At 69.9% G+C, this 452,561-nt stretch carries 428 protein-coding genes, 10 tRNA genes, 1 other RNA gene and 14 pseudogenes (2 of these 453 only partly in view); 262 read left to right on the top strand and 191 right to left on the bottom strand.

Going from position 1 to position 452,561, the window contains the following annotated elements; all coding sequences use genetic code 11:
- The 6 genes from JOE53_RS10865 to aspS all read right to left on the bottom strand — a co-directional run.
- Positions 1-914 carry the 5' portion of a mechanosensitive ion channel family protein gene (locus JOE53_RS10865; protein ID WP_204947732.1) on the bottom strand. Its footprint begins 280 nt before the window's first position, so the window shows 914 of its 1,194 coding nt (coding positions 1-914); its start codon is at positions 912-914; its stop codon lies beyond the left edge, outside the window.
- Positions 915-1,030: 116 nt separating this feature from the next.
- Positions 1,031-2,134: an ABC transporter ATP-binding protein gene (locus tag JOE53_RS10860; RefSeq protein ID WP_005049790.1), complete on the bottom strand. Its 1,104-nt coding sequence runs from the start codon at positions 2,132-2,134 to the stop codon at positions 1,031-1,033.
- Positions 2,131-2,925, bottom strand: a complete 795-nt coding sequence (locus JOE53_RS10855) for an ABC transporter permease (RefSeq protein ID WP_005049791.1) — start codon at positions 2,923-2,925, stop codon at positions 2,131-2,133. The genes JOE53_RS10860 and JOE53_RS10855 overlap by 4 nt, the downstream gene beginning before the upstream one ends.
- Positions 2,922-3,830, bottom strand: a complete 909-nt coding sequence (locus JOE53_RS10850) for an ABC transporter permease (RefSeq protein ID WP_204947731.1) — start codon at positions 3,828-3,830, stop codon at positions 2,922-2,924. Before JOE53_RS10850 ends, JOE53_RS10855 begins: the two co-directional genes overlap by 4 nt.
- Positions 3,827-4,957, bottom strand: coding sequence for an ABC transporter substrate-binding protein (locus JOE53_RS10845; protein WP_005049795.1), 1,131 nt, complete (start codon positions 4,955-4,957; stop codon positions 3,827-3,829). Before JOE53_RS10845 ends, JOE53_RS10850 begins: the two co-directional genes overlap by 4 nt.
- Before the next feature lie 168 nt (positions 4,958-5,125).
- The gene (gene aspS, locus JOE53_RS10840) at positions 5,126-6,466 is read right to left on the bottom strand and encodes an aspartate--tRNA(Asn) ligase (RefSeq protein ID WP_204947730.1); all 1,341 of its coding nucleotides are present in this window, start codon (positions 6,464-6,466) and stop codon (positions 5,126-5,128) included.
- A 77-nt stretch (positions 6,467-6,543) separates the two neighbouring features.
- On the opposite strand from aspS, the gene JOE53_RS10835 reads away from it, so the two are divergent.
- The 6 genes from JOE53_RS10835 to ccsB (JOE53_RS10810) all read left to right on the top strand — a co-directional run bounded on the left by JOE53_RS10835 (position 6,544) and on the right by ccsB (JOE53_RS10810) (position 12,131).
- A complete protein-coding gene (locus JOE53_RS10835) occupies positions 6,544-7,200 on the top strand; it encodes a DedA family protein (RefSeq protein WP_204947729.1) in 657 nt (218 codons plus the stop codon).
- Between the two features lie 69 nt (positions 7,201-7,269).
- Positions 7,270-7,899 carry a histidine phosphatase family protein gene (locus JOE53_RS10830; protein WP_204947728.1) on the top strand — a complete coding sequence of 210 codons (630 nt, stop codon included), beginning with the start codon at positions 7,270-7,272 and terminating at the stop codon, positions 7,897-7,899.
- Entirely contained in the window at positions 7,896-8,507 is a 612-nt protein-coding gene (locus JOE53_RS10825; RefSeq protein ID WP_061682471.1) for a TlpA family protein disulfide reductase, read from the top strand. Before JOE53_RS10830 ends, JOE53_RS10825 begins: the two co-directional genes overlap by 4 nt.
- A complete protein-coding gene (locus JOE53_RS10820; protein WP_082784260.1) occupies positions 8,504-9,256 on the top strand; it encodes a cytochrome c biogenesis CcdA family protein in 753 nt (250 codons plus the stop codon). Before JOE53_RS10825 ends, JOE53_RS10820 begins: the two co-directional genes overlap by 4 nt.
- A complete protein-coding gene (gene resB, locus JOE53_RS10815; protein WP_204947727.1) occupies positions 9,237-11,009 on the top strand; it encodes a cytochrome c biogenesis protein ResB in 1,773 nt (590 codons plus the stop codon). The genes JOE53_RS10820 and resB (JOE53_RS10815) overlap by 20 nt, the downstream gene beginning before the upstream one ends.
- Before the next feature lie 39 nt (positions 11,010-11,048).
- Positions 11,049-12,131: a c-type cytochrome biogenesis protein CcsB gene (ccsB, locus tag JOE53_RS10810; RefSeq protein WP_204947726.1), complete on the top strand. Its 1,083-nt coding sequence runs from the start codon at positions 11,049-11,051 to the stop codon at positions 12,129-12,131.
- Positions 12,132-12,242: 111 nt separating this feature from the next.
- On the opposite strand, the gene JOE53_RS10805 is transcribed toward ccsB (JOE53_RS10810), so the two are convergent.
- Both JOE53_RS10805 and JOE53_RS10800 read right to left on the bottom strand, forming a co-directional pair.
- Positions 12,243-14,204, bottom strand: coding sequence for a YhgE/Pip family protein (locus tag JOE53_RS10805; protein WP_204947725.1), 1,962 nt, complete (start codon positions 14,202-14,204; stop codon positions 12,243-12,245).
- Positions 14,201-17,092: an MMPL family transporter gene (locus tag JOE53_RS10800; RefSeq protein WP_204947724.1), complete on the bottom strand. Its 2,892-nt coding sequence runs from the start codon at positions 17,090-17,092 to the stop codon at positions 14,201-14,203. The genes JOE53_RS10805 and JOE53_RS10800 overlap by 4 nt, the downstream gene beginning before the upstream one ends.
- A gap of 176 nt (positions 17,093-17,268) precedes the next feature.
- Here JOE53_RS10800 and JOE53_RS10795 point away from each other — a divergent pair, with 176 nt between their 5' ends.
- Positions 17,269-17,928 (top strand): TetR/AcrR family transcriptional regulator, encoded by a 660-nt coding sequence (locus JOE53_RS10795; RefSeq protein WP_204947723.1) that lies wholly within the window; start codon positions 17,269-17,271, stop codon positions 17,926-17,928.
- Between the two features lie 15 nt (positions 17,929-17,943).
- Here JOE53_RS10795 and JOE53_RS10790 read toward each other — a convergent pair whose 3' ends face one another.
- Both JOE53_RS10790 and JOE53_RS10785 read right to left on the bottom strand, forming a co-directional pair.
- A complete protein-coding gene (locus tag JOE53_RS10790) occupies positions 17,944-18,921 on the bottom strand; it encodes an o-succinylbenzoate synthase (protein ID WP_204947722.1) in 978 nt (325 codons plus the stop codon).
- Complete coding sequence (locus JOE53_RS10785) at positions 18,918-19,079, bottom strand: hypothetical protein (protein ID WP_197053042.1); 162 nt, start codon at positions 19,077-19,079, stop codon at positions 18,918-18,920. Before JOE53_RS10785 ends, JOE53_RS10790 begins: the two co-directional genes overlap by 4 nt.
- Positions 19,080-19,148: 69 nt before the next feature.
- On the opposite strand from JOE53_RS10785, the gene JOE53_RS10780 reads away from it, so the two are divergent.
- Positions 19,149-22,883: a methionine synthase gene (locus JOE53_RS10780; protein ID WP_204947721.1), complete on the top strand. Its 3,735-nt coding sequence runs from the start codon at positions 19,149-19,151 to the stop codon at positions 22,881-22,883.
- Between the two features lie 24 nt (positions 22,884-22,907).
- Here the strand turns inward: JOE53_RS10780 and JOE53_RS10775 are convergent, their stop codons facing one another.
- From JOE53_RS10775 to JOE53_RS10750, 6 genes are all read right to left on the bottom strand, one after another.
- Positions 22,908-23,471: a hypothetical protein gene (locus tag JOE53_RS10775; RefSeq protein ID WP_204947720.1), complete on the bottom strand. Its 564-nt coding sequence runs from the start codon at positions 23,469-23,471 to the stop codon at positions 22,908-22,910.
- 9 nt (positions 23,472-23,480) lie between these two features.
- Positions 23,481-23,978, bottom strand: coding sequence for a hypothetical protein (locus JOE53_RS10770; protein ID WP_204947719.1), 498 nt, complete (start codon positions 23,976-23,978; stop codon positions 23,481-23,483).
- 73 nt (positions 23,979-24,051) lie between these two features.
- Positions 24,052-24,459, bottom strand: coding sequence for a glucose-6-phosphate dehydrogenase (locus JOE53_RS10765; RefSeq protein ID WP_204947718.1), 408 nt, complete (start codon positions 24,457-24,459; stop codon positions 24,052-24,054).
- A gap of 171 nt (positions 24,460-24,630) precedes the next feature.
- On the bottom strand, positions 24,631-25,665 hold the full coding sequence (locus JOE53_RS10760; RefSeq protein ID WP_204947717.1) for a bifunctional GNAT family N-acetyltransferase/class I SAM-dependent methyltransferase: 1,035 nt from the start codon (positions 25,663-25,665) through the stop codon (positions 24,631-24,633).
- Positions 25,662-28,571, bottom strand: a complete 2,910-nt coding sequence (locus tag JOE53_RS10755; protein WP_005049829.1) for an ABC transporter ATP-binding protein — start codon at positions 28,569-28,571, stop codon at positions 25,662-25,664. The genes JOE53_RS10760 and JOE53_RS10755 overlap by 4 nt, the downstream gene beginning before the upstream one ends.
- 44 nt (positions 28,572-28,615) lie before the next feature.
- Entirely contained in the window at positions 28,616-29,152 is a 537-nt protein-coding gene (locus JOE53_RS10750; RefSeq protein ID WP_271171082.1) for a hypothetical protein, read from the bottom strand.
- A 69-nt stretch (positions 29,153-29,221) separates the two neighbouring features.
- On the opposite strand from JOE53_RS10750, the gene JOE53_RS10745 reads away from it, so the two are divergent.
- The 3 genes from JOE53_RS10745 to JOE53_RS10735 are packed head-to-tail and all read left to right on the top strand — an operon-like array spanning position 29,222 to position 32,350.
- A complete protein-coding gene (locus JOE53_RS10745) occupies positions 29,222-30,133 on the top strand; it encodes a 1,4-dihydroxy-2-naphthoyl-CoA synthase (RefSeq protein WP_036287428.1) in 912 nt (303 codons plus the stop codon).
- Between the two features lie 17 nt (positions 30,134-30,150).
- Complete coding sequence (locus JOE53_RS10740; RefSeq protein WP_005049846.1) at positions 30,151-31,311, top strand: AMP-binding protein; 1,161 nt, start codon at positions 30,151-30,153, stop codon at positions 31,309-31,311.
- Positions 31,312-31,366: 55 nt separating this feature from the next.
- Positions 31,367-32,350: a 1,4-dihydroxy-2-naphthoate polyprenyltransferase gene (locus JOE53_RS10735; protein ID WP_204947715.1), complete on the top strand. Its 984-nt coding sequence runs from the start codon at positions 31,367-31,369 to the stop codon at positions 32,348-32,350.
- A 30-nt stretch (positions 32,351-32,380) separates the two neighbouring features.
- On the opposite strand, the gene JOE53_RS10730 is transcribed toward JOE53_RS10735, so the two are convergent.
- A complete protein-coding gene (locus JOE53_RS10730) occupies positions 32,381-32,659 on the bottom strand; it encodes a DUF4229 domain-containing protein (RefSeq protein WP_036317471.1) in 279 nt (92 codons plus the stop codon).
- Between the two features lie 75 nt (positions 32,660-32,734).
- Between JOE53_RS10730 and JOE53_RS10725 the strand changes: the two genes are divergently transcribed.
- From JOE53_RS10725 to JOE53_RS10715, 3 genes are read left to right on the top strand one after another with little or no spacing between them, the layout of a single operon-like run.
- Positions 32,735-33,136: a PLD nuclease N-terminal domain-containing protein gene (locus JOE53_RS10725; protein ID WP_204947714.1), complete on the top strand. Its 402-nt coding sequence runs from the start codon at positions 32,735-32,737 to the stop codon at positions 33,134-33,136.
- Between the two features lies 1 nt (position 33,137).
- The gene (gene menD / locus JOE53_RS10720) at positions 33,138-34,943 is read left to right on the top strand and encodes a 2-succinyl-5-enolpyruvyl-6-hydroxy-3-cyclohexene-1-carboxylic-acid synthase (protein ID WP_204947713.1); all 1,806 of its coding nucleotides are present in this window, start codon (positions 33,138-33,140) and stop codon (positions 34,941-34,943) included.
- A 41-nt stretch (positions 34,944-34,984) separates the two neighbouring features.
- Positions 34,985-35,848, top strand: a complete 864-nt coding sequence (locus JOE53_RS10715) for a PPK2 family polyphosphate kinase (RefSeq protein ID WP_204947712.1) — start codon at positions 34,985-34,987, stop codon at positions 35,846-35,848.
- Between the two features lie 11 nt (positions 35,849-35,859).
- Here the strand turns inward: JOE53_RS10715 and JOE53_RS10710 are convergent, their stop codons facing one another.
- Positions 35,860-37,122, bottom strand: coding sequence for an isochorismate synthase (locus tag JOE53_RS10710; protein ID WP_016464330.1), 1,263 nt, complete (start codon positions 37,120-37,122; stop codon positions 35,860-35,862).
- Positions 37,123-37,193: 71 nt separating this feature from the next.
- Here JOE53_RS10710 and JOE53_RS10705 point away from each other — a divergent pair, with 71 nt between their 5' ends.
- The 6 genes from JOE53_RS10705 (at position 37,194) to JOE53_RS10680 (ending at position 43,241) form a co-directional block, all read left to right on the top strand.
- Positions 37,194-37,751, top strand: a complete 558-nt coding sequence (locus tag JOE53_RS10705) for a hypothetical protein (RefSeq protein WP_016464331.1) — start codon at positions 37,194-37,196, stop codon at positions 37,749-37,751.
- 39 nt (positions 37,752-37,790) lie between these two features.
- On the top strand, positions 37,791-38,504 hold the full coding sequence (locus JOE53_RS10700; protein WP_204947711.1) for a class I SAM-dependent methyltransferase: 714 nt from the start codon (positions 37,791-37,793) through the stop codon (positions 38,502-38,504).
- Between the two features lie 137 nt (positions 38,505-38,641).
- Positions 38,642-39,703: a polyprenyl synthetase family protein gene (locus JOE53_RS10695; protein ID WP_204947710.1), complete on the top strand. Its 1,062-nt coding sequence runs from the start codon at positions 38,642-38,644 to the stop codon at positions 39,701-39,703.
- Positions 39,704-39,767: 64 nt separating this feature from the next.
- A complete protein-coding gene (locus JOE53_RS10690) occupies positions 39,768-41,141 on the top strand; it encodes an FAD-dependent oxidoreductase (protein WP_204947709.1) in 1,374 nt (457 codons plus the stop codon).
- 195 nt (positions 41,142-41,336) lie between these two features.
- Complete coding sequence (locus JOE53_RS10685; RefSeq protein WP_204947708.1) at positions 41,337-42,164, top strand: endonuclease domain-containing protein; 828 nt, start codon at positions 41,337-41,339, stop codon at positions 42,162-42,164.
- A gap of 120 nt (positions 42,165-42,284) precedes the next feature.
- Entirely contained in the window at positions 42,285-43,241 is a 957-nt protein-coding gene (locus JOE53_RS10680; protein ID WP_204947707.1) for an alpha/beta hydrolase, read from the top strand.
- A 9-nt stretch (positions 43,242-43,250) separates the two neighbouring features.
- On the opposite strand, the gene JOE53_RS10675 is transcribed toward JOE53_RS10680, so the two are convergent.
- On the bottom strand, positions 43,251-44,666 hold the full coding sequence (locus JOE53_RS10675) for a D-alanyl-D-alanine carboxypeptidase family protein (protein WP_204947706.1): 1,416 nt from the start codon (positions 44,664-44,666) through the stop codon (positions 43,251-43,253).
- A gap of 244 nt (positions 44,667-44,910) precedes the next feature.
- Between JOE53_RS10675 and JOE53_RS10670 the strand changes: the two genes are divergently transcribed.
- Together JOE53_RS10670 and JOE53_RS10665 are read left to right on the top strand one after the other, a co-directional pair.
- Positions 44,911-46,665, top strand: coding sequence for an AMP-dependent synthetase/ligase (locus tag JOE53_RS10670; RefSeq protein ID WP_204947705.1), 1,755 nt, complete (start codon positions 44,911-44,913; stop codon positions 46,663-46,665).
- A 35-nt stretch (positions 46,666-46,700) separates the two neighbouring features.
- The gene (locus JOE53_RS10665; RefSeq protein WP_204947704.1) at positions 46,701-47,576 is read left to right on the top strand and encodes a DUF1295 domain-containing protein; all 876 of its coding nucleotides are present in this window, start codon (positions 46,701-46,703) and stop codon (positions 47,574-47,576) included.
- A gap of 142 nt (positions 47,577-47,718) precedes the next feature.
- Here the strand turns inward: JOE53_RS10665 and JOE53_RS15010 are convergent, their stop codons facing one another.
- Positions 47,719-48,381 (bottom strand): L,D-transpeptidase, encoded by a 663-nt coding sequence (locus JOE53_RS15010; protein WP_204947703.1) that lies wholly within the window; start codon positions 48,379-48,381, stop codon positions 47,719-47,721.
- A 195-nt stretch (positions 48,382-48,576) separates the two neighbouring features.
- Positions 48,577-49,065, bottom strand: a complete 489-nt coding sequence (locus tag JOE53_RS10655; protein ID WP_005049876.1) for a YajQ family cyclic di-GMP-binding protein — start codon at positions 49,063-49,065, stop codon at positions 48,577-48,579.
- A gap of 48 nt (positions 49,066-49,113) precedes the next feature.
- Between JOE53_RS10655 and JOE53_RS10650 the strand changes: the two genes are divergently transcribed.
- The 4 genes from JOE53_RS10650 (at position 49,114) to JOE53_RS10635 (ending at position 51,762) form a co-directional block, all read left to right on the top strand.
- Positions 49,114-49,980, top strand: a complete 867-nt coding sequence (locus tag JOE53_RS10650; protein ID WP_204947702.1) for a phosphotransferase family protein — start codon at positions 49,114-49,116, stop codon at positions 49,978-49,980.
- Positions 49,981-50,018: 38 nt separating this feature from the next.
- Entirely contained in the window at positions 50,019-50,504 is a 486-nt protein-coding gene (locus tag JOE53_RS10645; protein ID WP_005049879.1) for an FBP domain-containing protein, read from the top strand.
- Between the two features lie 98 nt (positions 50,505-50,602).
- Positions 50,603-50,684 (top strand) — tRNA-Tyr (locus JOE53_RS10640).
- Between the two features lie 112 nt (positions 50,685-50,796).
- Entirely contained in the window at positions 50,797-51,762 is a 966-nt protein-coding gene (locus tag JOE53_RS10635; protein ID WP_204947701.1) for a hypothetical protein, read from the top strand.
- Positions 51,763-51,765: 3 nt separating this feature from the next.
- On the opposite strand, the gene JOE53_RS10630 is transcribed toward JOE53_RS10635, so the two are convergent.
- Positions 51,766-53,331 carry a phytoene desaturase family protein gene (locus tag JOE53_RS10630; RefSeq protein WP_043340296.1) on the bottom strand — a complete coding sequence of 522 codons (1,566 nt, stop codon included), beginning with the start codon at positions 53,329-53,331 and terminating at the stop codon, positions 51,766-51,768.
- 31 nt (positions 53,332-53,362) lie between these two features.
- On the opposite strand from JOE53_RS10630, the gene JOE53_RS10625 reads away from it, so the two are divergent.
- From JOE53_RS10625 to JOE53_RS10580, 10 genes are all read left to right on the top strand, one after another.
- Positions 53,363-54,154, top strand: coding sequence for an inositol monophosphatase family protein (locus JOE53_RS10625; protein WP_043340298.1), 792 nt, complete (start codon positions 53,363-53,365; stop codon positions 54,152-54,154).
- Positions 54,155-54,330: 176 nt separating this feature from the next.
- A complete protein-coding gene (locus tag JOE53_RS10620) occupies positions 54,331-55,752 on the top strand; it encodes a M23 family metallopeptidase (protein WP_233449550.1) in 1,422 nt (473 codons plus the stop codon).
- Positions 55,753-55,815: 63 nt separating this feature from the next.
- A tRNA-Thr gene (locus JOE53_RS10615) sits at positions 55,816-55,887 on the top strand.
- A 35-nt stretch (positions 55,888-55,922) separates the two neighbouring features.
- Positions 55,923-55,999: transfer RNA gene (locus tag JOE53_RS10610), tRNA-Met, on the top strand.
- Positions 56,000-56,159: 160 nt separating this feature from the next.
- Positions 56,160-57,887: an ABC transporter ATP-binding protein gene (locus JOE53_RS10605; RefSeq protein ID WP_204947700.1), complete on the top strand. Its 1,728-nt coding sequence runs from the start codon at positions 56,160-56,162 to the stop codon at positions 57,885-57,887.
- Entirely contained in the window at positions 57,884-59,920 is a 2,037-nt protein-coding gene (locus JOE53_RS10600; RefSeq protein ID WP_204947699.1) for an ABC transporter ATP-binding protein, read from the top strand. The genes JOE53_RS10605 and JOE53_RS10600 overlap by 4 nt, the downstream gene beginning before the upstream one ends.
- A complete protein-coding gene (locus JOE53_RS10595) occupies positions 59,917-60,726 on the top strand; it encodes a sulfite exporter TauE/SafE family protein (RefSeq protein WP_271171080.1) in 810 nt (269 codons plus the stop codon). Before JOE53_RS10600 ends, JOE53_RS10595 begins: the two co-directional genes overlap by 4 nt.
- A gap of 91 nt (positions 60,727-60,817) precedes the next feature.
- Positions 60,818-61,267, top strand: a complete 450-nt coding sequence (locus tag JOE53_RS10590) for a MaoC family dehydratase N-terminal domain-containing protein (protein ID WP_204947698.1) — start codon at positions 60,818-60,820, stop codon at positions 61,265-61,267.
- On the top strand, positions 61,264-61,677 hold the full coding sequence (locus JOE53_RS10585) for a MaoC/PaaZ C-terminal domain-containing protein (protein ID WP_204947697.1): 414 nt from the start codon (positions 61,264-61,266) through the stop codon (positions 61,675-61,677). Before JOE53_RS10590 ends, JOE53_RS10585 begins: the two co-directional genes overlap by 4 nt.
- Positions 61,677-62,813, top strand: coding sequence for a UDP-N-acetylmuramate dehydrogenase (locus JOE53_RS10580; RefSeq protein ID WP_204947696.1), 1,137 nt, complete (start codon positions 61,677-61,679; stop codon positions 62,811-62,813). Before JOE53_RS10585 ends, JOE53_RS10580 begins: the two co-directional genes overlap by 1 nt.
- 15 nt (positions 62,814-62,828) lie before the next feature.
- Here JOE53_RS10580 and JOE53_RS10575 read toward each other — a convergent pair whose 3' ends face one another.
- Both JOE53_RS10575 and JOE53_RS10570 read right to left on the bottom strand, forming a co-directional pair.
- Complete coding sequence (locus tag JOE53_RS10575) at positions 62,829-63,614, bottom strand: phosphatase PAP2 family protein (RefSeq protein ID WP_204947695.1); 786 nt, start codon at positions 63,612-63,614, stop codon at positions 62,829-62,831.
- Positions 63,615-63,671: 57 nt separating this feature from the next.
- Positions 63,672-64,877 carry a pyridoxal phosphate-dependent aminotransferase gene (locus tag JOE53_RS10570; RefSeq protein ID WP_204947694.1) on the bottom strand — a complete coding sequence of 402 codons (1,206 nt, stop codon included), beginning with the start codon at positions 64,875-64,877 and terminating at the stop codon, positions 63,672-63,674.
- 86 nt (positions 64,878-64,963) lie between these two features.
- On the opposite strand from JOE53_RS10570, the gene JOE53_RS10565 reads away from it, so the two are divergent.
- Positions 64,964-66,259 (top strand): chloride channel protein, encoded by a 1,296-nt coding sequence (locus JOE53_RS10565; RefSeq protein WP_204947693.1) that lies wholly within the window; start codon positions 64,964-64,966, stop codon positions 66,257-66,259.
- A gap of 8 nt (positions 66,260-66,267) precedes the next feature.
- Here the strand turns inward: JOE53_RS10565 and JOE53_RS10560 are convergent, their stop codons facing one another.
- The 4 genes from JOE53_RS10560 to aceA form a co-directional block, all read right to left on the bottom strand.
- The gene (locus JOE53_RS10560) at positions 66,268-66,843 is read right to left on the bottom strand and encodes a TetR/AcrR family transcriptional regulator (RefSeq protein ID WP_061682567.1); all 576 of its coding nucleotides are present in this window, start codon (positions 66,841-66,843) and stop codon (positions 66,268-66,270) included.
- On the bottom strand, positions 66,836-67,669 hold the full coding sequence (locus JOE53_RS10555) for an alpha/beta fold hydrolase (RefSeq protein WP_233449548.1): 834 nt from the start codon (positions 67,667-67,669) through the stop codon (positions 66,836-66,838). Before JOE53_RS10555 ends, JOE53_RS10560 begins: the two co-directional genes overlap by 8 nt.
- 116 nt (positions 67,670-67,785) lie before the next feature.
- The gene (gene aceB / locus JOE53_RS10550) at positions 67,786-69,411 is read right to left on the bottom strand and encodes a malate synthase A (protein ID WP_061682571.1); all 1,626 of its coding nucleotides are present in this window, start codon (positions 69,409-69,411) and stop codon (positions 67,786-67,788) included.
- Positions 69,412-69,451: 40 nt separating this feature from the next.
- A complete protein-coding gene (gene aceA, locus JOE53_RS10545) occupies positions 69,452-70,768 on the bottom strand; it encodes an isocitrate lyase (RefSeq protein WP_036287574.1) in 1,317 nt (438 codons plus the stop codon).
- 138 nt (positions 70,769-70,906) lie between these two features.
- Between aceA and JOE53_RS10540 the strand changes: the two genes are divergently transcribed.
- On the top strand, positions 70,907-72,388 hold the full coding sequence (locus tag JOE53_RS10540) for a helix-turn-helix transcriptional regulator (RefSeq protein WP_204947691.1): 1,482 nt from the start codon (positions 70,907-70,909) through the stop codon (positions 72,386-72,388).
- Positions 72,389-72,427: 39 nt separating this feature from the next.
- Here JOE53_RS10540 and JOE53_RS10535 read toward each other — a convergent pair whose 3' ends face one another.
- The gene (locus JOE53_RS10535; protein ID WP_233449547.1) at positions 72,428-73,111 is read right to left on the bottom strand and encodes an amino acid deaminase; all 684 of its coding nucleotides are present in this window, start codon (positions 73,109-73,111) and stop codon (positions 72,428-72,430) included.
- Positions 73,112-73,186: 75 nt separating this feature from the next.
- Here JOE53_RS10535 and JOE53_RS10530 point away from each other — a divergent pair, with 75 nt between their 5' ends.
- From JOE53_RS10530 to JOE53_RS10460, 15 genes and pseudogenes are all read left to right on the top strand, one after another.
- Positions 73,187-73,843, top strand: a complete 657-nt coding sequence (locus JOE53_RS10530) for an HAD family hydrolase (protein ID WP_036287332.1) — start codon at positions 73,187-73,189, stop codon at positions 73,841-73,843.
- A gap of 37 nt (positions 73,844-73,880) precedes the next feature.
- The gene (locus JOE53_RS10525) at positions 73,881-74,861 is read left to right on the top strand and encodes a phosphate/phosphite/phosphonate ABC transporter substrate-binding protein (protein WP_204947689.1); all 981 of its coding nucleotides are present in this window, start codon (positions 73,881-73,883) and stop codon (positions 74,859-74,861) included.
- A complete protein-coding gene (phnC, locus tag JOE53_RS10520) occupies positions 74,858-75,676 on the top strand; it encodes a phosphonate ABC transporter ATP-binding protein (RefSeq protein ID WP_204947688.1) in 819 nt (272 codons plus the stop codon). The genes JOE53_RS10525 and phnC overlap by 4 nt, the downstream gene beginning before the upstream one ends.
- On the top strand, positions 75,673-76,485 hold the full coding sequence (gene phnE, locus JOE53_RS10515; RefSeq protein WP_204947687.1) for a phosphonate ABC transporter, permease protein PhnE: 813 nt from the start codon (positions 75,673-75,675) through the stop codon (positions 76,483-76,485). The genes phnC and phnE (JOE53_RS10515) overlap by 4 nt, the downstream gene beginning before the upstream one ends.
- The gene (phnE, locus tag JOE53_RS10510) at positions 76,482-77,282 is read left to right on the top strand and encodes a phosphonate ABC transporter, permease protein PhnE (RefSeq protein ID WP_204947686.1); all 801 of its coding nucleotides are present in this window, start codon (positions 76,482-76,484) and stop codon (positions 77,280-77,282) included. The genes phnE (JOE53_RS10515) and phnE (JOE53_RS10510) overlap by 4 nt, the downstream gene beginning before the upstream one ends.
- Positions 77,272-78,129 carry a MurR/RpiR family transcriptional regulator gene (locus JOE53_RS10505; protein ID WP_036287318.1) on the top strand — a complete coding sequence of 286 codons (858 nt, stop codon included), beginning with the start codon at positions 77,272-77,274 and terminating at the stop codon, positions 78,127-78,129. The genes phnE (JOE53_RS10510) and JOE53_RS10505 overlap by 11 nt, the downstream gene beginning before the upstream one ends.
- 246 nt (positions 78,130-78,375) lie before the next feature.
- Positions 78,376-78,681, top strand: a pseudogene (locus JOE53_RS10500) (TetR family transcriptional regulator C-terminal domain-containing protein); the annotation flags it as partial.
- Between the two features lie 224 nt (positions 78,682-78,905).
- Positions 78,906-80,168: a sugar ABC transporter substrate-binding protein gene (locus tag JOE53_RS10495; RefSeq protein ID WP_204947685.1), complete on the top strand. Its 1,263-nt coding sequence runs from the start codon at positions 78,906-78,908 to the stop codon at positions 80,166-80,168.
- Between the two features lie 5 nt (positions 80,169-80,173).
- Positions 80,174-81,127: a carbohydrate ABC transporter permease gene (locus JOE53_RS10490; protein WP_061682580.1), complete on the top strand. Its 954-nt coding sequence runs from the start codon at positions 80,174-80,176 to the stop codon at positions 81,125-81,127.
- Positions 81,128-81,139: 12 nt separating this feature from the next.
- Positions 81,140-82,000 carry a carbohydrate ABC transporter permease gene (locus tag JOE53_RS10485; protein ID WP_005049962.1) on the top strand — a complete coding sequence of 287 codons (861 nt, stop codon included), beginning with the start codon at positions 81,140-81,142 and terminating at the stop codon, positions 81,998-82,000.
- Positions 82,001-82,031: 31 nt separating this feature from the next.
- Entirely contained in the window at positions 82,032-83,912 is a 1,881-nt protein-coding gene (locus JOE53_RS10480) for a glycoside hydrolase family 3 protein (RefSeq protein ID WP_204947684.1), read from the top strand.
- 46 nt (positions 83,913-83,958) lie between these two features.
- Positions 83,959-85,089: a LacI family DNA-binding transcriptional regulator gene (locus tag JOE53_RS10475; RefSeq protein ID WP_233449546.1), complete on the top strand. Its 1,131-nt coding sequence runs from the start codon at positions 83,959-83,961 to the stop codon at positions 85,087-85,089.
- 94 nt (positions 85,090-85,183) lie between these two features.
- A complete protein-coding gene (locus tag JOE53_RS10470) occupies positions 85,184-86,599 on the top strand; it encodes a ferredoxin reductase family protein (protein WP_204947682.1) in 1,416 nt (471 codons plus the stop codon).
- A gap of 19 nt (positions 86,600-86,618) precedes the next feature.
- Positions 86,619-87,155 (top strand): FMN-binding protein, encoded by a 537-nt coding sequence (locus JOE53_RS10465; RefSeq protein ID WP_135949491.1) that lies wholly within the window; start codon positions 86,619-86,621, stop codon positions 87,153-87,155.
- A complete protein-coding gene (locus JOE53_RS10460) occupies positions 87,152-87,949 on the top strand; it encodes an FAD:protein FMN transferase (RefSeq protein ID WP_204947681.1) in 798 nt (265 codons plus the stop codon). The genes JOE53_RS10465 and JOE53_RS10460 overlap by 4 nt, the downstream gene beginning before the upstream one ends.
- A gap of 30 nt (positions 87,950-87,979) precedes the next feature.
- On the opposite strand, the gene JOE53_RS10455 is transcribed toward JOE53_RS10460, so the two are convergent.
- Genes JOE53_RS10455 through JOE53_RS10445 form a run of 3 tightly spaced genes read right to left on the bottom strand, consistent with a single transcriptional unit; the run spans position 87,980 to position 91,231 of the window.
- Positions 87,980-88,966 (bottom strand): sensor histidine kinase, encoded by a 987-nt coding sequence (locus JOE53_RS10455; RefSeq protein ID WP_204947680.1) that lies wholly within the window; start codon positions 88,964-88,966, stop codon positions 87,980-87,982.
- A complete protein-coding gene (locus JOE53_RS10450; protein ID WP_233449545.1) occupies positions 88,963-89,661 on the bottom strand; it encodes a response regulator transcription factor in 699 nt (232 codons plus the stop codon). The genes JOE53_RS10455 and JOE53_RS10450 overlap by 4 nt, the downstream gene beginning before the upstream one ends.
- A 40-nt stretch (positions 89,662-89,701) precedes the next feature.
- Positions 89,702-91,231: a helix-turn-helix domain-containing protein gene (locus JOE53_RS10445; RefSeq protein WP_204947679.1), complete on the bottom strand. Its 1,530-nt coding sequence runs from the start codon at positions 91,229-91,231 to the stop codon at positions 89,702-89,704.
- A 151-nt stretch (positions 91,232-91,382) separates the two neighbouring features.
- Between JOE53_RS10445 and gabT the strand changes: the two genes are divergently transcribed.
- The 6 genes from gabT to JOE53_RS10415 all read left to right on the top strand — a co-directional run bounded on the left by gabT (position 91,383) and on the right by JOE53_RS10415 (position 99,545).
- Positions 91,383-92,732 (top strand): 4-aminobutyrate--2-oxoglutarate transaminase, encoded by a 1,350-nt coding sequence (gene gabT, locus JOE53_RS10440; RefSeq protein WP_204947678.1) that lies wholly within the window; start codon positions 91,383-91,385, stop codon positions 92,730-92,732.
- 152 nt (positions 92,733-92,884) lie between these two features.
- Complete coding sequence (locus tag JOE53_RS10435; protein ID WP_204947677.1) at positions 92,885-94,246, top strand: flavin monoamine oxidase family protein; 1,362 nt, start codon at positions 92,885-92,887, stop codon at positions 94,244-94,246.
- A complete protein-coding gene (locus JOE53_RS10430) occupies positions 94,243-95,127 on the top strand; it encodes a universal stress protein (protein WP_005049986.1) in 885 nt (294 codons plus the stop codon). The genes JOE53_RS10435 and JOE53_RS10430 overlap by 4 nt, the downstream gene beginning before the upstream one ends.
- On the top strand, positions 95,124-96,677 hold the full coding sequence (locus JOE53_RS10425) for an APC family permease (protein ID WP_204947676.1): 1,554 nt from the start codon (positions 95,124-95,126) through the stop codon (positions 96,675-96,677). Before JOE53_RS10430 ends, JOE53_RS10425 begins: the two co-directional genes overlap by 4 nt.
- Positions 96,674-98,128: an NAD-dependent succinate-semialdehyde dehydrogenase gene (locus JOE53_RS10420; RefSeq protein WP_204947675.1), complete on the top strand. Its 1,455-nt coding sequence runs from the start codon at positions 96,674-96,676 to the stop codon at positions 98,126-98,128. Before JOE53_RS10425 ends, JOE53_RS10420 begins: the two co-directional genes overlap by 4 nt.
- Positions 98,129-98,180: 52 nt before the next feature.
- Positions 98,181-99,545 carry an NAD-dependent succinate-semialdehyde dehydrogenase gene (locus JOE53_RS10415; protein ID WP_204947674.1) on the top strand — a complete coding sequence of 455 codons (1,365 nt, stop codon included), beginning with the start codon at positions 98,181-98,183 and terminating at the stop codon, positions 99,543-99,545.
- Positions 99,546-99,567: 22 nt separating this feature from the next.
- Here JOE53_RS10415 and JOE53_RS10410 read toward each other — a convergent pair whose 3' ends face one another.
- Entirely contained in the window at positions 99,568-101,358 is a 1,791-nt protein-coding gene (locus JOE53_RS10410) for a tetratricopeptide repeat protein (RefSeq protein ID WP_233449544.1), read from the bottom strand.
- A 23-nt stretch (positions 101,359-101,381) separates the two neighbouring features.
- Positions 101,382-101,966, bottom strand: a pseudogene (locus JOE53_RS10405) (ATP-binding protein); the annotation flags it as partial.
- Between the two features lie 99 nt (positions 101,967-102,065).
- Here JOE53_RS10405 and JOE53_RS10400 point away from each other — a divergent pair.
- The 6 genes from JOE53_RS10400 to rplA all read left to right on the top strand — a co-directional run bounded on the left by JOE53_RS10400 (position 102,066) and on the right by rplA (position 105,394).
- The gene (locus JOE53_RS10400) at positions 102,066-102,500 is read left to right on the top strand and encodes a pyridoxamine 5'-phosphate oxidase family protein (protein ID WP_204947673.1); all 435 of its coding nucleotides are present in this window, start codon (positions 102,066-102,068) and stop codon (positions 102,498-102,500) included.
- 130 nt (positions 102,501-102,630) lie between these two features.
- Positions 102,631-102,703 (top strand) — tRNA-Trp (locus JOE53_RS10395).
- Positions 102,704-102,799: 96 nt separating this feature from the next.
- Positions 102,800-103,063 (top strand): preprotein translocase subunit SecE, encoded by a 264-nt coding sequence (gene secE / locus JOE53_RS10390; protein WP_167626531.1) that lies wholly within the window; start codon positions 102,800-102,802, stop codon positions 103,061-103,063.
- A gap of 53 nt (positions 103,064-103,116) precedes the next feature.
- Positions 103,117-104,115 (top strand): transcription termination/antitermination protein NusG, encoded by a 999-nt coding sequence (gene nusG / locus JOE53_RS10385; RefSeq protein WP_204947672.1) that lies wholly within the window; start codon positions 103,117-103,119, stop codon positions 104,113-104,115.
- A 144-nt stretch (positions 104,116-104,259) separates the two neighbouring features.
- Entirely contained in the window at positions 104,260-104,691 is a 432-nt protein-coding gene (gene rplK / locus JOE53_RS10380) for a 50S ribosomal protein L11 (RefSeq protein WP_005050009.1), read from the top strand.
- A 13-nt stretch (positions 104,692-104,704) separates the two neighbouring features.
- On the top strand, positions 104,705-105,394 hold the full coding sequence (gene rplA, locus JOE53_RS10375; protein WP_005050012.1) for a 50S ribosomal protein L1: 690 nt from the start codon (positions 104,705-104,707) through the stop codon (positions 105,392-105,394).
- A gap of 62 nt (positions 105,395-105,456) precedes the next feature.
- Here rplA and JOE53_RS10370 read toward each other — a convergent pair whose 3' ends face one another.
- Both JOE53_RS10370 and JOE53_RS10365 read right to left on the bottom strand, forming a co-directional pair.
- A complete protein-coding gene (locus JOE53_RS10370) occupies positions 105,457-105,732 on the bottom strand; it encodes an acylphosphatase (protein ID WP_204947671.1) in 276 nt (91 codons plus the stop codon).
- 56 nt (positions 105,733-105,788) lie between these two features.
- Positions 105,789-106,445, bottom strand: coding sequence for a LysE/ArgO family amino acid transporter (locus JOE53_RS10365; RefSeq protein ID WP_204947670.1), 657 nt, complete (start codon positions 106,443-106,445; stop codon positions 105,789-105,791).
- 27 nt (positions 106,446-106,472) lie between these two features.
- On the opposite strand from JOE53_RS10365, the gene JOE53_RS10360 reads away from it, so the two are divergent.
- A complete protein-coding gene (locus tag JOE53_RS10360) occupies positions 106,473-107,393 on the top strand; it encodes a LysR family transcriptional regulator ArgP (protein ID WP_204947669.1) in 921 nt (306 codons plus the stop codon).
- Here the strand turns inward: JOE53_RS10360 and JOE53_RS10355 are convergent.
- From JOE53_RS10355 to JOE53_RS10340, 4 genes are all read right to left on the bottom strand, one after another.
- Positions 107,380-108,432: an NADP-dependent oxidoreductase gene (locus tag JOE53_RS10355; RefSeq protein ID WP_005051478.1), complete on the bottom strand. Its 1,053-nt coding sequence runs from the start codon at positions 108,430-108,432 to the stop codon at positions 107,380-107,382. The genes JOE53_RS10360 and JOE53_RS10355 overlap by 14 nt on opposite strands.
- Before the next feature lie 157 nt (positions 108,433-108,589).
- Positions 108,590-109,054 (bottom strand): MarR family winged helix-turn-helix transcriptional regulator, encoded by a 465-nt coding sequence (locus JOE53_RS10350; RefSeq protein ID WP_005051476.1) that lies wholly within the window; start codon positions 109,052-109,054, stop codon positions 108,590-108,592.
- Positions 109,047-110,753: an MDR family MFS transporter gene (locus tag JOE53_RS10345; protein ID WP_005051473.1), complete on the bottom strand. Its 1,707-nt coding sequence runs from the start codon at positions 110,751-110,753 to the stop codon at positions 109,047-109,049. Before JOE53_RS10345 ends, JOE53_RS10350 begins: the two co-directional genes overlap by 8 nt.
- A 146-nt stretch (positions 110,754-110,899) precedes the next feature.
- Complete coding sequence (locus JOE53_RS10340; RefSeq protein ID WP_005051472.1) at positions 110,900-111,592, bottom strand: YqaJ viral recombinase family protein; 693 nt, start codon at positions 111,590-111,592, stop codon at positions 110,900-110,902.
- Between the two features lie 318 nt (positions 111,593-111,910).
- Between JOE53_RS10340 and rplJ the strand changes: the two genes are divergently transcribed.
- Positions 111,911-112,399, top strand: coding sequence for a 50S ribosomal protein L10 (gene rplJ, locus JOE53_RS10335; protein ID WP_005051470.1), 489 nt, complete (start codon positions 111,911-111,913; stop codon positions 112,397-112,399).
- 49 nt (positions 112,400-112,448) lie between these two features.
- Positions 112,449-112,832, top strand: coding sequence for a 50S ribosomal protein L7/L12 (rplL, locus tag JOE53_RS10330; RefSeq protein WP_005051460.1), 384 nt, complete (start codon positions 112,449-112,451; stop codon positions 112,830-112,832).
- Between the two features lie 69 nt (positions 112,833-112,901).
- Here the strand turns inward: rplL and JOE53_RS10325 are convergent, their stop codons facing one another.
- On the bottom strand, positions 112,902-113,921 hold the full coding sequence (locus JOE53_RS10325) for a LacI family DNA-binding transcriptional regulator (protein WP_204947668.1): 1,020 nt from the start codon (positions 113,919-113,921) through the stop codon (positions 112,902-112,904).
- 227 nt (positions 113,922-114,148) lie between these two features.
- Here JOE53_RS10325 and JOE53_RS10320 point away from each other — a divergent pair, with 227 nt between their 5' ends.
- Both JOE53_RS10320 and JOE53_RS10315 read left to right on the top strand, forming a co-directional pair.
- Positions 114,149-115,483 (top strand): ABC transporter substrate-binding protein, encoded by a 1,335-nt coding sequence (locus tag JOE53_RS10320; protein ID WP_061682614.1) that lies wholly within the window; start codon positions 114,149-114,151, stop codon positions 115,481-115,483.
- A gap of 49 nt (positions 115,484-115,532) precedes the next feature.
- Positions 115,533-116,400 (top strand): annotated as a pseudogene (locus tag JOE53_RS10315) (IS5 family transposase); the annotation flags it as partial.
- A 14-nt stretch (positions 116,401-116,414) separates the two neighbouring features.
- Here JOE53_RS10315 and JOE53_RS10310 read toward each other — a convergent pair.
- Positions 116,415-116,951, bottom strand: coding sequence for a GNAT family N-acetyltransferase (locus JOE53_RS10310; RefSeq protein WP_005053911.1), 537 nt, complete (start codon positions 116,949-116,951; stop codon positions 116,415-116,417).
- Positions 116,952-117,131: 180 nt separating this feature from the next.
- Between JOE53_RS10310 and JOE53_RS10305 the strand changes: the two genes are divergently transcribed.
- The 5 genes from JOE53_RS10305 (at position 117,132) to JOE53_RS14775 (ending at position 123,203) form a co-directional block, all read left to right on the top strand.
- The gene (locus JOE53_RS10305) at positions 117,132-118,478 is read left to right on the top strand and encodes a carbohydrate ABC transporter permease (protein ID WP_204947667.1); all 1,347 of its coding nucleotides are present in this window, start codon (positions 117,132-117,134) and stop codon (positions 118,476-118,478) included.
- Positions 118,475-119,452 (top strand): carbohydrate ABC transporter permease, encoded by a 978-nt coding sequence (locus JOE53_RS10300; RefSeq protein WP_036290167.1) that lies wholly within the window; start codon positions 118,475-118,477, stop codon positions 119,450-119,452. Before JOE53_RS10305 ends, JOE53_RS10300 begins: the two co-directional genes overlap by 4 nt.
- 75 nt (positions 119,453-119,527) lie before the next feature.
- Complete coding sequence (locus tag JOE53_RS10295) at positions 119,528-122,395, top strand: HAD-IC family P-type ATPase (RefSeq protein WP_204947666.1); 2,868 nt, start codon at positions 119,528-119,530, stop codon at positions 122,393-122,395.
- A 52-nt stretch (positions 122,396-122,447) separates the two neighbouring features.
- Positions 122,448-122,948 (top strand): amidohydrolase family protein, encoded by a 501-nt coding sequence (locus JOE53_RS14780; RefSeq protein WP_061682627.1) that lies wholly within the window; start codon positions 122,448-122,450, stop codon positions 122,946-122,948.
- A 6-nt stretch (positions 122,949-122,954) separates the two neighbouring features.
- Positions 122,955-123,203: an amidohydrolase family protein gene (locus JOE53_RS14775; protein ID WP_267911542.1), complete on the top strand. Its 249-nt coding sequence runs from the start codon at positions 122,955-122,957 to the stop codon at positions 123,201-123,203.
- An 18-nt stretch (positions 123,204-123,221) separates the two neighbouring features.
- Here JOE53_RS14775 and JOE53_RS10285 read toward each other — a convergent pair whose 3' ends face one another.
- The gene (locus JOE53_RS10285) at positions 123,222-123,896 is read right to left on the bottom strand and encodes a DUF305 domain-containing protein (protein WP_061682629.1); all 675 of its coding nucleotides are present in this window, start codon (positions 123,894-123,896) and stop codon (positions 123,222-123,224) included.
- Entirely contained in the window at positions 123,893-124,603 is a 711-nt protein-coding gene (locus JOE53_RS10280) for a DUF3105 domain-containing protein (RefSeq protein ID WP_204947665.1), read from the bottom strand. The genes JOE53_RS10285 and JOE53_RS10280 overlap by 4 nt, the downstream gene beginning before the upstream one ends.
- Positions 124,604-124,662: 59 nt before the next feature.
- Here JOE53_RS10280 and JOE53_RS10275 point away from each other — a divergent pair, with 59 nt between their 5' ends.
- From JOE53_RS10275 to JOE53_RS10245, 7 genes are all read left to right on the top strand, one after another.
- Positions 124,663-126,144, top strand: a complete 1,482-nt coding sequence (locus JOE53_RS10275) for a multidrug effflux MFS transporter (protein ID WP_204947664.1) — start codon at positions 124,663-124,665, stop codon at positions 126,142-126,144.
- A gap of 27 nt (positions 126,145-126,171) precedes the next feature.
- Entirely contained in the window at positions 126,172-126,807 is a 636-nt protein-coding gene (locus tag JOE53_RS10270) for a phosphatase PAP2 family protein (RefSeq protein ID WP_204947663.1), read from the top strand.
- 10 nt (positions 126,808-126,817) lie between these two features.
- Complete coding sequence (locus JOE53_RS10265) at positions 126,818-128,722, top strand: helicase HerA-like domain-containing protein (RefSeq protein ID WP_204947662.1); 1,905 nt, start codon at positions 126,818-126,820, stop codon at positions 128,720-128,722.
- Positions 128,723-128,796: 74 nt separating this feature from the next.
- Complete coding sequence (locus JOE53_RS10260; RefSeq protein ID WP_204947661.1) at positions 128,797-130,356, top strand: SDR family oxidoreductase; 1,560 nt, start codon at positions 128,797-128,799, stop codon at positions 130,354-130,356.
- Positions 130,357-130,365: 9 nt separating this feature from the next.
- The gene (locus JOE53_RS10255; RefSeq protein ID WP_204947660.1) at positions 130,366-130,965 is read left to right on the top strand and encodes a GNAT family N-acetyltransferase; all 600 of its coding nucleotides are present in this window, start codon (positions 130,366-130,368) and stop codon (positions 130,963-130,965) included.
- A gap of 153 nt (positions 130,966-131,118) precedes the next feature.
- Positions 131,119-131,595: a MogA/MoaB family molybdenum cofactor biosynthesis protein gene (locus JOE53_RS10250; protein WP_204947659.1), complete on the top strand. Its 477-nt coding sequence runs from the start codon at positions 131,119-131,121 to the stop codon at positions 131,593-131,595.
- A complete protein-coding gene (locus JOE53_RS10245) occupies positions 131,595-132,023 on the top strand; it encodes a molybdenum cofactor biosynthesis protein MoaE (protein ID WP_204947658.1) in 429 nt (142 codons plus the stop codon). Before JOE53_RS10250 ends, JOE53_RS10245 begins: the two co-directional genes overlap by 1 nt.
- Positions 132,024-132,026: 3 nt before the next feature.
- On the opposite strand, the gene JOE53_RS10240 is transcribed toward JOE53_RS10245, so the two are convergent.
- Genes JOE53_RS10240 through JOE53_RS10225 form a run of 4 tightly spaced genes read right to left on the bottom strand, consistent with a single transcriptional unit; the run spans position 132,027 to position 135,089 of the window.
- The gene (locus JOE53_RS10240) at positions 132,027-132,260 is read right to left on the bottom strand and encodes a MoaD/ThiS family protein (protein ID WP_112930850.1); all 234 of its coding nucleotides are present in this window, start codon (positions 132,258-132,260) and stop codon (positions 132,027-132,029) included.
- Positions 132,260-132,730, bottom strand: a complete 471-nt coding sequence (gene moaC, locus JOE53_RS10235; RefSeq protein ID WP_112930851.1) for a cyclic pyranopterin monophosphate synthase MoaC — start codon at positions 132,728-132,730, stop codon at positions 132,260-132,262. The genes JOE53_RS10240 and moaC overlap by 1 nt, the downstream gene beginning before the upstream one ends.
- The gene (locus JOE53_RS10230; RefSeq protein WP_204947657.1) at positions 132,727-133,992 is read right to left on the bottom strand and encodes a molybdopterin molybdotransferase MoeA; all 1,266 of its coding nucleotides are present in this window, start codon (positions 133,990-133,992) and stop codon (positions 132,727-132,729) included. Before JOE53_RS10230 ends, moaC begins: the two co-directional genes overlap by 4 nt.
- A complete protein-coding gene (locus JOE53_RS10225; protein WP_271171077.1) occupies positions 133,989-135,089 on the bottom strand; it encodes a ThiF family adenylyltransferase in 1,101 nt (366 codons plus the stop codon). The genes JOE53_RS10230 and JOE53_RS10225 overlap by 4 nt, the downstream gene beginning before the upstream one ends.
- Before the next feature lie 126 nt (positions 135,090-135,215).
- Here JOE53_RS10225 and JOE53_RS10220 point away from each other — a divergent pair, with 126 nt between their 5' ends.
- The 4 genes from JOE53_RS10220 to JOE53_RS10205 are packed head-to-tail and all read left to right on the top strand — an operon-like array spanning position 135,216 to position 138,350.
- Positions 135,216-135,611: a TOBE domain-containing protein gene (locus tag JOE53_RS10220; protein ID WP_036314997.1), complete on the top strand. Its 396-nt coding sequence runs from the start codon at positions 135,216-135,218 to the stop codon at positions 135,609-135,611.
- The gene (modA, locus tag JOE53_RS10215) at positions 135,611-136,420 is read left to right on the top strand and encodes a molybdate ABC transporter substrate-binding protein (RefSeq protein WP_204947655.1); all 810 of its coding nucleotides are present in this window, start codon (positions 135,611-135,613) and stop codon (positions 136,418-136,420) included. The genes JOE53_RS10220 and modA overlap by 1 nt, the downstream gene beginning before the upstream one ends.
- A complete protein-coding gene (locus tag JOE53_RS10210) occupies positions 136,417-137,241 on the top strand; it encodes an ABC transporter permease (RefSeq protein ID WP_204947654.1) in 825 nt (274 codons plus the stop codon). The genes modA and JOE53_RS10210 overlap by 4 nt, the downstream gene beginning before the upstream one ends.
- On the top strand, positions 137,217-138,350 hold the full coding sequence (locus tag JOE53_RS10205) for a sulfate/molybdate ABC transporter ATP-binding protein (protein ID WP_204947653.1): 1,134 nt from the start codon (positions 137,217-137,219) through the stop codon (positions 138,348-138,350). The genes JOE53_RS10210 and JOE53_RS10205 overlap by 25 nt, the downstream gene beginning before the upstream one ends.
- A gap of 24 nt (positions 138,351-138,374) precedes the next feature.
- On the opposite strand, the gene JOE53_RS10200 is transcribed toward JOE53_RS10205, so the two are convergent.
- Together JOE53_RS10200 and JOE53_RS10195 are read right to left on the bottom strand one after the other, a co-directional pair.
- Positions 138,375-138,890: a tetratricopeptide repeat protein gene (locus JOE53_RS10200; RefSeq protein WP_204947651.1), complete on the bottom strand. Its 516-nt coding sequence runs from the start codon at positions 138,888-138,890 to the stop codon at positions 138,375-138,377.
- A 597-nt stretch (positions 138,891-139,487) separates the two neighbouring features.
- Positions 139,488-140,246, bottom strand: coding sequence for a DUF222 domain-containing protein (locus JOE53_RS10195; protein ID WP_204947650.1), 759 nt, complete (start codon positions 140,244-140,246; stop codon positions 139,488-139,490).
- Between the two features lie 166 nt (positions 140,247-140,412).
- Here JOE53_RS10195 and moaA point away from each other — a divergent pair, with 166 nt between their 5' ends.
- On the top strand, positions 140,413-141,471 hold the full coding sequence (gene moaA / locus JOE53_RS10190) for a GTP 3',8-cyclase MoaA (protein ID WP_204947649.1): 1,059 nt from the start codon (positions 140,413-140,415) through the stop codon (positions 141,469-141,471).
- Positions 141,472-141,473: 2 nt separating this feature from the next.
- Here moaA and cydC read toward each other — a convergent pair whose 3' ends face one another.
- The 5 genes from cydC to JOE53_RS10165 all read right to left on the bottom strand — a co-directional run bounded on the left by cydC (position 141,474) and on the right by JOE53_RS10165 (position 148,143).
- Positions 141,474-143,153 (bottom strand): thiol reductant ABC exporter subunit CydC, encoded by a 1,680-nt coding sequence (gene cydC / locus JOE53_RS10185; RefSeq protein WP_204947647.1) that lies wholly within the window; start codon positions 143,151-143,153, stop codon positions 141,474-141,476.
- A complete protein-coding gene (gene cydD, locus JOE53_RS10180; RefSeq protein WP_204947646.1) occupies positions 143,150-144,853 on the bottom strand; it encodes a thiol reductant ABC exporter subunit CydD in 1,704 nt (567 codons plus the stop codon). The genes cydC and cydD overlap by 4 nt, the downstream gene beginning before the upstream one ends.
- A gap of 77 nt (positions 144,854-144,930) precedes the next feature.
- A complete protein-coding gene (gene cydB / locus JOE53_RS10175; RefSeq protein WP_204947645.1) occupies positions 144,931-145,965 on the bottom strand; it encodes a cytochrome d ubiquinol oxidase subunit II in 1,035 nt (344 codons plus the stop codon).
- Between the two features lie 8 nt (positions 145,966-145,973).
- Positions 145,974-147,419 (bottom strand): cytochrome ubiquinol oxidase subunit I, encoded by a 1,446-nt coding sequence (locus JOE53_RS10170; protein WP_204947644.1) that lies wholly within the window; start codon positions 147,417-147,419, stop codon positions 145,974-145,976.
- Between the two features lie 100 nt (positions 147,420-147,519).
- Entirely contained in the window at positions 147,520-148,143 is a 624-nt protein-coding gene (locus JOE53_RS10165; protein WP_204947642.1) for an ArsR family transcriptional regulator, read from the bottom strand.
- A 372-nt stretch (positions 148,144-148,515) separates the two neighbouring features.
- Between JOE53_RS10165 and JOE53_RS10160 the strand changes: the two genes are divergently transcribed.
- Positions 148,516-149,820 (top strand): alpha/beta hydrolase, encoded by a 1,305-nt coding sequence (locus tag JOE53_RS10160; protein ID WP_204947640.1) that lies wholly within the window; start codon positions 148,516-148,518, stop codon positions 149,818-149,820.
- A gap of 278 nt (positions 149,821-150,098) precedes the next feature.
- Here JOE53_RS10160 and JOE53_RS10155 read toward each other — a convergent pair whose 3' ends face one another.
- From JOE53_RS10155 to JOE53_RS10135, 5 genes are all read right to left on the bottom strand, one after another.
- Positions 150,099-151,034, bottom strand: a complete 936-nt coding sequence (locus JOE53_RS10155) for an extracellular catalytic domain type 1 short-chain-length polyhydroxyalkanoate depolymerase (RefSeq protein ID WP_204947638.1) — start codon at positions 151,032-151,034, stop codon at positions 150,099-150,101.
- Positions 151,035-151,056: 22 nt separating this feature from the next.
- The gene (locus JOE53_RS10150) at positions 151,057-151,701 is read right to left on the bottom strand and encodes a dihydrofolate reductase family protein (RefSeq protein ID WP_204947636.1); all 645 of its coding nucleotides are present in this window, start codon (positions 151,699-151,701) and stop codon (positions 151,057-151,059) included.
- Between the two features lie 106 nt (positions 151,702-151,807).
- Positions 151,808-152,839 carry an LLM class flavin-dependent oxidoreductase gene (locus tag JOE53_RS10145; protein WP_204947635.1) on the bottom strand — a complete coding sequence of 344 codons (1,032 nt, stop codon included), beginning with the start codon at positions 152,837-152,839 and terminating at the stop codon, positions 151,808-151,810.
- Between the two features lie 45 nt (positions 152,840-152,884).
- Positions 152,885-153,376 (bottom strand): FBP domain-containing protein, encoded by a 492-nt coding sequence (locus JOE53_RS10140; RefSeq protein ID WP_204947633.1) that lies wholly within the window; start codon positions 153,374-153,376, stop codon positions 152,885-152,887.
- 184 nt (positions 153,377-153,560) lie between these two features.
- A complete protein-coding gene (locus JOE53_RS10135; RefSeq protein WP_204947632.1) occupies positions 153,561-153,893 on the bottom strand; it encodes a hypothetical protein in 333 nt (110 codons plus the stop codon).
- Positions 153,894-153,949: 56 nt separating this feature from the next.
- Here JOE53_RS10135 and JOE53_RS10130 point away from each other — a divergent pair, with 56 nt between their 5' ends.
- The 6 genes from JOE53_RS10130 (at position 153,950) to JOE53_RS10105 (ending at position 160,520) form a co-directional block, all read left to right on the top strand.
- The gene (locus JOE53_RS10130) at positions 153,950-154,900 is read left to right on the top strand and encodes an aldo/keto reductase (protein WP_039411528.1); all 951 of its coding nucleotides are present in this window, start codon (positions 153,950-153,952) and stop codon (positions 154,898-154,900) included.
- Between the two features lie 20 nt (positions 154,901-154,920).
- Positions 154,921-155,667, top strand: a complete 747-nt coding sequence (locus JOE53_RS10125) for a sulfurtransferase (RefSeq protein WP_204947630.1) — start codon at positions 154,921-154,923, stop codon at positions 155,665-155,667.
- Positions 155,668-155,717: 50 nt separating this feature from the next.
- On the top strand, positions 155,718-156,794 hold the full coding sequence (locus JOE53_RS10120) for a DNA glycosylase AlkZ-like family protein (protein ID WP_204947629.1): 1,077 nt from the start codon (positions 155,718-155,720) through the stop codon (positions 156,792-156,794).
- A gap of 33 nt (positions 156,795-156,827) precedes the next feature.
- Positions 156,828-157,793 carry a squalene cyclase gene (locus tag JOE53_RS10115; protein WP_204947628.1) on the top strand — a complete coding sequence of 322 codons (966 nt, stop codon included), beginning with the start codon at positions 156,828-156,830 and terminating at the stop codon, positions 157,791-157,793.
- A 103-nt stretch (positions 157,794-157,896) separates the two neighbouring features.
- Complete coding sequence (locus tag JOE53_RS10110) at positions 157,897-159,207, top strand: O-acetylhomoserine aminocarboxypropyltransferase/cysteine synthase family protein (protein WP_204947626.1); 1,311 nt, start codon at positions 157,897-157,899, stop codon at positions 159,205-159,207.
- Positions 159,204-160,520 (top strand): LLM class flavin-dependent oxidoreductase, encoded by a 1,317-nt coding sequence (locus tag JOE53_RS10105; RefSeq protein WP_204947624.1) that lies wholly within the window; start codon positions 159,204-159,206, stop codon positions 160,518-160,520. The genes JOE53_RS10110 and JOE53_RS10105 overlap by 4 nt, the downstream gene beginning before the upstream one ends.
- Positions 160,521-160,652: 132 nt before the next feature.
- Here JOE53_RS10105 and JOE53_RS10100 read toward each other — a convergent pair whose 3' ends face one another.
- Genes JOE53_RS10100 through JOE53_RS10085 form a run of 4 tightly spaced genes read right to left on the bottom strand, consistent with a single transcriptional unit; the run spans position 160,653 to position 163,842 of the window.
- Complete coding sequence (locus JOE53_RS10100; RefSeq protein WP_204947622.1) at positions 160,653-161,582, bottom strand: ABC transporter substrate-binding protein; 930 nt, start codon at positions 161,580-161,582, stop codon at positions 160,653-160,655.
- Between the two features lie 36 nt (positions 161,583-161,618).
- A complete protein-coding gene (locus tag JOE53_RS10095) occupies positions 161,619-162,332 on the bottom strand; it encodes an ABC transporter permease (RefSeq protein ID WP_204947621.1) in 714 nt (237 codons plus the stop codon).
- Entirely contained in the window at positions 162,329-163,021 is a 693-nt protein-coding gene (locus JOE53_RS10090) for an ABC transporter permease (RefSeq protein WP_204947619.1), read from the bottom strand. The genes JOE53_RS10095 and JOE53_RS10090 overlap by 4 nt, the downstream gene beginning before the upstream one ends.
- Complete coding sequence (locus JOE53_RS10085; protein WP_204947617.1) at positions 163,018-163,842, bottom strand: ABC transporter ATP-binding protein; 825 nt, start codon at positions 163,840-163,842, stop codon at positions 163,018-163,020. The genes JOE53_RS10090 and JOE53_RS10085 overlap by 4 nt, the downstream gene beginning before the upstream one ends.
- Positions 163,843-163,935: 93 nt before the next feature.
- Between JOE53_RS10085 and JOE53_RS10080 the strand changes: the two genes are divergently transcribed.
- Complete coding sequence (locus JOE53_RS10080; protein ID WP_204947615.1) at positions 163,936-165,363, top strand: dihydrolipoyl dehydrogenase family protein; 1,428 nt, start codon at positions 163,936-163,938, stop codon at positions 165,361-165,363.
- 28 nt (positions 165,364-165,391) lie between these two features.
- Here JOE53_RS10080 and JOE53_RS10075 read toward each other — a convergent pair whose 3' ends face one another.
- Positions 165,392-166,252, bottom strand: coding sequence for an NAD(P)H-binding protein (locus JOE53_RS10075; protein WP_204947613.1), 861 nt, complete (start codon positions 166,250-166,252; stop codon positions 165,392-165,394).
- 95 nt (positions 166,253-166,347) lie between these two features.
- On the opposite strand from JOE53_RS10075, the gene JOE53_RS10070 reads away from it, so the two are divergent.
- On the top strand, positions 166,348-166,710 hold the full coding sequence (locus JOE53_RS10070; RefSeq protein WP_204947612.1) for a winged helix-turn-helix transcriptional regulator: 363 nt from the start codon (positions 166,348-166,350) through the stop codon (positions 166,708-166,710).
- Between the two features lie 9 nt (positions 166,711-166,719).
- Here the strand turns inward: JOE53_RS10070 and JOE53_RS10065 are convergent, their stop codons facing one another.
- The gene (locus JOE53_RS10065) at positions 166,720-167,421 is read right to left on the bottom strand and encodes an NADPH-dependent F420 reductase (RefSeq protein ID WP_373876961.1); all 702 of its coding nucleotides are present in this window, start codon (positions 167,419-167,421) and stop codon (positions 166,720-166,722) included.
- Between the two features lie 15 nt (positions 167,422-167,436).
- Between JOE53_RS10065 and JOE53_RS10060 the strand changes: the two genes are divergently transcribed.
- Both JOE53_RS10060 and JOE53_RS10055 read left to right on the top strand, forming a co-directional pair.
- Positions 167,437-167,817 (top strand): DUF3054 domain-containing protein, encoded by a 381-nt coding sequence (locus JOE53_RS10060; protein WP_005051347.1) that lies wholly within the window; start codon positions 167,437-167,439, stop codon positions 167,815-167,817.
- A gap of 27 nt (positions 167,818-167,844) precedes the next feature.
- Positions 167,845-169,125, top strand: a complete 1,281-nt coding sequence (locus tag JOE53_RS10055; protein WP_204947609.1) for a M18 family aminopeptidase — start codon at positions 167,845-167,847, stop codon at positions 169,123-169,125.
- 12 nt (positions 169,126-169,137) lie between these two features.
- Here JOE53_RS10055 and JOE53_RS10050 read toward each other — a convergent pair whose 3' ends face one another.
- Positions 169,138-170,373, bottom strand: a complete 1,236-nt coding sequence (locus JOE53_RS10050; protein ID WP_204947608.1) for an MFS transporter — start codon at positions 170,371-170,373, stop codon at positions 169,138-169,140.
- A 246-nt stretch (positions 170,374-170,619) separates the two neighbouring features.
- On the opposite strand from JOE53_RS10050, the gene JOE53_RS10045 reads away from it, so the two are divergent.
- From JOE53_RS10045 to JOE53_RS10035, 3 genes are all read left to right on the top strand, one after another.
- Positions 170,620-171,948, top strand: a complete 1,329-nt coding sequence (locus JOE53_RS10045) for an MFS transporter (RefSeq protein WP_233449542.1) — start codon at positions 170,620-170,622, stop codon at positions 171,946-171,948.
- A gap of 62 nt (positions 171,949-172,010) precedes the next feature.
- Positions 172,011-172,907, top strand: a complete 897-nt coding sequence (locus JOE53_RS10040; protein ID WP_061682689.1) for an SDR family oxidoreductase — start codon at positions 172,011-172,013, stop codon at positions 172,905-172,907.
- 80 nt (positions 172,908-172,987) lie between these two features.
- Positions 172,988-173,821: an SDR family NAD(P)-dependent oxidoreductase gene (locus JOE53_RS10035; RefSeq protein ID WP_061682691.1), complete on the top strand. Its 834-nt coding sequence runs from the start codon at positions 172,988-172,990 to the stop codon at positions 173,819-173,821.
- A 70-nt stretch (positions 173,822-173,891) separates the two neighbouring features.
- Here JOE53_RS10035 and JOE53_RS10030 read toward each other — a convergent pair whose 3' ends face one another.
- Complete coding sequence (locus tag JOE53_RS10030; RefSeq protein ID WP_204947605.1) at positions 173,892-174,926, bottom strand: lactonase family protein; 1,035 nt, start codon at positions 174,924-174,926, stop codon at positions 173,892-173,894.
- A gap of 36 nt (positions 174,927-174,962) precedes the next feature.
- On the opposite strand from JOE53_RS10030, the gene JOE53_RS10025 reads away from it, so the two are divergent.
- The 5 genes from JOE53_RS10025 (at position 174,963) to JOE53_RS10005 (ending at position 178,802) form a co-directional block, all read left to right on the top strand.
- Complete coding sequence (locus JOE53_RS10025; protein ID WP_204947604.1) at positions 174,963-175,610, top strand: NAD(P)H-binding protein; 648 nt, start codon at positions 174,963-174,965, stop codon at positions 175,608-175,610.
- A gap of 37 nt (positions 175,611-175,647) precedes the next feature.
- Positions 175,648-175,827, top strand: a complete 180-nt coding sequence (locus JOE53_RS10020; RefSeq protein WP_036286225.1) for a hypothetical protein — start codon at positions 175,648-175,650, stop codon at positions 175,825-175,827.
- A 70-nt stretch (positions 175,828-175,897) separates the two neighbouring features.
- Positions 175,898-176,452: an NYN domain-containing protein gene (locus JOE53_RS10015; protein WP_036286430.1), complete on the top strand. Its 555-nt coding sequence runs from the start codon at positions 175,898-175,900 to the stop codon at positions 176,450-176,452.
- Positions 176,453-176,537: 85 nt separating this feature from the next.
- Positions 176,538-177,110: a PadR family transcriptional regulator gene (locus JOE53_RS10010; RefSeq protein ID WP_036286431.1), complete on the top strand. Its 573-nt coding sequence runs from the start codon at positions 176,538-176,540 to the stop codon at positions 177,108-177,110.
- Between the two features lie 6 nt (positions 177,111-177,116).
- Positions 177,117-178,802 (top strand): ABC1 kinase family protein, encoded by a 1,686-nt coding sequence (locus tag JOE53_RS10005; RefSeq protein WP_204947602.1) that lies wholly within the window; start codon positions 177,117-177,119, stop codon positions 178,800-178,802.
- Between the two features lie 5 nt (positions 178,803-178,807).
- On the opposite strand, the gene JOE53_RS10000 is transcribed toward JOE53_RS10005, so the two are convergent.
- Positions 178,808-179,707, bottom strand: coding sequence for an ATP-grasp domain-containing protein (locus tag JOE53_RS10000; protein ID WP_204947600.1), 900 nt, complete (start codon positions 179,705-179,707; stop codon positions 178,808-178,810).
- Between the two features lie 105 nt (positions 179,708-179,812).
- Between JOE53_RS10000 and JOE53_RS09995 the strand changes: the two genes are divergently transcribed.
- Positions 179,813-180,517, top strand: a complete 705-nt coding sequence (locus tag JOE53_RS09995; protein WP_204947598.1) for an NUDIX hydrolase — start codon at positions 179,813-179,815, stop codon at positions 180,515-180,517.
- A 682-nt stretch (positions 180,518-181,199) separates the two neighbouring features.
- A tRNA-Ser gene (locus JOE53_RS09990) sits at positions 181,200-181,288 on the top strand.
- Here the strand turns inward: JOE53_RS09990 and JOE53_RS09985 are convergent.
- The gene (locus JOE53_RS09985) at positions 181,280-181,588 is read right to left on the bottom strand and encodes a GNAT family N-acetyltransferase (protein WP_233449541.1); all 309 of its coding nucleotides are present in this window, start codon (positions 181,586-181,588) and stop codon (positions 181,280-181,282) included. The genes JOE53_RS09990 and JOE53_RS09985 overlap by 9 nt on opposite strands.
- A gap of 44 nt (positions 181,589-181,632) precedes the next feature.
- Positions 181,633-181,980, bottom strand: coding sequence for an ArsR/SmtB family transcription factor (locus JOE53_RS09980; protein WP_204947594.1), 348 nt, complete (start codon positions 181,978-181,980; stop codon positions 181,633-181,635).
- A gap of 88 nt (positions 181,981-182,068) precedes the next feature.
- On the opposite strand from JOE53_RS09980, the gene JOE53_RS09975 reads away from it, so the two are divergent.
- From JOE53_RS09975 to JOE53_RS09965, 3 genes are all read left to right on the top strand, one after another.
- Positions 182,069-183,391, top strand: a complete 1,323-nt coding sequence (locus JOE53_RS09975; RefSeq protein WP_204947592.1) for an FAD-dependent oxidoreductase — start codon at positions 182,069-182,071, stop codon at positions 183,389-183,391.
- 19 nt (positions 183,392-183,410) lie between these two features.
- A complete protein-coding gene (locus JOE53_RS09970) occupies positions 183,411-183,815 on the top strand; it encodes an arsenate reductase ArsC (RefSeq protein WP_005051312.1) in 405 nt (134 codons plus the stop codon).
- Between the two features lie 211 nt (positions 183,816-184,026).
- Positions 184,027-185,439, top strand: coding sequence for a dicarboxylate/amino acid:cation symporter (locus JOE53_RS09965; protein ID WP_204947591.1), 1,413 nt, complete (start codon positions 184,027-184,029; stop codon positions 185,437-185,439).
- Between the two features lie 22 nt (positions 185,440-185,461).
- Here JOE53_RS09965 and JOE53_RS09960 read toward each other — a convergent pair whose 3' ends face one another.
- The 3 genes from JOE53_RS09960 to JOE53_RS09950 are packed head-to-tail and all read right to left on the bottom strand — an operon-like array spanning position 185,462 to position 189,993.
- Positions 185,462-187,708: a transglutaminase family protein gene (locus tag JOE53_RS09960; protein ID WP_204947589.1), complete on the bottom strand. Its 2,247-nt coding sequence runs from the start codon at positions 187,706-187,708 to the stop codon at positions 185,462-185,464.
- Positions 187,695-188,999 carry a DUF58 domain-containing protein gene (locus JOE53_RS09955; protein WP_204947587.1) on the bottom strand — a complete coding sequence of 435 codons (1,305 nt, stop codon included), beginning with the start codon at positions 188,997-188,999 and terminating at the stop codon, positions 187,695-187,697. The genes JOE53_RS09960 and JOE53_RS09955 overlap by 14 nt, the downstream gene beginning before the upstream one ends.
- 13 nt (positions 189,000-189,012) lie before the next feature.
- Positions 189,013-189,993: an AAA family ATPase gene (locus JOE53_RS09950; RefSeq protein WP_204947586.1), complete on the bottom strand. Its 981-nt coding sequence runs from the start codon at positions 189,991-189,993 to the stop codon at positions 189,013-189,015.
- Between the two features lie 82 nt (positions 189,994-190,075).
- Here JOE53_RS09950 and ffs point away from each other — a divergent pair.
- From ffs to JOE53_RS09925, 5 genes are all read left to right on the top strand, one after another.
- An RNA gene (gene ffs, locus JOE53_RS09945) (signal recognition particle sRNA small type) lies at positions 190,076-190,172 on the top strand.
- A 93-nt stretch (positions 190,173-190,265) separates the two neighbouring features.
- Positions 190,266-192,416 (top strand): phosphate acetyltransferase, encoded by a 2,151-nt coding sequence (gene pta / locus JOE53_RS09940; RefSeq protein WP_061682718.1) that lies wholly within the window; start codon positions 190,266-190,268, stop codon positions 192,414-192,416.
- Positions 192,413-193,603 (top strand): acetate/propionate family kinase, encoded by a 1,191-nt coding sequence (locus tag JOE53_RS09935; protein ID WP_061682720.1) that lies wholly within the window; start codon positions 192,413-192,415, stop codon positions 193,601-193,603. The genes pta and JOE53_RS09935 overlap by 4 nt, the downstream gene beginning before the upstream one ends.
- 35 nt (positions 193,604-193,638) lie before the next feature.
- Positions 193,639-194,379, top strand: coding sequence for an HAD family hydrolase (locus JOE53_RS09930; RefSeq protein WP_204947585.1), 741 nt, complete (start codon positions 193,639-193,641; stop codon positions 194,377-194,379).
- Between the two features lie 29 nt (positions 194,380-194,408).
- On the top strand, positions 194,409-196,952 hold the full coding sequence (locus JOE53_RS09925) for a glycoside hydrolase family 65 protein (protein ID WP_204947583.1): 2,544 nt from the start codon (positions 194,409-194,411) through the stop codon (positions 196,950-196,952).
- Between the two features lie 6 nt (positions 196,953-196,958).
- Here the strand turns inward: JOE53_RS09925 and JOE53_RS09920 are convergent, their stop codons facing one another.
- Positions 196,959-198,107 (bottom strand): NAD(P)-binding domain-containing protein, encoded by a 1,149-nt coding sequence (locus JOE53_RS09920; protein ID WP_204947581.1) that lies wholly within the window; start codon positions 198,105-198,107, stop codon positions 196,959-196,961.
- Between the two features lie 71 nt (positions 198,108-198,178).
- Between JOE53_RS09920 and JOE53_RS09915 the strand changes: the two genes are divergently transcribed.
- The 11 genes from JOE53_RS09915 to JOE53_RS09865 all read left to right on the top strand — a co-directional run bounded on the left by JOE53_RS09915 (position 198,179) and on the right by JOE53_RS09865 (position 210,773).
- On the top strand, positions 198,179-200,371 hold the full coding sequence (locus tag JOE53_RS09915) for a DNA polymerase III subunit gamma and tau (RefSeq protein ID WP_204947579.1): 2,193 nt from the start codon (positions 198,179-198,181) through the stop codon (positions 200,369-200,371).
- Between the two features lie 3 nt (positions 200,372-200,374).
- Complete coding sequence (gene recR / locus JOE53_RS09910) at positions 200,375-200,968, top strand: recombination mediator RecR (protein WP_204947577.1); 594 nt, start codon at positions 200,375-200,377, stop codon at positions 200,966-200,968.
- Positions 200,968-201,882, top strand: coding sequence for a DMT family transporter (locus JOE53_RS09905; protein ID WP_204947575.1), 915 nt, complete (start codon positions 200,968-200,970; stop codon positions 201,880-201,882). The genes recR and JOE53_RS09905 overlap by 1 nt, the downstream gene beginning before the upstream one ends.
- Positions 201,883-202,032: 150 nt before the next feature.
- A complete protein-coding gene (locus JOE53_RS09900) occupies positions 202,033-202,533 on the top strand; it encodes a hypothetical protein (RefSeq protein ID WP_204947574.1) in 501 nt (166 codons plus the stop codon).
- Complete coding sequence (locus JOE53_RS09895) at positions 202,530-203,867, top strand: protein kinase domain-containing protein (protein WP_204947573.1); 1,338 nt, start codon at positions 202,530-202,532, stop codon at positions 203,865-203,867. Before JOE53_RS09900 ends, JOE53_RS09895 begins: the two co-directional genes overlap by 4 nt.
- Before the next feature lie 225 nt (positions 203,868-204,092).
- Positions 204,093-204,875 (top strand): phosphate ABC transporter ATP-binding protein, encoded by a 783-nt coding sequence (locus tag JOE53_RS09890; protein WP_233449989.1) that lies wholly within the window; start codon positions 204,093-204,095, stop codon positions 204,873-204,875.
- Positions 204,876-204,892: 17 nt separating this feature from the next.
- Complete coding sequence (locus tag JOE53_RS09885; protein ID WP_204947571.1) at positions 204,893-205,696, top strand: lytic murein transglycosylase; 804 nt, start codon at positions 204,893-204,895, stop codon at positions 205,694-205,696.
- A gap of 201 nt (positions 205,697-205,897) precedes the next feature.
- Positions 205,898-207,199, top strand: a complete 1,302-nt coding sequence (locus tag JOE53_RS09880; RefSeq protein ID WP_204947569.1) for an aspartate kinase — start codon at positions 205,898-205,900, stop codon at positions 207,197-207,199.
- 197 nt (positions 207,200-207,396) lie between these two features.
- Positions 207,397-208,470, top strand: a complete 1,074-nt coding sequence (locus tag JOE53_RS09875; RefSeq protein ID WP_204947567.1) for an aspartate-semialdehyde dehydrogenase — start codon at positions 207,397-207,399, stop codon at positions 208,468-208,470.
- A 202-nt stretch (positions 208,471-208,672) separates the two neighbouring features.
- Positions 208,673-210,148: a malate:quinone oxidoreductase gene (locus JOE53_RS09870; protein ID WP_204947566.1), complete on the top strand. Its 1,476-nt coding sequence runs from the start codon at positions 208,673-208,675 to the stop codon at positions 210,146-210,148.
- 22 nt (positions 210,149-210,170) lie between these two features.
- A complete protein-coding gene (locus JOE53_RS09865; RefSeq protein ID WP_016464451.1) occupies positions 210,171-210,773 on the top strand; it encodes a thymidine kinase in 603 nt (200 codons plus the stop codon).
- Here JOE53_RS09865 and JOE53_RS09860 read toward each other — a convergent pair.
- Positions 210,766-211,596 carry a DUF1295 domain-containing protein gene (locus tag JOE53_RS09860; protein ID WP_204947564.1) on the bottom strand — a complete coding sequence of 277 codons (831 nt, stop codon included), beginning with the start codon at positions 211,594-211,596 and terminating at the stop codon, positions 210,766-210,768. The genes JOE53_RS09865 and JOE53_RS09860 overlap by 8 nt on opposite strands.
- 108 nt (positions 211,597-211,704) lie before the next feature.
- Between JOE53_RS09860 and JOE53_RS09855 the strand changes: the two genes are divergently transcribed.
- Positions 211,705-212,442: a FadR/GntR family transcriptional regulator gene (locus JOE53_RS09855; protein WP_204947562.1), complete on the top strand. Its 738-nt coding sequence runs from the start codon at positions 211,705-211,707 to the stop codon at positions 212,440-212,442.
- Between the two features lie 2 nt (positions 212,443-212,444).
- Here JOE53_RS09855 and JOE53_RS09850 read toward each other — a convergent pair whose 3' ends face one another.
- The 4 genes from JOE53_RS09850 to JOE53_RS09835 form a co-directional block, all read right to left on the bottom strand.
- Positions 212,445-213,209, bottom strand: a complete 765-nt coding sequence (locus tag JOE53_RS09850) for an HAD-IIB family hydrolase (protein ID WP_204947560.1) — start codon at positions 213,207-213,209, stop codon at positions 212,445-212,447.
- A gap of 72 nt (positions 213,210-213,281) precedes the next feature.
- Positions 213,282-213,355, bottom strand: a tRNA-Pro gene (locus JOE53_RS09845).
- A 16-nt stretch (positions 213,356-213,371) separates the two neighbouring features.
- Entirely contained in the window at positions 213,372-214,367 is a 996-nt protein-coding gene (locus JOE53_RS09840; RefSeq protein ID WP_204947559.1) for a metallophosphoesterase, read from the bottom strand.
- On the bottom strand, positions 214,364-216,943 hold the full coding sequence (locus JOE53_RS09835; protein WP_005051233.1) for a transglycosylase domain-containing protein: 2,580 nt from the start codon (positions 216,941-216,943) through the stop codon (positions 214,364-214,366). Before JOE53_RS09835 ends, JOE53_RS09840 begins: the two co-directional genes overlap by 4 nt.
- 87 nt (positions 216,944-217,030) lie before the next feature.
- Here JOE53_RS09835 and JOE53_RS09830 point away from each other — a divergent pair, with 87 nt between their 5' ends.
- The 3 genes from JOE53_RS09830 to JOE53_RS09820 are packed head-to-tail and all read left to right on the top strand — an operon-like array spanning position 217,031 to position 218,139.
- The gene (locus JOE53_RS09830) at positions 217,031-217,249 is read left to right on the top strand and encodes a DUF4177 domain-containing protein (RefSeq protein ID WP_005051231.1); all 219 of its coding nucleotides are present in this window, start codon (positions 217,031-217,033) and stop codon (positions 217,247-217,249) included.
- On the top strand, positions 217,246-217,713 hold the full coding sequence (locus JOE53_RS09825; RefSeq protein ID WP_204947558.1) for a RidA family protein: 468 nt from the start codon (positions 217,246-217,248) through the stop codon (positions 217,711-217,713). The genes JOE53_RS09830 and JOE53_RS09825 overlap by 4 nt, the downstream gene beginning before the upstream one ends.
- A gap of 54 nt (positions 217,714-217,767) precedes the next feature.
- Positions 217,768-218,139 carry a PLD nuclease N-terminal domain-containing protein gene (locus JOE53_RS09820; RefSeq protein ID WP_036286277.1) on the top strand — a complete coding sequence of 124 codons (372 nt, stop codon included), beginning with the start codon at positions 217,768-217,770 and terminating at the stop codon, positions 218,137-218,139.
- A gap of 40 nt (positions 218,140-218,179) precedes the next feature.
- Here the strand turns inward: JOE53_RS09820 and acs are convergent, their stop codons facing one another.
- Positions 218,180-220,150: an acetate--CoA ligase gene (acs, locus tag JOE53_RS09815; protein ID WP_204947557.1), complete on the bottom strand. Its 1,971-nt coding sequence runs from the start codon at positions 220,148-220,150 to the stop codon at positions 218,180-218,182.
- Positions 220,151-220,547: 397 nt separating this feature from the next.
- Between acs and JOE53_RS09810 the strand changes: the two genes are divergently transcribed.
- The 9 genes from JOE53_RS09810 (at position 220,548) to JOE53_RS09770 (ending at position 229,787) form a co-directional block, all read left to right on the top strand.
- Positions 220,548-221,654, top strand: coding sequence for a TadA family conjugal transfer-associated ATPase (locus JOE53_RS09810; protein WP_204947556.1), 1,107 nt, complete (start codon positions 220,548-220,550; stop codon positions 221,652-221,654).
- Positions 221,651-222,595: a pilus assembly protein TadB gene (locus tag JOE53_RS09805; RefSeq protein WP_204947555.1), complete on the top strand. Its 945-nt coding sequence runs from the start codon at positions 221,651-221,653 to the stop codon at positions 222,593-222,595. The genes JOE53_RS09810 and JOE53_RS09805 overlap by 4 nt, the downstream gene beginning before the upstream one ends.
- Before the next feature lie 38 nt (positions 222,596-222,633).
- On the top strand, positions 222,634-222,870 hold the full coding sequence (locus JOE53_RS09800) for a DUF4244 domain-containing protein (protein ID WP_204947554.1): 237 nt from the start codon (positions 222,634-222,636) through the stop codon (positions 222,868-222,870).
- Entirely contained in the window at positions 222,867-223,202 is a 336-nt protein-coding gene (locus tag JOE53_RS09795) for a pilus assembly protein (protein WP_036286287.1), read from the top strand. Before JOE53_RS09800 ends, JOE53_RS09795 begins: the two co-directional genes overlap by 4 nt.
- Positions 223,203-223,251: 49 nt before the next feature.
- A complete protein-coding gene (locus JOE53_RS09790) occupies positions 223,252-223,578 on the top strand; it encodes a helicase (protein ID WP_204947553.1) in 327 nt (108 codons plus the stop codon).
- A 127-nt stretch (positions 223,579-223,705) separates the two neighbouring features.
- On the top strand, positions 223,706-226,345 hold the full coding sequence (gene topA, locus JOE53_RS09785) for a type I DNA topoisomerase (protein WP_233449985.1): 2,640 nt from the start codon (positions 223,706-223,708) through the stop codon (positions 226,343-226,345).
- Complete coding sequence (gene tmk, locus JOE53_RS09780; protein WP_204947551.1) at positions 226,342-226,965, top strand: dTMP kinase; 624 nt, start codon at positions 226,342-226,344, stop codon at positions 226,963-226,965. The genes topA and tmk overlap by 4 nt, the downstream gene beginning before the upstream one ends.
- Before the next feature lie 66 nt (positions 226,966-227,031).
- Positions 227,032-228,210: a DNA polymerase III subunit delta' gene (locus tag JOE53_RS09775; RefSeq protein ID WP_204947550.1), complete on the top strand. Its 1,179-nt coding sequence runs from the start codon at positions 227,032-227,034 to the stop codon at positions 228,208-228,210.
- The gene (locus JOE53_RS09770; protein ID WP_204947549.1) at positions 228,207-229,787 is read left to right on the top strand and encodes an alpha/beta hydrolase; all 1,581 of its coding nucleotides are present in this window, start codon (positions 228,207-228,209) and stop codon (positions 229,785-229,787) included. Before JOE53_RS09775 ends, JOE53_RS09770 begins: the two co-directional genes overlap by 4 nt.
- 3 nt (positions 229,788-229,790) lie before the next feature.
- Here JOE53_RS09770 and JOE53_RS09765 read toward each other — a convergent pair whose 3' ends face one another.
- From JOE53_RS09765 to JOE53_RS09755, 3 genes are all read right to left on the bottom strand, one after another.
- The gene (locus JOE53_RS09765) at positions 229,791-230,450 is read right to left on the bottom strand and encodes a methionine ABC transporter permease (protein WP_016464466.1); all 660 of its coding nucleotides are present in this window, start codon (positions 230,448-230,450) and stop codon (positions 229,791-229,793) included.
- Entirely contained in the window at positions 230,443-231,483 is a 1,041-nt protein-coding gene (locus JOE53_RS09760; RefSeq protein WP_036286314.1) for a methionine ABC transporter ATP-binding protein, read from the bottom strand. The genes JOE53_RS09765 and JOE53_RS09760 overlap by 8 nt, the downstream gene beginning before the upstream one ends.
- A gap of 81 nt (positions 231,484-231,564) precedes the next feature.
- The gene (locus tag JOE53_RS09755) at positions 231,565-232,458 is read right to left on the bottom strand and encodes a MetQ/NlpA family ABC transporter substrate-binding protein (RefSeq protein WP_204947548.1); all 894 of its coding nucleotides are present in this window, start codon (positions 232,456-232,458) and stop codon (positions 231,565-231,567) included.
- A 226-nt stretch (positions 232,459-232,684) separates the two neighbouring features.
- Here JOE53_RS09755 and JOE53_RS09750 point away from each other — a divergent pair.
- The 5 genes from JOE53_RS09750 (at position 232,685) to JOE53_RS09730 (ending at position 236,926) form a co-directional block, all read left to right on the top strand.
- Positions 232,685-232,760, top strand: a tRNA-Thr gene (locus tag JOE53_RS09750).
- Between the two features lie 26 nt (positions 232,761-232,786).
- The gene (locus tag JOE53_RS09745) at positions 232,787-233,182 is read left to right on the top strand and encodes a hypothetical protein (protein WP_204947547.1); all 396 of its coding nucleotides are present in this window, start codon (positions 232,787-232,789) and stop codon (positions 233,180-233,182) included.
- 62 nt (positions 233,183-233,244) lie between these two features.
- Complete coding sequence (locus JOE53_RS09740) at positions 233,245-235,527, top strand: MMPL family transporter (protein WP_204947546.1); 2,283 nt, start codon at positions 233,245-233,247, stop codon at positions 235,525-235,527.
- Between the two features lie 47 nt (positions 235,528-235,574).
- A complete protein-coding gene (locus JOE53_RS09735; RefSeq protein WP_005051183.1) occupies positions 235,575-236,159 on the top strand; it encodes an isochorismatase family protein in 585 nt (194 codons plus the stop codon).
- On the top strand, positions 236,156-236,926 hold the full coding sequence (locus tag JOE53_RS09730) for a DUF2510 domain-containing protein (RefSeq protein ID WP_204947545.1): 771 nt from the start codon (positions 236,156-236,158) through the stop codon (positions 236,924-236,926). The genes JOE53_RS09735 and JOE53_RS09730 overlap by 4 nt, the downstream gene beginning before the upstream one ends.
- A gap of 30 nt (positions 236,927-236,956) precedes the next feature.
- On the opposite strand, the gene JOE53_RS09725 is transcribed toward JOE53_RS09730, so the two are convergent.
- The 3 genes from JOE53_RS09725 to JOE53_RS09715 all read right to left on the bottom strand — a co-directional run bounded on the left by JOE53_RS09725 (position 236,957) and on the right by JOE53_RS09715 (position 239,833).
- Positions 236,957-238,192 (bottom strand): serine/threonine-protein kinase, encoded by a 1,236-nt coding sequence (locus JOE53_RS09725; protein WP_204947544.1) that lies wholly within the window; start codon positions 238,190-238,192, stop codon positions 236,957-236,959.
- A 456-nt stretch (positions 238,193-238,648) separates the two neighbouring features.
- Positions 238,649-239,047, bottom strand: coding sequence for a hypothetical protein (locus tag JOE53_RS09720; protein WP_204947543.1), 399 nt, complete (start codon positions 239,045-239,047; stop codon positions 238,649-238,651).
- A 123-nt stretch (positions 239,048-239,170) separates the two neighbouring features.
- Positions 239,171-239,833 carry a fasciclin domain-containing protein gene (locus tag JOE53_RS09715; protein ID WP_204947542.1) on the bottom strand — a complete coding sequence of 221 codons (663 nt, stop codon included), beginning with the start codon at positions 239,831-239,833 and terminating at the stop codon, positions 239,171-239,173.
- A gap of 278 nt (positions 239,834-240,111) precedes the next feature.
- Here JOE53_RS09715 and sigK point away from each other — a divergent pair, with 278 nt between their 5' ends.
- The 4 genes from sigK (at position 240,112) to JOE53_RS09695 (ending at position 243,398) form a co-directional block, all read left to right on the top strand.
- Positions 240,112-240,711, top strand: coding sequence for an ECF RNA polymerase sigma factor SigK (gene sigK, locus JOE53_RS09710; RefSeq protein WP_016464474.1), 600 nt, complete (start codon positions 240,112-240,114; stop codon positions 240,709-240,711).
- Positions 240,708-241,520, top strand: coding sequence for an anti-sigma factor (locus JOE53_RS09705; RefSeq protein ID WP_051498756.1), 813 nt, complete (start codon positions 240,708-240,710; stop codon positions 241,518-241,520). The genes sigK and JOE53_RS09705 overlap by 4 nt, the downstream gene beginning before the upstream one ends.
- Before the next feature lie 33 nt (positions 241,521-241,553).
- The gene (locus JOE53_RS09700; protein ID WP_016464476.1) at positions 241,554-242,192 is read left to right on the top strand and encodes a hypothetical protein; all 639 of its coding nucleotides are present in this window, start codon (positions 241,554-241,556) and stop codon (positions 242,190-242,192) included.
- A 321-nt stretch (positions 242,193-242,513) separates the two neighbouring features.
- Positions 242,514-243,398: an aminodeoxychorismate lyase gene (locus tag JOE53_RS09695; RefSeq protein ID WP_204947541.1), complete on the top strand. Its 885-nt coding sequence runs from the start codon at positions 242,514-242,516 to the stop codon at positions 243,396-243,398.
- A gap of 179 nt (positions 243,399-243,577) precedes the next feature.
- Here the strand turns inward: JOE53_RS09695 and JOE53_RS14770 are convergent, their stop codons facing one another.
- The 5 genes from JOE53_RS14770 to JOE53_RS09670 form a co-directional block, all read right to left on the bottom strand.
- Positions 243,578-244,069, bottom strand: coding sequence for a DUF559 domain-containing protein (locus JOE53_RS14770; RefSeq protein WP_233449539.1), 492 nt, complete (start codon positions 244,067-244,069; stop codon positions 243,578-243,580).
- A 567-nt stretch (positions 244,070-244,636) separates the two neighbouring features.
- Entirely contained in the window at positions 244,637-245,416 is a 780-nt protein-coding gene (gene pstB / locus JOE53_RS09685) for a phosphate ABC transporter ATP-binding protein PstB (RefSeq protein WP_039411779.1), read from the bottom strand.
- Positions 245,417-245,431: 15 nt separating this feature from the next.
- The gene (gene pstA / locus JOE53_RS09680; protein ID WP_204947539.1) at positions 245,432-246,532 is read right to left on the bottom strand and encodes a phosphate ABC transporter permease PstA; all 1,101 of its coding nucleotides are present in this window, start codon (positions 246,530-246,532) and stop codon (positions 245,432-245,434) included.
- A complete protein-coding gene (pstC, locus tag JOE53_RS09675) occupies positions 246,529-247,530 on the bottom strand; it encodes a phosphate ABC transporter permease subunit PstC (protein WP_036286347.1) in 1,002 nt (333 codons plus the stop codon). Before pstC ends, pstA begins: the two co-directional genes overlap by 4 nt.
- Positions 247,531-247,696: 166 nt before the next feature.
- Complete coding sequence (locus JOE53_RS09670; RefSeq protein ID WP_204947538.1) at positions 247,697-248,824, bottom strand: phosphate ABC transporter substrate-binding protein PstS; 1,128 nt, start codon at positions 248,822-248,824, stop codon at positions 247,697-247,699.
- A 192-nt stretch (positions 248,825-249,016) separates the two neighbouring features.
- Between JOE53_RS09670 and JOE53_RS09665 the strand changes: the two genes are divergently transcribed.
- From JOE53_RS09665 to JOE53_RS09655, 3 genes are read left to right on the top strand one after another with little or no spacing between them, the layout of a single operon-like run.
- Positions 249,017-249,622 carry a hypothetical protein gene (locus JOE53_RS09665; protein ID WP_233449538.1) on the top strand — a complete coding sequence of 202 codons (606 nt, stop codon included), beginning with the start codon at positions 249,017-249,019 and terminating at the stop codon, positions 249,620-249,622.
- Position 249,623: 1 nt separating this feature from the next.
- On the top strand, positions 249,624-253,553 hold the full coding sequence (locus tag JOE53_RS09660; protein ID WP_204947536.1) for a Pls/PosA family non-ribosomal peptide synthetase: 3,930 nt from the start codon (positions 249,624-249,626) through the stop codon (positions 253,551-253,553).
- The gene (locus JOE53_RS09655; protein ID WP_204947535.1) at positions 253,550-254,842 is read left to right on the top strand and encodes a M1 family metallopeptidase; all 1,293 of its coding nucleotides are present in this window, start codon (positions 253,550-253,552) and stop codon (positions 254,840-254,842) included. The genes JOE53_RS09660 and JOE53_RS09655 overlap by 4 nt, the downstream gene beginning before the upstream one ends.
- Before the next feature lie 25 nt (positions 254,843-254,867).
- Here the strand turns inward: JOE53_RS09655 and JOE53_RS09650 are convergent, their stop codons facing one another.
- From JOE53_RS09650 to JOE53_RS09635, 4 genes are all read right to left on the bottom strand, one after another.
- Positions 254,868-255,428, bottom strand: coding sequence for a chemotaxis protein CheY (locus JOE53_RS09650; RefSeq protein ID WP_204947534.1), 561 nt, complete (start codon positions 255,426-255,428; stop codon positions 254,868-254,870).
- 3 nt (positions 255,429-255,431) lie between these two features.
- Positions 255,432-256,370: an NUDIX hydrolase gene (locus JOE53_RS09645; RefSeq protein WP_204947533.1), complete on the bottom strand. Its 939-nt coding sequence runs from the start codon at positions 256,368-256,370 to the stop codon at positions 255,432-255,434.
- Complete coding sequence (locus tag JOE53_RS09640; RefSeq protein WP_036315351.1) at positions 256,367-258,535, bottom strand: RNA degradosome polyphosphate kinase; 2,169 nt, start codon at positions 258,533-258,535, stop codon at positions 256,367-256,369. The genes JOE53_RS09645 and JOE53_RS09640 overlap by 4 nt, the downstream gene beginning before the upstream one ends.
- A gap of 71 nt (positions 258,536-258,606) precedes the next feature.
- Positions 258,607-259,305, bottom strand: a complete 699-nt coding sequence (locus JOE53_RS09635; RefSeq protein WP_204947532.1) for a response regulator transcription factor — start codon at positions 259,303-259,305, stop codon at positions 258,607-258,609.
- 126 nt (positions 259,306-259,431) lie between these two features.
- On the opposite strand from JOE53_RS09635, the gene JOE53_RS09630 reads away from it, so the two are divergent.
- From JOE53_RS09630 to JOE53_RS09615, 4 genes are all read left to right on the top strand, one after another.
- Positions 259,432-259,719 (top strand): hypothetical protein, encoded by a 288-nt coding sequence (locus JOE53_RS09630; RefSeq protein WP_204947531.1) that lies wholly within the window; start codon positions 259,432-259,434, stop codon positions 259,717-259,719.
- 134 nt (positions 259,720-259,853) lie between these two features.
- Complete coding sequence (locus JOE53_RS09625; RefSeq protein WP_204947530.1) at positions 259,854-260,459, top strand: nitrobindin family protein; 606 nt, start codon at positions 259,854-259,856, stop codon at positions 260,457-260,459.
- A gap of 2 nt (positions 260,460-260,461) precedes the next feature.
- Complete coding sequence (gene ygfZ, locus JOE53_RS09620) at positions 260,462-261,568, top strand: CAF17-like 4Fe-4S cluster assembly/insertion protein YgfZ (RefSeq protein WP_204948217.1); 1,107 nt, start codon at positions 260,462-260,464, stop codon at positions 261,566-261,568.
- A gap of 122 nt (positions 261,569-261,690) precedes the next feature.
- Positions 261,691-262,707, top strand: coding sequence for an FUSC family protein (locus tag JOE53_RS09615; RefSeq protein WP_271171075.1), 1,017 nt, complete (start codon positions 261,691-261,693; stop codon positions 262,705-262,707).
- 137 nt (positions 262,708-262,844) lie between these two features.
- On the opposite strand, the gene JOE53_RS09610 is transcribed toward JOE53_RS09615, so the two are convergent.
- Positions 262,845-263,684, bottom strand: a complete 840-nt coding sequence (locus JOE53_RS09610) for a class I SAM-dependent methyltransferase (protein WP_204947528.1) — start codon at positions 263,682-263,684, stop codon at positions 262,845-262,847.
- A 41-nt stretch (positions 263,685-263,725) separates the two neighbouring features.
- On the opposite strand from JOE53_RS09610, the gene JOE53_RS09605 reads away from it, so the two are divergent.
- Positions 263,726-264,475 carry a phosphoglyceromutase gene (locus JOE53_RS09605; protein ID WP_036286374.1) on the top strand — a complete coding sequence of 250 codons (750 nt, stop codon included), beginning with the start codon at positions 263,726-263,728 and terminating at the stop codon, positions 264,473-264,475.
- 88 nt (positions 264,476-264,563) lie between these two features.
- Here the strand turns inward: JOE53_RS09605 and phoU are convergent, their stop codons facing one another.
- Positions 264,564-265,265 carry a phosphate signaling complex protein PhoU gene (gene phoU, locus JOE53_RS09600; RefSeq protein ID WP_016464492.1) on the bottom strand — a complete coding sequence of 234 codons (702 nt, stop codon included), beginning with the start codon at positions 265,263-265,265 and terminating at the stop codon, positions 264,564-264,566.
- Between the two features lie 90 nt (positions 265,266-265,355).
- Between phoU and JOE53_RS09595 the strand changes: the two genes are divergently transcribed.
- Together JOE53_RS09595 and JOE53_RS09590 are read left to right on the top strand one after the other, a co-directional pair.
- The gene (locus JOE53_RS09595; RefSeq protein ID WP_204947527.1) at positions 265,356-266,630 is read left to right on the top strand and encodes a sensor histidine kinase; all 1,275 of its coding nucleotides are present in this window, start codon (positions 265,356-265,358) and stop codon (positions 266,628-266,630) included.
- On the top strand, positions 266,627-267,310 hold the full coding sequence (locus JOE53_RS09590) for a response regulator transcription factor (protein ID WP_204947526.1): 684 nt from the start codon (positions 266,627-266,629) through the stop codon (positions 267,308-267,310). Before JOE53_RS09595 ends, JOE53_RS09590 begins: the two co-directional genes overlap by 4 nt.
- A gap of 75 nt (positions 267,311-267,385) precedes the next feature.
- On the opposite strand, the gene JOE53_RS09585 is transcribed toward JOE53_RS09590, so the two are convergent.
- On the bottom strand, positions 267,386-267,853 hold the full coding sequence (locus JOE53_RS09585) for a DNA modification methylase (protein WP_204947525.1): 468 nt from the start codon (positions 267,851-267,853) through the stop codon (positions 267,386-267,388).
- Between the two features lie 144 nt (positions 267,854-267,997).
- Here JOE53_RS09585 and JOE53_RS09580 point away from each other — a divergent pair, with 144 nt between their 5' ends.
- Genes JOE53_RS09580 through JOE53_RS09560 form a run of 5 tightly spaced genes read left to right on the top strand, consistent with a single transcriptional unit; the run spans position 267,998 to position 272,840 of the window.
- Complete coding sequence (locus JOE53_RS09580) at positions 267,998-268,480, top strand: CarD family transcriptional regulator (protein WP_005051117.1); 483 nt, start codon at positions 267,998-268,000, stop codon at positions 268,478-268,480.
- A gap of 49 nt (positions 268,481-268,529) precedes the next feature.
- Positions 268,530-269,717 (top strand): 2-C-methyl-D-erythritol 4-phosphate cytidylyltransferase, encoded by a 1,188-nt coding sequence (gene ispD, locus JOE53_RS09575; RefSeq protein ID WP_204947524.1) that lies wholly within the window; start codon positions 268,530-268,532, stop codon positions 269,715-269,717.
- Positions 269,718-269,770: 53 nt separating this feature from the next.
- Entirely contained in the window at positions 269,771-271,174 is a 1,404-nt protein-coding gene (cysS, locus tag JOE53_RS09570) for a cysteine--tRNA ligase (protein ID WP_204947523.1), read from the top strand.
- Positions 271,167-272,159, top strand: a complete 993-nt coding sequence (gene rlmB, locus JOE53_RS09565) for a 23S rRNA (guanosine(2251)-2'-O)-methyltransferase RlmB (protein ID WP_204947522.1) — start codon at positions 271,167-271,169, stop codon at positions 272,157-272,159. Before cysS ends, rlmB begins: the two co-directional genes overlap by 8 nt.
- A gap of 42 nt (positions 272,160-272,201) precedes the next feature.
- Complete coding sequence (locus JOE53_RS09560) at positions 272,202-272,840, top strand: NAD(P)-dependent oxidoreductase (RefSeq protein ID WP_204947521.1); 639 nt, start codon at positions 272,202-272,204, stop codon at positions 272,838-272,840.
- A gap of 18 nt (positions 272,841-272,858) precedes the next feature.
- Here the strand turns inward: JOE53_RS09560 and JOE53_RS09555 are convergent, their stop codons facing one another.
- Both JOE53_RS09555 and JOE53_RS09550 read right to left on the bottom strand, forming a co-directional pair.
- Positions 272,859-274,172, bottom strand: coding sequence for a DUF4032 domain-containing protein (locus tag JOE53_RS09555; protein ID WP_204947520.1), 1,314 nt, complete (start codon positions 274,170-274,172; stop codon positions 272,859-272,861).
- Positions 274,173-274,256: 84 nt separating this feature from the next.
- Positions 274,257-275,357 carry an ABC transporter ATP-binding protein gene (locus tag JOE53_RS09550; RefSeq protein WP_204947519.1) on the bottom strand — a complete coding sequence of 367 codons (1,101 nt, stop codon included), beginning with the start codon at positions 275,355-275,357 and terminating at the stop codon, positions 274,257-274,259.
- Positions 275,358-275,626: 269 nt separating this feature from the next.
- Here JOE53_RS09550 and JOE53_RS09545 point away from each other — a divergent pair, with 269 nt between their 5' ends.
- Complete coding sequence (locus JOE53_RS09545; protein ID WP_204947518.1) at positions 275,627-276,571, top strand: DsbA family protein; 945 nt, start codon at positions 275,627-275,629, stop codon at positions 276,569-276,571.
- A gap of 339 nt (positions 276,572-276,910) precedes the next feature.
- On the opposite strand, the gene JOE53_RS09540 is transcribed toward JOE53_RS09545, so the two are convergent.
- The gene (locus JOE53_RS09540; protein ID WP_204947517.1) at positions 276,911-277,210 is read right to left on the bottom strand and encodes a hypothetical protein; all 300 of its coding nucleotides are present in this window, start codon (positions 277,208-277,210) and stop codon (positions 276,911-276,913) included.
- Positions 277,211-277,560: 350 nt separating this feature from the next.
- Between JOE53_RS09540 and JOE53_RS09535 the strand changes: the two genes are divergently transcribed.
- From JOE53_RS09535 to JOE53_RS09520, 4 genes are all read left to right on the top strand, one after another.
- Positions 277,561-278,307 (top strand): site-specific integrase, encoded by a 747-nt coding sequence (locus tag JOE53_RS09535; protein ID WP_204947516.1) that lies wholly within the window; start codon positions 277,561-277,563, stop codon positions 278,305-278,307.
- A 105-nt stretch (positions 278,308-278,412) separates the two neighbouring features.
- The gene (locus JOE53_RS09530; RefSeq protein WP_204947515.1) at positions 278,413-278,640 is read left to right on the top strand and encodes a hypothetical protein; all 228 of its coding nucleotides are present in this window, start codon (positions 278,413-278,415) and stop codon (positions 278,638-278,640) included.
- Positions 278,627-279,106: a DUF2335 domain-containing protein gene (locus JOE53_RS09525; protein ID WP_204947514.1), complete on the top strand. Its 480-nt coding sequence runs from the start codon at positions 278,627-278,629 to the stop codon at positions 279,104-279,106. The genes JOE53_RS09530 and JOE53_RS09525 overlap by 14 nt, the downstream gene beginning before the upstream one ends.
- A gap of 149 nt (positions 279,107-279,255) precedes the next feature.
- Positions 279,256-279,328: transfer RNA gene (locus tag JOE53_RS09520), tRNA-Thr, on the top strand.
- A gap of 36 nt (positions 279,329-279,364) precedes the next feature.
- Here JOE53_RS09520 and JOE53_RS09515 read toward each other — a convergent pair.
- Positions 279,365-279,502: a hypothetical protein gene (locus tag JOE53_RS09515; RefSeq protein WP_204947513.1), complete on the bottom strand. Its 138-nt coding sequence runs from the start codon at positions 279,500-279,502 to the stop codon at positions 279,365-279,367.
- Between the two features lie 205 nt (positions 279,503-279,707).
- On the opposite strand from JOE53_RS09515, the gene JOE53_RS09510 reads away from it, so the two are divergent.
- The gene (locus tag JOE53_RS09510; protein WP_204947512.1) at positions 279,708-280,661 is read left to right on the top strand and encodes a DMT family transporter; all 954 of its coding nucleotides are present in this window, start codon (positions 279,708-279,710) and stop codon (positions 280,659-280,661) included.
- Between the two features lie 16 nt (positions 280,662-280,677).
- On the opposite strand, the gene JOE53_RS09505 is transcribed toward JOE53_RS09510, so the two are convergent.
- Positions 280,678-281,304, bottom strand: coding sequence for a nitroreductase family protein (locus JOE53_RS09505; RefSeq protein ID WP_036286400.1), 627 nt, complete (start codon positions 281,302-281,304; stop codon positions 280,678-280,680).
- On the bottom strand, positions 281,301-281,717 hold the full coding sequence (msrB, locus tag JOE53_RS09500) for a peptide-methionine (R)-S-oxide reductase MsrB (RefSeq protein WP_036286403.1): 417 nt from the start codon (positions 281,715-281,717) through the stop codon (positions 281,301-281,303). Before msrB ends, JOE53_RS09505 begins: the two co-directional genes overlap by 4 nt.
- Positions 281,718-281,790: 73 nt before the next feature.
- On the opposite strand from msrB, the gene JOE53_RS09495 reads away from it, so the two are divergent.
- The 5 genes from JOE53_RS09495 to groL all read left to right on the top strand — a co-directional run bounded on the left by JOE53_RS09495 (position 281,791) and on the right by groL (position 285,759).
- Positions 281,791-282,792 carry a DUF2332 domain-containing protein gene (locus tag JOE53_RS09495; RefSeq protein WP_204947511.1) on the top strand — a complete coding sequence of 334 codons (1,002 nt, stop codon included), beginning with the start codon at positions 281,791-281,793 and terminating at the stop codon, positions 282,790-282,792.
- Between the two features lie 9 nt (positions 282,793-282,801).
- Positions 282,802-283,071 (top strand): DUF3263 domain-containing protein, encoded by a 270-nt coding sequence (locus tag JOE53_RS09490; protein WP_016464506.1) that lies wholly within the window; start codon positions 282,802-282,804, stop codon positions 283,069-283,071.
- Positions 283,072-283,080: 9 nt separating this feature from the next.
- Positions 283,081-283,653: a LytR C-terminal domain-containing protein gene (locus JOE53_RS09485; RefSeq protein ID WP_204947510.1), complete on the top strand. Its 573-nt coding sequence runs from the start codon at positions 283,081-283,083 to the stop codon at positions 283,651-283,653.
- A 149-nt stretch (positions 283,654-283,802) separates the two neighbouring features.
- On the top strand, positions 283,803-284,006 hold the full coding sequence (locus JOE53_RS09480; protein ID WP_005051075.1) for a cold-shock protein: 204 nt from the start codon (positions 283,803-283,805) through the stop codon (positions 284,004-284,006).
- A 133-nt stretch (positions 284,007-284,139) separates the two neighbouring features.
- Positions 284,140-285,759: a chaperonin GroEL gene (gene groL, locus JOE53_RS09475; RefSeq protein WP_204947509.1), complete on the top strand. Its 1,620-nt coding sequence runs from the start codon at positions 284,140-284,142 to the stop codon at positions 285,757-285,759.
- 72 nt (positions 285,760-285,831) lie between these two features.
- On the opposite strand, the gene JOE53_RS09470 is transcribed toward groL, so the two are convergent.
- From JOE53_RS09470 to JOE53_RS09460, 3 genes are all read right to left on the bottom strand, one after another.
- The gene (locus JOE53_RS09470; protein ID WP_016464508.1) at positions 285,832-286,119 is read right to left on the bottom strand and encodes a WXG100 family type VII secretion target; all 288 of its coding nucleotides are present in this window, start codon (positions 286,117-286,119) and stop codon (positions 285,832-285,834) included.
- Positions 286,120-286,260: 141 nt separating this feature from the next.
- Positions 286,261-287,988, bottom strand: coding sequence for a sensor histidine kinase (locus JOE53_RS09465; RefSeq protein WP_036286417.1), 1,728 nt, complete (start codon positions 287,986-287,988; stop codon positions 286,261-286,263).
- Between the two features lie 10 nt (positions 287,989-287,998).
- A complete protein-coding gene (locus tag JOE53_RS09460; RefSeq protein WP_036286419.1) occupies positions 287,999-288,691 on the bottom strand; it encodes a response regulator transcription factor in 693 nt (230 codons plus the stop codon).
- A gap of 57 nt (positions 288,692-288,748) precedes the next feature.
- On the opposite strand from JOE53_RS09460, the gene JOE53_RS09455 reads away from it, so the two are divergent.
- Positions 288,749-289,777 carry a CPBP family intramembrane glutamic endopeptidase gene (locus JOE53_RS09455; protein ID WP_233449536.1) on the top strand — a complete coding sequence of 343 codons (1,029 nt, stop codon included), beginning with the start codon at positions 288,749-288,751 and terminating at the stop codon, positions 289,775-289,777.
- Between the two features lies 1 nt (position 289,778).
- On the opposite strand, the gene JOE53_RS09450 is transcribed toward JOE53_RS09455, so the two are convergent.
- From JOE53_RS09450 to JOE53_RS09440, 3 genes are all read right to left on the bottom strand, one after another.
- Positions 289,779-291,422 carry a DNA repair helicase XPB gene (locus JOE53_RS09450; protein WP_061682334.1) on the bottom strand — a complete coding sequence of 548 codons (1,644 nt, stop codon included), beginning with the start codon at positions 291,420-291,422 and terminating at the stop codon, positions 289,779-289,781.
- A 70-nt stretch (positions 291,423-291,492) separates the two neighbouring features.
- Positions 291,493-293,235: a helicase-associated domain-containing protein gene (locus JOE53_RS09445; RefSeq protein WP_204947508.1), complete on the bottom strand. Its 1,743-nt coding sequence runs from the start codon at positions 293,233-293,235 to the stop codon at positions 291,493-291,495.
- Between the two features lies 1 nt (position 293,236).
- The gene (locus JOE53_RS09440) at positions 293,237-293,527 is read right to left on the bottom strand and encodes a multidrug ABC transporter ATPase (RefSeq protein WP_204947507.1); all 291 of its coding nucleotides are present in this window, start codon (positions 293,525-293,527) and stop codon (positions 293,237-293,239) included.
- A gap of 139 nt (positions 293,528-293,666) precedes the next feature.
- On the opposite strand from JOE53_RS09440, the gene JOE53_RS09435 reads away from it, so the two are divergent.
- The 3 genes and pseudogenes from JOE53_RS09435 to JOE53_RS09425 form a co-directional block, all read left to right on the top strand.
- Positions 293,667-294,050 (top strand): cold-shock protein, encoded by a 384-nt coding sequence (locus JOE53_RS09435; RefSeq protein WP_005051055.1) that lies wholly within the window; start codon positions 293,667-293,669, stop codon positions 294,048-294,050.
- Entirely contained in the window at positions 294,034-294,639 is a 606-nt protein-coding gene (locus JOE53_RS09430; RefSeq protein WP_204947506.1) for a DUF3027 domain-containing protein, read from the top strand. The genes JOE53_RS09435 and JOE53_RS09430 overlap by 17 nt, the downstream gene beginning before the upstream one ends.
- A gap of 94 nt (positions 294,640-294,733) precedes the next feature.
- Positions 294,734-294,877, top strand: a pseudogene (locus tag JOE53_RS09425) (TetR family transcriptional regulator); the annotation flags it as partial.
- Between the two features lie 21 nt (positions 294,878-294,898).
- On the opposite strand, the gene serC reads toward JOE53_RS09425, so the two are convergent.
- On the bottom strand, positions 294,899-296,017 hold the full coding sequence (gene serC, locus JOE53_RS09420; protein ID WP_204947505.1) for a phosphoserine transaminase: 1,119 nt from the start codon (positions 296,015-296,017) through the stop codon (positions 294,899-294,901).
- A 99-nt stretch (positions 296,018-296,116) separates the two neighbouring features.
- On the opposite strand from serC, the gene JOE53_RS09415 reads away from it, so the two are divergent.
- From JOE53_RS09415 to JOE53_RS09405, 3 genes and pseudogenes are all read left to right on the top strand, one after another.
- Complete coding sequence (locus tag JOE53_RS09415; protein ID WP_204947504.1) at positions 296,117-296,824, top strand: metal-dependent transcriptional regulator; 708 nt, start codon at positions 296,117-296,119, stop codon at positions 296,822-296,824.
- A gap of 228 nt (positions 296,825-297,052) precedes the next feature.
- On the top strand, positions 297,053-297,955 hold the full coding sequence (locus JOE53_RS09410) for a M23 family metallopeptidase (protein WP_204947503.1): 903 nt from the start codon (positions 297,053-297,055) through the stop codon (positions 297,953-297,955).
- 321 nt (positions 297,956-298,276) lie between these two features.
- Positions 298,277-298,773: pseudogene (locus tag JOE53_RS09405) on the top strand (HNH endonuclease).
- Positions 298,774-298,804: 31 nt separating this feature from the next.
- Here JOE53_RS09405 and JOE53_RS09400 read toward each other — a convergent pair.
- Genes JOE53_RS09400 through JOE53_RS09390 form a run of 3 tightly spaced genes read right to left on the bottom strand, consistent with a single transcriptional unit; the run spans position 298,805 to position 301,637 of the window.
- Positions 298,805-299,461: a pyridoxine/pyridoxamine 5'-phosphate oxidase gene (locus JOE53_RS09400; RefSeq protein WP_036289892.1), complete on the bottom strand. Its 657-nt coding sequence runs from the start codon at positions 299,459-299,461 to the stop codon at positions 298,805-298,807.
- Entirely contained in the window at positions 299,458-300,267 is an 810-nt protein-coding gene (locus tag JOE53_RS09395) for a creatininase family protein (RefSeq protein ID WP_204947502.1), read from the bottom strand. Before JOE53_RS09395 ends, JOE53_RS09400 begins: the two co-directional genes overlap by 4 nt.
- The gene (locus JOE53_RS09390; protein WP_233449535.1) at positions 300,264-301,637 is read right to left on the bottom strand and encodes an FAD-binding oxidoreductase; all 1,374 of its coding nucleotides are present in this window, start codon (positions 301,635-301,637) and stop codon (positions 300,264-300,266) included. The genes JOE53_RS09395 and JOE53_RS09390 overlap by 4 nt, the downstream gene beginning before the upstream one ends.
- A gap of 34 nt (positions 301,638-301,671) precedes the next feature.
- Between JOE53_RS09390 and JOE53_RS09385 the strand changes: the two genes are divergently transcribed.
- Positions 301,672-302,283, top strand: a complete 612-nt coding sequence (locus JOE53_RS09385; RefSeq protein ID WP_204947500.1) for a helix-turn-helix domain-containing protein — start codon at positions 301,672-301,674, stop codon at positions 302,281-302,283.
- Positions 302,284-302,291: 8 nt separating this feature from the next.
- On the opposite strand, the gene JOE53_RS09380 is transcribed toward JOE53_RS09385, so the two are convergent.
- Both JOE53_RS09380 and JOE53_RS09375 read right to left on the bottom strand, forming a co-directional pair.
- Positions 302,292-303,380 (bottom strand): methylenetetrahydrofolate reductase C-terminal domain-containing protein, encoded by a 1,089-nt coding sequence (locus tag JOE53_RS09380; protein WP_204947499.1) that lies wholly within the window; start codon positions 303,378-303,380, stop codon positions 302,292-302,294.
- Positions 303,377-304,531 carry a methylenetetrahydrofolate reductase C-terminal domain-containing protein gene (locus tag JOE53_RS09375; RefSeq protein WP_204947498.1) on the bottom strand — a complete coding sequence of 385 codons (1,155 nt, stop codon included), beginning with the start codon at positions 304,529-304,531 and terminating at the stop codon, positions 303,377-303,379. Before JOE53_RS09375 ends, JOE53_RS09380 begins: the two co-directional genes overlap by 4 nt.
- A 152-nt stretch (positions 304,532-304,683) precedes the next feature.
- On the opposite strand from JOE53_RS09375, the gene JOE53_RS09370 reads away from it, so the two are divergent.
- A complete protein-coding gene (locus JOE53_RS09370) occupies positions 304,684-305,292 on the top strand; it encodes a cyclodeaminase/cyclohydrolase family protein (RefSeq protein ID WP_204947497.1) in 609 nt (202 codons plus the stop codon).
- A 57-nt stretch (positions 305,293-305,349) separates the two neighbouring features.
- On the opposite strand, the gene JOE53_RS09365 is transcribed toward JOE53_RS09370, so the two are convergent.
- From JOE53_RS09365 to JOE53_RS09350, 4 genes are all read right to left on the bottom strand, one after another.
- Positions 305,350-306,555, bottom strand: a complete 1,206-nt coding sequence (locus JOE53_RS09365; RefSeq protein ID WP_061682359.1) for a hypothetical protein — start codon at positions 306,553-306,555, stop codon at positions 305,350-305,352.
- Between the two features lie 83 nt (positions 306,556-306,638).
- Positions 306,639-307,583: an ABC transporter permease gene (locus JOE53_RS09360; RefSeq protein WP_061682361.1), complete on the bottom strand. Its 945-nt coding sequence runs from the start codon at positions 307,581-307,583 to the stop codon at positions 306,639-306,641.
- Positions 307,580-308,374, bottom strand: a complete 795-nt coding sequence (locus JOE53_RS09355; protein ID WP_204947496.1) for an ABC transporter ATP-binding protein — start codon at positions 308,372-308,374, stop codon at positions 307,580-307,582. The genes JOE53_RS09360 and JOE53_RS09355 overlap by 4 nt, the downstream gene beginning before the upstream one ends.
- Positions 308,371-309,684: an amidohydrolase family protein gene (locus tag JOE53_RS09350; protein WP_204947495.1), complete on the bottom strand. Its 1,314-nt coding sequence runs from the start codon at positions 309,682-309,684 to the stop codon at positions 308,371-308,373. The genes JOE53_RS09355 and JOE53_RS09350 overlap by 4 nt, the downstream gene beginning before the upstream one ends.
- Positions 309,685-309,880: 196 nt before the next feature.
- Here JOE53_RS09350 and JOE53_RS09345 point away from each other — a divergent pair, with 196 nt between their 5' ends.
- The gene (locus JOE53_RS09345; protein ID WP_135950025.1) at positions 309,881-310,882 is read left to right on the top strand and encodes a PDR/VanB family oxidoreductase; all 1,002 of its coding nucleotides are present in this window, start codon (positions 309,881-309,883) and stop codon (positions 310,880-310,882) included.
- A gap of 27 nt (positions 310,883-310,909) precedes the next feature.
- Here the strand turns inward: JOE53_RS09345 and JOE53_RS09340 are convergent, their stop codons facing one another.
- Entirely contained in the window at positions 310,910-312,265 is a 1,356-nt protein-coding gene (locus JOE53_RS09340) for an amidohydrolase family protein (RefSeq protein WP_204947494.1), read from the bottom strand.
- A gap of 136 nt (positions 312,266-312,401) precedes the next feature.
- On the opposite strand from JOE53_RS09340, the gene JOE53_RS09335 reads away from it, so the two are divergent.
- The 3 genes from JOE53_RS09335 to JOE53_RS09325 are packed head-to-tail and all read left to right on the top strand — an operon-like array spanning position 312,402 to position 318,227.
- On the top strand, positions 312,402-313,103 hold the full coding sequence (locus JOE53_RS09335; protein WP_204947493.1) for a hypothetical protein: 702 nt from the start codon (positions 312,402-312,404) through the stop codon (positions 313,101-313,103).
- Between the two features lies 1 nt (position 313,104).
- Positions 313,105-314,703: a Y-family DNA polymerase gene (locus JOE53_RS09330; protein WP_204947492.1), complete on the top strand. Its 1,599-nt coding sequence runs from the start codon at positions 313,105-313,107 to the stop codon at positions 314,701-314,703.
- Positions 314,703-318,227: an error-prone DNA polymerase gene (locus JOE53_RS09325; protein WP_204947491.1), complete on the top strand. Its 3,525-nt coding sequence runs from the start codon at positions 314,703-314,705 to the stop codon at positions 318,225-318,227. The genes JOE53_RS09330 and JOE53_RS09325 overlap by 1 nt, the downstream gene beginning before the upstream one ends.
- Positions 318,228-318,248: 21 nt before the next feature.
- Here the strand turns inward: JOE53_RS09325 and budA are convergent, their stop codons facing one another.
- Both budA and alsS read right to left on the bottom strand, forming a co-directional pair.
- Complete coding sequence (budA, locus tag JOE53_RS09320) at positions 318,249-318,980, bottom strand: acetolactate decarboxylase (protein WP_061682375.1); 732 nt, start codon at positions 318,978-318,980, stop codon at positions 318,249-318,251.
- A 55-nt stretch (positions 318,981-319,035) separates the two neighbouring features.
- Positions 319,036-320,793 carry an acetolactate synthase AlsS gene (gene alsS / locus JOE53_RS09315; protein ID WP_204947490.1) on the bottom strand — a complete coding sequence of 586 codons (1,758 nt, stop codon included), beginning with the start codon at positions 320,791-320,793 and terminating at the stop codon, positions 319,036-319,038.
- Positions 320,794-320,903: 110 nt separating this feature from the next.
- Between alsS and JOE53_RS09310 the strand changes: the two genes are divergently transcribed.
- Positions 320,904-321,833, top strand: coding sequence for a LysR family transcriptional regulator (locus JOE53_RS09310; RefSeq protein WP_204947489.1), 930 nt, complete (start codon positions 320,904-320,906; stop codon positions 321,831-321,833).
- A gap of 89 nt (positions 321,834-321,922) precedes the next feature.
- On the top strand, positions 321,923-323,662 hold the full coding sequence (gene poxB, locus JOE53_RS09305; protein ID WP_204947488.1) for a ubiquinone-dependent pyruvate dehydrogenase: 1,740 nt from the start codon (positions 321,923-321,925) through the stop codon (positions 323,660-323,662).
- Here poxB and JOE53_RS09300 read toward each other — a convergent pair.
- Positions 323,570-324,571, bottom strand: coding sequence for a DMT family transporter (locus JOE53_RS09300; RefSeq protein WP_204947487.1), 1,002 nt, complete (start codon positions 324,569-324,571; stop codon positions 323,570-323,572). The two genes, poxB and JOE53_RS09300, sit on opposite strands and share 93 nt — an antisense overlap.
- Before the next feature lie 71 nt (positions 324,572-324,642).
- On the opposite strand from JOE53_RS09300, the gene JOE53_RS09295 reads away from it, so the two are divergent.
- The 3 genes from JOE53_RS09295 to JOE53_RS09285 all read left to right on the top strand — a co-directional run bounded on the left by JOE53_RS09295 (position 324,643) and on the right by JOE53_RS09285 (position 327,203).
- A complete protein-coding gene (locus JOE53_RS09295) occupies positions 324,643-325,539 on the top strand; it encodes a LysR family transcriptional regulator (RefSeq protein WP_204947486.1) in 897 nt (298 codons plus the stop codon).
- A 24-nt stretch (positions 325,540-325,563) separates the two neighbouring features.
- The gene (locus JOE53_RS09290; protein ID WP_204947485.1) at positions 325,564-325,782 is read left to right on the top strand and encodes a PLDc N-terminal domain-containing protein; all 219 of its coding nucleotides are present in this window, start codon (positions 325,564-325,566) and stop codon (positions 325,780-325,782) included.
- A 173-nt stretch (positions 325,783-325,955) separates the two neighbouring features.
- The gene (locus JOE53_RS09285; protein ID WP_271171074.1) at positions 325,956-327,203 is read left to right on the top strand and encodes an acyltransferase family protein; all 1,248 of its coding nucleotides are present in this window, start codon (positions 325,956-325,958) and stop codon (positions 327,201-327,203) included.
- A 30-nt stretch (positions 327,204-327,233) separates the two neighbouring features.
- Here the strand turns inward: JOE53_RS09285 and JOE53_RS09280 are convergent.
- Positions 327,234-328,480, bottom strand: a protein-coding gene (locus JOE53_RS09280; RefSeq protein WP_204946851.1) for an IS3 family transposase whose coding sequence is annotated in 2 segments (ribosomal slippage) — positions 327,234-328,168 and positions 328,168-328,480 — 1,248 coding nt in all. Because the reading frame shifts where the segments join, the coding sequence is not laid out codon by codon here.
- A 136-nt stretch (positions 328,481-328,616) separates the two neighbouring features.
- On the opposite strand from JOE53_RS09280, the gene JOE53_RS09275 reads away from it, so the two are divergent.
- The 3 genes from JOE53_RS09275 to JOE53_RS09265 all read left to right on the top strand — a co-directional run bounded on the left by JOE53_RS09275 (position 328,617) and on the right by JOE53_RS09265 (position 330,439).
- The gene (locus JOE53_RS09275) at positions 328,617-329,720 is read left to right on the top strand and encodes an SGNH hydrolase domain-containing protein (RefSeq protein WP_325168495.1); all 1,104 of its coding nucleotides are present in this window, start codon (positions 328,617-328,619) and stop codon (positions 329,718-329,720) included.
- Positions 329,721-329,733: 13 nt separating this feature from the next.
- Positions 329,734-329,805, top strand: a tRNA-Arg gene (locus JOE53_RS09270).
- A 472-nt stretch (positions 329,806-330,277) separates the two neighbouring features.
- Positions 330,278-330,439 carry a hypothetical protein gene (locus JOE53_RS09265; RefSeq protein ID WP_204947484.1) on the top strand — a complete coding sequence of 54 codons (162 nt, stop codon included), beginning with the start codon at positions 330,278-330,280 and terminating at the stop codon, positions 330,437-330,439.
- A 115-nt stretch (positions 330,440-330,554) separates the two neighbouring features.
- Here JOE53_RS09265 and JOE53_RS09260 read toward each other — a convergent pair whose 3' ends face one another.
- The 7 genes from JOE53_RS09260 to JOE53_RS09230 all read right to left on the bottom strand — a co-directional run bounded on the left by JOE53_RS09260 (position 330,555) and on the right by JOE53_RS09230 (position 339,543).
- On the bottom strand, positions 330,555-331,286 hold the full coding sequence (locus JOE53_RS09260) for a hypothetical protein (protein WP_204947483.1): 732 nt from the start codon (positions 331,284-331,286) through the stop codon (positions 330,555-330,557).
- The gene (locus JOE53_RS09255; RefSeq protein ID WP_204947482.1) at positions 331,283-332,116 is read right to left on the bottom strand and encodes a hypothetical protein; all 834 of its coding nucleotides are present in this window, start codon (positions 332,114-332,116) and stop codon (positions 331,283-331,285) included. The genes JOE53_RS09260 and JOE53_RS09255 overlap by 4 nt, the downstream gene beginning before the upstream one ends.
- 55 nt (positions 332,117-332,171) lie before the next feature.
- Positions 332,172-334,070 (bottom strand): hypothetical protein, encoded by a 1,899-nt coding sequence (locus tag JOE53_RS09250; RefSeq protein WP_204947481.1) that lies wholly within the window; start codon positions 334,068-334,070, stop codon positions 332,172-332,174.
- Positions 334,067-335,038 (bottom strand): PD-(D/E)XK motif protein, encoded by a 972-nt coding sequence (locus JOE53_RS09245; RefSeq protein WP_204947480.1) that lies wholly within the window; start codon positions 335,036-335,038, stop codon positions 334,067-334,069. The genes JOE53_RS09250 and JOE53_RS09245 overlap by 4 nt, the downstream gene beginning before the upstream one ends.
- Positions 335,035-337,695 carry a Z1 domain-containing protein gene (locus tag JOE53_RS09240; protein WP_204947479.1) on the bottom strand — a complete coding sequence of 887 codons (2,661 nt, stop codon included), beginning with the start codon at positions 337,693-337,695 and terminating at the stop codon, positions 335,035-335,037. The genes JOE53_RS09245 and JOE53_RS09240 overlap by 4 nt, the downstream gene beginning before the upstream one ends.
- Before the next feature lie 155 nt (positions 337,696-337,850).
- Positions 337,851-338,951, bottom strand: coding sequence for a DNA cytosine methyltransferase (locus tag JOE53_RS09235; protein WP_271171033.1), 1,101 nt, complete (start codon positions 338,949-338,951; stop codon positions 337,851-337,853).
- Between the two features lie 361 nt (positions 338,952-339,312).
- A complete protein-coding gene (locus tag JOE53_RS09230; protein ID WP_204947478.1) occupies positions 339,313-339,543 on the bottom strand; it encodes a hypothetical protein in 231 nt (76 codons plus the stop codon).
- A gap of 138 nt (positions 339,544-339,681) precedes the next feature.
- On the opposite strand from JOE53_RS09230, the gene JOE53_RS09225 reads away from it, so the two are divergent.
- Positions 339,682-340,635, top strand: coding sequence for a Dyp-type peroxidase (locus tag JOE53_RS09225; protein ID WP_204947477.1), 954 nt, complete (start codon positions 339,682-339,684; stop codon positions 340,633-340,635).
- On the opposite strand, the gene JOE53_RS09220 is transcribed toward JOE53_RS09225, so the two are convergent.
- The 3 genes from JOE53_RS09220 to JOE53_RS09210 all read right to left on the bottom strand — a co-directional run bounded on the left by JOE53_RS09220 (position 340,632) and on the right by JOE53_RS09210 (position 342,874).
- The gene (locus JOE53_RS09220; RefSeq protein ID WP_204947476.1) at positions 340,632-341,195 is read right to left on the bottom strand and encodes an AAA family ATPase; all 564 of its coding nucleotides are present in this window, start codon (positions 341,193-341,195) and stop codon (positions 340,632-340,634) included. The two genes, JOE53_RS09225 and JOE53_RS09220, sit on opposite strands and share 4 nt — an antisense overlap.
- Positions 341,196-341,238: 43 nt before the next feature.
- Positions 341,239-342,012, bottom strand: coding sequence for a hypothetical protein (locus JOE53_RS09215; RefSeq protein WP_233449534.1), 774 nt, complete (start codon positions 342,010-342,012; stop codon positions 341,239-341,241).
- A 124-nt stretch (positions 342,013-342,136) separates the two neighbouring features.
- On the bottom strand, positions 342,137-342,874 hold the full coding sequence (locus JOE53_RS09210; RefSeq protein WP_204947475.1) for a GNAT family N-acetyltransferase: 738 nt from the start codon (positions 342,872-342,874) through the stop codon (positions 342,137-342,139).
- A 102-nt stretch (positions 342,875-342,976) separates the two neighbouring features.
- Between JOE53_RS09210 and JOE53_RS09205 the strand changes: the two genes are divergently transcribed.
- Both JOE53_RS09205 and JOE53_RS09200 read left to right on the top strand, forming a co-directional pair.
- Complete coding sequence (locus JOE53_RS09205) at positions 342,977-343,369, top strand: VOC family protein (protein ID WP_204947474.1); 393 nt, start codon at positions 342,977-342,979, stop codon at positions 343,367-343,369.
- Between the two features lie 26 nt (positions 343,370-343,395).
- On the top strand, positions 343,396-343,848 hold the full coding sequence (locus JOE53_RS09200) for an SRPBCC family protein (protein WP_016464557.1): 453 nt from the start codon (positions 343,396-343,398) through the stop codon (positions 343,846-343,848).
- Between the two features lie 13 nt (positions 343,849-343,861).
- On the opposite strand, the gene JOE53_RS09195 is transcribed toward JOE53_RS09200, so the two are convergent.
- Positions 343,862-344,284, bottom strand: coding sequence for a GNAT family N-acetyltransferase (locus JOE53_RS09195; RefSeq protein ID WP_051498867.1), 423 nt, complete (start codon positions 344,282-344,284; stop codon positions 343,862-343,864).
- Positions 344,285-344,397: 113 nt separating this feature from the next.
- A complete protein-coding gene (locus JOE53_RS09190; RefSeq protein ID WP_036283106.1) occupies positions 344,398-344,601 on the bottom strand; it encodes a cold-shock protein in 204 nt (67 codons plus the stop codon).
- 482 nt (positions 344,602-345,083) lie between these two features.
- On the opposite strand from JOE53_RS09190, the gene JOE53_RS09185 reads away from it, so the two are divergent.
- Positions 345,084-345,887 carry a hypothetical protein gene (locus JOE53_RS09185; protein ID WP_204947473.1) on the top strand — a complete coding sequence of 268 codons (804 nt, stop codon included), beginning with the start codon at positions 345,084-345,086 and terminating at the stop codon, positions 345,885-345,887.
- 108 nt (positions 345,888-345,995) lie between these two features.
- Here the strand turns inward: JOE53_RS09185 and JOE53_RS09180 are convergent, their stop codons facing one another.
- Both JOE53_RS09180 and JOE53_RS09175 read right to left on the bottom strand, forming a co-directional pair.
- Positions 345,996-347,252, bottom strand: a complete 1,257-nt coding sequence (locus JOE53_RS09180) for an APC family permease (RefSeq protein ID WP_204947472.1) — start codon at positions 347,250-347,252, stop codon at positions 345,996-345,998.
- Positions 347,253-347,339: 87 nt separating this feature from the next.
- Positions 347,340-347,873, bottom strand: coding sequence for an aldehyde dehydrogenase family protein (locus tag JOE53_RS09175; RefSeq protein ID WP_271171031.1), 534 nt, complete (start codon positions 347,871-347,873; stop codon positions 347,340-347,342).
- 67 nt (positions 347,874-347,940) lie between these two features.
- Between JOE53_RS09175 and JOE53_RS09170 the strand changes: the two genes are divergently transcribed.
- Both JOE53_RS09170 and JOE53_RS09165 read left to right on the top strand, forming a co-directional pair.
- Complete coding sequence (locus JOE53_RS09170; protein ID WP_204947471.1) at positions 347,941-348,234, top strand: hypothetical protein; 294 nt, start codon at positions 347,941-347,943, stop codon at positions 348,232-348,234.
- Positions 348,235-348,316: 82 nt separating this feature from the next.
- The gene (locus JOE53_RS09165; RefSeq protein ID WP_204947470.1) at positions 348,317-349,045 is read left to right on the top strand and encodes a YidC/Oxa1 family membrane protein insertase; all 729 of its coding nucleotides are present in this window, start codon (positions 348,317-348,319) and stop codon (positions 349,043-349,045) included.
- Here JOE53_RS09165 and JOE53_RS14765 read toward each other — a convergent pair.
- From JOE53_RS14765 to JOE53_RS09140, 6 genes are read right to left on the bottom strand one after another with little or no spacing between them, the layout of a single operon-like run.
- Entirely contained in the window at positions 349,040-349,432 is a 393-nt protein-coding gene (locus JOE53_RS14765) for a hypothetical protein (protein ID WP_233449532.1), read from the bottom strand. The genes JOE53_RS09165 and JOE53_RS14765 overlap by 6 nt on opposite strands.
- On the bottom strand, positions 349,422-350,579 hold the full coding sequence (locus tag JOE53_RS09160) for an MFS transporter (RefSeq protein ID WP_233449531.1): 1,158 nt from the start codon (positions 350,577-350,579) through the stop codon (positions 349,422-349,424). The genes JOE53_RS14765 and JOE53_RS09160 overlap by 11 nt, the downstream gene beginning before the upstream one ends.
- A gap of 40 nt (positions 350,580-350,619) precedes the next feature.
- Complete coding sequence (locus JOE53_RS09155; RefSeq protein ID WP_204947469.1) at positions 350,620-352,371, bottom strand: amidohydrolase; 1,752 nt, start codon at positions 352,369-352,371, stop codon at positions 350,620-350,622.
- A 39-nt stretch (positions 352,372-352,410) separates the two neighbouring features.
- The gene (locus tag JOE53_RS09150; protein WP_204947468.1) at positions 352,411-354,000 is read right to left on the bottom strand and encodes a carboxylesterase/lipase family protein; all 1,590 of its coding nucleotides are present in this window, start codon (positions 353,998-354,000) and stop codon (positions 352,411-352,413) included.
- Positions 354,001-354,048: 48 nt separating this feature from the next.
- A complete protein-coding gene (locus JOE53_RS09145; RefSeq protein WP_005050922.1) occupies positions 354,049-354,723 on the bottom strand; it encodes a GAP family protein in 675 nt (224 codons plus the stop codon).
- A gap of 57 nt (positions 354,724-354,780) precedes the next feature.
- Positions 354,781-355,017, bottom strand: coding sequence for a hypothetical protein (locus tag JOE53_RS09140; protein WP_233449530.1), 237 nt, complete (start codon positions 355,015-355,017; stop codon positions 354,781-354,783).
- 310 nt (positions 355,018-355,327) lie between these two features.
- On the opposite strand from JOE53_RS09140, the gene JOE53_RS09135 reads away from it, so the two are divergent.
- Positions 355,328-356,174 (top strand): IS5 family transposase gene (locus JOE53_RS09135; protein WP_233449959.1). Its coding sequence is split into 2 segments (ribosomal slippage): positions 355,328-355,633 and positions 355,635-356,174, totalling 846 coding nucleotides; the frame shifts between segments, so codons are not numbered across the junction.
- Here the strand turns inward: JOE53_RS09135 and JOE53_RS09130 are convergent.
- Positions 356,155-356,484: a hypothetical protein gene (locus tag JOE53_RS09130; RefSeq protein ID WP_026095586.1), complete on the bottom strand. Its 330-nt coding sequence runs from the start codon at positions 356,482-356,484 to the stop codon at positions 356,155-356,157. The genes JOE53_RS09135 and JOE53_RS09130 overlap by 20 nt on opposite strands.
- A gap of 101 nt (positions 356,485-356,585) precedes the next feature.
- Between JOE53_RS09130 and JOE53_RS09125 the strand changes: the two genes are divergently transcribed.
- From JOE53_RS09125 to JOE53_RS09025, 21 genes are all read left to right on the top strand, one after another.
- Complete coding sequence (locus tag JOE53_RS09125; protein WP_204947467.1) at positions 356,586-357,569, top strand: bile acid:sodium symporter; 984 nt, start codon at positions 356,586-356,588, stop codon at positions 357,567-357,569.
- Between the two features lie 7 nt (positions 357,570-357,576).
- On the top strand, positions 357,577-357,912 hold the full coding sequence (cmtR, locus tag JOE53_RS09120) for a Cd(II)/Pb(II)-sensing metalloregulatory transcriptional regulator CmtR (RefSeq protein WP_271171057.1): 336 nt from the start codon (positions 357,577-357,579) through the stop codon (positions 357,910-357,912).
- Positions 357,909-358,253 (top strand): hypothetical protein, encoded by a 345-nt coding sequence (locus JOE53_RS09115; protein ID WP_048809235.1) that lies wholly within the window; start codon positions 357,909-357,911, stop codon positions 358,251-358,253. Before cmtR ends, JOE53_RS09115 begins: the two co-directional genes overlap by 4 nt.
- Entirely contained in the window at positions 358,250-360,355 is a 2,106-nt protein-coding gene (locus JOE53_RS09110; protein WP_048809234.1) for a heavy metal translocating P-type ATPase, read from the top strand. Before JOE53_RS09115 ends, JOE53_RS09110 begins: the two co-directional genes overlap by 4 nt.
- A gap of 215 nt (positions 360,356-360,570) precedes the next feature.
- Entirely contained in the window at positions 360,571-361,023 is a 453-nt protein-coding gene (locus tag JOE53_RS09105; protein ID WP_045246905.1) for a hypothetical protein, read from the top strand.
- Positions 361,024-361,114: 91 nt separating this feature from the next.
- Positions 361,115-361,783 carry a DsbA family protein gene (locus tag JOE53_RS09100; RefSeq protein ID WP_204948213.1) on the top strand — a complete coding sequence of 223 codons (669 nt, stop codon included), beginning with the start codon at positions 361,115-361,117 and terminating at the stop codon, positions 361,781-361,783.
- On the top strand, positions 361,783-362,802 hold the full coding sequence (locus JOE53_RS09095) for an NAD(P)-binding domain-containing protein (protein WP_045246903.1): 1,020 nt from the start codon (positions 361,783-361,785) through the stop codon (positions 362,800-362,802). Before JOE53_RS09100 ends, JOE53_RS09095 begins: the two co-directional genes overlap by 1 nt.
- Positions 362,803-362,815: 13 nt before the next feature.
- Entirely contained in the window at positions 362,816-363,532 is a 717-nt protein-coding gene (locus tag JOE53_RS09090) for a copper resistance CopC family protein (protein ID WP_204947465.1), read from the top strand.
- Positions 363,529-363,804 carry a TFIIB-type zinc ribbon-containing protein gene (locus tag JOE53_RS09085; protein WP_045246902.1) on the top strand — a complete coding sequence of 92 codons (276 nt, stop codon included), beginning with the start codon at positions 363,529-363,531 and terminating at the stop codon, positions 363,802-363,804. Before JOE53_RS09090 ends, JOE53_RS09085 begins: the two co-directional genes overlap by 4 nt.
- Before the next feature lie 77 nt (positions 363,805-363,881).
- Positions 363,882-364,415, top strand: a complete 534-nt coding sequence (locus JOE53_RS09080; RefSeq protein WP_045246901.1) for a signal peptidase II — start codon at positions 363,882-363,884, stop codon at positions 364,413-364,415.
- Positions 364,412-364,747: a DUF6804 family protein gene (locus tag JOE53_RS09075; protein ID WP_045246900.1), complete on the top strand. Its 336-nt coding sequence runs from the start codon at positions 364,412-364,414 to the stop codon at positions 364,745-364,747. The genes JOE53_RS09080 and JOE53_RS09075 overlap by 4 nt, the downstream gene beginning before the upstream one ends.
- Positions 364,744-365,343 (top strand): TlpA family protein disulfide reductase, encoded by a 600-nt coding sequence (locus tag JOE53_RS09070; protein WP_233449529.1) that lies wholly within the window; start codon positions 364,744-364,746, stop codon positions 365,341-365,343. The genes JOE53_RS09075 and JOE53_RS09070 overlap by 4 nt, the downstream gene beginning before the upstream one ends.
- Positions 365,340-366,107 carry a cytochrome c biogenesis CcdA family protein gene (locus JOE53_RS09065; protein ID WP_204947464.1) on the top strand — a complete coding sequence of 256 codons (768 nt, stop codon included), beginning with the start codon at positions 365,340-365,342 and terminating at the stop codon, positions 366,105-366,107. Before JOE53_RS09070 ends, JOE53_RS09065 begins: the two co-directional genes overlap by 4 nt.
- The gene (resB, locus tag JOE53_RS09060) at positions 366,088-367,776 is read left to right on the top strand and encodes a cytochrome c biogenesis protein ResB (RefSeq protein WP_045246897.1); all 1,689 of its coding nucleotides are present in this window, start codon (positions 366,088-366,090) and stop codon (positions 367,774-367,776) included. Before JOE53_RS09065 ends, resB (JOE53_RS09060) begins: the two co-directional genes overlap by 20 nt.
- Positions 367,773-368,714: a cytochrome c oxidase assembly protein gene (locus JOE53_RS09055; protein ID WP_061681226.1), complete on the top strand. Its 942-nt coding sequence runs from the start codon at positions 367,773-367,775 to the stop codon at positions 368,712-368,714. Before resB (JOE53_RS09060) ends, JOE53_RS09055 begins: the two co-directional genes overlap by 4 nt.
- A 3-nt stretch (positions 368,715-368,717) precedes the next feature.
- Positions 368,718-370,337, top strand: a complete 1,620-nt coding sequence (gene lnt / locus JOE53_RS09050; protein WP_101305216.1) for an apolipoprotein N-acyltransferase — start codon at positions 368,718-368,720, stop codon at positions 370,335-370,337.
- A gap of 186 nt (positions 370,338-370,523) precedes the next feature.
- Positions 370,524-371,741, top strand: a complete 1,218-nt coding sequence (locus tag JOE53_RS09045) for a M23 family metallopeptidase (RefSeq protein WP_309297575.1) — start codon at positions 370,524-370,526, stop codon at positions 371,739-371,741.
- A gap of 21 nt (positions 371,742-371,762) precedes the next feature.
- The gene (locus JOE53_RS09040) at positions 371,763-372,638 is read left to right on the top strand and encodes a M23 family metallopeptidase (protein ID WP_233449528.1); all 876 of its coding nucleotides are present in this window, start codon (positions 371,763-371,765) and stop codon (positions 372,636-372,638) included.
- Between the two features lie 80 nt (positions 372,639-372,718).
- Positions 372,719-373,735 carry a c-type cytochrome biogenesis protein CcsB gene (ccsB, locus tag JOE53_RS09035; RefSeq protein WP_204947463.1) on the top strand — a complete coding sequence of 339 codons (1,017 nt, stop codon included), beginning with the start codon at positions 372,719-372,721 and terminating at the stop codon, positions 373,733-373,735.
- Between the two features lie 129 nt (positions 373,736-373,864).
- On the top strand, positions 373,865-375,844 hold the full coding sequence (locus tag JOE53_RS09030) for a cytochrome c oxidase assembly protein (RefSeq protein ID WP_204947462.1): 1,980 nt from the start codon (positions 373,865-373,867) through the stop codon (positions 375,842-375,844).
- A gap of 10 nt (positions 375,845-375,854) precedes the next feature.
- Positions 375,855-376,250, top strand: coding sequence for a DUF4307 domain-containing protein (locus JOE53_RS09025; RefSeq protein ID WP_045246023.1), 396 nt, complete (start codon positions 375,855-375,857; stop codon positions 376,248-376,250).
- Positions 376,251-376,289: 39 nt separating this feature from the next.
- On the opposite strand, the gene JOE53_RS09020 is transcribed toward JOE53_RS09025, so the two are convergent.
- Positions 376,290-378,326 carry a heavy metal translocating P-type ATPase gene (locus JOE53_RS09020; RefSeq protein WP_204947461.1) on the bottom strand — a complete coding sequence of 679 codons (2,037 nt, stop codon included), beginning with the start codon at positions 378,324-378,326 and terminating at the stop codon, positions 376,290-376,292.
- Between the two features lie 78 nt (positions 378,327-378,404).
- Here JOE53_RS09020 and JOE53_RS09015 point away from each other — a divergent pair, with 78 nt between their 5' ends.
- Entirely contained in the window at positions 378,405-378,737 is a 333-nt protein-coding gene (locus JOE53_RS09015; RefSeq protein ID WP_045246029.1) for an ArsR/SmtB family transcription factor, read from the top strand.
- 190 nt (positions 378,738-378,927) lie between these two features.
- Here JOE53_RS09015 and JOE53_RS09010 read toward each other — a convergent pair whose 3' ends face one another.
- From JOE53_RS09010 to JOE53_RS08990, 5 genes are all read right to left on the bottom strand, one after another.
- Complete coding sequence (locus tag JOE53_RS09010; RefSeq protein WP_271171056.1) at positions 378,928-380,475, bottom strand: hypothetical protein; 1,548 nt, start codon at positions 380,473-380,475, stop codon at positions 378,928-378,930.
- 10 nt (positions 380,476-380,485) lie between these two features.
- Complete coding sequence (locus JOE53_RS15115) at positions 380,486-381,136, bottom strand: response regulator (protein WP_005050918.1); 651 nt, start codon at positions 381,134-381,136, stop codon at positions 380,486-380,488.
- A 73-nt stretch (positions 381,137-381,209) separates the two neighbouring features.
- The gene (locus JOE53_RS09000) at positions 381,210-381,560 is read right to left on the bottom strand and encodes a histone-like nucleoid-structuring protein Lsr2 (protein ID WP_036290056.1); all 351 of its coding nucleotides are present in this window, start codon (positions 381,558-381,560) and stop codon (positions 381,210-381,212) included.
- A gap of 29 nt (positions 381,561-381,589) precedes the next feature.
- Positions 381,590-382,438 (bottom strand): LuxR C-terminal-related transcriptional regulator, encoded by an 849-nt coding sequence (locus JOE53_RS08995; RefSeq protein ID WP_061682995.1) that lies wholly within the window; start codon positions 382,436-382,438, stop codon positions 381,590-381,592.
- Positions 382,439-382,586: 148 nt separating this feature from the next.
- Entirely contained in the window at positions 382,587-383,135 is a 549-nt protein-coding gene (locus JOE53_RS08990; RefSeq protein WP_204947460.1) for a methylated-DNA--[protein]-cysteine S-methyltransferase, read from the bottom strand.
- 220 nt (positions 383,136-383,355) lie between these two features.
- Here JOE53_RS08990 and JOE53_RS08985 point away from each other — a divergent pair, with 220 nt between their 5' ends.
- Both JOE53_RS08985 and JOE53_RS08980 read left to right on the top strand, forming a co-directional pair.
- Positions 383,356-387,039, top strand: coding sequence for an AAA family ATPase (locus JOE53_RS08985; protein ID WP_407663958.1), 3,684 nt, complete (start codon positions 383,356-383,358; stop codon positions 387,037-387,039).
- A gap of 5 nt (positions 387,040-387,044) precedes the next feature.
- Positions 387,045-387,236 carry a hypothetical protein gene (locus JOE53_RS08980; protein ID WP_039412025.1) on the top strand — a complete coding sequence of 64 codons (192 nt, stop codon included), beginning with the start codon at positions 387,045-387,047 and terminating at the stop codon, positions 387,234-387,236.
- A 59-nt stretch (positions 387,237-387,295) separates the two neighbouring features.
- On the opposite strand, the gene mscL is transcribed toward JOE53_RS08980, so the two are convergent.
- The 3 genes from mscL to JOE53_RS08965 are packed head-to-tail and all read right to left on the bottom strand — an operon-like array spanning position 387,296 to position 388,628.
- A complete protein-coding gene (mscL, locus tag JOE53_RS08975; RefSeq protein WP_204947458.1) occupies positions 387,296-387,712 on the bottom strand; it encodes a large conductance mechanosensitive channel protein MscL in 417 nt (138 codons plus the stop codon).
- Positions 387,713-387,741: 29 nt separating this feature from the next.
- Positions 387,742-388,011 (bottom strand): FmdB family zinc ribbon protein, encoded by a 270-nt coding sequence (locus JOE53_RS08970; RefSeq protein WP_204947457.1) that lies wholly within the window; start codon positions 388,009-388,011, stop codon positions 387,742-387,744.
- A 20-nt stretch (positions 388,012-388,031) separates the two neighbouring features.
- The gene (locus tag JOE53_RS08965; protein ID WP_061682990.1) at positions 388,032-388,628 is read right to left on the bottom strand and encodes a 5-formyltetrahydrofolate cyclo-ligase; all 597 of its coding nucleotides are present in this window, start codon (positions 388,626-388,628) and stop codon (positions 388,032-388,034) included.
- Between the two features lie 81 nt (positions 388,629-388,709).
- Between JOE53_RS08965 and galU the strand changes: the two genes are divergently transcribed.
- From galU to JOE53_RS08950, 3 genes are all read left to right on the top strand, one after another.
- Entirely contained in the window at positions 388,710-389,588 is an 879-nt protein-coding gene (gene galU / locus JOE53_RS08960) for a UTP--glucose-1-phosphate uridylyltransferase GalU (RefSeq protein WP_036289812.1), read from the top strand.
- 121 nt (positions 389,589-389,709) lie between these two features.
- The gene (locus tag JOE53_RS08955) at positions 389,710-390,252 is read left to right on the top strand and encodes a GNAT family N-acetyltransferase (protein ID WP_233449527.1); all 543 of its coding nucleotides are present in this window, start codon (positions 389,710-389,712) and stop codon (positions 390,250-390,252) included.
- Positions 390,253-390,360: 108 nt separating this feature from the next.
- Complete coding sequence (locus tag JOE53_RS08950) at positions 390,361-391,281, top strand: large exoprotein (protein WP_204947456.1); 921 nt, start codon at positions 390,361-390,363, stop codon at positions 391,279-391,281.
- A 28-nt stretch (positions 391,282-391,309) separates the two neighbouring features.
- On the opposite strand, the gene JOE53_RS15110 is transcribed toward JOE53_RS08950, so the two are convergent.
- Both JOE53_RS15110 and JOE53_RS15105 read right to left on the bottom strand, forming a co-directional pair.
- Positions 391,310-391,786 carry an amidohydrolase family protein gene (locus tag JOE53_RS15110; protein ID WP_309297574.1) on the bottom strand — a complete coding sequence of 159 codons (477 nt, stop codon included), beginning with the start codon at positions 391,784-391,786 and terminating at the stop codon, positions 391,310-391,312.
- Positions 391,787-391,816: 30 nt separating this feature from the next.
- A complete protein-coding gene (locus JOE53_RS15105) occupies positions 391,817-392,497 on the bottom strand; it encodes an amidohydrolase family protein (RefSeq protein ID WP_309297576.1) in 681 nt (226 codons plus the stop codon).
- Between the two features lie 58 nt (positions 392,498-392,555).
- Here JOE53_RS15105 and JOE53_RS08940 point away from each other — a divergent pair.
- Positions 392,556-392,628, top strand: a tRNA-Ala gene (locus tag JOE53_RS08940).
- A gap of 511 nt (positions 392,629-393,139) precedes the next feature.
- Here JOE53_RS08940 and JOE53_RS08935 read toward each other — a convergent pair.
- The 3 genes and pseudogenes from JOE53_RS08935 to JOE53_RS08925 all read right to left on the bottom strand — a co-directional run.
- Positions 393,140-394,195, bottom strand: a pseudogene (locus JOE53_RS08935) (recombinase family protein); the annotation flags it as partial.
- Positions 394,196-394,365: 170 nt separating this feature from the next.
- A complete protein-coding gene (locus tag JOE53_RS08930; RefSeq protein ID WP_204947455.1) occupies positions 394,366-394,791 on the bottom strand; it encodes a sulfate permease in 426 nt (141 codons plus the stop codon).
- A gap of 232 nt (positions 394,792-395,023) precedes the next feature.
- A pseudogene (locus JOE53_RS08925) lies at positions 395,024-395,419 on the bottom strand (hypothetical protein); the annotation flags it as partial.
- Between the two features lie 44 nt (positions 395,420-395,463).
- On the opposite strand from JOE53_RS08925, the gene JOE53_RS08920 reads away from it, so the two are divergent.
- From JOE53_RS08920 to JOE53_RS08900, 6 genes and pseudogenes are all read left to right on the top strand, one after another.
- Positions 395,464-395,778 carry a transposase gene (locus JOE53_RS08920; protein ID WP_204947454.1) on the top strand — a complete coding sequence of 105 codons (315 nt, stop codon included), beginning with the start codon at positions 395,464-395,466 and terminating at the stop codon, positions 395,776-395,778.
- Positions 395,775-396,374: pseudogene (locus JOE53_RS14760) on the top strand (IS3 family transposase); the annotation flags it as partial. The gene JOE53_RS08920 and the pseudogene JOE53_RS14760, both read left to right, overlap by 4 nt.
- Positions 396,375-396,432: 58 nt before the next feature.
- On the top strand, positions 396,433-397,830 hold the full coding sequence (locus JOE53_RS08915; RefSeq protein WP_204946865.1) for an IS30 family transposase: 1,398 nt from the start codon (positions 396,433-396,435) through the stop codon (positions 397,828-397,830).
- 353 nt (positions 397,831-398,183) lie between these two features.
- Entirely contained in the window at positions 398,184-399,254 is a 1,071-nt protein-coding gene (locus JOE53_RS08910) for an IS110 family RNA-guided transposase (RefSeq protein ID WP_204947453.1), read from the top strand.
- A 16-nt stretch (positions 399,255-399,270) separates the two neighbouring features.
- A pseudogene (locus tag JOE53_RS14755) lies at positions 399,271-399,504 on the top strand (integrase core domain-containing protein); the annotation flags it as partial.
- Between the two features lie 28 nt (positions 399,505-399,532).
- Positions 399,533-399,748, top strand: a pseudogene (locus JOE53_RS08900) (integrase core domain-containing protein); the annotation flags it as partial.
- Here the strand turns inward: JOE53_RS08900 and JOE53_RS08895 are convergent.
- From JOE53_RS08895 to JOE53_RS08885, 3 genes are all read right to left on the bottom strand, one after another.
- Positions 399,745-399,948: a hypothetical protein gene (locus tag JOE53_RS08895; protein ID WP_204947452.1), complete on the bottom strand. Its 204-nt coding sequence runs from the start codon at positions 399,946-399,948 to the stop codon at positions 399,745-399,747. The pseudogene JOE53_RS08900 and the gene JOE53_RS08895 sit on opposite strands and share 4 nt — an antisense overlap.
- Before the next feature lie 106 nt (positions 399,949-400,054).
- Positions 400,055-400,876: a hypothetical protein gene (locus tag JOE53_RS08890; RefSeq protein ID WP_204947451.1), complete on the bottom strand. Its 822-nt coding sequence runs from the start codon at positions 400,874-400,876 to the stop codon at positions 400,055-400,057.
- Complete coding sequence (locus JOE53_RS08885) at positions 400,873-402,165, bottom strand: sodium:proton exchanger (protein ID WP_204947450.1); 1,293 nt, start codon at positions 402,163-402,165, stop codon at positions 400,873-400,875. Before JOE53_RS08885 ends, JOE53_RS08890 begins: the two co-directional genes overlap by 4 nt.
- A gap of 394 nt (positions 402,166-402,559) precedes the next feature.
- Between JOE53_RS08885 and JOE53_RS08880 the strand changes: the two genes are divergently transcribed.
- Positions 402,560-402,844 (top strand): transposase, encoded by a 285-nt coding sequence (locus JOE53_RS08880; RefSeq protein ID WP_204947449.1) that lies wholly within the window; start codon positions 402,560-402,562, stop codon positions 402,842-402,844.
- A gap of 47 nt (positions 402,845-402,891) precedes the next feature.
- Positions 402,892-403,716 (top strand): IS3 family transposase, encoded by an 825-nt coding sequence (locus JOE53_RS08875; protein WP_271171099.1) that lies wholly within the window; start codon positions 402,892-402,894, stop codon positions 403,714-403,716.
- Positions 403,717-403,810: 94 nt separating this feature from the next.
- Here the strand turns inward: JOE53_RS08875 and JOE53_RS08870 are convergent, their stop codons facing one another.
- Both JOE53_RS08870 and JOE53_RS14995 read right to left on the bottom strand, forming a co-directional pair.
- Entirely contained in the window at positions 403,811-404,506 is a 696-nt protein-coding gene (locus JOE53_RS08870; RefSeq protein ID WP_204947448.1) for a metal-dependent transcriptional regulator, read from the bottom strand.
- A gap of 1 nt (position 404,507) precedes the next feature.
- The gene (locus tag JOE53_RS14995) at positions 404,508-405,473 is read right to left on the bottom strand and encodes a transposase (RefSeq protein ID WP_373876962.1); all 966 of its coding nucleotides are present in this window, start codon (positions 405,471-405,473) and stop codon (positions 404,508-404,510) included.
- 1 nt (position 405,474) lies between these two features.
- Between JOE53_RS14995 and JOE53_RS08860 the strand changes: the two genes are divergently transcribed.
- From JOE53_RS08860 to JOE53_RS08840, 5 genes and pseudogenes are all read left to right on the top strand, one after another.
- Positions 405,475-405,906, top strand: a complete 432-nt coding sequence (locus JOE53_RS08860) for an ArsR/SmtB family transcription factor (protein WP_325168494.1) — start codon at positions 405,475-405,477, stop codon at positions 405,904-405,906.
- 312 nt (positions 405,907-406,218) lie between these two features.
- Positions 406,219-406,980 (top strand): annotated as a pseudogene (locus JOE53_RS08855) (IS256 family transposase); the annotation flags it as partial.
- A gap of 228 nt (positions 406,981-407,208) precedes the next feature.
- Positions 407,209-408,435: an IS110 family RNA-guided transposase gene (locus JOE53_RS08850; RefSeq protein ID WP_204947274.1), complete on the top strand. Its 1,227-nt coding sequence runs from the start codon at positions 407,209-407,211 to the stop codon at positions 408,433-408,435.
- Positions 408,436-408,511: 76 nt separating this feature from the next.
- Complete coding sequence (locus tag JOE53_RS08845; RefSeq protein ID WP_378727174.1) at positions 408,512-409,024, top strand: transposase; 513 nt, start codon at positions 408,512-408,514, stop codon at positions 409,022-409,024.
- A 563-nt stretch (positions 409,025-409,587) separates the two neighbouring features.
- Positions 409,588-409,911 carry a hypothetical protein gene (locus tag JOE53_RS08840; RefSeq protein WP_204947447.1) on the top strand — a complete coding sequence of 108 codons (324 nt, stop codon included), beginning with the start codon at positions 409,588-409,590 and terminating at the stop codon, positions 409,909-409,911.
- Positions 409,912-409,952: 41 nt separating this feature from the next.
- Here the strand turns inward: JOE53_RS08840 and JOE53_RS08835 are convergent, their stop codons facing one another.
- Complete coding sequence (locus JOE53_RS08835) at positions 409,953-410,423, bottom strand: ArsR/SmtB family transcription factor (RefSeq protein ID WP_309297568.1); 471 nt, start codon at positions 410,421-410,423, stop codon at positions 409,953-409,955.
- Between the two features lie 467 nt (positions 410,424-410,890).
- On the opposite strand from JOE53_RS08835, the gene JOE53_RS08830 reads away from it, so the two are divergent.
- Together JOE53_RS08830 and JOE53_RS08825 are read left to right on the top strand one after the other, a co-directional pair.
- Complete coding sequence (locus JOE53_RS08830; RefSeq protein ID WP_204947446.1) at positions 410,891-412,537, top strand: Nramp family divalent metal transporter; 1,647 nt, start codon at positions 410,891-410,893, stop codon at positions 412,535-412,537.
- Between the two features lie 75 nt (positions 412,538-412,612).
- Complete coding sequence (locus JOE53_RS08825) at positions 412,613-413,932, top strand: magnesium transporter MgtE N-terminal domain-containing protein (protein ID WP_204947445.1); 1,320 nt, start codon at positions 412,613-412,615, stop codon at positions 413,930-413,932.
- 390 nt (positions 413,933-414,322) lie between these two features.
- Here the strand turns inward: JOE53_RS08825 and JOE53_RS08820 are convergent.
- Positions 414,323-414,679: pseudogene (locus tag JOE53_RS08820) on the bottom strand (Glu/Leu/Phe/Val dehydrogenase dimerization domain-containing protein); the annotation flags it as partial.
- Between the two features lie 67 nt (positions 414,680-414,746).
- Positions 414,747-416,657 carry a heavy metal translocating P-type ATPase gene (locus JOE53_RS08815; protein WP_204947444.1) on the bottom strand — a complete coding sequence of 637 codons (1,911 nt, stop codon included), beginning with the start codon at positions 416,655-416,657 and terminating at the stop codon, positions 414,747-414,749.
- Between the two features lie 105 nt (positions 416,658-416,762).
- On the opposite strand from JOE53_RS08815, the gene JOE53_RS08810 reads away from it, so the two are divergent.
- Complete coding sequence (locus JOE53_RS08810) at positions 416,763-417,239, top strand: YbaK/EbsC family protein (protein ID WP_204947443.1); 477 nt, start codon at positions 416,763-416,765, stop codon at positions 417,237-417,239.
- Between the two features lie 18 nt (positions 417,240-417,257).
- Here the strand turns inward: JOE53_RS08810 and JOE53_RS08805 are convergent, their stop codons facing one another.
- Positions 417,258-418,055: an IclR family transcriptional regulator gene (locus JOE53_RS08805; RefSeq protein ID WP_204947442.1), complete on the bottom strand. Its 798-nt coding sequence runs from the start codon at positions 418,053-418,055 to the stop codon at positions 417,258-417,260.
- Positions 418,056-418,107: 52 nt separating this feature from the next.
- Here JOE53_RS08805 and hutH point away from each other — a divergent pair, with 52 nt between their 5' ends.
- From hutH to JOE53_RS08790, 3 genes and pseudogenes are all read left to right on the top strand, one after another.
- Positions 418,108-419,679, top strand: coding sequence for a histidine ammonia-lyase (gene hutH / locus JOE53_RS08800; protein WP_204947441.1), 1,572 nt, complete (start codon positions 418,108-418,110; stop codon positions 419,677-419,679).
- Positions 419,680-419,694: 15 nt separating this feature from the next.
- Positions 419,695-419,889, top strand: a pseudogene (locus JOE53_RS15200) (urocanate hydratase); the annotation flags it as partial.
- A pseudogene (locus JOE53_RS08790) lies at positions 419,890-420,039 on the top strand (imidazolonepropionase); the annotation flags it as partial.
- Positions 420,040-420,087: 48 nt separating this feature from the next.
- Here JOE53_RS08790 and JOE53_RS08785 read toward each other — a convergent pair.
- From JOE53_RS08785 to JOE53_RS08770, 4 genes are all read right to left on the bottom strand, one after another.
- Entirely contained in the window at positions 420,088-420,555 is a 468-nt protein-coding gene (locus JOE53_RS08785; protein ID WP_204947440.1) for a SixA phosphatase family protein, read from the bottom strand.
- Positions 420,552-421,466 (bottom strand): arginase family protein, encoded by a 915-nt coding sequence (locus tag JOE53_RS08780; RefSeq protein ID WP_204947439.1) that lies wholly within the window; start codon positions 421,464-421,466, stop codon positions 420,552-420,554. Before JOE53_RS08780 ends, JOE53_RS08785 begins: the two co-directional genes overlap by 4 nt.
- Positions 421,466-421,810 (bottom strand): gamma-glutamylcyclotransferase family protein, encoded by a 345-nt coding sequence (locus JOE53_RS08775; RefSeq protein ID WP_005052293.1) that lies wholly within the window; start codon positions 421,808-421,810, stop codon positions 421,466-421,468. Before JOE53_RS08775 ends, JOE53_RS08780 begins: the two co-directional genes overlap by 1 nt.
- Before the next feature lie 89 nt (positions 421,811-421,899).
- On the bottom strand, positions 421,900-423,171 hold the full coding sequence (locus tag JOE53_RS08770) for a DUF445 domain-containing protein (RefSeq protein ID WP_204947438.1): 1,272 nt from the start codon (positions 423,169-423,171) through the stop codon (positions 421,900-421,902).
- Between the two features lie 34 nt (positions 423,172-423,205).
- Here JOE53_RS08770 and JOE53_RS08765 point away from each other — a divergent pair, with 34 nt between their 5' ends.
- A complete protein-coding gene (locus JOE53_RS08765) occupies positions 423,206-423,478 on the top strand; it encodes a metal-sensitive transcriptional regulator (protein WP_204947437.1) in 273 nt (90 codons plus the stop codon).
- Positions 423,479-423,637: 159 nt separating this feature from the next.
- Here JOE53_RS08765 and JOE53_RS08760 read toward each other — a convergent pair whose 3' ends face one another.
- On the bottom strand, positions 423,638-424,798 hold the full coding sequence (locus tag JOE53_RS08760; protein ID WP_204947436.1) for an acyl-CoA dehydrogenase family protein: 1,161 nt from the start codon (positions 424,796-424,798) through the stop codon (positions 423,638-423,640).
- Positions 424,799-424,876: 78 nt separating this feature from the next.
- Between JOE53_RS08760 and JOE53_RS08755 the strand changes: the two genes are divergently transcribed.
- On the top strand, positions 424,877-425,281 hold the full coding sequence (locus JOE53_RS08755) for a pilus assembly protein CpaE (protein ID WP_121189477.1): 405 nt from the start codon (positions 424,877-424,879) through the stop codon (positions 425,279-425,281).
- 27 nt (positions 425,282-425,308) lie between these two features.
- Here JOE53_RS08755 and JOE53_RS08750 read toward each other — a convergent pair whose 3' ends face one another.
- Together JOE53_RS08750 and JOE53_RS08745 are read right to left on the bottom strand one after the other, a co-directional pair.
- Positions 425,309-426,064: an alpha/beta fold hydrolase gene (locus JOE53_RS08750; protein WP_204947435.1), complete on the bottom strand. Its 756-nt coding sequence runs from the start codon at positions 426,062-426,064 to the stop codon at positions 425,309-425,311.
- 44 nt (positions 426,065-426,108) lie between these two features.
- Complete coding sequence (locus JOE53_RS08745; RefSeq protein WP_204947434.1) at positions 426,109-427,332, bottom strand: MFS transporter; 1,224 nt, start codon at positions 427,330-427,332, stop codon at positions 426,109-426,111.
- Positions 427,333-427,737: 405 nt separating this feature from the next.
- Here JOE53_RS08745 and nrdH point away from each other — a divergent pair, with 405 nt between their 5' ends.
- Genes nrdH through nrdF form a run of 4 tightly spaced genes read left to right on the top strand, consistent with a single transcriptional unit; the run spans position 427,738 to position 431,557 of the window.
- Positions 427,738-427,971, top strand: a complete 234-nt coding sequence (nrdH, locus tag JOE53_RS08740; RefSeq protein WP_005052310.1) for a glutaredoxin-like protein NrdH — start codon at positions 427,738-427,740, stop codon at positions 427,969-427,971.
- 1 nt (position 427,972) lies between these two features.
- Entirely contained in the window at positions 427,973-428,404 is a 432-nt protein-coding gene (gene nrdI / locus JOE53_RS08735) for a class Ib ribonucleoside-diphosphate reductase assembly flavoprotein NrdI (protein ID WP_016464602.1), read from the top strand.
- On the top strand, positions 428,386-430,542 hold the full coding sequence (gene nrdE / locus JOE53_RS08730; protein ID WP_204947433.1) for a class 1b ribonucleoside-diphosphate reductase subunit alpha: 2,157 nt from the start codon (positions 428,386-428,388) through the stop codon (positions 430,540-430,542). The genes nrdI and nrdE overlap by 19 nt, the downstream gene beginning before the upstream one ends.
- Positions 430,543-430,576: 34 nt before the next feature.
- Positions 430,577-431,557, top strand: coding sequence for a class 1b ribonucleoside-diphosphate reductase subunit beta (gene nrdF, locus JOE53_RS08725; protein WP_005052315.1), 981 nt, complete (start codon positions 430,577-430,579; stop codon positions 431,555-431,557).
- Positions 431,558-431,671: 114 nt separating this feature from the next.
- Here nrdF and JOE53_RS08720 read toward each other — a convergent pair whose 3' ends face one another.
- Positions 431,672-432,082, bottom strand: a complete 411-nt coding sequence (locus JOE53_RS08720; protein WP_016464603.1) for a hypothetical protein — start codon at positions 432,080-432,082, stop codon at positions 431,672-431,674.
- A gap of 90 nt (positions 432,083-432,172) precedes the next feature.
- Here JOE53_RS08720 and JOE53_RS08715 point away from each other — a divergent pair, with 90 nt between their 5' ends.
- Both JOE53_RS08715 and JOE53_RS08710 read left to right on the top strand, forming a co-directional pair.
- Positions 432,173-432,640 (top strand): DUF3817 domain-containing protein, encoded by a 468-nt coding sequence (locus tag JOE53_RS08715; RefSeq protein ID WP_005052320.1) that lies wholly within the window; start codon positions 432,173-432,175, stop codon positions 432,638-432,640.
- 95 nt (positions 432,641-432,735) lie between these two features.
- On the top strand, positions 432,736-433,146 hold the full coding sequence (locus JOE53_RS08710; protein ID WP_232212091.1) for a MarR family winged helix-turn-helix transcriptional regulator: 411 nt from the start codon (positions 432,736-432,738) through the stop codon (positions 433,144-433,146).
- Positions 433,147-433,176: 30 nt separating this feature from the next.
- On the opposite strand, the gene JOE53_RS08705 is transcribed toward JOE53_RS08710, so the two are convergent.
- Positions 433,177-434,304, bottom strand: a complete 1,128-nt coding sequence (locus JOE53_RS08705; RefSeq protein WP_005052325.1) for a class I SAM-dependent methyltransferase — start codon at positions 434,302-434,304, stop codon at positions 433,177-433,179.
- Positions 434,301-435,593 carry a DUF4921 family protein gene (locus JOE53_RS08700; protein ID WP_005052328.1) on the bottom strand — a complete coding sequence of 431 codons (1,293 nt, stop codon included), beginning with the start codon at positions 435,591-435,593 and terminating at the stop codon, positions 434,301-434,303. The genes JOE53_RS08705 and JOE53_RS08700 overlap by 4 nt, the downstream gene beginning before the upstream one ends.
- A 35-nt stretch (positions 435,594-435,628) precedes the next feature.
- On the opposite strand from JOE53_RS08700, the gene JOE53_RS08695 reads away from it, so the two are divergent.
- A complete protein-coding gene (locus JOE53_RS08695; RefSeq protein ID WP_005052331.1) occupies positions 435,629-436,009 on the top strand; it encodes a DoxX family protein in 381 nt (126 codons plus the stop codon).
- A gap of 54 nt (positions 436,010-436,063) precedes the next feature.
- Here the strand turns inward: JOE53_RS08695 and JOE53_RS08690 are convergent, their stop codons facing one another.
- The 3 genes from JOE53_RS08690 to JOE53_RS08680 all read right to left on the bottom strand — a co-directional run bounded on the left by JOE53_RS08690 (position 436,064) and on the right by JOE53_RS08680 (position 439,925).
- Complete coding sequence (locus JOE53_RS08690) at positions 436,064-437,446, bottom strand: MFS transporter (RefSeq protein ID WP_005052333.1); 1,383 nt, start codon at positions 437,444-437,446, stop codon at positions 436,064-436,066.
- A 140-nt stretch (positions 437,447-437,586) separates the two neighbouring features.
- Positions 437,587-438,243 (bottom strand): response regulator, encoded by a 657-nt coding sequence (locus JOE53_RS08685; protein WP_005052335.1) that lies wholly within the window; start codon positions 438,241-438,243, stop codon positions 437,587-437,589.
- Complete coding sequence (locus JOE53_RS08680) at positions 438,240-439,925, bottom strand: sensor histidine kinase (protein ID WP_005052337.1); 1,686 nt, start codon at positions 439,923-439,925, stop codon at positions 438,240-438,242. Before JOE53_RS08680 ends, JOE53_RS08685 begins: the two co-directional genes overlap by 4 nt.
- Positions 439,926-440,085: 160 nt before the next feature.
- On the opposite strand from JOE53_RS08680, the gene JOE53_RS08675 reads away from it, so the two are divergent.
- Positions 440,086-441,621, top strand: a complete 1,536-nt coding sequence (locus JOE53_RS08675; protein WP_005052339.1) for a CitMHS family transporter — start codon at positions 440,086-440,088, stop codon at positions 441,619-441,621.
- A gap of 26 nt (positions 441,622-441,647) precedes the next feature.
- Here the strand turns inward: JOE53_RS08675 and JOE53_RS08670 are convergent, their stop codons facing one another.
- Positions 441,648-442,553, bottom strand: coding sequence for an NYN domain-containing protein (locus JOE53_RS08670; protein WP_005052342.1), 906 nt, complete (start codon positions 442,551-442,553; stop codon positions 441,648-441,650).
- A 1-nt stretch (position 442,554) separates the two neighbouring features.
- On the bottom strand, positions 442,555-443,571 hold the full coding sequence (locus tag JOE53_RS08665; protein ID WP_204947432.1) for a Gfo/Idh/MocA family protein: 1,017 nt from the start codon (positions 443,569-443,571) through the stop codon (positions 442,555-442,557).
- 36 nt (positions 443,572-443,607) lie between these two features.
- On the opposite strand from JOE53_RS08665, the gene JOE53_RS08660 reads away from it, so the two are divergent.
- Positions 443,608-444,951, top strand: a complete 1,344-nt coding sequence (locus JOE53_RS08660) for a M20/M25/M40 family metallo-hydrolase (protein WP_204947431.1) — start codon at positions 443,608-443,610, stop codon at positions 444,949-444,951.
- Positions 444,952-445,091: 140 nt separating this feature from the next.
- Here the strand turns inward: JOE53_RS08660 and hrpA are convergent, their stop codons facing one another.
- Genes hrpA through JOE53_RS08635 form a run of 6 tightly spaced genes read right to left on the bottom strand, consistent with a single transcriptional unit; the run spans position 445,092 to position 452,195 of the window.
- Positions 445,092-449,042: an ATP-dependent RNA helicase HrpA gene (hrpA, locus tag JOE53_RS08655; protein WP_204947430.1), complete on the bottom strand. Its 3,951-nt coding sequence runs from the start codon at positions 449,040-449,042 to the stop codon at positions 445,092-445,094.
- Between the two features lie 29 nt (positions 449,043-449,071).
- The gene (locus tag JOE53_RS08650; RefSeq protein ID WP_204947429.1) at positions 449,072-449,698 is read right to left on the bottom strand and encodes a hypothetical protein; all 627 of its coding nucleotides are present in this window, start codon (positions 449,696-449,698) and stop codon (positions 449,072-449,074) included.
- A complete protein-coding gene (locus JOE53_RS08645) occupies positions 449,695-450,162 on the bottom strand; it encodes a hypothetical protein (RefSeq protein WP_204947428.1) in 468 nt (155 codons plus the stop codon). Before JOE53_RS08645 ends, JOE53_RS08650 begins: the two co-directional genes overlap by 4 nt.
- Positions 450,162-450,812, bottom strand: coding sequence for an alpha/beta hydrolase family protein (locus JOE53_RS14745; RefSeq protein ID WP_233449523.1), 651 nt, complete (start codon positions 450,810-450,812; stop codon positions 450,162-450,164). Before JOE53_RS14745 ends, JOE53_RS08645 begins: the two co-directional genes overlap by 1 nt.
- Positions 450,813-450,816: 4 nt before the next feature.
- Complete coding sequence (locus tag JOE53_RS14740; protein WP_233449522.1) at positions 450,817-451,773, bottom strand: hypothetical protein; 957 nt, start codon at positions 451,771-451,773, stop codon at positions 450,817-450,819.
- On the bottom strand, positions 451,770-452,195 hold the full coding sequence (locus JOE53_RS08635; RefSeq protein WP_204947427.1) for a hypothetical protein: 426 nt from the start codon (positions 452,193-452,195) through the stop codon (positions 451,770-451,772). Before JOE53_RS08635 ends, JOE53_RS14740 begins: the two co-directional genes overlap by 4 nt.
- 125 nt (positions 452,196-452,320) lie before the next feature.
- Between JOE53_RS08635 and JOE53_RS08630 the strand changes: the two genes are divergently transcribed.
- Positions 452,321-452,561: the 5' portion of an aldo/keto reductase gene (locus tag JOE53_RS08630; protein WP_204947426.1), read on the top strand. Its footprint extends 587 nt past the window's final position; only the first 241 of its 828 coding nucleotides appear in the window; its start codon is at positions 452,321-452,323; its stop codon lies off the right edge, out of view.

Here is a 452,561-nt window from a genome sequence, read left to right as displayed (position 1 = left end):
ATCGCCGTGACCAGCACCCGCACGCGGACGAATCCGTTCGTCGCATCGGTGACCTGCAGAACAGACGCCCGCCGGTCCCACAGCGGGGTCTGCTCGAGAACCCGCGCGAGCTCCTCGCGCATGCGCGCCGGCGACACGCGCCAGTCCAGGTCGAGCTCGACGGAGCCCAGCAGCTCGCTGCCGGTGCGCGTCCAGTTCTGGAACGGCTTGGTGGTGAAGTACGTGCAGGGAAGCACGAGCCGGCGGTCGTCCCAGATGTCGACGACGACGTAGCTGAGCGTGATCTCCCCGATCCGGCCCCACTCTCCCTCCACCACGACGACGTCGTCCACGCGCAGCGCGTCGCTGAAGACGAGCTGCACGCCGGCGAAGATGTTGGCCAGCACCGACTGCGCGGCCAGTCCCGCGACGACCGAGGCGATGCCGGCCGAGGCGAGCACGCTCGCGCCGACGGCGCGGACGGCGGGGAAGGTCAGGAGCATCGCACCGATCGCGATGATGACGATCAACGCGATGGCCAGCCGGCGCAGGATGAGAACCTGGGTCCTGATCCGCCGGGCGACCCGGTTGTTCGGGACGTCGATGCGATAGCGGCCGAGCGCGACGTCGCCGGCGAAGGCGACCAGACCGGCGAGCAGCCAGGCGCTGGCGAGGATCGAGGCGATTGTGAAGAGCTGGCTGACCAGCGGCATCCACGTGGCGTCGCCGGGAGCGACCACCGCGACCGCGATCCACAGCGCGAACACCAGGATGAGCACGCGGAACGGCCGGCGGCCGTGCCGGATGAGGCGCGTCGGCCAGTCGGCGCGCCGTGCCATGAGGCGAACGATCAGCGTGATCGCGACGGTGAACAGCAGCGCCGCAACCACCGCGATGGCCACGGCGATGGCGAGTTCGAGCCCGTTGTCCCACATGGAGGTCTCCTTCGGCGGCGGAGCATCCAGGCTAGGCGCGGCGCCGGGGTGCGACGCAAATCCGGTGCGGACTGTCAGTCGGTCGGTGGATGTCGAGGTCCGCGGGCGTCCGGCACTCAGACCCGCCGCACGGTGACGGGCGCGGGAACCAGTCTCACCCGCACGCGCTGGCCGTACTCCAGCCGCTCCTCGGCGCTATGCTGGGCGTGCACCATGATGCCGTCGGTGGTACGCAGCACCGTCCGCCGGAAGCTGCCCAGGAAAGTGCTCTCCTCCACCTGTGCGCTGACGCCGGCATCGGATGCGGACGACGTGTCGGGTGCCACGCGGACGTTCTCCGGGCGTACGAGCGCCTCGACCGGACCCTCGGCCGGGTCGCCTTGTATGGGTAGGCGCGTGCCCCACACCGTGACGCTGCTACCGGTGGCGAGCCCTGGAAGGGCGCTGGAGAGCCCCACGAAGGCGGCGACGGCGGGCGTCTGCGGGCGCAGATACAGATCTTCCGGCGTTCCGATCTGCTCGATGCGTCCGCTGTCCATGACGGCGATGCGGTCGGATACGGCCAGCGCCTCCTCCTGGTCGTGCGTGACGAAGACCGTCGTGATGCCCAGGCGCAGCTGCAGACGGCGGATCTCATCGCGCAGCTGGACGCGCACCTTGGCATCGAGCGCCGACAGCGGCTCGTCCAGCAGCAGCACGCGCGGCTCGGTGACGAGAGCGCGGGCGAGCGCGACACGCTGTTGCTGGCCGCCGGACAGCTGATGCGGGAAGCGGTCGGCCAGGTTCGCGAGGCCGACGAGCTCGAGCGCTGCGGCGGCCCGCGCCGCCGCAGCGGCGCGGGCGACTCCTCGCCGGCGCAGCCCGAAAGCGGTGTTCTCGAGCACCCGCAGGTGCGGGAACAGCGAGTACGACTGGAACACCATGCCGATGTCACGCTTGTTCGTGGGCACACGCGAGACGTCGCGGCCGCCCAGCATCACCGATCCGCTGTCGGCGGTTTCGAGACCGGCGAGCACACGGAGGGCCGTCGTCTTACCGCATCCCGACGGTCCGAGCAGCGAGACGAACTCTCCGGGAGCGACGTCGAGGTCGACCCCGTGCAGTACGCGTGTCCCGCCGAAGCTCTTCACGATGCCCTGCAGCTGCACGCGCGTTCCGGTGCCGGCCCCGGTGAGCAGCAGGTTGTCGGCGGTGCGGGGGAGGGCTCGGTCGATGGTCATGGACGGGCCTTTCGCGTGCCGCGCGCGGCACGGCCGATGAGGAGCAGGAGGGTGAAGGCCAGCACGAGCGCCAGCAGAGTGAAGATCGCGGGGGTATAGGGATCTTGTTTCTGCACGACCACCATGGCGGTCTGGAAGACCTGACGGTTGAGCAGGGAGGCGATGGTGAACTCGCCGAGCACGACGGCGATCGAGATGAGCGACGCCGCCAGGAGCCCCTGTCGCAGGTTGGGCGCGAGCACCCGCACGATCACGGCTGTCCAGCCGGCGCCGAGCGACCGTGCCGCCTCGGCGAGCGTGCGGAGATCGACGGCGTCGATCGACGCCTGGATCGCGCGATAGGCGAAGGGAAGCACGGTGATGCCGTAGGCGAACGCCAGCGTCCACACGCCGGTACCGAACAGCCGGCCGATCTGCTGATAGATCGGCGCCAGACCCACGACCAGCACGATCGCCGGGATCGAGATGGGCAGCAGGACGGCGAATTCGAACGCCCGCCGCAACCGGGCAAAGCGCAGCGCGACCAGCACCATCGTCGGCGCCAGCAGCAGCAGCACGATGGCCACCGTCACCACGCAGAGCACGAGGGAGTTACCCAGGCCCGTCCACAGCGGCTTGAGGGCGGCGACGGTGTGCGGATCGAACAGGCCCGCCCATCGGCTCCACGAGAGGCTGCCATCCGGCATCCGCAACGTGTAGATCAGGGTCGAGACGAGTGGGATCGCGAAGAACGCTCCGACGACGATGCCGACGATCGCGCGGGTGAGGGGCGAAGGAGTGAGCCGATTCATGCCTGGTACCAGCGAGCTGCGCGCCGCTGGACAGCGGAGTAGACGAACATGACGATGCCGACCATGACGATCATCCCGAGGGCCAGCGCGCCGGCGAGGTTCTCGCGCCCGAGCACCGTCTCGCTCGTCAGCGCGCTGCGGATGCGTAGCGGCACGATCTCGGCTCCTTGGCTGGCAAGGGCGGCCGCGGTGGCGTACGACGAGAACGCATTGGCGAACAGCAGCAGCAGGCTCGCGAAGAAGGAGGGCGCCAGCACGGGGATGCCGACATAGCTCCAGAACGCGCGGCGCGAGCCCCCGAGCGTGAGCGTCGCTTCGGCCCACTGCGGACGCAGCGCCGAGAGGGCCGGCATGAACGTGATGACCATGAGCGGGATCTGGAAGTAGATGTACGGCAGGACCAATCCCGGCAGGTCGTACAGCCAGGTGCCGTTGGCGAAGATGTCGACGCCGAACGCGTCGAGCAGAAACAACCTGACGACGCCTTGCAGGCCGATCGTCGCGATGAACGCGAAGGCCAGCATGACGCCGCCGAACTGCGCGAGCACACCGGCCGCGGCATCCACTGCCGAGCGCACGAGGCCTTCGGGATGAAGGCCGAGCATCGCGTAGCAGACCAGTGCGCCCGCGAGTGCGCCGATGACCGCGGTCAGCAGGGACAGGCCCGCAGAGTTGGCGAAGGTCTCGACGATCAATGGATCGCCGAGCGCCGTGATGTTGTCCCAGGTGAACGCGCCGCGGCGATCGAAGAACCCCGAAGCGACCGCGAGTACCGAGGGCAATGCGAGAAACAGCAGCACGTAGGCGGCGAACGGAACCAGGCCCAGCCACGACCACGAACCGCGACGGGCGGGGGTGGATGCGGATGCCGCGGCATCCACCCCCGCCGTGGTGACGACGGTCACTGGACCGCCGTCGCCCACTTCTGACCGAGCAGCGTGCCGGCGGCCTTGGACTGCGCCTCGGTGGGAACCACCGTGTCGGCCGGAGCCTTCGGCAGCGCCGCGGCGAGGGTCGCATCGATGGTGCCGGCCGTGGTCATCGCGGCCATGCGGGCCGGGCGGGCGCCACCCTTGAGCCAGAGGTTCTGCACCTCGTCGCTGTAGAGGAACTCCTGCCACAGGCGGGCTGCCGCGGGGTGGGGAGCCGTCTTGTTGATGGCTTGGTTGTAGTAGCCGGCGTAGCCGGTGCCGTCGAAGACGACGACCTTCCAGTTCGGGTTGTCCTTGCGGTGTGCCGCGTTGAGGTAGTCCCAGTCGAAGACTACGGGTGTTTCGCCGCTGGCCACCGTGGAGGTCGTCACGTCGACCTTCAGCAGGTTGCCGGCCTTCTGCAGCGAGCTGAAGAAGTCGATGCCGGGCTGGAAGTCGTCGAGCGTTCCGCCGGACTGCACGGTGGCCATTCCGACCGCCGCGAAGGCCGCTCCGGCCTGGGTGGGGTCGCCGTTGAGCGCGACCGCGCCCTTGTAGGTCGGGCTGAGCAGATCGGTGAGCTTGGTCGGGGCCGGGAACTTGGAGGAGTCGTAGCCGATCGACATGTACCCGCCGTAGTCGCCGACGAACAGGCCGGACGGATCCTTCAGGGTGTCGGGCACGTCGGCCCACGTCTGAACCTTGTAGGGAGCGAAGCGGTCGGTGTTCTGGAGGGTGACCGACAGGCCCAGATCGAACACGTCCGGCGCGGTGTCGAGGCCCTCATTCGTCTTGGCCGCCTGGATCTCTTCGGCGCTCGAGGCGTCGGGCGACTGTTCGTTGACGGTGATATCGGGATAGCGCTTCGAGAACAGCGAGATGATCTCGCCGTAGTTTGCCCAGTCGTGCGGCAGTGCGATCACGTTGAGCTGGCCCTCTGCCTTGGCGGCCTTCTCCAGGTCGGCGAAGGTGCCGAAATCGGCGACGCTCGTCGCGGCGGATGCCGAGGCGCCTCCGCTGGTGGCGGCCTCCGACGTGCCGGCGCACGCACTGAGGGCGAGGGCTGCGACGGCTGCGACGGCCGTGACCGCGATCGTGCGGCGCGCAAGGGTTCGGGACATGCTATTCCTCTCGGGTCATCCCCGCGGGCACGACGATGCGTGCGGCGCGAGGGGGATGCGAGGAACGTACGGCTGCGCCGTGTCGAGCATTCGAAGCGGCGGTGAACCGCCGGTGACGGAGCGGTGACGTCTTGCGGGTCGCGGGGAGACATCACCGCGGGCTGTCGGTCAGGGGGCGAGGCGCGTCGGCCCGCGGAAGAGGAACGTCACCTCGCGGATCGAGTCCTGGCCGAGCATGAGCATCAGCACGCGCGCGAGGCCCATGCCGAAGCCGCCGTGGGGCGGGATGCCGTAGCGGAAGAAGTCGAGGTAGTGCTCGAGTCCCTCCAGTGACAGGCCCTTCTCGAGCGCCTGGGCCTCCAGCACCTCGATGCGGTGCTCACGCTGTGCGCCCGTGGTGATCTCGGTGCCCTGGAACAGCAGGTCGTAGCTGTTCGTGAGCCCGGTCTCGGGGTTGCGCATGTGGTAGAACGGGCGGATCTCGGGGTGGTAGTCGGTGATGAACACGAACTGGTGCCCGTAGGTCTCACGGACGTGGGCCGAGATCTGACGCTCGCCCTCGGGGTCGAGGTCGCCGTCGGTGCGGGGGATGTCGTAGCCGCGGGCCTTGACGATCTCGCGCGCCTCGGCGAGCGGAATCCGCGGGAAGGGGAGCGTCGGCACGACGACGTCGATGTCGAACAGCTCCGCGATCTCGTCGCCATGCTTGTCCTTGACGGCCTGGAAGGCGGCGGCGAGCAGCTCCTCCTGCATCGCGGCCACGTCTTCGTAGGAGTCGATCCAGCTGATCTCGGCGTCGATCGAGGTGAACTCGGTCGCGTGGCGGCTCGTGAAGCTCGGGTCGGCGCGGAAGACGTCGCCGATCTCGAACACCTTGCCGAAGCCGGCGGCCTGGGCCATCTGCTTGAAGTGCTGCGGGCTCTGCGCGAGGTAGGCCGTCTGGTCGCCGAAGTACTCCAGGGCGAACAGCTCGGCGTTGCCCTCGGCGGGGGTCGACATGAGCTTGGGGGAGTGGATCTCGACGTAGTCGCGCTCGATCCAGTAGGTGCGCATCGCGTGCTCGAGCGTCGTCTGGATGCGGAAGACGAGGTTGTTGCGGCGCTGACGCAGGTCGATGAAGCGCCAGTCCATGCGCTTGTCGAGGCCGCTGTCGGCGGCGATCGGCGTCTCGGGCAACGCCGCGGCGGCGATCTCCAGGGTCGCGATCTTGATCTCGACGCCACCGAGCTTGACGCGCTCGTCGTGCTTGAGTTCGCCGGTGACCGTCAGGAAGGTGCCGGTGGACAGTTCCGAGATCAGCGCGGTGAGCGTGAGAGCCGCGGCATCCTGCTCCGCCCCGTCCGGGTCGGGACGGGTCGCGGGGTTCACGAGCTGGACGGCGCCGGTCTCGTCGCGGAGGATGACGAACTGAACCTTCTTCTGATCGCGGACGGTCTCCACCCATCCGGACACCGAGACGGTGCCGTCTTCGCGGGACTGCAGCTGGCTGACGAGGGTGCGTTCACTCACGAGGGACCAGTCTACGTGGGTGGGCTGTCCCGGCATCCGCCCAGGTTCTCATCGCCCGCCCTCGCTACCGTCGCTGTATGGCGATGGCATCGGACGGCTCCTGGCTCACCACCCTCGTCGATGCCGTCGTCGGCCTCATGAACCTCATCGGCGCTCCCGGCGCGGGGCTGGCGATCGCCCTCGAGAACCTGTTCCCACCGCTTCCCAGCGAGGTCATCCTCCCGATGGCGGGCCTGGCCGCCGCCCGCGGGTCGTTCACGCTGTTCGAGGCGCTGGCGTGGACCACCGCCGGCTCGGTCGTCGGCGCCTTCGCGCTCTACGCCCTGGGCGCGGGGCTCGGCATCGATCGCCTCCGCGCGCTCGTGCGACGGATGCCGCTGCTGAAGGTCGATGACGTCGACCGCACCGTCGCGTGGTTCCAGCGCCACGGGGGCAAAGCCGTGTTCTTCGGGCGCATGCTCCCGATCTTCCGGAGTCTCATCTCCATCCCCGCGGGTGTCACCCGCATGCCGCTCTGGCGCTTCGGCCTGCTGACCTCGGCGGGATCGTTCATCTGGAACGCCGTCTTCGTCCTTTCCGGCTATCTGCTGGGCGATCAGTGGCACATCGTCGAGGAGTACGCGGGTGTGCTGCAGTACGCGGTGATCGCGGTCGCGGCGACGGCCCTCGTCTGGTTCACCGTGAACCGCGCGCGCCGGCTGCGCGGCGCGTCGGCCGACAGTGACCCGGCCTGAACGTCCGCCGCCCGGGACCGTCGTCCGCTCTCAGCCCGGCCACAGATCTGCCCCGCGTAGACTGACGGGGTGCCCGCTGACCGCCTCCACCTCGTGCGCCACGGCGAGGTCCACAACCCGGGGCGGGTGCTGTACGGGCGACTTCCGAACTTCCGGTTGAGTGCCGCGGGGCGCGAGATGGCTCGCAGCGCCGCCGTCTACCTGCAGGGCTCGGCCAGGCCCGTCAGCGCCCTCTACGCCTCGCCGCTGCAGCGCACCCAGGAATCGGCGGAGCCCTTCGCCGAGGCCTTCGCGCTCGACCCGATCATCGATGAGCGCGTCATCGAACCCACCAACGTCTTCGAGGGCAAGCGCATGACACGGGCCGTGCTCAATCCCCTCAACTGGCGACACCTCGCGCGCCCCGAGATCCCCAGCTGGGGCGAGCCGTACGCCGAGGTCGTCGCCCGCATGGATGCCGCGATGAACGAAGCCTGGAACGATGCCGACGGGGGCGACGTCGTCATCGTCTCCCACCAGCTGCCGATCTGGGTCACGCATCTGTCGGTGGCCGGTCAGCCGCTGCGCCACGACCCGCGCAAGCGCCGCTGTGCCCTCTCGAGCATCACCAGTTTCGAGCGCGCCGGCAGCGGCTGGCGCGAAGTCGACTACGCCGAGCCGGCCTCGACGGCTCACGCGGTGGATGTGGGAGCGGTATGAAGCATCGGACGATCGCTCGCGTCGCGGCATCCCTTCTCGCCCTCGCGCTCGGCGCGGGCCTGGCGGGATGCAGCAGCGCGAATGACGACCTCGCCAACCAGTACAAGCAGGGCGACGGCAAGGGTTACATCTCCGGCGACGGCAGCGTGCAGGAGATCGCGCCCGCCGACCGCGGCGGTGCGGTCTCGTTCACCGGCACCGCGGTCGACGGGGCCACGGTGACGAACGCCGACTACGCCGACAAGGTGCTGGTCCTCAACTTCTGGTACGCCAACTGCGGCCCCTGCCGCGCGGAGGCGCCGACGCTCGAGAGCACCTACCAGGCGGTGCAGCCGGCCGGTGCCGAGTTCCTCGGTGTGAACATCTACGACGGGCCCGAGGGCGCGAAGGCGTTCGACGAGAAGTACGGCATCACCTACCCGTCGCTGCTCGCCAAGGACGACGGCGACCTCAAGCTCGCGTTCGCGTCGTGGACGCCGCTGCAGTCGGTGCCGATCACCCTCGTGCTCGATCGGCAGGGCCGCGTCGCGGCGCGATTCATCGGCCGCGTCGAGAGCGAGTCGATCCTCAAGACGATCATCAACGACGTCGTCGCGGAGACCACGTGAGCGACGTCGTCTTCAGCGGCGCGCTCTGGCTCGCGATCCCCATCGCGATGCTCGCGGGTCTCGTGTCGTTCCTGTCGCCGTGCGTGCTGCCGCTCGTGCCCGGCTACCTCGGCTTCCTCGGCGGCGCCTCCGGGGGAGCCGGCAGCCGCAGCGGTCGTCCGACGCGCACCGGCCGCGGCCGGTTGCTGCTGGGGGTGGCGCTGTTCATCGCCGGGTTCACGGTCGTCTTCGTCGCGATGGGGGTGCTCGCCGGAACCCTCGGCCGCTTCTTCCTCCAGTACGGCGAGGTGCTCACCCGCGTGCTGGGCGTCGTCGTGATCATCATGGGCCTCGTCTTCCTCGGGCTGTTCGGCTTCGCGCAGCGCACGATGAAGCCGCAGGTGCGCAGCGGTCTGGGACTGGTCGGCGCGCCGCTGCTGGGCGTGGCGATGGGCATCGGCTGGGCGCCGTGCATCGGCCCGACCTACGCGGCGATCCTCTCGATCTCCCTCACCCAGGCCGACCCGACCCGCGCGGTGCTGCTCGCCGTCGCGTACTCGCTGGGACTCGGCATCCCGTTCCTGCTGCTCGCGGTGGGCTTCGGCTGGGCGACCCGCTCGGTGGCGTTCCTGCGTCGCCACATCCGCGCCGTCAACATCATCGGCGGCGTGTTTCTGATCGTGCTCGGGCTGCTCATGGTCACCGGGCTCTGGACCGCGGCGATGTCGCAGCTCACGGGGGTGATCGGCGGTGTCGAACTCCCGCTCTGACGGCACGGGCACCAGCGATCCGCTGCGTCCGGCCGACCACGCGGATGCCGCGACGCCCGCCGCCGCCGCCATCGCCCAGCCGCAGCTGGGCGTGATCGGCTGGCTGCGGTGGGGCTGGCGGCAGCTGACGAGCATGCGCACGGCGCTCGTGCTGCTGCTCCTGCTCGCCATCGCGGCGATCCCCGGGTCGATCGTGCCGCAGCGAACCGCCGACCCCAACGGCGTGCTGCAGTACAAGACCGACAACCCGGGCCTGTTCCCGATCCTCGACGGTCTGCAGCTGTTCGACGTGTACTCGTCGGTCTGGTTCTCGGCGATCTACATCCTGCTGTTCATCTCGCTGATCGGCTGCGTGATCCCGCGTACGAAGCACCACTTCAACGCCCTGCGGGCCCGGCCGCCGCGCACGCCCGCCCGCCTGTCGCGCCTGGACGAATATGCCGAGGCGGAGCGCATCGTCGCCCAGGGCCAGGATGCCGAGGCGGCCGCCGTCGCCGCCGTCGAGCTCGCCCAGGCCCAGCTGCGCAAGGCCGGCTACCGCGTCGAGCGCTACGACACCGCCGCGACGGCGAAGCGGCCCGCGACGGCATCCGTGTCGGCCGAACGCGGCTACGCCCGTGAGACCGGCAACCTCGTCTTCCACGCCGCGCTCGTCGGCGTGCTCATCTCGGTCGGCGTCGGCGGCGGGCTCACCTACACCGGGCAGACCGTCATCGTCGAAGGCGACAGCTTCGTCAACTCCCTCGGCCTCGGCTACACCTCCTTCAACCCCGGCCGCTTCGTCGACACGAACGCCCTCCCGCCGTATTCGCTGACCCTCGACAGCTTCGACGTGAACTACGTGCCGGTCGGGGAGGCGGGCCAGGGGCAGGCCGGCGACTTCGCCGCGAACCTCACCACCCGCGAGCCCGGACACGACCCGCAGCAGCAGACTGTCCGCGTCAACCACCCCGTCGACATGGCCGGCGACCGCGTCTACCTCATGGGCAACGGCTACGCGCCGACCATCACGGTGCGAAACCCCGCGGGGGATGTCGTGCTGCACGAGGACGTCGAGTTCCTGCCGCAGGGCGCGACGATGACCTCGCTCGGCGTCATCAAGGTTCCCGACGGGCTGTCGCAGCAGGTCGGTCTCGTGGGCTTCTTCTACCCCACGGCGGCGAAACTGCACTCGGGCGCGTTGACATCGGCCTACCCGGCGCTGGCGAACCCCGTTCTCACCCTCGACGTGTACACGGGCGATCTCGGCATCGACGACGGCACGCCCCGCAACGTCTACGCGCTCGACGTCAGCGGCATGACGCAGTTGACCGGCCGCAAGATCAACGTCCCCTCGCTCGAGCTCGCCCCGGGCCAGACCGTGAACCTGCCGAACGGCCTCGGCACGATCACGTTCGACGACGCGAAGGCCAGCGGGGCTCGCGAGCAGGTCAAGCGCTACGTGTCCCTGTCGATCCACCGCGACGTCGGCGCCCCCTGGGTGCTCGGCTTCGCGATCGTCGCCCTGACGGGACTCCTCGCGGCGCTGTTCATCCCGCGCCGGCGCATGTGGGTCAAGGCCACGCCGGGTGACGGCGTCGTGCACCTCGAGTACGCGGGTCTCGCGCGCGGTGAGGACCCCGCGATCGCGGTGGCCGTCGCCGACCTCGTCCGCGACCACGGTGCCGCGATGGATGCCGCGGGCACCGCCGGGTCGGCGCGTGCGCAGGGCGCGGCATCCGCGGGTCAGGACGGCGGCGCCGGCCGGTCGTGACCGGTCCGGCGTGCAGCACGCCGATGTAGACTGATCGTCATGCCCGACGGCCTCCCTCTCGACGAAATCTCCCGGCTCCTCGTGTGGACCGCAGTGGCAATCTACGCGCTCGCGTTCATCGCCTACGCGATCGACCTCGGGCGCCGCTCCGACATCGCGATCCAGCAGAAGGATGCCGCGAAGCAGCGCGAGCTCGTCGGCGCGGGCGTCTCGGCATCCGCATCCACTGCTCTCGGCGGGTCTCTCGACGAGATGCGGGCCGAGCAGCAGGCGGCCAAGGCGGAGCTGGAAGCGCCGCTCGCCCGCCGCGCGCGCTACCTGTGGGCGCGCATCGGAACCTCGTTGACGGCGCTCGGCTTCCTCTTCCACGTCGCCGGCGACGTGCTGCGCGGCGTCGCCTCGGGGCGTGTGCCGTGGTCGAACATGTACGAGTTCGCCCTCACGGGAACGATGCTGATCGTCGCCGTCTACCTGGTGGTGCTGTTCAAGTACGACCTCCGCTTCCTGGGCACCTTCATCACCGGTCTCGTGGTCGTGCTGCTCGGCGGCACGGTGATCTGGTTCTACACCGCCGTCGTCCCGCTGTCCGACCCGCTGAAGAGCGTGTGGCTGGTGATCCACGTGTTCGTCGCGTCGCTGGCCACCGCGCTGTTCGCCCTCGCCTTCGCGCTGTCGGTGCTGCAGCTGATGCAGACCCGCCGCGAGCGGCTGGCGATCGCCGCCCTGTCGGCGCCGGAGGAGGGCGGAGCCGCTGCGGCCACCTCCACGCCGCGCCGCCGTGGCCTGCGCTTCCTGCGGACGCTGCCGGCCGGCGATGTCCTGGAGGCTCTCGCCTACCGGTTCACGATCATCGGCTTCATCTTCTGGACCTTCACCCTCATCGCCGGCTCGATCTGGGCCAACGACGCGTGGGGCCGCTACTGGGGCTTCGACACGAAGGAAGTGTGGACCTTCGTCATCTGGGTGCTCTACGCCGGTTACATCCACGCGCGGGCGACGCGCGGCTGGCGAGGCACGCGTTCGGCGTGGCTGTCCATCGTCGGCTTCGCCGCGGTGATGTTCAACTTCACGATCGTGAACCTCTTCTTCAAAGGCCTGCACGTCTACAGCGGCCTGAACTGAGCCCGCGCCGCCGGCGGCGCGCGCGTTCAGTCGGCGCGCGCGCCGGCATCCGGGGAGTTCTTTCCGGCGCCCGCGCCAACTCAGCCCTTCGCGGGTCCGCTGGGCGGGGTGTCAGGCCAGGGCGGGGGGTGCGGCGAGCAATGCCCGCGTGTTCGCCGTCCGGCGGCGGGTCACCGCGATCGTCGTCGCGACGAACGCCAGTGCCGCCCACGCGATCATGCCGGCGAGCCCCGCACCGAGCCCGCCGGCGGGAGTGATCGCCGCCAGCAGCGCGGTGTAGGCGGGGGCGGTGGGCATGACTGCGGCGACCGAGGCGAGCACGCCGGGGATCGTCGAGACGATGCCGGTCGCCACCGCGAGCACCCCGACGAGCGTCGAGATCCAGCGGCCGGCGCCCCCGAAGATCGCGACGAGCGCCTGGTTGACCGCCGCGAAGGAGATGCCCGCGACGACGGCGAGACCGGCGAAGGCGAACCAGGTGCCGGCGTCGTAGTTCGCCGCGATCTGGGCGACCCCCGCGACCAGCAGGCCCTGGGCGGCCCCGATGCCGGCGGCCGGTGCGAGACTGCGCAGGGCCAGGAGCACCGACGGACGCCGCGAGCTCAGCGCGTGCCGCGGCACGGCCTGAAGTGCGATGAACGAGCCGAGACCCCCGAACCACAGCGCGAGAATCGCCAGGAGCGGGATGGCCGACGCGCCGAAGAGGTTGGTGCCGATGCCGTCCGCGCTCACCGGGTTCGCGACGACCTTGGCGGTCGCGTCGGCCTGCTGCTGCGAGTAGGTGGGGATCTGCGAGACCGCCGAGTCCAGGCCCTGCGCCAGCGAGCTGGACCCGGTGGCGAGCTGATTCACACCGGTGCTGAGCTGGGTCGCGCCGTCGGCGAGCTGCGAAGCTCCGTCGGCGAGCTGCGAGGCGCCCGTCGACAGTCCTGTGGCGCCGGTGGCGGCCTGGCCGATGCCGCCGGCGAGCTGGCCGAGGCCGGACTGCAGCGACTGCGCCCCTCCGGCGAGCTGGTTCACGCCCTTCACCGCCTCGGGGACGGCCTCGTTCTTCAGGCCGTTCGCGTACCCCGCCGCGTAGCCGGCGTTGGTCGCGGAGCTCTGGACGTCCGTCGCCAACGTCAGCAGCGCGGCGCAGGTGGGCGTCTGGACCGGCGACGCCGGGTTGCAGGCGTTCTCCACGAGCTGCTTCTGGTACTTCGCCGCGAGCTCTTGCGTCGCCGCCGCTGCCGCCGACGCGTACTGCGCCGTGGTCGACACCGTGCCGCCGAGAGTGTTCGGAGTCGTGGCGGTGAACTGCGCCGACAGCTGGTTCAGCCCGTCGGCGAGCTGGCCTGCTCCCGCCGCGGAGCCGGTGGCCCCGGTCGCCAGCTTGTCGAGACCCGACGACAGGTCGCTCGCCCCCGTGCCGAGCTGACCTGCGCCCGAGGCGAGAGCGGTCGCGCCGCTGGGCAGCTGAGCGGCTCCGTTGGCCGCCTGCTGCGCGCCGCTGGCGAGCTGGTCGGCACCGCCGGCGGCCTGACCGAGCTGGTCGTGCAGGTTCGTGAAGCCCATGAGCACGTTGGTGAGGTACTGCTGTGACACGGCGCTGCCGAACACGGATGCCGCGGTCTGCGTGATCGTCGCGGTGATCGCGCCGTCGACGACGCGGCCGTCCGGAGCGGTCTGGACCTGGATCGTGGCCTTCTCGGGCGTCTTGCCCGGTGCGGTCGAGGTCGCGGCGGCGGAGAAGTTCTCCGGAATCGTGATCACCGCGTCGTAGCTGCCGTTGGCGAGGCCCGCGGCCGCGTCGTCGGTGTTGGAGATCACCCAGTCGAGGTTGCTGGGCACATCGGGAGAGCCCTCCACCAGACCCGCGGTGAGCTGGCGGCCCAGCGGAGCCGTCTGCCCGTTGATCGTGACCGGCTTGTCGTTGTTGACGATCGCGGCGCGCACGTTGTCGAGGCGCTCGGTGGGGTTGTAGAGCGCCGCGAGCAGGATGCCGCCGATCAGCACGGGCAGCAGGAGCACGCCGAGCAGCGTGAGCCAGGTGACGGGGCGACGGGAGCGGGCGCGTTCGAGGGAGAGAGTCATGCGGAGATCACCTGCGTGGGAGAGTCGGCGGTGCCGGTGGTGAGGGCCAGCGCGGTCACGCTCTGGCGGTGGGCGTCGGCGAGCACGTCGAGGGCGGGGCCCTCGCGACGGGCGGAGGCGACGATGGTGAGCGGATGGGCGGGAGCACCGCTGCGGGTGGTGCGGGCGGCGGCGCGCTCCTGCGCGTCGCGCAGCAGCGCGGCAGCCTGATCGCGATCGGCGCCGGTCAAGGTGTCGAGACCGTCGATGACGACCATCGTGGTTCCGCCGGCGAGCGCCCGGCGCAGCTCGGTGAGGGGCGCGGCGGCGCCCTCGAGCAGGGCGACACCGACGTGCGCGCGCACCCAGGCGCCGCGTCCGGGCAGCAGGTGACCCGCGACGCGCAGGCGTCCCTCGCTCGGGTCGACCCGGCCCGCGACGGTGAGGACGAAGGCGCGACCGGCGCGCGGATCGGCCGCGGTCGCCAGGAGCGTGCCGCCCTGCTCGAGGCGGATGGAGGAGGAGCGGAAGAGCGTGATGTCGCCGACCCCCTTGCCGCCCTCGACGCGGACCGACAGGTGGTCTGCGGCCAGCGCGCCGGTGTAGTCGGGCTCCGGCCAGGCGGTCAGCGCGAGCTCGCGTTCGACGGCCTCGCCCTCGATATCGAAGTGCGGCAGTGCGCGGTCGAGCCACCTCGGCATCCACCAGGCCTTCTCGCCCAGCAGTGCCATGATCGCCGGTCCGAGCGTCATTCGCACGAGGAACGCATCGACGGCGATGCCGACGGCGAGTCCGAGCGCGATCGGTTTGATCGACGTATCGCCTTCGGGGATGAAGGCCGCGAAGACGGCGAACATGATGACCGCGGCGGCGGTCACCACGCGCGCCGACGCCGTGAAGCCGCTGCGCACCGCCCCGACGGCCGTCTGCCGATCGGCCCGTCCGCCGCGAGCGCGCCGGGTGTGCACGTAGTCCTCGCGCATGCGGGAGACGAGGAAGACCTCGTAGTCCATCGCGAGCCCGAACAGCACGCCCATGAGGATGATCGGCATGAAGCTGATCACCGGTCCGGTGCGCGTCACGTGCAGCGCGTCGGCCAGCCAGCCCCACTCGAACACCGCCGCGACGGCGCCGAACGCGGCGAGGATCGACAGCAGGTAGCCCAGGGTCGCCTTCAGCGGCACCCAGATCGAGCGGAACACGATCATCAGCAGGATGAACGACAAGCCGACCACGAACAGTCCGAAGGGCACCAGGGCGGCGCCCAGCCGGTCGGAGATGTCGATCGCGATCGCCGTGAAGCCGGTGACCTTGAGGTCGATGCCGTACTTCTGCAGCCATTCGTCGTGGTGGGCGCGCAGCTCCCGCACGAGGTCGGCCGTCTGCGGGGCATCCGGTGCCGTGGTCGGCACGATCTGGACGAGTCCCGTGTCGGCGGTCTGGTTCGGCGTGGCGAGGGCGACGGTCTTCACGCCCGGGATCTTCTCGACGTCGGCCTTCAGGTCGGCCATGAGCGTCAGCGGGTCGGTCGAGGTGACGATCGTGCCGGTGAGGATGAGCGGCCCGTTGGCGCCCGGACCGAAGTGCTCGGCGGTCAGGTCGTAGGCCTGTCGCGCCTCGCTCGACGCCGGCTGCATGCCGGCGTTCGGCAGCGCGAGCTGCAGGCTCGATGCGGGAATCGCCGTGACGCCGAGCACCACGATCACCGACAGGGCGCTGACCACCGGATGCCGGGTGACGAGCGCCACCCACGGGTTCGTCTTCTTCGAAGCTGCCGAGGTCGCCGGTGCGGCGCTGTCCTCGGCATCCTCGCGCGTGCGCGCCGCGCGGCGACGCCGCCCGAGCGGGATGCCGCGCCCGAGCCCCCGCGGCCACCCGGCGACACGGCCCTTGGCGAAGCCGAGGAGGGCCGGCGTGAGGGTGACGGCGACCGCGACCGCGACGGCGACGGCGCCCGCGGCCGCCAGGCCCATCGTGGTGAGGAAGGGGATGCCGGCGAAGCCCAGGCCGACGAGCGCGATCAGTACCGTGACGCCGGCGAACATGACGGCGGAGCCGGCGGTGCCGGTCGCACGTGCGGCGGACTCCTCCGGGTCGATTCCGGCGCGCACCTGGTCCTGATGTCGCGCGACGATGAACAATGCGTAGTCGATGCCGACGGCCAATCCGAGCATGATCGCGAGCATCGGAGTGGTGGAGGAGACCGTCGCAAAGGCCGTCGAGGCGAAGATCAGTACGACGGAGAGGATCACGCCGATGATCGCGCTGACGAGGGGGAACCAGGCGACGGCGAGGGATCGGAACGTGACGATGAGGACGAACAGCGCCACGAGCACGCCGATGACCTCCGTCACCGACAGGCTGGGCAGTGAGGTCGAGAACAGGTCACCGCCGACCACGACCGTCGACCCCGCGGGGAGGGCTGCGCCGAGACTCGTCGCCATGTCTTGAAGGGCGGTCTTCGTGGCGGCGGGGACGTTGGTGACGGTGCCCTCGAACTGCAGGCGGATGAGCGCGGCCTGACCGTCGTCGCTGACCATGCCGGTCACGTTCTTGTTGAACGGATCGGTGACCGCCAGCACCCCGTCGAGCTTTCCGAGATCCGTGACGGCGGTCGAGATCTGGCCGCTGTAGGGCTCGTCGTCGACGTGTTGACCCGGCGCCGCCACGATCACGTACTGCGCGCTGGTGCCGGCTGCCTGGGGGAAGGTGCGGTTGAGGAGCTCCAGGCCTTCCTGGCCCTCCGTCCCCGGAATGGAGAAGGAGTTGTCGAACCCCTTCACGGCGCCCGTGGCGACACCCACCCCGACGGCACCGCCGATCACGCCGAGCAGCAGCAGCCACGACACGAGGACGCGCCAGGAGTGGCGGTACGACCAGCGGCCGAGCGAAAACAGAAGTGTGGACACGGGGTGCTCCGGTTCAGACGTTCGGGACAGTGACGGACGGGGAATGTTCGATACACCGCTGTATCCGATACACAGATGTATCCTAAGAGCAGGGATTCGTGCAATCCTGAGCACTCGATGTGAACTGAGACGCGACAACGACGGCGGCGGCGCCGTCGTCGAGGGAGGGAGGAACCGTGACCGACATCGCCGACCGCACGGATGCCGGCCGCCCGCCCAGCCAGCGCCGGGAGCAGACTCGCGCTCGACTGCTGGATGCCGCTCACGAGGTCTTCTCGGAGGTCGGCATGGATGCCGCTTCGGTGGAGGCGATCTGCGAGCGGGCCGGCTTCACGCGCGGTGCGTTCTACTCCAACTTCGAGACGAAGGACGAGCTGTTCCTGGCGCTCGTCACGCGACTGTCGGACGCCAAGCTGGACGCGGTGGAGAGTCGCGTGCAGCGCCTCTCACCCGACGGCCAGATCGACATCTCCGATCTCGTCGGTCATCTCGGAGCCCCGTTCGGCGAGGAGATGGACCCGCACCTGCTGACCGAGATCCGCGCGCAGGCTCTGCGCGACCAGCGTCTGGCCGAGGCCTTCCTCACCCTGCAGCGCCGCGTGCTCGAACGGATCGAGGGCTTTCTGCAGCACATCGTCGCGACGTACGGTCTCACCCTGCGGATGCCGGTGCGCGACGCGGCGCGCGTGCTCCTCGATGTCTCGAACGAGACCTGCACGACGGCGACGCTGGAGGGCAAGTCCTCCGACAGCATCACGGACGACCTGCGTCGCCGGATCGAAGCCCTGGTGCCGGCGCTCGTCTCCGACGGCGGCGCGGCCGCGTTCCGCTCCTAGCGGCTCCTCGACCTCCTAGAGCTGTGCGGCGCAGCGCTCGAGCCGCTCGAGCCACCAGGCGCGACGGTCGGCGGATGCCGCGTGGCGGGCCAGGAGCGCGGCATCCGGTGTCACCCGGCCGACCGGCAGGCTGCCGTCGACGGGCCGGAGAGGTGCGCGCGTGACGTCGGCGGCGAGCAGCGACGCGGTGCCGAGGCCGCAGTCGTAGGGGAGATCCGGCAGGGCGGCGGCGAGGGCTGCCCCCATCGCGAGTCCGACGCTCGTATCGAGGGCGCTGGAGACCACGGCGGCAAGCCCCGCCTCGTCGACGATCGACAGGGCGCGGGCGACGCCGCCGAGCGGCTGCGCCTTGACGACGAGGAGGTCGGCTGCCCCGGCGCGCGCGACGGCCAGCGGATCGGCGGCCTTGCGTACGGATTCGTCGGCGGCGATGGGCAGGTCCCAGTCGGCGAGGCGTTCGCGCAGCTCGGAGAGCTCGTCGATCGACGCGCAGGGCTGCTCGAGGTACTCCAGATCGAACGCGGCCAGGGCATGGGCCGCGTGTTCGGCTTCATCGACGTTCCAGCCCCCGTTGGCGTCGACCCTCACCCGGCCCTCGGGCCCCATGGTCGCGCGCACCGCGCGGACTCGCGCGACGTCGTCTGCGAGCGTCTGCCCGGTCTCTGCGACCTTGACCTTCGCCGTGCGGCACCCGTCGAAGCGGGCGAGAACACTCGGCACGTCATCGGCGGCCACGGCAGGCACGGTCGCGTTCACCGGCACGCGATCGCGCACCGGCGCGGGCTGGTGCCGCCAGCCGTAGTCGATCGCGGCCGCCAGCCAGACGGCGGCTTCCGCGTCGTCATACTCGAGGAACGGTGAGAACTCCGTCCATCCTTCGGGGCCTTCGAACAGCACGGCCTCGCGGTGCTCGACGCCGCGGAAGCGGGTGACGAGGGGGAGCGAGACCACGTGCGCCGTGGCGAGGAGATCGGCGACGCGGGGCAGACTCACGGAATGAAGTTCACGTAACGCGCTTGGCTGACGGCGTGGTGCTGGGCGTGCAGCATCTCCTGGTCGCGGCTGGGCTTTCGCGCATTGCGCTGCTCCTCGGTGACTGGTGGCCCGAGCACAGCGTCGCGGATGCGGGTGAAGATCGTGCGGATCGACATGATGCCTCCTTTCATCCACCTTGTCACACGGCACCGCCACACAGAAGGCGGTGATCGTAGAATCGGGCGGTGACCGCCTCCCTCGCGCCCACCGGCCGCTTCGCGCTCGACATCGACCGAGTGCCCCGCACCGCTCGCGCGCAGGCGCTGCTGGACGCCCTGTCGGAGCGGGTCGTCATCGCCGACGGTGCGATGGGAACCATGCTGCAGCGCCACGATCTGCAGATCGACACGGACTTTCAGGGCCTCGAGGGCTGCAATGAGATCCTCAACGTCACACGTCCCGATGTGGTCGGTGCGATCCACGACGCCTACTTCGCCGTCGGCGTGGATGCCGTGGAGACCAACACGTTCGGTGCGAACTGGTCGAACCTGTCCGACTACGGCATCGACGACCGCATCGCGGAGCTCGCTGCCGCCGGCGCGCGGATCGCCCGCGAGCGTGCGGAGGCGGCGGAAGCGGCCGACGGGAGGATGCGCTGGGTGCTCGGGTCGATCGGGCCCGGGACGAAGCTGCCGAGCCTCGGCCACACCACCTACGCCCATCTGAAGGAGACGTTCGCGCTGCAGGCCGAGGGCCTCATCGACGGCGGCGCCGACGCGTTCCTGGTCGAGACGAGCCAGGACCTGCTGCAGACCAAAGCCGCGATCAACGGCTGCAAGCAGGCGATCGTGGCCCGCGGCATCCGGCTGCCGATCTTCGTCGAGGTGACCGTCGAGACCACGGGCACCATGCTCATGGGCTCGGAGATCGGGGCGGCGCTCACGGCGCTGGAGCCACTGGGCGTCGACGCGATCGGCCTGAACTGTGCGACGGGACCGGCCGAGATGAGCGAGCACCTGCGCCACCTCTCGAAGCACTCGTCCGTGACGATCGCGTGCATGCCCAACGCCGGGCTCCCGGTGCTGACCGCCGACGGCGCCCACTATCCCTTGACGCCGGCGGAGCTCGCGACCGCGCACGAGCAGTTCGTCCGCGAGTTCGGCATCGGCCTCATCGGCGGATGCTGCGGCACCACGCCCGAGCACCTGGCCGCCGTCGTGGAGCGGGTCGGCCAAATCCCCGTGGCGACCCGCACCCCTGACCGCGAGACACCGCCGGGGCACCGAGACACCGAGAGTGCACCGGTGTCTCGGCGCGAGAACGGTGTCTCGCTGACACCGGCGATCGAGACGGAGCCCGGCGTCGCGTCGCTGTATCAGCACGTGCCGTTCCGGCAGGATGCCAGCTACCTCGCGATCGGGGAGCGGACCAACGCGAACGGGTCGAAGGCTTTCCGCGAAGCGATGCTCGAGGCTCGGTGGGACGACTGCGTCGAGATCGCACGCCGGCAGATCCGCGTCGGTGCGCACCTGCTCGACGTGTGCGTCGACTACGTCGGCCGCGACGGCGTTGCGGACATCCGCGAGGTCGTGTCGCGGTTCGCCTCGGCATCCACTCTTCCTCTTGTGATCGACTCGACCGAGCCGGCCGTCATCCAGGCGGGCCTCGAGCTGATCGGCGGCCGGCCCGTCGTCAATTCCGTGAACTACGAGGACGGCGACGGCGCGGCATCCCGCTTCGGGCGCATCATGCCGCTCGTCAAGGAGCACGGCACCGCGGTCATCGCCCTGACGATCGACGAACAGGGGCAGGCGCGAACGGCCGAAGACAAGCTGCGCATCGCGTCGCGCCTCGTCGACGAGCTGGTCGGCGCGTGGGGGATGCGCGTCGAGGACATCATCGTCGACTGCCTCACCTTCCCGATCGCGACCGGCCAGGAGGAGACCCGTCGCGACGCGATCGAGACGATCGAGGCGATCCGCGGGCTGGTCGCGAAATACCCGGGCATCAACACGACGCTCGGCGTCTCGAACGTCTCGTTCGGGCTCAACCCCGCCGCCCGCTCGGTGCTCAACTCGGTGTTCCTGCACGAGGCGACGCAGGCGGGGCTGACCAGCGGCATCATCGACGCCGCGAAGATCGTGCCGCTGGCCTCTCTCCCCGACGAGCAGCGGAAGGTCGCGCTCGACCTCGTCTGGGACCGGCGCGAATGGGATGCCGACGGCACCCTCACCTACGACCCGCTCGCGACGATGCTCGACCTGTTCGCCGGGGTCGACACGGCGGCCCTGCGCGATCAGCGGGCCGCGGAGCTCGCGGCCCTGCCGGTCGGCGAGCGACTGGAACGCCGGATCATCGACGGCGAGCTGAAGGGTCTCGAGGCCGATCTCGATCTGGCGCGCGCGGGCGGCCCGGACGCGGCCCCGCTCACGCCGCTGCAGATCATCAACGACCACCTCCTGGAGGGCATGAAGGTCGTCGGCGAACGGTTCGGGTCGGGTCAGATGCAGCTGCCGTTCGTGCTGCAGTCCGCCGAGGTCATGAAGACCGCGGTGGCCTTGCTCGAGCCGCACATGGAGAAGACCGACGAGGCCGGCAAGGGCACGATCGTGCTGGCGACCGTGCGCGGCGATGTGCACGACATCGGCAAGAACCTCGTCGACATCATCCTCACCAACAACGGCTACACCGTCATCAACCTCGGCATCAAGCAGCCGATCGCCGACATCATCGCCGCCGCCGAGGAACACAATGCCGACGTCATCGGCATGAGCGGCCTGCTCGTGAAGTCCACCGTCGTGATGAAGGAGAACCTTGAGGAGCTCATGGCCCGAGGCCTCGGCTCGAGGTGGCCGGTGATCCTCGGCGGCGCGGCTCTCACCCGCGCATACGTCGAGCAGGACCTCGCCGAACTGTTCGAGGGCGAAGTGCGCTACGCGAAGGACGCGTTCGAGGGGCTCGCCCTCATGGAGCCGCTCGTGCGCGTCGCGCGCGGCGAGGCTCCGGATGCCGTCGGCCTGCCGCCGCTGAAGAAGCGCATCCACGCCGCGGGGTCGCGCCTGACCCTCACCGAGCCCGAGGCGATGCCGGCGCGGTCGGACGTGGCATCTGACAACCCGGTGCCCGCACCGCCGTTTTGGGGAACCCGCATCGTCCGCGGTATCGCGCTCGCCGACTACGCCGCGTTCCTCGACGAGCGGGCGACCTTCATGGGGCAGTGGGGGCTCAGGCCCGGACGCGGCGAGGGCGCACTGTCGTACGAGCAGCTCGTCGAGACCGAGGGGCGCCCGCGGCTGCGGTACTGGCTCGACCGGATCCTCGCCGAGCGCATGCTCGACGCCTCGGTCGCCTACGGGTATTTCCCCGTCGTGTCGGAGGGTGATGACATCGTGGTGCTCCACCATGGCGACGACCCGACCGGCCTGCTCGGGCGGGCGGGACTGCTGGCGCCGGACGGCGGGTCGGGCGGCGCGCTCGGAGCCGACCGGCTGCGCTTCCACTTCCCGCGCCAGCGCCGCGACCGGCACCTGAACCTCGCCGACTTCGTACGCTCACGCGCGTCGGGACAGATCGACGTCCTGCCGGTGCAGCTCGTGACCGCCGGAGCGGCGATCGACGCCGTGACCGCGAAGATGTTCGCGGAGGACCGCTACCGCGACTACTACGAGCTGAACGGGCTGGTCATGCAGCTGACCGAGGCGCTCGCCGAGTTCTGGCACGCCCGCATCCGCGCCGAGCTCGGTTTCGCCGCGGAAGACCCGGCCGACACCGCCGGGCTGTTCACGCTCGACTACCGCGGTGCGCGGTTCTCGCTCGGCTACCCGGCCTGTCCCGACATGGAGGACCGCCGCAAGGTCGTCGAGCTGCTGCGTCCGGAGCGGATGGGCGTCGAGCTCAGCGAAGAGCTGCAGCTGCACCCCGAGCAGTCCACCGACGCGTTCGTGTTCCACCACCCCGAGGCGACCTACTTCTCGGTCTGAACGGGGCGCGGCATCCGTCGCCGTTCAGCTTTGCGGCAGGGCGGCGACGTGGGCGGCGATGCGGGCGAACACCGTCTGCTGGGCGGCGTACGACGCGCGCCAATCGCCGGGGATCAGCAGGCTGTGGTCGGCCTCGGCGACCTCGGCGACGTGCGCCCGAGTGCCGTCGATGCGGTCGCGGCGCCAGGCGGCATCCGCTGTTCCCGCCACGACGAGGTGATCCTCGGATGCCGCGTTCAGCGCCTGCGCGACGACGTCGTGATGCACCAACGGGGTGAGCCAGACACCCGGGATGCCGGCGGCGATCGCGAGCGGTGCGGCGAAGGTGCCCAGCGACTTGGCGACGACGAGGTCGGGGACGCCCTCGAGTAGCGCTGTCACGTCTGCCCAGGCTCGGCGGCCGAACGCGGCCGGATCGTCGGCTGCGGCATCCGTCCACGCGACGGCGTGCACGTTCCAGCCCGCCTCGGCGAGAATCAGTCCGCTCCAGTGAAGCAGTGGCGCCTGCGCCGTGTAGCCGCGCCCAGGGAGCAGGACCGCCGTGCGGGCGGCATCCGCGTCGGGGGTGAGGCGGTGCAGGACCACCATTGCGCGATGCTAGCGGCCCGCGGCTGGGGTCCGGCGGCGGAGCAGGACCAACGCTCCGACGGCGATCAGCGCGACGAGCGCCGCGAAACTCAGGGCGTACAGCGGTCCGGCCCACGGCGAGTAATCGCCGCCGTTGATCTGGAACGTGTCGGCCATCCCCATGCCGATGTCGAACGCCGCCCAGAAGTAGCCGGGGGCGCCGAGCACGATGAGTGCGAGGTAGACGCTCGCGACCGAGGTGATGGAGAGGTCACGGCGGCGGACGGTGACGATGAGCGCGGCGATCGCGAGGAGGGGGCCGATCGCGAGGGTGATGTAGACGCGGAGCGGGCCCGACCACTGTCCTGCCGCTGTCATCGCGTCGTGGATCTCACCGACCGTGTACCCGGGCATCGCGGCGAGCGGGTTCACGATCAGGACGTGGACCGCCGCCCAGGCGGCGTAGGCCACCACGAGCACTGTTCCTGCGACGGCGAGGGCGAGGTTTCGCCGCTGATGCGCATCCATGCCGTCATCTTGCCGGAGATGCCGCCACGACGGCATCCTCCCCGCGCGAACGGCGAAGCTCGGCGGCCGGGTGTCAGCCGACGTGGGCGCCGCACATGCCACACACGCCCGTGGCGGGCACCTGCACGAAGCAGTCGGGGCAGAGCACGGCCTCGCGCTCGGGGATGATCGGTGCGGGCGCCTTGCGCGGCGCCGCCGAGCCGGCGGCGGCGCGCGTGCGGCGAGCGCGTTCGGGTGCTGCCGCGGCTACGGGTGCGAGCTTCGCGGCCGGCTTGTGGTCGGCGCAGTAGAACCGCACGAAGCCGGCGGGGTTCGTCGGATGCCGGTGCTTCACCACCCACAGCGCCTCGCGCGGCCACGGCTCGCTCGTCGGACCGCAGCCGGAGCATCGCGTGGCATCGCCGGGCACGGCCTCGGCTGCGGCGACAGGCAGCTCGAAGGGGAGGGCATCGCGCCAGTCCGAGGAGTTCCTGATCTGCACGATTCGTCCTTCCGGCGGCATCCTCGGGTGGATCACGCCGTGCCCCATTCTTCCACGCCCGGTGAATGCGCGTGCCCCGCCTCACCGGCCGCGACGACGCAGAAGCGGTTGCCTTCAGGATCTCGGCGGAGAGGTCGCCGACGCGGATCACCTCCGACCCGACGGTGAGGATCAGTCGCTGCTGCCGTTGCGCGCCGTGACCGTGATCCACGCCTCTGCTGCGTGCGGTGAGGACGAATCCCGCACCTCGACGTCGGTCCAGCCGGCGGTGGCGAACGCGTCGGCGAGAGCATCCTCACGCCAGAGGACGAAGTGCCGGGGCACCTCGAGTTTCGCGTCCGACCAGTGCTCGCCATCGCCCTTCTTGAATGACGCGATCATCACGCCGCCCCGTCTCGTCGCCATACGCGCGCGGCTCAGCACGCCGCCCAGTCGTGGTCGCGCCACGTGCAGCAGGACGGCGCTGGCGAAGACCCCGTCGTACGGTCCGCCGAAGTCGGCATCGCGCACGTCGAGCAGCCGTGCGCGATGACCAGCGTCGTGCTGCATGGCCACGAAGGATGCCGCGGCATCCGTGCGATCGACCGCAAAACCGGCCGCTTCCAGCGCGTCGGCGTCGCGACCCGGGCCGCTGCCGAGTTCCAGCACGCACGAACCCACGGGCAGCCGTGCGGCGAGCTCGGCGACGAGCGGCGATGGCGTCGCGGGCGTGCGCTGCGCGTAGCGCCGGGCGTGCGCGCGGTACGCGTCGAGCGTGAGCTCGGCCGGCTCCCCCAGAGGGTCCAGGAGGCAGTCGTAGCGCTGTCGGGTCGGCCAGCGCGGGTCGCGTGGCGCGTCTGCGACGACGAAGCCGAGGCGGCGGTAGAAGTCGACGGCGTCGTCATCGGTGCTCGCATACAGGGGTCGCGTCGTGTCGGCGCGGCGCGCGGCATCCACGAGACGGGAACCGAGCCCCGTTCCGCGTGCCTCGTGTGCGACGGCGATGTAGTGCAGATCGGTGCGGTCTTCGCCGTGCGTGTCGGCGCCGAACGCGGCGAAGCCGAGCACGCTGCCGTCGACCGTCCCGACGACGGTCATGGTGGGCAGCTCGACGTCGCGGATGCGGATGAGGGCGTCGGTGTCGAGACCCGCAGCCTCCCCGAGCAGGGCGAGGAATCCGTCGGTGTCGATCTCCTCGGCCGTCAAACGCCGCACCGTTGCCGTCACGATTCGACTGTAGCGAGAGCACTCCGAGGGCGTGCGCCGGGGCCCTGTGGTGGCGCGGCTGCCACCGGCTTCGCCCGGCGCAGGCAGCGCAGCACGGCGCGACCGACGAGACAGATCCCGACGGTCGTGGTGAGCGCGCGCACCGTGTCCCAGCTGACGGTCGATGTCACGAACGAGTAGACGAGGAAGTTGCCCAGGTTCTGAGGCAGTGGCGCTCCGGGAACGTACGAGATCGACGTTCCGGCGCCCACGGCGAACGGCCAGAACCACATGTTCATGATGAGTCCGAACGCGTACGCGGCGGCGACGCCGTATCCCACGAGCATCGCGATCTCCGCCCCGCCGCGCACCCGTCGCGGCAGGAGCCCCGCGCCGGCCGCGACCCACGCGCAGGCGAACATCTGGAACGGCAGCCACGGCCCGACGCCTCCCCACAGCAACGCCGACAGCCCCACGGATGCCGCGCCCAGCAGCAGCCCGAAACGAGCGCCGTAGGCGCGGCCGGCGAGGATGAGGAGCACGAACAGCGCCTCCACGCCGCCGACGCCGGTGCTCGCGATGCGGACGGCTGCGCCGATGGCGGCGAGCACCGCCAGCAGCGCCAGCGTCTGCGCCGAGCGGACTGTCGTGTCGAGCGCCGCGAGGGTGGCGAGTGCTGCCAGGGGAGCGAGGGCCAGCGCGATCGGACCGATGGCGGCCTGCGCCTGTGCGGGGAGGGCGGTCGCGGCGAGCGGCCAGACAAACGCGGCAGCGGCGACGACGTTCGCGGCGACCAGCGCGACGGTCAGCGCGGGGCGTGGCCGCGGTGCCCGGGCGGTGGTCCGCGCTCGTGTGTTCCGAACTCCTCCGATCTCGTCCGGTTCGGAGGTTCTCGCCGCCTCCGAGGGATGCGCGCGCGCGGAGTGGAGGAGTTCGGCAGGCGGTCGATGCGTGGCGCCGCGGTCTTCGCCCGGCGCGGTCGCGGGGGCGGAGGCGGTGCCCGTGGCGGACAGACGACCGGCGTCCATGCCGAGCACCACGTCGGCGCGGGAGATCACCACGGAGTCGTGGGTCGCGACGAGCACGGCGGTCCCGGCCGCCGCGATGCGCGTAACGGCGGTATCGACCATCCGCCGTGCGTCGTGGTCGAGTCCGCGTGTCGGTTCGTCGACCAGCAGCACCCGGGGGCGCGCTGCCGTCTGGATCGCGAGCGCCAGGCACCGCCGCTGGCCTGCGGACAGGTCGCGCGGATGCCGAGGCCCCAGCAGCCGGGCCCGCTCGCCGCGTCCGAGCAGCGCGGCCACGCGGGCGATGGTGGTCCCGACCGGCAGGTGCGCCCGCCGGTCGGCGCGGCGACATTCCGCGGCGACCGTGTCGCGCACGAACAGCGCGTCGGCGTCGTCGGGCACCAGCCGCACGTCGCGAGCGTGCGCGCCCGTGGCGAGGGCGACCAGAAGGCTCGACTTGCCGGCTCCGTTGGGCCCGACCAGCGCCACCACCTCGCCCGGGTGCAGCGTCACGGCGACATCGTCGACGGCCAGGCGCTGCCCGTAGCGGACGGTCACCCGCGTCGAGAGCGCCGGTTCACAACTCCGGAGATCCGTAGCGGTCGCGGCCCGCGACGGCCCTTCGACGGGGAGGGGAGGCGGAAACTCCGGAGTTGTGAACGGCGCGGGTCGGGTGGTGACGGTCGCGGGCGTCGCTGCGGATGCCGCGGTGAGATGCAGCCACACGTCCGCGACGCCGGTGAGCTCGGCGCCGCGGTGCTCGGCGACGATCACGCACATGCCGGCCTCGTGCGCGAGTGCGCCCAGCAGCGTCACGATCCGGGAGCGCGCGGTGCGGTCGAGGTCGGCGAGCGGTTCATCCACGAGCAGCAACAGCGGCTGCTCGATGATGGCGGCGGCGATGGCGACGAGCGTCGCCTGGCCGGCCGAGAGCTCCCGCAGCGGCCGGTCGAGCAGTTCGGCGGCACCCACCCGCCCGGCGACGTCGCGGACGCGCTCGTCGACGAGCAGGCGGGCGAGCCCGCGCAGCTCCAGCGCCAGCCCGATCTCATCGCGCACGGTCGTCGTCGCGAAGCCGGCGCGGGGGTTCTGCAGCACCACGCCGACGAGCCGCGACAGGTCGCGCGGCGGCGTGTGGACGCGATCATGCCCCGCGATCTGCAGGACGCCGTCGATCCACCCGCCGTCCAGGTGGGTGTGCAGCCCGCTGAGCGCGCGCAGCAGGGTGGTCTTGCCCGAGCCGGTGGCGCCGGTGAGCACCGTCAGCGAGCCGGCGCGGATGCCGTCGCTCACCGCATCCGCCCCGACGCTCGACCCGTCGATCGTCACGACGGTGTCGTCACCGAACCCGAGCGCGAGAGGTCCGTGCGCGATCGGAGAGCGGCAGTCGCCCTCGAGCCCGCGACCGGCGTAGCCGCGCAACTCCAGCGACGCTCCGACGGCGGTGGCCCGCTCGATCGTCGCCTCGAGCAGCGGCGCCAGCGCGCGGATGCCCGCGCCGAACCCGCGCTCGCCGCGCAGGCGTTGCGCGCGCCGGGCCGTGCGTGCCGCGTCGGCGAGCGACGGAAGCGTGGCCCACGCGATCGACAGCGCCCGCGCGAGCCCCTGGAAGGGACCGCGCCGTGCCCCGCGCGCGAGCAGTCGCGGCAGATCGAGCAGTGCGCTGAGCACCCCGAAGGCGATGATCGTCAGCGCGATCGGCAGCGCGCCGACGACGGCCGACGCCAGCCCGTCGGCCGTGACCGGGCCGAACATCTGGACGTGGGCGAGAGGTGGAGCGAGTCGCCACACCGGCAGCGGCAGCAGCACCGTGCCGCTGCCGTCCACACCGTGGAAGAGCACCCGGTACACGAGCCGGACCGCCACGAAGCCGACCGCCAGCGCGAGGGCGGCGCGCAGGGGACCGGGGCGGAAGCTCACGCGCCGAGATTACGCGCGTCGGCAGCGATCAGCGGCGGTCGCGTTCACGCCGCCGGTGAGGCGGGGACACCGTCGAGGGTGAACAGCAGCTCGACGCTCTCACCCGGTTGCGCCGTCAGCGTCGACAGGCCCTCCTGCGCATAGTCCCAGGTGCCGCCGTCGGTCTTGGTCCACAGAGCCCAATACGCGAAGGCCGCGGGCATCGATTCGCACTTCTCGATGTACGCGGGGTCCTTCGTCGAGCCGACCGGCTCGGATGCCGAGGGCAGCCCGTTGACGCGGCAGATGACCTGGTCGCCGTACTGCTTCGTGCCCTCGATGGTCGTGCCGACGTACGTCAGCGCGTTCGAGATCGTCACGGGACCCGTCCCGATGATGCACCAGGTCTCGGACGAGCCGCCCTTGAGTGCCGACGAATCGACCGTCAGCGTGACACCCTCCGATCCGGTGCAGGCGGTGCTGGTCGGAGTCGGTGTGGGCGTGGGCGATGAGCCAGCACCACCGGTCGACGCGCAGGCGGACAGGCCGAGCGCGAGGGCGCCGGCGGCGAGCAGGGTCAGGATGCGGGGAGTCGACGTCACCGCTCCAGCGTAGGGGAAGCGGGAGGTGCGTCCCGGCCGGATCACGGCGCCCGCGCGTAGGCTGGGCGGGTGACCGACTCCTTCGTCTCCGAGCTGTTCGATCCCGCGGAGTGGATGCTCGCTGCGGGTGCGGACGCGTACACCGACATCACGGCGCACGTCTCGCGCGACGGTCGCATCGCGCGCATCGCGTTCGACCGTCCCGAGGTGCGAAACGCCTTCCGCCCGCACACCGTCGACGAGCTCTACCGCGCCCTCGACATCGCCCGCCAGGACCCGCGCATCGGGGTCGTGCTGCTGACGGGCAACGGACCGAGCCCGAAGGACGGCGGGTGGGCGTTCTGCTCGGGCGGCGACCAGCGCATCCGCGGTCGCGACGGCTACACGTACGCCGCCGACGACGCGACCGCTCCCGACCCTGCCCGCGCGGGCCGCCTCCACATCCTCGAGGTGCAGCGCCTCATCCGTTTCATGCCCAAGGTCGTCATCGCGGTGATCCCGGGGTGGGCGGCAGGCGGGGGGCACTCGCTGCACATCGTGTGCGACCTGTCGATCGCGAGCGCCGAGCACGGCCGTTTCAAGCAGACGGATGCCGATGTCGGATCGTTCGACGCGGGTTACGGCTCGGCATACATGGCCCGCCAGGTCGGCCAGAAGATCGCCCGTGAGGTGTTCTTCCTCGCCGAGGAGTACTCGGCTGCGCGTGCCTACGAGATGGGTGCGGTCAACCGCGTCGTGCCGCATGCCGAGCTCGAGCGCGAAGCGGTCGCGATGGCGCGGACCATCCTCGGCAAGTCGCCGACGGCGATCCGCATGCTCAAGTTCGCGTTCAACGCGATCGATGACGGGATGGTCGGCCAGCAGGTGTTCGCGGGGGAGGCGACCCGACTCGCCTACGGCACCGACGAAGCCGTCGAAGGACGCGACGCCTTCCTGCAGAAGCGCGATCCCGACTGGTCGCCGTACCCGTACCACTACTGACCTCCCCGGAGACGAACGTGCGCCTGGAGAGGGTCGACGCGACGGATGCCCGCGCGGTGCTGCGCGGTCTGCGCTCGGCGGTGCTCGGCGCCGGGCCCGCGATCGCGCTCGGCGGAGAGGACGACCTGCCTCGGGACGTGCCGGCCGGGACGGCGGTGGTGGTCACCACGTCCGGTTCCAGCGGCTACCCGAAGGCCGTCGCGCTCAGCCGGTCGGCACTGACGGCGTCGGCGATGGCGACGGCCGCGCGCATCGGCAGCGGATCGTGGCTGCTCGCGCTGGCTCCCGGCTACATCGCCGGTGTGCAGGTGCTGGTGCGCGCGCTCGTCGCAGGCAACGAGCCCGCTGTCGTCGCGGGACCGTTTCGTACCGCGTCGTTCGTGGCGGCGGCATCCTCGATGGCGTCCAGTCGCGGGGGCGAGCGGGTGCCGACGTTCACCTCGCTCGTCCCCGCACAGCTGCAGACGCTTCTCGACGACCCCGCCGGATGCCGCGCGCTCGCCGGCTTCGCGGCGGTGCTCGTGGGTGGGCAGGCCCTGCCGCCGGCGCTCGCTGCCCGCGCGGACGAGGCCGGCATCCGTGTCGTGCGCACGTACGGATCGAGCGAGACGGCCGGCGGTTGCGTGTACGACGGCATCCCGCTCGACGGCGTGGACGTGCGGATCGTCGACGGAGAGGTGCAGGTGTCGGGGCCGACTCTCGCGGACGGCTACCTCGGCGACCCGGCGCGCACCGCCGCCGCGTTCGTGCGCGACGAGGCGGGTGTGCGCTGGTATCGCACCGGCGACGCCGGTCGCTTCGACGGTCGGCTGACGGTCACCGGCCGCCGCGACAACGTCATCGTGTCGGGTGGAGTCAACGTCTCGCTCGACCGTGTCGAGCGGATCGTCCGCACCCTGCCCGGATTCGTCGATGCGGTCGTGGTGCCGGTCGCCGACGAGCGCTGGGGTGAGGCATCGATCGTCGTCGCGGTCGGCGCCTCGTCGTCGGATGCGCCGGTCGATGCCGACCTGCAGGGCGTCCGCGACCTCGTCGGCGATGAGCTCGGCGCCCCGGCGCGGCCGCGTGCCATCCTTCGGGTGCCGCGACTGCCGACGCTCTCCAGCGGTAAGCCCGACCGGGCCGCCCTCACGGCGCTCGCGCGCACGTGGGCGGAGCGCGCCGGCGACAGCCGCTGACGCGGGCCGTCGTCATCACAGCGGATCCATGCCCATCCGGGCATAGGATTCTGGCGTGGCAGGCAGCACCCGGAAGAAGAAGTCGCGCGCGGCGCATCACGCGAAGCAGAAGCCGCGCGGCAACCCGCAGCGCGCGCGTGTGTCGGGTGATCCCGCGCATGTGACGCGGGCCGGCGCGCGCGACTGGATCGGTGCCGCGCGCCTGCGGACGCTCCCGCTCGCCGTCGCGCCCGTGGTCATCGGTACGGGCGCGGCTCGTCTCGATGAAACGCCGCTGCGCTGGGTGATCGCCCTGTGCTGCCTGATCGTGGCGGTGGCGATACAGATCGGCGTCAACTACGCGAACGACTACAGCGACGGCATCCGCGGCACCGACGACCACCGCGTCGGACCCGCCCGCCTCACCGCATCGCGCCGGGCGAAGCCGCGCACCGTCCTCACGGTCGCCCTCGTCTTCTTCGCCATCGCCGCGGCGGCGGGTCTGGCCATCATCGTCCGCACCGGCTACTGGTGGATGGCGCTCATCGGCGCCGCCTGCCTCGTCGCGGCGTGGTTCTACACCGGCGGCAAGCGGCCCTACGGCTACGCGGGACTGGGCGAGCTGTTCGTCTTCGTCTTCTTCGGCCTCGTCGCCACGGTGGGCACCACGTTCGTCCAGATCGGCACCGTGCCGCAGGAGAGCTGGTTCGGCGGCGTCATCGCCGGCCTGCTGGCCTGCGCCGTGCTGTTGGCGAACAACCTCCGCGACATCGATCAGGACCGCCTCGCCGGCAAGCGGACCCTCACCGTGCGCATCGGTCGGCGCGCCACGCAGGTGCTGTTCACGGCGCTCGTCGTCATCGCCTTCGCTCTCGTCGCCATCCTCGGGGTGTTCTACCCGCTGGCATGGCTGGCGATGCTCGCGCTGATCCCCGCGGCGTGCGCCGTGCTGATCGTCTGGACGTACCGCGCACCGCGCGAGCTGGTCGTCGCGCTGGGGCTGACCTCGCTGACCTCGCTGGCCCTGTCGCTGCTGCTCTACTGGGCTTTCACCGGCTGAGCGCGCCTCCTCGAGGAGCCGCCGACGGGCTCACTCCGACGGCGTCGAGGCGACCTGGTCGGCCGCGGCATCCTCGGCGTCTTCGTCGGTGTCGCGACGGGCACGCCGGCGCGCGGCGAGACCGGCGGTCAGATCGTCGAGCGGGCGGCGCAGGAAGAGCACCGAGAGGCTGAGCCCGATGAGCGCGGCGAAGATCGCCGACAGCCAGTAGTACTCGCGCATGATCTGGAAGAGCATCATGATCGCGAACGGCACGACGAACACCAGAAGACGAAGGACGGTGTAGACGAGGGCCGAACGGACACGCATGCGTCCAGCCTACGCGCGCGGCGTCGCGGAGCCGACCTCGGATCTCGCGGTGTTCGCGCCGCCTAGGATGGAAGGGTGGTGCGCATTCTGCTGCCTCTGGCGCTGTTGCTGATCGCCTTCTGGGTGTACAGCATCGTCGACTGCGCCCTGCAGCCGCCCACGCGTCACCGCGGCGTCAGCAAGCCGCTGTGGATCGTGATCGTCGTGCTGCTTCCCGTCATCGGCGGCCTGATGTGGTTCGTCGTGGGTCGCGGCCGCGCGCAGCGCCAGAGCGCCTTCCGGGCGCCGGACGACAACCCCGACTTCCTCGGGAGCCTGCGCAACGTCTCGATCGCCGATCAGGACGAGCGCATCCGCCGCCTCGAGGAGGAACTCGCCGCCCTCGACGCGGAAGGCCCCGACCCCGACCGCGGCCCGCATCCGCCGGTGACCGGCGATGACGACCCGGACGAGCACCGTCGCGGCAGCGTCGCCTGACATGGACGACAGCGCTCTGGTCGGTCGGGCACCGGCGACGGATGCCGCGGCCGCCCTTCTGGGCCGGTTGGCCGAGCTCGGGGTCGCGCACATCGTCGTCAGCCCCGGGTCGCGCTCGCAGGCGCTCGCGCTGGTCGCCGCCGAGTTGGAGAGTCGTGGCGACGTGCGTGTGCACGTCCGCATCGACGAACGCGTCGCCGGGTTCACGGCGCTGGGCATCGGCCGCGAGTCGGGCATGCCCGCCGCCGTCGTGTGCACCTCCGGCACGGCGGTCGCGAACTTGCTGCCCGCGGCTCTCGAAGCGCATCACGCCGGAGTGCCGCTGCTCCTGCTCACCGCCGACCGTCCGCCGGAGCTGCGCGGTGTGGGCGCCAACCAGACGACGCGCCAACCCGGCATGTTCGCGCCGAACATGCGCCTGGAAGAAGACCTGCCCGTCCCCGACGCGCTCGATGTGGACGGCACCGGCGAGCAGTCGATGATGCTCCGGCGCGTCGCGGAGGACGCGGTCGCCGCCGCTCTGGGCACGGGTACGCGCCAGGCCGGACCGGTGCACCTGAACCTTCCGTTGCGCGAGCCGCTCGCCGGCGCGCTGCCGCCGTGGCTGGGCGCCACCGAGCTCGACCTGCCCGCTCCGGCGCTCGGCCCCGACGTCGCCGGCGACGAGATGAGCACGACCGAGCCGTCGGGAGCGCTGTACCAGGGCGGCGGCGGCATCGGCGAGGCGAACCATCCCGCCGATCCCGAGCTCGACCCGCACGTGCTGGTGCGTGGTCCCCGCACCGTGGTGGTCGCCGGCGCCGACGCCGGACCCGCCGCCGAAGCACTCGCCCACGCGGGCGGATGGCCGCTGATCGCCGAGATCGTCAGCGGCGCCCGCTTCGGCCGCAACCTCGTCCACGGCTACCGCGGGCTGCTGCGCGACCCGGAGCTCGGCGGGCGCATCGAACGCGCCGTCGTCTTCGGCCATCCGACGCTCACGCGCGAGGTCACGGCGCTGCTGTCGCGTGCCGAGGTCGAGGTGCTCGCCGTGCGCGGGCCGGGAGAGCCCCTGAATCTCAACGGCGTCTCGGCATCCGTCGACGCCGTCGTGGCCGCCGTCGGCGACATGGACCGCGACTGGTTCGGCGCCTGGATGCGGGCCTCGCGCGGGGCGGCCGTCGATCTCGCCCCGCCGGCTCCGGATGCCGCCGCGCTGTCGTCCGCGGTGCCGGCCGAGCGCCTCGGCGCCATCGCGTCCGAGCTCGCCGTCGCGCGCGCCCGGATCGACCGTGTGGGCCTCGTGGATGCCGTGTGGCGGGCGACCTGGCCGCACGACCGCCTGTTCTTCGCTTCGTCGCGCCTCGTGCGTGTGGCTGACGGCGTGCTCGGCGGAAAGAAGGTGCCGGTCCACGCCAACCGCGGTCTCGCCGGCATAGACGGCACCATCGCAACCGGCATGGGGATCGCGATCGCGAGCCAGACCGGCGGCGACGTCGGCGTGACCCGCGTGCTGACCGGAGATCTCGCGTTCCTCTACGACGTGGGGGCGCTCTTGCTGCCGGTCGGTGAGACAGCGCCGCGGCTGCAGGTCGTCGTCGGCAACGACGGCGGGGGCACGATCTTCGACGGCCTCGAGGTCGCCGAGATCGCCGGGCCCGACGCCATGCAACGCGTGCTCTACACGCCGCAGGACGTGGATCTGGCCCCGCTGGCCGCCGCGTACGGCTGGGAGTACGTGCGCGTCGCCACGCGCGCCGAGCTCGACCAGGCCCTCACCGCCCGCGTCGTCGGGCGACAGATCATCGAAGTCGCCCTCGCTCGCTGAACCTCCTGGCCCTCTCCGCCTGCCCGCGCCATGATGTGGGGATGACCGCGAGAAGCCAGAAGAACTGGAACGCCGATCCCGCCGACCTCCTGCGCGCCGACCCGGGGTTCCGCCTCGCCGACCTCGATCCGGCATCCACCCCGGGCTATGACGGCGACAAGGACCACGGGCAGAGCGACCTCGAGGCGGGCGCGGACGAGCTCGACGAGCTGCAGGAGCGCCTCTACGCGCAGAGCCGTATCGAGGAGGGGGCACCGGCAGTGCTGCTCGTGCTGCAGGCGATGGACTCCGCCGGCAAAGGCGGCATCGTCCGCCACGTCGTCGGAGCGGTCGATCCGCAGGGCATCGCGCTCGCCGCGTTCAAGAAGCCCACGCCGGAGGAGCTCGCGCACGACTTCCTGTGGCGAATCGAGAAGCGGGTGCCCGAACCCGGCTTCATCGGGGTGTTCGACCGGTCGCACTACGAGGATGTGCTCATCGGGCGGGTGCGCGCGCTCGCCCCTGCCGAGGAGATCGAGCGCCGCTACGACGCCATCGTCGCCTTCGAGAAGGGGCTGGTCGATCGCGGTATCCGGATCGTCAAGGTGATGCTGCACATCTCGGCCGACGAGCAGAGGGATCGGCTGCGGGAGCGGCTGGAGCGGCCCGACAAGCACTGGAAGTACAACCCCGGCGACGTCGACGAGCGGCGCCGGTGGGGCGAGTACATGGCGGCGTATCAGACGGTGTTCGAGCGCACCTCGACGCCCGAAGCCCCGTGGTTCGTCGTGCCCGCGAACCGCAAGTGGTACGCACGCCTCGCCGTCCAGGCGCTGCTGCTGGACGCGCTCGAGGACATCGATCCGCACTGGCCCGTCGCCGACTTCGACGTGGATGCCGAGAAGAAGCGCCTCGCCGACAGCTGACTCGAAACGCCCTACGCCAGGGCGTCGACGATCGGGCGGAACTTCACCCGGGTCTCGAGCATCTCCGCCTCGGGGTCGCTGCCGGCGACGATCCCGGCGCCGGCGTGTGCGCGGAATGGGATGCCGTCGGCATCCGCCGCCGCGAGATCGAACTGGGCCCCGCGCAGCGCGATCGCCCATTCGCCATCGCCGTTCGCGTCGACCCACCCGACGGGTCCGGCGTAGCGGCCGCGGTCGAACGGCTCGATGCGACGGATCGCGGCCAAAGCGGCCGCCGTCGGCGTTCCCGCGACGGCGGCGGTCGGGTGCAGGACGCCGAGCAGGTCGAGGGCGGAGGTCTCGGGCGCTGTCGTGGCCTCCACATCGGTCGCGAGGTGCCACACGTTCGGCAGTGCGAGAGTGAACGGCTGCTCGGCGGCCGCCAGCGCGGTCGCGTGCGGCGAGAGGGCATCGACGAGACTGCGCACGGCGTACTGGTGCTCGGCGAGGTCCTTCGCACTCGTCGCCAGGCGCAGCGCCGCCTCACGATCGGCATCCGGACCCGACCCCCGGGCGACGGTGCCGGCCAGCACGCGCGCGGTCACCTGGCCGCCGGAGACGGTGACGAGTGTTTCGGGGCTCGCGCCGATGAGTCCGTGCACGGCGTAGACCCACGTGTCGGGGTACGCGGAGGCGAGCGAGCGTGCGAGTCGGCGCAGGTCGGCGCCGGCGGGAACGGTGCCGGCCAGCTCCCGCGCGAGCACGACTTTGCTGACCTCGCCGGAGGCGATGGCGGCGAGCCCGGCACGGACCGCATCCTGATAGCCCTCCGGGGTCAGGGCGCCCGGTCCGACCGCGGCCGACCAGTGCGGGCCGTAGCCGATGGCCCGGGGCTCGTCGGGCTCGGGAGCGCCGTCGTCGGGCAGCACCCAGGTCACCCACGTGCGACCGTCGCGCGCGCCGACCGTCATCCGCGGCACCGTCAGCACCGCGGTCGCGGACGACTGCGCATCGAACGGCAACGCGCCGAAGGCGATCAGACCGCTGCCGGGAACGCCGACGTGGTCGTCCACCGTGGCCGCGGCGGCGACGCGGCGCCAGCGGTCGGCGAGCGTCGCGGCATCCGCTGCCGGTACCTCGATGCGCAGCGCCGAGCCGACGCCCACCAGCCACGATCCGCGACGCGCCCACACCAGGGGGTCGGCCGGGTCGGCGTATTCGAGGAGGTCGTCGAGCTCCGCGATCTCCCGGCTCACGATGCGCAGACGGGGCGGGAAGAGCGGCGCGGAACTCACCCGATCAGCCTAATCCGCCGGTCGACCACCGGAGTCGGGCGACGAAGGTCATGGCGGGTTAGGCTCCGGCTATGACCGATCGACCCGCGCCCGGCACCCCGCTCGTCTTCCGCTGGCGCAAGTGGGACGGTGCGCCGCACTGGGAGCACGACTGCGTCTACCTCGGCAGCGACGTCCACGGCGATTGGGTGGGCCAGCGCGACGGCTGGCGCAGCGCCCGACCGGGCCTCGACACGGTCAGCGAGGGCGACAACGTCACCCTGATCCCGCCGAGCGGCGAGTACGCTGCCACCCTCAACGCGACCCACCCGCGCATCGCGATCTACATCGATGTCGCGTGGGATCTGCGCTGGGATGCCGCGGCGGACCCCGACGGCATCCCGAGCCCCACGGGCATCGACATGGATCTCGACGTCGTGCGTGCCCGCGACGGGCGCGGAATCTGGATCGACGACCGCGACGAGTGGGAGGAGCACCGCGTGCAGTACGGGTATCCCCTGGACATCGTCGAGCGGCTCGAACGCGTCGCCCTCGAGCTCGAGGTCGAAGTTGGCGCCGAACGGGCGCCGTACGACGAGGCGACGGCGGCGCGCTGGCTCGCCGTTCTCGCGGCGCTGCCGCCGCGCTGAGCGCCGCCGCGGTGTCGGCAGCGCGCCTAGGATCGAAGGGTGAGTGAGCACCGCGCCGACCTGGGCAAGGATCCGTCCCGCGTGAGCGGCATGTTCGACGAGGTCGCGGCCGGCTACGACCGCACCAACACCGTGCTGAGCCTCGGCAACGACCGGCTGTGGCGCATCGCCACGACGCGTGCCATCGCTCCGCGGCCCGGTCAGCGCATCCTCGATCTCGCCGCCGGAACCGGCGCGAGCTCGGTGGCCCTGGCCCGCAGCGGCGCCGAGGTCGTCGCCGGCGACTTCTCGCCCGGCATGATCGCCGAGGGCCGCCGTCGGCACGGGCACGTGCCCAACGTCACCTTCGTCGAAGCCGATGCGATGGCATTGCCGTTCTCCGATGGCGAGTTCGACGTCGTCACCATCTCGTTCGGCCTGCGCAACGTGAACGACCCGAAGAAGGCGCTCGCCGAGATGCTGCGGGTGACCGCCCCCGGCGGCATGCTGCTGGTGTGCGAGTTCTCGCACCCGCAGAACCCCGCGTTCGCGAGCCTCTACCGCTTCTACAACGACCGGATCCTGCCGACCGTGGCGCGCAGCGTGAGCTCGAACGCCGACGCGTACGACTACCTCAACGAGTCGATCAAGGACTGGCCCGACCAGGTGACGCTCTCGTCGTGGATCCGGGATGCCGGGTGGACGCGCGTCGCCCACCGCGACCTCACCTTCGGCATCGTCGCGCTGCACCGCGCGGTCAAGCCGCCCGTCTGAGCCCCGTTTCGACTCGCTGCCCTCGCTCACCGAGCGGGCGAGACAGCGACTCCCGGTCGTTGAGCGAGGGCGCGCAGCACCCGAGTCGAATCGGCCTCCGCGACCGCGGGTGCGACGGCCGCGGGTAGGCTGGGAGGGTGACTGCGAGCTCCTCCGCTGCCGGTGCGCGATTGACGGCCAACCTCGGTCTGGCCGAGCGTGTGCTCGCCGGTCCCCGGATGCGCAAACTGCTCGCCGTCGTCGAGGACGGCCTCGACCGCGTCGAGGACACCCTCGCCCGTGAGCTGCGCGTCAGCGACGCCCTCGCCGATGCCACGACCCGCTATCTCTACGAGGCAGGCGGCAAGCGGGTGCGGCCCATGCTCACCCTGCTCACCGCGCAGCTGGGCGAAGGCACCACAGAGAACGTCATCACGGGTGCCACGGCCCTGGAGATGACCCACCTGGGCTCGCTCTATCACGACGACGTCATGGACGGCGCGGACGTGCGTCGCGGGGTGCCCAGCGCCCACGCCGTCTGGGGCAACAACGTCGCCATCCTCACCGGCGACCTCATGTTCTCGCGCGCCAGCCAGCTCATGGCGCAGATCGGCGAACGCGCGATCCGTCTGCAGGCCGACACGTTCGAGCGTCTCGTCCTCGGACAGATGCACGAGACGGTCGGCGCTCAGGCCGGTGAGGACCCCGTCGAGTTCTACCTCCAGGTGCTGGCCGACAAGACCGGATCGCTGATCGCGGCATCCGCTCAGGCCGGCATCCTGTTCTCGGACGCGCCGTCGGAGTACCGCCGTCCCGCGCTGGAGTACGGCGAGAAGGTCGGCGTGGCCTTCCAGTTGCTCGACGACGTCATCGACCTCTCCGACGATCCCACCGAGACCGGCAAGGTCCCCGGTACCGACCTGCGCGCCGGCGTGCCGACCATGCCCTACCTGCTTCTCGCCCGGGCCGCCGACCCGGCCTCGCGCGCGCTGAAGGCCACGATCGACGACGGCGTGGCGCGCATCGCCGACGGGGCAGACCCCGCGATCCTCGATGAGGCGATGCAGCAGCTGCGTACGCACGCCGTGACGGCCGAGACCCGTGCGAAGGCGTACGAGTGGGCGGATGCCGCGATCGCGGCGATCGATCCGCTTCCGGCCGGTCCCGTGCGCGATGCGCTGGTCAAACTCGCCCACGTCATCGTCGACCGCTCCAGCTGATCGCGTCTCGACCCGGGCCTGCCGGCCCTCGCCCCACGACCGGATGAACACGAAGGACACACCCATGACCAAGCTGAGGCTGGCCATCGTCGGCGCGGGCCCCGCCGGCATCTACGCGGCGGACATCCTGTTGAAGGCCGAGCGCAAGTTCGACGTCTCGATCGATCTGTTCGACCACCTTCCCGCTCCCTACGGACTCGTGCGCTACGGCGTCGCCCCCGACCACCCCCGCATCAAGGGGATCATCACCGCCCTTCGCGACGTGCTCGATCGCGGTGACATCCGCATCTTCGGCAACGTCCGCTTCGGTCAGGACCTCACCCTCGACGACCTGAAGCAGCACTACAACGCCGTCATCTTCGCCACCGGTGCGATCAAGGATGCCGACCTCGACATCCCCGGCATCGATGCGGCCGGCTCGTTCGGCGCGGCCGACTTCGTCAGCTGGTACGACGGCCACCCGGACTTCCCGCGCGAGTGGCCGCTGGATGCGGCATCCGTCGCCGTGATCGGAAACGGCAACGTCGCGCTCGACGTCGCGCGTGTGCTCGCCAAGCACGCCGAAGACCTCCTCGTCACCGAGATCCCCGCGAATGTGCAGGCCGGGCTGGAGGCTTCGCAGGTGACCGACGTGCACGTGTTCGGTCGACGCGGCCCCGCCCAGGTGAAGTTCACGCCGCTGGAGCTGCGCGAGCTCGGCGAGCTGCGCGACGTCGACATGGTCGTCTACGACGAGGACTTCGACTACGACGAGGCGTCGCGCACCGCGGTCGCCAGCAACAAGCAGGTCATGGTCATCGACCGGGTGCTGCAGTCGTGGCGTCAGCGGCCGGGCGTCAACAACGCCGGAGGCGCGGCGTCGCGCCGGCTGCACCTGCACTTCTGGGCCAAGCCCGTCGAGGTGAAGACCGACGACAGCGGCCGCGTCGCCGCTCTCGTGTACGAGCGCACGCGACCCGACGCCGAGGGCGGCGTGGTCGGCACCGGCGAGCTGCGCGAGGTGCCGATCCAGCAGCTGTACCGCGCCGTCGGCTACTTCGGATCGCCGCTGCCGGGCGTGCCGTTCGACAAGAAGCACGGCGTGATCCCCAATCACGAGGGTCAGGTGCTGCACAAGGACTCCAACGAGCGCGTGCCCGGCGTCTACGCGACCGGCTGGATCAAGCGCGGCCCGGTCGGACTCATCGGGCACACGAAGTCGGACGCGATGGAGACGATCAGCCACCTCATCAACGACCAGGCGTCGTGGTGGCAGCCCACCGACCCGTCGCCGGAGGCGATCCCCGCCCTGCTGGCCGAGCGCGGGGTCGCCTGGACCGACCTCGACGGGTGGCACCGCCTCGACGAGCACGAGGTCGCCCTCGGCGCCTCGCACGAGCGTGCGCGCATCAAGGTCGTCGACCGCGACGAGATGGTCCGGGTCTCGCGCGGCGAGTAAGCCGTCGGTTCGGGAGGAGATGTCGCGTCGGGAGGTCGTTTTCGCGGCATCCGTCCTCCCGAACGGAAATCTCCTCCGCTGGCGCGCACGGGTGGGCCTGCTTCGACTCCTCCCCAACGGGGCGAGGCGACAGGTTGTGCACGGATACCGCGGCGCGCGGGGTCGCCGGATGTAGCTCGGGTCACGATGTCGCACATGGATGCCGCGACGTGGGCCCGTGCATGCGGAGGCGTGGTCCGCAGCGATCGGATCGATCGAGCCGGATACGGGCGCGGTGCGCTCGACCGCGCGGTGGCGCGGCGGGAGCTGGTGCGCGTGGCTCGCGGCTGGCTGGCCGTACCGGATGCCGACCCGCACCTGATCGCGGCGGCACGGTCGGGCGTGGTGATCTCGTGCGTGACGCAGGCGCGCCGGCGCGGCTGGTGGGTGCACGACGACGACGCGCGCGTTCACGTCGCCGCTCACGCCCACGCCGGGAGGGCGCCGACGGCCACCGCGGTCGTGCACTGGGCGCGGCCGGTGGTGCCGCGGCATCCGGATGCACTGGTCGATACTCCCGAGAACGTGCTCGCTGCGGTCGCCGCGTGCCAACCGTTCGAGGTCGCGTTGGCGGTGTGGGAGTCGGCTCTGCGGAAGGAAGAGGTCAGCGCCCCGGCGCTGGCACGGCTTCGCCTTCCGGCCTGTGCGCGCCGTGTGCTCGCGGCGGCGGAGGTCTGGTCCGACTCGGGATTGGAGACGATCGTCGTGCCCCGGTTGCGGTGGATGCGTCTGTCGCTGCGGCGCCAGATCTGGATCGCCGGCCACCGCGTCGACCTGCTCATCGGCGAGCGGCTCGTCCTTCAGATCGACGGCGGCCACCATGTCGGAGCGCAGCGCGATGCCGACAACGCGCACGATGCCGCCCTCATGCTGCTCGGGTATCACGTGATCCGCGTCGGCTATCGACAGGTGATCCATCAGTGGGAGCAGGTGCAGGACGTGCTCGTGCGTGCGGTCGCCCAGGGACTCCACCTCGCGCGCTGAACCGCCCGGGAGGAGATGCCGCGTCGGGAGGTCGCTGCCGCGGCATCCGTCCTCCCGAACGGAAATCTCCTCCGCTATCCCCGTCGCCCCGCACAGAGGGGCCGCGGATAGGCTGGCGACATGGTGGGCGAGTGGGTCGCAGACATCCTCGGGCCGGGCTTCGAGCAGCTCACGCTCGAGCTCGGCGCGGACGCCGCTCCCGCCACCCTCGTGCGCTCCCTCCCGCGGATGCCGTGGCTGCGACCGTTGAACGGTGTGGACGTGCTGTACGTGCACGGGTGGTCGGACTACTTCTTCCAGACGGAGCTGGCGCGGTTCTGGACGGGCCTCGGTGCGCGGTTCTACGCCCTGGACCTGCATGGATACGGCCGGAGCCTGCGCCCGGGGCAGATCCCCGGATACGTCACGACGCTCGACGACTACGATCCCGACATCGCCGCCGCCCTCGCCGCGATGGGCACGCACGATCACGGCCGGCGGCTCGTGCTGCTGGGGCACTCGACGGGAGGACTCACCCTGAGCCTCTGGGCGGCACGGCATCGCGGCGCGGCCTCCGCGGTCGTGCTCAACAGTCCGTGGCTGGAGCTGCAGACGGGTGCGATCGGGCGTCAGGCCATCGCCCCGATCATCGCGATGCGGGCACGCTTCGACCCTCTCGGCGCGCACCCGGTCGTCGATCTCGGCTTCTACACGCGCGCGCAGCGCGAACTGGGGACCCTGCCCGACAGTCCCGAAGGCTGGCGTCCCGAACGGGGCTTTCCCACCCATCCGGGGTGGCTCGCCGCCGTGATGCGGGGTCATGCCACGGTCGCCGGCGGCCTGACGATCGACGCCCCGGTGCTCACCCTGCTCTCCGCCGCATCGACCACGCCGCTGCAGTGGACGCCGGAGATGACCTCCACCGACAGCGTGCTGGTGGTCGCCGACATCGCCCGCGCGGCGACGCGACTGGGGCCGCTCGTGACGATCGCGCACATCGACGGCGCGATCCACGACGTGTTCCTGTCGGCGCCGGAGCCGAGGGATGCCGCGTACGGCGCACTGCGCCGCTGGCTCGTCTCGGGCGCGCTCGGCTGACCCGTCCGCTCAGCCGCCGGGCGTGGAAGTCGGGGACGGGCTCACGCTCGGCGACGGCGACGGCGACGGGCCGCCGAGCAGCGAGGGATGGGTCAGCTTCCACCAGTCGTCGGGAGGGGCGATCGTTCCGCGCACGGCCACCGCGACGCTGGCACTGCGGCCGCCGGAGGTCCACGTCGCGATGCCGATTTGCTGGCCGTCCTGGCCGGTCGGCGCAATCGTCAGCGTGATCGATGCGGTGATCGGCGTATCGGACCACGTGAGCAGGCTCTCGTCGCGTGACAGCACCAACTGCGCCTCCCCGCCCCAGGGGCTCGTCACCGTGCCGACCGGTGTTCCCGCTTTCGCGACCGGCACCAGGTGCACGCCGGCGGCGACGCTGCGCAGCGCGGTGGTGACATCGGCATCCACCTGCTCCCGCGACTGTCCATCGAGCGAGACACCGACGATCTTCAGCGGTTCGCCGAGTCCGGGGTTGCTCGTCGCGGTGTAGAGCAGTGCGAACGTCCCGGCGCCGAGGTTGCCCGTCTTCAGCCCGGTCACACCGTCGCTGCCGAGCAGATCGTTGGTGTTGTCCACCTCTCCGACCGTCGGGACGGTGGCTGACGGCATCGACGTGATCCGGGCGAGCGCGGGATTGGCCGCGGCGAGCTGTCCGATGGCGAGCAGATCACTCGGCGTGCTCGTGTTGCGCTCATCGATGCCGGTGGGCTCGACGATCGTCGTTCCGTTCAGCTGGTGAGCCTGGAGCCACGTGCGCGTCGCGGAGACGTAGCCCGAACGGGAGCCGAAGGCCCACATCGCCACCGCGTCGGCGTAGTTGCTCGCCGACGGCAGCAGCATGGTGGTCAGGGCGTCGCGCAGCGACATGGAGCTGCCGGTCGGCATGGCGGCCACGGTCGCGCCGAGCACGTAGTACTGGTCGTACAGGTCGTGGTCGGCCTTGTCGAACGTGATCGTCGGACCGGGGTCGTCGGCGCTCTGCAGCGGATGAGCGTCGAGCACGACGAGCGCGGTGATCAGCTTGCTGATGCTCGCGATCGGTCGGGGCTGGTCGTCACCGCTCACCGCGTGCAGTCCCGCCGCCCCCAGATCGCCCGCGGCGCCGACAACCGAGATCGCGGCGGCCCGTCCGGAGGGCATCGCCAGCGCTGCCGGGGCGCCCGGCGCCACGGTCGGAACGCGTGTCGTCGTCTCGAGCGCGGGCAACGGCGCCGAGAGGGCCCACGCCGTGTAGCCGCCGGCGCCGGCGACGATCGCGAGCACGACACCTGCGGCGATCAGCCAGCCACGGCGGCGGCGACGCCGACGCCGGCGCAGGCGCTCGGCATCCTCGGCGGACAACGACACGTGCGACGCACCGCTGGGGGCCGAGGCCATCAGGTCGGCGAAGTCGTCGAGCCCGTCGTCGTGCGGCATGGTCATCGGCCTCTCCGTGTGGTGGCGGCGCGCGCCGGGAGCTGCGGCATGACAGCGGAGGAGCTCACTCTGCGAGCGTATCCGGTCGCGCGCGCGGCGGAAGCCTCCCTACCGTGTCGGCGGGCGCTTCGGCAACCCATGCGGGCGTCGGGCGCGGGCGTGGCAGGATTTTGGAGCGGACACCCGATCCGATCGGGCCACGGCTCCGAACAAGAGGCAGCTACGCCCATCCCGAAGGAGAGCTCCGTCCGTGAGAGAAGTCTCGACTGCGCCGCTTGCCGACCTCTCGGCGTACCGCAATGTCACCGACCTGCTGAGGCGTCGGGTCGACGAGGCTCCCGACCATGTCGCCTTCGACGTGCGCGAAGGAGAACGGTGGCGGCCGGTGACCACAGCGGCCTTTGCCGCCGACGTGCGCGCGGTCGCCAAGGGGCTGCTGGCCGACGGCCTGCAACCCGGCGACGCCGTGGCGATCATGGCCCCGACGCGCTACGAGTGGGCCGTCGCCGACCTGGCCGTCTGGTTCGCGGGAGGCGTCGTCGTGCCCGTGTACGATTCCTCCGCGCCGAGCCAGGTCGCGGCGATCGTCGCCGACGCCGGCGTGCGCGTCGCTTTCTTCGGTGACGAGCGCTCCCGGTCCGCGTTGACGGCGGCCGGGGTGCCGACCGTCCTGTCCCTGACGCGTGGCCTGGCCGACCTCGCCGCTCGCGGCGGCCTCGTCGACGACGCCGTGCTCGAGCGTGCCCGCACGGATGCCGGCCCCACCTCGCCCGCGACGATCGTCTACACCTCGGGCACGAGCGGCACGCCCAAGGGCGTCGTCCTCAGCCACGAGAACTTCCTCGGGCAGGTGCTCAACATCGCCGCCGCGTACTCCGACATCGTGCGCGCGGACGGCAGCACGGTGATCTTCCTTCCCCTGGCGCACGTGCTGGCCCGGGGGCTGCAGCTGATCTGTCTCGCCAGCGGCATGCGCATCGCTCACCTCTCAGAACCGTCGGAAGTCGTCGCCTCGCTCGCGGAGCTGCGCCCGACCTTCCTCGTGGTCGTGCCCCGCATTCTCGAGAAGATCGCCGCGGCGGCCGGGGCCAAGGCCGCCGACAAGCACCTCGGGCGGGTCTGGGATGCCGCGGTTCGCACCGCCACAGAGCTTGCACGACGTGAGGAGCAGATCGACGACGGCCAGACGCCGGCGTCGTCGTGGAGCCTACGGGTGCGTCGCCGCGTGTTCGACGCCCTCTTCTACCGTCGCATTCGCGCCCTCATGGGCGGGCGCATCGGCTACGTGCTCTCGGGCGGCGCGACGTTGCCGTCGCGGCTGTCTTTGCTTTTTCGCGGCATGGGTGTTCCGGTGATCGAGGGGTACGGGCTGACCGAGACGACCGCGCCTCTCACCGGCAACCTTCCCGGTCGCATCCGCTCGGGCACCGTCGGGGTGCCGCTTCCCGGCTCGACCGTGCGCATCGCCGACGACGGCGAGGTGCTCGCGAAGGGCGTCGGTGTGTTCGCCGGCTATCGCAACGCGGACGATGACCGTGACGCCTTCGTCGACGGCTTCTTCCGCACCGGTGATCTCGGCAGGCTCGACGAGCGCGGCCGTCTCGTGCTGGAGGGACGCGCCAAGGACGTCGTCACGACGTCGGGTGGCAAGACCGTCGCCCCCGCGCGGTGGGAAGCGGCGATCGAAGAGCACCCCGTCATCTCCTCGGCGGTGACCGTGGGGGAGGGGCGGCCGTATCTGACCGCACTCATCGTGCTCGACCAGGATGCGGTCACCGCCGCACGCGGCAGCGCCGTGGCGCTCGATGACCCCGACCTCCGCGCAGAGGTGCAGCGGGCCGTCGACGAAGCCAACGCGCTGGTCTCGCGCAGCGAGCAGGTGCGACGGTTCGCGCTCGTCTTCGCGGATGCCGAGGATCGCGAGGTCGTGACGCCGACGCTGAAGATCCGGCGTCGTCAGCTGCTCGATCGCGAGTCGGGCACCATCGACGCCCTCTACCTGTGACCCGCCCTCCTACGCCCCTCAACCGGAGAACTCCCATGTCACAGCGCCCGGGCGCCATCCTCGTCACCATCCTCGTCGCGCTCGGCATCGGCGCAGCGCTCGCCGTCGCCGGCGGAAGCGCCGGCGCATCGTGGGGCGGCATCCCGCTGTTCGCGCTCGCGGTCGTCGCGGCATTCGCGATCCAGGTCGTCGCCTACATTCCGGCGGCGCTGCTGCGCACCGAGAAGTTCTTCGACCTGACCGGAGGTCTGACGTTCGCGCTGGTCGCGGTCGGACTGCTGGCGGCGGTCACGCCGGCGTCGGTGCGGGCGTGGGTGCTGGCCGCGATGATCGTCGTGTGGGGAGTGCGGCTGTCCGTGTTCCTGTACGTGCGTGTGCACGCGCAGGGCACCGACGGCCGTTTCGACGACATCAAGGTCAACCCGTTGGCGTTCCTGCGGGTCTGGATCATCCAGGGCCTGTGGGTCGCCGTCACGTCGTCGGCCGCGTGGGTCGGCATCACCGCCGCAACGGCAGACGGGCTCGACGTGTGGATCATCGTCGGTGCCGTGGTGTGGATGGCGGGTCTGGTCATCGAGGTCGTCGCCGACGCGCAGAAGGCGGCGTTCCGCAAGGATGCCGCCAACAAGGGGCGTTTCATCGACTCGGGCGTCTGGGCGTGGTCGCGGCATCCGAACTACTTCGGCGAGATCCTCGTCTGGGTCGGCGTCGCGATCGTCGCGCTCCCGGCGGCCGTCGGCTGGCAGTGGGTCACCGTGATCTCGCCGCTGTTCGTGATCCTGCTGCTGACGCGGGTGAGCGGCATCCCGATGCTGGAGAAGCGCGCCGACGCGCGCTGGGGTGACGAGCCCGCGTACCAGGAATACAAGAAGCGCACGCCGGTGCTGGTGCCCGGTTTCGGCCGGGGGTAGGGCCTCGGGCGGCCGGGGTGAGGGTCGCGGGCGGCCGGGGACAGGCGATCGGGCCGGCGCAAGCAGATCGCCCCGCGATGCGCCTGTTCTCGCCGGATCGCCTGTTCTCGGCATCCGTCTGACGGCGGGGGATGCCGAGGATTCAGCTCACGGTGACGCGGGTACCGACCTCGACGTCCGCGTAGAGATGCGCGATCGCGTCGGTGGGCATGTGCACGCAGCCGTGCGAGCCGTTCTGCAGGTAGCCGTCGGTGCCGAACGGGAAGGTCTGCCACGACGCGTCGTGGAAGCCGACGTCGCCTCCCTGGAAGGGCATCCAGTACGCGACCTGGTCGTCCCAGGAACCGTGACGGTCGTGGCCGGCGAGTTCGGTGTTCCGCGTCATGCGGGTGATCGCGAAGGTGCCGGTCGGCGTGGCGTAGTCGGGGTCGAAACCGGAGGCGCCGGTGGTCACCGCCGAGTCCATCAGCAGGTTCTCGCCCGAGCACTCCCAGAGGTGCTGCGCCGCGATGCTGACGTACACGTGCAGCACGCCGTTCTGGGCCGCGGCGCGACCGGGCCCGGTGCAGTGCGCGTCGGGGACCGGGCTGGTGTGCACCGTCCACACCGCCGGGGTCGGAGTCGGCGTGGGTGTCGGCGTCGGCGTGGGGGTTGAGGTGGACGTCGGGCTCGCGCTCGGCGTGGCGGCCGCCGCCGGCTGGGCGGCCGCGGCCTGAGACCCGCAGCCTGCGAGAAGCAGCATTCCCGCGGCGGTCACCGCGGTCGTCGCTACCAGGCGGCGTGGGTGTCGTCGGATGTCATGCACGCCGAAACCTTACGGTTCCCGGTGATGAATCCGGTGAGTGCGGGGCGGGTCGCCGGGTCGCCCCGGTGCGCCGTCGCCCCGGTGCCGCGTCGCCCCGGCGCAGGCAATCTGCCCGGCGCAGGCGAAGACGGCCCAGATCGGCCTGTTCTCGGCAGATCGCCTGCGCCGAGCCGGCCGCTGTGCCCGGTGGCCGGCTTACCGGTAGTTGACGAACTGCAGGTCGACGTCGAGGTCGGCCGCCTTCAGCATCCGCTGCACTTCCTGCAGGTCGTCGCGCGACTTCGACTGCACGCGCAACTCATCGCCCTGGATCTGCGCCTTGACCGACTTGGGCCCCTCGTCGCGGATGAGCTTGGTGATCTTCTTCGCGTTCTCGGAGGAGATCCCCTCCTTGAGCGTGGAGGTGATGCGGTACTCCTTGCCGGAGGCCTGCGGCTCACCCGACTCGAGCGACTTCAGGGAGATGCCCCGCTTGATCAGCTTCGACTGGAACACGTCCAGCACGGCCTTCGCGCGCTCTTCGCTGTTGGCCTTGATGAGGATCGCCTCGCCGCTCCAGTCGATCGACGCGTCGGTGCCCTTGAAGTCGTAGCGCTGCTCGACCTCTTTGCGGGCCTGGTTGAGCGCGTTGTCCGCCTCCTGGCGGTCGATCTTGGAGACGATGTCGAAAGAGGAGTCAGCCATGCGTGGCAGTCTAATCGCGCGCGCGTGCGACCCCCATAGGGTCGAATCATGTACACCGGCTTCGTCGCTCCCGCCGATGATGTCGTCGACGATGTCGTCGCTCGCGCGCTGGGCGCTGCAGGGGAGCGGGTGCCGCGCGGCGACTGGCAGCGCGTGGAGCACGGTTCGGCGAATCTCGTGGTGCTCGCCGGACGTGTGGCGGTGCGAGTGGCGCGCACCGCGGACGCGGCATCCGAGGCCCTCCGGGCCCAGCGGCTCATCGACGCACTGCCGGCACTGCCTTTCGCGGTGCCGCGCTCCGCGGCGCCGGCGATCGATGACCGTGCCGCGGGCGGTGTGGTCGCGATCGCGCAGGAGCGCGTCGACGGCGAGCCGCATCCGAGCGGCAGCGGCGACCCCATCGAGCTCCGACGCCTCCTCGACACCCTTCACGAGACCGACCTCGCCCCGCTTCGAAGGCACCTGGCTCATCGACACACCTTCTTCGGCGGCGAGGAGGGGCTGCGCCTCATGACCGGTGATGCCGTCGCGATGCTCGCTCCGACGGCCCGTGAGGGCGCTCGCCGCGTCGCCGATGCCTTCGTCGGGCTCGCGCCGCACGGTGATGTGCTGACGCATGGCGACCTGGCCGGCAGCAACGTGCTGTGGACCGATGGCGTCGCCTCCACAGTTTCGGGGCTGATCGATTGGGATCTCGCTGCCGCCGACGACGAGGCGAAGGATGTGGCGGCGCTCGCGACATGGCATGGGTGGGATCTCGTGGCGCAGATCGTGCCACCCGAAGTCACCCACCGCGCACGTGTCACGGCGGCGACCTACCCTCTGCAGCTCCTGTGCTTCGCGATCGCGGGAGGCCGCCCCGCGACGGAGATCGAGCGCGCCCTCACGAGGGCCAACGACACGTACGCGAGCTGACCGGCCCGGCGCGGCGGACCGGTTCGTAGACTGGACGGATGCAGCCGCTCACGGAGAACCAGGTGCGCGCCGCCCTCGTCAACGCGACACCCGACGAGCTCGACCGCGTGGGTGTTCCGCTCTCTCTCGTGCTCGCCGACTGGGATCATCTCGATTTCCTCGCGTGGTCCGACCCGGACTTCCGAGGTCGGGGCTACATGATCGTCGAGCGCGACGGCGTGCCCACCGGGATCGTGCTGCGCGCGGCATCCGGGTCCCGTCCGCGCGCGGCGATGTGCAACCTCTGCCACACGATGCAGCCCGGCAATCAGGTCGCCCTGTTCACGGCGCGACGGGCGGGGGATGCCGGGGCTCGCGGTGACAGTGTCGGCACCTACATCTGCGCCGATCTGGGCTGCCACGAGAACGTCCGCCTCGCGGCGCCGCTCGCGCCGAGCGAGGTGCGTGCCAGCGTCGACCGCCGCATCGACGGGACGCGCCACCGCGTGGAGGCCTTCGTCGAGCGGGTCGTGGCGCCGGTCTGACGCCGGATGCGGCCTCTGGTTTTTGGGAACGCGTGCGGCCGGGTAAGATGGTTGATCGCGCCTCCGGTCGACTGTAAAAGCCGGGCGGGTGCGCACTTGGCGAGTTACCCAAGCGGCCAAAGGGATCTGACTGTAAATCAGCCGTCTTCGACTTCGGGGGTTCGAATCCCTCACTCGCCACCCACCGAAAGGCCCCGCAGATGCGGGGCCTTTCCTGGTCTGCGCTCTCCACGCGGCCCGACCCCCGTGACAGGATGGGGGCACGGCTGGATGCCCGACGAAGGGGAGAGACATGACCGAACCGACGAGTTCGCCGCAGTCCAACAAGATCCTGCGCGCGACGATCTGGGTCGCGATCGGCGCTCTGATCGCCGCCGCGCTCGTGTGCGTGGTCTGGGTGCTGATCGGAGACTCGAACGGCATCGTCGGCAAGGCGTTCCTGACGATCCTGCTGCTCGCGGGCTTCGCGGGCGTGGCGATCGCCGAGTCGAACATGGCCCAGAGTCGGCCCACCTGGCTCGCGCTGACGAGCATGATCTCGTGGGTGCTGATCCTGCTGGTCGGGGCGTTCCTCATCTGGATGCCGACCAGTGGCTACTTCGGCGTCGGTGCCGAGCGGGTGTTCAAGTTCATCGTCATCGCGCTCATCGTCCAGGGCGCTCTCCTGCACGCCCGCCTCTTCCTCAAGGCGTTCCAGCGCCACCAGACGACCTTCACCTCCATCGTCACCTACGTGACCATCGGCCTCGTCGTCATCCTCATGGTGATGCTGGTGCTGCCGCTCATGACCGACGAGTTCGTCACCTACCGTCCGCTCTACTGGCGCGTGGTCGTCGCGCTCGCGATCCTGTCGGCGGTGGGCACGGCGCTCCTGCCGCTGGTCAACGCCCTCTTCGCCCCGAAGCGTCCGCGCCCGCACCTCGCCGCCCCCTACGGTGCGGCTCCTTACGGCGCGGCTCCTTACGGTTCGGCCCCACTCCCCGTGGCGGCGCCCGCTGCCCCCGCTCAGCCGCCCGCACCGGCACCGGCACCCGCTCCGGCGGCATCCGCACCGTGGCCCACCTTCGCCGACGGCGTCACGCCGCTGCCGGTGTTCCCCGACGGCTCGCCGGACTGGAACGCCTACTACACGGGTCAGCCCTCGCCCGACGCACGCTTCTGGTTCACGGAGGGCGCAAGCGCCCCGACGGCTCCGGCCGCGCAGGGGCACGACGGGTACCCGCCGGCCCCGCCGCTGCCGCCCCAGCAGCACAGCTGAGCGTCAGCCGAGCATCTCCAGCGCCGCCATCGCGGCGTTATGGCCGCCGATGCCGCTGACGGCGCCGCCGCGACGCGCGCCCGAGCCGCACATCAGCACCCGCTCGTGCGCCGTCGCCACGCCCCAGCGCTCGGCCGCCGTCTCGAGCGGCTCGTCGTCGCCCGCCCACGGCCACGACAACGGCCCGTGGAAGATGTCGCCGGCGGTCATGCCGAGCGATCCCTCCAGGTCCGTGGTCGTCCGCGCTTCGATGCACGGCGAGCCGTCGGGCGCGACGTACAGGCAGTCGGCGAGCGGTTCGGCGAGCACCGCGTCGAGCGAGCGGGTCGCGGCATCCACGAGCGTCGACCGGTAGTCGGCGGTCGAGAAGCCGGCGGCCAGTCGGTGCGGAACCTGCAGCCCGAAGAGCGTCAGCGTCTGGGCTCCCGACTGCTGCAGGGCCGGCCCGAGGATCGACGGGTCGGTGAGGGAGTGGCAGTAGATCTCGGCGGGAAGGGGACGCGGGATGCCGCCGTCCACCGCGGCCGCGTAGGCGTCGTCGAGCTGGGTCATCGTCTCGTTGACGTGGAACGTGCCGGCGAAGGCCGCTTCGGGCGAGACGGTCGTGTCACGCAGACGCGGCAGATGTGACAGCAGCATGTTGACCTTCAGCTGCGCGCCCTCCGGTGCCGCGTCGTCCGCGGGGTCCGCCGCGTCGCCGAGGAGCCGATCGAGCACCGCGGGGCTCACGCCGCTGAGAACCAGGCGTCCGGTGAGGATCTCGCCCGAGGCGAGCGTCACGGTGCCGCCGGGCGCGACCGCGCTCACGGTCGCATTGACGCGGATCTCGGCGCCCGCGCGGCGCGCCGCGTTCTCGAGCGCGGCGCTCACTCGGCCCATGCCGCCGACGGGGACGTCCCAGTCGCCGGTGCCGCCGCCGACCACGTGGTAAAGGAAGCAGCGGTTCTGGCGCAGGGAGGGATCGTCGGCCCAGGAGAAGGTGCCGATGAGACCGTCGGTGAGGGCGATGCCGCGCGCGATGTCGGTGCCCAGCCCGTCGCGCAGCAGGCCGCCCAGCGGTCGCGTCGTGAGCGCGTCCCAGAGCGCGGTGTCGGCGACCTCCGCTAGCATCTCGCCCGCGCGGCGCAGGGGCTCTGTCACCGAGGGGAAGACGGTCGCAGCGAGCGGGAGGAGGCGGTCGGTGAACGCCTCGAAGCGCTCCGCCTCGCGGAGGTCACCGGTCGTGCGGATGACGCTCGCGGTGGTGGCCGCGGCATCCGCGTTGTCGATGAGGATGCCGCGGGACGGGTCGGCGGGGTCGGGGGTGTACGACGAGTAGCGGCGCCGTCGCAGGTCGAGGCGCAGATCGAGGTCGTCGATGATCGTGCGGGGCAGCAGGCTCACGAGGTACGAGTAGCGCGACAGGCGCGCGTCCACGCCCGCCCAGGGCTGCTCCGACACCGCGGCGCCGCCGACCCGGTCCTGCCGTTCCAGCACGACGACGCGCTTGCGCGCCCGGGCGAGGTAGGCGGCGGCGGTGAGGGCGTTGTGGCCGCCGCCCACGATCACGACGTCGTAGTGCGCGCTCATGAGGCCACGGTAGTGCGCGTAGCGTGGAGGCATGGTGGATGCCGCGCAGTGGGAAAAGATCGCCGTCGACATCGCGCGGGAGGCCGGCGCGCTCGCGCGTCGGCGTCGCAGCGAGGGGGTCGCGGTCGCCGCCACCAAGTCGTCGCTCGCCGACATCGTCACGGAGGCCGATCGCGAGGTGGAGCAGCTCATCCGCGACCGGCTGGCAGCGGTCCGGCCCGACGACGGCTTTCTCGGGGAGGAGTCCGACCCGCAGCCCGGCACGAGCGGTGTGACCTGGGTCGTCGACCCCATCGACGGCACGGTCAACTACGCCTACGGCATTCCGCAGTACGCGGTCAGCATCGCCGCTGTGACCGGGGAGGCGACGCCCGAGACGTGGGTGGCACAGGCCGCGGCGGTCTACAGCCCCGCCGTCGACGAGCTCTTCCACGCGCACCGCGGTGGAGGGGCCTGGCTCGGCGATCAGCCTCTGCACGTGTCGACGGTGACGGATGCCGGGGCCCTCCTCGCGACCGGTTTCGGATACGACCCCGCCACCCACGACGGCGACCTGGCGCGGGTGCGCCGGATGATGGTGCTCGCCCGCGACCTGCGTCGCGCCGGCGCGGCCTCGCTCGACCTGGCCTACATCGCCGCCGGGCGGCTCGACGGGTACTTCGAGCGCGGGCTCAAGCCGTGGGACCACGCGGCGGGAGCGCTGCTGGTCACGGAGGCGGGCGGCATCGTCGGCGGTCGCCCGGGCGGCGTGCCCGGTGCGGAGATGACGATCGCGGCCGGTCCGGAGCTGTTTCCGCGGATGCGGGAGCTGCTGGAGGTGTGAGGCGTCCGCGGGTTGATAGGAACGTGGACCGTGTGTCCATGGCATTCCCAGCGACCACGATGTAGTGTTTACCCGATCGTTATCTTTGCCGGCCCGAACGGCGAAGCGATCCGAAGCCCGTAGTACGTCGTCGTGCGGAGCACCCTTCCGCGCGGCCTGACGAGAGCCTGTGTGATTTGACCCCCGACACCCCCGCGGCCGATGCGACGCCCTCGCGGCGTGCCAGCCGACGAACCGAGTCGGCCGCAACGCCGGCCGGGCCGGGTGCTCTGACCCGCGCTGAGTACCGTCGCCTGGCTGCCGAGGCCGCCGCCGTGGCCGCGCCCGCGGACGACGTTCTCCCTGTCGCTTCTGCCGCCGTCGCCGAGGTGACGCAGCCCGAGGCGTCTGTCGAGTCCGCGCCCGCCGAGCCCTCCCTCGCCGAGTCGGTCGTCGCCGACGTCGCTGCGGCGATCGTCGCCGAAACCGTCGCCGGGGCACAACCCGACGAGGCCTCCCGTCGGCGTCTGCGCCGCGCCGCGCGAGCCGTGTTCGAGTCGGTCGCCACCGAGGACGCATCCGCGGTCGCCGTGACGGTGGACGCCGCCGTCGACCACGAAGCGGATGCCGTGCCCGCTCCGGTCGCCGACCAGCTCCCGAGCGATTCCGCGTTCGTCGCGGCATCCGAGAGCTGCGACCTCGACGAGTTCGAGTTCGCTGCCCGCCTGTTCTCCTTCACGGGGGAGACGCCCGTGCAGCGTCCCTCGACCGCCGCTGCCGGGCCGGCGGAACCGGTTTCCGCTGCCGAGGCCGTCGTCCATGTCGCCGCACGCCGCCGCCCGCGTGGCGCGGCGATCGCCAAGCGGATGGCTGCGGCGTCGTTCTCGGTGGGCGTCATGGCGGTCGTCGGCCTGCTCGCAGTGGGCACGACCACGCCGGCGGCTGCGATCGCCTCGGCATCCGACTCGTCGAACACCGCCGCGCAGCCCACCGTCGTCGCCGCCAGCCAGAAGCTGACGAAGAGCTCGGATGCCGGTCAGATCCAGGCGTTCGTGGCTTCGGGAACCGATGCTCCGACCGCGCTGGATCGACCCGAAAGCTACAACGTCACGTCGATGTCGGAGCTTGCGGCCGAGTCGGGCGTGCGCCTGTTCGCGAACACGTGGGTGAACGACCCCTCGTCGCCCATCCAGTACCCGTTCCCCGTCGGGGTGCCGATCTCGGCCGCCTTCGGGTCCATCGCGTACCTCTCGGAGTTCGCCACCCCCCACAACGGCGTCGACCTGACCCCGGGTGAGGGCGCGGAGATCCACGCTGTCGCCGCGGGCACCGTGCGCATCGCGACCGAGTCCGGTGGCGATTACGGTGTGACGGTGCTGATCGACCACATCATCGACGGCCAGCTCGTCTCCACTCGCTACGGCCACATGCAGTACGGCTCGCTGCAGGTGAAGGTGGGCGACAAGGTCACCGCCGGACAGGTCATCGGCCGCGTCGGACAGACCGGTAAGGCGACCGGACCCCACCTGCACCTCGAGGTGCTGCTGGGGGGCACCACCCGCATCGACCCGATGCCGTGGCTGGCCGAGCACACCAAGCCCGGCCACACCGTCGGCTGAGCCGATTCTGTCGGACGCCCCGGCTCTGATATTCTTTTCTGGTTGCCCCGAGAGGGGCATCGCGCCCCGATAGCTCAGTGGCAGAGCACTTCCATGGTAAGGAAGGGGTCGTCAGTTCAATCCTGACTCGGGGCTCGCAGCATCCACATCTCGCCGTGTGGGTGCGGCGCGGCGGGGTAGCTCAGTTGGTGAGAGCGCACGACTCATAATCGTGAGGTCGCGGGTTCAAGCCCCGCTCCCGCTACCAAAAACCCAGATCAGCCCCGGACAGTCCGGGGCTGTTTTGCGTTTTGGGCGGTGGGGCTCGTACGCCGCCCCGAGGCACGGTTCGCAGCACGCGACGAGTGCATGTCCGAGCCCGGCGATAACATGAACCGTTCCCACCCGGCCCGTAGACGGAGCCTCTCATGCTCGGAAAACTCCTCGTCCGCTATCTCTGGACGTATAAATGGTGGCTGCTGGGCGTGCTCGTCTTCCAGTTCGCCTCGGCGATGGCTTCTCTCTACCTGCCGCGCCTGAACGCCGACATCATCGACAAGGGTGTCGCCGCGGGCGACACCGGCTACGTCTGGTCGCGGGGCGGCTTCATGCTGCTCATCGCGCTGGGGCAGATCGTCGCCTCGGTCATCGCGACGTTCTTCGCCGCGCGCGCCGCGATGAGCGCCGGACGCGACATCCGCCGCGACGTCTACGACAAGGTCAGCGGCTTCTCCGAGCGTGAAGTCTCGTCGTTCGGGGCGGGAACGCTCATCACTCGCAACACCAACGACGTCCAGCAGGTGCAGATGCTCGCGATGATGGGCGCCACCATGCTCGTCACCGCGCCGCTGCTGGCCATCGGCGGCGTCATCATGGCCGTCCAGCAGGATGCCGCGCTCAGCTGGCTCATCGCCGTCGCGGTGCCGACGCTGCTCGTGATCGCCGGTTTCATCATCAGCCGCATGGTGCCGTTGTTCCGCGAGTATCAGGGCAAGCTCGACGGCGTCAACCGCGTCATGCGCGAGCAGCTCACCGGCGTGCGCGTCGTCCGCGCGTTCGTGCGTGAACGCATCGAAGAGGCCCGGTTCCGCGTCGCGAACACCGACATCATGGTCGTCGGACGCAAGGTCGGCTCGCTGTTCGTGCTCATGTTCCCGCTGGCGATGCTGGTGCTCAACCTCACCGTCGTCGGCGTCATCTGGTTCGGCGGCATCCAGGTGGATGCCGGTGACGTGCAGATCGGCACCCTCTTCGCCTTCATGCAGTACATCGGTCAGATCCTCATGGGCGTGCTCATGGCGACGTTCATGACGATCATGATCCCGCGCGCCGCGGTCTCCGCAGATCGCATCGGAGAGGTGCTCGACTCGACCGATGCGCTGCACCGCCCGGCGCGACCGGTCACGCAGTTCCCCGACCTCGGCGCCGTCGAGTTCGACGACGTCACCTTCAGCTACCCCGGCGCCGAGGCGCCCGTCCTCGAGAACATCTCGTTCCGCGCCGCCCCCGGCCAGACCGTCGCCATCGTCGGATCGACCGGTTCGGGCAAGACGACGCTCGTCTCCCTCATCCCGCGACTGTTCGACGTGACCGGCGGCACCGTGCGCGTCGGCGGCGTCGACGTGCGCGAGGCCGACCTCGACGAGATGTGGCGGGGCATCGGCTACGCCCCGCAGCGCGCGTTCCTGTTCACGGGCACGGTCGCCAGCAACCTCCGCTTCGGACGCGAGGACGCGACCGACGACGAGCTGTGGCAGGCGCTCGAGATCGCCCAGGGGCGCGATTTCGTCGCCGAGATGGACGGCGGCCTCGATGCGCGCATCGCGCAGGGCGGCACCAACGTCTCGGGTGGTCAGCGCCAGCGCCTGTCGATCGCTCGCGCCATCGTGCACCGCCCGCACGTGCTCGTGTTCGACGACTCGTTCTCGGCGCTCGACGTCACGACCGATGCCCGGCTACGCCAAGCTCTCTGGCGCGCGTTTCCCGAGGTGACCAAGATCGTCGTCGCCCAGCGCATCTCAACCATCGCGGATGCCGACGTCATCGTCGTCCTCGACGACGGGCGCATGGTCGGCATCGGCACGCACGAGGAGCTTCTCGCCGCAAACGACACGTACCGAGAAATCGTCGAATCGCAGTTGGGAGTCGACGCATGAGCGCGCCGAACACCGCCGCCCTCTCCGAAGAGGAACGCGAAGAACTCGAGCTTGCCGAACAGGCGCGGCTCAACTCCGGCTCGTGGGACTCCGTCGCCCCCGGCAAGGCCGCCAACTTCGGTCGCAGCTTCATGCGGATGATCGGCCTGCTCGCCCCGTACAAGTGGGCGTTCGGGTTCGTCTCGGTCCTCGGCGCGGTCGGCGTCGTGCTCGCCGTCATCGCGCCGAAGGTTCTTGGTGAAGCCACCAACATCCTCTTCGAGGGCGTCGTCTCGGCATCCCTCGCCGCCCAGTTCCCCGCGGGCGCGAGTCAGGCCCAGGTCGTCGACGCCCTGCGCGCCGCCGGGCAGAACGACATCGCCAACATCGTCTCTGCGATGCACGACTTCCAGGTCGGCGCCGGAGTCGACTTCGAGCGTCTGAAGTCGGTGCTCGTCGCTGTTCTCGCGATCTACGTCGTGTCGGCCGTGCTCACTTGGCTGCAGGGCTACGTCATCAACGTGATCATGGTGCGCACCATGTGGCGGCTCCGTGAGTCGGTCGAGGCGAAGATCAACCGTCTGCCGCTGTCGTACTTCGACCGGGTGCAGCGCGGCGAGCTCATCTCGCGCGTGACGAACGACATCGACAACATCACCCAGACCATGCAGCAGTCGCTGTCCACTGCCGTCACCAATGTGCTGACGGTCGTCGGTGTGCTCATCATGATGTTCTCGATCTCGTGGCAACTCGCGATCGTCGCCCTCATCGCGCTGCCGCTGATGGGCGTCATCTTCGGAGTCATCGGCCCGAAGTCGCAGAAGGCCTTCGCGACGCAATGGCGCAAGGTCGGCCGGCTCAACGCACGCGTCGAGGAGTCGTTCTCCGGTCACGCGCTCGTGCGCGTGTACGGCCGCGAGAAGGATTCGCGAGAGAAGTTCGAGCAGGAGAACGAAGAGCTCTACCAGGCCGCGTTCAAAGCCCAGTTCCTGTCGGGCCTGATGATGCCGGCGATGATGTTCATCGGAAATCTCTCCTACGTCGGCATCGCCGTGCTCGGCGGTCTGATGGTGGCCTCCGGCCAGCTGCGGCTCGGCGACGTGCAGGCCTTCATCCAGTACTCGCAGCAGTTCACCCAGCCGCTGTCGGAGCTCGGTGGCATGGCCGCCGTCGTGCAGTCCGGAACGGCCTCGGCCGAACGCGTCTTCGAACTCCTCGACCAGGACGAGCAGGAGCCCGATGCCGCCGACGCGCCCGCCCTGCGCGAGGGACGCGGCGTGATCGAGTTCCAGAACGTCGCGTTCTCGTATAGCCCCGACAAGCCCCTCATCCGCGACCTGTCCTTCCGCGTCGAACCGGGCCAGACCGTGGCGATCGTCGGCCCGACCGGAGCCGGTAAGACGACGCTGGTGAACCTGCTGATGCGCTTCTACGAGCTCGACGGGGGCCGCATCCTGCTCGACGGACAGGACATCTCCGAGCTCACCCGCGACGATGTGCGTTCGCGCACCGGCATGGTGCTCCAGGATCCATGGCTGTTCGCCGGAACGATCCGCGAGAACATCCGGTACGGCAACGAGCAGGCCTCCGACCTCGAGATCGTCGAAGCCGCTGTCGCGACCCGGGTCGACCGCTTCGTCCACTCCCTTCCCGACGGGTACGACACCGTGCTCGACGAGGACGCCGCCAACGTCTCGGCGGGGGAGAAGCAGCTCATCACGATCGCGCGTGCGTTCGTCGCCGAGCCGAGCGTGCTCATCCTGGATGAGGCGACGAGCTCGGTCGACACCCGCACCGAGCTGCTGCTGCAGCACGCGATGTCGGCGTTGCGCGAAGGACGCACGTCCTTCGTCATCGCGCACCGCTTGTCGACGATTCGCGACGCCGACCTCATCCTCGTGATGGAGCACGGCGACATCGTCGAGAAGGGCAGCCACGACGAGTTGATCGCCGCGGAAGGCGCCTACTGGCGCCTCTACCGCTCGCAGTTCGAGCAGGCCGCCGCCGGCGCCGACGACCCGACCCCCGAGGCCGGCGGCGGGAACGACGCGTGAGCGGCGGTGCGCCCGCGACGCCCGCCCGGCGTCGCGACCTTACCTTCGTGCTGGCTTGCATCGGGGTCGGCCTTGCCGCCGGTCTGCTGTCGGGGCTGTTCGGCGTCGGCGGCGGCACGGTCATCGTGCCGATGCTGGTGCTCCTGCTGCGCTTCGACCAGCGGCTCGCGGCGGGCACGTCGCTGGCGGCCATCGTGCCCACGGCATCCGTCGGCGTCGTCTCCTACGCGATCCACGGGTCCGTCGCCTGGATCCCCGCGCTCATCCTCGCCGCCGGAGCCGTCGTCGGCGCGCAGATCGGTTCGTGGCTGCTCGCCCGCATCCCGCAGAACGCGCTGCGCTGGGGATTCGTGGGCTTCCTCGTCATCGTGATCGTGATGCTGTTCATCGTCGTCCCCTCGCGCGATGCCGCGCTCGAGCTCACGGTCGCATCCGGCATCGGCTTGGCGGTGCTGGGGCTGTTCACGGGCGTGATGGCGGGGTTGCTGGGTGTCGGCGGCGGGGTCATCGTCGTTCCCGCGCTCATCTTCCTCTTCGGTACGAGCGACCTCATCGCGAAGGGAACCTCGCTGCTCATGATGATCCCGACCGCCATCTCGGGCACCGTGGGCAACGTCAAGCGCCGCAACGTCGACCTGGTCGCCGCCGCGCTCGTCGGCGTCGCGGCGTGCACCACGACGGCTCTCGGCGCCTGGATTGCCACGCTGCTGCCGCCCCTGGTCGCCAACATCCTCTTCGCGTGCTTCCTCACCTTCATCGCCGCGCAGATGGCGGCGCGGGCCATCCGCGCTCGTCGCGCGCGCTGACGCGTTCATCCGTCCCGAACCATCGCCACGGCGGGTTTGATGCGGCGCCTGCGGACGGACGAGCGGGCAGCGCCGTCGATAGGATCGAGTGGTGTCAGTGAATCCTGAGCTGGTGGGTCGTGTCTTCCCGCCGACCGCTTCCTATCTCGTGGGCCGCGAAAAGGTGCGCGAATTCGCGCGGGCCGTCTTCGCCGACGCCCCCCAGCACCTCGACCCCGCCGCCGCTCAGGCGCTGGGTTACCGCGACGTCGTCGCACCGCCCACCTTCGCGATGGTCGTCCAAGACCTCACGATGCAGCAGCTGCTGGCCGTCGAGGACTCCGGCATCGCTCTGGAACGTACCGTGCACGCCGAGCAGCGCTTCCACTACAGCCGTCCGATCGTCGCCGGAGACGAGCTCACCGCGCAGCTCAGCATCACCGGCATCCGCCCCTTCGGCGCCGGAGCGATGGTGACCAGCGAGGCGGAGATCACCGACGCCGACGGCGCCCACGTCGTCACCGCGACATCCGTTCTGCTCATCGGAGGCGAGGTCGCATGACATCCGCAGCCCTGGAGGTCGGCACCGTCGTCGCCGAGCGCACCGTGCACCTGACCCGCGAGTCGCTGGTGCGCTACGCGGGCGCATCGGGTGACTTCAACCCCATTCACTATCGCGACGACGTCGCCGAACGCGTCGGTCTGCCCGGGGTCCTCGCGCACGGCATGCTCACGATGGGCCTCGCCGTCGAGACCATCGTCGAGTGGCTCGGCGACGCCGGACGCATCGTCGACTACGGTGTGCGCTTCACGCGTCCCGTCGTGGTGGAAGCCGAGGATGGTGCCGACCTCTTCGTCTCGGCCAAAGTCGGCGTCCTCGACGACGAGGCCGCCCGCATCGACCTCACTGTCACGTTCGGCGACACGACCGTGCTCGGCAAGGCGCAGGTGCGCGTGCGCCACCAGTCCTGATGGCCGAGATCACGCCGGTCCCGCTCGCCGACCTGACGACCCTGCGTGTCGGCGGCACGCCCCTGCGCATGGTCGAGGCCCGCACCCGCGACGAGCTCATCTCGGCGCTGCAGGAGGCGTGGTCGCAGGGGGAGCCGTGGCTCGTGCTCGGCGGCGGCTCGAACCTGCTCGCCGGTGACGAGCCCTTCGACGGCACCGTCGTGCTGGTGCGCACCTCCGGCATCCAGCGTGTCGAGGGCGCTCGGGAGGGTCACGTCCGCCTGCGCGTCGAAGCCGGTCACAACTGGGACGCCCTCGTCGAGTACACGGTCGCGGCCGGGCTGGCCGGCATCGAGGCCATGAGCGGCATCCCCGGCTCAGCCGGCGCGGCGCCCATTCAGAACGTCGGCGCATACGGGCAGGAGATCGTCGAGACGCTCGTCGAGGTCGAACTGCTCGACGAGGCCACCGGCGAGGTGGAGACCGTCTCGGCCGACGCGCTCGGCTTGGGCTTTCGCACGTCGGTGCTCAAGCAGCACTACGGTCGGGGCGCCGAGCGCTCCGGCGTCATCGTCTCGATCACCGTCGAACTGCAGGACGTCGGTGCCGGCGACGTTCCCGTGCGCGGCGCTCAGCTGCGTCAGGCGCTGCGCCTGGCTCCGGATGCCGCGGTGTCGCTCCGGTGGATCCGCGAGACGGTCCTGGCGACACGCGCCGCCAAGGGCATGGTGCTCGATGACGCCGATCCCGACACCCACAGCGCCGGGTCGTTCTTCCAGAACGCGATCGTCTCGGCATCCTTCGCGCGCGCCCTCCCGCCCGAGTGCCCTCGTTGGCCGATGGCCGTGGAGATCGAACCCGTCACCGTCATCCCTCTGGCCGCCTTCGACGGCGTCGTGCCCCCGCCGGTCTCGGTGCAGCCGGATGTCAAGGTCAGTGCGGCCTGGCTGATCGAGCACTCGGGTCTCGGCAAGGGCTTCCGGCTGCCGCGCTCACGTGCGGGATTGTCGACGAAACACGCGCTTGCTCTCACGAACCGCGGCGGAGCGACGGCCGGCGAGGTCGCGGAACTCGCGCGTTACATCCAGCACCGTGTGCAGTCCGAGTTCGGTCTGCTGCTGCAGCCCGAACCGGTGCTGGTGGGCGTCGAGCTGTAGGGCTCCCGCGCTGCGTCAGCCTTCGTGCGTCTCGACGTCGCCGTGGCGGCGCGGTCCCGGCGCGGCCTCTGCCGGCTCGGGTCGCGGCACTTCCCGCAGGAACGGGACGAGCGGCATGAGCGTGCGCACCCAGATGATCCGCGCGGCCGGGAAGACACCCAGCGCCCACAGCACCGACGCGAGTGCGTCGGTGGGGTAGTGCACGCCGAGGATCGCGACGGAGAACACGACCACGACGACGGCGATCGTGCCGAGCACGATCGCAGGCCGGTGCCAACGTGTGCCCTTCAGCATGAGCACCAGGGCGAGCACCAGCGCGGTGACGAAGGCGACGTGTCCGCTGGGATACGACGGATCGACCGGCATCTGCGCCACCGGGTGCGGCAGCAGGGTCGCGTCCGGACGCGGCCGACCGACCGCGATCTTGACGATGTCGGACGGGATCCAGGTCAGCGCGATCGTGCCGGCGAAGGCGATCGCCAGCGCCAGTCGCCCGCTCAATGCCCACACGATGGAGGTGACGATCACGGTGATGACGATCGCCGGCACAGGAGAGAACAGGTCGTAGACGAGGGCGGTGACCTGGCCGAGGCCGTTGATGTGCCAGCCGTTCATCGCCCGTGACAGATCCGCGTCGATGGGCGCGGCGCGCAGAGCCAGTCCGGCGCTGATGAGGAACACGATCGTCGCCAGCCCGACGACCAGCTTGGTCACCGGGTGCTCTGACGGTGCGAGCAGCGCGTTGCGGCGGCGGCGCGATCTGCGCGACGCCACGAGGAGGGAGGATGTCGACGGGCGCATGGAGTCCGATCGTTCTCCGTCCAGCTATGTGCTGTCTGAGTGTGCGGAGGTCGCGGATCAGTCGAGGCCGAACAGCTTCTGCAGGCGCTGGACGCCCTCCAGCAGCTGGTCGTCACCGAGCGCGTAGGACAGTCGCAGGTATCCCGACGGGCCGAACGCCTCGCCGGGAACGACGGCGACCTCGGCCTGGTCGAGGATGAGATCGGCGAGCTCGAGCGAGGTGTCGACCCGCATGCCGTTCCACTCCCGTCCGAGCAGGCCCGTCACGTCCGGGTAGACGTAGAACGCGCCGAGCGGGTTGGGCACCGTGACCCCCGGGATCTTCGCGAGCTCCGACACGATCAACCGACGCCGACGGTCGAAGGCCTGACGCATGTCCTCGGCTTCGGTCTGCGGTCCGGTGAGCGCGGCCAGTGCGGCGCGCTGCGCGACGTTGTTGACGTTCGAGCTCAGGTGCGACTGGAGGTTGCCGGCGAGCTTGATCGCGTCGGCGGGGCCGACCATCCAGCCCACACGCCAGCCGGTCATCGCATAGGTCTTGGCGACCCCGTTGACGAGGATGGTCTGTCCGGCCAGCTCCGGCACCGCGTCGACGATCGAGACGGCCCGCGCGCCTTCGTAGACGAGGTTCTGATAGATCTCGTCGCTGATCACCCAGATGCCGTGCGCGAGCGCCCACTCGCCGATCGCCTTCGTCTCCTCGGGTGTGTAGACCGAGCCGGTCGGGTTGGAGGGGGAGACGAAGACGAGCACCGTCGTCTTGTCGGTACGGGCGGCCTCGAGCTGGTCCACGGTGACCTTGTAGTCCTGGTCGGCGCCGGCGAAGACCTCGACCGGGATGCCGTCGGCCAGCGCGATCGCCTCGGGATACGTCGTCCAGTACGGCGCGGGCAGGAGCACCTCGTCACCCGGGTTCACGACCGCTTGGAAGGCCTGGTAGACGGCCTGCTTGCCACCGTTGGTCACGATGATCTGCGACGGGGCGACCTCCAGGCCCGAGTCGCGGAGGGTCTTCGCGGCGATCGCCTCGCGCAGCACGGGCAGGCCGGCGGCGGGCGTGTAGCGGTAGTTCGCGGGGTCGTGGAGGGCGTGCGCGGCGGCATCCACGATGAACTGCGGCGTCGCGAAGTCGGGCTCGCCGGCCGCGTAGGAGATGACGGGGCGGCCGGCGGCCTGCAGGGCCTTCGCCTTCGCATCGACCTTGAGGGTCGCGGACTCGGCGATGGCAGACAGCTTGCGGGACAGGGGAGCGCGTTCGGTCACAGGCAAAAGCGTAGTGGTCCCGGCCACCGGCGGCACGGACCTGGCTCGCACGGAACGACGCGGCGCGGGTGCGCTAACGTGACGACGTGACCGGAGATGCCCGTGCCCGCCCGCCTCGCCGTCTCTCCGGTCTTTGGGGGCTGGCGCGCCTGGGTTTGGCCACGCTCTGCGTCGGCACCGCGACGGGGTTGGCGGTGCTGCTGCTCGTCTGGATCGTCCACTCCGTGGAGCACCTGGTGTGGGGAAGCGCCGAGGGGCCGTTCCTCGATGGGCTCGCTCTGCCATCGCCCTGGTGGCTGCCGATCCTCAGCCTGAGCGTCGCCGGCGTGATCGCGGCTCTCGGTTGGTACCTGCTCCGCCGGTTCGGGCGCCGCATCGCGAGCGTCGAAGAAGGAGTTGCCGGAAAGCGGATGCCGGCGCTGGAAACCCTTGCCGACACCGTGATCCAGGTGACCTCTGTCGGCCTCGGCGCCTCGATCGGCAAAGAGGTGGCGCCCCGAGAGCTGTCGGCGATGGCGGGATCGAAGCTCGTCGGCTGGTTCCGCATCGACGCACGCTGGTCGATGATCCTCGTCGCCTCCGCCGCCGGCGCGGGCCTCGCCGCTGTCTACAACGTGCCGCTGGCCGGGGCGCTGTTCGCGATCGAGATCCTCCTCGCGCGCTTCAGCGCGGGCGCCGCCGTCGTCGCCCTCTCGGTGAGCGCGATCGCCACGGTCGTCGCTCGTCCCCTGGTCGCCGACGACTCGCTGTACCACGTCGACGACGTGAGCGTCACGCCGTCGTTGCTCGTCGCCGCTGTGCTTATCGGCCCGCTCATGGGCTGGACGGCGACGAGCTTCTCGGCCGTCACCGCCCGCCTGTCACGACGGCGGCCCACCGGGTGGAAGCTGCTCCTCGTCCTGCCCGTGACGTTCGCCGCGGTCGGCGTTCTCGGTGCGTTCTTCCCCCTCGTCCTCGGCAACGGTCGGGCCCTGGCGACGGCCGGCTTCGACCACGCCCAGCCGGCGCTGCTGCTGATCGCGCTCGCCGTCATGAAGTACGTCGCCACCGCGGTCTCGCTCGGCTCCGGGGCGGTCGGCGGCACGCTGCAGCCTTCGGTCGCGATCGGCGCGGCCCTGGGCGCGGCGGCGGCCGCCGGCTGGGCGCTCATCTGGCCGGGAGCGGACGGTACCGCGCTCGCCGTCGTCGCCGCCGGCGCATTCCTCGCCGCGAACATGCGAGCACCGTTCACGGCCATCGCGCTGATCATCGAGTTCACCGGCACCGGCCTCACGCTGCTGCTGCCGATCTTCCTCGCCGTGGCGGGCTCGCTCGCGGCATCCCGTCTCACGACCGGCGGCGGCCTGCGTCGTTTCGCGCCGATCGACCCGGGTCGCGAGTAGTCCGCGGCTCAGGCCGGCCAGCTCGACAGCATGCGGTCCAGGCCGTCGAGCATGCGGGAGAAGCTGTCGGAGACGTTGGCCGGAAGGGCGAAGCCGCCCCCGTTCTCGAGTGCGCAGAACCCGTGCAGGGCGGCGCGCAGAGCACGTGTGGCGTCGATCAGCTGATCGTCGGCGATGTCATAGCCGCGCAGCGTCGCCGAGACGACCTGCTGCACCTGCGCGGCGGCGAGGGCATGCGCCTCCTCGCGCGCCTCACCGGGCAGCGGTGCGCGCTGGGTGGCCGCATATCGTCCCGGATGCCGCAGTGCGTACCCCCGATAGGCGTGCGCAAGACTCTCCAGCGCCGCCGTCCGGGACACCCCGATGGCCGCGACCCGCAGTTCCTGGGCGAGCTCACGCGTCGCCTCGGTGGCCACAGCGGAACGCAGCACCTCGAGCGAGGCGATGTGCTTGTAGAGGCTCGGCACCTTCACGCCGGCGCGGCCGGCGATCTCGGCGAGGGTGAGGCCGTCGAGCCCGAGCTCGTCGATCGTCTCCAACGCCAGCGTCACCACGGCATCGCGGGTGAGGCCGGCCCTAGGCACCGGCCACCTCGCGACAGAACGCGACCAGGGCGGGACCGACCTGCTCGGGCTGCTCGGCCTGCGGGTAGTGGCCGGCGCCTTCCACGAGCGTCACGCGCGCGCGTAGCTGCTCGCCGATCCACTCCGCTTCTTCCCTCGGATCGCTGAAGTCGGGGTCGGCGGTGCCCATGATGACCAGCGCCGGTGCCGACACCTCGGGGATCCGCCTCTCGGCGAGGCTGTGGTCGGTGCGGGTCGTGCGCGCGAACGCGGCGGTGGCGCCCGGGCGCGACATCGCCGCGCGGACCGCCGCGCGGTGCTCGGCGAAGTCGGCGGGCCGGCGGCCGGGGTAGAGCTGGGGCAGGTAGGCAAGCCAGGCCGCGCGGGCCCACGGCCGGAGCATCAGCAGGCGGAACGTTGCGGCGGCGAACGGGTTGGTCGGCGCGTTGCGGACGAACGGGCCGACCAGACCCAGGCCGCTGACGGCGGCGGGCTCCTCGGCGGCCGCCCAGACGGCCGCACCGGCGGCCATCGAGTTGCCGACGACGACGGCGGGGCCGCCGAGATGCGCGATGAGCGCGAGGATGTCGGTGCCGGCCGCGACGTCGTCGTACGTCGTGAACGTCGCATCCGACTCGCCGTGACCGCGCAGGTCCATGACGGCGACGCGGAACCCGGCCTCACGCAGAGCGGGGACGGTGTAGCGGTAGCTCGCGGCGATCTCGCCCATGCCGGGAACGCACACGACGAGCGGGCCGTCACCGCTCACGCGGTATGCGATGCGACCTTCCGGCCGATCGAGGTGATGGACATCCAGCCGGGCGAAAGCAGCTGACGGGGAGGACATGGTTGTCATAGCCATAAAGCTAATAGCAGTAGCCAACTCTGTCAACGTCCTTCCTGCAGCGCGCGACAGTGGGGGTGGATGCCGCGGCATCCACCCCCACTGCGCGACGCGGACCGTCAGTCGGTCAGGTAGTCGGCGTAGGCCCCGAGCGTCAGGAACGTCGGGAAGTCCTCACCGAGGGCGACATCGCGGAAGATCGCCGCCGCGTCGTCGAACCGGTCGCCGTCCTGGCGCGGCACCTCGGCCAGGACCTGCGCGATGAGACCCTCGATGTACTCGCGCGTGATGCGGGTGCCGTCGTCCGTCGTGCGGTCCTGGTGGATCCACTGCCACACCTGGCTGCGGCTGATCTCGGCGGTCGCGGCATCCTCCATGAGGTTGTCGATCGCGACGGCCCCGAGCCCCCGCAACCACGCCTCGATGTAGCGGATCGCCACTGACACGTTGCCGTACACGCCCGCCGCCGTGACCGGCAGTCCGATGTGCACGTCGATGAGCTGCGAGGCCTGGACGTTCACCTCGGGCCGCTGGCGGTCGATCTGGTTGGGGCGCTCGCCGAGCACGGCGTCGAACTCCGCCTGCGCGACGGGGATCAGGTCGGGGTGGGCCACCCACGTCCCGTCGAAGCCGTCGCCGGCCTCGCGCTTCTTGTCGGCGGCGACCTTCTCGAACGCCTGGGCCGTCACCTCCGGGTCGCGTCGGTTGGGGATGAAGGCGCTCATGCCGCCGATCGCGAAGGCTCCGCGCTTGTGGCACGTCTTCACGAGCAGCTCCGTGTAGGCCCGCATGAACGGCACCGTCATCGTGACCTGGCTGCGGTCGGGCAGCACGAACCGCGCGCCCCGGCCGCGGTAGTTCTTGATCATCGAGAAGATGTAGTCCCAGCGGCCGGCGTTCAGGCCCGCGATGTGATCGCGCAGCTCGAACAGGATCTCCTCCATCTCGAACGCCGCCGGCAGCGTCTCGATGAGCACGGTGGCACGGATGGTGCCGTGCGGGATGCCGAGGTAGTTCTCACTGAAGGTGAAGACGTCGTCCCACAGCTTCGCCTCCTCCGCCGACTCGATCTTCGGCAGGTAGAAGTAGGGGCCCACGCCGTTGTCGATCAGACGCTGCGCGTTGTGGAAGAAGTACAGGCCGTAGTCGACGAGCGAACCGGATGCCGCGAGGTCGCGACCGGCGCGGTCGGTGTAGCGGATGTGCTTCTCGACCAGGTGCCAGCCGCGGGGACGCATCACGATCGTGGGGGTCTGCTCGGCGGTGACGCGGTACTCCTTGCCCTCGGGGCTCGTGTACGACAGCTGTCCGCGGATCGCGTCGAACAGCGAGAGCTGACCTTCGATGACGTTGCGCCAGGTGGGGCTCGTGGCATCCTCCTGGTCGGCCAGCCACACCTTCGCGCCCGAGTTGAGCGCGTTGATCGTCATCTTCGGGTCGGTGGGGCCGGTGATCTCGACGCGGCGATCCTCCAGTCCCGGACCTGCCCCGGCGACCTGCCACTCGGCATCCTCGCGGATGTGGGCCGTGTCGGAGCGGAACTGCGGGTCGTGCCCGTTGCCGATCTCGAAACGGCGCCGCATCCGGTCGGCGAGGCGGTCGTGACGCCGGCCGGCGAAGCGGACGTGCAGCTCGGCGAGGAACGCGATGGCCGCGGGGGTGAGGATCTCCTCGTAGCGGTCGCGGATCGGTCCCGTGATGGTGATGGTCGATGCGGGCGCGGTGCCCGTGGCGGTGGGAGTCATGGCCCTGCTCTTTCTGTGTCGGTGGGTCGCGGGGTGGTGCTCAGTGGAACTGTTCGGCCTCAGTGGATCCCACCAGAGCCAGGGTCGCGCTGTCGGGGTTGAGCGCCGTGGAAACGAAGTCGAAGTAGCCGGTGCCCGCCTCGCGCTGGTGCTTGGTGGCGGTGTAGCCGCGCGATTCCGCAGCGAACTCGGCTTCCTGCAGCTCGACGTACGCGCTCATGGCGCGCTCGGCGTAGCCGGAGGCGAGATCGAACATCGAGTAGTTGAGGGCGTGGAAGCCGGCCAGCGTGATGAACTGGAACTTGTAGCCGAGGTCGGCCAGCTCCTGCTGGAAGGTGGCGATCTGCTCGTCGCTGAGGTGACGCTTCCAGTTGAAGCTCGGCGAGCAGTTGTAGGCGAGCATCTTGCCGGGGAACTGCTCGTGGATCGCGCTCGCGAACGCGCGGGCCAGCTCGATGTCGGGCTCTCCGGTCTCCACCCACAGCAGGTCGGCGTACGGCGCGAACGCGAGGCCGCGGCTGATGACCGCCTCCAGGCCCGGGCGCACCCGGTAGAAGCCCTCGCTCGTGCGTTCTCCCGTGGTGAACTCCTGGTCGCGCGGGTCGACGTCGCTGGTGAGCAGGTCGGCCGCCAGCGCGTCGGTGCGGGCGATGATGACGGTCGGCACGCCGGCGACGTCGGCGGCGAGCCGAGCCGCGTTCAGGGTGCGGATGTGCTGCTGCGTGGGCACCAGCACCTTGCCGCCGAGGTGGCCGCACTTCTTCTCGCTGGCCAGCTGGTCCTCCCAGTGGATGCCGGCGGCACCCGACTGGATGAGCGACTGCGCGAGCTCGTACGCGTTCAGGGGGCCGCCGAAGCCCGCCTCGGCATCCGCGACGATGGGGGCCAGCCAGTCCTGCGTGAGGGTGCCTTCCGCGTGCTCGATCTGGTCCTGGCGGATCAGGGCGTTGTTGATGCGGCGGACGACGGCAGGCACGGAGTTGGCCGGATAGAGGCTCTGGTCGGGGTAGGTCTGTCCGGCGAGGTTGCCGTCGGCGGCGACCTGCCACCCCGAGAGGTAGATGGCCTTCAGACCCGCACGTACCTGCTGCACGGCCTGGCCGCCGGTGTAGGCGCCGAGCGCGCGGATGTAGTCCTCGGTGTGCAGCAGGTTCCAGAGGTTCTCGGCGCCGCGGCGGGCGAGGGTGTTCTCCTCGCGCACCGACCCGCGCAGGCGGATGACGTCCTCCGCGGTGTAGGTGCGCTGAACGCCGTCCCAGCGCGGGTCGGTGTCCCAGATCTCCTGCAGCTCAGCGGCGGTCTGCGTCTGGTCGCCGGCGCGCAGTGGCGGCTGACCGGGGGTGGCCTGGATCGTCATGGTGCTCTCCTTCATCGGATGCCGGGGCGATGCCGGCGGTGGCTCGTGTCTCCACTTTGGGTGAAGTTCGAGGCCAGGAGTAACCAAATCGGGAGTGAAGATTGATCGAACTTCACGTTCTGTGACACAATCCCGGACATGACGAACATCGATGTTCCGTTGACGGCGACGACCGCAGAGCCCGAGGACGAGGCCGATGCGCTCACGATCGGCCGGCGCATCCGTCAGCTGCGCACGGCGCGCGGGATGACCCTCGACGAGCTCGCGGCAGCTGTCGAGCGGGCACCGAGTCAGCTGTCGATGATCGAGACGGGAAAGCGCGAGCCCAAACTCACGCTTCTGCGCGCCATCGCCAAGGCGCTCGGTGCGACGGTCGACCAACTCCTGGAGGCGGAGCCCCTCGATGAGCGCGCCACGCTCGAGATCGCCCTCGAGCGCGCCATGAAGGGACCGACGTTCCGCGCGCTCGGGATCGAGCCGTTCCGCATCGGCAAATCGATCCCCGACGACGCCCTGCGCGCGCTGCTCGCGCTGCAGGGCGAGATCGAAAGGCTCGGTGACGAGCGCTCCGCCACCCCCGAGGAGGCGCGTCGCGCGAACGTCGAGCTGCGCCACCTGATGCGGCGCCAGGACAACTATTTCGCCGAGCTCGAGGAGCACGCGCGCGCCATCCTGCGTGCCGTCGACCATCCCGGGGGACCGCTCACGCAGCGCACCGCCTCGGACATCGCCGCTCACCTCGGTTTCTCCCTGCACTACGTCGCCGACCTGCCTGCCTCGACGCGGTCGGTCGCCGACATCAAGCACGGGCGGCTGTATCTGTCGAGCACGGTGCCCGCGAAGGGCGACTCGCGCACCGCCGTGCTCCAGGCGCTCGCCAGTCGCATCCTCGGGCACGCCGAGCCGCGCTCGTACGCCGAGTTCCTGCGTCAGCGGGTGGAGACGAACTACCTGACCGGGGCTCTCCTGATCCCCGAAGACCACGCGGTGCCGGTCTTGCTGGACGCCAAGTCGCGGCGCGCGCTGTCGATCGAAGATCTCCGCGACGCCTACTCGGTGTCGTACGAGACCGCGGCGCATCGCTTCACCAATCTGGCGACGCGGCATCTCGGCATCCCGGTGCACTTCTTGAAGGTGCACGAGTCGGGCACCATCACGAAGGCCTACGAGAACGACGACGTCAACTTCCCGGCCGACCGGCTGGGCTCGATCGAGGGGCAGTTGTGCTGCCGGCGTTGGACGAGCCGCGCCGTCTTCGACATACCCGACAAGTTCAATCCGTACTACCAGTACACCGACACCGGCAACGGCACGTTCTGGTGCACGGCCCGGGTGGAGACCTCCAGCGAGGGGGCCCATTCGGTGTCGGTGGGCGTGCGCTTCGACGACACGAAGTGGTTCGTGGGGCGCGAGACGACCAACCGCGGCGTCTCCCGCCACGCGGTCGAGGTGTGCTGCCGTCGTGCTCCCGCCGAACTGGAGTCGCAGTGGCGCGATCAGGCGTGGCCGAACGTGCGAACCCCTCGGACGCTGCTCGCGACGCTGCCGACCGGCGCGTTCCCCGGCGTCGACACGACCGACCTGTACGAGTTCCTCGAGGTGCACGCCCCGCGCGACTGAGGTGCTCGCTGCGCTGCGCTGTGGTGGGGTGTGGGCCGCTCAGACCACGGCGTTCCAGCGCAGACGCGGGGTGGCGGCATCCACATCGTCGAGAACGGCCGCGGGCGAGGCGACCGGGAACGTCGTGATCAGTCGCTGGATGCCGCCGTTGATCAGCGCGTAGGCGAGGGCGGAAGGGCCGGATGCCGCGGCGCGCCCCACCGCGATGACGGCTTCCGTGTCGTGCACCCGCTGACGGCGCACCGGAGTGCGCTCCACCAGTGCGGTGGCGGCCGCGGCGACCCGCGCCAGCAGGGTCTCGCCCGTCGGCAGCGCCCAGGGGAGGAAGGCGTCGGCGGCCAGCCCGTAGGCGCGGGCGAGCTCGCCGTCCAGCCAGCGCTCGCGTTTGAGGCCGTAGGGGGTCGGTGTCGTCGACAGCAGGTAGCCGTAGACGTGCAGCAGGCCGGCGTTGCCGACGGGGAAGCGGGCGTCGATGCCGGCGCGCTCGTGGAGCGCCCTGAAGACCGACGCCGCGATCACGGATGTGCCCGTGTTCTCGTCGATGACCGTGGACAGCCCCCATGCCTCGAATCGGCGCGCGGCGGCGTCGGCGTCGATCGAGGTGCCGAGCCACGGGAGGAGGTCGAAGGCGGCCGCGGGATCGCCCGTGGCGAGCGCGGCCGCGGCGTCGAGTCGCGAGAGCTCCCCGCCACTTTTTACCGGATGTTCATCTGCCGTGGTCATTACGTCCACACATGTCCTTCACTATGGACAAAGCGTCCAGCCTCACGGACGCGTTCGTCACCCGCAGGGAGATCCGTGCCTCGTCCCATTCTCATCTTCGACTTCGACGGTACCGTCGCCCTCGGCGACGGGCCGGTGCGCGCGTACGCCCGCGCCGTCGCCACCGAGGCCGGATTGTCGCCGTCGTTCGTCGATGAGATCGCCACCGGCCTCGCCGACGGCGACGACGACGCCATCGACGCCTACGACCTCGTGCGGGTGCGCGCCCTCGCGGCCGGAGCCGCCCCCGAGCACCTCGCGCGCGGCTACGCCGCCAGCCGCGCACAGCTCGCGTCCGACGACGCTCCCGTTCTCGCCCCCGAGGGCCTCGCCACCTTCCTCGCGACGGTCGACGCGGAGCGCATCCTGGTCACCAACGCGCCCGGCGTGCGCATTCCGGAGGCGCTGACGGCGCTCGCGCTGGAAGGGCTCTTCGACCGCGTCGTCGTCGACGCGGGCAAGCCCGACGGGCTCGCCGCGCTGCTGGACGAGCTGGACGCGGATGCCGAGGTGCTCGCCGTCGGCGACATCTGGCGCAACGACCTGGCTCCGGCCCACGCCCGCGGCCACGCGACGGCGCTGGTCGGCGGCTATCCCGACCCCGACGCCGCCCCGGACTTCCGCGCCGACACGCTTCCCGAACTCCTGCCCGCCCTCACCGAATGGGTTCGCGCCCGCGCGCGTACCCGCTGACCACTCCTCGATCCACCCCGACACCGAAGGACACCTCATGCGCATCACCCGCCTCCGACTCGCCGCGGTCGCCGCGACGGCGCTCGCCGCCACCGTCGCGCTCGCCGGCTGCTCCGGCACCTCCGACGCCTCCGGCTCCGCCGCGCCGGCCGCCGACCCGAGCTCGCTCGTTCTCGCCCTCGTGCCCTCGCAGGACCAGGGCGGCCTCGTCGACACGGCCAAGCCCCTGACCGACATGCTGAGCTCGGAACTCGGCATCCCCGTCACGGGCGTCGTGTCGAAGGACTATCAGGCCGCCGTGGAGGCGATGGGTGCCGACCAGGCGCAGATCGGCTTCCTCCCCTCGCTGCAGCTGTGGCAGGCCAGCGACCGCTACGGTGCGAAGGTCGTGCTGCAGACCGAGCGTAACGGCGCGATCACCTACCCGGCCCAGTTCATGACGAACAACCCGAGCAAGTACTGCTCCGACACCCCCGTCGACAAGGACGGGATGCTGTACTGCAACGGCACCGACAAGCTCGCGACGCCGAGCGGCCTCGACGCGATCACCAAGATCGCCGGTGCGAAGGTCGCCGTGCTCGGCCCCGGCTCGCCGGCTGGCTACATCTACCCGATGCTCGCCCTCAAGGAGAAGGGCATCGATATCGACAACGGGTTCCAGAAGATCCCCGTCACCGCCAACGACGCCTCGGTGATGGCCGTCTACAAGGGCGATGCCGAGGTCGGCTTCAGCTTCTGGGACGCACGCACGCTCGTGAAGAAGGACACCCCCGACGTGGGCCAGAAGGTCGTCGTCTTCGCCCTCAGCGACCCGATCCCCAACGACGGCGTCGCCGTCTCGTCGAAGCTCTCGCCGGCCCTCCAGGACAAGATCACCCAGGCGCTGGAGTCCTACTCCAACACCGACGAGGGCTCGAAGGTGCTCAAGAGCATCTACTCCATCACCAAGCTCGCACCCGCCAACCCCGCTTCCCTCGACGTCGTGGCGCGTGCCGCCGAGCAGCTCGGACTGCAGTGACGGATCCGATCGTCGCCCAGGGCACCGAGGCTGCGGCCCCGGTGCCCTGGGGCATCCGTCTGGACGGGGTCACCGTCCGCTACCCCAACGGCACCGTGGGGCTTCGCGGTGTCGACCTCGAGATCGCCCCGGGCGAGATGGTCTGCATCGTCGGCCTCTCCGGGTCGGGAAAGTCGACGCTGATCCGCACGATCAACGGCCTCGTGCCCGTGACGGAGGGAACGGTGACCGTCGGCGGCGAGCGCGTCGACAACGCACGGGGCAAGCGCCTTCGCCACCTCCGCGGGCAGATCGGCATGGTGTTCCAGGGGTTCAACCTCGCCGGTCGGACGACCGTGCTGAACAACGTGCTCGTGGGGCGTCTCACCCACACGCCGTACTGGCGCACCCTGGCGGGCGCCTACCGCGACGCCGACAAGCAGATCGCCTTCGAGGCGCTCGATCGCGTCGGCATCCTGTCGAAGGTGTGGGATCGGGCCTCGGCCCTGTCGGGCGGCCAGCAGCAGCGCGTCGCGATCGCGCGCGCCCTTGCGCAGCAGCCGCGGATCGTCCTCGCCGATGAGCCGGTCGCGAGCCTCGACCCGCCCACCGCACACGGCGTCATGGGCGATCTGCGGCGGATCAACGCCGACCTCGGCATCACGGTGCTGGTCAACATCCACCTGCTCGATCTCGCGCGGCAGTACGGCGCGCGCATCATCGGCATGCGCGCCGGGGAGGTCGTCTTCGACGGGCCGGCCGCGAGCGCGACGGATGCCGACTTCGAGAACATCTACGGACGGTCGCTGACCGGCGACGATCGGCTCGATCGATGAGCGTCGCGCCCGCGGCATCCGCGCTGGTGGTGCCCGAGCGGCCTCGACGCCGCGCCGGAACGTGGATCGCGCTGGCGGTCGTCGTCGTGATCACGGTGGTCACGTGCCTTCCGGGCATCGGCGTGGGCTTGGATGTCGCGCCGATCGTCGCGAACTGGCGAAACGGTGCCACGAAGATCGTCGAACTGCTCACGCCCGACTGGTCGTTCTTTCCGCGCACCGTCGCGCCGATGCTTGAGACGCTGCAGATGGCGGTGCTCGGAACCGTCGTGGGGGCCGCGATCTCGCTGCCGCTGTCGTTCTGGGCGGCACGGCCCACCAATCCGCACCCCGCCTTCCGCGGTGCGGTGCGGACCCTGCTGAATGCGATCCGCGCGGTTCCCGAGCTCGTCTACGCGGCGGTGCTCGTCGCGATGGTCGGCGTCGGCGCGCTTCCCGGCATCCTCGCTCTCGCGATCTTCAACATCGGCATCATCGTCAAGCTCGTCTCCGAGTCGATCGACGCGCAGGATGCCGGTGCCATCGAAGCCGGTCGGGCCGCCGGTGGCACGCAGGCGCAGATCAACCGCGCCGTCGCCCTCCCCGATGCGTGGCCGGCATTCGTGTCGCAGACCCTGTACGTGTTCGAGCTGAACGTGCGCGCCTCGACGGTGCTGGGGCTCGTCGGCGCCGGAGGGATCGGGCTGCTCATCGACGCGGTCCGCACGTTCTACCGCTACGACCAGCTCTCCCTCATCATCCTCGAAGTGCTCGTCGTGGTCGTCGTGATCGACATGATGAGCGACGCCATCAGACGGAGGCTCGTGTGAGCGCCCTCGCCGTTCCCGTCCGCCGTCGTTCGCCGTGGCGGGCCGTGTCGGCCGTCGTCGTCACCGCCGTCGTGGTCGCCGCCTTCTGGTCGGTGCAGATCTCGTGGGGTCGTCTCGCCGACCTTCCCGCCGACATCGGCCGCTACCTCTGGCTCATGTTCTCCGCGCCGGAGTGGTCGAAGCTGCCCGAAGCGCTCTGGCAGACGTGGCGGAGCATCGAGATGGCGTGGGTGGGGACCGTGCTCGGCATCCTGCTGGCGACCCCGCTCAGCCTCGTGGCCGCCCGCGGCTTCGGGCCGCTGTGGCTGCGCGCCGCGCTGCGGCTCGTGTTCTCGGTCATCCGCGCCGTGCCCGAGCTGATCATCGCGATCATCATCCTCTCGGTCACCGGGCTGACCCCGCTGACCGGTGCGCTCGCCCTCGCCGTCAACGGCATCGGCACGCTCGGCAAATGGGGCTACGAAGCGGTGGAGGCCGTACCTCCCGGCCCCATCGAGGCGGCGCGCGCCGCGGGCGGCTCGACGGCGCAGGTGCTGCGCTGGGGCGTGTGGCCGCAGGCGCAGCCGGTGTTCCTGTCGTTCTGGCTCTATCGCTTCGAGATCAACGTGCGCTCGTCTGCCGTTCTCGGTCTCATCGGGGTCGGCGGCATCGGCGATATGCTGACGTCCTACACCCAGTACCGGGAGTGGTCCACCGTGGGGATGCTGCTCATCGTGGTGATCGTCGTCACGATGGCGATCGACGCGGCGAGTGGAGCGCTCCGCCGGCGAATCATGGAGGGTCCGCGTGCCCGTTGACGCGCCGACGACGGTGCGCATCGCCGCGATGCGCAATGGCCTGCAGCCCACCGAACGGCGGGTCGCCGACCTCATCGTGGCCGAGCCCGACGCGGTCGTGGAGCTCACCGCGCAGCAGCTGGCAGACCGCGCCGGCGTCGCTCGCTCATCGGTCGTGCGGGCGTGCCAGTCGCTGGGCTACCGGGGCTACCCGCAGCTGCGTGTCGCCTTGGCGGCCGAACTCGGCGCCCAGCCGCCCCGCGACGCCGATCACGGCGACGGCCCGCTCGGCGAGCTGCGCGCGGCCCTCGCGCGCACCGCGCAGTCGCTGACCACGGCGGTGAGTCTGATGAGCGCCGACGACGTGTCGTCCGCGGTCGCCGACGTCGCGGGCGCCTCGCGCCTGCTGGTCGTCGCGAACGGACTGTCGGCGCCCGTCGCGAGCGATCTGGCGATGCGCCTGACCGCGGTCGGTCGTCCCGCCGAGGTGATCGCGGATGCCATCGCGCAGCAGATCGCGGCGCGTCAGCTGTCGGCCGCCGACGTGTGCATCGTCGTGAGCGGCTCGGGAGCGAATGCCGCGAGCGTGCGGGCGGCCGAGGCGGCCCGCAGCGCCGGTGCGCGTGTGCTGGCCCTGACCTCCTTCGCGTCCAGCCCGTTGGCCGACCGTGCCGACCGCTCGCTCGTGATCACCCCGACCGGCGTCAGCTTCCGCGAGGAGCTGGCCCACACCTCGCGGGTCGCACACGCCGCGTTCGTGGAGGCGTTCGTGGATGCCGTCGCGGGCGTGCTGGGGGAGAGGGCCCGCATCGTGCGGGCGCACGTGCTCGGCATCCTGTCGGACAACCTCGACGACGGCACCGCCTGACCGCGCCGGGCGATCCCGCTGGGCGATCTCGCCGGCCGATCTCGCCGGGCAGGGCGATCCTCCCCGGTCGTGGTGCGCTTCGGCTCAGTCGTGCTGCGCTGCGGGAGGAGATGTCGCGTCGGGAGGATGTTGTCGCGGCATCCGTCCTCCCGAGTGGAAATCTCCTCGGCGAGTGCGGCCGTCGTCGCGCGCGGGCGGGTTGCGAGAAAACCGTAGGTCGTCGCGTAAAACCAGACGACCCGTGGTCTCACCTCCCTCTACTCGACCGTCGTGGCGGAGGCGGCCGACCCCGACCATCCGCTGCACGACGACTTCGCCGCCCGATACCGGGCGCGCGCCGAGGCCACGGCAGCGCTCCTGCGCGCCGGCCAGCGTGCCGGCGAGATCGCGCCCGACATCGACCCCGACGCGGCGGCCCGCCTCATCAGCGCCGTGATGGACGGCATCCAGCAGCAGTGGCTGCTCGATGACACCGTCGACATGACGGCCCTGTTCGACGAGTTCGTCCGCGGCTATCTGCGGGCACCGCGCCCCGCGGCATCCCCCCGCTGACCCCGCCCGCCGACCGACCCCGCCGAGCGTACGCCCCGCGAGACACCGTCCCTGCACCGAGACTGCCGCTGCGCACCGGTGTTTCGGTGCGCAGGCGGTGTCTCGCGGGCGGGCGGACTCGCGGGCGGTCGGGAGGCGGGCGGGGCGGATGTCTTGACGTTGGTTATGCGCATAAGTAGAGTGAGAGCCGACACCGCAGCGGGTGTCCCGTTCGAGGAGGAACCATGAAACACGTACGACGGGGAGCCGTCGCGCTCATCGCCATCGGCGCACTGGCGCTCACCGGCTGCGGCCGCGGAGCCGACACGCAGAGCGCGCCCGACGCCGCCACGACGATCGGCAGCGAGCCGGCCACGGGCACGATCACGATGTGGGCGATGGGCGCGGAGGGCGAGGCCCTGCCCGACTTCGTCAAGACGTTCGAGGACGCCAACCCCGGCGTCACCGTCGAAGTCACGGCGATTCCGTGGGATGCCGCCTACAGCAAGATCCAGACGGCGATCGCCGGTGGCACGACGCCCGACATCGCGATGATGGGCTCGACCTGGATGGCGGACTTCGCCGACGCGTTCCAGACCGTGCCGACCGACCTCGACACGTCGGGATCCTTCCCGGGCGCCGTCGCGTCGACGAAGGTGGCCGATCGGATGACCGGTGCCCCCTGGTACGTGGACACCCGCGTGCTTTACTACCGCACGGACCTCGCCGCGAAGGCCGGCTGGACGAAGGCCCCCACCACGTGGGACGAACTCAGCCAGATGGCCGCCGACATGCAGTCCAAGGCCGGCGCCGAGTACGGCATCCGCCTGCCCGGCGGCAACGACTCGTTCCAGGGCACGCTGTGGATGCCGTGGTCCAACGGTGCTTCGCTCGTCGACGGCGACAAGTGGACGGTCGACACCCCGCAGATGGTCGAGGCCTACGAGTACTACCAGAGCTTCTTCCAGAAGGGCATCGCCAACCCGGCGGCCGACCGCTCCTCGGGTGCTCAGGAGGCCGACTTCGTCGCCGGCAAGACCCCGATGCTGATCGACGGACCGTTCATGATCGGCTCGCTCGAGAAGGTGGGCGGTGCGGACTTCGCGAGTAAGTTCACCACCGCGGTGCTGCCCACGAAGGAGTCGTCGACGTCGTTCAGCGGCGGCGCGAACCTCACGGTGTTCAAGAACTCGAAGAACGCGCACTCCGCGTGGAAGCTCGCCCAGTGGCTCACCGACCCGACCACGCAGGCGCAGTGGTACGAGAAGACCGGTGACCTGCCCGCCGTCCAGGCGGCGTGGAAGGAGCAGGCCCTCGCCTCGCAGCCCACGCTCGCAGCCTTCGGCACGCAGCTGGAGACCGCGAAGTCGGTTCCCGCCACCACCACGTGGGTGCAGGTCGCCGCCGCGGGCGACGCGGTGCTCGAGAAGGTGCGTTTGGGCACCCAGAGCCCTGCAGACGCCATGAAGGAGCTGCAGAGCAAGGCCGACGCCCTCGGAATGGGCTGATCGAGATGACGCAGGCATCACTGGCCGCGACCGGAGCGGCCGCCGCCGTCACCGGTCGCGGCCGTGGTCGCCGGCCGGGGTCGTCCCGTCGCCGGCGTCAAGGATGGATCGCGTGGGGGTTCGCGCTCCCGTTCGTCATCGTGTTCGCGGTGTTCATGATCGTGCCGATCGTGGGCTCGTTCGCGATGTCGTTCACCGACTTCCGCGCGCAGGACATCCGCTCCCCGTTCTCGGTGGACGTCGTGGGCCTCGACCAGTACGTCAAGGTGCTGGGCGACCCCACGTTCCTGAAGTCCATCGGCGTCACCGCGACCTTCGTCGTCGTCGGCATCCCGGTGACGATGGCGGTCGCTCTGGCGCTCGCTCTCGCGCTGAACTCCGGCGGCGGGCGCATCGTGTCCTTCCTGCGGGTCGGCTTCTACGCCCCCGTGGTGACCAGCATCGTGGCCGTCGCGGTCGTCTGGCGCTACATCCTGCAGCCCGACGGGCTTCTCAACAGCGCGCTCGCCCTCATCGGCATCCAGGGGCCCGACTGGCTCAACGACACCACCTGGGCGCTTCCCTCGCTGATCGCGATGGCCGTCTGGCGCAACGTGGGAACGCTCATGGTCATCTTCCTCGCCGGGCTTCAGGCGATCCCGACCGACGTGAAGGAGGCCGCCATGATGGACGGCGCCTCCACGTGGCGGCGGCTCACCTCGGTCACCCTGCCGATGCTGCGCCCGACGCTCCTGCTCGGGGCGGTGCTCATCTCGGTGGGCTTCCTGCAGTTCTTCGAGGAGGCCTTCGTCATGACACAGGGCGGACCGCTCGATTCGACCCTGTCAGTCGCCTATTACACGTTCAAGCAGTTCGGCTTCGGGCAGTACGGCGTCGCCTCGGCCGCCAGCTACATCCTGTTCCTCGCCATCGCGCTGCTGAGCCTGCTGCAGTTCCGACTGCTGCGGACGAAGGACTGAGAGGACCTCGTCATGACCGCTCCTGCCATCGCCCGCCCGCCGCGGCGTGCCCGTCGCGTCTTCACCGGCCGCGCCGTCACCTACACCGTGCTCGCCGTCGGGCTCATCGTCTGGATGCTGCCGTTCGCCTGGATGCTGCTGGGCTCCGTCAAGACCCAGTCGGAGATCCTGCAGCGCCCGCCCACCTGGTGGCCGCGCGAGTTCACGTGGGACAACTTCGCCCAGTGGTTCGGTCCGCTGGACATCGGCCGCTTCTTCACCAACAGCATCGTCGTGGCCCTGTTGACCGTGCTCGGCAACCTCGTGTTCTGCTCGATGGTCGGCTACGCGCTGGCGAAGATGGACTTTCCCGGTAAGAAGATCCTCTTCGCCGTCGTGCTGGTGACCCTCATGGTGCCGGGCGTCGTCACCTTCGTGCCGCTGTTCGTGATGGTCTCCTCGCTGGGGCTGACCAGCAGCTACGCGGCGCTGATCCTGCCGTTCATCACGACGCCGCTCGGGGTGTTCCTCATGCGCCAGTTCATGCTCGGCATCCCCGACGAACTCATCGAAGCCGCGCGCATCGACGGGGCCGGAGAGCTGCGCATCTTCGCCCGCGTGGTCATGCCGCTGTGCGGGCCGCCACTGGCGACCCTCGGCATCCTCACCTTCCTCGCGTCGTGGAACAACTTCCTGTGGCCGCTCGTCGCGGCACAGACCGAGAACATGTACACGCTCCCGGTGGCGCTCTCGCTGTACTCGACCGGACAGAACGCGACCGACTACGGCCTGCTGCTGGCGGGGTCCGTGCTCGTGATCGCGCCGATCCTGCTGCTGTTCGTCTTCCTGCAGCGCTACTTCATCCAGGGCGTCGCCACGACCGGGCTCAAGTGAGCCCCCGCGACCCGCCTCGAGAAAGAGAATCATGACCCCCACGTATCTCACCGCGCCCGACGGCACCCGCTTCCGCGACCTCAACGGCAACGGGGTGATGGATCCGTACGAGGATCCGCGCCTGAGCGCCGACGAGCGCGCCGCCGACCTCGTGGCCCGGATGAGCCTGGAGGAGAAGTGCGGGCTGATGTTCCAGACCGTCATCGAGGTGGGGGAGGAGGGCGAGCTGCTGGAGGCGCCCGGGCGCATCTCGAAGTCGCCGACGACCACGGTCGTCCGGGGCAAACATCTGTCGCACTTCAACGTGCACGCCATCCGCTCCGCCCGGCAGGCCGCCGTCTGGAACAACAACCTGCAGGCCCTGGCCGCGCAGACCCCGCACGGGGTGCCCGTCACCGTCAGCACCGATCCGCGGCACGCGTTCGTCGAGAACACCGGCGTGGGCTTCGCCGCCGGCCCGTTCTCGCAGTGGCCGGAGGGTCTCGGACTGGCGGCGATCGACGACGTCGAGACGGTGCGCCGGTTCGCCGACGTCGCGCGGCAGGAGTATCGCGCCGTCGGCATCCGCGCCGCCCTGCACCCCCAGATCGACCTCGCGACCGAGCCCCGCTGGGGGCGGCAGGCCCAGACCCTCGGGCAGGATGCCGCGCGGGTCGCCGAGTTCACCGCCGCCTATCTGCAGGGCTTCCAGGGTGACGCGCTCGGACCCGACAGTGTCGCGTGCACGACCAAGCACTTCCCGGGCGGCGGTCCGCAGAAGGACGGCGAGGACGCGCACTTCCCCTACGGGCGCGAGCAGGTCTACCCGGGCGGCATGTTCGAGTACCACCTGGAGCCGTTCCGCGAGGCGATCCGCCGCGGCACCGCCGCGATGATGCCGTACTACGGCATGCCGATCGGGCTGGAGCGCAACGGGGTGCCCATCGAAGAGGTCGGCTTCGGCTACAACCGGCAGATCGTCACGGACCTCCTCCGCGGCGAGCTCGGCTTCGACGGGGTCGTCGTCACCGACTGGGAGCTGGTCAACGACAACCACGTCGGCGACCAGGTGCTGCCGGCGCGCGCTTGGGGCGTCGAGGAGCTGTCGCCGAGCGAACGCATGCTCAAGATCCTGGATGCCGGGGCCGACCAGTTCGGCGGCGAGGAGTGCGTCGACCTGCTGATCGAGCTCGTGCGCGCGGGGCGCGTCGACGAGGGCCGCATCGACGCGTCTGCGCTTCGCCTCCTGCGCGTGAAGTTCCAGCTGGGCCTGTTCGACGACCCGTTCGTCGACCCCGACGAGGCGGAGCGCATCGTCGGGAACGCGCAGTTCCGGGCGGAGGGGGAGCGCGCACAGGCGCGTTCGTTGACGGTGGTGCAGAACCGTCCGACGCGGGGCGCGGATCACCCGGTGCTGCCGCTGAGCGGAGCCGGGCGCCGGGTGTACGTCGAGGGGTTCCGCCCCGAAGACGTCGCCGAGCTGGGCGAGATCGTCGCCGACCCCGCCGACGCGGATCTCGCGCTGGTGCGTCTCGGCGCCCCGTTCGAGCCGCGCGACGATCTCTTCCTCGAGGCCTGGTTCCACCAGGGCTCGCTCGAGTTCCCGCCCGGGCGCGTCTACCGCATGCGACGGATCGCGCAGCAGTGCCCGCTGGTGCTCGTCGTCAACCTCGACCGGCCCGGCATCCTCACACCGTTTGCGGAGTTCGCGTCGGCGATCGTCGTCGACTTCGGCAGCTCCGCGCGCGCCGTGCTCGATGTGCTCACCGGTCGTGTCGCTCCCGAGGGGCGCCTGCCGGTGGAACTGCCGCGGTCGATGGATGCCGTGCGCGCCGCTCGCGAAGATGTACCGTCGGATACGGGTGATCCGCTGTTCGCGGTGCACTTCGGTCTCGAGCTGGCGGTACCGGCGGGACAACGCGCCGACCGGTGACGCGCACGCGAGCCGCCGCGGGCCGCCGATGACGAAGGGACAGCCGATGAGTGATGCCGCTGCGCGCCGTCCGACGGTCTACGACGTCGCACAGGAGGCGGGGGTCTCGATCGCCTCGGTGTCGTTCGCCTTCCGACGCCCCGAGCGGATCAGCGAAGCCACGCGCGAGCGGGTGCTGGCCGCCGCGCGGCGGTTGGGGTACGCCCCGAGCGCGGCGGCGCGAGGACTCGCGAACGGACGCACGGGAACGCTCGGCCTGCACGCGTTCGACCTCATGCTCGAGCGGGCCGACCCGCGCGACGTCACACCCCCGCGATCCGATGCGCGCTCGCCGCTGGATGCCGCGTCGATCATCCCGTGGTCGCAGTCCGACGACGAGACCCTCGCCGACCCGCGCGCGTTCCCGCTCTACGTCGACGAGGTGCAGCGCGGCTTCGCGCTCGAATGCTGGATGCTCGGACGGCCCGTCATGCTCTCCAGCGGCTCCGACAGCGACGTGTCGGTCGCCGATACGGCGGGCCGGGTCGACGGACTGGCCATCTTCCCGTCGCCGGTGCTGCCGGCGGCCCTGCTGCGGATGCCCGCGACGATCCCGACGGTCCTGTTCAGCGTCGCTCCCGGCGACGATCCGCATCACCGCGTTCGCGTGGACAACGCCGGAGGGATGAGTGCGCTGATCGACCACCTCGTCGGCGACCACCAGTACGACGACGTCGCCTTCGTCGGGCGCCAGGAGGGCTTCGACAACTCCGAACGCTTCCGGGAGTACCGGGCGTCGCTGATGCGATGGGGTCTGCGTCCCCGTGACGAGCCGATCGACGGCACCGTGCGCGGTCCGCATCGGATGCTCGAGCAGCTTGGCGCGCTCCACGCCCGCGGTGCGCTGCCGCGTGTTCTCGTCTGCGCGACCGACCAGCACGCCCTCACGGCGATGGATGCCCTCGCCGGCCTCGGCGTGCGCGTGCCCGACGAGGTGGCCGTCACCGGGTTCGATGGCATCCTGGCCGGTCGGCTCAGCACGCCGACACTCACCACCGTGCGCCAGCCGATGGAGGCGATGGGACGCGCCGCCGCCCGCATCCTCGCCGGCACCGCCGGTGCGCTGCCCGAGGGGCACGCCCGCTTCGACGCGGTGTTCGCGCCGCGGGTCGTGCTGCGGCGCAGCTGCGGATGTTGATCGTCCGTGTCGGCGGGCTATCAGATTCCTATGGATGCCGCGTGAGCCGCTGATTCTTGGCCTTGTCTCAGAGCCGGTCGGCGACGCTCGACGCATGACCACACAGGCCGCCACGCGATCCACATTCATCGCCGCCGTGCCGCGCGTCGGCATCCGCGCGCGCCGCCCCCTCTGGCGGCTGCTCGCGATCGGCGTCATCTGGGCGACGAGCCTGTTCGTCGTCGCGCTGTGGATCGCCGGTGGCGCCGTGCAGGACCTGCGGGCGATGGATGCCGACACCTTGAACACGCTGGGGCGGATCACTGGTCTCGTCTCGGCGAATCTGCTGCTGTACCAGGTGCTGCTGATGGCGCGCGTGCCGCTGTTCGAGCGAGCCTTCGGGCGCGATGCGATCACGCGGATGCACCGCTGGGTCGGCTTCTGGTCGTTCTGGCTGCTGCTGGCCCACATCGCCCTGCTGGTGGTCGGCTACGCCGCCCAGGCCGGTGTCAACGTGGTCGCCCAGCTGTGGGACTTCGTCTGGAACTACCCCGGGATGATGCTCGCGACGGCGGGAACGGGCCTGCTGGTGCTCGTCGTGGTGACCAGCATCCGCCGAGCGCGCCGTGCCATGCGTTACGAGTCGTGGCACCTGCTGCACCTGTACGGGTACCTCGGTGTCGGGCTGGCGATTCCGCACATGCTGTGGACCGGCGCCGACTTCGCCGCCCATCCGCTCGCCGAGGTGTACTGGTGGGGATTGTGGGCGGCGACCGCCGCCGCGGTCATCGTCTTCCGCGTGGCGCTGCCGCTGTGGCGCTCCGCGCGTCACGACATCCGCGTCGTCGCCGTCGAGGCCGACGGGCCGGTGGGCGTCGTGGTCCGCATGCGCGGACGCGGCTTGGAGCGCCTCGGCGCCCGCGCCGGTCAGTTCTTCGTCTGGCGGTTTCTGGGCGCACCCGGCTGGACGCGCGGAGTCCCGCTGTCGCTGGCGGCCGACCCCCGCCGCGGCGAACTCGTCGTTGCGGCCCGCATGGTCGGCGACGGGACGCGCCGGTTGGCGACTCTCCGCCGGGGCACGCGCGTGTTGATCGAAGGACCCTACGGCGAGTTCACGGGCGAGGCGCGGACGCGGCGGGGGATCGTCATGATGGGTGCCGGCGCCGGCGTCGCACCCCTCGTCTCGCTTCTCGAGGCCGAGCCGTATGCGCCCGGCGAGGCGATCCTGATCACTCGCGACCATGCGGCCGCCGAGTCGATGCGCGTGCGCGAGATCGAGCGCCTGGTCGCGCGCCGGGGCCTGCACCACGTGGCTCTGCACGGTCCGCGCCGTCGCGCCGGATCGACGTGGCTGCCGGTGACGTTCGCCGATGGGCGCGGTGCGGAGATGCTGCGGCGGATGGTGCCCGGCATCCACGATCACGACGTCTACCTCTGCGGCCCCGAGCCCTGGATGGCCTCGGTGCGTCGCGACCTGCGGGCTGCCGGAGTGCCGGCCGCTCAGATCCACAGCGAAGCCTTCGGCGTCTGAGTTCAGAGAGGACACCACCATGAAGAGAATCGTCTACGCCCTGCTCGCGACCGTCAGCGGCCTCGTGCTGCTGTTCAGCTATCGCACATCCCTTCCCGAGGACGCGGCCGTCGCCGCACCGCTGAACGCGAATCGCACGGACGCCACCCGCGTCACCCCGGCTCCGGCGTCGCCGTCGGCCGGGACCTCGTCGACCACGACGACCCCCGGCGGGTCGAGTTCGAGCTCGTCGTCGGGGGCGACCTCTTCGACGACGACCACGTCGAAGAGCGGGCTCACCGACGGCACGTTCACAGGCTCGGCGGTCAACACGCGCTACGGGGCGGTGCAGGTGCAGATCACCGTCTCGGGCGGCGTGATCACCGACGTGCAGACGCCGGCCTACCCCGATCACAGCAGCCGCGACCGTCAGATCAACCAGGACGCCCTGCCGCAGCTGATCTCCGAGACGCTCTCGGCCCAGAGCGCGCAGATCGACATGGTGTCGGGGGCGACGTACACGAGCACCGGGTACCTCGACTCGCTCCAGTCGGCGATCGACCAGGCCTCGGCATGAGCGAACTCAGCCGCCGCGCCTGGACGGCGGAGCTCATGGGCACGACCGCCAGCATCCACGTCATCGGCAGTCCTGACGCGTGCGCGGCGGCGGCGGATGCCGCGGCTTTCACCGTCGCGATGCTCCGCGAGCTGGAGGCGATCTTCTCGACGTACCGTGCGGACTCGGAGATCTCGCGGCTGCGCCGCGGCGAGCTGAGCTTCGCCGACGTCGATCCGCGGCTGACGGATGTCGCCGATGCCTGCCGACGACTCGAGGAGGCGACCGGCGGGCGGTTCAGCGCCTTCTGGCGGGAAGGCTTCGATCCCACCGGCTACGTGAAGGGCTGGGCGACGGATGTCGCCGCGACGGCGCACCTCCAGCCGCTGCTCGCGATGCCCGGGGTGAGCGCCGTCGGCATCAACGTCGGCGGCGACCTGAGAGTGTGGACCGCCCCCGACGCGCACTGGTCGTGGACCGTGGGGATCGCCGATCCGGCGCGGCCGGGGGCGGCTCTCGCCACGCTGCGGGTGCGCAACGGCGCCGTCGCGACCTCCGGTACCGCAGAGCGCGGCGCCCACCTCATCGACCCGCGATCAGGCGTGCCCGTGTCGGCTGCGGTGAGTGCCACGGTCGTCGCGGACGACCTCACCACCGCCGACGTGTGGGCGACCGCCCTCGCCGTCGCTGCCGGCGAGGACACCCGGTGGCTGTGGGACGCGCCGCTGCGCTCGGCGATGACGGTCACCGACGCCGGCGTCCGTCGATGGGTCGCGGGCGTCGGCGTCGAGACCGTCGCGGCGCCCGCGGCCTGAACCCGCGACGACGCCCGCGGCCCGAGGCCGCTACGCAGCCTGCGGCAGCCAGAGCAGCATGGTGGTACCCGCCGCCGACGTCCGCTCGATCTCGATCCGGCCCCCGGCCGCCTCGGCCGCCTCGCGCACGAGCGCGAGACCCAGGCCGAAGCCGCGCCGCCGCCCCGACTCCGGGCCGCGGGCGAAGCGCTCGAAGATGCGCTCGCGATCGGCATCGGCGATGCCGGTGCCGCCGTCACGCACCCGGATCGCGACGCCCCGTCCGTCGGATCGCGCCGACAGTGCGACCTCGCCGCCGGCGGGAGTGTGCTGCACCGCGTTGTCCAGGAGCGCGACGCAGAGCCGGTCGAGGGTGACGCGGGGAAGGCGCACCCGCAGGCCCGCGCCGCCGCCCTGACCGACGCGGACGAGCACGCCCGCCTCCTCGGCCAGCGGCGCCACCGTGGCCGCCGCGGCCGTCAGCGCCGCGTCGACGACGGCGGGCTCGGCATCCGTCGCCGTTCCCTCCGCCGTCAGCAGCATGTCGGTGAGCACGGCGTCCATGACCGACGCGTCGGCGCGCAGCGCCGCGAGCGTGGCGGTGAGGTCTTCGCCGCGTCGGTAGCGGCGCTCCAGGATCTGCGTCCGGCTCGTGAGAGCCGTCAGCGGCGTGCGGATCTCGTGGCTCGCATCGGCGACGAAGCGGCGCTGCAGCCGCAGGGCACCGGCCAAGGGGGCCACCGCGCGGCGGGCGGCGAACCAGGCGACGAGGGCGAGCAGCGCCACCCCGGCGAGACCGAGCGCGACGACCCAGGGGAGGATGCGGTCGACGTCGACGACGATGCGGTCGCCGTCCGGCGGACCGCTGCGGCCGCCGCCCTCGCCGTTGTGGTGCAGTTCGGGTCGGGCTGACAGCAGCAGAACGGCCACGAGAAGCGCGACTCCCGCCGTCACCACGACGGCCGATGCGGCACCGACGAGCAGACCGACGTGGACCGCGGCGCGACGAACGCGCCGGCGGTCGGCCTCGTCGCTCACGACGGGGTCCCCGCACGGTAGCCGCGACCGCGAACGGTCTCGATGATCTCGGGCGACGCCTTGCGGCGGATGTAGTGCACGTAGGTGTCGACGGAACTCAGTGCGTCGTCGGAGGAGAAGACGGCGTGAAGGATTTCGTCGCGGGAGAAGACGTGCTCGGGGCTCTCGCTCAGCAGCGCCAGCAGGCGCGCCTCGGTCGCCGTCAGCGTGACGCGCTCGCCGCCGCCGCCGTACAGTGCGCGCGACTCGGCGACGAAGGTCCAGTCCCCGAGGTGACGCCGGCGTCCCTCGGCATGGTGCCCGCGGAGGAGCGCGCGCAGGCGTGCGAGCAGCTCGTCGAAGTCGAACGGCTTGACGAGGTAGTCGTTGGCGCCGCTGTCGAGCCCGTCGACCCGGTCCGGGACCGCGCCGAGAGCCGTCAGCAGCAGCACCGGCGTGGTGAGGCGGGCGGTACGCATCGCCTGCACGATCTCCACCCCATCGAGCCCCGGCAGGCGCCGGTCGACGACCAGGACATCGAAGCGCTCCGCCAGCACGCGCTCCCGTGCGGCGAGACCGTCGCTGAGGTGCGTGACGTCGTAGACCTCGGAGAGCACCTCGAGGGTCATGCCCGCGATCGTCGGGTCGTCTTCCACGTAGAGCAGTCGCGGCCGTGCGCCATCGCGGGTCATCGCGTCTCCGATCTTCATCGCCATCATTCACCCACATCGGCGCCAAGAATCCGCCAAGAGCGCATCACCCCGCGGCGACGAGGGCGGCCCACAGCTCGGCACGCGCCGGGAAGCTCGACAGGTCCACCCCCAGCAGCTGCTGCGCCTGCGCGACCCGGGCGCGCACCGTGTGCCGATGGATGCCGAGAGCCCGCGCGGCCTCGTCGATGCGCGCGTCGTGGGTGAGCCAGGTGCGCACGGTCTCCACGAGCGCTGTGCCGTGGGCCTCGTCGTGCGCCCGCAGCGGGCGCAGCCGCGCGTCGGCGAGGGCGCGGGCGGCCGGGGAATCGAGACTGGACAGCACCCCCGCGGCATCCGCGAAGCGCGTGACGGTCCCGCTCACGGCGGTGCGCAGCGCGGTGAGGGCCTGCGCGTGGGCGCGAGAGAATCCGTTGTAGTCGGTGGGTTCCGACAGCCCCACCGCGGCATCCAGCAGACCCGCGAGCGCGGTGGGCGCGCCCTCGTCGGCGGCGGAGACGACCACGACGATGCCGTCGCCGCTGCGCGCGTAGAACAGGCCGCCGCGTTCGGCGGCCTGCAGTTCGAGCCAGTCGACCGCCGCGTCCGTGCGGTTGGCGGCGACGGCGGCGACCCCGATGAGGACGGGGCTCGTCGGCAGCGGGCCCCACAGCTCGCGCGAGACGCGACGCGCCAGTTGCGGGTCGTCCTCGAGGAGCGTGTGCAGCAGTCCTGCCCGCAGTGCCGCTCGGGCGCGGCCGAGTCCCACGTTCTGCTCGAGGGCGAGGCCGGCCATCGCGATGACCGAGGTCACGACGCTGCGTCCCTCCAGGTCGAGATCGGCGCCGACGATCGCGATGAGCCCGCGGAGGTGTCCCCCGCGGCCGAGGGTCTGCATCGTGACGCGTCGATCACCGATCTCGAGCGTCGACGCCGCGCGGGACCCGCGGCGCAGCACGGCGCCGGCCTCTGTCGCGAGGGCGGCGCGCGCATCGTCGTCGAGCACGTCGGCGGGGGCGCTCTGGGTCAGCGTGCCGGCGGCGTCGAACAGTCCGACCCACGCGCCGAGTTGAGACGCGAGCTCGGCGACGGTCGCCGCCAGCCCGTCCGGACGCAGTGCGGCGAGCGAGATCGCCCGTTGCGCCGACAGCGCCCAGGTGCGACGGGCATACGCCTGCGCGGCGATGGCTTCGGCGTTCGCCCGTGCCAGCGCGATGAACGGCGTGCGGTAGGGCACCTCGAACAGCGGCATCCGCTGCGCGGCGCAGGCGAGAACGAGCGCGGGCGGGATGCCGTCGCGCACCACCTCGGTGCCGAACCCCAGCCCGCGCACACCGCGGGCGCGCAGGCGCGCCACGTAGGCGGCGTCATCGCCCGCTTCGCCGTCACTGCCGGCTCCGACGAACTGCGTGCCCGTCGTCAGCAGCAGCAGGTCGTCGGCGAGGAAGGGAGTGGGGTCGATGAGGTCGGAGCTGTGCACCCACCGCAGCGGCGCGTCCAGCGCTCCCTCGTCGAGATCGTCGGGGCGGGAGGCGAGCCGCAGGTCGAGGTCGCGGCGCGCGAGGAGGGCGCGCAGGGTCGGCTGCGTCTCGGTCATGGGCGGCGGCCTCCTCGGCGCGGTCTGGGGTCGATCCGGGGCGGGCTCCCGGCGATGGATGCGCGGCGGCTATACGCCACGTATGCATCTGATCACAGAATGTACACGGCGGAGGGTGTGGCTCGGCATCCGAGGCTCATACGCTCCCGGCATGAGCATCATCGACAGCGCCGTCGTCGGCGGTCCGTCCCTGGCGCAGGAGCGCCGTCTCGTCACCGCGATCCCCGGCCCCCGCTCGCAGGAGCTGCTGGCGCGCAAGAGCGCCGCCGTCGCGTCGGGAGTCGCGCACACGGTGCCGATCGAAGCCGTCGCCGCCGGCGGGGGCGTCGTGGTCGACGCCGACGGCAACTCGCTCATCGACCTCGGCAGTGGCATCGCCGTCACGAGCGTGGGCAACGCCCACCCGGACGTCGTGGCGGCCGTCCAGGCCGCCGTCGCGCAGATGACGCACACCTGCTTCATGATCTCGCCGTACGAGTCGTACGTGGCCGTCGCCGAGAAGCTCAACCGTCTCACGCCCGGCGACCACGCGAAGAAGTCGGCGCTGTTCAACTCCGGCGCCGAAGCCGTCGAGAACGCGATCAAGATCGCGCGCAAGGCCACCGGCCGCCAGGCCGTCGTCGCGTTCGACCACGCCTACCACGGCCGCACCAACCTCACGATGGCCCTCACCGCGAAGTCGATGCCGTACAAGAGCGGATTCGGTCCGTTCGCCTCCGAGATCTACCGCGTGCCGGCCTCGTACCCGCTGCGCGACGGCCTGAGCGGTGCGGATGCCGCTGCCAAGGCCATCTCGTTGATCGAGAAGCAGATCGGCGCCGACAACCTGGCGGCCGTCATCATCGAACCGATCCAGGGCGAGGGCGGCTTCATCGTGCCCGCCGAGGGATTCCTTCCCGCGGTCGTCGACTGGTGCCGCGCCCACGACGTCGTCTTCATCGCCGACGAGGTGCAGACCGGCTTCGCCCGCACCGGTGCGATGTTCGCGAGCGAACTGTTCGGCATCGTGCCGGACCTCATCACGACGGCCAAGGGCATCGCCGGCGGCATGCCGCTGGCGGCGGTCACCGGGCGCGCCGAGATCATGGATGCCACCCACGGCGGAGGCCTCGGCGGCACCTACGGCGGCAACCCGGTCGCCTGCGCGGCGGCGATCGCCGCGATCGACGCCTTCGAGAACGACGGGATGCTCGAGCGGGCGCGCGAGATCGGGGGGATCCTCCGCGCCCGCTTCGAGTCCCTGCAGCAGACCGACGCGCGTATCGGCGAGGTGCGCGGAGCCGGCGCGATGATCGCGGTCGAGTTCGTCGACCCCGAGACGAAGGCCCCGGATGCCGCGCTCACGTCGGCCGTGGCCAAGGCGGCGATCGCCGAGGGCGTGATCGTCCTCACCTGCGGCACCTACGGCAACGTCATCCGCTTCCTGCCGCCCCTGTCGATCTCCGACGAACTGCTCACCGAGGGCGTCGACGTCGTCGTCGCCGCCCTCGCCGCCCACTGACCCCGCCCCGGCATCCCACCCACACCCCGCCCCATGTCCCACTTGCGCCCGGCGATGTCCCACTTTCGGTCTCCTCGAGGCCACTCTGACAGCGCTTATCGGGACATGCTGCGGGAGCACCACGCATCCGGATCCACGACAGAGGAGACACAATGACCGAGATCACGCGCGACGTCGTCGTCATCGGCGCCGGTGCGGCGGGATTGACCGCCGCCAACCAGCTCAAGAAGGCGGGCCTGTCGGTCACCGTGCTCGAAGCCCGCGACCGCGTGGGCGGGCGGCTGTGGACCGACACGATCGAGGGAGCGATGCTCGAGATCGGCGGCCAGTGGGTCTCGCCCGATCAGGACGCGCTCAAGGAGACCATCGTCGAGCTGGGTCTGGAGACCTTCGACCGCTACCGCGACGGCGACAGCGTCTATATCGGCCCCGATGGGGTCGCCCACCGCTACACGGGTGAGATGTTCCCCGTCAGCGCCGAGACCGAGAAGGTCATCGCGGATGTCACCGCCCGCCTCGACGCCATGGTCGCCGAGATCGATCCCGACCGCCCGTGGGCACACCCGAAGGCCGCGGAGTGGGACACCGTCTCGTGGGATGCCTGGCTGCGCGAGCAGACCGACGACGACGAGGCCATCCGCAACCTCGCCTTCCCCACCGGATCGGCCATGCTCACGAAGCCGACCCATTCGTTCTCGCTGCTGCAGTCGCTGCTGATGGCGGCATCCGCCGGTAGCTACACCAACCTGGTCGATGCCGACTTCATCCTGGACAAGCGCGTCGTCGGCGGCCTGCAGCAGGTGCCGCTGCTGCTGGCCGAGCGCCTGGGCGACGACGTCTTCCTCGGCCAGCCGGTGCGCACCCTCGAATACACCGAGGGGGAGGGTGTCGTGGCCATCGCCGACGGCGTCACCGTCCGCGCTCGCCACGCGATCCTCGCGCTCGCGCCGGTGCTGTACAACCGCATCTCGTTCGTTCCGCCGCTGCCGCGCCTTCAGCACCAGATGCATCAGCACATCTCGATGGGCTTCGTCATCAAGGTGCACGCCGTCTACGAGACGCCCTTCTGGCGCGAAAAGGGCCTGTCGGGCACGGCCTTCAGCCCCTATGAGCTCTCGCACGAGGCCTACGACAACACGAACCACGGCGACGAGCGCGGAACGCTCGTGGGCTTCGTCTCCGACCGCACGGCCGATGACCTGTTCCGTCTGAGCGCCGAGGAGCGCAAGGAGCGCATTCTCGAATCGCTCAGCCACTACTACGGTCCCGAGGCGAAGGATCCGGTCGTCTACTACGAGAGCGACTGGGGCAGCGAGGAGTGGACGCGCGGCGCGTACGCGGCATCCTTCGACCTCGGCGGACTGCACCGCTACGGCGCGGACCTGCGCACCCCCGTCGGGCCCATCCACTTCGCGTGCAGCGACATGGCCGGCGCGGGCTACCAGCACGTCGACGGAGCCATCCGCATGGGGCGCCTCGCGGCGCAGCAGATCCTGGACGAGATCCACACATGAGCGGGCACGTCGTCGTCGGATACACCGCGACCAAGCCCGGACGCGACGCCGTCGCGTTCGCCGCGCGGCTCGCGGCGGCCCTCGACGCCGTGCTCGACGTCGCGATCATCCTGCCCAGCTCCGACCGCAGCGTCATCACGCCCCCGGATGCCGGGTACGAACGGCACCTGCACGCGCAGGCGCAGACCTGGATCGCCCAGGCGATCGACCGGATCCCCGCCGACGTCGTCGCGCACGCCCATGTGCGCCCGGCCGAGTCGTTCGCCGAGGGCCTCATCGAGATCGCCGACGAGCTGGGTGCCTCGTACATCGTGGTCGGCGCCGCCGACGGCGCCTCGCGCGGCCGGCACCGCCTCGGCTCGACGACGAGCGAGCTGCTGCACTCATCGGATGTGCCGGTCGTCCTCGTCCCGCGGGGGGCACGCAAGATCGCGCCCGAGACCGGCATCACCCGGCTGACGGTCGCGATCGGCATGCGGCCCGGGGCCGACGCCCTCATCGCCGAGACCGCAGCGCTCGCGGAGACCCTCGGCGTGCCCGTCCGACTGCTCTCCCTGCTGCCGGTCGATCTTCCGCCGTCCGCCGACACGGGTGCCATCCGCCTCGCCGGCACGACGAAGGCCGATGAGGTGCTCGCGGCGGCTCGGGCGGAGCTTCCTGGCGGCCTGCACACCGATGTCGCGGTCGCCGCCGGCGACAGCATCGAGGAGGCCGTGTCCTACCTCGACTGGCAGCCGGGTGAACTCGTGCTCGTCGGATCGAGCCGCCTCGCGCAGCCGCGCCGCCTGTTCCTCGGCTCGACCGCGGCGAAGATGCTGCACGAGATCACCGTGCCGGTGATCGTCGTCCCCCGAACCCACTCCGAGGAGTCTCGACGATGAGCACACCCTCCACGACCGACGCCGCCTCCACGACCGGGGCCCTCTCCAGCAAGGGGCTCAGCGCCGGCACGATCGGCCTGATCGGCGCCGTCGTCATCGGGATCTCCTGCATCGCCCCGGCGTACACGTTCACGGCGGCCGTCGGCCCCACGGCATCCGCGGTGGGCGCGCAGATCCCGGCGATCATCCTCGTGGGATTCATCCCGATGCTCCTGGTCGCCTTCGGCTACCGCGAGCTGAACAACCGCATGCCGGATGCCGGCACCAGCTTCACCTGGGCGGCGCGCGCCTTCGGACCGTGGGTCGGCTGGATGGCCGGGTGGGGACTGGTGGTCGCCACGATCCTCGTGCTGTCGAACCTGGCCGGCGTCGCCGTGGACTTCCTCTTCCTGCTGCTGTCGCAGGTGACGGGCAACGCCGAGATCGCCGACCTCGCGTCGAACACGTGGATCAACGTGGGCGTGTGTCTTCTGTTCATGCTCGCGGCCACCTTCATCTCCTACCGCGACATGCAGACCACCCAGAAGTTGCAGTACGTGCTCGTGACCTTCCAGGTCGCCGTGCTGCTGTTCTTCGCGATCGCCGCCATCGTCGAGGCCGTCAGCGGCAAGGGCTTCGACGTCCAGCCGTTCGACATCGGCTGGTTCAACCCGTTCGCCGTCAGCTCGTTCAGCGCGTTCGCCGCGGGCCTGTCGCTGTCGATCTTCATCTTCTGGGGGTGGGACGTCACCCTCACGATGAACGAGGAGACGAAGGACCCCGAGAGGACGCCGGGTCGTGCGGCGACCATCACGGTGCTGACGATCGTCTCGATCTACCTTCTGCTGGCCGTCGCCATGATCATGTACGCCGGGGTCGGCACGGGGGAGCTGGGCCTGGGCAACGAGGACATCCAGGGCAACGTGTTCTTCCACCTGTCCGGACCGATCCTTGGGCCACTCGCCTTCCTCGTGTCCCTCGCGGTGCTCACCTCGTCGGCGTCGTCGCTGCAGTCGACGTTCGTGGGACCGGCGCGCACGCTCCTGTCGATGGGACACTACGGCGCCCTCCCACCGGCGTTCGCGCGGGTCAGCCCGCGCTTCTTCACGCCCGGCTTCGCCACGATCGTCTCGGCGGTGGTCGCCTCCGCGTTCTACGCGGTGATGCGCGTGGTGAGCGAGAACACCCTCTGGGACACGATCCTCACGCTCGGCATGATGATCTGCTTCTACTACGGCATCACGGCTTTCGCGTGCGTCTGGTACTTCCGTAAGCAGTGGTTCGACTCGGTGCGCAACGTGTTCTTCACGTTCCTGTTCCCCCTCGTGGGCGGCGTGATCCTCGGCATCCTGTTCTTCACCACGCTCATCGACTCCATGGATCCCGACTACGGCTCCGGCGCCAACGTCGGCGGCGTCGGGATCGTCTTCATCCTCGGCATGCTCATCATCGTGGTGGGTATCGTCCTCATGATCTGGCAGTCGGTGACACGTCCCGCCTTCTTCCGCGGCGAGACCCTCACCACGGACGCCCCTGCCAGCACCCGTCGCCTGAAGGAGGCCGCACGTTGATCACGCAAAGCGCACTGCTCGAGAAGGTTCCCCGCGGACTGTTCATCGGCGGCGAGTGGGTCGCCGGCTCGGCCGGGACCTTCCCCGTCGTCGATCCCGCGACCGGTGAGACCCTGGTCGAGATCGCCGACGCGTCGCCCGAAGACGGCATCCGCGCCCTGGACGCGGCGGTCGCGGCTCAGGAGGAGTGGGCGGCGACCGCGCCGCGGCGCCGCAGCGACATCCTCCGCCGGGCATTCGACCTGCTGATGGAGCGCGCCGACGAGATCGCCCTGCTGATGACCCTCGAGATGGGAAAGCCGCTCGCGGAGGCGCGCGGCGAGGTGACCTACGGGGGCGAGTTCCTGCGCTGGTTCAGCGAGGAGGCCGTGCGCATCGCCGGCCGCTTCGGCTCGAACCCGGAGGGCACGGGCCGCATGATCGTCAGCCAGCGGCCGGTCGGGCCCTGCTTCTTCATCACGCCGTGGAACTTCCCGCTCGCGATGGCCACCCGCAAGATCGCCCCGGCGCTCGCCGCCGGCTGCACGGTGGTCATCAAGCCGGCCGAGCTCACCCCGCTGACGACGCTCGCCTTCGTCGACATCCTGGTCGAGGCGGGCCTTCCGGCGGGGGTCGTCAACGTCGTCACCACGACCCGCTCGGGGGCGCTCTCGGCGCCGATCATCGCCGACCCGCGCCTGCGCAAGCTCTCGTTCACGGGCTCGACGCCGGTGGGCAAGAAGCTCATCGCCCAGGCGGCCGAAGGCGTCCTGCGCGTGTCCATGGAACTCGGCGGCAATGCGCCGTTCGTCGTGTTCGACGACGCCGACCTCGACAAGGCCGTCGACGGCGCGATGCTCGCGAAGTTCCGCAACATCGGCCAGGCCTGCACCGCCGCCAACCGTTTCATCGTGCACGCGTCGGTCGCCGAGGAGTTCGCCCGTCGTGTCACCGAGCGGGTCGCCGCGATGCGCGTGGGCCGCGGAACCGAGGACGGCGTGCAGATCGGTCCGCTCATCGACCGCAAGGCCGTCGAGGGCGCCGAGGCGCTCGTCTCGGATGCCGTCGCGCGCGGTGCACGCCTGCTCACCGGCGGATCGGCCATCGATGGCCCGGGGACGTTCTTCGAGCCCACCGTGATCACGGACGTGGCCGGCGGCAGCGACATCCTCCGCGAGGAGATCTTCGGCCCGGTGCTGGCGATCGCCACGTTCGGAGACGAGGAGGAGGCCGTGCGCCTCGCCAACGACACGGAGTACGGTCTGGTGTCCTACGTCTTCACCGAGGATCTCGCGCGCGGCATGCGGATGATCGACCGTCTGGAAACCGGCATGATGGGCCTGAACGCGGGCGTCGTCTCCAACGCGGCGGCGCCGTTCGGCGGTGTCAAGCAGTCCGGAGTGGGTCGTGAGGGGGGCCTCGAAGGCATCCACGAGTTCCTCTCGACCAAATACACGCTGATCCCCGCCTGATCCCTGCCCCTGACGCCACCCGACACTCAGTCGACACGAACGGAGAACGACGATGACCTACGCGGTTGTGAACCCCGCCACCGGCCAGACCCTCGCCACCTATCCCGACTTCACGGCCGACGAGGTCGAGGCCGCCGTCGCCGCCGCGCACGAGGCGGCACAGGCATGGGGACGCACGTCCACGCCGGCGGAGCGTGCGGCCCTGCTGCGCCGGGTCGCCGAACTGCATCGCGAGCGCCGCGACGAGCTGGCCGGGATCATCGTGCGGGAGATGGGCAAACCGCTCGCTGCGGCCGAGGGTGAGGTCGACTTCGCCGCCGACATCACGGAGTTCTACGCCGATCACATCGACGAGATCACCGGCGACCGGCCCATCGACATCCTCGGGGAGGGCACCGCGGTGATCCGCCGCTCGCCTCTGGGCGTGCTTCTGGGCATCATGCCGTGGAACTTCCCGTACTACCAGGTCGCGCGCTTCGCGGCGCCGAACCTTGCGATCGGCAACACCATCCTGCTCAAGCATGCGCCGCAGTGCCCCCAGTCGGCCGCCGCGATCGCCCAGATCTACGCCGATGCGGGCTTCCCCGTCGGCGCGTACGTCGATGTCCGTCTGACCAACGATCAGGCCGCCGAGGTCATCGCCGATCGGCGTGTGCACGGCGTCTCGGTGACCGGCAGCGAGCGCGCGGGAGCCGCCGTCGCCGAGATCGCGGGGCGCAACCTCAAGAAGGTCGTTCTGGAGCTGGGCGGCTCCGACCCGTTCATCCTGCTGTCGACCGACGACCTCGACGCGGCGGTGCAGGCTGCCGTGGACGCACGCCTGGACAACAACGGGCAGTCCTGCAACGGCGCCAAGCGTTTCCTCGTCGCCGACGACCTCTACGACGGCTTCGTCGAGAAGTTCGCCGCCGCGATGGACGCGGCGAAGGTCGGCGATCCGTTCGCCGAGGACACCGTGCTGGGGCCGCTCTCCTCGCTCGCCGCCGCCGAGCGGCTGCAGGACCAGGTCGATCGCGCCGTCGCGCAGGGAGCGACCGTCGTCACGGGGGGCTCGCGCGACGGGGCGTTCTTCCCCGGCACGGTGATCACGGGTGTGACGGCCGACATGGACGCGTATCGCGAGGAGTTCTTCGGACCCGTCGGCGTCGTCTATCGGGTCAGCGGCGAGGACGAGGCGATCGAGATCGCCAACGGCACCGAGTTCGGTCTGGGCTCCTACGTCTTCACCACCGACGAGGAGCAGGCGGAACGCATCGCCGATCGCATCGACGCCGGCATGGTCTACGTCAACATCGTCCTCGCCGACTCGCCCGAGCTGCCCTTCGGCGGCATCAAGCGCAGCGGCACCGGACGCGAGATGGGGCTGCTGGCCGCCGAGGAATTCGTCAACAAGAAGCTCATCCGCATCGCCGGCTGACGTGCCGGTGCTGCCGGCCGGCTCAGGCCGGCAGCACTGTGCGGACGTCCGAGGCCTCGCCGTGGCGCCCGAGCGCCTCGAGCAGGTCGCCGAGCTCGAGCGCGACGGCCTGCCGCAGCGGGTCCGCGTCGCTCGCGTGCTCGAACGCCGCGCGGTAGAGCGCGACGGCGTCGTCGGCGCGCTCGGCTTCGCGCAGCACCCGCGCCGCCAACAGCTCGGACGCTCCGGCGGATGCCGGGTCGCCGGCATCCGCGAAGGTGTCGGCGGCCTGCAGCGCAGTGGCCACGGCGGCATCCGTCTGTCCCTGACCGACGAGCAGCCGGGCGCGCGTGTCGAGGACGTCGGCCACGAACCACGTCGCCTCGTGCCGACGGCCGAGCTCCAGCGCTTCGTCGATGAGCGTCACCGCCTCCTCGTCGCCGCGCTGCTGATGCGCCTGCGCGAGCACGTGCAGCCCGTCGGCGAGCAGCCCCACCTCGTCGTCGTTGCCGCGGACGAGGCCGACGGCCGCGTACGCCCACGCGCCGACGGCGTTGCCGTACTCCTCGGCGGCGTGCAGCGCCTGGGCCAGCAGCACCGCGGTCAGGGCGCGCGATCCCGGCTCCACGCCGCTCTCGCTCGCTTCGCGCAGCACGTCGTTGAGCGTGTCGACCGCTTCGGCGGCGTAGCCGGCGGCCAGCATCGCGCGGCCCTGGCGGAAGCGCACGTCGACGCTGGGCAGACCCACCGCGTCGCGCCGCTCCGCCGCGACCCGGTAGCGGCTCACCGCGCCGGCCGGCTGTCCGTCGTCCTCGTGCAGCATGGCCGCCAGCAGGAACATCTCCGAGACCATCGCATCGTCCACACCGATCGACACCGCGACCCGCGCCGCCTCATCGGCCGCCGCCGCGCCCGCGGCGAACGCCTCGGCGACGCCGTGGAGCCGGGCCCGCGTCGCGAGCACGCGCACGCGGCGCCGGTCTTCCAGGTCCGGGTCGCCGAGCAGCGTGTCCAGCAGGCCGGAGGCGCCGGTCGGGTCTTCGTCGGCTGAGAGGGCGTCGGCCTCCAGCAGGCGCATCCCGTGGGCCCGGCGGGTGTCGCCGGCTCCGGCGAACAGGGCGGCCGCGGCGCGGGCGCGTTCCACGGCGTCGGCGTGCGCGCCCGCCCACATCCGGCCGATCGCGAGCGTCGACAGCAGATCGGCGCGCTCGAGGGGATGGCCGTCACCGAGCGCGTCGAGCTCGTGCTGCACCCGCGGCAGGGCGAGGGCGAGCCGGTGCGCGGCGGTGCCGTTGCGCACGTCGAACGCCGCGGCGATCGTGTCGGCGAGTGCCCACGCGCGGCTGGCGAGCGCGGATGCCGCCCACGCTCCCTCGTGGGAGTCGAACAGCGTGACGAGCTCTTCGGCATCGGATCCGCGCACCGGCGTGTCGGGGTGGCCGGCGGCGGCCACCGCGTCCAGACCCACCGCGAACGATGCGAGAGCGGTCTCGTGCGCGGCGGCATCCAGCCCGTCGTGGACGAGCCAGGGCAGGTGCTTCTCCACCAGCGCCAGGGCGCGGGCCTCGTTGCCCGTCACCGCGCAGAAGACGACGTTGTCGGCGATGATCGCGAGGTTGGCCGGGTTGTCCTTGGCGAGCCGGTAGCTGCGCAGATGCGCGGCGCGCGCCTGGTCGAGCATGCCGGCGCGCAGGGAGGGCAGAAGAGTGCGGGCGAGGGCGTGCTCGGGCTCCTCGCCGCACGAGAACCCGCCGTCGATCATCTCCTGCACCAGGCGGATGGCGTCCTCCTCGCGTCCCGTCTCGGCGAAGAAGCCGGCGAACTGACTGCGCACGCAGGCGTCGCAGTGGCTGTACTCGTCACCGGCAGATAGGCGGCGAACGTCTCGGCGAGCTCGCGCACCGTCGCCGTTTCGACCAGTGTCCGTGTCTCGGCGCGTGGGGTCAGGTGCACGCTCGTGCCGACGGGGATGTCCTGCGTGCACGGGCCGACGCGGAACGTTCCGTCGGAGTGGCCCACCCACTCCACGGCTTCGCCGGTGACCGCGCTGCGGGAGCGGATGACGATGCTGTCGCAGACCATGAAGCACGACAGCATCCCGATGCCGAACTGCCCCAGGTAGCCTCCGCGCGGCAGGTCGAAGATGTCGCGTTTGGAGCTGCGTCCGACGGTGGCGAGCAGGTCGGCGACCTCGGCGGCGGTCAGGCCCACGCCGTCGTCACGCAGGACGAACTCGTCGGATGCCGCGCTGACCGGTGTGATCCGCACACGACCGCCCCCGCCGTCGACGCCGCGGCGGGCGCTGATCGCGTCGACCGCGTTCTGCAGCAGCTCGCGCAGGTACACGCGGGGGCCGGAGTAGATGTGGCGGCTGAGCAGGTCGATGACTCCGCGCAGGTCGACCTGGAACTGATGTGCGGCGGCGTTCTCGTTCAGCGTCATACCTCGGTGTGGAGCATCGGGGGATCTGTCCAGGCTATTCGAGAATTTGCCCGGCGCGAGGGGCTGGCGCTGTGCGCACGAGCGGAGCAGGATGTGTCCATGGACACCTCGGATGGGGTCAGCTTCCTCGATGACCGGCAGTGCTGGCAGCGCCTCGCGGAACAGGAGCTCGGGCGCCTCGTGACGCACGTCGGCGCCGTGCTGGACATCTTCCCCGTGAACTACATCGTCGACGGTGACAGTGTGCTCTTCCGCACCGCGGAGGGCAGCAAGCTGACCGAGCTGACGATCAACGACGACGTCCTGTTCGAAGTCGACGAGTACAGCGACACCGATGCCTGGAGCGTCGTGATCCGGGGGCACGCGCAGCGGCTCACGAGCGCAGACGAGGTCCGCGCCGCCGACGATCTGGGACTTCGGCCCTGGATCCCCACGGTGAAGTACAACTACGTCCGGGTACGCGCGGCATCCGTGTCGGGCCGAGACTTCCGCAGGGGACCCGAACCCGACCGCTACGGGGTGCAGCAGTACTGACGGTTCGCGCGTCCAGATGGCATGACGTACACTGGACAGTGCAGTTGAAGTCTGCATTCTTTCGCCGTGCCCGCGCTCCGCGTGACGTTCGGGCGGAGATGTGGTCTTCACCCGGGATCTCATGATCTCTAGGGCGGTAGCTCAATTGGCAGAGCAGCGGTCTCCAAAACCGCAGGTTGCAGGTTCGATTCCTGTCCGCCCTGCGCGTCAGCGATCAGCTGACACCGCAGGTCGCGCCGGTTCACGCCGGTGTGGAAAGCAAGTCCGAGCACGTCCGAGCACGTCACATGGGTGGGTACATGGTCCAGGAAGAGGCGCACGGCGAGGTCGTCGCAGCAGGCGGCACGCCCCGTGAGAAGAAGCTGAACTTCTTCCAGCGGATCGCGCTCTTCATCCGCCAGGTCTTCGGCGAACTCCGCAAGGTGGTCACGCCGACCCGCCAGGAGCTGCTGAAGTTCACCGGTGTCGTTCTCGGCTTCGTCGTCGTGATGATGGCCGTCGTGTACAGCCTCGACTTGCTCTTCACCTGGGTCGTGCAGGTCGTCTTCGGCGTGCCGAGCTGATCCAGCCGACGCCCGAGCTGTCACCGCACGACCCCCGAGGGAAGAGGACATACGTGTCTGAGAAGTACACCGACGACGTCGACTGGGCCACTGCCGCCGAGCAGTCCAGCGAGGACGACGAGGCGCAGGAAGGCAACATCCTCGCCGCCGAGGAGCGCTCCTCGGAACCTGCAGAGCACCTCGCCGTGCACGTCGTCGACGATGAAGACGACGCCGAGGGCGAAGACGAAGACATCGACATCGACGACCCGGAGGCAGACGCCATCGTGAACGACGCACTCGAGATCGACGAGGCCGCCGAGGCCGAGGCTGCCGCAGAGGTGCTCACCGACGCGCTCGCCGAGGAGGAGGCCGAGGCCGCCGCCCACGCCGCCGAGGAGGTCGCGCCGTACGACGGTCCCGACGTGAACGGCGAGCCCGACCCGGCTCCGGAAGACCCCTACGAGGCCTTCCGCGCCGAACTGCGTTCGCTGCCCGGCAAGTGGTACGTCATCCACTCCTACGCGGGCTTCGAGCGCAAGGTGAAGGCGAACATCGAGCAGCGCAAGAACTCGCTCGAGGTCGAAGAGGACATCTATCAGGTCGAGGTCCCGATGGAGGACGTCGTCGAGATCAAGAACGGCCAGCGCAAGATGGTCAACCGGGTGCGCATCCCGGGCTACGTCCTCGTGCGGATGGAGCTGAACGAAGACACCTGGTCGGTCGTGCGTCACACGCCCGGCGTCACCGGCTTCGTCGGCAACGCGCACAACCCGACGCCGCTGCGGTTCGAAGAAGCCTTCAACATGCTGAAGTCGCTCGTGCAGGTCACCGAGACGGCCCCCGTCAAGGGCGGCGCCGGCAAGGGGGCGTCGGCTCCCGCGCGCAGCGTCATCACCGAGGTCGACTTCGAGATCGGCGAGACCATCACGATCAAGGAAGGCTCGTTCGCAGGCCTGCCCGGTTCGATCAGCGAGATCAAGCCCGAGAGCGGCAAGCTCACCGTGCTCGTCTCCCTCTTCGAGCGTGAGACGCCGGTCGAGCTGTCGTTCGACCAGGTCACCAAGCAGTGATCCATACCGGATGCCGCGGCATCCGGTAGAATCATCAGGTTGCGCGCGCGTCGCGCGACATCCCCACCACCTTTCGGGTCCGCCGATCGTGTGGAAGCGCGCCCCGAGGCTCCGGCCGACGTGCGCTCGACAGAAGGAAAGAGAATGGCACCGAAGAAGAAGGTGACCGGCCTGATCAAGCTTCAGATCAACGCCGGTGCCGCCAACCCGGCGCCGCCGATCGGCCCCGCGCTCGGTCAGCATGGCGTCAACATCATGGAGTTCTGCAAGGCGTACAACGCCGCGACGGAGTCGCAGCGCGGCAACGTCATCCCCGTGGAGATCACCGTCTACGAGGACCGCAGCTTCACGTTCATCCTGAAGACCCCGCCCGCCGCGGAGCTCATCAAGAAGGCCGCCGGCGTGCAGAAGGGCTCCAAGACCCCGCACACCGTCAAGGTCGCGAAGCTCACCAAGGACCAGGTCCGTCAGATCGCCGAGACGAAGATGCCCGACCTGAACGCGAACGACATCGAGGCCGCCTCGCTGATCATCGCCGGCACCGCCCGCTCCATGGGCATCACGGTCGAGGACTGAGGGGGAACGCACAATGGCTAAGTCCAAGGTTTACGAAGCAGCCGCGGCGAAGATCGACCGCGACAAGTTCTACACGTCCACCGAGGCCGTGAAGCTCGCGAAGGAGACGGGGTCGAAGAAGTTCGACTCGACCGTCGAGGTCGCCCTCAAGCTCGCGGTCGACCCGCGCAAGGCGGACCAGATGGTCCGTGGCACGGTCATCCTCCCGCACGGCACGGGCAAGACCGCCCGCGTCATCGTGTTCGCGACGGGCCCGGCCGCCGAGGCCGCCATCGCCGCGGGCGCGGACGAGGTCGGCGGCGCCGAGCTCATCGAGAAGGTCGCCGGCGGCTGGACCGCGTTCGACGCGGCCGTCTCCACGCCCGAGCTCATGGGCCAGGTCGGTCGACTCGGTAAGGTCCTCGGTCCCCGCGGCCTGATGCCGAACCCCAAGACCGGCACCGTGACCCCCAACCCGGCCAAGGCCGTGGAGGAGATCAAGGGCGGCAAGATCGAGTTCCGCGTCGACAAGCACGCCAACGTGCACTTCGTCGTCGGCAAGGCCTCGTTCACGGCCGAGCAGCTGGAGGAGAACTTCACCGCGGCGGTCGAGGAGATCGTGCGTCTGAAACCCTCGAGCTCGAAGGGCCGCTACATCCAGAAGGGCGCCGTGTCGACCACCTTCGGTCCCGGCATCCCGCTGGACGTCAACTCCCTCGTCTGATCCTCGGATCGGCGTCACGATGGGGCTCCACCTTCGGGTGGGGCCCCATCGTCGTCGTGCGATCACCCGTCGCGGCGGATCTCGAAGACGCTCGAGCCCTCCTCGGCTCTCTCCGTGACGCGCAGCTGATCGACCCACCCGCCGCGCGGTCCCGTTCGCGCCCACGCCACGACGGCGGCGACCGCCTCGGGCGGGCCCTCGATCTCGGCCTCGACGGTGCCGTCGGCGCGGTTGCGCACCCATCCCGTCGCGCCCGCCCGGGTCGCCACCGCCTGCAGGGTGAAACGGTAGCCGACGCCCTGCACGCCGCCCGAGGCGATCAGATGAACCCGTGTCATCGGTCCATTCTGTCCGTGCCCCGGCGCACGGCCGGTTCGCGCGACTGCAGCCGCTGTCAATGGGGCAGGACGAGGCTGACCGCCAGCGCCAGCATGACGACGGCGATCGCGCCGTCCAGCACCCGCCAGGCGCGCGGTGTCGACAGGCGTCGGCCCAGGTGGCGCGCTCCGAAGCCGAGCGCGCTGAACCAGGCGACCGAGGCCGTGACGGCGCCGGCGGCGAAGGCCCACCGCATCGACCCGTGGGTGTTGGCGACCGTGCCGAGGAGGAACACCGTATCGAGATAGACGTGCGGGTTGAGCCAGGTGAGGGCCAGACAGGTCAGCACGACCGCCGCGCGGCGGGAGACCTCGGATGGCGGGCTCTCGCCCGTCAGGCCGGTCGGTGATCCGCGCAGAGCTCGACGCGCTGCCAGGAGGGCGTAGCCCGCGAGGAAGAGCGCACCGGCCCAGCGAACGACGTCGATGAGGCCCGGCAGCGTCTGCAGGAGCGCACCGACGCCGGAGACGCCCAGCACGATCAGCAGTGCATCGGAGAGCGTACAGACGACCACCACCGCGGTGACGTGCTGGCGGCGGATCCCCTGGCGCAGCACGAACAGGTTCTGCGCGCCGATGGCGACGATGAGAGACAGGCCGAGGCCGAGGCCGGCCAGCGCAGAGGGGAGCACGCACGCGAGCGTAGACCGGCACACGGCGAAAGCCCAGTTCATGATTCTGAAGCGCCATAAGCTGAGCTGATGATCCGGATTCCGGCCGAGCTCGCCCACACGCTCGTCACGGTGCTCGACGAGGGCACTCTCGACGGCGCCGCCCGCCGCCTGCACGTGACCCCGTCTGCGATCAGCCAGCGCATCAAAGCGCTGGAGGAGATCCTCGGACGCGTCCTGCTCGTGCGCACCAAGCCGGTGCAGGCGACCGAGGCCGCGCACCCCGTCGTGCGGTACGCGCGTCAGCTCGCGCTGCTGGAAGCCGATGCGGCGCGGGCGCTGGGCGACGACGCCGAGCCGGTTCGGATGCCGCTCGCCGTCAACGCCGACTCGCTTTCCACGTGGTTCCTGCCACCGCTGGCCCGGCTCGCCGAGCGGCATCCGGTCGTCTTCGACCTGCACCGCGACGATCAGGACTTCACCGCGGCGCTCCTCGAGTCCGGGACGGTGACGGGCGCGGTGACCTCGCGTGCGCACCCCGTCGCCGGATGCCGCGTCGTTCCCCTCGGCGAGCTGGTCTACGAGGCCGTCGCCACTCCCGCCTTCCGCGATCGGTGGCTCGACACGGCGGCATCCGATGCTGCCGCGCGCCTGCGTGACGCGCCGCTCATCGACTTCGATCGACGCGATGACCTGCAGACGAGGTGGCTGCGCGCACGCGGCATCGATCCGGCGGCGCCACCGCGGCACCGCGTGCCGGCCTCGCACGACTTCGCCACGGCGGTGCAGCTGGGTCTCGGATGGGCGCTGCTGCCGCGGCTGCAGTCGCAGCAGGCGCTGGATGACGGCACGCTCGTCGCGCTGGAGGGCGAGCCGGTTCGCGTGCCGCTGTACTGGCAGCAGTGGAATCTGCGCTCGGTGCTCCTGGATGCCGTGGCGGAGGAGATCGTCGAGGAAGGGCGCCGGGTGCTCGCTCCGGCGGAGCGGACCGATCCGGTCAGCAGTCGCTGACCGAGAGCACGATCTTCCCGCGCGTGTGGCCGCGTTCGATCTCGCGATGCGCAGCCTCGGCCTCACCGAGATCGAAGACGCGGTCAACGAAGACGCGGATCGCTCCCGAGTCGAGCAGACGGGCCAGGGTCGCGAGCACGCTGCCGTCGGGCACGACCTTGTACGAGGTGGCCCGCACCCCGGCCGCCTCCGCGGCATCCGCGTAGTCCGGCCACGCGCCGGTGGGCACGATGACGTACAGCCCTCCGGGGCGCAGGACGGACAGTGATCGTGTGCCGGTATCGTCGTGGACGTTGCCGACCAGGTCGATCACGACATCCACCGTGCCGACGACGTCCTCGAAACGTGTGGTGGCGTAGTCGACGACGACCGAGGCGCCGAGCTCGCGCAGCCAGGGCAGGTTTGCGGCCGATCCGGTCGCGATCACCTGCGCTCCGAAGTACGACGCGAGCTGCACAGCGAAGTGGCCCACTCCGCCTCCACCGGCGTGGATGAGTACCCGTTGGCCCTCGTGGGCGTGCGCGGTCTCGACGACCAGTCCCCAGGCCGTCAGCGCCGCCAGCGGAACGGCGGCCGCCTCGACGTGCGAGAGCGCGGTGGGCTTACGCGCGACGGCCAGAGTGGGAACGACGGCGTAGTCGGCGTAGGAGCCGGGGGAGCGGGGGAAGGCCGTCATCCCGAACACCTCCGTTCCGGGAGGCAGCGGGTGCGACTCGTACGGGGCCGAGACGACGACACCACTGAAGTCGAAGCCGAGACTGCGGGGATGCTCGGTGAGGGCGCCGTACACGCCGGCGCCGGAGCGCGTCTTGGCGTCGATCGGATTGACGCCGGCGGCGACGACCCGCACCAGCAGTTCGCTCAGCACCGGTGTCGGCACCGGCACGGTGACCTCCCGGAGCACGTCGGCGGCGCCGGGCTCGTCGAAGACGATCGCGCGCATGTGCGCGGGAGTCTCGGGAACGGCGGTCTGTCTGGCGGCATCCTTCGCGGATGCCGGTCGCAGCGGCCGGAATCTGGTGAGACGGTGAGAGACCATCTGGTCGCTCCTTCCCGTGCGTGTCGGCGTTGGCTGCACGTGCTGCCGCGGCGGCGCGGTGCCCCCGTGAAGACAGTCAACCCCGGGGATGTCTCGACCGTGTTACGCGGGTGCTACCAGGCGACTAATCTCCTCGACGCCGCCGAGGGCAGAGCGTTCAGCGGCGCGTGACGCTCTCGCCCAGGGCCCGCAGCAGGCGGGTGAGGGCGTGGATGTCATCGAGCGGCCAATCCACGATCGCATCGAGCAGCAGCCCCTGCTGCGGCGCGCGTGCCGCCTCGAGGCGGGCCAGTCCCTCCGGCGTCGGGGCGAGCAGGCTCGAACGGCCGTCGGCCGGGTCGGGCGAACGCGAGATGAGCCCCAGCGACTCGAGCTCGCGGATCGTCCGGCTCAGCTGACCCTTGTCCATCATCAGCAGGTCGGACAGCGACGACAGCGTCACGCCGTCGCGGCGCGCGATCGTCGTGAACACCTTGTAGGCGCCGGGCAGAAGTCCCGGGCTCACACGGTTCGCGATCTCGCTGATCACCCGCTGGAAGCGGGTGATCAGCTCACCGAACTCGGACTCCAGATCCCGCACCGCGGCGGTGCGGGAGCTGGAGTCTTCGGTCGTCTCAGCCATCGTTTCGATTTCCCGCCGACACCGTGCGCACGGAGCCGGTCGCGGTGAGCGTCTCCATCGCCTCGGGAACGGAGACGGTGGCGAGGTCGGCCTCGCTGGCCTGCATGCGCTCGACCGTCGTCATCGTCGTCAGCGGCTTGTTGGGCAGGAACACGATGGCGACGAGCGAGAGCACCGCGAAGGGCACGGCGATCAGGAACGAGTGGGAGATGCCGTTGGCGTAGATGTCCTCGAACACGACTCGAAGCGTATCGGGCATGGCCGACACCTTCGGCAGCGAGCCTGTCTGCAGCTGCTGCGCCCAGTACTGCGCCTGGTCGCCGAGCCCCATGATCGCGGCGGTGATGTCCTCCTTGCGCTGGGCGACGAGATCGACCACACGCGCCGCGAGAGCGGCGCCCATCACCGAGACGCCGATCGTGCCGCCGAGGCTGCGGAAGAAGGTGACGCCGGAGCTCGCCACGCCGATCTCCTCGGGACGGGTGGTGTTCTGCACGACGAGAACGAGGTTCTGCATCGTCATGCCGACGCCGGCGCCGAGCAGGAACATGTACACCGAGACGATCGCGAAGTTCGTGTCGTAGTGGATCGTCGACAGCAGGTAAGAGCCGGCGATCAGCAGCACCGCGCCGACGATGAGGTACGGCTTCCACTTGCCGTAGCGGGTGACGAGCGTTCCCACCCCGACCGAGGCGACGAGCAGGCCGGCGATCATCGGGATGGTCATCAGGCCCGCCTCGGTGGGCGTCGCGCCGCGGGCCAGCTGCATGTACTGGCTGAGGAACACCGACGCACCGAACATCGCGATGCCGGTGGCGATCGAAGCGATGACCGACAGCGTGAAGGTGCGGTTGCGGAACAGGGTCAGCGGGACGAGTGGCTCGCGCGAACGCAGCTCCACGATGACGAACAGCAGGGCCGCGAGAATGGCTCCACCGACCATCAACACGGTGGTCAGGCTCCACCAGTCGTTGTTGCCGAGATCCCACCAGTCACCGGTGGTGGTCGTACCGGCGTTGGTCACCCAGACCAGCAGCAGCGAGACCGCCGTCGACAGCAGGATGATGCCGAGATAGTCGATGGTCGTCTTCTTCTTGGCGCGCGCCGGAACGTGCAGCGTCGCCTGCACGAGGATGAGCGCGACGACGGCGACGGGGAGGGCGACGAAGAAGTTCCAGCGCCACCCCCAGGCATCCGTGATGAGGCCGCCGAGCAGCGGGCCGCCGATCGTAGCGAGCGCCATCACGGCGCCGAACAGGCCCATGTAACGGCCGCGTTCACGCGGGCTGATGATGTCGGCCATCAGAACCTGGCTGAGAGCGGCGAGTCCACCGGCGCCGATGCCCTGCACCGCGCGGAATCCGATGAGCATCTCGGGGGTCTGGGAGAAACCGGCGGCTGCGGTCGCGAGCACGAAGATCACGATCGCGAGCTGGTACAGCACCTTGCGGTTGGTGAGGTCGGCGAGCTTTCCCCAGATCGGGGTGGAGATGGCGGTCGTGAGGAGGGTTGCCGTGACGACCCAGGTGAAGGCGGCCTGGTTCCCGTCGAGGTCGTGGATGATCACCGGCAGGGAGCTCGACACGACGGTCGAGGCGAGCATGGAGACGAACATGCCCAACAGCAGTCCCGACAGGGCTTCGAGGACCTGTCGATGATTCATGCGCGGCGCGGTGCCGGCGGTGAGCGTTTCTGACATGGAGGGAGTTCCTAAGGGTGCTGCGGTGCGGAGGAGGCGCCGAGAGTGGCGAAGTGGTTGACGTAGATCAACGGTTGAGCTGGGTCAACTATAAGATCAACGTTGACCTACGTCAACTATTCCCGCGGGGATCGAATCCGTCGGGATCAGTCGCTCAGAGCCAGAGCGCGGTACGGCTCCCGCGGGCGGGATGCGACGGCATCCACCGCGGACTCCACGCTCGTCCGGCGCCGCATCGTGCGGCGGTAGAGTTCGTCGATCAACTCCGTGGCCAGGCGCACGAGGTTGCCGATCTCGCGCTCGTCGCGATCGACCCAGGCGCAGCGGGGCTCGTCCCCGACGGGCACGAATCCGTCGTGCTCCTCCCAGACGACGAGCGTGCGCTCCGCGCCCAGAACGTGCTGCTGCCACCAGACCTGGCGAAGGTAGGTGCGCGGGATCGACTTCCACGTCTTGTTCGTGGTCTTGATCTCGGCGAGCGTCACGCGACCGTCCGCGTCGACGGTGATGCCGTCGGGGGTGGCGAGGTGGCGCTTCTCCACGACCGCGTGGAAGAGCGCCGACGACGGGTGGATGCCGTGGGTCGCCGCGACCCATGCCGCGATCTCGGGCTCGCGGCGGCGCCCGTGGTCGGTGAAGGCGTTGCCGGAGAAGCCGCGGCCGGCGCCGAGCTTGGCATCCGCCGCGCGGGCGATGGCCGCGGGACTCGTCAGCTGCGCGACGTCGGTCGCCGTGATGCCCCGCGAGCGGGCGCGCATCCAGCCGACACGGTCGCGGGAATCGGCGACGATCCGCTCTGCCAGCTCCGGCGCGAGGCGCGCGAGAGCTTCCGGAGTCATGTCATCGAGGCTATCCCGCGCCGTCGACGTCGTCGGGCGCGACACCCGAGCCGCCGCCGATTTGGCGCGTCCGGTCGGCTCACGTATGCTGGACGAAGCCAAAGACCGCTGGTCTCGGTGTGCGCGCAAGCGGATGCCGACGAAGCTCTGCACCGCAGGGGCCCGCGCAGGTGTCACAGACAGTCTCCGGGAAACCGATTCGAAGCTCCGTGCGCTTGCGCCGGAGCTTTTTTGCGTTGCGTGCGACGTTCACGAGAGCCGCGGTCACGGCCGACGCTCCGCCACCGCGGGGTGTCACATCCACATCAAGGAGTGACCATGGCGCAGAAGGATGCATCGGTCGCCGAGCTCACGAAGAACTTCGAGGACTCGACTGCCGTTCTGCTGACCGAGTACCGCGGTCTGACGGTCGCCCAGCTCAAGCAGCTGCGCAACAGCATCCGTCAGGACGCGAGCTACGCCGTGGTGAAGAACACGCTGACCAAGATCGCCGCGAACAACGCGGGGATCACGGCGCTGGACGAGGACCTGAAGGGTCCCTCGGCCGTCGCGTTCGTGCACGGTGACTTCGTCGCCACCGCCAAGGCTCTGCGTGACTTCGCCAAGGCCAACCCGCTTCTGGTGATCAAGGGCGGCATCTTCGAGGGCAACGCCCTGAGTGCCGACGAGATCAACAAGTACGCCTCCCTGGAGAGCCGCGAGGTTCTGCTGGCGAAGGCGGCGGGCATGATGAAGGCGACGATGGGCAAGGCTGCGGCCACCATCGACGCGCTTCGCGAAAAGCTGGAGACCGCCGAAGCCGCGTAAGCGACCGGCGAGCTCTTTCCCCACACCCCACCTATCTAGGAGATACATCATGGCGAAGCTCACCACTGAGGAGCTGCTCGAGCAGTTTGCCGGCCTGACCCTCGTCGAGCTCAGCGAGTTCGTGAAGGCGTTCGAGGAGAAGTTCGACGTCACCGCTGCTGCCCCCGTCGCCGTTGCCGGCGCTGCGGGTGGCGCGGGTGGCGCGGAAGAGGTCGAGGAGAAGGACTCCTTCGACGTCATCCTCGAGGCCGCTGGCGACAAGAAGATCCAGGTCATCAAGACGGTCCGCGAGCTCACCTCGCTGGGCCTCGGCGAGGCCAAGGCCGTCGTCGACGGTGCCCCCAAGGCCGTGCTCGAGGGCGCGAACAAGGAGACCGCCGAGAAGGCGAAGGCTGCCCTCGAGGAGGCCGGCGCGACGGTGACCCTGAAGTAATCAGCTCTTCTCGAAGAACTGCAGCGAAGGCCCCCGGGATCTCCCGGGGGCCTTCCGCGTTCTCTGCGTTCAGACGCCGCTCTCGACCGGAGCGATGCCTCCGGTGGAGCTGCGGACGATCAGGCGCGCCGGAATGCGCAGCTCGGTGCGGGCGCGGCCGGGCTCCGCGATCTCGGCGAGCAAGACGCTCACCGCAGCCCGCCCCTGCTCCCGCGGCACCTGCTGCAGGGTGGTGAGGGAGAACATCTCGGCGAACTCGTGATCGTCGATGCCCGCGACACTGAGCGCGGCCGGCACCTGGATGCCGAGACGGCGTGCGGCGATGATGGCGCCGATCGCCACTTCGTCGCACACCCCGACGATGGCGGTGGGACGCCTGCGCGTATCGCTCAGCAGGTCGGCGGCGGCGGCGTAGCCGCCGGGCAGGGTCACTTCGGAGTGTGCGTGGCGGATGAAGCTCGCCAGCCCGGCTTCGGTCATCGCGTGCTGGTAGCCCGACAGCCGCTCCTGGTCGACGTGGGCCCAGTGGCTCTGCGGTGCACCGCCGACGAACGCGATGTCGCGGTGGCCGAGGGCGATCAGATGCTCGGTCGCCCGCCGTGCCGCGTAGTCGTCGTCGACCGCGACGACGCTCGTCAGCTCGCTGGAGCCGACGACGCTGACGATGGGGCGGTCGATGCGGGTCAGTCGCTCCAACTCGTGATCGACCGGTTCCAGACCGACGGCGATCAAGCCGTCGAATCTCTTGCGTGCGAGGAAATCGTCGAAGATGCGGACACGGCCCTCGGTGCCCGGCTTTGCGTCGTAGAGGGTGAGATCGAGACCTCGTTCCAGCAGCGCCTGCTGGATGCCTTCGAGCACCTCCGCGAAGAACCACCGGTTGACGTACGGCATGACGACACCGATGTTCTGGGTGCGCCCGGTCGCAAGGCCCACCGCACCGGCCGACGGCACGTACCCCAGTTCTGCGGCGGCGGCCTGGACGCGCGACTTGGTCGCTTCCGACACGTATCCGGCGCCGCTGAGAGCGCGGCTGGCCGTCGCTTTCGATACGCCGGCGTGGGCGGCGACTTCGGCGATGCCGGCCATCGGTGCTCCTCCTCGAGCGCTGTTCGCTGACTATCTCACGGCTCAGTATGGAACCGGTTGCTCTCATCTTCGTGTCGCGGGATGCCGCGCGGTAGTGGTTGTTATCGGGTTGTGACAATCGTCGGGTTGCGTCGTGGGAGCGGGTCCAATAGCTTGGCCTGGAATCGGTTCCGGAACGGGGCCGTGTGCACCAGGAATCATCCGAGCACTCAATGAGGAGGAATCACATGGGGATGTCACGGCGGCGCTGGATTGCGCCTCTGGCTGTCATGGGCGTGGCGGCGTTCGCACTCGCGGGCTGCGCCGAGGGCGGCAGTAGCGGCGGCAGCGCCAGCGGAACGGGGGCGGCCGGGGGGACGGTTCGCATCTCGGGCGGTATCACCGGCTCCGAGGCCGACGCCCTCCAGAAGGTCTTCGACGGCTGGAGCAAGACGAGCGGGATCACCGTGCAGTACACCGGTGACAAGAGCTTCGAGGCGAACATCGTCACCAAGGTCACCGGTGGCGACGCGCCCGACATCGCGATCGTGCCGCAGCCGGGTCTGCTGAAGACCCTGGTCGGTACGGGCGACGTCAAGAAGGCGCCGCAGGCGGTGGAGGACAACGTCAACGCCAACTGGTCGCCGGACTGGAAGAAGTACGGCACGATCGACGGCACGTTCTACTCCGCGCCGATGCTCGCCAACATCAAGGGCTACGTCTGGTACTCCCCGGCGAAGTTCAAGGAATGGGGCGTCGAGGTTCCGAAGACGTGGGACGAGCTGCTCACGCTGACCAAGACGATCCAGGAGAAGACGGGGGCTGCGCCCTGGTGCGCCGGCTTCGAGTCGGGCGGCGCCTCCGGCTGGCCGGGCACCGACTGGGTCGAGGACCTCGTCCTGCGCCAGTCCGGCCCCGACGTCTACGACCAGTGGGTCGACGGCTCGGTGAAGTTCACCGACAAGCCGATCGCCGACGCCTTCACCGCGGTGGGCGACATCCTGCTGAACCCGTCGTACGTCAACGCCGGCTTCGGTGATGTCAAGAGCATCAACAGCACGGCATTCGGTGACGTCGCGGCGAAGGTCGCCGACGGTTCGTGCCCGATGACCCACCAGGCGTCGTTCCTGACGGCCAACTTCCTGACGGTGAAGACGGCGTCGGGTCAGGCGCCCAAGGTCGCGCCCGACGGCGATGTCTACGCCTTCGTGCTCCCGGGCTACAAGGAGGGCGCGGCCACGATCGAGGTCGGCGGCGAGTTCGTGGCGGGCTTCTCGGACAACGAGGCGACGCAGAAGGTGCTCGAGTTCATGTCGAGCGCCGACTTCGCCAACGCGCGAGTCAGCGAGGGCGGCGCGATCTCGGCCAACCTCAAGGCGGACCCGAGCAAGGCCTCGAGCGAGTTCCTGACCGAGGCGATGAAGCTGCTGCAGGACCCGAACACCACGGTCCGCTTCGACGCCTCGGACCTCATGCCCGCCACGGTCGGCTCCGGCTCGTTCTGGAAGGGCATGGTCGACTGGATCGACGGCAAGGACCAGGCCAAGGTCCTCAGCGACATCCAGGCCGGCTACAACAACTAGGCCGTGTTGCTAAACGCCTTCGGGCTACCCGTGGGCGAGTCTTGGACGCGTGTCGCGTGATGTGATCTCGGATGAGGCGTGGGCTGTGATCGGCTCGTTGTTCCCGATTGCGAAGTCGACGGGGCGGCCGCCGGTGGATCGGCGCGCGGTGGTCGAGGCGACGGCGTGGCGGTTCCGGACTGGTGCGCCGTGGCGGGACGTGCCGGAGCGGTTCGGGAACTGGAACACGATCTATAAGAACTTCAACCGGTGGTCCGAGCAGGGCGTGTGGGCGCGGGTGCTAGAGAAGACGCAATCGTTTGCGCAGCAGTCCGGCGATCTGGACTGGGTCGCGTCGATCGACTCCACGATCGTGCGCGTGCATCAGCATGGCGCAACCCTTCCCCGCGTCACAAGGGGACCTGTCGAACTACAAGAAGTTTGGTGACGAACCGGCGGATCATGCGATCGGCCGTTCTCGCGGCGGGTTGACGACGAAGAGTCATCTGGTCTGCGACGGGAAGGGACGAGCTCTCGCGTTCATCCTCACGCCCGGGCAAGCGGCGGACACCAGCATGCTGACCGCGACACTGAGCGAGATCCGCGTGCCAGGCGCCCGGGGAAGGCCGAGGTCGAGGCCGGAGCGGGTGCTCGCGGACAAGGGCTACCCGTCGAAGGCGAATCGCGCCTGGCTGCGCGAGCGCGGGATTGCCGCGACGATCCCCGAACGCGACGATCAGATCGCCCACCGACGCAAGCGCCGCGGGCGGCCGATCGACTTCGGCGACCAGCAGCGGGCCCGATACCGCGGCCGCAACGTCGTCGAACGGTGTTTCAACAAGCTCAAGCAGTGGCGTGGGATCGCGATTCGCTCAGACAAGCTCGCTCGCAACTACCACGCCGGCCTTTGCCTCGCCGCGACGCTCCATTGGCTCAGCAGTGGTGTCGTCGCTCATTCCGCGATCGGCAGCGCGAGATTCGTCGTAGGGGCGGGGTCGGTCACCAGTCGCGCGTGCGTTTCAACGTCGTAGCGAACATTGCCGTAGCGGAGCTTCTCCCGCTCGATCCCTTCGGCGAGAAATCCCGCCGCGGTCGCCACTCGACATGACGCGGGGTTGTTCACCCGGTGCCCGAGCTCGAGCCGATGCAGCCCGTTCTCAAAGGCCCAGTCACTCACCACGATGAGCGCACCCGTCACGTATCCCTTCCCGCGCGCTTCGGCTGCGAGCCAGTAATACATCCACGCGGTCTCGTGCCGAAACTCGATCGCGGACGCTCCGACGTTGCCGATCGCAACACCGTCCTCGACGACGGCCCAGTTCTTCACGTGCTCGTCGAAGCGCAAGGACTGGTCGATGAACGCCTCAGCAGCTGCCCGGGTTGACAGATCGGCGCCGCCGAACTGAGTCGCCAGATCGGAAGTGCTCTGAAATGCCTCGCTCAGCGCCGACGCATCGCGACTGTTCCACGGGCGAAGCGAGACACTCACGCCCCCAATCCTGCCTCACTTGGCAGCCGTGAGTCGGACGCAGCCTTTAGCAACACGCCCTAGTCACACCAGCCGCGTGACACCGCGGGCGGGATGCCGTAGCCTCGGCATCCCGCCCGTGGCGCCCGCGCCCCGTCTCGCTCCCATTCCGCGTCCACCGAAGCACACGGAGGCTCATCGATGTCCGCACCCACCACCGCGCCCGCGCGAGACAAGACCGACGGGCTGGCGCCTGACTCCGGTCCGCGCCGCGCCTTCTCACCCCGCGTCACCGCCGGTATCGCCACCGGTGCGCTCGTCATCCTGCTGGCTCTGGTGGTGCTGCTCCTGCTGAGCACTCCCGTGGAGGACCCGGCGAAGATCGTCATCCCCGGAGTCTCGCTCACCGCGTTCTTCCAGTGGCTCGGCGTGATGGGCCCGATCGTGCAGATCCCCATCATCCTCGTCGCCTTCGCCGCCGTGGTCGGTGTGCTGCTCCTGCTGATCGAGTACGCGCCCCGTCCCGGGCGGGTCTACTTCTGGATCCGCCTCGTCGCCTGCTTCGCGATCCCGGTCCTTGCCCTGCTGCTGCTGCGCCCGTACGCGAACGCCTTCATCTACGTGCTCGGCATCGCGCTCGTCTCCGGTGCCGCGCTGTTCGTGCTCGACTACCGGGCACGCAAGGGAGCCGGCTATCTGTTCCAGCTCGTGCTCTTCGCCGCCCCGGCTGCGGTGCTGCTGCTGATCGGTCTCATCTACCCGTTCTTCGCGACGTTCGTGCAGTCGTTCTTCGACAAGACGGGTGCCGAGTTCGTGGGCTTCGACAACTACGTGTGGGTCTTCACGCAGCCCGAGGGCACCTGGTCGGTCATCAACACCGTCATCTGGGTGCTCATCTGCCCGACGATCGCCACCATCGTGGGTCTCGCCTACGCCGTGTTCATCGATCGCGCCGCGGGCGAGCGGTTCTTGAAAGTGCTGATCTTCATGCCCTTCGCGATCTCTTTCGTCGGCGCGGGCATCATCTGGAAGTTCATGTACGACTACCGTCAGGGCGACCAGCTGGGTCTGCTCAACGCCATCATCACGGCGTTCGGGGGCGACCCCGTCGCCTGGCTCAGCGTCACGCCGCTCGTGAACAGCCTGCTGCTGATGGTCGTCTTCATCTGGAGCCAGACGGGACTTGCGATGGTTATCCTTTCCGCCGCGATCAAGGCGGTTCCGCCGGAGCAGGTCGAGGCCGCGGAGCTGGACGGCGCGAACGCGTGGGAGCGGTTCAGGAACGTGACCGTCCCCGGCATCCGCTCGTCGATCGTCGTCGTGGTGACCACGGTCGCCATCGCGTCGCTGAAGATCTACGACATCGTCGCCGTCATGACCGGCGGTCGCGCGAACACGTCCGTGCTCGCCTTCGAGATGGTCAACCAGCAGCAGCGCTTCCAGAGCTACGGGCACGCGGCGGCGCTGGCCGTCGTGCTGTTCATCTTCGTGACGCCGCTGATCGTGTTCAACATCGTCCAGATCCGCAAGCAGAGGGAGATCCGATGAGCACCGGAGTCGACATCATCGAGCCCGTCACCGACACCCGCTCGGCTCGACAGGTCTCCCGCGACACGCGCAAGCACGAGGCCATGGCGCGTAAGCGCCTGACCTCCAAGGGGGCGACGATCGCGGCGCTGGTCATCGCGATCTTCTGGACCATCCCGACCTTCGGCCTGTTCGTCACCTCGCTGCGCCCCGGCTCGGACGTGCAGAGCACCGGTTGGTGGACGGTGTTCACCGACCCGTCGTTCACGCTGGAGAACTTCCAGAAGGCGCTGACCTCGGGAGGCACCGCGCTGACTCTGGGCCAGTCGTTCCTCAACTCGCTCGCGATCACGATCCCGGTCGTGTTCTTCGCGCTGGCGGTGGCCTCGCTGCTCGCCTACGCCTTCGCCTGGATCGACTTCAAGGGGCGCAACCTCGCGTTCATCGCGGTGTTCGCCCTGCAGATCGTGCCGCTGCAGATGGCGCTGGTGCCCCTGCTGAGCCTGTTCTCCCGAGGGATGACGATCGGCGACGTCACCGTCTTCCCGGCGCTGGATCTGCGCGGACTCGAGCACAGCTTCGCGACGGTGTGGATCGCGCACACGATCTTCGCGCTGCCGCTGGCGGTGTTCCTCCTGCACAACTTCATCGCGGAGATCCCCAGCGAGGTGATCGAGGCGGCGCGGGTGGACGGGGCCGGCCACGGCCAGATCTTCTTCCGGATGATCCTGCCGTTGGCGGCGCCGGCGCTCGCGTCGTTCGCCGTCCTGGAATTCATCTGGGTGTGGAATGACCTGCTGGTGGCGACGATCTTCGCTCCGTCGTCATCGCTGCCGATCACCCAGTCGCTCAACTCGCTGTCCGGGACGTGGGGCGATCAGTGGTTCCTGCAGGCCGCGGGCACGTTCATCTCGATCATCGTGCCGCTGGTCGTGTTCTTCGCCCTGCAGCGCTTCTTCGTGCGGGGGCTTCTGGCGGGGGCGACGAAGGGCTAATTTTCGGCTGGGTCCTTCGGGAGCGGCGCGGAATTCGTGGGGACGCGAGCCGCGCCGCTCCTTTAGTGTGAAGCCATGAGCAGCCCCGGTGCCACGGCGCCCGCAGCGATCGAGGAGGTCGATCCCGCAGTCGGACTGCGCGCCGCGGAGGTCGACGTCCGGACGGCCGACGGTCGGTCCAACGCCTACCGCGCCGAGACCAGTCGCAGTGCGCTGAGCATCATCCGCGCGAACGTCTTCACGCTGTTCAACGGCATCGTCTTCGCGTGCTTCGGCATCCTGTTCGCCCTCGGACGCTGGCAGGACGCCCTCTTCGGCTTCGCCGCCGTCGCCAACGCGGTCATCGGCTCGGTGCAGGAGTTCCGGGCCAAAGCCGCCCTCGACAAGCTCGCGCTGCTGAACGCCGCGCAGGCGCGTGTGCGACGCGACGCCGTGGAGCAGGACGTCGCGCAGTCGGCCGTCGTGCTCGCCGACATCCTCGTGCTGCGCGCCGGCGACCAGGTGCCGGCCGACGCGCGCATCGTGCGCTCGCGGGGCCTGCAGATCGATGAGTCCATGCTGACGGGCGAGTCGGATGCCGTCGACAAGCACCCCGGCGACGAGGCGCTGTCGGGGTCGATCGTCGTCGGCGGGGAGGGTGATGCGCAGGTCGTCCGCGTGGGCGCCGACGCCTACGCGAACGCGTTCGCCGACGAGGCGAAGCGCTTCTCTCTCGTGGGCTCCGAGCTGCGCGACTCGATCAACCGCGTGCTGAGCTGGGTCGGCTGGGCGATCGGCCCGATCGGTCTGCTGGTGCTGAACGCTCAGATGCAGGTCGCCGGCGGATGGCGCGCCGCGTGGGAGAGCGGCAGCTGGGTGCAGGCCGTCGTCAATACGATCGCATCGCTGACGGCGATGATCCCGCTCGGGCTGGTGCTGATGACCTCGATCACCTTCGCGGTGGGAGCCGCGCGCCTGGCGGCGCGACAGGTGCTCGTCAACGAGCTGCCCGCCGTGGAGGGTCTCGCCCGGGTCGACGTGATCTGCCTCGACAAGACCGGCACCCTGACCGAGGGCGAGATCGCCTACGACGACGCCCACCTGCTCGACGAGGTCGCCGGCTGGCGGCGGACGCTCGGCTGGTACGGCAGCGCTCCGGACGCGAACGCGACGGCACGCACGCTCCGGGAGCCGTTCGCCGCCGAGGCGGCGCAGCGCCCGCGTGTCGCTCGGGAGAGCATCGGGTTCTCGTCCGCGCGCAAGTGGAGCGCCGTGGCGTTCGACGACGACGGCGATCCGGCGGGCACGTGGGTGCTCGGCGCGCCCGAGATGGTGTTCGGCGCCGCCGCGACCGACGCCGCCGACCCGCTCGGAGCGGCCGTGATCGAGCGCGCCTCGACCGGCCGCCGCACCCTCGTGCTCGCCTTCTCGCCGCGGCAGCTGACGACGGCCGATGTCGAGGCGGAGAGCCTGCCCGACGAGCTCGTGGCCGTCGCCGTGCTGACGTTTCGTGAGAAGGTGCGCACCGACGCCGCGCAGACGCTCGAGTACTTCCGCGCGCAGGGCGTCGGCATCCGCATCATCTCCGGCGACAACCCGCGCACGGTGGCGGCGATCGCGCGGGAAGTGGGTATGGACGCCGCGGAGGGCTACGACGCCCGCGCGCTCCCCGACGACGACGAGGCGCTCGCCGCGGTGCTCGAGGAGCACACCGTCTTCGGCCGCGTCACGCCGGATCAGAAGAAGCGCATGGTCCTGGCCCTTCAGTCCCGCGGGCACGCGGTCGCGATGACGGGCGACGGCGTGAACGACGCGCTGGCGATCAAGACCGCCGACATCGGCATCGCGATGAACTCGGGCGCGGCGGCGACGAAGGCGGTCGCGCGGCTCGTGCTGCTCGACGGGCGGTTCTCGCACCTGCCCGACGTCGTCGCCGAGGGGCGGCAGGTCATCGCCAACATCGAGCGCGTCTCGATGCTGTTCTTGACCAAGACGACGTACGCGACGCTGCTGGCGATCTTGTTCGGCGTGCTCGTGCTGGAGTTCCCGTTCCTGCCCCGCCAGCTGTCGATCACCGACGGGCTCACCATCGGCATCCCCGCCTTCTTCCTCGCGCTCATGCCCAACGCGCAGCGCTACATCCCGGGGTTCCTGCGCCGTTCGCTGAGCTTCGCCATTCCGACGGGCGTGGTCGTCGCGCTCACCCTCACCCTGTACACCCTCATCGTGCGCGGCGCCGGGACGCCGGTCGACGAGGTGCGCACGGGGGCGACGATCATCCTCGCCGTCGTGGGCATCTGGATCCTCGCGGTGCTCAGCCGCCCGCTCAACCGGTTCAAGGGAGCCGTCGTGGGCGCGATGTTCATCGCCCTCGTCGTGATCTTCTCGGTGGCCCTGTCGCGCCAGTTCTTCCTGCTGGTCGATCCCGGCCAGACGACGGCGCTGGTCGTGACGGCCGGCTGCATCGGCGCCATCGTGCTGATCGAGATCGTGCGGGCCGTGCAGCGCCGCTACGTCGCCCGAGCGCTGCAGGATGCCGCGCCGCACGCCACCCCGCACACCCGGGAGGTGTCGCGACCGGTGCCGGTGACCATCGCCGTGGCGCTCGTCTACGTCGGCGGCCTGGCGAACGCCATGTTCGGGATCCTGTTCCTGCTCACCCGCTACGACGTTCCCGGATCACTGGTGATGAGCGTCTCGCTGATCGGTGCCGGCATCATCCTCTTCGGGCTGCTGTCGGTGGCCGCGGCCGCCGGGCTCGGACGCGGCAGCGGACTGTCGCGTCTGTTCATCAGCGTGCTCGCGGTCGCAATCGTCGGCCTGCAGCTGTGGAGTCTCGCCGTCGACCACGACTGGGACGTCTGGTCCATCGGCCAGATCGTCGTCTACGCGGCGGTGCTCGTGGCAGTGTGGGCACCACCGGCGAATCGCTTCTTCCGCCCCGTCCTGCGAGCCGGATCATGACGGCGCTCATCGTCACCGGCGGACCGGTGATCGACGGGGAGCGGCGGGCGGCGTGATCGCGCCGTCGTTCGCCGACGCCCACGTGCACCTGGGGCTCGTCGCGCTCGAGGCGCTGGACTGCAGCCTCGACGATGCCGGGTCGGAGGCGGCCTGCGCCGTCGTGCCCGACCGACCGGTGCTCCTGCTGGACAGCGACCGACACGGCGGTTGGGCGAACTCGCGCGCGCTGGCCGTCGCCGGCATCGATCGCACGACCCCCGACCCGCCGGACGGGCGCATCGTCCGCCGTGCGGACGGCGAACCGCAGGGGACGCTGCGCGAGGGCGCCGTCGACCTCGTCGGACGCGTGGCGCCCGAGCCGAGTGCCGCCGCGATGGCACCCGGCATCCGTGCCGCCGCCGACCACCTGATCTCCCTTGGCGTCACCGGCTGGCAGGAGGCCGCTCTGACGTCGTTCGGCAGCATCCCCGACTTCAGGACGGCTATCCCGACGGCTCCGCGGGCCTGCGCTATTTCCCCGATGAGCTCGTCCGCAGCGTGGTCGCTGCGCTGAACGCCGCTGAGCGCGGCGCTCGCCGCATACACGAGTGGCTCGCACGAGCTGATCGGCGACGGCGCGGCCGGACGGATCCGTGTCGGTGCCGCCGCCGATCTCGCGGTGGCCGATCGCGATCCCTTCGTCGGCGCGCCCGAGGAGATCGGGTTCGCGCGCACCGCATGGACGGTGTGCGCCGGCGAGGTCATCGCCGCCCACACGCATACGGGCGCAGAGCGCGGCCGGGCAGCGGCGTACCCCGCCTGCGCGTGAACGGACGGCCTCCGCGCGTCAGCCCGTGCAGCCGAGTCCGGCGCGCAGCGAGGTCATCAGGTCGATCTCGGCGGACTGCGTCGCGATGACGCCCTGAGCCACCGCGAGCGCACGCGGCTCGTGTCCGAGCCGCAGCAACGCCTGCGCCATCGGCAGTGCACCCTCGTGGTGGCGGATCATGAGGCCGAGGAACGTGCAGTCCGCCGCGGTGCCGGACTGCGCCCGCATCGCCGCGATCTCATCGGCGCTCGCCATTCCCATCTGCGTCATCAGCTCCGCGTCGGTCGGGCGCGCCGCGCCGCCGCCGTGTTGGTGAGATGAGTCCGCGGCATCCATCCAGGCCATCAGCGGACCGCTGGTCTGGGGCAGGCCCCACTTCACGAGCCAGTCGTAGAACTCGCCCTTCTGCGCCGACTGCGTCGTCGCGATGTCGTAGGCCAGCACCCGCACGCCGTCGTTCTGGGTTGTGCGGTAGATGTCCATCGCCATCTCGACCGCCTGGCCGTGATGCAGCTGCATGTCGCGGGCGAACCCGGCCTCGGGAGATCCGGACGTGGGCGCCGCCGCGCCCTCTGCGCCGAAGGTGGAGAAGCGCCCGACCGCGAACGCGAGCGCCGCCACGGCGAGCGCGACCAGGAGCACCGCCCACCACGGGGGGAGGGTGCGTCCGGTCGCCGGCTCGGGCGAGGTCACGACTGCTTGCCCGGCCCGTCGACTGCACCGCTGCAGGATGAGGTCGGCTCGGGGACGTTCTGGTTACGCCAGTACTCCTCGAAGAAGGGTGGGATGCGGGGGTCGGCCGCACTGTCGAGCTTCAGCTGCGCGTTCCACGCGCTGAGCACGATCGGCGTGGGAAGGCCCTCGTACGGCGAGAGGATCACGTACGACGACGGCAGCTGCGCCGTCAACGCATCGAGATCGGCGGCGCTGACCCGCGTCTTGTCGTACGTGACCCACACGGCACCGTGCTCGAGCGAGTGCACGGCGTACTCGTTCTGCTGGGGCTGGTCGTAGATGCCGCAGTTCAGCCAGTACTGGTTGTGCGGGCCGCCCGCGGGGGGATTCTGCGGGTAATCGACCGTGCCGGCGACGTGCTGGGTCGTGTTCGTGGACGTCTCGACACCGTCGATGGCGGCACCGGTGCCACCGGCCTGGTAGGTGACCGGCTTCGGCGCGAAGGCGATGGATGCCGCGACGACCGCGACGACGGCGACGGCAGCCGTGGCCCCGACGATCCACCACGTGAGACGGCTGCGCCGCCGGCGCGCGAGCTGACGCTGGTACTCGGCGAGCTTCTCCTGCTTCTGGAACTCGCGCTGCTGCTTGACGGTCAGTTCGATGTTCGCGCGCGTGGCGGGGTTGCCGCTCGTGCGCTTCTTGTCGGACGGAGTGGGGGTCATGGGTCCTCGGCTCGATTCGCGGTCGGGGGCTGCTCCCGCAGGGGCAGCATGTCGATCGTATGCGGCTGCATGACTCCGAGGCTGGGGGAAAGGTTAGGATCGAGGTCTGCTCGAATCGTTTCGAGCCCTCTCTGCCGCTGCGGTCGCGCGCCGATCCGCTCGCGGCGACCACTCCCTCCGCTTTCACTCGTCTGGACCCCGTGCGCGAAAACCCCGCCCCCCGAACTGCCTCGACACCCCTGCCCGCGGCCGGGCGCACCGCCACGGGTGCCATCCGCACGCTCGGATCGCACACCGCCACCGCTCCGGTCGTCCTGCACCCCGGTGACGCGATCTCCACCGCACGCCGCGTGGTGTACATCATCCTGCTCGGCGCGCTCACTGCGCTCGGACCCTTCACGATCGACCTCTACCTGCCCGCGTTCCCGACGTTGCAGGCCGACTTCCGCACGTCCGCCGCGGCGATCCAGCTCACCCTGACCGGCACGATGGTCGGCTTCGCGCTCGGTCAGCTGATCGTCGGACCGCTCAGCGACAAGGTCGGACGCCGCGTGCCGCTGCTCGCGGTCACCGCCCTGCACGTCGTGGCCAGTGCCGCTGCGGCTCTCGCCCCCGATCTCACGCTCCTCGCGATCGCGCGCGTGTTCATGGGCGTCGGGGCCGCCGCCGGTGGCGTGGTCGCGATGGCGATCGTCCGCGACCTGTTCGGAGGTCGCCGGCTGGTGGTCATGCTGAGCCGGCTCGCGCTGGTGTCGGGAGCAGCCCCCGTCGTCGCGCCGCTCATCGGCTCCGCTCTGCTGTCGGTCATGCCGTGGCGTGGCATCTTCGTGGTCCTGGCGCTCTACGGTGCGGTGATGCTCGTGGCGGCGATCTGGCTCATCCCCGAGACCCTCCCGGCCGCGCGGCGCAACGAGCGCGGGGCGACCACGGTGCTGCAGCGCTACCGCGGCGTCTTCAACGATCGGGTGTTCGTGGGTGTCCTGATCATCGGGGGCATGTCCTTCAGCGGTCTCTTCTCGTACCTGTCGTCCTCCTCGTTCCTCTTCCAGGAGACGTACGGCTTCGACGCCCAGCAGTACGGATTGCTGTTCGCCGCCAACTCCCTCGGCCTCGTCGTGGGTGTGCAGGTGGCCGCGCGGCTCGCGGCCCGCTTCGGCCCGCAGTGGGTGCTGTCGGTGTCGACCGGTGTGCTGGTGCTCGCCGCGATCGCGATCATCGCGTGCGACCAGCTCGGGTGGGGGCTGTGGGGCACCATGGTGCCGCTGTTCGTGTTCATGACGGCGTGCGGCTTCACCTTCCCCTGCGTGCAGGTGCTCGCGCTCGATCGCCACGGCAAGGCCGCCGGCACCGCGGCATCCATCCTCGGGGCGACGAACTTCGGCGTCGCGGGGCTGATCTCCCCGATCGTCGGATGGGTCGCGCGGGATGCCGGCATCACGGCGACCACCATGGCGGCCGTGATGGTGGGCTGCGCGCTCATCGGGGCGACCTCGCTCTGGACGATCGTCCGACCGTGGACGGTGGCGCGGCTCGCGCCCTGAGCCGCTGGCGTGGGGCACAATGGGGCGATGAGAGCACCCTTGGACGATGACGTCACCACGGTCATGCTGCAGCGGCTCGTCGTGGGCGTGCTGCTGATCGCGATCACGGTGTGGCTCGGCATCCAGGTGGTGGTCGAAGCTGACGTGAACGTCGACGAGTGGTGGAACGTCTTCGTCGACCGCTTCGCTTTTCTCGACGGCGCCGCCCTCGCGATGAACTTCCTCGGCGGCGGATGGTTCGCGACCTTCGTGGTGCCGCTCGCCGGCGTCGGGCTGCTGGTCGCCCAGCGCCGTCCGCGCGGCGCGCTGTTCGTGGTCGTCGCGTCCCTGGGAAGCGTCGCGCTCGTGCAGCTGCTGAAGGCGCTGTTCGGACGTGCGCGCCCCGAGGACATGATCGTCTTCTCCGATCACGGCTCCTTCCCCTCCGGACACACCGCCAATGCGGCGACGGTCGCGACGATCGCGGTCATCCTCTTTCCGCGGGTGTGGGTCGCCGTGGTCGGCGGCGCGTGGGTGTTCGCGATGGCGTTCAGTCGCACCCAGGTGCACGCCCACTGGCTGAGCGACACCGTCGGCGGCACCCTCGTGGGCGTGGGGGCGACCCTCGTGGTCGCGGCGATCTGCGCGCGCATGCTCGAGCGTGAGAGCGGGTGCGCTCGCTAGGCTGAGCGCCATGAGCGCTGTCGATGACGCAGAACTTGCCCGACTGCAGGCCGAGGCGGAAGCGGCGGAGGCCGCGCTGAAGCTCGCCCGGGCCAAAGCCGCGCTCGCCGCCGCCCAGGCCGCGCGCGCCGCGGGCCCTGCGCCTGCGGAGGAGATTTCCGCTCGGGAGGATGCCGCGGCCGCATCGGCTCCTCCCGAGGCGATATCTCCTCCCGAGGCGCCGGTGGCGGATGCCGCGCAGACGGTTCCCGAGGCGCCGGTGGCGGATGCCGCGGCATCCGGTCCCTTGAACGACGCGCAGGTTGCGGCGATCGCGAAGGGATACGCCTTCGAGGGACTGACCCTCGATCTCGGTGCCCTGATGAACACCGAGCCGGTGCCGTCGGCGCAGATCCGCATCCCGCTGGGGATGATGAACCGGCACGGCCTGGTCGCGGGAGCCACCGGCACCGGAAAGACCCGCACGCTGCAGGGGCTCGCCGAACAGCTCGCCGCGAAGGGCGTGCCCGTCTTCGCCGCCGATATGAAGGGCGACCTGTCGGGCGTGGCGACGCCCGGCGAGCCGAGCGAGAAGCTGCTCGCGCGGACGGCCGCAATCGGTCAGGAGTGGACGCCCGCGGCATCCGTCACCGAGTACTTCGCCCTCGGGGGCGTCGGAAAGGGCGTGCCGGTGCGGGCGACCGTCTCGGGGTTCGGACCGCTGCTGCTCAGCAAGGTGCTCGGCCTCAACGAGACCCAGGAGTCCAGCCTCGGGCTCGTCTTCCACTACGCGGACGCCAACGGGATGGCCCTCGTCGATCTCTCCGATCTGCGCGCCGTGCTCACCTGGCTCACGAGCGACGACGGCAAGGACGAGCTGAAGGCGCTCGGCGGACTGTCGTCGGCGACCGCCGGCGTGATCCTGCGCAAGCTCATCACCTTCGCCGACGACGGAGCCGACGTCTTCTTCGGCGAGCCGGAGTTCGACGTGCGCGACTTCCTGCGTACTGCCGCCGACGCGCGCGGTGTGATCTCGCTGCTGGAGGTGCCCGGCGTCGCCGACAAGCCGGCCCTGTTCTCGACGTTTCTCATGTACCTGCTGGCGGAGCTGTTCGAGATCCTCCCCGAAGTGGGCGACCTCGACAAGCCGAAGCTCGTGTTCTTCTTCGACGAGGCCCACCTCTTGTTCCGCGATGCGTCGAAGGCGTTCTTGGCCGCGATCACGCAGACCGTCCGCCTCATCCGGTCCAAGGGCGTCGGCGTGTTCTTCGTCACGCAGACGCCGAAGGACGTTCCCTCCGACGTGCTCGGCCAGCTGGGCTCACGCGTGCAGCATGCCCTCCGTGCCTTCACGCCCGACGACGCCAAGGCGTTGCGGGCGACCGTCGGCACGTATCCGAAGAGCGGCTACGACCTCGAACGGGTGCTGCAGGAGCTCGGCACCGGAGAGGCGATCGTCACCGTCATGAACGAGAAGGGTGCGCCGACCCCGGTCGCCTGGACGCGACTGCGCGCGCCGCAGGGCCTCATGTCGCCCACCCCCGACCCGGACATCGAGCGAGCCGTGCACGCCTCGCCGCTGCTGGCCCGCTACGGCACGCCGATCGATCGCGAGTCGGCGCGCGAGATCCTCACCGCGAAGATGAACGCCGCCGCGGAAGCGGACGCCGCGGCCGAACAGGCCAAGGCGCAGGAGCAGGCGGCGAAGGAGCAGGAGAAGCAGCGGGCCGCACAGGCGAAGGCGGATGCCGCCGCCGAGCGCGAGCGACAGAAGGAGTACGACCGGATCCTGCGCTCCACCGGCGGCTCGACGCGGACGACGCGCACCTCGCGCGCGTCACAGAAATCGCCCATCGAGCAGGTGTTGAACTCGAAGTCGACCCAGACGATCCTGAACTCGGTCATCCGCGGCCTCTTCGGCACCGGCCGGCGCTGACGCTCGCCCTTGCGTGCGGCGACCCCGTGCGCAAGGGGATGCGCCGCCTGGAGCCGCCGTCTAGCGTGACGGACATGAGCGATCTGTCGAGCCCCACCGGCCGGGAAGAAGAGCTGCGCGCCGTGCCGCGCGCAGACGGCACGGCGCCGCGTGCGCTCGTGCTCGGTGCGACCGGCTACATCGGGGGGCGACTGGTGCCGCGGCTGAACGCGGCCGGTTACCGGGTGCGGGTGCTGGTGCGCGATGCCGGTCGGCTCGCCGCGTTCTCGTGGGGGAACGAGGTCGAGGTCGTGGTCGGCTCCGCCGTCGACGAACCGGCGCTCGCGCAGGCCTGCGCCGACGTGGACGTCCTCTACTACCTGATCCACTCGATGGCGGCCGGCGCCGGATTCGAGCAGGCCGACCTCGCGGCCGCGCGCGCCGTCGCCACGGCGGCGGCCGCGGCATCCGTCGCTCGCCTGGTGTACCTGGGCGGACTGCACCCGGAGGGCGTGCCGCTGAGCCCGCATCTGCGCTCCCGGGTCGAGGTGGGGGAGGTGTTCCTCGCCAGCGGTGTGCCCACGCTCGTGCTGCAGGCCGGTGTCGTGATCGGGTCGGGGTCGGCCTCGTTCGAGATGATCCGCCACCTCACCGAGGTGCTGCCGTACATGCCCGCCCCCAAGTGGGTGCGCAACTTCATCCAGCCGATCGCCGTCCGCGACGTCATGCACTACCTGCTGGGCGCCGCGCGCGTCGCCGCCGACGTGAACCGCGCCGTCGATATCGGCGGACCCGACGTGCTGCGCTACGGGCAGATGATGAACGGCTACGCGGTCGAGGCGGGCCTGCCGCAGCGGCCGATCGCGCCCCTGCCGGTGCTCACGCCGGGACTGGCGTCGCACTGGGTCAACGTCGTCACACCGGTGCCGCGCTCGATCGCGCGCCCGCTCATCGCCTCGCTGCAGAACGAGTGCGTCATGGACGACCACGACATCGACGCCATCATCCCGCCGCCCGCGGGTGGTCTCACGCCCTATCGCCGGGCCGTGGCGCTGGCCCTGGGGCGCGTGGCGGCCGACAGCGTGGAGACGAGCTGGCAGGATGCCGAGGTCAGCGGCGTGCCATCGGATCCGCTGCCATCCGACCCGGAGTGGTCGGGGCGCACCGTGTTCACCGACGTGCGCACGGCGACGACGACCGCGAGCCCCGCGCGGCTCTGGGAGGTCATCGAGGGGATCGGCGGCGAGAACGGCTGGTACTCCGCGCCCGTGCTGTGGGCGCTGCGCGGCTGGATGGACCGGGTCGTCGGAGGCGTGGGGCTCGTGCGCGGACGGCGCAATCGCAGCCGCGTGGCCGTCGGCGATGTCATCGACTTCTGGCGTGTCGAGAAGGTCGAGCCGGAGCGACTGCTGCGCCTGCGTGCCGAGATGAAGGTGCCGGGTCTGGCGTGGCTCGACCTCGGCTGCGAGCCGGGCGCCGACGGCGGCGCCGTGTACCGCCAGCGCGCGGTCTTCTTCCCGTCGGGGCTGTCGGGCCGGTTGTACTGGCTGGCGGTGCTGCCGTTCCACGGGTTCATCTTCCGGGGGATGGCCAACCGCATCACGGCGGCGGCGGAGCACGCGGATGCCGCCGAGCACGTGGATGCTGCGGCCTAGACTCGCGCCGTGGCCCATCTGCGTTCTTTCCGCCTCGGCGACGAGCCCGCCCTCGCCGAGATCTGCCTGCGCACCGCCGACACGGGCAGCGACGCCACCGGCATCCTGGACGACGACGACATCTGGGCGGCCGTCTTCGTGCTTCCCTACGTCGCGCGTCATCCCGAACTCGCCATGGTCGTCGAGACGGACGATGGGCGGGTCGCGGGCTACGCCGTCGCCACCGGGGACACCGATGGGTTCGAGGAGTGGTTCCGCACCGAGTGGTGGCCGCGGTTCGCGGATCGGTGGCCGCACCCCGCGGGAGAACCGTCGAGTCGCCAGGACGGGGTCCTGTCGTATGCGTACGGGCGCCGAGCGGATGCCGAGCCCTTCGCGGCGGCGTATCCCGCGCACCTGCACATCGACCTGCTGCCCGAACTCCAGGGCCAGGGGTGGGGTCGGCGGCTGATCGCCGCACTCACCGATGCCCTCCGTGCCGCGGGCGTTCCCGGCGTGCACCTGGTCGCCGCGGGGACGAACGCCGGTGCGATCGCCTTCTACGAGCGTCTGGGCTTCACGCGCCTGGACGCTCCCGCGGACGTCGCCGCCTTCGGCATGCTCCTGTAGCGCCCCTCCCGCCTCTTCGCCGAGCCGCCATGTTCTCGCCAACCCGCCACGATATGTCGCGCCGAAGCATGGCGGATCGCGCGGTAGGTGACGGCTCGGCGATGAGACGTGGGGAAGGGAGGGAGAGAGGGGGCGGGGGCGTAGGGTAGGGGCGTGGGCAGCATCGCCGTCGTGATCACCGTCTCGGATCGGTCGGCTGCGGGTGCGCGTGCCGACACGGCGGGCCCGCTGGCCGTCACAGCGCTGCGCGAGGCGGGGTGGGAATGCTCCGACGCCCGGGTCGTCGCCGACGGCGCCGACAGCGTCGAGACGGCGCTGCGCGCCGCGCTCGACGACGGCGCGCGTCTCATCGTCACCACCGGGGGCACCGGTGTCGCCGCCCGCGATGAGACCCCCGAGGGCACCGATCGCGTCATCGAACGCACGATCGACGGCCTCTCCGAGGAGCTGCGCCGACGCGGCGTCGCCGAGAAGCCGGCCGGCATGCTCTCCCGCGGTCGTGCCGGGGTCGCGGCGCGCGCCCTGATCGTCAACCTGCCCGGATCGCCCGCGGCCGTGGCCTCCGGGATGCCCGTCATCCTGTCGGTCGCCGCTCACGTGGTGCATCAGCTCGACGGAGGAGATCACTGATGACTGCCGTTCGCATCGCCAGCATCACCGACGAACCGCTGGATGCCGCCGCGCACCTCGCCGCCGTCGACGACCCCCGCGCGGGGGCTGTGACGAGCTTCATCGGCACGGTCCGCGATCACGACCCGGACGCCGACACGGCTGTCGTCGCGCTGGAGTACTCCTCGCACCCGGATGCCGAGGCGACGCTGCACGACATCGCGCTGACCGCCATCGGCGACACGCGTGCGACCGTCGCTGTGAGCCATCGCGTCGGACGTGTAGAGGTCGGCGAAGCCGCCGTCGTCATCGCGGTGTCCACCCCTCACCGTGCTGAGGCTTTCGAGGTGTGCCGCGCCATCATCGAGGCGATCAAGCGCGAACTGCCGGTATGGAAGCGTCAGCTCACGGCCGACGGCGCCGCCGCCTGGAAGGGCATCGGCGGCTGAGGCTCAGCCGCCGGCGAACGGCGGGAGCACGTCGACCAGGGTGTCGTCGCCCAACACTGTCGACGTGTCGGTGCGTCGTCCGTCGACGAGCACGGCGCAGCGGGGAAGGATGCGTCCGAGCGCCGGGTACTCCCGCGCCCAGGCGGCGCGCAGGTCGTCGAGATCGGTCTCGGCTCGCACCTCCTCGGCACGCCCGGCGAACTCCGCGGCGGCGGCGAAGTATCGGACCCGCGGCATCAGGACTCCCGCACCCAGTCGCCCGACTTGCCGCCGGTCTTCGCGAGGAGGCGGACGTTCTCGATGGACGTGCCCTTGTCCATGCCCTTGACCATGTCCACGATCGTGAGCGCGGCCACCGCTGCCGCCGTCAGTGCTTCCATCTCCACCCCGGTGCGGTCGGCGGTGCGGACGGTCGCCGTGATCTCGACGCCGTCGTCCGTGATCGCAAGGCCGACGCTCGCGCCGTGGACGCCGATCACGTGGGCGAGCGGCAGCAGCTCGGGTGTGCGCTTCGCGGCCTGGATGCCGGCGATGCGCGCGACGGCCAGCACATCGCCCTTGGGCACCGTTCCGTCGCGGAGCGCTGCGACGACGGCGGGAGCGCAGCGGACCACGGCGCCGGCTGTCGCGGCGCGCACCGTGGGCTGCTTCTCGGTCACATCGACCATGCGGGCGTGGCCGGCCTCGTCCAGGTGGGTGAAGCTCATGCGTCCCATCCTTCCAGCAGGTGGACCTGCACCGGGTCGCCCTCCCGCACCTCCGCGATGTCGGCCGCGACGACGGCGAGCGCGCGCGCGAGGCCCAACCCGCCGGCCAGGTGCGATCCCGACCCGCCCGCGGTCGCGGGGTGCACCGTCCACGTCGGCGCCGAGGTGTCGATGACCGCGGGCAGGTACTGCCGCCGTCCCCCCGGGGTCCGCCACGACGTGCCGGCCGGCAGAGTCAGACGCGCCCGCTCGACGGTGCGTCGACCCTGCATCGTCAGCAGGGCGGGGCGGACGAACACCTCGAACGAGACCGCCGCGCTGACCGGATTTCCCGGCAGACCGAACAGCAGTGCGATGCCGGACGGCGTCGGCAGGGTGCCGAATCCCTGTGGCTTGCCCGGCTGCATCGCGACGCGGGTGAAGGTCATCGCCGCGGCGAGCTCCGTGCGCACCACCTCGAATGCGCCGGCGCTGACGCCACCGGAGAAGACGACCGCATCGACGGGTGCCGCCAGCAGCGCGGCCACCGCGTTGCGCAGAGCTTCGCCCTCATCGTCCACGACGACCTGAGCGACGACCTCTGCGCCGGCCGCCGCGACGAGGCCGGCGAGCAGCACGCCGTTGGATTCGGGGATCTGCCCGCGTCGCAGCGGCGTTCCGGCCGGCGCCAGCTCGCTGCCCGTCGAAACGATGCCGACCCGCGGACGCGCCGAGACGACCACGTGAGTACGGCCCGCGGCGGTTGCCGCGGCGATCTGGAGCGGTCCGAGCACGACACCCGTCTCGAGCACCACGTCGCCCGCGCGGAGGTCGTCGCCGGCGCGGCGGACGAATGCTCCCGCGGTGCGCGGCGCACGGCGCACGGTTGTGTTCCGAAGGGAGTCAGCGAGGCCGCCCTCGGTGTCTTCGAAGGGCACGATGGCGTCGGCATCCGAGGGCACCGGCGAACCCGTCATGATGCGCGCGGCCTCGCCGGGGGCCAGCGGGGGATCGTGGGACGTGCCGGCGGGAAGATCCGCCACGACGCGGAGGATGGCGGGATCCTCCGGACTCGCGTGAGCGACGTCGGCGAAGCGCACGGCGAAGCCGTCCATGGCGGAGTTGTCGAAGACGGGGATGTCCAGGGTTGCGCGCACGGGCTCGCGCAGTGTTGCGCCGGTCGCCGCCGTCAAGGGGAGGCGCACGGCGGGCAGGGGGCGCACGGCGGCGAGCACGTCCGCGAGCTGCTCCTCGACGGTGCGCAACGGCGCGTGGGAGGTCATGCCTGCTGCCACGCGGCGAGACCGCCCACGAGGATGTCGGCGTCGACGCCGCGAGCGCGGAGGGCTTCGGCAGCGTGACGGGCGCGGATGCCGTGCGCGCAGATCACGACGACATGCTCGTCGTCGATCTGCGCCGGATCGTCCAGCAGGTCGCCGAGGGGGATCAGAACCGATCCGGCGACGACGCCGGTCTGCGTCTCCCACGGCTCGCGCACGTCCAGGAGGGTGGCTCCGGCCTCCTGCGCGGCGAGCATCTCGCTCGCCGTCAGTTCGCGGATCGGCGCGGGCGCCGCTTCTTCCGGGGCGACGCTCGGCGACGGAGAGGCGGGAGCGGACGCCCGCAGCGCCACCTCGGTCTGCGTGCCGCGCAACGCGTCGATCACGAGCACGCGGCCCAACAGGGGCTCGCCGATGCCGACGATGAGTTTGACCGCCTCGATCGCGAGAATGCCGCCTACCTGAAGGCACAGCGCACCCAGCACGCCCACCTCGGCGCAGGTGGGTGGGGTGCCGGCGGCGTCGGCCGGGTGCAGGTCGGAGAGCACGATCGGCTCCGTCCCCGCGGGAGGCGCGCTCCAGAACACCGTGGCCTGCGCGTGGAACTCCTGCAGCACGCCCCAGACGAGCGGGATGCCGAGACATTCGCAGGCGGCGGCGACCGCTGCCCGGGTGTCGAACGTGTCGCTGCCGTCGACGACGAGATCGGCGCCATGGAGCAGATCTTCCGCATTCTCGGTCGTGAGGCGTTCGTTGACCGGGATGACGACCGTCTCGGGCGACAGGTCCGCAGCGACGCGCTGCGCCGACGAGGTCTTGCGGGCGCCGATGTCGACGTGTCGGTGCAGGAGCTGCCGCTGGAGGTTGCTGAGGTCGACGACGTCGTCGTCGATGACCGTGAGGGTGCCGATACCGGCGGCAGCGAGCGCCATCACGACGGGCGAGCCGAGGCCGCCGGCCCCGACGACGGCGACGTGCGCGGCCGCCAGCCGGCGCTGACCGAGATCGCCCACGCCGTCGAGCACGAGGTGGCGCTGAGTGCGGGCGCGCTCGGCGGGGGCGAGGGCGGGAACGGGGTCGACGAGAGGAGGCAGCGGCACGGAGCCAGCGTATCCGCCGTGTCTGCCCGCGGGTCGAGGACCGAGAAGTCCTCCGCGAGGCAGAAAGCCGCAGTTGCGTCATCGCCGGCGCCCCTCTCGCCGCAGATGCGCGATATGGTCGGCGGTATGCGTTCTTATCGTGTCACCGAGGCCGCACGGCTGCTGGGTGTGAGCGACGACACCGTGCGCCGGTGGATCGATCACGGCATCCTTCCGACGACGGGAGTCTCGCCGGTGGAGATCCCCGGTGATGCCCTCGCCGCACGAGCGGTCGAGCTCGCGCACGCCGCCGCGGACCCCGCCGATGTGCTCTCGAGCGCCCGCAACCGCTTCGTCGGACTGGTCACGCGCGTGCAGCAGGACGGCGTGATGGCTCAGGTCGACATCCAGTCCGGCCCGCACCGCGTCGTGTCGTTGATGTCCTCGGAAGCGGTGCGCGATCTGGGACTCGAACCCGGTGCGCTCGCCGTCGCAGTCATCAAGGCCACGACCGTCATCGTCGAGACCCCGAGGGAGCGGTGATGCGCACACGATCGCGATACGTCCTCGCGGTCCTCCTCGCAGGGGTCGTGGCGCTCGCCGGCTGCAGCACGGGTGCGGGGCCGTCGGCTGCCGACCGAGCCGTCTCCGGGACGTCGTCGGCGTCGCCGGACGCCGTGACCGGGGAGCTGACCGTCTTCGCCGCGGCGTCGCTGAAGGCGGCCTTCACCCGGCTCGCCGATCAGTTCCAGACGGCGCACCCGGGGGTGACGATCCGTCCGATCAGCTACGACGGATCGTCGACGTTGGCGACCCAGCTGATCGAGGGGGCACCGGCCGACGTCTTCGCCTCCGCCGACGAGAAGAACATGCAGAAGGTCGTCGCCGCCGGACTCGCGTCCTCGCCGCAGCCGTTCGCCACGAACGTGCTCACCCTCATCGTTCCTTCGGGAAACCCCGCCGGCGTGCACGGGCTCGCCGACCTCGACACGCCGTCGCTGCGGGTCGTCCTGTGCGCGGCCGAGGTGCCGTGCGGTGCGGCATCGCAGACGCTCCTGCAGAAGGCGGGCGTGACGGCATCCGTCGACAGCTACGAGCAGAACGTGACCGCCGTCCTCACGAAAGTGGCCAGCGGAGAGGCGGATGTCGGTCTCGTGTACGTGACCGACGCCGCGACGACGCCCGCCGTGCAAACGGTGGCGACGCCGGGCGCGGATGCCGTGGTCAACACGTACCCGATCGTCGCCCTGGACGACGCGGCGAATCCCGCGGCGGCACGGGCCTTCGTGGACTTCGTGCACTCCGATGCCGCGCGCGTCACGCTCACCGACCTCGGCTTCGGCACGCCGTGACGGTCGCGACCGCCGGGCGGCGCGCGCAGCCGCGGGGATTCGTCCCGACCGTGCTGGCGGTGCCGGCGGTGCTGGGCCTCGCGGTGCTCGTGGTGCCGTTGACCGCGCTCGTCGGGCGTGTCGACGTCGCGACGTTCTGGGCCGACATCACCTCGCCGGCAGCGTTGTCGGCGCTCGGGCTGTCGTTGGTGACGGGGGCGGTCGCGACCCTCGTCTGCATCGTTCTCGGCATCCCGCTGGCGCTGTGGATCGCGCGGTCGGGACCGCGGCTGGCGGGGGTGCTGCGGGCCGTGATCACCGTGCCGCTCGTGCTGCCGCCGATGGTGGGCGGGGTCGCGCTGCTGTTTCTGCTGGGACGCAACGGGTGGCTCGGGCAGGCGCTGGCGGTGATCGGCGTGCGGGTGCCGTTCACGACGGCGGCCGTGGTGATCGCCCAGACGTTCGTGGCGCTGCCGTTTCTCGTGCTGGCGCTCGAAGGGGCGCTCCGGGCGACCGGCACCGGTTACGAACGTGCCGCGGCGGCGCTCGGCGCGGGGCGCTGGCGCATCCTGTGGCGTATCACGCTGCCGCTGGCGGCTCCCGGCCTCATCGCCGGCACCGTGCTGTGCTTCGCGCGCGCGATCGGGGAGTTCGGCGCGACGGCGCTGTTCGCCGGCAATGCGCCGGGGGTGACGCAGACGATGCCGCTGGCGATCTACACCGCGTTCAACGGGGCCGGGGTGTCGCAGGGCACCGCGGTGGCGCTGTCGCTGCTGCTGCTCGTGACCGCGCTGGCGGTGCTTCTCGCGGTGCGGGCATGGCGCCCGGGGGCGACGCGGTGAGCGGCGCGGCGCTCGAGGCGCACGTCGTCGTGCGGCGCGAGGGGTTCGTCCTGGATGCCGAGATCTCGGCATCCGCGGGGGAGATCGTTGCCGTGATGGGCCCGAGTGGTGCGGGCAAGTCCACCCTCGTCTCGGTGATCGCCGGGCTGCTGGCGATCACCGAGGGCCGTGTGCACGTCGCCGGCGAGGTCGTGTCGTCGCCGCGCGTGCAGCTCGCGCCGCAGCGCCGCGGGGTCGTGCTGCTGGGGCAGGATCCGCACCTGTTCCCCCATCTGTCCGCGCGGGACAACGTGGCCTTCGGCGTGCGCGTGTCCGCGGGGGAGGGGCGCGCGGCCGGGTGGGTCGAGCGGCGCTCGCGCGCCGAGCGGGCGCTCGCTGAGGTGGGCCTCTCCGGGATCGGGCATCGTCGTCCGGCGGAGCTGTCCGGCGGACAGCAACAGCGGGTCGCGCTGGCGCGCGCACTGGCCACCGAGCCGCGGGTGCTTCTGCTGGACGAGCCGTTCACGGCGCTCGATCCGGTGACGGTTGCGGACATCCGCCGCACGCTCGTCGAGCGCGTGCGCGCGGCGGGGTGCACGACGGTCTTCGTGACGCACGACGTGGTCGACGCTGTCGCCGTCGCGGATCGCCTCGTCGTGCTCGAAGCGGGGCGGGTGTCTCAGCAGGGCCCGGTGCGTGAGGTGCTCACGGCCCCGGCCACGGATTTCGTCGCCGCCCTCGCCGGCGTCAATCGGGTGGCCGGGCGTGTGGAGGACGGCGTGTGGGGTGCCGGGGTGCTGCGGTTGCGAGCTGCGGGGGTGCGCGACGGAGAAGCGGTGGCGCTCATCCCGATCGGCGCCGTACGCCTTGAGCGCGAAGGGTCCGGGGCATCGGAGAGCGAGGCCTCGGGGGCCGGCGCCGCCGCGGCGGCACGGGCAGCCGGCACCGCGACGTGGATGGCGCGCGTGGAACGCATCGAGGCGACGCCCGCGGGCGCCCGCGCGTACACGGCGTCACCGCCGGTCGTCTGCGAGCTCACCGTCGCGCAGATGCTCGCCGCAGAGACCGTAGAAGGCGACGCGGTGCGCCTGTCGGTGGATGCCGCGGACGTGCGGATCGTCGCGAGCTGAGTGCGCGCAGACGGCGGCGTGCTGTCACGCCCCGCCGTCTGCGGCGACGTCCAGATCTCGCAGGTAGTCCGCGTTTGCGCGCAGCGATGCGCGGTAGCGATCCAGCTCCGTCTCCGGCGCGTGCGCGGCGACGACATCGAGCAGTTCGGCGAAGGCCGCGTGGACCTGGCCGGCAGCATGAAGGCTGAGGGCCTCGAACACGGCCAGTGAGACTGCTTCGGGGAACTCGTCGCGAGCGTCGGCGAACACCCGGAGGGACTCGTCGAACCGGTCGAGATTTCGCAGCGTGCTGGCGTACTGGAGCAGGCATCGGCGGCGGATGTCGCCGGTCAGACCGGCGTCGAGCGCGCGCGGATACAGAGCCGAGGCCGTGCTTTCGTCACCGGCGGTGTCATGCGCCCCCGCGAGCTCGTACAGGACACGCGCGTGATCGGGATGCCGGGCGTGGATCTCCTCGAGCGCCGCGATCGTCGGCGCCATCGCATCGCGATCTCGCGCCGCGAAGATGCGGTCCAACTCGGCATCGAGGCTCTCGCTCATCCGTCGATCCTCTCAGAACGGTGGCGGCTCGCCCCCGCGAGGTGCCGGTGTGGTGGTGTCGGGGACGAATCGGACGCGGCCGGGCGGGTGGTCTTCGTAGTGTCGTCCGGTGGGGGAGGTCCATTGCAGGGTTCCGCCTCCGAGGTGCCGTACTCGCCAGGTGGTGTGGTGTTTGAGCGTGTGGTGTCGTCGGCACAGGTGGGCGAGGTTATCGTGTGCGGTCGCTCCGCCGATCGCGGCGGCGGTGGTGTGGTCCTGGTCGCATCGGTGTGCGGGGCGGGTGCATCCGGGCGTGCGGCACCGTTCATCCCGTGCGCTCAGGTAGCGGCGAAGGCCCGCGGATGGCCGGTACCGGTCGACCGCGACCGGGATGCCGGCGATGGGGTCTGTGAACACCCGATCCCACCCGGGTGCGAGCCCGGTGATCTTCGGGCGAGGGCGGGCTGGATCGGTCCGTACCCGGTCAGGATCGCTGGACCTGCGTCCGGGGCGCCGGCGAGAGTGAGTGCGGGGATCGTAACCGAATCTGCGCGGTCACCGTCTCCAGCCCCGCCCCGGTGGCTGCGGTGGTGGGAGTGGCGGTGAGCAGCAGGTCGCTCAGGATGTCAGCGCGCACCTGCGCGAGCGTGCGGTGATCCTTCTCCTGCACGCGGATCGCACCACCGCAGGGTGCTGGGTCGGTGTCGGCGTTGCCAATATCGCTGGTAGTGCGCGCCGTCCCCGTGACGACGCTCTGCCCGTCGTTGTCACAACCAGGTCGAACAGTCGGACCGAGCGGGTCTCGTACGCGCGGTCGGTGGCGTCGGTGAACGCGTCGGGGTCGATGGTCGCAGCGATGACTTTCACCGCCGCCGTCATCCGCGTCGGAGACTCCGTCCGTGCGGCCTCCAGGGCGAGGGCTTCGAAACGGGCACGACCGTCGGGCGTGCGAAGCAGCATCCCGATGCGACTGATCGCCCACGCGTGCGCGGCATCAATGCCGCCGTCCTCCCACACCTTCAAGGTGGTGGGGAAGTGCTCACGCAGCAAGAACGCTTCCGACATGCGCCGCTGCACACCCCGATCCGACATCCGCAGCGCCATCGCGAGCTCCAATGCGACCTCTCGCAGCGGCAGGTCCGTGTCGGACGAGCGCACGCGTGCCCGCCCCTGTTGCTGTGCTTCCTGCCGCAACAGTTCGACCCGATCCGCAACCAGATCCACCGCAGCCGCCAGCAACCGGGCTTCTGCCGCCTGCGCCGCCGCCGTGCGACGACGCATATCGACGACGCCATCGACCAGCCCGTCCAACGCCGGCCACACCGAACCCGCGGACGCGACCGACTCGACCGGACGAGCATCCGATACCGCGAGCATGATTCACCCCCTAGAGACCTGCAGGCACATCGGCGCGTCAGGGCCGATGTGCAACCCGCCGCCAGGGGGCATGCGACGGGTTGTGCTTCCCTCCACTATAGAACAAAACTGGCAAGAGAATCCGCCATTCGGCCTTTCCCCTCCGTCCGCCGGGTAGCCTCGGACCATGCCCGCCGTCCCGCTCACCCTGCGCACGGGACGCGCCACGTCAGCGCCGCCGACGGCCCCCGGCGCACCTCTCGTCGACCGCTTCGGCCGCGTGCACCGCGATGTGCGGATCTCGCTGACCGATCGCTGCTCCCTGCGCTGCACGTACTGCATGCCCGAGCAGGGCAACGAATGGCTCGCGCGCACGAGCATCCTCACCACGGACGAGATCGTGCGCGTCGCGCGCATCGCCGCGGCATCCGGGATCTCCACGTTCCGGCTCACGGGAGGCGAGCCCCTGCTGCGCGCCGACATCGTCGAGGTCGTGCGACGGCTCGCCGCGGTCGAAGGCCCCGACGGGCCGGTCGACATTGCCCTGACGACGAACGGCATCCGTCTCGGCGACGTACTGCCCGACCTCATCGACGTCGGTCTGCGCCGCCTCAACATCTCGATCGACACCCTCGACCGCGACCGATTCCGCGACCTCACCCGCCGCGACCGCCTCGACGAGGTCGTGGCAGGCATCGCCGCGGCATCCGCGTCGGGACTGCGCCCCCTCAAGCTCAACGCGGTCGCGATGCGCGGCATCAACGACGACGAACTCGTCGACCTCGTCGCCTTCGCGCTCGATCATGGCGCCGAGATGCGCTTCATCGAGCAGATGCCGCTGGATGCCGGGCACACGTGGGACCGCACACGCATGGTGACCCGCGAGGAGATCCTGGCAGCGCTCTCGACCCGGTGGCACCTCGAGCCCGTCCCCGGCCGCGGCGGCGCACCCGCGGAGCGCTTCCTGCTCGACGGCGGGCCGGCCTCCGTCGGCGTGATCGCCGCGGTGACGGCGCCGTTCTGCGGCGCCTGCGACCGCCTGCGGCTCACCGCCGACGGGCAGCTGCGCAACTGCCTGTTCTCCAACGACGAGTACGACCTCATGCCGCTGCTGCGTGCGGGCGCCGACGACGTCGCGATCGACGCGCTGTTGCACGAGTGCATCGCCGGCAAGCTTCCGGGACATGCGATCGATGACCCGTCGTTCCTCCAGCCGGCGCGCGGGATGAACGCGATCGGCGGCTGAACTCAGTCTTCGATGCGCCCGCCGGTCAGCCGCACCGTGCGGTCGACGAGGCCGGCGGGAACGTCCACGTGCGAGATCAGCACGACGGCACGATCCGGACCGACCGCCCCGAGCAGGTCGGCCAGCAGCGCGTCGGACGCGTCAACGTCCACGCCGGCGGTCGGCTCATCGAGCACGAGCACGGGGAAGCCGTGCAGCAGAGCCCGGGCCAGGGCGATGCGCTGGGCCTGCCCGCCCGACACGAGCGCCCCGCGTTCGCCGACCCGCGCGTCCAGGCCGCCGCGCGCGCTCAGCCAGTCACCGAGGCCCACGCGGTGCAGCACCGCCTCCAGCTCGGCATCCGTGGCCGTGTCGCGGGCGAACAAGAGGTTCTGCCGGATGTCCTCGTCGAAGAGCATCGGCTGCTGTTCGCAGAGCCCGACCGTCTCGCGGACGGTGTCGGGGTCGAGGTCGTGCACATCGACCCCGCCGATCGTGTAGCGGCCGGCGGTCGTCTCCAAGAAGCGTACGAGGACGTGCGCCGCCGTGGTCTTGCCGGCGCCGCTGGAGCCCACGACCAGGATCCGTTCGCCCGGGACGACCGTCAGATCCAACGCGTGCAGGGCATCCTCTGCGGCTCCCGGCCAGCGCGCCGCGACGCTCTGCAGGACGAGGCCATCGCCGAGCGCGACGGCTTCGCGTGCGTGACCGTCGTCATCGTGAGCGACCTCGGGCGGGATGCCCGCCGGCGTATCGCCCGGCAGGGCTTCGGCGATCCGGGTGGCCGCGGCGCGTACCTGTCGCCATGATGACGCCGCCGCCGGAACCGCGGTGAAGACCTCGAACACGGCCATCGGCACGAGCACGGCCACGGCGAAGGCGGGGGCGGTGATCGTCCCGTCGCCGAGTGCCGGAACGGAGGCCAGGACGGCGAAGACGGAGGCCGCGCCGGCCAGTACTGACACGATGGCGGTGGAGCCCGCCTGCGCCCCGGCGCGGCGGGTCACCGCCCGCCGCAGGGCATCGTCCGCCGCGGCGATGCGCCGCGCGCTCTGATCGTCGGCGCCGTACGCGGCGAGGACGTCCAGGCTTGCGAGGTGATCGAGCACGGCGTCGGCGAGACGGGCGCGCAAAGGCGCGATGGAAAGCTCCGCGCGGGAGCCGGCGACCCATCCCCAGCCGACCGCCACGATGGCCGCCACGACGAGGCAGGCGAGGAGCGTGAGCGCCGCGGGCCACCAGATGATGCCGACGAGCACGACGGCGCCGAGGGCCACCGCCGTCGACGATACGAGAGGCAGCACGACGCGCAGCGGCAGGTTCTGCAGCTCGTCCACGTCGTCGACGAGCGCTCCGAGCACCGAGCCGCGCCGGGTGCGGGTCAGCCCGTCGGGGGCGAGCGGAATGAGCCGGCGCACCAGATCGGTGCGGGTCACCGCGAGCTGGCGCAGGGCCGCATCGTGGCTCGCGAGTCGCTCCGTGTAGCGGAAGGCGGCCCGACTGAGTGCGAAGGCGCGCACGCCCACGACGGCTGCCGACAGGTACATCACCGGAGGCTGCTCACTGGCGCGGACGATCAGCCACGCGCTGCAGGCGAGCAGCGCGACCGCCGAGGCCTCCGAGAGGAAGCCCGCCGCGGCGCCCGGCCAGAATCGGCGCAACGACGGCATCGCCCGACGCAGTACATCCGTCGTGGTGGTCATGCGCCGACCTCCGCCCGCGTCGCCGACAGCGTGACGACGCGGTCGGCGATCTCGCGCGCGCTGCGTCGGTGCGAGATCAGAAGCACCGTGGCGCCGTCGTCGGCGAGCCCGCGGATGCCGTGCCACAGGGCCGCCTCCGTCGCGGCATCCAGCGCCGAACTCGGCTCGTCGAGGGCGATGACCGGCGCACGGCCGCGCAGGTGGCGGAACACGGCGCGCGCCACGGCGACGCGCTGGGCCTGTCCGCCGGACAATCCCGCGCCCTGCACCCCGAGCTGCTGATCGGGATCGAGCGCGCCCGCCTGGGCGAGCTCCAGCGCGCGTGCGACCAGGGGGCCCCGCGATGCCGCGGCAGTCTCATCGTCGCCCAGCGCGACATTGTCTGCGATGGTGCCGGAGATCAGTCCCGGATGCTGCCCAGCCCAGGCCAGCCACGTCGCGGGGGAGAGCGCGCTCACCGGCGTGCCGTCCAGCTCGGCGTGCCCGTCGAAGGTGACCGCGCCGCGGAGGGCCGCGAACACGCTCGACTTGCCGGCGCCGCTCGGCCCCTCGATGAGCGTGACGGTGCCGGGCTCCGCGACGAGGTCGACGGAGGGCAGGAGCACGTCGCCGCGCCGGACGCGCAGTCCGGTGAGCACGAGCCGTCCCGGGCCGGCGCTCACCGTCGCGGCGTCGGCCGTCCGCGGCGCACGCTGTGCACGGGCGGCGAGCTCGCGGGCCTCGTCGAGCACCGCGAAGACGTCGTCGGTCGCGGCCACGCCTTCCGCAGCGGCATGGAACTGCACGCCGACCTGGCGCAGCGGAAGGTACGCTTCGGGCGCCAGCAGCAGCACGAACAGGCCTACCGCGAGCGCGAGCGACCCGTCGACCAGGCGGAAGCCGATCGACACGGCCACGATCGCAACCGAGATCGACGCCAGCAGTTCGAGCGCGAAACCCGACAGGAACGACACACGCAGCACCCGCATCGTCTCGACGCGGTAGGTGTCGGTGACCTTCTCGATCGACCGCACGGCGCGATGCTGACGGCCGAAGACCTTGAGCGTCGACAGACCCTGGACCGTATCGGCGAAGCGGGCGGCCAGGCGCCCCAGGGTGCGCCACTGCTTCTGCTGCACCGTGCGCGTCGCGAGGCCGATCAGCACCATGAACAGCGGGATCAGGGGGAGAGTGAGCAGGACCGTGAGCCCGGAGATCCAGTCCTCCCACCACATCACGGCGACCAGCACCGGGGTCGCGATGACGGTGAGCACGAGCTGTGGCAGATAGCGTCCGAAGTACGCGTCCAGCGCTTCGAGGCCGCGCCCCGCGGTCACCGCGAGCTGCGCGCTGTTGCGGCCTGCCAGCCATCCCGGGCCCAGGATGCCGACGGCATCCACGAGCTGCGCCCGCAGCTGCGCCTGCACGCGCGCGGCGGCGCGCGCCGACAGGGCTTCGCGCGCCCAGAGCAGCAGCGCACGGGAGACGATGACGGCGGCCAGCGCGGTCAGCAGTGCGGTCAGCTCGGCCCACGGCATCCCGTCGATGGCGCGCGTGATCACGCGTGTCAGGAGCCAGGCGAACGCGACGACGACCGCGGTCTGCAGCACGCCGATCACCGCGATCGCGGCGAAGAACGCCCGCGATGCCGACGCGTAGCGCACCAGTCGCGGGTCGACGGGCCGCACCCGCGTGCGGCCCTGGTCGGCTTCGGTTGCCATTCTTCGATCCTGCCTCATAAACGGACACCGGCCCCGGTCCTCACCCGTGGGTGAGCGCCGGGGCCGGTGCAGCGGCCTCAGTGGGCTGCGGTCAGCTCCGCCTTCTCGATCGTCGTGCGGGTGATCCGCTTGCGGAAGATCCAGTACGTCCACGCCTGGTAGGCGAGCACGAGCGGCAGGAAGATGAGCGCGGCCCACGACATGATCTGCAGCGTCATCGGCGTGCTGGACGCATTCGAGATGGTCAGGCTGAAGGCGTCATCGGTCGTCGACGGCATGACGTAGGGGAACAGAGCCAGCCACAGCGTGAGCACGGCGAACACGATCGTGACCGCCCCGGCCGCGAACGCCTTGCCGTCGCGGTCGGCGATGTTGAACCACGCCGACAGCAGCAGCGCGACCGCGGCGATCACACCGCAGGCGATGACCGCCCACAGCAGCGGAGCGCCGCGACCGGCGGCGAGGAAGATCGTCCAGACCACGGTTCCGGCCGCGAAGATCACGGTCGGGATCGCGAGCTTCTTGCCGAGCGCCTGCGCGTCGTGGTGCACCTGACCGTCGGTCTTCAGGCCCACGAAGTAGACGCCGTGCAGGAAGAACAGCAGCAGCGTCGTCACTCCGACCCAGAGGCCGTAGGGGTTCAGCAGCGTGAAGAGCGAGCCGGTGAAGTTCTTGTCGGCGTCGATCGGCACGCCCTGCACGATGTTCGCGACCGCGACGCCCCACAGCAGCGCGGGGACCGCGGAGCCGATCGTGATCATCCAGTCGAAACGGCGCTTCCATCGCAGGTCGTCGCGCTGGTGGCGGTACTCGAACGAGACGCCGCGCGCGATCAGCGCGAGCAGGATGAGCAGCAGGGGGAGATAGAAGCCGCTGAACAGCGTGGCGTACCACTCCGGGAAGGCCGCGAACAGGCAGGCGCCCGCGACGATGACCCAGGTCTCGTTGAGGTCCCAGATCGGTCCGATTGTGTTGATCACCTGGCGTCGCGACACCTCGTCCTTGCCGAGGAAGGGCAGCGACATGCCGACACCGAAGTCGAAGCCGTCGAGCACGAAGTAGCCGACGAACAGCACTCCGACGATGAAGAACCAGAGGTAGGCGAGGTCCATGTCAGCTCCTAGTACACCGTGGACGGGGTCTGATCGACCGGGACATCGGACGGGTCGGGGTCATCGGGTCCGGGCAGGGGCTGCGGACCCTCCTTGACCGTCTTGACGATGAGGCCGAACTCGACGACCGCGAGGATCGCGTAGATCGCGGTGAAGGCGATCAGCGAGATCAGAACGGTCCAGCCGGGCACGTTCGGCGAGACGCCGTCCTGCGTGAGCATGAGACCGAACACGATCCAGGGCTGACGTCCCATCTCGGTGAAGATCCAGCCGACGAGGATGCCGAGGAGCGCGAGCGGCGCCTGCCAGATCGCGATCTTCCACATCCAGCCGGCGACGGGGCGCTTCGCGTTCCTGCGGGTGACCCAGAGGCCGACCACGGCGACCGCGGTGGCGAGCAGGCCGAAGCCCATCATCCAGCGGAATGACCAGTATGTGACCCAGAGGATCGGCGCGAAGTTGCCGTCGACCTGGTCGGCGAACTGCGGGAAGAGCTGGGTCGTGTAGAGGTTGTTGAGGTCGTTGATGCCCTCGACGCAGCCGTTGAAGTCGTGCGTGGAGAGGAAGGCGAGCACATACGGCACGCGCAGCGACCAGACCTCGCCGGTACCGTCGGGGGTGCCGATGGAGAACAGCGAGAACGAGGCATTCGCCCCGCACGCGGAGTTGAACATCGCCTCCGCCGCCGCCATCTTCATGGGCTGGGTCTGCACCATCACGAGGCCGAGCTGGTCGCCGGAGAGGAAGACGGCCACGAAGCCGATGATCATCGCCCAGAGGCCGAACTTCAGCGCCGGGCGCAGCATCTCGATGTTCTGTTTGCGGGCGAGGTGCCAGGCGGATGCCGCGATCACGACACCGGCGGAGAACATGATCGCCGCGGAGATGGTGTGCGGGAACTGCGTCAGTGCGACCGGGTTGGTCAGCACCTGCCAGAAGTCGGCCATTTCGGCGCGGTGACCCGCGGCCGACATCTGGTAGCCCTTCGGGTTCTGCATGAAGGCGTTGGCCGCGAGGATGAAGTACGCCGACAGCCAGGTGCCGACGGCCGTCATCCAGATGGTGAGCAGGTGGATGCGCCGGGGGAGCTTGTTCCACCCGAAGATCCACAGACCGATGAACGTGGCCTCGAAGAAGAACGCCATGAGGCCCTCGAAGGCGAGAGGGGCTCCGAAGACGTCGCCGACGAAGCGGGAGTAGCTCGACCAGTTCATGCCGAACTGGAACTCCTGCACGATGCCGGTGACGATGCCCATCGCGAAGTTGATCAGGAAGATCTTCCCGAAGAAGCGCGTCAGGTGCAGCCACTTCACGTCGCCGGTGCGGTGCCACACCGTCTGGAAGATGGCGACGAACAGCGACATGCCGAGCGTGAGCGGCACGAAGATGAAGTGATACAGGGTCGTCAGGCCGAACTGCCAGCGTGCCAGCAGGAGCGGGTCCAGGAAGTCCATCGTCATCCTTCCGAGGGCGGGAGTCTTCTTCGTGACTGAAGCTACACAGGGATTTCCCAGCCCCAGGCGCCCGGGGCCGTGAAAAAGAACCGAGGTCTGATCAGGCCGTGGCGCCGGCGAACATCAGCTGGACGACACACTCGCGCGGGTCGCAGGACGGGCGCATGGCATCGACGGCGAGGGGCCCGCCGGCGGCGCTGAGCACGCTCTGCATGAGACCCAGGTGCACGCGGCACAGCACTTCGCGATGCTCGGCCTGGGAGGAGGCGTGTGCACAGGGGGTGAGGTCGACGGTCAGCTCGCGCTCATCGACCAGCGGATCGAAGCCGGCGTCGATCAGGTCTTCGACGAGGGCGTCGACCTGATGGAGGGCTTCGGTGTCGAGCTCGGGCGCGGCTCCCGGCAGCACGCGGCGCATGAGGTCGCCCCGCTCGGCGGCGGCGCGCACCTTGCGGCGCTGGATGGCGCTGGAGGCCAGGATGCCGTCGGCCGCACTGTAGAGCACGCGCGGGCGACCGCGGGTGGTGCGGTGCTCCGCCGCCGACACGACGTAGCCCTCGTCGATCAGACGCTGCAGATGCTCGCGCACGGTGTTCGGGTGCAGGCCCGTCGCCTCCACGATCTCGGTGATCGTGCGACGCGGCTGCTCCTGGACGAGGTGCAGGATCTCGACACGTGAATAGCTGGAAATGGCGCTGTACCCAACCGGGCGACCTGTGGTCATACCTCACATTATTCACGGTGTCGCTCGCGTGCGCCACCCCCGATCTGCGGGGGGTTTCTTCCGGCGGGGCGGAAGGCGGTCCGATGGGTGGAAACGCGGGCGTCGGCATCCGTTCACCTGCCGTCGATGCGGCGTTCTCCCGCACCCGCAAACGTCGGCAGAGTCGCTGTCGCGGCGGCCCCGCCGACCCTCTCATCGAGCGTTCGTCTCGAGTCTGGAGCCGACTGGCCCTCCTCGTCTTCGCGTCTGCGCCTGATCGCGCAGCTCGCGGCTCTCGGCGCGCTGCACAGGCGCAGCCGCCGGCGACGAGTCGGGCAGATCTCTCCCGCGGCGCTCAGCGATGGCCAAGGTGTGTCGCCCTAGAGTCGGTGCATGCAGATCTGGCAGTTGCCGATCATCGATGGCGCTGTCCCGATCATCGTCTACACGATCGCGGGAGCGTTCCTCCTGGTCGTGCTCGTGCGTCGCTGGGACAGGCGCACCATTCTGTGGGCTGCGGGGGGCGCGATCGCGGGAGCCGGGCTGGGCGTGGCGCTCGTGCATGTCGTCGACCGGATGCAGCTGTTCGGCCCGGCGCCCCTGCCGGGGTTCGTCCTGCAGTGGGCGGCCGGCGCCCTCGCTGCCTCCGGGGTCGCGCTCGGCGCGCTGGTGGCTGGAAGGTGGTGGCGGCGAATCGTGTCCCCTCTCGCCGTCCTGGTGTTTCTCGTCGCCGCGGCGATCGGCATCAACGCCGGTTTCGGGTTGAACCCGACCTTGGCGACGCTCTTCGGTGTGTCGGGCTACGACCCGCTCGATCTGCCCGACGTCGGACCCACAACCGATGTTCCGACCGTTCCGCTCGCGCAGTCCTTCGTGCCGCCCGCCGGAATGCCGGCCAAGGGGTCACGCGGCACGCAGGTCATTCCCGCCACGGCATCCGGCTTCGCCGCCCGCCCCGTGGGCATCTACCTGCCTCCCGCCGCGCTCGTTCCGAACGCGCCGGCCCTACCGCTGGTCATCATGATGATGGGCCATCCCGGAAACCCCGACCCGACCGCGATCAGCGACGTGCTGGACGAGTTCGCCGCCCGCAACCACGGCCTGGCGCCCATCGTGATCGTCGCCGATCAAGTCGGCTCCGCCAACGCCGACACCGCGTGCGCCGACTCTGCGGCCTTCGGCCGGGCGCGCACCTACGTGACGCAGGACGTCGTCGCGTGGGCGAAGGCGCACCTGCGCATCATCAACGACCCCGCCTTCTGGACCATCGCCGGATATTCCAACGGAGGAGGGTGTGCGATCTCGTTCGGGGCCGACTATCCGACGATGTGGAAGAACCTCCTCGACATCTCGGGAGAGCCCTTCCCGGGATCCGAGCAGGTCGCCAACATCACCAAGACCGTCTACGGCGGCAGCAGCGAGGCGTTCGAAGCCTCCAAGCCCGTGAACATCCTGGCGGCCGCTCCGGCCGGGACGTACGCCGGGATGACGGCGGTGTTCACGGCGGGATCCGCCGACCCCGCATACATGGCGCACGCCGACACCCTCGCTGCGGCCGCGCGGAAGGCGGGGATGGCCGTCACCCGCTACGATATCCCGGGCGTCGGGCACACCGGGGACGCGTTGAAGCTCGGTCTGGTCGAGGGCTTCACCGTGCTCTATCCCGTTCTCGGACTCTCGGTCGGTCAGACGCGGTAGCGAGCTGTTGACTTCTCGTCAAGATGGACTTCCTCAAGACTTGCGCAAGATCCGTGCGCTCCGAGCGGCTCGCGAGGCCGCAAGAGCGCTCTATTCAACCGAATGTGCAGGTTGGCGCAAGATTGGCCATATTCACTGGGCGTCTGCGTCTCGAAGACGTAGCGTCGTGACTAAGCGATCCGGCGCCCGAAGCCGGGCAGCGATACGATGAAGGCGACTGTCGGTCTGGGGGGATGCGACGGTCGCCTTCATCGTTCGTCTTCATCGTTCGTCTCCGCTCAGCCGGATGCCGCTCGTCGGTGCGTGTCGAAGAACGACCACAGCTGCGCGGTGGCATCCCATCCCCGGTAGACCTGCTCGCCCTGGGGCGTGGATCCGCCGTCGGGTGAGGGCCATTCGTGGCCGTACCCGGCGATGCTGACGAGCTGTACCGTGCGGGAGTCGGGGCAGGCGGCGGTCTCGGTGGTCAGCGGCGGCGCCGAGGTGGTGACGTCCTCGTCGCACGAGGCCGCCCGTGCCCAGAGCGCATGGACATCCCGTTGCGCGGTGGCGTCGATCCGCGCGGTGCCTACGGTGGATGCGCCCCCGTCGTAGAGCACACGGGTGTCGTCCACACCGTGCACGGCCATCACCGAGGTCGGGGCGGGAGCGGTGCACTCCAGCCCGACCGGCATCGTTCCGGACACGGGGCCGATCGCGGCGAACAGCGTCGTCTCGCACGCGAGTCGGTAGGCCATCATCGCGCCGTTGGACATGCCGGCGGCGAAGACGGCCCCGGCGTCGATCGAAACCCGCTTCTGCGCATCGGCAACCGCCGCAGCGATGAACGCCACATCGTCGGTGCCGTCGCGGGCGGGCCGCCCGCAGCATCCCCCACCTGCGTTCCAGGCCCGGCCGTCGCCGTCCGGGTAGAGGATGACGACGCCGTGCTCGTCGGCGATCCGGTCCCACCCGTACGACGCCTCGGCCTGCTGCGCCGACCCGTAGCCACCGTGCAGCATCACGACGAGTGCCGCCGGCGCGGAGAGGTGAGCGGGCACGTACAGCCGATACGACCGGTCGTGGCCGTCGACGGTGAGCCGATGCTCCGACTTGCCGACGGGGGCGCCTGCTGTGGCAGGGGAGGGCGCGGGCGGGTCGAAGCGAGAGCCGGCGCACGCGGCGAGGCTCGCCACGAGCGTGAGCAGTGCGATGACGGCGATCGCCCGGCGCATCTGCGGCTGCCTTCCCGATCCCTCAGCGGCGGAACGTGAGGTGGGTCACGCCGCTTTCGGCTGCCTCGGCGCGCACCTCGTACCCGTTCTCCAGGCCGCGCAGGTCGTCCCAGAGGCGGATGCCGCGCCCCAGGATGATGGGCACGACAGCGACGTGCAGCTCGTCGACCAGCCCGGCATCGAGGAAGGAGCGCGCCGTCCTGGCGCCCCCGCCGATACGGATGTCACCCCCGGCGGCGACGGCGCGCGCCTGGGCGAGGGCATCCTCGGCTGACGCATCGATGAAGCGGAAGCTCGTGCCGTTGGCCATCTCGATGGACGGCCGCGGCTTGTGGGTGAGCACGAACACGGGCACGCGGAACGGCGGCTCGTCCCCCCACCATCCCCGCCAGTCGGGGTCGTCGCCGTGCTCGTGCAGGCCGAACATGCCCGCGCCCATGATCTCGGCGCCGAGGTCGGCGAAGTAGCGCTGCGCATACGCGTCGTCGACGCCGGTGGTCCCTGCGCCCGTGTCGTCGTGCAACACGCGCTCCCGGAACGTTCGCGTCGCGGTGTAGTCGCGGGTCAGGCGCCCCCAATCGTCACCGAAAGGGTTCTCCGGGGTCTGATCGGTCGTCGTCGCGAATCCGTCGAGGGAGATGTTCAGGTCCAGGCGCACACGGCTCATGACGACCAGCGTCGGTCATCGTCAGCCTCCGCGCAAGGTCGCCCCGGCGCTCGCCGCGCGCGCACCGGATTCGGATCTGCACCTGCGAAACCCGCGAGCGACGGGGTCAGGCCGACGCGAGGGTGGACTGCCAGCCGAGGGCGGGCGCGACGTGCGTCGCGAACGACTCGATGATGCGCAGGTTGAACTCCACGCCCAGCTGGCTCGGGATGGTGAGCATCAAGGTGTCGGCGGACATGACCGCGGCGTCCTGCAGGAGCTGGTCGACGAGCACGTCGGGCGCGGCGGCATACGTCTTGCCGAACGTCGAACGGAAGCCGTCGATGTAGCCGATGCCGTCGCCCTCCTGGCTGTGGCCGAAGTACAGCTCGTCCTCCGCGGTCGTGATGGGGAAGACGGAGCGGCTCACCGAGACCCGCGGCGTGCCGGCGTGGCCCGCCTCGGCCCACGCGGCGCGGAAACGATCGATCTGCTCGGCCTGCAGGATGTCGAACGGGCGCCCGTCGGCCTCGGTGACGAGGGTCGAGGACATCAGGTTCAGTCCCGTGCGTCCCGCCCACTCGGCCATGTCGCGCGAGCCCGCGCCCCACCAGACGCGCGAGCGCAGACCCGGCGCGTGCGGCTCGATGCGCTGCAGTCCGTGACCGCCGCCGAAAGGCGAGTTGGCGTCGCGCTCGGCCAGGCCCTCACCGTCGATCGCGCGCAGGAACAGGTCCATGTGCTCTCGTGCGAGGTCGGCGCCGCGCGGGTCGGATGCCGTGTAGCCGAACTTCTCGTAGCCGCGCACGACCGTCTCGGGTGACCCACGGCTGACGCCGAGAGCCAGCCGACCGTCGGAGATGAGGTCGACCGCGGCCGCCTCCTCGGCGAGGTACAGCGGGTTCTCGTAGCGCATGTCGATGACGCCGGTGCCGACCTCGATCCGCTTCGTCTTCGCGGCCATCGCCGCCAGCAGCGGCATCGGGGCGGCCTGCTGGCGGGCGAAGTGGTGCACCCGCACCGCGACACCGTTGACACCGAGATCGTCCATGCCCTGCGCGAGATCGATCGCCTGGTGCAGCATGTCGGCAGCGGTCAGCTCGCGACCGCCGCCGAGCGGGCCGTAGTGGCCGAACGAGAGAGTTCCGAAACGTTGCATGATGACGACAACGCTACGCTTCCGATATCCATTCCGCTGAATGGGTCAACGGCCGTCGCGGACGCTGCGCACGAAGGCCTCGACGTTCCCGCGCAACGCGGCGATGCGCGTCGCGCGCGCGGCCTCGACGTCGAACCCGATGTATGCCGACGCGGGGCGGCGTCGCACGTTCTCATTGCATTGGAAGCGGTCGCAGGCGAGCGTGCCGACCGTGTCACCGCGCCGCCCGGCGTCGCCGACGCGCTTGGCCGTGAACAGCAGCACGTCGTTGGGCAGATGGATGTCGTTGCACCACGAGCACTGCGCGCGACTCTTCGGTCGCGCGTCGGCCTGTCGCAGCAACAGCCCGGTCGGTTCCCCGTCGAGTTCGACGACGACGTAGCCCACCAGCGCGAGCTTGCGGTCGCGTGCGCCGTAGAACTGCAGCGCGTCCCAGGGTGTGTCGGAGACGCCGTTCGGGAGGGTGAGGCTGCGGCGCTCGGACTGGGTGACGTTGATGAGCGATGCGCGGATCTGCGCTTCGGTGAGTGCGTGCATGAGCATGCCTTTCGTGAGGTCGTAAGAGCGGATGCCCTGGCGGCATCCCTGAAGCGAGGTCGACGTTCGGCGCCGGGCGCGTCTGACACGCGGCTCACGGCGCCGAGGCGAACTCACCTCTCATCGGCGAAGAGCTCGCCGATGACCTCCCTCTGGCCCGCACGTCGGGGGCCGTTCCCGATACTCACCCCTCCAGGCTACGCCTCTGGTCTGCGGTGGTGGCGCGCGGGGGCCGAAGGCCGGTCTCGATCACGATGCGACCGTCCGCGATCACGCCCGGGCCGTCACCGGGAATCGGGGCGGGGGCCGGAGTGATCTGCTCGGCTTCCCACACCGCCTGCGCCTCTGCCACGCTCGGACGCCAGACCTCGTCGAACCCGAAGGAGCCGCCGGACGGCCGAGAGACGGCCTCGCCTCGCCGGCGTCGGCGCGCCGTGTCCCAGGCATACCAGCAGAACCACAATGGTGCCGCGCTGAGGATCACCAGGAAGAACCACATCACGGCAGCCCCGATCATGACGTCAGCGTAAGACCCGGGGAACACCTCCGCCACGGCGGTGGTTGGATCGAAGCATGACCCGCATCGCGCACACCGACATCGACGTCTTCCCCCTCGCCCTCGGCGGCAACGTGTTCGGCTGGACGGCCGACCGCGAGGAGTCCTTCCGGATCCTCGACGCGTTCCACGCCGGCGGCGGCACCTTCATCGACACCGCCGACTCCTACAGCGCCTGGGCGCCGGGACACACCGGAGGCGAGAGCGAGACGATCATCGGCGCCTGGCTCGCCGAGCGCGGCCACACCGACGTCACCGTGGCCACCAAGGTCAGCCAGCATCCGCAGTTCAAGGGACTCGCGGCATCCACCGTCCGTGCCGCCGCCGAGGCTTCGCTGGAGCGCCTGGGCGTCGAGTCGATCGACCTGTACTACGCGCACTTCGACGACGCCGACACGCCCCTGGAGGAGACGGTCGCGGCCTTCGGCCAGCTCGTGTCCGACGGTCTCGTCCGCTACACCGCCGTGTCGAACTACTCCGCCGACCGCATTCGCGAGTGGGTGCGCATCGCCCGCGAGCTGGGCGTCGCCGAACCCGTCGCCATCCAGCCCCACTACAACCTCGTGCACCGCGAGACCGAGAACGACATCGTGCCGGTCGCCGAGGAGTTCGGCCTGTCGCTGGTGCCGTACTTCTCGCTCGCGAAGGGCTTCCTGACGGGCAAGTACCGTTCGACGGATGCCGCCGCGCACGATACCCCCCGCGCGCAGGGAGCGGCCGTGTACGCCACCCCCCAGGGGCTTCAGATCATCCAGGTGCTCGAGCGGATCGGCGCCGCGCACGACGTGTCGATCGCCGCGACCGCCCTCGGCTGGCTGCGCGCGAAGCCGACCGTGGTCGCCCCGATTGCGTCGGCCTCGAAGCTGTCGCAGGTCGCCGACCTTCTCGACGGCGGCCGCGTCGAGCTGACGGCCGACGAGGTGGCCGAGCTCGACGAGGTCTCGGAGTGGACTCCGACCGACATGTGAGCGCGCCGTAGGCTCGAACGGTGTCTGCCGCTCCCGCCGTGCTCAACGTGTCCGCCTACCTGTTCACCGCGCTCACGGATGCCGCGCAACTGCGCGGGCCGTTGCGGGAGCGGGCGGTCGCGGCGGGGCTGAAGGGGACGATCATCCTTGCTGAAGAAGGGATCAATCTCTTCTTGGCGGGTGCGGCTGAGTCGTTGCGCGCCTACCTCGACGAGCTTCGCGCCGACCCTCGCTTCGCCCCGCTGCGGGCTACCGAGAGCTGGTCTTCCGCGCAGCCGTTCCGCAAGATGCTGGTGAAGCTCAAGCGGGAGATCATCCGGATGGACCGCCCGACGATCCGCCCGGCAGAGGGGCGCGCTCCGGTGGTCTCGCCGGAGACGCTGCGCCGCTGGCTCGATCAGGGGCACGACGACGCGGGCCGCGAGGTCGTCATGCTCGACACCCGCAACGCCTTCGAGGTCGACGACGGTGCCTTCGAAGGGGCCCTGGACTGGCGGCTGGAGCGTTTCACGCAGTTTCCGGATGCCGTCGCCGCACATCGTGGCGAGCTGCGCAACAAGACGGTCATCAGCTACTGCACCGGCGGCATCCGGTGCGAGAAGGCGGCGCTCGTCCTTCGCGAGGAGGGCGTCGAGGCCTGGCAGCTCGACGGCGGCATCCTGGGGTGGTTCGCTGCGCAGGGGCAGGCGCACTACCGCGGCGACTGCTTCGTGTTCGATGAGCGCGTCGCCGTCGACAGTGCACTCGCACCGGCCACGGAGGCCTGACGGCGGCACGGGCAGCGGCGCGTGTCCGTGACGGCGAGTACGCTCGCGGCATGCATCACCTGAGTCGGGAGCAGGCGCGACGCATCGCCGTGCGCGCTCAGCTGCTCGACGCCGACCGCCCCGGAGACGTCGTCGAAGTCGGCGAACAGCTCGGGTCGATCAAGATCGATCCCACGGCCACGATCGCGCCCGCTGAGCAGACCATCCCGTTCACCCGGGTCGGCTGGGGGTACGAACCCGGCCAGCTCACCAAGGCGGTCGAGGACGATCGGACGCTGTTCGAGTTCGACGGGCAGTTCCACGCGGCATCCCTGCGGCCTGCGCTGCTCGCAGGCATGCGTGCGCGGGTGTTCCGAGCGCAGGCGGCGGGCTGGTTGGAGGCGAATGCGCGTTTTCGCGCAGACGTTCTCGCGCGCCTGCGCGCCGACGGCCCGTTGCTGGCGGGCCAGATCGACGATACGAGCCAGGTCGCGCACAAGGACGAGGCCGGCTGGTACGGCTCGAACCAGGTGCCGCGGATGCTCGACCTGCTGTCCTACGTCGGCGAGGCGGCGGTCGTCGGTCGCGCGGGCCGGCAGCGTGTGTGGGACCTGGGTGAGCGGGTGTACGCCGACGTGCCCGTGATCGATCCCGACGAGGCGGCGCGCGTGTTGCAGCAGCGCCGGCTGCAGGCCGCCGGCATCGCGCGGCAGAACTCGCGATGGACGCCGGTGGGCACCGTGGGAGAGCCGGCAACGGTCGAGGGATCGTCATGGTCATGGCGGGTCGATCCGGCAGCACTCGCCGCGCTCGACGACGACGCCGGAGGTCGGGTGGCGATCCTCAATCCGTACGACGGCATGCTCTTCGACCGTCCACGGTTGACCGAGCTCTTCGAGTTCTCCTTCGTGCTGGAGCAGTTCAAGCCCAAGGCCCAACGTCGCTACGGATACTTCGCACACCCGATCCTCGTGGGTGATCGCTTCGTCGGTCTTCTGGATGCCGAGCTGGACAAGAAGAAAGAGAACCTCGTGGTGACCGCCGTGCACGAGTTCATCGAGCTCGAACCCGAGGAGCGCGAGATGGTGGACGCCGAGATCGGTGATCTGGCCGACTGGCTCGGTGTTCCCGTCCAACGGGCGCGGTGAGGCGCGCGGGTCTGGCGAGGGAGGGGTGTGCGCATGATCGACGAGACCGTTCGGGACTGGCTGCTCGATTCGGACCCCACGCTGCGATGGCAGGTCGAGCGCGACCTCCTGGACGAACCCGCCGAGGTGTGGCGCGCGACGCGCGCCCGAATCCCTCTCGAGGGCGACGCCGCGCGTCTGCTCTCGTATCAGGACCCCGACGGACAGTGGGCGGGCGGCGCCTTCTTTCCGGACGGCTTCGATTTCGCCACCCAGGATGAGATTCCCGGTCAGCCGTACACCGCGACGACCTGGACACTGACGACCCTGCGCGAGTGGGGGATGGATGCCGCCGCGCTCGGCGACACGGCCGACCGGCTGGCCGTGAGCGCCCGTTGGGAGTACGACGATCTGCCCTATTGGGACGGTGAGGTCGATGTCTGCATCAACGCGATGACGCTGGCGAACGGGGCGTGGCTGGGTCGCGACATGTCGCCGCTCGCCGCGTGGTTTGCCGCTCATCAGCTGCCGGACGGCGGCTGGAACTGCGAGTGGGTCGACGGGTCGGTGCGCTCATCGTTCCACTCGACGATCAATGCCGTGCGCGGCCTGCTCGCGTACGAGGAGCTGACCGGTGACAGCTCTGTGGCGGCCTCGCGGCGACGAGGCGAGGAGTACCTGCTCGCCCGGCGTCTGCGCACCCGCCTGTCGACCGGCGAACAGGTCGGACCCTGGACGGATCTGCTCGTGTATCCCTACCGAGCGCCGTTCAGTGCGCTGAAGGCCGCCGACCACGTCACCGCGGCGGCCGTGCACGACGGCATCCTTCTGGATCCGCGCGCCGCCGACACTCTCGAGATCGTGCGTGCCGGCTGTCAGAGCGACGGTCGCTGGCTGCAGGGGTTTCACTTTCCCGGCGAGGTGTGGTTCCCCTTGGATGTCGAGGTCGGTGAGCCCTCCAGATGGGTGACGTTCCTCGCGCTGCGCGCGCTGTCGCGGGCGGGAGCGGCGTCGGCCTGAGTGGGCCGTCACACGACGAAACGCGATTGGTCCTCCACCTCGCCTGACCGCGACGATGGGTCGGTCATCGACGCCCGATCCGTCGATGCCGACAGGAGGACCCGTGAGCAGGCGAGCATTCACCACACGGCAGCTGCATGACCGGCCGCGGCGAGACGACGGCGCGATCGCGGCGGCCCGTGCGACGCCGATCTATCTCACCGCGGGGTTCGAGTTCGGCGAGTACGACGACGCCGCCGCGCATTTCGGTCGGGGAGAGGGCTACGCGTACACGCGCATCGGCAACCCCACGATCGACGCGGTCGAGCACACCCTCGCCGCGCTGGAAGGCGGCTCGCAGGCGCTGCTGCTGGCCAGCGGACAGGCGGCCACGACGGTCGCGCTGCTCTCGCTGCTCGAGGCCGGCCAGCACATCGTCGCCTCGACGCACATCTACGAGGGCACGCGCGGGCTGCTGCGCGAGAACCTGCCGCGCTTGGGCGTGACGACCGACTTCGTCAGCGAGATCGACGACCTCTCCGCGTGGGAGGCCGCCATCCTCCCGACGACCCGTGCTCTGTTCGCGGAGTCGATCTCGAACGCGAGCAATCGACTCGTCGACATTCCGGCGCTCGCCGCGCTCGCGCATCGGCACGGGATCGTTCTGGTCATCGACAACACCTTCGCCACTCCGTACCTCGTCCGGCCGCTCGAACTCGGCGCCGACGTCGTCGTCCACTCGGCGAGCAAGTTCCTCGCGGGCCACGGCAGTGTGCTCGGCGGCGCGATCGTCGACAGCGGCCGGATCGACGCCGCCACGGTCGCGCACCGGTACCCGCATCTGGTCGCGGCGGGTCGCGGCGGCGCGCCGAGCCTCTTCGAGCGGGTGGGACAGGACGCGCGCATCGCCTATGCCCGTGAGTCGGTCGCCCCGCGATTCGGGCCCACGTCGTCGCCGCTGAACGCCTTTCTGATCGGACAGGGCATCGAGACGCTCAGCCTGCGCGTCGAGCGCCAGAGCGCCAACGCCCAGGCCCTCGCCCAGTGGCTGGAGAGCCGCCCGGAGATCGCTTCGGTCGACTACGTCGGCTTGGCCTCGCATCGCGACCACGAGCTCGCGGTGCGAGACCTCACAGACGGGTTCGGAGCCGTGTTCAGCTTCACCCTCCGTGGCGACGTCGAGACGGCGCGCCGGTTCGTCGAGGCTCTCGAGGTCTTCACGCACATGACGCACCTCGGCGATGTCCGTTCGCTCGTGCTGCACCCGGCATCCACCTCGCACGCGGCTCTGACCGACGCCGAGCGCACCGCCGTCGGCGTGCACCCCGGAACGCTGCGGGTTTCGATCGGCATCGAAGATGTCCACGACCTGATCGACGACCTTTCGCAGGCGCTGTCGGTCGCCAGCGACGTTCCCGTCGCGGTGCTCGCGTGAGCCGTCTCCAGCACTTCGGATGGTTCCTCGCGCGCGGCTTCGGCCCGCACGGCTGGGGCCATCCGTACCTGGACTGGAACTGGCAGTGGACGCGTCCCGAGCTCTATCAGCAGTCGGCGCGAGAGCTGGAGCGTGCCGGTTTCGAGTTCGTGCTGATCGAGGACGCCCCGTCGCTCGGTTCGCCCGACACCATCGACCTGCGGGTGCGGCACGCCTTCGGCGGTCCGAAGCTCGACCCGCTGCTGCTGGCCCCGTGCCTCTTCCAAGCGACGACCCGCCTGGGTGTGATCCCGACGGTCAACCCGGCCGCGTACCTTCCCTACACGGCCGCCCGCCAGTTCGCGACGCTGCAGCATCTGAGCGACGACCGGCTCGGATTGAACGTCGTGACCGACACTGGAAGCGCCCGCCATTTCGGCGACGCCCCGCAGCTGAGCCACGACGCCGCCTACGACCGCGCGGAGGAATGGCTTGACGGGATCCGCGCGCTCTGGAACTCCTGGGGAGAGGGCGCACTCGTGCGCGACACCGCGACCGGCGTCTACGCCGACGGCACCAAGCTGCGTTCGGTACGCCACCGCGGCGAGTACTTCGCTTTCGACGGTCCGCTCAACGCCGTGCCGTTCGAGCGCGGCGAACCCGTCATCGCCTCACCCGGCGGTTCGGGGCGGGGTCTCGGCTTCGCGGGCGCGAACTCCGACGTCCAGCTCGCCCTGGCGCCTCTCACCGAACAGAGCGTGCGCGCCTACCGGGCCAAGATCCACGCCGCCGCGATCGAGCGCGGGCGCTCACCCTCGGACATCACGATCATGTTCGCGATCCAGCCGGTCATCGTCTCCTCGCCGGAGGAAGCCGACCGCGTCGTGGCGGCGTCGGCCCACCCCGACGATGCGGTGTTGCGCGTGATCGCGCAACGGCAGTCCAGCGACCTGGAGACCGACCTCACCGTGCTCGATCTGGACGCCCCGCTGCCGGAGGGACTGTTCGCCGAGCATGTCTCGCAGGGCTCGATCCGCCGGCTGATCGGAGATCGGGATGCCGCGACGGCGCCCCTTCGCGCCCACTTGACCGCCCTCGCGCGAGCCGGGCGCATCTCGGATCGCACCGGCTTCGTCGGAACCGCCGAAGAGTTCGCCGACATGATCGAGGAACTCGGCGAGTGGGGCAACGACGGCGTGCTGCTGTGGGGCGACCTGCACCCGGTCACGATCCACCGCACTCTCGACGATCTCGTTCCGGTGCTTCGTCGCCGCGGCATCCTGCGCGACGAGCTGTCGGACGGCGGCCTGCGCGCGAGTCTGCGCTCGTTCTGAGCCGCGACCGGGGGTGGTCTGCGTTTCGACGCGCTGCCCGCGCTCAACGACCGGGGGATGGAACCCCGGTCGTTGAGCGGGGAGCGCAGCGACGAGTCGAAACGCAGACGAGTCGAAACGCGGCGCGACAGCTCAGCCCAGGCCGTTGGCCTTCAGCCAGGAAGCCGCGATGTCCTTGGTCGACTTCTGGTCGACCTTGGACTCGACGTTCAGCGCGATCAGGCCCTCGGGGGTGAGCTTCGCGTCGACCGCGTTGATCACATCGGCCGCGTCGGCGGGGAAGGAGCTGTTCACGAGCGGCACGACGTGCGACGCGAGGAAGAGTCCCTTCGGGTCCTCGAGCGTGACGAGGTTCTTCGTCTTGATGCTCGGGTCGGCGCTGTAGACGTCGGCCAGCTGGATGCCGCCCGCGACGAGCTCGTCGACGGTCGTGTCGGCCGTGGCGCTGAAGCTCACCGTGACGCCGTAGATGTCCTTCAGCCCGGTGGGGCCGTACGGGCGCTGCTCGAGCTCGGGCGCGCCACCGAGCACGAGGTTGGGCACGTTCGCGAGATCGGCGATGCTCTTGAGGTTGTGCTGCGCCGCGAACGCCGCCGTCACGTTGTACGAGTCCTGGTCGGTCGCCGACGCCTGGTCGAGCACGCTCAGTCCTTCGGGGAGTGCCTTCTTGAGGGCCGCGTACACGTCCTCGGTGGTCGTCGCGGTGGTGCTCTTGTCGAAGTACTGCAGAAGGTTGCCGGTGTATTCCGGGGTCAGCGAGATGGTGCCGTTCTGCAGCGACGGCACGATCGCGTCGCGCTGGCCGATGTTGAACTTACGGTCCACCGTGAAGCCGGCGCCTTCGAGTGCCTGAGCGTAGATCTCGGCGATGATCTCGTTCGAGTAGTACGCCTGGGAGCCGATCGTGATGGTCTCGGACGAGCCGGTCGCACCGCCGGTGGCGGCGGGCTGCTCGAGTGAGCTGCTGGAGCCGCAGCCGGTGAGGGCGAGGGCGGTGACGGTGAGCGCCGTGGCCGCCAGGGCCAGGCGCGCTCCGACGAGGGAGGTGCGCAGTGCGGACATGAGGGGTGCCTTTCGTTGGGTGCTGTGGAGAGGAAGTCAGGATGCCGTGGCAGCCCGGGTCGCCGCCCGCGGCCGGGCGGAGCGCCCGGCGACCCCGGGGGGCACGACGATGCGCTGCAGCAGCGCGAAGACGCCGTCGAGCACGAGCGCGAGCGCGACGACGAGGAGCGAGGCGCCGAGGATCTGCGCGGTGTCGCGCAGCTGGATGCCCTGGATGATGTAGAAGCCGAGCCCCCCGAGGCCCACGTAGGTGGCGATCGTCACGGTGGCGACGACCTGGAGGGTCGCGGAACGGATGCCACCGATCAGCAGCGGCAGCCCGAGCGGGACCTCGACCTTCCACAGGATCTGGCGGCCGGTCATGCCGACCGCGCGCGCCGCGGAGATCGTGGAGCGGTCGATCGCTTCGAAGCCCGCGTAGGCGCCGGCGAGGATGGAGGGGATCGCCAGGATGACGAAGGCCACGACGGCGGCCTGGCTCTTGTAGACGACGCCCACCAGCAGATACAGCAGCACGACCAGACCGAGCGTCGGGATCGCGCGCGCCGCTCCGGACAGGGCGACGGCGAACTCCCGTCCGCGTCCGGTGTGGCCGATCGCCCAGCCGGCCGGCACGGCGATGAGCGCGGCGAGGAGCACCGAGCCGAAGGTGAACGCGAGATGCTGAGCGATCGCCTCGGGCAGGGGGAGCGAGCCGGTGAGGCGGTCGGGGGAGAAGATCCACGCGAAGGCGTCGACGAAGAGGTTCATGCGACCCCCTCCGACGCGAAGCGCCGCAACGCGCGACGCTCGGCCCGACTGCCGTCGCGGTGGGGCGCCCAGGGCATGAGCAGGCGGCCCGCCAGGACGAGCATCAGGTCGAAGAGGAGGGCGATCAGCACGACGATCACCACGCCCGCGAGCACTTCGGGGATGATCCGCCGCTGCAGGCCGTTGGTGAACAGGTACCCGAGGTTCTCGACGCCGATGAGGATGCCGACCGTCGCCAGCGCGATCGTGGAGGTGGCGGTGACGCGCAGACCCGCGAGCAGTACCGGTCCCGCCAGCGGCAGGTCGACGGTCCAGAACCGTCGCCAGGGCCCGTAGCCGACCGCGATGGCGGCCTCGCGGGTGGCGGCGTCGACGGAGTCGAGGCCATCGGTGACGGAGCGTGTCATGATCGCGACGCCGTAGACGGTCAGCGCGATGTTGAGGTTGTTCTCCGACAGGTAGGGGATGCCGAAGACCGCCCACAGCAGCGCGAACAGCCCCAGCGAAGGGATCGTGTACAGCAGGCCGATCGTGGTGAGCACCGAGCCCCGCAAGGCCGTGTAGCGCCACGCGACCCAGCCGAGGGGAAGCGCGATGACGAAGGCCGCGACGATCGCGATCGCGCTCTGGCGCAGATGCGCGAGGGTCAGCCCGCCGATCAGATCGAGGTTGTTGACGACCCAGTTCATGGCGCTCCGTCGACCAGCACGCCCTGTGCGCGGCCCGCGGCATCCACGAGCACGGTGCCGTGCGCGGTCTTCTTCGCGGTGAGGGCGCGTGAGCCCCGCTCGACGCCGACGAATTCGGCGACGAACTCGCTGGCAGGCGCGGCGATGATCTCGTCGGGGGTGCCGACCTGGGCGATGTGGGCGCCCTTTTCGAGGATGACGACCTGGTCGCCCAGCAGGAAGGCCTCGTCGATGTCGTGCGTCACGAAGACGACCGTCTTGTCGAGGTCGCGCTGCAGGCGGATGGTCTCGGCCTGCAGTTCCTTGCGCACGATCGGGTCGACGGCGCCGAACGGCTCGTCCATCAGCAGGATGTTGGGGTCGGCGGCGAGACCGCGGGCGACGCCGACGCGTTGCTGCTGTCCGCCGGAGAGCTGACGGGGGTAGCGATCGGCCAGAGACCGATCGAGCCCGACGATGTCCAGCAGCTCGAGCGCACGCTCTCGCGCCTGCTTCTTCGGCGTGCCGTTGAGGATCGGAACCGTGGCGACGTTGTCGACGACGCTGAAATGCGGAAGCAGTCCCGCGTTCTGCAGCACATAGCCGATGCCGCGGCGCAACTGAACGGGATTCCGATCGCGGATCGGCTCTCCGTCGATCGTGATCTCGCCGCTGGTCGGCTCGATGAGCCGATTGATCATCCGCAGCAGCGTCGTCTTGCCGCAGCCCGAGGAGCCCACGAACACGGTGGTCTTGTGGGCGGGGAGGACGAGGCTGAACTCGTCCACAGCGGTGGTGCCGTCAGCGAAGCGCTTCGTGACGGAGCGGAACTCGATCGCCATACGTCCTCCGGTTCGGATAATCCACCCAACCACATCCCTCCGACACCGTGACAGGGGCTGGAATCTGGCGTCACAGTCGGATATGCGTGGGGGATGGAATCCGCAGAGTACGACCTCATCGTGATCGGTGCCGGGCCGGTGGGCGAGAACGTCGCCGACCGTGCCGTGCAGGGAGGGCTGACGGTCGCGATCGTCGAGTCCGAGCTCGTGGGGGGTGAGTGCAGCTATTGGGCGTGCATGCCGTCCAAGGTGCTGCTGCGGGCGGGCGCGGCCCGCGCCGACGCCGCTGATGCCCCGGGCGCCCTGTCCGCTGCGCCGTCGGGACCCGTCGACGTGGCGGCCGTGCTTCGCCGGCGCGACGAGATCGTGCATGACTGGAACGACTCCGGTCAGGTAGAGTGGCTCGACGGCGCCGGCATCGCTCTCGTTCGCGGCCACGGGCGCCTGAGCGCGCAGCGCGAGGTCACGGTGCGCCAGGACGGGACGGATGCCGTCGTCCTGCGCGCCCGCCACGCCGTCGCCGTCTGCACCGGATCGGCGGCGCTGCTGCCGGACATTCCCGGGCTTGCCGAGGTCGATCCGTGGACCTCGCGCGAAGCGACGGGCGCACAGCAGGTGCCCGCGTCGCTGGTCATCCTCGGCGGCGGCGTCGTCGCCTGTGAGATGGCGACCGCCTACGCGTCGTTCGGCTGCGCCGTCACCGTCCTCGCCCGCTCCGGCCTGCTGAGGGGGATGGAGCCCTTCGCCGGCGATGCCGTAACCGCAGATCTGCGCTCGGCCGGTGTCGAGGTGCGCACCGGCGCCGAGGTCGAGGCGGTGTCGCGGGATGCCGGCACCGGCACCGTCACGGTGACGCTCGCAGACGGAGCGGTCACGGCATCCGAGATCCTCGTCGCGACCGGACGCGTGCCGCGGACGGGCGACGTCGGGCTGGAGACCGCAGGCCTCGAGCCCGGCTCGTGGCTCGACGTCGACGACACGATGCGAGTCCACGGCAGCGACTGGCTGTACGCCGTCGGCGACGTCAACCACCGGGCACTGCTGACCCATCAGGGCAAGTACCAGGCGCGGGCGGCCGGTGACGTCATCGCGGCACGGGCGCGGGGGGCCGCGGTCGACGACCAGCCGTGGGGGACGCACGTCGCGACGGCCGATCATGTCGCCGTCCCCCGGGTGGTGTTCACCTCGCCCGAGGTCGCCGCCGTCGGTATGACGGCCGCGCAGGCGCAGAAGGAGGGGCTCGCGGTGCGGGTCGTGGACTACGACCTCGCGAACATCGCGGGAGCGAGTACCCGCGCCGCCCACTATCGCGGGCAGGCGCGGGCGGTGGTCGACACCGACGGCGACGTGCTCGTGGGCGCGACCTTCGTCGGGGCCGACACGGCGGAGCTTCTGCAGGCCGCCACGATCGCGATCGTCGGCGAGGTGCCGCTGGCTCGGCTGTGGCATGCCGTGCCGGCCTACCCCACCCTCAGCGAGGTGTGGCTGCGGTGGCTCGAGGCGATCGGGCGCCCGGTCTGAGCGCGGCCGATCGCCTCGATCCTCCGATTCAGCCCGCCAGCGCGGCGCGGAACGTGTCGACGACCGGGGTCGTCGGGCGGCCGATGAGGCGCGACAGCGTGCCGTCGGTGTCGGCGAGGACACCGCCGCGGATGCCGTCCTCCATGCTGGCCACGAACTCGGCGGTCCCGGCGTCGAGACCCGAGCCCTGCAGCGCGGCGACGAAGTCCTCACGCGAGACCGGCACATAGGCGACGTCCCGCCCGAGGGCCTCGCCCGCGGCGGCAGCGAGGTCGGCGTAGCCGAGGCTCGCATCGCCGGCGAGCTCGTAGATCCGACCGATGTGTCCGTCTTCCAGGAGCACGACCGCGGCGGCTTCGGCGTAGTCGGCGCGGGCGGCGGGGGCGACCCGGCCCTCGGCGACCGAGGCCGCGATGACCCCGGACGCGGCAGCACGCTGCACGTCGCCGGCGTAGTTCTCGGTGTACCAGTCGTTGCGCAGGATGACGGTGGGCAGCCCGCTCGCGGCGAGTGCCTCCTCGGTGGCCTTGTGCTCGGAGCCCAGCGGCCAGTCGAAGCTCGTGGCCTTCGACACGCTCGTGTAGACGAACTTCGAGATGCCGGCGGCGACCGCCGCGTCGATGACGTTCTTGTGACCGGCGTAGCGGCGGCCTGCCTCCGATCCGGAGATCAGCAGCACGGTGTCGACGCCGTCGAGAGCCGCCGTGATCGTGGCGGGGTCGTTGTAGTCCAGGTGCACGGTGCGCACGCCGCGTGCGGCGAGGTCGTCGATCGCGGAGAGGGTGCGCGCGCCGGCGACGATGTCGGATGCCGTGGCGCCGCGAGACAGCAGTGCGTCGACGACGAGGTGGCCGAGGTGCCCGCTGGCACCGGTGACGAGGATGGTCATGGGAGGTCCTTTCGTTGGGGTCCGGGGAGAAGAACCGTGCCCGGCATCCCACGCATTCCAGAGATCGGGTACCCACTTTTCGGTAAGGTACCTACATGGCGGTAAGTCTCGCGGAAATCCGGACCCAGCACGACCTGGTCTTCACCGAGAACTGCCCCACGCGCACCGTGCTGGATCACGTGATGAGCAAGTGGGGCATCCTCGTGCTGCTGGCGCTCAGCGAGGGCACGGCCCGGTGGGGTCAGCTGCGGCGAGCGGTCGATGGCATCAGCGAGAAGATGCTCGCCTCGACGCTGCGCACCCTCGAGGCCGACGGGCTGGTCGTTCGTACCGCCTACCCCGAGGTGCCGCCGCGCGTCGAATATGCCCTCACTGCTCGCGGAGACGAGCTCATACAGCGAGTGCTGCCGCTGATGGCCTGGATCGCCGACAACGCGGACGAGATCGTCGCGCGCTGAGGACGTGCCTCAGCGCGTCGCGCGGGCCAGGTTCGCGCGCAGCTCGTCGGCGTCCTGGCGGACGACGTACGCGGGCTGGTCGCGCTCGACGCGCCAGCTCTCGGCGACCGATCCGATGTCGACCGTGTCGAAGCCGAACTCGTCGTAGACGGCGATCGCGAGGGCTGCGGCATCCGCATGGTCGCTCGCGATGGCGAGAGCCCGGCGACCCGGGGTGCCGGCCGCGGCGCCGTCGGTGAGGATGGCGGCGGCGGGGATGTGGTTGAACGCCTTCACGACGTGCGCGCCGGCGAGGTGGTCCTGCACCATCTGCGTCGTGGTCGTCTGCTTGTCGTCGAGTGCGGCGATGTGCCCGTCGCGCTCCCAGTAGTAGTTGTTCGTGTCGAGGACGATCTTGCCGGCCAAGGCGGCGGCCGGGATGTCGTCGATCGCCTTCAGCGGCACGGTGACGATCGCCCAGTCCGCCGCCTCCGCGGCTTCGGCGGGGGTCGCTGCGCGCGCCGTCGCACCGAGCCGGGCGACGAGGTCCGCAAGGGTCTCGGGTCCTCGCGAGTTGCTGATGACCACCTCGTAGCCGCGGGCGACGAGGCCCTGCGCGAGTGCGCTGCCGATGTGTCCTGCTCCGATGATTCCTACTGTCGTCATGTCGGTGGCAACGCCCGGTGTCCGCGCCGGCATTCCCACGCGCTGCCCGAGACCGCCGTGCGACAGGAGGAGGATGGAGGAATGTCGCGATCCGCCTCCGTTCTCCTCTCCTTCGTCCTCGACGCCGCGCTGGTCGTGACTTTCGCGGCCGTCGGGCGGGCGAGCCACGATTCCGACGTGTGGACGGGGCTTGCGATCACGGCGTGGCCGTTCCTGGCGGCTCTGGTGCTCGGCTGGCTGATCGCGCGGGCCTGGAGGGCGCCGCGTGCGGTGGCGCGCACGGGTCTGCCGGTGTGGGCCGTCACCCTCGCCGGCGGCATGCTGCTGCGTGTGGTGTCGAGTCAGGGTATCGCCGTCTCCTTCGTCATCGTCGCGGGCATCGTGCTGGCGGTGTTCCTGCTGGGGTGGCGCCTGATCGCCCTGCTCGTGCAGCGCGCGCTGACGCGGCGCCGCGCGGCGTGAGCACAGGCCCCGAACTACGCTGAGAAGATGCCCGCCTCCGCTGCCGTCCGTGCCCACGCCGACGACCTCGCCGACTTCGTCGCCGCGTCCCCTTCGAGCTTCCACGCGGCCGCGGAGGTCGCACGCCGCCTCGAGGATGCCGGATTCACCTCGCTCGTCGAGGAAGAGGGCTGGTCGCTCGTTCCGGGTGGGCGCTACGTCGTCGTGCGCGACGGCGCCGTCATCGCCTGGGTGCTGCCCCGCGGGGCAGGCGCGCGCACCGGCATCCACGTCTTCGGCGCGCACAGCGACTCCCCGGCGCTGAAGCTCAAGCCGAAGCCGACCACCGGTCGCTTCGGCTGGCTGCAGGCGGGAGTCGAGATCTACGGCGGCCCGCTGCTGAACTCCTGGCTCGATCGCGAGCTGCGCCTCGCCGGGCATCTGGTACTCGATGACGGCTCCGCCGTGTTGACCGCAACCGGGCCGTTGCTGCGTCTGCCGCAGCTCGCGATCCACCTCGACCGTGAGGCCAACGACCACCTCGCTCTGAACAAGCAGACCCAGACCCAGCCCGTCTGGGGGCTCGGTGATGCCGCGTCCGCCGACCTGCTCGCCGAGCTCGCCGCCGCCAGCGGCGTCGACGCCGGGCGCATCCGCGGCTATGACATCGTCACCGCCGATGCCGCCCGCGGGGCTGTCTTCGGCAAGGACGACGTCTTCTTCGCCAGCGGCCGTCTCGATGACCTCGCCTCGGTCCACGCCGGTGTCACCGCCCTCGTCGCCGCGCCGTCCGACACCGCGCACATCCCGATGCTCGCGGTCTTCGACCACGAGGAGGTCGGCTCGGCGACGCGCTCCGGCGCCGCCGGCCCGTTCCTGTCGGACGTGATCGAGCGGGTGCAGCGCGGGCTCGGGGCCGACCGGGATGAGCAGTTGCGGGCGCTCGCGGCATCCTGGTGCGTCTCCAGCGACGTCGGCCACTCCGTGCACCCGAACTATCCCGACAAGCACGACCCCGTCGTCCAGCCCGTCCTCGGCAGCGGTCCGATCCTGAAGATCAACGCGAATCAGCGCTACGCGACGGATGCCGCCGGCGCGGCCGCCTGGCACGGCTGGTGCGACGCGGCGGGGGTGCTCTCGCAGGAGTTCGTCTCGAACAACGCCGTGCCGTGCGGATCGACGATCGGCCCCATCACGGCGACGCGTCTGGGCATCCGCACCGTCGACGTCGGCATTCCCATCCTCTCGATGCACTCCGCCCGCGAACTCGCCGGCACGGCCGATCTGGTTGCGCTCACCCGCGCGGCGGAGGCGTTCTTCTCCTCCTGAGCGCCGTCGACCTCAGTAGCGGCGGTGTGCGGCGGACGTCGCCAGCAGGTTGACGAGGGCGAACAGGGCGCCCGCGCCGAACAGCAGCGGATAGCCGATCATCGGGCTGAGCGAGGCGAGGACGGCGGGCACGAAGAAGCCGAGGTAGCTGAGCGAGTAGTAGACGGCGGTCAGACCTGCCAGATCGTCGGGGCCGGCGATGCGCTGCACCTCCTGCAGTCCGGTCACCAGCAGGAATCCGTAGGCCGTGCCGAGGGCTGCGGCGGCGATGATCGCGACGGGCAGCGACATGCTCACCGCAGCTCCCGCCGCCAGGGCCAGCCCGATCGTCGTCGCCGCGAATGAGGCGACGATCGTCCGCGCGCTGCCGGCCCGATCGATGCGCCGCACGAGGCTCTGGGCTGCCACACCGCATCCGAGCGCGATGAGACACAGCAGACCCGCGAACCCGACTTCGAAGCCGGGCACCTGGGCGGAGAAGAGCACGGGCAGGATCGCATAGGCGCTCGCCGCCGTGCCGAACACCCACGGGGCGAGCGGGGCGACGACGAACACGAACCGGCGGTGAGTCGCCGCCGGGATGCGGAGGTCTTCGCGCAGTCGACCGGGGTGCGCGCTGCGCGTGCGCGTCTCGGGGGCCGACCACATGAGCGCGAGAGCGAGCGCGCACAGCGCGACGTTGACGAGGTAGGGCAGCACCTCGGGAGCCGTTCCCGATTGCGCGATGGCGGCTGCCACCGCGGCTCCCAGAGCGAACCCGACCGTCAGCACGAGCGCCGCGCGGCGCGCACCGGCGCCGGCGTCGGCGTCGGCGTCGAACGGAGCTGCCGAGAGCTCTTTGATCCACGCCGTGCCCACGGCCATCACGAGACCGAGCGCGAGGCCCGAGAAGACCCGGCCTGTGAAGAGTTGCGCGGCCGACCCGCCGCCGGCGGCGAGAACGGCAGAGCCGGTGAGTGCGAGGACGGGCGCGGGCAGGGCGAGGGCCCGGCGGCCGAACCGATCCGAGAGGGGGCCGCCGATGAGCAGGGCCGGCACGATGCCGAGGACATACGCGCCGAGGAGGAGGTTCACGGTCAGAGCGCTGAGGTGCTGCTCCAGCCGGTAGGTGACCAGCAGCGGCGTGAACTCGTTGCCGCCCCATGCCACGGCGAAGACGGCGGCGCTCACCCGTACCCATGGCGTCAGGTGTGTGCGACGGGTGGCCGCGGTGACCGGAATCGGCAGGGAGGAGGTGGCGAGTGACATGCGGTGCCCATCTGTGAGGATGCGGCGCCGTTGTCGCTGGCGGTCGGGGACCGTTCGATGATACTCCGATTTCGTCGTGTGGTCAGACCGCCGGAGATATCCATCCGGTACACTCGAGTGTCATGCTCCCTCGCGGAGCGCGAAGTGCATCTACCTGCTCCACCCAGCCATCCGACCGCGGCGTCGCGGACGGCACCCGGCCCCGGATTCGTTCGGAGGGCAAGGCGGCACGTGAACAACGAGCCCATGTCCCGAAGGAACCCCGTGCACCACCCCTCGACCGCCAGCGGTCGTTCGTCGCTGATCGCGCACACCGGATGGGCCTACTGGCCGATCGCATTCGTTGCACGTCTGCCCTTTGCGATGATGACCGTCGGCGTGCTCATGCTCGTCGTCCACGCGACCGATTCGGTCGGCTTCGGCGGGCTCACCTCGGCCGCCGTCGGCATCGGCGTCGTCATCGCGGGCCCCATCATGGGCGATCTCGTGGACAGACACGGACAGCGGCGCGTGCTCGTCCCGGTGGGGCTCGCCAACGGCATCCTGCTCGCGCTGTTCCCGCTGGTGGCGACGGCGGAGGCGCCCCCGGGCGTGATCCTGGCGGCGGCTCTGGCGATCGGGCTGACCGGACCGCAGGCGGCGGCCATGTCGCGCAGCCGGCTGCTGGCCATCGTCGCCGCGCGCATCGCTCCCGAGCGGCGCACGAAGACGACCTCGCGGCTGATGTCGTACGAGTCGGCTGCCGACGAGACGGCCTTCGTCATCGGCCCGTTCCTGGTCGGCATCCTCGCAGCCCTCATCGCACCGTGGGCTCCGATCGCGGTAGCCGCAGCGCTCAGCTTCGGCTTCGTGCTCGCGTTCGCGCTGCACCCCACCGCGCGCCTGCTGCAGAGTCGCGCCGACACCGCGGCGGAGCGCGCCGCCTTCCGCGCGGTGCTGACGCCCTCGATGCTCGTGCTGGTGGCGGCGACGTTCGGGGTGGGAATGTTCTTCGGCGCGGCGCTGACGTCACTGACGGCCTTCGCGCGGGCTGCGGGCGACGAGGCGCAGGCGGGCCTGCTCTACGGGCTCATGGGCATCGGCTCCGCGGTGCTGGCCCTCGGCGTCGTGCTGCTGCCCGCGCGCTTCGCCCTGCGCCACCGTTGGCTCGCCTTCGCGGGAGTGCTGACGGCGGCATCCGTCGGGTATGCGACCTCGTCGAGCCTCGGCGTGGTCGCCGGCTGGCTGCTCGTCATGGGGCTCGGCGTCGGGCCGACGCTGGTGACGCTGTTCTCGCTCGCGGGTGAGCGTGCCCCGCTCGGACGATCGGCGACGACCATGACGCTGCTCAGCTCCGCCCTCACTCTCGCGCAGGCGCTCGCTGCGGCGGCCACCGGCTGGATCGCCGAAGAGGTTTCGCTGGGCGTCGCGATGGTCGTGCCCGCCCTGGCAGCGGCGATCGTCCTGTCGCTGGGAGTCGTGAACGTCGCGATCGCACGCCGCGGCCGCGCCGCCCCCGCCCGTCCGGCCGCAGATGTCGCTGTGGACGAGGCATGGCGGCACGACGGGACGGACGAACGCGCCCGCGCGCGCTAACACCGCCCGACGGCACTGTCAATCCACCTGCGCGGCGGCGCCCGGTCGCCGAGACTGCCGGAATGACCCGCGACCAGTACACGTTCACCGACCCGGCCGCCCTCTATGCCGACATCGAGCCGCAGAAGCAGCGGATGCCGGAACCCGGCCTCGAGGCCGAACTGACGCCCCGTCCGGACCTCGGCGAGGACACCTACCGCGGAACCGGTCGTCTGCGCGGCCGCCGCGCCCTCATCACCGGCGGCGACTCGGGCATCGGCGCCGCCACCGCGATCGCGTTCGCGCGCGAAGGCGCCGACGTCGCGATCTCCTATCTGCCCGAAGAAGAGGAGGATGCGCGCCGCGTCGCCGGGCTCATCCGCGACGCCGGTGTCACCGCGCTCACCTTTCCCGGCGATCTGAAGGATGCCGCGTACTGCCGGGATCTGGTCGAGAAGACCGTGGAGGGTCTCGGCGGACTCGACATCCTCGTCAACAACGGCGGCAAGCAGATCTTCAACGACGACCTCGCGACGCTGAGCGACGAGCAGTTCGACGCCACCTTCAAGACCAACGTGTACGCGATGTTCTGGATCACCAAGGCCGCCCTCGCGCACCTCGAACCGGGCTCGTCGATCATCAACACGACCTCCATCCAGGCGTACAAGCCCTCCGATGTGCTCGTCGACTACGCGTCGACGAAGGCCACGATCAATGCGTTCACGAAGGCACTCGCCCAACAGATCGCGCCGCGCGGCATCCGCGTCAACGCGGTCGCGCCCGGGCCGATCTGGACGGCGCTGCAGCCCACCGACGGCCAGCCGCAGGACAAGCTCGACAGCTTCGGCGAGGACACCGCGCTCGGGCGAATGGGCCAGCCCGCCGAACTCGCCCCCGCCTACGTGTTCCTCGCATCGGCCGAGTCCAGCTATGTCATCGGCGAAACGCTTAACGTCAACGGCGGCATCCCCTCGCCCTGACCCCCTGAACTCCTGTCGGGTCGCGGTCATGCAGGGGGCGGCCCGGCAGGAGCCTTCGTCGGCGGACGTAGACTCCCGGGGTGACCGAGAACGAGCCCCGCACGATCGTGATCACCGGAGCCAGCAGCGGCATCGGTGCCGCCGCGGCCCGACAGCTCGCCCTGGCCGGGCAGCGAGTGGTGGTTGTCGGGCGCGACCCGCGGCGGACCCGGCAGGTGGCCGAGGGGATCGGCATGCCGTTCCACGTCGCCGACTTCGCCGTCCTCGCGCAGGTGCGCGCGCTCGCCGATGAACTGCGGGCGAGCTATCCGCGCATCGACGTGCTCGCGAACAACGCGGGCGGCATCTTCGGCGATCGCACCGTCACGGTCGACGGATTCGAGGCGACCTTCCAGACGAACCATCTGGCGGCGTTCCTGCTCACCAATCTGCTGCGCGATCGCCTCGTCGACGCGGGAGCCGCGGTCATCCAGACCTCGAGCGTCGCCGCGCGACGTTTCTCGCGCTTCGACATCGACGACCTCAACGCCGAGCGGCGATATTCTGCGAGCTCGGCATACGGCAACGCGAAGCTCGCGAACATCCTGTTCACGAAGGAGATCGAGCGGCGCTGGGGCGACGACGGTGTGGCGGCGGCCGCATTCCACCCGGGCGTGATCGGCAGCAGCTTCGCGGCTACGGCCAAGGGACCGTGGCGCTTCATGTACACCAATCCCGTGACCAGCCGGCTGCTGACCTCGACCGATGTCGGCGGGGCGCGGCTGGCCTGGCTCGCGCTGGGCAAGCCGGGTCTGGACTGGGAGCACGGCGGCTACTACGTCGCCAACCGCCTGGCGCGCACCTCGCCGGTCGCCGCCGATCCGGTCATCGCCGCGCGCCTGTGGGAGCGCAGCGCGGAGATGGTCGGCCTCTGAGGCGGTTCATCCGTCCGCTCTGGTCGTCATCGGTCGGCGAATGCGGCGAGGCGGGACGGACGACGGGGCGTCAGTCGATGAAGCGCACCCAGTTGGCGCCGTTGCCGGTCTCGGCGCGCTGCAGCAGTTCCAGGCGCTCGCCGTCGACGGCATACAGCGAGACCGTCGTCGACTTCTCGCCGGCGGCCACGAGGTAGCGGCCGTCGGCGCTCGTGGCGAAGCCGCGGGGCTGCTGCTCGGTGACGGTGAAGGTCGCGGCATCCGAGACGGTGCCGTCGGCGGCCACCGGAACCGCGGCGAGCGTGCTCTCGGTGCGCTCCGACGCCCACAGCACGCGGCCGTCCGCGCCGGCGTGCAGGTCGGCGCCCCAGATGAAGTGATGGGCGAGGGGATCGGCGCCGAACTCGCCGTGGCCGAGACCCTTCGAACGGTCGAAGGCGGATGCCGCGCCCACCAGCTCCAGCGTGCCGGTCGCCGTATCGCGGGCGTAATGCAGCACCTCGCCGGAGAACTCGGTCATGACGTAGACGGCATCCTGCGTGTCGTTCACCAGCAGATGGCGCGGTCCGCTGCCGGCGGGAGCCGCCGCGGTCGCGGGCTCCAGCGGGACGAGGGCGAGCTCGTCGGCGATCGCGTACTGGGCGACGAGGTCGGCCCCGAGCGAGACGAAGTAGGCGAAACGGCCGTCGGCGCTGGGCAGCACGGAGTGCAGATTCGGGTAGGAGATCTCCGATACCGGCTCGCCGACGGTGCCGTCGGTGACGGGGGAGAGGATGCCGTAGCCGCCGCCGTAGCTTGCTCCGAGCAATGCCGATCCATCACGCGTGAGGGCGAGGTAGTTCATGCCGCCGGCGGGCAGATCGCGGCGCGAGAGGGGGGTGAGCTCACCGCTCGTGCGATCGAGCGAGAGGGTGACGATGCCGGCAGGATCCCCCTTGACCGCCGCGTAGACGAGGTCGCGCGTAGCGTCCACGGCGAACGTGGAGCACCCCGTCAGCCCCTCGGTCACGGCGATGCGCTCCAGTGTGCCGTCGGTGAGACGGAAGGTCGAGAGGGAGCCGTCTGCAGCGTTGGCGACGAGGACGAGGGCAGTCGTGGCGGTCATGGTTCCAGCGTAGGTGGCGCCGCGTACGCTGGAACCATGGCACGCATCCTCATCATCGGCGGACACGGCAAGGTGGCGCTGAAGGCCGAGCCGCTGCTCGCTCGGGCCGGCCACGAGGTCAGCGCGGTCATCCGCACCGCGGGCCACGTCGATGACGTGACGACGGCGGGTGCGCATCCCGTGGTGGCCGACGTTGCGAGTCTCGACCTCGCCCAGCTGACCGGCCTCGTCCGCGGGTTCGACGTCGTCGTCTGGTCGGCGGGCGCCGGGGGCGGCGATGCGGCACGCACGTACGCCGTCGACCGCGACGCGGCGATCCGCACGATCGACGCCGCCGCGACGGCGAACGTCGACAGGTTCGTCATGGTGTCGTACTTCGGTGCCGGGCCCGACCATGGCGTCGACCCCGACAACGGCTTCTTCGCCTACGCCGAGGCGAAGGCTGCTGCCGATGCGCATCTGCGCGCCAGCGGCGTCGAGTACACGATCCTGGTGCCGTCGACCCTGACCGACGATGACCCCACCGGGATGATCGAGACCACTGCCCCGTCGGGCACCTCGGTGTCGCGCGCCGACGTCGCCGCGGTGCTCGCGGCCGCGGTCGACGAGCCGGCGACGCGAGGGCGCACCGTGAGCTTCAACACCGGCTCGACGCCGATCGCCGCCGCGCTGGCGGCCGCTTGACGCGCGGCGCGACGGCGCACGCCCCTACGCTGGAGGCATGAGCAAGAGCACTCTCTGGAGCATCGTCGGCGTGATCGTGGCGATCGCGATCGCCTGGGTGATCGTCAACGTCATCTTCAGCGTGCTGTGGTTCGTGGCGAAGCTCGTCGTGGTGCTGGTCGTCGCGGTGATCGTCTTCTTCGTGCTGCGGCGGCTGTTCGCCCGCAGCGACCGGTGAGTCAGCGCGCCCCTGCTAGCGTCGAAGGGCGCGGCCCGGGTGGGTGCGCGCGGATGCCGAGGGAGGCAACGTGACGGATCGCACCAGCTGGATCCTCGTCGACGGCGAGAACATCGATGCCACGCTCGGCGGATCGATCCTGGGCCGTCGCCCGCAGCCCGACGAGCGCCCCCGGTGGGATCGTCTGCTGAGCTTCATCGAGGAGCGCTGGCAGCAGCCGGTACGCGGCCTTTTCTTCCTCAACGCGTCGACTCATCTGCCCATGCCGTTCGTGCAGGCGCTGCTGGCGCTCGGCTACACCCCGGTGCCGCTGTCGGGTCCGGCCGACGCGAAGGTCGTCGACCTCGCCATCCAGCGGACGCTCCGGGCTCTCGAGGATCGCAGCGGCGACGTCGTCCTCGTCAGTCACGACCGCGACTTCGTCGACGACCTCGCATCCCTCGTCGACGATGACCGCCGCGTCGGGCTGATCGGGTTCCACGAGTTCCGCAGCAGCGAGTTCGCCGCCGTTCCCGGCATCGAGTTCTTCGATCTCGAGTACGACGTGCACGCCTTCGACGCCCAACTGCCGCGCGTGCGCGTCATCCCCATCGAGGAGTTCGACCCGGCCGAGTTCCTCGGCTGAGGACGCACGAACTCACGGCGCGAACACAGGTGAACGATATATCGTTCACTATCGCCGAGTGGTCGGCGCGATTTCGGGAGGCATCATGAACGGTTCATTCTCCGGTCCGGGCTTCGGCGGACGGGGGTTCGGCTCCGGCCCCTTCGCGGCTGGGTCGGCTGGCATGTGGGACGCGATGGAGAATCTCCGCGCATCCTTCGAGCAGCGCACCGGACCCCGCATGGGACGCGGCGACGTACGCGCCGCGGTGCTGGCCCTGCTCGCCGAGCAGCCGATGCACGGCTACCAGATCATCCAGGAGATCGAGCAGCGCAGCGACGGCGCCTGGAAGCCCAGCGCCGGCTCGGTGTACCCGACGCTGCAGATGCTCGCCGACGAGGGCCTGATCGTCGCCGAGGAGGCGAACGGCCGAAAGACGTATGCGCTCACCGACGCCGGTCGCGCCGAGGCAGAAGCCTCCGCGGACCGTCCGGCGCCCTGGGAGACACCGAGTCAGCGCGACGGCGGCCGCATGAGCGCGCTGCCGAAGGCCGGCTTCGCGCTCGCGCAGGCGGTCGGGCAGGTGGGGCGCACCGGCACGCCCGAGCAGGTGCAGAGCGCCGTCGAGATCCTCGACGAGGCCCGTCGCCGCGTGTACGCGCTGCTCGCACAGGGCTGATCGGCGGTGCAGTCCGGCTCACGCGCGCGGTACCGGCGCATCCTCCGCTTCGCCGCACTTTCGCTGGCGCAGACCTGGTGGTACGACCTGTTCCTGCCGCGCGTGGGCCTCGGGCGCCTCGCCGAGCGGTCGCGCAGCGCGCGGATGCAGCGCATCGCCCGCCGCTTCCACGCGCTCGCCGTCGACCTCGGCGGTCTCATGATCAAGGTCGGCCAGTTCATGTCCTCGCGCCTGGACGTGCTGCCGCCGGAGATCACGAAGGAGCTGGAGGGGCTGCAGGACGAGGTGCCGCCGGTGCCGTTCGCGGACATCCGTGCCGCCGCCGAGGCGCAGCTCGGGATGCCGCTGGAGCGCGCGTATGCCTGGTTCGACGAGACTCCTGTGGCCGCGGCATCCCTGGGGCAGGCGCACCGCGCCCGACTGACGCCGGCAGATGCGACGCTGAGCGGATTCGGCGCCGTCGTCGTGAAGGTGCAGCGCCCGGGGATCGACGAGATCGTCGACGTCGACCTGGCGGCGCTGCGCCGAGTCGCAGGGTGGCTGAGTCGCGTGCGGCTCGTCTCGGACCGCGTCGATGCGCCCGCGCTGGCCGAGGAGTTCGCCGCGACATCGCGCGAGGAGATCGACTACCTGCACGAAGCGCAGAACGCCGAGCGATTCGGCGCGGACGTGGCGGATGACCCCGCCGTCGCCGTGCCGGAGGTCGTCTGGGAGCGCTCGACGCGCAAGGTTCTGACGCTGCAGGATGTGACGGCGATCAAGATCTCCGACGTCGCGGGCCTGCGCGCGGCCGGCATCGATCCCGTGGAGGTGGCCGAGGTCTTCGCGACGACCATGTTCACGCAGCTGTTCCGCACGGGTTTCTTCCACGCCGATCCGCACCCGGGCAACGTCTTCGTGACGCCCCGCCCCGCCGGCGCGGATGCCGCGGCGCCGGCGTGGACACTGACCTTCATCGACTTCGGCATGATGGGCATCGTCGACGACCGGCTGCGCTCAGGGCTTCGTACCGTGCTGCTGGCCGTCGCGGCTCGCGACAGCAAGAGACTGGTGCAGGGCATTCTCGATGTCGGCGCGCTCTTGCCCGGCGCCGACACCCGCGAGCTCGAGCGTGCCTACGCGAAACTGTTCGCCCGCTTCGGCGGCATGGGATTCGCGCAACTGCGCGAGGTCGATCCCCGCGAGTTCCGCGACTTCGCGGAGGAGTTCGGCGATGTCGTGCGGAGCCTGCCGTTCCAGCTGCCGGAGAACTTCCTGCTGATCGTGCGCGCGATCTCGCTCACCTCGGGCGTCTGCAGCACGCTGGAGCCCGAGTACAACATCTGGGAGAGCATCGAGCCGTTCGCCGGTCAGGTGCTGCGTGATGAGGGCGGCAACGTCGTGAAGGACGCGCTCGCGCAGGTCGCGGAGGTCGCCACGACCGCGTGGCGTCTGCCCGGACGCCTCGACGGACTCATCACGGGTTTCGAGGAGGGCACGGTGTCGGTCGACATGTCGCGCCTGGAACGCCGGCTCGACCGCCTGGAGCGGATCGCCCAGCGGGGACTCGCGGCGGTGGTCTTCGGCATCCTGCTCATCGGCGGCATCCTGCTGCGGGTGACCGACGAGGTCTTCGGTGTGGCGATGATGATCGCGTCGCTCGTCCCGCTCGTCGTCAGCCTCCTGCCGCGCGGTCGGCGCCGGCGCCGCTAGGGCGCTCAGCCCGTTGCCGCGGTGAGCAGCGCGTCGACCACGGCATCGGTGGCGTGCGGCGCGACGTGCAGGTTGAGGGCGGGTTCGACGAGTTCGACCTCCAGCAGCGCCAGCCCGTATGCGCGCGAGCGCACCGTGTCGACGCGGGCGTACAGGGGGAGCGGGCCGCCGGTGACCGTCTGCACGGCCTGCACGACGGCGGTGGCGAAGGCGATCTCGTCGTCGTAGGCGGGCACCTGCTCGGGATGTTCCTCGTAGACGCCGCCGATGAGTCCGCCGCCCACCTCCAGCAGCGCACCCTTGGAGATGGCGTGCGTGAAGCGTCCGTCGATCAGGTAGAGCGCCTTCTCCCACCCGCGGGACAGCTCGGGCACCTCGGGCTGGATCATCGCGGTGCCGCCGGCCTCGATGATCCGTGTCGCCAGCTCGAGCGCCCGCTCGTCGTCGGCGTCGAAGAGGCCGGTGTCGCGCGCCCCCGCCGATACCGCCGGCTTCACGACGACCCGGGCGTGCGCGGCCAGCGCCGCGCGGACGTCATCGACGCTCGTCGCGTACGCGGTCGGCACCACGCGGATGCCGGCGCCTTCGAGGTCGGAGAGGTAGTGCTTGTCGAGGTTCCAGCGCATCGTCGCCGGAGCGTTGACGACGCGGGTGGATGCCGCCGCGCGCTCGAGCCACGCCTGGAACTCATCGGGACGCTCGGGGTAGTCCCACGGAGAGCGGACCGCGAGCAGATCGAAGGCGGCGAGATCGACGGTGGCGTCGTGCCAGACGACGGCCTCGGCCGCCGCGCCGCGAGCACGGAGCGCGTCGAGGAGGATCGGCGTGTCGTGGTCGGGGTCTTCGTCGGAGTAGAAGGCGGCGTCGGTGACGACGATGCCGATCCGCGGTGCAGGCGAGGTCACGAGAGACCACCCTACCGAGGGCGTTCTCCTTGACCGGGCCCCTCCTTTCGCTTCGGGTGAGTTCCGTGCGTCGCCGTAGCGGTCGGCGCGTCGTAGCCTGAACGGGTGCCCTCCGACTCCGCCGCTCCCGTCGTCGGGGCACGCGCCGAGCTGACCGCTCTGGCTCGCGATGGCCGGGACTGGACAGCCCCGCTGCGGCACCTGCCCGCAGGCGTCTCGCCGCGCGCCGCCGCGGTGCTGATTCTGTTCGGCGTGCTCGATGACGTACAGAGCGCACACGCGGCGCAGGATGCCGCGGTCTCGCGCGACCTCGACGTGCTGCTGCTGGAGCGTGCGACCACGCTCCGCGCTCATCCGGGACAGGTTGCGTTTCCCGGAGGACGCCTCGACCCCGCGGATGCCGGGCCCATCGCGGCCGCACTGCGCGAAGCCGAGGAGGAGACGGGGCTCGATCCGGCCGGCGTCGAGGTGCTGGGCGCGCTGCCGCCGGTGCCGTTGGAGTTCTCCGGGCACCTGGTGACTCCCGTGCTGGGGTGGTGGCGGCATCCGTCGCCCGTTCGCGTCGTCGACGACGCCGAGTCGGCCGCCGTGTTCCGCGCGCCGGTCGCCGACCTGCTCGATGCGCGCAACCGCGGGGTGACCGTCATCGAGCGTGACGGACAGACGTGGCGCGGGCCCGCCTTCGAGGTGCAGGGTCATCTCGTCTGGGGTTTCACCGCGATGGTGATCGACGCGCTGTTCGACCGGCTCGGCTGGACCGAGCCGTGGGACCTGGGCGCCCGGACCCGGCGCATACCGCTGCCGATCTAGGCTGCCGATTTAGGCGGGGCGCCCTGTGCCCGCGGCGGCGCGGGCCCGGAACGGTGGCGCGATCTGCGGTGCGCGCGACGTCGTGAGCGCCGTTTGCGACCCCGCGTTCCGTGTGGCTGCTGGGCGTTTCGTCAGCACGCCCGATGAACCTGCTCGGTCCGTGGAGTTGGCGCGGACCGGCGTGTGACGATCGGCGAGCACGATCGGAGAAGGAACACATGGACGAACGTCGGCAGGCGCGCGACGCACTCTCGCGACGGACCCTCCTGACCGCGGGCGTGGGTTCTGCAGCGGCGCTGACGCTCTCGGCGTGCTCCGCGGGGAGCAAACGCCCTGCGCAGACGGTGACGCCGCTGGCCGCGAGGTTGGGGCTCGCTCTGGAGACGACGTGGAAGAAGGACGACACGGCCGCGCTTGCCGCGGCGCTGCGTACGACGACGGGGTGCACGCTCGTCGCCTGGGAGCACGAGCTGATCCCCGACATCCTGAGCCACCTCGGATCGATCGACCCCCCCCGCCCGCCGCGTGGCCGGGGGATCGATTCGACCTGGTGTGGTGCCTCAGCCCCGCGGATGCCGGGGCGTGGCGGTTCACGCAGGTGCCGCAGCTGCTTCTGGCCGGGGACCTTCTCGCGACCGCGTGAGCGACAACGGCCGTCGCGGCGGCTGATAGGATCGTCGACGGAAGTGTGTCCGAGCGGCCTAAGGAGCATGGCTGGAATCCATGTAGGCGGGGTAACTCGCCTCGCAGGTTCAAATCCTGTCACTTCCGCTCAGCCGAGAACCCCGTCCACGCGAAAGCCTGGGCGGGGTTCTCGCGTGACGGCGCTCCGTCGGGGCGGCGACGTTCGACCAGGATCGTGTCGCGCCACTGACCCGCGACGACGCCGCGGTACACCTCGCGGGTCGAGACGGCGGATGCGGCGACCCAGCCGGTGACGCCGCCGTCGGCGTCGACGGCGACCAACCGGCCGACGCCGAGCTTGCCGGTGTCGAAGGCCTCCCACACGGGCGGCTCAGCCTCGAAGCTTGCGTTTCCCGTGGCGAGGCCTTCGTGATAGATCGCCTCCACCTCCGGCCAATCTTCGGGCCGCATCGCGCGGATCGCGACCGCCTTCACGGGCGGAGAGCATTCGCGGCCTGGTCGAGGGCATCGGCGACGACCCGGAAGTACGCCCAGCGCCCGCGCTGCTCACGCGTGGCGAGCCCGGCATCCACGAGAAGCTTCATGTGGTGGGACACGGTCGGCTGGGAGAGGCCGACCGGTGCGGTGAGATCGCAGATGCATGCTTCACCGCCCGGCGATGCGGCGATCAGCGACAGCAGGCGCACCCGCGTGGGGTCGCCGAGCGCCTTGAAGGTGCGGGCGAGCATCTCTGCCTCATCCGCCGTCAGTGCGTTCACGGGCGCGGTCGAGCTGCACCCGTCGGCGGTGTTCGTCAGGAGGGGCAGCAGCGTCGGCATCTTTCGATTGTGCACCTCGTATTGACATCTGTCGATGCATGCCGGAATCTTTACCCATCGACAGATGTCGATACGAAGGAGGAGTCCGGTGGATGACGCACTGCCCGTCGTCGTGATCGGCGCCGGCCCCCAGGGGCTCGCCGCCGCCGCCCATCTCGTCGAACGCGGGATGCCGGTCGTCGTGCTCGAAGCGGGAGACACTCCGGCCGCTGCGGTGGCTGAGTGGGGCCATGTGCGGCTGTTCTCCGACTGGTCCGAGCTCGTCGATGCCGCCAGCGCTCGCCTCCTTGACGCGACGGGCTGGACACCGCCGCCGAGCGGCTACCCCACCGGCGCGCAGTGGATCGGTCGCTATCTCGCACCGCTGGCCGACGCACTCGGCGATCGTGTTCGTTACGGCGCGCGCGTCGTCGGCGTCTCGCGGTCGGGACGCGACCGCCTCGTCGATGCCGGCCGCGGCGATCAGCCCTTCACGGTGCACGTCCGACCGACCGGAGGCGACGACTATCGCCTCGCGGCACGCGCCGTCATCGACGCCTCCGGTACGTGGGAGACCCCCAACCCCGCGGGTGCGGACGGTCTGCCGGCTCTCGGCGAGCGCGCGGCGGCCGACCGGCTCAGCTACCGCATCCCCGATTTCCGAGATCGCTCCGGATTCGAGGGCAGACACACCGTCGTCGTCGGTTCCGGGCATTCCGCCCTCACCGCGGTCCTGGCCCTGGCACGGATGGCGCGCCGCGACCCGTCCACGACGGTGACCTGGGCGCTGCGTCGTGCGAGCGCGCGGAAGGCGTTCGGCGGGGGTGAAGCAGACGAGCTGCCCGCGCGCGGCGCCCTCGGCATCCGGGCGAAGGAGTTCGTGGATGCCGGTCTCGTCTCGCTCGTGACGGGGTTCCGCGTGGAACGCGTCACGGATGCCGGTGATGGCGTGGTCCTCGTGGCGGAGGACGGTCGTCACCTCGCTGCCGACAGGGCCGTCGTGCTCACCGGCTTCCGCCCCGACCTGTCGTTCCTGTCGGAGCTGTGTCTGGAGCTCGACTCCGCCTTGCAGGCTCCCGTTCGCATCGCCGCCGAGGTGGATCCGAACGTGCACTCGTGCGGCTCGGTCGCCGCCACTGGCGCCGCCGACCTCGCCCACCCCGAACCGGGTTTCTTCATCGTCGGCGCGAAGTCGTACGGCCGCGCGCCGACCTTTCTCGCGCTCACCGGGTACGAGCAGGTGCGCAGCGTCGTGGCCGACGTGGCGGGCGATCACGCGGCCGCACGGCGTGTCGAGCTGGTCTTGCCCGATACTGGCGTGTGTGGCGGTGCCGGGCTCTTCGACGCCTCGGGCGCTTCGCGTCGCGGCGCCTGCTGCGCACCGCCGCCTCAGCCCGTCTCGATCATCCCGACCGCGCCCGCCCTCTCCTGACACCCGAACGAGGAATGCCATGACCGACTCCACCAAGCCCGCCGTCCTCTTCGTCTGCGTGCACAACGCCGGCCGCTCTCAGATGGCCGCCGGATACCTCCGTGCGCTCGCCGGCGACCGCATCGATGTGTTCTCGGCCGGCAGCGAGCCGGGCAATGCGGTAAACCCGGCAGCCGTGGCCGTGATGGCCGAAGAAGGCATCGACCTGTCCTCGGCCACCCCGCAGATTCTGACCACGGATGCCGTGCGCCAGGCCGACGTCGTCATCACGATGGGATGCGGGGATGCATGCCCCATCTTCCCCGGAAAGCGCTACGAGGATTGGCAGCTGACCGACCCGGCGGGCCAGCCCGTAGAGGTCGTCCGCGGGGTGCGTGACGACATCAAGGGGCGGGTGCAGGAACTCATCGCCAGCCTGAGCTGACCGGCTGCGGCTCGAGGGGCGCGCGAAACGAATCCCGACCGCCGGGAATGCACCGGTCATCGCCGCCGTTGGAGTGACGGGCGGTCCGCGCTCGCGTGTCACCCGCGTCATCGTGCGTCATCGTGACTCGCGAGTGCACCGGCCGCGACGTAACGTCGACACCCTGCGAAGTTCCACCCGGCATCCGCCGACACAGGAGATATCCCCCCTCATGAGTTCCACCAGCACCACCGCGCCCGCCGCGCGTCCGCCCAAGCCGAAGAAGCCGTTCTACCGCTCGTTCGGCTTCCAGATCACGGTCGCGCTGATCGCCGGCATCCTGCTCGGCATCCTCGCCCTGAACCTCGGTCCGGATGCCGCGGGCAACCCCAACGGCCTGTCCGCGACCCTGTCGACCATCGGTTCGTCCTACGTGACGCTGCTGAAGGCTGCCGTCGTCCCGCTCATCTTCCTCGCGGTCGTCGCCAGCATCACGCAGCTGCGCAACGTGACCAACGCCGCGCGGCTGGCGGGTCAGACCCTGCTGTGGTTCGGGATCACGGCCCTCATCGCCGTGACGATCGGCATCGTCCTGGGCATCACGATCCAGCCCGGTAACCGCGTCGCCCACGACCAGCTCACGACGGGCGCCCCCTACACCGTCGGTACGTGGTGGAACTTCCTCAAAGGCCTGATCCCGCAGAACTTCCTCGGCCTCACCGTGTCGAGCTCGGCGAGCGAGACGACCGGTGCGATCACCTCTACCGTCGGCTTCAACGTGCTGCAGGTCATCGTCATCTCGGTCGCCGTCGGCATCGCCGCGCTCAAGGTCGGCAAGCGCGCCGAGCCGTTCGTCGCGTTCACGCAGTCGTCGCTGAAGATCGTGCAGCGGGTGCTCTGGTGGATCATCCGCATCGCGCCCCTCGGCACGCTCGGCCTCATCGCCTCGGCGGTCGTGCAGTACGGCACCGGCAAGCTGCTCACGCTCGTCTGGTTCGTCGTGGCAGTGTACGCAGGCCTCGTGCTGGTGCTCTTCGTCGTCTACCCGATCCTCGTCAAGAGCCACGGCCTGTCGATCAAGCAGTACTTCTCCGGCGTCTGGCCGGCCGTGCAGCTCGGGTTCGTCTCGCGCTCCTCGATCGGCACACTCCCGCTGACCCAGCGCGTGACCGAGCGCAACCTCGGCGTGCCGCGCGAGTACGCCTCGTTCGCGGTGCCGCTGGGCGCGACGACCAAGATGGACGGCTGCGCCGCGATCTACCCGGCGATCGCCGCGATCTTCGTCGCCCAGTTCTTCGGCATCGAGCTGAACATCGTGTCGTACCTGCTGATCGCGCTCGTCTCGGTCGTGGGCTCGGCGGCCACCGCCGGCACCACCGGCGCGACGGTCATGCTCACGCTGACCCTCTCCACCCTCGGCCTGCCCCTGGAGGGTGTCGGTCTGCTCCTCGCGATCGACCCGATCCTCGACATGGGCCGCACCGCGGTCAACGTCGCGGGCCAGGCCCTGGTGCCCACGATCGTCGCGAAGCGCGAGGGCATCCTGAACCGCGAGCTGTACGACGCGCCGCGCGACGGCGAGCCGTTCGCCGACGACTCGGCCGACGACGCCGACGAGCAGGCCCCGGCGCTCGCGCGCAGCTGATGACTGATCGCGACGCGCCGGTTCAGGCCGGCGCGTCGCGATCGGCCAGGCCGGAGCCCGGCCGCACGACGAGCGACCACGGCAGCGCCAGCGTGCGCGCCCGCCGCGCCGCCGGCATCGCCGCGAGCATGGCGGATCGGATGCCGAGGGCGGCGCTCATCGCTGCGGCATCCGGGCCCGCGCCGGCCGCGTCCGCCGCGTAGTTCGCCCGCTCGACGGCGGCCACGAGCTGAGACATCGGCGTCGCGGGGGCGCCCCCGGCGCTGACGAGGAAGGCGCCGAAGGCGCGTGGCGAGCGCGACGACGGCACCGGCAAACCCGCGTCGATCGCGGTGTCCTGCACGAGGCGCCACGCGGCGGCCACCGTTCCGCGCCGGCGCAGCATGAGCCGCCGCACCGCCCCCGCCACCCCCGGCAGTGCGGCGACCACGACGACGGCGCCGAGGATGCTCAGCAGCGGACGCAGATCGATCAGCGTCGGGCCCGAGCCTGCGGCATCCGTCTGCGCCCCCTGCTGCGGGTCGTTCACGTCGGCCGTCGGGGCGGGCGTGGCCGCGGAGGTCGCCTCCGGACGGGGCGACGTCGTCGGCGCCGCGGTCGCGGTCGAGGCGGCGCTGTCGAAGCGCGTCTCGGTGCCGAGGCCCTTGGTCGGCTCGAACGGGACCCAGCCGATGCCGCGGAAGGAGACCTCTGGCCACGCGTGCAGCTGGCGACCCGTCACATCGATGACGCGCTGACCGTCGATGACCTGACCGGTGAACGAGCCGGGGAGGAACCCGACGACGATCCGCGTCGGCATGCCGAGGCTGCGAGCCATGAGAGCGAAGGCGCCCGCGAAGTGCACGCAATATCCTGTCTTGGCCTGGAGGAAGGCGGCCACGGCGTCGACGCCCTGCCCGTCGAAGCCCTCCTGCACGGGCGCGTCGAGCGAGTACGTGAACTCCGGACCGCGGAACCAGTCCTGCAGCGCGATGAGCTTGTCGTAGTCGGTGTCGGCCTGCGCGGTGACCTGACGGGCCAGCTGCGCGATGATCGGCGGGCTGCCGGCGGGGAGGGAGTCCACGTCGATGCTCACACCCGCGCCTCCCGCCGACGACGCGCGGATCTGCTCGAGCGTCGGCTGGGCGATGTCGGAGACGACGGTGTACTCCTGGCCCTGCGTCGCCCCGGCCGCGCCGGCGACGGTGCGGTTGTACGGGGCGAACTGCCACGCACCGGCCAATCCGTCGACCTCGGTGGCCGGGTACGGGACGGGCGCGTAGGCGGACGCGAGGTTCTTGATCGCGACGGTCGTGCGGGTCTGTACGACGGCGATGTCCGCCGAGAGCTCGACGGGCTCTAGCGGCGCTGCGCTCAGATCGACCGTGCTCGTGCGATCGGGCTGCCACACCGTGCCATCGAACAGCGACAGCGTCGCCACGCGCAGGTAGGGCACGCTGGTGCCGTCGGTGCGCAGGGTGAGCACCGTCGCGCCGTCCTGGCGACGCAGGTTTTTGCCGAGATCCAGCGACGGATCGATCATCGTGGAGGTGCCGAACCCCGCCGCGGGAACCGACGCTTGCAGCGTGGGTCCGACCGCGAGCGCCGCGATGATCGCGACGGCGCCGATCGAGGTGGCGACGGCCGCGACGCCGCCGGCGCGCGCGGTGACGGCGCGTGGGGACGCGGCGGCGCTCGGTGTCTCGCGGGTGCGGGTCTCGGCGCGGATGAGCAGCAGCACGGATGCCGCGAGCACCACGAACGCCACGATGTCGACCCCGGCCGGCACGGCGATGGCGGGGATGAGCCAGACGGCGACCAGGGCGATGCTGGCCAGAAGCGGCATCCGCGCCGTGATGACGACGTGATCGAGGGCGACGGTCAGAAGCCCGAGCGATGCGACGATGAGGAACACGAGCGGCTGCGTCGGCGTCAGGGGAGCGACACCGTCCGTGATGAGAGCGGATGCCGTGGTGATCATCCGGGGCAGCGCCTCCACGATGCCGCCGGTCGGGATCACACCCAGAAGGGCGTTCGCCGGGAAGAAGACGGCGGTGACCGCGCCGGTCCACGCGGCGAGCTCGATGATCGTGACGACGATGACCGGCAGTCGCAGCCGGCGCAGTCCGTAGCCGAGCGCCAGCAGCGCGAACGGCAGGGCGATCGCGCCCCACAGCCACGAGCCGCTCTGCACGACGCGGGTGAGCGGCACGAGAGTGCTCAGGATGCCGAGCCACAGCGCCAGTGCGAGGCGCAGCTCTCCGCGGCGGCGTCGCTCACGAGGCGGCACGGTGCACGCTCCGGGTCTCGCGCGACGCCAGGGCGTCGCTCCAGGCGGCCGCGACGTCGCCGCCCGCGGTCAGCGCGCCGACGCGCCACCCGGTGTCGGCGGCGGCTGTCACCACCTCCTGTGCCTCCACCTCCTGTGCCTCCGACACGAGGAGGAGGATCGGCATGGTGCTGTGGTGCGGCACGGGCGCGAGCGCGACGACATCCGCATCCGCCAGGCCACCGGTGACGACGATAACGGGACCGGCCGCGATCCCGCTGAACAACCGGGCGAGCGCGTCGAGGGGGAGATCGCGCCGCGCGGTGATGGTGGCGAGGGCGACGGCGAGATGTTCGACGCCTGCCGTGTCGGCGCCCTCGATCGGGTCGCACAGTACGGCGCCGTCGGCGTCGATGACGGTGACGAGGTAGCCTTCGCGGACCAGTCGCGCCGTCGCCGAGACGCAGGCGGAGACCGCCGTCTCGAAGGCGGGGTCCGCGCCGGCGGCGCGTCCGGCGGCCGGCGACCAGCGCGCCGCGCCGCGATCGAGCACGACCACGGCCTCGGGGGTGGTCTCCTGCTCCTCCTGGCGCACCATCAGCTCGTCGCGGTGGGCGCTGGCGCGCCAGTGGATGCGTCGCATCGAGTCGCCGGGCGCATACGTGCGCGGGATGAGGTTGTCGGCGCCCTGGCCCATCCGGTCGGCCACGCTGCGGGTGCTCCCGCCAGCGTCACCGGGGAGATCATGCAGTTCGTCGAGGTCGACGATCTCCGGCACGATCACCAGCGGCGAGGTGTCGCCGACCGTGCGCCGGCGTCGCGTGAAGCCGAATGGATCGGTCGTCACGAGTGCCAGCGGCCCCACGCGGCGAAGGCCACGGCGCTCGGCCCGCACGGCATAGTCCACCTCGACCCGCGACGGGTCCGCCATCGCCGAGCCGGTCGCGGGGAGCATGCCCTCCGGCGCCGAGTCGACAACGGATGCCGGGATCACGCCGTCGGGCACGGCGTCTCGCCACCGCGCCTGGCTGGAGGGCAGCGAGGCGCGGATCTCGACGGTGAGCCGTACCCGCACCTCGCTGCCGGTGGCGGCGACGTCGGGGGAGAAGGCGCGGGTCACCCGCGCCGAGCTCGGGAGCAGGTACAGGGTGGCGGCGCTGACGACCACGGCTGCCGCCAGCAGCGCGCCGACGTAGGCGAGCTCGGCGATGCCGAAGCGCTGGGCGAGCACGCCGCACACCCCCGCGAGCACCAGCGCGCCCACGCCGCGCAGCGTCAGCGGCAGACGGGACAGCAGGGGCCAGCGGGGCATCGCGTGCTCTCGATCAGCGGGTCGCGAGCGGAACGCTCACGGCGCCGACGATCGCGCGCAGCACGGTGCCGATCGTCTCGGAGCCGGAGCGACCCCGAGACGATGCGGTGCCGCGCGAGGCGATCAGTCGATGGGCGAAGACGGGCTCGACGAGCGCCGCCACGTCGTCCGGGATGACGAACTCTCGGCCGTCGAGCGCCGCGCGCACCTTCGCGGCGCGCACGAGCTGCAGGGTGGCTCGGGGGCTCGCCCCGAGGCGCAGGTCGGGGTGCTCCCGTGTCGCCCGCGACAGGCCCACGGCGTATTCCTCGACGGCGGGGGAGACGTGCACTCCGCGCACCCAGGCGATGAGCGCCCGCACGTCGGCGGCGCCGAGCACGGGCCTGAGCGCGTCGAGAGGGTTGACGCGCTCGCGCTGACGCAGCATGAGGACTTCGTTCTCGGCATCCGGATAGCCCATCGAGATCCGCATCATGAAGCGGTCGCGCTGCGCCTCAGGCAGGGCGTAGGTGCCCTCCATCTCGAGCGGGTTCTGGGTCGCGACGACCAGGAACGGGTCGGCCAGGGCGTGGCTGGTGCCGTCGACGGTGACCTGATGCTCCTCCATCGCCTCCAGAAGCGCCGACTGCGTCTTGGGAGAGGCCCGGTTGATCTCGTCGGCGATGACGATCTGCGCGAAGACGGCACCCGGCTTGAACTCGAACTCGCGATCGACCGGGTTGTAGACGCTCACTCCCGTCACGTCGCCCGGGAGGAGGTCGGGCGTGAACTGGATGCGGCGTACGCTCGCGTCGACGGATGCCGCCAGCGCCCGCGCCAGCATCGTCTTGCCGACGCCGGGCACATCCTCGATGAGGAGGTGTCCTTCGGCGAGGAGGCAGACGAGCGCGGCGCGCACGGCATCCGGCTTGCCGTCGATGACGCGCGTGATGGAGGACTCGACGGCCTCGGCCGCGCGAGCGAACGATTCGGCGGTGAGCGGGTGGTCGGGCATGCGTCTCCCTGTCTCAGCGGCGGTGCTCGCTCGATGCTAACCCGGCTGGCGAGGCATGGGCCGGTCGTCGGGTAAACTCGCATACAGCTCTCCGCGAGGCGGCACCCAGGCCAACTCCCCCAGGACGGAAACGTAGCAAGGGTAACCAGGCTCTGCCGGGTTCGCGGAGAGTCTTTCTTTTGCCCGGCATCCGTCCGGCTTCCGTCCCGCCCCAAGGTTTTCTCCGGCAGATCCCTGCCGGGCCGCAGCGCCCCCCACCTAGGCTGGAACCCGTGGCGCAGAGCATCTACATCACCTCCACCGAGGGGCTGTCCGGCAAATCGACCATCGTCCTCGGAGTGCTCGACGCACTGACCCGTTCCACTCCCCGAGTGGGCGTGTTCCGGGCCATCGCCCGTTCGATCGACGAACGCGACTACGTGCTCGAGATGCTCCTCGATCACATCGGCGTCGACCTCGACTACGAGGAGGCCGTGGGCGTCACCTACGACGACGTGCGACGAGACCCGGATGCCGCGCTCTCGCGCATCGTCGAGCGGTTCAAGGCCGTCGAGGCGAAGTGCGACGCGGTCGTCGTGGTCGGCAGCGACTTCACGGACGTCGGCTCGACCAGCGAGCTCGGCTACAATGCCCGCATCGCGGCGAACCTCGGCGCTCCCGTGCTGGTCGTGCTCAACGGTCGGGCAGACCAGGGCGACCGCCTCGGGGTGAGCGTTCCGCGCACGCCGCAGCAGCTGGCGCAGCTCACCGAACTCGCCCTCACCGACATCACGCACCAGCGCGCCGAGCTGTTCGCGGTCATCACCAACCGCGCCGACCCCGCGCACCTCGACGAGATCAACGCGGCGATCGGCGACGTCGTGCGCGGCGTGCCCGCCGTCGACGGCAATCGTGAGGCCGAGGTCGCGGTGTGGTCCATCCCCGAAGACGTGTTCCTCGTCGCGCCGGCCGTCCGCGACATCATGCTCGCCCTCGGCGGCACGCTCCTGCGCGGTGACGAGGCGCTGCTCGTGCGCGAAGTGCTGGACGTGGTCGTCGCGGGCATGTCGCTCAACAACATCCTCCCGCGCCTCACCGAGGGTGCCATCGTCATCGTGCCGGCCGATCGCACCGAGGTGCTGCTCGGACTGCTGCTGGCGAACTCGTCGGGCACCTTCCCCTCGATCGCGGGCATCATCCTCAACGGTCCGTTCCCGCTGCCGCCGGCCGTGCAGGACCTCATGGTGGGGCTCGACTCGCCGCTGCCGATCATCCAGACCGACCTGGACACCTACGACACGGCCGTCCGGGTCATGAGCACGCGTGGCCGCCTCGCGGCCGGCTCGCAGCGCCGCTACGACACGGCGCTGGCCCTGTTCGAGCAGCACGTCGACACCGACGAGTTCACGCGTGCTCTGGGATTGGCCCATTCCACCGTCGTGACGCCGCTGATGTTCGAGTACCAGCTCCTGGAGCGCGCCCGTACCGGCCGTAAGCGCATCGTGCTGCCGGAAGGCGGCGACGACCGCGTGCTGAGGGCGGCGGCCACCGTGCTCGCCCGTGGCATCGCCGACCTGACGATCCTCGGCGACGAGGCGGAGGTGCGTGGTCGCGCGGTGGAGCTCGGCCTCGACCTGAGCGCCGCGCAGGTGCTGAGCCCGTTCGACCCGCAGATCGTGCACCGCTTCGCCGAGGAGTACGCCGAGCTGCGCAAGCACAAGGGCATCACGTACGAGAAGGCGGCCGACACCATCACCGACGTGTCGTACTTCGGCACGATGATGGTGCACCTGGGGCTGGCCGACGGCATGGTGTCGGGTGCCGCCCACACGACGGCGCACACCATCCGACCCGCGTTCGAGATCATCAAGACGCGCCCGGGCGTCTCAGTCGTCTCCAGTGTGTTCCTCATGGCGCTCGCCGACCGCGTGCTCGTCTACGGTGACTGCGCCGTGATCCCCGACCCGACCGCCGCGCAGCTGTCGGACATCGCCATCTCGTCGGCCGCCACGGCACGTCAGTTCGGCATCGAGCCGCGCATCGCGATGCTGTCGTACTCCACCGGCGAGTCCGGGTCGGGGGAGGACGTCGACAAGGTCCGCGAAGCCACGGCGTTCGTCCGCGAGCGCGCCCCCGAGCTGCTGGTCGAAGGCCCGATCCAGTACGACGCCGCGGCCGACGCTGCCGTCGCCAAGGCGAAGATGCCCGACTCCGCCGTCGCGGGACGGGCGACCGTGTTCGTCTTCCCCGACCTCAACACCGGCAACAACACCTACAAGGCGGTGCAGCGCTCCGCCGGCGCGGTCGCCATGGGGCCGGTGCTCCAGGGACTCAACAAGCCCATCAACGACCTGTCGCGCGGTGCGCTGGTCGAAGACATCGTCAACACGATCGCCATCACGGCGATCCAGGCGCAGAACCAGCAGCAGGGAAACAACGCATGACCGTCGTCCTCGTCATCAACAGCGGCTCCTCGTCGTTCAAGTATCAGCTCGTCGACGTCGAGTCCCAGACGGCGCTCGCGTCGGGTCTCGTCGAGCGCATCGGACAGGAGACCGGCTCGGCCCGCCACAAGGTGGGGGATGCCGATCACTCGCGCGAACTGCCGATCCCCGACCACACCGCCGGCTTCCGCGTGATGCTCGACGCGTTCGAGGAGTACGGTCCGTCGCTGGTCGAGACCCCGCCGTCGGCGGTGGGGCACCGCGTCGTCCAGGGCGGCGCCCGCTTCTTCCGCCCGACGCTGATCGACGATCTGGTCGAGATCAACATCGACGAGCTGTCGGTGCTCGCGCCGCTGCACAACCCCGGCGCGCTGCAGGGCATCCGCGCAGCCCGTGCGGCCTTCCCCGCGCTGCCGCACATCGCGGTGTTCGACACGGCGTTCCACCAGACCCTCCCGCCGGCGGCGTACACCTATGCGATCGACCAGACGATCGCGCGCAAGCACCGCATCCGCCGCTACGGCTTCCACGGCACCAGTCACAAGTTCGTCAGCGAGGCCGCCGCGGCGTATGTGGAGCGGCCTCTGCGAGAGCTCAAGCAGCTCGTGCTGCACCTGGGCAACGGCGCCTCGATCACGGCGATCGACGGTGGGCACTCCGTCGACACCTCCATGGGACTCACGCCGCTGGAGGGCCTCGTCATGGGGACCCGCTCCGGCGACCTCGATCCGTCGGTGCTGCTCGTGCTGGCGCGCCGCGAGGAGATGAGCCCGGGCGAACTGGACGAGTTCCTCAACAAGCGCAGCGGCATGGTGGGCCTCGCCGGCGTGTCCGACATGCGCGACATCGAGGACCGCCGTGCCGAGGGCGCGGGGGCGGCGATGCTCGCCTTCGACGTCTACATCCACCGGCTGCGAGCCTACATCGGCGCCTACATCGCCCAGCTCGGCGGCGTGGATGTCATCTCGTTCACCGCCGGGGTGGGGGAGAACTCGCCGCTCGTGCGTGCGGAGGCGATGGCGACCCTGGGCTTCCTCGGCATCCGTCTCGATCCGGAGCGCAACGAGGCGCGCGAGCGCGGCATCCGCACCATCTCCGCCGACGACTCCTCGGTCACCGTCCTCGTGGTCCCCACGAACGAAGAGCTGGAGATCGCCCGGCAGACGCTCGCCGTCGTCGCATCGTGACGCGCGGGTCACACCCGGGCCACTACGCTGAACCCGTGACAGCCGAGCTTCCCGAGCTTCCCGACCTGCGCGCACTCGACGGCGTGCTCTTCGACCTGGACGGCGTGCTGACGCCGACGGCCGACGTGCACATGCACGCGTGGCAGTCGATGTTCACCGAGCTGTTCAGCTCGTGGGGGATCGAGCCGCCGTACACGGAGGACGACTACTTCCGCTACCTCGACGGAAAGCAGCGCTACGACGGCGTCGCGAGCCTCCTGCGCTCCCGTGACGTCGAGGTGCCGTGGGGCGACCCCTCCGATCCGACCACCGCCGACACGGTCTGCGGCATCGGCAACCGCAAGAACGAGGTGTTCGCCCGCGTGCTGCGCACCGACGGCATCGCCCCGTATCCGGGCTCTCTCGAGCTGATCGAGCAGCTCCACGCCGCCGGCACCCCGATCGGTGTGGTGTCGAGCTCGAAGAACGCCGAAGAGGTGCTGACGATCGCAGGGATCCGCGACTTCTTCCCGGTCGTCGTCGACGGGGTGGTCTCGGCGCGCGAGGGGCTGCGCTCCAAGCCCGCCCCCGACATGTTCGCGGCCGGCGCCCGCATGCTCGGCGTCGATCCCGCCCGCAGCGCGGCGGTCGAAGACGCCCACTCCGGCGTCGCGTCGGCGGCGGCCGCCGGCTTCGGCCTCGTCGTGGGCGTCGACCGCGGCGCCGGGGCGCAGGCCCTGCTCGATCTCGGCGCGACGCTCGTCGTCGACGATCTCTCGGCTTTCGTCACCCGATGACCGGCCCTTCCGACGAAAGGATGGACAGGATGGATCGCGACCGTTTTCCGATCGACCCGTGGCGCCTCGTGGAGACGCGCTTCTCCCTCGAGGACGTGGGGGTCACCGAGACGCTGTTCGCGCTCGGCAATGGCTATCTGGGCCTGCGCGGCAATCAGCCCGAGGGACGGCACGCGCACGAGCACGGCACGTTCATCAACGGCTTCCACGAGATCTTCCCGATCCGTCACGCGGAGCAGGCGTACGGTTTCGCCGAGGTCGGGCAGACGATCATCAACGCTCCGGACGCCAAGGTCATGCGCGTCTACGTCGACGATGAGCCCCTGTCGTTCGACGTCGCCGACGTCCGCGAGTACGAGCGCGCGTTGGACATGCGCGCGGGCACGCTCACGCGTCACGTCCGGTGGATGACGCCGAGCGGCAAGGACGTCGTGATCGACTTCGAGCGGATGGTCTCCTTCGAGGAGCGTCATCTCGCGGTCATGCGCGTCACCGTGACGGTGCTCAACAGCGACGCCCCGGTGACGGTGAGCTGCCAGATCGTCAACCGTCAGGACGGGCAAGACGTCTACGGCGGCTCGGCGCCCGGGGGCGCTGCGAAGAAGGGCTTCGACCCGCGCAAGGCGGAGAAGATCGAAGATCGCGTCCTGCACCCCGAGGAGTACTGGCAGGACGGCGACCGCGTCGCGCTGTCGTACCGGGTGAACGCGTCGGGGATGACGATGGCGGTCGTCGCCGACCACGTCGTCGACACCGAGAACGCGTACTCGTCCCGCACGCTCATCGAACCCGACATCGCGAAGAACGTGTATCGCGTGCAGGCGAAGGCGGGCGTGCCGGTGACGGTCACGAAGCTCGTCAGCTACCACACGTCGCGCGGCGTCCCCGCGCGCGAGCTCGTCGATCGGGGTCGCCGCGCGCTCGATCGCGTGGGTGCCGAGGGCGTCTCTCGGCAGTTCGAGCGCCAGCGGGCCTGGATGGACGCGTTCTGGGACCGTTCCGACGTCGCCATCGGCGGTCACGACGACCTGCAGCAGGCGACACGCTGGTGTCTGTTCCAGCTCGCGCAGGCAGCGGCCCGCGCCGACGGTCAGGGCGTTCCCGCGAAGGGCGTGTCGGGCTCGGGGTACAGCGGTCACTACTTCTGGGACACCGAGATCTACGTGCTCCCGTTCCTCATGTACACGACCCCGCTCTGGGCTCGCAACGCGCTGCGGATGCGCTACCTCATGCTGCCGGCCGCGCGTCGTCGGGCCGCTCAGCTCAACGAGGCGGGGGCCCTCTTCCCGTGGCGCACGATCAGCGGTGAAGAGGCGTCGGCCTACTACGCCGCCGGTACCGCGCAGTACCACATCAACGCCGACGTCAGCTTCGCGCTCGCCAAGTACGTGCGTGCCACGGGCGACGACGAGTTCCTGTACCGCGAGGGCGTGGACATCGCCGTCGAGACGGCGCGGCTCTGGGCCACGCTCGGGTTCTGGCGTTTCACCGAGGACGGCCAGCCCGAGGTGTTCCACATCCACGGCGTCACCGGTCCCGACGAGTACACGACGGTCGTCAACGACAACCTGTTCACGAACGTGATGGCGCGCTTCAACCTGCGTTTCGCGGCGCGTATCGTGCGTGAGATGGCGCAGGATGCGCCGGAGCACTACGCGCAGATGGTGGAGCGGCTCTCGTTCGACCCGGCGGAGGCCGACGCGTGGGATGCCGCCGCGGAAGCGATGCACATCCCGTACAGCGAGGGCCTCGGCATCCATCCTCAGGACGAGGTGTTCCTCGAGCGTGAGGTGTGGGATCTGGAGAACACGCCGCCGGAGCAGCGCCCGCTCCTGCTGCACTTCCACCCGCTGGTGATCTACCGCTATCAAGTGCTCAAGCAGGCCGATGTCGTGTTGGCGCTGTACCTGCAGGGCAATCACTTCACCGACGAGGAGAAGCTGGCCGACTTCGAGTACTACGACCCGCTGACGACGGGAGATTCGACGCTGTCGGCGGTCGTCCAGGCGATCCTTGCGGCAGAGGTCGGGTACCAGGATCTGGCTCTCGAGTACTTCTCGCAGTCGATCTTCGTCGACCTCGGCGACCTGCACCACAACGCGTCCGACGGGGTGCACGTGGCCTCCGCCGGCGGTGTCTGGACCGCGCTGGTCGCAGGCTTCGGCGGCATGCGGGATCACTACGGCGAGCTGAGCTTCGATCCGCGCCTGCCCAAGGCCTGGCCGTCACTGTCGTTCACCCTGCACTGGCAGGGCACGCCGCTGAAGATCGAGATCACCGCGGAGCAGCTGCGCGTGGATGCCGGTGCCGGCGAGCCGGTCTCCTTCTCGGTGCGCGGCGAGACGTTCGTCGTCGGAGCGGAGTCGACGCTGACGGTGCCGCTGCGCGGTCAGGGGCCCGAGCTGTCGGGTCGTCCCAGGATCAGCGACATCGGCGACGCCCTGCGCGAGGACGGCACGTTGCTATCGGCTTCCGTGCCGACGATGACGACCTCGATTCCGGTGATCACCGGCAGCATCCCGATCGTCGGGGCGATGCCGGGTGACGACGCGAACCTCGGCATCGACTCCTGAGTCCCGTCACGCCGTCGCGGAGGCGACGGTGCGCGACACCGATGGGCCCGCACCAGGGCTGCGGTGCGCATCCGTCTCGGCCGCGATGGCGCGCACCGCGTCGCGCCCGGCGCGGTTGGCCCCGACGGTCGACTGGGAGGGGCCGTAGCCGATGAGAAACAGTCGCGGGTCGTCGATCGCGCGGCCGTTCGCCACGCGGATGCCGCCAGCGCCGGTCCGCAGCCCGAGCGGGGCGAGGTGGGCGATGTCGGCCCGGAAGCCCGTGGCCCACAGGATGACGTCGGCCGGCTCGAACGTGCCGTCCGGCATCCGTACGCCGTGCTCCTCGATGCGCGCGAACATCGGATGCCGCACGAGGACGCCGCGCTCGTCGGCGGCGCGGGCCCACGGCGTCCAGTGCTGTCCGGTCACCGAGATGACGCTCCCGGGCGGCTCGCCGCGCCGCACGCGCTCCTCCACGCCGGCGATCGCCGCCACACGGGCCGCGGTGTCGAACTCCGCGGCATCCCACCGCACCTCGCGCCGCGTCACCCAGAACGTGTCGGCGACGCGCGAGATCTCCTCCAGCAGCTGCACGGCGGAGATGCCCGCGCCGACGATGACGACCCGGCGACCGGCGAACTCCTCGGCCGACACGTAGTCGTGGACGTGCAGCTGGCGTCCGGCGAAATCGTGCTGTCCGGGATAGTGCGGCCAGAAGGGGCGTCGCCAGGTCCCCGTCGCGTTGATGACGTACCGCGCGAACCATACGCCTCGGTCGGTCTCGATGCGCAGGAGACCGTTCGGGTCGTCGACACGGCGAACCGCGCGCACGATCACCGGACGGTGCACGCGCAGATCGAAGCGACGCTCGTAGTCCGCGAAGTACGCGGGCAGCACGTCCGCGCTCGGCGCCGTCGGATCGGCGGGCGGCACGGGTGCGCCCGGAAGCTCGTAGATGCCGTTGACCGTTCCCATGCGCAGTGACCGCCAGCGATGCTGCCACGCCCCGCCGGGGGCGGCGTCGGCGTCGAGCACCGCGAAGGTGCGGGCGTCGCCGTCGCCGGGCGCGGGGACGAAGCCGCGGCGACGCAGATGGTAAGCGGCCGACAGGCCCGCCTGGCCGGCACCGATGACGATGACGTCCGCCGTCGCGGTGGGGACGTCGATGCTCATGTCCTCTTCAACGCCCCGCACCCGGCGATGTTCCCGACCTGGATGTCGGGAGCACACCGTAGTCTGTTCTGGTGACCACCGCCCTGTACCGCCGCTACCGACCGGAAACGTTCGGCGAGATGATCGGGCAGGCGCAGGTCACCGAACCGCTCATGACGGCGCTGCGCAGCGACCGCGTCGGCCACGCCTACCTCTTCAGCGGTCCGCGCGGCTGCGGCAAGACGACGTCGGCCCGCATCCTCGCGCGCTGCTTGAACTGCGCGGCCGGCCCGACCGACACGCCCTGTGGTGTCTGCGACAGCTGTGTCGAGCTCAGCCGCGGCGGCGGAGGTTCACTCGATGTGGTCGAGATCGACGCGGCATCACACAACGGTGTCGACGACGCCCGCGATCTGCGCGAGCGCGCGATCTTCGCACCCGCGCGCGACCGCTTCAAGATCTTCATCCTCGACGAGGCGCACATGGTGACCGCGCAGGGCTTCAACGCCCTGCTCAAGCTCGTCGAGGAGCCGCCGGAGCACGTCAAGTTCATCTTCGCCACCACCGAGCCCGAGAAGGTCATCGGCACGATCCGCTCGCGCACCCACCACTATCCCTTCCGCCTGGTCGCACCCGCGGCGATGCTCGAGTACGTCGAACAGCTCTGCGTCCAGGAAGGGGTGCAGACCGAAGCCGGCGTGCTTCCGCTGGTGGTGCGGGCCGGCGGCGGCTCGCCACGCGACACCCTGTCGCTGCTCGATCAGCTCATCGCCGGCTCCGACCCCGTGGACGGCGAGAACGGGGCGACGGTGCGGTACGAGCGCGCCGTCGCGCTGCTGGGGTACACCCACGGCGCGCTGCTCGACGAGGTCGTCACCGCATTCGCTGCGCACGACGCGGCCGCCGCCTTCGCTGCCATCGATCGGGTCGTGCAGACCGGGCAGGATCCGCGCCGGTTCGTCGACGATCTTCTCGAACGGCTGCGCGACCTCATCATCGTGGCTGCCACGGGAGAGGGTGCCGGGGCGGTGCTGCGCGGCATCCCCGCCGACGAGCTCGAGCGGATGGGCCGTCAGGCCTCTGCCTTCGGCACCGATCGTCTCTCGCGCATCGCCGATCTCGTCGTCGGTGCCCTCGATGACATGAGCGGGGCGACGTCTCCGCGCCTGCAGCTCGAGCTGCTCGTGGCACGGGTGCTGGCCCACACCGCCGATGCCGCCGCCGTGCCTGCCGCGACGCCCGCTGCGCCTCCCGCGACGCCCGCCGCGCCTCCCGCGGTGTCGGGCGCCCCCGAGGCGCCGGTGGTTCCGGTCGTTGAGCGAGCGAGCGAGTCGAAACGCCCCGACCCCGCGCCGGTTGTCGCCGATCCCGATCCCGAGCCCACGCCCGCATCGCCCGCGCCCGCCCCGGTCGCGCCGTCCGGCCCGGTCACCCTCGCGCAGGTGCGCGATGCGTGGCCGGAGATCCTCCAGCGCCTCGAGCCCGTGAGCCGATCGTCGTGGATGATCGCCGTCGACGCCACCCCGGTCGCGTTCGCCGACGACGTGCTGACGCTGAGCTTCCGCACCCAGGCGGATGTCGCCGCGTTCAAGAAGCTCGCGGCGGGCAAGGGCCCCAGCGAAGACCTGCGCGGTGCGATCCGCGAGGTTCTCGGCATCCGCGTGAAGTACGTGGCGCGGTTCGACGCCGATGCGACCGCCGAGCCGCCCGCCTCGGGTTCTCCGACTCCACCGGCCGACGGGCCTCGCGCCGACGGCGGCTCCTCTGGAGCGACCCGCTCCGACGGCGGTGAGCGGCCTCGATCGACGCCGACCATCGCATCGTCCGCTGCCGCGCCGGTGACGGAGTGGGCAGTGGCACGGATTCCGAGTGACCCCGCGCCACAGGCTTCGGCGCCGAGCGAGCCCGCGGGGGGTGCGACGGCGGCGTCCGCTCTCGCCACCGCTGCTCCTGCCGCGGTCGGGCTGGCAGTCGACGAAGAGCCCGAGGACGCCACCGCCGAGCCGGTGCGTACATTGACGATCCCGCGGGACGGCACCGTGCTGCCCGCGACGACGGAGTACACGCACACCGACGACGACGCCCCCGACGAGGACGAGTTCCCGCCGCCGTTGGACGACGCTCCGCTGCCGCCGCGCGCGCCCGTCGCCGTCGAACGCCCTGCGCCGCCCCGCGCACCCCGTTCCGGCGGCATCGAACGCGTCGGTGAGGCGGTCGTCCGCCAAGTGCTGGGGGCGACGTTCGTGCGCGAGGAGCCGTACACACCGCCGACGAGGTTCAGCTAAGCCATGTACGACGGCATCGTCCAAGACCTCATCGACGAGTTCGGCCGCCTTCCCGGCATCGGGCCGAAGTCGGCGCAGCGGATCGCGTTCCATATCCTTCAGACTCCGACGTTCGACGTCGCGCGTCTGTCGCACCTGCTCGGTGAGCTTCGCGAACGCGTGCGCTTCTGCGAGATCTGCGGCAACGTGAGTGAGCAGGAACGCTGTGCGATCTGCCGCGATCCCCGTCGTGATCAGACCTTCATCTGCGTGGTCGAGGATGCGAAGGACGTTTCGGCCATCGAGCGCACGCGCGAGTTCCGTGGGCTCTACCACGTGCTCGGCGGCGCCATCAGCCCGATCGCCGGCATCGGACCCGACGACCTGCGCATCACACAGTTGATGCAGCGCCTCGCCGACGGCACGGTGCAGGAGGTCATCCTCGCGACGAACCCGAACCTCGAAGGAGAGGCCACCGCGACCTACCTCAGCCGGCTCCTGCACACCCTCGAGATCCACGTGACCCGGTTGGCGTCCGGTCTTCCGGTGGGCGGCGACCTCGAGTACGCCGACGAGGTCACCCTCGGCCGCGCCTTCGAGGGGCGCCGGGCCGTCTGATGGCGCCGGCCGTCTCCGGTCGTGCCTGGGCGCTGTACGCGCTGATGGCGGTGCTGTGGGGCATCCCGTACCTGTTCATCAAAGAGGCGGTCGACTCGCTGACACCGGCCGCCGTCGTCGCGGGCCGCACCCTGCTCGGCGCGGCGGTGCTGCTGCCCATCGCCCTGCGACGCCGAGCCCTTCGGCCGGCGCTGGCGCTCTGGCCGTGGGTGCTGGCCTTCGGGGCCATCGAAATGGCCGGGCCTTTCCTCTTGTTGGGGCACGCGGAGCAGACGCTGCCGTCCGGGCTCACCGGTCTGCTGGTGGCGACGGTCCCGCTGTTCGCCACCGGGATCGCCCTCGTGCGCGGCGACCGGTCCGCCCTGAGTCCGGCCCGCGCCGTCGGACTCGTCGTCGGCTTCGCCGGCCTGGTGGTCATCGTCGCCGGCCCCGGACTCGCCGTCGCCGAGCCGGCGCAGGCGCTGGGGGCCATCGCCCAGGTCCTGCTCGTCGCCCTGCTCTACGCGATCGCGCCGTTCATCATCGCCACCAAGCTCGCTCAGGTCCCCTCGCTCGGCACCATCACCCTGTCCCTGGTCGCGGTCGGCCTCGCCTACCTGCCGTTCGCGCTGCTGACCCAGCACGAGCTTCCCACCGTCCGCAGCGGACTGTCGCTCGTCGCCCTCGGCATCCTGTGCACCGCGCTGGCCTTCCTGGGCTTCTTCGCGCTCATCGGCGAGGTCGGTCCCGTGCGTGCGCCGCTGTTCACGTACGTCAACCCGGTCGTCGCGATCCTGCTGGGCGTGCTCCTGCTCGGCGAGCCGTTGTCGCCGGGGCTGCTGCTCGGCTTTCCGCTCGTGCTCATCGGCTGCTGGTTCGCCGCGACGGGAGGTCGGCTGCGTCTGCGACGTCAGGCGCCGCCGTACGCGCCCTAGGGTCGCGCACGTCTCCGGCTCGACGCGCTACCCCTCGTCCGCTGGATCGACGCCCGGCGTTCACCGGTGCGTCCGGTCGCTGTCGCCTCGGACCGCCACTCTTCCCTCGCGGCCGTGTGCACGACCTCCGGTGTCGCGAAAGGGAGAATCATGTCCGCGCGTCTTCTCTACGCGCATTTTCCCGCGGCTTCGCACAGGAGCGCCCTCGAATGGATGCGCGTCGTCGCCGAGATCGCATCCGGGCATCCGGGCGTCGGGCCCTTCGCGAGTGGTCAGGAGCCGTTGCCGGCCCTCGAACCCGCCGTCGCATGGCGTTTGGTGAGCGAGAACCGGCGCGAGATCGCACGGGGATGCCGTGTGTTCACCGATGAGGGGGCGGCCCGCATCGATCTGGCGCAGCTGTTGCGCGCGGCATCGACGTTCGAGATCCACACCAGTCCGGCGCCCCGGTTGCGCAGCACCGGGTGGTTCGTCAGCGCGCGCGGATCGCTCGTGATAATGGGCGCTCGTCGCTATGAGAAGCGCTCGGCCGCCGAGAGCGCTGCGGCTCTCGCGGTGCGCCTCATGCAGGAGCTGGCCGCCACCGCGTCGCGCGCCACCGAACTCGGGCTCGGCCGGCCGGCACCGGTGGACCCGCTGATCCTGCAATGAGCGACGGCCTCATCGCCGAACGGTTCCGTCTCCGGAAGCTCCGGGGAAGCGGCGGCACGGCCGCCGTCTTCGAAGCCGATGACACACGGCACGGGCGCCGCGTGGCTGTGAAGCTGCTGCACCCGCATCTGGCCGTTGGACCGGTCGCCTGGGAGGCGTTCTTCGAAGAAGTGCGGGCTGCGCAGGCGATCGCGCATCCGAACATCGCCGAGGTCTACGACGCGGGGCTCGCGCCGGGTGATCCACCCGTTGCATGGATCGCGATGGAGCTCGTCGAGGGCGTCACTCTCGCCGACCCCGTACGAGAGCGCGGGCCATTGACCATCGTGGATGCCGTGGCCGTCTTCGCCGCCGTCCTCGACGCGACCGGCGCCGCGCACGCCGGTGGCGTCGTCCACCGCGACATCACGCCGTCGAACATCATGCTCACCTCCAGCGCGAGCGCCGACGCGGACGGCACGGTGAGCGGCATCCGGCTCCTCGACTTCGGTCTGGCCGATGTGCCGGGGCGCACGACGCGCGGCGCGGACCCGCTGCTGAGTGGTGCGGCATCCGAAGCGTCGAACGCGGGCGTCGTTGCCAGCGTTCCCTATGCCCAGCAGCAGCTCTTCGACACCTACCGGGCACAGCTCGCTGCGGGCACGGCGCCGGTCAGCGAGGGGGACTTCAACGACGTGCTCCTCACCGACGGCGCGCCCGTCGCCATCATCGACATCCCCCGGCTCGGGGTGCACGAGGTGATCGCCGAGGGAACATCATCGGGTGTCCTCGCCGGCGGCCCCGGCCACCGCCGCGACACGGTGCTGCCAGGCCAGGTCGGCGTCAGCGTCGTGATGGGCCGCGCCGCCGCGTTCGGCGGCCCGTTCGGGCGTCTGCAGTCCTTGCAGCCGGGGGAGCGGTTCGAGGTGCGCACCGGGCAAGGGTTGAACACCTTCGAAGTGCTGGGAGTCCGCTACGCGGGCGACCCGACGCCGCCCGCGCCCGCCCGTGGAGAGAGTCGTCTCATCCTGCTCACCGCGCGCGGGGCGCCATACGTGCCGACCGGGATCGCCTACGTCGACGCTCGACTCGTCGATAAAGGCCAACCTGCGGGCGCGCGTCAGACCACCCCGATCACGCTGCCGCCGTCGCATGCGGCGCTTGCAACGGACACGACGACCGTCTGGGCGCTCGTCTTCGCGCTGCAGTTCCTCGTCGCCGCCGAGATCGCCGCCGTCTGGGCGTTTCGCCGGGTCGGCGCGCAGAAGACCTGGATCGTCTTCGTGCCGATCCTGCTGCTGGCCAGCGTCTTCGTCTGCGATCAACTCGTCCGCCTGCTTCCCAACCTCCTCTGACTCGGAGCCCCCATGTCTGACGACATCGAACCGTCCCGCGCAGCCCACCGCGCCGAGCGCGCGAACCGCCCGCGCTTCCTCGGACGCACGAGCGGACGCGCTCCCGTGCCCGCCGCGCCGGTGATGGCCGGTGGCGAGTCCACCCTCCCTCCCGCGCCGAGCGGACCCGCCGCTCTCGGCGGTGCCCCGGTGACGCATGCGGATGCCGTCGCCGCGACGGCCGTCCTGCTGCCGCCGTCGCAGCTCAACGCGCGCTCCATCTCCGCCTGGTTCGGCGATCACCAGGTCCTGCACGACGTGTCGCTGCAGATGCCCGCGGGCCAGGTGACGGCCCTCATCGGCCCGTCCGGCTGTGGGAAGTCGACGTTCCTGCGCATCCTCAACCGCATGCATGAACTGGTGCCCTCGGCATCCCTCGCCGGCGAGGTGCTGCTGGACCACGACGACATCTACGACGCCGGCCACCGTCTCGTGGATGCCCGCAAGAAGATCGGCATGGTCTTCCAGAAGCCCAACCCCTTCCCGGCCATGTCGATCTACGACAACGTCGTCGCGGGCCTGAAGCTCGCCGGCATCCGTGCCAGTCGCAGTGAGAAGGACATGCTCGTCGAGACGTGCCTCACCAAGGCCGGGCTCTGGCGCGAGTTGAAGGACCGCCTGCGCGCGCCCGGCGGTGGGCTTTCCGGCGGACAGCAGCAGCGCCTGTGCATCGCGCGTTCCCTCGCGGTGCGGCCGCGGGTGCTCCTGATGGACGAGCCGTGTTCGGCGCTGGACCCGACCTCCACGCGCGTCATCGAAGAGACGATGACCGAGCTCGCGCGCGAGGTCACGATCGTCATCGTCACCCACAACATGCAGCAGGCGCAGCGGGTGTCCCAGCAGTGCGCGTTCTTCCTCGCCTCGCAGGGCCAGCCCGGCCACATCGTCGAGCACGGCGACACCGACGCGATGTTCTCGTCGCCGATCGACCCGCGCACCTTCGACTACGTCAACGGCCGTTTCGGCTGACAAGGCCAGGGACACGGATGGGTGGGCGGTGGTCGTGGCGCGAGGGCGCACTCGCGCTCGGCGCTGTCGCGCTGCTCGCCGTGTTCCTCGGGGGCATCCTCACGCACGTCGAGGCGGCGCCGTCCGTCCTGCCGGCGTCACCCGCGGAGCGCCCTGTCGACGCGTTCGTGGAGGTGCCCGTGAGACAGGATGCCGTGGCCGCCGCGCCCGTCGCCGGTGATGCGGTGGCCGCGTCGTCGGCCCCGCTCGCGCCCGTGGCGTCGGTCGACCCGGTCTGGCTCGCCCGCGTCTCTGCGGCCACCGGCATCCCCCCGCGCGCGCTGCGGGCGTACGCAAGTGCGCAGCTGCGCATCGTGACCGAACAGCCCTCCTGCGCGATCGGCTGGAACACCCTCGCGGCGATCGGAGGGATCGAGTCCGACCACGGCCGTCACGGCGGTGCGGTGCTCGGCGAGGACGGCAACCCCGTTCCCGCCATCCGGGGGCCCGCGCTCGACGGCGACGGTGTGGCCGCGATCGCCGACACGGACGGCGGCCGCTGGGACGGCGACACCCTCTGGGATCGTGCGGTCGGGCCGATGCAGTTCATTCCCGACACATGGTCACGCTGGGGTGCCGACGGCAACGGCGACGGTGTCGCCGACCCCAACCAGATCGATGATGCCGCGCTCGCGACGGCGCGCTATCTCTGCGGGGTGTCGGCGATGACGGACGCCGCCGCGTGGCGGGCAGCGGTCTTCGCGTACAACCACCTCGAGGCCTACGTGGAGGACGTCGCCGTCGTCGCCAACCGTTATGCCGCGTCGGCGGCCGCGGGCTGAGCGCGCACGAACTCCGCAGAATGTCATGAACTCCGCACCCGGGATGCCGATCGGATGCGGAGTACGTCGCATTCTGCGGACCTGGCGAGGCGCCCGTCCGGGAGCCCGTCACATGGCGGCGGCGGTATGCGTCGATCCCTAGGATGGGGAGGTGGGCGCGGCATCCGAGTGCCCGTCGACATGTCTTCAGGAGTTCCACACGTGGCGCTGATCGTCCAGAAGTACGGCGGCTCGTCCGTCGCCGACGCCGAGAGCATCAAGCGGGTCGCCAAGCGCATCGTCGATGCGCGCCGCGCCGGGCACGACGTGGTCGTCGCCGTGAGCGCGATGGGCGACACGACCGACGAGCTGATCGACCTCGCCGCGCAGGTCGCCCCGATCCCGGCGCCTCGCGAACTGGACATCCTGCTGAGCTCGGGCGAGCGCATCTCGATGGCGCTGCTGGCGATGGCCATCCACTCGATGGGGTTCGAAGCCCGATCGTTCACCGGCAGCCAAGCCGGAATGATCACCACCGCCGACCACGGCTCGGCGCGCATCGTCGACGTCACCCCCGTGCGCCTGCGCGAGGCGCTTGACGAGGGTGCGATCGTCATCGTCGCCGGCTTCCAGGGCTTCAATCGGGACACCCGCGACATCACGACTCTCGGTCGTGGCGGCTCCGACACCACTGCCGTTGCGCTCGCCGCCGCGCTCGACGCCGACGTCTGCGAGATCTACAGCGACGTCGACGGCATCTTCACCGCCGACCCGCGCGTCGTGCCGAAGGCCCGCAAGCTCGACGTCGTCTCCGCCGAGGAGATGCTCGAGCTGGCCGCCAACGGCGCCAAGGTGCTCTACATCCGCGCCGTCGAGTACGCGCGCCGCCACGGCGTGATGATCAACGCCCGCTCGACGTTCAGCTCCGGCCGCGGCACGTTCGTGCTGGGCCCCGGCATGAGTGTTCCCGAAAGCCTCGCTCCCGACAGCACAGAGGAGTCCCCCATGGAAGAGCCCATCGTCGCCGGCGTCGCCACCGATCTCAGCCAGGCCAAGATCACCGTCGTCGGCGTGCCCGACGTTCCCGGCAAGGCGGCGGAGATCTTCACCGTCATCGCCAAGTCGGGGGCCAACGTCGACATGATCGTCCAGAACGTGTCGGCGGCAGCGACCGCGCGCACCGACATCTCCTTCACGTTGCCCAAGTCGGATGCCGCGACCGCCCTGCGGGCGCTCGCCGCCGAGCAGGCGAGCATCGGTTTCGAGAGCCTCGTGCACGACGACCAGATCGGCAAGCTCTCCGTCGTCGGCGCCGGTATGCGCACCCACTCCGGTGTGTCCGCGACGCTGTTCGAGGCGCTGTCGACCGCGGGCGTGAACATCGAGATGATCTCGACCTCGGAGATCCGCATCTCTGTCGTGCTCCGCGGTGACGAGCTCGCGCAGGCCGCTCGCGTCGTGCACACCGCCTTCGGTCTCGACAGCGACACCGAGGCCACCGTCTACGCCGGCACCGGCCGCTGACCCCTTCCGGGGCTCTCGGCCCGCGGCTCGCTGCCGCCGGCTGCCGGCCCCTATTGCCGTCGCCGTCGCAGCCGCCGTACGCCGGCAATCCGCCCCGGTGAGGCCGATATGGCAGAGATCGGCCTGACGTCGGCGGTTCGCCTGTTTCCGGCCGGCGATAGAATCACTCAACCCCTCTCACGCTGCAAGGATCCCTCATGACCCGCATCTCTGACTCAGGACTCTCTGTCGCCGTCGTCGGCGCCACCGGACAGGTCGGCACGGTCATGCGCGAGATTCTCGCGGAGCGTGCGTTCCCGATCCGCGAGCTGCGCCTGTTTGCGACGGCCCGTTCGGCGGGCACGGCGGTCGAGTTCGGCGGACAGACGGTCATCATCGAGGACGTCGCCACCGCCGACCCGGCGGGCATCGACATCGCGCTGTTCAGCGCCGGCGCCACCGGCTCCCGCGCGCACGCCCCGCGCTTCGCCGAGGCCGGTGCCGTCGTCATCGACAACTCCAGCGCGTGGCGCATGGACCCCGAGGTTCCGCTCGTGGTGAGCGAGGTCAACCCGCACGCGACGGTGAACCCGCCGAAGGGCATCATCGCCAACCCGAACTGCACGACGATGGCGGCCATGCCCGTGCTCAAGCCGCTGGATGCCGCGGCCGGCCTCGAGCGCCTGATCGTCAGTACCTACCAGGCCGTCTCGGGCTCGGGTCTGGCGGGGGCGCAGGAACTCCTCGGCCAGGTCGAGGGCGTGCTGGCCCAGGGACACACGCTCGACCTCGTGCACGACGGGTCGGCCGTCGACTTCCCGCAGCCCGAGAAGTACATCGCGCCCATCGCGTTCGACGTGATCCCGTTCGCGGGAAACCTCGTCGACGACGGCGACAACGAGACCGACGAGGAGAAGAAGCTCCGCAACGAGAGCCGCAAGATCCTCGAGCTGCCCGACCTTCGCGTCGCCGGCACGTGCGTGCGCGTTCCCGTCTTCACCGGCCATTCGCTGTCGATCCACGCGGAGTTCCGCGACGACATCACGCCCGAGCAGGCGCGCGAGATCCTGGCATCCGCTCCCGGCGTCGTGCTCGAGGAGGTGCCGACGCCGCTGCAGGCCGCCGGCAACGACCCCAGCTACGTCGGCCGCATCCGCGCCGACCAGTCCGCCCCCGAGGGCAAGGGTCTCGTGCTGTTCATCAGCAACGACAACCTGCGCAAGGGCGCCGCGCTCAACGCCGTGCAGATCGCCGAGATCGTCGCGGCGCGTCTGGCCGCCCCCGCCGCCTGACGGCGGTCCGAGCACCGCCCACCGCGAGACCGCCTGACTGCGAGACACGGTCCGCGCACCGAAACACCGTCGGACGGCGCGTGTCTCGGTGCGGAACTCGCTTCTCGCGGAGTTGAGCGGGGCGAAAGAACCGCAAGAGTTGACGGCGGGGGATGCCGCGAGTCGCGGAGGCCGGAGAAAACGGCGCCTAGACTGGGTGATTGTGAGTGAACCCGTCGACGTCGTCCTGATCGGCGGTGGCATCATGAGTGCCACCCTCGGAACCCTGCTGAAGCAGCTGCAGCCGGACTGGAAGATCGTGGTGCTCGAGCGCCTCAGCGACGTCGCCGAGGAGTCCTCGAACGCCTGGAACAATGCCGGCACGGGGCACGCGGCGCTCTGTGAGCTCAACTACATGCCCGAGGCCAAGGACGGCTCCGTCGACCCCGCTAAGGCGATCTCGATCAACGAGCAGTTCCAGCAGAGCCGTCAGCTCTGGGCGAGCCTCATCGAACGCGGCATCCTCGATGCGCCGTCCACCTTCATCAACGCGACCCCGCACATGACGTTCGTGCGCGGGGAGAAGGACGTCGCCTACCTCAAGAAGCGCTACGAGGCGCTGCGCACGCAGCCGCTGTTCGAGGGCATCGAGTATTCCGAGGACTCCCGCGTCATCCACCAGTGGGCGCCGCTGCTCATGCAGAAGCGCAAGAAGTCCGACGAGCCTTTCGCGGCCACGCGGGTGCCCGCCGGCACCGATGTGGATTTCGGCGCGCTCACGCGACAGCTGTTCTCTCACCTCGCCGACCAGGGCGTCGACGTCGTCACCAATCGTGAGGTGCGAAAGCTCCGCAAGAACGCCGACGGCACATGGAACGTGTCTTATCGTCACACGCTCGGGCGCACCCCGGGGAGCCTGTCGGCGCGTTTCGTGTTCGTGGGAGCGGGCGGCTGGGCGATCAAGCTGCTGCAGTCCTCGCGCATTCCGGAGATCTCCGGATACGGCGTCTTCCCCATCGGCGGGCAGTGGCTGAAGACCTCCAATCCGGCCGTCGTCGCGCAGCACAAGGCCAAGGTGTACTCGCAGGCTTCGGTGGGGGCGCCGCCCATGTCGGTGCCGCACCTCGACACCCGCGTGGTCGACGGCGAGACGTCGTTGCTGTTCGGGCCGTTCGCGACGTTCAGCCCCAAGTTCTTGAAGAACGGCCGCATCACCGACATCGTCGCGCAGGTGCGTCCGGGCAACATCGGTCCGATGCTCAAGGTCGCCGTCGACAACCCCGGCCTCATCAAGTACCTCGTCAGCGAACTGCTCAAGAGCCACAAGCGCAAGGTCGACTCGCTTCGCGAGTTCATGCCGACCGCGAAGGCGGAGGACTGGGAGCTGCTGCAGGCCGGCCAGCGTGCACAGGTCATGAAGAAGGATCCGCAGAAGGGTGGCGTCCTGCAGTTCGGCACCGAGGTCGTCACCTCCGCCGACGGATCGATCGCCGGTCTGCTGGGCGCCTCCCCGGGCGCCTCGACGGCGGCATCCATCATGCTGGGCCTGTTGAAGACGTGCTTCCCCGACCGCATCTCCGCCTGGGAGCCCGAACTGAAGGCGCTCATCCCGAGCTACGGGTCGACCCTCAACGGCAACCCCGCCGCCGCGGACGCGTCGCTCGACGCCACGGCCGGCGTGCTCGGCATCAACCGCTGAGCCGGATCGGGGCGGCACGCGCATGGCGAAGCTGTACTTCCGCTACGGAGCGATGAACTCCGGCAAGTCGACGGCTCTGCTGCAGGCGGCCTTCAACTACGAAGAGCGCGGGCAGCACGTTCTGCTGGCCAAGCCCGAGATCGACACGAAGGGCGCCGATCAGATCTCCAGCCGACTCGGCGTGGAGCGCCAGGTCGACTTCCTCATCGCTCCGGATGCCGATCTGCGCGCCCTCGTCGTAGAGCACGCAGCTCGTTACGACGGACGGGTGGCATGTCTTCTCATCGACGAGGCGCAGTTTCTCACACCGGCCCAGGTCGACGACCTGCTGCGGATCGTCGTCGATGACGGCATCCCCGCCCTCGCGTACGGCATCCGCACCGACTTCCAGACGCGCGCCTTCCCCGGCTCGGCCCGGCTTCTGGAGCTCGCCCACAGCCTCGAAGAGCTGAAGACGATCTGCCGCTGTGGGCGCAAGGCGCTGTTCAATGCGCGCCTGGTCGGAGGACGATTCGTCTTCGACGGCGATCAGGTCGCCATCGACGAGCTCTCCCACGAGAAGGTCACCTACGAGTCGATGTGTGCGGAGTGCTACCTGCGCGAGTCGGACGGCCGGCTCAGCTGACGCGCGCGCCGTCTCGGCGGCGCGGCAGTGGCACCAGCATCGAGGTCGTGCGCTGATACTGCGCGTAGGCGGGGTACTTCTCGGCCGAGATCGACTCGGTGAACACGGTCGATCCCACGAACAGGAGCGTCAGCAGGATCGCGCCGACGATCGTCGGGTTGATCACGCCGCCCCACACGCCGCCTCCGGAGGCGACGGCGGCGGTGGCACCGAACGCGTAGAACGCCCACCACTGCGCCTGCTCGAAGAAGAAGTTCGGATGCCGACTGTAGGCGAACAGGCCCGTCGTGAGGAAGCCGTCCGCAGTACCGCGTGCCTTCGCCCGGTGGAAGTCCCACTGCTGCTGATCGGCGACGCTCTCGCCGAGGAGAAAACCGACGAAGAGCACGGTGATGATCACATCGGCCGCCGTCAGCGGAGCCGGATGAGTCCTCGCCATCGCCGCAGGCAGCGTGATGAGCACGAGCAGTGTCATCTGATAGAGCACGATGAACAGCAGGTTGAAGACCTGGAACAGTATCGGCGACATGCGCCCGCGCAGGATCGCCCAACGGTAGTCCTCGACGCCGGAGTAGCCGCCCTTGCGCGCGAAGTTGAAGGTCAGTCGCGCACCCCCCGCGGTCACGAGGACGGCCATCAGAATCAGGCGCCCCGCGTCTGCGTCGTCCGCGACCGCGGACACCGCGAACACCCAGACGTACGCCACGGGGACGATCGACCACAGACGGTCCACCCAGGAGGTGTCCCCGCTGACGAGCGACGCCACCCAGCAGAAGGCGGACGCGACGGCGGCGAGGACGATGACGAGCAGGAGGGGGTGCATGGTCCGAGAGTAGGCCCGTGTCTCCCCGGTCCGGCGATTATTGCCGGTCCGTCGCCGGTGCGCTAGTGTGGCCTGACCATATAGGGACGACGGAATGAGAAGCCGACGATGACGGAGAACACCCCAGCCCGCGCCTGGCGCGTCGTGCTCGAGAAGATCGAGGCCGACCTGCTCAGCGGTGCTCTCGGGCCGGGCGACCGACTGCCGCCGGAGCGCGAACTCGCGGCCACCCTCGGGGTGGGGCGGTCGAGCGTGCGCGAGGCCCTGCGGGTGCTCGAGGTTATGGGTCTCATCCGGACGGCGACGGGCTCAGGCCCCACCGCGGGCGCGATCGTCACGGCGACCCCGCACGGTGGTCTCGCACAGTTGCTGCGTCTGCAGGTCGCGGCGCACGGTTTTCCCATCCCCGACGTGTATGAGACGCGGCTCCTGCTGGAGGAGTGGGCGGTCGCCCACCTGGCCGATCTCGACGAGCCCGATCTCGCCGAAGCCCGGGCGACACTCGCCGCCATGGAGGACGAGCAGCTGACGGCAGACGATTTCCTCGCGCTCGACGCGCAGTTCCACCTGCGTTTGACGGATGCCGCGGGCAACCTCGTCGTCGCCGCGACGATGGCCGGTCTTCGCACGACGATCGAGAACTACATCCGCGCCGGCGCGCGTCGGATCTCCGATTGGGACGCGACCGTCGAGCGACTGCACCGCGAGCACGGTGACATCCTCGGTGCGATCGAGTCGGGCGACGCGGAGCGCGCTCGTGAGCTCGTGCGCGCCCACATCACCGCCTACTACGCGGATGCCGGCATGCCTGCCCCGTCGACCGCCGTCGTGGCTGTCGACGGCTGACGTCAGCGACGCGGGAGCGTCGGGATGAGCTCGGCGAGGTAGGCGGCCGTGTGCTCCCAGCCGTCCACGGCCTGGCAGGTCACGCCCATTGCCAGGACGGGGTAGTCATTGCCGTGCTCGTCGAGGCGGTCGCCGATGAACAGCATGTCGTCGAGGGGGATGTCGGTGACCTCGGCGAGCTTACGCATGCCGTACGCCTTGTCGATCCCGCGGTGGGTGATGTCGACCGACGTTGAGCCGCCCGAGCGGACCTCGAGGTCGGGGATGCGCGCGGCGACCGCGTCGCGGAGCGCGTTCTTCTTCTCGCCCGTCGGGTCCCAGGCCATCTTCGCCTCCAGGGGAGCGGTCTGGCCGAGAGCGGAGAAAGTGATCTGCGAGCCGCGATCCTCGAGGATGTCGCCCCAGGGCTCGGCCTCCCAGAGGCCGAGGCGGCGCGCCTCCTCTTCGACGGCAGCCAGCGCGCGGGACTTCTCGTCATCGGTGAGCGCGTGCGCGTACACCGTGCGGACGCCGCCGTCCTCGAGCCGGTAGTACTGCGTGCCGCAGGTGGGCATGAGGTGGAAGCGGTCGAGGGTCTCGGCATCCGCTGCGGGCAGCCGCTCGACGACCTGCGACTGGAACTGCTGGAGCTGGCCGCCCGAGATGATCGCCACCTCGACGCGCGCCGCGAGCTCGAGCAGGAGCTCGCCGATGCGGGGGTCGATGGCGCTCTTCGAGGGGGCGAGCGTGTCGTCGAGATCGAAGGCGATCAGGCGGGGGGTGGTCATCGGGTGCTCCCATCCGGTGAGTGATCCGCGAAAGGCTCCGCCCGGATCTCTCCAGGCGGAGCCTCTCTGCTGTCGGGGTGACAGGATTTGAACCTGCGGCCTCTTCGTCCCGAACGAAGCGCGCTACCAAGCTGCGCCACACCCCGTGGCAACCCTCCGAGTCTACCCCGTCGATGCCCCTCGTGACGAATCGAGCAGGCCGTCGTCGTCACGCCGTGCGCGCAGCGTGAGCACCGACGCCTCCGGGCGGCATCCGAAGCGCACCGGGGCATAGATCGAGTGTCCGAGCCCGGCCGAGACGTTCAGCGGCGCGCGGCGTCCGGCGGCGGTCCATGTGCTGAGACCGCGCGCCTGGTCGAGGGGGATGTCGCAGTTGGCGACCAGCGCGGAGGGGGAGAAGGGGATGCGCACCTGACCGCCGTGCGTGTGCCCGGCGAAGATGGCCTGGGCACCCAGCTCGACGAACCGGTCCAGGACGCGCTGATACGGCGCGTGCGTCACGCCGATCACGAGATCCGCATCGCGCGCGGCGTGGAAGGGGCGACCGCGTCGCGCGGCTTCGATCGCGGCGGGCAGCGCGGGCAGATCGTCCCACTCGCGATGCGCGTCACTGACCCCGAAGGTCTCCAGCCGCAGACCACCGGCCTCGACGACGGCCGCGGTGTTGTTCAGGTTCGTCCAGCCGAGCTCATCGGTGAAGTAGGCGTCCATCGCCGCCGTGTCGAGTTTCTCGACGTTGTGCGGGCCGCCCGAAGGGCCGCGGAAGTAGTTGAGAGGATTCCGGGCCGACGGTCCGCTCACGTCGTTCGAACCGTGGACGAAGACGCCCGGCACGCCGCGCAGAGGCGCGAACGCGGAACGGATGCCGCGGAGCCCGTCGGCATGGCCGAGGTTGTCTCCCGTATTCACGACCAGATCCGGTCGGACCGCATCGGCGAGCAGAGCGATCCACTGCTGCTTTCGATGCTGCCACGGAGCCATATGGGCATCGGAGAGGTGGAGCACCGTCAGTGAGGCCGACCCGGCAGGCAGGATGTCGAGCTCGTGGCGACGGACCGTGAAGAGGAAACGCTCGATGCACGTCCCCCAGATGGTGGCGCCGACGGCCACCGCCCCCGCCGCCGATACGGCGGCGAGGGCGGTGCGTGCCGACGTCACGGACGTCCGCCGCAGTTCTTGGCCTGGTACTGCACGGTGATCTGCGTGCCGCGGTTGACCACGGTTCCCGCGGCAGGGTCTGTTCCCGTCACGGTGCCGTTGTCATCAGCGGTGGGCGAGGCGGTGCACTGCTGGCCCACATTGCTGAAGCCCTGCGCCTTGAGGTTGGCGACCGCGTCGGCGGGCTTGCCGCTCACGGCCGGAACGGCGATGCCCTGACCGTTGCTGGGGCGGATCGTGACGGTCGTTCCGCCGGCGACCCTGCCCGCACCGGGATCCTGCTGGATGATCGTGCCCGCGGCCTCGGTTCCGTCGACTGGGTCGCCCACCGTCACCGAGAATCCGGCCGTGCTCAGCGTCTGCTGCGCCTGGCTGACGGTCATGCCGATCACCGACGGCAGATCGGTGAGCTGACGCTTGGTCAGCGCGGCATCCGGGTCGGGGAAGCGGTCGCCGCCGTACTTCGCGTTTGCGGCTCCCTGCATCGCGGGCCAGATCGAGTTGCGGATCCGCGACAGGACGTAGCCGTTCTCGGAGTGGTCGCTCAGCAGATCGGTGCCTTCGACGTTTCCGACCCAGACGACCGTCGCGACCTTGGTCGATGAGCCGTCCATCCAGGTGTGCAGGTACTCGTGGATACCGGTCTTGCCGAAGACCGGGACACCGTCGCCGATCCGGGCGCCGGAGCCGGTTCCGGTCATGACGCCCTGCAGGGTGTACGCCGCAGTAGCCGCGACCGCTTCGCTCATCGCCGGCTGGCAGGTGATCTGCGGGGTGATGTCTTTGCCCTGCGCGTCGATCGCCTTGTCGATCGCCTTCGAGGGGCACAGCGTTCCCTTCGCGGCGACAGAGGCATAGACCTGGGCCATGTCGATGGGTGCCACCGCCTGGTCGCCGAGCACGTTGTAGGCGTAGTTGGTCGTGTCCAGCGGTCCGCCGCTGCCCGTCATGACGCCCATCTTCATCGCGAGCCGGTTCGTGCTGCACACCGAGATCTTCTCCGCCATCGTGAGGAACCCGGAGTTGAGCGAGTCTCTCGTGAAGTTGTAGACCGTGCCCACGTAGCCCGAGTTGTTCTCGAAGTTTCCGATCTGGCCGTTGCCGTTGTTGCCGGCGACCACGTTCTGGATCGTCCCGTCGCACTGGTCGACCTTCTTCGGGCCGATGCGCCCGTTCAGGGTCTCGTTGACCGAGTGGCCCTGCTCGAGCCAGTTCAACAGACTGAAGATCTTGTAGGTCGAGCCCGCGGAGTGACCGCCGCCGCCGCCGTTTTCCTGACGCACGTTGTAGTTCACCTGCGTGGTGGGGGCGTTGACGGGGGCATCGTCCGTCGAGAACGGGCGGTTCTGCACCATGGAGAGGATGCGTCCGGTGCCGACCTCCACCTGCACGGCGGAGGCGCCGAGGTTCATGTAGTCCACGTACGCCGGCACGATCGAGATGGCCTTCATGCCCTCGTCCTGCAGCGTCGGGTCGAGCGTCGTGTAGATCTTCATGCCGCCGCGGCGCAGGTTCGCCGCGCGCGTGTCGTCGTCGGCGCCGAAGGCAGGGTCCTTGAGAAGGATCGTGCGCACGTACTCGCAGAAGAACTCGGCACCCGTCGCGTTCTGGCAGCCCTGGCTGCGGTTCGTGATGTTCGGCGTGATGGGCGAGGCCATCGCGTCGTCGTACTCCTGCTGCGAGATCTTGCCATTGGCAAGCATCCGGCCGAGAACGTAGTTGCGTCGATCGAGGGTCAGCGAGTAGCCATCGGCCTGACTGTTGACAGGGTTGCCGGCCTTGTCGGTCGTGGACCCCTCTGGCATGTCGATGCGGTAGACGTTGGGCGCCTGCACCATGCCGGCGATGGTCGCCGCCTGCGCGATCGTCAGATCGGCTGCCGAGACGCCGAAATAGTGCTGTGCTGCGGCGCCGATTCCGTAGACCAGGCCACCGAAGTTGGTGATGTTGAGGTAGCCCAGCAGGATCTCATCCTTGGAGTACTGCTTCTCGAGCTGGATCGCGTACCGCATCTCCTGCAGCTTGCGCTGGTATCCCTCGGCTCCCTGGTTGGCCGTCGTCGTGGCGTAGCACGCGGCGACTTCGTCGGAGTTCTGCGCCTTGCTCTCACAGTTCTGCTGCAGCACGTTCTTGACGTACTGCTGCGTGATGGAGGAGCCGCCCCGGTTCGAGCCGTTGGAGGCGTTGCCCACCAGAGCGCTCAGCGTCCCGACGAGGTCGACACCGCCGTGCGTGTAGAAGTTCTTGTCCTCGCTGGAGGTGATCGCGTCGTACATCACCGGGTTGACCTGGTCGAAGGTCACCGGAATGCGGTTCTGGTCGTAGAACTCCGCCATCAGCGCGTCGTTGCCGTTGGCGTCCTTGCGGTACATCTCGGTCGGCAGCATGAGCGGATCGATCTGGAGGAAGCCCGGCATGTTCTCGAACGAGTCGAGGGCGCTGGAAGCGGCGTAGCCGGAGACCGCGATCGCCGGAGTCACGGTGGCCGTGACGAGGATGCCGGCGATGGCGCTCAGACCGACGAGTCCCGCGATGCCACCGAGCACACCAGTGGCCGTCCGTTTGAGTTGGGGCATAGGGTTGATCGTAAGGGAGAACCCTGGGGGATCCCTCGGTGCACCGGGGCGCGCCCCCGCACGCCGCGCCGATTTCCGGGAGTTCGCATGACCACGTGGGAGTACCTCACGACCCCGCTGTTGATCCACAACACCGCCGCCATCCTCAACAACTGGGGAAAGCAGGGGTGGGAGCTCGTCCAGGTCGTCCCCGGCCCCGAAGGCGGGCTCGTGGCCTACTTCAAGCGTCCCGCCGGTGGCGGAGCGGCCAACGCCGGTCTCGGAGCGGCCGCCGTTGCCGCCCAGCAGTTCGGAGAGGAAGCATGAGCATCGCTGCCCGGCTGACTGAGCTCGGCATCGAGCTGCCCTCCGTGGTTCCTCCCGTCGCCTCCTACGTCCCCGCCGTCGTTCACGGCGATCTCGTCTACACCTCCGGGCAGTTGCCGATGGTGTCGGGAGCGCTGCCGGCCACCGGCAAGGTCGGCGAGGGGGACGGGCTGGTCGCGGCATCCGATGCGAAGAACCTCGCGCGCCAGAGCGCGCTGAACGCTCTCGCCGCGGCGGCGGCGGTCGTGGGTGACATCGAGCGCCTGACAGGCGTCGTGAAGGTGACGGGGTTCGTCGCGTCCGTTCCCGAGTTCACGGGTCAGCCCGGCGTCATCAACGGTGCCAGCGACGTGCTCGGCGAGATCTTCGGCGACGCCGGGCGCCACGCCCGCTCCGCGGTCGGCGTGCCGGTGCTGCCGCTGGACAGCCCCGTCGAGGTCGAGGTCGTCTTCGCCCTCGCCTGATCCTCGTGCCGCCGACCGTTGCGCGGAGGCGATGATGTCGCCAGGGTGGGAGGCATGCCGTTCCTCGCCCTGTTGGTCTTCGTCCTCATGGTCGTGGCCCTGATCGATGCGATCACCCGACGTGACGATCAGGTGCGCCACCTGCCGAAGTTCGCCTGGATCATCTTCATCGTGCTGCTCCCGCTCGTCGGCTCCATTCTCTGGTTCGCGCTCGGTCGCGAGTGGGGGAGCGCGCCCGAGGCGATGAGCTTCGGTGACCCGCGGCGATGGTCACGCGAGCCGGAGCCGCCGGTCGCGGCATCCCCGATGCGCGACACCCGCACGACGGAGGAGCAGCTGGCCGACCTCGAACGCGAAGAACGTGCGGCGCGTCTGGAGGCGGAGATCAGGCGGCGCCGGGCCGCGCAGGAGGGCGGCGCGAACTGACGCGCCGCCCCCCACGATCCGCCGCGGCGGTCGATGCCGCCTACTTCTTCGTGACCTTCGACTGGATCGTCGACATGACCATGGTGTCGGCCAGCGTCGTGGTGTCGCCGACCTCGCGCCCCTCGGCCACATCGCGCAGGAGCCGACGCATGATCTTTCCGGAGCGGGTCTTCGGCAGCTCGGTGACGATGTACACATCGCGCGGGCGTGCAATGGGGCCGATCTGCTCGCCGACCCACCGGCGGAGGACATCGACGATGCCGTCGACGTCGTGCGCCTTGAGGAACGATTCCTTCAGCACGCAGAACGCAACCACCGCCTGGCCCGTCGTCTCGTCGGCGGCACCGACCACCGCGGCCTCGGCCACCGCTTCGTTGCCCACAAGCGCCGACTCGATCTCGGTCGTCGACAGACGGTGCCCGGACACGTTCATCACGTCGTCGACCCGGCCGAGGAACCAGACGTCGCCGTCATCGTCCAGGCGCGCACCGTCGCCCGCGAAGTAGAAGCCCTTGTCCTGGAACTTCTCCCAGTAGGTCTCGACGAAACGTTCCGGGTCGCCCCAGATGCCGCGCAGCATCGAGGGCCAAGGCTGGGTGATGACGAGCAGCCCTCCGTTGCCGTTGCCGACGTGCGTGCCTTCGTCGTCGACGACGTCGATGCCGATTCCGGGAAGCGGCACCTGAGCCGATCCCGGCTTGGTTTCGGTGACTCCGGGCAGTGCCGACACCATGATCGCGCCCGTCTCGGTCTGCCACCACGTGTCGACGATGGGGGCCGCATCGCCGCCGATGATCGATCGGTACCACATCCACGCCTCGGGGTTGATGGGTTCGCCCACTGAGCCGAGGAGACGCAGCGAGGACAGATCGAACTTCTGCGGGATCTCGCGCCCGAGCTTCATGAACGAACGGATCGCCGTCGGCGCGGTGTACAGGATGGTGACGCCGTACTTCTCCACCAGTTCCCACCACCGGCCCGGATGCGGCGCGTCGGGCGTGCCCTCGTAGAGCACCTGGGTGGCGCCGTTGGCGAGCGGGCCGTACGTGACGTAGGAATGCCCGGTGATCCAGCCGATATCGGCCGTGCACCAGAAGACGTCCGAGGCCGGGTGCAGGTCGTGCACGACCCGGTTGGTGAACGCCGCCTGCGTCAGATAGCCGCCCGAGGTGTGCAGAATGCCCTTGGGCTTTCCCGTCGTCCCCGAGGTGTAGAGGATGAACAGGGGATTCTCCGCCGGGAACGGCTGAGCCTCGTGCTCGGCGGATGCCGCGGGAACCGCGTCGTGCCACCAGATGTCGCGACCCTCGGTCCAGGAGATCTCGTTGTCGGCGCGGCGCACCACCAGCACATGTTCCACGCTCTCCTGAAGCCCCTCGCCGCGGTCGCCCAGGGCCTGGTCCACCGCCGGCTTGAGGGGCGAGACGCGTCCCTTGCGGTATCCGCCGTCGGCGGTGATGACGAGTTTCGCTCCTGCATCGTCGATGCGCGAGCGCAGGCTGTCGGCCGAGAACCCGCCGAAGATCACGGAGTGGATGGCGCCGATCCGGGCGACCGCGAGCATCGCGACGATCGCCTCGGGGATCATCGGCAGGTAGATGGCGACCCGGTCGCCGGCTCCGATGCCGAGATGCTCCAGCACGTTCGCCGTCCGCTTGACCTCCTCGGTCAGTTCGGCGTAGGTGATCCGGCGCTCATCGCCCGGCTCGCCTTCCCACAGCAGGGCGACGCGGTCGCCGTTGCCGGCCGCGAGGTGGCGGTCGAGGCAGTTGTACGCGACGTTGAGCTCGCCGTCGGCGAACCACTGGGCGAAAGGCGGGTTCGTCCAGTCCAGGACCTGGGTGAACGGGGTGTGCCAGTGCAGGCTCCGGGCCTGCTCGGCCCAGAATCCTTCACGGTCGGCATCCGCCTGCGCGTAGAGATCGGCGGTGGCGACGGCATCCGCGGCGAACTCGGGGGAGGGGGCGAACCGGCGGGTTTCATTCAGCAGGTGGTCGATCTGGCTGCTCATCTGCGCGCTCCTTTGCGGCGGTGGCGGGATCGGGTCCCGGACGACTCACGAAATCTAGCGATCGCGACCGACACGGCACTACCTCCGGAAGGAGGGGTGAGCCCTGCGGCGCGGGTCCGTGGTTTCACCGATATATCAGCGTCGACACGCGTTTTCGAGTGGAGCGGGGCTGGACGTCTGCGTATGCTCGATCCGGCCGAACTTCGATTCAGGCAGCGCGACTCCCGACCACCCCCGATTCCGGGATGTCGCGTGGCGGCATCCCATCTCCCCCTATGGGATGCCGCCTTCTCTCTTTCCGCCCGTCGGCTCCTCCCCAGGGAGGGCGGGCGCTGCGTTCCTCACGGGTGAGGTCGCGCCCGGCCGTCGCCGCGCGCCGCGCACGTAGCGTCGGGGTATGTCCGAGCCTTTCGTCGCCCACCGCCGCGGCACACGTCGCGTTCCGGAGGCGGTACGCCGGTTCGTCGTCGATGAGCGTGGCGTCGAGTCCGTCGCGCGTGTCCGCGCCGACGCGGCGGAGCCCGCGATGGCGTCGGGGCCGGTTCCGCTGCGTCGTGCGCGACGCCGGCGCCTTCCCGATCACCCGGCCCTCGACCCCCTTCATCACCTCCTGAGCGATCCCGAGGTGACGGACGTGTTCATCAACGGCACGGACGGCCTGTTCGTCGACCGCGGCGCCGGGGCCGTGCCGGTCGTCGAGTGGCGGGCGGATGCCGATGAGCTGCGCGCGCTGGCCGTCGCGCTCGTCGGAATCGGCGGGCGCCACCTCGACGACGCCTCGCCCGTGGTCGACGTGCGGTGGGAGCACGGCGCGCGCGTGCACGCCGTGCTTCCCCCTGTCGCGTGCACGGGCACGGCCATATCGATCCGTCTGCCGCAGGTCGACGTCCCCGATCTCGACGAGCTCGCCCGTCGCGGCCTCTGCGATGCCGAGACCCACAGGCGGCTCGAGAAGCTCGTGGCGGCGCGTCGCAACATCCTGGTGTCGGGCGCGACGGGTGCGGGCAAGACTACGCTGCTGTCGGCGTTGTTGGGTCTGGTACCGCCGCACGAGCGAATCGTCACGATCGAGGACGTCGCCGAGTTGCGGGTGGACCATCCGCACCATGTGCGTCTCGAAGCGCGCCAACCGAATCTCGAAGGCGCCGGCGCCGTTCCGCTGTCGCGTCTCGTCCGCGAAGCCCTGCGGATGCGGCCCGATCGGCTGGTCGTCGGAGAGTGTCGTGGCGAGGAGGTCCGCGAACTGCTGACCGCCCTGAACACGGGTCACGAGGGCGGCGCGGGCACGGTGCACGTCGGCCGTATCGCCGATCTGCCCGCTCGGCTCGAAGCGCTGGGCGCTCTCGCCGGAATGGACGATCGGGCGCTCGCGCGCCACGTCGTCAGCGCGATCGGTGTCGTGGTGCACGTCGAGCGCGGTCCGGACGGCATTCGTCGCGTGGTCGGTTTCGCCCGGCCCGGGCTCGACGGCCATGGTCGGTTGGAAATGGCGGCCGTGCCATGAAGGCTGCCCCGGCTGACGCCACGGAGGCCGCCGAGACGTTGCAGAGGCTCGCCGTCCTGCTGGAGGCCGGTGTCGCGCCGGCGCAGGCGTGGTCACTGTTGGCGGAGGACGGCGATGCCACGGCGCTGCGCCTCCTCGACGAGGCTGCGCCCGACGGCGGAGGGGACGCGGAGGGCGTTCCCCCTCCGCAGCACCACCCGCTGCTCGATCCGACGGAGAACATGGATCGGCTGGGAGGGGCGTGGACCGACGTCGCGGTGGCCTGGCGCGTCGCCCAGACGGTCGGAGCTCCGCTGGCGCCGAGTCTTCGCCAGTTCGCCGGCGCGCTGCGATCAGCTGCCGAGATGCGCGATGACGTCGCCGTGGCCCTTGCCGACCCTCGGGCCACGGCGCGCCTCGTCGCGTGGTTGCCTGCCGTCGCGATCCTTCTCGGGATCGCCCTCGGATTCGACGTGGCCGCGGTGCTGGTGCACCCGGCCGGAATCGGCTGCATCGCCACCGGCGCCGCGCTCATGCTCGCAGCGCGCCTCTGGACGGCGCGCCTCGTCGCTCGGGCGGAGCCCGACAGGCGGCTGGCGGGACTGCAGAGCGAGATCGTGGCGATCGCTCTCAGCGGGGGCGTGTCGGTCGAGCGCGCCCTCGCCGTGACCACCGCTGCGGGCGCGGGCGAGATCGAAGCCGACGTCCACGCGATGCTTCGGCTCTCACGACGTGCCGGTGCGCGCGCGGTGGAGTTGCTGCGTGCGGACGCGGCAGAGCAGCGTCGCAGGGCGCGCACGGACGGCCGGCTGCGCGCCGCTCGCCTCAGCTCTCGGCTGCTCCTGCCGATGGGTGTCTGCACCCTGCCCGCCTTCCTTCTGCTCGGCGTCGCGCCCCTGCTGATCTCGGTCCTCAGCGGGTCGACGCCTCTCCTCACGTCCGCGGGATCGCCGGCGGCCTGACGTGCCCCCTTCCACACCGAGAGAAAGTAGGACTCTGCATGTTCCATCCTTCGCCCATCACGCTCACGAGCGGCGGGGCCACCGCTCTGCCGCCGCTCACGCTGCGACGTGCGCGCGAGCTCTACTCCGACGAGTCGGGGGCGGCCACTGCGGAGTACGCCGTGGCCACCATGGCCGCCGTGGCCTTCGCCGGGCTGCTCGTCATGATCATGCGCAGCGATGAGGTCCGCGGCATCCTCACCGACCTCGTCCGCCGCGCACTGACGGTCGCATGATCCGCCGGTGCGATGACGGCGGATCCGCGACTGCCGAATTCGCCGTCATCGTGCCCGCGGTGGTCCTTCTCATCGCCCTGACCGCGGGCTCTCTGAGTGCCGTGGGTCGCCTCGTGCGTCTGGAGCAGGCGGTTGCACAGGCCGCGCGACTCGCCGCTCGCGGCGAGCCCGATCGGGTGGCCGAGCTCGTTGCGACCATCGCCGATGCGCGTCTCGATGCGATCGCCGCGGACGGCGACCTCGTCTGCGTGACGGCCTCCGCCGGCGTCCGCGTGCCGTTGCCCCTTCCCGAGCTGAGCGCGCGCTCCTGCGCTCTTGACGGCGGCCGGTGAGCATGGTGTCGGCGGATACGTTCGACGCGCGCGGTGGGGAGTCCGTCTGATGGCCGGGTCCGCCGTCGCGCTCGGCGCTCTCGCCGTCGCCGCGGCGGCAGCGGTGGGAGTCGGCGCGGTCGGCGCCGCCTCGGTCCACTCCGCTCGCGCGGCGGGAGCGGCCGACGCCGCGGCTCTCGCCGCCGCGGATGCCGTGACCGGAGCTGCGGTCGGCGTGCCGTGCGATCGCGCGGCCGAGGTGGCCGCCTCCGTGGGGGCGGAACTCGTCGCGTGCGCGGTCGTCGAGATGACCGCCACCGTTCGCGTCCGCGTCGGCGGCGGCCTGCTCGGCGCCGAAGCCCGCGCGCGCGCCGGACCGCCGTCGGGGAGGGAATGACCGGCCCGCTCCCAGCGTCTTCCCCATGGGGCGGTGTGTATGGTGTGCATCGGAGAAAGGACGCCACGTGGCAGCTGTCAAGAGTGCTGGGGGCAAGAAGCTCGTCATCGTCGAGTCGCCGACGAAGATGAAGTCGATCCAGGGATACCTGGGCGACGGATACGAGGTGCTCAGCTCGGTCGGTCACATTCGTGACCTTGCGGACAAGAAGGACATTCCCGCCGAACTGAAGAAGACCTCGGTCGGGAAGTACTCGATCGACATCGAGAACGGCTTCACTCCTCTGTACGTGGAGAGCGAGCGCGGCAAGAAGACCGTCGCCGAACTCAAGCGCGCCCTGAAGAACGCCGACGAGCTCCTGCTCGCAACCGATGAAGACCGCGAAGGCGAAGCCATCGCGTGGCACCTCCTGGAGGCACTCAAGCCCAAGGTCCCCGTCAAGCGCATGGTGTTCCACGAGATCACCAAGGACGCCATCCGCGCCGCCGTCGACAACACCCGCGAGCTCGATCTCGCGCTGGTCGACGCTCAGGAGACACGCCGCATCCTCGACCGCCTGTACGGGTGGGACGTGTCCGACGTCACCCGGCGCAAGGTCGGTCAGGGCACCTCCGCCGGGCGCGTGCAGTCGGCGGCCACCCGCCTGGTCGTCGATCGCGAGCGTGAGCGGATGGCGTTCGTCTCGGCCTCCTACTGGGATGTGGAGGCACTCGCCGCCTCCGGACAGGAGCCCTTCGCCACGCGCCTCGCCCGCCTCGACGGCGCGCCGCTGGCCCGCGGCACCGACTTCGACGACGCCGGTCAGCTCAAGAAGGCCGTCGTCGTGCTGACGGAGTCGCAGGCGCGTGAACTTGCCACCGCGATCGAGACGCGAGGCGACGCCACCGTCACCGCCGTCGAAGCCAAGCCCGGCACCCGCAGCCCGAAGCCGCCGTTCACCACCTCCACCCTGCAGCAGGAGGCCGGACGCAAGCTCTCGATGAGCGCCAAGCACGCCATGGGCGTCGCGCAGCGGCTCTACGAGAAGGGTTTCATCACCTATATGCGCACCGACTCGACGGCCCTGTCGACGCAGGCCGTCACCGCCGCGCGCACCCAGGCCGTCGCCCTGTACGGCGACAAGGCCGTCCCGGTCAACCCGCGCAGCTACCGCAACAACAGCAAGAACGCGCAGGAGGCCCACGAGGCGATCCGCCCCTCCGGTGATGCGTTCCGCACCCCGGCATCCGTCGCGTCCTCGCTCGACCGCGACGAGCTGCGTCTGTACGAGCTCATCTGGAAGCGCACCGTCGCCTCGCAGATGTCGGATGCGAAGTACGAAACGACCACGGTGACGCTCGAGACCGAAGCCGCAGGTCGGACGGCCGCCTTCACCGCATCGGGCACCGTCTACACCTTCAAAGGCTTCCTCGAGGCCTACGAAGAGGGACGGGACGAGAAGCGCGGCGACGCGGACAAGTCCGACGATCAGTCCCTTCCGGCGCTCGCCGTCGGCGACGTGCTCTCTCTGAGCGACGTCGAGCCCAAGGGCCATGCGACGAGCCCGAAGCCCCGCTACACCGAGGCTTCGCTGGTCAAGGCGCTCGAGGAGAAGGGGATCGGCCGCCCATCCACCTTCGCGAGCATCATCGACGTCATCATCAATCGCGAGTACGTCACCAAGCGGGGCCAGGCGCTGGTTCCGAGCTGGCTCGCGTTCAGCGTCGTCCGACTGCTCGAGGAGCACTTCGCCGACCTCGTGGACTACGACTTCACCGCGGCGCTCGAAGACGATCTCGACGCGATCGCCCGCGGCGAGCAGCAGCGGGTCGCGTGGTTGAACGAGTTCTACTTCGGCTCCGAGAACCACGTCGGTCTGCGCCACATCCTCGACAACCTCGGCGAGATCGACGCGCGTGAGATCAACGCCACCAAGATCGGCGACGTCGCCACGCTCCGCTTCGGACGCTACGGGCCGTACCTCGACGTGCCCAACGATGACGGCACGACGCGCATCGTCAACGTCCCGAGCGATCTGGCCCCCGACGAGCTCACCCCCGACAAGGCTCGTGAGCTCATCGACGCGCCAATCGCCGGCGACCGGGTGCTCGGGCAGAACCCGGACAACGGGCGGGACATCGTCGTCAAGGATGGACGCTTCGGTCCCTACCTCGAAGAGGTGCTGCCCGCCGATCCCGAGTCCGAGCCCGAGCCGGTCGCGACCGAAGGCGCCCCCAAGAAGCGCGTCGCCAAGAAGAAGGTCGAAGCGCCCAAGCCGCGCCGTGCGTCGCTGTTCAAGAGCATGTCGCCCGAGACCATCGACCTCGAGACCGCTCTGAAGCTCTTCTCGCTGCCGCGCACCGTCGGCGTCGACCCGGAGACGCAGACTCCGATCACGGCCCAGAACGGCCCCTATGGCCCGTACCTGAAGAAGGGCACGGACTCGCGCTCGCTCACGAGCGAGGACCAGATCTTCGACATCACGCTCGAGCAGGCGCTGGAGATCTATGCGCAGCCCAAGTACGCGAACCGCGCCGCGAGCTTCCTGAAGGAGTTCGAGGCCGACCCCGTGTCGGGCAAGCCCATCCGCATCAAGGATGGCCGGTTCGGCGCGTACGTGACCGACGGCACCACGAATGTCACCATCCCGCGTGGGCAGACCGCCGATGACATCACGTTCGAGGTCGCCGTGCAGATGCTGGCGGACAAGCGCGCCAAAGGTCCCGCGCCCAAGCGCACCACCCGGCGAGCGACGACCACGCGCAAGCCGGCCGCCAAGAAGAAATGACCCGCGGGATCTGGGTCACCTTCGAGGGCGGCGACGGCACCGGCAAGACCACGCAGGCCACGCGTCTGGAGAACTGGTTGCGTGAGCAGCAGCGCACGGTCGTGCGCACGCGCGAACCCGGCGGCACTGAGGTGGGTGTGCTCATCCGCGAGATCGTGCTGCACCATCGCGGCGAGGTCGCGCCGCGGGCCGAGGCGCTGTTGTACGCCGCGGACCGCGCCCAGCACGTGGCCACGCTCGTGCGGCCGGCGCTGGGGCGCGGCGACGTGGTGATTCAGGACCGCTATCTCGATTCCTCCGTGGCCTACCAGGGCGCGGGACGCGTGCTGGATGCCGAGCAGGTGCGGGATCTGTCGATGTGGGCCACCGAGGGGGCGCTGCCGGATCTGACGGTGCTGCTCGACCTCGACCCGGCTGTCGCGCGGCGGCGCCTCGACGCGGCGGACAAGCCCTTCGACCGTCTCGAGGCCGAGAAGAGCGCGTTCCATGAGCGGGTCCGCGACGCCTTCCTCGCCCTCGCGGCGGCCGATCCACGCCGCTTTCTCGTGCTCGACGCGGCACGGTCGGAGGACGAGCTCGCCGCCGCTGTCCGCGATCGCATCCGCCCTCTGCTGGCCTGAGGTGTCACCTCCGCGGCACGACCCGATCGGCGGTGGGCTGTCGGCACCTGCCCGTAGGCTGGGCTCATGAGTGCGGATTCGGCGATCGCCACGGCAGATCGATCCCGCGCCGCGTTGCCGTGGGGCGAGGTGTGGGGTCAGGACGAGGCGTTGCAGCAGCTGCAGGCCGCGGCATCCGATCCCAGTCAGCTCGCCCACGCCTGGCTGATCACCGGCCCCGCCGGGTCGGGACGCTCGACGCTGGCCGCGGCATTCGCCGCCGCGCTCATCGCTGAGCCGGGCGATGAGGCGGCCATGCGCCAGGTGCTCGCGGGAACGCACCCCGACCTCACGGCGCTGCGCACCGAGGGCGTCATCATCTCCATCAAGGACGCGCGCGCCCTCGTCGAACGCTCCTATTTCTCTCCGTCGCTGGGCCGGTACCGCGTCATGGTGATGGAAGACGCCGATCGCATGATCGAGCGCACCAGCAACGTGTTGCTCAAGGCGCTCGAGGAGCCGCCCGAGCGCACCGTGTGGATTCTCTGCGCGCCGAGCGAGGCCGACCTTCTGCCCACCATCCGCTCGCGCGTGCGCACTCTCCGCCTGCGCGAGCCCGACGTCGCGGACGTCGCCCGGCTCATCGTGGCGCGTACGGGCGTCGACGAGCAGACCGCCGAGCAGGCGGCGCGGCTGTCGCAGCGTCACATCGGCATGGCCGTGCGCCTTGCGACGGATGCCGACGCGCGGGCGCGCCGTGACGAGACCCTGCGCGCCGTGATGTCGGTGCGTGGCGTCGGGTCGGCCGTCGAGACGGCGGCGCGCATCGTTCAGGTCGCCACCGACGACGCCAAGGCGCTGACCGCCGAACGCGACGATGCCGAACGGGAGGCGTTGTTGCGGACGCTGGGCATCACTCCGGGAGCGGCGGTGCCGCCCGCCGTGCGCAGTCAGCTCAGCGCGCTGGAGGACGATCAGAAGCGTCGGGCCACCCGGAGTCTGCGTGACGGCATCGATCGCGTCCTGACCGACCTCGAGTCGATGTTCCGCGACGTTCTGATGCTGCAGTTCGGCCGCGACGACGATCTCATCAACCGCGAGTTGGCCGACGCGCTGGCAGCACTCGCGGCCGCGTGGAGCGCTCCGCGGACCCTCGTCGTGCTCGACGCGATCGCCGCCACCCGACGCAACCTGGAGGGCAACGCCGCCCCCACCCTGGCCCTGGAGAGCATGCTCGTGACCGTCGCGAGCGGGAGGACCCTGTGACCGAGACACCCCGCCGTCCCCGCCGAACTCTCATCCGCCGTGCGCTGGTCGCGGTCGCATCCGTCGCCGCGGCATCCACGATGCTCACCGGATGCCTCTATGCGGCGATTCCGCCCGAGAGCGCGACCACGCCGGCGCCGAGCCGCCAGCCCGACGTCGACGGCGTTCCGGCCGGGTTCGAGCAGTTCTACGGGCAGGCGCTCGACTGGAAGGCGTGCGCCGGAACCGATGCCGGTCGCTTCGACTGCACCACGGTGACGGCCCCGCTGGACTGGTCCGACCCTGCCGTCGGGACGATCGATCTCGCCGTCATCCGACGCGCCGCGACGGACGGGGTGCCGATCGGCTCACTCCTGACCAACCCGGGAGGTCCGGGCGCGAGCGGGTACGACCTCATCGCCCAGTCCTCGTCGTTCGCGGTGGGCTCCGCGCTGTCGAACGCCTACGACGTCATCGGTTTCGACCCCCGCGGCGTCGGCCGCTCGACCGCGGTGCGGTGTTTCGACCCGTCAGCGATGGACGCCTACCTCTTCGACATTCCCGCCGATCCGCGCGGCAGCCAGGGGTGGACCGACGAGCTGACGGCGCGAAACCGCGACTTCGTCGCGGCCTGCGAGGCCAACAGCGGCGGCATCCTGCCGTACATCACCACCGACAATGCGGCGCGCGACATGGATCTGCTGCGCGCCGTGCTCGGGGACAGCAAACTCTACTATCTCGGCTACTCCTACGGCACCTTCCTGGGCGCGACCTACGCGAAGCTGTTCCCCGAACGGGTCGGACGACTCGTGCTCGACGGCGCGATCGATCCGTCGGTTTCCGGGCTCGACGTGAGCACGACGCAGGCGATCGGGTTCGAGTCGGCGCTGCGGGCGTACATGACGGACTGTCTGCAGAGCCGCAGCTGTCCGTTCTCCGGCATGGTCGATGAGGGCATGGCGGCGCTCGGCACCCTGTTGGCCAGCGTCGACCGCGTGCCGCTCACCGCTTCGGACGGCCGCAAGCTCGGCGCCGACACGCTGATGACGGCGATCATCGCCGCCCTGTACTCGCAGGACAGCTGGACGTATCTGTCCACCGCTCTGTCGGATGCCCTCGCCGGCAAGCCCGACACGGCGTTCCAGCTCGCGGACTTCTATTACGCGCGCTCCAACGGCACCTACCAGGACAACTCCACCGAGGCGTTCCGTGCCTACAACTGCATGGACTACCCGCTCGACACCGCGCAGGCCGACAAGGATGCCGCCGACGCGCTCGTGAAGCAGAAGGCGCCGACGATCGCCCCGTACTGGCAGGGCGTCGACGTCTGCGAGGTGTGGCCGTATCCGCCCACCGGCGTGCGTGAGAAGATCACCGCCGATGGGGCGGCTCCGATCGTCGTCGTCGGCACGACGAACGACCCGGCCACCCCGTACGCGTGGTCGGTGTCGCTCGCGCAGCAGCTGTCTTCGGGCGTGCTGATCACCCGCCAAGGCGAGGGCCACACCGGCTACAACAAGGGCAACGCCTGCGTCGACACGGCCGTGGAGTCCTATCTCGTCGACGGTACCGTGCCGACCAACGGCCTCACCTGCTGATCGCTAACGACGCAGGACGCGTCGAGCGAGGGCGTTGCCCACGAACTGCACGAGCTGCACGATGACGATGATCACGAGCACCGCCGACCACGTCACCCACGGGTTGAACTGTTTGAAGCCGTAGTTGATGGCGAACTCGCCGAGACCGCCCGCGCCGATGGCGCCGGCCATCGCCGTCATGTCCACGAGGGCGACGACGACGAAGGTGTAACCCAGCAGGAGCGGGCCGAGCGCCTCGCGCGGGATCAGTCGGAACAGGATCCTGGAGCGGCTCGCTCCCGCGGCGCGCGCAGCCTCCACCACGCCCGGGCGCACCGTCAGCAGGTTCTGTTCGACGATGCGACTGATCGCGAACAGCGACGCGATCGTGATCGCGAAGATCGCGAACGGCACGCCGATGCCGGGAAGTCCGATGCCGCGGGCGATCGGTTGGACGGCGGCGAGCAGAATGATGAACGGTATCGGACGGAAAGTGTTCACGATGACGTTGAGAACCCCGAACACCACGCGGTGGGGAAAGAGGCTGCCGGCCCGCGTGGCGTAGAGCGCCATTCCGAGCACCAGGCCGCCGAGGCCGCCGAGCAGCAGCCCGGCGGAGGCGACGTAGAGGGTCTCGACCGTCGCGTCCCAGAGCTGCGGCAGAAGAGTGATGAGCCTATCCACGAGTGTCCTCCTCGGTCAGACGAGCGACGGTGGATGCCGCCGCCAGTGCGCGCTCCACGGCATCCGCCTCGCCGGTGAGCGCGAGGGTGAGGTGGCCGAACACTCGACCGTGGATGTCGTTGATACCGCCGTGGACGACTTCGAATCTCACGCCGTGCGCGGCAAGGGTCGCGAAGACCTGGGCCTGCGCGGAACCCTCGCCCTCGCGGACGTCGATGGTGACGATGCGCCCGTCGTGCCGCGCGCGCAGTGCAGCAAGGTCGGCGCCGCGGGGGACCTCGTCGATGACGCTCGCCACGAAGCGTGCGGTGGCGGGGTGCTGGGGGGCGGAGAGTACGTCGAACACGCCGCCGGACTCGATGACACGACCGCCCTCCATGACGACGACGCGGTCGGCGATGACCCGGATCACCTCCATCTCGTGCGTGATGAGCACGATCGTCACGCCGAGTTCACGATTCACGCGTCGCAGGAGAGCGAGAACCTCCTGTGTGGTGTCGGGGTCGAGGGCGCTCGTGGCCTCGTCGGCGAGGAGGATGCGAGGGCTCGTCGCGAGAGCGCGGGCGATGCCGACGCGCTGCTTCTGCCCGCCCGAGAGCTGTTCCGGGTAGGCGTTCGCCCGGGCGGCGAGGCCGACGAAGTCGAGCAGCTCGGCCACGCGATGGCGGATCTCGCTCCGCGGCCTGCCGGCGACCTCGAGCGGGTAGGCGATGTTACCCGCGACGGTGCGCGAGTCGAAGAGGTTGAACTGCTGGAAGATCATCCCGATATCGGAGCGGAGGCGGCGCAGCTGCCGTTCGGGCAGCCGCGTGATGTCGGTGCCGTCGATCTCGACCGCGCCTGTCGTGGGGATCTCGAGGGCATTGATCAGGCGCAGGAGGGTGGACTTGCCCGCCCCCGAGTAGCCGATGACGCCGCACACCTCGCCGGCCGCGATCTGAAGTGAGACGTCGTCGAGGGCGACGACGGGTGGAGCGCCCTTCGTCTGCGGCGGATAGGTCTTGGTCGCGGAGACCAGTCGGATGAGGCTCATGAGATCTCGCTCGGTGTCGATGGACGGACGACGAACGCGCGCATGCGGCCCTGCCCGTAGGCGGGGCCGCATGCGCGGTGGTCACTGCTGGGCGCGGATGTCGTCCTCGGTCTTCTTGAGCGAGCTGACGAGGTCGGCGACCGGCGTCTTCAGCAGCACGGCGCTGCCGCCGGATGCGTCGAGCACCCCTTGCTGCACCGATGCCGTCTCCTGGTAGATCTTCACGAGCTTCTGGTACGTCGGGTTGTCGGCATCCTTCGCCTTGGCGGCGAAGACGTTGATGTACGGGAAGGCCGAGGGATCGGACGGGTCGTCCTGCGTGAGAAGCTGGTCCTTGGTCAGTCCGGACTTGGCGACGAAGTCGTTGTTGACGACGGCTCCGGCGAAATCGGGGAGGGAGGATGCCGTGAAGTCGGCGGCCACGGCCTCGACCTTCGCCTTGGACCCGGGCTGGATGTCGGCCACGGTCGAGAAGATCGATCCGCCGCCCTTGAGCGAGATCAAGCCGGCCGACTGCAGCACGAGCAGGGCGCGTGCCTGGTTGGACTCATCGTTGGGGACGGCGATCGTGCCACCGTTCGGGATGTCCGCGACGCTCTTGTACTTCGTCGAGTACAGGCCCAGCGGGTAGATCGCAGTCGCACCGACCGGGACCAGATCGTCGCCCGCCTTCACGTTGTAGGTCGCGAGGTAGATGATGTGCTGGAACTGGTTGAGGTCGAGCTCGCCCGCAGACAGGGCGGGGTTGGGCTGGTCGTAGGCGTCGAAGTTCACGATCTCGACGGTGATCCCTTCGGCGGCCGCAGCATCCTTGTAGGTCTGCCAGTACGGGTCGCCCGCGCCGACGACACCGATGCGGACGGGGTCCTGCGCGCCGCCGGTGCCCTCCGCGGGGGCGGCGGCGCCGGATGCGCAGGCGCTCAGAAGAAGGGCAAGGGGAACGGCCAGGATCGCGGCCAGGGACTTTCGGGACATGGTGGTGCTCCTTGTGGATCGGGGCACCGCGTCGCGCGGGATCTCTCGGCTCCCCGCGCTCGCCTCGTCGCGGTGCCTGATCCACGGTAGGCACAGTCGACCGAGGTCGTGGAATCGCTCCGTAACACGGTGACACCGCGCGGGTGAGGCGGTCGCCGTCGTGGTTCGCGACCGGGCTCCGGACCCTGTAAGATCGGTGATCGTGCATGGCGCTCCGGCTCCTTGCGCCGCCTTAGCTCAGACGGCAGAGCGATTCACTCGTAATGAATAGGTCAAGGGTTCGATTCCCTTAGGCGGCTCCACTTCTTCACCGACTTCGGGGAGACCCATGGATCACGCGATCGACGCGATGATCGAGATCTTCACCTGGGTGGGCTTCGGTGCCTTCCTCGTCCTCGCGATCGCCGTCGTGATCGCGTGGGCGGCGGACGGCACGTGGCTGCCGGCCGACGCGATCATCGACCGTGACGGTGAGCAGCCGGTCGCGCGGTGGTTCGACGCCGACGGGGACGCCAACAGTGCACCGCTGTCGGCGGCGGATGCCGCGGTCATCGGCGACGCCGACGCGGCATCCATCTGGTACCGCCATGGCTGGCAGGGGCGGATGCGGCTGCAGCGGCGAGCGGCGGGGCTGCGTGCGCTGACCTGGTCGGCGGCGGGCATGCTCGCGCTCGGCGTGGTCAGCCTCGTCGCGGGGTGGGTGCTCTACTTCGCTCGCGGCTGAGGGCGGCGGGCGCCCGCAGATCGGGGTGGCGCGCTCGAATTATTACTAGATAAGCTAGCGACATGACTGGTCGCACCGACACCCCCACCCGCTGGCTGCGTATCGGCATTCCTGTGCTGCTCGTCCTCATCTGGCTGGTGGGCGGCTCGATCGGTGGCCCGTACTTCGGCAAGATCGACGAAGTCGCCACCAACGATCAGTCCTCGTTCCTGCCGTCGTCGGCGGAGTCGACGCAGGTGCAGGAGCGGCTCTCGCAGTTCACCGGCGGCGACAGCATCCCGGCCGTGGTGGTCGTCACCGGTGAGGGAGCGCTGAGCGCCGCCCAGCTCACCCAGATCACCGAACTCGCCGCCACGATCTCTGACGTCGAGGGCGTCGAGCAGGTCTCGCCGGCGATCCCGTCCGACGACGGCGAGGCGGTGCAGTTCTTCGTGCCGATCTCGACCTCGGGCGACGTCGGTGAGACGGTCACGGCCGTCCGCGAGAGCATCGAGAAGAACCTCCCGACGGGCCTGGAGGCGTGGGTGACCGGGCCTGCCGGCTTCACCGCCGATCTGGTGGCCGGCTTCCTGGGCATCGACGGGATCCTGCTCGCCGTCGCACTCGGTGCCGTGTTCATCATCCTCGTCATCGTCTACCGATCGCCGCTGCTGCCGATCCTCGTGCTGCTGACCTCGACGTTCGCGCTGTGCGTCGCGCTGCTGACGGTGTGGTGGCTGGCCAAGGCCGGCATCTTCGTGCTCAACGGTCAGGTCCAAGGCATCCTCTTCATCCTCGTGATCGGCGCCGCCACGGACTACGCCCTGCTGTACACCGCACGTTTCCGCGAAGAGATCGGCACGGGTGCGCGACGGTGGGATGCCGCGGTCATGGCCTGGCGCGGCGTCTTCGAGCCGATCATCGCGTCCGGCGGCACCGTCATCGCCGGCCTGCTGTGCCTGCTGCTGAGCGACCTCGCCAGCAACCGGGCGCTCGGACCGATCGCCTCGATCGGCATCGCCTTCGCAGTGCTGTCCGCTCTCACCTTCCTGCCCGCGCTTCTCGCGATCTTCGGGCGCGCGGCGTTCTGGCCCTTCATCCCGAAGGGCGCCGACGGCGACCCGGGCGACAACGCCGAGCGTCTCGTCACCGACCCGAGCGCTCCCGTTCGCGGGTTCTGGGGTCGCCAGGCCCGTCTGGTCGCGCGCCATGCGCGGCCGGTATGGATCGCCTCGACGGTCGTGCTGCTCGCGGCATCCGTCGGCGTGCTGCAGCTGAAGGCCGATGGTGTGCCGCAGAGCGACCTGGTGCTGGGAGCCTCGCAGGCCCGCGACGGGCAGGACGTGCTCGCGCAGCACTTCGCCGCGGGATCGGGGAGCCCCGCATACATCGTCGTGCCCCAGGACCGGGTTGCGGATGCCGTCACCGTGCTCGAGAAGGCGCCCGGCATCGAATCCGTCGCAGCGACCGCCAAAGACACCGTCTCGGGTCAGATCGGCGTCTCGGTGCAGGACGGTACGGCGGTGTACACGCTGGCCGGTCCGCCGAGCGCCACGCCTCCTGAGCCGACGGTGGTCGACGGCGACGTGCTGTTGGTCGCGACGCTGTCGGACGAGGCCGACTCGCTGGCCGCGGAGCAGACCGTACGCGACCTGCGGACGACCTTCACGAGCGAGCTCGGTGCCGATATCGCACGCGTCGGCGGACCGACCGCGATCGATCTCGACACCAACGACACGTCGATCCGCGACCGCACTCTCATCATCCCGGTGATCCTGGCTGTCATCCTCGTCATCCTCATGCTGCTGCTGCGAGCGATCGTCGCCCCGGTCATCCTGATCCTGAGCGTGATCCTGTCGTTCGGTGCCGCGCTCGGAGTCAGCGCGCTGGTCTTCGACAACCTGTTCCACTTCCCGGGAGCCGATCCGGCGGTGCCGTTGTACGGCTTCGTCTTCCTCGTGGCCCTGGGCGTCGACTACAACATCTTCCTGATGTCGCGCGTGCGGGAGGAGTCGAAACGGCACGGCACACGCCCCGGCATCCTGCGCGGACTCGTCGCGACCGGCGGCGTCATCACCTCTGCCGGGCTCGTGCTGGCCGCGACCTTCGCGGCGCTCGGGGTGATCCCGATCCTGTTCCTCGCCCAGCTCGCGTTCATCGTCGCCTTCGGGGTGCTGCTGGACACCTTCGTCGTGCGCTCGCTGCTGGTGCCGGCGGCGACCTACGACCTCGGGCGGCGGATCTGGTGGCCCTCGCGCCTCGCGCGCTCTGACGTCGATGCTGTTCCGAACTCCTCCATTCCGGCGGCGGAAGCCACGACACGCCGGTCGCGGCGGCAGAACGGGAACGACGCGCGGGAGTTGTGAACGGGCAGCGCTGACCGCAGCGGTGTCGAAGGGTTAGCCTCGGTGGTATGACCAGAGCACTGTTCATCGTCGATGTCCAAAACGACTTCACGGAGGGCGGGGCGCTCGCCGTCGCCGGTGGCGACGCGGTCGCGCGCGGCCTGACGGCATACCTGTCCGCCCACGCCGCCGACTATGACCTCATCATCGCCTCGCGCGACTGGCATGAAGGCCACACCGACAACGGCGGTCACTTCGCGACCGATGCCGCCCCCGACTTCGTCGACACCTGGCCGGTGCACTGCGTCGCCGACACGCCCGGGGCCGATTACGACGCCGAACTCGTCACGGATGCCGTGACCCACCATGTGAAGAAGGGACAGGGCATGCCCGCCTACTCGCTGTTCGAAGGAACCACGGATGCCGGTGAGAAGGTGTCATCGCTGCTGAGCGTGCACGGCGTCACGGACGTGGACGTCGCGGGGCTCGCGACCGATTACTGCGTGCGCGCGTCGGCGCTCGACGCGATCGAGCACGGACTCCGCGTGCGCGTTCTCACGGATCTCGTCGCCGGTGTCGCCTTGGAGACCTCCGATGCTGCGCTCGCCGAGCTCGCTCACGCGGGCGCCGAGCTGGTCGGAGCGGCAGCGTGAGCGCCCCGGCCGGCTGGTACCCCGACCCGGCCGACGCCGCGGCCCGCCGCTGGTGGGACGGGACGCAGTGGACGGCGCAGACCGCCCCGGCGCCCCGGTTCGGCGAGTATGCCCCGACGGCGGGCGGGTCGACGACCGCCGCGCCTGCGGTTCCCGTCCCGCTCCCTTCGCCGGTCGCGCAGACCGCACCGGTGGCGGGCGGGTACGCGGCGTACCCTTCCGCACCCGCCTACGCCGGTTCGGGGGCTACCCCGCCCGTCGTCGATGTTCCGACCAGTACGGTGTGGGTGTGGCTGGCTGTCGCGGCATCCGTCCTGCCGATGCTCTCCATCTTCCTGATCGACTGGAACGCCTACATCGCGGCCGTCGTGGCGATGTCGCGCGAGGCGTCGTCGGGCATGACCGGCATGCCGACGGAGCTGATGTCGTGGGAGGCCCGCGCGATCGGGATCTCGCTGATCGGATGGCTGTTCTACGCCGCATTCGTCGTCTTCAGCTGGCTCGACTGGCGTGAGCTGAAGCGCCGCGGCGTCGTCGCCCCCTTCGGCTGGGCGTGGTCGTTCTTCGTGCTGCTCGGCCTGGGCTCCGCGGTCTATATGATCGGCCGCGCCGTGGTGCTGCGCCGACGCACCGTGGCCGGTGGCTGGGCGCCGCTGTGGACGTGGATCGCCGCCACGGTCATCGGCTTCATCGCGTCGATATCCCTCGTCGTGTGGGTCATCGGAGAGATCGTGCAGGCGGTGTCCTTCACCGTCCAGGGCAGCTGATCGCGGCATCCGAACCGGGGCAGGCGGTGCTCAGTCGCCGCCCTTGCCTGGTCCGCCGCCTTTGCCGCCCCCGTTGTTGCCTCCTGGGCCGCCTTTATCCTTGCCTTTGTCCTTCGGGGCAACCGGTGTGGCCGGTGCTTCCTCGGGATTCGAGACGGTGTTCGCCTCGGTCGCGGCGGGCGTCGGCGTCGTGTCGGCGACCCCCGTCGGCGATGGCTGGACGGTGTGCGCACCGGACAGTCCCGACCACGCTGCCAGCGCGATGACGACCGCAGCCACCGCCGCGCCGGCGCCGACGAGCACGCCGGTTCGACGCCACCATGGCAGTGCGGACGGCGTCGCCGGAGCGAAGCGCGCGGCCGCGGCGGCTGCGGGCTCGGCGGGTGGTGCCGGTGCGGCGAGAACGCGGGTCTCGTCATCGCCGGCGCGGCGCGGGGGAGCGGCAAGCGTGTCGGAGATGGCCGCCGCGCTCGGGCGCGCCGCCGGGTCGCGGCTGAGCATCGCCGGAAGCAGCTCCGCCCACAGCGGAGACAGATGGTCGGGAACCGTGGGATCCTGCGCGAGCCTTGCGAGTACCTGCGCCGCGCCCTGGGCGGAGGGGAAGGCGCGTGTCCCGGTGAGGGCCTCGAGCAGGACCAGTCCGAGAGAGTAGACATCGGATGCGGGAGCGGGGGCGTGCCCGAGCGCGACCTCCGGGGAGAGGTAGGCGGCGGTGCCGATGAGGGTGCCGGGCTGGGTGATGCGGTCCGAGCCGAGCAGGTGCGCGATACCGAAGTCGGCGAGCTTCGCCCGCGGCGGACGGTTCGGCGTCGCGCCGGGGGCGAGCAGGATGTTCGACGGTTTGATGTCTCGGTGGACGACGCCGGCGGCGTGCACCGCGCTCAGCGCTTCGGCGAGCTCGCCGGCGATGCGGGCGACCTCGGCATCCGTCATGGGGCCGTCCGCCAGTCGCGACGACAGCGACGGGCCGTCGACGCGTTCCATGACGAGGTAGCGCGGGCCGGGGCCGGTCAGGCGCGCATCGTGCAGAACGACGAGGTTGGGGTGGGTGAGAGCGGCGAGCGCGGCCGTCTCCACGCGAACCCGCTGACCGGCATCGAGGTCGTCCCCTGTCGCCGTGATGATCTTGATCGCGACAGTGCGACCCAGCAGAAGATCCTGAGCCGCGTAGACGCGGGACATGCCGCCGGTGCCGATGAGCGCGTCGATGCGGTAGCGCTCATCGAGCACGGTCCCGGCATCGACGTCCGGAGTCTGATCGTCCACGTTCCGAGAGTAGTCGGGCGATGGATGCTGTGGTGCTGCGCGCTTGCTAGGCTGATGCCGCCCCTATAGCTCAGTTGGTTAGAGCAACGGACTTCAACAGAACACAATGGAGCGCCAGCGTAGAAATGCGCTGGATGACCGCCGCTATATGCTGGAACGCCCTGAGAGCCCGAGGTACTCGCCGGATGCTGGTCATCTGGCAGTGAAAATCCGAGGGATTGGGTAATCAGCAGGTAACCGCAAGGGAACCTCAGAGACTACACGCGGCGCACCTGACCGGTCAGGCCGAAGGTGAAGATATAGTCCAGACTGCAAGCCGGTAGAACGGTGGCGGGGGAAACCTCGTGCAGCAGGTTAATCCGTGGGTCCAGGGTTCGAGTCCCTGTGGGGGCACCACGCAGCGATGTCCGACGGTGGTTGTAGACCATCGTCATGACGTCGCGAGAAGTCCTCAGTTCAGGTACTGCCAAAGAGTGCGGCACGTGTCACGAGACCAAGTCGCTCACGGAGTTCAATCGCAAGCGGCGGCGTCCGGATGGCCTTCAGGAGACGTGCCGCGAATGCAACCGCGCGTCTTCGCGGCGCTACTACGCGGAGCATCGCGAACAACATGTTCGCGTCGTCGTCGCGCGCACCGCGAGGCGTCGGGTCGAGGCGAAAGAGCACCTCCTCGCCTACCTGCGTTCTCATCCGTGCGTGGACTGCGGGATAGGGGACATCCGTGTTCTCGATTTCGACCACAGGCCCCAGAGCTCCAAACGCAAAGACGTGATGCAACTGGTGAAAGAGGGCTTCAGCATCCGGATCATTCAGGACGAAGTCGACAAGTGCGACGTGAGGTGCCGAAACTGCCACGCGATCGCCACCCTCGAGAGGGCCCCACAGAACTGGCGTTCGCGTGCGGAACGACACGGATGACGCGACGAGGCCGCCGACGCGCAGTGCGCCGGCGGCCTCGACCGGGGGTGATCGAAACGATCAGTTGGTGGGCATGAGCACCGAGTCGATCAGGTACACCGTGGCGTTGGCGGTCTGGACGCCACCGCAGATGACCTTGGCGCCGTTGACCATGATGTTGTCGCCCGAGCCGGTGACGGTGACGTCGCCGCCCTCGACGGTCTTGTGGGTGCCGTCGATCTCCGACGGGGCGAGCTGGCCGGGAACCACGTGGTACGTGAGGATCTTGGTCAGCGTGGCGCTGTCGGTCTTCAGGGAGTCGATCGTGGCGGCGTCGATCTTGGCGAACGCGTCATCGACGGGCGCGAAGACCGTGAACTGGCTGCCGTTGAGCGTGTCGACCAGGTTCACGTCGGGGTTCAGCTGGCCGCTGACTGCGGCGACGAGCGTCTTCAGCAGCGGGTTGTTCGAGGCGGCTGTGGCGACGGGGGCCTGCGACATCCCCTCGACGGAGCCGGCGCCGGACGGGACAGCCTCGGCGTAGGCGGCGCAGCCCGGGCCGACGAGGTTGGCGGCGGGGTCCATGGTCGACGGAGACGGAGCCATCGACTGCGTCTCTTCGCTCATCGCGGGGGGCGTGGTCGCCGAGGTCGACGACGAACCCATCGAACATGCCGACAGGGCGAAAGCGCCGGCGAGGGTGAGCGTCAGAGCGGCAGTGATCTTCTTCGTCTTGCTGAGCATGATGTCCTCCATGTGAGCGGAATGGTTAGTCCTGCCGAGCCGCGTGGTGCGGTCTCGACAGGTCCTTCGGAGCCCGAGAGATATCGGATGGGAGAAAGTTCGGATCCGTTCGACCTGGTCCGAGATCAATCCGATCGGTCGCGGACGCCGAACAACGGTCGGGCTCCGAGAATCTGCCGGCAGACGGGCGCTCAGCGCCGGGAGGTGCGGTCGTAGCACACGCGGTCTTTCCGCGCCACCCGCGCGCGGGCTGCACGACAGGAGGACGGTGATACGGCATGCTGAGAGAGATGGTCATCGACGGTGTGGACGTACCCGAGGATTCGCCGGCACGCGATCACGCCGGGGAGCTTCTGGTGCGCGTCGCCGCGGGCGACCGCGCCGCGTTCGGACAGCTCTACGACATGCTCGCGCCGCGCGCGTTCGGACTCATCCTGCGCGTGCTCGTGAACCGTGCGCTCAGCGAAGAAGTGCTCCAGGACGTGTTTCTCGAGGTGTGGCAATCCGCTTCGGGCTTCGCTCCGAACAAGGGACAGGGACGGTCCTGGGTCCTCACCATCGCCCACCGTCGCGCCGTCGACCGGGTGCGTTCCACACGCGCCAGCACCGAGCGCGACGAGAAGGCGGGACTGCGCGAACTGAACAGCGGCCAGGACAGCGTCGACGATCAGGTCGCCCTGCGTATCGAAAGCAGGCGCGTCGCCCGAGCGATGGACGCACTTCCCGATGCGCAGCGCGAAGCACTGCTGCTGTCGTATGTCGGGGGATATTCTCAGAGCGAGATCGCCGCACTGGTGGGATCGCCCCTGGGGACGATCAAAACAAGAATGCGCGACGGTTTGTCGCGCCTGAGGCAGGAGATGGGGGTGACGTCATGAACGACCGCGAGTACCGAGACATCGGAGCAGACGAGTTTGCCGAGCTCTCGGCAGGGCACGCGCTGAACGCGCTGTCGCTCGACGACGAGCGCGCCTATCAGGCTGCCCTGGCCGCGCACCCCGAGTGGGAACAGGTCGCCCGCCTCGACGCGGCCACCATCGACGTCCTGGCCGACGGCATCCCGCCCGTCGCTCCGCCGATGGACCTCCGCTCGCGACTGATGCGGGCGATCGACACCGACGAGTCGCCGACCGCAGCGGATGCCGCGGCATCCGCCGTCGAGGAGGAGGAGCGCGCCGAAACCGCTCCGGTCGCGCCGCCGACAGAAGTGGTGCAGGCGGTGCAGCGTCGAAACTGGACGCGCGGACTTTTCGCTCTCGTCGCCTCGGTCGCACTGCTCGTCGCAATAGGGTGGGGCACCGGAGCCCTGACCAACCTGTGGCGTACGCCGGCCGCGGTGACCGCGCTGGAGCAGATCCAGTCGGCCCCCGACGCCTCGTCGGCGCAGGTCAGCTTCCAGGGCGGCGAGGCCACGGCGCACTGGTCGGCCAGTGTCGGCAAAGTGGTGCTGGTCGCCGACGGGTTGCCCGAGCTGCCGAACGATCGCACCTTCGAACTGTGGTTCGTGCGCGGAACCCAGCCGATCGCGGCGGGCACCTTCGACGCGTCCGGCTCGGTGACCACCGCGGAGCTCAGCGGGACGATGCAGCCCGGCGACACCATCGCCGTGACCATCGAACAGGCCGGAGGCTCGCCCGACGGCAATCCGACCACCAAGCCCATCATCGCCATCCCGACCACCGCCTGAGCCCACCGCTGCGGCCGCCGGTAGCCTGGAACGATGAGCGACGAGCCCCGGGACTATCACCGCCCCGTCCATCGGCCGGCGGACACGTTCGACCGTCGGTTCGGCTCCACCGACCCGGCCGACGTGTCGCGGATCGCGCACGCCACGGCATCCGCCTTGATCACGCGCGTGCGCGACGAGCCCACGGATGCCGTCGTCGAGCGGTTGATCACGTTCACCGACGCCCACGGCCTCGAGACCGTCGCTGAGCTGTGGTCGCACTCCCCGGCGAAGTCGCTGCCCGGGACGCTGTGGCGTCTCTACCTGCTGCAGCTGATGGTGCGCGACGATGCCGCGACCGCCGCCCTGCTGTACGAGCGGGGGCGCACGGTGCTGCACTCGGTCGACGATGTCGTCGCGGGAGCTCCGACACCGGCCGGGCCGGAGGAGCTGATGACGCTGGTCGACGAGATCCTGCGCGGCGTGTTCACCGGCGACTTCGCCGTCGCCCTGGAACGCGCCGCCTCGTTCTGCCGCGTCGAGGCCGCCGGCGCCGCGGACCTCGCCGACGACTACGACGACACCGAACCGAACCGTGCGAGTACGTTCACCACCCGGGCGCTGCGTCTGGACACCTACGCGGGCGATCTCACGGCGTGCGCCGGGCTGTGGCGGCGCGACGCGCTGACCTGACCGGGCGTGCGGCGTCGCGTGGGGCGTTTCGACTCGCTGCGCTCGCTCAACGACCGGGAGCCTGTCGCGCATCTTCGATCGTTGAGCGAGGAGCGCAGTGACCGGGGGCGGGCGCCTCACCCGGTCGTTGAGCGAGGAGCGCAGTGACGAGTCGAAACGGAGCGTTCGGACGTCCGGGCAGAGAAGTGCCGGGCCGCAGAACGCCTCTCGGCGCGAGGCCGCTCGGAGCGGCGAAAGATGGAGCCCGGGGTTACTGCGGCCCGGCTGTTCCAGTGTAACGGACCGTCCCTTCGGGCTATTCCCGCGGTCTAGGCTCGGGTCATGGCCTGGCACTTCGCGTTGATGATCGACCCCGCCGACAGCGGTGATTCCCGCAACGATTTCGCGGCGACGTTCACCGAGGTCGACCCGGCCGCTCCGGCGCTGACGGTCGGCGAGCTCAGCACGCAGCGCGGCGACGGCATCTTCGAATCGATCGGCGTCGTCGACGGTCACGCCCAGGAGGTCGAAGCCCACCTGGCGCGCCTCGCGCATTCGGCCGTGCTGTGCGACCTGCCGCATCCCCACCTCGAGCAGTGGCGCCAGGCGGTCGCGCTGGCCGCCGCCGCATGCGGTGCAGGCGAGGCGGTCATCAAGCTCATCCTGAGTCGGGGCATCGAGCACGGCCCGACGCCCACCGCGTGGGTGACCGCGGCGCCTGCCGCTGATTTCTCGACGGCGCGCACGCGCGGCATCCGCGTGGTCACCCTCGGTCGCGGGTATGCGCTCGACGCCCCCGCCCGGGCCCCGTGGCTGCTGCTGGGAGCGAAGACGCTGTCGTACGCCGTGAACATGGCGGCTCTGCGCGAAGCGCACCGCCGCGGCGCGGACGACGCGATCTTCACCACGAGCGACGGCTTCGTGCTCGAAGCGCCGACCGCCTCGCTGATCCTCCGCCGCGGCAACACCTTCGTCACGCCGGCGCCGAACGCCGGCATCCTGCATGGGACCACGCAGCTCAGCCTGTTCGAGCACCTCGAGGCGCGCGGATTCGAGACCGGCTACGAGACGATCCCCGTATCGGAACTGCAGACGGCCGACGCCGCGTGGCTCGTGTCGAGCGTGCGCCTCGCCGCGCCGGTCACGGCGGTCGACGAGCGCGAACTCGCGGGGGATGCCGCCCTCACGGCATCCATGAACGCGTACCTCCTGAGCCCGCGCGACTGACGCCCCCGCGTCCCCCGCGTCCCCCGCGGCCCCCGCGGCATGACGGATGCCGAACTGCGAGGCGTCGGCGGCGACACGCCGGCGGTGACCTGCGGTGACCGGCGTGTCGAGGTCTGCGCCTTGCAGTTGCGTCGCGAGGGGAGAAGGCGAGGAGCGCAGCGGCGGCGGGGAGGCGGGCGTCAGATGGTGACCCGGGGCGCCTGCGCGAGCGTCGCGAGCATGCCGACGATCGCGGCTTCGACGAGATCCCAGTCGTGCACGATGAGGGCATAGTCGAATCGCAACGTCACCAGGCCCCAGGCGGCCGCGTTGGCATCGCGCACGAGGTCCTTATGGCGGTGCGACGGACCATCGTGATTGTCGACGCCATCCGCTTCGATGAGAAGTCGGTCCCCGATCAGCAGGTCGACCCGCCCGACGCCCACGACAGTGCGCTGGGTCTGCACCCGCAGGTCGAGGCGGCGAAGGCGCCAGCGCAGCAGCGACTCCAGCCCGCTGTCGGCATCGTTACGGGCGAGGGCGAGAGCTTCGCGCCCCGCGGCATCGACCCGCTCGTGCAGCCATCGCCGACCATCGTCATCGATGAGGCCGAGTCGCAGCGCCGATTCGAGCACGACGAAGAACTCTTCGACGCCGTGGCATCGCTGGATCTGCAGCAGGACGCGCGGCACGGACGCGCTCGTCCCGGCGCGTCCGAGGGGGCCGTCATCCCAGTGTTCGACACAGCCGCATCCGCGGGGATGGTAGGTCCGCTGTCCGTCGCAGAGCCACACGTGCGTCCGCGCATCGTCGGTCAGAACCCAGAGCCCCAGGTGCCGAGCCGCAGTGACGCAGGCGAACCGTCCGCCGTGGGCGCCTATGTCTCGTGCAGCGTCGCAGGCAGCGACAGTCGTGTAGACGCCTCGGCGGCATCGGTGGAACGTACCCGCGCTGATGTGTTGTCGCAACTGGCTTCGCGACAAGCCGCAGCGCAGGAGAGCGCCGGTAGTGAAGACGGCCTGGGACGCATCGCACATGGCGACACCCTGCACAGTTCGCACGCGCATGACCGCTCGGTTCTCGGCATCCGTGGACAAATACGCACACCGCACGGCCTGTGCAGGACGAGTTGCCGACGGTCGCCGCGTGCCGAACGGCAAGGCCCGTCAGGCGACACGCCGGGCGGATGCCGCCGCGCGCGGCGTGTCGTTGCGAAACCCTTGCAGTTCGGTTGCGGTGGCCGTTCTCCGCCGGGCGACTCAGCCGAAGCGGCCGGAGACGTAGTCCTCGGTCGCCTGCACGGACGGGGCCGTGAAGATGGTGTCGGTGTTGTCGTACTCGATGAGCTTGCCGGGCTTGCCGGTACCGGCGATGTTGAAGAACGCCGTCTTGTCGGACACACGCGAGGCCTGCTGCATGTTGTGGGTGACGATGACGATCGTGTAGTCGGTCTTCAGCTCCTGGATGAGCTCCTCGATCGCGAATGTCGAGATCGGGTCCAGGGCCGAGCACGGCTCGTCCATCAGCAGCACGTCGGGGGAGACCGCGATCGCGCGCGCGATGCACAGGCGCTGCTGCTGGCCGCCCGACAGGCCCGCACCGGGCTTGTCGAGACGGTCCTTGACCTCGTTCCAGAGGTTCGCGCCCTGCAGCGAGCGCTCGACGAGGGCATCCGCGTCGCTCTTGGAGATGCGCTTGTTGTTGAGCTTGACGCCCGCCAGCACGTTCTCCTTGATCGACATCGTGGGGAACGGGTTGGGACGCTGGAAGACCATCCCGACATGGCGGCGCACGAGCACGGGGTCGACACCGGCGCCGTAGAGGTCGTCGCCGTCGACGAGGACCTTGCCCTCGACGTGGGCGCCCGGGATGACCTCGTGCATGCGGTTGAGCGTGCGGAGGAACGTGGACTTGCCGCAGCCGGACGGCCCGATGAACGCCGTCACGGCGCGGGGCTCGATGTCCATGGAGACGCCCTCGACGGCGAGGAAATCGCCGTAGTAGACGTTGAGGTTTTCGACTTCGATGCGCTTGGACACAGGGGCCTTCCTTGCTTAGCGTGCCTTCGGCGCGAAGACCATCGCGACGATCCGGGCGATCAGGTTGAAGATGACGACGAGGATGACCAGCAGCAGCGCCGCGCCCCAGGCCTGGGCCTGAGAGGCGTCGATGTCCTGGCCCGGGAAACTGTAGGCCGTGTAGGCCATGACCGGCAGGGTCTGCATCGCACCGTTGAACGGGTCGGAGTTGAAGTTGTCGGTGAAGCTCGCGGCAATGAAGATCGGCGCGGTCTCGCCGATGACACGGGCCACGGCGAGGACGACGCCGGTGATGATGCCGCTGGCAGCGGTACGCAGCACGACCTTGATGATCGTGATCGAGCGCGGCACCCCGAGAGCGAACGACGCCTCCCGGAGGTCGGTCGGCACCAGGCGCAGCATCTCCTCGGTGGAGCGGATCACGATCGGGATCATCAGCACCGACAGGGCGATGGATGCCGAGAAGCCGCTGAACGCCTTGGGGCCGACGATCAGGGCGAAGAGCGAGAAGGCGAACAGACCGGCGACGATCGAGGGAATGCCCGTCATCACGTCGACCAGGAACGTGATCGTGCGCCGCAGAGGGTTCTTCGGCTGCGCGTACTCGACGAGGTAGACCGCCGCGAGGATGCCGATCGGCACCGAGATCAGCGCCGCGATCCCCGTGATGATCAGCGTTCCGACGATGGCCTGCAGCGCGCCAGGGGTCGAGACGACGGCCAGGGTGTTGGGGTCGAACGCCGTCCCGCCCACCTTGGTGATGAAGTCCCACGACATGACGCCCATGCCCTTGGAGAACACGGTCCACAGCGTCGAGATGAGCGGTGCCACGGCCAGGACGAAGGCCACGGTGACCAGGCCGCGCACGACGCGGTCGGTCGACTTGCGCCTGCCTTCGACGATCGCCGAGAACACGCCGATGGCGAGCAGGTAGACGATCGCGCTGAGGATGAGCCAGGTCGCGACGTTGAAGCCGCCGAGCACGAGCTGCAGGGCGGCGATAACCGCGAGGGAGACGACGAGCACGATGGGCTCGATGAACCGCGGGAGCTGACCGCTGGTGAGCGACAGCGGCGGCGTGGAGGTCGTGGCCACGGGGGTGGTGAGCTCGCTCACGAGCGCTTTCCTCTCTTGCGGCCCTTCGCGCCGGGCCCCGTGGCCGCGATGATGTAGCGGGCCAGCATGTTCACGGCGAGGGAGATGACGAACAGCATCAGACCGGTGCCGATCAGCGCGGAGCGCTGCAGGTCGGTGGCGATCGGGAAGTTGAGCGCGATGTTGGCGGCGATCGTCTGCGAGTTGTAGCCGTCGGTGAGCAGGGCCACCGAGAAGATGAGGCTCGGCGAGACGATCAGGGCGATCGCCATCGTCTCACCCAGCGCACGGCCGAGCCCGAGCAGTGTGGCCGAGACCATGCCGCTGCGGGCGTAGGGGAGCACCGCGAGGCGCACCATCTCCCATCGCGTCGCGCCGAGGGCGAGGGCCGCCTCCTCGTGCAGACGCGGCGTCTGCAGGAAGATCTCGCGCGTGATGGAGGTGACGATCGGAAGGATCATCACGGCGAGCACGACCCCACCGGCGAGCATCGTGGAGCCGGTGCTGGACACCGGACCCCGGAACAGGGGGATCCAGCCGAAGTACTGGTTGAGGAAGTCGGCGAGCGGCAGCAGCAGCGGGCGCATCACGATGATGCCCCAGAGGCCGAAGACGATGGAGGGCACGGCGGCGAGCAGGTCGATGATGTAGCCGAGCAACCCGGCGATGCGTCGCGGTGCGTAGTGCGAGATGAACAGGGCGATGCCGATGGCGACAGGTGTGCCGAGGACCATGGCGATCAGAGCAGCCCAGATGCTTCCCCACAGCAGCGGTGCGACGTAGTCCCAGAAGCTGGACCAGTCGGCGTTCTGGTATCCGGCGAGATCGCCCTGCGACCAGTTGGCGGTGATGGCCGGAAGGCCCTTGAGGATGAGGAAGATCGCGACGCCCGCGAGGATGATCATGATCGACACGGCGGCCGCGGTCGACAGACCCAGGAACACCGAGTCGCCGGCGCGACGCTTGCCGACGATGTTGGATGCCGGCTTGTGCGCGGGTGCGGTCTTGACGTCAGCCATGACGGCCCTCCGGGTCGGGCAGGGTCATGTGTTCTCCTCGGGTCGGGATCGCTGAGTCCGGGTGTGTGTCCGACTCAGCAGGGTCGTCGATCGCGGATCGACGACCCTGCTCAGCCAGGTCCGGTCTGCGCAGCGTGAGCCGCGCAGACCGGACCGGGACGAGGTGTTACTTGATCGCGGCGAGGGTCTTCGCGGCGGCCGCGAGGACGGAGTCCGGCAGCGGCGCGGAGCCGGCGTTCTTCTCGGCGACCGACTGGCCGAGCGAGCTGGTCACGAAGCCGAGGTACGACTTGACGAGCTCGGCCTGCTTGGCGTCCTTGAACGTGGAGCAGACGACCGCGTAGGAGACCAGCGGGATCGGGTAGGCGTCGGCGGTCAGCTTGGTGTAGTCGAACTTCTTCGACAGGTCGCCGGGGACGCCGTTGGAGTTGTCGACCGCGGCGACGTCGAACGTCTTCGAGACGGCCTCGCCGCTGAAGGCGAGGGCCGTGCCGTTGGTGACGATCGAGGCCGCGTTGAGCGAACCGATCGCGGAGTGGTCGGCGTAGCCGATGGTGCCGGAGCCCGCCTTGACGGCCTCGACGACGCCGGAGCCGCCCTTCTGCTTGGACACGTTGCCCTGGACCGGCCAGTCCTTGCCCGCCGGGAAGGTCCACACCGACGACTGCGTCGCGGCGAGGTAGTTGGTGAAGTTCTGGGTCGTGCCGGAGCCGTCCGAACGGGCGACCGTGGTGATCGCGCCGGCCGGCAGAGCCGTGCCGTTGTCCTTCGTGATGGCCGGGTCGGACCAGTCGGTGATCTGCAGCGCGAAGATCTTGGCGATCGTCTCACCGCTGAGCTTGAGCGAGGTGACGCCCGGGATGTTGAAGATGATCGCGACACCGTCGAGGTAGATCGGGATGTTGATGCCGCCGTCGGTGCACAGCGCCTTCGACTGCGCCGTCTGGTCGGCGTTGAGGGGCGAGTCCGAACCGGCGAAGTCGTACGCGCCGCTGAGGAAGTTCGTGACGCCGCCGCCCGAGCCCTGCGACTTGTCGTAGTTGATCTTCACGTTCTTGGCGGTCGCGTTGTACGCGGTCGTCCAGGCCTGCTGCGCGTTGGACTGTGCGCTCGATCCGCCGGCGGTGATGGTGCCGCTGAGGCTGGGGTCGATCTGGAAGGCGACATCCGAGCTGGTGGCGGTCGGGCTCGCGCTCTCGGCCGGCGTGTTGCTGCCGGACGACGCGCAGCCCGTGAGGGCGAGGGCGGCGACGGCCGCGATGGCGCCCAGCTGGGAGATACGGGTGAGCTTCACTGTGAATCCTTCACGTTGTGTGGGAAATGCGGGCCCGGTGCAGGGCACGCCCCGACGCTAGACAGGCACTCTTACCGGCCGGCGGTGCAGAGGTGAACGAGAGGTTAACGATCGTGAGCGATCGTGTGCGGGGCGCGGGCCGGAGGGCACCGGTTCCCCGGCGGTTCACATGGCACCCCTACGATGTGGGCCATGGGTACGACAAGCAAGAGCGAACGCGCCGCGCGCGAAGCCATCACCGACGCGTCCGCGGCGGCCAAGACGGCGGCCAAGACGGCCAAGAACCTCCCGAAGAGGCTGGCGGCCGGGCTCGAGGAGTACATCGACGAGGCGCGCGACGCCGCCGATGTGTCGAAGAAGAAGCTGCGCCGCAAGCCCCGCACGGTGACGAAGCACGCGGAACGCGCGGTGCGGCGCCTGGAACGCGCCGTTGCGAAGGCCGTCGCCGCCGCCGATCGCAAGGCGCGGCTGCGTGCCGAGGCGCGCCGTGCGGCCCAGGAGGCGGAGAGTTCCGCTGCGCGCGCCGCGGCGGAGGCAGCCGAGGCGAAGGCGCTCAAGAAGGCCGCACGCCGCGCGGAGGCCGCTGCCGCGCGCGCCGAGCTCGACGCGCATGCGGCCGATGAGGCGCTCGCCGCCGAGCTCGACGCTCCCGCGGACACGGGCGCGCCGCAGCCCACGGATGACGACGCGGACCTGAGCGCCCTCACCGTCGTGCAGCTGCGCGAAAGCGCACGCTCCGCCGGACGAACGGGCTACTCACGCCTGACGAAGGCACAGCTGATCGAACTGCTCTCCTGACGTGGACGATTCGCCCCGGGCGCTCCTCGGTCGGGCGGAGGCCGCGGCTCCGGCCCGCACGCTGCTGGACGTGTTGCGTGCCACGGCGCGCGCGTTTCCCGAAGCCTCCGCGATCGACGACGGTTCGGGCGCCCTGAGCTATCGCGAGATGCTGGCACGGGTGGGCGCGACCGCGGCGCGCCTGCATGAAGCGGGCGTTCGACGCGGCGATCGCGTCGGGGTGCGGATGCCGTCGGGTTCGAAAGAGCTGTACATCGCGATCCTCGGCGTCCTCGCCGCCGGTGCGGCGTACGTGCCCGTCGACGCGGACGACCCCGACGAACGTGCACGGCTCGTGTTCGGCGAAGCGGCCGTGCGCGGCGTCATCACCGGGACGGGCACGTACGCCCCGGCATCCGGAGAAGCCGTCCTCGACGAGGGACTGTTCGACGGCGAGGCGCCGCACCCCGCGACACAGGCGATCGTGGCGGTGCCTCCGCCGAACGTCGACGACGACGCCTGGATCATCTTCACGTCCGGCTCCACGGGCGTGCCCAAGGGCGTTGCGGTCACCCACCGCGCGGCGGCCGCCTTCGTGGATGCCGAGGCTCGTCTGTTCGTTCCCCATGCGCCGCTGGGACCCGACGACCGCGTGCTCGCCGGACTGTCCGTGGCCTTCGACGCCTCATGCGAGGAGATGTGGCTCGCGTGGCGTCACGGTGCGTGTCTCGTTCCGGCGCCGCGGTCGCTGGTGCGCTCCGGCGAGGATCTCGCGCCGTGGTTGCTGCGCCAGAGCATCACTGTCGTGTCCACGGTGCCCACGCTGGCCGCGATGTGGCCGGCGGAGTCCATCGAGAACGTACGTTTGCTCATCTTCGGCGGCGAGGCATGTCCGCCCGAGCTCGCCGCGCGCCTGGTCGCCGACGGACGCGAGGTGTGGAACACGTACGGCCCGACCGAAGCGACGGTCGTGGCGTGCGCGGCTCCGCTCGACGGGTCGGTGCCGGTTCGCATCGGCCTGCCGCTGGACGGGTGGCTGCTCGCGGTGGTCGACGGTGACGGGCAGCCGGTCGGCGAGGGTGGCGTCGGCGAGCTGATCATCGGCGGTGTGGGACTGGCACGTTACCTCGATCCCGCGAAGGATGCCGAGAAGTACGCCCCGTTCCCGACGCTCGGCTGGGACCGCGCCTACCGTTCCGGCGACCTCGTCCGCTTCGAGCCCGACGGCCTCGTCTTCCAGGGCCGCGCCGACGATCAGGTGAAGGTCGGCGGGCGACGCATCGAGCTCGGCGAGGTGGAGGCCGCCCTGCAGGATCTGCCGGGCGTGACCGGCGCCGCGGCCGCCGTTCGCACCACCGAGGCCGGGGTGCCCGTGCTCGTCGGCTACCTCGCGGCGCCTGCGGATTTCGATCGTCTCGCGGCGCGGGCGGATCTGGCCGCGCGGCTGCCGGCTCCCATGGTGCCGCTGCTGGCCGTCGTCGACGACCTGCCCGTGCGCACGTCGGGCAAGGTCGACCGTGCGGCCCTGCCGTGGCCGCTGCCGAACGTGGAGCTTCCGGCATCCGATCTCTCGCCGGGGGAGGCGTGGCTGGCCCAGCAGTGGCAGGCCGTGCTCGGCATGCCGGTCATCGATCGCAAGGCCGACTTCTTCGACCTCGGCGGCGGATCGCTCGCCGCGGCGCAGCTGGTGTCACGCATCCGCACGCGCGTGCCCGAGTTCTCCGTCGCCGACATCTACGACGTACCCCGGCTGGGGGCGATGGCCAAAGCCCTCGGCACCGGTCTGCAGGAGGATGCCGCTGCCGGCTTCCACCGTCCGGAGCCGACGCCGCGACGGGCGCAGTGGGCGCAGACGCTGCTGGCGGTGCCGCTGTTCATCCTCTCCGGCATCCGGTGGATGCTCTACCTGCTCACCGCCTCGGCCGTCTTGCGGCTCTTCCCCGGATTCGACGTCTTGCCCGAAGCGCCGCTCGTGATCGTCCTGGTCGGGCTGCTCGTGTTCGCAACGCCGTTCGGGCGCATGGCGATCGCGGCGGCGTGCGCCCGACTGCTGTTGCGCGGCGTGCGACCGGGTGATTATCCGCGCGGCGGCTGGGTGCATATCCGGTTGTGGCTGGCTGAGCAGATCGCCGATCAGGTGGATGCCGTGGGTCTCGCCGGAGCGCCGTGGGTGAGCTACTACGCCCGCGCCCTCGGCGCGCGCATCGGCACGGGCGTCGACCTGCATGCGCTGCCGCCCATCACCGGGATGCTCGAGATCGGAGACGGCGCCGCCATCGAGCCCGAGGTCGATCTGTCGGGGTACTGGATCGATGGTGACGTCGTGCGCATCGGTGCCATCCGTATCGGCGCCGGGGCCACCGTGGGTTCGCGCAGCACGCTCGCTCCCGGCACCCGGATCGGTCGCCGCGCCGAGATCGCACCCGGGTCGGCGGTGTTCGGACGGGTGCGCGCCGACCAGACGTGGGCGGGCTCTCCCGCGGTGCGCGTGGGTGGCACATCCGCGCAGTGGCCCGTCGAGCGGGCCCCCGCTCCCACCCGCTGGCTCTGGGCATACGCCGCCTCCGCGATCGCTCTGGCGCTCCTGCCGCTGGTGGCGTTCGCTGCGGGCGCGCTCGTCGTCGCCCGCGGCATCCAGGGTGCGGCGTCGCTCCTCGAGGCGCTGGGCGGGGCGCTGGTGTGGCTTGTTCCCGGTGTGCTGGTCGCGGGTGTCGTCTTCGCCGGTGTCGTCGTCGTGACGGTTCGCGTGCTGTCGATCGGGCTGAACGAGGGCGTGCACCCGGTGCGCAGCCGCGTCGGCTGGCAGGCATGGACGATCGAGCGCCTGCTGGACTCGGCGCGAACGATCCTGTTCCCGCTGTACTCGAGCCTGTTCACGCCCGTATGGCTGCGCCTGCTCGGCGCGCAGGTCGGTCGCGATGTCGAAGCCTCCACCGTGCTGCTACTTCCGTCGCTGACGCGCATCGAAGACGGCGCCTTCCTCGCCGACGACACCATGGTCGCGTCGTACGAGCTGCACGGCGGCTGGATGCGCCTCGGCCCGGTGCGCATCGGCAAGCGCGCCTTCCTCGGCAACTCCGGCATGGCCGCGCCCGGACACCGCGTTCCCCGGGACGGGCTGGTCGCGGTGCTCTCGGCTGCGCCGGCGAAGGCCAAACCGGGCTCATCCTGGCTGGGCTCGCCCGCCGTACGCCTTCGGCGACGCACCGCCGAGGGCGACGAGACGCGCACGTATCAGCCGCCGGCGCGCCTGCGCGTCGCTCGCGCGCTGTGGGAGCTGGGACGCGTCGTGCCGGTCGTCGTCACCTGTGCGTTGGGCGTGCTCGTCGTCTTCGCCCTGGCAGCGCTGATCGACGCCGTCGGTCTCGGCGGTGCGATTCTGCTGTCGGGCATCGTCATGCTGGCCGCGGGCGCCGTCGCCGCCGGGGTCTCGACAGCGGCGAAGTGGCTGATCGTCGGCCCCATCCGTGCCGGCGAGCAGCCGCTGTGGTCGAGCTTCGTCTGGCGCACCGAGGTGTCCGACACCTTCACCGAGATGGTCGCAGCTCCCTGGTTCGCGCGCGCCGCCGCCGGGACGCCGGCCCTCGCGGTCTGGCTGCGGTCGCTGGGCTCGACCATCGGGCGCGGCGTCTGGTGTGACAGCTACTGGTTGCCGGAGCCCGACCTCGTCACCCTGGGCGACGGGTCGACGGTCAACCGGGGATGCGTTGTGCAGACGCACCTGTTCCATGATCGAATCATGAGCATGGACACCGTCGAACTCGAGGCCGGGGCCACCCTCGGGCCCCACAGCGTCATCCTGCCGGCGGCCAGCATCGGCGCGCATGCGACCGTGGGACCGGCATCCCTGGTGATGCGGGGCGAGACGGTGCCCGTCGGCTCGCGCTGGAGCGGAAACCCCATCGGACCCTGGCACGCGGTCAAGGTGCGCGCCTACCAGTCGACCTCGTGAGCGGGCACGACCCGTACGCGCCCGAGAGCGGTGACCCGTCGTTCGACGTCGACTCCTATGACGTGGCGATCGACTATCGCGTGCGCACCAATCGTCTCGAGGGGCGAACGACGATCAACGCCGTGGCGGCGACCGCGGTGTCGGCCGTGAGTGTCGACCTCGTGGGCCTGCGTGCGACGAGGGTGCGGGTCGACGGCGATCGGCGCACCCGGTTCTCGCAGGGCCCGCGGAAGCTGCGGGTCACGCTGCCGCATCGGCTGCAGCCGGGGGAGCGGTTCTCCATCGAGATCGTCTATGCCGGCGCGCCCGCACCGCGTCGTTCCCGCTGGGGCACGATCGGGTGGGAGGAGCTCGAGGACGGCGCCCTGGTGGCGTCGCAGCCGACCGGTGCTCCAACGTGGTTCCCCTGCAACGACCGCCCCGACGCGCGCGCGCCGATGCGTCTGTCGGTGACGACGGATGCCGGGTACCTGCCGGTCCTCACCGGCCACCCGACCGGCACGACGACGACGGGCGGTCGGGTCACGGTGACCTCCGAGTCGACCGTGCCCGTGGCCACGTACCTCGTCGCGGTGCACGTCGGCCCCTACGAGCAGACTGCGCTCGAAGGCGGCGAGGGTGTGCGGGTGTTCGCTCCGGCACAACTGCGCCGCGACGTGACGCGGGCGTTCGCCGACGTTCCGCGCATGCTGGCACTGTTCGACGACTCCTTCGGGCCGTATCCGCAGGAAGCCTGCACACTTGTCGTGACACCGGACGAGCTGGAGATCCCGCTCGAGGCGCAGGGGCTCGCGGTCTTCGGCAGCAACCATCTGGTCCCCGACGAGCAGCGGCTGATCGCGCACGAGCTCGCCCACCAGTGGTTCGGCAACAGCGTCGGCATCGGCCGCTGGCAGGACATCTGGCTCAACGAGGGCTTCGCCTGCTTCGCTGAGTGGCTCTGGTTCGAGCGCTCCGGCGCGGCGAGCGTCGCCGAGAAGGCGGCGAAGCACCACGCTCGTCTGCGGGCGCTGCCGCAGGACCTCGTGCTGTCCGACCCGGGTCCGGACCTCATGTTCGACGACCGGGTCTACAAGCGCGGCGCCCTCACCCTGTATGCCCTGCGATGCGCCCTCGGCACCGCGGTGTTCACACGGGTGCTGCACGAATGGGTGGCGACCTATCGGCACGGCCTCGCGACGACCGACGACTTCCGCGCGCTGGCCGCCCGCGTCGCCGGCCGCGATCTCGACGACGTCTTCACGCCGTGGCTCGATCGCGTCGAGCTGCCCCCGCTGCCGCGCCCGTAGCGGTCACGAGACCGACACCCCCGCCTCATCTGGCGCTCATCGACGCCGTGTCGACCATCGTGTCGACCACGGTGTCGACTACCGCGGCAGACAGGAGGATCCCCGGCGGGCCGTCGAGATCCACGCCGTGAACGGTCGTCGCCACCCCGGGAACACCGGCGAACCAGCGAGCCCCGTCGGCTGACTCCTCGAGCCTGACGGATGCCGCGTCGATCCGCAGTGCCGTGCCGACGGCCTTGAGCGCGGCCTCGACCCTCACCCACCGGCGCACCCCACCCGGGACGCCGCCGGCGGCTTCGCGGACCGTGTCGTGGAGTGGTTCCGCGTCGACGGCGAAGCCCCCACCGGCGCCCGGAACAACGCCGACCACAGCGAAGCGCCCGGCGTACGTCACCCCCGCTCGCCACGCGGCATCCTCCACCCGCACCGGGCCATGCGGGCCCCCGCACTGCGGACACGGGTTCGTCAGCCGCACCTCCGTCACCGCTTCCGCGCGCAGAAGGTCGCGGATCAGCCCCCACGCAACCGCCCGTCGGCCGTCGCGCGAGGAGGGGGCCGGCGCCCACGCGAGGCGGAGCCCCTCCACGATCTACAGCTTCGGCTCGTGCGTCTCGATCGCGATGATGCCCGAGCCCGGGTTCGTCGCCGACAGGTGCACCACCGAGAAGGCGCCCGTCTCGAGCGCGGACGCGCTGCCCAAGTACGAGCCGTGCAGGGTTCCGGTCGCGAGGGCCAGTTCGGACAGGATGCCGGGGAGCACCGGTCCGTGACTGCACAGCACCGCGGGCTTGCGCGAGCGTACACGGCGTCCGATGACCGAGCGGACGTCCGCCGTGCCGTCCTCCCAGGCGTCCTGGCTGAGCGCCGAGGTGCGGTGAATGTCCTTGCCGATCGCCGCCGCGAGCGGGGTGACCGTGGTCACGCACCGGACGGCGTCGCTGGAAACGATCTTGCGCACGCCGAAGGCGCGAAGCGGCCCGACGGAGGCCGCCGCCTGTTTCGTCCCGCGGGCCGTGAGCGGTCGCGCCGCGTCGGAGCCGTCCCAGTCCTCACGGGGGAGGGCCCGGGCATGGCGCAGCACGACGATGGGGAACGTCTGCAGCACACCGTCGTCGACGTAGCGCAGGAACTGCTCCATGATCTCGACGTCGACGGGATACGACAGCTTCGCGAGCGCCTTCTTCGGCGAAAGCCACTCGATGGCGGCGATCTCCTTGTTGGGCACGAACGCGGAGGTGCGGATCGCGGCATCCGTCGCCTCGGCAGACCAGTAGTGCACGATCTTCTGCCGCTTGTTGGGCATGTGATATCGCGAGACGCCGACGGGGATGCCGAGGGCCACGCGGATTCCGGTCTCCTCGAAGATCTCGCGCACGGCGGTCTCGGCGAGGCTCTCTCCGGGATCGACCTTGCCTTTGGGGATCGTGACGTCGGCGTAGGCCGTGCGATGGATGACCAGCACGCGGAGCTTGCCGTCGACCACGCGCCACACCACGCCACCGGCCGCGTAGACGGCGGTGTCGGTCATCGCACCGCCCGCGCGCGACGACGGCGCTGCACCTGCGCCATCGTGCGGTCCTGCAGATCGATGAGCGGCTTGCCGTCGGCATCCGTGCTGTGGCGTTTCCACTCGCCGCTGTCCTCGAGGTGCCACGAACTCGTCTCAGCGCTCATCGCGAGATCGAACAGGTCGACGAGCTCCTTGATCTGCGCCGGCGCGACGACGCGCACGAGCGCTTCGACGCGCCGGTCGAGGTTGCGGTGCATCATGTCGGCACTGCCGATGAACACCTGAGGATCGCCGGCGCCGGCGAACGCGAAGATGCGCGAGTGCTCGAGGTAGCGGCCCAGGATCGAGCGCACGGTGATGTTGTCGCTCACGCCGGGCAGTCCGACCTTCAGCGAGCAGATGCCGCGCACCCAGACGTCGACGCGGACACCGGCCTGGCTCGCCCGATAGAGCGCATCGATGATCTGCTCGTCCACCATCGAGTTGACCTTGATGCGGATGTGTGCCGGCTTTCCCTCGAGCGCGTGGCGGCGCTCGTTCTCGATCTGGCGCAGCAGCCCCTTGCGCAGGTGCAGGGGAGCCACCAGCAGGCGCTTGAACTTCTTCTCGATCGCGTAGCCGCTGAGCTCGTTGAACAGGCGCGTGAGATCGCGGCCCACCTGCTCGTCGGCGGTGAACAGGCCGAAGTCCTCGTAGATGCGACTGGTCTTCGGGTTGTAGTTGCCCGTGCCGATGTGGCTGTAGCTGCGCAGCATGCCGTCTTCCTCGCGGATGACGTGCAGCAGCTTGCAGTGCGTCTTCAACCCCACCAAGCCGTAGACGACGTGCACACCCGCCTTCTCGAGCTTGCGCGCCCAGACGATGTTGGCCGCCTCGTCGAAGCGAGCCTTCACCTCGACGAGGGCGAGCACCTGCTTGCCGCGTTCGGCGGCATCGATCAGCGCCTGAACGATCGGGCTGTCACCGGACGTGCGGTAGAGCGTCTGCTTGATGGCGAGCACGTGCGGGTCGCGCGCGGCCTGCTCGAGGAAGCTCACGACGCTCGTGGTGAACGACTCGTACGGGTGGTGCACGAGCACGTCGCCCTTGCGGATCGCGGCGAACAGATCGGCGCGCCCGTTCTGTTCGGCGGGCTGGAAGGCCGGAGCCGTGGTCGGCACGTGCGCCGGATAGTGCAGCTCTGGACGGTCGATGCGAGACAGGTCGAACAGACCCCGCAGGTCGAGTGGGCCGGGGAGGCGGTAGACCTCCTGCTCGGTGATGTCGAGTTCGGCGATCAGCAGGTCGAGGGTGACGTCGTCCATGTCCTCGGTGACTTCGAGACGGATCGGCGGGCCGAACCGGCGTCGCAGCAGCTCGGCCTCGAGCGCCTGGATGAGGTTCTCGGTCTCGTCCTCCTCGATCACCACGTCCTCGTTGCGGGTGAGGCGGAACGTGTGGTGCTCGAGGATCTCCATCCCCGGGAACAGGTCGCCCAGATGGTTGGCGATGAGTTGCTCGAGCGGCAGGTATCGCGCCCGTCCGGCGTCTCCCGGCACGGCGACGAAGCGCGGGAGCATGGGCGGCACCTTCAGGCGCGCGAACTCCTGACGACCCGTCTTCGCGTTGCGGATGCGGATCGCGAGGTTCAGCGAGAGTCCGGAGATGTAGGGGAAAGGGTGCGCCGGGTCCACCGCGAGCGGCATCAGCACCGGGAACACCTGGGACTGGAAGTACTCGGAGAGCTCGTTGCGGTCATCGACCGACAGGTCGTCCCAGGAGACGACCTCGATGCCCGCCTCGGCGAGTGCGGGCTGGACCATCCCGAGCCAGGCGTTCGCCTGACGCAGCTGCAGGGCGTGGGCAGCGTCGGAGATGTCGGCGAGCACGTCTTGGGGGGCGCGACCGACGTTGGTCGGCACCGCGAGGCCGGTCACGATGCGGCGCTTGAGGCCGGCCACGCGCACCATGAAGAACTCGTCCAGGTTGCTGGCGAAGATCGCCAGGAAGTTGCTGCGCTCCAGCACGGGCAGCGACGGGTCCTCCGCGAGCTCCAGCACGCGCTGGTTGAAGGCGAGCCAACTGAGCTCGCGATCCATGTAGCGGTGCTCGGGGAGCTGGGCGTCGCCGTCTTCGACCATCTCGTCGAAGTCGTCGTCGTCCTCGTCGCCCAGTCCGGTGTCCAGAACGTCGGTGTCGATCATTCCCTCATCATGTCAGGGCCAGGTGACCGACGCGTTAACCACGGCGTTGCGCGGCGCTGGCTGCGCCGTCATCACGCCGAAGAGGCCTCATGCGGTGAGGGGATCTGGTCGTCCTCGTAGACGTTGAAGCGGTAACCCACGTTGCGGACCGTGCCGATGAGCTGCTCGAGGTCTCCGAGTTTGGCGCGCAGGCGTCGTACGTGCACGTCGACCGTCCTCGTGCCCCCGAAGTAGTCGTAACCCCACACCTCGCTCAGCAGCTGCTCGCGCGTGAACACGCGCGAGGGATGCGTCGCGAAGAAGTGGAGCAGCTGGAACTCCTTGTAGGTGAGATCCAGCGGCTTGCCGTGCACCTTGGCCGAGTAGGACGACTCATCGATCGTGATGCCAGAGGTCTGGATGCGGCTGGAGACCTGTGATGCGGATTGGCGTCCGACCGCCAGCCGGATGCGCGCGTCGACCTCGGCGGGGCCGGCACCGACCAGGATCACGTCGTCGATGCCCCAGTCCGTCGACACCGCCGTGAGGCCCCCCTCGGTCACGACGAGCACCAGCGGTGCGTCCAGGCCCGTCGTGTTGAGGATCTTGCACAGCGACTTCGCCCCGACCAGGTCGGCACGGGCGTCGACGAAGATGACATCCGAGCTCGGCGCGTTCACGAGCTGGGCCGGCTCGGCGAGAATCTGCCGGACGCGATGGCTGAGCAGCTCGAGCGCAGGCAGGACGGGGCCCCCGCCCGGGGCGGAACTCAAGACGAGAAGCTGAGCCAATGGGGGTCCCTTCCGGTTCGGATGCCCCCGAACCGTGCCCCCATCTTAGAACCCGCTCGCACGGGCGCCGTGCGCGGGTGGCTCGGCCGACGTGCGCGGAGTGCGCGCGTCGGTGACAATGGGAGGATGACGCTTCCCGGATTGGCGCCCCGCGCCGAGTACGGCGGCATCGTCGGAGTCTGGGCCGCTGGCGCGGTGATCGCGATCGTGATCGGCGTCGTCGCTCCGGGCGAGTGGCGCGCCGCATGGATGCCGGTGGGCATGGCCGCCTGCCTCATCCTCGCCTTCGTCGTGCAGTTGGTTCAGGGACACTCGCAGGGCTTCGTGCGCCGGATGGCGCTGAGTACCCTCGGCGCGTTCGTGATCATGGGCCTGATCGGGCTCGGTCTCGGACTCTCCAGCATGTTCGCGTGACGGTAGAGTGAGGACATGGACCTGCTCGCGCTCGAACTCTTCTTCGTCGGGTTGCTCGCGCTCGCCTCGCTCGCGATCGTCTTCGTGTCGGGTGTCGTGATCAAGAACCTCTACCGCGGCCAGCGCTGATCGGCATGATCGACCTGCCGACCGACCTGCCGGCCGATCTCGTTCCGCTCTCGTGGCTGCTCGGTGTCTGGGAAGGCACCGGCGTCATCGACTATGAGGCCGACGGCGTTGCCTTCCGCGGCGAGTTCGCCCATCGGGTGAGCTTCAGCCACGACGGCGGCGATTACGTGAACTACGCCGCGAGCGCATGGTTCGTCGCCGACGACGAGACGCGCACGCCCCTCGTCGCGGAGACCGGATACTGGCGCCTGGCTCGCCCCCTCGGGCAGGCCGATCCCGGGCCGGCGCTGCTGCCGCCGTCGGCGGTACGCGACGCCGGGCGGACGGCCGACGACGTCGAGTCGCTGCGCAACGAGGAGGGCGGCTTCGATCTCGAGGTGGCGATCGTGCACTCGGACGGCATCAGCGAGCTCTACGTCGGGCAGGTCCGCGGCCCACGCATCGATCTGGCGACGGATGCCGTGGTGCGCCCCGCCAGCGCGAAGGTCTACACTGCGGCGACCCGGATGTACGGCCTCGTCGACGGCCACCTGCTCTGGGCGTGGGACATCGCCGCGCTCGGCGGCGAGCTCGGTTCGCACGCGTCGGCACGACTGGCGCGGGCCGAGTGAGCATGTCCGAGGCGCCCCGTCCTGCCGCCGTCGCCAGCGCGTTCACCGTCGTTCCCGGTGCCGTCATCGACGAGCGTGGGCTGGTGCATGTGGCCGCGCCCGCGCGTGAACAGCGCGATCTCATCGCCGGACGGGCACTTGCGCCCCTCGAAGACCGGGTCGTGGTCGCGGTCGACGGTGTCGACCGCCTCAGCTGGCTGGATTCCATCACCTCGCAGGCGCTCACGGCGCTCGCACCGGGCACCAGCACCGAGCTGCTCGTGCTCGACCCGCAGGGCCACGTCGAACACGCCGCGGGAGTCGTGGACGACGGTGAGCGCACGTGGCTGATCGTCGATCGGTCCCGCTCCGCGGCGCTCGTGACGTGGCTCAGTCGCATGCGGTTCCGGTTGCGGGTAGAGCCGCAGGACCTTTCGGAGGAGGTGCGCGTTATCGGCGGCACCGCGCAAGCGGTTGCTGCGCTCGACCCGCTCGCGATCTGGCACGACCCGTGGCCTGCGGTCGGCACCGGCGGGTGGGGATACGCTCCCGCCGACCCGCACCCGGGGGAGTCGTACGACTGGGCGGAGGCGATCGTGCCGGTCGATGCGGCGTCCCGCCTCGCCGAGGCCGCGGCATCCGGTGATCAGCCCGTCGCCGGATGGATGGCCGTCGATGCCGTCCGCGTCGCCGCCTGGCGTCCTCGCGCCGCGACCGAGGCCGACGGACGGGCGCTGCCGCACGAGGCCGACTGGCTGCGCACCGCGGTGCACCTGGACAAGGGCTGCTACCGCGGTCAGGAGACGGTCGCGAAGGTGCACAACCTCGGTCATCCGCCGCGCCGGCTCGTCGCCCTGCAGCTGGATGGCAGCGACGCCGACCTGCCGGTGAGTGGAGCCGAGGTCTTCCTCGGCGACGAGGCGGTCGGCGCGGTGACCTCCGTCGCACGCCACTTCGAGGAGGGGCCGATCGCCCTCGCGTACGTCAAGCGCACGGTTCCGGTCGAGGCCGATCTGACCGTCGCGGTGGACGAGGGGCGGATCGCGGCAGCGCAGGAGGTCATCGTCCCGCCCGACGCCGGGCGCACCGCATCGATCCCGCGGATGCCGCGGCTCTCCCGGCGCCGCTGAGCACGGTGACGTCCGCGCCGCCGCCCTCGGAACGCCCCGGGAACACGGCTGCGCGGACCGCCGCCATCCCGACCGGGTGGCGTTCCCGCTGGTATCCGCGTGTCGGCATCGACCGTGTCATCGTGTCGGCTCCTGCGATCGCGCAGATCGTGATCGCAGCGACCGCGGCGTTCTCGTTCGCCCATTACGTGCTCGGTCACGCGGCGCCCCTGCTGGCGGCCACCGTCACGGTCTCGAGCCTCGGTCTCGTGAGGGACGCCCGACCGCGCCGGGTGCTGGAGACGGTGATCGGAATGGTCGTCGGAATCCTCGTCGCGGAGCTGATCGTGTTCGTCGCGGGAATCGGGTGGTGGCAGCTCGGCATCACGCTGACGGCCTCGCTGATCGTCGCGCGGTTCCTCTCGCCCCAGCCGGCGTTCGCGATCGCCGCGGCGATGCAGTCGGCGATCGTGATGGTCATCCCGGTGAGCGTGCCGTTCCTCCGGATGATCGACGGTCTCGTCGGGGGTGTCATGGCCCTGCTGGTGACGGCGTTGCTGCCGCGCAGCCCGCTGCGTACGGTCGCGCGGGAAGGAGCGGCGCTGTTCTCGGCGTTCGACGGCGCCGTGTCCACCCTCGTGCAGGCCCTGCGCCGCGGTGACGCGGTGTGCGCAGAGCGCGGACTCGCCAAGGCGCGCGCCCTTCAGGGGCTGGTCGACCAGTGGCGCGCCGGAATCGAGTCGGGTTCGGAGATCGCGCGCATCTCGCCGTTCCTGCGCCGCCAGCGCTCGGAGTTCCAGCGGCAGGACCGCATCCGCCTGCACCTGGACCTGGCCACCCGTAATCTGCGCGTGATCGCCAGACGCGTGGTCTATCTCTGCGACGACCGGCAGCCGCGTCCCATCGCCGCCGATCTGCTCACCGAACTCGCGGCCGGTGCGCGCCTCATTGCGGAGTCGCTCGGCGACATCTCCTATGAGCCGGCCGCCCGCGAAGCCGTCCGTGCCGTGGCGGCCCGTCTGGATCCCACCGTTCTCGCCGATCGCAGCTCGGCCGTCGACCAGACGCTCATCGGTGCGCTGCGCCCGCTGGCGGTCGACCTCATGACGGCGGCGGGGATGCCCGCCGACGAGGCGCGCGCCGCGATCCCGCGCGTCTGAGCCGCCGGCCGCCCCGAACCGCCGATGGCGCGCCCCCGAGGGCAGGCAATGTGCCGGGGAGAGGCAGAACGGCGCAGAATCGGCCTGTGCCGGGCAGATCGCCTGCGCTCGGTCGGCCGTTCGCCGGCGGGCGCCGGTCAGACGACGGGAGCGACCAGGCTCCACGGCACGGTGACCTCGCCCAGCCGCCAGCGCGCCCGGCCCTGCACAGGCCAGCCCGTCGCGTGCATCGCGTCGAGCGCGGCGCGCCAGCGCTGCACCGGTCCGAACGACGCGGTGCCGACGGCGCGTGTCCACTCCTCGTCGAGAGTGCGCAGGAAATCGTGCACCGGCTCACCGGGCACGTTGCGGTGGATGAGGGCCTTCGGCAGCCGCTCCGCGGCGATCGACGGCGAGGCGAGTTCGCTCAGACGCAACGACAGCGTGAGCGTTCGTGGCGCGGCGTCGGCGCCGATCTCGACCCACGTGCAGATCCGCCCGAGCTCGTCGCAGGTGCCTTCCACGAGGATGCCGTCGGGATGCAGGCGCCGCGTCATGCGCGCCCACGCATCCTTCACCTCGTGCTCGTCGTACTGCCGCAGCACGTTCAACGCCCGCAGCACCGCAGGTCGGCGCCCTTGCGGCGTCGGCACCTCGAACCCGCCGCGGGCGAAGGACACGTGAGCGTCGGGCGAGAACGCCGTGCGCCCCGCGCGCACGTCGAGCAGCTGCGTGCGGGCCCGCTCGACGCGGGCCGGATCGATCTCCAGCCCGAGCACATCGACACCGGGGCGGGCGCGCCGCAGCCGCTCCTCGAGCTCGAACACGGTGACGGCGCTCGCGCCGTATCCGAGGTCGACCACGAACGGATCGGCGGCGCGCCTCAGCACGGGATGCCGGGCGATCCAGCGGTCGATGCGCCGCAGCCGGTTGGTGTTCGTCGTGCCGCGCGTGATCTGACCGACGACCCCACGAGCGGGGGCTTTCTCCGGCGGCATCCCCCCATGATGCCAGCGCGCGCGCCGGTAGGATGACGAGCATGACCGCGCCGTACACGCTGATCCTCCTCCGCCACGGGCAGAGCGAGTGGAACAAGACCAACCAGTTCACCGGATGGGTGGACGTCCGCCTCACCGAGCAGGGGCGCGGCGAGGCCGCGCGCGGCGGTGAACTGCTGAAGGATTCCGGCATCCTGCCCGATGTGCTGCACACGTCGCTGCTCAGTCGGGCGATCCAGACGGCCAACATCGCGCTGGACGCGGCCGACCGTCTGTGGATCCCCGTGAAGCGGTCGTGGCGCCTCAACGAGCGTCACTACGGCGACCTCCAGGGCAAGGACAAGGCAGAGACGCTCGAGCAGTTCGGTGAGGAGCAGTTCATGCTGTGGCGCCGCTCGTTCGATGTGCCGCCGCCCGCGCTTCCCGATGACTCGCCCTACAGCCAGGTGAACGACCCGCGCTACGCCGGCATCGACGGCGACGTCCCGCGCACCGAGTCGCTGAAGATCGTCATCGACCGCCTCCTGCCCTACTGGGAGAACGAGATCGTTCCGGACCTGAAGGCGGGCAAGACCGTTCTGGTGACCGCGCACGGCAACTCGCTGCGCGGCCTGGTCAAGCACCTCGACGGCATCAGCGACGCCGACATCGCCGAGTTGAACATCCCGACCGGCATCCCGCTCGTCTACCGCCTCGGTGAAGACCTCATGCCGCTCGAGCCGGGCGCCTACCTCGATCCCGAGGCCGCCGCTGCCGGCGCCGCGGCTGTCGCGAGCCAGGGCAAGGGCTGAGGCTCAGCGGCCGTACGAACGCGAGAGGGGGATGCCGACCGGCATCCCCCTCTTCGGTTTCCGCCTCCGCCACAGCGGAGGCGACGTCTCACTCGACGCCGTCGACCGATTCGCCCTCGGCGATGATGACGGCGATCGTGTCGGTGTCGGGCGTCCAGTCGCCGGTAGCGAGGTAGGCCACCTTCTTGGCCACCGAGACGGCGTGGTCGGCGAAGCGCTCGAGGTAGCGGCTGGCCAGCGTCGCATCGACGGTGGCTCCGGCCTCGCCCTGCCAGTTCTCGCTCAGCACCTTCTCGAAGACGGCGAGGTGGTGGTCATCGACCTTGTCGTCGAGTGTGCGCAGCGTTTCGAGGTAGCTGAGGTCTTCGGTGCGCAGCAGCTCGGTGAGGGTCTTCGCGACCTCGACGTCGAGCTCGCCCATCTTGGTGAAGGTCCCCTTCAGGCCCTTCGGGATGGCGCGCTCGGGGAAGCGCATGCGGGTGAGCTGAGCGATGTGCTCGGCGATGTCGCCCATGCGCTCCAAGGAGGCGCTGACGCGCAGGGCCGCGACGACGATGCGCAGATCGCGGGCGACCGGCTGCTGACGAGCGAGGATCTGGATCGCCAGCTCGTCGAGCGCGACCGCCTTGTCGTCGATCGTCTGGTCGGCTTCGATGACCTCTTCGGCAAGGGCGACGTCGCTGGTACCGAAGGCGCGGGTGGCCTTGTCGATCGCCTCCGTGACCAGCTCGGCGATCTCGACGAGACGCGACTGCACGTCCTCGAGCGACTGGTGGAACACTTCGCGCATGAGAGGGCCTCTCTTCCGGCAGGCAGGCACGGTGCCGCCTCCTGACCCGGTGATCATCGCGGGCCAAGGTTAACGATCGGTGCCGCAGCGATGAACGTTGCCGACGCCGTTTCCGGCGTTGATCCGTATCGTGAATCTGCGGTGTCCAACCACCCTACGCTGGGAGCCATGGAGTCCCTGCAGCCGGCGATCGCGCTGATCCTCGGCCTCGTCCTCGGCGGCGGAGTGGCCACGCTCGTGCTCATCGCGCTGCGGGCGCGTGACCGCGCGCGTGTCGCGGCATCCACGGCCCTGCCCGACGGGACGGCGGCGGTGCTCCAGGGGATGGACGAAGTCGCGGTGGTCGTCGACACGTCGCTGCAGATCGTCGCCGTCTCGGCGCCCGCGGAGCTGTTCGGCATGCACGAGGACTACGCACTGCCGGGCGATGAGCTGCGCGCCCTCGCCCGGACCGTCCGTCGTACCGAGGCGCCGGAGACGCAGACGATGCGGCTCAAGCGCGGCGTCGAGCCGCGGCTGGTCTCGGCCCGGGCGAGCGTGATCACGCCGCGGTTGATCCTCATCGTCATCCGTGACATCACGGAGCGGGAGCGCGTCGAGGAGATGCGCCGCGACTTCGTCGCCAACACCAGCCATGAGCTGAAGACGCCGGTGGGTGCGGTGAGCCTGCTCGCGGAGGCGGTCGAGTCGGCCGCCGACGATCCCGATCAGGTGCGTCATTTCGCCAGTCGCCTCAGCGCCGAGGCGGCGCGGCTCAGCCAGCTCACGTCGCGCATCATGAACCTGTCGCGGCTGCAGTCCGCCGACGATCTGACGGAACTGCGCGACGTGTCCGTCGACGAGGTCGTCGCCGCCGCCATCGAGTCCCAGTCGGTCGCCGCAGACTCGGCCGCCATCACCGTCGCCCGCGGGGGCGAGAGGCACGCGTACGTGCGCGGTGACGTGCAGGTGCTCACCGAGGCCGTCGCCAACCTGGTGGCCAACGCGATCGCGTACTCGCCGCAGGGCGGACAGGTCGGCGTCGGCGTGAAACGGGACGGCGGGGTCGTCGAGATCGCGGTCACCGATCGGGGGATCGGCATTCCGGAGGACGAGCAGGAACGCGTGTTCGAGCGGTTCTATCGTGCCGACCAGGCGCGCTCGCGCCGCACCGGCGGCACGGGGCTGGGGCTGTCGATCGTCAAGCACGCGGTGCAGCGGCACGGGGGAGAGGTCGAGGTCTGGTCGCGTCCGGGGCGGGGCTCGACCTTCACCGTGCGACTGCCCGCCGTCCCTGCGCCCGACGACCTTCCCGCTCCCAAGAAACGCAAGAAGAAGAAGGCCGCCCGCGATGGTGCGCGGGCGAAAGGAGAGAAGAAGCGATGACCCGCGTCCTGATCGTCGAGGATGAGCCCGATCTGGCCGATCCGCTCGCCTATCTGCTGCGCCGTGAGGGATTCGAGGTCGAGATCGCCGAGGACGGCCCCGCGGCCCTCGATGCGTTCGCCTCGCGCGACGCCGACATCATCCTGCTCGACCTCATGCTCCCGGGGATGCCGGGAACCGAGGTGTGCCGTGTGGTGCGCTCGACCTCCAAAGTGCCCATCATCATGCTGACAGCGAAGGACTCCGAGGTCGATATCGTCGTCGGTCTCGAGCTGGGCGCCGACGACTACGTGACGAAGCCCTACTCGTCGCGCGAGCTGCTCGCGCGGATGCGGGCGGTGCTGCGACGCAGCGAAGGCCCCGAGCTGGGGCTCGACGACAGCGTCGTCGACGGCGGAAGGGTCGTGCTGGACATCGATCGGCACACCGTCGCCGTCGACGGTGAGACCATCCCGATGCCGCTGAAGGAGTTCGAGCTGCTCGAGGTGCTCATGCGCAACGCGGGGCGCGTGCTGACGCGCGGCCAGTTGATCGACCGGGTCTGGGGGAGCGATTACTTCGGCGACACCAAGACGCTCGACGTGCACATCAAGCGCATCCGGTCACGGATCGAACGCAATCCGAGCGAGCCGGTCATGCTCCTGACCGTGCGCGGGCTCGGCTACCGCTTCGAAGCCTGACGCGCCCTTCCCCGCGACACGAAGATCGGCGGCGCCCCTCGTGAGGAGGGACGCCGCCGATATCCGTGAGCGGGATCAGTTCGCGGGAACGAAGTCCTTCAGGTACGACAGGGTGCCGTCCAAGACCGGAACGCGGTCTTCCACGGCCTCGCCGGTGCCGGACTGGAACGTGGTGCGCACGTCGGTGCCGGGCTTGGCCGACAGGCCGGTGAACAGCAGCGGATCTGCGCCGTCGAAGCCCAGGCTGACGGTCGAGTGCGCGGCGACCGGCACCCGCTGCGTCGTGCCCTCGATGCCCACCAGCAGCGTCTCGTCGGTGTCGGTGTCGTTGACGATCGCCGCGAGGAAGTTGGCTTCGGTGCCCTTCTCGTTGGCGACGAAGAGCGCGTTGCGCACCTTCAGGGGTGCCGAGTGCGTGATGTTGACGCCCTCAGCGGCCGAGTAGCTGATGGTCGTGGCCTGCGGTGAGATCATGCTGCAGCCGGCGGTGGAGAGGACCACAGCGGCGGCGAGGGCGACGGACGCGAGACGGCGCGTGTTCACGGATCCTCCTGGACGAGTCGGTGTGTGCTCATTCTATGCCGCGACGCGGCGCCACCCCGGCGCCCCCGCCGCGGATGCTCAGCCGGCGAACCCTAGCGTATGTCGCCTGTGGTATTCTGGACTTTGCCGAAAGGACATAACTGCATGCTTTTTGAGGTTGGCGAGACGGTCGTCTATCCGCACCACGGGGCCGCGACGATCATCGAGGTCAAGGACCGGATCATCAAGGGCGAGACCAAGAAGTACCTGAAGCTGAACGTCACGCAGGGAGACCTCATCATCGAGGTCCCTGCTGACAACGTCGACCTGGTCGGTGTTCGTGACGTGATCGGCAAGGACGGTCTCGAGAAGGTGTTCGACGTGCTGCGCGCACCGTTCACCGAAGAGCCCACCAACTGGTCGCGCCGCTACAAGGCCAACCTCGAGAAGCTCGCGTCCGGCGACGTGATCAAGGTGAGCGAGGTCGTCCGTGACCTGTGGCGTCGTGACCAGGACCGCGGCCTGTCCGCCGGCGAGAAGCGCATGCTGGCCAAAGCTCGTCAGATCCTCGTGTCCGAGATCGCTCTGGCGCTGAAGGCCGATGAGGATCACGCCTCGGGGGTCCTCGACGAGGTTCTCGCGAGCTGATCCCGGCATCCGCCGGAAGACGGCGCGCCACGTCGGTAGTGTCGGGTACATGAGCGACCCGTTGGTTCCCGTGCCCCACACCGCCGTAATCGTCGTCGCGGCTGGATCCGGTCAGCGGTTGGGCGCGGGTGTTCCGAAGGCGTTCGTGGGTCTCGACACCCACACGGTTCTGCGCCACGCGCTGGAGGGTGTGTTCGCCGCCCCGGCCGCGCAGGTCGTGATCGTCGCTCCCTCAGACCGCGTCGGTGATGCCCTGACCGAGGCGCGCGCCGTCGCCGGCGAACGGCACGACCTGGTCACGGTCGTCGCCGGCGGGCTCAGCCGGCAAGAGTCGGTGGCTGCCGGACTGCGGGCCGTGTGGCCCGACGTCGAGCGCGTGCTGGTCCATGACGCCGCGCGGGCTCTGACTCCGCCCGAGGTCTTCGCGCGCGTCATCGACGCGCTCACAGACGGCAAAGATGCGGTGCTTCCGGTGCTTCCTGTGGTCGACACCGTCAAACGGGTGTCCGGCGATCGCGTGCGCGAGCCGATCGATCGTTCCGAACTGGCGGCCGCGCAGACCCCGCAGGGATTCCGCCGCACGATTCTCGACGCGGCGTATGCCGCGGCATCCGCCGAGCACACCGACGACGCCGCACTCGTGCAGAGCATGGGAACACCGGTGTGGACGGTGCCCGGCGATGAGCGGAGCTTCAAGATCACCACTCCGGGCGATCTCGACCGCGCGCGAGCCCTCCTGGCTGTCGCGCCGGTGAGGCGCACCGCGCCGGTGCCGCGCGTCGGCGTCGGCACCGACGTGCATGCCGTCGGCGGTAGCGGCGATCTCTGGCTGGCCGGACTGCACTGGCCCGGTGAACCCTCGCTGCACGGTCATTCGGACGGGGATGCCGTCGCGCACGCCATCGTGGACGCCGTGCTCGCCGCCGCGGGACTCGGCGACATCGGCACCCATTTCGGCACCGATCAACCGCAGTACGCCGGCGCCCACGCCGAGGCGTTCCTGGCCCGCACGCGGGAGCTGGTGGAGGCCGCCGGCTTCTCGATCGGCAACGTCTCGGTGCAGGTGCAGGCGCGCCGCCCGCGCTTTGCCGCGCGCCGCGCGGAAGCCGAACATGTCCTGTCTGCGGCGCTCGGTGCGCCCGTCGCCGTATCGGCGACCACGACCGATGGGCTCGGCTATACGGGAACGGGCGACGGCGTCGCCGCCTTCGCCGTCGCGCTCGTCTACTCCGTGTGAGCTCCCACGCCCGCGCCGCTGTCGCGTCTCGCGCGCGCGGGTAGGCTGGAGCGGTGACGGTCCGGCTCTACGACACCCAGGTGCAGGCGTTGCGCGACTTCGCGCCGCAGGATCCGGCGAACGTCACGATGTACGTGTGCGGTCCGACGGTGCAGTCGGGTCCCGGCATCCATCATCTGCGTGCGGCGCTCGCGTTCGACCTGCTGCGTCGCTGGCTCACCCGCCGTTTCGGACGCGTGACGTTCGTGCGCAACGTCACCGACATCGACGACAAAGTCCTGCAGAACGCCACCGCTGATGAGCCGTGGTGGGCGCTGGCGTATCGCGTGGAGCGCGAGTTCGCGTACGCGTATGCCGCGATCGGCATTCTCGCGCCGACCTACGAGCCGCGCGCCACCGGATCGATCCCGCAGATGCAGGAACTGATCGCCACCCTCATCGAACGCGGTCATGCCTACGCCGCGGCCGGTGACGTCTATTTCGACGTGCGTTCGTGGTCCGCCTACGGAGAGTTGACCCATCAGAGCATCGACGCGATGGAGCCGGCGACCGATGCGGACCCGCGCGGCAAGCGCGACCCGCGGGATTTCGCCCTCTGGAAGAGCGCGAAGAGCGATGAGCCGGCGGATGCCGTGTGGGAGAGCCCCTGGGGGCCGGGCAGGCCCGGCTGGCACATCGAGTGCTCTGCCATGAGCCGCCGCTACCTGGGTGCCTCCTTCGACATCCACGGTGGCGGCATCGACCTGCGCTTCCCGCACCACGAGAACGAGTTGGCGCAGTCGCGTGCGGCGGGTGACGCGTTCGCCCGCTACTGGGTGCACAACGGCCTGGTCACGGTCGGCGACCAGAAGATGTCGAAGTCGCTCGGCAATCATCTGCTCGCGCTGGACGTGCTGGCCGACCGCGACCCGCTCGTCGTGCGCTACGCCCTCGGCGCGGCGCACTACCGGTCCACGCTCGATCTCACCGCGGCATCCTTCGACGAGGCCGAGGCGGCCCTCGAGCGCATCCGAACGTTCCAGCAGCGGGCCGCGCGGGTGCTCGGCACTGCGGTGCCGCTGGTGGCCGCCGATATCCCCGAGGCGTTCGCTGCCGCGATGGACGACGACCTCGGCATTCCGCAGGCGCTCGCGGTCGTCCACGAGACCGTGCGCGCCGGAAACGCGGCGTTGGATGCGGGCGATCGGGATGCCGCGGCCCGCGCTTTCGTCGAAGTGGGCCGCATGACCGGCGTTCTCGGTATGAATCCGGCCGACCCGAAATGGCGACCCGAAGCAGGTGCTGCCGAGGCGCGCGCCCTGGACGCGCTGCTGCAAGCGATGATCACCCAGCGTGCGCAGGCGCGCGCGAACAAGGACTGGGCGGCCGCCGACCGTCTTCGCGACGCGATCGCGACGGCCGGCGTCGTCCTCGAGGACGGTCCCGACGGGACCCATTGGAGTCTGAATGATGGCTAAGCCGGGCAACCCCTCCGCGGGCAAGGGCAAGAAGAAGGGCCCACTCAAGGGCACGGGCGGCAACGGACGCAAGGCGCTTGAGGGCAAGGGGCCGACTCCCAAGGCCGAGGACCGCAGCTGGCACGTCGCCGGCAAGCGCAAGGCCGCCATGGAGCGCTACGCCGCCGCCGGCGGCAAGGGGCGCCCCGGTCAGAAGCCGGCGCCGTCCCGCGCGCCGAAGGCCAAGGCCGGCGACGACACCGAGAACGTGACCGGGCGCAACTCCGTGCTCGAAGCTCTGCGTGCACGCATCCCGGCGACGGCGTTCTACGTCGCCCAGCGCGTCGAGATGGACGATCGCGTCAAGGAGATGCTGTCGATCGTGACCCAGCGCGGTATCCCCGTGATGGAGGTCACCCGCCCCGAGCTCGACCGTATGGCCGGCTTCGACGGCGTGCACCAGGGTGTCGCGCTCAAGGTGCCGCCGTACGAGTACGCGCACCCCCAGGACCTGCTGGAGGAGATCATCGGAAAGGGGCAGACGCCGCTGATGGTCGCGTTGGACGGCATCACCGATCCGCGCAACCTCGGCGCGATCATCCGCTCCACCGCCGCCTTCGGCGGTCAGGGACTCATCATTCCCCAGCGCCGTTCGGCCGGCGTCAACTCGGCCGCGTGGAAGACGAGCGCCGGCGCCGCGGCCCGGGTTCCGGTCGCGATGGCGCCGAATCTGACCACGACGCTCAAAGAGTTCAAGAAGCAGGGCGTGTTCGTGCTCGGTCTCGATGGCGGCGGCGACGTCGCGCTGCCCCAGCTCGAACTGGCAGATCGGCCCGTCGTCATCGTCGTCGGCTCGGAGGGCAAGGGGCTGTCACGGCTGGTCACCGAGACGTGCGACCAGGTCGTGTCGATCCCGATCTCCTCCGCCGCAGAGTCGCTCAACGCCGGCATCGCGGCATCCGTCGCGCTCTACCAGGTCTCCACCATCCGCGCCGCGTCCGAGTGACGCCCGCTCCACCTGCACGCCGATCCGAAAGGAAGCACTGAGATGGCCATCATCGCCGTTCTGGGAGGCACCGGCTTCGCCGGTCGCCACATCGTCTCCGAGGCTGTGGACCGCGGGCACACCGTGCTGTCGGTGTCGCGGTCGGTGGCCGCAGACCGCGTGCCCGGTGCGACCTACGTCGAGGGGACGCTGCTGGACATCCCCGGGCTGGTGACGCAGCTGGAGGGTGCGGACGTGGTCATCAGCGCCATCGCACCGCGCGGTGCGATGGAGGGCCTCGTCCGGCCCAACCTGGAGGCGCTGAACACCGTGCTGCCCGAGAGCGTGCGGCTGGGCGTCATCGGCGGCGCCGACGGGAGCCTCGTCGCTCCCGAGGGCCCTCGCGTCGTCGACGTCGACTTCCCCGACGCCTTCAAGACCGAGGCGCTGGAGATGAACGGTGATCTGGAGGACCTTCAGGCCGAACAGACCGGTCGCGACTGGTTCTTCGTCCACCCCGCCGGCGGCTTCGGCAGCTTCAACCCGGGCGAGCGGACGGGCACCTACCGGGTCGGTGGCGATGTCATCGTCACGGATGCCGAGGGGCAGTCCTACATCTCCGGCGCCGATCTCGCGGTGGCGGTGCTCGACGAGATCGAGAACCCGCAGCACTCGCGCCGGCGCTTCACCGTCGGGTACTGACGCGCTCTCTCGTCGGGGTCAGACCAGGTCGCGCCAGTCGACGTCCTCGTCTTCGTCGTCGTCGTCGATCGTCGAGATCGCCGAGGTGATCACCGGAATCGCCATCGTCTCGGTGGGGGGACCCATCACCGTGGCCTCGTCCCGGCGGTGACGCAGCACGTCATCGATGTAGGACGAGACGACCTCGGCGATCGGCACCGACTGTCCTCGCGCTTGCGACATGTACCAGCGGTGTTCGAGGACCTGGTGGAACACCTCGGCGGGTTCGAGTTTGGCGCGCAGATCCCAGGGGATCGCCTTCACGACCGGTTCGAACACGCGGGTGAGCCACTCGTGCGCCACCATCTCCTCGTCGGAGCCGAGTCGTGAGACGCGGGCACGGAACGCGTCCATGTCGTTGAGCAGGCGCCGGGCCTGGTTCTCCTCGACGTCCAGTCCCGTCAGACGCAGAAGGCGCCGCTGGTGGTGGCCGGCGTCGACGACCTTGGGCTGAATCGACACCGTGGTGCCGTCCGGCGTGGTGCGGATCGACATCTCGCCGATGTCGAAGCCGAGATCGTTCAGGCGTTTGACCCGCTCGGTGATGTGCCAGGCCTCACCGGCGGCGAAGGTCTCCTTGTCGGTCAGCGCCGCCCAGAGCGAGCGGTACGACGACATGATGCCGTCGGCGATCGCGACGGCATCCACGCCGCCATCGAGGCGGCCGCCGGCTTCGAGGTCCATGATCTCGCCGGCGATGTTCGTGCGCGCGACGTCGAGGTCGTGCTCGCGCTGACCGCGCGTCAGGCCGCTCTCGTGCAGCTCGCCGGTCTCGGCGTCGACGAGGTAGGCCGCGAACGCCCCGGCATCCCGTCGGAAGAGCGTGTTCGACAGTGACACGTCACCCCAGAAGAAGCCGACGGTGTGCAGGCGCACGAGCAGCGCGGCGAGGGCGTCGACGAGCCGGCCGGCGGTGTCGGGTCGCAGCACCTGTGTGAACAGGGCGCGGTAGGGGAGCGAGAACTTCAGATGCGCCGTCACGAGCGCGGCCGGCAGGGGGTCGCCCTTCGGCGTGCGGCGACCGTCGATCACCGCGACCCGTTCCACGCACGGCACGTCGAGGCGGCCGAGGGAGCCCAGCATGTCGTACTCGCGGCGGGCCATCTCGCCGGTCGTCTCTTTGACGGCGACCACGCGGCCCGACAGATCCGCGAAGCGGACGAGGTGGCGTGACAGGCCCTTCGGAAGCGAGACGATCGTGTCCTTGCCCCACTCGTCCAGCGGGGTGGACCAGGGCAGCGCCAGCAAGCCGGCGTCGACACTGCTCGCGGTGATCGTGAGGGAGTGGGCCACGCGGGTCTTCGCTTTCGTGGGGGATACGCCGCGGCGCGGGGGTCCGGTCCGTGGAACCGGGCCCCCGCGCCGCGTCTGGTCGGATCAGGCCGACGCGATCGCCTTCTTGGTGAGGCGCTCGCCCGACTCGATGTCGAACGCGTGCACGTGGTGCGGCACGGGGGCGAGGACGACCGTCTCGCCGGCGTTCGGGTGGTTGCGGCCGTCGACGCGCGCGACGATGTCGGTGCGCTTGCCGGCGATCTCGGTGTGGCCGTAGAGGTAGCCGTCCGCGCCGAGCTCCTCGACGAGGTCGACGGTCACCGACAGGCCCTGGCCGTCGGCCGGGTTCACGATGATGTCCTCGGGGCGGACGCCGGCGGTGACCTGCGTCGCGCTGGTGGGACGGTCGATGTCGGCGTCGACGACGGCGGTGCCGAACTGGATGCCGCCGGCGCTCGCAAGGTCGACCTGGAACAGGTTCATCGCGGGCGAGCCGATGAACCCGGCGACGAAGACGTTGTTCGGCTTCTCGTACAGGTCACGCGGCGTGCCGACCTGCTGGAGCAGACCGTCCTTGAGCACCGCGATGCGGTCGCCCATGGTCAGAGCCTCGGTCTGGTCGTGGGTCACGTAGACGGTGGTGACGCCGAGGTTGCGCTGCAGCGACGCGATCTGGGTGCGCGTCTGGACGCGCAGCTTTGCGTCGAGGTTCGACAGGGGCTCGTCCATGAGGAACACCTGGGGCTTGCGCACGATCGCGCGGCCCATCGCGACACGCTGACGCTGACCGCCCGAGAGGGCCTTCGGCTTGCGGGTCAGGTAGTCCTCGAGGTCGAGGAGCTTCGCGGCCTCGAGCACGCGCTGGGCGCGCTCTTCCTTGCCGACGCCGGCGATCTTCAGCGCGAAGCCCATGTTCTCGGCGACCGTCATGTGCGGGTACAGCGCGTAGTTCTGGAACACCATCGCGATGTCGCGGTCCTTCGGCGGGATGTCGGTGACATCGCGATCGCCGATCAGGATGCGGCCGGAGTTGACCTCTTCGAGGCCGGCCAGCATGCGCAGCGACGTCGACTTTCCACAACCGGACGGGCCGACGAGGACGAGGAACTCGCCGTCACCGACCTCGAGGTTGAGCTTGTCGACGGCCGGGCGGGTGCCGCCCGAGTACAGACGGGTTGCGTTGTCAAAGGTGACGGACGCCATGTTTTCTTCTCCTTCACCGGCAGGTACGTGCCGGACGATCCGTAGTGATGGAATGAGCGGGGGCTTGGCCCGCACGTCCCGCGATGGACGCGTTCTCAGTATCGCACGTTCTCCTCCGCGAGGAAGAGGCCTCGTCTGGGCATTTCACAGGCTCGCTGGCTAGCATCGACACATCGCCCTGCTCCGTCCGCGACGCTGGACCCGATCCGAATCGTGACGACCGGGATGCACCGCGATGTGCCCTCGAGCTGCCTCCCACAGAAGGTCCCATGTCCCACGACGCCGCCCCGAACGAGCCCACGCCTGCTGGCCGCCGCGATGCGGTGCGCGAGAAGGCGCAGCTCGTCCACGCGAAGCAGTCGCGGGCACGCGTGCTGCGCCGCTCGGCGCTCGCCGTCGTCGCCGCTGCCGCCGTCGTCGCGGTCGCGGTCGCGGTGTCGTGGGCGGTGCGCTCCAACAGCGATCGGCCGCAGCTGCAGCCGGCCGACGCCACCGCCGACGGCTTCCGGGTGACGTCGGTGTCTTCGGTCTCGCCGGGAACGCCGATCGACGGCGCGAGCCCGGCGCCCACGGCTGCGGCCGAGCCGCAGGCGACACCCTCGCCGTCCACCTCGGCATCCGTCGTCGACATCCACGTCTACGTCGATTACCTCTCGCCGGCGGCGCGACAGTGGCAGCTCGCCAACGCGAAGCAGCTGGCGTCGTGGGTGTCGGACGGGGCGGCGACCCTGACCTACCACCCGGTCTCGATGCTCACCGCCAAGTCGAACGGAACGAAGTACTCGTTGCGCGCGGCGAGCGCAGCCGCTTGTGTCGCGACTCTCGATCCGTCGAAGTTCTTCAGCTTCAACAACGACCTCCTCACCCGTCAGCCGGCTGTCGACTCCGACGGCTTCTCCGACAAGGAACTCGCCGACATCGCCCAGGCGAACGGGTCGGATGACCCGAAGCGGCTTCGCGACTGCATCGAGACCGAGTCGTACTCGTCGTGGGTGAAGGGTGCCACCGAGCGGGCGATCAGCGGGATCCCCGGCACGAACGGGCTCACCCTGACGGGAACGCCCATGGTCGTGGTGAACGGCCAGCAGTACGTGGGCGACATGACGGATGCCGCCGAGTTCTCGCAGTTCGTGCTCACCAGCGCGAGCGGGGCGTACTACAAGTCGCAGACCGCGACGCCCACGCCCACCGTGAAGCCGACGGCCGCGCCGTAAGTCGCGACGCGGCCCCGATAGACTGGGACCCGCTTTGCCGGCTTGGCGCAATCGGTAGCGCACCGTACTTGTAATTGCGCACCGGGCCCGATCTGGGGTTTCTGCGGGGTTGCGGCCTGTTCGCGAGCGCCAGAGGCACGTGACCGAGGGGTGTCCGCCCTTTCCCGCCGATACCGGCGTATGTGCGGGGTTGCCGAGCGGGGGTTCCCGTCGGTACGGGTGTCCTGAGCTGCCTCCAGGGCGATCAAGAGGGCTTCGGCGAGATGATGAGCGATCGCGGCTACTGCGTGGTTCCGGGCTGTCATGGGCGGGAGTCTCGCGTGTCTGCGCGGAGGATTGTCACGAGCGCGCGATGCTCGCGACCTGGGCGATGAAGAACCCCCAGAACGCGCCCACGGCAGCGGCGGCACCGAGGGCTTTACCCACACGATCAAGCCACCTCGGCCCGTCGTGGCTTAGCAGGCGGAGGATCGCACCTACCATCCCCTCGGCGAGGAACACGATCGCCCATACGGCGACCTGCTCCCGCAGCGGAGATCCTGAGCTCTGCATCCCGTACAGCGCGAAGATCGGGCCCAGCAGGAACAGGGCGAACACACCAAGCGCCACCCATCCGTCCCGGGGCGCTTTGCGGATCATGTCCCGGATCTTGTCCCAGATGGTCGGCTTACTGGGTGAGACTGCGAGCCGGTTGTCGCGAGCTGCAGCTGCGGCCGAAGCTGACGCAGCGGCTTCTGCTTCGGCCGCAGCTTTATCTGCCGAAGTGACAGCACCGGTCACCCCCAGTGTCGCCAAGCATCCGATGATCAGCCCCGCAACACCCGCGGCGACCACCCATATGAGAGTCCGAGGCCGCTTCCGTGGACCCTCGGGCAATGCAGGCCGTGGCGGGATCTCGTACGTCATGCCGTGAGCATAGCGAGTACACAGACGCGCAGTCACCGACCGGAGAGGATGGCTTTCCAGGTCTCGTCGTAGTCGGGGAAGCGATGCCAGAGCTGCGCCTGCAGCGCGTCCTGGACGACGTCGCGGTCGACCGTGGTCCCGGGCAGGCGAAGAAGACGCGCGCGGTGCTGTCGGGCATGATGGGCGTCGCCGCCCGGTCTGATGCCGTGAAGGCGAACCCGGTGCGAGAGCTCGCGCGCGTGGAGGCGAAGGTCACGGGCTCCACGGCGACCCCTGTCGACGAGTTGCCGGCGCCGCTCGCGAAGGTCCGCGCCGACGAGCGGCTGCAGCAGATGGACATGGTCGACCTGATCGAGTTCCTCGCCGGCACCGGCGTGCGGATCTCGGAGGCCCTCGGGCTCGATTGGGCGGACGTGGAGATCGTCGCGCCGTCAGGCATCCCGACGCTCGGCGCGACAGTGGCGGTCCGGAAGTCGAAGACGACGGCGGGGGAGCGGCGCATCACCGTGCCCGCGGCCGTGGCTGCCGCCTTGGTGCGGCGGGAGCGTCGAGACGGGCCGGTGTTTCCGACGCCGTTCCTCAATCGTAGGGATCGTCGCAACACGGCGAGCGAGTGGCAGGCGGCGCGGGAGCGGCTCGAGCTGGGCGAGTACACCTTCCACTCGTTCCGGAAGACCGTCGCGACCGCGCTCGATCAGGCCGGTCTGTCGGCTCGCGCGATCGCCGAGTATCTCGGCCACGCGAACCCGTCGTTGACGATGAACGTCTACATGAGCAAGACGGTGGGTGGCGCGGCCGCTGCGAGCGCGCTCGATCGCGTGATGCGATAGACGTGCGGATAGGCTGTGCGATTACTGCTGATGTAGTACGCGTATTACAGAGCGGCATAAAGTGAGACAGAATGATGTTGTCAGCAGTGAAGGAGCACACCGATCATGTCTGGCACGACACTCTTCAACACCCGCCACGTTTCGAACTCCGCGGCCGGCGACTACTGGCGCGGGCTGGGGACGATCATGAACATCCGCGGAAACACTCACCGCGAGTACAAGTTTGCCCACTCTGAGCAGGAGGCCGACGAGGCCGCGATCGCTGACGACTGGCGCGTGGTCGGCGAGGACCTGTTCGCCGCGATCGAGCGCTGCCCGTATGGTCGGCGCTGAAATCTCACCCCCGCTCGAGGGGGAAGATCCCGAAGAGGCTCGACGGGAAGACGAGATCGAGCCTGCAGATGACGATGTCATCGAGGGTGAGCCGGAGACTGACGACTCCCAGAAGGGTCTTCATGTCGTTCATCGGGAGATGCGAAGCTACCGCGGACCGTTGCCGTCACCGGAGACCCTTGAGAGGTACAAGGAAGTCGATTCTCGGTTTCCGGATGAGATCTTGGCCGCCTTCCGTGAGCAGCGGACGCATCGACAAGAGATGGAGCGTACGCTGCTTGCGGGTTCAGAACGACGAGCGAACCGGGGGCAGTGGCTTGGTACTGGGCTGCTGGGAGTTGGGCTCGCCGGCGGCATATGGGTGACGCTTGCCGGACAATCCGTCACCGGCGGACTCATGGTCACAGCAGCCCTCGCCCTGGGAGCGCTCAGCTATGTCTTTGGGGACAGTCGCAAGAAGGACTGACGTAGGCCAACGGGGTCATCGCGAGCGCTCTAGACTCTGTGATGGCTCCGCGAGCGATCGGGGAGTCGAAATGAATGTGCGGGGTTTGTGCGGGGTGACGTACCCTCGTATTCCGTAGATTCCCCGATATGGCCCGGGTTCCGGGCTCCGCCGGCTTGGCGCAATTGGTAGCGCACCGTACTTGTAATACGGGGGTTGCAGGTTCAAGTCCTGTAGCCGGCACCGTTTTCTTGCAATGCCCGCCGTCGCGACCTCCGTTCAGCCGAGGCTGACCGACTGATAGTAGGCGACGGCTGCCGAGACGAGCACGCCCACGCCGATCATCAGAGTGCCGACGCCGACGAACTGCCAGATGACGAGTCGGCGCTCGGGGGCGGGGAGGTCGCGAAAGGCCATGCGGTGATCGTAGCGAGTCCGCTGTGTCCATCGCGTTATCCACGGCGATGCGCTCGGCATCCGCCGGCCCGCACCCCTAGATTCGATTCCGTGGACGAGCACGAGCCGCGTACCGAACCCGACACCGTCACCGAAGCGATCTGCATTCTGGGCTACGACTGACCGATCGGCTCCTCTCCCACGCGCCCGGCTAGGCTGAGGAGTCGTGACCGCACCGACGACGCCCCGGCTTCCCGCCGGTGTCGCTCTCGGTGGTGCCGTGCTGGTCGGCGTGCTGACGGCGCTCCAAGCCCGCATCAACGGGCAACTCGGTCTGCGCATCGGTGACGGATTCGTCGCGGCGGTCATTTCCTTCGGGTCGGGGCTGCTCGTGCTGGCCGTGTCGTCGGCGCTGCTGCTGGCGGGCCGCCGAGGCTTCGGCGCGCTGGTCAGCGGCGTCCGCGCACGCACGATCCCGTGGTGGATGCTGGGAGGCGGGCTGGCCGGAGCGCTCACCGTCGCGACCCAGGGTCTCGCCGTCGCTGTGATCGGCGTCTCCCTGTTCACCGTCGGGGTTGTGGCCGGGCAGACACTGAGCGGCCTGGTGCTCGACCGCATCGGGTACGGCCCGGCCGGCGTCGTCGCGGTCACCATGCCGCGCGTGGCGGGCGGTGCGCTGGCTCTCGTCGCCGTCGGCATCTCCCTGCAGGGCGGTGTGCTGGAGCGTGTGCCGGTGTGGATGCTGGTGCTGCCGTTCCTGGCGGGCGTCGGCATCGCGTGGCAGCAGGCGACCAACGGGCGGCTGCGCCAACGCGTGGGGACACCGTTGACGGCGACGTTCGTCAATTTTCTGGGGGGAACGGTGGTGCTCGCCGTCGCCGCCGTCGTCCACGTCGCGTTCGTCGGTGTGCCGCCGGCGCTGCCGACCGAGGCGTGGCTCTACCTCGGCGGCGTGGTCGGCGTGATCTACATCTTCCTGTCGGCGGCGCTCGTCGCGCACACCGGGGTGTTGCTGCTCGGCCTCGGCGTCGTGGTCGGCCAGCTCGCCACCGCGTTCACGCTGGATGCGTTCTGGCCCGCGGATGCCGGTCCCGGCTGGGGAACCGAACTGTTGATGGTCGCTGTCGCGGCGAGCTCGGTCGTCGTCGCTCTCGCGCCCTGGCGGCGACGACGAACCTGAGCGGACGACGGGAGCGTCAGCTCTTCTTCTTGTCTTTCTTCGCGCCGGTCTTCGTCGCCCCGCCGTCCTTGTCGGCGCCCTTGGCGGGGGCCGGCATTCGACTGAGATGCGCACGGGGATCGACGCTCTTGCGGCGACCGGGTCGCGCACCGGTGGGCTTGCCGCCGACGTACAGCCAGCCGAGCAGCTCCTCGTCCTTCGCGAGTCCGTGCGCCTTGGCCACCGCCTTCGCCCGCGTGTAATGACCGGTGCGCCAGATGACACCCCATCCCGCCTCATCCAGCAGAAGGCTGAGCGTGTGGGCGACACCCGAGGCGACCGCCTCCTGCTCCCAGCGGGGAACCTTCTCGCTCTTGCGGTAGCTGGCGACCACGGCGAGCAGCAGTGGCGCGCGCAACGGCTTCGTCGACGGCTTGTCGTCGCCCTCGACCTTCGCGATCGCCGCCCCGAGCGTCGCCCGGTCCTCGCCACGCAGCTCGATGACGCGCCACGGTCGCAGGGACGAGTGGTCGGCGACCCGCCCCGCCGCCGCGATCAGGGTGAGAAGCTCGGCGCGGGTGGGCGCGGCATCCGTCACCTTCGACCATGAGCGACGGTTTCGCACCGCCGCCAGGGCCGGGTAGTCCGTGACCGTCTCGATCACGACGCATCCGCCTCCGGCGCCGGGGTGAACGACAGCGACAGCGAGTTCATGCAGTACCGGTCGCCCGTGGGGGTGCCGAACCCGTCGGGGAAGACGTGTCCGAGATGCGAGCCGCAGTTCGCGCACCGCACCTCGGTGCGGACCATCCCGTGGCTGCGATCTTCGATGAGCTCGACGGCCTCGGGGCGCACCGACTCGTAGAAGCTCGGCCACCCGCAATGCGAGTCGAACTTCGTTCCACTCTGGAACAGCTCCGCGCCACACGCGGCGCACGTGTAGAGACCCGCGCGGCTCTCGTCGAGGAGCTCGCCGGTCCATGCGCGCTCCGTCCCTGCCTGACGGAGGACGGCGTACTGCTCGGGGGTCAGCTCCGAACGCCACTCGTCGTCGGTCTTGGTCACGCGGTAGGTCATGTCTGGCTCCTTAGTCCACCTCCATTCAACCCGACGCGGGCCGCGGTCGGCTCGGCCCGCGAGAATGTCACCCATGAGTTCCCTCCCAGAATCGGTGTCGGCGCGCTATGGCCGGTTCGCCCGCGACGAGGCTCCCGGTCGTTCCGCGCTGTACGGCGAGTGGGCCGCCGGAGTCGCGGCGGATGCCGCGGCGCAGGAGGTGCTCGGGCGGATCGCGCCTTCTCATCGTCAGCCCCCGCTCGTCTTCGCCGCCGCGCGGCTGCTCGGATCCGGCGAGAGTGGGTACCCCGAGTGGCGGGAGTGGGTGCTCGCCCACGGCGACGAGCTGGTCGCGGAGTGCACGGCGCGCTCGCTGCAGACCAACGAACCCCTCCGGTGCGCCGCTCTGCTGCCCGCGTTGGCCGGCATCGACGGGCCGATCGCGCTGCTGGAGGTCGGCGCGAGTGCGGGACTGTGTCTCTACCCCGACCGATACTCCTACCGCTATCGCGGCGTCGCGGGCGAGATCGCGCACGATCCGCTCGACGGGGTGTCGGCCGTCGTGCTCGAGAGCGAGCTGCGCGGTCAGCACGTGCCCCCGTTGCGGCATCCGGAGATCGTCTGGCGAGCCGGCATCGATCTCGCACCACTGGATCCGGCCGACCCCGCCACCGAGGCGTGGTTGACGGCTCTCGTCTGGCCGGGCGAGACCGGACCCGCGGATCGGGTGCGTTCCGCGCTGCGCATCACGGCGGCGGACCCGCCCCTCATGTTCGCGGGAGACGGCGTCGACCAGCTCGCTCACGCCGTCGCGGCGGCGCCGCCCGAGGCGACGCTGGTCGTTCAGACCCCCGGCGTGCTGGCGCACCTCGGCTGGCACGCGCGCCACGCGCTGATCGAGCAGGTATCCGTCGTGGGACGGTGGATCACGCTCGACGCGCCCTCGCTGCACGAGGGATGGCGCGGCGGGCGGATCGCATCGAACGCTCCCGCTGAGGGCTTCGCACTCGCGCGCGACGGCGTCGTCCTCGCCCACGCCGACCCACTCGGGCGATGGCTGGAGTGGCGTCCCGGCGAGCGCGCTGCGCGGGGTTAACGTGAGCAGGTGCCCCTCTCCGAGCGTGATCGCCTCCTCCTCGACTTCGAGTCGCGGTGGACCGTGCACGACGCCGTCAAGGAGGAGGCCATCCGTGCCGAGCTCGCCCTGGCGCCCGCCCGGTACTACCAGCTGCTGGCTCGCATCATCGATCAACCGGATGCCGCGGCGCACGACGCCATGCTGGTGCACCGCCTCCGTCGGCTCCGCGATGCGCGCGAGAGCGAGCGTGCGGGACGCGCGGCCGTTCCCGCCGTCCGCACCGGAACAGGCCGGTAGCATTCTGGGGTGCCGAGTACGCCCCCGCAGAAGGACCGCTTCGATGATCTCGCCCTCGAGGGGGGACGCATCGGTGCGCATCGCGCCGAGAATCCGCGCCTGCGGGGAGGAATCGTGGTGCTGTGGTCGGTCATCGCGATCGTCGTGCTGGTCGCGCTGGGCATCTTCGGCACGCTGATCGCCATCGGGCGCGTCACCCTCTTTCCCGCCCCGAGCGCCACGCCGACGACCATCTCGACCGCCGAGCCGGTCGTCGACACGTCGTACCCGGTCACCGTTCTCAACGCGACGACACAGTCGGGTCTGGCCGGCTCCCTCGCGCAGACCATCGTCGGGGCCGGCTGGTCGCCCGACAGCGTCACGGCCGGCGACGCCAGCTCCAAGGACTTCCCGACCACGACGGTCTTCTACTCCGGCCCCGCCGAAGAAGGTGCGGCGCGGGGGCTCGCACAGGTGATCGGCGGGGCGGCCGTGACACTCAGCGATGCGTACAAGGGCCTCGCGAGCGGCGACGGCGCCAAGCTCCTCGTGGTCGTGATCGGTGCCGATCGCACGGATGCCGGGGCCACTCCGGCCGGCTGACCACCCCGCCCTGCGGGTATCAGCGGGGAGCGTGTTTCGCGCGTGTGAACAGTTCGATGCGCCTGTGTCAACACTTGCCGGAACAGCGATTTCGCCGCTCTCACGCTGGTTAGCATTGCGACGTCCCACCGCAGCATCAGGAGATTCGCATGGCCCAAGGTACCGTCAAGTGGTTCAACGCCGAGAAGGGTTTCGGCTTCATCACCGTGACCGACGGCCAGGACGTGTTCGTCCACTACTCCAACATCGACATGTCGGGATTCCGTGTCCTGGAGGAGGGGCAGACGGTCGAGTTCACCGTCGGCGCCGGTCAGAAGGGCCCGCAGGCCGAGTCGGTCCGCGTCGTCGCTTGACGTCGTTCGGCCCTCCCGTCGCGTCCGCTCGGCGCGGCTTGCACTCGTCATGCCAGAGTGCCAGAATGAGTTAGCACTCAATCATCGCGAGTGCTAAAGACTCATCCTCACGTCCGGGAGGGACGACACACTTATGGCAAAGATCATCGCTTTCGACGAGGAGGCCCGCCGTGGCCTCGAGCGTGGCCTGAACATCCTGGCCGACGCCGTCAAGGTGACCCTGGGCCCGCGCGGTCGCAACGTCGTGCTCGAGAAGAAGTGGGGCGCCCCCACGATCACGAACGACGGTGTCTCGATCGCCAAGGAGATCGAGCTCGACGACGCGTACGAGAAGATCGGCGCGGAGCTCGTCAAGGAGGTCGCCAAGAAGACGGACGACGTCGCCGGTGACGGCACCACGACGGCCACCGTCCTCGCCCAGGCTCTCGTGCGCGAAGGGCTGCGCAACGTCGCAGCCGGCGCCGACCCCATCTCCCTGAAGAAGGGCATCGAGAAGGCCGTCAAGGCGCTCTCCGACGAGCTGCTCGCCTCCGCGAAGGAGGTCGAGACCAAGGAGGAGATCGCCGCCACGGCATCCATCTCCGCCGCTGACCCCGAGATCGGCGCGCTGATCGCCGAGGCGATCGACAAGGTCGGTAAGGAGGGCGTCGTCACGGTCGAGGAGTCGAACACGTTCGGCACCGAGCTCGAGCTCACCGAGGGCATGCGCTTCGACAAGGGCTACATCAACCCCTACTTCGTCACGGACCCGGAGCGCCAGGAGGCTGTCTTCGAGGACCCGTACATCCTCATCGCGAACCAGAAGATCTCCAACATCAAGGACCTGCTGCCGATCGTCGACAAGGTGATCCAGGACGGCAAGGAGCTCGTCATCATCGCCGAGGACGTCGAGGGTGAGGCTCTCGCGACCCTCGTTCTCAACAAGATCCGCGGCATCTTCAAGTCGGTCGCCGTCAAGGCTCCCGGCTTCGGTGACCGTCGCAAGGCGCAGCTCCAGGACATCGCGATCCTCACCGGCGGCCAGGTCATCACGGAGGAGGTCGGTCTCAAGCTCGAGAACGCCACCACCGACCTGCTCGGCAAGGCGCGCAAGGTCATCGTCACCAAGGACGAGACCACGATCGTCGAGGGTGCGGGCGAGTCGGCGCAGATCGAGGGTCGCGTGACCCAGATCAAGCGCGAGATCGAGAACACCGACAGCGACTACGACCGCGAGAAGCTGCAGGAGCGCCTCGCCAAGCTCGCCGGCGGCGTCGCCGTCATCAAGGCGGGTGCGGCCACCGAGGTCGAGCTCAAGGAGCGCAAGCACCGCATCGAGGACGCCGTTCGCAACGCGAAGGCCGCCGTCGAGGAGGGCATCGTCCCCGGTGGCGGTGTCGCCCTCATCCAGGCCGGCAAGCGTGCGTTCGAGAAGCTCGCGCTCACGGGCGACGAGGCGACGGGTGCGAACATCGTCAAGGTCGCCATCGAGGCGCCCCTGAAGCAGATCGCCCTCAACGCCGGCCTCGAGCCGGGTGTCGTCGCCAACAAGGTGTCGGAGCTTCCCGTCGGCCAGGGCCTGAACGCCGCGACCGGTGAGTACGTCGACATGTTCGCCGCAGGCATCATCGACCCGGCCAAGGTGACGCGCTCGGCGCTGCAGAACGCCGCGTCGATCGCGGGTCTGTTCCTCACCACCGAGGTCGTCGTCGCCGACAAGCCCGAGAAGGCCGCCGCTCCCGCGGGCGACCCCACGGGTGGCATGGACTTCTGAGTCCGGATCTCAACGGAAAGGCCCCTCTTCGGAGGGGCCTTTCTGCGTGGAGCGGTGCTCAGTCGGGCGGGCTCAGCGGAACATGCTCGCGGCGGCGCTCTCGGTCTGCGCATACTGTGCGCCGGCGTGCCCCAGCGCGGTGCCGATGTCTCCGAGCGCGCTCTCCAGCTCGGTCTGTGCGGCCCGCCACCGATCGACCAACCCTTGGAAGGCAACGGCCGCGCTGCCCGTCCACGCACCCTGGAGCTGGGTGAGTTGGCCGAGCATCGCGGCGGTCTCTGACTGCAGGCGATCGGCGGTGGCGCGAATCGCCCCGGTGGCACTGAGTACGGCTTCCGAGTCCACACTGAACGCGGTCATGGTGACGTCCTTTCGTCGGTGTGGGTTCACGCTAGCCAGCGGTGGGCAGGCCTGAGATGGCCCAGAGCGCGGGTGTGCACAATGCGGTCGCGGAGGGGCTCCGGGGAGGAAGCCTCGAGCGGAGCTCGCAGCCTCGGTGCCTCAGGAGTCGATGTGCAGCCGAGGCAGGGGCTGCGTCTCGATGAAGAGATGCTCCGCGGCGTCGCGGCGCTGCGCGAGCGGGAACGCGACGCGGAAAGTGGCGCCGCCGCCGGGCGTCTCGCTGACCACGATCGATCCGTGCAGCGCGTCGACCACCGACGCCACGATCGACAGCCCCAGGCCGGAGCCGCCCGTCTCACGCGTGCGCGAGGTGTCGGCGCGCCAGAACCGCTGGAAGATCTTCTCCCGCAGCTGCGGAGCGATGCCTTCGCCGTGATCGATGACCGAGATCCATCCCATTCCACCGGGTTCGTCGACGCCCACGGCGAGCTCGATGGGCGAGCCCGCCGGCGTGTACCGGCGCGCGTTGCCGAGCAGGTTCGCGACGACCTGACGGATGCGGTTCTCGTCGCCCAGGACGATGGGTTCCCGCTCGGAGGGTAGGGGCATCGCAGGGGCGGGGGAAGGTGCCGTGACCGTCTCGCCGTCGGCGCGCGGCCGGCGTCGCAGCAGTGCACCGATCGCCGCGGTCGGGGGCCGTCGACGCGTCGGGGCGCTGGCCGTCGGCGGCGCGGATGCCGGACGCAGCACCGCCGGGCGTGGGTCGTCGTCGATGAACGAGACGGTCCGTTCCGGCGAGGTCGCGCGCGCATCCAGCACCGCGTCGCGGGCGATCGGGCGCAGGTCTACGGGAGCGACGACGATGTCACGGCGCTCGTCGAGGCGGGCGAGGGCGAGCAGGTCTTCGACGAGGCCGCCCATGCGGATGGCCTCTTTCTCGATGCGTTCCATCGATTGCGCCGTCTGCTCGTCGCCCGAGATGGCGCCCATCCGGTACAGCTCGGCGTATCCGCGCACGGTCACCAGGGGTGTGCGCAGTTCATGACTGGCGTCGCCGATGAAGCGTCGCATCTGCAGCACGGTGGCGTCGCGCTGGCCGAGCGCCTGATCCACGCGGTCGAGCATGGCGTTGATCGCCGTCTTGAGCTTGCCGACTTCGGTGCCGGGAGCGATGTCGCCCATGCGCTGGCCGAAGTCGCCCCGCGCGATGGACATCGCCGTCTGCTCCACCTGCCCGAGGCTCCGGAACGCCAGCGTGACGAGCCAGCGGGTGAGCAGGGCGCTCACCAGGATCGTCATGAGCGCCAGAATCGTGTAGATGCCGACGAAGCTCGCCACCGTCTGATTCACGGGCGTCAACGGCAGGGCGAGCAGCTGGACGTTGTTCTCGCGTGCTCCCGGGATCTGCAGGATGTCGACGGCGGCATGGAAGGTCGTCTTGCCGTCGGCCGAGGTGAGATCGAACGGAGTCGTTCCCTGCATGAGGGTGCTGTCGAGACCGAACGTGGTCGGGAACACCGGCGGATTGTCGGACGGCGGGCCTCCGGTGGCCAGCCTCGTGCCGTCGGGCCCGTAGACGGCGATGTAGAAGGATGTCAGCGGCGGATAGTCGGCGGGCTCGAATTTGGCGACCCCGTCGACGACCGCGACGTTGAGCAGACTGCTGGCCTGATCGAGCGTCACCGTCTGGCTGATCGACTGGTCGCGCTCGGCGATCTGGGCGTTGCGCAGGAACACCGCCGTACCGAACCCGGCGACGAGCAGTCCGCCGGTCAGCACGGCCACGGTGACGCCCGTGACCTTGGCCCGCAGGCTGATGCCGCGCCACCACGAGGTGAGGCGGTCGTTCTTCTTCGCGTGTGCCGCGTACACGCCGTCCGCCGTCATCGCCCCGCGATCAGGCGGTCTTGCCGGCCTTCAGCATGTAGCCGAAGCCGCGCTTGGTCTGGATGAGCGGCTCCGAGGAGTACGGGTCGATCTTGCGGCGCAGGTACGAGATGTAGCTCTCCACGATGCCCGCGTCGCCGTTGAAGTCGTACTCCCAGACGTGATCGAGGATCTGCGCCTTGCTGAGCACCCGGTTGGGGTTGAGCATGAGGTAGCGCAGGAGCTTGAACTCGGTGGGGGACAGGTCGATCGAGACGTCTCCCACCGTGACGTCGTGCGTGTCCTGGTCCATGGTCAGCTCGCCGGCGCGGATGGTCGACTCCTCGTCGGCCTGCATGGTGCGTCGGAGAATGGCCTGGAGTCGCGCGACGATCTCGTCGAGGGAGAAGGGCTTGGTGACGTAGTCGTCGCCACCGGCGTTCAGCCCTTCGATCTTGTCCTCGGTCTCGTCCTTCGCCGTGAGGAAGAGGATGGGGGCCGTGTACCCCGCGCCGCGGAGGCGCTTGGTGACGCTGAACCCGTTCATGTCGGGGAGCATCACGTCGAGGATGATGAGGTCTGGTTCCTCTTCGAGCACGGCCGAGATGGTCTGCGCGCCGTTCGCGACGGCACGCACCTGGTAGCCGGCGAACCTGAGGCTCGTGACCAGCAGGTCCCGGATGTTCGGTTCGTCGTCCACGACGAGGATGCGCGGTGCGGTCATAGCCCCATCCTGGCATCGCAACCCTTCCCTTTGCTGGATATCGGAGAAGATGGATGGATGACGACGCCCGCGCCGCAGGTCCCCGTCCCCCCGTCGGCACCGCTGTTCGCGCCCGCGATGCCGCCCGTCCCGCCCACGATCGTCCGGACGGCCCGCGCCCTCCCGGTCGACGCCGTGATCGGTGGTCTCGCCTTCCACCGCCTGATCTTTGCACGCCGACGCTCGGGATGGTGGACGCCGCTGGTGATCGGCATCCTGGGCCTCGCGATCTACCTCGGGTTGCTGGTGGTCGTCATGGTCGTCATCGGCATCGCGCTCTTCCGCGACCCGGAGCGCCTGGACGACCTCGCACGCCTCGGTCAGTCGGGCGGCGTCGACATGGGCGACCCGCTCATGGTCGCGATCCTGCTCGGCACGATCGCCCTCATGCTTCCGGCCTACATCCTCGCGTCACTGATCGTGAACGGACGCCGGGTCGGGCTCGTCTCCTCGGCCGCGGGACGGCTGCGCTGGCGCTGGATGCTGCTGTGCGGTGCGCTCGCCGTCGGCGTGTCCGCCGTGCTGACCGTGGTCGGTCTCCTCCTCCCCGGCGGCATGGAGGAGCCCGCGACGGGCGGCCCGGCCCCGACCTGGCCGATCACGCTCGTGGTCGTGCTGCTGCTCGTTCCCGTGCAGGCGGCGGCGGAGGAGTACATCTTCCGCGGTTACCTCATGCAGAGCATCGGACGCTGGCTGCGTCATCCGGCCTTCGCGATCCTGCTGCCCGTGCCGCTGTTCGTCCTCGGCCACGGCTACGACCTGCTCGGCCAGATCGGCGTCGGGCTGTTCGCCGTCGCTGCCGGCTGGCTCACGTGGCGCACCGGAGGACTGGAGGCGGCGATCGCCCTGCACGTCGTGAACAACCTCTCGGCGTTCCTGCTCTCGCTCGCCTCCGGCTCCAGCCCCACCGAGAGCACGACGGGACTGGTCAGCTTTCTGTGGTCGTTCCTGCTGATCGCCGGGTACGTCGCGCTCGTCGAGTGGATGCTGGCGCGTCGGCCGCTGCCGCGCACGCTCGTCCTGCCGCCGCCGGCTCCGGTGTGGTGAGCTACGCGGCGGCGATGCCCTCGGCATCCAGGATCGTGTAGCTGTAGCCCTGCTCGGCGAGGAAGCGCTGCCGGTTCTGCGCGAAGTCCTGGTCGACCGTGTCGCGTGCGATGAGCGTGTAGAAGCTCGCCGTGTGCCCGTTCGACTTCGGACGCAGCAGTCGGCCGAGCCGCTGCGCCTCCTCCTGGCGCGAGCCGAACGATCCCGACACCTGGATCGCGACCGAGGCGTCGGGCAGATCGATCGAGAAGTTCGCGACCTTCGAGACCACGAGCACCGGCAGGCGCGCTTCCCGGAACGCGGCGAACAGCTCCTCACGCTCGTCGACGGGCGTCGCTCCGGTGATCTTCGGTGCGTCCAGCGCCTCGGACAGCACGTCGATCTGATCGAGATACTGGCCGATGACGAGGATCTGCTCTCCCGCGTGACGGGCGACGAGATCCTTGACCACGCCGATCTTCGCGTGGGCCGTGGCGGCGAGACGGTAGCGCTCGTCGTCGGCCGATGCCGCGTACTCCATGCGGTCGGACGGCGGGAGGTCGACGCGCACCTCGTAGCAGACGGCCGGAGAGATGAAGCCCTGGGCCTCGATCTCCTTCCACGGGGCGTCGAAGCGCTTGGGGCCGATGAGGCTGAACACGTCCCCCTCGCGGCCGTCCTCCCGGACGAGCGTCGCGGTGAGTCCGAGCCGGCGACGCGCCTGCAGGTCGGCGGTGAGCTTGAAGACCGGTGCGGGAAGCAGATGCACCTCGTCGTAGACGATGAGGCCCCAGTCCAGCGCATCCAGCAACGCCAGGTGCGCGTACTGGCCTTTCCGCTTCGCCGTGAGGATCTGATAGGTCGCGATGGTGACCGGCTTGATCTCCTTGGTCTGACCCGAGTACTCGCCGATCTCCTCCGGGGTCAGCGTGGTGCGCTTGAGCAGCTCGTCGCGCCACTGGCGCGCGCTGACGGTGTTGGTGACGAGGATGAGGGTCGTCGTCTTCGTCGCGGCCATCGCCGCAGCGCCCACGAGCGTCTTGCCGGCGCCGCAGGGGAGCACGACGACACCCGAGCCGCCCTCGCTGAAGATGTCGACGGCGTGGCGCTGGTACGGACGCAAGGTCCACCCGTCCTCGTGCAGGTCGATCTCGTGCGGGGTGCCGGGGGTGTAGCCGGCGTGATCCTCCGCCGGCCACCCGATCTTCAGCAGCTCCTGCTTGATGTGACCGCGCGCCCAGGCGTCGATCACGTAGGTGTCGGGGGAGGGGTGGCCGATCAGCAGCGGCTGAATGCGCTTGTTCTTGGCCATCTCGGCGAGAACGGCGGGATCGGAGCCCCGCAGCACGAGCGCGCCCTCGGCATCCCGCTCGATGACCAGACGCCCGTAGCGGTTGACGGTCTCGCGGATGTCGATCGACACCGAGGCGGGCACCGGGAAGCGGGACCAGCGGTCGAGCGTGGCGAGCATGTCGTCGGCGCTGTGGCCGGCGGCGCGTGCGTTCCAGAGCCCCAGCCGGGTGACCCGGTAGGTGTGGATGTGCTCGGGTGCGCGCTCGAGCTCGGCGAAGATCGCGAGCTCGTGCCGCGCTGTCTCCGCCTGGGGGTGAGCGACTTCGAGCAGCACGGTGCGGTCGCTTTGCACGATGAGGGGGCCGTCAGCCATAGCGTCCCAGTCTACCGACCTCGCAGCGGCGGGGGCTCGCGTCGCCAGCCGTGCGTGCCCGGGGGGCCGGTCAGAGGGGGCGGATGCCGCTGATGCTGGATACCGGCAGGGTGCGCTCCACATCGACCGCCCGGTCGAGTCCCCGCAGGCGTCCGCCGCCGAGGCCGGTCGCCTCGATCGTGAACTCGCGCTCGGTGCCGTCGGGCATGCGGACGGCGACGACGATGGTGGCGCGCGCCTTGACCGCGTGATCCAGTTCGCGGCCGAGCCAGGCCGCGTCGGCATCGTCAGCGGGCGCGGCGCGCAGCCGTGCGAGGAGCGCGGCATACGTGTCGCGCGCGGGCGCGGGCTGCGACGGCGACGGTGCCAGGCGGTGGCGGTCGAGTCGTCGGCGCTCGCCGTCGGCATCCACCGCGACGACCGGATATCGGGCGTCGGCGATCATCCAGAACGCCGTGTCGGCCCCGCTGCGGGTCACGAGGCCGTCGGCATCCGGTACCAGTCCGAGGGGACGAAGAGCCTGATCGACGGCGAGGGTGCGCAGCAGCGCCTCGTCGTCGCTCCAGACCCGGGTGCGGCCCTCGTCGTCGGGACCGACGCGGACCATGCCGTGCGTGCGAGAGGTGCGTTCGATCTCGTACGCCAGCGGCTGGGGCAGGCCGGTGAGCGAAAGCTCGGTGAGAAAGGCGCGCAGCGACTCGGCGCTCTCGCCCGCCGTGAGGGCGTCGGCGATGCTCTCGGTCGTGAAGCGGTAGCTCGACGCCTGCGCGCGCGACTCCCGCCGCGCCATCGACCGCAGCCGCATGTCGAGGTGCGGCGACAGCGGCCCGGGCGCGATGGCGGTCAGATCGTTCTGCAGGTACACCCGGTCGACCTCGCTCGGCAGCAGCCGCGAGAGTGCGTCGAGGGCCGCGGAGGAGAACGGTGCGCTCGCGTCGTCGAGGAACGTGTCGCGCGCCCACGAGGTGGGGCGGTCCGTCTCGTCGAGGACGCCCCAGCGTCGCAGGAGCGCACGGAGATCCGCCGCTGTCTCTGGCCAGAGCACGTCCCACGGGTAGGCCTGCGCCCACGCGGCGGGCGCGATCCAGCCGCCGGTCGGTCGCCGCAGTCCGCGCGGCAGCCCTTCGAGGAACGCGGTGGCGACGGCGCTCCACCGGGCGATCGTGTCGGAGTGCAGCCACTGAACACCCGCGGGCGTCACGAGCCAGCTCTTGTCCTGACCCGACAGCAGACCCGTCCGCTCGGCGATCTTGACGAGGTCATCGGCGGTGGCGCCGTCGTCGACGATCCCGTCCTCCATCAGTCGGCGGCGGTCGGCGGCCCCGAGCGCTCCGGAACCGATGCGGCCGAACGGGTGCGTGAGCGCAGCATGCAGGATGTCGCCGAGTGAGCCGAGCGAGGAGAACGCCCGCTCGGCGGCAGCGGCGTCGTCCGGCCGTGCCGCGGCATCCGTGTCCTCGGCTTCGTCGACGTCGGCCGCGGGCGTCGATGCCGCGGTGAGGGCCGTCAGTGCGGACGACACCGCCTCGTACATCATTCCCTGCTCGTCGACGAGCGCCAGCTGCTGCAGCCGCGAGCGGGCAGCGTCGTCCGTGTCGAGGGCGGCGTCGGCGAGGGCGGAGATCTCGCCCGAGGTCAGGCCCCGCAGTGCGCGCTCGATCGACGAGGGCTCCAGAAGCGCCTCGGCCGCGTCGAAGGCGTCGTTCCATGCGACGGTCGGCGACACCTGTCGCGCCGAGAACAGCGTAGCCAGGGCGTCGTCGCTGCGCTGCACGAGATGCTGTGCGAGCGCGCGCGCCTCCGACCCGGTCACGTCAGCGGCCCTTGCCGACCCGGGCCTTCCGGACGAAGGTCATGATGAGGACCGCCATGAGCAGGACGAACGCGACGATCGGCGCGATGTAGACCAGCGTCCCGACCAAGGGCCACACGCCCTGGCCGAAGTCGTCGTGCTTCATGCCGGCGGCGGAGCCGATCATGATCGCGACGAAGCAGATCACCGACAGCAGCAGCAGGCCCAGGGACATGAACGCGAGGACGCGGTCGATGCGGCGGACGGGCAGATCGTCGGCCGAGCCGGGGGTGCGTGAGGACGAAGAGGGCATCGGGATCACCCTACTGCGTCCCCGCGTCGGGCGTGACGGTGCCGTAGGCTGGAGTGGGCATGATGCCCACCCTCGTGCCCTCGCGGCACGGGTCACGATGTCACCGCGCCTCAGGGCGCCGACGAGCGAGGTTTTTGCGATGCCCACCGGCAAGGTCAGGTTCTACGACGACGAGAAGGGGTTCGGCTTCATCACCACCGATGACGGCCAGGACGTCTTCCTGCACGCCACGGCCCTCCCCGCGGGCACGGAGGGGCTGAAGGCCGGAACGCGCCTCGACTTCGGCGTCGCCGACGGCAAGCGCGGGTTGCAGGCGCTGGCGGTGCGGGTGCTCGACGCTCCCGTGAGCCTCGCCAAGCGCAACCGCATGAAGCCGGATGACATGGCGATCGTGGTCGAAGACCTCGTCAAGCTGCTCGACAAGGTCGGCGGCGACCTGCGTCACGGTCACTACCCGAACGCGGGACAGGGCAAGAAGGTCGCCGCGATCCTGCGTAAGGTCGCCGATGAACTCGACGCCTGAGTCGGTCGACTCCGGCGCGGATGCCGAGGGGGAGACGTCGACGGTCGTCGCCGACGAGCGACTGCTGGCGGCGCACGACCTGGCGCTGGCGGCTCTGCACGAGATCACGCCTGCCGCGACGGTCGGCGACCCCGCCGGCTACACCGTCGAGGCCGACGGCGTCGTGTCGTTGCGCTTCGCCACGACGATGGAGGGCTATCCCGGCTGGTTCTGGACGGTGAGTCTCGCTGTCGTCGACGACGCCGAGCCGACCGTGCTCGAGGCCGAGCTCCTTCCGGGCGAGGGTGCGCTCCTGGCTCCGGAGTGGGTGCCGTGGGCGGTGCGTCTGGCCGAGTACCAGGCCGCGCAGGCGGCGCTCGCCGCCGAGCGCGGCGTCGAGGCCGAGGACGCTGCCGACGCCGATGACGAGTCGGACGATGATCTCGACGACGACGACCTCGACGACGTGGACGATCTGGATGCCGCCGACTTCGACGACGACGGCTCACCGATTCTGCACGCCGGCGACGTCGACGGCGTCGACATCGACGTGCTGGACGACGACACAGAGGACGACGACGCCGACGACGACGATACCGACGAGGATTAGCGGCGTTTCGACTCGCGCCGGCGGCGCGCGCTCAACGACCGGGTGTCAGAACGCGACGGTGCACCGCGCGGACTGCAAGACCTCCTCGCGCGACGCCGCGATCCTCGCCGTCATGGACGGCCTGCAGGTGCAGTGGCTGCTCGAGCCCGATGCGCTCGATCTCGGGACGGCCTCCGAGTTCGCGATCGAGGCCATCGTCTCGGCCGTCGTCGATCCGCGACCGTCGCCGCTGGCCTGAGCCCTCCGACGGGGCGTGGTCTCAGCCGCGCATGTGCTCGATCGTGTAGTCGATCGCCTTGATGAGCTGGCGGACATCGTCGGGCTCGATCGAGACGAACGTGGCGATGCGCAGCTGGTTGCGGCCGAGCTTGCGGTACGGCTCGGTGTCGACGATGCCGTTGGCGCGCAGGCTCGCCGCGACGGCCGCGGCATCCACCGTCTCGTCGAAGTCGATGGTGACCACGACGGGGGAGCGGTCGGCGGGATCGGCGACGAACGGGGTGGCTACCGGCGAGCTCTCGGCCCACTGATACAGGGCCTGCGACGACTCGGCCGTGCGGGCGGCGGCCCAGCCGAGGCCGCCATTGCCGTTGATCCACTCGAGCTGCTTGTCCAGCAGCACGAGGGTGGCGACCGCGGGGGTGTTGAGCGTCTGGTTGAGTCGCGAGTTGTCGAGCGCGTTCTTCAGGCTCAGGAACTCGGGGATGTAGCGGCCAGATGCCGCCACGCGCTCGATGCGCTCGATGGCGGCGGGGGAGACGGCCGCGAACCACAGGCCGCCGTCGGAACCGAGGTTCTTCTGGGGCGCGAAGTAGTAGACGTCCGTCTGCGACACGGCGAAGTTGATGCCACCGGCCGCGCTCGTCGCGTCGATGACGGTGAGCGCGCCCTCGTCTCCGGCGACACGGGAGATGGATGCCGCGACACCGGTGGAGGTCTCGTTGTGCGGCCAGGCGTACACGTCGACACCTTCGACCGCCTCGGCGACCGTGCGCGTTCCGGCATCCGCCTTGCGCACGTCGGGCGCGTCGAGCCACGGCGCGGCGGCCGCAGCCGCGAACTTGCCGCCGAACTCGCCGAACACGAGGTTCTGCGCACGGCGCTCGATGAGGCCGAACGCGGCCGCGTCCCAGAATGCCGTCGAGCCGCCGTTGCCGAGGATGATCTCGTAGCCGTCGGGAAGACGCAGCAGGTCGCTGAGGCCCATCCGCACCTGGCCGACGAGGTTCTTGATCGGAGCCTGTCGGTGCGAGGTTCCCATCAGCACCGCACCGGGGCCCGCCAGGGCAGCGAGCTGCTCCGGCCGGATCTTGGACGGGCCGCAACCGAAGCGACCGTCGGCGGGCAGGATCTCGCGGGGCAGCGTGACGTGGACCATGCTCCCGATTCTAGGGTCAGCGCCGACCGCGCCCCGCCGGTTCGCCGTGAGAAACGGATAGGCTGGGAGCACACCCACGAACGTGCACGAGGCCTGCCCATGACCGATCTGATCGACACCACCGAGATGTACCTGCGCACCATCCTCGAGCTCGAGGAGGAGGGCATCGTCCCCCTGCGCGCGCGCATCTCGGAGCGACTCGGACACTCCGGTCCGACCGTGTCGCAGACGGTCGGCCGGATGGAACGCGACGGTCTGGTCGTGGTCTCCGACGACCGCTCGCTGGAGCTCACGACGCCCGGGCGGCAGAAGGCCGTCGACGTCATGCGCAAGCACCGCCTCGCCGAGCGCCTGCTCAGCGACGTCATCGGCCTGGACTGGGCGTACGTCCACGAAGAGGCCTGCCGCTGGGAGCACGTGATGAGCGAGCTCGTCGAGCGTCGCCTCATCGAACTGCTCGGCCATCCCACCGAGTCGCCCTACGGCAACCCGATTCCGGGCCTGGACCAGCTCGGCGACCTTCCGGCCCGCACCTTCGACGACGGTGTCGTGGGTCTCGTGCGTCTGCTCAACGAGACCGGGGGACCCGTCCGCGGCACCGTGCGACGACTCGCCGAGCCGGTGCAGGTCGACCCCGAACTCCTCGAGCAGCTGCGCGATGCGGGCGTCGTGCCCGGCGGTGTCGGGGACTTCCGCTTCAGCGAGGGCTACGTCCTCGTGCAGATGGACGGCAAGAACGACGGGCTCGAGCTTCCCGTCGAGGTCGCGTCGCATATCTTCCTCGTCGACGCGGTGCCGCACGCCTGAGCATCGCCCGGGAAGCACCTGGGCATGAAGACCTGTGCGTGACTTATTCGTTACCTTCCGGTAGCCTCGAAAAGTCCACGTGGCGAGAAGCCCGCCACGGACCTCCGCACGAGTTGCCTCATCGGTTCGTCGTTCGCGCGGTGACACCCGTACATCTGTGCCCTGACACCGAGTGCCGACGAACCAGCATCCCGTCCCGGACGGGGTCGCAGAGGCGCCGGAGGACAATTGGCTGAACAGTACGACCCGTCGCGGGAGATGCCCGAATCCGAAGCGACGACACCGACACGGCGCCGTCGCGCACGACGCGGCGCACTGAACCGCACGGCCGCCGCCACGCCCGCCGTGCGCCCCACGGCCGTCACCGTCTCGACCCCGGTCCGCCGTGCGCGCCGCAAGGGTCACCCCGTGCGCAGCTTCATCACCGTCGCCGCGGTCGGTGGTCTGATCGCCACCGTCGCGATCGCGCCGGCCTTCGCCGCCTCGACCTCGAGCCCCGCCGAAGCGGTCACGCTGCAGCAGGTGGCCGCGGAGAACGCGCAGTCGCTCGTGATCGCGTCCGAAGCGACGCCGGCGGCCCTGGCCCGCGACAGCTATTCGGCGACGACGCCCGAAGAGATCCAGACCAAGAAGAACGAGGATGCCGCCAAAGCCGCGGCAGCTGCCCGCATCGCGGCGGCATCCACCGCGTCCGCCGATGCTTCGGTCTACTCCGGCTCACTCGCCGAGACGATCGCTCCGGCCGGCTCGGTCGTGCGTCCCCTTCCTTTCTTCAACCACTTCGGTGAGCCGTACCCGGGCCACAAGGGCACCGACTACATGGTCGACCGCTACACCCCGATCTACGCGATCGCCGACGGCGTCGTGGTCGAGTCGAGCGAGGACGGTCCCGGATGGGGCGTCTACGTCAAGATCGCCCACAACATCGGCGGCAACACGGTGACCTCGCTGTACGCGCACATGTCGTACGGCACCCGTCGCGTGGTCGTCGGCGACACCGTGCGCGCCGGACAGATCATCGGTCAGGTCGGTGACACGGGCCGCGCGTTCGGCACCCACCTGCACCTCGAGATCTACGTCAACGGGTCGTGGACCAACGCCGAGGACTTCCTCGTCGCCAACGTCCACTGACGCCGTTCGCTCCCTTCGGGAGACACGCGGCATCCGTTCACCTCTGATTCGCCCTGGCGGCTTCTGCGTGCGTTAGCCTGATCCCGACGCTCGCACAGCCGAGGGGGAGCCGCATGGACACAGGACCTCGCATTCGAACCGTGAATGCGCTGGGCCGCTATGTCCTTCGGCATCGTGTGCACGACTGCCGCGACTTTCGTCGTGGGTTCAAGGCGCTGTCTTCATGACAGCGCCTTTTTTCGTGCCCGCGCCGCCGCGCCTGCGCGACGTCGACAACGGAGAGCCGTCGAAGCCATCGACGGCCGTTCGAGAGGAACGCGCATGCGCACACTGGTGCTGAACGCCGGATACGAACCCCTGGCCGTCGTCTCGTTCAAGAGAGCCCTCGTGCTCGTCATGAACGAGAAGGCGACCGTCATCGAACGCATGGACGGCAATCCCGTCTGGGGCATCCGGGGGCGTGCGACCGGCCGGCGGTGATCGTCCTCACCCGGTACGTGCGCGTGCCCGGGGCGCGTCGAGTGCCGGTCACCCGCCGCGGGGTCCTCCGCCGTGACGCCCACCGCTGCGCCTACTGCGGCAAGGGCGCCACGACGATCGACCACGTCCTGCCGCGCTCGCGCGGGGGTGCGGACTCGTGGGAGAACCTCGTGGCGGCGTGCCTGCGCTGCAACAACATGAAGGGCGACCGGACCCCGCAGGAGATGGGGTGGGAGCTGCGGTGGGCACCGCAACCTCCCCGCGGCCCGCAGTGGACGGTGCGCGGCACCGAACGCTCCGAGCCCGCCTGGGAGCCGTATCTGTCGCTCGCTGCGTGAGGGCGGCCGCGTCCTGCGGCGACGATCGGCGTCAGCCGGGCAGCGCCGTGAGAGACCAGCCGTCCCCGGTGCGCGCGTAGGCGATGCGGCGACTCGCGGCATCCGGGTTCGAGACCCAGAAGACCAGCCGGTGAGGCGTCACCGCGAACCCGGCCCACGCCTCCGGCGGGGTGAACGCGGGTTCGTCGGCGCCGCCGTGAGCGCGCAGGAACTCGGCCCAGCGCGCGCGACGCTCGTCAAGGGGCAGCTGCGCGAACTCCGCCGTGTTCTGCCACGCGAGCTGCTGCAGGTAGGGGGAGCGTCGCCGGTAGGCGGCATCGGACTCCTCCCGCGACGACCGTTGCGCCGTTCCCTGCACGACCAGTTGGCGGGTGAAGCCGGGCCACAGGATCGTCAGGGCGACACCGGGGTTCGCCGACAGCTCGGCGACCTTGCGGCTGTTCGCGTCGGTGTGGAAGAAGAATCTCTCGCCGTCGTAGTCGCTGAGCATCGTGGTCCGCGCATCGGGCACGCCGTCGACACCTACGGTCGACACCGTCATCAGCATGCGGTCCTCACCGGGACCAGGAAGCCACGCGGCGGCGAGGGCGAGGGGATCGGGGACGCGCGTGTCGGACTGCACCGGGTCGCTGTCGTGATCGATCACCACGGGTGCGGGTGGGATGCCGGGAGCGTAGGAAGCCGTCACCCGAACACGAACCCGTCGATCTCGGCGAGCGCTTCGCACACGAAGTCGACCCCGCGCTCGTAGAGCTCCTTGCCGTGCGCGGCGTTCGCGCCGGTCGCGTCTCCGATCACTCCTTCCGGGCCGAAGTCGTCGCTCGTCCAGCCGAACATCACCGGCTTGCGGTTGAAGCCGATGTGGCTGAGACCCGCGATGTGCTCGGGGATGTTCCGCGCCGGCATCTCGGGGGCGACGAGGTGAGGGGCCAGGTGCATGACCAGCGAGGTCTCCGAGAAGCCGCCGTGGATGCCCTGGCCCTTCTCGTCGGGCCGGCCGTCGCGACCGTCGCCGGCTCCAGCGGCGGTCGCGGGCATCGAGAACGTGCGCAGGCCGAAGCGCCGGCGCAGTTCGCGATTGGCCCAGCCGAGCAGCATCACGTTGCCGCCATGGCCGTTGACGAACACGACGGTCGTGGCCGGGGTCATCGAGATGGAGCGGCCGATGTCGACCAGCGTCTCCAGCACCGTCGTGCCTTCGAGCCAGACGGTGCCGGGGGCCCAGTGGTGTTCGTCGGACTTGGCGTAGCTGATCGTCGGCAGCACCCACGCGTCGATGCCGTCGGCGGCGACCCGTTCGACCGCGGCGGTGGCGATCGCCTCGGCGACGAGGGCGTCGGTGCGCAGAGGCAGATGCGGGCCGTGGTGCTCGATCGCGCCGATCGGCACGACGGCGATCGACCTTTCCGTGAGCGCCGCCGTGAGCGCAGGCCCGGACAGGTCGGCCCAGTGGCGGGATGTCGGGGTGAACGGAGGCGTGAACGCGACGGTCATCGGATGGATCCCTTCACCGGACCGGCGTAGTCCGGGTTGAGCTTGCCGGGGTTGAGCAGGCCCCGCGGGTCGGTGCTGCGGGCGAGTGCGACCGTCTCGGGCAGGCGGAAGTCCACGTTCCACTGGTGCGGGCTGTGGACGCCCACGCCGAGGGCGGTGAGCGCGGCGATGCCGTCGGCGACCTGTTCCGGGCTCTCGTAGACACCGGCGAGCATGCCGATCGGACGCAGCGCCGTCGCCTCGATGTGCAGGTGCGCGCCGGGGTAGACGGCCATGACCTCGTCGTGGCGATCGATGAGCGCGTCGCCGCCCACCTCGACGTGGAAGTAGACGCCCGGCTCGGACTTCTGCAGCCATTCGATCGGGTGGTTGTAGCTGAGCACCGAGATCGCGGCCGAGACCTGGGGGCCTTCGCGCACGTCTTCGATGCGGCCGCCGGCGTCCGTGATGATGCGCGACGCCTCATCGACCAGGCTCGCGTCGATGATCGTGCGCAGCGAGCTGCGCCCCTCCGGGAAGGCCGGGTCCGGCGGAAGCTGGGCCGAGACGTGGGGGTCGTCGGCGGAGACGAGGCGCGGCGTCGGCTGCAGCGCGGCGAGGCGTTGCAGCACCGACATCGAGCCGGTGAAGTCGTCGAAGGACGCGTAGAGCCCCCGCCAGTCGTTCGCCGGCTCGAGGCGCACGGTCGCGCGGGCGATGATGCCGGCGGTGCCGTAGTTGTGCACGTAGCCGAGCGCGTCGTCGCCGTCGACGTGGACGAGGCGCCCGTCGGATGCCGGCGTCACGACGTCCAGTGCCACGACGAACCCCTCGTGGTTGCTGCCGTGGGCGATCGAACCGGTGCCGCCGGAGCCGCCGGAGAGGAATCCGCCGAGGGTCGAGTGGACGGTGGAGGGATACATCCACAGCTGCTGGCCGTGCTGACGGGCGGCGAGCTCGAGGGTAGCCATCGGAGCGCCCGCCTCGGCCGTGATCCAGCCGTCGCCGACCTCGACGACCGCGCGCGCCCGCGAGGTGTCCAGGACCAGCCCGCCGGGCATGGGGATCGCCTGGCCGTAGTTGCCGGTGCCCTTGCCGCGCGGCGTCACCGGAGCGCCGTGGGCGACCGCGATGCGGACCGTCTCGGCGATCTGCTCGGCATCCGCGGGAAAGGCGACGAGGTCGGCGACGCCGAGCGGAAGCTGCTCGGCGATGATCGGTGACATGCGCGCGCCGTCGACCGATGCCTTCTCGCGCTGACGCGGGTCGCTGGAGATGCCGCGGGGTCCGAGCGCGGCGGCCAGATCCGCCTCGAGGGCGGCGTAGTCGGGGGTCGGCGCGGCGACAGTCGCCGCGGGATCAAGGACGTCGGTGGGAGTCGCGCCGGTCATCTCGGTTTCCTTTCGTGTGTCATAGTCTTCAGTCATGTCGGATGCCGCTTCCTCGCGCCGTGGCGCCGCGGGTGACGACGGGCCCGCATCCGCGTCGCGGGCGCTGGGTGCCCGGATCCGGGCGCTGCGCCAGAGTCGCGGGATGACGCTCACCCAGGTCGCGGTGCAGGCCGAGCTGTCGCACTCGTTCCTGAGCCAGGTCGAGCGCGGGCTGGAACGGATGAGCATGACGTCGCTGTTCCGCGTCGCGCAGGCGCTGGGCACCACGCAACAGGCGCTGCTGACCGACGACGCCGACGCGGCACCGCGCGGCGCGGGCAGCTTCCACGTCTTCCGGGCGAGCGAAGCGACCCCCCTGGACGCCGGGGGCAGCCCGATGCGGGTGCTCGCCCGCGACCACCCGCGCTTCGTGCCGATGGTGATGTCGGGAACCTTCACCGAGGACTTGTGGTGGGTGCACGACGAGGAGGAGTTCGTCTACGTGCTCCAGGGACGACTCGTGGTGGTGCTGGAGGCCGACGAGTTCGCCCTCGAAGCGGGGGATGCCGTGTATTACCAAGGCGGCATACGTCACCGCTGGCGCACCGATCCGGGTGAGAGCGTGCAGGTCCTCACCGTCAAGGAAGGCAGCGCCGGCGCGCACTGAGAAGCGGATCACGACCCGCCTCCGAGCTCGCGTGCGACCGTCGCGAGATCCGCGGCGTAGGCGGCCTCATCCCCGGGTCGGGCACCTCCCGCGATGACCACGCCGCCGACGTCGCCCGTCGCGATCAGGTCGTGTCCGTACTCGACGGCGAGGCGGATGCCCTCCGCGCGCACGTCGCGCGCGGCGAAGAGGCGATCGATGAAGCCGGACGGCAGCTTCGCCGCGTGGAAGGACGCGAGCAGTTCGGCGCCCTCGCGATCGACCACGAGAGGAACGCCGGGAAGCACCGGCACGTCGGAGCCGGCCGCGCGGCACAGCGCCACGAAGGCGGCGACCTCCTCGGCATCCCCGGCGTACTGCGTGAGGCACATCCTCCCTCCGGCGCGCTGCTTCTCGGCGACGCGTGCCCCGCGTTCGGCGATGGGCGGGGCGGCGGGCGACTCGGCGAACGAGGTGAGAAGCCCGAGGGCGGCCGCGCGCGGGAGCGTCGTGGTCGATTCGAGGTCGAACACGGGGCGTGCGTCGGGGCGGTCGCCCGTCTGCGTGTGATCGCCCGTGACGCAGTGCACCCCGGCGACACCCAGTGCGCGCAGCGACAGCAGTTCGCGCTCCAGGGCGGTGCGGTTGCGGTCGCGGGCGTTGAAGCCCATCCAGAGTCGGAGCCCGGTCGCGCCGATCAGCGCCGCACGGTAGGACGGAGGAAACTGCACGCGGGAGCGTCCGGCGTCGCCGGACAGGACGGCGTCGACGCTGCCGATCAGCGCCTCGGCCGTCGTCCCCACGGCGTCGGCGCGCAAGGCACGCACGGGAAAGCCCGTGAACACGAGCGGCCTGCGCGCGGCGATCTCGACCAGCTCGCGCCCGGCGGGCGTCGCCGGCCTGGAGGGGTCTTCGGAGACGGTGTCCGAAGGTGTCTCCTCGGTGGTCGGGCTCGTCCAGCGCACCGGGAGGTCGCGGGTCAGGAACACGCACGGGGTCGGGTGCACCTCGCACGTCCCGTCGGCGTTGACGCCGCCGCAGGGACCGTAGGCCATCGACTTCGGGCACCCGGCGACGCGGCTGGCTGCTGTCGCGGGGGTCGGCGTCACGGCGCTCATGCGGTGCCCGCCGTCTCGGCGGTGATCGTGTCGGCGGAGATCGCGGTCCGAAGCCGCGAGGCCGCCGATGCCAGCGCGTCGACCGCGGCGAGCTCTGCGGCATTCGCCGCCCCGACAGTCGGAGCGGAGGCGGCGGCGATCGCCGACAGGTGGATGCCGACGACGCCGGGGATCGCGAGCGCGCGGCGCGCCCACGCGACCGCGGCGGCGATACCGGCGTCCACCGGGTCATCGGCGCCGGCCACTGCCCTGACGAGCTCGTCCGGCAGGCCGACCCCGGGAAGCGCGGCCAGTCGTCGGGCCGTCGCGACGGAGATGAGCACCGGCACCGACACGAGGACCGGCACGGGGGCCGCCGTCGTCGCGAGGGCGGCGGTGAAGCGGCGGATCTCGTCGAGACCGCCGCAGAGGTTCAGGATGCCGAGTTCCGCCCCGGCCTGCGCTTTGCGGGCGAGACGGGTGGGACGGTAGTCGACGGGCGGTGCGGAGGGCTGTTCGGCGACCGCGACGAAGAGCCCGGCCCGGCGGGCGAGAGCCGTCAGACGTGTCGCGTCGAGGTCGAAGACTGGCTGCGCCTGCGGGAGGGCGGTGGAGGCAGGGTGATCGCCGGTCACGGCGAGCACGCCGGACACGCCCAGGTCGGCGAGGGCGGCCAGCTCTCCCTCGATCGCCACCCGGTTGCGGTCGCGGCAGGTGAGACCGGCCACCACACGCGATCCGGCGGCGGCGAGCAGGAGGGCCTTGTGGGTGGGACTGAGCGCATCGCTCAGCCCCGGCGGCTCGCCGGCGATCACGGCGGTCAGCTCTTGCAGTCGCACGCCCGCCTCGGTGATGACGGCCGGGTCGGTGGAGCGCACCGGGAGGTCGGCCGTGATGACCGCACCCGCGTCGACCAGGGCCGCGAACGCCGTCGACGCCTCTCCTCGCGGCAGGACCGGCAGCGCGTCGCCGCTGTCGCGGGCGGCGACCGGGGCGTCCACCTCTGCGGTGGAGAACTCCAGATGACGCAGCACCGCGGCGTCATCGACGAACGAGCATCGGATGCCGGGCACTTCGCAGCCGCCGTCGATCGCGACACCGCCGCAGGGCCCGTGGACCATGCGCTTCGGGCAACGCCGTGTTGTTTCGCGCAGGCGCAGGGGAGCGGTCACGGGTGCTCCTCTCGCGTTCGTGGATCGGTCCGGCGATGTTGGCCTCGCCAACAATGCCACTGTAGGAGCCGGCCGTTTCGCCGGTGTTACGGTCGCGTGTGCGTCGATGTCGGCGCGAAATCACGCGGTGCACGGGCCCTAGAGTGAGGCCCATGCCGATGTCCGAGCTTGCCGCCTCCCGCCTCGACGACTGGCTGGAGAAGCTGTCCGCGCCCGTGCCCGATCCCGGTGGGGGCGCCGCCGCCGGGATCGTCATCGCCACCGGTGCCGCCCTGGTCGCCATGGCGGCCGGGTACGTCCGGGCAGACGCGGCGGCGGAGCTCGTCGCCACGGCGACCCGGGTGCGCGGCGAAGCGCTCGCCGCCGCGGAGCACGACGGGCGGATGTCGGGCCTGCTCGTCGCCGCCTTCCGGCGCCCGACCGACGACCCCGAGCGTGACGGGGCGCTGCGCGCCGCCACCGTCGCCGCTGCGGATGCCGGTGCCGATCTGGTCGCGCTCGCGGCATCCCTGGACGGGCCCCTCCTCTGGCTGGAGCGTTTCGGCGAGGCGCGTCTGGCCCCCGATGTCGCCGTCGCGGCGCGAATGCTCGCCTGCGGCATCCGCTCGACCGCCGTCAACATCCGTGGGAACACCACGAGCGCCGCCGCTGCGGGAGTCGACGCTCCGACCCTGCAGCGGCTGCGCGCCGCGGGGGAGCGGGCGGAGCAGGCCGCTGCCCGCCTGGACGCGGTGGCAGAGCGGGTGACCGCGACGCTCTGAGAACACGCCGATGCCCTGACCCCGCGGAGGGAGTCAGGGCATCGGCAGTGAGGACGGTCAGTTCATCTTGATCGACGTGTCGATGAACTGGTTCGTGTAGAGCTCGGACGGATCGATCGCCGACGCGGCGGCCTGCGTGATGCTGCCGGCGGTGACGAGGAAGGGCGTGAAGTCCTTCACGATCGACGCCATACGGTCGGGGTCGAACTGACCGAACACGCCCGATGCCTTGTCGTTGGCGACGAGCCCCAGCTTCTTCTGCTGCTCGACGGAGAACTGCGCGACGCCCTCGGAGTAGGTCCAGCCCGTGTCGTACTTCTCGACGAGGTCGAGGATCACGGCGTTGCCGTGCTCGGGCGCGTTGAGGAAGTCGATCTGCGACTGCTGCATGATCGGGACGAGCTTCTTCAGGCAGTCGGCCTTGTCGGTGACGTCGGCCTTTCGCACCGCGAGCGGCTCGGGGTAGATGTTGTAGCCGAGCTCGGACAGCAGCTGGTAGCCGACGTCCTTGCCCCACTGCGAGATCTCGTTCTTGTAGATGTAGGGCTCGGCGGTCGCGAAGCCCTGCTGCAGGATCTTCGGGTCGGAGACGAAGCGCTGCGGGGTGCCCTCGTAGCTCGTGTCGATCTGCGACTTCGTGATGATGCCCTGCGAGAGCAGGAGGTTCGGGATCACGTCGCCGGAGGTGACGATCGGGTCACCGCCGGACGCGGCCTCCTTGATCGTCGTCGCGCCGTTGTGGCTCGCCGGGTCCCACATGAGGATCTGCGGGCTGAAGGTCAGCTGCGAGGTCACCGCGACGGTGGGCTGGTCGGCGTTGGCGACGATGGCCGCGTCGGTGTTGACGGCGCCGATCAGGATGTCGGTGTCGAGATACATGAGCGCGGGCACCGGCTGGAAGTTGACCGCGGGGCCGCCGGAGCGCACCTCGATCTTGACACCGGTGTCGGTGCCGTTGACCACGAGCGGGCCGGTGACGGTCTTCTTGTCGGTGTCGACGGTGTACCCGTCGCCGACGAGGTTGTACATGGCGCCGTGCTCCGACTCGGGCTGCCAGTCCTGCTGCATGACGACGGTCGCCGGGCAGACGCTCGCGAGGTCGAGGGGGCCGCCCTTCTCGGCGGTGGTCGCCGCGGAGGTGGTCGCCGGAGCCGCGGCGTCGGTGCTGGAACATCCCGCGACGGCGGCGACCGTGGCGGCGAGCGCGCCGATCGCGACGGTGCGTGCGATCACGCGGCGGGAGAGAAAAGCGGGCTGTGACACGGTGTCCTCCTGGAAGGCTTCGGGTGCGGTGCGGACAGACGGGTGGTGCGTATTCGTGGTGCAGGGAGGGAAAGAAGAGGGGCTCAGCGGGTGGCGACGCCGAACAGACGACCGACCACCACGCGATCGAGCGCGGCGAAGATCGAGAAGACGATCACACCGAACAGAGCCGTGAAGATGATCGCGAGGAACAGCGGCTCCATGTTCAGGCGCAGCGTGTAGGTGCGCAGCAGCCCACCGATGCCCTGGCTGCCCTGCTGGAAGAAGAAGTCTCCGACGATGGCGCCGATGACGGCGAGGCCGGCCGATTGGCGCAGGCCCGTGAAGATCGACGGGATGGCCGCGGGCAGCATGAGCTTCGTCATCCGCTGCCACTTCGTGGCCTTCTGCAGCGTGAACAGGTCGTGGGCCGCGGGCGTGGCCGACTGCAGGCCGAACAGCGTGTTGGAGATCATCGGGAACACCGCGATGATGACGCAGACCACGATGCGGGCGGGAAGCCCGTAGCCCATCCAGATGCCGATCAGCGGCGTGAGCGCGAGGATCGGGATCGTCTGCAGGATGACGGCGTACGGGTAGAGGATCTTCTCGGCGAGGGTCCACTGCGACATGACGATCGCCCACCCCATGCCGATCAGGACGGCGATCGCGAGGCCGATGAGGGCGACGGTGATGGTCTGACCGAGTGCGGCGATCATCGGGCCGATCACCTTGTCGTTGCCGATCGTCTCGGCCAGCACCTGGTGGGGAGGCGGCAGCAGGAAGCGGCGGCTCTCGCTGAGCAGCAGGTACGACACGGCGTACCAGATCGCGATGATGCCGATCAGCGCCGCGATGATCGGCATGGCACGTGACCAGGCGCCGCGGGTGACCGATCCGGCACTGCGGGCGCGGGGGCGACGGGCGGCCATCGAGGCGGTCGTGGTCTCGGCGGATGCCGCGGCATCCGCCGCCGATGAGGCGGGCGAGCCGGACGCGGACGTGTCGGCGAGCGAGGCCGGGGCCTTCAGGGCGAGGTTCTGGCTCACGAGTGCGCCTCCAAAGCGTGCGAGAGGTGTCCGACGATGCGTCCGAACTCGGGTTCGTAGCGCAGCTCGGGGGATCGGGGGTAGGACCAGGGCAGTTCGATGTCGTCGACGATGCGGCCGGGGCGACCGCTCATCACGAGCACGCGGCTGGAGAGGTAGACGGCTTCGGAGATCGAGTGCGTGATGAACATCGCGGCGAACCCTTTGAGCTGGAACAGGCGTTGCAGCTCGGTCTGCATCTTCAGACGTGTGATCTCGTCGAGGGCGCCGAACGGTTCGTCGAACAGGGCGAGCTGCGGCTCGGCGACCAGCGCGCGCGCGATCGAGACGCGCATGCGCATGCCGCCGGACAACGCCCGCGGGTGCTGGTTCTCGAAGCCCTTCAGGCCGACCAGTTCGAGCGCCTCCGCGGCGCGACGGCGGCGCTCGGCCGCCCCGACACCGGCGAGCTCGCCGACCAGTTCGACGTTGCGCTGGGCCGTCCGCCACTCGAGCAGGGTCGCCTCCTGGAAGACGAAGCTCGTCGTGTCGGCGCGGACGTCGACCACTCCCTCGGTGGCGTCGTCGAGGCCGGCAGCCAGGCGCAGCAGGGTCGACTTTCCGCAGCCGGAGGGGCCGACCACCGACACGAACTCGCCGGGACGGACGTCGATCGAGACGCCTTCCAGGGCACGGGTGCCGGTGGCGAAGACCTTGGCGACGTCGGTGAAGGCGAGAGTCGGCGCGGTGGTGGTGTCCACCGCTGTCGCGGCGGTGGCAGGCGCGACGGTCGGATCGATGGTGGTGCTCATAGCAGTGCTCCCTCGGAGGTCGGGGCGGAGGGCGGGGTCGGCAGGGCGCGCAGGTCGAGCACGCTGCTCACCACGCGGCGGCGGACGGCGATCACGCGCCCGTCGCGGATGACGATGCGGTCGGGCGCGCGCTCGGCGAGGGCCTCGGCGGTGTGTGCGGCGCGCACGAGCACGACGTCGGCGACGTCGCCGACGCGTCCTCGCGCCGGGGGCAGTCCGAATGCGGCGCGTCCGCCGTTCGAGCTGACGTGCCAGGCTTCGGCGGGCGCGAGGTGGCCCGCGACGACGAGCTCGGAGGCGACATCGACCATGTCGGCATTGCCCAGCGGATTGAACGGGTCCTGCACGTTGTCGCCGCCGGCGGCCAGCGTGATGCCGGCGGCGAGGATCTCGCGCAGCGGAGGGATGCCGCGGGGCGTGGCGACCGGGTGCTGCCAGCCCTGCAGGTAGAGGTTGGTCAGCGGGTTGGTGATGATCGAGACGCCGGCCTCGGCGACGGCCGCGAGGGTGCGGGCGCGGGTCTCGGCATCCTGCATGGACAGGCTCACGCAGTGCCCCGCCGAGCGGATCACGCCGGCAGGCCAGTGCCGCGTGCGGGCGGCGAGCTCGGCGAGACCCGTGGATGCCGCGTCGAGCGTCTCGTCGGTGTGCAGGTCCATGCCGAGGCCGAACTCTTCGGCGAAGGCGGCGTTGCGCTCCAGATCGGCGCGGGGGTCCTCGGCGAGGTGCGGAAAGCCCCCGATGAGGTCGATGCCCAGGGCCACCGCGGCGCGTCCCAGGTCGTCGGGACCGTCCGAGGCGCCGGGGCTGGCGACGACCTGAAGATCGACGACGCCGGCGAACTCGTCGCGCAGCTCGATGAGGGCGCGCACTCCGCGGAGGGGATCGTCGCCCAGGTGGTAGTTCGTGTGCGAGCGCACGGCCGTGACACCGGCGTGCAGCGCGGCCACCAGGTGCCGCCGGGCTGCGGCCTTGATGTCGGCGGAGGAGTGCTTCTCGCCGTGGTCGATCCAGCACGCGATCGCGTCGTCGAGCGATCCCTCGGGCTGGCCGAACGAGGTCCAGGTGTAGCCCTTGTCGAGGTGCGCGTGCAGATCCGCCAGGGGCGGCAGGGCGATCCAGCCCGTCGCATCGACCGTCTCGGCGGTGCGCTCCCCGGCGCCCTCGCCCCTGCCCGCCGCCCGGGCGTCGGCACCGGCGTCGACGATGAGGCCGTCGGCGAAGGCCAGCGTCCCGCCGACGTCGCCGGCCGGAGTGAGCCCCGTCAGGGCCGCGATGCGCTGGCCCGGCTCGAGGAGTTCGGCATCCATACGGTCGTCCTCCTCGGGGTCTGTGGTGACACGGTGTGTTGTTGGTATGGCCAACATCGGGTGAGAATCAGTAAACGCTCGACGTGTTTCCTGCCAGGCCTGTCGGGATTGCGGCCGTGTTAAATCCGCGCGAAGAGTGCGGCCGGTCGCCGCCCTCGCACGCGGGGGCGCTGCGCGAGCGGAGAGAGTGGGAGCCATGAGCTACTTCAGTGACGTCGAACGCGATCTCGTGGTCGCCGCCCGCACCGTGCTGGCCGACGGGATCGTGGCGCTGGACCTCGTCGCGCACAACGGCCGCGATCTGCCGGCGTGGGAGCCCGGATCGCACGTCGATCTGATCTTCTCCGACGCGCGCGTGCCCGCGGCCGAGCGCGTCGAACGGCAGTACTCGCTCTGCGGCGACGCGGCCGACCGCTCCACCTGGCGGGTCGCGGTGCTGCGCGAAGACGAGGGACGGGGCGGATCGGTACGGGTGCACGAGGAGGTGCAGGTGGGGCAGCGCCTGCGCGTGCGCGGACCGCGCAACCACTTCGCGTACGAGATCGTTCCCGCCGTCACCCACCGCTTCGTCGCCGGGGGCATCGGGATCACGCCCCTTCTCGGCATGGTCCGGGCGGCGGCGCGGGCCGGAGCGGAGTGGACCCTCGACTACGCCGGCCGGTCGCTGTCGACGATGGCATTCGTCGACGAGCTGCGCGCGCTCGACGGCGGTGCGGGGCGGGTGCGTCTGTACCCCGCCGACAGCGGGGCGCGTCTGGATGTGGCCGGGCTGGTGGATGCCGCGAGTGACGGCGGTCCGGTCTACGCGTGCGGACCCGCCCGGCTGATCGCCGCCCTCGAGGACGGTTTCGAAGCCGCCGGCCGCGCCGCAGCGCTGCACGTCGAGCGGTTCGAGGCGATCGAGTACGGCGAGCCCGTCTGGCCGGATCCGTTCGAGGTCGAGCTCGCCCTGTCGGGCGACATCGTGACCGTGCAACCCGGGCAGTCGGTGCTGGAGGCGATCGAGGAGCAGAGCCCCACGACGATGGTGCTCTCCAGCTGCCGTCGGGGGACGTGCGGCACCTGCGAGGTGCCCGTCCTGGAGGGCGAGATCGAGCACCGCGACTCCGTGCTCACGCCGCTCGAGCGCGAGCAGAGCGCGGTCATGATGGTGTGCGTCTCGCGCGCAGCGTGCCCGCGGATCGTGCTCGACGCCTGACGCGATGCCGGAACGGCGCCGCGACGCTCACCGGCCGACGCGCTCCCGGAGGGCCGCGGTGAGGGCGTCTTCGTCGGCGGTGACCAGCCGGTAGTCGCGGACGACGACGCGTCCCCCGACCACGACATGGCGAGGGCGGCGTCCCGGATGGGCCCAGAGCAGGCCCGCGACCGGGTCGGCCACTCCGGCGTCGGCGACCCCGGAGACATCCCAGACGCAGAGATCGCCCGCCGCGCCCGGGGTCAGGATGCCGAGGTCGGCGCGGCCGAGGCCGCTCGCGCCGCCCGAGGTGGCCATGGCGAGCACGTCACGGGCCGGGAGGGCGGCGCCGACCAGACCCGACACCTGCATCGCCAGTCGCGCGTCGGCGAGCAGGTGCCCGGCGTCGTTGGAGCCGCCCCCGGAGGTCCCCAGCCCCACGGCGATGCCGGCCTCCTGCAGGCGGCGCACCGGAGCGATGCCCCAGCCCATCGGCACGTCGCAGCCCGGAGCGTGGGTCGCGGTGATGCCGGCGGCGCCCAGTCGCACGATCTCGTCGTCGGTGACGTCGCACAGGTGCGCGATCGTCACCCCCGGTTCGAGCCACCCCCACTCCTCGAGGAGGTCCAGGGGGCGCCGGCCGTAGCGGGCCAGGGCGATCTCGGTGTCGACCTGCTCGTTGGCCTGGGTGCGCCGGCGCAGCCCGTGGCGTCGGGCGACGTCGCCCAACGCGCGGAAGGTCTCCTCGCTGTCGGAGTGCACGCCGGCGGGACCGACGGCGAGCTGCAGCATGCCGTCGGCGCTCGTACCGCCCGGAGAGGATGCCGCACCCTCGGGGAGCAGCGCGCGCACGATGGCGTCTGCGCTCGCCGCCGCGGCATCCGGCGCGTCGCGCGCCGAGCCGCGGACGAACACGAGCCGGGCGCCGAGTGCCGCGGCGGCATCGGCGATCGCCCGCGCGATGGCCACGGTGTCGCCGACGGGGTCGTCGCTGCGCGCCGGGTCGGGCCAGTTGAGCTGATGGTCGGCGACCGTCGTCACCCCGCTCAGCAGCGACTCGGCCACGCCGACCCCGGCGGTCGCACCGACCAGGGACGCGTCGATGCGGGCGTCGGCGTAGGCGGCGGCCATGGCCGGCAGCCACTCGCGCATCGGCACGCCGCGGGTGCCGGGAAGGGTGCGAAAGCCCGACTGCAGCAGGTGGTGATGCGCGTTGACGAGGCCGGGGGTGACGATGCCGCCGTCCGCGTCGAGGGTGTCGATGCTCTCGTCCGGCGACGGTGCGGATGCCGCGGTGGTGACCCGTCCGCGGCGGATCACGAGGTCGCCGCCGCGGTCGCGGGCGGGGTCGTCGAAGCGTTCCACGATGCGGGCGGCACCGGTGAGGATGAGCGATCCGGTCATGCCGTCCGTCCTATCAGCCGCATGTTTCGGGCAGATGTGCGCGCCGGCGCGCAATGTCCGAACCCGTTCCTATCTTCGAGAAAAGCACATTGAAGTACTCGAATACATGTTCTAATCTGTCGAAGTGAGGCCGATCGTGGGGACCGTTGCTGCCGCGGATGTCGCGGGCACCGTGAGCACCCTGCGCGCTCAGATGGAGCGTATGCAGGGGCGTCGCCTCGACACGCCCGTGCTCCCCGTCGCCCCGGCGCTGGCGGAGCTGCTGCCCGGCGGTGGACTGCGAACAGGGGGAGCCTACGCGCTCGGACGGTCGATGGCGCTGCTGTTCGCCCTGCTCGCAGAGCCCTCGCAGGCCGGGTCGTGGTGCGCCGTCGTCGGCATGCCGCACGTGGGCGTCGAAGCGGCCCGCGCTGCCGGGGTCGACCTGTCGCGGCTCGTGCTCGTGCCCGACCCCGGAGAGCGGTGGCTCGCCGTCACCTCGACCCTCGCCGACGTGCTGTCGGTGGTCGCGGTGCGCCCGCCGTCGCGGGCGAAGGACAGCGAGGTGGCCCGGCTGGCCGCCCGCATGCGCGAGCGCGAGGCGGTGCTGCTCGTCCAGGGGCCGTGGCCGCAGACGGAGGCCATGATCGATGTGTCCGATCCGTCGTGGTCGGGCCTCGGCGCAGGGCACGGCATCCTGTCGGGCCGTGAGCTCACGGTCACCGTGACCAGCCGCCGGGCGCCGGTGCCGCGCTCACGGCGCCTGATGCTGCCCGACGACCGGGGCCGCCTGAGCGGCGAATCGCAGCCCACCCGCACGCGCCTGCCCGAACCCGTGCCGATGCGACGGGCGGTATGAGATGACTGTCCTCCCTGCGGGCACCCCGCCGCGGAGCCTGGTGGTCTGGGTGCCCGACTGGCCGATCGTCGCGACCACCCGCGACGGCGACGACCCCCTCGACGCCGCGGAGCCGATCGCCGTGTTCGAGAAGGGGGCGGTCGTCGCCTGCTCGGCCGCGGCGCGCGCCGCGGGTGTGCGCCGGCGCATGCGCCGCCGCGATGCCCAGGCGCGCTGCCCGCAGCTGGCCGTGGTGGATGCCGACGCCGTGCGCGATCACCGCGCGTTCGCCCCGCTGATCGCGGCGATCGAAGAGGTCGCGCCGAACGTGCAGGTAATGCAGCCCGGACTGTGCGCGCTGCGCGCCCGGGGGCCGGCGCGCTACTTCGGCGGCGAGGCGGCCGCCGCCACCGTCCTGGCCGGAGCGATCGCCGCGCTGGGCATCGACGACGTGCGCGTGGGCATCGCCGACGGCACCTTCACGGCCGAACAGGCGGCGCGCTCCGGCACCCGCCGCGAGGATCCGGTGCGGATCGTGCCCGCCGGCACCGCGGCGGACTTCCTCGCCCCTTTGCCGGTCGTCGTGCTCGATGAGGAGCTGGCTTCGCTGTTCGGCCGGCTCGGGGTGCAGACGGTGGGGGAGGTCGCCGCGCTGGGCGCCGACCGTCTGGTGGAGCGCTTCGGCACCCGTGGCCAGTGGTTGTACGCGCTGTCCTCCGGCCGCGATCCCCGACCGGTCACCGCCCGCACACCACCGCCCGAACTCCACCGCGAGGTGGCGTTCGAGCCGCCCGTGGAGACCGCCGATCAGATCGCCTTCGCTCTGCGGGTTCCCGCCGCGGAGTTCGTCTCCCGTCTGGGTGCGCAGGGGCTGGTCTGCACCGAGCTGCGTGTCGTGCTGACCGGTGATCGCGGCGAGCGCAGTGAACGGGTCTGGCTGCACCCGGGGGCCTTCGATGAGGCCGCCGTCGTCGACCGGGTGCGCTGGCAGCTCGCCGAGCAGAGCCCGGGCGGGGGAAAGAACGGTGCGCTGCCGAATCACCTGCCCGGACAGCTGCGCAGCGCCGTGGGCCGGGTGCGGATCGAACCCGAGGCGGTGGATGCCGCCGCCCACCACACTGCCCGTCTGTTCGGGTCGGGGCCCGAGGAGCGCGTGCACCGCGCACTCTCCCGCGTACAGGCGATGCTCGGCCATCAGGGCGTGCTGACCCCGGCCGTCGGCGGAGGCCGCTGGCTGAGCGAGCGGCAGCGCCTCGTGCCGTGGGGCGATGTCGCGGGCGACCTGCAGGCCGGCGAGCGGCCCTGGCCCGGGAGCCTTCCCGATCCGCTGCCCTCGGCGGTGTTCGCCGAGGGCGTGCCGGTGGCGGTGCTCGACGACGACGGCGACATGATCGCGGTCGATGCGCGGGGCGAGCCCACGGCGATGCCGACCGTGATCGAGCTCGGGGGCAGACGCTGCGGCATCCGCACCTGGGCCGGGCCGTGGCCGGTCATCGAACGCGAGTGGGATCCCGCCCGAGCGCGACGAGCGCATCGCTTCCAGATGGTCGACGACGCCCAGGTGGCATGGTTGCTGGTGTGCGAGGAGGGCGTCTGGCAGATCGAGGGGAGGTACGACTGATGGGCTTCAACAATCCGTCGGTGCGCTGGTCGGAGATGGCGCGGCTGCTGGGATCTCCCGACATCGGCGGCGACAAAGAACCCGACGGCGGCGACGGTCCGGCTTTCTCGCGCAAGCGCGGAAAGTACGAGCCGCCCCCGATCGAACGCCCCGCGGATGCCGTGCCCTACGCCGAGTTGCACGCGCACTCGTCGTTCTCCTTCCTCGACGGCGCCTCCTCGCCGGCGGAACTGGCGGAAGAGGCCGAACGGCTGGGGTTGCACGCGCTCGCGATCACCGACCACGACGGGTTCTACGGCATCGCCCGTTTCGCCGAGGCGGCGGAGCACCTGCAGCTGAAGACCGTCTTCGGGGCGGAGCTGACGCTCGGCGGCGACGGTGCGGGTGGCGGTGCGGGCGGCCGTGCGGACCTGGGGTCGCCGCCGGCCGGATTGCTGAGCGCACCGAGCCCCGCCCGGTCGGGCGCCGCCGATCCGCTCGGATCGCACCTGCTCGTGCTGGCCCGCGGCCAAGAGGGGTATCACCGTCTCGCCGCCGCGATCACGCATGCCCAGCTCGCCGGCGGTGAGAAAGGGCGTCCCTGGTACGACCTCGACGACCTCGCCGATCGCAGCGGCGGCCACTGGGCGGTGCTCACCGGATGCCGCAAGGGCGCCGTGCGGCAGGCGCTCGCCGCCGGAGGTGCCGATGCGGCCGCATCGGCGCTCGACCGGCTCGTCAGCCTGTTCGGCCGCGAGGCGGTCTTCGTCGAGCTGATCGACCACGGCGCCCCCACCGACACCCGCGACAACGATGTGCTGGCCGCTCTGGCCGCCGCACGCGGCCTTCCGGTGCTGGCCAGCAACAACGTGCACTACGCGGTTCCCGAACGCGTGCATCTGGCGGCGGCGGTCGCGGCGGTGCGGGCCAACCGAGGGCTCGATGAGCTCGACGGGTGGCTGCCGTCGCATGCGAGCGCCCACTTGCGCTCGGGCGCCGAGATGACGCGGCGGTTCCTGCGCTATCCGGGTGCGGTCGCCCGCACGGTCACCCTCGCCGACGAGCTCGCCTTCCCGCTGCGGCGCGCCAAGCCCGCCCTGCCGAAGCTGCCCGTGCCCGAAGGGCACACGCCGATGTCGTGGCTGCGCCGGCTCGTCTGGGACGCGGTGCCGCACATGTACCCCGACCTCGACGGCGACGGGCGTGCGCGCATCGAGAAAGAGCTCGGCGTCATCGAGCAGAAGGACTTCCCCGGCTACTTCCTGATCGTGCACGGCATCGTGGCCGAGGCGCGTCGGCGCGGCATCCTCTGCCAGGGGCGGGGATCGGCCGCGAACAGTGCGGTGTGCTACCTGCTGGGCATCACCGCGATCGACTCGATCTTCTACAACCTGCCCTTCGAGCGCTTCCTGTCGGCGATGCGGGAGGAAGAGCCCGACATCGACGTCGACTTCGACTCTGATCGGCGTGAGGAGATCATCCAGTGGGTCTTCGACACCTACGGGCGCGAGCGCGCGGCGCAGGTCGCGAACGTCATCCAGTACCGACCGAAGAACGCGGTGCGCGACATGGCCAAGGCGCTCGGGCACTCGCCCGGGCAGCAGGACGCCTGGTCGAAGCAGGTGGAGCGGTGGGACGGCGCCGTCGCCGGTGCGCACGACATCCCCGACCGGGTGCTCGCGTACGCCGGTGAGCTGCTGAAGGCGCCCCGCCATCTCGGCATCCACTCCGGGGGCATGGTGCTCACCGAGCGGCCGGTGGGGGAGGTGGTACCCATCGAGCACGCGCGGATGGAGAATCGCACCGTCATCCAGTGGGACAAGGACGACGCCGCCTGGATGGGGCTCGTGAAGTTCGATCTGCTCGGACTCGGCATGCTCGCCGCGCTGCAGTACTGCTTCGACCTCATCGCGGAGGCGACGGGCGAGACGTGGACGCTGCAGAGCATTCCGAAGGAGGAGGCGGCCGTCTACGACATGCTGTGCCGCGCGGATTCGATCGGGGTGTTCCAGGTCGAATCGCGCGCGCAGATGGGGCTGTTGCCGAGGCTGCAGCCGCGGCGGTTCTACGACCTGGTGATCGAGATCGCGCTGATCCGGCCCGGACCCATCCAGGGCGGCGCGGTGCACCCGTACGTGCGGCGCAAGCTCGGGCTGGAGGAGCCGACGTATGCGCACGAGAAGCTCATCCCGGTGCTGGAGCGCACCCTCGGGGTGCCGGTGTTCCAAGAGCAGCTGATGCAGATGGGCATGGCCGTCGGCGACCTCACCGGAGAGGATGCCGATGTGCTGCGCCGGGCCATGGGCTCCAAGCGCGGCATCGAGCGCATCGAGTCGGTGCGCCAGAAGCTCTACGACGGCATGGCACGCAACGGTCTGGTGGGAGCCGTCGCCGACGACATCTACGCGAAGATCCAGGCGTTCGCGAACTTCGGCTTCGCCGAGAGCCACTCCCTGTCGTTCGCGCTGCTCGTCTATGCCTCGTCATGGCTGAAGCTGCACTACCCCGGGGCGTTCTTGGCGGCTCTGCTGCGGGCGCAGCCGATGGGGTTCTACTCGCCGGCGACCCTCACCGCCGACGCCCGCCGCCACGGTGTCGTCGTGCGTCGTCCCGACCTGCACGCCTCCGGGGTGGATGCCGGGCTCGAACCCCTCGATGCCGACGGCAGCGGCGCCTCGCCGGCTGCAGGGGCTCCGGTCGTTGAGCGAGCGAGCGCAGCGAGCGAGTCGAAACGCGTCCCCACCGGCATCCCCTCCTGCACCGATCGTCACCAGCCTCCCGTGCCCCTGTTCGACATCACCGCTCCCGACGTCTCGGCCGCCCACCGTCGCGACGCCGGCCACGCGGTGCGGCTGGGGCTCGCGGCGGTCACCGGGGTGGGAAAGCGGCTCGCTGAGCGCATCGTCGCCACCCGCGACGCCGACGGGCCGTTCCGCGACCTGCGCGATCTCGTACGGCGGACGGGCGCCACGGCCGCGCAGGTGGAGGCGCTGGCGACGGCGGGGGCGTTCGAGAGCATGGGCATCAGCCGCCGCGAGGGCATCTGGCTGGCCGGGGACGCGGCGCAGGATCTGCCCGAGTTCCTGCCCGACTCGCTCGTCGCCGTGCAGCCGCCGCTGTTCGGCGACCCCTCGACCTACGACGTGCTGGCCGCGGACCTGTGGGCCACGGGGATCTCGACCGACGACCATCCCCTCACGCACTACCGCGCCCCGCTGGATGCCCGCGGCGTGCTCACCTCGCGTGAGCTGCGCACGCACGAGGTCGGGCGCCGGGTCGAGGTCGCGGGTCTGGTCACCCACCGGCAGCGGCCGGCGACGGCATCCGGCATCACCTTCATCAACCTCGAAGACGAGCTCGGCCTCGTCAACGTCATCTGCTCGAAAGGCGTCTGGGACCGCTATCGCCGCGTGCTGCGCGATGCGCCCGCCCTCATCGCCCGCGGCATGCTCGAGCGGTCGCCCGAAGGCGTCACCAACCTCGTCGCCGACGCCTTCGAAGACCTGCGCGTCGTCGTGCGACACCGCTCCCGCGACTTCCGCTGATGTCACCGCCGCGCCGAGGCGTCAGGGGCGGCCGGCGTGCTGTTCGGTCTTGGCGAGCTGGTCGGCCAGGTCGTCGGGGGCGAGCGCCGCCTCGCGGAACTCCGTCGTCAGCGGCAGGCGCAGGTGCAGGTCGGTGCACAGGCACAGCTCGACCGTGCCGTGATCCAGCACGAAGTCGAGCACGTGGCCGCCGCGCGTGCGTCCGTCGTCGATGAAGTGCGCGTGGCATCCGGGAACGCCGATGCCCTGCTCGTACAGCGGGGTGCGGAAGGCGACGATCGTGCCGTCGATCTCGTCGAACTGCAGTACGGCATCGTCGTCGGTGGCCTCGGTCATCGGGCGGTACGGCTTCTGCTGGCGGGTGACCGTCCGGGCGGTCACGCGGCGGAAGCGCCCCGTGATCCGCAGGGCGTACATGTAGTTGGCCGACGCGGTGATCGCATCGATCGCGGCCGAGGCCTCGGCGCGCGTGACGCCGTCGGGCAGCGTCCGTGTGAGGGTGGGCACGAAGTCGGTCACCACCGCGTACGGCGTCGCCGAGTCGGCGGATGCCGCGGCGGCGGTGCCGTCGCCGCGCAGGCGGTACGCGACGCCGTCGACGACGACCATCTCGCCGTCGAGGGCGTTGAACGTGCCGATGCCGAAATCGCCGTGCTCCAGCAGTTCGCCGACCGTCATGTCGTCTTCGTAGATGCCGTCCAGGAGCGCGGCCATGAGGCTCGTCTGGAACAGGGTGTGACGTTCGGCGCTCATGCGCGGTCCTTTCGGGAGGAGGAGGAGAGAGGGAAGCCGGTCGGCAGGTAGCGGCTCACAGCAGCACGTCGGCGAGCAGGTCGCCGCCCAGGCGGTGCAGATTGTCGCGGTAGTCGACGGGAACGTCGATCACCGAGGGACCGGGTTCGGCGATGGCGGCGAGGATCGTCGGAACGAGGTCGTCGATGGATGTGACGCGGTAGCCGTGGGCGCCGAACGACTCCGCGAACGCGACCACGTCGTAGGCGCCGAGCTCGACCGCCGCGGTGCGCCCGTACTTCTCGACCTGCTGGAAGGCCACCATGTCGTAGGCCGAGTCGTTGAACACGATGTGCGTGAAGCTCGCCCCGACCCGCACCGCGGTCTCCAGTTCGACGGCGGAGTAGAGGAACCCGCCGTCGCCCGACACCGACACGACCGGTGCGCCCGCGTCGGCGAGGCTGGCCGCAATGGCCCACGGCAGGGCGACGCCGAGGGTCTGCTGCCCGTTGGAGAACATCAGCGAGCGGGGACGGTAGGTGCGGAAGTGGCGCGCCATGTAGAGGTAGTTCGAGCCGACGTCGCAGAGCACGGTGGCGGCATCGGGGAGGGCGGCGCGGATGCCGGCGACGACGGCGACGGGGTCGAGGCCGAACGCGTCGTCGTGGTCGGGGTCGCCGAGGTCGGTGTTCTCGGCGAGGCGGGTGCGCTCGCGATCGACGATGCGGGCGGTCTCGGCATCGTGCGGGAGGGGAAGCCCCGCGGCATCCACAGCCAGGAGCAGGTCGACGAGGGTGGTCGCGAGGTCGCCGACGAGTTCCACCGTGGGCCGGTAGTCGTTGTCGATGTCGGCTGGCACGGTGTCGATGTGGACGATGCGGCGGTCCTTGCCGGCGTTCCATTCCGCGGGCACGAACTCGACGGGGTCGTAGCCCAGCGTCAGCACGAGGTCGGCGCGGTGCAGCAGCACGTCGCCGGGCTGGTTGCGGGCGAAGCCCACGCGTCCGAGGTAGTGGTGTTCGAGCTCGCGCGAGATGATGCCGGCGGCCTGGAAAGTCTCCACGACCGGCAGCCCGGTGGCGCGCAGCAGCGCGTGCAGGGCGTCGACGGTGCGGGGATCGCCGCTGCGGGCACCGGCGAGGATCACGGGAAAGCGCGCCTCACGCAGCAGTGCGGCAGCGCGATCGACGGATGCCGAGGCCGCCCCGCCGGTGACGGCGGGCACGATCGCATCGCGGAAGCCGATCGCGGTCGTCGCCGTCGACACGTCGTAGGGGAGCACCACGGCCGCCGCGCCGCGGGGTTCGCGCGCCGCGGCGCGGAACGCGTTCACGATCGCCTCCGCGACGTTGTCGGCGGCGGTGACCTCGGCCGCCGAGACCGTCACGGTCTGCAGCATGCCGACGGCATCCATCGCCTGATGCGCCCGCTTGAGGTGCTGCGTGCGCGACACGGCACCGCAGATCGCGACGACCGGGTCGCCCTCGGTGGTCGCGGTGAGCAGCCCCGTCGCGAGGTTGGCGGTGCCGGGGCCGCTGGTGACCAGCACGACTCCCGGGATGCCGGTGAGCCGACCGACCGCGGCGGCCATGAAGACCGCGTTCTGCTCGGTGCGGCACGTGATGAGCTGCGGCGCCCCGGCGATGCCCTGCACCGCCGCGAGCGCGTCGAAGACGGGATCGATCTTGGCGCCGGGCACGCCGAACACCCACCGCACGCCGTGGGCCATGAGCACGTCGACGACGCGATCCGCCGCGCGACGTCCCGCGGGTGGCGTCGGCAGGTGCGTGGCGGAGGGCGACGTGGGGGGAGTGGCGACCGTGGCGATACTCATGACTCCATGCTCCGTCGCCGGCGTCTGGCGAGGAAGACGGCGTCGATGATGCGAGTCATCTGATTCACAGATGATTTCCGTCGCGTCGACAAGCGCGGCATGATCGAGGTATGGATGTCCGCCACCTCTCCGTCTTCGTCGCCGTTGCGCGGGAGATGAGCTTCACACGGGCGGCTGACAGCCTGCTGCTGGCGCAGTCGGCAGTGTCGACCACGGTGCGGGAGCTGGAGCGCGAGCTGGGTGTCGAACTGTTCGACCGTTCTCATCGGCAGATCAGACTGACCGGCGCGGGGGAGGAGCTGCTCACGCGCGCCCGGGCGGTGCTGGAGCAGATGCGCGAGATCGGCGAGGCGGTCTCTACGGCGGCGACCGAACTGCGGGGGGCCGTGACGATGGGGCTCATGACGGGCGTCGACCTCGTCGATGTACCGGGGCTGCTGGGCCGTTATCACGAGCGGCATCCGGCCGTCGCGGTGCAGCTGCGGGCGACGGGGTTGGGTTCGTCGGGTCTGGTCGCCCAGCTCGAGCGCGGCGGGATCGACCTGGCTCTGCTCGCAGTCGTCGATGCGCTTCCGGCGAGCCTGCGGGGTGAGGTCGTCGCCGCATCGCCGTACGTGCTGGTCGTGCCGGGGACGCACCGGCTCGCGGATGCCGAGGGCGTCACGCTCGCGATGCTCGAGGGGGAGAGCTTCGTGGACCTGCCGCCGGGGTACGGGTCGCGGCGCATCGTCGACGATGCCTTCGCCCATGCCGGGGTGTCACGCCGTGTGCTCATCGAGGTCGCCGATCTTTCCACGGCCGCCGCGTATGTGCCACAGGGGCTGGGGTTGGCGATCGTGCCGCGTTTCGCGGCGCTGGCGGCCTCGTCGGGCTCGGGGCGTCCGTTCGCCGATCCGGCCCCGCGGATGCCGGTGCGCATCATGCCGCTCGATGACGCCGTTCCCGCCTTCGAGGTGTCTCTCGCGTGGTCGCGCCGTCGCCCACTGACCGCCGCTGCGCAGGGCCTCGTCGACCTGCTGCGCACCGAACTGCTGCCGTAGCCCCTCAACGACCGGGGGTGAGCGGGACGGAACAGGACTCGACGATCGTCCAACCCCGTGACGCGCACAAGCGGCGTAGCGTTGGGGGCATGGCGAACGTTGCAGACTTCTTCATCGACACCCTCAAGCGCGCCGGCGTCACCCGCATCTGGGGTCTTCCCGGCGACTCGCTCAACGCCTTCACCGATGCGCTGCGACGCGACGGCGGCGATGATGCGATCCGCTGGATGCACATGCGGCACGAGGAGGCCGCCGCCTTCGCCGCCGGCGCCGAGGCGGAGCTGACGGGCGAGCTCGCCGTCGTCGCGGGCTCGTGCGGCCCTGGCAACCTGCACTTCATCAACGGTCTGTTCGACGCCAACCGCAACCGCGTGCCGCTGCTGGCGATCGCCTCGCACATCCCGTCGGCCGAGATCGGCAGCACCTACTTCCAGGAGACGCACCCCCAGGAGCTCTTCCGCGAGTGCAGCGTCTACACCGAGCTGGTGAGCGACCCGGCCCAGCTGCCGTGGGTGCTGGAGATCGCCATGCGCACCGCGGTCGAAAGGCGCGGCGTCGCGGTCGTCGTCGTGCCCGGCGACGTGTTCTTCGCCGACGCGCCCGACCGGCGGCCGACGGCCCCGATCCGGACGGCCGGCTCGACGGTGCTGCCCTCGGCATCCGCTCTGGCCGCCGCCGCGACCGCGCTCAACGACGCCAAGAAGGTGACGATCCTCGCCGGGTCGGGCGTCGCGGGCGCGCATGACGAGGTGCTCGCCCTCGCCGAGACGCTGCAGGCGCCGATCGTGCACGCCCTGCGCGGCAAGGAGCACATCGAGTGGGACAACCCCTATGACGTGGGCATGACGGGGCTGCTGGGCTTCTCGTCGGGGTACAATGCGATGGAGTCGTGCGACACCCTGCTCATGCTCGGCACCGATTTTCCGTACCGTCAGTTCTTCCCCTCGAAGGCGACGGTGATCCAGGTCGACATCCGCGGCGAGCAGCTGGGGCGGCGCACGCCCATCGACGTGGGATTGGTCGGCGGTGTGAAAGAGACCGCGAACGCGCTGCTGCCGCTGCTGCAGGGCGACCGCTCGTCGAAGCATCTGGACGACAGCGTCGCCCACTACCGCACGACGCGCGAGCGGCTCGACGACCTGGCCGTCGACGACGGCAAGGCTCCGGTGCGGCCGGAGTACGTCGCGCGCGTGCTGGATGAGCTCGCCGACGCGGATGCCGTGTTCACCGCCGACGTCGGAAGCCCCGTGATCTGGGCCGCCCGCTACCTGCACATGAACGGCACGCGCCGGCTGATCGGCTCGTTCGCGCACGGATCGATGGCCAACGCGATGCCGCAGGCGCTCGGGGTGCAGGGCGTCGACCGCTCGCGCCAGGTGATCGCGCTCGCCGGCGACGGCGGACTGGCGATGCTGCTGGGCGATCTGCTGTCGATCCGCCAGAACGACCTGCCGGTGAAGATCGTCGTGTTCAACAACTCGTCGCTCAACTTCGTCGAGCTCGAGATGAAGGCGGCGGGCATCGTCAACTTCGGCACGGGGCTCGACAATCCGAGCTTCGCGGCGATCGCCGAGGCGATGGGCATCACCGGCATCCGGGTGGAGAAGGGCAGCGAGCTGCGCGGAGCGATCGCGCAGGCGCTCGCGACCGACGGGCCGGTGCTGGTCGACGTGGTCACGGCGCGTCAGGAGCTGGCGATGCCGCCGTCGATCACGCTCGCCCAGGCGAAGGGGTTCTCACTCTGGGCGCTGCGCACCGTGCTGTCGGGGCGCGGCGACGAGCTCATCGACCTCGCCGACACGAATGTCTGGCGTCGCCTGTTCCACTGACGCGGCCTGCCCCGACGCCCGTCGGGCCAGGCGGTGGCGGCGCTCGATCGCCTGGCCCGCGTAGCTCGCGCCGACGATGAGTGCCGCCCCGGCGACGCCGACGGGGCCGATCGCCTCGCCGCCGACCGCGACGCCGACGACGAGCGCCCAGACGGGTTCGGTGCCCATGAGGATGCTCGCGCGCGCGGCCGACGCGCGCCGCACCGCCCAGAGCTGCACCGCGAAGGCGAACACCGAGCAGAGCAGTCCGAGAAACAGCACGTCGGCGAGGGCCGCGGCATCCAGTCGCGCGACCGCGACCGGCAGGGAAGGCCCCGCGATCGCGCTGAACACGACGCTGCCGACCACGAGCTGCACGACGACCACGCCGAGCGAGCTGTCGCGCCGCCCGCGGGTCAGGTGTCCGCTGGCGGTGACGTGCACGGCGCGCACGACCGCGGCGGCGATGACGAGCACGTCGCCGGCGGTCGGCAGGTGGATGCCGTTGCCCGAGACCAGCAGCGCGACGCCGACGACGGCGGCCACCGCAGCGACGAAGTACGAGCGCGGCAGCCACACGCGTGACGCGATGCCCTCCAGCGCCGGGGTCATGACGAGGGCGAGGCTGATGAGCAGGCCCGCGTTGGTCGCGGAGGTGAGGCTCACGCCCCAGGTCTCCAGCCCGATGACCGCCGCCTGCGTGCCGCCCAGGGCCACCGCGATCACGAGCCCGCGCCCGCGGGGGAGGCGCTGCCGGGTAAGGGCGCAGAGGATGCCGGCGCCGCCGGCGGCGACAAGGAACCGTAGCGCATTGGCGGAAGCGACCCCGGTGAGGCTGATGAGGTCTTTGGCGACGAGGAAGCTCGCCCCCCAGACGACGGCGACCGCGACGAGGGCGAGGTCGACGAGCAGGTCGGAGCGGCGGGTCATGCGCTCAGCGTGACAGCCACGGTCGTGAAGAGCATCGGGCAATGTCTTCATCAATGTGTTAGAGATTGCTTATGGATCCAATGCGCCTGCGCCTGCTGCGCGAGTTGGATGATCGCGGCAGCGTGTCGGCGGTCGCGGCGGCGCTGCACGTCAGCGCGTCGGCGGTGTCGCAGCAGCTCGCGATCCTGCAGGCGGACGTTCCCGTGCCGCTCACCGTGAAGCAGGGGCGTCGGCTGGTGCTGACCGATGCCGGGCGCGCGCTCGCGGCCGCCGGCGCTCGCGTCGACGAGGCGCTCGTGCTCGCACGAGAGAGCGTCGGAGCGTTCCTCGCCCACGATGCCGCGCCGGTGCGCGTGTCGGCGTTCCACAGTGCGGGCGTCGCGCTGTTCGGCCCCCTGTTGGCCGCGCTCGACGGCGTACCCGTCGCGCTGACCGACGAGGACGTCGCGCGCGAGGAGTTTCCCGGACTCGTGGCCGCGCACGACCTCGTCATCGCGCACCGGCTGGCCCACGACCCGGATTGGCCGCGCGAGCGAACGGTGGTCACGCCGCTGTTCGTCGAACCGCTGGACGTCGCGCTGCCGGCGGCGCACCCCCTGGCATCCGCCGAGCGGATCGATCCCGTGGCCCTCCGCGGACAGACGTGGATCTCGACGCACGAGGGTTTTCCGCTCACCGGCGTGCTGCAGGCGATCGCTGCGCTGAGCGGTGAGCCGCCGGTCATCGCCCACCGGGTGAACGAGTTCTTCGTTGCCGCGCAGATCGTCCGCGCCGGGGCGGCGATCGCCGTCATGCCGAGGTTCACGGCGCGCGCCTTGGCGACCGACGGCATGGTGCTGCGACCGCTCGCTGGGGTCACCCTGAGCCGTCACGTGGACGTGCTCGCCCGCCCCGACGCGTTGGCACGCGCGGCCGTGCGCCGCGTGCGGGCCGCGCTCGTGGATGTCGCCGCCGACCTCGCGCGGTGACGACCGCCGGGGCATGCTGGAGGCATGGAGTTCTCCGGCTGGCACGTCCTGATCTTGATCGTGGTGCTTGCGGGCATCGCGCTGTTCGTCGGTGCGGTGGTCAGCATCGCGTCGTCGGCGGCGACGAGCCTGGAGAAGACGCTCTGGATTCTCGTGACGCTGATGTTCCCCCTTATGGGGCCGATCGTCTGGTTCGCGGTCGGGCGGCGCTCGATCGTCGCGAATCCGGCCGATCGCCGGTGAGGCGCGTGGCTGTCAGTCGGCGAGCGCGAGACCGCGGGTCTCGATCGTCCACCCGATGAACGCCTCGTCGTTCGGGTCGCTGCCGACCGACACCTGCCGGGTGATCCCGGTGAGAGCGCTCCCGCAGGCTGGAGTCGACCTCTTTCTCCCTTTTTCAGAACGACTGCGTTCCCGTGCCACTTCGCCGCGATATCCAGGGTCTGCGCGCGCTCGCCGTGCTGGCCGTCATCGGCGCGCACGCCGCCGGCTGGCCGCGGGGCGGCGTCGCCGGTGTTGACGTCTTCTTCGTGATCTCGGGCTTCGTGATCACCGGGATGCTGCTGCGTGAGCAGCGGAAGGACGGTCGCATCCGCCTGGCACGGTTCTACGGCAGACGTGCTCGCCGCCTCGTGCCGGCCGCGCTCGTCACGGTCGGCGCCGTCGTCGGCACCGCCTATGCCCTGTTCGGGAGGGCACGCGCGGAGCAGATTCTGTGGGACGGCATCTCGGCGCTGCTGCTGGTGTCCAACTGGCGGTTCACACAGCAGGACACCGACTACTTCCATGCCGGCGATGCCGTCTCACCGCTGCAGAACTTCTGGTCGCTGTCGGTGGAGGAGCAGTTCTACCTCGTCTGGCCGGGGCTGCTGATCGTGTCGCTGCTGTTCGTTCCCGCCGTGGCGCGTCGCGGTCGGGCGGCTACCGCGGTCGCCGCCGGGTGGGCGGTCGTCGTGATCGCGGCATCCTTCGGGTGGGCGCTGCTGCAGGGGTCGTCGGCGCCGACGACGGCGTACTTCTCGACGGCGACCCGCGCGTGGGAGTTCGCGCTGGGCGCGCTGCTCGCGGCAGGCGTGCCGCTGCTGCGCCGGCTTCCGGCGGCGCTCGGGGCGCTGCTCGCGTGGATCGGTGTCGCGGGCATCGTGGCGTCGCTGGTGCTCATCGACATGACCGCCGTGGGCTTTCCGGGGCCGTGGGCGGCGGCGCCGACGCTCGCGCTGACCGGCGGCGTGACCGCGCCGCCGCGGGCACTGTTCCTGTGGACGAACCCGGTCGCGGTGGTCGTGGGAAACGCGTCGTACTCGCTGTATCTGTGGCATTTCCCAGTGGTCGTGTTCGCCGCCGCGCTGCTGCCCGCGTCGCCGTGGTCGCTGCCGCTGACCTTGGCGATCGTCGCCGTCGTCGGCTTCGCGTCGTACGCGATCATCGAGCAACCGCTACGCTACGCGCCGTTCCTGGGTGGGCGGGTGCCCGCGACGACGGTGGCCGATGGCGAGGAGCCGGCGGTCGAGGCATCGGATGCCGCGGAGCCCACACCGCCCGCGGTCGCGCCTGCGGTGCCGGTCGTGCGGACGCCCGAGATTGCGACGCGGCGTCCCGCGGGGTGGCAGCCGGGCACGCGCTACTTCCCGGGCAGTCCGCGGACGGCGGCGCAGGGGCCTTGACCCCGGATCGTGGACACGGTGTCATTTCGGTTATGCCGCTTCCGTGAGGGTAGCTGATCTCGCGGCCGCGTAGGTGTTCTCGTAGCTGTTCGGGGTGATCTGGCCGATCGCGGAGTGGCGTCGGCGCGTGTTGTATCGGTTCGTCCACCGGAACACGGCCCGGTAGGCGGTGGCTTGATCGGGGAACGCCGACGCGCCTTGGAGGAGCTCGCGTTTGAGCGCGGCGTTGAAGCTCTCGGCCAGCGAGTTGTCGGCGCTCGTGCCCACCGCGCCCATGGACTGGGTCACCTTGAGCTGCTCGCAGAGTGCTGCGTAGGCTTTCGACGCGTAGACCGAGCCGTGGTCGCTGTGGAACACTGCGCCGGCCAGCGATCCGCGGTCGCGGTGCGCGCCGCGGAGAGCGCCTTCGACGAGTTCGGTGCGCATGTGGTCGGCGACCTGCCAGCCGGCGAGCTTGCGCGACCCGAGGTCGATGCAGGTCGCCAGATACAGGTTGCTGCCGTCCGCGATGGGGAGGTAGGTGATATCGCCGACATACCTGCGGTTCGGCTCCCCGGTGCTGAAGTCCCGCCCGACCAGGTCGGGGAACTTCCGTCCGGACTGGTCCGGGATCGTGGTCTTCACCCGGCGGCGCAGTCGGATCCCCGCGAGCGCGTGTTCCCGCATCACCCGAGCGACCCGCTTATGATTCACCCGCCCGGCGGCGGGGACGCCGTCGTTGAGGTCGGCAGTGATCCTCGGTGCCCCGTAGGCGCGGTCACCACCCTGCGCGGGGTCCTGCAGCACCCGGATCCGTGCCGCCAACCGGGCGTCGTCCGCGGCTCGCGCGGCCCGTCCCGGGGCTGCGGCCAGCCACGCGTAGAACGAGGACCGGGCGATCTCGATGACCTCACACAACCGCTTCACGCCGTAGGCGTCCTTGTGGTCCTCGACGAACTGGAAGCGGTTCACCAGTTCGTCTCCGCAGCGAAATACTTCGCCGCCTGACGGAGGATGTCCCGCTCCGTCTCGAGCTTGACCTGCTCCGCTCTCGAGACCGCTAACTCGGCTTCCAACCGGATGATCCTCGCCGCCTGCGACTCCGACCGCACCGACACCGGCGGCGACACCGAACCGGCCGCAGCGGTCCCGGATCCGAGCTTGTCGACCCATTCCTTCAACGCACCACGGGAGATCCCCAAATCGGCCGCGATCGCTTTCAGCGTCGCGCCCGGCGTGGACTCGTACAAATCCACCGCACGCTGCCGGAACTCGTCCGTGTAGTTCTTCCTTGCCATCCCTCAGATTCTCGCTTCCCCAGCATCGTGCTGGAATCAGCGTGTCCAAGATCAGGGGTCAAGCCCCCAGAGTGCGGCGGCGGAGCCGGTCGAGGTGGCAGCGGCATCCGTTCCGCAGGTCGTCCCCGTTGAGCCTGTGAGCGCTGCACCGGTGGTGGAGGCGCCGCGAGTGCCGTCGGTCGCGATGGCGGACAGCGCGGCTGGGGCGATCGCGGCTCCGATGACCGCATGGCGGGAGCGTTTTCGCACGCAGGTCGCGTTGGCTGCCGCCGGTCTCGTCGCCGCCGCGTTGCTGGTCGTGCTCGTCGTGCAGGTGCAGCAGCCGAGGCCGCTGCCGCCGACGGCCGGGGGAACGGGCCAGGCGGCGCCCGCGATCGAAGATCCCACGGCGGCGCTGCAGGCCGATCTCGCGGCGGCGGTGTCGGCGACGGCGTGGCCCGGTCTGCATCCGTCGATCGATGAGGTGATGGCGCAGTCGTCGGGAGCCAATCCCGCGCACGACTGCTTCGCGCCGACGCCGCTGCCGGATGCCGCCGCGTGCACGTGGGGGAGCGGCGACGCTCCGCGGCACCTGTACCTCGTGGGCGACTCGACGGCGATGGCGTACGCGCCGGCGCTGAAGGCGCTCGCCGAGCAGAGCGGGGGAGCGATCCGCGTCACCACGGTCGGGCTCTACGGATGCCGGTTCACCGACGTGCTCGTGCAGAACGACGACCCCGCGGTGATGCAGGCGTGCACGCAGCGCAAGGACGACGTCGCCGCGATGATCGCCGCCGACCACCCCGAGATGGTGCTCCTCTCGAACGCGTACACGCTCGGCCGCACGGCGGACGGGCGTGACCTGAGCGCGGCAGATCTGATCGCGGCGGAGGCGGCCGAGATGGCGCGGTATGGGATGCCGGGCCGCATCGTCTACCTCGAGGCGCCGCCGGAGGGCGCGCCGCTCGGCAACTGTTACACGCGGGTCGGGTCGCCGTATGCGTGCGCGACGAGCATCACGCCGGTGTGGCGCGACATGCAGGCGGCGACGGCGGCCGCCGCGGCGGTGTCGGGCGATTGCCTGGTGGATGCGCTGGCCTTCACGTGCTGGCAGGACGTGTGCCCGGCGTTCGCGGGAACGCTGCCGATCCGCTATGACCAGACACACCTCACCGTCGCCTACTCCGCGCACCTCGCGCCGTACCTGCGGTGGGCGCTGGATGGAGCCGGTGCGGCCGGTGCGCCGGCGCCGCCCGGCTAGAATCGATGCGCCAGCCTCTGTAGCTCAGTGGAAGAGCCACTCCGTCCTAAGGAGCGGGTCGGGGGTTCGAATCCCTCCAGGGGCACATCTTTTTTATCCTCGCAACGTGTTGCCGACCCGACGGTAGAGAGCAGATTGCTCAATCTCTCGTCGAACTCCAGGCCTCACGAAACGCGCCCTCTTGGCGTTCTGGGACGCCGGATGGAGCGCTCTGACGGGCTCTGCATGCATTCACAGCAATCGTTCGTGGCCGCGCACTGCGTCACGCCCGAGCGCTGGGTGGCTGGTTGTCGGAGCGAACGGGAGATGTGCGGTCCCGTCGCACCGTGTCGAGCGAGCGGCTTGCAGAAGCGCTATCTGAAGTCACTCCTAGGTATTATTCGGCTGAGCCCGAGGGTGAGACGTGAGCTCATCGCTCACGGATGGCGTGGTGAAACGAGGAGGAATAGGTGGCGCGGGTCGAGCGGATTGAGAAAGGTGACCTCGAGTCGGGAGCTCATCCCACGAGCGTGGTGTGCGCCGCTCAGTTGGTGCCTGATGGCCAAGGCTCCTTTCTTGTGCAGCTCGCCTCATTCGGGTCGAAGGCTGCCGAGTCGAACGGGAGGCGCCACGTCACACAGACGTACCAGTTCGATCGCAATGCTGCTGCAACCCTGGTGAGCTACTTCACGGATGCATTCGGTGAAGACTTCTTGACGGAGCCGCACGGCGACGCGTAGTGCCTCAGAACTGACGCACGTTCTCGATGCCGACTGGTCCAGTGTTCATCTCGCGGCGCCGACGTCGCGCCACCAGTTGGCGACTATGCCTCGCGGCGGCCACTGCGCGCGCCGGTCAGGGTACGTACACAGCAAACAGATTGGCGAGCAGGGCGCGAAGATCCTCAGATTCCATCGCCGACAGATCGGTGACTCGCAGCTCAAACTGGAGTGACTTGAACGCCGTTCTCACGATGTCTCGGCGGCTGGAGGCGCGACTCAGCGACATTATCTGCTCGCTCACGAGCCGAGCGAGGCGATGATCCGACGAGAGATTTCGGTCAATCAGGCCGACGAGCTCATCTTCGTAGATAGGTAAGTCTGGGTCATTGAGCAGGTCTCCCAGGATCCATGATCGAAGATAGAGGCGCTGAAAGACGTTGCGTCGCCCGGCTCTATACCTATCTGCTGGGAGCTTTCCGCGTGAGTCAGGCCCAAAGCGCTGAACTGCGAAGTCTGGAAGCACGACTAGCGTGAGATAGGGCCAGACGTCGGGATGCGATGCTTGTTGGCGACCTTCCTGCTCGAACCATTCTGCGAGCGCATTGCCCGTGGCTCTGTCGAAGGCGCGGTCTCGATCGCCTCTTCGAAGGGACGTGTCGGCGGCGACGGCCTCGCCGATGGCATCATGGAGTGCTCGCAGATGTGAGGCAGGAACTGGGACTCCTTCTCCGGGAAATGTCGCTGCGGGATGATGCGCGCCATCTTGAAATGGGCGCGCAATCCCTCCGGACTGAATAGTCCTTTCGAGCCTACTGATTTCGCTTTCGACGTCTGTGCGTGGTAGCCGAGGGTAGATGTAGCTCATCGCGAACCCTGCTCTTCTAGGAAGTTGAGGGCTTCGCGGGAGCGACTCGTCAGCGCCAGCGGGTCCTCCATCGCTAGGCGGCATCCCTCGTCAATCGTGAGACCGAGCGAGGTGGTGATGCCGAGACCAAGCGCGGCTATGCAGCGAAAATCATCGTCCGCAAGGGCGGTCAGCTCGCCGCCGCCGAGGGCGTTCCGCCAACTGCCGAGAAGTCGGAGGACCGCCATATGAACGTCGGCTTCAATGGCGGCGTACGTGCTCGCTGCTGCCGTACCTTCGACGATCGGATGACACGCTCCCATGTCCGTGTTGACGAACAGACGTACTGACGAACTGATGCTCCAGTGAGGTTCCGCGTCAGGAACTGTCTCCACGGACCACGGAACGGCTCGGCGTCCGGTCTGGGAGAACGACAGCGCTGAAGTTGGGAAGTCCGCGTCGTCGCGTTCCAGATTCAGGGTCCGCGGTGCAGCGAGCTGCCAAAGCTTGGCGCTCCCGTGTACAGCGTTCGCTGCAACCGGACTGCCGGTCCGACCCGGTCCGACCACCCACAGGTCAACGCTCAGCGATACTGCCATGTCGCTCCCGGTCGCCGTCAGATCGACGGACGCCGTCCAGCCTTCGTCGCTCAACTCGAAGCGCGAGTCCGCACGCCACCTGATCCGTGCGGGTGCGCACGTCGCCACAGCAACCAGACGCACATCCTCGCCCTTGTCGATTCCGGTCTCTATCCAGAATCGGTCGGAGAGCGTTGCCACGCCGCGAAGTGCAATATCGTCGCCTGGGCTCCACACGTCGGCGATCTCTTCGTCTCCACAGACAGGATCCACGACTTCCAGCCGCGCTTGCACTGACGTTGGAGAGGGCGCGCGGTAGGGGCGTGACTCAGTTGTCGCCATCGAAGTCCTCCGCGCTCAAGTCGATGCGTAGTGCTCGTCGGGCCGCGCCAGTGAACTCCACAACCACTGGCACCGCACTCTCAGCGAGGGCTGTCGAACGGCCGGCTGCATCGGCCCCGATCCATTCGAGCTCGAGCTCATCAGGGTCCAGTGGCTCGTGCACGCCCTCGTCGCCAACTGCGCTGACGCTGATACGCACCAGGGATCGCGCAGGACCACCTTGAACCACAAACTCGACACGCTGCCGCTGACGACCGTCGTGGTAGGTCGCGATCAACCGAGAAGGGCTTGCGTCGATTCGGCGGGCACGATCAGAAGCTCTGCTGCGGCGGCCGCCGCGATCGGGACGCCCGGTACCGGTGTCAGTGCGGGGTTCATATGGTGCGGGTAGAAGAGCGCCGAGCCGGCGCGCGAGAGGGCCCGTTCGAACTCGATCTTGTGCTGGCTGCACGATTGCGGGCTCTGGGTAGAGGGTCTCTCGGATGGCGGCAATCACCTTGGTCCGAGTGGCCTTGACGACGAGGCCCTCATCACCGCCAGAGCTCGCGACCCACGCGTCATGGGCAGGCGGCTCCGTTCGGGCGTACACCGCGTCCCAGTCATCTGCAGACTTGTAGACCGCCAACCACTCCAGGCCCTCCAGCGGGGTATGCGCAGTCCAGTCCACGGTCGAAACGATCAGCTCGGGCTGACCGCGCATGAGCGCGATGCGCGAGATTGCAGGGTTCCGGATCGGGTCAAGGTCGTCATGTCCGACGGTTCGCTCGAGGGCTTGGAATCGCGGGACAATGGCCAGGTGGCCGAGGGTGCGCTGGTATCGAGTAATGGGAATCACGTGCACCGGAAAGCCTTGCGGAGTCTTAATCAATGCCTCGCTCTGCGTGCGATGAGCACGGATGGCATTTAACCCAGTGCCCCAGAGGGCCAGCGTCCCAATCGTTGCATCGACTAGTGGCTTGCGCGAGTTGTCGACCTCCAGCACGAGCTCCATCGGCGGCTCCTCGGTGTCTGGAGCGGCGATCAGCTTGGGCCACAGGTGGACTCGAATAGCCGAACGGGCCTTCGCCGCGAAGGTTGTCGCCTCAGTTGCCAGGTCGAGAACAGGGTCATCCTCGTCCTGGGATACACCCAGGCTCTCAGCGGTGAGGTCAGGGTCGACGACAAGCATGGAGGTGCCAGTCTCGTCGTTCTCGTATCCGCGGGTGAATAGACGCGAGCCAAGAAGTTCAGCCGGTTTACCGACAAGGGGCAGGATGGTGTCGCCATCCCGTCGACCCCACCAATGACGCCCCGTGAACTGAACGCCAGTTTCAACGTAGGAGTCGCGGAATGCCGACGCGATCAGTCGATGCTCGAGGATTCCTTTCTCGTTGTAACATCGCGTCCAGTAGACGACGGTACCGCGTCGGCTGAAAGCATAGGATGCGGTCTTCCCGAAACCATAGGTGCCTCCGCCCTTGCCGTCGTCGCGCGGAACCCCCACCTTCAGAATGAGGTCCTGAAAGTTGCGAGGACCGTCTGCTGGCACGGGTCTCAGCGTCACAGGCCCGTCCAGACCGGTCGTCCCGCGATCGTAGATCTCGAGAACGTAGGGATTGTCGGGCAGTCCGCCAGCGGTGACAGGTTCGTTGTCTGGCAGCAGGCGGGCGAGGTCCGCCCGCATTCTCCAGTCAATGCGGCGTAGGTGGAGGCCATACGTCGGTCTCCGACCATCAAGGCGAGCGTCCCAGCTGTTCTGTGCGGTCTCCCTGATCAGAATCTCGAGAGGCGAGAGCTCGGTCCGACCCAGCAGCCGGTCGCCTCCGGTCGAGTCCATATCGCCCGGCTGAAATTGCTTCGGGAACCAATCGAGAGGTTCGATGGAACCCAGTGCCGAGGCGCTCACAGGTCGGCCAGCACGTCGGAAAGTACGTCCGGGTCCACGGCGTTAGGGCAAGCGTCCAGCAGCAGCGAGTAGCGAAGGTTCTGAACTGCTGAGAATGCGGTCTGTCCCAATCTGGAGACACGTAGCCCCGGAAACTCCGTGGTGACGTGGAATAGGCGCTCACCCGCCACCACGAATCGCATGGTGTCCTCGATGACTATCGGAGAATCGTCGGTTGAGCGTTCAAACAGCATGCCCTTCGGTATCCCGGCTGCGTCAATGCTGTCGATGAGCTCAGAGACCGTCTGACCATCGGCGCTTTCCTCGAGGCGCATTGCGAACAGGTGTAGTGAGCCGCCCCGCGGTGGATCGAGTTGGTGAGCGCCGTGGATATCGACAGCCGGGGAGTCTCCGCCCGTGTACGCCTTGACCTCCAGCGCGTTTCGAAGGAAGAAGTCGTGCTTGTAGCCTTGCTGTCCGCGCCATGCGGCTCGTGCGCGTGGCGGATCGAGTTGCGCCAGCCTGAGGAGGACGGTGAGCTCGCCGAACAGTCCGATCGCTCGTTGGCGAGAGAGCGTCCGCTGTCCGCGGGCGAGAGCCTCACGCCACGCATTGAGGACTCGCATCAGTGCATCGATGCATGGTTCTCCAGACTCGTCGACGCGGCTGAGCATCTCGCCGACGAGCGAAAGGAATGTGGGGGTGAGCTTTGGATCGTGACTTGCGATATCGAGGGACATCGCAGACCCGTCGTCAAGTGGTTGTTCCAGCCATTCGGCAGGCAGGACCTCCCCAAGAGGCAAGTCGAATGGTCTACGACCGGGCGGGAGCGCGACAAGAAGGTGAACGACTCCGGCATGATCTCTGGCAAGTCGAGCTTCGTGGATGTCGCGATCGGGGCCGACGGGGGCCGCGTTGATCTGACCTGGCGAAGGCGTTCCCTGGTCGAGCAATCCGAGAGCGTGGGTGACGCGTTCGTATGCGGTCACGCCGCACCTGGCTCTACGAAGTCTCCTTCTGTATCGGTAAGAGTGCTCACCTCTGCGTCGACATCGTCGTCGCTAAGCGTGGGCCGAACCTCGGCTGCGATGTACTCGCCGTCATCCTCCGCCTCGGCGTGCGGATAGATCACCCCTAGCCCGATCAGATCCTCCTGAGCATCCATCGTTCGACGCGTCTTCGAGCTTGGGCGCGGCTGGGAATTCGCGCTCACAGCGTAGAGAACTATCACGCCCATGCTCGGCGCCAGAGCCTGACGAACGCGCCGGACGCTCGTGACGTCGTTTGTGTCGGCAGAGTCGAGGAGACCGTCCGGGTCCTCAAGCACGCCGCTATCAGCGAGAATCCGGAGGTCGAGAAGTGAGTCCGTGCTTGACATCAGGGCCCTGATGTTCACGATGTCGGAGCCGCACGGTGGAGAGGTCGGAAGCCGATCCGGTGTCCAGAACTCAGCCTTGAGCGGTGCACGGCTGACGACGCCCACGTCGATGCCTTCTGCATAGGTGAACTGCCCGAGCCGCCCGGGGCCGGATACGAGGACGAGGTTCCAAGTGACTGCGTCGCCGTGCAACTCAAGCCAATCCTGCATCGCGGACGGTTGAAGCCATGGATCCGAGTCAGCGACCCAGTAGTGCTCTAGGAACTTGATGAGGTCGTTGTTCGTGAGACCCACGAACAACTGTGATGCACTTGTCGTTCGAGATTTCGTCGCCTGGATGTGGTGCGTCAATCCGCGCCCCACTGCCGCGCCCACGATCGTCCTAGCCGCTTCCTGCGCTCGAAGAGCTCCTGCGCGAGAGCGGTCGAGGTAGATCGTCTGACGCCGGCTTCCACCCAAGCCGGCATGGACGACGATCGTGTTGGACATCTTTCCTGGGGACGTGATCTGTAGGCGTCCAGGGTGCGCGAGCACGCGAATCGCCAGTTCGCGCGGAGTCTTCCCCTCCGCCTCAAGTGCTGCCACCTCTGACCGAAGCTCACGCTCAACACGCGCGAGATGCGAGTAGTCATCCAGGAGGCCTGGTCCCACCCACACGCGCGCGAGGTCCTGGTAACCAGGCCTAAATCCGAACCATCGCCCCATCTGAAGAAGCGTGTCGTAGGTGTTCGATGCCCGAAGGAAATACGACACAACGAGTCCCTCGAGCGTGAGTCCGCGGGAGAGAGTTCCGCCGCCGATCGCGATCACGAGCTGCGGTTCATCATCGGGATAAGTCAGTCGATCGTCGGACTGCCCGTTGTCGATCTTGATCGTGACGTGCCCGATGATCTCCTTGGTCTTCTCCCACACCTCCGCCCACGTATGTGCTTCCTCGGCCGCCCGGAGGTGGGCGGCCCGATCAATCTCTTGATCGAATACCGATCGGAACTCCTCCTCTTCGTCATCACGGTTGAGAGCCATGCCTTCAGTGAAGCCGGCGACGGCGTCCTTGAGGAGCTGGTGAGCGCGCACGCGGTGCGAGGTGTGGAGCAGCATCGACGAGTGAGCCACTTTGCCGGTACGCAGTTGACGTACCGCCGTCGCAAGGATGAACCATCGAATCGCATCGCTGAGCGAATCCGTTATCGCGGGCTCGAAGCTCTCGATGTCTTTACCGTGCGGAACAAGCACGTCGGCATCGTCCTGGCTGACTAGGTGAGACAAGGAATAGATGTCCTCGTCCTCCGCGTGATCTGCGTCCTGATTCACGTCGAAGAAGCTGTCAGCGCCCATGTAATCGTCTGGCTTGGGAAGCACCATCGCGAAATCATCGGGGTACAGATCCTCCTCTTCACTGGGGTCGATGAAGATGTTCGCGAATGGCGTCGCGGTGTAGGCGACGTAGGTGCCGGTCGGCACCTCTTTCCAGATATCCCGCACCCGGCGATTGATGGTCGACACGAGGTCCTGATCGCTCTTCGTGTTCGGCGTCGCCTGATCCGACTCGTCATCGATTATCAGAACCGCGCGATTGCGCAACGTCTCATCGGGGATGTCTTGAAGGAACCTGGCAACGTTCGCGAGTCGGCTTTCGTGCTTCTTCACGATCATGATCGCGACGTTGCTCGTACTGGCCATCATGCCGACGGTGTTCTTCGGACCGATGTCGGTGTCTTTGCCCGTCATCAACCACCACGCGACGCCCGCCTTCTCTTTGGCATCGTTGACATTCAGATCCGTCTCGAGGCGAAGTTGAGTCTGAGCGCGCAGATTGGTGTACATGCCGGCGAGCACGATCACGATTCGATAGCCCGCGTCAACGGCCTTCGCGATTAGGCCTGCGTAGTTGGCGGTCTTACCGGACTGGACGTAGCCGATCACCAGCCCTTTGCGTCTCGCGCCGGGCTCCTTTGGATTGGCGCAGTGTGACAGGATACGAGTCGTCGAGTCGTCGATGGCCCTCACCGCCGAGTCTGGGAGCCGTGACTTCAGGGTCTCTCTGTATGCCGGCCATTCGCCGACAGCTGCGCGGGGGCCGCTGTACCAAGAACTGTATCCCCCGTCCTTCTTGACGAGATTGCCGATCTGTATCGTCTCGATGATGTTCCGCTGATCCTGCAGATAGATGTCATAAGCGATCCCGAAACCCGGGAACATCAGCTCGATGCGCGCCTTCGCCTCGGCCTCTGCTGCGGAGCCCTTTCTGCCGGGCTGGCTCGCAAGCATGCCCTCAAGTGCTCCTAGGCCACTTCGGAAGTCATCCTCTGACAGTGGTGAACTCGACATCATCTCTCCTGATCGGCGGTGTTTGTCGGGACCTGAGTACTCCTGGCCGTCGTTGCCAGACGATGGGGTACGGCCGAAGTGTGCCGTGTTCCTGGCTAGGCGTCAACCAACTGATGACGACCGACCGGCGAACCATCCTGATTGAGGTTCTGTGGGATCGAGGGATACGCCGTGTCCTGGAACGACCGAAAGAGGGCGCGGAAGATGTGAAAGGCGCCGTACGGGGGCACAGCCATCCCGACCTGTCGACGCACGCTGCCTCGTTCGCCCATGAACTCGAAGTCATCGGGAAAGGTCTGAAGACGAGCGCGCTCTCGATTCGTGAGTGCGCGAGGCTCCGCCCAGTGGTATCCGTGCGTACCGCCGCCGCCTGAGCCGGTGATGGTGTAAGACGGTTTATCCGGGTGGAGCCGCTTGTAGATCTGGCTCAGCGTGGCCCCCTTGACGTTCAGCCGGAGCTCGTCCGTCATTCGCTTCGCATTGAAGGCGTTCTCGCCCGGGTCGATCAGTTCGAGTCGGCGGACCACCGAATCTGGATGACGAATGATCCTGTGATTTGGGGCGCCGGATGGGATGTCACTTAGCGCTTCTGCAGCTGTCTTCCACTGATCGCGATGGGGGTGGGTTGGCGCGGGGACACGGAACGTTACCGGGACGTCCTCTCGCACGCCGACCACGATGATTCGGTGGCGTCGCTGAGGAACGCCGTAGTCTTCGAATCGATACAGGTGAGGAGTGAGCTTGTAACCGCGGCCGGCTGCTCGCATCGCGCCGAGGATTCGTTTGAAATCCCTTCCGCCGTTCGAACTGCGGAGACCGCTCACGTTCTCGGCGACAAACCACTCCGGCTGATGATGCTCCAGCACTTTCACGCCGTAGGCGAAGAGCGGCCCGAACTCGCCTTTCAAGCCACGATTCTCTCCGACGAGGCTGTAGTCGTTGCAGGGGAAACCGAAGGCGAACCCGTCGATGTGCGGTAGGGATTCAATATCGAGGGATCTCACGTCCTGACAGATCACGGAGTCCGCTGTGGCACCGCTTATGTTGGCGATGTAGGTGGAGACGGTGTTCTGGTCGTAGTCGTTAGCCCAGCCATGCTGAAGTGGGGTGCCTGTCGCTCGCGCCGCATCATGGGCGCCGAGAGCCATGCCGCCCGGCCCAGCGAAGAGCTCTCCAAGTGTGAATCCAAGCGTCACCGTGTGTGTCTCCTATGCCATGGTCGCCCTCACGGGGGATCACTCGTGAGCCTATCCAGAGTGTGCGACATCGCTACCGTTCCACGCGGAGGGATGCCAAACCGCTCGCACCCAACCGGAGTCGTGCGGATCGAGCTTCTGCCCGTCGATTGACCTTCCCCGTCGCCGAGCGCCCGCGATTCACGCCATGCGGGTTTCTGCGCGGACTCGATCCTCGAGTTCGGCGGACCTGATTGCACGGTGTCTTGCGTCGATCTGTTGGCGAAGAAATCAGCTCCTTCAGGGCAAGCCAGCTGATGCCGTCCTACTCCCTGAGAACTCGTGACCCGATCGGCGCGCATACTCGCAATCCGCGAATCCATCAGTCAAGCGATACAGCAATGCCCAGGACGAGCGGAAGACCTCCGACGACTTCGGCGAACCCCGCCATAGAGGTCCCCGCCGCGACCGCCTTGCCCTGCTCGTTCTGCGCTTCCTCCTGCGCCAGGCCGTACCAGGCCCATGCGATCGCTGAGGCGACGACGCCGAAACCAGCGATCACCCCGAAAGCGATGCGGGCGCCCTCTGATTCGGACAGCGGCTGTGGATCCATCGGCTCAGCCTACGAGCAGGTGGCGCACGAGGAGGGGCACAGACTTCGACAACCGCACTCGAATCACATTTCCGCGACGACGTGGGTGGCCCAGACCGCACCACCCTCAGCCGCCGCTCCGGCGCTAGGTTCGGTCTCGTGAGTGATAACCGCCGTGTGCCCATTTCGCCTCAGAGTGTGGATGCTCCGCTGACGACGTCGGCGGTCTTCTTGGTCGTGACCGTGGGCGACGATTCCGACGCGACCGCCACCGCGCGCTCCGTCCTGGGTGACCTCTCGGGGCTGCTCAAGACCGTCGGCATCCGAGACCTCGATGCCGCGCTCGCCTGCACGGTCGGCATCGGCGCGCGCGTCTGGCCGGCGCTCACCGGGCGCCCGATGCCGGCGGAGCTCCGCCCCTTCCGCCCCGTCGAAGGTGCGGTGCATCACGCTCCGAGCACCCCGGGTGATTTGCTCTTCCACATCCGCGCGAACCGGCGGGATCTGTGTTTCGAGTTCGAGAGACTGCTGCTCGACGCGCTGGGCTCGAGCGCTGTTGTCGTCGACGAGACCGAGGGCTTCCGCTACTTCGACATCCGCGACCTGCTGGGGTTCATCGACGGCACGGCCAACCCGGTGGGCCCCGACCTGCCCGAGTCCACTCTCGTGGGCGACGAAGACCCCGTCGGACGCGGCGGGAGCTACGTCGTCGTGCAGAAGTACGTGCACCCGCTCGACCGGTGGAATGCGCTTTCCGCCGAACAGCAGGAAGCGGTCATAGGGCGACGCAAGTTCGACGGCGTCGAACTGGACGACGCGGAGTCGGGCCAGAAGGCGCACAAGACCCTCGCGACCATCGTCGACGACGACGGCATCGAACACGACATCCTCCGCGACAACATGCCGTTCGGCAGCCCCGCTACCCAGTTCGGCACCTACTTCATCGGCTACTCGCGCCGGCTCTGGGTGATTGAGAAGATGCTGGAGCGGATGTTCATCGGCGACCCGCCGGGACTCCACGACCGACTGCTCGACTTCTCCACTCCGCTCACCGGCTCCACGTTCTTCGTGCCGTCGGCCGACGTCCTCGACGTCCTGGGGGACTCCGCCTAGCCTCGCTCCGAGCTCCGCGGCTCAGCGATCAGTGTCTCGATCGTGGCGAGGCGCTCTGCGGGCGATCCCGTGACCTCCGTCACCGTCAGTCCAGCCGGGACGACGTCAGCGTCGTCGAGGAGGTCCAGCAGCACGTCGTTCATGGTCTCGCGCAGCGCGGCATCCTCGTCGTCGCCGACGTGGATCGGATGAGCGGCCGTCAGCGGGAGCACAACGAGGTGATCGACCGTCGCCAGTGCTGTTCGCGTGCGGTCAGCCGCGGTTGAGAGCGTCGAGCGGTCGAGCGCCGTGCGCCCGAGTTCATCCAGTGCCAGCAGATACGCCAAGAAGTCGAGCGGGCCGCGCTCGGCGATAACGTTGCCGCCCGGTTCTCCCTCGATCAGCCGACCAGCTGCGAGTCGCAGCTGCGAGGCGAACATCGCCGCGGCCGGCCGATCGTCCGACTCGTCGATGAGCTCGAACGGGTCGGCGAACACGGCGTACTCCGGATGCCGCCGCGCAAAGTCGGCGATGAGCGTGCTCTTGCCGCTGCCATGGGTTCCCGAAACGACGATCCGCACGTGCTGACACTACGCGACCGGTTCAGGCCGCCGGGCCGGCGCCTCAGCCGCCGAACTCCGCCTTGAGGAAGTACGGCGTCTGGTTCGCATTGCACGCGGCGCCGATCTGCGCCACATCATCCGCTATGCCCGCCTGTGCGGTGCCGGGCTCGGTGGCCGTCGACACCGTGTGCGACATTGAGGTGAGCGGCCCCTTCAGGCTCGACCTGGAGGCGGCTGCGAGGGCAGCGAGCTGGGATGACGCCGCGGCGACCCGCGCCGTCCAGGTCGCGGCGTCGAACGCCTTGTACTGGGTGTAGCCCTGATCAGCATTCATGAGCGCGCTGTACACGTCGACGAACGCGGCGCAGTCCGCGGTCACCGCGGCATCCCGAACGAACTCCTTGGTGGAGAACAGCGGCGTCGCCGTCCACGGGATGCCGTCGTCCACCGTCACCGCGATAGAGGGTTGGGTCTTCGCATCCACCGGCCACGCGAGCGCCGCCGGCGCGCCGCACGTTCCGCTGATCGGGGACGTGTTCTCCGCCATCGCATCGCCGAACTCGACGACGTAGTGCCCGACGCCCTCGCACGTGAAGTCGATCGACACCGAGCGGGCGCCCGCGGGAACGGGGAAGTCCAGCCCCGGCCACCCCGTCGCGCCCGTCCCCGTCACGGTGGCGCCCGCCGTCGATGTGGCTGTGGCCTCGTCGCTGGCGGAAGAGCTCGGTGACGGTGCTGCACCGGTCGTCGTCGCGCAGCCCGACAGTGCGAACGCTGCGGCGATGAGAGCGCCGAGGACCGTGGTCGTGTGCGTCGTCGTTCGCGAAGGTGTCATCTTTGATGTCTATCAGCGGCGGTCCGTCGGTACCAAGGCCACCGATCACATCGTCTGTCGTCGCGTCGCACCACTGGTCGTCGCGATCACCGGGGATGCGTCGAGCGGAGGGAACGCTGCGCGTCTACTGCGGCGCGCGCACCGAGCTGAAACGTGTGCGGCGACGCAGCGCGAAGCCGAGACGTTCGTACGCGGCGATCGCGCCGGTGTTGGATGCCGCGGCATGCATCAGCGCCCGGTCGCCGCGCTGCTGGATGTGAAAGGCCACATCCAGCACGAGCCGCGAGGCCAACCCCTGACGGCGGTGGTCCTCATCGACCGCGACCGCGCTGATCTCGGTCCAGCCCGCGGGATGCAGGCGCTCGCCCGCCATCGCCACGAGACGCCCGCCCCGGTGGATGCCGATGTAGCGGCCGAGCTCGTGGGTGCGCGGGCGGAACGGACCGGGTTGGTTGCGGGCGACGATCGCGAGCATGTCGTCCACATCGTCGGCACCGAGCTCCACAGCCTCTTCGTCCGGGCGCGTCGACAACACCGGCGTCTCGATCAGCTGCACGCCCTCGCCGCCGCCGACGAACTCCCACCCGGCCGGCAGCTCGCCGTCGAAACCCGACAGACCGAACTGCTCCCCGGCATCCACGATCTCGCGCAGAGCGTCCCAGACCGCGGGGTCGTCCCACGTGCGCACGGCGACGAAGGGCGCGACATCGTCCGGGTAGCGGCGAGCGAGGTCACCGCCGATGGCGAACGCGGCGTGCGGTCCCGTCAGCGACGACCACGCCGCGTTGTCCAATACAGCGTCACGCGCAGCGGCGTCGTCAGAGAGGTCGGGAGCGGGAAGATCGATCGAGACATCGGGCACCACACCACTGTCCGCCGCAACGCGCGAACACGCAAACCGACGCGACCTCGCCACCACGCCGAGGCGCCGTCCACGCACGCGCAAGCCTGAAAGACTGTCCGTATGCCCGGCTTCCATCACGTCGAACTGTGGGTCGCCGATCTGGATCAAGCTCGCCTCGAGTGGGGCTGGTTGCTGCAGCAGCTCGGGTTCGCCCGCGAGAGCGAGTGGCCGGAGGGGGAATCCTGGAGCGCGGGCGGGGCGTACCTCACGCTCACCACCTCGCCGAACCTCTCCCGCGACGATCATGACCGCCGCGCGCCCGGCGTCAACCACCTCGCTTTCCACGGGGGAACCCGCGAACACGTCGACGCCGTCATGGCGGCGGCTCCCGAACACGGCTGGACGCCGCTGTACCACGACCGGTATCCGCATGCGGGTGGACCGGATCACTACGCCGGCTGGCTGGAGAACTCGGCGGGAGCCAAAGCGGAGATCGTCGCCGACGGCTCCTGACGGCGTGCGGCTGCGAGGATCGAGGCATGGCGAGCTCCTTCACGGTCATCACCCGCGCGAGCGTCGCCCGCGAGGAACTTTTCGACCTCTCGCTCGACATCGATGCGCATCTGGCGTCGATGTCGGCATCCGACGAGCGTGCCATCGGCGGCGTGACGTCCGGCGCCATCGGGCTGGGGGAGACGGTCACCTGGCGGGCGCGCCACTTCGGCGTCTGGTTCACGATGACCTCGCGCATCACGGCGCTCGACCGGCCCGCAAGGTTCGTCGACGATCAGACCCGCGGGCCATTCCGGTCCTTCCGACACGAGCACGTGTTCGAGGACGACGGCGACGGCGGCACGGTGATGACCGACACTCTCACGCTCGCCTCGCCCGTCTTCGGGGCGCTCGCAGAGCGGCTGATCCTCGTGCCCTACCTGCGGAGGCTGATCGTGGAGCGCAACCGGCACCTCGTCGACGCGCTCGACGCTCGGTAAGCGGCCGCCGCCATCACTGTGGCGCCGCAAGCTCGGCGCGCACCAGTGCCCACACCTGCTTGTCGTGGAAGACGCCGCCGTTGAGCCACGCTCCCCGCAGGGTGCCATCGAGGGTCATGCCGAGACGGCGGGCGACGGCGGCGCTGCGCTCGTTGTCGGCCCGGCAGCGCCACTCGACCCGGTTCAGACCGCGCTCGCGGAGGGCGTAGTCGACGAGCAGGCGGGATGCCGCGGTCACTAGTCCCCGACCCTCGGCAGCCGGCTCCAGCCAGCATCCGATCTCGCACTGGCCGGCCGGGGCGCTGAAGCTCACGAACATCACTCCGCTGGCGAGCTGCCCGTCGCTCCAGATGCCGTAGAGGCGCCCGCCGTCGTCGGCCGCGCTCTGCCGCCTGCCTCGTCGATCGTCCTGGGTGGGAGTCGGTTCGAAGGCCACGCCGTCAGCCTAACGTGGCCCGTTCGGCGCACCTGGGGGACATATGGCAGGGCGGAATGCAGGAAAGAGCCCGCCTCGACAGCAGTCGGGACGGGCTCTTTCGTGACTCTGGATCAGAGGGCGCGGATGTTCGCAGCCTGCATGCCCTTGGGGCCACGCTCGGCGTCGAATTCGACCTTCTGGTCTTCGCGCAGCTCCTTGAAGCCGTCGCTGACGATTGCGGAGAAGTGCGCGAACAGGTCGGCGGAGCCGTCGTCCGGCGCGATGAAGCCGTAGCCCTTCTCGGAGTTGAACCATTTCACGGTGCCAGTGGCCATCGTGTCTTTCCTTCTGTTTTTCGGGCCGCCGGAGCGACCGGGTGTGCCGCGTCGACGAATGCGATGCGGACGTGTGTGAGTCGAGGTGGGGGCTGCGAGCGCTGCGGTGACGGCTGCGCGCGCGGCGTCCACGTCGAGGTGGATGCCGAGGTCTTGCCCCTGGGCGCCGCAGGCGCGCGCCCCGGCATCCGTCTCATGGACGAACCCGGCGTACTCGCCGAGCGCCGTCGCGACGTACACGTCGTGATCGGCCTGGCGCCAGGTGACCTCGTGCGAGGTGAGGAGAATCATCAATCGTTTCTGTGCGCACCGCCACGGGATGCGCAGGCGGCGAGAAGATGCCGCGGGTAGAAGGTGGTGGTCCGAGTGGTGAGCTCTCGGCGTCGAGAGGGGTGGGACGGACCCGTGCCCGAAATGCGGGACGATTGAGCTTAGCACCATCTGCCCGTGAGCACGCTGGACGTCTGTCGTAGGGTCGAAGCATGCGACGGCCCCTTCCTCTTGTGTTGACCCTCGGTGTTTTCGCCTGCGCCCTTGCGCTGAGCTCCTGCTCCGCGGGGACGCCGAACCCCGCCGGCTCCTCATCCGATGCCGCCGCGCTGACGACCGCCACCGCCTCTGCGTCCGCGGCGGCCGGCGCCGCACCCATCGCCGCCCCGAGCGTCTGCGACGCCGTCGATCTCAGGGCGGACGCCGCTGTCACCGGCGCCGACCTCGCCGCGTGCGTCGTCGCGTTCTCCAAGGCGGCGCGCAGCGGGCACGAGACGTTCTCGGCATCCGACGGCACGACGGGGACGGCGGACTTCGTCTTCGGTGACGCTCCGGCGCTGTCCGGAACGGTCACCAGCAGCGACGGCACGACGTCGTTCGTGCTCACCCCCGACGCGTCGTGGGTCACGATCGACGGAGCGTGGGTGCAGGGAGACGCGACCAGCTCCGATCCGAAGAAGATGCTGGCGGGCACGATCGGGCAGGCCTACCGGGCGTTTGCCGACCCGTCGGCCACGGCATCCCTTATCGCGTCGGCGCCGTCGTGGACCGTGCAGAAGGACCAAGATCTCGTCGACCTGCCGGACGGTACGCAGGTACGCGCGTGGCGCGTGCAGGCCGACGCGCCGTTCAGCGCCGTCGGCGCCGACGTGCAGGAGATGACGCTGTGGTTGACGTCCGGGCACGTGCCCGCCGGTGTCCAGGCCACCGTGTCGGTGGCCGGCACGCAGACGACGACCACGCAGCACTTCTCGGGCTGGGGGATGCCGGTGAGCATCGCCACGCCGCAGCCGTGAACGTCGCGGACGGCGCGCGCGGCGGAAGAGGGAGCGAGAACGGCATCGAGGTCGCCTGGTCGACGTCGCTGGTGTGAGCTGCATCGGTGCGCGGCGGTGTCGAGCTGGTCAGGCCCGCATTCCGCCCCGCAGCCGCAGCGCCCGGTAGCCGACGCCGACGCACGCGACCACCACGCCGCCGACGATCGACGGCCAGGGCAGGGTCGCCACCAGCACGATGCAGCCGATCATGCCGACGATCTGCAGCGCCCGCGGAAAACGGCGGGCCGCGGCATCCTGTCGGAACGCGGCGATGTTGGCGACCAGGTAGTACAGCAGCACGCCGAACGACGAGAACCCGATCGCGGATCGAAGGTCGGTCGCCACGATCAGAAGACTCACGATGACCGCGAGCACGAGCTCCGCGCGGTGCGGAACGGCGTAGCGCGGGTGCACCGCCGAGAGCCACTGCGGCAGGTCTCCCGTGCGGGCCATCGCCAGGCTCGTGCGCCCGATGCCGGCGACGAGAGCCAGAAGGGCCCCCAGGGATGCCGCCGCTGCCCCGACCCGCACGACCGGCGCGGTCCAGGTCCACCCGCCCGCCGCCGCCACCTCGGCCAGCGGTGCCGACGAGGCGGCGAGGCGCTCGGGGCCGAGGGTGGCGAGCGACACGAGGGCGATGGCGACGTACACGAGCAGGGCCAGGCTCAGTGCGATGACGATCGCGCGGGGGATCGTCCGGCGAGGATCGCGCACTTCCTCGCCCATCGTGGCGATGCGGGCGTACCCCGCGAAGGCGAAGAACAGCAGCCCGGCCGACTGCAGCACGCCGTACCAGCCGTGGGGGCCGGGATCGATCACGAGGTTGTCGGCGGAGCCGGCGCCGGATGCCGAGGCGGCCACGACCACGAGGGCGAGCACCGCCAAGACGACCACCACGATCACCTTGGTGAGAGCCGCCGTGCGGGTGACCCCGACCGTGTTGACCGCCGCGAGCACCAGGACCGCGGCGACGGCGACGGGCTTCTCCCACCCCGCGGGGGCGGCATACGAGGCGAACGTCAACGCCATCGCCGCGCAGCTGGCGGTCTTGCCGATGACGAACGACCACCCGGCGAAGAACCCCGACCACGGGCCGATCATCTCCCGGCCGTAGACGTAGGTGCCCCCGGAGGTCGGGAACTGTGCAGCCAGTTGCGCCGACGACGTCGCGTTGGCGTAGGCGACGACGGCGGCGATCGCGAGGCCGATCAACAGGCCTGAGCCGGCGGCCGCGGCGGCGGGGGTGAAGGCCGCGAACACTCCGGCGCCGATCATCGAGCCCAGGCCGATGGCGATCGCGTCGACGAGGCCCAGCCGGCGTGCCAGCGCTGCGGGCGCGCTCATCGCTCTCGCGACGACGTACGGGGAGGAATCACGCCGTGATTGTAGTGCGCACATCGAACCGGCCGGTTAACGAGCCGCGGTCCGCTCTCACGACCGGTGGCGGATCCAGACGCTCTTCTCGCGGGTCCACTGCTCGAAGGCGCGCAGCGACTTCTCGACGCCGCCGAAGCCGGACTGCTTCCATCCCCCGAAGGGAACCGCGAGGTCGCCTTCGCTGTACGCCCCGACCGAGACCAGCCCGGCCTCCACGCCGCGAGCGAGCGCCAGGGGGTCGTCGAGCCGCGTCGTCCACACCGAGGCCGCGAGCCCGTAGGGGATGTCGTTGACGAGAGCGATCGCCTCGTCGCGCTCATCGAACGCCTGCACCGTGACGATCGGTCCGAACAGCTCCTGGCGGGTGATGTCCGACCCGGCGGCCACGCCCGTCACCACTGTCGGTGCGACGTGGTGGCCACCGGGCACGACGTCGATCTCGGCGCCGCCGGTGACGACCGTCGCCCCCTCGCGGTGCGCCAGCGCCACGGCATCCGTCATCCGCCGCGCCGCAGCCCCCGTGAGCACGGGGCCGAGCTGCGTCGCGGGGTCGGCCGGGTGACCGAACGCCGACGTCGACGCGCTCACACCGTCGACGCGCTGACGCTCCTCCGATAGCCTGGGGGCCCACCGGCGCCGAGAGAGAGGACCGCCGATGATCGACGCGTTCCTCCTCCTGCTGCGCACGGTCGGAGTCGCCGTCGGCGTCCTGCCCGCGGGCGCCTCACCGATCACCTCGCTCGCGGTCGTCGCCGCCGGCATCGCGCTCGCCGTCGCCGTCGTCGTGGTGATGGCGGCGGTGTCGGCGAGCACGCGCTCGAGAACCTCCCACGATCGCATCGGTCGCGCGCGCAGCGACATCCTGAGTGCGCCCGTCGCGCAGAGCGACCCCGATGCTCCCGGTCACATCCTTCGGAGAGGTCCGAGCGCGGCGCTCGCGGCCGCGTAGACACCCCCGTCCGGATGCCACCCTCGGCATCCCTTCGCGGCCGACCAGCTCACCCTGATCGCCCCGTCGGAATGGACAACTCGTGGACGTCTTCACCCTGCCGCCCCTGGCGGCGTTGCTCGACCTCTCGGCGCGGGGCCTCATGGCCCTCATCGCCGTTCTCACCCCCGCCGCCGGGCCCGGAGCCGCCGCGGCGGCGATCGTGCTCGTGACCCTCGTCGTGCGGATCGCGCTCGTACCGGCCGGCATCGCGCAGGCGAAAGCAGATCAGGCGCGCTCGCGCCTGGCGCCCCGGCTGCGCGCACTGCAGAAGCGGTGGCGCGCACACCCCGAACGCCTGCAGCGCGAGACCTTCGCTCTCTACCGGGCCGAGGGGGTCCCGCCGGCGGCCGGATGTCTTCCGGCTCTGATCCAGGCGCCGATCGTGGGGCTCGTGTACGCCGTGTTCCTGCACGGATCGATCGCGGGACACGCGAACCCGCTGCTCGGCGAGCACCTCTTCGGTGTGCCGCTGGGGCAGGCCGCCGTCGCGGCGGCCTTCACCGGACTCGATGCGTCGGCCGCCGTCGTGTTCGGCGCGATCGTGCTGCTCATCGCGCTCAGCGGTGAGCTCACGCGACGCCTGCTGCGGCCGGCGGCGACGCTGCCGTCATGGCAGCGCGCGCTGACCGAGACGGTACCGTTCCTCACCGCCGTCGTCGCCCTGTTCGTCCCGCTCGCCGCGGCGCTCTACCTGCTGACGAGTGCCGGCTGGACTCTCGGCCAACGACTCGTGCTGCGACGGCTGTACCCGCCGCCGCAGGCGTCATGACGGTGCGCCACCGCTACCGGAGGTCGGGACGGCCCGCGACGCGCGAGCGATCAGGACCGAGCCGACGATGCTCGCCGCCAGCGCGACGACAGCCATGCCGACCATCAGTGCGCCAAACCCGTCGCGGTAGGCGGCCACCGCGGCATCGAACACCTGCGCGTCGGGGCGCGTGCCGTCCTTCGCGTAGGTGCCCACGCCGACAAGAGCGGTGTGCACCGCGGCATCCGTCAGTCCCGCCGCCGACAGGCGGGCAGTGATCCCCGAGATCGTGAGCTGGGTGATCACGGCGGTCGACAGCGCGGTACCGAGCGAGGAGAAGAGCTGCCCGAAGGTCGTGCGCGAACTGGTCACCGGTCCGTAGAAGTCGGCCGGCGCCTCACCGAGCACGAGCGTGCCGTACGGAAGCGCCGCGGCGGTGATACCGAAGGCGATGAGGATGCCGGCGGGTACACGCCAGCGGCGTGGAGGCGTCTCGGGCGAGGAAGGCCGCCCCGAAGCCCGCGGCGGAGAGGATGCCGCCGACCAGCAGGGAGGTCTGCGGGCTCATGCCGCGGGTCATCAGGCGCCCCAGCACGATCGCCCCGACGATCGAGGCGAGCGACACCGGCAGCTGCCACACCGCGACGCTGCTGGGGGTCAGGGCCAGCACGTACTGCCACAGGTTCGACAGCTGCAAGAAGGCGACGGCGCCGCCGAAGTTGAAGACGAAGCCTGCGCAGAGCGCCGCGAGGAAAAGGGGTCGGCGAAAGAGCGCGACCGGGAAGAACGGGTTCGCGACCCGCGTCTGCGACCAGACGAAGACGCCGAGAAGCACGACGCCGAGCGCCATGGCTCCCCACGTCAGCGGGCTGGTCAGCGACGAGGCGAGCTGTGAGACGCCGAACAGGAACACGACCATGCCGGTGATGAGCGCAACCTGTCCGCCCACGTCGCGCTTCTCGGTGACGGTGGGGGCGACCGACGGCAGAAGCACGAGGACGGCGGGGACGCACAGTGCCGACAGCACGGGAACGAGCACGAACGCGAGGCGCCAGTCGACTCCGGCGAGCAGGCCCCCCGAGAAGGTGAACAGCACTCCGGCCGCGCCCGAACACGCAGCGAACGTCGCGACGGCCGCAGGGAGCCGGCCCGGCGCGGCCAGCACCTGGATGTAGGCGAACGAGGCGGCGTACACGGCGCCCAGGCCGACGCCCGTCACCGCCTGACCGAGGATGTAGACGAGCGCCATCGGCGCGGCGGCCACGATCAGCTGGCCGACGAGACCTGTCACGAGGGCGGCGACGAGCATGCGGCGGCGGCCGATCCGGTCGGCGAGCAGGCCTGTGGTGATGACCGAGGCGGCGATCGCGAGGGTTTGCATGGATGCCGCGAGCGCCTGATCGCCGCCGACCATGTCGAGGCCGCGGCTCGCGCCCACGAGTGCGGTGGCGGCGATGTTCGGGGCGGAGCCCTGAACTGCGGCGAGCACGCCGAGCAGGGGGATCGCGAGGGTGTGCGCGGAGCGCACGACGGACGTCGGTGGTGTCGTTGTCATGGGAGGGCTTTCGAGTGAGAGAGGCGTGCGCAGAAGTCGTTCAGGCGGTGAAGGCGGGGACGCCGTCGATGTAGGTGGCGTTCACGGCGATGCGATCCCAGCTCTCGGGATCGCTCGTCCACGGGTCGGCGTCGACGACGGCGAAGTCGGCGCGGCGTCCGGCCGTGAGCGTGCCGCGATCGTCGGCGTGGATCTGCCAGGCGGCATCCGCGGTGATCGCCGCCAGGGCCTCGGCCGCACTGACGCGCTCGTCCGGCGCGAGCACCGTGCCGTCGGCCTCCAGACGGCGCAGCACCGCGGTGCGGGCGCTGCGCAACGGCTGCACCGTCGTCACGTTGTGGTCGGAGTGCAGACTGGGTCGCAGCCCTGCGCGGAGGGCCGACGCGAGGCGGTCCAGTCGCGCGTCGCGCGCGGGGCCGAGAATCGTGTCGCGGAATGCCGCACCCCAGTAGTAGACGTGGTCCATCAGGAAGCTCGGCGACACTCCCACCGCGGCCATCCGCGCGAGCTGGTCGTCGGTGGTCACCGAGGCGTGCTCGAAGCGGTGCCGGAGAGCGTCGCGCCCCGGCAGCAGCTCTTCGGCGGCCTGGAGGGCGAACTCGACCGCCGCGTCGCCGTTCGTGTGGATCATCAGTTGCCAGCCGTCGTCGAGACCGGCGCGCATCACTTCGCGCAGACTCTCCGGTGTCCAGTTCGCGTGGCCCCCCGAGGTCTCGCCGAGATACGGCTGCAGGAAGTATCCGGAACGACCCTGGTTCGAGCCGTCCGCCACGATCTTCCACGCGTCGGCGCGCACCATCGCATCTCCGCTGAACGGCGTGACGCCGGCCGCCTTCCACGCCTGGGCGACCTCGGCGGGCGTCGCGCACCCCGCCAGGGAGGAGAACTGCGCCGTCGACACTCGCACCGGCAAGCGTTCGGCCCCGTTGAGCTGGTGCAGCATCGCGATCTCGCTCACGCCGGCCAGCGTGCCGGTCATCGCTTCGCGCATCGAGGTCACGCCGGCACCGGCGAACTCGTTCAACACGTGACGGATGCCGCGGCCCACCTCCGCCGCTGTCGGACGCGGCAGGTGCGCGAGCAGCATCGTCACCGCGGGCGACTCGCCGACCACGCCGGTGAGCCTGCCGTCGCGCTTCTCCAGCGTGCCCCCGCTCGGCTGCGGTGTGGCGTCGGTGATGCCGGCGGCATCCAGGGCCGCGCTGTTGGCGTAGGCGAAGTGCATCGACGCATTCAGCACGACCACGGGACGGTCGGTCGCGACCCGGTCGAGGATGTCGCGGGTGAGGGCCGGCTCGCCGGGGTACAGGCTCGGATCGAATAGCTTCGCCAGCACATACTGACCGGCGGTTGTCGCGTGCGCAGCCGTCTTCAGGACGGCGATGACGTCGTCGAAGCGCGGACAGGTGGCGTGCGAGACGTCGGCCCACTCGAGTGTGAGCAGCGACACCCAGATGTGCGCGTGCGGCTCGATGAGACCGGGCATCACCACGCCGTCGGGGGACAGGATCTTCGTCGCCGGGCCGGTCAGCCCGTCCAGCTCCGCCGCCGATCCCAGTGCGACGATGCGGCCGTCGCGCACCGCCATCGCCTCCGCGCTCGGAGCCGCGGGGTCGCCGGTCGCGATCCGGCAGACGACCAGGAGGTCCGCTGTCGCTGTCGTCGTCCCGGGTTCGTCCGAGCGGCTCGGCGCGCCATGGTGGGCGGGTGCGATGGTGACGCCGGCCGCGGCGATGGCGGGCGCGAGGTGGTCGCGGCTCAGGGGAGTCGCGGCGGTGCAGGTGTCGGACATGAGCGGGCTCCTTCGAAGGTGCGCGGCGGCGGCGCGTGGTCAGTGGAAGTCGAGGACCTGGTCGCCCCATGCGGCGCGCAGGGCGGCGTCCAGATCGTCGACGACGCTGTCGTGGCGCTCGATCACCAACGTCGCACGGGAGTCGGCAGGATCGTAGGCGGGCCAGTGCGGGGCTCCGGTGACACCGTCCGCGTCAGGCGTGCGCCCATGAGCGAAGGCGGCCCATCGCTCCTGCATACGGGCAGAGATCGCCTCGCCGGCACGTTTGCCGCCGAGTCGGAACGTGAGGTCCTTGGAGCCGCTCGCGAAGACACCCCAGAGGTACGCCAGCTCGCTGCCGTGGGTGGCGCCGAGGCCGATCAGTCGCAGGAAGGGCGCCGCGTGATCGAAGCGGTACAGCCAGACCGGGGCCGTGGCGGCGTGACCCTCGGCGATCCACACGGTGGGCATGCGGAAGCCGATGTCGCGGGCGACGCCCAGGCCCACGGCGTTCTTGCGCACGTTCTCGTACGCCGTCTGCACCTGGGCGACCGACGGCAGCTCGACGGTCGGGTTGTCGGTGGCCATGTCGGAGAACATCGTCATGATGCGCTCCTCGGTGATCGGCATGAGGGGCGACTTCATGAACTTGAACAGCGACGCCTCGTCCTTGTTGGTGCCGATCATCAGCGGGACGGGCAGTCCGCGGCCCTCGTGCAGCACGGTCGCCGGTGCCTCCGGCAGCAGGTCGCCGTCGATGATCGGCGCGAACGCGAGCGTGCCGGGCGCCTCGTCGGGCACCTGGGCGTACACGGCCATCCCCGCGGTCACGAGCTCGTCGGCGGAGGCCGCGCGCAGCGCCGCGGCGGTGGAGACGGCATCCGTCTGGTCGATGCCGAGCTCTCGCACGAAGCGCTCGGCGACATCTCGCGCCCGGTCGATGCCGTAGATGCTGGACGCGGGGGAGGACTGCGCGATCGCCCGGTGGAACAGACCCGCGGCCGAGGGAGTGGCCAGCAGCGTCGTCACCAGGCCGCCGCCGGCGGACTCGCCGAACACGGTCACGCGGTGGGGATCGCCGCCGAACGCGGCGATGTTCTCCTGCACCCACCGCAGTGCCACCAGCACGTCCTTGAGCGCCAGGTTGCGGTCGAAGCCGCCGTCGGGCAGAAGGCCGGACAGGTCCAGGAAGCCGAACGCGGCCAGACGGTAGTTGAGGGTCACGACGACCACGTCGCCACGCGAGACCAGGGAGGTCGCGTCGTAGGTGCGCTGACTGGACGCGCCGAACGTGTAGGCGCCGCCGTGCAGCCACACCATGACCGGTCGCGCACCCGCCGGGGCGTCGGCGTCGGGTGCCCACACGTTGAGCATCAGGCAGTCCTCGTCGAGGACGGCGTCATCGCCCAAGGCGATCGCGGGCGTGCGCACCTGGGGGCAGGCCGCACCGAACGCGGTGGCGTCGACCTCACCGCTCGCGAGGGTCGCCGGAACCGGGTCGCGCCAGCGGCGCTCGCCGACGGGGGCTTCGGCGTAGCGGATGCCGCGCCACGAGTGCACCGCGTCGCGGACGGCGCCGCGGAAGGTGCCGGCCGGGGTCGTGACGATGCACGGGACGGGCACGTCGACGGTCTCGGTGGTGTTCGACATGGGAGTTCCTTTCGAGTCGGGAGGTGTGAGAAGTGGGAGGGGTGGTGCTCAGGCGGCCAGACGGTGGATGACCTGTGCGAGCTCGTTCGCCGCGAGGATCGCGAACAGTACCGTCATCATGGCGGCGTTGTGCGTGATGAGCTGCGACTTCAGCGCCTGCAGGGCGGAGAGCACGCGGGCCGTGCCGGTCAGCTGGACCAGAGCCGGAATCACGAGCAGCAGAGAGCCGATCATTGCGACGGCCAGGCACAGGCCGACGGCGGCGAGGGGGGCGAGGTGTGCCTCGCCGATGAGGGCGCCCGCCTTGAGTTCGAGGGGGATGTTCTTCGAGTTGGTCACCGCCATGACGAGGCCCAGACCGGCTGCCGAGAGGGGGGTGACGCTGTCGATGGCCGCGAGCCACGTCGGCGCGGTCGCGGGCTTGCCGTCCTTCGGACGCGACATCCAGCTCACGATGGCGAACACCGTGAAGCCGAGGCCGAGGACGATCGCCAGGATCAGCGAGACCGTCTGCGCCGCGGGGCCGCTCGACGCCGACGCGCGGGCCGCGCCCAGCGCGCCCAGGCCCGTGGCGGCGAAGGCGACCAGCGTGTAGACCGCGGTGTAGACGGGGGCGCAGGCGCGGCCGCGGGGTGCGAGCACGATCGCGACGATGGCCACGATGGGCAGCGGGGACAGGAGCATGCCCACCGCGAGGGGAAGAAGGTTGTGCAGGTCGTTCACGTCGATTCCGTTTCATCGCTGCTCCCGGGCCGGGTGTCCGGGGGTGCGATGACGACGTTATGACGGGGGTGTGGCCTGCTTTTCGGGATGTTCGGCTGACACGACAGGAGTGGTCGGCGGCAGGGCGAACAGCGCCTCGAGCAGCGTGTCGCGACCATCTGTGCGCAGGCGTGCGCCGAGGTCGCGCGCGTGGGAGGCCGGTCGCAGCTCGGCATCCGGCGCCGTGCGCCCCCGCGAGCGCACGCGAGCGCGCAGCCGGCTGCCCGCGCCCGTCGCGACGACATCGAGGCTCACCTCCGCACTCTTGAAGGTTCTCGGTGAGAGTTGCGAATTCCACGACGGTTTTCAAACGACTTGCAAATTTGAAAACTGTAGGTTCTCGGCGAAGATGGCGGATTCTTAGATGAAGTGGCGGACAAGTGGCGGATCCGAAAGATTGGTGAGAACGATGCGTGTAAGTGCCGTGTCGGTTCCTATCCGAAATGACAGATTCCGCGGGTAGTTGGCATGCACCTAGGGCGTGTTGATCAAGAGGTTCCGCTCCTCGGTGGGTGAGTCTTGAACGGTGACGCGACAGGAGATCTCTGACGAGGTGTGGGCCGTGATGGAGCCGTTGATGCCGACGGTGACCGGTCGGTCGCGGCCGTGGACGGATCACCGGCTCGCTATCGAGGGGATGGCGTGGAAGTACCGGACCGGTGCGCCGTGGCGTGACGTTCCGGAACGGTTCGGGAAGTGGAACTCGATCTACAAGCGGTTCAACCGGTGGGCCGGGGACGGCACCTGGCAGAAGCTGCTCACCGAGGTGCAGAAGCAGGCCGACGCCGCTGGGGAAATCGACTGGGTCGTCTCGATCGACTCCACGATCGCGCGCGTGCATCAGCACGGCGCGACCCTCGCCCGGGACACAGGGGGCTGTGCCGAATCACAAGAATCCGTGGTCCGAGCCGCCTGATCACGGGATCGGACGCTCCCGCGGCGGGCTGACGACCAAACTGCACCTGGTCTGCGACGGCCGCGGCCGGCCGCTGAGCATGATGATCACCGCCGGGAACATCAACGACACCACGATGATGAGCGCGGTGCTGGAGAACATCCGCGTTCCCCGCGACGGGAAGGGCCGCCCCCGCACCCGCCCCGACCGGGTGCTCGCCGACAAGGGGTACCCCTCAAGGGCGAACCGCGCCTGGCTCCGCGACCGGAGGATCGCGGCGACCATCCCCGAGCGGGACGACCAGATCGCGCACCGCCGCAAGAAGCCGGGCCGGCCGATCGCTTTCGGCGACAAGCAGAAGGAACGCTACAAGGGACGCAACGTCGTAGAACGCTGCTTCAACCGTCTCAAGCAGTGGCGCGGCATCGCGATGCGCTCGGACAAACTCGCCCGCAACTACCGAGCCGCCGTCAGCCTCGCCGCGGCGCTGATCTGGATCAAGACCGATCTCCGCTGAGCGCTTCGCGCTCCTGCAGCGTGCGCTCAAGCTGTCCCACCGTCGGCGCACCCGCAAAGCCGCGCTCGGTCAGATAGACCCTGCACGCCAAGTCGGCAGTGTTCCCCTGGGACGGGAACAAGTCCTGACCGTCCAGAAGAATCGTGGGCGAGCCCGCGAAACCAGAGCTCACCGCCTCAGCCTCGGTGCGGATCAACACGAACTCCACCGGAACATCGCCCCGTCCGATCGAGTCGAGCACCAGCCGTACTCGATCGCCCGCCTCCTGCCAATTCGGGCAATCCTCGATATGCAGCACCTGGATCTTCACACGCCCATTCTCCCGCGCAACTCGCGGCGGCTGGCCACCCCGCACCTTCTTGATCAACACGCCCTAGGGGCGCACCGGCTACATTCGACAGGCTTGTGCTCGTGTGCACAGCTGTGGAGTGGTGGGAGCGGCATCAGGTAGTGCTCTACCTCGCAGCGATCGCCGTGGGTGCGGTGGTCGGTCTACTCGTGCCGGCGGTGGCGGATCCGCTCGAGTCGGCGATCAATCCCGTGCTCGGGTTGTTGCTGTACGCGACGTTCCTGGGGGTGCCGTTCACGGCGATCGGCCGGGCCTTCACGGATTGGCGGTTCCTGGGCGTCGTGCTCGTCCTGAACTTCGTCGTCGTGCCGGTGGTCGTGTTCGGGTTGAGTCGCGCCGTGGCGGCTGATCAGGCGGTGCTCGTTGGGGTGTTGTTCGTGCTGCTGACGCCGTGTGTGGATTACGTGATTGTGTTCACTGGCCTGGCTGGCGGTGCACGTGCGCGGCTGCTTGCTGCCACGCCCCTGCTGATGCTTCTGCAGATCGTGTTGCTGCCGGTGTACCTGTGGCTGATGGCCGGCGCCGAGGTGGTGGGTGCGTTCGACCCGCATCCGTTCGTGGAGGCATTTCTGTTGTTGATCGTGCTGCCGCTCGTTCTCGCCGCCGCCACGCAGCTGCTGGCGAAACGGTTCCGTGCCGGCCGCGCGATCGAGGGCGTGGTGCTGGCGGCAATGGTGCCGCTGATGATGCTGACTCTCGCCGTGGTGATCGGCTCGCAGGTCTTCGGCGTGAGCAGCGCTCTCGGCCAGCTGCTAATCGCGGTTCCCGTGTTCGTCGTGTTCGTCCTAATCGTGGCACCACTCGGTGCGCTCCTCGGGAGCGCGGCACGCTTGGATGTTCCCAGCCGCCGGGCGGCCACGTTCAGCGGGGTCACCCGCAACTCGCTGGTCGTGCTCCCGCTCGCTCTCGCGCTGCCGGCATCTTTCGCTCTGACGCCGTTGGTTGTAGTGACTCAGACCTTGGTGGAGCTCGTCGCAATGGTGGTCATGGTCGCCGGGGTACCGCGACTCATCCGCCCTCGCATTAGTACAGCGGAGAATGTATAGTCAGCCTGTGCTGACTCTTCCTTCTCGCCTCGATGTGATGAACCGGCTGGGTCGGGCGATGGCCGACCCGACCCGTTCCCGGATCCTCCTCACACTGCTGGACGCTCCCGGCTACCCGGCTGAGCTGGCACGAGATCTCGAGTTGACCCGCACGAACGTCTCGAATCATCTGACGTGCCTGCGGGGCTGCGGGTTGATCGTCGCCACACCGGAAGGTCGGCGCACCCGGTATGAGATCGCCGACCCGCATCTGACCCAGGGGTTGCGACAGCTGCTCGAGGCGGTCGTCGCCGTCGACGAGGGCGCCCCGTGCATGGACGATCAGTGCGAGTGCTGCGCATGAGCCTCATCGACCGTGACCTGCTGCCGGTGGCCTGCACGCTGACGCCCGGCGCTGGTGCTGCACAGCTAGCCGCGTGGCAGGAATTCAACGACGACTACCTCCTCGACATCGACAGGACGGCCGCCCAGATCACCGTCCACTACCCAAAGATCGACGACGCGACCGCCCGGCTGACGGAGCTGGTCCGCACCGAGCAGTCCTGCTGCGCGTTCGCGACTTGGGCGATCGACACGACCCACCCCGACCTGCGCCTTTCCGTTACCGGCACCGATGACGCACTGGCCGCGCTCACGTTCCTAGAGCAGACGCCCGCCCCCGCAACGAAGGAGAGCGTGCAGTGAGCGAAGAGTGTTGCGGCCCCAACGAGCCGCGCAAGCCCGGTACGGTCCGGCGCATCGAACTGTCCCGGCCGCTCTCGACCGGTGACGCCTGCTGCGCCGCGGAACCCTCCTCCAAGACCGCGGCGCCAAGCGCGGTGCACGATGCGGGCGATGCCTGCTGCGGCCCCGACCTCGCCACCACCCCCACCGAGGCGGACGAGGAGCCGGAGGTCCGCCCGCCCTGGTGGCGCGACTTCGCGTTGCTTCCCTCCGCGCTGTCCGGGCTGTTCCTCCTCGCCGGATACACGTTCGAGTGGACTGGTCTGCACATCCCGGCGCTGGTGCTGCAGTGGGCGGCGCTGCTCGCCGGCGCCTACACCTTCGTCCCCGGCGCGATCCGCCGCCTCATCCGCGGTCGCCTCGGGGTCGGGCTGCTGATGACCATCGCCGCGATCGGCGCGGTCCTGCTCGGCCACGTTGGCGAGGCCGCGACCCTGGCGTTCCTGTTCTCCCTGGCCGAGGCGCTTGAAGACCGGGCGATGGACCGCGCCAAGGAAGGCTTGCGCGCCCTTCTGTCCCTCATCCCCGACACTGTCCGCGTCTCCCGCCTAACCAGCGACGTCACGATCCCCGCCGCGGACGTGCGTGAGCTGGACATCCTCGTCATCGGTGCCGGCGATCGCATCGCCACAGACGGCGTGGTCGTGGAGGGTAGGTCGAGCCTGGACACGTCGGCGATCACGGGCGAGTCGATCCCGGTCGAGGTCGGCCCCGGCGATCCGGTCGCCGCCGGTTCGGTCAACGGGGCGGCGACGTTGCGGATCGAGGCAACTGCGGACGGCCGCGACAACTCCCTCACCCAGATCGTCGCCCTCGTGGAGCAGGCCCACGCCCGCAAGGGCAACCGGGCACGCCTCGCCGACCGGATCGCGAAGCCGCTCGTTCCCGTCGTCCTGATCGCCGCTGCCGTGGTCGCCCTGTTCGGGCTGCTGGTCGGCGACCCGTGGACCTGGATCGAACGCGCCCTCGTCGTCCTGGTTGCGGCATCCCCGTGCGCGCTGGCCATCGCGGTGCCCGTGACGGTGATCAGCGCGATCGGAGCGGCGTCAAAGTTCGGCGTCGTCATCAAGTCAGGTGAAGCGTTCGAGCAGCTCGGCACGATCCGCGCCGTCGCCCTCGACAAGACCGGCACCCTCACCCGCAACGAGCCCACCGTCGTCGACGTCCAGCCCGCACCCGGTATCACCCGCGACGACCTGCTCGCCTGGGCCGCCGCCGTGGAGGCCACCAGCACCCACCCCCTCGCCGCGGCCATCATCGCGGCCGCACCCGTCGCCAGCCCCGCAACGGAGGTGGTCGAGGAGGCCGGGCATGGCATCACCGGGACCGTCGACGGCCGGGCGATCCGGGTCGGCAATGTCCGCTGGCTCCATCCCGCCGGCCAGCAGTTGAACGCGGAGGCGATTGCCGCGCAGGGCATGACCGTCGTCGTGGTCGAGGCGGACGGGCAGATCGCCGGCCTGATCGGCGTGCGGGACGAGCTGCGCCCGGAGTCGGCCGAGACGGTCCGGATGCTGCAGTCGCAGGGCATTGAGACCATCATGCTCACCGGCGACAACACCCGCACCGCCCACGCCATCGCCGCCGAGGCGGGCGTAACCGACGTTCGCGCCGAGCAGCTGCCCGCCGACAAGGCCGCCGCGATTGAGGCGCTCGTCACGCAGCAACCGACCGCGATGGTCGGCGACGGCATCAACGACGCCCCGGCACTGGCGACGGCGACGGTCGGGATCGCGATGGGTGTGAAAGGCTCCGCGGCGGCGATCGAGTCCGCCGACGTCGCCTTCATCGGCCACGACCTCCGCCTCATCCCCGGCGCCCTCGCCCACGCCCGCCGCGGCCGACGCATCATGACCGCCAACATCGGTCTGGCTCTGGCGATCATCGTCGCGCTGTTCCCGCTCGCCCTGTTCGGCATCCTCGGGCTCGCCGGCGTCGTGCTGGTGCATGAGATCGCCGAGGTCGTCGTCATCCTCAATGGCGTCCGCGCCGCCCGTCGCCCCGCTGCGCTACGGCAACTCGCCACGGTGCCCGCTCGCCAGCCCGAACCCGCCCACGCCTGACCACCGACCCCTCGCCCCGCGGTGGCAGAACACCGCCCGACTTGGAACCGGCCCTTGTGAAGACCCCCATCAAAGCCACCTTCGCCACCGTTGCCGTCGTCATCGTCCTGGTTGACCGGCTAGCCGCGCCGGACCCGGCCGGCGCTGCCGGCGCTCCCGTGCTCGGGTGAACCGGGCTCCGAATGGGTTTAGGTGCGCACGGTAGGCTGTGGGCGATGGTCTCTTCGGCCCGGACTCCGCGCTCCACGACGCTGAATGAGCAATTGTTGATAATGAGGCTCATTACCAGCGTCGGTTTGGCGCTGCTGCTGATGTTGGGTCTGGCAGCGACGGGTCACACAGAGGCGGACGGTTCGACTCCTGTTCCGCTGGTGATTTCTGGGTTCATGGACCCCCACGTCGAGCCCGTGGCAGACGCCCCAGTCGAGCATGAGGCGGTCGCCGGTGGCGTCGTTTCTGGGCCGAACGCGTTGGTGGGCGCTGCGCTGTGCATGTTGGGCGTGTTGTGCGGGCTGACGTTCATGGTGGTGCTGCGGGGGTTGTGGCGTCGGCGGATGCCTCCGGTTCTCGGTGACGGGCCACGGATGCCTTCGCTGCTTCCGGCGCCGGCTGCCCGTGCTCACCCGATTGTCTTTTCGTTGACGCAGTTGGGTCTTTCCCGAACCTGACATTTGGCACGCCACCCTTTCCGGGTGGCGCTTCGTCCCGGGCTGCGTGCCCGGGTTCTGTCCTGTGCCGTGTCTTGGTTTGGAGTACCCGATGAAAACCCCTGTGAAGGCGACGCTCGTCACCATTGCCGTTGTGGTGGTGATGGTGATCGCCGCGTTGATCTATGTCCTTGTCAATCAGAGCCAGTCCGCTCCACCTTCATCTGGGGGCGGTGACGCATCCCCGCAGGTGGTGCGGGAGAGCTCGCATGTCCTCGACGACGGCGGGGAGGGCGCTGTCACCCTGGTGGAGTTCCTCGACTTCGAGTGCGAGGCGTGTGGCGCGTTCTTCCCGATCGTGGAGGATATGCGGGAGCAGTTCGCTGGGGAGATCACGTATGTGGTCCGCTACTTCCCGCTGCCCGGTCACTTCAATTCGAAGAACGCGGCGGTCGCGGCGGAAGCGGCCGCGCAGCAGGACCGGTTCGAGGACATGTATGTCCGGTTGTTCGAGACGCAGGCGGAGTGGGGTGAGGCGCAGGAGTCTCGCGCCGACCTGTTCCGTGGCTTCGCGGAGGAGATCGGTCTGGACATGGCCGCCTATGACGCCGCCGTGGCGGACCCGGCTATGGCGGAGCGGGTGGAGCTGGATTTCGAGGAGGGCCAGGCGCTCGGGGTGAGCAGCACGCCGACGTTCTTCCTCGACGGTGAGCTGCTCGAGCTGCAGGAGTGGGACGACCTCGAGAACGCCATCCAGGCTGCGGTGAACGGTGGCCGGTGATGCGGGCGGGTTTGACGCATCGGCGGGCGATCATCGTCGGCGCCGGGCAGTCTGGGCTCGCGGTTGCCGCGGCTCTGGCCGCGGAAGGGCTGCGGCCGCAGCACGAGTTTGTGGTGATCGACGCCGCCAGCACGGGGCAGCGTTCCTGGTCCTCACGGTGGCATTCGATGGAGCTTCTCAGCGACGCCCGGCATAGCGCGCTGTCTCCGCGGCGGCTGCTGGGTGACCAGCGCCGGCATCCGCGAGTGGACGAGATGGCGGACTACCTCACCTTCGTGGAAGCCGGGCTGGGCGTGGAGACGGTCTGGGGCATCCAGGCGACCGGGGTGGAGCATCGCGGGAACGGCTCGACTCTGCTGCTGTCGACGACGGCAGGGGAGGTGCAGACCCGCAACGTGATCTGCGCGACGGGCGCGGCCGCGCACCCGCGGATTCCGGAGTGGGCGTCTCTGCTGACGATGCCCGGGGTGGTGCTGCACAGCAGCGAGTACCTGTACCCGAAGCAGATCCCCGTCGGCGACGTGCTCATCGTGGGCGGCGGGAACAGCGGTGTGCAGCTGGCCCGCGAACTGTCCGCGTCGCACACCGTGACGCTGTCCGTGCGAACCCGGCGGCAGCATCGCCCCGCGATGAGCTATCCCGCCGCGGCGGGGGAGAGGGTGCCGCTGTTCTCGCGGGAGCGTCGCCCCGAGCCGATCTTCGGCGACAGCTATGAGCAGCTGCGCCGCGTCGGGGTCACGATCGCAGCTGCGGTGCAGGACGCGGCCGGCGCCGGGGTGACCTTCGCCGATGGCACGCAGGCATCCCCCCGCTCGGTGATCCTCGCCACCGGCTACACCCCTGGCGACGACTGGCTCCCGGAACCGGCCCGCGTCGACCGGCCGCGGCGCACCCTGACCGGCCTGCCCGGGCTGTTCGTGGCGGGGATGCCGCAGTACGGCGGCCGCGGCTCCGACACCCTCGCCGGGGTCTGGAAAGACGCGACGACGATCGCCCAGCACATCATCAACCGGCCCTGAAAGGACCACCGCCTTGACCACCGTCACCGACCACGAACACCCGCACCGATCCGGCTCACGGAGACGCATCCTCCTCCTGTCCACTCTGACGACGCTGCTGCTGGCCGCCGGGCTCCTGTTCGCCACCGCGGCGCCCGCAGCCGCGCACGATGAGATCGTCTCCTCCTCCCCGGAAGCCGGATCCACGGTCAGCGTGGTCCCGGAGGAGATTTCGCTGACGTTCAGCGGCGAGATCCTCACCGATTTCAGCGCCGTGATCATTGAGGTGGTCGCCCCGGACGGGCAGAACATCGCATCGGGGGATCCGGTCATCGACGGGACCACGGTCACCCAGGCGGTGACGCCTGGTCAGGCGGGCGTGTACACGGTGCGGTGGCGGGTCGTGTCCAGCGACGGGCACCCGATCAGCAACGAGTACCAGTACACCGTCGAAGCGGTCACCGTCCCCACCAGCGCCCCTACCCCCGAAGCGACCGAGGAGCAGACACCCGACCCGTCTCCCACATCTGCCGCCAATACGTCCGGAGAGGTTCACAACGGGCCATCCGGAGGTTGGGAACTCCTCCCCGTCCTTGCGGTCCTGAGTGGCGTAATCGTGCTGGGCGGCGCGCTGGTGGTCGTGCTCATGGTGGCCAGAGAGCGTCGTCGCCGCGACCGAGCAGCCGCGGCCGCGGCCGCCGCGGATGGTGGAACCGCCGACGACCAGCAACAGAAGGAGAACCCCTCATGAAATGTCCGGTCGACGGGACCGCCCTGCTGATCACGGAACGCTCCGGGGTCGAGATCGACTACTGCCCGCAGTGCCGGGGCGTCTGGCTGGACCGTGGCGAGCTCGACAAGATCATCGACCGCGCCGCCGACCTTGCCGGCGGCGGCCGGCAAACCAGCACCGCCCCCTATCCGCGCGAGGGCGACCACCGTTCTGACCGCGACAGGGATCATCACGGTCGCTCCGGGCGTCGGCGGAAGGAAGGGTTCCTCGGTGACCTCTTCGACTTCTGACACCAAAAACCTCTTCCTGATAGCCGGTCTGATGACCGGGTTATCAGCGGCCCTCGCGAACGCAGGAGGAGCCGCTGATGGTTCGTGAGCAGACCCGGCGGTTCGCGGTCGCGTGCCTGGCCGCCGCTGTGGTGGTCCTGGTCGACCAGGCGACGAAGGCGGCCGCACTGGGAGGGTTGAGTCAGGAGGAGCGGATCCCGCTGCTGGGGGATCTGCTTGGGCTGCAGCTCGCGTTCAACCCCGGCGCGATCCTCTCCCTCGGAGCCGGGGTCACCGGGCTGCTCACTCTCCTCGGGGTCGGTGCCGTGGTGCTGCTGGTCGTCGCCGCCGCGCGGGCGCGGACCGGATGGTGGGCGATGGGGATCGGCCTGATCCTCGGGGGCGCGATCGGGAACCTGATCGACCGGCTGTTCTCCCCCCCTGGGTTCGGGGTCGGGCACGTCACCGACTTCCTCGCCTACGGGAACCTGTTCATCGGCAACCTCGCCGACGTCGCCCTCGGTGCCGGCGTCATCGTCCTCGGCCTGAGCCTGTGGACCCGACACCGCCGCTCCCGCGTCAGCGCGGACAGCGCGGCGCCTGCGACGGGCTCCGTGGTGAGCGGGTCATGATGGCGAAGCAGCGGACCTCGTCCGTATACCAGCGCAACGCGTTCGCGCCGGGGCTGCTCGCGGCGGCGGTGTTGTTCCTCGCGCCGGTACTGATGGGCGGGGACTGGTTCACCGTTGTGCTGTTCGTCGCCGCGATCTTCGCGGTCATCGTGGGGTGGTTCGCGATCCAGGCGCGGCAGTGGTGGTGGTTGCCTGTGTTCGTCGTGATCGCCGTGATTTGGAACCCGGTGTTCCCGTTCCCGTTCACCGGCCCGGTGTGGACTGCGGCGCAGCCGGTCGCCGCGGTCGTGTTCCTGGTCGCCGGCGCCCTGATCAAGGTCAAGCGCGCATGATCCGCCGCCGCGTCCTTGCCGCCATGACGCTGGTCGCGGCGCTGCTGCTGGCCGGGTGCACGTCCAGCGACTCGCTCGCGCAGCAGTACCGGGACGGAAGCGAGAAAGGTTACATCTCCGGCGACTTCCAGATCGTCGAGATCCCCGACGCCGACCGTGGAGAGCCGGTGGTGTTCGAGGGCGTCACCGAGACCGGGGAGACGGTGTCCAGTGACGACTACCGCGGCGGGGTGCTGGTGGTGAACTTCTGGTACGCCGCGTGCGGGCCGTGCATCGTCGAAGCGCCTCTGCTTGAGGAGGTCTGGCAGGAGTACCAGGAGCAGGGTGTCGCGTTCCTCGGGGTCAACACCTACGACCAGCCAGCCACCGCACTGTCGTTCGCCCGTGACAACAACGTCACCTACCCGAGCGTGATCGACGTGAACGACGGACGGGTCAAGCTCGCGTTCGCGCAGGTCACTCCGATCCAGGCCACCCCCACCACCTTGGTCATCGACCAGGAGGGGCGGGTCGCGGCGCGGATCATCGGGCAGTTGGCCAGCGCGTCGATCCTGTCCACCCTGGTCGCCGACACCCTCGCCGAGGACAGCTCATGAATCCGGGAGCGGTGATCGTCGACGGCGCCCTGTGGGTCGCGATCCCGGTCGCGATCCTCGCCGGGCTGGTGTCGTTCGTGTCCCCGTGCGTGCTGCCGCTGGTGCCTGGCTACCTCGGCTACCTCGGCGGCACCACCACGACGACCGCGGCCCCCACGCTGGACGGGGGGCGCACGGTGACGGCGGAGCGCGCGCGGCTGCTGCTGGGCGTGACATTGTTCATCGCCGGGTTCACCGTGGTGTTCGTCGCCGTCACGATCCTCGGCGGCACCTTCGGGTACCTGCTGCTGCAATACGCCAATGTGCTCACTCGCGTCTTCGGGGTCGTCATCATCGCCCTCGGCCTGGTGTTCCTCGGCTTCTTCGGCATTGCCCAGCGCACCCTCCGCCCTCGCGCCCAGGGTAGGACCGGGCTGATCGGGGCGCCGCTTCTCGGGTTCGCGCTCGGCGTCGGCTGGACCCCCTGTATCGGCCCGACGCTCGCAGCGATCATCTCTATGTCGTGGAACCTCGGTGACCCCGCCCGCGCGGGCCTGCTCGGGCTCGCGTACTCGCTGGGCCTGGGCATCCCGTTCCTGATCCTCGCGGCCGGACGGGGGTGGGCGTCCCGATCGGTGACGTTCCTGCGCCGCCACATCCGCGCCCTGAACATCATCGGCGGGGCCATGCTCATCGCCCTCGGCCTGCTGATGGTGACCGGGCTGTGGACGGCACTGATGTCGCAGCTGCAACAGGTGGTGATCAATGTCCCCCTCCCGCTCTGACACCGGCATCGACGTCACCGCCGACCCGCTACGCCCCGGCGACCACGCCGACAGCGAATCCGCGACGGAGATCACCCAGCCGGCGCTGGGCATCACCGGGTGGTTGCGGTGGGCATGGCGGCAGCTGACCAGCATGCGCACCGCATTGGTCCTGCTGCTGTTCCTCGCGATCGCCGCCGTCCCCGGGTCCCTGTTCCCGCAGCGCAGCGCCGACCCCAACGGTGTCATCCAGTGGGAGCGGGACAACCCTGACGTGTTCCCCCTCGCCGATGCGGTCGGCCTGTTCGACGTGTACCTGTCGCCGTGGTTCTCCGCGATCTATCTGCTGCTGTTCACCTCCCTGATCGGCTGCGTGATCCCGCGCGCCAAGCACCACTACAAGGCGCTCCGCTCCCGCCCCCCTCGCACCCCGGCCCGGCTGTCGCGGCTCTCGGAGTACCGGGAACTGACCTTGCCGAGAGAGGAAGGGAGGACCGACCCGGCCGCGCACGCGATCGACGTCGCGGCAGAGCAGCTGCGCAAGGCCGGATACCGGGTGGAGCGATACGACGCCCGCGGAGCCGCGTCGGTGTCGGCCGAGCGCGGCTACCTGCGCGAGACCGGCAACCTGATCTTCCACGTCGCCCTCGTCGGCGTGCTGGTCTCGGTCGCGATCGGCGGGTCGTTCGCGTATACCGGGCAGCGGGTGGTGGTGGAGGGCACCACGTTCGTGAACGCGCTTAGCGACTACTCCTCGTTCAACCCCGGCCGTTTCGTCGACGGCACGGGCCTTGCCCCCTACTCGCTCACCCTCGACGACTTCCAGGTCTCCTACCGGCTGCCCGGCACCCCCGGCGCAGGCCAGGCCGGAGACTTCTCCGCCGACATCACCATCCGCCAACCCGGGCAGGACGATCGGGCGCAGAGCGTGATCGTGAACTACCCGATCACCGTCGACGGCGATCGCATCTACCTGCTCGGCAACGGCTACGCCCCCACCCTCACGATCCGCGACGCCGCCGGCGAGGTGGTGTACAGCGAGTCGCAGCCGTTCCTGCCGCAGGACTCCAACATGACCTCGCTGGGCATCATCAAGATCCCGGACGGGCTGCCCGAACAGGTCGGGCTGGTCGGGTTCTTCTACCCCACCCAGGGGGTGTTGCCCTCCGGCGCGTTCACCTCCGTCTACCCGGACGTGGTCAATCCGGTGCTGACTCTCAACGTGTTCAGCGGGGATCTCGGCATCGACGACGGCACTCCGAGGTCGGTGTACACGCTCGAGGTCGACGGGCTCACCCAGCACACCGGCGGCGACACCGCCGCCGACTCCCTTGAGCTCACCCCCGGCGCCACCGTCGACCTGCCGAACGGGTGGGGCACGATCACCTGGGAGGAGGTCACGGCGGAGGAGCCGGTGAAGCGGTTCGCGTCGCTGCAGATCCAACGCGACCCCAGCAGCGGCTGGGTGCTCGCGTTCTCCGTGCTCGCCACCCTCGGCCTGTTCGCCGGCCTGTTCGTGCCCCGCCGCCGGCTCTGGGTGAAAGCCCGCACCACCCCGGATGGTGTGCACGTCGAGTACGCGGGACTGGCCCGCGGCGAAGACCCCGCTTTGGCGCGCGCCGTCGACGAGTTCGCGACCCGCCACGCGCACGCCCTCGGCGTAGACCAGCCTGCGAAGGACACACCGTGACGACCGTGTGGATCCCGGACGCCCCGCCGACCCTCGGCGGGTTCCTGACCCCGGCCCCGCTTCCGGCTCCGGTGCTACCGCTCCTCGCGGGACTCCTCGCGGTCGCCTACCTGGCCGGTGCGATCCGGATGTGGGTCCGCGGCCGCGGCTGGCCGGTGTGGCGGACGGTCAGCTTCCTGCTCGGCTGCGTCGCCCTCGCCGCGGTCACCGGCCTGGCGGTGGAGAACTTCGGGTACGCCCTGTTCTCGGTGTTCATGTTCCAGCAGGTCACCCTGATGATGGCGATCCCGCCGCTGCTGGTCCTCGGCTCTCCCGGCACCCTGCTGCTGCGCGCCACCCCGCACCACGGCCCAGGTCTCCTGGTGCTCCGCGCCGCGCACGCCGGGCTACGCAGTCGCACCGCACGGTGGCTGCTCAGCCCGTGGCTGGCGGTGCCGCTATACCTGGCCGCGTTTTACGGTCTGTACCTGGCGAACTTCGCCGATCCGATCCTGTCCACCGTCACCGGCCATACCCTCCTCGAGGTCGGGTTCCTGGTCGCCGGGATGCTGTTCACCATCCCGATCCTGTCGTCGGACCCGCTGCCGGTGCGGATGAGCCACGGCGGCCGCGCCCTGGACGTGTTCGCCGAGGCCGCCCTGCACGCCTTCTTCGGCGTCTTCCTGATGATGGCCACCACTACCCTCATCGACGGGTTCGCCGGCCCGACGAGCGCGCTGGGCATCGACCCGATCGAAGACCAGCGCCTCGCCGGCGGGCTGGCCTGGTCCTACGGCGAGGCCCCCACCTTGCTGATGCTCATCTACGTCATGCACCGCTGGTTCCGCGACGACACCGCCCAAGCGGTCGCCGCCGACCGTCGCGCCGACGCACACGGCGACCCTGAGCTCGACGCGTACAACGACTACCTCACCCGACTCCACCAGAAAGACACCTGACCGATGCGCACGCCTTTGCCGACACCCGCCCCGGCCGCCGCGCCGGAGCAGGAGACGCCGCGCCGCACCGTGGCGGCATGGTCGCTGCCGGTGTGGGCGGCGGTGCTGGCATCCGCGGCCGCCGGCCTGCTGCTGGATCTCGCCTCCGCACCGGTGGGGTGGTGGCCGTTGACGTTCGTGAGTGTCACGGTCGCCCTGGTGGCCCTGATCGGCCGCAGCATCGGCGGGGCGCTGCTGGTCGGCACTGTGTTCGGCGCCGTGTTCTACACGACCCATCTGGTGTGGGTGGGGGAGTTCCTCGGCCCGGTGCCGTGGCTTGCCCTCGCCGGGCTGGAAGCGGTCCTGTTCGGCGCGGGCGCGGTGCCGATCGCGCTCGCCTACCGGTGGACCGCCCGCTATCCGGCCCGCGGCCTCGTGCAGCTGCTCGCGGTACCGCCGCTGATCGGGGTTCTGTGGACGGCCCGTGAGGTGGTGATGGGTGCGTGGCCGTACTCCGGGTTCCCGTGGGCGCGCCTCGGGATGACCCAGGTGGGCGGCCCGCTCGCGGAGGCCGTGTCGTGGACGAGCGTGACCGGCCTGTCCCTGCTGATCGTCATTCTGTGCGCCTCTGTGGTGCAGTGGATCCGCGCCGGCGGCATCCGCTTCATGCTCGGGTTGCACCCTGCTGTGAGCGTCGCCGCTCTCCTGGTGATAGCGCCGCAGTTCCCCACCGCGCCGGCCGGGGAGTTCCGCGTGGGATGGGTGCAGGGCAACGGCCCCACCGGGTACTTCGACGACAAGGTGCCCGGCGACGTCCTGGCCGCGCAGACCGCCGCCACGGTGCCGCTGTACGGGCAGCCGATGGATCTGCTGGCCTGGCCGGAGGGCGGCGTCGACGCCGACCCGCTCAGTGATCCCGCCGCCGCCGAGGCGTTGGACCGGGTCGTGCGCTCGGCCGGGGCGCCGTTGCTGATGAACGCCGCCACCACCCGCGGCGACGATGTCTTCAACACGTCCCTGCTGTGGACCGCGGATCCCACGGGCCGGCAGTGGCACGACAAGGTCAACCCGGTCCCGTTCGGCGAGTACGTGCCGGACCGGTGGTTCTACGAGCTGATCGTCCCCGACCTGGTGGGCTTGATCCAACGCGAATACACCCCCGGCAGCAACCCGCCGCTCGTGCAGGTCGGCGACGTCGGGGTGGGGTTGGCGATCTGCTTCGACGTGATCTACGACGCCGTGATCTGGGACGGTGCCCGCGCCGGCGCAGAGGTGTTCGTGTTCCAGACCAACAACGCCGACTTCCGCGGCACCGACGAGAACCTGCAGCAGCTCGCGTTCGCCCGGATGCGCGCCATCGAAACCGGCCGCGCGGTCGTCAACGTCTCCACGGTGGGCACCAGCCAGGTCATCACCCCGGACGGCACCACCGTCGACAGCATCGGCGTCGACACCGTTGACGCGTCGATCACCACCGTCCCGCTGCGCACCGGACTCACCCCGGCGGTGATCCTCGGTCCCTGGCTCACCGCTCTCATCGTCCTCGCTGCCGCCGGCGCTCTCACCGCGGCGGGGTTCTCCCACCGTGCCCGCACGCGTGCGGCCGCCGCAGATCGTTCGACTGATCCGGGGAGGCACCCATGAACACGCCACGGATGAGGCCTGCCGGAGGTCGACTGGCCTGGTCGCTGCGAACGCTGGCGACGGGCAGCGATCTCACCCTTCCTGGTGACCTGACGGCGGAGGAGTGTGGGTGCGCGCCCACGCCCGCGGAGAGCCGCGCATTCCGGGCCGGGGTGAGCCGGCGCACTCTGCTGACGGCGGGAACATTTGAGCGCGGCAGCCGTCCTGGTCGCCGGCCCGCTGTTGCCGGCAGCGTTCGCGGCGACCTATCCGTCCTGGGAGGACGTGCAGGCCGCGAAAGCGAACGAGGCCACCAAAGCTGCCGAGGTGCAGCGGATCCAGGGCCTCATCCAAAGCCTGACCGGCGAGGTGGCGCGCACCCGCACCGCCGCCGAGCAGGCCGCCGGCGCGTTCTACACCGCCCAGCAGGAGTACTTCGACGCATCCATCCGCGCCGACACGTTGCAGTCCCAAGCCGACCTGGAAGCGCAGAACGCGACCGACGCGGCGAACAAGGCCGGCCGCATCGCCGCGCAGCTGTACCGCGACGGGGGCGACACCACCTCCCTCGAGCTGTTCCTCTCCGGGTCGGCCGCGACCGCGGACGATCTCCTGTCCCGGCTGGGCGTGATGGACAAGCTGCTGGAACGCAACCAGGCCGTCTACGCTGCGGCGCTCACCGCCCGCGATGCCGCCCAGAGCCTGACCGATCAGGCGGTGGTGGCCCGGGATGAGCGCGACCGGCTGCAGCAGGTCGCCGAGCAGAAGATGCTCGAGTCGCAGCAGGCCGCCGATGCTGCGCAGGCCGCGCTGGACGCGCAGACCCTCCACCTCGGCGAGCTGCAGGCCCAGCTCGCCGCCCTCGAGGACACCACCGCGAAGACCATCGCCGACTATCAGGCCGGGGTGGAGGCTGCCCGCATCGCCGAGGAGCAGCGGCGAGCGGCGGAGCGCGCCGAAGCGGAACGGCTCGCCGCCTCGGGAGGTGCTGGTGGGGGTGTGGTCAGCTCCGGGTGGGCACGGCCGACCTCCGGGCACCGCACCTCGGGGTTCGGGCCGCGCAGCTCCCAGTGTGGCAACGGGTACTGCTCGACCAGCTACCACTACGGCGTCGACCTCAGTGGCGGATGCGGCGCGGGGATCTACGCCGCCGCGGCCGGCACCGTCGTCTACGCCGGGTACAACGGCGGCTACGGCAACTACATCAAGATCGACCACGGCGGCGGGATCGGCACCGGATACGCCCACATCCGCCCCGGCGGCTTCTACGTCGGATACGGCCAACGCGTGAACGCCGGCGACCTGATCGGCAGCGAAGGCAACACCGGCAACGCGTTCGGCTGCAACCTGCACTTCGAGGCCTACATGAACGGCTCCCCGGTCAACCCCATCCCCTTCCTCGCCGACCGCGGCGTGTCCATCTGATCCGAAACGAACCAGGACATCATGACTGACCAGACCACCCCACCCGGCGGCGGCGACCAGCCCCAGACGCCCCCCACGCGCCGCAGCCTCCGCCGCGCCGCAACCCCGCCAGTCACCAGCATCACCACCCGCCCCCCACGGCGCCCGCCCGCAGAAACGTCCGCCCGTGGTCGGGTAATCGCGCTGCGCCCAGTGCGCTCCCTGGCGGTCCTGACGGTGGTCACCGGCCTGATCGCCACCTTCGCCCTCCCCGCGTATGCCGCCTGGCAGCCGGCGGACCTCGAGATCCCGACACTGCAGCAAGTCGCGTCCGAGGACGCGCAATCCTTGATCGTCGCCTCCGACGCGACTGGGACGCAGCACACACGGGAGAGCTACTCGGCCACCACCCAGGCGGAGATCGACCAGAAGAAGGCGGCAGAAGCAGCCGCAGAACGCGCGCGCGCTGCGCAGGTCGCCTCGCTGCCGTTTGACTACAGCATGGTGCCCCCCGGCAGCGGAACCGTGCGCTGGCCGGTCGGCGGCCCGTTCACCGTGACCGACCGGTTCGGCGACCGCGGCGGCGCACACATGGGCACCGACATGGTCGCCGCCGGCGGAACCCCCGTCTACGCGTCTCTCGACGGTGTGGTGCGGATCTCACAGGACAGCTACGGCGGGTACGGGGTCACCGTCGTGGTGGAATCCGTCCTGAACGGGCAGCAGGTGAGCACGGTGTACCCACACATGCAAACAGGTAGCCGGCAGGTCGGCGTCGGGCAAAGCGTCACGGCCGGGCAGCTGGTCGGGCTTGTCGGCAGCACGGGCCGCTCCACCGCAAATCATCTGCACTTCGAGGTGTATCTCGACGGCACCGCCGTCGACTCGCTGGCCTGGCTGGAAGCGAACGCGGGCTGACACATGTCCCGCACGCATCCGCCGCGCAACGATGCTCCCGCCCACCCCCTGCCCGCAACGACGAAGAGGATGACCCTGCCATGACCGGAATCGACACGCTCTCCCTCGACGGCATCTCGCTGCTGCTGGTGTGGACGGCGATCGCCACCTACCTGCTCGCGTTCATCGCGTACACCATCGACCTGGCCGGGCGCTCCGTCCCCGCCAGCGTCCCGCAGCGGGAGCCGGTCCTGGCCGGCGCTACCGCACGGGCGGGCCAGCAGACGGACAACGCCCAGAGTGGGTCGGTGGACAGTGTTCGCACGCCGCCCGCGCAGCGTCAACGGCTGCTGTGGGCGCGGATCGGGACGTCGCTGACGGTCCTCGCGTTCCTGTTCCACCTGGCCGGCACCATCCTGCGCGGCATCGCCGCGGAGCGGGTGCCGTGGGCGAACATGTACGAGTTCGCGCTGACCGGCACGGTCTTGATCGTGGCCGTCTACCTGCTGGTGCTGCGCCGCTACGACCTCCGCTTCCTCGGTGCGTTCCTGATCGGCATGGTGGTGCTGCTGCTGGGTGGCGCGACGGTCTCGTTCTACGTCGAGGTCGTTCCGCTGATGGATCCGCTCAAGAGCGTGTGGCTGGTCATCCACGTCTTCGTCGCGTCCCTGGCCACCGCCCTGTTCGCGATCGCCTGCGGCATCTCCATCACCCAGCTCCTGCAGGCCCGCCGGGAGCGCCGCACCCGAGCATCCTCGGACACTGCCCGCGCCGACGGTCTTGGGTTTCTGCGCACTCTGCCCGCCGCCGACGTGCTCGAGTCCCTCGCGTACCGGTTCGCGATCGTGGGGTTCGTGTTCTGGACGTTCACCCTGATCGCCGGCGCGATCTGGGCCAACGACTCCTGGGGTCGCTACTGGGGCTTCGATGTCAAGGAGGTGTGGACGTTCGTGATCTGGGTGCTCTACGCCGGCTACATCCACGCCCGCGCGACCCGCGGCTGGCGCGGCACCCGCTCCGCCTGGCTGTCCATCATCGGGTTCGTCGCGGTGCTGTTCAACTTCACGATCGTGAACATGTTCTTCCAGGGCCTCCACTCCTACTCCGGGCTCACATGACCCCGCACCCCTGCCCCGCCCTCTTGCCCGAGCCGAAAGCACGCACATGACCCCGATACTCTCGATTCCCGCCACCACGGGTGCGGATGCCACTGAACGCGGACAGCGGTCACTCCGACCGCGACAGGAATGACTCCTCGCGTCTTGCGGGTCGCAGGGCCTGCGATCCTCGGCGGGGTCGCACTCATCGCCTTGGTCGGGGCGTTGTGGTTCGGTGGGGGTGCCGCGCAGATCCCACTCGGCGACGCCGGCCCTGTTGTGCGCTGGGGGCTTCCGGTCACGAAACTGGTCGTGAATCTCGCCGCCGCGGGCATGGTCGGTGTGCTCGTGACCGCCTTGTTCACGCTGCGGGCCGGTGAGCGCGAGTTCGACGCCGCCCTCGATACCGCGTCGATCTCTGCAGCCCTGTTCACCGTGGCCGCGGGCGCGACCGGGTTCCTCACGCTTCTCAGCGTGTTCAACCCGGCCATCGACGCAGGCCCCCAGTTCGGTGCCCAGCTCGGCCGGTTCCTCGTCGAGCTCGAGGTCGGCAGGACATGGCTGATCACGACGGTCGCCGGCGCCGCCCTCACCGTCCTGACATTCGCCGTGCGGTCCTGGGTCGGGACGCTTCTGGTCGCCCTGGTGGCGGTGGCCTCGCTCGTGCCGATGGGCACGCAGGGGCACTCCGGCGATGACGCCTTCCACCACGAGGCGATGATGGCGCTCATCCTGCACATCATCGGCGCCGCGGTGTGGCTCGGCGGGCTCCTGCTGCTCATCGCCGTCCGTCCAGCCCTCGACCGTCGCCGCATCCCCGATCTCGTCGCCCGCTACTCGAGCATCGCTCTGGCCGCGTTCGTGCTCGTCGCCGTGTCCGGCACGGTGCGCGCCGCCATCGGCCTGCAGGAGTGGTCCGATCTGCTCTCGCCCTATGGCGCGATCTTGGGCATCAAGGTCGTCGCGCTCGTCGGCCTCGGCCTCTTCGGGGCGTGGTACCGCACCCGCCTGATCGGCAGGATGCGCAGCTCCGACGCGGCATCCCGCCCTTTCTGGATGCTCATCGCGTTCGAGCTGGCACTGATGGGTGTGGCCAGCGGCGCCGCCGCAGCGCTGGCCCGCACTCCGCCACCGAACCCGGCCCCGCTTCCCGAGATCCCCTCGCCGGCAGAACGCCTCACCGGTGCCCCGCTGCCCCCGGAGCTCACGATCGAACGGTGGGTCACCGCGTGGAACGTGGACATGTTGTGGGCGGTGCTCGCCGGGTTCGCGATCTTCTTCTATCTCGCCGGGGTGTGGCGGCTGCGCCGGCGCGGCGACGCGTGGCCTGTGTATCGCACGATCATGTGGGTCGCCGGCATGGTGCTGCTGGTCTGGGTCACCGGCGGCGTCGTCAACGTCTACCAGGACTACCTGTTCAGCATGCACATGGTGGGGCACATGCTGCTCACGATGGCGATCCCGGTGCTGCTGGTCGCCGGCGCCCCGGTGACCCTCGCCGCCCGGGCGATCCGCAAACGCGACGACGGCACCCGCGGCGGGCGGGAGTGGATCCTGTGGGCGGTGCATTCGCCCGTCGCCCGCATCCTGACGAACCCGTTCGTCGCGGCCGCCCTGTTCATCGGCTCACTGTGGGTGTTCTATTACACCGACCTGTTCCGCTGGTCGCTGTACGACCACCTCGGCCACCAGTGGATGATCGCGCACTTCCTCATCACCGGCTACCTGTTCGCGCTCTCCCTGATCGGCATCGACCCGGTGCCGTGGCGGCTTCCCTACGCCGGCAGGCTGCTGCTGCTCATCGGTGTGATGGCGATGCACGCGTTCTTCGGCATCGCCATCATGATGCAGTCGGGGCTGATGGTCGCCGACTGGTTCGGGTCGATGGGTCGCACCTGGGGTGTCACACCGCTCGAGGATCAGTACACCGGCGGCGGTATCGCGTGGTCGATCGGTGAGATCCCCACCCTGATCCTCGCGATCACGGTCGCGATTCAGTGGAGTCGCAGCGACGACCGCGAGACCAAGCGGCGAGACCGGCACGCCGACCGCACCGGCGAAGCCGAGCTCGAGGCCTACAACGCACGCCTCACCGAGCTCGCCGACCGCGATGCTCGCAGCCGCAGATAGGGCGCACTACGTGACGACGAAAGAGGAGCTCGCCGACCGCTACGGTCGGGGACCGCGGCCCATCCGCCGCCGCGTGTTCTGGGTCACCGTCGCGACGGCGGCAATCCTGTCTGTCGCCGGGCTTTCGTGGCTGACTGTCTCGAACTCGCTCGACGACGTCGGATTCGACGAGACCGGATACGAGCTGGTCGATGCGCGCACCGTGACCGTATCCTTCCAAGCCACGCCACCCGCTGGGACGTCGTTCGCATGCGCGGTGCAGGCATTGGATGAGGACTTCGGCATCGTCGGTTGGCGGGTCATCGAGTACCCCGCGTCCGAGGAGATCACACGAGCACTCGTGGAGACCATCCCGACCGTCGCGCAGGCAACGACCGGCACCGTGCAATCCTGCTGGGCCACATAGCCGCGCAAGGGAGGCCGTCGCCTGCGCCGGCTGAGTCTCTCAAGCGGTGGGCCTGTCTTCGTGGTCGATGCCGTGGTGCTCTTTGCCGCGCTCGAAGTTGAGCAGGCGGAGTGCGTTGCCGACGACGATCAGGGTGGAGCCTTCGTGGATGAGTACGACCGCGCCGATGTTCAGGCCGAGGAAGGTGGCGAGGATGAGGAACGCGACGATCGCGAGGCTGGCGATGAGGTTCTGCCGGATGATGCGGCTGGTGGCGCGGCTGAGCCGCACGGCGAACGGGACGCGGCCGAGGTCGTCGCTCATCAGCGCGATGTCGCAGGTTTCCAACGCGACGGTGGAGCCGGCGGCGCCCATCGCGATGCCGACGTCGGCGCGGGCCATCGCGGGGGCGTCGTTGACGCCGTCGCCGACCATCGCGATCGGTCGGTGGGTTTCGGCGAGGCGGGTGATCTGAGCGACTTTGTCCTCGGGGAGCAGTTCGCCGATCGCGGTGTCGACGCCGACTTCCTGGCCGACCGCGTCGGCGACGCGCTGGTTGTCGCCGGAGATCATCACGAGCTGCCCCACGTTCGCGCCCCGGAGCGCGCTGAGCACCTGGGCGGACTCCGCGCGGGACGCATCCATCACGCCGACGATGCCGAGGAACCGGTCGCCACGGCGGATGATCATCAGCGTCTGCCCGGAGTCCCGCGCCTGCGTGTACGCGTCGGCGAGCGTGCCGGTCAGCGCGAGTTGCTGCTCGTCGAACATGCGCAGGTTGCCGACGTCGACCCGCTCGCCGTCGATCGTCGCCGTGACGCCACGCCCGACGACCGCGTTCAGGTCTGTCGCGGTGAGGCGCTCGGCCTGGGGGACGCGGGGCTCGAGGTCGCGGACGATCGCCTCGGCCAGCGGGTGATCGCTGAGCGCTTCGACAGCGACCAGAGTGCGGATCAGCTCGGACTCGGGCACGTCGGCGGCGGGGGTGACGGACGTCACCCGGGGGGCACCCCAGGTCAGGGTGCCGGTCTTGTCGAACGCCATCGCCTTGACCCGCCCGAGCGTCTCGAGCGGGGCGCCGCCCTTGACGAGCACCCCGGCACGCGCAGCACGGGCGACCCCTGCCAGCACCGCGGCCGGGGTTGCGATCGCGAGCGCGCAGGGGCTGGCGGCGACGAGCACGGTCATGGCGAGGTAGAACGCGTCGGGGAACGGTTGCGCGAACGCGAGCCAGGAGATCAGGAGGGTGACGGCGACCCCGAGGATCACGGCGGGCACGTACCAACGCTGGAACCGGTCGATGAACTGCTGTGTGGGGGAGGCGGCCTGGTCGGCGGAGCGGACGAGCTCGACGACCTTGCTGAGCGTCGAGTCCGCGGAGGTCGCGGTGACCTCGACCTCGAGCACGCCGGACCCGTTCACGGTGCCGGCGAACACACGGTTGGCGGCGGGCAGGGTGTCGACGGTGCGCATCGCCCGCTCCGGGTCGGCCACCGGCTCCTTCTCCACCGGAATCGACTCCCCGGTGACCGCGGACTGATCCACCGCGGACACCCCGGAGATCACGAACCCGTCTGAGGGAATGCGGGAGTTCGGGCGGATGACGACGATGTCCCCGACGACGATCTCCTCCACCGGCACCTCCACCGGCTCGTCCCCGCCGCGGCGCACCAGGGCGCTGCGGGGAGCGAGCTCGGCCAGGGACTCGATGGACTTGCTGGCACGGCTGAGGGCGTATTCCTCGAGCGCGTGGCCGAGGCTGAACAGGAACAGCAGCACCGCCCCTTCCGCCCACCGGCCGATGAGGGCGGCGCCGATCGCGGCCACCAGCATGAGGAAGTCGACCTCGAACTTCCCTCGCATCGTCGAGGCGATCGCGGTGCGGAACGTGAAGAACCCACCGAAGAAGTAGGTGGCGAGGAAGAACACCAACGGCCACCCGACCATCGGCAGCCCCAACGCGAACTCGGCGATCATCCCGCCGGCGTAGGTCACGCCCGCGGCGATCGCGAACCACAGCTCCCACCGGGCCGAACCGTGGGAATGGTCGTGCGTCTCCGCAGCGGGCGCGGTAGTCGTCGGGGAAGAAGCAGTCATGCGACGAGGATACATCACAAGATCATGATATATTGTAGTTGTGAATGATTATCGTGATCGGAGGGCACAATGGTGAGCATGGCCGGTACTGAGACGCGTCGGGAAGCAGGCACCCTGTCCGTAGCGGATGCTGAGCGTCTCGCCGAGATCATGCAGGCACTGGCGTCACCTGTGCGGCTGCGCATTCTGAGCGCGCTGAGTGTTCAGCCGAGCACCGTGACCGACCTCAGCGAACAGCTGCACATCGGACAGACGACCACATCGAACCATTTGCGGCTGCTGCGGCATCTGAGCCTGGTCCTTGGCACGCGCGACGGCCGGCACATCCACTACTCGCTCTTCGACGACCACGTCTCCGAACTGCTCGAGGAGGCCATCGGGCACCTCGAGCATCTGCCCGGCGGAGGATGACGCCTGCCGGAGCTCCCCGATTGACGAGAGTATTCCCGTTCACGTCGGGGGGCGCTGCTGCGGCCGGGGAGAGCGCGTCGCTGCCGGTTCGGACACGCTGCATGGTGTGTAGCCGATCGCCGCGACGGCCATGAGCTCTTGTAAGAATCCGCCACTACTCGCGGAATCCTGAACCCGAAACCCCAGCCAACTACCGTGGAATCGCGGCATTCCTCGCCATCTCGAGCGGGAACCTACAACTCTTCTCGTCGCTGTGCTTGACCGCGTTCAGAAGTCCCTCGGCGATGACGTCGTACACATCGCGCGCGAGGCGGGGATGCGCATCGAGCGCGGCCATCGCCCGCGGATCGAGCGTGGTCTGCAGCACGATCACCCGTCCCCACGTCGCCAGCAGCGCTCGCAGTGCCGCAGCATCCGTGCCGGGGTCGGCGGCCGCGTATGTCGACGTCAGCCGATGCACGAGCGCGAGAAGATCGTCGCGCAGTGCGGAGGTGTCCGCCGGGGATGGGTGCGGATGCGTCAACGCGAACTGCACGCACGCTCCCTGCCCGTCGCGGTGCAGCAGCTCCGCCGTGCGTCGCAGGCCTTCGCGGGCGGGACCGACACCCTCACGGCTCGCGCGCTGAGAATGCGTGATCGTTCCCGACAGTCGACGCTGTTCTCGGCGCAGTCTCTGCACGGCGCCCGCGCACAGGGCGCCCGCGAGCGCGAAGGCGAGGTAGTCGATCCCCGGCAGAAGCACGATGAGGCCGCGATGTCCGTAGATGGCTGTCAGCGCGGAGAGCACGACGCCGCCGATGGCCGCGCCCAGCAGATAGACCGTGGCGCTGAGACGGGCGCTGCGTACGAACCTTCGGCGCCGCGCGACATGGTCGACAAGACCCGTCACGGTGACGACGGCGACCAGACCCGCGATCAGCTCGGCGGGGCCCGTCGTTCGCAGCGCGTAGGGCAGTGTGCAGGCGATGTAGACGATCGCGACCGTCCCGCGTGGTGGAAGGCGCAGCGGCGGCAGCGCCAGGCCGCGACGGCGAATCGAGATCTCATCCGTGGCGGGTGCGCCCCGCGGCGCCGAGGTCGTCGCCGCATCGTCCGCCACCTGTTGCAAGCGGTGGCTCCAGGTGCGGAAGGCCTCCGTCCCGAGCGCGCGCACGCCGCTCGGCCCCGTCGCGGGATCCCACCGATCGATCGCCCGGGTGAGGGCGGATGCCGCGGCACCCACTTCGCGGCGGGCGCGCCGGTCGACGACGACGGCGCGGTCGGGCGCGGCGGCGAGCTCTGCCGCCACCTCGCGCAGCAGCGCGTTGGTGCGACGCAGCGTGTGCACGGCGTTCTCGAGCACGGCGATCATCGCGAGCACGACCGGCCAGACGACCACGTTCGTCGCGATACGGAACGGCAGCTGGGCTGCTGCCGGAATCGGCAGTGCCCACGGCGCGGCCCACGCGTCCTGCGCGAGCGGGCGCAGGGCGGCGCACGCGACGATGCCGACGATGAGCACGATCGCGCGCACGCGCGGCGCGGACAGGTGCCGCTCGATCAGCGCGAGGGCCCCGAGCGCAAGCACGAAGCATGTCGTCGTGGCCAGCGTCGCCGGAGCCAGCGCCGCGACATCCACGCCCGCACCCACGGGCGCCATGATGGTCATCGACAGGACGAGGGTCGCCGCGAGCGACCACAGGCTCAGAAACCGTCCGTCGGCCACGACACGGCCGATCGCCGTGGCGAACTGCCTCACCCGCGGCCTCTCACCGGGCGGGGCCGAACGCGGCCAGGTACATCGCCGCAGCGGCGACGCGAGGGCTGACGGTCGGGTCGCCCGTCACATCCAAGCGGTCGAACAGGCGGCTGATCGAACGTTCCACGGCCCGCACGCTCGACGCGGTCTCTTCGGCGATGCGCTCGTTCGACCATCCGCGAGCGACCATCGCGAGGATCTCGAGCTGATGGCGGGTGAGCGCGCCGAGGCCGTCGCGGGCATCGGGTGCAGGCAGAGCCGTCGCCGCCGGCACCCGCCGCGTCGACAGCGCCTGCTCCAACGCCGACACGAGCGCGTCGGCCGAGTCGAGATCCTGCTTGGAGACGAAGACCGCATGGGCGATGCCCATCGCCGTCGCGCCGGCCGCGGCCCGTGGATAGCTGCTGAGGAACACGATCGCCAGATGCGGGGCGAGCTCGGACAGCATGGCCGCCAGTTCCGCGCCGGAGGGTCGGCTGCCGAGGTCGATATCGGTCAGCAGCGCGTCGGGGTCGAACTCGGTGAACAGCTGGGTGGCCGTCGCCGCGTCGGCCGCGGCGGCCGTCTCGAACCCGTGACGCTGCAGCAGCTCGCACACGAGCATGCGCAGGGCGGCCTGGTCTTCGACAACGAGCACGCGACGGGTCCAGTCCGAGGCCACGACATCACCCTAGCGCTCGCGCCGCGTGTCCCGTCGTTGCCCCGACGAGCACCGGTGTCGCTCCCTGCAGTCGTCAGTGAGCGGCGTCGTAAGCCTCGAGAACGGATGCCGGAACGCGCCCGCGCTCGGACACCGTGAAACCGTTCTTGGCGGCCCACTCGCGGATCGGGCCGTAGTCGCGCTGCTGGGAGCGGCGTTGGCCGCGGGTGCCGGCACGGCGCGGTGCGGCGGAGCGCGACGAGACGCTGCGCGCGGCGGAGACATACGGCGCGAGCACATCGCGGAGCGCGGCGGCGTTGTCGGTGGTGAGGTCGATTTCGTACGCGGTGCCGTCCAACGAGAACAGGACGGTCTCACCGTCACCGACTTCGAGAACGGTGCCGTCCAGGTCGTCGACGAGCTGGTGAACGATTTTGCGGGCCATAGGCAGAGCCTACTGATACTGACGGCTGATCAGGGGAGCAGTCCCGCGCGTCGCGCCCGTGTCACCGCGGCGTGACGCGTTCCCGTGTCGAGTTTGGCCATCGCCGACTGCAGATACGACTTGACGGTGCCCTCTCGCAATCCGAGCGCGACCGCGATCTCGGCATTGGTCTGGCCCAGCGCCGCACACGCGAGCACATCGATCTCACGCGGCGACAGCTTCACGTCGAGCGTCTCCGTGGCCGCACCGTCTTCGCGGGTCAGGTCGGCGAGACGCTGCTCGATCTCGGCGAGGCGGCGCCGGATGGCGGCGTCGGGCACATCGGCGGCGATGCGGCGCAACTGCGCGTACGTGTCGCGCAGGTGCTCGCGCAGCACGGGGTCGACGCCCGAGGTGGATGCCGGAGCGAGGGTGAGTCGCCGCTGCACTTCTTCTCTGACGCGAAGCTCCGTCGCCAGATCGCTGGCGATCTGGAGCGCCATGCGTGCGGTGGACTCTCCGAAGGGGGACGGCGACCACGAACCGCAGTAGAGCACGCCGCGTGCGCGCCCGGCGACGAGGACGGGAACAGCGAACAGCGTCGAGATCCCCTCGCCGAGGATCGCGCGATCGTAGTCGTGGGTGATGTTGCGCGAAGACCGGTAGTCGAGCGCGAGTCGCGGGCGCCGCTCCACGAGCGCCCGCCCGCCGAGACCGCGGCTGGCGTGCACGACGAGTCCGGACAGGTGCGGGGTGCGGTTTCCGACGACCGAGGTGACCTCGACCGCGTCTGCCCGCTCGAACCCGCCGAAGGCGACGGGAAGGCCCGTGCGGGTGGCCAGATCTTCGACGGCGTACGCCAGCAGATCGCTGTCGGAGAGCGGGGTCGGCGTCGCCATCTCGCCTCCCTGACCTCGAGGGTGACGGCCGCGTCACCCGTGCGCTCGAGGATATCACCGGGCGTCGTCGCGGGGTCCGCCAGCGATCCACCCGAGCTCGGCACGGGGCTCCCGCGTCGCGCCGCGGGAGCCCCGTGCCGCGACCGGCCTACACGGCGGCGGATCCAGCGGTGCCGTCGCGTACGACGCGCGCTTCGAGATCGAGGAGGAACCGTTTGCGTTCGGGGTGACCGCCGTACTCACCGATGGATCCGTCGGCACGGACGACACGGTGCGCCGGAATCACGATCGAGATGGGCGTGCGGGCACATGCCGATCCCGCCGCGCGGTGCGCGCCCGGTGAGCCGGCGAGAATCGCCAATTCGCCGTACGAGCTCGTCTCGCCATACGGGATCTCGTCCATCGCCTCCAGTGCCCGGCGTGCGAAACCGTCGACCCCGTGCAGGTCGAGATCGAGCGTGAAACGTCGCCGCGTGCCCGCGAAGTACTCGTCCAGCTGCGCGGCCACCTCGGCGGTGGCCGCGGCATCCGGCACCACGATGCCCTGGCGGCGGGCGCTGATCGCTTCGAGGCGGCGGTCGGCCGCCGTCAGCGACACATCCAGCACGTCCAGGGCGACGAGGCCCCCATCGGCGACGACGATGAGGGCCTCGCCGATCGGTGTCGGGTGCACCGAGTATGCGGCAGTCGAGGTCATGACTCCATGATGCTCGCGACGGTCGACATCATCGTCGCGCGGTCGCGGTCTGTGGAGGCGCAGAGCCTCCGCGCCGGTTGGGGAGGAGGATCCACGGTGCCGCCCCACCTGTCACATCAGCCCCAATACCGCGAAAACCCGCCGCGCTAACCGGGAACGCCGTGATCGGGACTTTAGGGTGTCGAGTGTGTGGAGAGCAGACGATGGCGCCGTGCGAGGCGTGGACGACGCCGACCACGGTCATGCGGTGAGCCCGGCGGACCTCGACCTGTCTGAGCCGGGGGTCGTCGTGACCCACGTCGCCGCCGGTGAGCGTGCGCGCCTGCGCGAGGAGTCGGCGTGGCTCGGTGGCCGGTCCACCCTGCTGCACTACACCGACGCCGGCGATGCGGGCATCGACATCACGAAAGCCCATCCCGGCAGCCTGCCCCAGTTCATCACCGGGCGCTCCACGCTGCTGTCCAACCTCTTCCGTGACGAGGTCGCCCTGCGCACGGCCCGCCTGGCGGCCGAGCGCATCGCCGCCAAGGACGTCGAGATGCGCACGACCCGTGGCATCGACACGGTGCACCTGGCGGTCGGCATCGCCGGCTGGCGCATCGGCGGCGTCACCTACGCCGCCCCGGTGCTGCTGCGCCCGCTCGCCATCCGCCGCCACCACTCCGACTTCGATCTCAAGCTGCACGGCACCTTCACGATCAACCCCGAGCTCGTCGTCGCCGCGCGCACGCACTTCGGTCTCGTGATCGACGGGCGCGCGCTCGCCGAACTCGCCTACGACGGTGGCGTCTTCAAACCGCAGCCGGTCATCGACCACCTGCGCGCGCTCACCGCGCACGTCGACACCTTCACCGTGCAGCCGCGCCTGGTCGTGTCGACGTTCGCCGACGCGTCGTCGCCGATGAGTCGCGACGCCGAGAGCCTCGATCACCCGATCCTGAACGCCCTCGCCGGCCACGAGTCCGACCGCGAGGATCTGTCGATCGTCCGCGCGCCCGCCCCGCCCGTCAGCTCCGATGAGCGACCGCCCGCCGCCGACCGGCTCCTGCTCGATGCGGATGCCGAGCAGGAGGCCGTGCTCGCGCGCATCGCCGCCGGACAGTCGCTCGCCGTGCACACGCTGCCCGGCACCGGCGGCACGCAGACGGTGATCAACGCGGTCGGCGAGCTCGTGCGCGCCGGCAAGCGCGTGCTCGTGGTCAGCGCGCGGCGCTCGACCCTCGAGGGCGTCCGCCACCGCCTCGCCGGTATCGGACTGCCGGGCCTGGCCGTCTCGCCGCGTCATCTCCACCGCGACCTCATCCGCGCGATCACGCGCAACGAGAAGGCGGAACAGCCTAAGGTGGCCGACGTCGACGATGCGCTCGTGCGCCTGCGCACCGTGCTGCGCGATTATCGCGACTCGCTCACCCAGCGGCATCCGCGCGTCGAGGTCTCCCCGCTCGAGGCATTGCGCACCCTGGCCACGATCGCATCGATGACGCCGCAGCCGTCGGCGACGACCCGATTCGACATTGCCACCCTGCAGTCGCTCGGCACCCGCCGTGCCGAGGCCGCGCAGGCGCTGGCGACCGCCGCCCGTCTCGGCGAGTTCCGCTTCGGCCCCGACGATTCGCCGTGGTACGGCGTCGCCTTCGCCTCCACGCAGGAGGCCCGCGACACCCACGCGCTCGCCGGACGGCTGCACCGCACAGAGGTGCCCGCCATGCTCGAGCGCGGGTACGAACTCATCGCGCAGACGCGCATGCGTCCGTTCTCGACGCTGGCCGAACTCGGCGCCTACGTGCAGCTGCTGCAGGGCATCCGGGCATCGCTCGATCGCTTCAGCACGACTGTCTTCGAGCGCCCGCTGGCGGAGCTCATCCAGGCGCACGCGCCGCGCCGCGACGCTCCCGCGATGACATCGCCCCAGCGCCGGCGCCTGAAGAACCTGTCGCGCGAGTACGTGCGCCCGGGCATGCACATCACCGACATGCACGAGTCGCTGGTGCGCGTGCAGCAGCAGCGCGCGCAGTGGCAGCAGCTGGTGGATCCGGGCGTCATGCCCGAGATCCCCCTGGGTCTGGACGATGTCGCCACGGCGTGGCAGCGTGTGGCCTCCGACCTGGGGGCCCTCGACCGGGCACTGGGGCGCACCGAACCGCTCGCGTCGTTGCCGATCCCCTACCTGCTGCGCACGCTCGCGGGCTTGGCGGCGACCTCCGACGTCTTCGACAACCTGGTCGAGCGCGCCACCCTGCGCGGCGAGCTCGCCGACATGGGACTGGAAGAGCTGCTCACCGAGCTGTCGGTCCGCCACGTCCCCGAAGAGCACGTCGCCGCCGAGTTCGAGTTCGCGTGGTGGCAGTCCGCTCTCGAAGCGATGCTGCGCTCGGACCGGGCGCTGCTGGGCGCGAACACATCGGTCGTCGACCGGCTCGAACGCGATTACCGACTGGTCGATGAGGCGCACGCGGCCTCGGCGGGTCCGCTGCTGGCCGCGGAACTGGCGACGACGTGGAAGATCGCCGTCGTCGACGAGGCCGGCGAAGCTGCGACCCTGAAGCAGCTGCTGCGCAGCGGCGGAGCGTCTGCGACGGAGCTGGTCGAGGCCGCGCCGAAGCTCGTGCGCACGCTGGCCCCCGTGTGGCTCGCGTCGCCCTATGAAGTGCCCTCGATTCCCGAGTCGCCGCTGTTCGACGTGGTCATCGTCGCGGATGCCGCGGCGCTGTGCCTCGCCGAGGCGGCGCCGGCACTGCGACGCGCCCGCCAGGTGGTCGTCTTCGGCGACCCGGTGACGCAGCGTCCCACCGCGTTCCGCGTCGGTGCCGGGCACGCGAGCGCGGAGGACGAGCCCGATGTGCCGTTCGACGAGGTCAGCGTGTTCGAGCGGCTCACCGAACTCGTTCCGGTCGAGACGCTGACCCGCAGCTATCGCGCGGGCGGTGAGGACCTCGCCGAGCTCGTCAACGGCGCGTTCTACGAAGGTCGACTCGTCTCCTACCCCTGGGCGGGCTCGTACCTCGGGCGCGGGAGCCTCAGCGTCGACTACGTCGAAGGCGGCACCGGCGCACCCGATCCGATCACCGGCGCCGTCGAGAGTCCGGATGCCGAGGTCGCCCGCGTCGTCACTCTCGTGGTCGAGCACGCGGTCAACCGTCCCACCGAGACCCTCATGGTCGTCACGGCATCCGTGCGGCACGCCGAGCGCGTGCGCGCCGCCGTCGCCGCCGCCTTCGCGGGCCGATCCGACGTCGCCGAGTTCGTCGGCCGCGACACGGCCGAGCCGTTCGCGGTGCTCGGACTCGAAGAATCGGTGGCGGAGAGCCGCGACCGGGTCGTCTTCTCGCTCGGATTCGGATTGACCAAGCACGGCCGGGTGCTGAGCGACTTCGGCGATCTGTCGGGCCCCGACGGAGAGCGCCTGCTGACGGTCGGTATGACACGCGCGCGCCGTTCGATGGTCATCGTCTCCTCGATCCGCCCTTCTGCCTTCGATGAGGGACGTCTGGAGTCCGGTGCCGCGACGCTGATGTCGATCCTCGGCGGCATCGCCGCGCGGGCCCGCGAGTCCCGGCTCGAAGACCTCGCCGATCCGCTCACGCTGGCGCTCGCCGGTCACCTGCGCGCGCTCGGCATCGCCGTGGACGTCAACTACCGGGGCATCCTTCCCCTGGTCGCGCAGCACCGTGGCAAGGCGGTCGTCGTGGAGAGCGACGCCGACAGCATGGGGGAGACCCTGCGTGAGAGCCTGCGACTGCGCCCCCAGGTGCTGCGCCGTCTCGGATGGCACTACGTGCGCGTGCACGCCTTCGACCTGTACAGCGACCCGGCCGGGGTCGCGGGACGGATCGCGGCCATCCTCGGCGCCTCGCCCGAGACGCCGCGCGCCGAGACCGTGACCGAACCGCTCGATCTACGCTGATCCCCGTGGAAGACGAGAGCCGTCAGCGCGTCGAGCGCGTGCGCGGATCGCGCCGCGCGCGACTGACTCCGGCGCCGGGCACCGACCCCGCGCCCGAGGTCCCCGTCATCCGCGACGATGCCCCGCCCCTCACCGGGGACGGGGCATCGGGGCCGAACGATGAGCGCCTGCGGCGGGACGTGCCGCCGCACTACTAGGGGCGTTTCGACTCGCTGCGCTCGCTCAACGACCGGAAGAGCGACGACGCAAAACGCGCTCAGCGCGCGGTGGAGTTCTTCTCCAGCAGGTCGCGGATCTGGATGAGCAGTTCCTGCTCGGTCGGCAGCTTCTCCGCTTTGTCTTCGGGGACGCCGGCCTTGGCGGCCTGACGCTCCTTCCACGCGTTCATCGGGAACACGAACACGAAGTAGACCACGATCGCCACCGCGAGGAAGCTGATGAGCGCGCTGACCAGGTCGCCGATCGGGAAGGTGACCGTTCCGCCCCAGACCGCGGGAACCGGGATGCCGGGAACACCGTTGTCGCCCGGCTTCCAGAACACCTCGATGAGCGGGGTGATGATGGACGCCACGATCGCGTTCACGACGGCGGTGAATGCGGCACCGATCACGACAGCGACCGCGAGGTCGATGACGTTGCCGCGCATGATGAAGTCTTTGAAGCCCTTGATCATGGTTCCTCCGATTCTCCGGCGTGCGCCGGTCACGACCCCGACGAAGCGGCCGAGGACTTCGCCTCGGACTTCGATGATGTCGAAGTCGATGCGCCGGCGCCAGCGGCCGCGCCGGAGGTGGACGAACGCGAGTCGGTGCGGTAGAAGCCGGAACCGTTGAAGGTCACGCCGACGGTTCCGTACTGCTTGCGCAAAGCGCCGCCGCATTCGGGACACTGCGTCAACGCGGCATCCGAGAACGACTGCACGGCATCGAAGCGGTGTCCGCACTGCGTGCAGGCATAGGCGTAGGTGGGCATGGTGTCCTCCGGGAAGGGGCTCAGCGTCGCGGCGACGCGAGGTCGACGGTGCGGGTGGGGGTGACGACACCGGTGACCGGCTGGTCGTGGAGGTCGCGGGGGACCTCGTCCAGCAGTTCGGTGTCGAAGACGACGGCGTAGACGGGCGGGCAGTGCTGCATCGAACCGAGGGTCTTGTCGAAGTAGCCCCGCCCCCAGCCGAGGCGCATACCGGTGCGATCGACGGCGGCGGCGGGGATCACCAGCAGATCGACGTCGTTGACGGCCAGCGGGCTCAGCACCTCGCCGACCGGTTCGGGCATGCCGAACAGGCCCTCGGCGATATCGGCGCCGGGCTCGGCGACGACCCAGTCGAGAAGGCCGTCGGCGCGGGTGATGGGCAGCAGCACGCGGATGCCGCGCTCGACGGCGTCGGCCACGAACTCGTGGGTGCCCGGCTCGGTCGGAGCCGACAGGAAGCAGGAGATCGAGCGCGCGCCGGTGCGGGCGATCAGCGCGTCGAGCTGCGCCTTGACGCCGGCGGCGTCGGCGGTGCGCATCGCCTCGGAGCGCTGCTGACGGCGCTCGCGCAGGTCGGCGCGCAGCGCCCGCTTCGCGTCGTCGATGCCGTCGGTCATGGTCCGATTGTAGGCGGCGCACCGACATGCACGGCCGAGACCGTTACGGGTGTGGCGGCGCGCGCCGGTAAGGTGTGGGTCATGTCAGCTCCTGCGATCAAGGCCGTCATCCCCGCTGCGGGTCTCGGCACGAGGTTCCTTCCCGCCACCAAGGCGATGCCGAAGGAGATGCTCCCCGTCGTCGACAAGCCGGCGATCCAGTACGTCGTCGAAGAAGCGGTCGCGGCGGGCATCGATGACGTGCTGATCATCCTGGGGCGCAACAAGAACAACATTTCGAACCACTTCGACTCGGTGCCCGAGCTCGAGTCGAACCTGCTCACCAAGGGTGCCCACGACAAGCTCCTCAGCGTTCAGCGCTCGACCGAGCTCGCCGACATCCACTTCGTCCGCCAGGGTGAGCCGAAGGGCCTCGGGCACGCCGTGCTGCGCGCCCGTCACCACGTCGGCGACGCGACCTTCGCGGTCATGCTCGGTGACGACCTGATCGACGAGCGCGACGAGCTGCTCTCGAAGATGCTGGCGGTGAACGCGGCATCCGGCCTCACGGTCATCGCGCTCATGGAGGTCGACCCCGACCAGATCCACCTGTACGGCGCCGCCGCCGTCGAGTCGACCGACGATCCCGATGTCGTCCGCGTCACGGGGCTCGTCGAGAAGCCGAAGAAGGAGGACGCCCCCTCCAACTACGCCGTCATCGGGCGGTACGTCCTCACCCCCGGCGTCTTCGACATCCTCGAGCGCACCGAGCCGGGCAAGGGGGGCGAGATCCAGCTGACCGATGCGCTGCAGGAGCTGGCCGTCACCGACGGCGTGTTGGGCGTCGTGTTCCGCGGTCGCCGCTACGACACCGGCGATAGGGTGGACTACATCAAGGCCATCGTGCAGCTGGCCGCCGACCGCGACGATCTCGGTCCGGAGCTGCGACCGTGGTTGAAGGACTTTGCGGAGAAGCTCTGACGCTGATCCTGAGCGGCGGACATGAGGGGTGCCGATGGAACTGACGGCTCCCCGTGAGCACGGTCCGATCGCGATCCGACTCATCAAGCAGTGAGACGCGCGCGTGTTGCAGTCGGAGTTGATGAGCAACCGCTCGTGGCTGCGGCCCTGGGAGGCGACGAGCCCCGACGGGCCCGTCTCGTTCGATATGCGCCTCGGCATCCGTCGCCTGCTGCAGCAGTACCGCGACGGCGGCGGCGTGCCTTTCGTGATGGAGTACGACGGCGAGCTCGCCGGACAGCTGAACGTCTGGGGGATCGCCCGCGGGTCGCTGTCGTCGGCGACGATCGGCTACTGGGTGAGCGAGCGCTTCGCCGGCCGCGGCATCACGCCGACGGCGGTCGCACTGGCCACCGACGTGTGCTTCCGCGAGCTGGGGCTGCACCGCATGGAGATCTGCATCCGTCCGGAGAATCGGGCGAGTCTGCGGGTCGTCGAGAAGCTGGGCTTCCGTTACGAGGGACTGCGGCGGCGATTCATCCACATCGCGGGCGATTGGCGCGACCACTATGCGTTCGCGCTGGTGCGCGAGGAGGTACCCGAAGGCGTGTTGCAGCGGTGGCTGCAGGGTCGCGCGCCCGAGAGCGCGGCGACCGTGCCGCTCACCGACCGCCCCGCCGGCTGACCCGTCGCAGCGCGGCAGGAGGCCGCGGAACCTTCAGGTTCGACATGAAGGTCAGACACGCGGTCCGATGTCGCCCGATCGCGTCGCCTCGGCCCTACCGTGGGGGACATGGGTGGACAGGTTCTCGGCGGCGGCGTGGTCGTCCTCGTCGCCGTGGCGCTGTGGATGATCTACCTTCTGCCGTCGTGGCACGGCCGACACCAGTTCAATGCCGCCGAGCGCAACGCGGTGCGGTTGAATCAGGCGCTGCGTGTACTCGCCGAGACCAGTGAGACCCCGCAGGAAGTGCGGCTCGAGCTCAACGCGCGCACGGCGATGGCCCAGCAGCGACTGGCCCGTCAGGCCCAGACCGAGCGCGAGCAGGCCGAGCTCGCCCGCGTACGCGCCGAACTCGAAGTCACCAAACTGCAGGCGCGCGCCGAGGCCGCGGGCGCCCGCGAGGCTGCCGCGCGTGCGGCGGCTCGCGAGCGGGCGCGACCCGAGATCCGTCGCGCCCAGGCCCGTCGCCGCGCGCGTCTTGTCGTGACCCTCATCGCCGTCGCCGCCCTCGCGCTTGGCGCGTGGGGTGGGGTACAGCTGGCTGCGACCGGCGCGCAGCTGTTGCTCTGGCTCGCGGGAGCGCTGTTCGTGGGATGCGCCCTGCTGCTGCAGCGGATGTCGCGCGTCCAGCGTCGTGCGGTCGTTCGTGAGGTCGTTGCGCCGATCGAGCGCGTCGCGCCCGACGTGCAGGACGTGGCCCTGGATGTCGAGCGCACCTCGTGGGTGCCGCGCGAGCTTCCCCGGCCGCTCACCGCGTCGGCCGGCTCGCGTGCCGCCGCCGTGCTCGACGAGGCCGACGCGCGCGAAGCGCTGCGTCGCGGCGCCGTCGAGGAAGCGATGCGCGCGCGTGCCGAGCGTCGGCGTCCCGTCACGCTGCAGCCGCGGCCCGCGGCCCGAGACGACGAGCTCGCCGGCGGTGCCGCTGCGGGCGACGCCGCCATCGAGGCCCATGTGCGCCGCCTGCTGGAACGTCGCGCCTCCGGCCAGTAGCACCGGCTGGTGACACCGACCGGTCGGCTCAGCCGACCAGGAGGTGTCCGCGGCCGATGACGACCTCGCGTCGCGGCGTGCGAACGAGGGCATCCATGGCGTTCTCGGCATCCACGAGCACGATGTCGGCGCGGTCTCCTGCCTGCAGTCGATTCGTCGCCAAGCCGGCGAAGCGGGCGGAGCCGCCTGCCGCGATCTCGACGACACGGAGGAGATCCTCGTCGCGCACGATGCTCGACGCGCGGGCGTACTGCCAGGCGATGCCGAGGAGGTCTCCCGTGCCGTAGGGGCTCCACAGGTCACGGATGCCGTCGGTGCCGAACCCGAAGGCGACACCGGCCGCATCGAGCTCGTGCAACGGGAGCTGGGGGAGTCGGAGCGGCGCGACGGTGGTCATCGTGACGCCGAGGGCGGCCATCTGCGCGAGGAGGTCGCGGCGTCGGATGCCGTCGAGCTGAGCGACCGCGAAGCCGTGTGCCACGTTGACGCGGCCGTGCAGCCCCAACCGCTCGACGCGCTCGAGGATGAGCTCGATCTAAAAAGCCCCCAGTTCGGCGGGGTCGTGGAGGTGGATGTCGACGCCGACGCCATGGTCGGCCGACAGCGCGAGCAGGGCGTCGATCTGCCCGACAGGATCGCGATCGATCGTGGCGGGGTCGAGCCCGCCGATGTGCTCGACGCCTTCGCGCGCGGCGCGGTCGAGGAGGGCGAGCACGCCGGGGCGGCGCAGCACACCGTCTTGCGGGAAGGCCACGATCTCGACGGCCAGCGCACCGTCGTAGGCGGCGACGGCCTCACGCACGGCCTCGATGCCGCGCAGCTCGAGCCCCAGATCGACGTCGACGTGCGTGCGGATCGCGGTGGTGCCGTGGCTCACGAGCTGCTCGAGGACGTTGCCGGTGATCTCTGTCGACGGCATCCCGATCTCGTCGCGGTGGGCCCGCTCGTGACGGATGCGGCCCTCGGTCGTCCCCTCACCGCCGTAGGACTGCCATGGCAGTCCCCACCACGACTTGTCGATGTGCGCGTGCGCGTTGACGAGACCGGGCATGGCGAGCAGTCCGCGTCCATTGACGACGTTCCCGGCGGTGTCGTCGGACGTCGGCGTGACCGCGCCGATCATCCCGCCGGCGATACGGAGATCGACCGCGTCGCTCGGGTGCGACCACAGCCGGACGTTGCGAACGACATCGATGTCAGCAGGGGTGGGGCTCATGCCTCCATCCTGCCGGTGCAAGCGGGGCCCGAGACGCGTGATAATGTTGAGGACGTAAGGGCCTATGGCGCAGTTGGTAGCGCGCCTCGTTCGCATCGAGGAGGTCAGGAGTTCGAATCTCCTTAGGTCCACAATTGAAGACGTACTAGAACACCTGACATCGGTCGATGCAGGCTCGGGTACGAGGGCGGCGAAGGGCTCAGAGAGCCGGATCGTCGCCCTTTCGTCTTCACTGATCTCGATGCCGTTGGTCAGGGCTTGGTTCGCCAGCCGCTTGCCGTGCTCGTTGGTTCGGGCGTAGAGCGTGGCGCAGTCGACCAGCAGGCTCAGCGCGGTGCTGAGTTGCTTGCGTGATCCTTCGTGGTAGTCGTGCTCGCTGGCGAGGCGTCGGTCGATGTCAGCGAGGCCGGCGCGGATGCGATCCTGGTGGCGTTTGAGAGTCCCCAGGTCGATCGCGTCGGCGAAGTGTGCAGCGAGCAGCTTGTCACTCTCGTCTTGCAGCCGCTTACGGCTCGCCGTCAGCTCTGCCAGCTCTTGTGAGCGGGAGGCGAGGCGTTCATCGAACGCAGCCTCGACCTGCACGGCGAGTGCCGCGTACTGCTCTTCGGTGATGGCGATGTCGCGGTAGCAGTCCGCGACAAGCTGTTCGGCGATGCCGACCGGCACCGCGCGGCGGGTGCAGTTCTTCCGCTTGGAGGCACGACCGGAGCAGACGTAGTAGGCGTACCGGACACCCTGCTTGTTGGCCGGAAAGTCGAGCTGCATCCGCGATCCGCATGCCCCGCAGTAGAGGGTGCCTTTGAGGTAGTGGTCGTGGCTGCGTCGCCGCTCGGAGGCGATCTTGCGGGAGTTGAGGAGGGTCTGGACCTGCTGCCAGGTGTCGATGTCGATCAGTGGCTCGTGGGCACCGGCCTGCTCTGCGCCTTTGTAGCGGACGATGCCGATGTAGTACGGGTTTCGGAGGAGCTTGAAGAACCCTGAACGCGCCATTGGGCCAGAGGGACGTTTGGGTGTCGGCACAGTCGTGAGTCCTCGTGCGGTGACCTCGGTGAGCAGGTCGACGACTGTGCGGTGGCCGCTTGCGTACTGCTCGAACACCCACCGCACCAGCGGTGCGCGTTCGGGGTCGATCTCGACGGTGCGGTACTCGCGGCCCTGTTCGTCACGCTTGCGGACGTTGAGGTAGCCGATCGGCGCGCGCATGGGAGTGTCGCCGGTCTCGAACTTCTGCGTCAACCCCTTGGTGACCTCAGTGGCGAGGTTCTTGGAGTAGAACTCCGCGATCGAGGACATGATGCCGTGAAGGAGCATCCCCGAGGGTGTCTCGTCGATGTTCTCCGTCGCCGAAACCAGCGTGACGCCTGCCTCGACCAGGCGGCGGTGAATCTCCACGTCGTCCAAGCGGTTCCGCGCGAGGCGATCGACCTTGTGCACGATGCAGTAGGTGACCTGGTGCGTGGCGATGTACTCCAGCATCCGTTGCAGGTCGGGTCGATCGGCTGACCGGGCGGACTCTCCGGCGTCAACGAACTCGGCGACGATCCGAGCCCCGAGGTCTTCGGCCTTGCGGGCGTTCGCCTGGCGTTGCGCTGGGATCGAGAAGCCTTCGTCACGACCGCCCTTGGACGCCTGCTCCTTGGTTGAGACCCGCTGATACGTCACCGCCGTCAGCGGGGGTGCAAGTTCCGTCTCCTGCATGGGCATCGTGAGTGTCATGACTACTACCTCCGTCTGCACCCGCCGACGAGGCGGCGGGTGCTCTGTTCTCAGTCGCTTGTCGATCACCGATCCGACGCTGCCGGTCGTCGAGTTCCTGAGCGTGGAGTTCGTCAGCGACATGCAGCACAAGCGCGATCAGTTGCTTGGTGTCAGGGGTGGAGCGTGTCCGCGACTCGGCCGCGATCCGTCGGCCGGTGCTCGTCACCCGGTAGTGCCTCATGGGCGGCAGGTGCACCCGCCCGAGCCGCGAGAACATCGGCGTCGGCACCCGCCTGCTGCCGCGCCCGTACGTGGTCCCTCGTGATCCAGGCCAGGCTGACCGGCCCCATGATGAGGAACTTGAGGGCGTTCCAGATGCAGATGAGGACGACGAGGTGGAGCCAGCCGGGCCCGCCGTTGTCGATCATCGTGGTGCACCAGTAGGCGACCGCGAAGTACGGGACGGCGATGAGCATCGCCCACATCGCCCACTTCGGCTCGCGGCGGGTACGGATGTAGTCGAGCAAGAGGTTGCTCGGAGCGTAGGCGAGAAGCCCGTGGGCCTTGGCGGTTGCGGGCAAGATCAGCCGGAACATGGCTCAGTCCTCCACTGGCGGCGACGCCAATGTGTTGGGAGGACTTACCTGAGCTGATCTCGGGCTCGTCATGCCACCGGCCGTGAGGCGGATGGCCTAGTTGATTCCTGTCGCCTGCATTCAGCCTACGCCTCAGCTCCGACATGGGGAAGGCTCGGTGTGGCGCTCTGGCGTAGCCCCGGACGCGGATGGGGCCGAGACCACGCCGGTCTCGGCCCCACTCAGGATGTGCCTAGATGACTTCGCCGGTCCGCGGATCGACGTTGAGGGTCGCGAGGAAGTCGTCTTCGGCCTGCTGGCGTCGATTGACGTCTGCGATCACGAAGTCCACGAAGTCCTGGTCCCGATTGACGATCTCCACATCCTCGATCGGTGCAGCGGGGTCCTCACCCGGCCAGACGGTCTGGCGCGTTGGCCGGTCCCGGTCGAGCCGAGTGCCGCTGGCCGCCACCCAATCGCGCAGCCGTTGCCGTGCGTCGGCGAAGTCCCGGTGCCAGCCCAGCGGTGCGCTCCCGGATTGCTGCGGGTCGTAGGCGCATAGCCAGTGCAGGTGCAGGGCGCTCAGCTCCCAGACCAGCTCCCAGTGCTTGTGCCACATGGGAGGGATCACGCTCGCGGGCAGACTGAATCGGCCTGACTTTCGTTCCGTTCTTCAAGCAAGGATGGAACTCGATGAACAGGAAGTACTCGCCGGAGATGCGTGAGCGGGCGTTGCGGATGCTCGCGGAGACGCGACCGTCGCACCCGAACATGATGAGCGCGCTCCGTCACGTCGCCGGGCTGCTCGGGATGAGCCCGGAGACACTGCGCCTCTGGCAGCGCCGCTACGAGGTCGACGCGGGCGTGAAGCCCGGGTTGACGACGGATGCGGCGGCGGAGATCAAGCGGCTGCAGAAGGAGGTCTCGGAGTTGCGGAAGGCGAACGAGATCCTCAGGGCTGCGAGCATCTTTTTCGCGAAGGAGCCAGGCCACCCCTCGACGAGATGATCCGGTTCGTCAACGAACACCGGGATCGTTTCGGGGTCGAGCTCATCTGCCAGGTCCTGCGACCGGCAGTGAGAGGATTCTTCACCTCACGCGGCTATCGCGCCGCGGTGGGCCGCGCGCCGTCCGCGCGGCAGCTGCAGGATGATCTGCTCGTGCCCGAGATCGCCCGGCTGCATGCGGAGAACTACGGCGTCTACGGGCGACGGAAGATGCACGCCCTCATGCGACGGCAAGGCTGGGACATCGGCCGGGACCAGACCGAACGCCTCATGCGCCTCGCCGGGGTTCGCGGCGTCCGAAAGTCGAAGCGCGTGTTCACGACCCGCTCCGACACGACCACAGTGCTGCCGAGCGATCTCGTGAACCGTCGCTTCACCGCACCAGCGCCGCGACGGCTCTGGGTCTGCGACGTCACCTACGTCGCCACCTGGTCCGGGTTCGCCTACGTCGCGTTCGTCACCGACGTCTACTCCCGCCGCATCGTCGGCTGGAACGTCGCCGCCACACTGAAGGCAGAGATCCTGCCGATGCACGCGTTGAACATGGCCGCCTGGGATGCCGGTGACGATCTCACCGGGCTCACGCATCACTCGGACCACGGCTCGAACGGTGAATTCAACTGGTCGTCGCAACACCTCTATCAGGAGGTGTTCGATGGTTCGTCGTCAGCAGGCCGCGGACAGGGCTGTTCGTCCGAAGCTCCGCTCGCCGGGGCATCCGAAGTTTCAGAAACCCGTCGAGGCGGCGTTCTGGGGCGAGATCGCGAAAGGGCTGCTCGCTGAGGAAGCCGCGGGGGTTGTCGGCGTGGCGCCCGCGGTCGGCGCAAGATGGTTCCGACACGCTGGCGGCATGGCGCCATTCGACATCGCCCAGCAGTCATCGGGCCGCTACCTCTCGTTCGCTGAGCGCGAGGAGATCGCGATTCTCAAGGAGAAGGGCAAGGGCGTTCGCGAGATCGCTCGCGCCATGGGCCGCGATGCCGGGACGATCTCTCGTGAGCTGCGGCGGAACGCGGCCACGCGGGGCGGGAAGCTGGAGTATCGGGCGTCGGTCGCGCAGTGGAAAGCAGACATGACCGCGAAGCGACCCAAGGTCGCGAAACTCGTCGCGAACCCGCGGCTGCGCGCGTATGTCGAGGAGCGCCTGTCGGGGAAGATCACCCGCCCCGATGGCACGATCGTCACCGGCCCCCAGCCGCCGCGGTTCACCGGGAGAGGCAAGCCGCATCGGAAGGACAGGGCCTGGTCCTGGGCTTGGAGTCCGGAGCAGATCTCACACCGGTTGAAGATCGACTTCCCGGATGATGAGTCCATGCGCATCAGCCCAGAGGCGATCTACCAGTCGCTCTACATCGAGGGCCGCGGCGCGCTCAAGCGCGAACTCGTCTGGAACCTCCGCACGGGCAGGGCGCTACGCGTCCCCCGAGAGCGGTCGCGGCGCAAGACCTGGGCGCATGTCACGCCGGAGACGCTGATCAGCGAGCGACCGGCGGAAGCCGACGATCGCGCCGTCCCCGGGCACTGGGAAGGCGATCTGCTGATCGGGTTGGAGCGCTCGGCGGTCGGCACGGTCGTCGAGCGCAAGACCCGTTACACGCTGCTCGTCCATCTCCCGCGGGAAGAGGGCTATCGGCACAAGGAGACGCCGAAGAACGGGCCGGCGTTGGCCGGCTATGGCGCGATCACGATGAAGAATGCTCTCGCCAACACGATGTCGGCGCTGCCGGCGCAGCTGGCGCGCTCGTTGACCTGGGACCGCGGCAAGGAGATGTCCGCTCACGCGCAGTTCCGCGTCGAAACCGGCATCCCGGTGTTCTTCGCCGATCCGCAGTCGCCCTGGCAGCGCGGTACGAACGAGAACACCAACGGGCTGCTGCGTCAGTACTTCCCGAAGGGCACCGACCTGTCCCGCTGGAGCGCCGAAGACATCGAAGCCGTCGCATTCGCGCTGAACACGCGCCCTCGGAAGTCGCTCGGATGGATGACTCCCGCTGAGGCCTTCAACGAGCAGCTATTGTTGCTCCAACAAGCCGGTGTTGCATCGACTGGTTGAGCCCGGTCACTACATGGCAATGGTCTACACCGACCGCATTGTCGAACTCGGCGCCGTCCCCTCAACAGGAACGGTCGGCGACTCCTATGACTGTCAGTCTGTTTCTGCCCGATCTCGCGAGGATGGGGTAGTCCTGGCCGGAGCGCTCTGACCCTTGCGTTTGATTGGCCCGTAGGGTGCCTTGGCGTTGATCTGTCGAGCCTCCGGCCGGGCGCGCAGTAACCGCTGCCGCCGGATCGGGCGTGACCTGATAGGAGCCTGGAGCAGTCTCGACAACGCGTCCCCATGACAGTCCTGTCCACCCGCCGGCGACAGCGTGATGACCACGCTAACCGGTGAAGGAGACAGCACACATGACCGAACTCGAGACCGTCCGTTCCGGACACGTCGTGATCGGCGTCGATACGCACAAACACATCCACGTCGCCGCGGTGACGGACTCGGTCGGCGGGATCCTCGCGACCTTGACGATCACGACCGATACGGCCGGGTTCAAGCAATTGCTGGAATGGGCTGCGAGCTTCGGGAACGTCATCGCGTTCGGCATCGAGGGAACCGGCTCCTACGGGGCCGCGCTGACCTCGTTCGTCCGCCGCCACGGACACAAAGTCATCGAGGTCGCCCGCCCCGATCGGCGGCTGCGCCGACTCAACGGGAAGTCCGACACCCTTGACGCGGAAAACGCCGCCCGGGCCGTGCTCGCCGGATTCGCGACCGCGATCCCGAAGACCGCGGACGGGGTCGTGGAGATGATTCGACAGCTGAAAGTCGCGCATGACACCGCGGTGAAAGACCGCACCGGAGCGATGATCACCCTCAAAGCGATGCTCGTCCACGCCACCGAAGACCTCCGACGCGAGACCGCCAAGAAGACGCAGAAGATGGTCGCGCGGCACTGCGCCGCGCTCCGACCCCGCGGACTGGAGACCCCGGAGGACGCGAACCGTCACGCTCTCCGCTCGATCGCGAAACGATGGATCGCGCTCAACGATGAGATCAAGGATCTCGAAGCGCAGATCGAGCAGCTCGTGCTCCAACGCGCCCCGCACCTGCTCGACGAGTTCGGCATCGGCGTCGACACCGCCGCGGAGATCCTCATCGTCGCCGGCGACAACCCCGAACGCATACACAGCGAGGCCGCATTCGCAAAACTCGCCGGCATCAGCCCCATCCCGACCGGATCAGGGATGACCAGCGGCAAGCATCGCATCAACCACGGCGGACACCGTCAACTCAACGCCGCCATCTACCGGACTGTGATCGTCAGGATGAGATTCCACGAGCCCACGATCGCTTACGTTGCCCGACGCACCGCCGAGGGCAAGAGCAAGCGCGACATCATCCGATGCCTGAAACGCTACGTGATCCGCGAGGTCTACCACCTCGTCAAGACCGACCCGAGAACCGGCGAAATCAGGAGTTGACAACTATAGGAGCATCAACGCCCTGGCCGAGGCGATCAACAACCTCTACAAGACCGAGCTGATCCGCCAGCGCGGGCCCTGGCGCACCGTCGAGCAGGTTGAGCTCGCGACCCTCGAATGGGTGTGGTGGTGGAACAACTCCCGCCTCCACGGCGAGCTCGACATGCGAACACCCGCCGAGGTCGAACAGGCGTATTACGCTGACCAGGAATCAGCCCAACCGGCACCTGCCGGACAAGGCTCCCGATAGGAACGAAAGTCAGGCCGATTCATTCATCCGCCCCCACTGCCCCTGGACAAACCGGAAGGTCGAACGCCTGAACCGAACCCTCGCCGCCGAGTGGGCCTACGCCCGCCCTTGGACATCCAACGACGACCGCGCTGCCGGGTTGCGCACCTGGATCAGCCACTACAACCTAGACAGGCGCCATCTCGGCATCGGAGGCAAGACCCCCATCGACCGAATCAACAACGGTCGAGGTCAATACATCTAGGGGCAGGGGTTGAACGGAGACGACGACGAGCTTTGACAGCTACCCGCGGTTGGCATGAGCGGGGCGACGTAGTGCACGGCGAGTAGGGCGGTGCAGATGAACAGGTACAGGCCGACGGTGAACCGGATCGCCTGCCCCTCCAGATCGGAACGGCGCGACCGGTTCTTGTTCTGTCCCTTGTGTGGCAGTTGGATGCTCATGGGATTCTCCTCGCGATAGCGTCCGCCCGGTTGGGCAGACATAAGTGGTGCTGCCGCGCATGGAACGGCACGGCAGCAGGAGTGGGAAAGGTGGTGTTTGCTGGGGTTACTGGCCGAAAATGTCGCCTAGGTTCGGCAGGTCGGGGTTGGAGAGCTGCTCGCTGATGCCGCCGGCTTGCTCGCCGAGGCCGGAGAGGGTCTCACCGGCCCCGCCGATGGCATCGCCGACTGTCCCGGTCATCGCCTCGAGGTCCACCTGCCCGGCCAGCGCCTCGAAGTCGACACCGAAGGACGCGGCCTGTTCTAGCAGAGGCCCGGCGACGGTACTCAGCACGGCGCCTCCGGCGACCGCCGCGAGCACCCCACCGGCAGCGCCGACACCTGCCCCGAGGATTGTGCCCTGTCCGCTTCGCCGGCCCGTGCGGCCGAGCAGGCCCCGCAAGAAGCCTGGATTCATCGCCTCGGCACGAGTGCCTGCCCGTGCCAGGGCCGACGCGTCACTGCCGGTAGGACGCTCTTGGGCAGGGAGTTCGGCGCGCATGCGCGCGTGAACCTCGGCCCGCTGCGCGGGACTCAGCCGTTCGAACGCGTCCTGGTGGATGCGTTCGATCTGGTGTGGGTCGGCGGTCTGGAGGAGGTAGTCGTAGCGGGCGATCGCGGCGCGATCGGCGTCGGACAGTGCCTGGCCAGATGCAGCAGGAGCGGCCGATGCCTGGGGGCGGTGGGACGCACCGCCGGGGGCGGTACTGTCCGTGGACGTTCCCCCCACCGTCGCGGCGGCCTTGCGTAGCATGTCCTGCCATCCACCGTTGCGGTTGTCGGCCTGATGCGGTTTGCGGTGTTCCTGTTCACCGGTCGCTTGTTCCACGGCTTTGGCGGCCATCCCGAGAAGTCGGGACAGGCCCCCGCGGCGGTCCTTGTTGTTCATCTGTTCTTTCCTTCCGGTTCGGGTCGATGGTCTGAGTTCCTCGTCACCCGATTCGTCGTTGTGGGTACCCGGCTCGCACCGGTGCCACTGCGTCGGAACGGCGCGGCGAGGGTGGGGGGAATGTCCTCACGGTGGGCAACGAACGCGACAAGTGCGATCGCGAGTTGGACCGCGGAGAGCACATAGCGCCCTGTCGTGTCCGTGACGAAGAACTGCACGGCGAAGATCGCCGCCAGCGCGATCGCCATTGACCGGTGGAAGCGCAGACCGATGATGATGGCAACGCCCATCAGAGTCTGGGTGCCGGTGAGGACGAATTCTTCAACCTGGCGGGCGTCCAGCGGTAGGCCGGCGCCGCCACCGCCGAGAAGGTGCGCGACGGGGAGGGACCCCACCAGCAGGCTCCACTGGTTGATCTTGGAGGCGATGAGCGTGCCGATGGCGGCTGCACCATGGCCGCGGAGTGCGAAGAGCACGGCGACGATGAACTCCGGGGCCTCGGAGGCGAGCGGCGCGAGCCACTGCACCAGGAAGTAGCTGTCGATGCCCAGGGTCGAGCCGGCGTCGACGAGGGCAGTGGCGAAAGGTTCGGCGCAGGCAAGGATGATGGCTGCTGCAAGGATGAACATCGCGGTGAACGTGACCCGGCGGGCCCGCTGCGGCATGTCGGCGATCAGCTGGGCTGTGCCGACGAAGGTCTCGTCCTCCTCAACGTGGGACTGGCTCGCCCGCCACAGGTGGAAGCCGAACGCGACGATCAGGATGATCCCGAACCACAGGGGGATGCGGCCGAGGATCGGGATCAGGAAGGCCGCGACGGCCAGCACCGCCAGGAAGCCGACATCCCGGCGTGACTCGGTCGGCAGCAGCAGTGATGTCCGGTATCCCCGGTCGCGGCGACTCAGCCCCCGGTTGGCGACCCAGATACCGATGAGCACGACCAGAGGCCACCCAAGGCCGAGCAGAAGCCGGTTCGATCCGGTCATGTTCGCTGCTGCGTACGGTTCGTAGCTGGCGTCAAACCCTGACCGGAACGCGTAGAACAGGTCGACTGCATACTCTGGCAGCACGGCGATCAGCGCGAGGATGGCGATTGCCAGTGGCCCCGAAATGTCCTTCTGCGCGCCCTCGGCGGCCCACGCAAGCATGAAACTTGCCGCCACGACCGCGCCACCGAACATCAGTAGGCCCAACACGGGGTGCGGGTGCAGCCCGAACACGCGGAACACCACCGCGGGCGATGCCACAGCCAGGCACACAAGCAACCGACGAACGAGTGCTGCGGGCATGTCACGTCCTCCGGTCAAGTCAGGACCGAGGACTCGTGGGGAGAGTTCGGCCACCTGGGCCGAAGGTCTCGCTCATCCCGCACACATCACCAGGACCGGGGTGCCGGGTGGCCATCGTGACCGCCAGTATGTCGACACCTCCGCACGCGCACCCCACACAGGGCGCCCGGGAGCTACTCCCCTTCGCTGACTCCACTCTGAACGGCGCGCCCCGGGTGTGTCTACGCACACTTCAGAGTTGGGAGTTCCACACATTTCCTGCGCGGTGCATTGCACACAGGTCGCGCCCTCTGCAGGGCCCGTCGGCGCCCCGTATGGCAGGCGTTTCCGAGCCTGACCCGCTTTTCCGGACACCAACGTTGAGGCGATGATCGTCTCGGAAGGAGTCCGTGAGATGCCTGCTGCCCACCCGCCGGAGTTCCGGCGTCGAGCCCTGGACCTGGTTGCCCAGGGCAATCCTGTCGGCCAGACCGCGCGTGATCTCGGGATCAGCGAGTCCTGTCTTCGGAACTGGATGAATCGTGATGCGGTCGATTCCGGCCGCAAGCCGGGTCTGACGACCGAGGAGCACAAGGAACTCGTCGATCTGCGGCGCCGGTTGCGGGTGCTGGAGATGGAGAACGAGATCCTCAAGCGCGCTTCGGCGTACTTCGCCAGGGAGAACGTGCTCCCAAAATAGGGTTCCGGCTGGTCCAGGAGCTCGCCGCCGACGGGATCCCCGTCGCGGTGGCCTGCCGGTTCCTGAAGGTCTCGACCTCCGGCTACTACGACTGGGCGAACCGGCCGCCATCGGCTCGCACGATCGCGGACGCGGAACTGATAACAACGATCCGACGCATTCACGCCGACTCCAGAGAGACCTACGGCGCGCCGCGGGTGCTCGCCGAGCTGCGGCTCGGGCTCGGCGTCCACGTCGCCCGCAAACGCGTCGCGAGGCTGATGCGGCTGGACGGCCTCGTCGGAGTCTCACACCGTCGCAAGCGGCGCGGCTGGAAGCCGGACACCGCCACCCACGAGGACCTCGTGAAGCGGCAGTTCCGGGCTGATGCGCCGAACCGACTCTGGTTCTGCGACATCACGCAACACCGCGCCAGAGACGGATGGGTCTACTGCGCAGCCGTCATCGACGCCTACTCACGGCGCATCGTCGGCTGGTCGATCTCGGATCGCATCACCGCGGAGATCGTCGTCGACGCCCTCGAGATGGCCAGGTGGCGACGCCGCCCCGAACCCGGCACGGTGGTTCACGCGGACCGCGGAGCGCAATACACCTCGTGGCTCTTCGGGCACCGGCTCCGCCAAGCCGGACTCCTCGGATCGATGGGCAGGGTCGCGTCGTCCGTCGACAATGCGCTCATCGAGTCGTTCTGGTCGACGATGCAACGCGAGCTCCTCGACCGCACCACCTGGGGCACCAGGACGCAGCTCGCGTCGGCCATGTTCGAGTGGATCGAGGGCTTCTACAACCCTCGCCGCCGACACACCAGCCTCGGCGATCTCAGCCCCGCCGACTACGAAGCCCTTCACACCGCCGCAGAAATCGCGGCATGATCAACACACAAGAACCGTCCGGGAAACCGGGTCAGGCTCCTTTCAGGGAAACCACCCTGAGGCCTGACCCGACGCGGACAGAGGCAGGTTCTGGTCAGGCTTGGCGGTCTTCTTCGCCCCTGACGACCCGTACCGCTCTTGCGGCCTGTAGGGCGACTTCCACCGAGGTGCCGTCGGCCTCGACCCAGACGGCACCCGCCGGCACATTCACGTCGACGACGTGCAGCACGCTCCCCACGGCGATCGCGTGCTGCTCCAGGTAACGGAGTACATGCGGGTGCCGGTCGGACACCCGCACGACTCGGACGACTGCGCCCGGCGGGGTCTCGGCGAGAGTCTCACTGTCGGGTGCCACCGTGTTGCCGTCCGTATCCGGTATCGGGTCCCCATGCGGGTCCACCCGGGGGTGTCCGAGAGCGGCGTCCATACGCTCGAGGAGAGCGTCGGAGATGACGTGTTCAAGCTGGTCGGCCTCGTCGTGCACCTGGTCCCACGGAACACCGAGCCTCTCGACGAGGTAGGTCTCCACGATCCGGTGCCGCCGGACCATCCTCACGGCGATCTGACGGCCCGCCTCGGTCAGCGCGATGGACCCGTAGGGTTCGTATTCCAGGAACCCATCCCGGGCGAGCTTTTTCAGGTTCGCCGAAACTGTCGAGGGGGTCACACCGAGCTGCTCGGCGAGGTCGGTGGTGGTTGGTGTCCCGCCCGGCCACTCGACCGCCTTCCAGACCAGGGTGACGTAGTCCTCGACCACTCGGGTGACCGTGGGGCTCGGCATCGCGTCCATTCTATGACGTGCCTCCCGCACCGGCCTTGACCGGCCGACCGGACTCCGGGCGACTTCGGCGGAATGGTGCCGCCAGCGTCGGCAGGATGTCACGGCGGTGGGCGATGAGGAATCCGACGGCAAGGATGGTCTGGATGATGCTGAGCACGTAGCGGCCGGTCGTGTCGGTGACGAAGAACTGCACGGCGAACAGTGCGGCCAGCCCGAGGGTCGACCACCAGTGGAAACGCAGCGCGATGATGATCGCCACACCGAGCAACGTCTGGGTGGCGGTCAGCACGAACTCCTCGACCTGCCGTCCATCCAGGGGAAGCGCGGTCGTCCCGCCCCCGAACCAGTGCGCCACCGGCAGTGAACCCACCAGCAGGCTCCACTGGTTGACCTTGGAAGCGATCAACGTGCCGATCGCGGCAGCGCCCATCCCGCGCAGTGCGAACATCACTGCGATGATGAACTCCGGGGCCTCGGAGGCGAGTGGGGCGAGCCACTGCACCAGGACCAGCGGGCGATGCCGGAACTGCTCGACGTGTTCGTCGAGGTCCGCGGCCATCCGGGAGACCTGCGACTTCGACAGCGAGTGGATGCCGAGGGTCTTCACCAGCTTGTCCATCCGGCGGGTAGAGACCCCTGCGAGGTAGCAGTCCGCGACGACCGTGATCAGCGCGGTCTCGGCCCGTTTGCGGCGTTCCAGCAGCCATTCCGGGAAGTACGTCCCTTGCCGTAGCTTCGGGATCTGAACGTCGATCGTGCCGACCCTGGTATCCAGGTTGCGGTGCCGGTAGCCGTTGCGTTGCGCGACACGATCAATGGAGCGTTGGCCCCATTCCGCGCCGACTACGGCGTCCGCATCAGCGGACAGCAGCGCGTTGATCATCGTCTGCAGCAGGCTGCGCATCAGATCCGGAGACGCGTCCGCGAGGGCTTCGCCAAGCAGGCCAGCAGGGTCGACAATATGAGGTGCGGTCATCGTGAAGATGCCTTTCGAGTGGGTTGTAGGAGATTCCTCGAAGGGACTACACGGTGACCGCGCCCACGTCTACGACGAGACCGGCCACCGCGAACTACACCACGTTAAGGGGCACTACTTGGAGATCGCTTCGGAGATCTTCCGAATGCTGTCCGACCCGACGCGGATACGTATCATCCTCGCCCTGCGAATGGGGGAGCTGTCGGTGAATCACATCGCCGACATCGTCGACAAGTCGCCGGCCGCGGTCTCGCAGCATCTGGCAAAGATGCGGTTGGGCAAGCTAGTGGAGGCGCGCCGTCACGGCACAACGATGTTCTACACTCTGGCCGACGAACATGCCACACACCTGGTCACCGAGGCCGTGTTCCAGGCCGAACACGCGCTCGACGACGCGCCTCGCCATCATGCCATCGAGCACGCAGCTGAATGACCTGCGAGCCGGCCGGATGCCTGGATCAGGCCCGCGCGTGATGAGACCGAGGGCTCGGAGGGGCGACGTGTGTGGTCAGTTCTCGTAGCAACCTCCAGCTGAGTGAGTGTGGGCATCGCGCGCTCGCCCAGATGTGGTGGCAGCCGCTGTGTGCGGGCTTGTCGGTGAATGAGGTACCCGCGTGTCCGCGAAGTAGTGCCCCTTAACGTGGTGTAGCGCGCGGTGGCTGTCGGCCCCGTCTTAGACGTGGGCGCGGTCACCGTGTGATCCTTCGAGGAATCTCCTACAACCCACTCGAAAGGCATCTTCACGATGACCGCACCTCATATTGTCGACCCTGCGAGCGTGCTCGCTGAAGCCCTGACCGACGCATCGCCGGATCTGATGCGCAGCCTGCTGCAGACCATGATCAACGCGCTGCTGTCCGAGCACGCCGACGCCGTCGTCGGCGCCGAATGGGGCAAGCCCAGCCCCGGTCGCACGACCCAGCGCAACGGGTACCGGCACCGCGACCTCGACACCCGCGTCGGCACGATCGACGTTGCAATCCCGAAGCTCCGGGCGGGGACGTACTTCCCGGACTGGCTCCTCGAGCGCCGCAAACGCGCCGAGTCCGCGATGATCACCGTCGTCGCCGACTGCTACCTCGCCGGCGTCTCCACACGCCGCATGGACAAGCTCGTCAAGCAGCTCGGGATCCACTCGCTATCGAAGTCGCAAGTGTCCCGCATGGCCGCGGACCTCGACGAGCACGTCGACCAGTTCCGGCACCGGCCCCTGGGTGACGCCGGCCCGTTCACGTTCGTCGCCGCCGACGCGCTGACGATGAAAGTCCGAGAGGGCGGCCGAGTCATCAACGCGGTCGTCATGCTCGCCACCGGCGTCAACGGCGACGGGCACCGCGAGGTCCTGGGCATGCGGGTCGCCACGTCCGAGACCGGAGCTGCCTGGAACACGTTCTTCGCCGACCTCGTCGCCCGCGGCCTGACAGGCGTCCGCCTGGTCACCTCCGACGCGCACGCCGGACTGGTCGAAGCGATCGCCGCGAACCTGCCTGGCGCGAGCTGGCAGCGATCACTCGTCAAGATGGGTAGTGGCGGGATCGTCCCGCTGGTTCATCCTCACCGTCGGGAGAGGACCTTGGCAGCGTGACCTTCGAGGTCCAGCGGCAGACCTGTCCCTCCCGGCGGTGGCGGATTCCGACTGGCTAGTGGGAGTCGTGCCCCGACAGCGGGAGCACCTGAGTGAGCGTCCAGAGGGGTCCGTCACGAGGCGGGCCTCGTCTTCGAAGGAGAAGCGCTCATGCCAGACCTCAACTTGCCAGCGTGGCCGGTATTCGCCGGCATCGACTGGGGCGGTGAGAACCACCAGCTCTGCGTTGTCGCGCCCGACGGGAAGCGGCTACTTGAGACACGTGTCAGTCACGACGTCGCCGGGCTCCACCAACTCGACCTGCATCTGAACGGCTTCGGGCGGCAGGTCCCGATCGCGATCGAACGCTCCGAAGGTCTCCTCGTCGAGCACCTTCAAGCGACCGGGCATGCGGTGTTCCCCGTGTCTCCGCGGATCTCCGCGAGGGCGCGGGAGCGTTACAAGGTCGCTGCGGTCAAGGACGACCGGTTCGACGCGTTCGTACTCGCCGACACGCTCCGCTTCGACCATGCGCACTGGCGCCCGCTGTCAGTCCCGTCACCGCTGCTCGCCGAGATCAGGGCACTCACACGCGACCGGGACCGGCTCCTCGAGACGCAGCAGGCGACGGAGAGTCAGTTGCGGATGATCCTCGAGGCCTACCACCCCGCACCCGTTCGGTTGTTCTCGTCCGTCGACCGGCAGATCACGCTGTCGTTCGTAACGGACTATCCGACACCGGCGAACGCGTCCCGGGTGAAGACCACCAGGATGGCAGGGTTCCTTTCCCGACACCACTACACCGGCAGAGTCCCCGCGCAGACCCTCGCGGACCGGATGAGACAGAACCTGCTCTCCGGCTCGCCAGGAACGGTCGCGGGCAAGAGCTTCTCCGCTCTCGCATTCACCCAGGTGCTGCAGCTTTTGAACACGCAGCTCGCCGAGTACGACGACGCAATCGCCGCAGCCACCGCGGAGCACCCGGACGCCCTGATCTTCGCCAGCTTTCCCGGCATCGGCCCCGTGCTCACTGCGGTGCTGCTCGCCGAGATCGGTGAAGACCGCGCAAGGTTCCCGCAACCTGAAGTGCTCCTCGCCGAAGCCGGCCTCGCCCCGGTCACCCGCTCGTCGGGCAGGTCCCGGTCGGTCAGGTTCCGCTACGCCGCGAACAGCCGCCTCCGAGAAGCAACCATGTGGTGGGCGTTCAACTCCATCAAGATGTCACCCTGGGCGGCCGCCGCGTTCCGCGACGCCCGGGACCAGAAAGGCCAGCGCTACCACCGCGCTCTCCGCGGACTCGCCGCACGCTGGACCCGCATCCTCTGGCGCTGCTGGACCAACCACGAAACCTACGACCCCGCCCGCCACGGCTCAGCCGCACTGATCACCGCCGCCTGACCGCGCGCTTTCGACACCCCCGCCCGACACTCGAGGCCGAGCGGCGCCTTCAGCGCGCCCACGCAAACACACCAAGATCTGCACCCAGTTGACAGTGGGAGTCTGCCGCACCCACTACGCCGCGAACCTCATGTCCGTCACGCCGAAGAGCATGTGGCCGGCGGTGAAGGCGATGCTCCACTCGGTCTACGACCAGCCCGACGCGGACGCCGTGAACGCCCAGTTCGACCGCCTCATCGACTACGTCGCCGAGAAGCTCCCCGCCGTCGCCGAGCACCTCGAGAAGGCACGAGAAGACATCCTCGCGTTCACCGCGTTCCCCAAGGACGTTTGGATGCAGATCTGGTCGAACAACCCCGCCGAACGCCTCAACAAAGAGATCCGCCGCCGCACCGACAGCGTCGGGATCTTCCCGAACCGTGACGCGATCGTCCGCCTCGTCGGCGCCGTCCTCGCCGAGCAGACCGACGAATGGGCCGAAGGCCGCCGCTACCTCGGCCTCGATCTCCTCGCCCGCTGCCGGCTCACCCTCGTTCCCGACACCGAACCGGAGGTGACCGCCGACCCCGTCCTCGCCCTCAGCGCCTAACCCATCAACACGAAGGACACCGCGCTACACCACTACCCGGGACTTGACCCCGCGACCGCCACATACCGTGATGAACGCTGCCCGTCGCGGATCCGTTTGCCAGGCACCGGCGACGGGGGAAGCGAGCAGCCGAACTTCGACGGCTTCCCGGTGGACACCGCCAGCAGATACTCAGACGCTTGCGCAAGTGATTGATTAACGCTTAGGGTCGCAGTGTGCCGATGTGGTTGTCGCACTGCATTGCAGTGCGGTGGGCACGGTTGGTGTCTCGAAACCAGAAGGGAGCCGCGATGTGGTGGTCGCGTCCGCACGAGACGGGTCATCCTCGCCCTTCGTCCCCTCCGAAGCCCCACCCCAGTCAGCCTGACTCACAAGCACAGGCTGGCCTTGACCGGTCGGTCGCCGGATCGCAGGCATGCTCGCCGCCGGGTGGGAGTGGCTGGGAGGAGCGTCCCCTTCTCTTGGTTGCGGCATCGATGCTGCAGCGAGGGGAGGATCTGAGGAGAGTCGCAGCCGTCACGGGGATCCCGCAGTCTGTCGTGGCCCTTATCCAGGTGGAACTGATGACCCGGTACGCACGGGAATCGCATCCCGATGAACCGGGCCCGCGAAGTGAGTGCGGGCTCGAGGAGTTGTTGGGCGTCGTCGGTGCGGTCCAGGTGCGTCGTGAGCGGGCGCGGCGCAGGCGGCGACTGTTCAAGTGGGTCGTGCTCATTGAGGTCGCGGTCGGGGTCAATCTCGCCGCCGGTGTGGCAAGCCTTCTCCAACACAACGCTGCCATCGGCCTGGTAAGCGCCGGAGCCTCTGTGGCGTTGTTGCTGACTGTCGCCGCCCTGGCCCGACGTATCACGGGTCAGCGCAGCGGCGACCGGCGAAGCGCACCGTGAGAGGTCACGGATCCCACATACGACCCTAGCGGCACCCCCGCTCAGGACAATGTCTGCCCGAACCGAGGCCGGCGAGCGGAGTGCTGTTCGTCGGGTGAGCCGTCGGGGGCGAGCGTTCCATCGGGAGCGATGTGGCTGAACATCTGCCTGATCACGGCGATGATGTGCGGGTCATCGACGCGATAGAGCTGCCGCCGTCCGTCGCGGACAGCGCTCACGATACCGGCGGCGCGCAGTTTGGCCAGTTGTTGGCTGGCGGCCGGCGCATTGGCGTTGGTCAGTTTGGCGAGAGTGGTGACGTCGTACTCGCCGCTGGACAGCAGCCAGACCAGATGCAGCCGTCCCGGAACAGAGAGCATGTCGAAGGTCGCGGCCGCGGCGTCCAATTGGGCGAGGGTGATCTGCTCACCCTGTTCAACTGGGGGAGCCTTCGCCTGTCTCGACGGTGCGGACGGTCGGGAGGTTGCCTTGGTCATCGTGCGTGCCCACTTCCACTCAGTCGCGTCGTTCACCCACCATTCAACCGCGTCACGGCCCGGTCTACAGAGTCTGCTTCGCTCGCGGGCGCGTCGGGGCGACGCGCCGAACTCCCGACCTGTGTCGCCAGGGCGCCGGGTTCGTGCTAGCCCACTTGCGCAAGTCGTTGAATGTATCTAGAGTGAGCAGCTGTGCGGGGTTGCCCGCGGTCGTGAGGAGGTGACTGGCGATGAGTTCGGACGCTCATAGTCCCAGCCGGTTCACCCTCCGACGCACTGTCGTCTGAGGCAGTGCCGGAACCCCCGGGGGCGTGACTGCCCTCCTGATCCGGGTCATTGGTCGACGTACGGCGTCACCGTGGTCCGAGAGCCCCCTTAGTGAGCCCCAAGCGGGTGCCGCGGTGCCGTCTTGCCCTCACTTCTCTTTGTCAGGTCTGCGCGGAGCGCGCGGATCCATTTCTGTCCCTCTTACCCCGAAGTCTCTTCGGAGGAGGTGGTTAGCCATGACCAACAACACCACGCCCAGTGAGGGCGCAGCGCCCACGCAGCTTGCGGTTCTCGATTCCGCGCACGTCGGAGACATCCAAGGCGCATTCGGCACCATCGCGGTCGGAGACGACGCTCCCCGCACGCGGTTCTCCAGGAAGCTGCGCACGCTGCTGGCAATCGTCGGGCCAGGTCTGATCGTGATGGTTGGTGACAACGACGCGGGCGCGTTCGGCACCTATACCCAGGCCGGTCAGAACTACGGGACGAGCCTGCTGTGGACGTTGCTGCTCCTGATCCCGGTGATCTACGTCAACCAGGAGATGGTGCTGCGCCTGGGCGCGGTCACCGGAGTCGGGCACGCGCGGCTCATCTTGGAGCGGTTCGGAAAGTTCTGGGGCGCGTTCAGCGTCATCGACCTGTTCTTGCTGAACGCCCTGACCATCGTCACCGAGTTCGTCGGTATCAGCCTGGGGCTGGCCTATCTCGGGATCCCGAAGGTGCCTGGCGTGATCGTCGCGGCACTGGTCGTGATCGCCGCGGCCAGCACCGGGTCACTGCGGCGCTTCGAGCGATTCTGCATGATTCTGGTCGTCGGCTCACTGCTGCTGGTCCCGATCTTCTTCATGTCGCACCCGGACTGGGCGAGCATCGGAACCAACTTCGTCGTACCGGGAATGCCGCCGGGCGCGGAGCTGTCGACGGTCATGCTACTGATCATCGCCATCGTGGGCACCACAGTCGCGCCGTGGCAGCTGTTCTTCCAGCAGTCGTATGTGATCGACAAGCGCATCACGCCACGCTTCATGAAGTACGAGAAGGTCGATCTGTGGATCGGTATCGCGATCGTCATCATCGGCGCGTCCGCGATGATGGCCTTCACCGCTGCCGCATTTGCCGGAAGCCCCGAGGCAGGCAATTTCACCGACGCGGCTGGCGTCGCCACCGGCCTGGAGACCTACATCGGCAAGGCTGCGGGGGTGCTGTTCGCCATCGCGTTGATTGACGCCTCGACCATCGGTGCGGCCGCGGTGGGCCTGTCGACCTCGTACGCGGTCGGGGACGTGCTCGGCATGAAGCACTCTCTGCACCGCAAGCCCTGGGAGGCCAAGGGCTTCTACGCGGTGTTCATCGCACTGCTGATCGGCTCGGCCGCACTCGTGCTCATCCCGGGTACTCCGCTGGGCCTGCTCACCGAAGGGGTGCAGACGCTGGCGGGGGTTCTACTGCCCTCGGCGACCGTTTTCCTGCTTCTGCTCTGCAACGACCGCGAAGTCCTCGGCCCTTGGGTCAATGGACGCTGGGTCAACCTGTTCACCTCGGTCGTCATCGCCGTTCTCGTGATGCTCTCCATCGTGCTGACCGCCTCCGTGCTGTTCCCCTCGATCGACTCGACCACGATCCTGATCATTCTCGGCGGGGGCAGCGCCCTCTGCATTGTCGCCGCGGTGATCATGTTCGCCTACCGCCGGGCACACCCCTCGCCGCAACCCATCATTGATCGCTCCCAGCGATCGAGTTGGCGGATGCCCCCGCTGGCGTTGCTGCGCCGTCCGGAGCTGTCCCTGACACGCCGGGTTGGGCTCAGCGTGCTTCGCGGCTACCTGCTGATCGCGATGGCCCTGGTCATCGTGCGCGTCATCCAGATCGCCCTCGGTGGATGAGCCTCTCGACCCGACCACCCGCTGCCCTAGATCGTTCCTCTCTCGAATCACGCCAGACCCAGTAAGGAGCCGACCATGACCACCACGACCAACCCAGGGGGCGGTTCACCCGTCCTGTTGTCCCATTTGCTCAAGCACGCCGTTCTCGATGCAAAGGGACAGCGCGTCGGCCGGATCGCCGACGCCATCGTCACACTGCGTGGTGACGATTACCCCATCCTGGTCGGCTTCGCCGCCAGGGTCGGGTCGACTACCGTCTTTGTCCCCCTCGCCCGCATTGCCGACATCGACGCACACCGCGTCGAGCTGCGTAGCGCCGAGCTAGATCTGCGTCCCTTTGAACGACGCCATGGGGAAGTGTTGCTCCTCGCCGACATCCTCGGGCATCGACTCATCGACATCGACCGTGCGGCCCTAGTCCGCGCCTACGACGCACAGCTGGCACACACCGCCGACGGTAGCTGGATCGTCCGGGGCTTGGACGTGCACAAGCGTCGCCTGATTCACCTCGGCGGCAACCCGGAGCATCACCCCATCCGCGACTGGCGCTCCTTCGAAACCCTCATCACCGGGCAGGACCTGGTCTTCGTCCGCTCACCGTTCGGTCGGCTCCACCGTCTCAGGCCAGCCCAGATCGCCGACCTCATCGAGGACGCCTCCGGAGACGAACAAGACGTGCTGCTCGCCCACGTCCACACCGATCCCGAGCTCGAAGCCGACGTCTTTGGCGAACTCGACGACGACCAGCAAGTGGCGCTACTGCGGACGCGGCCTGATGAGCAGGTCGCCAAGCTCTTGGCCCGAATGCGAGCCGACGACGCAGCCGACGCGCTCATGGTCCTCCCTCAGCACAAACGCCAGCTGGTCCTGGACCTCCTGCCTGACCCACAGCGGACCAAGGTGACCACGCTGCTCGGCTACAACAGCCTCACCGCAGGCGGGCTCATGGGCGTCGAGTACCTCGCCGCCGACGAACACGACACCATCGCCCACACCCTCGAGCGGCTCCGCGCCCTCTCCACGCAGCACCCTGAGGCGCTCACCACCCTCTACAGCACCAACCAGGACGGCCAACTCGTTGGCGCCCTCAGCCTGGTCCAAGCCCTCCAAACTGACCCCGCGCTCGCTCTCTCTGACGCGGCCGAACCAGATCCCGTCCGCGCCCGACCCGACGAGGACCTCATCGACATCACCCGACGCATGGCCGACTTCAACCTCCTCACCATGCCCGTCGTCGACGACCGCGACCACATCCTTGGCGTCATCACTATCGACGATGTCCTCGAAGCCGCCATCCCAGCGAACTGGCGTCACCGAGAAACCCGCCGGCCAAGCAGCACACCCACTGAAGCTTCAGCACCATCACCGGACACCGGACCTGAGCCCACGCCGTGAGCGACGGCGGGGCATGCCGTCAGCGCCCGTTAGCACCGCCCACGCTGTGGATCGTCGGCCGGTGGCGGCGCCCCGCACCGTCGTCACCCTGATGCCGGTGCTCCGACCTGCAAAGCGTGTTCGGAGCAGCACTACCACATCACCAGGCCGCACTGGCTTCCGGCCGAACTCCGAGTACAAGATCGCTGTCCCGCTCCCCTGAACCACGACCACTTTCACGCAGCCATACGCCGGAATCTGCCAGTGAACTCAGCCCCAGCATCGGAGCCCGACGGCGACGTGATTCTCGCCATTGACGACGAGGAATCGCGGGCGGAGGCGGTGACCGCCGGCGTCGTTCTCGGAGACGCCCCCCTGTCCGCGCTACGCCGACTCGCCAAGGAATCGGCTCTCGCCAGTTGAACCGACCCCGCCGCCGAAACGGTCGACGGCGTCGCCGAGGTCGAGGTACGCCGCACGCCGGCGATCGGCATCGAGCGTCGTTCCCGGCGGCAGACAGATCACGGATTTGCCGCCGCCGGCGTCCAGCCCGGCCGCGGCGTTCTTGAGCGTCATCGCCGCCGACAGCCGCAGGGCGTCGCCGACGGCGTCGCTCCAGTGCGGGTAGGTCCACATTCGGGCGCCGCCGAGGGCGGGCCCGAGCGTCGAGGAGTGCAGGGCGACGGTGATGAGCAGTCCGCTGCGCGGGCCCGTCGTCACCTCCACGCGCTCGTGGGAGAAATCGGGCAGGGGCAGGGTGTGCGTCATCGCATCCTCTTTCGGCGGGCCTTGTGGGCGGTGCTCGGTGGATGCCGCGGCGTTGCGGCATCCACCCCTATTGTGCCTCCACGGGCACCGATCGCGGGGGTGCGGCCGTGTGTGCGACGTCGGTGCCGGGGTCGGAGAGATCGAACCGACGCCCGCGCAGTGCGCGCAGCGCGTACAGGATGGTCGCCAGATCGATCACTTCCTGTCCGAGCGCACCGAGGACGGCGGGCACCAGCCCGGTCGTCGCGAGCAGCATAGCCGCGACGCAGAGGGCGATGCCGATCCAGATGGCGACGTAGGCCACGCGCAGTGTGTCGCGACCGATCGCGACCGCCTCGGCCACCTTCGTCAGCGAATCCTTCAGCACGACGGCGTCCGCCGCGTCGCCGGCGGCGGTGGCTCCCCGTGCGCCCATCGCGATGCCGATGTCGGCGGCGGCGAGCACCGGCGCATCGTTGACGCCGTCGCCGACCATGAGCACGGGGCGCGGCGTCATCATCGCGGCCAGATGCACCTTCTCGGCGGGCAGCAGGTCGGCGTGCACCTCGTCGACCCCCACCGACCCCGCCACGGCGTCGGCGGTGGGCCGGGCGTCGCCGGTGAGCATCGTGACGCGTTCCACGCCGTGTCCGCGCAACCAGCGCACGACGGCACGCGACTCGGGCCGTACGCCGTCGGCGAGGACGAGGGCTCCGGCGAAGCGGCCGTCGACGGCCACGTACGCGGCCGCCTGACCCGCATCCAGCGCGGTGAGCGTGGTGTCGGGTGCGAGCGACGCGACGTAGGCCGGCTTTCCGACCACCACGCGCCGTCCGCCGATCACGGCGGTCACCCCGTTGGTCGCTTCCTCGTGCGCGTCGTCGGCCGGCTCCACCACGATGCCGCGCGCAGACGCGGCGTGGCGGATGCCGTCGGCCAGCACATGGGCGGAGTACTGCTCGGCCGACGCCGCCCACGTCAGCAGCCGTTCGGGATCGATCCCGGGTGCGGGGCGCACATCGACCAGCACGGGCCGGCCCTGGGTCAGGGTTCCGGTCTTGTCGAAGGCGGCGGAGCGCGCGCGTGCCAGCTGCTCGATGACGGCGCCTCCCTTGACGATGATGCCGGCCTTCGCCGCGCGCGAGATGCCGCCGAGGAAGGCGACCGGTGCCGCGATCAGCAGCGGGCAGGGTGTGGCCAGCACGAGGACCTCCGCGAACCGGACGGAGTCGCCCGACAGTCCCCAGGCCGCTCCGGCGATGGCGAGCGAGACCGCCGTGAAGGGGATCGCGAATCGGTCGGCCAGGCGCACCATCGGAGCGCGCGATTCCTGCGCGGCACGCACGAGGGCGATGATCTGCTGATACTGGCTGTCGGCGCTGCGCCGGAGAGCGCGCACGCGGATCGCCCGCGATCCGTTGACGGCACCCGAGAGCACGGTCTGGCCGGCGGTACGCGTGACCGGCATGCTCTCGCCGGTCAGCGACGACTCGTCGAAGCTCGCCTCCTCCGACAGGAGGGTGCCGTCCACCGGAACGACCTCGGCCGGCCGCACGAGAAGCTCGTCGCCGACGGCGACCTCGTCGGCGGGAAGGTCCCGGGTCTCGTCACCGGCGCCCGGACGGCGCACGTGCGCGATCTGCGGTGCGCGATCCAGCAGCGCCGTCAGCTCGCGCGTCGCGCGACGGCCCGCGTAGTCTTCGAGCGCCTCGCCGCCGGAGAGCATGAGCACGATGATCAGCGCCGCGATCGTCTCGCCGACAGCGAGGGTCGCGACCATCGCGACGACGGCGAGCACGTCGAGTCCGACATGACCACGCATCACGTCGCGGACCATGCCGATGATCGTCCAGACGACGATCGCCGAGACGTAGGCGGTGGTGATCGCGGTCGCCCACCCGCCCTGCCCCGCGCCGACCAGTGCAGCGGCGACGATGCCCACGATGACGGTCGCGGTGATCACGGGATACCGCCCGAGGGCGGCGACGATGCGGCGCATGCCCCCAGTATTCTCCTCGTACCGCGGGTCCGCCAGTAAGGCTGGATTGCCTTGCCTGGACGATGTCGGCGACGTTCGCGGGACGGTCCGCCCTAGGCTGGCGACATGACCGAGAACCTGTCGCCGCGCAGTCGCATCGTCCACGAGGCCCTTCGCTCCGCCGGAGTGTCGGGGGAGATCATCACGCTTCCGGATGCCGCATCGACGGCGGCGCTCGCCGCTGCCGCGCTCGGCGTCGAGGTCGGGGCCATCGCGAACAGTCTCGTCTTCATGTCCGACGGCGAGCCGTTGCTCGTGATGACGAGCGGGGCGCACCGCGTGGACACGGCGGCTCTCGCCCAGCGCCTCGGCCGGCGCAGCATCGTGCGGGCCTCGCCGGATGAGGTGCGCGCCGCGACCGGCCAGGCGATCGGCGGCGTGGCGCCCACCGGCCACCCCGCCCCGCTGACCACGGTGGTGGACGAGGCGCTCGCGGCATTCGACGAGATCTGGGCGGCCGGCGGCACACCGCACACCGTCTTCCCGCTCACCTTCGACGAGCTCGTCCGCCTCACCGGCGGCACCGTGAGCGCCGTGGACTGAGCGCGGCCGGGCGCGGCCTCAGCCGTACAGCCGCCGACGCAGTTCGTCGGCGGCCGCGCGGATGTCGGCGACGAGCGCGTCCTTCCGCAGCGCCGACCCCGCCGGCCAGGTGAGGGCGATCGCCGCGACCGGCCAGCCGGCATGGTCCCGCACCGCCACGGCGACCGAGCGGAACTCCAGCGTCACCTCCCCGTCCTCGCTCGCGAAGCCGTCGGCACGCGTGCGCACGAGCAGCTCGCGAAGCTCGGCGGGGCGCCGCGATCCGCGACCCGTGCGGTCGGCGAAGGCCGCGGCATCCGGGTAGAGCGCGCGCACCTGCTCGCGCGGCAGAGCGGCGAGCATCGCTCGTCCCGTCGCCGTGAGGTGAGCCGGCAGCCGCACACCCACGTCCGTGACGAGCGCAGGGCGGCGCGGCGCGCGCTCCTCGACGATGTAGAGGACGTCGCGGCCGGTCATGACCGCCAGATGCGCACTCTCGCCGACACGGTCCGACAGGCCCGCCACGAGCGGCCGGCCGAGACGAGCGAGAGGCTGCTGGCGGGCGTAGCCGCCGGCCAGCTCGAACGCGGCCGTCCCCAGCCCCCAGCGCCGATCGTCGGGCAGATGCACCACGAATCCGTGCGCCGCCATCGCCGCCAGCAGGTGGTAGACGCTGGAGCGGGGGATGCCGAGACTGTCGGAGATCGTCCGCGCGGCGACCGGTCCGCGCTGGCGTGCGAGGTAGGAGAGGATCCGCAGCGTCTGATCTGTGGCGGGGACTTGCGCGGGGGCCGGCGACGAACCCGCATCGCCGGTGTTGTCTGGGATCACAGACACAGAATGCCACGCTCGTGTGGCCGCGGGGGCAGAACCGGGATGGAATCGGGACATGACCACCGTCGCCGCTTCGACCCTTGCCGATCACGTCCTCGTCGGCGCGCGCCCACTGACACCCGCTGAGGTCGTCGCCGTGGCCCGCCACGGCGCCGCGGTCGAGATCGCCGCCGACGCCTGGACGCGGATCGGCGCGGCGCGGGAGCTCATCGAGCGCCTGGCCGACGACCCGGAGCCGCACTACGGCATCTCGACCGGCTTCGGCGCGCTGGCGACGACCTTCATCGCGCCGGAGCGACGCCGTCAGCTGCAGGCGAGCCTCATCCGCTCCCACGCGGCCGGCACCGGGGCGGAGGTGGAACGCGAAGTCGTGCGCGCCCTGCACCTGCTGCGCCTGCAGACTCTCGCGACCGGACACACGGGCGTGCGCCCGGTCGTCGTCGAGACCTACGCCGCGATGCTCAACGCCGGCATCACCCCGATCGTGCGGGAGTACGGCTCGCTCGGATGCTCCGGCGATCTCGCCCCTCTTTCGCACCTCGCGCTGGCGGCCCTCGGCGAAGGGGAGGTGCGCGATCGCACGGGCGCGCTCGTGGCGGCATCCAACGCCCTCGCCGACGCCGGCATCGCGCCCCTCGTGCTGGAGGAGAAGGAGGGGCTCGCCCTCATCAACGGCACCGACGGCATGCTCGGCATGCTCACTCTCGCCCTCTGCGACCTCGACAATCTGCTCACCGTCGCCGACATCACCGCCGCCCTCTCGATCGAGAGTCAGCTCGGCACCGACGCGGTGTTCGCCGCCGACCTGATGGCGCTGCGCCCGCAGAGCGGACAGGCGGCGTCGGCGGCGAACCTGCGCGCCCTGCTCGCCGACTCGCCGCTGGTTGCGAGTCACCGCGACCCGGCGGTCTGCACGCGCGTGCAGGACGCGTACTCGCTGCGCTGCTCGCCGCAGGTGCACGGCGCCGCGCGCGACACCGTCGCTCACGCCCGCACCATCGCCGAGCGGGAGCTGGCCTCCGCCGTCGACAACCCGGTCGTCACCGGCGACGGCCGCGTCGAATCCAACGGCAACTTCCACGGCGCCCCCGTCGCGTACGTGCTCGACTTCCTCGCGATCGCCGTCGCCGACCTCGCCTCGATCGCCGAACGTCGCACCGACCGGGCGCTCGATCGCACCCGCAGCCATGGTCTGCCGCCGTTCCTCGCCGACGAGGTCGGCGTCGATTCGGGGCTCATGATCGCGCAGTACGCGGCCGCGGGGATCGTCTCGGAGCTCAAGCGGCTGGCGGTCCCGGCATCCGTCGACTCCATCCCCTCGTCGGCGATGCAGGAAGATCACGTGTCGATGGGGTGGGCCGCCGCACGCAAGCTCCGCCGCGCCGTCGACGGACTCGCCCGGGTGCTCGCGATCGAACTCGTCACCGGGTGCCGAGCCCTCGACCTGCGGGCGCCGTTGCAGCCGGGGCCCGCCACCGGCGCGGTGCGGGCCGCGGTGCGCGCCGCGGGCATCGCAGGGCCCGGGCCCGACCGGTTCGTCAGCCCCGACCTCGAAGCCGCCACCGCGCTCGTGCTGTCCGGCGCGGTCGCCGACGCTGCGTTCACAACTCCGGACAACCGTCCCTGATCGAAGGAGATCACGATGACATCACCCGTTGACGCCCAGAACTCCGGAGTTGTGAACCGGGCGGCGTCGAGCCGCGGCCCCGTCCGCGCCCCGCGTGGGGGCGAGCGGACGGCCAAGAGCTGAGGCGCCGAAGCCGCGAAGCGGATGCTGATGAACAACCTCGACCCCGAGGTCGCCGAACACCCCGAAGACCTCGTCGTCTACGGCGGGGCCCTGCGCCGCAGCGATGTGGGCTCCCTCACCCTCGGCACGCGGGCCGACCTGGTGCTGCTCGATGCGCCGACGCGGACGCACCTCGCGTACCGCCCGGGGGTGCCGCTGGTGCGCGCCGTCTACCGCGGCGGGGAGCTGATCGCGTAGGCGTTTCGACTCGGCGCCGCGAGTCGAAACGCCCCGTGCCGCACGGCGTCAGGGGCGGTCGAAGCTCCACTCCTGCGGATCCGTCGCCGTCGCGACATCCCAGTCGTCGGTGGACCACACGAACGTCGCGACGGCACAGGTCGGCATATGACCGATCCCGCCGCCGGAGAGCCGCTCCGCGAGCGCGGTCATCCCCGGGTCGTGCGCGACGACCATGACGGCCGGGACGCCACGGCCGGCTGCCGCCCGCAGGAGCGTGGCCGCCGCGGCGCCGTACAGGTCGCCGTCCAGCTCCGTGTCGAGGCCGAACGCGGAGGCGAAGAAGGAGGCCGTCGTGCGGGCGCGCAGCGCGGTCGACGACAGGATGGCCGCGAGCCGGATGCCGGTGCCGGCCAGCCGCTCCGCGAGCACGGGTGCGTCGCGCAGGCCCCGCTCGTTGAGCGGGCGGTCGTGATCGTCGAGACCGGGATCGCCCCAGTCGCTCTTGGCGTGGCGGACGAGCACGAGCGTCGTCATACAGTGACCTTTCGTCGGTGCAGGCCGGCCAGCAGCTCCAGCACACACAGCGCGGTCAGGCGCACGGTGCGCCCGTCGGCCGCGTCGGCCGCGGCATCCACTTCGACGATATCCGCGCTGCGCACGCCGGCGTCGGCGGCCACGCCGCGCACGAGCGTCCGCAGCTCCCACGCCTGCAGGCCACCGGGAACCGACGCCGGGCAGCCGGGTGCCACCGCACGATCGCAGACGTCCACGTCGATGTCGAGATGGATGCCGCCATCCCCGCGCCCGGCCACCTCGCGCGCCTCGGCGATCACGTCGTGCGCGCCGCGCCGACGAAGCTCGTCGAGGGTGACGACACGGATGCCGAGGTCGGCGGCGCGCTGGGCGTACGCCGCGGAATCGGCGAAGTCGGCGATGCCGATCTGCACGATGCGCGTCGGGTCGAGGCCGTCGTCGACGAGGCGACGCACGGGGGAGCCGTTGGAGACGCCGTCGCGCAGGTCGAAGTGCGCGTCCAGCGTGATGAGACCGGCGGCACCGGCGCCCTGGGCCGTCGCGTACGTGACGGAATTGTCGCCGCCGAGCGCGATCAGCAGCGCGGTGCGCGCCGTCAGCTCGGCGGTGCGGCCGCGCACGCGCGCCTCGCCCTCGGAGCCGTCGGGCTCGGCGACATCGCCCGCGTCGGCCAAGCGGAGGGCGGCGGCGAGATCGACGGGTGGCGGCCCCAGGAGGGTCGGGCTGTACCGGCGCAGCGCCTCACGGACCGCGCCGGGCGTCGCGTCGGCGCCGGTGGGTGAGAGCGATGTGTGAGAGGCCGGCAGCCCCAGCAGCACGGCGTCGAGGCGCTCGGCCGCCGACGCCTCCTCGAGCGCGGGCCAGTCGCCGGCGCGCGGCCAGAGCGGGTCGTGGGACAGGGCAGCCGTCATCAGCCGACGTACACCCAGGCGGTGCGCCCGCTTCCCAGCGTCACCCGCACGCGGCGGTACAGCGACACTTCGTACTCGTCGGCGGCATCCACTTCATCGGCCGTGAGGTGCAGAACGCGGCCGACCACTTTGTCCAGCGGGCTGCCGGTCTCGCGCAGCACCGGATGCACAGAGGCGCCCGACAGGTCGACGACGCGCTGGTCCTCGATCTCGACGTAGTCGATGGTGTAGCCGGGCAGCACGTCGGGCTCGCCCGCGATCAGGCGCCCGAAGGTGTCCAGCTGCACCTCGGCATACTGGAGCGTGCCGTAGGTGAACAGCAGCTCGTCCGCCGGTTCGCCCATGTCCGTCAGGCTACTGCGCCGGGTCGCGGCCAGCCAGAGGCGCGCGTGCGTTCACCGGCCGTCCCCAACCGTCCCCCGAACACGTGTGCTCAGCCCAGCAGCGCGTGCGCGACGGCGAAGATGACGAGTCCGGCCAGGGCGCCCACGATCGTGCCGTTGAGGCGGATGTACTGCAGGTCGCGTCCGACCATCAGCTCGATCTTCTCGGTGGTCTCGGCGGGATCCCACTTCTCCACGGTGTCGGTGATGATCGAGGCGATGTCGTGGCGGTACCGATCCACGACGAACACCGCGGCCCCCGCGATGCGATCATCCACACGGTGCTGGAGCGCGGCATCCGTCGACAGGCGCTCGCCGATCTCGACCAGCGCTGCGCTCACGCGTAGGCGCAGCCCGCTGGCGGGATCTGCCAGGGCGGTGAGGAGGCCCACCTTGGCCGTGTTCCACGCCTCGGCGGCCAGCTCGCGCACGCGCGGGCTGTCGAAGACGGCCGACTTGGCCTCTTCGAGTCGCGCGATCGTCGTCGGATCGCTCTGCAGGTTGTCGGCGAGGCGCGCGAGGTAGCCGTCGACGGCGCGCCGCGCGGGGTGGTCGGGGTCGTCCTGGATCGCGGCGACGAACTTCACGGCCTCGTTGTACACGGTGTCATCGACGAGGCGCATCGCGACCGACGGCACCCACGAGGGCAGTCGTCGGGAGACCAGACCGCTGAAGGCGGCGTGGTTGGCATGCAACCACGTCGCGATGCTGTCCACGCCCAGATCGACCGCGCCACGGTGCGCGTCGGCCTGCACGACCCGACCGAGCCACGCGCCGACGGTCGGTCCCCAATGCGGGCTGAGCAGGTGCTCACGCGCGAGGTCGCTGATCAGATCCTGCACCTCGTCGTCGCTGAGGGCGCGCAGGATGCCGGAGGCCACCGTCGAGGCCTCCGCCGCGACGGTCTCGGCGTGCGCGGGATCGCGCAGCCAGGCACCGGCCGTCCGGGCGATGGGCGTCGACTCGAGCTTCGCGCGGACGACGCCCGCCTCGAGGAAGTTCGTCTCGACGAACTCGCCCAGGGTGCGCCCGATCTCGTCCTTGCGGTGCGGGATGATCGCGGTGTGCGGGATGGGGATGCCGAGGGGGTGACGAAACAGCGCGGTCACCGCGAACCAGTCGGCCAGGGCGCCGACCATGCCGCCCTCCGCCGCGGCGCGGACGTACTGCAGCCACGGGAAGCGCTCCTGCAGGATGAACGCCACGACGAACACGACCGCCATCAGGATCAGTGCGCCGAGGGCGACGCCCTTCATCACACGCAACGCGCGGCGACGTTCCTGGTCGGCCGGGCTGAGCAGTTCGGTGGGGGTGCGCGCCATGCCCGTAGTCTCGCATGCGGCGTATCCTGGCCGCGTGATCGAAGACATCCAGAAGCGCGCCCTGCATCGCACCCGCATCCTCGAGGGGCAGGTGCGCGGGCTCGCCAAGATGATCGAGAACGAGGACTACTGCATGGACATCATCGCCCAGTCCCGTGCGATCCAGCGGGCGCTCGCGTCACTGGACAAGCTGCTGATCGATAATCATCTGCGCACGCACGTCGCGCACATGTTCGCCGAGGGCGGCGATCAGCGCGAGCTCGCCGTCGCCGAACTCCTCAAGGCGTACGACCTCGAGACGCGCTGACCGCGGCATCCCTCTGGTCCGGCCGAATCGCAAGGCCGTCGCCGCGACACGCCGGGTGCGGCGGGATCCGGGCGGCGTGTCGCGCGGCAACCCTTGCAGTTCGGTTCTGAACAGGGCGGATGCCCGGGGTGGATGCCGCAGCCGGATGCCGAGGGCAGCTCAGGAGCTGACGGGGCCGAGCCACGCGGCGGCGACGGTGGCGTGCGCCGATTCGGGGTCGGACGGGTGGAACATGCCGGCGAGCACGTCGCGGTAGAGGCGGCTGAGCTCGTTGCGCTGGAAGTACGACGAGCCTCCGGCGACGAGCATCGCGTCGTCGACGATCTGCTTGGCGGCCACGACCGCGCGGTGCTTCAGACCCGACAGCCGGGGGAACCACTGCCCGCCGTGATCGACGAGGGCGTCCACGTCGTGCGCGATCGCCGCGACCTGGGGGAGCAGGCCGTCGTAGGCGAGCGCCATTTCCGCGATGCGCCAGCGGATGTCGGGGTCGTCGCTGTACGGGCGCCCGGTCTTCTTCGACGTCCGCGTCTTCGCCGCCGCGACCGCCAGGTCGAGCGCGCGGCGCGCGACGCCGGTGTAGACGGATGCCAGGAGCACCTCGAACACGCTGAAGATGCCGAAGACGATCGGATCGGGGTTGGGGCCGGGCGCGACGCGGCGAACGACACGGTCGGCGGGGGCCACGGCGCCGTTGAGTACCGTCGTGCGCGATTGCGTACCGCGCATGCCGATGGTGTCCCAGTCGTCACGGGTCTCGACGGCGTCGGTACGTTGCACGAACGCGTAGACCACCTTCGGATCCGCGGGGTCGGTCGTGTCGAGTCCGTGCAGACCCAGCTGCGTCCACACCGGCCCGAGCGAGGTGAAGATCTTGGTCCCCGTGAAGGAGTACGAGCCGTCGGCGGCGGGGACCGCCTGCGTGTCGCTGCCGAAGAGAACCAGATCGTTTCCTGCCTCGCTGATGCCGAACGCGAAGACCTCGCCGGCGACCGCGCCGGTCTGCACGAACCGCAGGTCATCGATGCCGTGATCGGACATCACCTTCGCGACTCCCGTCCACACGAGGTGCATGTTGATCGCCAATGCCGTCGCCGGCGCGGCGCCCGCGAGCCGCTGCTGCAGCACCGCGGCCTCCGCGAGCCCGAGACCTGCGCCGCCCAACGCGGTGGGGACGAGGATCGAGAGGTATCCGGCCGCCGTCAGTTCCGCGAGATCCTCCGTGGGGAAGCGGTTCTCGGCATCCACGGCGGCGGCACGCGAGCGGATGCGCTCGAGCAGGTCGTCCGGCAGGTATGCGGTCGCATCGAAATCGGTCACCCCTCCATCCTGCCCCTCGTCACCTGCCTCAGGGTCGCCGCCGGTCCCGTGGTGCCGCCGACGCGGCAGGATGGAAGCATGATCTCCACCGAGTTGGCCCTCGCCCTGCGCGATGCCGGTCTGCTGTGGCGCCCGGCATCCGGGGACCGATTTCAGCTCGACGAGCCGGAGTTCGAAGCGGATGTCTTCACCGTGAGCGAGATGACGATCGAGCCGCGGCAGTACGCGACCGGGGCGATCCTCGCCTTCAACGGCACGACCGAGTGGGCGCTGGACGCGGTCGCCCAGACCGATGCGCTCTGGCTGCCGCGAGAGGATCAGCTGCGGGAGCTGCTGCGCGGCGCGTTCCGCCGACTGGAACGGCTCGCCGACACCCACCGCGTCGAGATCGAGTTCGCCGGCGAAACGCACGCGTTCGAGCATCCCCAGCCCGAAGACGCGTACGCCCTCGCGGTGCTGCACGTGCTGCGCCGCATCTCCTGACGACGCCGCGATACGGATGCCGCGGCGTCAGCCGAGGGTGTCGAGGAGATGGCGCATCGTGTCCTCCGGGAGATCGCGGTGCGGGGAGTGCCCGGCCCCGGTCACCACCGACATCGTGATGAGCGGGTTGCGGAGCACCTCGGCGGCCACCTCGCCCTGGAAGATCGAGAACACCTCCGGGTCCGCCGCGATCACGTGCGTCGGCACCGAGAGCCTCGCTGCGGCCGCACGCACGTCCCACGGCGTGTTCTGCAGGCTGGTCTGCTCGACCGCCCAGCGGCTCGCCTGCTGCGCGGCGCGGGCCTTCAGCTCGACGTCGAGCGGATGCCAGCTGGCGTGCTCCGCCCGCACCGCGTCGATCGACGGGTCGGCGAAGGACTGCTCCTGCCCGACGCGGACGTTCTCGCGGTCGCGGTCCGCGAGACGGATCGCGGGGTCGATGAGCACCACTCGACGGGTCCAGTCGGGGTCGGCGGCGCTCGCCACGGTGACCGCGGCGCCGCCGAGCGAGTGCCCGATGACGAGGTCCCAGGGCCCGCCGTCGTCGGTGCGCGTCTGGCCCACGTCGGCCGCGTACGCGTCGATGCTGTAGTCCAGCGTGCGTGGCGCGGCGCCGTGGCCGCGCAGGTCGACGGCCGTCGCGAGCCACCCGGCATCCGCCAGGGCCACGCCGTAGCGCCACATGAGGGCACCGGTCGATCCGAGTCCGTGCACGAGCAGTGCGCGACGTCGGGCGCGCACGTCGCCCCACGAGAGCCGGGGCAGGGTCACAGCGGCAGTCATGTCGTCAGCCTACGGTCGCGCGCTGTCCGTGGGCGATGAGGATGTCAGGTGATGACGGGGACGGGTTCGGTGTCGGGGATCGGGCTCGCGTCGCGTCCGCGCAGGTCGGGGAAGCCCCGCGCGGAGAGCGTCGAGACCAGCGCGCCCACGATCGCGAATCCGGCCGCGGCGGCGTATGCGCCGGCGGGCCCGGTGCTGTCGATGAGGAAGCCGGCGACGGCCGAGCCGAGGGCCGCGCCGATGAGCTGTCCCGTGCCGATCCAGCCGTACGCTTCGGCGGTCTCGCTGAACTTCACGGATGCCGAGGTCATCGCGAACATGACGGCCAGCGCCGGGGCGATGCCGACGCCCGCGACGACGAGGCAGGCGCCGACCCACCACGGGGTGGACGCTCCGATGTCGCCGACGACGAAGACGGAGGCGACGAGACCGACGGCGACAACGCTCATGCGTCGCGCCATGGCCCACGGCCCCATGGGGACATGTCCGAACGCGAGGCCTCCGGCGAGACTGCCGACGGAGAAGACCGCCAGGACGAGACCGGCCTCCAAGCCGCCGTGGCCGAAGGTCGCGACCACAGCGGCCTCGACCGCCGCGCACGCGCCGATGAGGAGGAAGCCGATCACCGTGGCGAGGAGGACCACGGGCTTTCCCAGCACCTTGCCGAACGCGCGGCGGCTGCGCGGGATGCGCACGCGCCCGACTTCGGGGGAGAGGATGAACCAGGCCCCGCCGGCGACGAGGATCGAGACGATCAGCAGCAGCGCCGGCACCGTGCCGATCTGGGTGGCGACGAGGGTGATGATGACCGGCGCGAGGATCCAGATGATCTCCTGCAGGCTCGCGTCGAGGGAGAACAGCGCCGTCAACTGCCGTGCGTTGACGAGCTTGGGGTAGATCGTGCGCACGGCCGACTGCACGGGAGGGGTGGACAGGCCCGCGATGAGTCCGAACACCATGTATCCGGCGACCCCGAGGGGGATCAGGGCGAGGGCGAGCAGCGCCGCCGCGCACACGGCGGTCGTCAGTGTGAGGACGCGCCGCATGCCCCAGCGGCCCATCCACCGGCTGGTGACGGGGCCGGCCGTCGCCTGACCCACGGATGCCGCCGCCAGCACCAGCCCGGCAGAGGCGTAGGAGCCCGTCATCTGCTCGACGTGGAGCAGAATCGCCAGGCTCGTCATCCCGTTCGGAAAGCGCGCGGTCAGCTGTGCCGCGATGATGCGCGCCACGCCCTGCGTGCGCAACAGTTCCCGGTATCCCGCCACACCTCCACGGTACCCGTCGGCGCCGACACCGCGACACGCCGGAGGGATGCCGCGACACGCCGCAGTCGAGATTCCACAGGCGGATGGATGTCGGAAGCCCCCCGTAGCGTCCGGGCTGTGGATGGCCGTCGCGAGGGCGATCGAAATCCGCGCGATTCAGGCTTTTTCCAGGCTTCGCGATTCGCGGCATCCTGTGGATGAAACGGTGGAAAAGCTGTGTTGTACATGGGGAGAGCGGTGCAAAACTACACGGATGTAACTACTAGCCCTTGTGGTGCTATCCAACGTCCGTACCCATATGTAGTATTGGACTCCCGGCGGGGGCACGGCCGGGATCACAGGTGAGAAGAGGGCGGAATCCCAACGGGATCGATCCGCGCAGACCAAGGGGAGAGAAGGAACGACATGGCAATCACCGTCTACACCAAGCCCTCGTGCGTGCAGTGCAATGCGACCTACCGCGCACTGGACTCGAAGGGTATCGACTACGAAGTGCTCGACCTCTCGGAGGACCCGGCGGCGCTCGAGCACGTGAAGTCGCTCGGGTACCTGCAGGCTCCGGTCGTCGTCACCGACGAAGACCACTGGTCGGGCTTCCGTCCCGACAAGATCGACGAGCTCGCGAGCCGTCTGGCCTGACATGCCGACACTGACGAGCGCCCCGCTGCTCGTCTACTTCTCGAGCGTGTCGGGCAACACGGCGCGATTCATCGAGAAGCTCGGTCTGCCGGCCGTCCGCATCCCGCTCGCCCCTGGCGACGCACCTCTTGAGGTCGACGAGCCCTTCGTGCTCGTGACACCGACCTACGGAGGCGGCCAGGGGCGCGGCGAGGAGAAGGGCGCCGTTCCCAAACAGGTGATCCGGTTCCTCAACGACGAGCGCCATCGTCACCTCATCCGCGGAGTGATCTCCGCGGGAAACACCAATTTCGGCGAGTCGTTCTGTCGCGCCGGTGACATCATCAGCCGCAAGTGCACCGTGCCGCACTTGTACCGGCTCGAACTTTTCGGCACGCCCGACGACGTCGCCCGTGTGAGCGACGGATTGGAACGATGGTGGAAGCTGCAGTGAGCCCGGCGACCTTCAAGACCGATGCACGCTTCGAGGGAATGGACTACCACGCCCTCAACGCGATGCTCAACCTGTACGGCGAGGACGGCAAGATCCAGTTCGACGCCGACAAGCGTGCCGCACGGGAGTACTTCCTCCAGCACGTCAACCAGAACACGGTGTTCTTCCACTCCCTCAAGGAGCGCCTCGACTACCTGGTCGAGAAGGAGTACTACGAGGGCGCGGTGCTGGAGAAGTACCCGTTCGAGTTCATCCAGCGCCTCAACGACCGCGCCTACGGCGCGAAGTTCCGCTTCGAAACCTTCCTCGGCGCCTTCAAGTACTACACGAGCTACACGCTGAAGACCTTCGACGGCAAGCGCTACCTCGAGCGCTTCGAGGACCGCGTCGTCATGACGGCCCTGGGCCTCGCCGACGGCGATCAGCAGCTCGCCGAGAAGCTCGTCGACGAGATCATCTCGGGCCGCTTCCAGCCGGCCACCCCGACCTTCCTCAACACCGGCAAGGCGCAGCGCGGCGAGCTCGTCAGCTGCTTCCTGCTGCGCATCGAAGACAACATGGAGTCGATCGCCCGCGGCATCAACTCGGCCCTGCAGCTGTCCAAGCGCGGTGGCGGCGTCGCGCTCCTGCTCAGCAACATCCGTGAGGCCGGCGCTCCGATCAAGCAGATCGAGAACCAGTCCAGCGGCATCATCCCCGTCATGAAGCTGCTCGAAGACAGCTTCAGCTACGCCAACCAGCTCGGCGCGCGCCAGGGCGCCGGCGCCGTCTACCTGTCGGCGCACCACCCCGACATCCTGCGCTTCCTCGACACGAAGCGCGAGAACGCCGACGAGAAGATCCGCATCAAGACGCTCTCGCTCGGCGTCGTGATCCCCGACATCACGTTCGAACTCGCCCGCAACGGCGAGGACATGTACCTGTTCTCGCCGTACGACGTCGAGAAGGTCTACGGCGTGCCCTTCGGTGACATCTCCGTCACCGAGAAGTACCGCGAGATGGTCGACGACGCGCGTATCAAGAAGACCAAGATCAACGCGCGCGAGTTCTTCCAGACCCTCGCCGAGATCCAGTTCGAGTCGGGCTACCCGTACATCATGTTCGAGGACACGGTGAACAAGGCCAACCCGATCAAGGGCCGGATCAACATGTCCAACCTCTGCAGCGAAATCCTGCAGGTGAACACCCCGACGACGTACAACGAAGACCTCTCGTACGCCGAGATCGGCAAGGACATCTCCTGCAACCTGGGCTCGATGAACATCGCGCTGGCGATGGACGGCAAGGACATCGCCGGCACGGTCGAGACCTCGATCCGCGCTCTCACCGCGGTCAGTGACCAGAGCCACATCGCCTCGGTGCGCTCGATCGAAGACGGCAACGACCGCTCGCACGCGATCGGCCTCGGCCAGATGAACCTCCACGGGTACCTCGCGCGTGAGCACGTGCACTACGGCTCGGAAGAGGGCATCGACTTCACGAACATCTACTTCTACACGGTGCTGTTCCACGCACTGCGTGCCTCCAACCGCATCGCGATCGAGCGCGGCATGGCCTTCGACGGCTTCGCCGACTCGACCTACGCGTCGGGGGAGTTCTTCGACAAGTACCTCGAGCGGGAGTGGGTGCCGCAGACGGATCGCGTGGCCGAGCTGTTCGCCGGCATCCACATCCCCACCCAGGACGACTGGCGCGAGCTGAAGGCGTCGATCCAGGCGCACGGCATCTACAACCAGAACCTGCAGGCGGTGCCCCCGACCGGATCGATCTCGTACATCAACAACTCGACGAGCTCGATCCACCCGATCGCGTCGAAGATCGAGATCCGCAAGGAAGGCAAGATCGGCCGCGTCTACTACCCGGCGCCGTTCATGACGAACGACAACCTGGAGTACTACCAGGACGCGTACGAGATCGGCTACGAGAAGGTCATCGACACCTACGCGGCCGCCACCCAGCACGTCGACCAGGGCCTGTCGCTGACGCTGTTCTTCAAGGACACCGCCACCACCCGCGACATCAACAAGGCGCAGATCTACGCATGGCGCAAGGGCATCAAGACGATCTACTACATCCGTCTTCGTCAGATGGCGCTCGAGGGCACGAACCTGTCCGAGTGCGTCTCCTGCATGCTGTGACGCTCGCTCCACGACCGTTCGAAGGAATGACGACATGACCCCGTCCGAGCCGCTCAAGCTCATCGACCACGTCCAGGCGATCAACTGGAACCGCATCCAGGACGACAAGGACCTCGAGGTGTGGAACCGCCTCGTGAACAACTTCTGGCTGCCCGAGAAGGTGCCGCTGTCCAACGACATCCAGTCGTGGGCGACGCTCACCCCCGACGAGCAGACCACCACGATGCGGGTGTTCACCGGACTCACGCTCCTGGACACCATCCAGGGCACCGTGGGGGCGGTGTCGCTCATCCCCGACGCGATCACGCCGCACGAAGAAGCCGTGTACACGAACATCGCGTTCATGGAGTCGGTTCACGCGAAGAGCTACTCGTCGATCTTCTCGACGCTGTGCTCCACGCCTGAGATCGACGACGCGTTCCGGTGGTCGGTGGAGAACCCGAACCTTCAGAAGAAGGCCCACATCGTCATGGACTATTACCGTGGCGACGAGCCCCTCAAGCGCAAGGTCGCCTCGACCCTGCTGGAGTCGTTCCTGTTCTACTCGGGCTTCTACCTGCCGCTGTACTGGTCGAGCAAGGCCAAGCTCACGAACACGGCCGACATCATCCGCCTCATCATCCGCGACGAGGCCGTGCACGGCTACTACATCGGCTACAAGTTCCAGAAGGGTCTCGAGAAGCTCACGCAGCCCGAGCGCGACGAGATCAAGGACTACACGTTCTCGCTGCTCTACGAGCTGTACGACAACGAGGTGCAGTACACGCAGGACCTCTACGACGGCATCGGGCTGACCGAGGACGTCAAGAAGTTCTTGCACTACAACGCCAACAAGGCGCTGATGAACCTCGGCTACGAGGCGATGTTCCCGTCGCAGCTGACCAACGTGAACCCGGCGATCCTGTCGGCCCTGTCGCCGAACGCCGACGAGAACCACGACTTCTTCAGCGGGTCGGGCTCGTCGTACGTCATCGGCAAGGCCGTCGCGACCGAGGACGACGACTGGGACTTCTGATCTGACCGACGTCGTCAGACGGATGCCGCGACGCCCCCGGACTGTGCTCGATGAGCCGGTCCGGGGGCGTCATCGTCTCCGCACCCCCCTGAGCATCATGCTCGCGCGAGCCGGTCAGGAGATCACGACGGGCCCGAAGGTCACCGGTCCCGGGCAGGAGCCGCCCTCGGATGTGTAGGGGATCTCGACCTGCAGATCCCGTGTGACGACACCTGAGCGATCGGTGATCACCACGCGCACCGTCGTGCCGGGCTCGATGCTGACGATGCTCGTGTCGCCGACGTACGGCGGGTCCAGCGGCAGCTCTCCGCGGCCGTCGCCGTCGAGGGGGAGGGCCGCCGGGATGCAACCGCCGCCGAAACAGGCTGCGAGGTCACCGACGGTCAGGGCGGGGGCGACCTCGATCGTGACGGGGCCGGGGTTGACGAAGCCGATGGCGGGACACACCGGTACCAGCGGCGCGCACGCCCCCAGTATCGCCGTCGTCGTGAGAGCGGCGAGCGCCACCGGAAGTGCACGGGTCATGGCCCTCACCCTACGGAATCGGTCGTCCGGGGATGGTCCTCTCACAGGACGCGCCCAGGCCGAGGGATTTCCTTCAGTTATGTTGAAGGAATGCTCCGCACTCCACTGTCACTGTTTCGCACCCTCGCGTTCGCCGAGGCGGTGTCGTGGACGCTGCTCATCGCGGGGCTCATCGTCCGGGCGACGACCGGGTGGGCGCCCGCGGTCACGATCGGCGGCGGCATCCACGGCTTCGTGTTCCTCTCCTATGGCGCCGCGGTCGTGCTGGTGGCCCTCAACAATCGGTGGCCGGCGGGGCCGACGGTCGTCGCCCTGATCTCGGCGATCGTGCCCTACGCCACCATTCCGGTCGAGCTCTGGGTGCACCGCCGCGGGTTGCTCGCGGGCGCGTGGCGCGTGGAGGCCGACGCCGATGCAGCGGATGCGCGCTGGTACGACGGGCCGCTTGCCTGGTTCCTGCGCCGCCCGTGGCTGCTGTTCGTCGGCATCCTCGTCGCCGTCGTCGGTGTCTTCGCCGTGCTGCTGATCCTCGGCCCTCCGGGCGGCGCCAAGGGCTGAGTGCGCGGGGCAAGACGGCTCCCGCGGCGACCGACCGGGAAAAGTCACGGGACGGCGACCCGCTGTGCGCACAGCGCATGGATAGCATGGACCGCATGACTCAGGACGGTCCCCGCTTCAGCCCGGTCATCGCGCTGCTCGCCGTCTCGGCGATGTGGGAGGAGCAGCTGGCGACGATCCTCAAAGACCTCGGCATCAGCACCCGCAAGTTCGGTCTCCTCGGTCACATCTACGCCGAGCCCGGCATCTCGTTCTCCGAGCTGGCCCGCCGCTCCCACATCACCGTGCAGTCCGCCCACACCGCCGTGCGCACGCTCGTCGACGACGGTCTCGTGCAGGACGCCACCGCCCATGCCGGCGCCGCCAGCGACCTCCACGTCACCCCCAAGGGTGCGCGCGTGCTGCAGGATGCCCGCGAGCGCCTCTTCGAGCTCGACGGTGCGCTCGCCCAGCGCCTGCCGAAGGTCGCCGACTCTCTCGACGGCATCCGCGCCGGCATCGTCTGAGCGCACGGCGCGAGGTGCGGCGGCGCCGGCTCACCGCGTCGTCGACACGGTCACCGTGAACTTCGGATCGCGGGAGACCTGACGCGTCGGCCCCACGACGCGCTCGAGCGTGCCGCGGTACCGCAGTGGTGAGTTCCACACGCACCACAGCTCGCCGCCGGGCGCGAGCACCCGTGCGGCGTCGGCGAACAGACGCTCCGCGATCGTGGTGGTCAGCGCGGCACCGGAATGGAACGGGGGATTCAGGGCGATGAACGACGCGCTCGCATCCGGGCGCTCCTCCAGCCCATCGGCGCGCGCGACGTGCACGCGATCGCCCAGTGCGTTCGCGGCCACGGTCGCCTTCGCCGACGCGACCGCCGCGGCCGACTGATCGCTGGCGTATACATACGCGAACGGATGCCGCCGCGCGAGCCAGGCGCCCACGATGCCGGTGCCGCAGGCGAGATCGATCCAGGGGTCCTCGCTGCTGCCGCCGCCGGGAGCGTGCGGCGCGGCGTCGAGTGCCGCCAGCAGTGCCCGGGTGCCGATGTCCAGGCGTGCGCCCGCGAAGGCCCCGCCGAAGGCGCGCAGCTCCAGCTCGTCGACGCGCGACGCCGCGGGCATCGGGTCGCGGCCGTCGTGCGGGTCCCGGGCGATCAGCACTCGAGACTTCTGGCGGGCGTGAGTCACATCGACCGTGGTGAAGAACGCGCGCAGCACCTCGTTCATCGCGACGCTCATGTGCTTGATGCGACCCCCGGCCACCACGACGACGTCGGATGCCGCATGCGCCGCGATCAGTCCGGCGATATCGCGCAGGGCGTCCAACGAGCGCGGCAGGCGCATCAGCACGACGCGCGCGCCGGTGACGAGAGCCGCGTTCAGCGGGCCGGAGGAGACCTGCTCGGCCAGCCCCAGCGCGGCGGCGTTGGCGTGCAGTGCCCGTTCGCCCAGGAGGGCGTCCTGGTGCGCGCGCACCCCGGCGGCGCCGTCGTGAGCCGCACCGAGGGCGAGGGCTCCGTACGCGTCACCGATGACGGCGATCTGACCGGCCCCGGCTCCGGCGCGCAGAGCGGCCGACTCGTCGAGGATCAGGCGGTCGGCGGCATCCACCGCACCGAGCCCCTCGCCTTCGACGTCGGGTGCGCGTCGAAGCATCTCGAACGGCAGGCTCACGAACCCTCCGCGTAACGCAGGACGGCATCTGCCGGTGTGCACTCATCGCCGATGCGGATGCCGTCGGCCAGCCGTCCCGCCTCGCGCAGCTCCTGCAGTCCGGCGACGGTGCGCCGGCGCAGCTCCCACGGATCGATCGTGTTGACGTAGATCTTCGTGCCGCCCTCGAAGCCGGCGGGAGTGGAGATGCGCCACTTGAGCACCACCCGCCAGGGCATGGGCCACGGCGCGCCGGGCGGCCGGTAGTGCCACTCCTCGTTGGTCGGCACGTGCACGCCCGTCGCGGCGTGCAGCGCGTGCAGCAGGTCGGAGACGGCGCGCCGCTCGGCATCCGTGTGCTCCTGGGGCAGGTTCGCGGCCGACGTCGAGAAGATCTCGAACGCCGGGTAACGGTGACCGACGCCGGCGAAAGCGACGGCGCCGTCCGTCGCTGCGACGACGAGTCCTTCGGACACGGCCAGATCGGCGATCTCGTGCTGATACAGGCCGCGGTCGTGCGAGAGCAGGCGCAGCTCGTGATCGACCTGCGGGCCGTGGTCGTCGATCGCGACGAGCTGCTTGTGGAGGTGCTCGAAGGAGGCGCCCGCCGGCCGCAGCCAGTTCTGGAAGACGCTGACGTACCCGGCGTGCGGCTGCGCCGCCTGGATCTCCGCCAGCGCCTGCACGGTGAAGGCGACGTAGGCTGCATGCTCGTCGGGGCTCAGCGTTCCCGACGATGCCAGCTCGGCATCCGTGGTCGCGCCCTCGACGACGTGACGCCGGGCGACGACGACGTCGTGGGATCCGCCGAGCAGGTCCAGTGCCGCTTCCTCGAGGCTGGTTTCGGTACCGGCTGCGCGTGCGCGAATCTCGGCGAGCTTTTCCATGTGCACGCGTCCGACGGGATCGGACAGGTACTCCTCGGCCCACTGCACGATCTGCGCCGGCTGGCGGTAGCCGTGGTTCTCGCGCCAGTACTCGGCGGACACGATCTCGAACAGGTTGCCGAAGCGGCGGAACTCGGCGACGGAGTCGTTCAGCGCGTGCGCGGGTACCCGGCGCTCCTCCTCGAAACGCGGGCCCACCAGTCGCGCCTTCTCGGGCGTGGTCTCGAGGTAGCGATCGACGCAGAACGCGCAGAGTCGTCGATCCTCACCGGGTCCGAGGCGGTGCACATCCTCGCGGGGTTCCGTGAGGGGACGGTTCGCGCGGCCCGGAACCGTCCAGACCCGCGTGTCGGTGAGAGGGCCGATCTGCTTGACGGTGCCGTCGGGCAGGCGCCGGATCGCTCGTGGTGCTCCGTCGCTCATGCCTCCAGCCTATCGAGGCGGAGGATACTGGCCTGATGAAGACGTTCGCGCGATGGCTGCTGGCCGCCGGCATGATGTTCGCCGGTCTGTCCCACCTGTTCTGGGCCAGAAAGGAGTTCCAGGCGCAGGTCCCCGACGTCGTCACCGATGTCCTGCCGATCGACAAGGACGCCGTCGTGGTCGCCTCCGGCGCGGTGGAGATCATGCTCGGAGCCGCTCTGGTCGTGCTGCCGAAGGAGCGCAGGCGTGTCGGCGCCCTTCTCGCCGCGTTCTTCATCGCGATCTTCCCCGGCAACATCGCGCAGGCCGTGGATCGGCGTCCGGCCTTCGGTCTGGACAGCGATGCCGCTCGTCTGACGCGCTTGCTCTTCCAGCCGCTGCTGGTCGCCTGGGCGCTGCTCGCGACCCGAGACTGAGGCGAGCGGGGGCGGATGCCGCGGCATCCACCCCCGCATCTGCGCACCAAGCGCTCAGCGCGGGGCCTGCACCCGCACGGTTCCCGTCTCGGTGACCAGGCGCTCGCGATCCACGCGGTCGAGCTCGTGCAGGGAGCTGCCCTTGGTCTCGCGCATCGAGACCACCGCGATGAGCGTGATCGCGGCGGCGAGCGCCAGATACAGTGCGACGGGGATGTAGCTGCCCGAGGCCGACAGCAGGGCCGTCGCGATGATCGGCGCGAGCGAGCCGGCGACGATGGACGTCACCTGGTAGCCGAGCGAGACGCCGGAATACCGCATGCGGGTCGGGAACATCTCCGACATGATCGCCGGCTGAGGGGCGTACATGAAGGAGTGGATCACCAGGCCCAGGCAGATCGCCAGGATGATGATCGCCGGCTCCTTCGTGTTGAACATCGGGAAGGCGATGAAGCCCCACGCTGCCGCGCCGACCGTGCCGATCGCGTAGACGGGCTTGCGCCCGATGCGGTCGGCGAGGGCACCGACCAGCGGGATGACGATCATGTGGACGATGTGGGCGATCACCAGCATGCCGAGGATCTCGGCCGTGTTCACATCGAGGGCGATCTTCAGGTACGTGATCGAGAAGGTGACCACGAGGTAGTACATGATGTTCTCCGCGAAGCGCAGACCCATCGCGGTGAGCACGCCGCGCGGATAGCGGCGGACGACCTCAAAAACGCCGTAACGGTCGTGCTTCTGCTCCTCCGCCTCTTTCTGCGCTTCGAGGAAGATCGGCGCATCGCTGATCTTGGTGCGTATGTAGTAGCCGATCGCCACGATCACCACCGACAGCCAGAACCCGACCCGCCAGCCCCAGGCGAGGAACGCCTCCGCGGATAGGGTGCGGCTGAGCACGAGCAGCACGACGGTCGCGACGAGGTTGCCGATCGGCACGGCCGCCTGGGGGAATGACGCCCAGAATCCGCGTGTCTTGTCGGGGGAGTGCTCGGCGACCAGCAGGACGCCGCCGCCCCATTCACCGCCGACAGCGAAGCCCTGGGCGAAGCGCAGCAGCACCAGCAGTGCCGGCGCCCAGTAGCCGACCTGCTGGAAGGTCGGCAGGCAGCCCATGAGGAACGTCGCCACACCGACGAGGATGATGGCCAGCTGCAGGAGCTTCTTGCGTCCGTACTTGTCACCGAAGTGGCCGAACACGATGCCGCCCAGCGGGCGGGCGATGAAGCCGACCGCATAGGTGACGAACGCCGCGATGATGCCGGCGTAGGGGTCGTCGGACGGCGGGAACATGATCAGGTTGAACACGAGCGTGGCCGCCGTGGCATAGAGGAAGAACTCGTACCACTCCACGATCGTTCCGGCCATCGAGGCGCTGACGACCCGGCGAAGACCGGACTGCGGGGGTGTGCCATGCGATGCGGTCGCTGAAACCATGCGCTGATACCTCCTTGTAGAGCGCGGTGCGGCGGGGGATGCCGCGCCGTGGACGCTACCTGAAAAGCGATTCAGGTACAAGGTTGAATGCTGCACAGCGCGTGTGCGCTCGTGCACCGGCCCCCTGTGCGCGGGCTTGCCTACGTGCGTCGCCGCGCGTACCGGTGCTCCGGGCGGCCAGTGGTGCCGTAGCGCAGCCGCACCTCCACGATGCCGCGGGTCGCCAACGCCGCGAGGTGACGCTGCGCGGTGGCGCGAGAGACGCCGGCGCGATCGGCGATCTCCGATGCCGAGGACTCGTCGTCGCCGAGGGCCCCGAGGATCACCTGCTCCGTCGCCGATCGCGATACGGAGGACGTGTCGCTTGCCGCGTGGAGGATGCCGAGGGCCCGATCGATCTCGTCCTGAGACACCGTGCGCTGTTCGTCGAGCACGTTGCGGAAGCGGGCGTAGCGATCGAGGACGTCGACGAGCGTGCGCCGCTCGAACGGCTTGACGAGGTAGCCGAGGGCGCCGGCGCGCAGGGCGCGGCGCACGGTCGCCGCGTCGGTCGCGGCCGAGAGTACGAAGGCGTCGATCGGGGTCTCGCGCACGAAGGCGATCCCGTCGCCGTCCGGCAGATACGCGTCGACGAGCAGAAGGTCAGGGTGCTCGGAGCGGACGGCGGCGGTCGCGTCGGCGAGCGTGCGCGCGGGCTCGAGTGCGCGGTAGGCGGATCTCTCCGCCACGATCTCGCGATGCAGCCCTGCGACGCGGAAGTCGTCGTCGACGACGAGGACGCGCAGAGGTGTCGTCATGAGGTGGGATCCCTTCGGTCGGCGAACACGTCAGGTGCAGGGCCGGATTCGGGGGAGTCCTCGGCGGGGACGTCGCCGAGAACGCCGTGCAGCCGGGCGCCGAACACGGCACCCGTGTGCGGTGCGGTTCCTCCGGCCGCGATGAGCCACACCTCGCCGCCGCGGCGGCGCGCGAGCTCGCGGGACAACGGCAGGCCCACGCCGAGCCCGTGCACCCGGTCGATGTCGGCAGCGTCGCGACGGCCGCGTGAGAAGAGATCGATGTCGGCGGCCACCCCCGCGCCGGAGTCGGCGACGGTGAGGACCAGATCGTGCCCGTCGCCGAAGCACCCGATCTGCACATGGCGCGGCGGGGCGCCCTCGACGGCAGCGCGCACCGCGTTGTCGACGAGGTTGCCGAGCACGGCGGCCACATCCTCCACCTCGATCAGCGGTGCCAGCAGCAGCGAGTCCGGGTCGACGGATACGCGTACGCCGCGCTCGCCTGCCTCGAGGCCATGGGCGCCGATGAGGGCATGCAGGAGGCTGTCGCCGATACGGTCGATGTTCTCGACGGGGTAGTCGACCGGTCCGCGATGCAGCTGCTCGCCCAGGAACTCCCGCGCCTCGCCCGGGCGGTCGGCGTCGAGCATGCCGACGGCGACGTGCAGGCGGTTGGCGAACTCGTGACGCTGAACCCGCAGCGCGCCGGTCATGGCCCGCACCGTGTCGAGTCGCTCGCTGAGCGCGGCGACGTCGGTGCGGTCGCGGACGATCAGCACGGTGCCGAGGTCGCGCCCGCCGCGGCGCACCGGCTGCGCATCGGCGTAGAGCACCCGCTCACCCACGACCACACCCTCGCTCGCCGTGCCGTCACGGGCCGCTGCGAGGATCGCGGGGGCGATGCCCAGCTGCTCCAACGTCGCCCCCGTGGGCTCCTCGAGCCCCAGCATCCGCCGCGCTGCTTCATTGCAGAGGCGCACGACGCCGTCGTCGTCGAGGGCCACGACCCCGTCGCCGACCCCGTCGAGGACGGCGGCCTGATTCTGCACGAGAGCGACGAGCTCTTCCGGCTGCAGACCCAACGTGAGCCGTTCCCATCGCCGTCGCAGCATGATCCCGGCGACCGCCGCGAGCATCACGCCGGCACCGGCGGCCGCGGCGACTCCGCCGAGCAGCGCCGGCAGATCATCGAACACGCTGGCCGGTTCGAACCCCACGCTCACCTCGCCGACCGGGGAGACGTTCGCCGGGCGGACGCCCTCCGCTCCCGGAGGCCAGATCGGCACCTTCGCGCGTGCCGAGACGCCGAGCGTGCCCTGCTGCCACGTGACGACCTCGTTGCCGGCGAGCACCTCGCGGAAGTCGGTGCTGACCGGCTGGCCGAGGAGGGCGGGGTCCGGGTGGGCCAGTCGGATGCCGTGGTCATCGGTGATCACGACGAACAGGGTGCCGGTGCGCGCGGTGACGTCGGCGGCCAGATCCTGCAGCGGAGCGTCCCTCAGGTCCGCGCCGCGGGGTGTTCCGGGATCGGCGCTGATCTCGGCCACCGCCGCGCGTACCTGCGGATCGACGGCGACGGTGCGGGCGATGTTCAGGGCCGACGTCTCGGCCGCGGCCCGCAGCTGCTGGATGCCGAGCAGCACGAAGACGAGCACGCAGGCGGCGACGACGACGGCGACCGTCGCCAGCTGCACGAGCATCACCCGCGTCGCGAACCTCATCTGGTGAGCATAATGCGCTGAACTCGCGTTGCGCGCAGAAGTCCGTGCAATGAGAGATACCGCGCGCGGGCGCGGTGGCATCCCTAGAGTCGCGGAATCCGGTCGACGAGGCGCGTCGGCCGCAGACGAAGGAGTCGAGATGCCCCCTGTTCTCACGTCACTCGCGGCCGCGGCCGACGAGGGCTACGACCTGGCGTTCACGCCGTCGGACGGTGTGCTGGTCGTCCTCGGGTTCACGATGGTGCTGACGTTCATGGCGCTGATCATGACGCGCCGACTGACCCCCATGGTCGCCCTGATCGTGGTGCCGACGATCTTCGGCCTGTTCGCCGGCGCCGGCTTCGGCCTGGGGGACATGATCATGGACGCGATCAAGTCCATGGCGCCGACGGCGGCCCTGCTCATGTTCGCGATCATGTACTTCGGGATCATGATCGACGTCGGTCTGTTCGACCCCCTCATCCGTCTGATCACCCGCGTGCTCGGCGACGATCCCGCCAAGGTGGTGCTGGGCACCGCGCTGCTGGCCGGGGCGGTGTCGCTGGACGGCGACGGATCGACGACGTTCATCATCACGACCTCCGCGATGCTGCCGATCTACCTGCGTCTGGGCATGAGCCCGGTCGTCCTCACCTGTGTCGCGGGACTCATGAACGGCACGCTCAACATCGTGCCGTGGGGCGGTCCCACCGTGCGCGCGGCATCCGCCCTGTCGCTGCAGCCGACGGACATCTTCGTACCCATGCTCCCCTCGCTCGCGACCGGTCTCGTGATCTCGTTGGCCTTCGCCTGGTTCCTCGGCCTCGGCGAGCGTCGCCGCCTCGCCGGCTCGATCGACACCACGCGCATCGAGTCGACCCGCGGCGACGGGATCTTCGGCGCGCCTCGCCTCTTCCGCGGCGCCGAGCCGAAGCCCGGTGCCGCCGCGACGCTGCGCACCGGCAACATCGTCACCGTCCGGGGTGCGCGCGATGCGGTCGCAGCCACCGCGCTTGTGGATGCCGCCGACACGGCCATGGCCGACACCATGCTCGACCCGAACCGGCCCACACTGCGTCCGCGTCTGATCTGGTTCAACCTCGCGCTGACCGTCGCCGTCATGGTGCTGCTGGTGCTGGACCTGTTCCCGCTGGCGTTCGTGTTCATGGTCGGTGCGGCGATCGCACTGATCGTCAACTTCCCGAAGCTCAAGAGCCAGGCGGACGAGATCGTCGCGCACGCCCCCTCGATCGTCGGCGTCGTGTCGATGGTCCTCGCCGCCGGTGTGCTGGTCGGCGTGCTCAACGGCACCGGGATGGTGACGGCGATGGCCTCGTGGATCACGGCAGTGATCCCCGCCGAAATGGGACCCTTCCTCGCGGTCATCACGGGCGTGCTGTCGATCCCGTTCACGTTCTTCATGTCCAACGACGCGTTCTACTTCGGCATCCTGCCGGTGCTGGCCGAAAGCGCCTCGCACTTCGGCATCGCACCCGTGGAGATGGCGCGCGCCTCCATCACCGGGCAGCCCGTGCATCTGCAGAGCCCGCTCGTCCCGGCGATCCTGCTTCTGGTGTCGCTGGCGAACGTCAACCTCGGAGATCACCACAAGAAGGTGCTGTGGCGGGCCGCGCTCGTCTCGCTGGCGATGCTCGCCGTCGGCGTGCTCGTCGGGGTGATCCCGCTCGCCGCCTGAGAGGGATCACGGCACGGCCGACGGCATCAGCTCCCGTCGGCCGTGCCGTCGTCGCCGGAGTGGGGACGCACCCGCACGATGTTCGTCGTCTCGTCGATGTCGGCGACGCCGGGGTAGGCCTTCACGAAGTCGGAGAAGGACCGGTGCCCCAGCGCCTTCTCGCTGAAGGACGGATCCATGCGCTTGAGCAGGTTCTTCACCGCCGACAGGTGCACCCACTCGTCGTCGGTGCGCTCCTGCTCCAGACGCAGCGCACGCCCGAGAAGCTCAGCCGTCGGGTCTTCGGTCTTCTTGCGCCGGCGCGACGAAGAGGGGGCCGAGGTGGCGGCGGCATCCGCCTTCTTCTGGGTCGCAGCCGACGCGGGCAGCACCACTCCGGGCAGCGAGTCGTAGGAGTCGAACTGGTCGCACGCCGCTGCGAGCGACTTGGCCGTCGAACCGGCCACGCCGACACCCACCACGACGCGTCCGAGACGCTTGCAGCGCTGCGCGAGCGGGACGTAGTCGCTGTCTCCGGCGACGATCACGACGTGGGTGAGGTCGGGCAGGCGGAACATGTCCTCGACGGTGTCGACCGCCAGGCGGATGTCGGCGCCGTTCTTCGCGTACGCCGCCGCGGGGAACAGCTGCACGAGGTCGACGGCGCGGGCCACCAGCTGCGAACGGTAGAGCGCGTTGACCGGCGACGACCAGTCGGCATAGGCGCGCGTGAGCACGAGGGTTCCGAAGGAGGCCGCGTAGTCGATGATCGCCCCGACATCGATCGTGGCATCCTTCAGACGCTGTGCGATCTCGGGGGCATCGGGGTCGGCGATGATCTTCTGGCGGTCGGCGGCGTAGGAGTTGCGCCCGTGCACGCGGTCGTACCAACTCATGACGATGTTGTCGAAGTCGAGGTAGACGGCGACGCGGTTGCCCTGCAGTTCGACCATGTCAGCGCACCTTCGGGTAGGCCACGCCGAGCTGGCCTCGCACGTCGTCGAGCGCGTGCATGATCGCGATCGACTCCGCGAACGGCAGCAGGTCGCTGTCGGTGCGCCCCTCCCGCAGCAACCGCTCGGCGGCGAGGGCCTGGAACTGCATGCCGCGGCCATCCACCTCAGAGCGGTACTCCTCGATCACGGTGCCGTCGGTCGCGGTGACCCGGAAGGAGGTGGGCTCGTACCAGACGCGATCGATGTCGATCCGCGCCTTCGTGCCGACCACGTGGGCCGTGTTCGGGCCGGCGGCGCGCGAGCTGGTCGCGATCGACGAGACCGCGCCGCCCGCGTGGACGGCGGCGATCGCGACCTCGGTGTCGGCTCCGGTGTCGCCGAGGCGGCCCACGGCACGGATCTCGGTCATCGGCCCGAGCACGTCCCACGCGAAGGAGACGGGATAGATGCCGAGATCCAGGAGGGCGCCCCCGCCGAGTTCGAGCGCGTTCAATCGATGCGCCGGGTCGGTGGGAAGCGACTGCGTGTGGTCGGCGATGACGGCGCGCACCTCGCCCAGCGTGCCGTCGGCGATGAGCTCACGAATGCGGACCATGTGCGGCAGATACCGCGTCCACATCGCCTCCATCGCCAGCAGTCCGCGCCCGGCGGCGATGTCACGGATCGCGATGGCCTCATCGGCATCCAGCGTCACGGCCTTCTCGATGAGAACGTGCTTGCCGGCCTCGAGCGCGAGGATCGCGTGCTCCCGGTGGTGGCTGTGCGGCGAGGCGACGTAGACGATGTCGACGTCGGGGTCGGCGACGAGCTCCTCGTACGACCCGTGCGCGTGGGGGATGTCATGGTCGGCGGCGAACGCGCGCGCCGACTCCGGACGGCGCGATCCGACCGCGGTGACGGTGAGACCCGCCGTCCGCAGGTCCTTTGTGAACGCATGGGCGATGCCGCCCGTGGCGAGGATTCCCCAGCGGATGGGCGCGGTCGGCACGGTCGTGCCGGGGGCGTTGTCGGTCATGCGACGAGCCTAGCCGCGCGCGCGTAGGCTCGAGCCGTGAGTGCCGACACCGAGGCGTCGATCGCCCGATTCCGTGAGCTGCTGCAGATTCCGACCGTCTCGCACGCCGATGAGCGCCTCGTGGATGCGGAGGCGTTCACGCGCTTCATCGACACGTTGGCGCGCTTGTATCCGGCAGCGCACGCCGCTCTCGAGCGTGAGGTCGTCGACGGCTACTCCCTGCTGTTCCACTGGGCCGGCAGCGGCGGCGCGGCGGATCCGCTCGTACTCATGGCCCACATGGACGTCGTCCCCGTCGTCGAAGAGGAATGGGACCACCCGCCGTTCGGGGCCGAGGTGGTCGGTGAAGGTGTCGATGCCGAGATCCACGCGCGCGGCGCCATCGACGACAAGGGCGCGCTCGTGGCGATCATGGAGGCGGTGGAGGAACTCGCCGCGGAGGGCTACGCGCCCACCCACGACGTCTATCTCTCCTTCGGCCACAACGAGGAGACGGCGGGCGGAGGCGCGCGCGCGATCGTGGCGCTGCTGCGCGAACGCGGGGTCACGCCGCGTCTGGTGCTCGATGAAGGCGGCGCGGTCGTGGACGGTGCGGTGCCGGGGGTCGCGGTGTCGACCGCGATGGTCGGGGTCGCCGAGCGCGGCGTGCTGACGCTGCGGCTGACCGCGCGCGGGAGCGGAGGGCACGCGTCCACGCCGCCCGCCTTCCCCGCGACGGCGCGGCTCGCCCGTGCGATCGATCGCGTGCAGCGGCATCCGTTCCCCGCTCGCATCGCCCCGCCCGTGCGCGCTCTGTTCGCGACGCTCGCCCTGCACGCCGCACAGCCGCTGCGCACCGTCTTCGCGAATCTCGGAGCGCTCGCCCCGCTGGTCGCGCGGGTGTTCGCGCGCCTCGGGCCCGAACTGAACGCGATGGTGCGGACGACGGCCGTCGCGACCGAGCTGTCGGGCGCCCCGGGCGAGAACGTGCTCGCGACCACGGCGGGTGCCTCGATCAACATCCGCCTGCTGACCGGCGACACCGTCGCCTCGGCGACGGCGCGGATCCGCCGCATCGTGGCAGACCCCGCCGTCGAGATCGAGGTGCGCCACGGGTCCGACCCCTCGCCGGTCTCGTCCTGGCGCGGCGAGCCGTGGCGGCGCATCGCGACCGCCGTCCACGACGCCCTCGGCACCGACATCGTGACGACGCCGTACATCCAGCTCGGGGCGAGCGACAGCCGCTGGTTCACCGCGATCAGCGCGCACGTCTATCGGTTCACGCCCTTCCACCTGACGCGCGGTGAGCGCGACGCGCTGCACGCGCACAACGAGCGCATCCGCGTCGAGTCGTGGCTGAACGGCATCCGCTTCTATCTCGCCCTCATCCGAGCCAGCTGACGCTTTCTGCGCCCGCCCCTCTCCCGCTGCATGTCCCACTCTGTGCTGTTGGGAGCGCTCTCACCCAGCAGGAATCGGGACACGCTCCGCGGGAATGGGGACACGCTCCGCGGAGATCGGGACGCGCACGGCGGGTGGGGTCAGGCGGAGAGCGCCTTCGTGATGCGGGGGAGCGAGACGGGCTCGGCGGTGCCGAGCGCCTGGGCGAACAGGCTCACGCGGTACTCCTCGAGCAGCCAGCGTGCGTGCGCGACCGCGGGCGGCGCATCGGCGGCAAGGGGGAGCGCACCGCCGGCCTCCGCGTAGAGCGCCGCCGCGCGTTCGAACTCGGTCAGACGCTGGCGATCCCGGCCCGGATTGTCGGCGAGTGCACGCACCCGCTCCAGGGCGCCCTGCAGGTAGCGGGGAAGATGACGCAGCCGATCGAGGCCGGTGCGCGCGATGAATCCGGGGTAGATGAGCCCGCTGAGCTGCGCTTTCACGTCGCCGAGCGCAGCCAGCAGCGTCATCGCGTTCTGCGACTTCACGGCACGCTCGACGTCGCGCTGCAGCGTCAGGATGCGTGCCGTCAGCGAGACCGCCTGGAACAGCTCGTCGACCACGGCCGACGACAGCGCGTCGCGGACGACGGCGAACTGCTCGGGTGTGCGGACGCCGCCCGGGGCGACGCGCGCCATCACCGCGTCCGCGACGGCGACGCGCGCATCCTCGATGAGCGCCTTCGCGGACGGGTACGGCGACGCCGCGAGAGAGAGCTTCTCCGCAGCGGTCAGATGCTCGAGCACGTAGGCGCTCGGCGAGGGCACGGCGAGCAGCAGCAGGCGACGAACCCCCGCGTGCGTGAGGCGTGCGGCCCGTTCGGGCGTGGACTCGATGCGCAGCGCCACGGCATCCTTCTCGTCCACGAGCGCGGGGTAGCCCCGCACGACGCCGCCGGCGACCTTCGTGTCGACGACCTCGGGGAGTGTGCCGAGGTCCCACGTCAGAATGCCGCTGCGCTCGACGATCTGCGGCGCCGCGCTGGCGGATGCCGTCGCCGCCCCGCCGCCCGACGGCATGCCGGACTCCGAGATCCCCGAGGCGCGGGCGACGCGCCCGGCGGGTTGCTGCTCGCGCGTGAGGGTGCGGGCGACCTGCTCGCGGGCGCGGCCGGCGAGGCGGCTCTGCAGGTCGGCGAGGTCGCGGGAGGTGCCGACGGTGCGTCCCCGGTGATCGACGGCCCGGAACGTCATCAGCAGGTGCGCGGGCACCCGCTCGAGGTCGAAGTCGTCGGCCGTCACGGGCTGGTTCGCCACGCGCTGGATGCGGGCGGCCAGCGCGCTGCGCAGCGTCTGGGGCGGCAATCCGTCGTGGTGCTCAGGACCGGCCGACGCCACGTCCTCGCCGAGCTTCGCCGCCCAGTCCGCGGCCGGCACCACGTGCCGGCGGATCGCCTTCGGCAGCGCTTTCAACAGTGCCGTCATCAGCTCCGCCCGCAATCCCGGCACCTGCCAGTCGAAACCGTCGGGGCGCAGCGCCGCCAGCAGCGGAAGCGGCACGACCACGCTGACGCCGTCCTCCGGATTTCCGGGTTCGAAACGATACGCGAGCGAGAGCACCTGGTCGCCCTGCTGCCAACGACCGGGGAAGGCGCGCTCATCCGCCCCCGACGCGTCATCGCGGAGGTCGGCCTCGGTCATGTCGAGAAGGCGCGGTGAGCGCGGCGAGGCCCCGCGCCACCACGTCTCGAACGAGCGCACATCGAACACGTCGTGCGGCACGCGCGCGTCGTAGAACGTGAAGACGGCCTCGTCGCCGACGAGGATGTCGCGGCGGCGTTCGCGCTCCTCCACCTTCTCCAGGTGGCGCCGCAGCTCCAGGTTGCGGCGTTCGAATGCGGTCAGGCGCTTGTCGAGGTGCTGGCTGTTCCAGTCGCCGTCGACGAGCGCGTGCCGGATGAACAGCTCCCGCGCGAGCGGACGGTCGATGCGGGCCAGCTGCACGCGCCGGCGCGGGATGATCTCCACCCCGAAGAGCGTGACCTTCTCGGCGGCGACGGCGGCACCGGCATCCTTCGACCAGTGCGGGTCGCTGAGCTGACGGTGGGCGAGATCGCCGGCGAGCTCCTCGGCCCACGCGGGATCGATCGCCGCCACGGTGCGGGCGAACAGCCGCGAGGTCTCGACCAGCTCGGCCGCCATGACCGCATCGGGGCTCGCCTTGCGCAGACCCGATCCGGGGAAGATGGCGAAATTCGCGCCCCGCGCTCCGCGGTAGGTCGCGATCTGCTTGCGACGGTCGTTTCCGCCGCCCTTCGCCGCGCCGTTCTTCGCCGGTGTCAGCGAGCGGGTGTCGAGGATGCCGATGTGCGAGAGCAGACCCGACAGGATCGCCCGGTGCACGCGCGCGGGGTCGGCCGCCGCGCCGTCGGAGGTCGAACCGGTCTTCGCGCCCATCAGCTGGCGCAGCTGCCGGTGCACGTCGGCCCATTCGCGCACCCGCACATAGTTGAGGAACTCGCTGCGGCACAGGCGTCGGAAGGCGCTGGAGCCGAGGTCGCGCTGCTGTTCCTGCAGGTGGTTCCAGAGGTTGAGGAGGGCGAGGAAGTCGCTCGTCGGATCGGCGAAGCGCGCGTGGAGGCGGTCGGCCTGCTCTCTCGCCGCGGGGTCTTCGGCCGACGGGCGTTCGCGGACGTCCTGGATCGACAGCCCGGCGACGATCGCGAGCACGTCGGGGAGCACCTCCAGACGGCGCGCCTCGATGAGCATCCGCGCGAAGCGGGGGTCGATCGGCAGCCGTGCGATCTCGCGGCCGAGGGAGGTCAGCCGCCGTGACGGCGAGACGGCGCGCAGCTCGGTCAGCAGGTCGAATGCGGCTTTGACTCCGCGGCTGTCCGGCTTCGTGAGGAAGGGGAAGTCCTCGATGTCGCCGAATCCGAGTGCGAGCATCTGCAGGATGACGGACGCGAGGGAGGTACGGAGGATCTCGGGCTCGGTGTATTCCGGGCGTGCGAGGAAGTCGTCCTCGCTGTAGAGGCGGATCGCGATGCCGTTCGAGGTGCGCCCGGCTCGTCCGGAACGCTGCTGGGCCGACGCCTGCGACACCGCCTCGATCGGCAGACGCTGCACCTTCGAGCGTGCACTGTAGCGGGAGATGCGGGCCGTACCCGCATCGATCACGTAGCGGATGCCGGGAACCGTGAGACTCGTCTCGGCAACGTTGGTCGCCAGGATCACGCGCCGACGCACGCCGGCGACGGCCGACGGCTCGAACACGCGGTGCTGTTCGGCGGCGGAGAGCCGACCGTAGAGGGGGAGGACCTCCGTGGGGCGCGCATCCTTCGCGTACATGCCGCGGACGGCATCCATCGCGTCGCGGATCTCCGCCTCGCCGGGGAGGAAGACGAGGACATCGCCGTTCGCTTCGCGGTCGAGCTCCCGCAGAGCGGCCGTCAGCGTGTCGACCTCGTCACGGTCGCCGTCGCGCGGGCTGTCGGAGTCGGCCGCACCCGGGCGGTAGCGAATCTCGACCGGGTAGGTGCGGCCGGACACCTCGACGATCGGCGCGGGTGTGCCCCCGGCATCCGCGAAGTGTCTCGCGAAGCTCTCAGGATCGATCGTCGCCGAGGTGATGACGAGCTTCAGATCGGGACGCTCGGGCAGGATGCGTGCGAGGTAGCCGAGGAGGAAGTCGATGTTCAGCGACCGCTCGTGGGCCTCGTCGATGATGATCGTGTCATAGCGGCGCAGCAGGCGGTCGCGGTGGATCTCGTTGAGGAGGATGCCGTCGGTCACGAGCGCGATCCGGGTGTCCTCCGACACCTGATCGGTGAAACGCACCTTGTAGCCGACGGCACCGCCGAGGGGCACCTGCAGCTCCTCGGCGATGCGCTCCGCGATGGTGCGCGCGGCGATGCGTCGCGGCTGGGTGTGCGCGATCTTCGTGCGCCCGAGCTCGAGGCAGATCTTCGGCAGCTGCGTGGTCTTGCCCGACCCGGTCGCGCCGGCCACGATCACGACCTGATGATCCCGGATCGCGCGCGCGATCTCGTCCCGCGCGGCGCTGACGGGCAGCTCCGGCGGGTAGGAGATCACGGGCGTGGGGGAAGGCATAGCCCTCCATCGTATTGCGCTCGGGACGATCAGGCGCTCGGGCGGAACCCCGACACTTCCACGATCGCGTCGAAATAGGTCAGCAGCACGTTCGGAATGTCGCCGAGCGGGCTCGAGAGCACCACGAGAGCGAGCTTCTTCGAGTCCGGGACGGGGTACCAGTAGTGGGCGACGAGGCGGCGCTGCGTGAAAGCCTCGCCGTTCTCGACCTCGACCGACTCGTCGATCCGATGCGCGCGGACCACCTCGCCATCCGCGAACGGACGCCGCACCGCCGTGGCCGACATCTCGGGAGCGATCGTCGGCAGGGCCTCGTCGAGCACGGCGAGCACGCGCTCGGGGTTCGTGCCGATGGCGGGGCTCATCCGGAACCGGTCGTCGTCGAAGAGTGTCAGCATCGCGGACATCGGCTCCCCGGGGCCGAGCTCCGTCTGCAGCAGCAGCAACCGCCCGTGCGCCTCGCGCGCGGCCCGTGCGGCCTCGACGAGGTCGTCGCGCATCTTCCGGCGGGCCGTGGCGTGCTGGTCGGCGGTGCCCAGGGTGCCACGGGCGACGTCGGCCGCCGAGGCGCGCGCCTCCTCGTCGTCGTCCAGCGCGACGGGCCACCACGTGCCGACGAGGCGGAACACGAGCTCCGGGACGGCGTCGTCGCTCACAGCTTCTCGAGGTCGACGCGACTGAGCGTGACACCGCCGTCGTGCAGCGCCGTCACGTCGTCGGGCAGGCCCGCGACAGCGGTGGAGAGGTCGACGATCTTCTCCTCGTCGGCGACGTCGCGGGCGATCACGGTCACGGTCTCGATGCTCGCGGGCGTCGTATCGCGGATCGCGACCAGGATCGCGACGAGACGATCGGTGGTCATCGGTTCATCGGCGGCGACGAGCACGCTCACCGACAGGGTCTTCGCCATACCGGAGGTGCTCACGGTGCCCAGGGGGTCTTCGGCCCCCGGGTCGGCCGCCGAGATGGCGGCATAGACGCTCTGCAGGTCCACGTCGGTTCCTTCCTGAGATGCGCTGGATGCGGCGGGCGCAGCGTTTCCGGCCGTGCACGCGGTGAGCGCCGCCATCGCGAGCACCGCCGTCGCGGCTGCGACGGCGACGCGGTTCGATCCGGGCATCATTTCTCCTGCCAGGAGTAGTAGGTGGTGTCATAACCGTACGTGCTGCCGTCGCCGATGAAGTACGCGTCGAGGTCGTCCTGTGTGCCGCGGGGCACCCGGTCGATCTGGTTCTGAAGCGTCGAGTTGTAGGCGGCGGCGTTGTGGATGCCGCCGACTCCCTGGGACGCCAGAGGCGAGGGGGTGTTGATCGTCGTCCAGTTGGGCCGCTGCTGCGCGTATCCGTCGGTGCCCAGGGAGATCACCGAATCGAGGCGTGGCACGGGGTCGCCGACGTGCTGCACCGAGACGACGGTCGTCGAGGACGGGATGGGCATGCTGTCGATCGGCGCGCCGGCAACCACGACCGCGTCCCAGTTGTAGTCCGAGTTGTAGGCGGCGAGGTGGCCTGCCATGATCCCGCCCTGGCTGAAGCCGACCAGCATCACCGGGTCGTCCGGGCCGACCCCGGCCTGCTGCATCGCCTGCAGGACCGCGCGCTCGTACTGCGATCGCAGGGACGGCGTGAGCATGAGAGCGAGATTGCTGTCGAGATCGTTGACCGCGCCCTGGTCGCCGTTGAAACGAGAGAGCCACTCCTGCGTGCTCGGCAGAGCGACACGCCAGCGCACGACGCCGTCGGCGTCGACCACCTTCGTGACCTTGATCACAGTCTCATCGGCGCTGTCCTCGGTGTAGTGACCGAGGGAATCGACGTAGCCCGCGTCCTTGAGGGCGTGTGCGAGATCGGTGGGCTCGCCCTGCGAATCGCGCTTCTCCCTCCGTGTGCGGTCGTATTCGTTCACCTGCGGGGTCGGCTTGAGGACGTCCGAGAGGATGCTCGTGAGAAGGAATCCCGCGAGCAGGCCCACCACCAGCGCCGATGAACGGACCGATGAACGGGATCATCGACAGCAGCGCATAGACCAGCGCGAGGATGAGGACGGTTCCCACCAACGCCAGAACGGTCGCGACGAGCCGCTCGAGCTCTTTCCACAGATCTTGGAGGACGTCGCCGATCCACTTTCCGAGGTCGGCGAAGAACGATCCGAGACCCTCGAAGAAGTTGCCGACCGTGTCGAGCCACCCCTCGTTGGTGGCGTCGATCGCGCTGTCGATGAGCGACATCGCGCGCTGTGCGGCGGCTTCCATGTCGCGTCGGGCCTGCTCGTGGGCCTCTCGCGCGGCGGTGGCCGCGTTGTCGTACCGACGGGCGGCCGCGCGCGCATCGGCCAACTGGCGTTCCGCCGCCTCGATGTTGCCGGCGGGGGCCGCCGACTGCTCGAGGGCGCGGACCTGTCTGTCGTATGCGGCCACCTGGGTGTCGGCGTTACCGGCGTGCCGCTCAGCGTAGGCCTCGCTGGCGTCGGCCTCGTCCGCCTTGCGGTGCGCCTCGCGCAGGGCCGCGGCGTACTCGACCAGAGCGTTCGCCGTGCCCGCGTAGCGGCCATAGGCGGCCGAAAGGTCGCCGGCGACCTGGCCACTGCGCTCGCGGATCGCGTCCAGCGAACGCGCGGTGCTGGCGTAGGCGAGGTTGCGCAGATCGTCGGCGGCGCGCTCGATGCGGCTCGCCGACGACACGTACGTCGCGGCGCGCGCCGCGAGCGCCTCCGGGTTGCCGGGAAGAGTCATCGGTCACCTCCTGCGGGCGGAGTCGGCGAGGGTCCCGGTGACGGGCTCGGCGTCGGCGCGGGCGCTGCCGGGGCGGCGGGCGCGGTGCTCTTGCCGATCTCGTCGTTCAGGTTGGTCGCGGCGGTCTGATCGCCCGCCGCCGACTGCTGGAGGGCTGAGGCGAGGTTGGTGTCGAGGTCCTCGAACGTGTCGACGACGGCGCGGAGGTAGTCCGCGATGAACGTCAGGTTGTCCTCCAGCTTTCCGCGGGCGATGTCCCACTTGTCGCCGAAGTCGCGCACTTTGCCGGCCAAGCCGTCGTGCCCCGTGTAGCCGGCCGTCTCGTCGGCGATGCGCTCGGCCGCCGAGAAGTCTCCCGCGATCCGCTCGGCGCTGGACGCGCTCGCCAGCACCTCGCCGACATCGATCTTCAGGTCGCTCATGTGTCCGCCTCCCTCCGTCAGACCCTACGGGAGGGCGCAGACGGGTCGCGATGGGGAGAACAACCCATGCGGTGGATGCCGCGGCATCCACCCTCGGCGTCGGCGCGGACGCCTACGCTGGACGGATGAGCATTCCCCTCCTCACCCTCAACGACGGACACACCATCCCGCAGCTCGGCTTCGGCGTCTTCAAAGTCGATCCCGCGCAGACCGAGCGCATCGTCAGCGACGCCCTCGGGGCCGGTTACCGGCACATCGACACCGCCGCGATCTACGGCAACGAGGACGGCGTCGGACGTGCGATCGCCGCCAGCGGCATCGCCCGCGACGAGCTCTTCATCACCACGAAGCTCTGGAACGATCGTC

The sequence above is a fragment of the Microbacterium laevaniformans genome (assembly GCF_016907555.1).
Lineage (GTDB): Bacteria > Actinomycetota > Actinomycetes > Actinomycetales > Microbacteriaceae > Microbacterium > Microbacterium laevaniformans.
This window is presented reverse-complemented; position numbering and strand designations above follow the sequence as displayed.

Excerpts from the sequence above, each read along its gene's own strand:
- JOE53_RS10860 (WP_005049790.1), bottom strand. The coding sequence starts at position 2,134 with ATGACCATCGACCGAGCCCTCCCCCGCACCGCCGACAACCTGCTGCTC.
- JOE53_RS10855 (WP_005049791.1), bottom strand. The coding sequence starts at position 2,925 with ATGAATCGGCTCACTCCTTCGCCCCTCACCCGCGCGATCGTCGGCATC.
- JOE53_RS10845 (WP_005049795.1), bottom strand. The coding sequence starts at position 4,957 with ATGTCCCGAACCCTTGCGCGCCGCACGATCGCGGTCACGGCCGTCGCA.
- JOE53_RS10835 (WP_204947729.1), top strand. The coding sequence starts at position 6,544 with ATGGCGATGGCATCGGACGGCTCCTGGCTCACCACCCTCGTCGATGCC.
- JOE53_RS10825 (WP_061682471.1), top strand. The coding sequence starts at position 7,896 with ATGAAGCATCGGACGATCGCTCGCGTCGCGGCATCCCTTCTCGCCCTC.
- ccsB (WP_204947726.1), top strand. The coding sequence starts at position 11,049 with ATGCCCGACGGCCTCCCTCTCGACGAAATCTCCCGGCTCCTCGTGTGG.
- JOE53_RS10805 (WP_204947725.1), bottom strand. The coding sequence starts at position 14,204 with ATGACTCTCTCCCTCGAACGCGCCCGCTCCCGTCGCCCCGTCACCTGG.
- JOE53_RS10785 (WP_197053042.1), bottom strand. The coding sequence starts at position 19,079 with ATGTCGATCCGCACGATCTTCACCCGCATCCGCGACGCTGTGCTCGGG.
- JOE53_RS10775 (WP_204947720.1), bottom strand. The coding sequence starts at position 23,471 with ATGGTGGTCCTGCACCGCCTCACCCCCGACGCGGATGCCGCCCGCACG.
- JOE53_RS10770 (WP_204947719.1), bottom strand. The coding sequence starts at position 23,978 with ATGGATGCGCATCAGCGGCGAAACCTCGCCCTCGCCGTCGCAGGAACA.
- JOE53_RS10730 (WP_036317471.1), bottom strand. The coding sequence starts at position 32,659 with ATGCGTGTCCGTTCGGCCCTCGTCTACACCGTCCTTCGTCTTCTGGTG.
- menD (WP_204947713.1), top strand. The coding sequence starts at position 33,138 with ATGGACGACAGCGCTCTGGTCGGTCGGGCACCGGCGACGGATGCCGCG.
- JOE53_RS10715 (WP_204947712.1), top strand. The coding sequence starts at position 34,985 with ATGACCGCGAGAAGCCAGAAGAACTGGAACGCCGATCCCGCCGACCTC.
- JOE53_RS10705 (WP_016464331.1), top strand. The coding sequence starts at position 37,194 with ATGACCGATCGACCCGCGCCCGGCACCCCGCTCGTCTTCCGCTGGCGC.
- JOE53_RS10690 (WP_204947709.1), top strand. The coding sequence starts at position 39,768 with ATGACCAAGCTGAGGCTGGCCATCGTCGGCGCGGGCCCCGCCGGCATC.
- JOE53_RS10685 (WP_204947708.1), top strand. The coding sequence starts at position 41,337 with ATGGATGCCGCGACGTGGGCCCGTGCATGCGGAGGCGTGGTCCGCAGC.
- JOE53_RS10680 (WP_204947707.1), top strand. The coding sequence starts at position 42,285 with ATGGTGGGCGAGTGGGTCGCAGACATCCTCGGGCCGGGCTTCGAGCAG.
- JOE53_RS10675 (WP_204947706.1), bottom strand. The coding sequence starts at position 44,666 with ATGACCATGCCGCACGACGACGGGCTCGACGACTTCGCCGACCTGATG.
- JOE53_RS10665 (WP_204947704.1), top strand. The coding sequence starts at position 46,701 with ATGTCACAGCGCCCGGGCGCCATCCTCGTCACCATCCTCGTCGCGCTC.
- JOE53_RS10655 (WP_005049876.1), bottom strand. The coding sequence starts at position 49,065 with ATGGCTGACTCCTCTTTCGACATCGTCTCCAAGATCGACCGCCAGGAG.
- JOE53_RS10650 (WP_204947702.1), top strand. The coding sequence starts at position 49,114 with ATGTACACCGGCTTCGTCGCTCCCGCCGATGATGTCGTCGACGATGTC.
- JOE53_RS10645 (WP_005049879.1), top strand. The coding sequence starts at position 50,019 with ATGCAGCCGCTCACGGAGAACCAGGTGCGCGCCGCCCTCGTCAACGCG.
- JOE53_RS10635 (WP_204947701.1), top strand. The coding sequence starts at position 50,797 with ATGACCGAACCGACGAGTTCGCCGCAGTCCAACAAGATCCTGCGCGCG.
- JOE53_RS10630 (WP_043340296.1), bottom strand. The coding sequence starts at position 53,331 with ATGAGCGCGCACTACGACGTCGTGATCGTGGGCGGCGGCCACAACGCC.
- JOE53_RS10625 (WP_043340298.1), top strand. The coding sequence starts at position 53,363 with ATGGTGGATGCCGCGCAGTGGGAAAAGATCGCCGTCGACATCGCGCGG.
- JOE53_RS10605 (WP_204947700.1), top strand. The coding sequence starts at position 56,160 with ATGCTCGGAAAACTCCTCGTCCGCTATCTCTGGACGTATAAATGGTGG.
- JOE53_RS10600 (WP_204947699.1), top strand. The coding sequence starts at position 57,884 with ATGAGCGCGCCGAACACCGCCGCCCTCTCCGAAGAGGAACGCGAAGAA.
- JOE53_RS10585 (WP_204947697.1), top strand. The coding sequence starts at position 61,264 with ATGACATCCGCAGCCCTGGAGGTCGGCACCGTCGTCGCCGAGCGCACC.
- JOE53_RS10580 (WP_204947696.1), top strand. The coding sequence starts at position 61,677 with ATGGCCGAGATCACGCCGGTCCCGCTCGCCGACCTGACGACCCTGCGT.
- JOE53_RS10575 (WP_204947695.1), bottom strand. The coding sequence starts at position 63,614 with ATGCGCCCGTCGACATCCTCCCTCCTCGTGGCGTCGCGCAGATCGCGC.
- JOE53_RS10555 (WP_233449548.1), bottom strand. The coding sequence starts at position 67,669 with ATGTCCTCCCCGTCAGCTGCTTTCGCCCGGCTGGATGTCCATCACCTC.
- aceB (WP_061682571.1), bottom strand. The coding sequence starts at position 69,411 with ATGACTCCCACCGCCACGGGCACCGCGCCCGCATCGACCATCACCATC.
- aceA (WP_036287574.1), bottom strand. The coding sequence starts at position 70,768 with ATGACGATCCAGGCCACCCCCGGTCAGCCGCCACTGCGCGCCGGCGAC.
- JOE53_RS10540 (WP_204947691.1), top strand. The coding sequence starts at position 70,907 with ATGACGAACATCGATGTTCCGTTGACGGCGACGACCGCAGAGCCCGAG.
- JOE53_RS10535 (WP_233449547.1), bottom strand. The coding sequence starts at position 73,111 with ATGACCACGGCAGATGAACATCCGGTAAAAAGTGGCGGGGAGCTCTCG.
- JOE53_RS10525 (WP_204947689.1), top strand. The coding sequence starts at position 73,881 with ATGCGCATCACCCGCCTCCGACTCGCCGCGGTCGCCGCGACGGCGCTC.
- phnE (WP_204947687.1), top strand. The coding sequence starts at position 75,673 with ATGAGCGTCGCGCCCGCGGCATCCGCGCTGGTGGTGCCCGAGCGGCCT.
- JOE53_RS10495 (WP_204947685.1), top strand. The coding sequence starts at position 78,906 with ATGAAACACGTACGACGGGGAGCCGTCGCGCTCATCGCCATCGGCGCA.
- JOE53_RS10490 (WP_061682580.1), top strand. The coding sequence starts at position 80,174 with ATGACGCAGGCATCACTGGCCGCGACCGGAGCGGCCGCCGCCGTCACC.
- JOE53_RS10485 (WP_005049962.1), top strand. The coding sequence starts at position 81,140 with ATGACCGCTCCTGCCATCGCCCGCCCGCCGCGGCGTGCCCGTCGCGTC.
- JOE53_RS10480 (WP_204947684.1), top strand. The coding sequence starts at position 82,032 with ATGACCCCCACGTATCTCACCGCGCCCGACGGCACCCGCTTCCGCGAC.
- JOE53_RS10475 (WP_233449546.1), top strand. The coding sequence starts at position 83,959 with ATGAGTGATGCCGCTGCGCGCCGTCCGACGGTCTACGACGTCGCACAG.
- JOE53_RS10470 (WP_204947682.1), top strand. The coding sequence starts at position 85,184 with ATGACCACACAGGCCGCCACGCGATCCACATTCATCGCCGCCGTGCCG.
- JOE53_RS10465 (WP_135949491.1), top strand. The coding sequence starts at position 86,619 with ATGAAGAGAATCGTCTACGCCCTGCTCGCGACCGTCAGCGGCCTCGTG.
- JOE53_RS10460 (WP_204947681.1), top strand. The coding sequence starts at position 87,152 with ATGAGCGAACTCAGCCGCCGCGCCTGGACGGCGGAGCTCATGGGCACG.
- JOE53_RS10450 (WP_233449545.1), bottom strand. The coding sequence starts at position 89,661 with ATGGCGATGAAGATCGGAGACGCGATGACCCGCGATGGCGCACGGCCG.
- JOE53_RS10445 (WP_204947679.1), bottom strand. The coding sequence starts at position 91,231 with ATGACCGAGACGCAGCCGACCCTGCGCGCCCTCCTCGCGCGCCGCGAC.
- gabT (WP_204947678.1), top strand. The coding sequence starts at position 91,383 with ATGAGCATCATCGACAGCGCCGTCGTCGGCGGTCCGTCCCTGGCGCAG.
- JOE53_RS10435 (WP_204947677.1), top strand. The coding sequence starts at position 92,885 with ATGACCGAGATCACGCGCGACGTCGTCGTCATCGGCGCCGGTGCGGCG.
- JOE53_RS10430 (WP_005049986.1), top strand. The coding sequence starts at position 94,243 with ATGAGCGGGCACGTCGTCGTCGGATACACCGCGACCAAGCCCGGACGC.
- JOE53_RS10425 (WP_204947676.1), top strand. The coding sequence starts at position 95,124 with ATGAGCACACCCTCCACGACCGACGCCGCCTCCACGACCGGGGCCCTC.
- JOE53_RS10415 (WP_204947674.1), top strand. The coding sequence starts at position 98,181 with ATGACCTACGCGGTTGTGAACCCCGCCACCGGCCAGACCCTCGCCACC.
- JOE53_RS10400 (WP_204947673.1), top strand. The coding sequence starts at position 102,066 with ATGGACACCTCGGATGGGGTCAGCTTCCTCGATGACCGGCAGTGCTGG.
- secE (WP_167626531.1), top strand. The coding sequence starts at position 102,800 with ATGGTCCAGGAAGAGGCGCACGGCGAGGTCGTCGCAGCAGGCGGCACG.
- rplK (WP_005050009.1), top strand. The coding sequence starts at position 104,260 with ATGGCACCGAAGAAGAAGGTGACCGGCCTGATCAAGCTTCAGATCAAC.
- rplA (WP_005050012.1), top strand. The coding sequence starts at position 104,705 with ATGGCTAAGTCCAAGGTTTACGAAGCAGCCGCGGCGAAGATCGACCGC.
- JOE53_RS10370 (WP_204947671.1), bottom strand. The coding sequence starts at position 105,732 with ATGACACGGGTTCATCTGATCGCCTCGGGCGGCGTGCAGGGCGTCGGC.
- JOE53_RS10365 (WP_204947670.1), bottom strand. The coding sequence starts at position 106,445 with ATGAACTGGGCTTTCGCCGTGTGCCGGTCTACGCTCGCGTGCGTGCTC.
- JOE53_RS10360 (WP_204947669.1), top strand. The coding sequence starts at position 106,473 with ATGATCCGGATTCCGGCCGAGCTCGCCCACACGCTCGTCACGGTGCTC.
- JOE53_RS10355 (WP_005051478.1), bottom strand. The coding sequence starts at position 108,432 with ATGGTCTCTCACCGTCTCACCAGATTCCGGCCGCTGCGACCGGCATCC.
- JOE53_RS10350 (WP_005051476.1), bottom strand. The coding sequence starts at position 109,054 with ATGGCTGAGACGACCGAAGACTCCAGCTCCCGCACCGCCGCGGTGCGG.
- JOE53_RS10345 (WP_005051473.1), bottom strand. The coding sequence starts at position 110,753 with ATGTCAGAAACGCTCACCGCCGGCACCGCGCCGCGCATGAATCATCGA.
- JOE53_RS10340 (WP_005051472.1), bottom strand. The coding sequence starts at position 111,592 with ATGACTCCGGAAGCTCTCGCGCGCCTCGCGCCGGAGCTGGCAGAGCGG.
- rplJ (WP_005051470.1), top strand. The coding sequence starts at position 111,911 with ATGGCGCAGAAGGATGCATCGGTCGCCGAGCTCACGAAGAACTTCGAG.
- rplL (WP_005051460.1), top strand. The coding sequence starts at position 112,449 with ATGGCGAAGCTCACCACTGAGGAGCTGCTCGAGCAGTTTGCCGGCCTG.
- JOE53_RS10325 (WP_204947668.1), bottom strand. The coding sequence starts at position 113,921 with ATGGCCGGCATCGCCGAAGTCGCCGCCCACGCCGGCGTATCGAAAGCG.
- JOE53_RS10320 (WP_061682614.1), top strand. The coding sequence starts at position 114,149 with ATGGGGATGTCACGGCGGCGCTGGATTGCGCCTCTGGCTGTCATGGGC.
- JOE53_RS10305 (WP_204947667.1), top strand. The coding sequence starts at position 117,132 with ATGTCCGCACCCACCACCGCGCCCGCGCGAGACAAGACCGACGGGCTG.
- JOE53_RS10300 (WP_036290167.1), top strand. The coding sequence starts at position 118,475 with ATGAGCACCGGAGTCGACATCATCGAGCCCGTCACCGACACCCGCTCG.
- JOE53_RS10295 (WP_204947666.1), top strand. The coding sequence starts at position 119,528 with ATGAGCAGCCCCGGTGCCACGGCGCCCGCAGCGATCGAGGAGGTCGAT.
- JOE53_RS10280 (WP_204947665.1), bottom strand. The coding sequence starts at position 124,603 with ATGACCCCCACTCCGTCCGACAAGAAGCGCACGAGCGGCAACCCCGCC.
- JOE53_RS10275 (WP_204947664.1), top strand. The coding sequence starts at position 124,663 with ATGCGGCTGCATGACTCCGAGGCTGGGGGAAAGGTTAGGATCGAGGTC.
- JOE53_RS10270 (WP_204947663.1), top strand. The coding sequence starts at position 126,172 with ATGAGAGCACCCTTGGACGATGACGTCACCACGGTCATGCTGCAGCGG.
- JOE53_RS10265 (WP_204947662.1), top strand. The coding sequence starts at position 126,818 with ATGAGCGCTGTCGATGACGCAGAACTTGCCCGACTGCAGGCCGAGGCG.
- JOE53_RS10260 (WP_204947661.1), top strand. The coding sequence starts at position 128,797 with ATGAGCGATCTGTCGAGCCCCACCGGCCGGGAAGAAGAGCTGCGCGCC.
- JOE53_RS10245 (WP_204947658.1), top strand. The coding sequence starts at position 131,595 with ATGACTGCCGTTCGCATCGCCAGCATCACCGACGAACCGCTGGATGCC.
- JOE53_RS10240 (WP_112930850.1), bottom strand. The coding sequence starts at position 132,260 with ATGCCGCGGGTCCGATACTTCGCCGCCGCCGCGGAGTTCGCCGGGCGT.
- moaC (WP_112930851.1), bottom strand. The coding sequence starts at position 132,730 with ATGAGCTTCACCCACCTGGACGAGGCCGGCCACGCCCGCATGGTCGAT.
- JOE53_RS10230 (WP_204947657.1), bottom strand. The coding sequence starts at position 133,992 with ATGACCTCCCACGCGCCGTTGCGCACCGTCGAGGAGCAGCTCGCGGAC.
- JOE53_RS10220 (WP_036314997.1), top strand. The coding sequence starts at position 135,216 with ATGCGTTCTTATCGTGTCACCGAGGCCGCACGGCTGCTGGGTGTGAGC.
- modA (WP_204947655.1), top strand. The coding sequence starts at position 135,611 with ATGCGCACACGATCGCGATACGTCCTCGCGGTCCTCCTCGCAGGGGTC.
- JOE53_RS10205 (WP_204947653.1), top strand. The coding sequence starts at position 137,217 with ATGGCGCCCGGGGGCGACGCGGTGAGCGGCGCGGCGCTCGAGGCGCAC.
- JOE53_RS10200 (WP_204947651.1), bottom strand. The coding sequence starts at position 138,890 with ATGAGCGAGAGCCTCGATGCCGAGTTGGACCGCATCTTCGCGGCGCGA.
- JOE53_RS10195 (WP_204947650.1), bottom strand. The coding sequence starts at position 140,246 with ATGCTCGCGGTATCGGATGCTCGTCCGGTCGAGTCGGTCGCGTCCGCG.
- moaA (WP_204947649.1), top strand. The coding sequence starts at position 140,413 with ATGCCCGCCGTCCCGCTCACCCTGCGCACGGGACGCGCCACGTCAGCG.
- cydC (WP_204947647.1), bottom strand. The coding sequence starts at position 143,153 with ATGACCACCACGACGGATGTACTGCGTCGGGCGATGCCGTCGTTGCGC.
- cydD (WP_204947646.1), bottom strand. The coding sequence starts at position 144,853 with ATGGCAACCGAAGCCGACCAGGGCCGCACGCGGGTGCGGCCCGTCGAC.
- cydB (WP_204947645.1), bottom strand. The coding sequence starts at position 145,965 with ATGGACCTCGCCTACCTCTGGTTCTTCATCGTCGGAGTGCTGTTCGTC.
- JOE53_RS10170 (WP_204947644.1), bottom strand. The coding sequence starts at position 147,419 with ATGGACTTCCTGGACCCGCTCCTGCTGGCACGCTGGCAGTTCGGCCTG.
- JOE53_RS10165 (WP_204947642.1), bottom strand. The coding sequence starts at position 148,143 with ATGACCACAGGTCGCCCGGTTGGGTACAGCGCCATTTCCAGCTATTCA.
- JOE53_RS10160 (WP_204947640.1), top strand. The coding sequence starts at position 148,516 with ATGCAGATCTGGCAGTTGCCGATCATCGATGGCGCTGTCCCGATCATC.
- JOE53_RS10155 (WP_204947638.1), bottom strand. The coding sequence starts at position 151,034 with ATGCGCCGGGCGATCGCCGTCATCGCACTGCTCACGCTCGTGGCGAGC.
- JOE53_RS10150 (WP_204947636.1), bottom strand. The coding sequence starts at position 151,701 with ATGAGCCGTGTGCGCCTGGACCTGAACATCTCCCTCGACGGATTCGCG.
- JOE53_RS10145 (WP_204947635.1), bottom strand. The coding sequence starts at position 152,839 with ATGCAACGTTTCGGAACTCTCTCGTTCGGCCACTACGGCCCGCTCGGC.
- JOE53_RS10140 (WP_204947633.1), bottom strand. The coding sequence starts at position 153,376 with ATGCACGCACTCACCGAAGCGCAGATCCGCGCATCGCTCATCAACGTC.
- JOE53_RS10135 (WP_204947632.1), bottom strand. The coding sequence starts at position 153,893 with ATGATCGGGGCTGCCGTGATGTGGTTCTTCCTGGTGATCCTCAGCGCG.
- JOE53_RS10130 (WP_039411528.1), top strand. The coding sequence starts at position 153,950 with ATGACCCGCATCGCGCACACCGACATCGACGTCTTCCCCCTCGCCCTC.
- JOE53_RS10120 (WP_204947629.1), top strand. The coding sequence starts at position 155,718 with ATGCATCACCTGAGTCGGGAGCAGGCGCGACGCATCGCCGTGCGCGCT.
- JOE53_RS10115 (WP_204947628.1), top strand. The coding sequence starts at position 156,828 with ATGATCGACGAGACCGTTCGGGACTGGCTGCTCGATTCGGACCCCACG.
- JOE53_RS10100 (WP_204947622.1), bottom strand. The coding sequence starts at position 161,582 with ATGTCCGCACTGCGCACCTCCCTCGTCGGAGCGCGCCTGGCCCTGGCG.
- JOE53_RS10095 (WP_204947621.1), bottom strand. The coding sequence starts at position 162,332 with ATGAACCTCTTCGTCGACGCCTTCGCGTGGATCTTCTCCCCCGACCGC.
- JOE53_RS10090 (WP_204947619.1), bottom strand. The coding sequence starts at position 163,021 with ATGAACTGGGTCGTCAACAACCTCGATCTGATCGGCGGGCTGACCCTC.
- JOE53_RS10085 (WP_204947617.1), bottom strand. The coding sequence starts at position 163,842 with ATGGCGATCGAGTTCCGCTCCGTCACGAAGCGCTTCGCTGACGGCACC.
- JOE53_RS10080 (WP_204947615.1), top strand. The coding sequence starts at position 163,936 with ATGGAATCCGCAGAGTACGACCTCATCGTGATCGGTGCCGGGCCGGTG.
- JOE53_RS10075 (WP_204947613.1), bottom strand. The coding sequence starts at position 166,252 with ATGACCATCCTCGTCACCGGTGCCAGCGGGCACCTCGGCCACCTCGTC.
- JOE53_RS10070 (WP_204947612.1), top strand. The coding sequence starts at position 166,348 with ATGGCGGTAAGTCTCGCGGAAATCCGGACCCAGCACGACCTGGTCTTC.
- JOE53_RS10060 (WP_005051347.1), top strand. The coding sequence starts at position 167,437 with ATGTCGCGATCCGCCTCCGTTCTCCTCTCCTTCGTCCTCGACGCCGCG.
- JOE53_RS10055 (WP_204947609.1), top strand. The coding sequence starts at position 167,845 with ATGCCCGCCTCCGCTGCCGTCCGTGCCCACGCCGACGACCTCGCCGAC.
- JOE53_RS10050 (WP_204947608.1), bottom strand. The coding sequence starts at position 170,373 with ATGTCACTCGCCACCTCCTCCCTGCCGATTCCGGTCACCGCGGCCACC.
- JOE53_RS10045 (WP_233449542.1), top strand. The coding sequence starts at position 170,620 with ATGTCCCGAAGGAACCCCGTGCACCACCCCTCGACCGCCAGCGGTCGT.
- JOE53_RS10040 (WP_061682689.1), top strand. The coding sequence starts at position 172,011 with ATGACCCGCGACCAGTACACGTTCACCGACCCGGCCGCCCTCTATGCC.
- JOE53_RS10030 (WP_204947605.1), bottom strand. The coding sequence starts at position 174,926 with ATGACCGCCACGACTGCCCTCGTCCTCGTCGCCAACGCTGCAGACGGC.
- JOE53_RS10025 (WP_204947604.1), top strand. The coding sequence starts at position 174,963 with ATGGCACGCATCCTCATCATCGGCGGACACGGCAAGGTGGCGCTGAAG.
- JOE53_RS10020 (WP_036286225.1), top strand. The coding sequence starts at position 175,648 with ATGAGCAAGAGCACTCTCTGGAGCATCGTCGGCGTGATCGTGGCGATC.
- JOE53_RS10010 (WP_036286431.1), top strand. The coding sequence starts at position 176,538 with ATGAACGGTTCATTCTCCGGTCCGGGCTTCGGCGGACGGGGGTTCGGC.
- JOE53_RS09980 (WP_204947594.1), bottom strand. The coding sequence starts at position 181,980 with ATGCCGACGCTGCTGCCCCTCCTGACGAACACCGCCGACGGGTGCAGC.
- JOE53_RS09970 (WP_005051312.1), top strand. The coding sequence starts at position 183,411 with ATGACCGACTCCACCAAGCCCGCCGTCCTCTTCGTCTGCGTGCACAAC.
- JOE53_RS09965 (WP_204947591.1), top strand. The coding sequence starts at position 184,027 with ATGAGTTCCACCAGCACCACCGCGCCCGCCGCGCGTCCGCCCAAGCCG.
- JOE53_RS09955 (WP_204947587.1), bottom strand. The coding sequence starts at position 188,999 with ATGCCCCGCTGGCCCCTGCTGTCCCGTCTGCCGCTGACGCTGCGCGGC.
- JOE53_RS09950 (WP_204947586.1), bottom strand. The coding sequence starts at position 189,993 with ATGCCCGACCACCCGCTCACCGCCGAATCGTTCGCTCGCGCGGCCGAG.
- JOE53_RS09935 (WP_061682720.1), top strand. The coding sequence starts at position 192,413 with ATGACCGTCGTCCTCGTCATCAACAGCGGCTCCTCGTCGTTCAAGTAT.
- JOE53_RS09925 (WP_204947583.1), top strand. The coding sequence starts at position 194,409 with ATGGATCGCGACCGTTTTCCGATCGACCCGTGGCGCCTCGTGGAGACG.
- JOE53_RS09920 (WP_204947581.1), bottom strand. The coding sequence starts at position 198,107 with ATGAGCATCGACGTCCCCACCGCGACGGCGGACGTCATCGTCATCGGT.
- recR (WP_204947577.1), top strand. The coding sequence starts at position 200,375 with ATGTACGACGGCATCGTCCAAGACCTCATCGACGAGTTCGGCCGCCTT.
- JOE53_RS09905 (WP_204947575.1), top strand. The coding sequence starts at position 200,968 with ATGGCGCCGGCCGTCTCCGGTCGTGCCTGGGCGCTGTACGCGCTGATG.
- JOE53_RS09900 (WP_204947574.1), top strand. The coding sequence starts at position 202,033 with ATGTCCGCGCGTCTTCTCTACGCGCATTTTCCCGCGGCTTCGCACAGG.
- JOE53_RS09895 (WP_204947573.1), top strand. The coding sequence starts at position 202,530 with ATGAGCGACGGCCTCATCGCCGAACGGTTCCGTCTCCGGAAGCTCCGG.
- JOE53_RS09885 (WP_204947571.1), top strand. The coding sequence starts at position 204,893 with ATGGGTGGGCGGTGGTCGTGGCGCGAGGGCGCACTCGCGCTCGGCGCT.
- JOE53_RS09875 (WP_204947567.1), top strand. The coding sequence starts at position 207,397 with ATGACCCGCATCTCTGACTCAGGACTCTCTGTCGCCGTCGTCGGCGCC.
- JOE53_RS09865 (WP_016464451.1), top strand. The coding sequence starts at position 210,171 with ATGGCGAAGCTGTACTTCCGCTACGGAGCGATGAACTCCGGCAAGTCG.
- JOE53_RS09860 (WP_204947564.1), bottom strand. The coding sequence starts at position 211,596 with ATGCACCCCCTCCTGCTCGTCATCGTCCTCGCCGCCGTCGCGTCCGCC.
- JOE53_RS09855 (WP_204947562.1), top strand. The coding sequence starts at position 211,705 with ATGACGGAGAACACCCCAGCCCGCGCCTGGCGCGTCGTGCTCGAGAAG.
- JOE53_RS09850 (WP_204947560.1), bottom strand. The coding sequence starts at position 213,209 with ATGACCACCCCCCGCCTGATCGCCTTCGATCTCGACGACACGCTCGCC.
- JOE53_RS09835 (WP_005051233.1), bottom strand. The coding sequence starts at position 216,943 with ATGCCCCAACTCAAACGGACGGCCACTGGTGTGCTCGGTGGCATCGCG.
- JOE53_RS09830 (WP_005051231.1), top strand. The coding sequence starts at position 217,031 with ATGACCACGTGGGAGTACCTCACGACCCCGCTGTTGATCCACAACACC.
- JOE53_RS09825 (WP_204947558.1), top strand. The coding sequence starts at position 217,246 with ATGAGCATCGCTGCCCGGCTGACTGAGCTCGGCATCGAGCTGCCCTCC.
- JOE53_RS09820 (WP_036286277.1), top strand. The coding sequence starts at position 217,768 with ATGCCGTTCCTCGCCCTGTTGGTCTTCGTCCTCATGGTCGTGGCCCTG.
- acs (WP_204947557.1), bottom strand. The coding sequence starts at position 220,150 with ATGAGCAGCCAGATCGACCACCTGCTGAATGAAACCCGCCGGTTCGCC.
- JOE53_RS09810 (WP_204947556.1), top strand. The coding sequence starts at position 220,548 with ATGTCCGAGCCTTTCGTCGCCCACCGCCGCGGCACACGTCGCGTTCCG.
- JOE53_RS09805 (WP_204947555.1), top strand. The coding sequence starts at position 221,651 with ATGAAGGCTGCCCCGGCTGACGCCACGGAGGCCGCCGAGACGTTGCAG.
- JOE53_RS09800 (WP_204947554.1), top strand. The coding sequence starts at position 222,634 with ATGTTCCATCCTTCGCCCATCACGCTCACGAGCGGCGGGGCCACCGCT.
- JOE53_RS09795 (WP_036286287.1), top strand. The coding sequence starts at position 222,867 with ATGATCCGCCGGTGCGATGACGGCGGATCCGCGACTGCCGAATTCGCC.
- JOE53_RS09790 (WP_204947553.1), top strand. The coding sequence starts at position 223,252 with ATGGCCGGGTCCGCCGTCGCGCTCGGCGCTCTCGCCGTCGCCGCGGCG.
- topA (WP_233449985.1), top strand. The coding sequence starts at position 223,706 with ATGAAGTCGATCCAGGGATACCTGGGCGACGGATACGAGGTGCTCAGC.
- tmk (WP_204947551.1), top strand. The coding sequence starts at position 226,342 with ATGACCCGCGGGATCTGGGTCACCTTCGAGGGCGGCGACGGCACCGGC.
- JOE53_RS09775 (WP_204947550.1), top strand. The coding sequence starts at position 227,032 with ATGAGTGCGGATTCGGCGATCGCCACGGCAGATCGATCCCGCGCCGCG.
- JOE53_RS09760 (WP_036286314.1), bottom strand. The coding sequence starts at position 231,483 with ATGAGCCTCATCCGACTGGTCTCCGCGACCAAGACCTATCCGCCGCAG.
- JOE53_RS09755 (WP_204947548.1), bottom strand. The coding sequence starts at position 232,458 with ATGTCCCGAAAGTCCCTGGCCGCGATCCTGGCCGTTCCCCTTGCCCTT.
- JOE53_RS09745 (WP_204947547.1), top strand. The coding sequence starts at position 232,787 with ATGGATCACGCGATCGACGCGATGATCGAGATCTTCACCTGGGTGGGC.
- JOE53_RS09740 (WP_204947546.1), top strand. The coding sequence starts at position 233,245 with ATGACTGGTCGCACCGACACCCCCACCCGCTGGCTGCGTATCGGCATT.
- JOE53_RS09735 (WP_005051183.1), top strand. The coding sequence starts at position 235,575 with ATGACCAGAGCACTGTTCATCGTCGATGTCCAAAACGACTTCACGGAG.
- JOE53_RS09715 (WP_204947542.1), bottom strand. The coding sequence starts at position 239,833 with ATGCTCAGCAAGACGAAGAAGATCACTGCCGCTCTGACGCTCACCCTC.
- sigK (WP_016464474.1), top strand. The coding sequence starts at position 240,112 with ATGCTGAGAGAGATGGTCATCGACGGTGTGGACGTACCCGAGGATTCG.
- JOE53_RS09705 (WP_051498756.1), top strand. The coding sequence starts at position 240,708 with ATGAACGACCGCGAGTACCGAGACATCGGAGCAGACGAGTTTGCCGAG.
- JOE53_RS09700 (WP_016464476.1), top strand. The coding sequence starts at position 241,554 with ATGAGCGACGAGCCCCGGGACTATCACCGCCCCGTCCATCGGCCGGCG.
- JOE53_RS09695 (WP_204947541.1), top strand. The coding sequence starts at position 242,514 with ATGGCCTGGCACTTCGCGTTGATGATCGACCCCGCCGACAGCGGTGAT.
- pstC (WP_036286347.1), bottom strand. The coding sequence starts at position 247,530 with ATGGCTGACGTCAAGACCGCACCCGCGCACAAGCCGGCATCCAACATC.
- JOE53_RS09665 (WP_233449538.1), top strand. The coding sequence starts at position 249,017 with ATGGGTACGACAAGCAAGAGCGAACGCGCCGCGCGCGAAGCCATCACC.
- JOE53_RS09645 (WP_204947533.1), bottom strand. The coding sequence starts at position 256,370 with ATGACCGACACCGCCGTCTACGCGGCCGGTGGCGTGGTGTGGCGCGTG.
- JOE53_RS09640 (WP_036315351.1), bottom strand. The coding sequence starts at position 258,535 with ATGATCGACACCGACGTTCTGGACACCGGACTGGGCGACGAGGACGAC.
- JOE53_RS09630 (WP_204947531.1), top strand. The coding sequence starts at position 259,432 with ATGACGCTTCCCGGATTGGCGCCCCGCGCCGAGTACGGCGGCATCGTC.
- JOE53_RS09625 (WP_204947530.1), top strand. The coding sequence starts at position 259,854 with ATGATCGACCTGCCGACCGACCTGCCGGCCGATCTCGTTCCGCTCTCG.
- ygfZ (WP_204948217.1), top strand. The coding sequence starts at position 260,462 with ATGTCCGAGGCGCCCCGTCCTGCCGCCGTCGCCAGCGCGTTCACCGTC.
- JOE53_RS09610 (WP_204947528.1), bottom strand. The coding sequence starts at position 263,684 with ATGCCGCCGGAGAAAGCCCCCGCTCGTGGGGTCGTCGGTCAGATCACG.
- JOE53_RS09605 (WP_036286374.1), top strand. The coding sequence starts at position 263,726 with ATGACCGCGCCGTACACGCTGATCCTCCTCCGCCACGGGCAGAGCGAG.
- phoU (WP_016464492.1), bottom strand. The coding sequence starts at position 265,265 with ATGCGCGAAGTGTTCCACCAGTCGCTCGAGGACGTGCAGTCGCGTCTC.
- JOE53_RS09595 (WP_204947527.1), top strand. The coding sequence starts at position 265,356 with ATGAACGTTGCCGACGCCGTTTCCGGCGTTGATCCGTATCGTGAATCT.
- JOE53_RS09590 (WP_204947526.1), top strand. The coding sequence starts at position 266,627 with ATGACCCGCGTCCTGATCGTCGAGGATGAGCCCGATCTGGCCGATCCG.
- JOE53_RS09580 (WP_005051117.1), top strand. The coding sequence starts at position 267,998 with ATGCTTTTTGAGGTTGGCGAGACGGTCGTCTATCCGCACCACGGGGCC.
- ispD (WP_204947524.1), top strand. The coding sequence starts at position 268,530 with ATGAGCGACCCGTTGGTTCCCGTGCCCCACACCGCCGTAATCGTCGTC.
- rlmB (WP_204947522.1), top strand. The coding sequence starts at position 271,167 with ATGGCTAAGCCGGGCAACCCCTCCGCGGGCAAGGGCAAGAAGAAGGGC.
- JOE53_RS09560 (WP_204947521.1), top strand. The coding sequence starts at position 272,202 with ATGGCCATCATCGCCGTTCTGGGAGGCACCGGCTTCGCCGGTCGCCAC.
- JOE53_RS09550 (WP_204947519.1), bottom strand. The coding sequence starts at position 275,357 with ATGGCGTCCGTCACCTTTGACAACGCAACCCGTCTGTACTCGGGCGGC.
- JOE53_RS09545 (WP_204947518.1), top strand. The coding sequence starts at position 275,627 with ATGTCCCACGACGCCGCCCCGAACGAGCCCACGCCTGCTGGCCGCCGC.
- JOE53_RS09540 (WP_204947517.1), bottom strand. The coding sequence starts at position 277,210 with ATGATCCGCAAAGCGCCCCGGGACGGATGGGTGGCGCTTGGTGTGTTC.
- JOE53_RS09535 (WP_204947516.1), top strand. The coding sequence starts at position 277,561 with ATGCCAGAGCTGCGCCTGCAGCGCGTCCTGGACGACGTCGCGGTCGAC.
- JOE53_RS09530 (WP_204947515.1), top strand. The coding sequence starts at position 278,413 with ATGTCTGGCACGACACTCTTCAACACCCGCCACGTTTCGAACTCCGCG.
- JOE53_RS09525 (WP_204947514.1), top strand. The coding sequence starts at position 278,627 with ATGGTCGGCGCTGAAATCTCACCCCCGCTCGAGGGGGAAGATCCCGAA.
- JOE53_RS09515 (WP_204947513.1), bottom strand. The coding sequence starts at position 279,502 with ATGGCCTTTCGCGACCTCCCCGCCCCCGAGCGCCGACTCGTCATCTGG.
- msrB (WP_036286403.1), bottom strand. The coding sequence starts at position 281,717 with ATGACCTACCGCGTGACCAAGACCGACGACGAGTGGCGTTCGGAGCTG.
- JOE53_RS09495 (WP_204947511.1), top strand. The coding sequence starts at position 281,791 with ATGAGTTCCCTCCCAGAATCGGTGTCGGCGCGCTATGGCCGGTTCGCC.
- JOE53_RS09480 (WP_005051075.1), top strand. The coding sequence starts at position 283,803 with ATGGCCCAAGGTACCGTCAAGTGGTTCAACGCCGAGAAGGGTTTCGGC.
- groL (WP_204947509.1), top strand. The coding sequence starts at position 284,140 with ATGGCAAAGATCATCGCTTTCGACGAGGAGGCCCGCCGTGGCCTCGAG.
- JOE53_RS09470 (WP_016464508.1), bottom strand. The coding sequence starts at position 286,119 with ATGACCGCGTTCAGTGTGGACTCGGAAGCCGTACTCAGTGCCACCGGG.
- JOE53_RS09465 (WP_036286417.1), bottom strand. The coding sequence starts at position 287,988 with ATGACGGCGGACGGCGTGTACGCGGCACACGCGAAGAAGAACGACCGC.
- JOE53_RS09460 (WP_036286419.1), bottom strand. The coding sequence starts at position 288,691 with ATGACCGCACCGCGCATCCTCGTCGTGGACGACGAACCGAACATCCGG.
- JOE53_RS09455 (WP_233449536.1), top strand. The coding sequence starts at position 288,749 with ATGACGACGCCCGCGCCGCAGGTCCCCGTCCCCCCGTCGGCACCGCTG.
- JOE53_RS09450 (WP_061682334.1), bottom strand. The coding sequence starts at position 291,422 with ATGGCTGACGGCCCCCTCATCGTGCAAAGCGACCGCACCGTGCTGCTC.
- JOE53_RS09440 (WP_204947507.1), bottom strand. The coding sequence starts at position 293,527 with ATGCCCTCTTCGTCCTCACGCACCCCCGGCTCGGCCGACGATCTGCCC.
- JOE53_RS09435 (WP_005051055.1), top strand. The coding sequence starts at position 293,667 with ATGCCCACCGGCAAGGTCAGGTTCTACGACGACGAGAAGGGGTTCGGC.
- JOE53_RS09430 (WP_204947506.1), top strand. The coding sequence starts at position 294,034 with ATGAACTCGACGCCTGAGTCGGTCGACTCCGGCGCGGATGCCGAGGGG.
- serC (WP_204947505.1), bottom strand. The coding sequence starts at position 296,017 with ATGGTCCACGTCACGCTGCCCCGCGAGATCCTGCCCGCCGACGGTCGC.
- JOE53_RS09415 (WP_204947504.1), top strand. The coding sequence starts at position 296,117 with ATGACCGATCTGATCGACACCACCGAGATGTACCTGCGCACCATCCTC.
- JOE53_RS09395 (WP_204947502.1), bottom strand. The coding sequence starts at position 300,267 with ATGACCGTCGCGTTCACGCCTCCGTTCACCCCGACATCCCGCCACTGG.
- JOE53_RS09390 (WP_233449535.1), bottom strand. The coding sequence starts at position 301,637 with ATGACCGGCGCGACTCCCACCGACGTCCTTGATCCCGCGGCGACTGTC.
- JOE53_RS09385 (WP_204947500.1), top strand. The coding sequence starts at position 301,672 with ATGTCGGATGCCGCTTCCTCGCGCCGTGGCGCCGCGGGTGACGACGGG.
- JOE53_RS09380 (WP_204947499.1), bottom strand. The coding sequence starts at position 303,380 with ATGAGCGCCGTGACGCCGACCCCCGCGACAGCAGCCAGCCGCGTCGCC.
- JOE53_RS09370 (WP_204947497.1), top strand. The coding sequence starts at position 304,684 with ATGCCGATGTCCGAGCTTGCCGCCTCCCGCCTCGACGACTGGCTGGAG.
- JOE53_RS09355 (WP_204947496.1), bottom strand. The coding sequence starts at position 308,374 with ATGAGCACCACCATCGATCCGACCGTCGCGCCTGCCACCGCCGCGACA.
- JOE53_RS09350 (WP_204947495.1), bottom strand. The coding sequence starts at position 309,684 with ATGGATGCCGAACTCCTCGAGCCGGGCCAGCGCATCGCGGCCCTGACG.
- JOE53_RS09345 (WP_135950025.1), top strand. The coding sequence starts at position 309,881 with ATGAGCTACTTCAGTGACGTCGAACGCGATCTCGTGGTCGCCGCCCGC.
- JOE53_RS09340 (WP_204947494.1), bottom strand. The coding sequence starts at position 312,265 with ATGACCGGATCGCTCATCCTCACCGGTGCCGCCCGCATCGTGGAACGC.
- JOE53_RS09330 (WP_204947492.1), top strand. The coding sequence starts at position 313,105 with ATGACTGTCCTCCCTGCGGGCACCCCGCCGCGGAGCCTGGTGGTCTGG.
- JOE53_RS09325 (WP_204947491.1), top strand. The coding sequence starts at position 314,703 with ATGGGCTTCAACAATCCGTCGGTGCGCTGGTCGGAGATGGCGCGGCTG.
- budA (WP_061682375.1), bottom strand. The coding sequence starts at position 318,980 with ATGAGCGCCGAACGTCACACCCTGTTCCAGACGAGCCTCATGGCCGCG.
- alsS (WP_204947490.1), bottom strand. The coding sequence starts at position 320,793 with ATGAGTATCGCCACGGTCGCCACTCCCCCCACGTCGCCCTCCGCCACG.
- JOE53_RS09310 (WP_204947489.1), top strand. The coding sequence starts at position 320,904 with ATGGATGTCCGCCACCTCTCCGTCTTCGTCGCCGTTGCGCGGGAGATG.
- poxB (WP_204947488.1), top strand. The coding sequence starts at position 321,923 with ATGGCGAACGTTGCAGACTTCTTCATCGACACCCTCAAGCGCGCCGGC.
- JOE53_RS09300 (WP_204947487.1), bottom strand. The coding sequence starts at position 324,571 with ATGACCCGCCGCTCCGACCTGCTCGTCGACCTCGCCCTCGTCGCGGTC.
- JOE53_RS09295 (WP_204947486.1), top strand. The coding sequence starts at position 324,643 with ATGGATCCAATGCGCCTGCGCCTGCTGCGCGAGTTGGATGATCGCGGC.
- JOE53_RS09290 (WP_204947485.1), top strand. The coding sequence starts at position 325,564 with ATGGAGTTCTCCGGCTGGCACGTCCTGATCTTGATCGTGGTGCTTGCG.
- JOE53_RS09260 (WP_204947483.1), bottom strand. The coding sequence starts at position 331,286 with ATGAGCTACATCTACCCTCGGCTACCACGCACAGACGTCGAAAGCGAA.
- JOE53_RS09240 (WP_204947479.1), bottom strand. The coding sequence starts at position 337,695 with ATGCTTGCGAGCCAGCCCGGCAGAAAGGGCTCCGCAGCAGAGGCCGAG.
- JOE53_RS09230 (WP_204947478.1), bottom strand. The coding sequence starts at position 339,543 with ATGGATCCACAGCCGCTGTCCGAATCAGAGGGCGCCCGCATCGCTTTC.
- JOE53_RS09215 (WP_233449534.1), bottom strand. The coding sequence starts at position 342,012 with ATGACACCTTCGCGAACGACGACGCACACGACCACGGTCCTCGGCGCT.
- JOE53_RS09205 (WP_204947474.1), top strand. The coding sequence starts at position 342,977 with ATGCCCGGCTTCCATCACGTCGAACTGTGGGTCGCCGATCTGGATCAA.
- JOE53_RS09200 (WP_016464557.1), top strand. The coding sequence starts at position 343,396 with ATGGCGAGCTCCTTCACGGTCATCACCCGCGCGAGCGTCGCCCGCGAG.
- JOE53_RS09190 (WP_036283106.1), bottom strand. The coding sequence starts at position 344,601 with ATGGCCACTGGCACCGTGAAATGGTTCAACTCCGAGAAGGGCTACGGC.
- JOE53_RS09185 (WP_204947473.1), top strand. The coding sequence starts at position 345,084 with ATGCGACGGCCCCTTCCTCTTGTGTTGACCCTCGGTGTTTTCGCCTGC.
- JOE53_RS09180 (WP_204947472.1), bottom strand. The coding sequence starts at position 347,252 with ATGAGCGCGCCCGCAGCGCTGGCACGCCGGCTGGGCCTCGTCGACGCG.
- JOE53_RS09170 (WP_204947471.1), top strand. The coding sequence starts at position 347,941 with ATGATCGACGCGTTCCTCCTCCTGCTGCGCACGGTCGGAGTCGCCGTC.
- JOE53_RS09160 (WP_233449531.1), bottom strand. The coding sequence starts at position 350,579 with ATGACAACGACACCACCGACGTCCGTCGTGCGCTCCGCGCACACCCTC.
- JOE53_RS09155 (WP_204947469.1), bottom strand. The coding sequence starts at position 352,371 with ATGTCCGACACCTGCACCGCCGCGACTCCCCTGAGCCGCGACCACCTC.
- JOE53_RS09150 (WP_204947468.1), bottom strand. The coding sequence starts at position 354,000 with ATGTCGAACACCACCGAGACCGTCGACGTGCCCGTCCCGTGCATCGTC.
- JOE53_RS09115 (WP_048809235.1), top strand. The coding sequence starts at position 357,909 with ATGAGCCTCATCGACCGTGACCTGCTGCCGGTGGCCTGCACGCTGACG.
- JOE53_RS09105 (WP_045246905.1), top strand. The coding sequence starts at position 360,571 with ATGGTCTCTTCGGCCCGGACTCCGCGCTCCACGACGCTGAATGAGCAA.
- JOE53_RS09100 (WP_204948213.1), top strand. The coding sequence starts at position 361,115 with ATGAAAACCCCTGTGAAGGCGACGCTCGTCACCATTGCCGTTGTGGTG.
- JOE53_RS09095 (WP_045246903.1), top strand. The coding sequence starts at position 361,783 with ATGCGGGCGGGTTTGACGCATCGGCGGGCGATCATCGTCGGCGCCGGG.
- JOE53_RS09085 (WP_045246902.1), top strand. The coding sequence starts at position 363,529 with ATGAAATGTCCGGTCGACGGGACCGCCCTGCTGATCACGGAACGCTCC.
- JOE53_RS09080 (WP_045246901.1), top strand. The coding sequence starts at position 363,882 with ATGGTTCGTGAGCAGACCCGGCGGTTCGCGGTCGCGTGCCTGGCCGCC.
- JOE53_RS09075 (WP_045246900.1), top strand. The coding sequence starts at position 364,412 with ATGATGGCGAAGCAGCGGACCTCGTCCGTATACCAGCGCAACGCGTTC.
- JOE53_RS09070 (WP_233449529.1), top strand. The coding sequence starts at position 364,744 with ATGATCCGCCGCCGCGTCCTTGCCGCCATGACGCTGGTCGCGGCGCTG.
- JOE53_RS09065 (WP_204947464.1), top strand. The coding sequence starts at position 365,340 with ATGAATCCGGGAGCGGTGATCGTCGACGGCGCCCTGTGGGTCGCGATC.
- resB (WP_045246897.1), top strand. The coding sequence starts at position 366,088 with ATGTCCCCCTCCCGCTCTGACACCGGCATCGACGTCACCGCCGACCCG.
- lnt (WP_101305216.1), top strand. The coding sequence starts at position 368,718 with ATGCGCACGCCTTTGCCGACACCCGCCCCGGCCGCCGCGCCGGAGCAG.
- JOE53_RS09040 (WP_233449528.1), top strand. The coding sequence starts at position 371,763 with ATGACTGACCAGACCACCCCACCCGGCGGCGGCGACCAGCCCCAGACG.
- ccsB (WP_204947463.1), top strand. The coding sequence starts at position 372,719 with ATGACCGGAATCGACACGCTCTCCCTCGACGGCATCTCGCTGCTGCTG.
- JOE53_RS09030 (WP_204947462.1), top strand. The coding sequence starts at position 373,865 with ATGACTCCTCGCGTCTTGCGGGTCGCAGGGCCTGCGATCCTCGGCGGG.
- JOE53_RS09020 (WP_204947461.1), bottom strand. The coding sequence starts at position 378,326 with ATGACTGCTTCTTCCCCGACGACTACCGCGCCCGCTGCGGAGACGCAC.
- JOE53_RS09015 (WP_045246029.1), top strand. The coding sequence starts at position 378,405 with ATGGCCGGTACTGAGACGCGTCGGGAAGCAGGCACCCTGTCCGTAGCG.
- JOE53_RS09000 (WP_036290056.1), bottom strand. The coding sequence starts at position 381,560 with ATGGCCCGCAAAATCGTTCACCAGCTCGTCGACGACCTGGACGGCACC.
- JOE53_RS08995 (WP_061682995.1), bottom strand. The coding sequence starts at position 382,438 with ATGGCGACGCCGACCCCGCTCTCCGACAGCGATCTGCTGGCGTACGCC.
- JOE53_RS08990 (WP_204947460.1), bottom strand. The coding sequence starts at position 383,135 with ATGACCTCGACTGCCGCATACTCGGTGCACCCGACACCGATCGGCGAG.
- mscL (WP_204947458.1), bottom strand. The coding sequence starts at position 387,712 with ATGATCAAGGGCTTCAAAGACTTCATCATGCGCGGCAACGTCATCGAC.
- JOE53_RS08970 (WP_204947457.1), bottom strand. The coding sequence starts at position 388,011 with ATGCCCACCTACGCCTATGCCTGCACGCAGTGCGGACACCGCTTCGAT.
- JOE53_RS08965 (WP_061682990.1), bottom strand. The coding sequence starts at position 388,628 with ATGACCGACGGCATCGACGACGCGAAGCGGGCGCTGCGCGCCGACCTG.
- galU (WP_036289812.1), top strand. The coding sequence starts at position 388,710 with ATGTCAGCTCCTGCGATCAAGGCCGTCATCCCCGCTGCGGGTCTCGGC.
- JOE53_RS08955 (WP_233449527.1), top strand. The coding sequence starts at position 389,710 with ATGAGCAACCGCTCGTGGCTGCGGCCCTGGGAGGCGACGAGCCCCGAC.
- JOE53_RS08950 (WP_204947456.1), top strand. The coding sequence starts at position 390,361 with ATGGGTGGACAGGTTCTCGGCGGCGGCGTGGTCGTCCTCGTCGCCGTG.
- JOE53_RS15105 (WP_309297576.1), bottom strand. The coding sequence starts at position 392,497 with ATGAGCCCCACCCCTGCTGACATCGATGTCGTTCGCAACGTCCGGCTG.
- JOE53_RS08930 (WP_204947455.1), bottom strand. The coding sequence starts at position 394,791 with ATGTTCCGGCTGATCTTGCCCGCAACCGCCAAGGCCCACGGGCTTCTC.
- JOE53_RS08920 (WP_204947454.1), top strand. The coding sequence starts at position 395,464 with ATGAACAGGAAGTACTCGCCGGAGATGCGTGAGCGGGCGTTGCGGATG.
- JOE53_RS08915 (WP_204946865.1), top strand. The coding sequence starts at position 396,433 with ATGGTTCGTCGTCAGCAGGCCGCGGACAGGGCTGTTCGTCCGAAGCTC.
- JOE53_RS08910 (WP_204947453.1), top strand. The coding sequence starts at position 398,184 with ATGACCGAACTCGAGACCGTCCGTTCCGGACACGTCGTGATCGGCGTC.
- JOE53_RS08895 (WP_204947452.1), bottom strand. The coding sequence starts at position 399,948 with ATGAGCATCCAACTGCCACACAAGGGACAGAACAAGAACCGGTCGCGC.
- JOE53_RS08890 (WP_204947451.1), bottom strand. The coding sequence starts at position 400,876 with ATGAACAACAAGGACCGCCGCGGGGGCCTGTCCCGACTTCTCGGGATG.
- JOE53_RS08885 (WP_204947450.1), bottom strand. The coding sequence starts at position 402,165 with ATGCCCGCAGCACTCGTTCGTCGGTTGCTTGTGTGCCTGGCTGTGGCA.
- JOE53_RS08880 (WP_204947449.1), top strand. The coding sequence starts at position 402,560 with ATGCCTGCTGCCCACCCGCCGGAGTTCCGGCGTCGAGCCCTGGACCTG.
- JOE53_RS08870 (WP_204947448.1), bottom strand. The coding sequence starts at position 404,506 with ATGGACGCGATGCCGAGCCCCACGGTCACCCGAGTGGTCGAGGACTAC.
- JOE53_RS14995 (WP_373876962.1), bottom strand. The coding sequence starts at position 405,473 with ATGACCGCACCTCATATTGTCGACCCTGCTGGCCTGCTTGGCGAAGCC.
- JOE53_RS08850 (WP_204947274.1), top strand. The coding sequence starts at position 407,209 with ATGCCAGACCTCAACTTGCCAGCGTGGCCGGTATTCGCCGGCATCGAC.
- JOE53_RS08840 (WP_204947447.1), top strand. The coding sequence starts at position 409,588 with ATGACCCGGTACGCACGGGAATCGCATCCCGATGAACCGGGCCCGCGA.
- JOE53_RS08830 (WP_204947446.1), top strand. The coding sequence starts at position 410,891 with ATGACCAACAACACCACGCCCAGTGAGGGCGCAGCGCCCACGCAGCTT.
- JOE53_RS08825 (WP_204947445.1), top strand. The coding sequence starts at position 412,613 with ATGACCACCACGACCAACCCAGGGGGCGGTTCACCCGTCCTGTTGTCC.
- JOE53_RS08815 (WP_204947444.1), bottom strand. The coding sequence starts at position 416,657 with ATGCGCCGCATCGTCGCCGCCCTCGGGCGGTATCCCGTGATCACCGCG.
- JOE53_RS08810 (WP_204947443.1), top strand. The coding sequence starts at position 416,763 with ATGACCGAGAACCTGTCGCCGCGCAGTCGCATCGTCCACGAGGCCCTT.
- hutH (WP_204947441.1), top strand. The coding sequence starts at position 418,108 with ATGACCACCGTCGCCGCTTCGACCCTTGCCGATCACGTCCTCGTCGGC.
- JOE53_RS08785 (WP_204947440.1), bottom strand. The coding sequence starts at position 420,555 with ATGACGACGCTCGTGCTCGTCCGCCACGCCAAGAGCGACTGGGGCGAT.
- JOE53_RS08780 (WP_204947439.1), bottom strand. The coding sequence starts at position 421,466 with ATGACGGCTGCCCTGTCCCACGACCCGCTCTGGCCGCGCGCCGGCGAC.
- JOE53_RS08775 (WP_005052293.1), bottom strand. The coding sequence starts at position 421,810 with ATGGGCGAACCGGCGGACGAGCTGCTGTTCACCTACGGCACGCTCCAG.
- JOE53_RS08770 (WP_204947438.1), bottom strand. The coding sequence starts at position 423,171 with ATGGCGCGCACCCCCACCGAACTGCTCAGCCCGGCCGACCAGGAACGT.
- JOE53_RS08755 (WP_121189477.1), top strand. The coding sequence starts at position 424,877 with ATGATCTCCACCGAGTTGGCCCTCGCCCTGCGCGATGCCGGTCTGCTG.
- JOE53_RS08750 (WP_204947435.1), bottom strand. The coding sequence starts at position 426,064 with ATGACTGCCGCTGTGACCCTGCCCCGGCTCTCGTGGGGCGACGTGCGC.
- nrdH (WP_005052310.1), top strand. The coding sequence starts at position 427,738 with ATGGCAATCACCGTCTACACCAAGCCCTCGTGCGTGCAGTGCAATGCG.
- nrdI (WP_016464602.1), top strand. The coding sequence starts at position 427,973 with ATGCCGACACTGACGAGCGCCCCGCTGCTCGTCTACTTCTCGAGCGTG.
- nrdE (WP_204947433.1), top strand. The coding sequence starts at position 428,386 with ATGGTGGAAGCTGCAGTGAGCCCGGCGACCTTCAAGACCGATGCACGC.
- nrdF (WP_005052315.1), top strand. The coding sequence starts at position 430,577 with ATGACCCCGTCCGAGCCGCTCAAGCTCATCGACCACGTCCAGGCGATC.
- JOE53_RS08720 (WP_016464603.1), bottom strand. The coding sequence starts at position 432,082 with ATGACCCGTGCACTTCCGGTGGCGCTCGCCGCTCTCACGACGACGGCG.
- JOE53_RS08715 (WP_005052320.1), top strand. The coding sequence starts at position 432,173 with ATGCTCCGCACTCCACTGTCACTGTTTCGCACCCTCGCGTTCGCCGAG.
- JOE53_RS08710 (WP_232212091.1), top strand. The coding sequence starts at position 432,736 with ATGACTCAGGACGGTCCCCGCTTCAGCCCGGTCATCGCGCTGCTCGCC.
- JOE53_RS08700 (WP_005052328.1), bottom strand. The coding sequence starts at position 435,593 with ATGAGCGACGGAGCACCACGAGCGATCCGGCGCCTGCCCGACGGCACC.
- JOE53_RS08695 (WP_005052331.1), top strand. The coding sequence starts at position 435,629 with ATGAAGACGTTCGCGCGATGGCTGCTGGCCGCCGGCATGATGTTCGCC.
- JOE53_RS08690 (WP_005052333.1), bottom strand. The coding sequence starts at position 437,446 with ATGGTTTCAGCGACCGCATCGCATGGCACACCCCCGCAGTCCGGTCTT.
- JOE53_RS08685 (WP_005052335.1), bottom strand. The coding sequence starts at position 438,243 with ATGACGACACCTCTGCGCGTCCTCGTCGTCGACGACGACTTCCGCGTC.
- JOE53_RS08680 (WP_005052337.1), bottom strand. The coding sequence starts at position 439,925 with ATGCTCGTGCAGCTGGCGACGGTCGCCGTCGTCGTCGCCGCCTGCGTG.
- JOE53_RS08675 (WP_005052339.1), top strand. The coding sequence starts at position 440,086 with ATGCCCCCTGTTCTCACGTCACTCGCGGCCGCGGCCGACGAGGGCTAC.
- JOE53_RS08670 (WP_005052342.1), bottom strand. The coding sequence starts at position 442,553 with ATGGTCGAACTGCAGGGCAACCGCGTCGCCGTCTACCTCGACTTCGAC.
- JOE53_RS08665 (WP_204947432.1), bottom strand. The coding sequence starts at position 443,571 with ATGACCGACAACGCCCCCGGCACGACCGTGCCGACCGCGCCCATCCGC.
- hrpA (WP_204947430.1), bottom strand. The coding sequence starts at position 449,042 with ATGCCTTCCCCCACGCCCGTGATCTCCTACCCGCCGGAGCTGCCCGTC.
- JOE53_RS08645 (WP_204947428.1), bottom strand. The coding sequence starts at position 450,162 with ATGCCCGGATCGAACCGCGTCGCCGTCGCAGCCGCGACGGCGGTGCTC.
- JOE53_RS14740 (WP_233449522.1), bottom strand. The coding sequence starts at position 451,773 with ATGACTCTTCCCGGCAACCCGGAGGCGCTCGCGGCGCGCGCCGCGACG.
- JOE53_RS08635 (WP_204947427.1), bottom strand. The coding sequence starts at position 452,195 with ATGAGCGACCTGAAGATCGATGTCGGCGAGGTGCTGGCGAGCGCGTCC.